General features: G+C 39.0%; 403 protein-coding genes, 9 tRNA genes, 3 rRNA genes and 3 pseudogenes (2 of these 418 running past the window's edge). 195 read left to right on the plus strand and 223 right to left on the minus strand.

What is annotated here, in order from left to right:
* On the minus strand, positions 1–613 hold the 5' portion of the coding sequence (locus AACH28_RS14855; protein WP_286775342.1) for a PAS domain-containing sensor histidine kinase. The gene continues 491 nt to the left of window position 1, outside the view; 613 of the gene's 1,104 nt are visible here — the first part of the coding sequence; it begins with the start codon at positions 611–613; its stop codon lies beyond the left edge, outside the window.
* A gap of 88 nt (positions 614–701) precedes the next feature.
* On the opposite strand from AACH28_RS14855, the gene AACH28_RS14860 reads away from it, so the two are divergent.
* Both AACH28_RS14860 and AACH28_RS14865 read left to right on the plus strand, forming a co-directional pair.
* Positions 702–860: a hypothetical protein gene (locus AACH28_RS14860; protein ID WP_159332659.1), complete on the plus strand. Its 159-nt coding sequence runs from the start codon at positions 702–704 to the stop codon at positions 858–860.
* Between the two features lie 61 nt (positions 861–921).
* Positions 922–1,698, plus strand: coding sequence for a LacI family DNA-binding transcriptional regulator (locus AACH28_RS14865; protein WP_341830875.1), 777 nt, complete (start codon positions 922–924; stop codon positions 1,696–1,698).
* Positions 1,699–1,733: 35 nt separating this feature from the next.
* Here the strand turns inward: AACH28_RS14865 and AACH28_RS14870 are convergent, their stop codons facing one another.
* Positions 1,734–1,856, minus strand: coding sequence for a hypothetical protein (locus tag AACH28_RS14870; RefSeq protein ID WP_286775344.1), 123 nt, complete (start codon positions 1,854–1,856; stop codon positions 1,734–1,736).
* A gap of 196 nt (positions 1,857–2,052) precedes the next feature.
* On the opposite strand from AACH28_RS14870, the gene AACH28_RS14875 reads away from it, so the two are divergent.
* From AACH28_RS14875 to AACH28_RS14885, 3 genes are all read left to right on the plus strand, one after another.
* Positions 2,053–2,697 carry an OmpA family protein gene (locus AACH28_RS14875; protein ID WP_201639873.1) on the plus strand — a complete coding sequence of 215 codons (645 nt, stop codon included), beginning with the start codon at positions 2,053–2,055 and terminating at the stop codon, positions 2,695–2,697.
* Positions 2,698–2,731: 34 nt separating this feature from the next.
* Positions 2,732–3,433 (plus strand): PRC-barrel domain-containing protein, encoded by a 702-nt coding sequence (locus tag AACH28_RS14880; RefSeq protein WP_341830876.1) that lies wholly within the window; start codon positions 2,732–2,734, stop codon positions 3,431–3,433.
* Between the two features lie 361 nt (positions 3,434–3,794).
* Positions 3,795–4,196, plus strand: a complete 402-nt coding sequence (locus tag AACH28_RS14885; RefSeq protein WP_145328116.1) for a hypothetical protein — start codon at positions 3,795–3,797, stop codon at positions 4,194–4,196.
* Positions 4,197–4,269: 73 nt separating this feature from the next.
* Here AACH28_RS14885 and AACH28_RS14890 read toward each other — a convergent pair whose 3' ends face one another.
* The 4 genes from AACH28_RS14890 to AACH28_RS14905 are packed head-to-tail and all read right to left on the minus strand — an operon-like array spanning position 4,270 to position 9,815.
* Positions 4,270–5,670, minus strand: coding sequence for a RagB/SusD family nutrient uptake outer membrane protein (locus AACH28_RS14890; RefSeq protein ID WP_341830877.1), 1,401 nt, complete (start codon positions 5,668–5,670; stop codon positions 4,270–4,272).
* An 11-nt stretch (positions 5,671–5,681) separates the two neighbouring features.
* On the minus strand, positions 5,682–8,765 hold the full coding sequence (locus AACH28_RS14895; protein WP_341830878.1) for a SusC/RagA family TonB-linked outer membrane protein: 3,084 nt from the start codon (positions 8,763–8,765) through the stop codon (positions 5,682–5,684).
* 56 nt (positions 8,766–8,821) lie between these two features.
* Positions 8,822–9,436 carry a redoxin family protein gene (locus AACH28_RS14900; protein WP_341830879.1) on the minus strand — a complete coding sequence of 205 codons (615 nt, stop codon included), beginning with the start codon at positions 9,434–9,436 and terminating at the stop codon, positions 8,822–8,824.
* 1 nt (position 9,437) lies between these two features.
* Entirely contained in the window at positions 9,438–9,815 is a 378-nt protein-coding gene (locus AACH28_RS14905) for a hypothetical protein (protein ID WP_341830880.1), read from the minus strand.
* An 881-nt stretch (positions 9,816–10,696) separates the two neighbouring features.
* On the opposite strand from AACH28_RS14905, the gene AACH28_RS14910 reads away from it, so the two are divergent.
* Positions 10,697–11,146 (plus strand): hypothetical protein, encoded by a 450-nt coding sequence (locus AACH28_RS14910; RefSeq protein ID WP_313239262.1) that lies wholly within the window; start codon positions 10,697–10,699, stop codon positions 11,144–11,146.
* Positions 11,147–11,588: 442 nt separating this feature from the next.
* On the opposite strand, the pseudogene AACH28_RS25530 reads toward AACH28_RS14910, so the two are convergent.
* The 28 genes and pseudogenes from AACH28_RS25530 to AACH28_RS15045 all read right to left on the minus strand — a co-directional run.
* Positions 11,589–11,756, minus strand: a pseudogene (locus tag AACH28_RS25530) (IS3 family transposase); the annotation flags it as partial.
* A 3-nt stretch (positions 11,757–11,759) separates the two neighbouring features.
* Positions 11,760–11,906: pseudogene (gene tnpA / locus AACH28_RS25535) on the minus strand (IS66 family insertion sequence element accessory protein TnpA); the annotation flags it as partial.
* A 216-nt stretch (positions 11,907–12,122) separates the two neighbouring features.
* On the minus strand, positions 12,123–12,557 hold the full coding sequence (locus tag AACH28_RS14920) for a hypothetical protein (RefSeq protein ID WP_341830882.1): 435 nt from the start codon (positions 12,555–12,557) through the stop codon (positions 12,123–12,125).
* Complete coding sequence (locus tag AACH28_RS14925; protein WP_341830883.1) at positions 12,554–14,473, minus strand: nucleoside-diphosphate sugar epimerase/dehydratase; 1,920 nt, start codon at positions 14,471–14,473, stop codon at positions 12,554–12,556. Before AACH28_RS14925 ends, AACH28_RS14920 begins: the two co-directional genes overlap by 4 nt.
* A gap of 101 nt (positions 14,474–14,574) precedes the next feature.
* Positions 14,575–15,531: a glycosyltransferase family 4 protein gene (locus AACH28_RS14930; protein WP_159332649.1), complete on the minus strand. Its 957-nt coding sequence runs from the start codon at positions 15,529–15,531 to the stop codon at positions 14,575–14,577.
* 8 nt (positions 15,532–15,539) lie between these two features.
* On the minus strand, positions 15,540–16,445 hold the full coding sequence (locus AACH28_RS14935; RefSeq protein ID WP_341830884.1) for an NAD-dependent epimerase/dehydratase family protein: 906 nt from the start codon (positions 16,443–16,445) through the stop codon (positions 15,540–15,542).
* Positions 16,442–16,945, minus strand: coding sequence for a serine acetyltransferase (locus tag AACH28_RS14940; RefSeq protein ID WP_159332647.1), 504 nt, complete (start codon positions 16,943–16,945; stop codon positions 16,442–16,444). The genes AACH28_RS14935 and AACH28_RS14940 overlap by 4 nt, the downstream gene beginning before the upstream one ends.
* Before the next feature lie 3 nt (positions 16,946–16,948).
* Positions 16,949–17,821 (minus strand): family 16 glycosylhydrolase, encoded by an 873-nt coding sequence (locus tag AACH28_RS14945; protein ID WP_159332646.1) that lies wholly within the window; start codon positions 17,819–17,821, stop codon positions 16,949–16,951.
* A 4-nt stretch (positions 17,822–17,825) separates the two neighbouring features.
* On the minus strand, positions 17,826–18,638 hold the full coding sequence (locus tag AACH28_RS14950) for a glycosyltransferase (RefSeq protein WP_159332645.1): 813 nt from the start codon (positions 18,636–18,638) through the stop codon (positions 17,826–17,828).
* A gap of 10 nt (positions 18,639–18,648) precedes the next feature.
* Positions 18,649–19,611 carry a glycosyltransferase family 2 protein gene (locus AACH28_RS14955; protein ID WP_159332644.1) on the minus strand — a complete coding sequence of 321 codons (963 nt, stop codon included), beginning with the start codon at positions 19,609–19,611 and terminating at the stop codon, positions 18,649–18,651.
* Positions 19,612–19,619: 8 nt separating this feature from the next.
* On the minus strand, positions 19,620–20,708 hold the full coding sequence (locus AACH28_RS14960; protein ID WP_159332643.1) for a glycosyltransferase family 4 protein: 1,089 nt from the start codon (positions 20,706–20,708) through the stop codon (positions 19,620–19,622).
* 27 nt (positions 20,709–20,735) lie between these two features.
* Positions 20,736–21,965, minus strand: a complete 1,230-nt coding sequence (locus tag AACH28_RS14965; RefSeq protein ID WP_159332642.1) for a hypothetical protein — start codon at positions 21,963–21,965, stop codon at positions 20,736–20,738.
* Positions 21,966–21,997: 32 nt separating this feature from the next.
* Positions 21,998–22,969, minus strand: coding sequence for a glycosyltransferase family 2 protein (locus tag AACH28_RS14970; RefSeq protein WP_159332641.1), 972 nt, complete (start codon positions 22,967–22,969; stop codon positions 21,998–22,000).
* 5 nt (positions 22,970–22,974) lie between these two features.
* The gene (locus AACH28_RS14975) at positions 22,975–23,907 is read right to left on the minus strand and encodes a beta-1,6-N-acetylglucosaminyltransferase (RefSeq protein ID WP_159332640.1); all 933 of its coding nucleotides are present in this window, start codon (positions 23,905–23,907) and stop codon (positions 22,975–22,977) included.
* Between the two features lies 1 nt (position 23,908).
* Positions 23,909–25,057 carry a glycosyltransferase family 4 protein gene (locus AACH28_RS14980; protein WP_159332639.1) on the minus strand — a complete coding sequence of 383 codons (1,149 nt, stop codon included), beginning with the start codon at positions 25,055–25,057 and terminating at the stop codon, positions 23,909–23,911.
* Positions 25,057–26,568, minus strand: a complete 1,512-nt coding sequence (locus tag AACH28_RS14985) for a lipid II flippase MurJ (protein ID WP_159332638.1) — start codon at positions 26,566–26,568, stop codon at positions 25,057–25,059. Before AACH28_RS14985 ends, AACH28_RS14980 begins: the two co-directional genes overlap by 1 nt.
* A 9-nt stretch (positions 26,569–26,577) precedes the next feature.
* A complete protein-coding gene (gene rfbA, locus AACH28_RS14990) occupies positions 26,578–27,459 on the minus strand; it encodes a glucose-1-phosphate thymidylyltransferase RfbA (protein WP_341830885.1) in 882 nt (293 codons plus the stop codon).
* Positions 27,460–27,472: 13 nt separating this feature from the next.
* A complete protein-coding gene (gene rfbD / locus AACH28_RS14995; RefSeq protein ID WP_159332636.1) occupies positions 27,473–28,321 on the minus strand; it encodes a dTDP-4-dehydrorhamnose reductase in 849 nt (282 codons plus the stop codon).
* Positions 28,318–28,866 (minus strand): dTDP-4-dehydrorhamnose 3,5-epimerase, encoded by a 549-nt coding sequence (rfbC, locus tag AACH28_RS15000; RefSeq protein WP_159332635.1) that lies wholly within the window; start codon positions 28,864–28,866, stop codon positions 28,318–28,320. The genes rfbD and rfbC overlap by 4 nt, the downstream gene beginning before the upstream one ends.
* 8 nt (positions 28,867–28,874) lie before the next feature.
* Complete coding sequence (rfbB, locus tag AACH28_RS15005; RefSeq protein ID WP_115045921.1) at positions 28,875–29,924, minus strand: dTDP-glucose 4,6-dehydratase; 1,050 nt, start codon at positions 29,922–29,924, stop codon at positions 28,875–28,877.
* Positions 29,925–29,929: 5 nt separating this feature from the next.
* Positions 29,930–30,457, minus strand: a complete 528-nt coding sequence (locus AACH28_RS15010; RefSeq protein ID WP_159332634.1) for a winged helix-turn-helix domain-containing protein — start codon at positions 30,455–30,457, stop codon at positions 29,930–29,932.
* Positions 30,458–30,650: 193 nt separating this feature from the next.
* On the minus strand, positions 30,651–31,649 hold the full coding sequence (locus AACH28_RS15015; protein WP_341830886.1) for a sugar phosphate nucleotidyltransferase: 999 nt from the start codon (positions 31,647–31,649) through the stop codon (positions 30,651–30,653).
* 1 nt (position 31,650) lies between these two features.
* Positions 31,651–32,073 carry an adenylyltransferase/cytidyltransferase family protein gene (locus AACH28_RS15020; RefSeq protein ID WP_159332632.1) on the minus strand — a complete coding sequence of 141 codons (423 nt, stop codon included), beginning with the start codon at positions 32,071–32,073 and terminating at the stop codon, positions 31,651–31,653.
* An 81-nt stretch (positions 32,074–32,154) separates the two neighbouring features.
* Positions 32,155–32,595 carry an adenylyltransferase/cytidyltransferase family protein gene (locus tag AACH28_RS15025; RefSeq protein WP_159332631.1) on the minus strand — a complete coding sequence of 147 codons (441 nt, stop codon included), beginning with the start codon at positions 32,593–32,595 and terminating at the stop codon, positions 32,155–32,157.
* 73 nt (positions 32,596–32,668) lie between these two features.
* The gene (locus AACH28_RS15030; RefSeq protein WP_115045928.1) at positions 32,669–33,187 is read right to left on the minus strand and encodes a 3'-5' exonuclease; all 519 of its coding nucleotides are present in this window, start codon (positions 33,185–33,187) and stop codon (positions 32,669–32,671) included.
* Between the two features lie 80 nt (positions 33,188–33,267).
* Positions 33,268–34,650, minus strand: coding sequence for a nucleotide sugar dehydrogenase (locus AACH28_RS15035; RefSeq protein WP_313411111.1), 1,383 nt, complete (start codon positions 34,648–34,650; stop codon positions 33,268–33,270).
* A 385-nt stretch (positions 34,651–35,035) separates the two neighbouring features.
* A complete protein-coding gene (locus AACH28_RS15040) occupies positions 35,036–36,535 on the minus strand; it encodes a S41 family peptidase (RefSeq protein WP_341830887.1) in 1,500 nt (499 codons plus the stop codon).
* A gap of 193 nt (positions 36,536–36,728) precedes the next feature.
* The gene (locus AACH28_RS15045; protein WP_286831775.1) at positions 36,729–38,009 is read right to left on the minus strand and encodes a replication-associated recombination protein A; all 1,281 of its coding nucleotides are present in this window, start codon (positions 38,007–38,009) and stop codon (positions 36,729–36,731) included.
* A gap of 312 nt (positions 38,010–38,321) precedes the next feature.
* Between AACH28_RS15045 and AACH28_RS15050 the strand changes: the two genes are divergently transcribed.
* From AACH28_RS15050 to AACH28_RS15060, 3 genes are all read left to right on the plus strand, one after another.
* Complete coding sequence (locus AACH28_RS15050) at positions 38,322–39,425, plus strand: lipopolysaccharide assembly protein LapB (RefSeq protein WP_286774783.1); 1,104 nt, start codon at positions 38,322–38,324, stop codon at positions 39,423–39,425.
* Between the two features lie 208 nt (positions 39,426–39,633).
* Positions 39,634–41,760 carry a carboxy terminal-processing peptidase gene (locus AACH28_RS15055; protein WP_341830888.1) on the plus strand — a complete coding sequence of 709 codons (2,127 nt, stop codon included), beginning with the start codon at positions 39,634–39,636 and terminating at the stop codon, positions 41,758–41,760.
* A gap of 255 nt (positions 41,761–42,015) precedes the next feature.
* A complete protein-coding gene (locus AACH28_RS15060) occupies positions 42,016–42,846 on the plus strand; it encodes a universal stress protein (RefSeq protein WP_341830889.1) in 831 nt (276 codons plus the stop codon).
* A gap of 146 nt (positions 42,847–42,992) precedes the next feature.
* Here AACH28_RS15060 and AACH28_RS15065 read toward each other — a convergent pair whose 3' ends face one another.
* Entirely contained in the window at positions 42,993–43,400 is a 408-nt protein-coding gene (locus tag AACH28_RS15065; protein ID WP_112375279.1) for a DoxX family protein, read from the minus strand.
* A 224-nt stretch (positions 43,401–43,624) separates the two neighbouring features.
* Here AACH28_RS15065 and AACH28_RS15070 point away from each other — a divergent pair, with 224 nt between their 5' ends.
* Positions 43,625–44,455 carry a universal stress protein gene (locus tag AACH28_RS15070; protein WP_341830890.1) on the plus strand — a complete coding sequence of 277 codons (831 nt, stop codon included), beginning with the start codon at positions 43,625–43,627 and terminating at the stop codon, positions 44,453–44,455.
* A 53-nt stretch (positions 44,456–44,508) separates the two neighbouring features.
* Here AACH28_RS15070 and AACH28_RS15075 read toward each other — a convergent pair whose 3' ends face one another.
* The gene (locus AACH28_RS15075; protein ID WP_313490676.1) at positions 44,509–45,411 is read right to left on the minus strand and encodes an LD-carboxypeptidase; all 903 of its coding nucleotides are present in this window, start codon (positions 45,409–45,411) and stop codon (positions 44,509–44,511) included.
* Between the two features lie 409 nt (positions 45,412–45,820).
* Here AACH28_RS15075 and metG point away from each other — a divergent pair, with 409 nt between their 5' ends.
* Complete coding sequence (gene metG, locus AACH28_RS15080; protein ID WP_341830891.1) at positions 45,821–47,890, plus strand: methionine--tRNA ligase; 2,070 nt, start codon at positions 45,821–45,823, stop codon at positions 47,888–47,890.
* Between the two features lie 93 nt (positions 47,891–47,983).
* Here metG and AACH28_RS15085 read toward each other — a convergent pair whose 3' ends face one another.
* From AACH28_RS15085 to AACH28_RS15125, 9 genes are all read right to left on the minus strand, one after another.
* Complete coding sequence (locus AACH28_RS15085; RefSeq protein ID WP_341830892.1) at positions 47,984–48,778, minus strand: GLPGLI family protein; 795 nt, start codon at positions 48,776–48,778, stop codon at positions 47,984–47,986.
* A gap of 106 nt (positions 48,779–48,884) precedes the next feature.
* Positions 48,885–51,668 carry an outer membrane beta-barrel protein gene (locus tag AACH28_RS15090; protein WP_341830893.1) on the minus strand — a complete coding sequence of 928 codons (2,784 nt, stop codon included), beginning with the start codon at positions 51,666–51,668 and terminating at the stop codon, positions 48,885–48,887.
* A gap of 218 nt (positions 51,669–51,886) precedes the next feature.
* Complete coding sequence (locus AACH28_RS15095; protein ID WP_046673766.1) at positions 51,887–52,327, minus strand: Rrf2 family transcriptional regulator; 441 nt, start codon at positions 52,325–52,327, stop codon at positions 51,887–51,889.
* 91 nt (positions 52,328–52,418) lie between these two features.
* Positions 52,419–54,062, minus strand: coding sequence for an alkaline phosphatase PafA (pafA, locus tag AACH28_RS15100; RefSeq protein WP_341830894.1), 1,644 nt, complete (start codon positions 54,060–54,062; stop codon positions 52,419–52,421).
* 140 nt (positions 54,063–54,202) lie between these two features.
* Positions 54,203–57,004, minus strand: a complete 2,802-nt coding sequence (gene uvrA, locus AACH28_RS15105; RefSeq protein WP_341830895.1) for an excinuclease ABC subunit UvrA — start codon at positions 57,002–57,004, stop codon at positions 54,203–54,205.
* A gap of 224 nt (positions 57,005–57,228) precedes the next feature.
* Positions 57,229–59,034, minus strand: a complete 1,806-nt coding sequence (gene typA, locus AACH28_RS15110) for a translational GTPase TypA (protein ID WP_341830896.1) — start codon at positions 59,032–59,034, stop codon at positions 57,229–57,231.
* Between the two features lie 78 nt (positions 59,035–59,112).
* Positions 59,113–60,303, minus strand: a complete 1,191-nt coding sequence (kbl, locus tag AACH28_RS15115; protein ID WP_075990514.1) for a glycine C-acetyltransferase — start codon at positions 60,301–60,303, stop codon at positions 59,113–59,115.
* 260 nt (positions 60,304–60,563) lie between these two features.
* Positions 60,564–61,811 carry an ABC transporter permease gene (locus AACH28_RS15120; protein ID WP_088159803.1) on the minus strand — a complete coding sequence of 416 codons (1,248 nt, stop codon included), beginning with the start codon at positions 61,809–61,811 and terminating at the stop codon, positions 60,564–60,566.
* A gap of 154 nt (positions 61,812–61,965) precedes the next feature.
* Positions 61,966–62,391, minus strand: a complete 426-nt coding sequence (locus tag AACH28_RS15125) for a DUF2147 domain-containing protein (RefSeq protein ID WP_046673759.1) — start codon at positions 62,389–62,391, stop codon at positions 61,966–61,968.
* Between the two features lie 293 nt (positions 62,392–62,684).
* On the opposite strand from AACH28_RS15125, the gene AACH28_RS15130 reads away from it, so the two are divergent.
* From AACH28_RS15130 to AACH28_RS15140, 3 genes are all read left to right on the plus strand, one after another.
* The gene (locus tag AACH28_RS15130; RefSeq protein ID WP_286736520.1) at positions 62,685–63,578 is read left to right on the plus strand and encodes an IS1595 family transposase; all 894 of its coding nucleotides are present in this window, start codon (positions 62,685–62,687) and stop codon (positions 63,576–63,578) included.
* Positions 63,579–63,781: 203 nt separating this feature from the next.
* Complete coding sequence (locus AACH28_RS15135; protein ID WP_088159802.1) at positions 63,782–64,123, plus strand: phage holin family protein; 342 nt, start codon at positions 63,782–63,784, stop codon at positions 64,121–64,123.
* A gap of 261 nt (positions 64,124–64,384) precedes the next feature.
* Entirely contained in the window at positions 64,385–66,301 is a 1,917-nt protein-coding gene (locus tag AACH28_RS15140) for a heavy metal translocating P-type ATPase (RefSeq protein WP_341830897.1), read from the plus strand.
* Positions 66,302–66,467: 166 nt separating this feature from the next.
* Here the strand turns inward: AACH28_RS15140 and pgi are convergent, their stop codons facing one another.
* A complete protein-coding gene (pgi, locus tag AACH28_RS15145) occupies positions 66,468–68,138 on the minus strand; it encodes a glucose-6-phosphate isomerase (protein WP_341830898.1) in 1,671 nt (556 codons plus the stop codon).
* A 217-nt stretch (positions 68,139–68,355) separates the two neighbouring features.
* On the opposite strand from pgi, the gene prfB reads away from it, so the two are divergent.
* From prfB to AACH28_RS15160, 3 genes are all read left to right on the plus strand, one after another.
* A protein-coding gene (gene prfB / locus AACH28_RS15150) for a peptide chain release factor 2 (RefSeq protein WP_341830899.1) occupies positions 68,356–69,439 on the plus strand; the annotation gives its coding sequence in 2 pieces (ribosomal slippage) (positions 68,356–68,415 and positions 68,417–69,439; 1,083 coding nt in all).
* Between the two features lie 452 nt (positions 69,440–69,891).
* Positions 69,892–71,337 (plus strand): glycosyltransferase, encoded by a 1,446-nt coding sequence (locus tag AACH28_RS15155; RefSeq protein WP_341830900.1) that lies wholly within the window; start codon positions 69,892–69,894, stop codon positions 71,335–71,337.
* 34 nt (positions 71,338–71,371) lie between these two features.
* The gene (locus AACH28_RS15160) at positions 71,372–72,673 is read left to right on the plus strand and encodes a nucleotide sugar dehydrogenase (protein WP_341830901.1); all 1,302 of its coding nucleotides are present in this window, start codon (positions 71,372–71,374) and stop codon (positions 72,671–72,673) included.
* 185 nt (positions 72,674–72,858) lie between these two features.
* On the opposite strand, the gene AACH28_RS15165 is transcribed toward AACH28_RS15160, so the two are convergent.
* The 9 genes from AACH28_RS15165 to AACH28_RS15205 form a co-directional block, all read right to left on the minus strand.
* Positions 72,859–73,494 (minus strand): carbonic anhydrase, encoded by a 636-nt coding sequence (locus tag AACH28_RS15165; protein WP_088159797.1) that lies wholly within the window; start codon positions 73,492–73,494, stop codon positions 72,859–72,861.
* A gap of 82 nt (positions 73,495–73,576) precedes the next feature.
* Positions 73,577–74,563 carry a phosphotransferase gene (locus AACH28_RS15170; RefSeq protein WP_341830902.1) on the minus strand — a complete coding sequence of 329 codons (987 nt, stop codon included), beginning with the start codon at positions 74,561–74,563 and terminating at the stop codon, positions 73,577–73,579.
* A gap of 494 nt (positions 74,564–75,057) precedes the next feature.
* A complete protein-coding gene (locus AACH28_RS15175; RefSeq protein WP_341830903.1) occupies positions 75,058–75,726 on the minus strand; it encodes a hypothetical protein in 669 nt (222 codons plus the stop codon).
* Positions 75,727–75,736: 10 nt separating this feature from the next.
* Positions 75,737–76,387, minus strand: a complete 651-nt coding sequence (locus AACH28_RS15180; protein WP_341830904.1) for a hypothetical protein — start codon at positions 76,385–76,387, stop codon at positions 75,737–75,739.
* A 104-nt stretch (positions 76,388–76,491) separates the two neighbouring features.
* On the minus strand, positions 76,492–77,772 hold the full coding sequence (locus AACH28_RS15185; protein WP_341830905.1) for an HlyD family efflux transporter periplasmic adaptor subunit: 1,281 nt from the start codon (positions 77,770–77,772) through the stop codon (positions 76,492–76,494).
* 8 nt (positions 77,773–77,780) lie between these two features.
* Positions 77,781–79,967: a peptidase domain-containing ABC transporter gene (locus AACH28_RS15190; RefSeq protein ID WP_341830906.1), complete on the minus strand. Its 2,187-nt coding sequence runs from the start codon at positions 79,965–79,967 to the stop codon at positions 77,781–77,783.
* 86 nt (positions 79,968–80,053) lie between these two features.
* Complete coding sequence (locus AACH28_RS15195) at positions 80,054–81,169, minus strand: TlpA disulfide reductase family protein (protein WP_341830907.1); 1,116 nt, start codon at positions 81,167–81,169, stop codon at positions 80,054–80,056.
* Positions 81,170–81,225: 56 nt separating this feature from the next.
* A complete protein-coding gene (locus AACH28_RS15200; RefSeq protein WP_341830908.1) occupies positions 81,226–81,513 on the minus strand; it encodes a hypothetical protein in 288 nt (95 codons plus the stop codon).
* A gap of 120 nt (positions 81,514–81,633) precedes the next feature.
* Complete coding sequence (locus tag AACH28_RS15205) at positions 81,634–83,280, minus strand: vitamin K epoxide reductase family protein (RefSeq protein WP_341830909.1); 1,647 nt, start codon at positions 83,278–83,280, stop codon at positions 81,634–81,636.
* A gap of 319 nt (positions 83,281–83,599) precedes the next feature.
* On the opposite strand from AACH28_RS15205, the gene AACH28_RS15210 reads away from it, so the two are divergent.
* Positions 83,600–84,286, plus strand: a complete 687-nt coding sequence (locus AACH28_RS15210) for an acylneuraminate cytidylyltransferase family protein (RefSeq protein WP_341830910.1) — start codon at positions 83,600–83,602, stop codon at positions 84,284–84,286.
* Positions 84,273–85,700, plus strand: a complete 1,428-nt coding sequence (locus AACH28_RS15215) for a hypothetical protein (RefSeq protein ID WP_341830911.1) — start codon at positions 84,273–84,275, stop codon at positions 85,698–85,700. Before AACH28_RS15210 ends, AACH28_RS15215 begins: the two co-directional genes overlap by 14 nt.
* 70 nt (positions 85,701–85,770) lie before the next feature.
* On the opposite strand, the gene AACH28_RS15220 is transcribed toward AACH28_RS15215, so the two are convergent.
* Positions 85,771–86,286, minus strand: coding sequence for a transposase (locus AACH28_RS15220; protein WP_341830912.1), 516 nt, complete (start codon positions 86,284–86,286; stop codon positions 85,771–85,773).
* A gap of 333 nt (positions 86,287–86,619) precedes the next feature.
* Here AACH28_RS15220 and AACH28_RS15225 point away from each other — a divergent pair, with 333 nt between their 5' ends.
* The 12 genes from AACH28_RS15225 (at position 86,620) to AACH28_RS15280 (ending at position 97,299) form a co-directional block, all read left to right on the plus strand.
* Entirely contained in the window at positions 86,620–87,294 is a 675-nt protein-coding gene (locus tag AACH28_RS15225) for a hypothetical protein (protein ID WP_341830913.1), read from the plus strand.
* 42 nt (positions 87,295–87,336) lie between these two features.
* Entirely contained in the window at positions 87,337–88,512 is a 1,176-nt protein-coding gene (locus tag AACH28_RS15230) for an IS4 family transposase (protein WP_115046003.1), read from the plus strand.
* 83 nt (positions 88,513–88,595) lie between these two features.
* Positions 88,596–88,973 (plus strand): hypothetical protein, encoded by a 378-nt coding sequence (locus AACH28_RS15235; protein ID WP_341830914.1) that lies wholly within the window; start codon positions 88,596–88,598, stop codon positions 88,971–88,973.
* A gap of 2 nt (positions 88,974–88,975) precedes the next feature.
* Positions 88,976–89,419: a hypothetical protein gene (locus AACH28_RS15240; RefSeq protein WP_341830915.1), complete on the plus strand. Its 444-nt coding sequence runs from the start codon at positions 88,976–88,978 to the stop codon at positions 89,417–89,419.
* Positions 89,406–92,648 carry a hypothetical protein gene (locus tag AACH28_RS15245; protein WP_341830916.1) on the plus strand — a complete coding sequence of 1,081 codons (3,243 nt, stop codon included), beginning with the start codon at positions 89,406–89,408 and terminating at the stop codon, positions 92,646–92,648. The genes AACH28_RS15240 and AACH28_RS15245 overlap by 14 nt, the downstream gene beginning before the upstream one ends.
* Positions 92,641–93,048 carry a hypothetical protein gene (locus tag AACH28_RS15250; protein ID WP_341830917.1) on the plus strand — a complete coding sequence of 136 codons (408 nt, stop codon included), beginning with the start codon at positions 92,641–92,643 and terminating at the stop codon, positions 93,046–93,048. The genes AACH28_RS15245 and AACH28_RS15250 overlap by 8 nt, the downstream gene beginning before the upstream one ends.
* 182 nt (positions 93,049–93,230) lie before the next feature.
* Positions 93,231–93,983, plus strand: a complete 753-nt coding sequence (locus AACH28_RS15255) for a hypothetical protein (protein WP_286735059.1) — start codon at positions 93,231–93,233, stop codon at positions 93,981–93,983.
* A gap of 135 nt (positions 93,984–94,118) precedes the next feature.
* Positions 94,119–94,397 (plus strand): helix-turn-helix domain-containing protein, encoded by a 279-nt coding sequence (locus AACH28_RS15260; protein WP_286735058.1) that lies wholly within the window; start codon positions 94,119–94,121, stop codon positions 94,395–94,397.
* Complete coding sequence (locus AACH28_RS15265) at positions 94,390–94,707, plus strand: hypothetical protein (protein WP_286735055.1); 318 nt, start codon at positions 94,390–94,392, stop codon at positions 94,705–94,707. Before AACH28_RS15260 ends, AACH28_RS15265 begins: the two co-directional genes overlap by 8 nt.
* Positions 94,700–95,254, plus strand: coding sequence for a BfmA/BtgA family mobilization protein (locus AACH28_RS15270; protein ID WP_286735054.1), 555 nt, complete (start codon positions 94,700–94,702; stop codon positions 95,252–95,254). Before AACH28_RS15265 ends, AACH28_RS15270 begins: the two co-directional genes overlap by 8 nt.
* A 5-nt stretch (positions 95,255–95,259) precedes the next feature.
* The gene (locus AACH28_RS15275; RefSeq protein ID WP_341830918.1) at positions 95,260–96,213 is read left to right on the plus strand and encodes a DUF5712 family protein; all 954 of its coding nucleotides are present in this window, start codon (positions 95,260–95,262) and stop codon (positions 96,211–96,213) included.
* Between the two features lie 648 nt (positions 96,214–96,861).
* Positions 96,862–97,299: a hypothetical protein gene (locus tag AACH28_RS15280; RefSeq protein ID WP_286735051.1), complete on the plus strand. Its 438-nt coding sequence runs from the start codon at positions 96,862–96,864 to the stop codon at positions 97,297–97,299.
* Positions 97,300–97,518: 219 nt separating this feature from the next.
* Here the strand turns inward: AACH28_RS15280 and AACH28_RS15285 are convergent, their stop codons facing one another.
* From AACH28_RS15285 to AACH28_RS15295, 3 genes are all read right to left on the minus strand, one after another.
* On the minus strand, positions 97,519–97,926 hold the full coding sequence (locus AACH28_RS15285) for a hypothetical protein (RefSeq protein ID WP_286735050.1): 408 nt from the start codon (positions 97,924–97,926) through the stop codon (positions 97,519–97,521).
* A gap of 208 nt (positions 97,927–98,134) precedes the next feature.
* Positions 98,135–99,343 carry a hypothetical protein gene (locus AACH28_RS15290; RefSeq protein WP_286735049.1) on the minus strand — a complete coding sequence of 403 codons (1,209 nt, stop codon included), beginning with the start codon at positions 99,341–99,343 and terminating at the stop codon, positions 98,135–98,137.
* Between the two features lie 459 nt (positions 99,344–99,802).
* Positions 99,803–100,267, minus strand: coding sequence for a hypothetical protein (locus tag AACH28_RS15295; protein ID WP_286735046.1), 465 nt, complete (start codon positions 100,265–100,267; stop codon positions 99,803–99,805).
* A gap of 736 nt (positions 100,268–101,003) precedes the next feature.
* Between AACH28_RS15295 and AACH28_RS15300 the strand changes: the two genes are divergently transcribed.
* From AACH28_RS15300 to AACH28_RS15310, 3 genes are read left to right on the plus strand one after another with little or no spacing between them, the layout of a single operon-like run.
* A complete protein-coding gene (locus tag AACH28_RS15300; protein WP_286735044.1) occupies positions 101,004–101,795 on the plus strand; it encodes a redoxin family protein in 792 nt (263 codons plus the stop codon).
* A 12-nt stretch (positions 101,796–101,807) separates the two neighbouring features.
* The gene (locus tag AACH28_RS15305; protein WP_286735042.1) at positions 101,808–105,008 is read left to right on the plus strand and encodes a SusC/RagA family TonB-linked outer membrane protein; all 3,201 of its coding nucleotides are present in this window, start codon (positions 101,808–101,810) and stop codon (positions 105,006–105,008) included.
* Positions 105,009–105,018: 10 nt separating this feature from the next.
* Entirely contained in the window at positions 105,019–106,413 is a 1,395-nt protein-coding gene (locus AACH28_RS15310; protein WP_341830919.1) for a RagB/SusD family nutrient uptake outer membrane protein, read from the plus strand.
* A 71-nt stretch (positions 106,414–106,484) separates the two neighbouring features.
* Here the strand turns inward: AACH28_RS15310 and AACH28_RS15315 are convergent, their stop codons facing one another.
* The 4 genes from AACH28_RS15315 to AACH28_RS15330 all read right to left on the minus strand — a co-directional run bounded on the left by AACH28_RS15315 (position 106,485) and on the right by AACH28_RS15330 (position 109,109).
* Positions 106,485–106,823 carry a hypothetical protein gene (locus AACH28_RS15315; protein ID WP_341830920.1) on the minus strand — a complete coding sequence of 113 codons (339 nt, stop codon included), beginning with the start codon at positions 106,821–106,823 and terminating at the stop codon, positions 106,485–106,487.
* Positions 106,824–106,963: 140 nt separating this feature from the next.
* Positions 106,964–107,434 carry a MauE/DoxX family redox-associated membrane protein gene (locus tag AACH28_RS15320; RefSeq protein WP_286735036.1) on the minus strand — a complete coding sequence of 157 codons (471 nt, stop codon included), beginning with the start codon at positions 107,432–107,434 and terminating at the stop codon, positions 106,964–106,966.
* Between the two features lie 230 nt (positions 107,435–107,664).
* Positions 107,665–108,597, minus strand: a complete 933-nt coding sequence (locus AACH28_RS15325; RefSeq protein ID WP_286735034.1) for a helix-turn-helix domain-containing protein — start codon at positions 108,595–108,597, stop codon at positions 107,665–107,667.
* Between the two features lie 125 nt (positions 108,598–108,722).
* Entirely contained in the window at positions 108,723–109,109 is a 387-nt protein-coding gene (locus AACH28_RS15330; protein ID WP_286735031.1) for a DNA-directed RNA polymerase subunit alpha C-terminal domain-containing protein, read from the minus strand.
* Positions 109,110–109,519: 410 nt separating this feature from the next.
* On the opposite strand from AACH28_RS15330, the gene AACH28_RS15335 reads away from it, so the two are divergent.
* Both AACH28_RS15335 and AACH28_RS15340 read left to right on the plus strand, forming a co-directional pair.
* On the plus strand, positions 109,520–110,215 hold the full coding sequence (locus AACH28_RS15335) for a hypothetical protein (protein WP_286735029.1): 696 nt from the start codon (positions 109,520–109,522) through the stop codon (positions 110,213–110,215).
* Between the two features lie 312 nt (positions 110,216–110,527).
* Positions 110,528–111,196, plus strand: coding sequence for a tetratricopeptide repeat protein (locus AACH28_RS15340; protein WP_286735023.1), 669 nt, complete (start codon positions 110,528–110,530; stop codon positions 111,194–111,196).
* Positions 111,197–111,516: 320 nt separating this feature from the next.
* Here AACH28_RS15340 and AACH28_RS15345 read toward each other — a convergent pair whose 3' ends face one another.
* Both AACH28_RS15345 and AACH28_RS15350 read right to left on the minus strand, forming a co-directional pair.
* The gene (locus AACH28_RS15345) at positions 111,517–112,827 is read right to left on the minus strand and encodes a site-specific integrase (RefSeq protein WP_084825397.1); all 1,311 of its coding nucleotides are present in this window, start codon (positions 112,825–112,827) and stop codon (positions 111,517–111,519) included.
* A 308-nt stretch (positions 112,828–113,135) separates the two neighbouring features.
* Positions 113,136–113,207, minus strand: a tRNA-Glu gene (locus AACH28_RS15350).
* A 140-nt stretch (positions 113,208–113,347) separates the two neighbouring features.
* Here AACH28_RS15350 and AACH28_RS15355 point away from each other — a divergent pair.
* Positions 113,348–115,864: a family 20 glycosylhydrolase gene (locus AACH28_RS15355; protein ID WP_341830921.1), complete on the plus strand. Its 2,517-nt coding sequence runs from the start codon at positions 113,348–113,350 to the stop codon at positions 115,862–115,864.
* Positions 115,865–116,053: 189 nt separating this feature from the next.
* Here AACH28_RS15355 and AACH28_RS15360 read toward each other — a convergent pair whose 3' ends face one another.
* The 3 genes from AACH28_RS15360 to AACH28_RS15370 all read right to left on the minus strand — a co-directional run bounded on the left by AACH28_RS15360 (position 116,054) and on the right by AACH28_RS15370 (position 121,923).
* On the minus strand, positions 116,054–118,543 hold the full coding sequence (locus AACH28_RS15360; RefSeq protein WP_341830922.1) for a TonB-dependent receptor: 2,490 nt from the start codon (positions 118,541–118,543) through the stop codon (positions 116,054–116,056).
* A gap of 161 nt (positions 118,544–118,704) precedes the next feature.
* Positions 118,705–120,633: a glucosamine-6-phosphate deaminase gene (gene nagB / locus AACH28_RS15365; protein ID WP_075990500.1), complete on the minus strand. Its 1,929-nt coding sequence runs from the start codon at positions 120,631–120,633 to the stop codon at positions 118,705–118,707.
* Between the two features lie 141 nt (positions 120,634–120,774).
* A complete protein-coding gene (locus AACH28_RS15370) occupies positions 120,775–121,923 on the minus strand; it encodes a methionine aminotransferase (protein WP_341830923.1) in 1,149 nt (382 codons plus the stop codon).
* Positions 121,924–121,995: 72 nt separating this feature from the next.
* Between AACH28_RS15370 and AACH28_RS15375 the strand changes: the two genes are divergently transcribed.
* Positions 121,996–122,679, plus strand: coding sequence for a TlpA disulfide reductase family protein (locus AACH28_RS15375; protein ID WP_341830924.1), 684 nt, complete (start codon positions 121,996–121,998; stop codon positions 122,677–122,679).
* A 76-nt stretch (positions 122,680–122,755) separates the two neighbouring features.
* Here the strand turns inward: AACH28_RS15375 and radA are convergent, their stop codons facing one another.
* From radA to AACH28_RS15390, 3 genes are all read right to left on the minus strand, one after another.
* Entirely contained in the window at positions 122,756–124,141 is a 1,386-nt protein-coding gene (gene radA, locus AACH28_RS15380) for a DNA repair protein RadA (RefSeq protein WP_341830925.1), read from the minus strand.
* 234 nt (positions 124,142–124,375) lie between these two features.
* A complete protein-coding gene (locus tag AACH28_RS15385) occupies positions 124,376–125,536 on the minus strand; it encodes a dipeptidase (protein WP_341830926.1) in 1,161 nt (386 codons plus the stop codon).
* On the minus strand, positions 125,533–127,257 hold the full coding sequence (locus AACH28_RS15390) for a serine hydrolase domain-containing protein (protein ID WP_341830927.1): 1,725 nt from the start codon (positions 127,255–127,257) through the stop codon (positions 125,533–125,535). The genes AACH28_RS15385 and AACH28_RS15390 overlap by 4 nt, the downstream gene beginning before the upstream one ends.
* Positions 127,258–127,453: 196 nt before the next feature.
* Here AACH28_RS15390 and xseA point away from each other — a divergent pair, with 196 nt between their 5' ends.
* Positions 127,454–128,740, plus strand: a complete 1,287-nt coding sequence (xseA, locus tag AACH28_RS15395) for an exodeoxyribonuclease VII large subunit (RefSeq protein ID WP_341830928.1) — start codon at positions 127,454–127,456, stop codon at positions 128,738–128,740.
* A 49-nt stretch (positions 128,741–128,789) separates the two neighbouring features.
* Positions 128,790–129,011 (plus strand): exodeoxyribonuclease VII small subunit, encoded by a 222-nt coding sequence (gene xseB, locus AACH28_RS15400; RefSeq protein WP_070562394.1) that lies wholly within the window; start codon positions 128,790–128,792, stop codon positions 129,009–129,011.
* 25 nt (positions 129,012–129,036) lie between these two features.
* On the opposite strand, the gene AACH28_RS15405 is transcribed toward xseB, so the two are convergent.
* The 8 genes from AACH28_RS15405 to AACH28_RS15440 form a co-directional block, all read right to left on the minus strand.
* Positions 129,037–129,633 carry an MgtC/SapB family protein gene (locus AACH28_RS15405; protein ID WP_341830929.1) on the minus strand — a complete coding sequence of 199 codons (597 nt, stop codon included), beginning with the start codon at positions 129,631–129,633 and terminating at the stop codon, positions 129,037–129,039.
* A gap of 289 nt (positions 129,634–129,922) precedes the next feature.
* Positions 129,923–130,039 carry a hypothetical protein gene (locus AACH28_RS15410; RefSeq protein ID WP_341830930.1) on the minus strand — a complete coding sequence of 39 codons (117 nt, stop codon included), beginning with the start codon at positions 130,037–130,039 and terminating at the stop codon, positions 129,923–129,925.
* Positions 130,027–130,542 (minus strand): pirin family protein, encoded by a 516-nt coding sequence (locus AACH28_RS15415; RefSeq protein ID WP_341830931.1) that lies wholly within the window; start codon positions 130,540–130,542, stop codon positions 130,027–130,029. The genes AACH28_RS15410 and AACH28_RS15415 overlap by 13 nt, the downstream gene beginning before the upstream one ends.
* A 99-nt stretch (positions 130,543–130,641) precedes the next feature.
* Positions 130,642–131,388: an amino acid racemase gene (locus AACH28_RS15420; protein WP_341830932.1), complete on the minus strand. Its 747-nt coding sequence runs from the start codon at positions 131,386–131,388 to the stop codon at positions 130,642–130,644.
* 57 nt (positions 131,389–131,445) lie between these two features.
* On the minus strand, positions 131,446–132,429 hold the full coding sequence (locus AACH28_RS15425; protein WP_341830933.1) for a DUF4973 domain-containing protein: 984 nt from the start codon (positions 132,427–132,429) through the stop codon (positions 131,446–131,448).
* 15 nt (positions 132,430–132,444) lie between these two features.
* The gene (locus AACH28_RS15430) at positions 132,445–134,502 is read right to left on the minus strand and encodes a RagB/SusD family nutrient uptake outer membrane protein (RefSeq protein ID WP_341830934.1); all 2,058 of its coding nucleotides are present in this window, start codon (positions 134,500–134,502) and stop codon (positions 132,445–132,447) included.
* An 11-nt stretch (positions 134,503–134,513) separates the two neighbouring features.
* Positions 134,514–137,603: a TonB-dependent receptor gene (locus AACH28_RS15435; protein ID WP_341830935.1), complete on the minus strand. Its 3,090-nt coding sequence runs from the start codon at positions 137,601–137,603 to the stop codon at positions 134,514–134,516.
* 13 nt (positions 137,604–137,616) lie between these two features.
* The gene (locus AACH28_RS15440) at positions 137,617–139,083 is read right to left on the minus strand and encodes an IPT/TIG domain-containing protein (protein ID WP_341830936.1); all 1,467 of its coding nucleotides are present in this window, start codon (positions 139,081–139,083) and stop codon (positions 137,617–137,619) included.
* A gap of 577 nt (positions 139,084–139,660) precedes the next feature.
* On the opposite strand from AACH28_RS15440, the gene AACH28_RS15445 reads away from it, so the two are divergent.
* From AACH28_RS15445 to AACH28_RS15470, 6 genes are all read left to right on the plus strand, one after another.
* Positions 139,661–140,506, plus strand: a complete 846-nt coding sequence (locus AACH28_RS15445; protein WP_341830937.1) for an RteC domain-containing protein — start codon at positions 139,661–139,663, stop codon at positions 140,504–140,506.
* Positions 140,507–140,757: 251 nt separating this feature from the next.
* Positions 140,758–141,111 (plus strand): helix-turn-helix domain-containing protein, encoded by a 354-nt coding sequence (locus AACH28_RS15450; protein WP_074229993.1) that lies wholly within the window; start codon positions 140,758–140,760, stop codon positions 141,109–141,111.
* 11 nt (positions 141,112–141,122) lie between these two features.
* A complete protein-coding gene (locus AACH28_RS15455) occupies positions 141,123–141,413 on the plus strand; it encodes a helix-turn-helix domain-containing protein (RefSeq protein WP_074230273.1) in 291 nt (96 codons plus the stop codon).
* Positions 141,414–141,515: 102 nt separating this feature from the next.
* Complete coding sequence (locus AACH28_RS15460; RefSeq protein WP_123879053.1) at positions 141,516–142,985, plus strand: DUF3945 domain-containing protein; 1,470 nt, start codon at positions 141,516–141,518, stop codon at positions 142,983–142,985.
* Between the two features lie 6 nt (positions 142,986–142,991).
* Positions 142,992–145,076 (plus strand): type IA DNA topoisomerase, encoded by a 2,085-nt coding sequence (locus tag AACH28_RS15465; protein WP_123879055.1) that lies wholly within the window; start codon positions 142,992–142,994, stop codon positions 145,074–145,076.
* The gene (locus AACH28_RS15470) at positions 145,076–145,954 is read left to right on the plus strand and encodes an ORF6N domain-containing protein (RefSeq protein ID WP_103913875.1); all 879 of its coding nucleotides are present in this window, start codon (positions 145,076–145,078) and stop codon (positions 145,952–145,954) included. Before AACH28_RS15465 ends, AACH28_RS15470 begins: the two co-directional genes overlap by 1 nt.
* Positions 145,955–146,026: 72 nt before the next feature.
* Here the strand turns inward: AACH28_RS15470 and arsB are convergent, their stop codons facing one another.
* From arsB to AACH28_RS15495, 5 genes are all read right to left on the minus strand, one after another.
* Positions 146,027–147,055 (minus strand): ACR3 family arsenite efflux transporter, encoded by a 1,029-nt coding sequence (gene arsB, locus AACH28_RS15475; protein ID WP_341830938.1) that lies wholly within the window; start codon positions 147,053–147,055, stop codon positions 146,027–146,029.
* Between the two features lie 7 nt (positions 147,056–147,062).
* Positions 147,063–147,440: a glycine cleavage system protein GcvH gene (gene gcvH, locus AACH28_RS15480; RefSeq protein WP_078798968.1), complete on the minus strand. Its 378-nt coding sequence runs from the start codon at positions 147,438–147,440 to the stop codon at positions 147,063–147,065.
* A gap of 17 nt (positions 147,441–147,457) precedes the next feature.
* A complete protein-coding gene (locus AACH28_RS15485; RefSeq protein WP_103913873.1) occupies positions 147,458–148,231 on the minus strand; it encodes a metallophosphoesterase in 774 nt (257 codons plus the stop codon).
* Between the two features lie 56 nt (positions 148,232–148,287).
* The gene (locus AACH28_RS15490) at positions 148,288–148,761 is read right to left on the minus strand and encodes a DUF6428 family protein (protein WP_341830939.1); all 474 of its coding nucleotides are present in this window, start codon (positions 148,759–148,761) and stop codon (positions 148,288–148,290) included.
* Between the two features lie 70 nt (positions 148,762–148,831).
* A complete protein-coding gene (locus AACH28_RS15495) occupies positions 148,832–149,164 on the minus strand; it encodes a helix-turn-helix transcriptional regulator (protein WP_103913871.1) in 333 nt (110 codons plus the stop codon).
* A 219-nt stretch (positions 149,165–149,383) separates the two neighbouring features.
* On the opposite strand from AACH28_RS15495, the gene AACH28_RS15500 reads away from it, so the two are divergent.
* Positions 149,384–149,821: a DUF1896 domain-containing protein gene (locus AACH28_RS15500; RefSeq protein WP_103913870.1), complete on the plus strand. Its 438-nt coding sequence runs from the start codon at positions 149,384–149,386 to the stop codon at positions 149,819–149,821.
* Complete coding sequence (locus AACH28_RS15505; RefSeq protein WP_160812374.1) at positions 149,808–155,189, plus strand: N-6 DNA methylase; 5,382 nt, start codon at positions 149,808–149,810, stop codon at positions 155,187–155,189. The genes AACH28_RS15500 and AACH28_RS15505 overlap by 14 nt, the downstream gene beginning before the upstream one ends.
* A gap of 14 nt (positions 155,190–155,203) precedes the next feature.
* Here AACH28_RS15505 and AACH28_RS15510 read toward each other — a convergent pair whose 3' ends face one another.
* The 13 genes from AACH28_RS15510 to mobA form a co-directional block, all read right to left on the minus strand.
* Positions 155,204–156,025 (minus strand): RteC domain-containing protein, encoded by an 822-nt coding sequence (locus AACH28_RS15510; protein ID WP_074229988.1) that lies wholly within the window; start codon positions 156,023–156,025, stop codon positions 155,204–155,206.
* Positions 156,026–156,094: 69 nt separating this feature from the next.
* Positions 156,095–157,324, minus strand: coding sequence for an MFS transporter (locus AACH28_RS15515; protein WP_074229987.1), 1,230 nt, complete (start codon positions 157,322–157,324; stop codon positions 156,095–156,097).
* 65 nt (positions 157,325–157,389) lie between these two features.
* Positions 157,390–158,271 carry a bestrophin family protein gene (locus AACH28_RS15520; protein WP_074229986.1) on the minus strand — a complete coding sequence of 294 codons (882 nt, stop codon included), beginning with the start codon at positions 158,269–158,271 and terminating at the stop codon, positions 157,390–157,392.
* A gap of 29 nt (positions 158,272–158,300) precedes the next feature.
* Positions 158,301–158,624, minus strand: a complete 324-nt coding sequence (locus tag AACH28_RS15525) for a DUF6122 family protein (protein WP_074229985.1) — start codon at positions 158,622–158,624, stop codon at positions 158,301–158,303.
* Positions 158,625–158,654: 30 nt separating this feature from the next.
* A complete protein-coding gene (locus tag AACH28_RS15530; protein ID WP_074229984.1) occupies positions 158,655–159,842 on the minus strand; it encodes an efflux RND transporter periplasmic adaptor subunit in 1,188 nt (395 codons plus the stop codon).
* A gap of 20 nt (positions 159,843–159,862) precedes the next feature.
* On the minus strand, positions 159,863–164,257 hold the full coding sequence (locus tag AACH28_RS15535) for a CusA/CzcA family heavy metal efflux RND transporter (RefSeq protein ID WP_078674559.1): 4,395 nt from the start codon (positions 164,255–164,257) through the stop codon (positions 159,863–159,865).
* A 21-nt stretch (positions 164,258–164,278) separates the two neighbouring features.
* Entirely contained in the window at positions 164,279–164,887 is a 609-nt protein-coding gene (locus AACH28_RS15540) for a hypothetical protein (RefSeq protein ID WP_074229982.1), read from the minus strand.
* Positions 164,888–164,898: 11 nt separating this feature from the next.
* Positions 164,899–165,582, minus strand: a complete 684-nt coding sequence (locus AACH28_RS15545) for a HupE/UreJ family protein (protein ID WP_074229981.1) — start codon at positions 165,580–165,582, stop codon at positions 164,899–164,901.
* Between the two features lie 119 nt (positions 165,583–165,701).
* Positions 165,702–165,959 (minus strand): hypothetical protein, encoded by a 258-nt coding sequence (locus AACH28_RS15550; RefSeq protein WP_074229980.1) that lies wholly within the window; start codon positions 165,957–165,959, stop codon positions 165,702–165,704.
* Positions 165,960–166,044: 85 nt separating this feature from the next.
* The gene (locus AACH28_RS15555; protein ID WP_074229979.1) at positions 166,045–166,440 is read right to left on the minus strand and encodes a hypothetical protein; all 396 of its coding nucleotides are present in this window, start codon (positions 166,438–166,440) and stop codon (positions 166,045–166,047) included.
* 143 nt (positions 166,441–166,583) lie between these two features.
* Positions 166,584–168,587, minus strand: a complete 2,004-nt coding sequence (gene mobC, locus AACH28_RS15560; protein WP_341833121.1) for a conjugal transfer protein MobC — start codon at positions 168,585–168,587, stop codon at positions 166,584–166,586.
* 97 nt (positions 168,588–168,684) lie between these two features.
* Positions 168,685–169,974, minus strand: a complete 1,290-nt coding sequence (gene mobB / locus AACH28_RS15565) for a conjugal transfer protein MobB (protein ID WP_050378357.1) — start codon at positions 169,972–169,974, stop codon at positions 168,685–168,687.
* 2 nt (positions 169,975–169,976) lie between these two features.
* Positions 169,977–170,414 carry a conjugal transfer protein MobA gene (mobA, locus tag AACH28_RS15570; protein WP_050378358.1) on the minus strand — a complete coding sequence of 146 codons (438 nt, stop codon included), beginning with the start codon at positions 170,412–170,414 and terminating at the stop codon, positions 169,977–169,979.
* Positions 170,415–171,095: 681 nt separating this feature from the next.
* Between mobA and AACH28_RS15575 the strand changes: the two genes are divergently transcribed.
* The 3 genes from AACH28_RS15575 to AACH28_RS15585 are packed head-to-tail and all read left to right on the plus strand — an operon-like array spanning position 171,096 to position 172,952.
* Entirely contained in the window at positions 171,096–171,863 is a 768-nt protein-coding gene (locus tag AACH28_RS15575; protein ID WP_074229975.1) for a ParA family protein, read from the plus strand.
* 4 nt (positions 171,864–171,867) lie between these two features.
* Positions 171,868–172,305 (plus strand): DUF3408 domain-containing protein, encoded by a 438-nt coding sequence (locus AACH28_RS15580; RefSeq protein ID WP_078674560.1) that lies wholly within the window; start codon positions 171,868–171,870, stop codon positions 172,303–172,305.
* Between the two features lie 11 nt (positions 172,306–172,316).
* Entirely contained in the window at positions 172,317–172,952 is a 636-nt protein-coding gene (locus AACH28_RS15585) for a conjugal transfer protein TraD (protein WP_341830940.1), read from the plus strand.
* Positions 172,953–172,965: 13 nt separating this feature from the next.
* On the opposite strand, the gene AACH28_RS15590 is transcribed toward AACH28_RS15585, so the two are convergent.
* The 4 genes and pseudogenes from AACH28_RS15590 to AACH28_RS15605 form a co-directional block, all read right to left on the minus strand.
* Positions 172,966–173,619 carry a DUF5710 domain-containing protein gene (locus tag AACH28_RS15590; RefSeq protein WP_074229972.1) on the minus strand — a complete coding sequence of 218 codons (654 nt, stop codon included), beginning with the start codon at positions 173,617–173,619 and terminating at the stop codon, positions 172,966–172,968.
* A gap of 22 nt (positions 173,620–173,641) precedes the next feature.
* Positions 173,642–175,462, minus strand: a complete 1,821-nt coding sequence (locus AACH28_RS15595) for a UvrD-helicase domain-containing protein (RefSeq protein WP_074229971.1) — start codon at positions 175,460–175,462, stop codon at positions 173,642–173,644.
* 2 nt (positions 175,463–175,464) lie between these two features.
* Entirely contained in the window at positions 175,465–176,358 is an 894-nt protein-coding gene (locus AACH28_RS15600) for an ATP-dependent endonuclease (protein WP_341833122.1), read from the minus strand.
* 93 nt (positions 176,359–176,451) lie between these two features.
* Positions 176,452–177,606: pseudogene (locus AACH28_RS15605) on the minus strand (AAA family ATPase); the annotation flags it as partial.
* 191 nt (positions 177,607–177,797) lie between these two features.
* Between AACH28_RS15605 and AACH28_RS15610 the strand changes: the two are divergent.
* From AACH28_RS15610 to AACH28_RS15665, 12 genes are all read left to right on the plus strand, one after another.
* Positions 177,798–178,103, plus strand: coding sequence for a DUF4134 domain-containing protein (locus AACH28_RS15610; protein WP_074229969.1), 306 nt, complete (start codon positions 177,798–177,800; stop codon positions 178,101–178,103).
* An 11-nt stretch (positions 178,104–178,114) separates the two neighbouring features.
* On the plus strand, positions 178,115–178,444 hold the full coding sequence (locus AACH28_RS15615; RefSeq protein WP_160812375.1) for a DUF4133 domain-containing protein: 330 nt from the start codon (positions 178,115–178,117) through the stop codon (positions 178,442–178,444).
* Positions 178,441–180,945, plus strand: coding sequence for a TraG family conjugative transposon ATPase (locus AACH28_RS15620; protein ID WP_078674562.1), 2,505 nt, complete (start codon positions 178,441–178,443; stop codon positions 180,943–180,945). The genes AACH28_RS15615 and AACH28_RS15620 overlap by 4 nt, the downstream gene beginning before the upstream one ends.
* A gap of 27 nt (positions 180,946–180,972) precedes the next feature.
* Entirely contained in the window at positions 180,973–181,605 is a 633-nt protein-coding gene (locus AACH28_RS15625; protein ID WP_074229966.1) for a DUF4141 domain-containing protein, read from the plus strand.
* 3 nt (positions 181,606–181,608) lie between these two features.
* Entirely contained in the window at positions 181,609–182,601 is a 993-nt protein-coding gene (gene traJ, locus AACH28_RS15630) for a conjugative transposon protein TraJ (protein ID WP_074229965.1), read from the plus strand.
* 23 nt (positions 182,602–182,624) lie between these two features.
* Positions 182,625–183,248: a conjugative transposon protein TraK gene (gene traK / locus AACH28_RS15635; RefSeq protein WP_074229964.1), complete on the plus strand. Its 624-nt coding sequence runs from the start codon at positions 182,625–182,627 to the stop codon at positions 183,246–183,248.
* Positions 183,249–183,260: 12 nt separating this feature from the next.
* Positions 183,261–183,548 carry a nitrogen regulatory IIA protein gene (locus tag AACH28_RS15640; RefSeq protein ID WP_074229963.1) on the plus strand — a complete coding sequence of 96 codons (288 nt, stop codon included), beginning with the start codon at positions 183,261–183,263 and terminating at the stop codon, positions 183,546–183,548.
* Entirely contained in the window at positions 183,535–184,854 is a 1,320-nt protein-coding gene (gene traM / locus AACH28_RS15645; protein WP_074229962.1) for a conjugative transposon protein TraM, read from the plus strand. The genes AACH28_RS15640 and traM overlap by 14 nt, the downstream gene beginning before the upstream one ends.
* A 77-nt stretch (positions 184,855–184,931) precedes the next feature.
* Complete coding sequence (gene traN, locus AACH28_RS15650; RefSeq protein ID WP_074229961.1) at positions 184,932–185,825, plus strand: conjugative transposon protein TraN; 894 nt, start codon at positions 184,932–184,934, stop codon at positions 185,823–185,825.
* A gap of 20 nt (positions 185,826–185,845) precedes the next feature.
* On the plus strand, positions 185,846–186,406 hold the full coding sequence (locus AACH28_RS15655) for a conjugal transfer protein TraO (RefSeq protein WP_074229960.1): 561 nt from the start codon (positions 185,846–185,848) through the stop codon (positions 186,404–186,406).
* Between the two features lie 10 nt (positions 186,407–186,416).
* On the plus strand, positions 186,417–186,866 hold the full coding sequence (locus tag AACH28_RS15660) for a DUF3872 domain-containing protein (protein ID WP_074229959.1): 450 nt from the start codon (positions 186,417–186,419) through the stop codon (positions 186,864–186,866).
* A 109-nt stretch (positions 186,867–186,975) separates the two neighbouring features.
* Positions 186,976–187,263, plus strand: coding sequence for a molybdenum ABC transporter permease (locus tag AACH28_RS15665; protein WP_074229958.1), 288 nt, complete (start codon positions 186,976–186,978; stop codon positions 187,261–187,263).
* 84 nt (positions 187,264–187,347) lie between these two features.
* Here AACH28_RS15665 and AACH28_RS15670 read toward each other — a convergent pair whose 3' ends face one another.
* A complete protein-coding gene (locus tag AACH28_RS15670; protein ID WP_074229957.1) occupies positions 187,348–189,381 on the minus strand; it encodes an ATP-binding protein in 2,034 nt (677 codons plus the stop codon).
* Between the two features lie 233 nt (positions 189,382–189,614).
* On the opposite strand from AACH28_RS15670, the gene AACH28_RS15675 reads away from it, so the two are divergent.
* From AACH28_RS15675 to AACH28_RS15685, 3 genes are all read left to right on the plus strand, one after another.
* Positions 189,615–189,926: a helix-turn-helix domain-containing protein gene (locus AACH28_RS15675; RefSeq protein WP_074230272.1), complete on the plus strand. Its 312-nt coding sequence runs from the start codon at positions 189,615–189,617 to the stop codon at positions 189,924–189,926.
* Entirely contained in the window at positions 189,907–190,206 is a 300-nt protein-coding gene (locus AACH28_RS15680) for a helix-turn-helix domain-containing protein (RefSeq protein ID WP_074229956.1), read from the plus strand. The genes AACH28_RS15675 and AACH28_RS15680 overlap by 20 nt, the downstream gene beginning before the upstream one ends.
* Positions 190,207–190,475: 269 nt before the next feature.
* Positions 190,476–190,865: a response regulator transcription factor gene (locus tag AACH28_RS15685; RefSeq protein ID WP_074229955.1), complete on the plus strand. Its 390-nt coding sequence runs from the start codon at positions 190,476–190,478 to the stop codon at positions 190,863–190,865.
* A gap of 14 nt (positions 190,866–190,879) precedes the next feature.
* Here AACH28_RS15685 and AACH28_RS15690 read toward each other — a convergent pair whose 3' ends face one another.
* The 7 genes from AACH28_RS15690 to purD form a co-directional block, all read right to left on the minus strand.
* On the minus strand, positions 190,880–191,872 hold the full coding sequence (locus tag AACH28_RS15690) for a hypothetical protein (RefSeq protein ID WP_074229954.1): 993 nt from the start codon (positions 191,870–191,872) through the stop codon (positions 190,880–190,882).
* A gap of 307 nt (positions 191,873–192,179) precedes the next feature.
* Entirely contained in the window at positions 192,180–192,662 is a 483-nt protein-coding gene (locus AACH28_RS15695) for a hypothetical protein (RefSeq protein ID WP_074229953.1), read from the minus strand.
* Positions 192,663–192,714: 52 nt separating this feature from the next.
* Positions 192,715–193,788 (minus strand): DUF932 domain-containing protein, encoded by a 1,074-nt coding sequence (locus AACH28_RS15700; protein ID WP_341830941.1) that lies wholly within the window; start codon positions 193,786–193,788, stop codon positions 192,715–192,717.
* 42 nt (positions 193,789–193,830) lie between these two features.
* The gene (locus AACH28_RS15705; protein ID WP_074230271.1) at positions 193,831–194,196 is read right to left on the minus strand and encodes a single-stranded DNA-binding protein; all 366 of its coding nucleotides are present in this window, start codon (positions 194,194–194,196) and stop codon (positions 193,831–193,833) included.
* 571 nt (positions 194,197–194,767) lie between these two features.
* The gene (locus tag AACH28_RS15710; RefSeq protein ID WP_074229951.1) at positions 194,768–196,018 is read right to left on the minus strand and encodes a site-specific integrase; all 1,251 of its coding nucleotides are present in this window, start codon (positions 196,016–196,018) and stop codon (positions 194,768–194,770) included.
* A 789-nt stretch (positions 196,019–196,807) separates the two neighbouring features.
* A tRNA-Glu gene (locus AACH28_RS15715) sits at positions 196,808–196,879 on the minus strand.
* Positions 196,880–196,967: 88 nt separating this feature from the next.
* A complete protein-coding gene (gene purD, locus AACH28_RS15720; protein ID WP_341830942.1) occupies positions 196,968–198,242 on the minus strand; it encodes a phosphoribosylamine--glycine ligase in 1,275 nt (424 codons plus the stop codon).
* Between the two features lie 123 nt (positions 198,243–198,365).
* On the opposite strand from purD, the gene AACH28_RS15725 reads away from it, so the two are divergent.
* From AACH28_RS15725 to idi, 7 genes are all read left to right on the plus strand, one after another.
* On the plus strand, positions 198,366–201,050 hold the full coding sequence (locus AACH28_RS15725) for a TonB-dependent receptor plug domain-containing protein (protein ID WP_341830943.1): 2,685 nt from the start codon (positions 198,366–198,368) through the stop codon (positions 201,048–201,050).
* A 36-nt stretch (positions 201,051–201,086) separates the two neighbouring features.
* Complete coding sequence (locus tag AACH28_RS15730) at positions 201,087–201,851, plus strand: enoyl-CoA hydratase/isomerase family protein (RefSeq protein ID WP_341830944.1); 765 nt, start codon at positions 201,087–201,089, stop codon at positions 201,849–201,851.
* A gap of 17 nt (positions 201,852–201,868) precedes the next feature.
* The gene (locus tag AACH28_RS15735) at positions 201,869–202,552 is read left to right on the plus strand and encodes a hypothetical protein (protein ID WP_341830945.1); all 684 of its coding nucleotides are present in this window, start codon (positions 201,869–201,871) and stop codon (positions 202,550–202,552) included.
* A gap of 32 nt (positions 202,553–202,584) precedes the next feature.
* A complete protein-coding gene (locus tag AACH28_RS15740) occupies positions 202,585–204,321 on the plus strand; it encodes a phospho-sugar mutase (RefSeq protein WP_341830946.1) in 1,737 nt (578 codons plus the stop codon).
* Positions 204,321–204,863 (plus strand): NUDIX hydrolase, encoded by a 543-nt coding sequence (locus AACH28_RS15745; protein WP_075990475.1) that lies wholly within the window; start codon positions 204,321–204,323, stop codon positions 204,861–204,863. The genes AACH28_RS15740 and AACH28_RS15745 overlap by 1 nt, the downstream gene beginning before the upstream one ends.
* Before the next feature lie 79 nt (positions 204,864–204,942).
* Positions 204,943–206,256, plus strand: coding sequence for a nicotinamide mononucleotide adenylyltransferase (locus tag AACH28_RS15750; protein ID WP_075990474.1), 1,314 nt, complete (start codon positions 204,943–204,945; stop codon positions 206,254–206,256).
* Between the two features lie 76 nt (positions 206,257–206,332).
* Positions 206,333–206,872, plus strand: coding sequence for an isopentenyl-diphosphate Delta-isomerase (idi, locus tag AACH28_RS15755; RefSeq protein WP_341830947.1), 540 nt, complete (start codon positions 206,333–206,335; stop codon positions 206,870–206,872).
* A 77-nt stretch (positions 206,873–206,949) separates the two neighbouring features.
* On the opposite strand, the gene AACH28_RS15760 is transcribed toward idi, so the two are convergent.
* The 3 genes from AACH28_RS15760 to gcvP form a co-directional block, all read right to left on the minus strand.
* On the minus strand, positions 206,950–207,774 hold the full coding sequence (locus AACH28_RS15760) for an N-acetylmuramoyl-L-alanine amidase (protein WP_341830948.1): 825 nt from the start codon (positions 207,772–207,774) through the stop codon (positions 206,950–206,952).
* Between the two features lie 208 nt (positions 207,775–207,982).
* Entirely contained in the window at positions 207,983–208,639 is a 657-nt protein-coding gene (locus AACH28_RS15765) for a hypothetical protein (RefSeq protein WP_341830949.1), read from the minus strand.
* Between the two features lie 211 nt (positions 208,640–208,850).
* Positions 208,851–211,724 carry an aminomethyl-transferring glycine dehydrogenase gene (gene gcvP / locus AACH28_RS15770; RefSeq protein ID WP_341830950.1) on the minus strand — a complete coding sequence of 958 codons (2,874 nt, stop codon included), beginning with the start codon at positions 211,722–211,724 and terminating at the stop codon, positions 208,851–208,853.
* A 575-nt stretch (positions 211,725–212,299) separates the two neighbouring features.
* Here gcvP and ctlX point away from each other — a divergent pair.
* On the plus strand, positions 212,300–213,250 hold the full coding sequence (gene ctlX, locus AACH28_RS15775; protein WP_341830951.1) for a citrulline utilization hydrolase CtlX: 951 nt from the start codon (positions 212,300–212,302) through the stop codon (positions 213,248–213,250).
* Positions 213,251–213,407: 157 nt separating this feature from the next.
* On the opposite strand, the gene AACH28_RS15780 is transcribed toward ctlX, so the two are convergent.
* From AACH28_RS15780 to rpmB, 7 genes are all read right to left on the minus strand, one after another.
* Complete coding sequence (locus tag AACH28_RS15780; RefSeq protein ID WP_312482363.1) at positions 213,408–216,593, minus strand: carboxypeptidase regulatory-like domain-containing protein; 3,186 nt, start codon at positions 216,591–216,593, stop codon at positions 213,408–213,410.
* 298 nt (positions 216,594–216,891) lie between these two features.
* Positions 216,892–218,481 (minus strand): bacillithiol biosynthesis cysteine-adding enzyme BshC, encoded by a 1,590-nt coding sequence (bshC, locus tag AACH28_RS15785; protein ID WP_312482364.1) that lies wholly within the window; start codon positions 218,479–218,481, stop codon positions 216,892–216,894.
* A 362-nt stretch (positions 218,482–218,843) separates the two neighbouring features.
* A complete protein-coding gene (gene rimO, locus AACH28_RS15790) occupies positions 218,844–220,181 on the minus strand; it encodes a 30S ribosomal protein S12 methylthiotransferase RimO (protein ID WP_341830952.1) in 1,338 nt (445 codons plus the stop codon).
* Positions 220,182–220,199: 18 nt separating this feature from the next.
* Complete coding sequence (ftsY, locus tag AACH28_RS15795) at positions 220,200–221,162, minus strand: signal recognition particle-docking protein FtsY (protein ID WP_046672598.1); 963 nt, start codon at positions 221,160–221,162, stop codon at positions 220,200–220,202.
* Positions 221,163–221,301: 139 nt separating this feature from the next.
* On the minus strand, positions 221,302–221,463 hold the full coding sequence (locus AACH28_RS15800; RefSeq protein ID WP_075990464.1) for a DUF4295 domain-containing protein: 162 nt from the start codon (positions 221,461–221,463) through the stop codon (positions 221,302–221,304).
* Between the two features lie 51 nt (positions 221,464–221,514).
* A complete protein-coding gene (gene rpmG, locus AACH28_RS15805) occupies positions 221,515–221,697 on the minus strand; it encodes a 50S ribosomal protein L33 (RefSeq protein ID WP_002998409.1) in 183 nt (60 codons plus the stop codon).
* 75 nt (positions 221,698–221,772) lie between these two features.
* Positions 221,773–222,006: a 50S ribosomal protein L28 gene (gene rpmB / locus AACH28_RS15810; protein ID WP_046672597.1), complete on the minus strand. Its 234-nt coding sequence runs from the start codon at positions 222,004–222,006 to the stop codon at positions 221,773–221,775.
* Positions 222,007–222,223: 217 nt separating this feature from the next.
* Between rpmB and AACH28_RS15815 the strand changes: the two genes are divergently transcribed.
* From AACH28_RS15815 to AACH28_RS15825, 3 genes are all read left to right on the plus strand, one after another.
* On the plus strand, positions 222,224–222,475 hold the full coding sequence (locus AACH28_RS15815) for a hypothetical protein (RefSeq protein ID WP_075990463.1): 252 nt from the start codon (positions 222,224–222,226) through the stop codon (positions 222,473–222,475).
* Positions 222,459–223,181 (plus strand): DNA repair protein RecO, encoded by a 723-nt coding sequence (gene recO, locus AACH28_RS15820; protein ID WP_248932758.1) that lies wholly within the window; start codon positions 222,459–222,461, stop codon positions 223,179–223,181. Before AACH28_RS15815 ends, recO begins: the two co-directional genes overlap by 17 nt.
* 239 nt (positions 223,182–223,420) lie before the next feature.
* Positions 223,421–223,909: a DUF805 domain-containing protein gene (locus tag AACH28_RS15825; RefSeq protein WP_088159767.1), complete on the plus strand. Its 489-nt coding sequence runs from the start codon at positions 223,421–223,423 to the stop codon at positions 223,907–223,909.
* Between the two features lie 144 nt (positions 223,910–224,053).
* On the opposite strand, the gene AACH28_RS15830 is transcribed toward AACH28_RS15825, so the two are convergent.
* Both AACH28_RS15830 and AACH28_RS15835 read right to left on the minus strand, forming a co-directional pair.
* Entirely contained in the window at positions 224,054–224,251 is a 198-nt protein-coding gene (locus AACH28_RS15830; protein ID WP_341830953.1) for a quinol oxidase subunit 4, read from the minus strand.
* A 204-nt stretch (positions 224,252–224,455) separates the two neighbouring features.
* Positions 224,456–224,647, minus strand: coding sequence for a cold-shock protein (locus tag AACH28_RS15835; RefSeq protein ID WP_046672593.1), 192 nt, complete (start codon positions 224,645–224,647; stop codon positions 224,456–224,458).
* A gap of 162 nt (positions 224,648–224,809) precedes the next feature.
* Between AACH28_RS15835 and AACH28_RS15840 the strand changes: the two genes are divergently transcribed.
* The 6 genes from AACH28_RS15840 to gcvT all read left to right on the plus strand — a co-directional run bounded on the left by AACH28_RS15840 (position 224,810) and on the right by gcvT (position 229,203).
* A complete protein-coding gene (locus tag AACH28_RS15840) occupies positions 224,810–225,526 on the plus strand; it encodes an SIMPL domain-containing protein (protein ID WP_312483084.1) in 717 nt (238 codons plus the stop codon).
* Between the two features lie 2 nt (positions 225,527–225,528).
* On the plus strand, positions 225,529–226,020 hold the full coding sequence (locus AACH28_RS15845) for a DUF4112 domain-containing protein (protein ID WP_312483082.1): 492 nt from the start codon (positions 225,529–225,531) through the stop codon (positions 226,018–226,020).
* Between the two features lie 145 nt (positions 226,021–226,165).
* A complete protein-coding gene (locus tag AACH28_RS15850; RefSeq protein WP_312483081.1) occupies positions 226,166–226,534 on the plus strand; it encodes a DUF4359 domain-containing protein in 369 nt (122 codons plus the stop codon).
* Between the two features lies 1 nt (position 226,535).
* Positions 226,536–227,228 (plus strand): pseudouridine synthase, encoded by a 693-nt coding sequence (locus AACH28_RS15855; protein WP_070562582.1) that lies wholly within the window; start codon positions 226,536–226,538, stop codon positions 227,226–227,228.
* Entirely contained in the window at positions 227,222–228,040 is an 819-nt protein-coding gene (locus AACH28_RS15860) for a DUF6929 family protein (RefSeq protein WP_341830954.1), read from the plus strand. The genes AACH28_RS15855 and AACH28_RS15860 overlap by 7 nt, the downstream gene beginning before the upstream one ends.
* Before the next feature lie 80 nt (positions 228,041–228,120).
* Positions 228,121–229,203 (plus strand): glycine cleavage system aminomethyltransferase GcvT, encoded by a 1,083-nt coding sequence (gene gcvT, locus AACH28_RS15865; RefSeq protein ID WP_075990455.1) that lies wholly within the window; start codon positions 228,121–228,123, stop codon positions 229,201–229,203.
* A gap of 33 nt (positions 229,204–229,236) precedes the next feature.
* On the opposite strand, the gene AACH28_RS15870 is transcribed toward gcvT, so the two are convergent.
* Complete coding sequence (locus AACH28_RS15870) at positions 229,237–229,467, minus strand: DUF6358 family protein (RefSeq protein ID WP_341830955.1); 231 nt, start codon at positions 229,465–229,467, stop codon at positions 229,237–229,239.
* 302 nt (positions 229,468–229,769) lie between these two features.
* Positions 229,770–230,084: a rhodanese-like domain-containing protein gene (locus AACH28_RS15875; RefSeq protein ID WP_070562591.1), complete on the minus strand. Its 315-nt coding sequence runs from the start codon at positions 230,082–230,084 to the stop codon at positions 229,770–229,772.
* Between the two features lie 258 nt (positions 230,085–230,342).
* Here AACH28_RS15875 and AACH28_RS15880 point away from each other — a divergent pair, with 258 nt between their 5' ends.
* Positions 230,343–231,647, plus strand: a complete 1,305-nt coding sequence (locus AACH28_RS15880) for a M20/M25/M40 family metallo-hydrolase (RefSeq protein WP_341830956.1) — start codon at positions 230,343–230,345, stop codon at positions 231,645–231,647.
* Here the strand turns inward: AACH28_RS15880 and AACH28_RS15885 are convergent.
* The 8 genes from AACH28_RS15885 to surE all read right to left on the minus strand — a co-directional run bounded on the left by AACH28_RS15885 (position 231,644) and on the right by surE (position 239,923).
* Positions 231,644–232,144 (minus strand): GNAT family N-acetyltransferase, encoded by a 501-nt coding sequence (locus tag AACH28_RS15885; RefSeq protein ID WP_341830957.1) that lies wholly within the window; start codon positions 232,142–232,144, stop codon positions 231,644–231,646. The two genes, AACH28_RS15880 and AACH28_RS15885, sit on opposite strands and share 4 nt — an antisense overlap.
* A complete protein-coding gene (locus AACH28_RS15890) occupies positions 232,141–232,719 on the minus strand; it encodes a thiamine diphosphokinase (RefSeq protein ID WP_341830958.1) in 579 nt (192 codons plus the stop codon). Before AACH28_RS15890 ends, AACH28_RS15885 begins: the two co-directional genes overlap by 4 nt.
* A gap of 7 nt (positions 232,720–232,726) precedes the next feature.
* Positions 232,727–233,917: a M20 family metallopeptidase gene (locus tag AACH28_RS15895; protein WP_341830959.1), complete on the minus strand. Its 1,191-nt coding sequence runs from the start codon at positions 233,915–233,917 to the stop codon at positions 232,727–232,729.
* Positions 233,918–233,930: 13 nt separating this feature from the next.
* A complete protein-coding gene (locus AACH28_RS15900; RefSeq protein ID WP_088159759.1) occupies positions 233,931–234,389 on the minus strand; it encodes an SPOR domain-containing protein in 459 nt (152 codons plus the stop codon).
* Between the two features lie 20 nt (positions 234,390–234,409).
* On the minus strand, positions 234,410–237,697 hold the full coding sequence (gene secA / locus AACH28_RS15905; protein ID WP_112375175.1) for a preprotein translocase subunit SecA: 3,288 nt from the start codon (positions 237,695–237,697) through the stop codon (positions 234,410–234,412).
* Positions 237,698–237,954: 257 nt separating this feature from the next.
* A complete protein-coding gene (locus AACH28_RS15910) occupies positions 237,955–238,824 on the minus strand; it encodes a 1,4-dihydroxy-6-naphthoate synthase (protein WP_341830960.1) in 870 nt (289 codons plus the stop codon).
* Between the two features lie 48 nt (positions 238,825–238,872).
* Positions 238,873–239,133, minus strand: coding sequence for a hypothetical protein (locus tag AACH28_RS15915; protein WP_046672577.1), 261 nt, complete (start codon positions 239,131–239,133; stop codon positions 238,873–238,875).
* Positions 239,123–239,923 (minus strand): 5'/3'-nucleotidase SurE, encoded by an 801-nt coding sequence (gene surE, locus AACH28_RS15920; RefSeq protein WP_286768122.1) that lies wholly within the window; start codon positions 239,921–239,923, stop codon positions 239,123–239,125. The genes AACH28_RS15915 and surE overlap by 11 nt, the downstream gene beginning before the upstream one ends.
* 585 nt (positions 239,924–240,508) lie before the next feature.
* On the opposite strand from surE, the gene kduI reads away from it, so the two are divergent.
* The 3 genes from kduI to AACH28_RS15935 are packed head-to-tail and all read left to right on the plus strand — an operon-like array spanning position 240,509 to position 243,247.
* On the plus strand, positions 240,509–241,354 hold the full coding sequence (kduI, locus tag AACH28_RS15925; RefSeq protein ID WP_070562607.1) for a 5-dehydro-4-deoxy-D-glucuronate isomerase: 846 nt from the start codon (positions 240,509–240,511) through the stop codon (positions 241,352–241,354).
* A 1-nt stretch (position 241,355) separates the two neighbouring features.
* Positions 241,356–242,477: a DUF4861 family protein gene (locus tag AACH28_RS15930; protein ID WP_341830961.1), complete on the plus strand. Its 1,122-nt coding sequence runs from the start codon at positions 241,356–241,358 to the stop codon at positions 242,475–242,477.
* A gap of 5 nt (positions 242,478–242,482) precedes the next feature.
* Positions 242,483–243,247, plus strand: a complete 765-nt coding sequence (locus AACH28_RS15935; RefSeq protein WP_172462444.1) for an SDR family oxidoreductase — start codon at positions 242,483–242,485, stop codon at positions 243,245–243,247.
* Between the two features lie 26 nt (positions 243,248–243,273).
* On the opposite strand, the gene AACH28_RS15940 is transcribed toward AACH28_RS15935, so the two are convergent.
* The 9 genes from AACH28_RS15940 to dnaN form a co-directional block, all read right to left on the minus strand.
* Positions 243,274–244,113, minus strand: a complete 840-nt coding sequence (locus AACH28_RS15940; protein ID WP_341830962.1) for an SUMF1/EgtB/PvdO family nonheme iron enzyme — start codon at positions 244,111–244,113, stop codon at positions 243,274–243,276.
* Positions 244,114–244,173: 60 nt separating this feature from the next.
* Positions 244,174–244,929, minus strand: coding sequence for a hypothetical protein (locus AACH28_RS15945; protein WP_341830963.1), 756 nt, complete (start codon positions 244,927–244,929; stop codon positions 244,174–244,176).
* 222 nt (positions 244,930–245,151) lie between these two features.
* Complete coding sequence (gene nadD / locus AACH28_RS15950; RefSeq protein ID WP_341830964.1) at positions 245,152–245,727, minus strand: nicotinate (nicotinamide) nucleotide adenylyltransferase; 576 nt, start codon at positions 245,725–245,727, stop codon at positions 245,152–245,154.
* Between the two features lie 4 nt (positions 245,728–245,731).
* On the minus strand, positions 245,732–246,301 hold the full coding sequence (gmk, locus tag AACH28_RS15955) for a guanylate kinase (protein ID WP_341830965.1): 570 nt from the start codon (positions 246,299–246,301) through the stop codon (positions 245,732–245,734).
* Between the two features lie 2 nt (positions 246,302–246,303).
* Complete coding sequence (locus AACH28_RS15960) at positions 246,304–247,179, minus strand: YicC/YloC family endoribonuclease (RefSeq protein ID WP_341830966.1); 876 nt, start codon at positions 247,177–247,179, stop codon at positions 246,304–246,306.
* A gap of 84 nt (positions 247,180–247,263) precedes the next feature.
* On the minus strand, positions 247,264–247,836 hold the full coding sequence (locus AACH28_RS15965) for a CAP domain-containing protein (RefSeq protein ID WP_341830967.1): 573 nt from the start codon (positions 247,834–247,836) through the stop codon (positions 247,264–247,266).
* A gap of 171 nt (positions 247,837–248,007) precedes the next feature.
* Positions 248,008–248,655 (minus strand): DedA family protein, encoded by a 648-nt coding sequence (locus AACH28_RS15970; protein ID WP_341830968.1) that lies wholly within the window; start codon positions 248,653–248,655, stop codon positions 248,008–248,010.
* Between the two features lie 27 nt (positions 248,656–248,682).
* Entirely contained in the window at positions 248,683–249,345 is a 663-nt protein-coding gene (locus tag AACH28_RS15975) for a DedA family protein (RefSeq protein WP_075990435.1), read from the minus strand.
* 13 nt (positions 249,346–249,358) lie between these two features.
* Positions 249,359–250,480: a DNA polymerase III subunit beta gene (gene dnaN, locus AACH28_RS15980; RefSeq protein WP_341830969.1), complete on the minus strand. Its 1,122-nt coding sequence runs from the start codon at positions 250,478–250,480 to the stop codon at positions 249,359–249,361.
* Between the two features lie 209 nt (positions 250,481–250,689).
* On the opposite strand from dnaN, the gene AACH28_RS15985 reads away from it, so the two are divergent.
* The 7 genes from AACH28_RS15985 (at position 250,690) to AACH28_RS16015 (ending at position 256,463) form a co-directional block, all read left to right on the plus strand.
* Complete coding sequence (locus AACH28_RS15985; RefSeq protein WP_341830970.1) at positions 250,690–251,835, plus strand: hypothetical protein; 1,146 nt, start codon at positions 250,690–250,692, stop codon at positions 251,833–251,835.
* A 6-nt stretch (positions 251,836–251,841) separates the two neighbouring features.
* The gene (locus AACH28_RS15990) at positions 251,842–253,218 is read left to right on the plus strand and encodes a regulatory iron-sulfur-containing complex subunit RicT (protein ID WP_201666936.1); all 1,377 of its coding nucleotides are present in this window, start codon (positions 251,842–251,844) and stop codon (positions 253,216–253,218) included.
* A 52-nt stretch (positions 253,219–253,270) separates the two neighbouring features.
* The gene (locus AACH28_RS15995; protein ID WP_341830971.1) at positions 253,271–253,741 is read left to right on the plus strand and encodes a gliding motility lipoprotein GldH; all 471 of its coding nucleotides are present in this window, start codon (positions 253,271–253,273) and stop codon (positions 253,739–253,741) included.
* Positions 253,738–254,787, plus strand: a complete 1,050-nt coding sequence (gene lpxK / locus AACH28_RS16000; RefSeq protein WP_341830972.1) for a tetraacyldisaccharide 4'-kinase — start codon at positions 253,738–253,740, stop codon at positions 254,785–254,787. The genes AACH28_RS15995 and lpxK overlap by 4 nt, the downstream gene beginning before the upstream one ends.
* 149 nt (positions 254,788–254,936) lie before the next feature.
* Positions 254,937–255,305, plus strand: a complete 369-nt coding sequence (locus AACH28_RS16005) for a hypothetical protein (protein ID WP_248932749.1) — start codon at positions 254,937–254,939, stop codon at positions 255,303–255,305.
* Positions 255,306–255,607: 302 nt separating this feature from the next.
* Positions 255,608–255,991 (plus strand): hypothetical protein, encoded by a 384-nt coding sequence (locus AACH28_RS16010; protein WP_341830973.1) that lies wholly within the window; start codon positions 255,608–255,610, stop codon positions 255,989–255,991.
* Between the two features lie 64 nt (positions 255,992–256,055).
* Positions 256,056–256,463 (plus strand): hypothetical protein, encoded by a 408-nt coding sequence (locus tag AACH28_RS16015; protein ID WP_153845284.1) that lies wholly within the window; start codon positions 256,056–256,058, stop codon positions 256,461–256,463.
* Between the two features lie 146 nt (positions 256,464–256,609).
* On the opposite strand, the gene dnaA is transcribed toward AACH28_RS16015, so the two are convergent.
* Entirely contained in the window at positions 256,610–258,034 is a 1,425-nt protein-coding gene (gene dnaA / locus AACH28_RS16020) for a chromosomal replication initiator protein DnaA (RefSeq protein ID WP_046672557.1), read from the minus strand.
* A 549-nt stretch (positions 258,035–258,583) separates the two neighbouring features.
* Positions 258,584–260,512: a 1-deoxy-D-xylulose-5-phosphate synthase gene (gene dxs, locus AACH28_RS16025; RefSeq protein ID WP_341830974.1), complete on the minus strand. Its 1,929-nt coding sequence runs from the start codon at positions 260,510–260,512 to the stop codon at positions 258,584–258,586.
* Between the two features lie 160 nt (positions 260,513–260,672).
* On the opposite strand from dxs, the gene AACH28_RS16030 reads away from it, so the two are divergent.
* A complete protein-coding gene (locus tag AACH28_RS16030) occupies positions 260,673–261,461 on the plus strand; it encodes a ScpA family protein (protein WP_120335635.1) in 789 nt (262 codons plus the stop codon).
* A gap of 33 nt (positions 261,462–261,494) precedes the next feature.
* Here AACH28_RS16030 and thiL read toward each other — a convergent pair whose 3' ends face one another.
* On the minus strand, positions 261,495–262,547 hold the full coding sequence (thiL, locus tag AACH28_RS16035; protein WP_205400226.1) for a thiamine-phosphate kinase: 1,053 nt from the start codon (positions 262,545–262,547) through the stop codon (positions 261,495–261,497).
* Between the two features lie 226 nt (positions 262,548–262,773).
* Positions 262,774–263,769 (minus strand): quinolinate synthase NadA, encoded by a 996-nt coding sequence (nadA, locus tag AACH28_RS16040; protein WP_088163401.1) that lies wholly within the window; start codon positions 263,767–263,769, stop codon positions 262,774–262,776.
* Positions 263,770–266,913: 3,144 nt separating this feature from the next.
* Here nadA and nadB point away from each other — a divergent pair.
* Positions 266,914–268,506 carry an L-aspartate oxidase gene (gene nadB, locus AACH28_RS16045; protein WP_046673171.1) on the plus strand — a complete coding sequence of 531 codons (1,593 nt, stop codon included), beginning with the start codon at positions 266,914–266,916 and terminating at the stop codon, positions 268,504–268,506.
* Between the two features lie 5 nt (positions 268,507–268,511).
* Positions 268,512–269,018, plus strand: coding sequence for a gamma carbonic anhydrase family protein (locus AACH28_RS16050; RefSeq protein WP_341830975.1), 507 nt, complete (start codon positions 268,512–268,514; stop codon positions 269,016–269,018).
* Positions 269,019–269,067: 49 nt separating this feature from the next.
* Here AACH28_RS16050 and AACH28_RS16055 read toward each other — a convergent pair whose 3' ends face one another.
* The 4 genes from AACH28_RS16055 to apaG all read right to left on the minus strand — a co-directional run bounded on the left by AACH28_RS16055 (position 269,068) and on the right by apaG (position 275,386).
* The gene (locus tag AACH28_RS16055; protein ID WP_341830976.1) at positions 269,068–270,747 is read right to left on the minus strand and encodes an Ig-like domain-containing protein; all 1,680 of its coding nucleotides are present in this window, start codon (positions 270,745–270,747) and stop codon (positions 269,068–269,070) included.
* 78 nt (positions 270,748–270,825) lie between these two features.
* Entirely contained in the window at positions 270,826–272,685 is a 1,860-nt protein-coding gene (gene mnmG, locus AACH28_RS16060; RefSeq protein ID WP_070562672.1) for a tRNA uridine-5-carboxymethylaminomethyl(34) synthesis enzyme MnmG, read from the minus strand.
* A gap of 93 nt (positions 272,686–272,778) precedes the next feature.
* Positions 272,779–274,644, minus strand: coding sequence for an ABC-F family ATP-binding cassette domain-containing protein (locus AACH28_RS16065; protein ID WP_341830977.1), 1,866 nt, complete (start codon positions 274,642–274,644; stop codon positions 272,779–272,781).
* Between the two features lie 355 nt (positions 274,645–274,999).
* Positions 275,000–275,386, minus strand: coding sequence for a Co2+/Mg2+ efflux protein ApaG (gene apaG / locus AACH28_RS16070; protein ID WP_046673176.1), 387 nt, complete (start codon positions 275,384–275,386; stop codon positions 275,000–275,002).
* Between the two features lie 149 nt (positions 275,387–275,535).
* Between apaG and AACH28_RS16075 the strand changes: the two genes are divergently transcribed.
* The 10 genes from AACH28_RS16075 to AACH28_RS16120 all read left to right on the plus strand — a co-directional run bounded on the left by AACH28_RS16075 (position 275,536) and on the right by AACH28_RS16120 (position 285,843).
* Positions 275,536–276,246, plus strand: coding sequence for an SAM-dependent methyltransferase (locus AACH28_RS16075; RefSeq protein WP_070562678.1), 711 nt, complete (start codon positions 275,536–275,538; stop codon positions 276,244–276,246).
* Positions 276,247–276,450: 204 nt separating this feature from the next.
* Positions 276,451–277,206 carry an alpha/beta hydrolase gene (locus tag AACH28_RS16080; RefSeq protein ID WP_313419501.1) on the plus strand — a complete coding sequence of 252 codons (756 nt, stop codon included), beginning with the start codon at positions 276,451–276,453 and terminating at the stop codon, positions 277,204–277,206.
* Between the two features lie 21 nt (positions 277,207–277,227).
* Positions 277,228–277,713, plus strand: a complete 486-nt coding sequence (locus AACH28_RS16085) for a hypothetical protein (RefSeq protein ID WP_201639951.1) — start codon at positions 277,228–277,230, stop codon at positions 277,711–277,713.
* A complete protein-coding gene (locus tag AACH28_RS16090; protein ID WP_341830978.1) occupies positions 277,703–278,803 on the plus strand; it encodes a Nif3-like dinuclear metal center hexameric protein in 1,101 nt (366 codons plus the stop codon). Before AACH28_RS16085 ends, AACH28_RS16090 begins: the two co-directional genes overlap by 11 nt.
* A complete protein-coding gene (locus AACH28_RS16095; RefSeq protein WP_286775205.1) occupies positions 278,803–279,555 on the plus strand; it encodes a zinc ribbon domain-containing protein in 753 nt (250 codons plus the stop codon). Before AACH28_RS16090 ends, AACH28_RS16095 begins: the two co-directional genes overlap by 1 nt.
* Positions 279,556–279,697: 142 nt before the next feature.
* Positions 279,698–283,015, plus strand: a complete 3,318-nt coding sequence (locus AACH28_RS16100; protein ID WP_341830979.1) for a PDZ domain-containing protein — start codon at positions 279,698–279,700, stop codon at positions 283,013–283,015.
* 238 nt (positions 283,016–283,253) lie between these two features.
* On the plus strand, positions 283,254–284,177 hold the full coding sequence (locus tag AACH28_RS16105) for a CPBP family intramembrane glutamic endopeptidase (RefSeq protein WP_341830980.1): 924 nt from the start codon (positions 283,254–283,256) through the stop codon (positions 284,175–284,177).
* A gap of 40 nt (positions 284,178–284,217) precedes the next feature.
* On the plus strand, positions 284,218–284,367 hold the full coding sequence (locus tag AACH28_RS16110) for a putative signal transducing protein (RefSeq protein WP_341830981.1): 150 nt from the start codon (positions 284,218–284,220) through the stop codon (positions 284,365–284,367).
* Positions 284,364–285,164, plus strand: a complete 801-nt coding sequence (locus AACH28_RS16115) for a phosphatidate cytidylyltransferase (RefSeq protein ID WP_201669801.1) — start codon at positions 284,364–284,366, stop codon at positions 285,162–285,164. Before AACH28_RS16110 ends, AACH28_RS16115 begins: the two co-directional genes overlap by 4 nt.
* Positions 285,165–285,171: 7 nt before the next feature.
* Positions 285,172–285,843, plus strand: a complete 672-nt coding sequence (locus AACH28_RS16120) for a DUF2461 domain-containing protein (protein WP_341830982.1) — start codon at positions 285,172–285,174, stop codon at positions 285,841–285,843.
* Here the strand turns inward: AACH28_RS16120 and AACH28_RS16125 are convergent, their stop codons facing one another.
* A complete protein-coding gene (locus AACH28_RS16125; protein ID WP_341830983.1) occupies positions 285,844–287,040 on the minus strand; it encodes an anhydro-N-acetylmuramic acid kinase in 1,197 nt (398 codons plus the stop codon).
* A gap of 99 nt (positions 287,041–287,139) precedes the next feature.
* Between AACH28_RS16125 and gcvH (AACH28_RS16130) the strand changes: the two genes are divergently transcribed.
* Entirely contained in the window at positions 287,140–287,520 is a 381-nt protein-coding gene (gcvH, locus tag AACH28_RS16130) for a glycine cleavage system protein GcvH (RefSeq protein WP_286754217.1), read from the plus strand.
* Between the two features lie 165 nt (positions 287,521–287,685).
* Here gcvH (AACH28_RS16130) and AACH28_RS16135 read toward each other — a convergent pair whose 3' ends face one another.
* The 4 genes from AACH28_RS16135 to mqnB all read right to left on the minus strand — a co-directional run bounded on the left by AACH28_RS16135 (position 287,686) and on the right by mqnB (position 291,554).
* Positions 287,686–288,861, minus strand: a complete 1,176-nt coding sequence (locus AACH28_RS16135) for an IS4 family transposase (RefSeq protein WP_341830984.1) — start codon at positions 288,859–288,861, stop codon at positions 287,686–287,688.
* Positions 288,862–288,903: 42 nt separating this feature from the next.
* Positions 288,904–289,692, minus strand: coding sequence for a DUF6263 family protein (locus AACH28_RS16140; protein ID WP_341830985.1), 789 nt, complete (start codon positions 289,690–289,692; stop codon positions 288,904–288,906).
* Positions 289,693–289,802: 110 nt separating this feature from the next.
* On the minus strand, positions 289,803–290,789 hold the full coding sequence (locus tag AACH28_RS16145) for a pyruvate dehydrogenase complex E1 component subunit beta (RefSeq protein WP_341830986.1): 987 nt from the start codon (positions 290,787–290,789) through the stop codon (positions 289,803–289,805).
* Positions 290,790–290,912: 123 nt separating this feature from the next.
* Positions 290,913–291,554: a futalosine hydrolase gene (gene mqnB / locus AACH28_RS16150; RefSeq protein ID WP_341830987.1), complete on the minus strand. Its 642-nt coding sequence runs from the start codon at positions 291,552–291,554 to the stop codon at positions 290,913–290,915.
* Between the two features lie 585 nt (positions 291,555–292,139).
* On the opposite strand from mqnB, the gene AACH28_RS16155 reads away from it, so the two are divergent.
* From AACH28_RS16155 to AACH28_RS16190, 8 genes are all read left to right on the plus strand, one after another.
* Positions 292,140–292,553 carry a 6-carboxytetrahydropterin synthase gene (locus tag AACH28_RS16155; RefSeq protein ID WP_070562714.1) on the plus strand — a complete coding sequence of 138 codons (414 nt, stop codon included), beginning with the start codon at positions 292,140–292,142 and terminating at the stop codon, positions 292,551–292,553.
* 28 nt (positions 292,554–292,581) lie between these two features.
* Positions 292,582–293,211, plus strand: a complete 630-nt coding sequence (folE, locus tag AACH28_RS16160; RefSeq protein ID WP_046673193.1) for a GTP cyclohydrolase I FolE — start codon at positions 292,582–292,584, stop codon at positions 293,209–293,211.
* A gap of 240 nt (positions 293,212–293,451) precedes the next feature.
* Positions 293,452–294,087 carry a class I SAM-dependent methyltransferase gene (locus tag AACH28_RS16165; protein ID WP_341833123.1) on the plus strand — a complete coding sequence of 212 codons (636 nt, stop codon included), beginning with the start codon at positions 293,452–293,454 and terminating at the stop codon, positions 294,085–294,087.
* A 22-nt stretch (positions 294,088–294,109) separates the two neighbouring features.
* Positions 294,110–294,634, plus strand: coding sequence for a glucosaminidase domain-containing protein (locus tag AACH28_RS16170; RefSeq protein WP_046673195.1), 525 nt, complete (start codon positions 294,110–294,112; stop codon positions 294,632–294,634).
* 15 nt (positions 294,635–294,649) lie between these two features.
* Positions 294,650–295,483 carry a glucosaminidase domain-containing protein gene (locus tag AACH28_RS16175; protein ID WP_341830988.1) on the plus strand — a complete coding sequence of 278 codons (834 nt, stop codon included), beginning with the start codon at positions 294,650–294,652 and terminating at the stop codon, positions 295,481–295,483.
* 61 nt (positions 295,484–295,544) lie between these two features.
* The gene (locus AACH28_RS16180; RefSeq protein ID WP_070562720.1) at positions 295,545–296,306 is read left to right on the plus strand and encodes a hypothetical protein; all 762 of its coding nucleotides are present in this window, start codon (positions 295,545–295,547) and stop codon (positions 296,304–296,306) included.
* Positions 296,307–296,328: 22 nt separating this feature from the next.
* Positions 296,329–297,366: a DUF3078 domain-containing protein gene (locus AACH28_RS16185; protein ID WP_112375152.1), complete on the plus strand. Its 1,038-nt coding sequence runs from the start codon at positions 296,329–296,331 to the stop codon at positions 297,364–297,366.
* An 11-nt stretch (positions 297,367–297,377) separates the two neighbouring features.
* Positions 297,378–298,238, plus strand: coding sequence for an N-acetylmuramoyl-L-alanine amidase (locus tag AACH28_RS16190; protein ID WP_341830989.1), 861 nt, complete (start codon positions 297,378–297,380; stop codon positions 298,236–298,238).
* A gap of 103 nt (positions 298,239–298,341) precedes the next feature.
* On the opposite strand, the gene AACH28_RS16195 is transcribed toward AACH28_RS16190, so the two are convergent.
* From AACH28_RS16195 to AACH28_RS16220, 6 genes are all read right to left on the minus strand, one after another.
* Positions 298,342–300,057, minus strand: coding sequence for a sodium:solute symporter (locus AACH28_RS16195; RefSeq protein WP_341830990.1), 1,716 nt, complete (start codon positions 300,055–300,057; stop codon positions 298,342–298,344).
* A gap of 94 nt (positions 300,058–300,151) precedes the next feature.
* Positions 300,152–300,361, minus strand: a complete 210-nt coding sequence (locus tag AACH28_RS16200; protein ID WP_075990403.1) for a hypothetical protein — start codon at positions 300,359–300,361, stop codon at positions 300,152–300,154.
* 7 nt (positions 300,362–300,368) lie between these two features.
* Positions 300,369–302,822 carry a PIG-L family deacetylase gene (locus AACH28_RS16205; protein WP_341830991.1) on the minus strand — a complete coding sequence of 818 codons (2,454 nt, stop codon included), beginning with the start codon at positions 302,820–302,822 and terminating at the stop codon, positions 300,369–300,371.
* A gap of 634 nt (positions 302,823–303,456) precedes the next feature.
* Positions 303,457–303,687, minus strand: a complete 231-nt coding sequence (locus AACH28_RS16210) for a DUF6952 family protein (RefSeq protein WP_236560329.1) — start codon at positions 303,685–303,687, stop codon at positions 303,457–303,459.
* Positions 303,688–303,691: 4 nt separating this feature from the next.
* On the minus strand, positions 303,692–304,006 hold the full coding sequence (locus tag AACH28_RS16215; protein WP_046673204.1) for a co-chaperone YbbN: 315 nt from the start codon (positions 304,004–304,006) through the stop codon (positions 303,692–303,694).
* Positions 304,007–304,090: 84 nt separating this feature from the next.
* Positions 304,091–304,723 (minus strand): peroxiredoxin, encoded by a 633-nt coding sequence (locus AACH28_RS16220; RefSeq protein ID WP_070562738.1) that lies wholly within the window; start codon positions 304,721–304,723, stop codon positions 304,091–304,093.
* Positions 304,724–305,012: 289 nt separating this feature from the next.
* Between AACH28_RS16220 and AACH28_RS16225 the strand changes: the two genes are divergently transcribed.
* The 5 genes from AACH28_RS16225 to AACH28_RS16245 all read left to right on the plus strand — a co-directional run bounded on the left by AACH28_RS16225 (position 305,013) and on the right by AACH28_RS16245 (position 307,684).
* Positions 305,013–305,096 (plus strand) — tRNA-Tyr (locus AACH28_RS16225).
* A gap of 198 nt (positions 305,097–305,294) precedes the next feature.
* Positions 305,295–305,660, plus strand: coding sequence for a transposase (locus tag AACH28_RS16230; protein WP_149525777.1), 366 nt, complete (start codon positions 305,295–305,297; stop codon positions 305,658–305,660).
* A 115-nt stretch (positions 305,661–305,775) separates the two neighbouring features.
* A complete protein-coding gene (locus AACH28_RS16235; RefSeq protein ID WP_341830992.1) occupies positions 305,776–306,624 on the plus strand; it encodes a transposase in 849 nt (282 codons plus the stop codon).
* A gap of 135 nt (positions 306,625–306,759) precedes the next feature.
* Positions 306,760–306,831, plus strand: a tRNA-Arg gene (locus tag AACH28_RS16240).
* A gap of 178 nt (positions 306,832–307,009) precedes the next feature.
* Positions 307,010–307,684: a phosphatase PAP2 family protein gene (locus AACH28_RS16245; RefSeq protein ID WP_341830993.1), complete on the plus strand. Its 675-nt coding sequence runs from the start codon at positions 307,010–307,012 to the stop codon at positions 307,682–307,684.
* Between the two features lie 30 nt (positions 307,685–307,714).
* On the opposite strand, the gene AACH28_RS16250 is transcribed toward AACH28_RS16245, so the two are convergent.
* On the minus strand, positions 307,715–308,902 hold the full coding sequence (locus tag AACH28_RS16250; RefSeq protein ID WP_286754227.1) for an MFS transporter: 1,188 nt from the start codon (positions 308,900–308,902) through the stop codon (positions 307,715–307,717).
* 540 nt (positions 308,903–309,442) lie between these two features.
* Here AACH28_RS16250 and AACH28_RS16255 point away from each other — a divergent pair.
* The 4 genes from AACH28_RS16255 (at position 309,443) to AACH28_RS16270 (ending at position 313,908) form a co-directional block, all read left to right on the plus strand.
* Positions 309,443–310,069 carry a hypothetical protein gene (locus AACH28_RS16255; protein WP_341830994.1) on the plus strand — a complete coding sequence of 209 codons (627 nt, stop codon included), beginning with the start codon at positions 309,443–309,445 and terminating at the stop codon, positions 310,067–310,069.
* Positions 309,999–312,641 carry a S41 family peptidase gene (locus AACH28_RS16260; protein WP_341830995.1) on the plus strand — a complete coding sequence of 881 codons (2,643 nt, stop codon included), beginning with the start codon at positions 309,999–310,001 and terminating at the stop codon, positions 312,639–312,641. The genes AACH28_RS16255 and AACH28_RS16260 overlap by 71 nt, the downstream gene beginning before the upstream one ends.
* A 296-nt stretch (positions 312,642–312,937) precedes the next feature.
* A complete protein-coding gene (locus AACH28_RS16265; RefSeq protein WP_139144916.1) occupies positions 312,938–313,672 on the plus strand; it encodes a carboxypeptidase-like regulatory domain-containing protein in 735 nt (244 codons plus the stop codon).
* A gap of 163 nt (positions 313,673–313,835) precedes the next feature.
* A tRNA-Lys gene (locus AACH28_RS16270) sits at positions 313,836–313,908 on the plus strand.
* Between the two features lie 104 nt (positions 313,909–314,012).
* Here the strand turns inward: AACH28_RS16270 and AACH28_RS16275 are convergent.
* Positions 314,013–314,996, minus strand: a complete 984-nt coding sequence (locus AACH28_RS16275; protein WP_286767918.1) for a transposase — start codon at positions 314,994–314,996, stop codon at positions 314,013–314,015.
* Positions 314,989–315,342 (minus strand): transposase, encoded by a 354-nt coding sequence (locus AACH28_RS16280; protein ID WP_286767917.1) that lies wholly within the window; start codon positions 315,340–315,342, stop codon positions 314,989–314,991. The genes AACH28_RS16275 and AACH28_RS16280 overlap by 8 nt, the downstream gene beginning before the upstream one ends.
* A gap of 192 nt (positions 315,343–315,534) precedes the next feature.
* On the opposite strand from AACH28_RS16280, the gene AACH28_RS16285 reads away from it, so the two are divergent.
* The 4 genes from AACH28_RS16285 (at position 315,535) to AACH28_RS16300 (ending at position 319,414) form a co-directional block, all read left to right on the plus strand.
* Positions 315,535–316,851 carry a site-specific integrase gene (locus AACH28_RS16285; RefSeq protein ID WP_341830996.1) on the plus strand — a complete coding sequence of 439 codons (1,317 nt, stop codon included), beginning with the start codon at positions 315,535–315,537 and terminating at the stop codon, positions 316,849–316,851.
* A 412-nt stretch (positions 316,852–317,263) separates the two neighbouring features.
* On the plus strand, positions 317,264–317,890 hold the full coding sequence (locus AACH28_RS16290; protein WP_341830997.1) for a hypothetical protein: 627 nt from the start codon (positions 317,264–317,266) through the stop codon (positions 317,888–317,890).
* A gap of 316 nt (positions 317,891–318,206) precedes the next feature.
* On the plus strand, positions 318,207–318,899 hold the full coding sequence (locus AACH28_RS16295; protein WP_341830998.1) for an HNH endonuclease signature motif containing protein: 693 nt from the start codon (positions 318,207–318,209) through the stop codon (positions 318,897–318,899).
* Between the two features lie 98 nt (positions 318,900–318,997).
* Positions 318,998–319,414: a hypothetical protein gene (locus AACH28_RS16300; protein ID WP_341830999.1), complete on the plus strand. Its 417-nt coding sequence runs from the start codon at positions 318,998–319,000 to the stop codon at positions 319,412–319,414.
* Positions 319,415–319,606: 192 nt separating this feature from the next.
* Here the strand turns inward: AACH28_RS16300 and AACH28_RS16305 are convergent, their stop codons facing one another.
* From AACH28_RS16305 to AACH28_RS16330, 6 genes are all read right to left on the minus strand, one after another.
* The gene (locus AACH28_RS16305; protein ID WP_341831000.1) at positions 319,607–321,400 is read right to left on the minus strand and encodes a heavy metal translocating P-type ATPase; all 1,794 of its coding nucleotides are present in this window, start codon (positions 321,398–321,400) and stop codon (positions 319,607–319,609) included.
* A gap of 10 nt (positions 321,401–321,410) precedes the next feature.
* Positions 321,411–322,172, minus strand: coding sequence for a phosphatase PAP2 family protein (locus AACH28_RS16310; protein WP_341831001.1), 762 nt, complete (start codon positions 322,170–322,172; stop codon positions 321,411–321,413).
* On the minus strand, positions 322,169–322,642 hold the full coding sequence (locus tag AACH28_RS16315) for a heme-binding domain-containing protein (RefSeq protein WP_306568572.1): 474 nt from the start codon (positions 322,640–322,642) through the stop codon (positions 322,169–322,171). Before AACH28_RS16315 ends, AACH28_RS16310 begins: the two co-directional genes overlap by 4 nt.
* 35 nt (positions 322,643–322,677) lie before the next feature.
* On the minus strand, positions 322,678–323,835 hold the full coding sequence (locus AACH28_RS16320; RefSeq protein WP_341831002.1) for an efflux RND transporter periplasmic adaptor subunit: 1,158 nt from the start codon (positions 323,833–323,835) through the stop codon (positions 322,678–322,680).
* Between the two features lie 66 nt (positions 323,836–323,901).
* Positions 323,902–328,242 carry a CusA/CzcA family heavy metal efflux RND transporter gene (locus tag AACH28_RS16325; RefSeq protein ID WP_341831003.1) on the minus strand — a complete coding sequence of 1,447 codons (4,341 nt, stop codon included), beginning with the start codon at positions 328,240–328,242 and terminating at the stop codon, positions 323,902–323,904.
* A gap of 160 nt (positions 328,243–328,402) precedes the next feature.
* Complete coding sequence (locus AACH28_RS16330; protein WP_281047765.1) at positions 328,403–328,789, minus strand: hypothetical protein; 387 nt, start codon at positions 328,787–328,789, stop codon at positions 328,403–328,405.
* A gap of 196 nt (positions 328,790–328,985) precedes the next feature.
* On the opposite strand from AACH28_RS16330, the gene AACH28_RS16335 reads away from it, so the two are divergent.
* On the plus strand, positions 328,986–329,264 hold the full coding sequence (locus AACH28_RS16335; RefSeq protein ID WP_341831004.1) for a hypothetical protein: 279 nt from the start codon (positions 328,986–328,988) through the stop codon (positions 329,262–329,264).
* 244 nt (positions 329,265–329,508) lie between these two features.
* On the opposite strand, the gene AACH28_RS16340 is transcribed toward AACH28_RS16335, so the two are convergent.
* The 6 genes from AACH28_RS16340 to AACH28_RS16365 all read right to left on the minus strand — a co-directional run bounded on the left by AACH28_RS16340 (position 329,509) and on the right by AACH28_RS16365 (position 335,347).
* Positions 329,509–330,429 carry a restriction endonuclease gene (locus AACH28_RS16340; RefSeq protein ID WP_341831005.1) on the minus strand — a complete coding sequence of 307 codons (921 nt, stop codon included), beginning with the start codon at positions 330,427–330,429 and terminating at the stop codon, positions 329,509–329,511.
* 11 nt (positions 330,430–330,440) lie between these two features.
* Positions 330,441–331,778, minus strand: coding sequence for a S8 family serine peptidase (locus tag AACH28_RS16345; protein ID WP_341833124.1), 1,338 nt, complete (start codon positions 331,776–331,778; stop codon positions 330,441–330,443).
* Between the two features lie 99 nt (positions 331,779–331,877).
* Positions 331,878–332,900 (minus strand): IS5 family transposase, encoded by a 1,023-nt coding sequence (locus AACH28_RS16350; RefSeq protein WP_157698597.1) that lies wholly within the window; start codon positions 332,898–332,900, stop codon positions 331,878–331,880.
* Between the two features lie 103 nt (positions 332,901–333,003).
* Positions 333,004–333,981, minus strand: coding sequence for a hypothetical protein (locus AACH28_RS16355; protein WP_341831006.1), 978 nt, complete (start codon positions 333,979–333,981; stop codon positions 333,004–333,006).
* Between the two features lie 90 nt (positions 333,982–334,071).
* Positions 334,072–334,368: a hypothetical protein gene (locus AACH28_RS16360; protein ID WP_341831007.1), complete on the minus strand. Its 297-nt coding sequence runs from the start codon at positions 334,366–334,368 to the stop codon at positions 334,072–334,074.
* Entirely contained in the window at positions 334,361–335,347 is a 987-nt protein-coding gene (locus tag AACH28_RS16365; RefSeq protein WP_341831008.1) for an ATP-binding protein, read from the minus strand. The genes AACH28_RS16360 and AACH28_RS16365 overlap by 8 nt, the downstream gene beginning before the upstream one ends.
* 243 nt (positions 335,348–335,590) lie before the next feature.
* Between AACH28_RS16365 and AACH28_RS16370 the strand changes: the two genes are divergently transcribed.
* Positions 335,591–335,660: transfer RNA gene (locus tag AACH28_RS16370), tRNA-Lys, on the plus strand.
* 244 nt (positions 335,661–335,904) lie between these two features.
* On the plus strand, positions 335,905–336,369 hold the full coding sequence (locus tag AACH28_RS16375; RefSeq protein ID WP_046673283.1) for a response regulator: 465 nt from the start codon (positions 335,905–335,907) through the stop codon (positions 336,367–336,369).
* Between the two features lie 99 nt (positions 336,370–336,468).
* Here AACH28_RS16375 and AACH28_RS25540 read toward each other — a convergent pair whose 3' ends face one another.
* From AACH28_RS25540 to AACH28_RS16405, 6 genes are all read right to left on the minus strand, one after another.
* The gene (locus tag AACH28_RS25540) at positions 336,469–336,585 is read right to left on the minus strand and encodes an ATP-binding protein (protein WP_407073619.1); all 117 of its coding nucleotides are present in this window, start codon (positions 336,583–336,585) and stop codon (positions 336,469–336,471) included.
* Positions 336,546–337,556: a response regulator gene (locus AACH28_RS16385; protein ID WP_407073620.1), complete on the minus strand. Its 1,011-nt coding sequence runs from the start codon at positions 337,554–337,556 to the stop codon at positions 336,546–336,548. Before AACH28_RS16385 ends, AACH28_RS25540 begins: the two co-directional genes overlap by 40 nt.
* A gap of 82 nt (positions 337,557–337,638) precedes the next feature.
* Positions 337,639–339,789, minus strand: a complete 2,151-nt coding sequence (locus AACH28_RS16390) for a 7TM diverse intracellular signaling domain-containing protein (protein WP_341831009.1) — start codon at positions 339,787–339,789, stop codon at positions 337,639–337,641.
* A 9-nt stretch (positions 339,790–339,798) separates the two neighbouring features.
* A complete protein-coding gene (locus AACH28_RS16395) occupies positions 339,799–340,563 on the minus strand; it encodes a methyltransferase domain-containing protein (RefSeq protein ID WP_341831010.1) in 765 nt (254 codons plus the stop codon).
* Positions 340,563–341,372: a hypothetical protein gene (locus tag AACH28_RS16400; protein WP_341831011.1), complete on the minus strand. Its 810-nt coding sequence runs from the start codon at positions 341,370–341,372 to the stop codon at positions 340,563–340,565. The genes AACH28_RS16395 and AACH28_RS16400 overlap by 1 nt, the downstream gene beginning before the upstream one ends.
* Positions 341,373–341,610: 238 nt before the next feature.
* Complete coding sequence (locus AACH28_RS16405) at positions 341,611–342,945, minus strand: amidohydrolase family protein (protein ID WP_341831012.1); 1,335 nt, start codon at positions 342,943–342,945, stop codon at positions 341,611–341,613.
* Positions 342,946–343,113: 168 nt separating this feature from the next.
* Between AACH28_RS16405 and AACH28_RS16410 the strand changes: the two genes are divergently transcribed.
* The 5 genes from AACH28_RS16410 to AACH28_RS16430 all read left to right on the plus strand — a co-directional run bounded on the left by AACH28_RS16410 (position 343,114) and on the right by AACH28_RS16430 (position 347,280).
* Entirely contained in the window at positions 343,114–343,971 is an 858-nt protein-coding gene (locus tag AACH28_RS16410; RefSeq protein ID WP_341831013.1) for a LytTR family DNA-binding domain-containing protein, read from the plus strand.
* Positions 343,972–344,074: 103 nt separating this feature from the next.
* Complete coding sequence (locus AACH28_RS16415; RefSeq protein ID WP_336830429.1) at positions 344,075–344,857, plus strand: CPBP family intramembrane glutamic endopeptidase; 783 nt, start codon at positions 344,075–344,077, stop codon at positions 344,855–344,857.
* A 190-nt stretch (positions 344,858–345,047) separates the two neighbouring features.
* Entirely contained in the window at positions 345,048–346,178 is a 1,131-nt protein-coding gene (locus AACH28_RS16420; protein ID WP_341831014.1) for an SH3 domain-containing protein, read from the plus strand.
* A 150-nt stretch (positions 346,179–346,328) separates the two neighbouring features.
* Positions 346,329–346,805: a hypothetical protein gene (locus AACH28_RS16425; RefSeq protein ID WP_341831015.1), complete on the plus strand. Its 477-nt coding sequence runs from the start codon at positions 346,329–346,331 to the stop codon at positions 346,803–346,805.
* A 7-nt stretch (positions 346,806–346,812) separates the two neighbouring features.
* On the plus strand, positions 346,813–347,280 hold the full coding sequence (locus AACH28_RS16430) for a hypothetical protein (RefSeq protein ID WP_341831016.1): 468 nt from the start codon (positions 346,813–346,815) through the stop codon (positions 347,278–347,280).
* A gap of 128 nt (positions 347,281–347,408) precedes the next feature.
* Here the strand turns inward: AACH28_RS16430 and AACH28_RS16435 are convergent, their stop codons facing one another.
* The 4 genes from AACH28_RS16435 to AACH28_RS16450 form a co-directional block, all read right to left on the minus strand.
* Positions 347,409–348,158 carry a LytTR family DNA-binding domain-containing protein gene (locus AACH28_RS16435; protein WP_341831017.1) on the minus strand — a complete coding sequence of 250 codons (750 nt, stop codon included), beginning with the start codon at positions 348,156–348,158 and terminating at the stop codon, positions 347,409–347,411.
* A 122-nt stretch (positions 348,159–348,280) separates the two neighbouring features.
* Positions 348,281–349,348: a sensor histidine kinase gene (locus AACH28_RS16440; protein WP_341831018.1), complete on the minus strand. Its 1,068-nt coding sequence runs from the start codon at positions 349,346–349,348 to the stop codon at positions 348,281–348,283.
* Positions 349,349–349,354: 6 nt separating this feature from the next.
* The gene (locus AACH28_RS16445) at positions 349,355–349,969 is read right to left on the minus strand and encodes a tetratricopeptide repeat protein (protein WP_341831019.1); all 615 of its coding nucleotides are present in this window, start codon (positions 349,967–349,969) and stop codon (positions 349,355–349,357) included.
* Between the two features lie 152 nt (positions 349,970–350,121).
* On the minus strand, positions 350,122–352,269 hold the full coding sequence (locus AACH28_RS16450; RefSeq protein ID WP_341831020.1) for a carboxypeptidase-like regulatory domain-containing protein: 2,148 nt from the start codon (positions 352,267–352,269) through the stop codon (positions 350,122–350,124).
* A 270-nt stretch (positions 352,270–352,539) separates the two neighbouring features.
* On the opposite strand from AACH28_RS16450, the gene AACH28_RS16455 reads away from it, so the two are divergent.
* The 5 genes from AACH28_RS16455 (at position 352,540) to AACH28_RS16475 (ending at position 357,822) form a co-directional block, all read left to right on the plus strand.
* Positions 352,540–353,508, plus strand: coding sequence for a D-2-hydroxyacid dehydrogenase family protein (locus AACH28_RS16455; RefSeq protein WP_341831021.1), 969 nt, complete (start codon positions 352,540–352,542; stop codon positions 353,506–353,508).
* 23 nt (positions 353,509–353,531) lie between these two features.
* Positions 353,532–354,578, plus strand: coding sequence for an 8-amino-7-oxononanoate synthase (locus tag AACH28_RS16460; protein ID WP_341831022.1), 1,047 nt, complete (start codon positions 353,532–353,534; stop codon positions 354,576–354,578).
* Between the two features lie 247 nt (positions 354,579–354,825).
* On the plus strand, positions 354,826–355,110 hold the full coding sequence (locus tag AACH28_RS16465; protein WP_046673299.1) for an HU family DNA-binding protein: 285 nt from the start codon (positions 354,826–354,828) through the stop codon (positions 355,108–355,110).
* Positions 355,111–355,128: 18 nt separating this feature from the next.
* Positions 355,129–355,965 (plus strand): tetratricopeptide repeat protein, encoded by an 837-nt coding sequence (locus tag AACH28_RS16470; RefSeq protein ID WP_070562796.1) that lies wholly within the window; start codon positions 355,129–355,131, stop codon positions 355,963–355,965.
* A gap of 303 nt (positions 355,966–356,268) precedes the next feature.
* Positions 356,269–357,822 carry an Rne/Rng family ribonuclease gene (locus tag AACH28_RS16475; RefSeq protein WP_341831023.1) on the plus strand — a complete coding sequence of 518 codons (1,554 nt, stop codon included), beginning with the start codon at positions 356,269–356,271 and terminating at the stop codon, positions 357,820–357,822.
* 69 nt (positions 357,823–357,891) lie between these two features.
* On the opposite strand, the gene miaA is transcribed toward AACH28_RS16475, so the two are convergent.
* From miaA to AACH28_RS16490, 3 genes are all read right to left on the minus strand, one after another.
* Positions 357,892–358,791 carry a tRNA (adenosine(37)-N6)-dimethylallyltransferase MiaA gene (gene miaA / locus AACH28_RS16480; RefSeq protein ID WP_341831024.1) on the minus strand — a complete coding sequence of 300 codons (900 nt, stop codon included), beginning with the start codon at positions 358,789–358,791 and terminating at the stop codon, positions 357,892–357,894.
* On the minus strand, positions 358,788–359,960 hold the full coding sequence (locus AACH28_RS16485; protein ID WP_070562808.1) for a Gfo/Idh/MocA family protein: 1,173 nt from the start codon (positions 359,958–359,960) through the stop codon (positions 358,788–358,790). The genes miaA and AACH28_RS16485 overlap by 4 nt, the downstream gene beginning before the upstream one ends.
* A 64-nt stretch (positions 359,961–360,024) precedes the next feature.
* Positions 360,025–360,804 carry a hypothetical protein gene (locus AACH28_RS16490; protein WP_341831025.1) on the minus strand — a complete coding sequence of 260 codons (780 nt, stop codon included), beginning with the start codon at positions 360,802–360,804 and terminating at the stop codon, positions 360,025–360,027.
* Positions 360,805–361,071: 267 nt separating this feature from the next.
* On the opposite strand from AACH28_RS16490, the gene def reads away from it, so the two are divergent.
* Positions 361,072–361,653, plus strand: coding sequence for a peptide deformylase (def, locus tag AACH28_RS16495; RefSeq protein WP_088163356.1), 582 nt, complete (start codon positions 361,072–361,074; stop codon positions 361,651–361,653).
* 166 nt (positions 361,654–361,819) lie between these two features.
* On the opposite strand, the gene AACH28_RS16500 is transcribed toward def, so the two are convergent.
* The 8 genes from AACH28_RS16500 to AACH28_RS16535 form a co-directional block, all read right to left on the minus strand.
* Positions 361,820–362,431 (minus strand): trimeric intracellular cation channel family protein, encoded by a 612-nt coding sequence (locus AACH28_RS16500; protein WP_075990355.1) that lies wholly within the window; start codon positions 362,429–362,431, stop codon positions 361,820–361,822.
* A gap of 97 nt (positions 362,432–362,528) precedes the next feature.
* Positions 362,529–364,892 (minus strand): GAF domain-containing protein, encoded by a 2,364-nt coding sequence (locus tag AACH28_RS16505; protein ID WP_341831026.1) that lies wholly within the window; start codon positions 364,890–364,892, stop codon positions 362,529–362,531.
* 12 nt (positions 364,893–364,904) lie between these two features.
* The gene (locus tag AACH28_RS16510; RefSeq protein WP_341831027.1) at positions 364,905–367,505 is read right to left on the minus strand and encodes a hypothetical protein; all 2,601 of its coding nucleotides are present in this window, start codon (positions 367,503–367,505) and stop codon (positions 364,905–364,907) included.
* Positions 367,506–367,507: 2 nt separating this feature from the next.
* Positions 367,508–368,404, minus strand: a complete 897-nt coding sequence (locus tag AACH28_RS16515; protein WP_341831028.1) for a hypothetical protein — start codon at positions 368,402–368,404, stop codon at positions 367,508–367,510.
* Positions 368,405–368,524: 120 nt separating this feature from the next.
* Positions 368,525–370,546 (minus strand): polyphosphate kinase 1, encoded by a 2,022-nt coding sequence (gene ppk1, locus AACH28_RS16520; protein WP_341831029.1) that lies wholly within the window; start codon positions 370,544–370,546, stop codon positions 368,525–368,527.
* Positions 370,547–370,720: 174 nt separating this feature from the next.
* Positions 370,721–371,905, minus strand: a complete 1,185-nt coding sequence (locus AACH28_RS16525) for a Pycsar system effector family protein (RefSeq protein WP_341831030.1) — start codon at positions 371,903–371,905, stop codon at positions 370,721–370,723.
* A gap of 1,217 nt (positions 371,906–373,122) precedes the next feature.
* On the minus strand, positions 373,123–373,308 hold the full coding sequence (locus AACH28_RS16530) for a hypothetical protein (RefSeq protein WP_341831031.1): 186 nt from the start codon (positions 373,306–373,308) through the stop codon (positions 373,123–373,125).
* Complete coding sequence (locus AACH28_RS16535; protein ID WP_112375125.1) at positions 373,286–373,498, minus strand: hypothetical protein; 213 nt, start codon at positions 373,496–373,498, stop codon at positions 373,286–373,288. The genes AACH28_RS16530 and AACH28_RS16535 overlap by 23 nt, the downstream gene beginning before the upstream one ends.
* Positions 373,499–374,006: 508 nt before the next feature.
* Here AACH28_RS16535 and AACH28_RS16540 point away from each other — a divergent pair.
* From AACH28_RS16540 to rrf, 5 genes are all read left to right on the plus strand, one after another.
* Positions 374,007–375,536, plus strand: a 16S ribosomal RNA gene (locus tag AACH28_RS16540).
* A 121-nt stretch (positions 375,537–375,657) separates the two neighbouring features.
* Positions 375,658–375,731, plus strand: a tRNA-Ile gene (locus AACH28_RS16545).
* An 11-nt stretch (positions 375,732–375,742) separates the two neighbouring features.
* Positions 375,743–375,816, plus strand: a tRNA-Ala gene (locus tag AACH28_RS16550).
* Between the two features lie 231 nt (positions 375,817–376,047).
* Positions 376,048–378,929, plus strand: a 23S ribosomal RNA gene (locus AACH28_RS16555).
* A gap of 125 nt (positions 378,930–379,054) precedes the next feature.
* Positions 379,055–379,166, plus strand: a 5S ribosomal RNA gene (gene rrf, locus AACH28_RS16560).
* Together the 16S, 23S and 5S rRNA genes with 2 tRNA genes alongside form the textbook arrangement of a ribosomal RNA operon.
* Positions 379,167–379,370: 204 nt before the next feature.
* Here rrf and AACH28_RS16565 read toward each other — a convergent pair.
* The 3 genes from AACH28_RS16565 to AACH28_RS16575 form a co-directional block, all read right to left on the minus strand.
* Positions 379,371–380,354 carry a transposase gene (locus AACH28_RS16565; RefSeq protein ID WP_286767918.1) on the minus strand — a complete coding sequence of 328 codons (984 nt, stop codon included), beginning with the start codon at positions 380,352–380,354 and terminating at the stop codon, positions 379,371–379,373.
* Positions 380,347–380,700, minus strand: a complete 354-nt coding sequence (locus AACH28_RS16570; protein ID WP_286767917.1) for a transposase — start codon at positions 380,698–380,700, stop codon at positions 380,347–380,349. The genes AACH28_RS16565 and AACH28_RS16570 overlap by 8 nt, the downstream gene beginning before the upstream one ends.
* A 554-nt stretch (positions 380,701–381,254) precedes the next feature.
* Positions 381,255–381,641 (minus strand): SRPBCC family protein, encoded by a 387-nt coding sequence (locus tag AACH28_RS16575; RefSeq protein WP_341831032.1) that lies wholly within the window; start codon positions 381,639–381,641, stop codon positions 381,255–381,257.
* A gap of 88 nt (positions 381,642–381,729) precedes the next feature.
* Here AACH28_RS16575 and AACH28_RS16580 point away from each other — a divergent pair, with 88 nt between their 5' ends.
* On the plus strand, positions 381,730–383,097 hold the full coding sequence (locus tag AACH28_RS16580) for a methyltransferase RsmF C-terminal domain-like protein (protein ID WP_341831033.1): 1,368 nt from the start codon (positions 381,730–381,732) through the stop codon (positions 383,095–383,097).
* Positions 383,098–383,143: 46 nt separating this feature from the next.
* Here the strand turns inward: AACH28_RS16580 and coaBC are convergent, their stop codons facing one another.
* From coaBC to AACH28_RS16595, 3 genes are read right to left on the minus strand one after another with little or no spacing between them, the layout of a single operon-like run.
* On the minus strand, positions 383,144–384,340 hold the full coding sequence (gene coaBC / locus AACH28_RS16585) for a bifunctional phosphopantothenoylcysteine decarboxylase/phosphopantothenate--cysteine ligase CoaBC (RefSeq protein ID WP_341831034.1): 1,197 nt from the start codon (positions 384,338–384,340) through the stop codon (positions 383,144–383,146).
* A gap of 10 nt (positions 384,341–384,350) precedes the next feature.
* Positions 384,351–384,680, minus strand: a complete 330-nt coding sequence (locus AACH28_RS16590; protein WP_075990346.1) for a DNA-directed RNA polymerase subunit omega — start codon at positions 384,678–384,680, stop codon at positions 384,351–384,353.
* The gene (locus AACH28_RS16595) at positions 384,664–385,593 is read right to left on the minus strand and encodes an outer membrane protein assembly factor BamD (protein WP_075990345.1); all 930 of its coding nucleotides are present in this window, start codon (positions 385,591–385,593) and stop codon (positions 384,664–384,666) included. The genes AACH28_RS16590 and AACH28_RS16595 overlap by 17 nt, the downstream gene beginning before the upstream one ends.
* Before the next feature lie 242 nt (positions 385,594–385,835).
* On the opposite strand from AACH28_RS16595, the gene AACH28_RS16600 reads away from it, so the two are divergent.
* Together AACH28_RS16600 and AACH28_RS16605 are read left to right on the plus strand one after the other, a co-directional pair.
* Entirely contained in the window at positions 385,836–386,111 is a 276-nt protein-coding gene (locus tag AACH28_RS16600) for a NifU family protein (protein WP_075990344.1), read from the plus strand.
* A gap of 57 nt (positions 386,112–386,168) precedes the next feature.
* A complete protein-coding gene (locus AACH28_RS16605) occupies positions 386,169–386,816 on the plus strand; it encodes a hypothetical protein (protein ID WP_341831035.1) in 648 nt (215 codons plus the stop codon).
* Here AACH28_RS16605 and AACH28_RS16610 read toward each other — a convergent pair.
* From AACH28_RS16610 to polA, 11 genes are all read right to left on the minus strand, one after another.
* Entirely contained in the window at positions 386,813–388,042 is a 1,230-nt protein-coding gene (locus AACH28_RS16610) for an FtsX-like permease family protein (RefSeq protein WP_145330936.1), read from the minus strand. The genes AACH28_RS16605 and AACH28_RS16610 overlap by 4 nt on opposite strands.
* Before the next feature lie 5 nt (positions 388,043–388,047).
* Positions 388,048–388,689: an MBL fold metallo-hydrolase gene (locus tag AACH28_RS16615; RefSeq protein ID WP_145330938.1), complete on the minus strand. Its 642-nt coding sequence runs from the start codon at positions 388,687–388,689 to the stop codon at positions 388,048–388,050.
* A 44-nt stretch (positions 388,690–388,733) separates the two neighbouring features.
* On the minus strand, positions 388,734–389,480 hold the full coding sequence (locus AACH28_RS16620; protein ID WP_145330940.1) for a shikimate dehydrogenase: 747 nt from the start codon (positions 389,478–389,480) through the stop codon (positions 388,734–388,736).
* A gap of 95 nt (positions 389,481–389,575) precedes the next feature.
* A complete protein-coding gene (locus AACH28_RS16625) occupies positions 389,576–390,988 on the minus strand; it encodes a tetratricopeptide repeat protein (RefSeq protein WP_145330942.1) in 1,413 nt (470 codons plus the stop codon).
* Between the two features lie 179 nt (positions 390,989–391,167).
* Positions 391,168–392,604: an OmpA family protein gene (locus tag AACH28_RS16630; protein WP_407073621.1), complete on the minus strand. Its 1,437-nt coding sequence runs from the start codon at positions 392,602–392,604 to the stop codon at positions 391,168–391,170.
* Between the two features lie 197 nt (positions 392,605–392,801).
* Positions 392,802–393,812 (minus strand): inorganic phosphate transporter, encoded by a 1,011-nt coding sequence (locus tag AACH28_RS16635; RefSeq protein WP_046671636.1) that lies wholly within the window; start codon positions 393,810–393,812, stop codon positions 392,802–392,804.
* Positions 393,813–393,848: 36 nt separating this feature from the next.
* Positions 393,849–394,496: a DUF47 domain-containing protein gene (locus AACH28_RS16640; RefSeq protein WP_046671637.1), complete on the minus strand. Its 648-nt coding sequence runs from the start codon at positions 394,494–394,496 to the stop codon at positions 393,849–393,851.
* 90 nt (positions 394,497–394,586) lie between these two features.
* Positions 394,587–395,624 (minus strand): cell wall metabolism sensor histidine kinase WalK, encoded by a 1,038-nt coding sequence (locus AACH28_RS16645; protein ID WP_145330944.1) that lies wholly within the window; start codon positions 395,622–395,624, stop codon positions 394,587–394,589.
* A gap of 63 nt (positions 395,625–395,687) precedes the next feature.
* A complete protein-coding gene (locus tag AACH28_RS16650; RefSeq protein ID WP_088163340.1) occupies positions 395,688–396,341 on the minus strand; it encodes a phosphatidylserine decarboxylase family protein in 654 nt (217 codons plus the stop codon).
* A 24-nt stretch (positions 396,342–396,365) separates the two neighbouring features.
* Entirely contained in the window at positions 396,366–397,496 is a 1,131-nt protein-coding gene (locus tag AACH28_RS16655) for a toxin-antitoxin system YwqK family antitoxin (protein ID WP_145330946.1), read from the minus strand.
* Positions 397,497–397,500: 4 nt separating this feature from the next.
* Entirely contained in the window at positions 397,501–400,302 is a 2,802-nt protein-coding gene (gene polA / locus AACH28_RS16660; protein ID WP_341831036.1) for a DNA polymerase I, read from the minus strand.
* Positions 400,303–400,408: 106 nt separating this feature from the next.
* Between polA and rsgA the strand changes: the two genes are divergently transcribed.
* A complete protein-coding gene (rsgA, locus tag AACH28_RS16665; protein ID WP_201669779.1) occupies positions 400,409–401,329 on the plus strand; it encodes a ribosome small subunit-dependent GTPase A in 921 nt (306 codons plus the stop codon).
* Positions 401,330–401,418: 89 nt separating this feature from the next.
* On the opposite strand, the gene AACH28_RS16670 is transcribed toward rsgA, so the two are convergent.
* Both AACH28_RS16670 and AACH28_RS16675 read right to left on the minus strand, forming a co-directional pair.
* Positions 401,419–403,872 (minus strand): hypothetical protein, encoded by a 2,454-nt coding sequence (locus AACH28_RS16670; RefSeq protein ID WP_341831037.1) that lies wholly within the window; start codon positions 403,870–403,872, stop codon positions 401,419–401,421.
* Positions 403,832–404,869 (minus strand): hypothetical protein, encoded by a 1,038-nt coding sequence (locus tag AACH28_RS16675; protein WP_088163336.1) that lies wholly within the window; start codon positions 404,867–404,869, stop codon positions 403,832–403,834. Before AACH28_RS16675 ends, AACH28_RS16670 begins: the two co-directional genes overlap by 41 nt.
* 95 nt (positions 404,870–404,964) lie before the next feature.
* Here AACH28_RS16675 and AACH28_RS16680 point away from each other — a divergent pair, with 95 nt between their 5' ends.
* From AACH28_RS16680 to AACH28_RS16700, 5 genes are all read left to right on the plus strand, one after another.
* Positions 404,965–406,860: a hypothetical protein gene (locus AACH28_RS16680; protein WP_145330954.1), complete on the plus strand. Its 1,896-nt coding sequence runs from the start codon at positions 404,965–404,967 to the stop codon at positions 406,858–406,860.
* Positions 406,861–407,038: 178 nt separating this feature from the next.
* Positions 407,039–408,829 carry a potassium transporter TrkG gene (locus AACH28_RS16685; RefSeq protein ID WP_341831038.1) on the plus strand — a complete coding sequence of 597 codons (1,791 nt, stop codon included), beginning with the start codon at positions 407,039–407,041 and terminating at the stop codon, positions 408,827–408,829.
* Positions 408,830–408,939: 110 nt separating this feature from the next.
* Positions 408,940–409,626 (plus strand): TrkA family potassium uptake protein, encoded by a 687-nt coding sequence (locus tag AACH28_RS16690; RefSeq protein ID WP_341831039.1) that lies wholly within the window; start codon positions 408,940–408,942, stop codon positions 409,624–409,626.
* Positions 409,627–409,629: 3 nt separating this feature from the next.
* Positions 409,630–409,950, plus strand: a complete 321-nt coding sequence (locus tag AACH28_RS16695; protein WP_088163334.1) for a YbjQ family protein — start codon at positions 409,630–409,632, stop codon at positions 409,948–409,950.
* A gap of 323 nt (positions 409,951–410,273) precedes the next feature.
* Positions 410,274–412,754, plus strand: coding sequence for a YfhO family protein (locus AACH28_RS16700; protein WP_341831040.1), 2,481 nt, complete (start codon positions 410,274–410,276; stop codon positions 412,752–412,754).
* A gap of 30 nt (positions 412,755–412,784) precedes the next feature.
* Here AACH28_RS16700 and AACH28_RS16705 read toward each other — a convergent pair whose 3' ends face one another.
* Entirely contained in the window at positions 412,785–413,381 is a 597-nt protein-coding gene (locus AACH28_RS16705; protein ID WP_341831041.1) for a ribonuclease HII, read from the minus strand.
* Positions 413,382–413,648: 267 nt separating this feature from the next.
* On the opposite strand from AACH28_RS16705, the gene AACH28_RS16710 reads away from it, so the two are divergent.
* From AACH28_RS16710 to fabD, 3 genes are all read left to right on the plus strand, one after another.
* Positions 413,649–416,486, plus strand: coding sequence for an outer membrane beta-barrel protein (locus AACH28_RS16710; RefSeq protein WP_341831042.1), 2,838 nt, complete (start codon positions 413,649–413,651; stop codon positions 416,484–416,486).
* A gap of 170 nt (positions 416,487–416,656) precedes the next feature.
* Entirely contained in the window at positions 416,657–417,886 is a 1,230-nt protein-coding gene (locus tag AACH28_RS16715; RefSeq protein ID WP_341831043.1) for a pitrilysin family protein, read from the plus strand.
* Positions 417,887–418,106: 220 nt separating this feature from the next.
* On the plus strand, positions 418,107–418,997 hold the full coding sequence (fabD, locus tag AACH28_RS16720) for an ACP S-malonyltransferase (RefSeq protein WP_341831044.1): 891 nt from the start codon (positions 418,107–418,109) through the stop codon (positions 418,995–418,997).
* Positions 418,998–419,283: 286 nt separating this feature from the next.
* On the opposite strand, the gene AACH28_RS16725 is transcribed toward fabD, so the two are convergent.
* Positions 419,284–420,015, minus strand: a complete 732-nt coding sequence (locus AACH28_RS16725) for an RDD family protein (protein WP_341831045.1) — start codon at positions 420,013–420,015, stop codon at positions 419,284–419,286.
* A 114-nt stretch (positions 420,016–420,129) separates the two neighbouring features.
* Here AACH28_RS16725 and AACH28_RS16730 point away from each other — a divergent pair, with 114 nt between their 5' ends.
* Genes AACH28_RS16730 through AACH28_RS16755 form a run of 6 tightly spaced genes read left to right on the plus strand, consistent with a single transcriptional unit; the run spans position 420,130 to position 426,369 of the window.
* Positions 420,130–421,092: a stage II sporulation protein M gene (locus AACH28_RS16730; protein WP_341831046.1), complete on the plus strand. Its 963-nt coding sequence runs from the start codon at positions 420,130–420,132 to the stop codon at positions 421,090–421,092.
* A complete protein-coding gene (locus AACH28_RS16735; protein ID WP_286849147.1) occupies positions 421,083–421,994 on the plus strand; it encodes an ABC transporter permease in 912 nt (303 codons plus the stop codon). The genes AACH28_RS16730 and AACH28_RS16735 overlap by 10 nt, the downstream gene beginning before the upstream one ends.
* Positions 421,987–422,865, plus strand: coding sequence for a DUF4129 domain-containing protein (locus AACH28_RS16740; protein ID WP_341831047.1), 879 nt, complete (start codon positions 421,987–421,989; stop codon positions 422,863–422,865). Before AACH28_RS16735 ends, AACH28_RS16740 begins: the two co-directional genes overlap by 8 nt.
* Complete coding sequence (locus tag AACH28_RS16745; RefSeq protein ID WP_341831048.1) at positions 422,862–424,055, plus strand: DUF4350 domain-containing protein; 1,194 nt, start codon at positions 422,862–422,864, stop codon at positions 424,053–424,055. The genes AACH28_RS16740 and AACH28_RS16745 overlap by 4 nt, the downstream gene beginning before the upstream one ends.
* On the plus strand, positions 424,052–425,041 hold the full coding sequence (locus AACH28_RS16750; RefSeq protein WP_341831049.1) for a MoxR family ATPase: 990 nt from the start codon (positions 424,052–424,054) through the stop codon (positions 425,039–425,041). Before AACH28_RS16745 ends, AACH28_RS16750 begins: the two co-directional genes overlap by 4 nt.
* Positions 425,041–426,369, plus strand: coding sequence for a DUF58 domain-containing protein (locus AACH28_RS16755; protein WP_341831050.1), 1,329 nt, complete (start codon positions 425,041–425,043; stop codon positions 426,367–426,369). The genes AACH28_RS16750 and AACH28_RS16755 overlap by 1 nt, the downstream gene beginning before the upstream one ends.
* On the opposite strand, the gene AACH28_RS16760 is transcribed toward AACH28_RS16755, so the two are convergent.
* Positions 426,362–426,766, minus strand: coding sequence for a Dabb family protein (locus AACH28_RS16760; RefSeq protein ID WP_341831051.1), 405 nt, complete (start codon positions 426,764–426,766; stop codon positions 426,362–426,364). The genes AACH28_RS16755 and AACH28_RS16760 overlap by 8 nt on opposite strands.
* 169 nt (positions 426,767–426,935) lie before the next feature.
* Positions 426,936–428,189, minus strand: a complete 1,254-nt coding sequence (gene metK, locus AACH28_RS16765) for a methionine adenosyltransferase (RefSeq protein ID WP_182982394.1) — start codon at positions 428,187–428,189, stop codon at positions 426,936–426,938.
* Between the two features lie 304 nt (positions 428,190–428,493).
* Between metK and AACH28_RS16770 the strand changes: the two genes are divergently transcribed.
* The 24 genes from AACH28_RS16770 to AACH28_RS16885 all read left to right on the plus strand — a co-directional run bounded on the left by AACH28_RS16770 (position 428,494) and on the right by AACH28_RS16885 (position 452,761).
* Positions 428,494–429,372, plus strand: coding sequence for a diacylglycerol kinase family protein (locus tag AACH28_RS16770; protein ID WP_341831052.1), 879 nt, complete (start codon positions 428,494–428,496; stop codon positions 429,370–429,372).
* A 4-nt stretch (positions 429,373–429,376) separates the two neighbouring features.
* On the plus strand, positions 429,377–429,727 hold the full coding sequence (locus AACH28_RS16775; protein ID WP_317669090.1) for a translation initiation factor: 351 nt from the start codon (positions 429,377–429,379) through the stop codon (positions 429,725–429,727).
* Positions 429,728–430,160: 433 nt separating this feature from the next.
* Entirely contained in the window at positions 430,161–430,985 is an 825-nt protein-coding gene (locus AACH28_RS16780; protein ID WP_341831053.1) for a MotA/TolQ/ExbB proton channel family protein, read from the plus strand.
* A 101-nt stretch (positions 430,986–431,086) separates the two neighbouring features.
* Complete coding sequence (locus AACH28_RS16785) at positions 431,087–431,749, plus strand: biopolymer transporter ExbD (protein ID WP_341831054.1); 663 nt, start codon at positions 431,087–431,089, stop codon at positions 431,747–431,749.
* 24 nt (positions 431,750–431,773) lie between these two features.
* Positions 431,774–432,331, plus strand: coding sequence for a biopolymer transporter ExbD (locus tag AACH28_RS16790; protein ID WP_286752824.1), 558 nt, complete (start codon positions 431,774–431,776; stop codon positions 432,329–432,331).
* Between the two features lie 31 nt (positions 432,332–432,362).
* Entirely contained in the window at positions 432,363–433,250 is an 888-nt protein-coding gene (locus tag AACH28_RS16795) for an energy transducer TonB (protein WP_286727437.1), read from the plus strand.
* A gap of 330 nt (positions 433,251–433,580) precedes the next feature.
* Positions 433,581–434,507 (plus strand): substrate-binding domain-containing protein, encoded by a 927-nt coding sequence (locus AACH28_RS16800; RefSeq protein ID WP_341831055.1) that lies wholly within the window; start codon positions 433,581–433,583, stop codon positions 434,505–434,507.
* A gap of 25 nt (positions 434,508–434,532) precedes the next feature.
* Entirely contained in the window at positions 434,533–436,332 is a 1,800-nt protein-coding gene (locus AACH28_RS16805) for a tetratricopeptide repeat protein (RefSeq protein ID WP_341831056.1), read from the plus strand.
* A gap of 119 nt (positions 436,333–436,451) precedes the next feature.
* Positions 436,452–436,826: an NADH-quinone oxidoreductase subunit A gene (locus AACH28_RS16810; RefSeq protein ID WP_088163316.1), complete on the plus strand. Its 375-nt coding sequence runs from the start codon at positions 436,452–436,454 to the stop codon at positions 436,824–436,826.
* 60 nt (positions 436,827–436,886) lie between these two features.
* Positions 436,887–437,438, plus strand: a complete 552-nt coding sequence (locus AACH28_RS16815) for an NADH-quinone oxidoreductase subunit B (protein ID WP_075990308.1) — start codon at positions 436,887–436,889, stop codon at positions 437,436–437,438.
* Positions 437,439–437,936, plus strand: coding sequence for an NADH-quinone oxidoreductase subunit C (locus AACH28_RS16820; protein WP_407073622.1), 498 nt, complete (start codon positions 437,439–437,441; stop codon positions 437,934–437,936).
* Positions 437,937–437,946: 10 nt separating this feature from the next.
* Positions 437,947–439,182, plus strand: a complete 1,236-nt coding sequence (locus AACH28_RS16825) for an NADH-quinone oxidoreductase subunit D (protein WP_341831057.1) — start codon at positions 437,947–437,949, stop codon at positions 439,180–439,182.
* A complete protein-coding gene (gene nuoE / locus AACH28_RS16830; protein ID WP_294186081.1) occupies positions 439,175–439,696 on the plus strand; it encodes an NAD(P)H-dependent oxidoreductase subunit E in 522 nt (173 codons plus the stop codon). The genes AACH28_RS16825 and nuoE overlap by 8 nt, the downstream gene beginning before the upstream one ends.
* A 1-nt stretch (position 439,697) precedes the next feature.
* Positions 439,698–441,053: an NADH-quinone oxidoreductase subunit NuoF gene (nuoF, locus tag AACH28_RS16835; RefSeq protein ID WP_341831058.1), complete on the plus strand. Its 1,356-nt coding sequence runs from the start codon at positions 439,698–439,700 to the stop codon at positions 441,051–441,053.
* A gap of 30 nt (positions 441,054–441,083) precedes the next feature.
* Positions 441,084–442,103 carry a 2Fe-2S iron-sulfur cluster-binding protein gene (locus AACH28_RS16840; protein ID WP_286734157.1) on the plus strand — a complete coding sequence of 340 codons (1,020 nt, stop codon included), beginning with the start codon at positions 441,084–441,086 and terminating at the stop codon, positions 442,101–442,103.
* A gap of 8 nt (positions 442,104–442,111) precedes the next feature.
* Complete coding sequence (gene nuoH / locus AACH28_RS16845) at positions 442,112–443,155, plus strand: NADH-quinone oxidoreductase subunit NuoH (RefSeq protein WP_286734159.1); 1,044 nt, start codon at positions 442,112–442,114, stop codon at positions 443,153–443,155.
* A 13-nt stretch (positions 443,156–443,168) separates the two neighbouring features.
* A complete protein-coding gene (locus tag AACH28_RS16850; protein ID WP_070560982.1) occupies positions 443,169–443,678 on the plus strand; it encodes an NADH-quinone oxidoreductase subunit I in 510 nt (169 codons plus the stop codon).
* 11 nt (positions 443,679–443,689) lie between these two features.
* Positions 443,690–444,187, plus strand: a complete 498-nt coding sequence (locus AACH28_RS16855; RefSeq protein ID WP_046673083.1) for an NADH-quinone oxidoreductase subunit J — start codon at positions 443,690–443,692, stop codon at positions 444,185–444,187.
* Complete coding sequence (gene nuoK / locus AACH28_RS16860; RefSeq protein ID WP_046673084.1) at positions 444,187–444,516, plus strand: NADH-quinone oxidoreductase subunit NuoK; 330 nt, start codon at positions 444,187–444,189, stop codon at positions 444,514–444,516. The genes AACH28_RS16855 and nuoK overlap by 1 nt, the downstream gene beginning before the upstream one ends.
* Positions 444,517–444,535: 19 nt before the next feature.
* Positions 444,536–446,458 (plus strand): NADH-quinone oxidoreductase subunit L, encoded by a 1,923-nt coding sequence (nuoL, locus tag AACH28_RS16865; protein WP_341831059.1) that lies wholly within the window; start codon positions 444,536–444,538, stop codon positions 446,456–446,458.
* Between the two features lie 14 nt (positions 446,459–446,472).
* Positions 446,473–447,915, plus strand: a complete 1,443-nt coding sequence (locus tag AACH28_RS16870) for a NuoM family protein (protein WP_075990300.1) — start codon at positions 446,473–446,475, stop codon at positions 447,913–447,915.
* Between the two features lie 17 nt (positions 447,916–447,932).
* Positions 447,933–449,309: an NADH-quinone oxidoreductase subunit N gene (locus AACH28_RS16875; RefSeq protein ID WP_341831060.1), complete on the plus strand. Its 1,377-nt coding sequence runs from the start codon at positions 447,933–447,935 to the stop codon at positions 449,307–449,309.
* 126 nt (positions 449,310–449,435) lie between these two features.
* On the plus strand, positions 449,436–451,976 hold the full coding sequence (locus AACH28_RS16880) for a DUF5686 family protein (protein WP_341831061.1): 2,541 nt from the start codon (positions 449,436–449,438) through the stop codon (positions 451,974–451,976).
* 5 nt (positions 451,977–451,981) lie between these two features.
* Positions 451,982–452,761: an enoyl-CoA hydratase/isomerase family protein gene (locus AACH28_RS16885; RefSeq protein WP_248932720.1), complete on the plus strand. Its 780-nt coding sequence runs from the start codon at positions 451,982–451,984 to the stop codon at positions 452,759–452,761.
* 179 nt (positions 452,762–452,940) lie between these two features.
* Here AACH28_RS16885 and AACH28_RS16890 read toward each other — a convergent pair whose 3' ends face one another.
* From AACH28_RS16890 to AACH28_RS16905, 4 genes are all read right to left on the minus strand, one after another.
* Positions 452,941–453,459, minus strand: coding sequence for an AraC family transcriptional regulator (locus tag AACH28_RS16890; RefSeq protein ID WP_312482419.1), 519 nt, complete (start codon positions 453,457–453,459; stop codon positions 452,941–452,943).
* A 148-nt stretch (positions 453,460–453,607) separates the two neighbouring features.
* Positions 453,608–453,973, minus strand: coding sequence for a transposase (locus tag AACH28_RS16895; protein WP_149525777.1), 366 nt, complete (start codon positions 453,971–453,973; stop codon positions 453,608–453,610).
* A gap of 169 nt (positions 453,974–454,142) precedes the next feature.
* Positions 454,143–454,214, minus strand: a tRNA-Glu gene (locus tag AACH28_RS16900).
* 110 nt (positions 454,215–454,324) lie between these two features.
* A complete protein-coding gene (locus tag AACH28_RS16905) occupies positions 454,325–454,966 on the minus strand; it encodes a 4'-phosphopantetheinyl transferase superfamily protein (protein ID WP_312482719.1) in 642 nt (213 codons plus the stop codon).
* A 119-nt stretch (positions 454,967–455,085) separates the two neighbouring features.
* Here AACH28_RS16905 and dcd point away from each other — a divergent pair, with 119 nt between their 5' ends.
* Genes dcd through AACH28_RS16920 form a run of 3 tightly spaced genes read left to right on the plus strand, consistent with a single transcriptional unit; the run spans position 455,086 to position 456,733 of the window.
* Entirely contained in the window at positions 455,086–455,622 is a 537-nt protein-coding gene (gene dcd / locus AACH28_RS16910) for a dCTP deaminase (protein WP_341831062.1), read from the plus strand.
* A complete protein-coding gene (locus AACH28_RS16915) occupies positions 455,622–455,870 on the plus strand; it encodes a hypothetical protein (RefSeq protein ID WP_341831063.1) in 249 nt (82 codons plus the stop codon). Before dcd ends, AACH28_RS16915 begins: the two co-directional genes overlap by 1 nt.
* A 23-nt stretch (positions 455,871–455,893) precedes the next feature.
* Complete coding sequence (locus AACH28_RS16920) at positions 455,894–456,733, plus strand: MBL fold metallo-hydrolase (protein ID WP_341831064.1); 840 nt, start codon at positions 455,894–455,896, stop codon at positions 456,731–456,733.
* Between the two features lie 4 nt (positions 456,734–456,737).
* On the opposite strand, the gene AACH28_RS16925 is transcribed toward AACH28_RS16920, so the two are convergent.
* Positions 456,738–457,973 carry a glycosyltransferase gene (locus AACH28_RS16925; protein ID WP_341831065.1) on the minus strand — a complete coding sequence of 412 codons (1,236 nt, stop codon included), beginning with the start codon at positions 457,971–457,973 and terminating at the stop codon, positions 456,738–456,740.
* 124 nt (positions 457,974–458,097) lie between these two features.
* Here AACH28_RS16925 and AACH28_RS16930 point away from each other — a divergent pair, with 124 nt between their 5' ends.
* Positions 458,098–460,692, plus strand: a complete 2,595-nt coding sequence (locus tag AACH28_RS16930) for a phosphatidylglycerol lysyltransferase domain-containing protein (protein ID WP_341831066.1) — start codon at positions 458,098–458,100, stop codon at positions 460,690–460,692.
* A 21-nt stretch (positions 460,693–460,713) separates the two neighbouring features.
* Positions 460,714–461,373, plus strand: partial view of an AcvB/VirJ family lysyl-phosphatidylglycerol hydrolase gene (locus tag AACH28_RS16935; RefSeq protein ID WP_286752806.1) — the 5' portion only. It continues 9 nt past the right edge of the window; only the first 660 of its 669 coding nucleotides appear in the window; its start codon is at positions 460,714–460,716; its stop codon lies beyond the right edge, outside the window.

Consider the following 461,373-nt stretch of genomic DNA (forward strand, 5'->3'; position numbering starts at 1 on the left):
CAAGCTGCAATGTCTGATTTATAATACTTTCTATATTTTGAATAGATGCCGCAAAGGCTTCAAACCACCTTTCACTTACCTTAACCGAAACACCCACATTTTTCCTCAGAAAACTATTCCCAATTTTCAAAACAGACAATGGATTTTTTAGATCATGTGCCAAAGTGCTGGCGAGCACGTCCAATTCGCGGCTAAACATAAGCTGCTCTTGCTTTTCCTCCACATTTTTGTAGGCAAGATGTTGCTCAGTCACATCACTTGCCGTATGCAAAATGGCATAGGTTTTCCCCTCCTCGTCAAGCAATGGCCTATATTCAAAATTAAAATACCGCAGTGTTTTCGTCTCTTCATGAACAATATTTGCGGGTGTACGCTCAGCCTGATAGACAATTCCTGTTTTCCAAACGTTTTTCAAAATAGATGAAAAACCTTCTTCTTTAAAATGAGGAAAGCATGCACAAAAACTACGCCCTAGGATGGACCGATCCACACATAATATATCCAGCATACCTTGGCTAACAAAAGCAATATTTAGGTCTATGCTATCATAAATTGCGATCGCACTATGGGACTGCTCCAAAATAGACACCAGAAGATTAGCTGTAGTTTTCATCTACGCTAATTTAATCATAATATTTTACAACAGATAAATCAATAAGGGAAAATCCGAAAAACAAAAAGCTAATCACGAAGTTGACCTGATGCATCTTGACAGAGAAGGCTTCAACCCCATGATGGCCCAAGAAAAGATTATGAAGTACATTGAATCTCTTTACGATCTTGCCGATTTCTTCTGGACACTTTTTTTCTTTGCTGCAGTAAACGACCTCTTTTTCAACAACAATGCCGGTAAATTCTAAAGGCTTTGAACGATAATGGATACAAGTGAATAAAAATCTATATTTTTAAGTTTTAGAATGTATGGAAAATAAAAAGATTTCAATAAATGACATTGCGAAACACTTAAAAATAGCAAAGTCAACCGTATCGTTGATCATTAACGGAAAAGCTGACGAAAGACGGATTAGCAAAGAATTACAGGCTAAAGTACTGGATTATGTCAGAGAGGTTCGTTTTTACCCGCATCACTTAGCGCAAAGCCTAGCCACAGGCCGAAGTAGCAGTATCGGACTTATTGTTGAAGATATTTCTGACTCATTTTTTGGACCAATAGCGCTCATGATCGAAAATCTAGCCAAAACGAAAGGGTATAGGATAATGTACAGCAGTACCCTCGGTGATACCAATACAGCCATTGAGATTATCAATTTTTTCAGACGGAGCCAACTGGATGGCTATATCATTGCACCAACCAAAGGAATAGAAGATGTCGTTAAAGAAATGGTGGATGAACATATCCCAATTGTTCTATTTGACCGGGATCCGGTCGAAGGTGTGGATTTTGTCGGAACCAACAACAAGGAAGCAATGATTGAAGCTTGTATGCATCTATATGATAAGGGATTTCGTCAGATTGGATTCGTTACACTCGAATCTACACAAAGCCAAATGCATGAACGATTATTAGGTTACCACTTGGAGGAACTAAGTAACAACATTATAAAATTATTGCTAAAGCAGATAGAAAAACCAACAAAAGATAATGCTAGTCATGTAGTGTTACCCTCTGTGATAAAAGCAAGAAAGTCATCTGAAAGAAAAAGCAATAATCTTCTGCCAATCGGTCGCAACAACTGATCGGCAGAAGATTACCGAAAAAAGAGTGTCATCATTTATTCCACTTTCATGGACGAGGCCTTATCATTGGCTGTCGGTGTCAATTGAGAAAAGAGTGGCGTATCCGTCGTCAGCACCCAGTTGATCCCCGAGAAATTTTGGTGTTCGTACAGCGTCAAGGTAACTCCGTTTGGAACTCTTGCTAAGATAACACTTATATTTGAAAATCAAATTTTTAATCTAAATTTTTATCTTCGATCCGTCTTACATCCTCTCTTAAGTTTAGCGGTAGCCCCCTATTTTGTATGTGCCATAAAAAAACTTTTAAAACGGAAAATAGAATTTAGGTGTTCTCCTAGAAAAAATAATAGCTATATGGCACATTTAGAAGTAAAACCTAAAAGCGGAGCACCATGGTGGCTTTGGCTTCTACTCGCACTTATTGCATTGGCAATAATCTTGTTTTTTGTAAATCGTAATAACAGTGCATCCGATGTCGCTGATGCCAGGGACAGCACTGGCATGGTAACAGATCAGGGCGATATGGGCGGGGATACCCTTGCAACAACGGAACCAAGCTGGAATTCAGTAGATTTCAATAGTGCTGAATCTTCGGACCCGAACATCACGGACAAAGATATTCGCGTACGCTCCAGTGATGGCTATACCATTTACTCGCTTGGCGAAAATATATTATTTGCCACTGACCAAAGCGCCATACAAAGCAATTCCGAGGCGAAACTTAAACAAATTTCGTCGGCTTTGAATAAAGATTTTCAAGGTGCCTATGTAGGCGTATTTGGGAATACGGATTCTACCGGCACGGCATCCCACAACAAGCAGCTGGGCATGGAACGTGCTACTGCCGTGAAGGACTGGTTGGTTAGACAAGGTGGAATTGACCAAAGCAAAGTAAGCGTACATTCACGTGGAGAAAATGCTCCTGTGGCTGACAATGCAAGCGCAAGCGGAAAAAATCAAAACCGAAATGTAGAGATCGTGGTTTTTCGCAATAAATAGAAACCTAAAGTTTTGAACTCAAAAATTTAAAGACATGGCATTAGAAGAAAAAAAATACAACCATTTGATCGAATTAGGAGGAAGCGATTATGAAATCGTTGATGGTGAACCAGATATTAGGGGCTGGAAGGTGAAAAATCAGGCCGGACAATCGCTAGGTGAGGTAGATGACCTCCTTTTTGACCCTCAAAGCCAACAAGTACGCTATATTATTGTTGACCTGAAAGATGCAGATTTGCCTATTGAAGACGACAAAAAGATATTGGTGCCCATTGGCGTAGCTGCACTTTATGACGGGAAGCGTATACAGGCGAGTAATGATGAACCGGGTACCGTGGAGCCCATCGACCGCAGCGGCGTACTACCGGTAGATGAAATCGATCCCGTGGAACCTGCTACAGACTATCGCTATAATCCGGTCGATGATGGTGAAGTCGTGGTGGTACCGGTTACTGCCGACCGTCTGACCAGACTACCGGCGTACCGTGAAAATTACCTGGATCCGGATACTGAATTATCCATTCGCCATATTTATGAGGGAACAGGTGATGTCGGATTTACGGTGGGATCTAGTGTATATGACCAGGATTTTTATCAACATCCACATTTTAATGAAGATACATTTTATAGCCCGGGATCAAAGACAGACGAATTTGCTGCGGAGCGCGAGCGTGCACGACGTGTACGTGCGAGATACGATAGAAATTTAGATGGTGATCCCAATGATTTAATCTAAAGAATTTATCAGGTTAAGATCTTACCATTCCAAAGGTTTTCATTCTTTACAGTTTGAAAACCTTTTTTTTTCCGGGAACCTAGTCCTTAGCAGCTGCAGGCAGATCCTCCCATATTTGGCATTCGCCCCTGAAATTAAACCTCTCGTCCCCAAAATGAAGACCGGTCGCCATCGCACAAAAAATCATACAACTACGTACCTAAAAGTCATACATCCAGGGCAGATTACTGCGCTAACTTTGGTATAAGATAACAGATCGGAGGACAGGGAGATGCCCGGCCGGTCAACAGGAACAACTCCACGGCCGATTCAGGAGGATAATAAGGATAAGCAAAAATATAACCATATAAAAAACAAAAACATGAGAACATTAGTAAAAAGAATCATCGGCACATTGGGTACAGGTGCCTTGATGGCAGGCCTTATCATCGGTGCAAATGCACATGATAAAAAAGAAGAGGTGAAAGTAAATAAAGTTGATCCCGAATTTATTGAGTGGCATTTCGATGGCGCACCCAATCCCTCCAATAATGATCTTACGGATCCCTCACAATATTCTAAAGGCAGCAGCACTACTTGTGATGGAGAGAAAGAAACTATCTGCAATTTAAATGCTCCTGAAAATGGCAGTTCAGGGCAACCAGATCTCAATGCCACAGTTACTATACCGGGGCAGCCTAGCGAGTCTGTTTCGCAGCGTATCAGTGATGCGCTCGGTTCAGGGACACCAAATGAAACCGTACAGTCTTTCCGTTCAGAATAGAAGGAAACACAGTTTTTTTAAAAGCTCCAAATATCAGTTTGTTTGGAGCTTTTCTATAATCATACAAGTCTTTTTAGCGTGGATTTTGCAACATGCCTGTAATTTGAACTACATCTTGAGGAATCAATATTTGATATCGCAGATTATTTGGAGGAAGTGTATAGGATTTTTCCACGCCATCCCGTACAATCTTGCGCACCAAAGTCTTCTGAAATTTTTGATCTCTATTAAGCCTTTTAAGGTCAGAGACCCTAACACCTCTAAAAATCAGCTCCTTACGGCGTTCTTGCAAAATATATGTCAATACCTCATCCTGGGATTTGAGTGCAGAAGGAAATACATATTCCTTTGCAAAACGTTTATTCAGCAATACCTCCAATGTAGCTTTTGCCATATTCAATTCTCCTTTGCGTGACAAACATTCTGCTTTTATCAGAAAAATCTCATCCACAGCCAGACCGCAGAAGAAACTCGAGTTATAGAATCCTGCATAATTTCCTTTAAAACCGATAGTACCATCCGTTTTTTTATTAAAGAATATAGTCTTTCTTAAATCTCCCTCATCATACAATCCGAAAAGGGCTGAATCAACATTTGCCCTTTTAGCATTTAAAATAGTTAGATCTGTATTATAGGCCAGAAAGATCGTTTCGGGATTCATAATTTCAAAGGGTGTAGTACTATTTGGATTCCTTGATTTATAATCCATAAGCTCGTTATGGACCGCTAGGGTTTTTTCCGCATATTCCAATGCTTTATCGTAGTTTTGCATCAAGAGATTTACTCGTGCCAACATCGCGAGTGCAGCGGTACGTGACGGCCTAGTTGAAAAGTCAACGCGCACAGGGAGCAGATTCAGCGCTTCTTCAAGATCGTTCAATATCTGTCGATAAGTTTCATCCAAGGTTGACCGTATCGACTTTTCTTCAAAATTGGGCGTTAATCTCAAAGGCATACCCAAGCTAATATTGTTATGCTCGGGATTATCTTTTCTGAAGTCAGAACAATATACCTGGGCCATCTGATAATAAGTGTATGCCCGAAAGAATAATGCAGATCCTTTAATATAATTATAATTGGCATCTTCTATTTTTTCCATCTTCCTTAATCTATCCAACACGGTATTTGCATAAAAAATTGCTAGAAATGGATTTTTCCAGTATACATTGTTATTTGCGGGCAGAAATTGCGGTTCATCATCCCAAATATATAAGCTCTTTTCAAATTCAGTAAGTCCATTAAATACAGCCGTCGTCACATAGAAATCATCCGTATTCATTTCCAATAAGCCGGGTGCAAGATTTGTGTTTATGGTATAATTATTATCGAGCAATGCCTGTAGATCTTTCAATGAATTTGGGGTTACGAAAGAGCTTTCACTCTTTTCGTCCAGAAATTTGTTGCAAGACATTAGCGTAAACAGCCACATGCAATATAATAGACGAGCTGGTATCATATTTCTTAACAGTTTCATAATGTGAAGTTTTAAAAATTGACGTTTATACCAAAGGAATAGATTCGGCTTGGGGGGGTACTAAAATAATCGGGATCTAAGCCTTTCTTATTTGCTTTCCATAAAATGCCGACATTATTTACTGAAGCATTGACCTGTATGGGAATTTTTGCAAATGAATAACTTAATCTCAGATCCTGTAATCTGATGACATCACCTTTTAAGACATTGGGCTCAGCATATTTATAAAAGTTATCTCTGCTGGTATTTGCGGGATATATCATTGAAGGGATGTTAGTCCATTTCTCATCGCCGGGATTTTGCCACCTTTGATAGAAATCTCCATGTCCTGCTGTACCATTGAACATTCCCGCGTATCCCACAGTCCGTTTTCTAAAATAATGACCAAACTTATAATTTATAGAAAATGTGAACTGCAGTTTCTTCCACCCGAGCATTCCTCTTAAGAAGCCATAATGGCTTGGTAAAGCTGAGCCATAATAATGCAGATTTTGCAAAGAATCATTCAGCAACTTTTGATAATCTTTGGAGACCTCACCTTTATAGCTACCTTGAGGATCTCCATTCTGTGGATCTAAACCCTCAAAACGATAGGCAAATACAGGATACAATTCCTTATCCAGAATTGGATTTAAGATCTGCGGGCCGCTTTCTGCATAATTCATCGTCGTATTTATAGCACCATTATAATCTTTCACGACACTTTTTGAGTAAGAAAATCCGAACGTAGTATTCCATTTCAGCGAACTATTAGGGTTTGAAGCAATACTTAATTTAGCATCCCATCCTCTGCCATTGATTACACCGATATTACGGTAGGCATTTCCAAAACCTGTAGTCGGATCAATCTGATCAGGCGCAATCAGATCAACAGATCTTTTGCTATACCATTCAACCGATCCAGAGATTCTATTTTTTAGCATTGAAAATTCTAGAGCACTGTTAAAAGTCTGCACTTCTTCCCATTTTAAGTATGGGTTGGGCGGTGTATTGATCAGACCATATTGATAATTTGTGTACTGCGCAGTGGCCGCATTGTATATCATAATCGGATCACGATTGGCACCGCCGCCAATATTTCCGCTTGTACCATATGTCGCGCGTATTTTGAGGCTGCTTATCCAGGATATATCCTTCAAAAAATTTTCTTCAGCCAATGCCCATGCTACCCCTGTAGACCAAAGGGGGTTCCATTTTTCATTTGTTATAGCACCAAATACATTGCTTCCATCCTTTCGCATTGAGCCACTAATAGTGTACTTGCCTTTAAAGGTATAGGCCGCATTTGCGAATAAGGATAAAAACCGTTGTACATTTTGGGAATTACTTCCATAAAACGGTATATAATTATTTCCGTAAAGATTATCGAAAGTTGGATACGGATTGACATAGTCCACTTTCTGTACCGTCAGCACATCGGCATCAACACCATAGTTTCGGTATGAATTACCATCGACCTTGCGGTGGCTCAGCTCTGTACCTATGAGTATATTAAGTTCATGACTATTTGCCCAATTTTTTGCAAAGTCTAACTGCGCACGGATACGATGGCTCATCAGCGTACTGAACGATCTATCCTGTATTGCTCCTTTTGGCAATATGTATTTCAATTTTCCATCATTCGTTTGCTGCGTAAACTGATTAATGAGATTTCTTGAGAAAAAACTTGATTCTTCATATAAGGAAGTATTTCTTGATTTTTGCGTTTCAGCCCCATAGATCAACTGTCCGGTAATTCCTTTAAATATTGAATATCTCGCAATCATATTTGCAGCAAAATGGTCCATTTTATTTTTTGTCAACGATTTATTTAAATCCTCCATAGGGTTGAGAGTCCAGTCTATCCCATTTTTAGCACCGAGCTCGCTTACGTAATTCTGGTTGAGCAGATAGGGCACGGTTATCGAGTTTCCGACATCATCAAAAAGCCTTGTATAGGGATAATAGAAAAAGTTATCGGTCCCTGCCGGTGCTCTATCAATGGTTGATGTATAGGAGAAGTTTGCCTGTAACTGTAAATTATCGGTAACATCAAACAAGTTAGTCTGTCTTATGGATATTCTGTCTGATAGACTTTTTATGTGCTGACTTAAGTTTCTGTCCCAACCTATCGAAACGCTGTGATCGGATCGGGTGTTGCCGCTATTTATTCTTATATAATCTTGTTGAAGTGCGGCTACTCTATAAAATTTTTCTTTGTCCTTTCTATAGTCATAAGATCGCCAGGATCGAATTTTACGGTCAGCCTCATCCTGCTGTATCTCCCCCAATCTCAATTTTTGTAACAGATCTACCACTGGCGACAGGACTATTTTACGTAATGCCAATGGGTTGGAGAATTGATTGTCAAAATGTCCTTTATCAAAAAGCATCATTTCGAGATCTATAAAGTCAGTTGAATTCACAATAGGTTCATAATATAAATCATCGGGAGGCTGAAAAGTCCAATTCGAAGAAAAGTCGATCTTAAATTTATTTGTGGCTTTTTTCGTTGTGATCACGATTACACCGTTTCCTGCTCTTGCTCCCCATATTGAAGTTGCCGCAGCATCCTTTAGTAGGGTTACGTCTTCGACATCATTTGGGTTGATCTGATCCAATGTCCCTTCGAAGGGGAAATTATCCAGTACAATAAGCGGCTTCACATTTCCTCCCGAAAAAGAATTGAGGCCGCGGATGTTCAGTTGAGCGCTCTTTGTCCTATTATCAAACTGGAGTCCTGTTGCCAGACCATCCAATTGCCCTATGATTGTGGAAGAAATCCTTCTTTTTAACAGATCATTGCCCAAGTTTTCAAAAGATCCTGTCGCTCTTTCCTTGGGCAGCTTCTGAAAGCCATTACTATAGACCACAGCTTCCTGCAACTGGGTATTGCTTTGTTTAAGGACAATTTCAATCCCTATTGCATTATTTAAGTAAATTGAATCTGTAAGATAGCCTATTTTGCTGCAATATATCCATAGCGGCAATTGGGTTACAACGATATTAAAATTGCCCTGGCTATCGCTTGCCCCCAACATTTTCTTCTGACTGTCCCTAAGAGTGACCTTCGTCACAGGATCGCCAGTTTCATCATATACTTTTCCTTTTATCATTTGTTGCCCATACAAATGACTAGTGAAAGAGATTATTACCAATAATAACAGTATTTTCATTCTTGCACTCCTTTCATTCTAGCGAGCAGCACTTTAACTTGATTATCATTGAGAAAATCAGATGTGGATAGCGCGCCCAGTTTACCGAAATGATCGAGCCAAATATAGATTGGCACTGCTTTATGGGGAAATATCTGCTTAAGGAAAGTATCTAAAACGACTGAGGGAGTTTGCGTTCTGTATTTCTCAGTTTTTTTACCACGAAGCACTGTTGCGATCTTTGTGGTATCTTTATCAAAGCTATTGACAAGTAAAAAATTAATTTTATCACCATGGAGACGTTTCAATTGATCCAGTTTAGGAAAATTCGCTACGCAAGAGGTACACCATGTGGCCCAAAAATCCAAGATCAAAGGTTTACCACGATATTCTGCTAAAGTACGCATGACATATTTATTGTTCTCAAAGATCATGAACTCGTGAGACCAGAATTCTTCAGGTACTCTAAACCCAATCATCAAAGGTTGAGCAGTGCTGAGCCCATTGGCCCCGCTGTCCTGGCGGGGCGTCTGGGCAGATAAACTAAACATAGAAACCAAACACAGCAGCATCACTCGTGCTCGTTTGCTCTTAAAGGCCTTATATAAATTGAATAGTGTTGATTTCATCATCTTAAAGATTTGGCTGGTTAATAGATTGAAAAAAATCGTTGATTTTTTTAGTTAGCTGGATTTCCTTCCTATTCGCTTCCAGTGTAGACAGTTTTATTGCGCTTGTATCTAAATGGCGGCTATGTGTCAGGAAATACGCTATTAGAGCACGCAGGATATTCGACAAAAACAACGTTTGCTGTAGAGACTCCAATTTGCTTTCGGTAGCTTCGCCGAGGGTTTTGCATTTGAGATCCAATGCGTAGAGGTATTCGCGTATCGTGACTAGCGAATAATGATCCCAAAAGCTTTCGATACATTTCAATGGATCGTAACTGTCTTCATGGATCTCGTAAAATGGCCTGTCGAGATGCAGGAGATCTTCATAAATGGCTTTCATGTGTTTAGTTTTTGGCTGTGACCATAGCGCATAGCTCTCCCTGTCCGACCGAAATCAGTTTTTGTGGGAGCCTGAATGGGCTCAGGTCACAGCGGTGAAAAAATAAGAAATAGGTTATCGGGCGCGGTGCAGGACAGTTACACGTAATTTGATAGAGACGATACCGCGTCCGTTGGTATAATAAAAAACCGACCTTTTTTTATAGAATTTCTATAACAGTGTTTTTCTAAAATCTTTGCTTTTGAAATCGGAAACCCTTACTTTTAAAGTGTGAAGATAAAAGAGATAAGGGCTGTGCAATTTTAGAGCGTGGATCTAAAAAAACAGGCCGGTAAAATCAACAATTGGTCTGCGATAAATAGGCCTTTACGGCTTTTTTATGCTCGAAGCCCACTGGATATCGGCCATTGTTAATTTTAAGCTTTTAAGAAGCTATTCAGGTGGACAGTATTTGTTCTTGATGAGTAGTGATACTGCAAGTTGACGAAGCTGATCCTTAATCTGCCGTCGTTCTGTAAATGTTCTTAGCTCTTTTGATCTCATAATCTTACAAATTTGGTTAACAAAAAGAGTCTCAAGGGGAGAAGATATTAAAGGCATGACTAAATATAAAAGAGGCAAGCCCCACTATCTTCCACTGAACACAGGTACGGCAAAGAACCCAGACGCAGTTTCCAATAGGGGAGCTTGCCCCTCCTTGTTGTAAAGATACAAAAAGCATTGGGGGTCGCAAACCCTACGTCTCACGTCTTTTGAAATTTGCCGTTTCGTGCCCGAGACTAAATCAGCGAACTGATTATAATACAAATATAACAATACAAAATATAATCGCAAATAAAATTGCGATATAAATTCAAGACATTAACTAACAGAAATATAAAATGAAGTTTGAAAAGTTTTTGAAAACTTTAAACAAAGAGTTTGAAGCGATTTTATCGGATAAAAATCCTTTAGAGTCTTTCCAACTAAATAGTGATTTATCAGTAGTAAAAGGCCGAAACTTTTATAATGCTGTAAAACTACTATCGAACGACTTTGACAAAGACTGTGAAAATGCATTATTCGAAATCGCTAACACAGCCCATAAAAAATATCTTGCAAAACAAAAAGGCAAAGTAAAAAACAATAAGAAGTTGAATACCTACCAAAAATTTATTACTCAATTTGTATCGTCACAAGCAGAAGTTTCAGAAAAAGCAGGCATTGAAAATACAAGATTCACGAAAGTACTAAATCAAACTGCAGATGATTTTTATGCTCATGAAGTTTTTTCGATTGCGAAATCTCAAAATATGAAACTGATAGATGCATTTGAACAGCTATACGAATAACTATTTAAGAATCCTATACTATCTCTGAACAACGAAAGAAGCGACACGATTAATACTGCAAACTCTTCGACTACTTCCACGGCGATGGCGAGCGTCCAATAATTGGGTTAACCTAAAGTAGCATCCAAAACGACAAAAACAAAGATCAAAAATCTTGTATAATTTTTTCTATTTCAAAAAATTATTTCTATATTAGATCAGCCGGTTGAAATATACCAACATTTAGCGAAGCGCCTTAATTTATTAGGGCGCTTTATTACTAAAATCTTCATTACTAAAATCTTCAACGCCATCTACATAAAAAGAGATTTTTTTCGTAATATATTTAGTTTATAAAAGGTACTCCTCTCGCATCACTTGATGTGTGGGGAGTTTTTTTTGTTAGAGCAACTATATCATTAAAATGAAAAAGTGGACTTGCAAATAAAATCGGCAGTGCTAGTTAAGCAGCTTTTTTAATTTTTTGCTCTTTGTTATTAAATTGCTCAATTGTAAGATTTCCCAATGTGGAGTGACGACGTTCTCGATTATACCAGATTTCTATGTATTCGAATAGTTCTGCTTTCATCTGACCCTTGGTAATCAACTTATTGCTGTAAATCTGCTCGGATTTTAGCGTTTTCCTTTTTTGCCAAAGCGTCAGAGGGATTATTTTTGCAACTGTCCCCTGTTCCGCACAATATGCCTTCTTGCTTTTTCCGCTCTGCTGCCAGTCTGCTATCATCGATAACATATATTCTCTTTTTTCTTGTTTGCTCATGCAACAAAGCTAGCACCTAATAGGACATAAGTCAATATGTACTTGATAAGTCGCATACCATCAATAGTGCGTAAAAAGAAAAAATAACACAATAGGAAAGTAAAAAAGTACCTATGTTTAACTGAATTATTGTAGTGCATACAACAAACTTCAGCAACAAATATGGAAAGATTTAGGAATTACTTCCCAGTCAAAGAAAGAACATTAAATATCAATTTATTGCTTTCTATTTTTAAAATAATCCAAGGGATACGTATGGTCATCGTTTGCTGCGTGTTCAATTGCATAGTCGGAATATACGAGCAATTCACTTTCTGATTCCAAAGCTCTGAACGCGGTACCATAGCCTTCAGGAACATGAAGTACGCGAAAATTGGCCGCAGATATAACCATATTATCGACAGGAAGATCTGGGGAGGCTACTTCCCAATTGTCAATTTTCACCAAATCTACGGAAAATGATCCAGAGAGTACATAAAACCAGCGTTGTTCGATCTTATGAGCGCGCCAACCTCTTACCAGCTCTGTATCTAGATTCTTGATAATATAAAAGCGCTTAACAAGACTCATGTCAAAATCATTGACAAATCTTATTTGTCCTCTATGGTCTTTGGCGACTCCCCCTTGTATTATATTTATCCTATTTTTCATTTATCCAATGTTTGAAATACGGAATTTTGTGATCGGTATTCGGGCACAATTTGCTTTATCAATCTTACAAGTTCCATTTTATCTACATGAGGGTTTGCATTTTCTACAAATTGACAAAGATATTCTACTCTACTTTTTTGGATAGCTAAGTCAGCGGTATTTACTTTGGCAATCATAATCTTTTCATGATACGTCTTCTCGGTATTTTCCCCATTTGCCAAAAGTTCCTCAAATATTTTCTCCCCAGGCCGCAACCCCACCACCTTAATATCAATATCCTCTGGATAGTTATATCCTTTTAAGCGGATCATCTGCTTGGCGAGATTCATAATTTTAACCGGTTCGCCCATGTCAAATACAAATATCTCTCCTCCTTTACCCATAACAGCAGCTTCCTGAACCAGTTGGCAGGCTTCGGGGATGGTCATAAAATACCGCGTGATATTGGGATCTGTAATGGTCAACGGACCTCCATGGAGCATCTGTCTTTCAAAAAGGGGGATAACTGAGCCATTTGAGCCCAAAACATTCCCAAACCTTGTGACGATAAAATTGGTTTTAGAATATTTATTAACTATTGAAACAGCTATCTCTGCTACACGTTTTGTGGCTCCCATGACATTCGTTGGGTTGACGGCTTTGTCTGTGGAAACCATTACAAATTTGATGACCTGGTATTTATCGGCCAGTTGGGCCAGCGAATAAGATCCGCACACATTGGTCAGAACCGATTCGTAGGGATTGGCTTCCATCAACGGAACATGTTTGTAGGCCGCTGCGTGAAAGACATAGGTCGGCAAAAAGGCCTGAAAAACAGCATCCATAAAAGACTCGTTGCGGATATCACCGACAACAAAGCTAAAGGATTCAAAATTGGGGCTTGACCGCAGTTCCTGCTGAATCTCATATAACGCCGACTCGGCCTGATCCAATACGATCAGTTTTTTGACGCTGGTACGCGCTAGCTGGCGGACTAGCTCACTTCCAATAGAGCCTGCCCCACCAGTGACCAAAACAACCTGCCCATTCATTTCATCAGCAATAGCTGGATTGTCCATATCGATCGTTTTACGCCCGAGCAGATCTTCTACACGCAAACTCCTGATCTGACGCGTGGCAACTTCACCGGCAAGCAAACGTGCTGTATCTGGGATAATTTTTACTATTAGAGGGATTGGTTCGGCCAATTTAAATACGCGCTGCAACCTACTTGGTGTATGGTCGTCGACAGCAATAATCAATTCGTGTGCATTCCCATGCCGCTTTACAAATTCTTTATCCAAGTTTTGTATATCGTGAACTTTAAATCCCTGAATACGCTTGCCGATACGGCTGGGCTTGTCGTCCATAATAGCGACAATACGGTATTTATTGCGGGATGTGGTGTGAATGAAGTGAAAGGTTGTATTGCCCATTGTACCCGCCCCAAAAAGAATAACCGGAATACGGTTGTCCTTTTGGTTCCAGACAAGTTCGTGATAGATAGCCCGGTACAGCACGCGGGTAAATGTCAATACAAATCCTGAAATCAAAGCATGAAATAGCAGCTGTGTATCTGAAAAAGGAAGCATACCTGAGAGGAAAGAGCCCGGCGGGGCAAGAAACTCGATGACTTTGCTCAACATTTCGGCCACAATAAATGCGACGACAACCGCAAAAACAAGCTGCTGAAGATCCCGGATACCTGTCTTGTGCATCACTGCCCTAAATGTGCCCAACAATAAAAAACAGGCGAAATAAACTGCTGAGATAACGACTGCCTGAATGCACAATTTATCAAAATCAACAGTACCCCGATGTTTGAAGATCAAGAAATAACTGATACCAAAACCCAGTACAACAATCAGCATGTCCAACAAAAGGATCATCCATCGGGGTTTATCAAAAAGCATCCCCTCTCTCCAGAAATTAATCATCTATATCAATACTTAAAATAACTTAAAATGACTTATGGAAAACCTTTCAACAAGCTTCCATATAGTCATTATATCTATAACGTCAAGCCCTACAATAGAAACTATTTTAAATACCTCCTAATGATAGACGACTTGATCATTAAATAGATTACGCTTAAAGCAATAAGTAAGCCAAAAGCAAAGTATAATTGAATGTAGAACTCTTTTTGAGCAAATATAATGACAAAACCTCCGATGACTAATTGAATGATACCATATAAAAAGGATACCAAGAGCTTGTTGACCCCAGCTTCATTACCCAAATATTGGTATAAATGAGATCGATGGGCTTCAAAAATATTTTCTTTTAATAGCAATCGGCGTATTATCGTCCAAACAGCGTCAATGCCATATACAGATAAAAATAGGATGTAAATTAAATTACCTGTTTTTAATATAAGTGCTCCTAAAGCAAATAATAGGATATAGGCAATCGCCACAGAACCAACATCGCCAGCAAAACATTTAGCTCTCTTGCGAAAATTAAAGAAGGTAAATACCAAGACACCCAAAAGTGTAAATGCCAAAAATTCCTGCTCGATAAACACTATTTGCTGATTGACAAGCATAAGCAAACCTCCAACAGCTAAACTATAGCATGCAGTAATTCCATTGATACCATCCATAAAGTTATAGGCATTGATTACGCCAACCACAACAACAAATGTGATCATAAGGTAATACCAAGGCATTGTGAATACATCTAGCTGATAGGCCATCAGCAATACCGAAGCAAAATGGACCAATAAACGTATCTTATTCGATAATGTAAAGACATCATCTAAAAAAGACACCAGAGTCATCATTGTCAATCCAAAGAAAAACCAGGGGTACTGTAAACCAGACCAGATAAAGTATGCCAATGCTCCGAAGTAAAAGACGACTCCGCCGCCTCGCAATGTGATTGCTGTATGCGAAGATCGCTGATTGGGCTTATCAATAATATTAAACCGATCTGCTACTTTGAAGTAGAGCAGTTCCAAAATAAAAAGGATAGCGAAGATGATAAAATATAACATACTGCTTGTCAGTGACTTTTAAAAGATAAAATAGTTTTTCGTAAACCTTCTTCTGCTGTGAGTGGTAATTTTTGTATTCCTAATGCTGTCTTGATCTTTATATTTGAAACCTGTAGATCACTAGTCATCTTCTTTAAACGTTTTGTATTTAAAGGAATTGGAATATAATCACCTATTATAGCGATACTTTTTATTAATTGACGTGGAAGTGATAAATTTAATATCTTTTTATTTGTAACCTCAGTTATAATTTTAATGATCTGCGTTGTGGATACCGCTTCATCATCCGCTATATGATATATGCCGGATTCCAACAAGTCATATTTAGATAAAATTTGATCAATAAAAAAACAAAAATTTTGGATACATATAAATGATCTACTATTATCGAATGAGGCCAAAGGGTAAGGAATACCCTTTGAAACTAATTTATATAGTAAACCTAAATTTCCCTTATCACCAGGTCCATGAACCATAGGAGGACGAATAATGATAAGCTTTTTGCCTACTGGAAGCTTTTGTTCTAAAAGCCATAATTCTGCAGCCCTCTTAGATTTACCATAAACAGAAATCGGATTAGATTTATCCACCTCATTTAATGGGTTTTCAGATTCCGTTTCCTCCAATGCTGCCAGCGAGCTAACATGGATAAGAAGTTCAGCAGAGGAACAAACAAAGAGTTGGAAAATAGTTTTTGCCAATTCAACATTAACCTCGACATATTCCGATTCCTCAGCATTTCCAGCATGATCATGTGCCTTTCCTACAAGATTGACAAAGACGGACGCAGGAGGCAGATGGTCATGCTCACTAAATGACCTCATTGAAATAGAAAGCGCTTGAGGGAAGTACTGTAAAAGATTGCTCCCAATAAAACCTGATCCCCCAAAAATTAGTACTTTATCACTTATCATGACCTATCTTTCAATACCTTTATAATAGGCTTGTTACCTATAACGTAATGATTACTTAAAACACTGCTCATAAGTATTACACCAGCTCCAACTAAAACGTTATCTCCAATTCTTATATCATCACCTAAAATACAAGAATTTACACCCATAGAGACATTATCACCAATCAAAAATTTGTTTGGTATAGCCAATTTGTTAGCTCCACATGTACAATTATGTCTTATTTCAAAATTATTACCTATGATGCATCCTTTATTAATTACTATTCCATGAGGATGCCAAATTTTAAGTCCTTTCCCAATTTTAGTAGTGTGAGGAATCTCTACACTAAAAAAGAACTCATTAATAATAGTATTTAGGCAAATAAATACCGCGCCGATTAACTTCTTAAAAATATTTGAACTTGTATAATATGTGGAAAATCTAAATATTAAGACTACAATCTTGGATTTCTTAGTATAATTTTGTCGCGATTCTAACAGTATTTCTTTAAATGTCATATATTATTTTTTTTGATATACTCTAACATAATCGACTATGAAACTTTTCGGAAAAACTGTTTTTGGAGAAACATTCCCCGCATTATGCCCACCGACAGGCATACCTAAGATGATAAAGTGTGGTTGCCTAAAAGGATTATAACCGTTCTTATCTGTAAGTTTTCTTATATCAGTTCTATTAATAACATTCCCATCTAAATAAATCACAATCTCATTTTCATCCCAGTCCATACGCCAAACATGAAATTTATCAGCCCATTGTTGCTTATTTTTAACCTTTTTTAAATCAAAAAACTTTGCACTCCAAATTACTTGTGATGGCGAATTTTCAAGCGAATATCCTATATTTGAATTAACCTGATTTTTATAATATTCCATAATGTCTATTTCACCACATCTTGGCCACCCAACTTGTTTAAGATTCGCACCAAGTGTCCAAAAAGCTGGCCATAAACCATTATCAATGGGGATCTTAGCACGCATCTCAAACCTTCCATATTGCCATTGGTGCCTTCCACTTGTCATTATAGAAGCTGATGTAAAGTCAACATACTCCTTTTTAAAATTATGATTATCTTCCTTGATATTAAATTTAGGATTTCGCCTCCTTTTATTTTCTTTATTAGCTATCAAATGTAAAAAACCGTTTTTCACAATTAGATTCTCTTTTTGCTTGAAAGATTCAGCTTGATGATCCCAATCATTCTCTGCCCACCAATCATCAAAATTAAATTTGTCTCCCGAGAATTCATCAAACCACACCAACTGATATCCTTCCTTCAAATATTTTGTTTGATTTGATTGTCCAAAAGAAACGACTAATTGGATAAAGATCGAAAAAGTGAATATTGCTTTTAACTTATTTTGAAGTAACATATTATCAACGAGCAAATTTTTTATAAAAAAATTGAATTACTGATTTAGGCAACAACCTAAATGGGACTTTTGTCGCTAGAGACAGCAAAAATTCAGAATAAGAGATTACACCCATTTTTCTTAAAATTTTCAAAAATCTAATTTCTTTAACAACATAATGCGTGCCACTTCTTCTCCCAATCATATTATTTCCAGTCCTAAAATGCAATAAAGGCTGCGAAAGATTATGGATCTTATACCCTGCTACAATTAATCTTACCCATAGGTAGTAATCTTCAAATAGTTGCATATCCTTATATCCTCCCACTTCAAGCACGTGGCTTTTCCTAAAAAATACAGTCGGATGATTAAGAGGATTTCGATATTTAATTAATTTTATAAGTTCATTGTGATTCTCAGGCAAATATCTGAACGAACTAAGATCGCCCGGCATGCTATCAAACTCCTGAATAGTACTACCCAAAACACTGATATCTTCGTGGCTTTCCATAAAAGTAACTTGTTCAAGAAAACGGTTGGGATAACATATATCATCACTATCCATTCTCGCAACTAAATCATTTGTAGTAACTTCTAATCCTTTAGAAAGAGCTTTACCTAAGCCAACATTTTGTGGCAAATTAACTATTTTAAAAAGATGAGGATATTTTCTTGAGAAATCATTTAACAGATCATCTAACGATTCAGTAAGAGGTCCATCTTTTACTAATACAATTTCATTTGGAATTAAAGTTTGTTCAAGTATACTTTCTAAAGATGACGCCAAAAACTCAGCACGCTCTTTACTATAGACACTCATCAATACGGAAAATTTCATAAAAAATAGTTTACATTTTTGCAATTAAACGTCTCAAAGCATTATGGCTAACTTGATCAACAAGGTTTAGTATATTTACAATAATTCCCAAACGACAACTCAAATCAAACTTGCATTTTAAACTTGACAACTGAGGTGCCCTACTTTTATAATCAAAAGAATTTTCTGAATCTTTTACTAAACGTTTCACAAGAGAATAATAATTATATAAGGCATAATTAATATAATAACCTCGTATGCTATCCGAATCATCGAAATAATTCAGCATACGCTCAAATACATCTAACGATGTCAAATGCCGGACATTAATCCTAGCTCCCATTGCCGAATTAGCTCTACGCATATAGGCAAATAGTGATTGACTACTATATTTAATAACCTTTGAATGTGCCATACACTTTATTTGAAATTCTTGGTCTTCAGCATAAAAAGTACCACTTGAGAAGAGAATGTTGTTCTTTTTTATAATAGAAGCTTTACATACAAACGAACATATATGCTGCAATAATTCGCGCTTAAAATATTTCTTCAAAAAGAATGTTGCTGTAAATATTGTGTCATTATACTTTACATTAGATACAATTATTTCTTTTCTATCTTCGACAATTGTAAAACCGAAACTAAGAATATCAATATTCTCCTCCAAATGATCTAAAATCTTATTTAAGGATTTATGTTGGAGAAAATCATCACCATCAAAAAAATACAAATATTTTCCAGTAGACTCTTCAATTCCCCTGTTTCGCGTTACTGAAACTCCTTGGTTTATATCGTTAGCAATAATCTTAATATTAGAATATTTTATAAAATTATCTCTAATTATTTCTAACGTATTATCTGTTGAACAATCATCTATAAGTATTAACTCTACTCTGTCAAAATTGGCCTGGGTAACAATTGAATCGATACTATTGATTACATAAGGCTCAATATTATAACATGGAACTATTATAGATAAAATAGGGATTTTCATATTTTTTATTAAATATTATCAATCAAATCATCCCACATAATACCAATTTTTTCCTTGGAGTAATGAAGAACTTTCTGTTCTGATCCATCTGCAAAATATTTCCTTAAATTATCGTCAACAATCATCCTCTCCATGGCCAACGCTAATTCTGAAATATTACCATCCTCTACAAGTATACCATTAGTATTATCAATAACTTCCCTCGGTCCAGTAGGGCAATCAAAAGAAACTAGGGGCAAGCCAAATGACATAGCTTCTAATAGTACCATTGGAAGTCCTTCAAATCGTGAACTCATGACATAGAATTCACTTGTCTTGTAAACTTCTTCGATATTACTCGTAGACGATAAAAGCCTAACATTAGAAATATTATAGTTTGAAATTTTTTGAATTAATTTTGATTTATCACCATAATCATCTCCTATAATATTTAGAGTCCATTCAGGATACTTAGGTGATATAAGCATAAATGCATCGATCAGTAGGTCAAATCCTTTTTGATATGTAAGACGCCCTATTGCGAGTATCTTTTTAGATCCATATCCACTATAGGGCTCAGGTAAAAATGGAGATGCATTTGGAATGCATACGGTAATTTTAGGATTAAACAGGTTTGCAATCTGCAATCGGTCACCTTCAGTCAATACTACCACGACTATATGTTGATAAAACAGCTTTCGAAGATACTTTGAGAATTTTCCGGCAACATGAAATGAAAAGTGTTCACAACTAATAATGCGCACATTGGTTTGCCCCCTACAGGCATAATAAGCGCAAAACGCTAGAAGATGATTAGAGCAAATAACAGTATAATCCAAATCTGACTCAAGTTTACGTAGATATTTTCGTGTTTTATTAAATAAATCCACATAATAGGTTAGAAGTCCCAACTTATTTTCCTTTCGATCTTTACATTTTAAAAAGACAATATTTATTTTAGACCGATCAAATTCAAAAGTTGTTTGTTTCTCTTCAGAACCAAGTAATAATGTAACGAATACATTCTCCTTTGTCAATAAGTGCTCAATAAGATTAAATAAAGCACGTTCAGTACCTGCTCTCTTACTAAAATCTGAATGAAATATAATATAATGCATAAATATCTAATTTAAATTTTAAAGTGATCAAAAAAGATCGGTAATCAATTTTACTGGCGCATACAACATATCTATACTATAAAATACCCGGTTTTGCAATATTATATTAAGCGTGTCCAATCCCATTAAACAACATAAAAGTGATAGCCATAGATATTGTGTAATCTTTCCTTGCTGATTACTTTGAGAGGAAAAAATACCTACGAAAAAGAAACCAAGAAAAACTGATATATTCAAAAAACGGTCAAATATTGGAATTACAGACAATACAGAGAATGAAGCTGTAAACAAAAATACGAAGGTAATTAAACTGAATTCTGCTTCACGCTTTCGCAATCTTGAAATATTCAAAATTAAGTATGTGAAAACAGTATAAGTGAGAAGCTTCCTAACCCAAATAAAAATTAATCCTATAGTTGTAATAGTTCTTGTTTCAAGATCTCTGATAACTTGATCACTACTATATATTTCTACTCTTTTTACGGCTCCCCCAGAAAACCCTGACAAAGATCCTAAGATAAATTTAGAAATAGAATCTATTGATAAGATACTTGAGAGAATAATAATTGCGTACATAATAGTAAGAACATACCCGCTTTGAAATGGTTTAAGGAGATATCTATAACAAAAGAAAATTGCGATAGGTATTAAAAATCCAATATGTATCAAAGGTATTATTGAAAATAATATTAATTTATTTTTTCTATATAAAAAATATTTGAGAATTACATACAAATAAATATGGGCAGCAGTCCAAAATCTAAATCCCGACATACCAGTTGTACCGATTACAACTATTAAGGCAATAGTAATAATGATTGTAAATAGATCTCGTTTATTTAAAAATAGAGACCGAAATATCATATCCAAATTTCGAGAATAAAAATATCCATAGATTCCAGCTAAAAATGCAAAATAAAAATGATAGTTAGAGGTAAATTGTCCTATAAATATAGCAGTATATGTTTGGTAATAATCAATATCTATTTCTACATTTTTCAAATACAAAAACAGTTCTCCTAAAGTGTGGAAGTGAAGGTTTGTATATTGTTTAAAGTGCAAATAATATCTATATGGATCGTAGATTGGATCTAATACTTCCATAGAAAAACCATAAAAAAAACAGTTGATCCAAATTACATTTTTAAACCAAACCCGATCAGCAAATCTCAAAGAATTGATGAAGGATAATATTGGGACAGTAAATGCGAGTAAAAATGACAACGTTTTGTCATGAAGATCACGAATTCGACTCATTTTTTAAATTTTTATTTTATCACGATTACCTGTCAGTTATTCGAAAAGATTTTCTTATATATTACTACGAAAAATCGCAATGGAAATAAGGTGGGTAAATTTAGAAGTAAAATCATCAACTGCTCGCGTTTAGTGAATTTATTCATGTTGGTAATTTTTACTTTGCATTCAGGAAAAAGTTTATCTATTTTATTCCAATATTGATAGTCCATTTCTATAAAAAATTCCAGCCGTTTACGAATTTTACCTATTGTAATATCTTCAATATAATCATAGCGATTTTGATTTTTAAAAAACGCTGTTAAATTTAAGTACAAAATTTGTACATCAACAATATTTTTATCGACTTTAGATTTTGTATAAGAGGATGCATTTGACTGGACGTAATAATATAGAGCTTTCTTGACTTTAGTCACACGATTAGCAAAGTACATTAACTTCGGAATTGTTACTAAATCCTCTCCATAGTTTAAACCTGCAGGTACAGTAATTTTACCTATTTCATAAAGCTCTCTCTTTATAAGTTTGTTCCAAACACAAGGAAGAGCACTGTATGAAACCAGCATTTTTGAGAAAATAGATCCATCCGGGTTCCACGATTGACTTCCACGTGTAAGTTTATCACCCCAATCAAAATAAAAGTCACAAACCACAATATCAGCCTGTTCAACAATTGCTTTGTTGATCATTAACGAAACCATATCTTTATCTATATAATCATCACCATCTACATGTAAAATATAATCTCCATTTGCATTAACAACGCCTGTATTTCTCGCCTCCGCCAAACCTAAATTTCTTGTATGACGAACAACTTTAATATCGTTAATAAGACTAGGATATTTTAAGATAGTTGACTCTAAAACAAATAATGTCTCATCTGTGCTGCTATCATCCACAAAAATATATTCTATATCATCATAGCTCTGCTCAAGTAATGATGTCGCACATTTTTCTATATAATTTGCGACGTTATACATTGGTACAAGAATTGAAACTTTCATTTTGACTATTTATTTATTAAATTATATTTACTATCTAAAAGATCAAGTATATTACGATCTACATCATAGTCGAATTTCCTAGCAAAAATCTTTCCATCTGGCTGAGAAACTAGTTCATCAAGATCATCAACAGTAAAGGTCACAGGCAGCGGTACTCCCTCTCGTAACCAATTATCATAAGTTAATGACGATTTTATAACAATATCAGAATCATTTTTGTATAGATACATAAGAATTGTCTGAAAGAAATATTCATCCGCAGAAACTACATATTGAAAAAAACTCTTTAATTCTATGTAGTTTTCATTTACGAAATCCTTTATTGAAACAAGCGTCTCAATAGGCATAGACCACCAATTTGAACCCCTAAATGGTTCCATAGCAAAAGGCATTACTCGTTTTTTTAACACTATAGACAACTGATCAAAATTAATTTTCCCAGCCAAAAAAAATAAAACTGACTTTAGGGGGTTTTTATTTGAGAAAAATATAAAATCATTTTTATTACTTGACTTATTAATTTTGTACGCATAAAGCTTTTTTAAAAATCCAGTATCTTCCTTTAAAATCGATTCAGTCGTAATATAGCTTGTCCCGTAATTTTCAAACAAGAATTTATTAATATATTTTAAGTCTTTGATAGGATAATCTTGCCCACTCAAAAATGTCACTTGTGATGAACAAATTATCCCATTTTCAATAACTGCGTCTATAAGATTAAGAGTCGCTTCAACCTGAGAAAAATCAGCCCATATACAGTCTACTCTATTAGGAATAAAATAAATATTAGGAGATGATATGATACTTTTAAAAGTATCTAAATCCGACTTCAGATCTAAATGAATATAAAAGAAACTATTCGAATCATTTAATACACTGATTAAGCGATTTAGCTGTAAAGGATTTTTATGAGCAGTAATTATATATATTTTCCTCATGTCAATTCTTCGTCAAGAATACTAAAAGTTCGTCCCATTGTTTCATGATAAAATCAATGTCATAAATATTAGATTTTATTTTAGAATTGTTCCCGAGTTCTTTTCTGAGATTACTATCCGACATCAACTTTTGCAACATATTTGTAAACCCATCATTATCACCGGGCGTTATTAAATATCCGTTAAAACCATTTTCAATAAGAGTGGCTGGACCATGCTTGCAGTTAAAAGAAATTATTGGGATTCCAAATGTCATTGCTTCAAGTATTACTAAAGAGAAGCCTTCGAATTTAGATGTTGAAACGAATATTGCACTGTCTTTATAAAATTCCAACATATCTACTGAAGGTTCCTCGAGTACAACGCTTTCATCCATATGATGATCTTTTATAAATTTATTATAGTATGTCTTTTGACTTCCACTACCTTTTATATATAATTTCCAATCTGGATAAATCAATATTATCTTGCTCCAAATTCTTAATAGTTCATCAAAACCTTTTTCTGGCTCATATCTACCAACTGCTATAACTTTTTTATTGTCGAGAGTAGATAAAATTGCTTCTCCTATTGTAATAGGATTAGCTATTACTTCTACATTATCTAAATACCTTGACCACTCTTCTTTATCTCCATCAGTTAAAACAATAAAGCGACTATAAGTGCTTGCATAATGGATAAATTGGCGAAAGTATAACTTATTACGTAGACTTTTAAAAAAACTATTAGATTTATTAAAATATTCAAAAAAACCTATTGTAACATGATATTCAGCTATTTTTATGCTCCCATCTTTCAATTTGCCTAAAACTTCAAACTCTAGTCCTCCCAAAGATATAGATAAAGCGGGTTTGTAGGTAAGGAGCGTATCAAACAATTTTTTCGCTAATTCCTTTTTATATTTTTTAAGTGCTAAATAGTTTAAAAACCGAGATTTATGAACTTTCTTCTTCGGAATGTCAAGATTTATTACTCTTATCGAAGGGTCCAATTTGAAAAATATTTCTTTATCAAATTGCGCATATGTGACAATGAAAATTTCATAGCCAAACTTTGAAGCCAAATAATTCGCTTTCAAACTAACTATTTTTTCCACTCCTCCATGTGATGAGAGGGAATGGAAACAATATAATATTCGCTTATTTTTCATTACCTTCTTTTAAATTTTATAAGAGATTTCTTTAAAAATTGTTCTAAAATAACTTTTTCTTCAATTTTAAACAGATTTATTCCTATAATCATAATCGCTAGACTTATCATTCCAAATACCAATAATGACGTGTAAAGACCATGTATTATAATTATTTTTTTCATAAAAAAAATAATTATAATACAAAAAATACTATATATTATATATTTTCTAGCTCCAAGTTGTAATGATGTTAAAAATGGATATCTCTTGCTCATTAGAAAAGCGAAAATAAAATTGGATAGAAAAATTGATAAAGGAAAAGTATAAATGCCAAGTATTCGATAAAAAATAATGTTTGTTAAAATTATCCCCCCCTGACATAATAACCCCATAAAGGCATAATATTTTGATTGCTCTGAAGATAATAAACTCATTCCAAACATTAAGTATGAAAACACTCCAAATAGAGAAAACCCATATAATATGGATAAATCAGAAATTAATATCAAATTATCCATTGTAATATTTCCTTTATCATATAAAATCTTTGCTATACTATCTCCACATCCTAACAATAGAGTAACTATTGAACAAATGACCAAAACCCCAATTCGAAATAAAGATTTGAATTCTGAATTGAAATCCATTTCTTTATTATTTGCAAAGTTTTTAGAAAGTACAGGAACCAATACAGACATAATCACACTTATTAAAATTGTATACATCATATTTGGAATCTTAAAAGCAAAATCTAAAGTTGATATCGTTCCATTTCCAAGTTTACCAGCCAAAACTTTCTCGACTAAATAATTTATCTGTGCAATAAAATATGGAATAAAGAAAGGTGCAGAAAACAAAAAATAAGTTTTAAAGCCATTAAAATCAAATCGCCAACTAGTTGTAAACAGTGCTATATTACTTTTTTTAACAAAGTAAATTATAAAAAACAAAAGGGCTACCGCTGATACATAATAGGATATAGGTAATGCATTAATTCCAAAGATATTGTGAAGAAAATATAGAAACAAAATATTTATAATAATCGAAATAAATGAACTTATTTCTGCAACGTAGAAAATTTCGTATCCATTTAAAATACTTAAACCTATTTGAGTTAGTTGATTAAAAATTAAGACAGGCGCAACCCAATAAATCATTTGAATCAAGGTTTGCAAATCTTTACCTTGATATTGTGGAGCTAAAAATTTTGCAAAAAAATCTGGAATAAGATACATGATTGCTACAAGAATCAGAGAAAAAAAAGTTAAGAAAAAAAGCAAAGACTGTGTTTGCCCAATTGCTATTTTCTCACCCTCTTTCTCTTTTATCATGACAAATTTAGCTCTGTATGTCTCATTTATAGGCCCCCAAAGAGCCCCATCGAGTACGAGAACTGTAGTATAAACTAATAACCAAATATCCTTTTCTAAACTAATACCATAATATCTTGCTGTCAATGAAAGCAATAAAAGTGTCAATGGAATCTTAACTAACTTTAATACAAAAAGAATACTAACTTTTTTTAACACAATTCGTTATTAATTATTATTATAAATCTTATTATCCAGCAATTTCAGAAGATAACTTCCATAACTAGATTTAGTTAGTGTCTGAGCTAAACCAATGAGCTGCGCTTTAGATATATATCCCATCCTAAATGCAACCTCCTCAATCGCACCAATTTTCATTCCTTGACGCTCCTCAATTACTTGTACAAACTGTCCTGCTTGCATTAATGAATTGATAGTTCCTGTATCCAACCAAGCTGTACCACGGTCAAATACACCTACCTTTAATTTTCCGCGTTTCAAATACTCCGCATTAATATCCGTGATCTCCAGTTCTCCACGTGGCGAAGGCTTGATATTCTTGGCAATTTCAACAACGTCATTGTCATAGAAATATAAGCCGGGTACGGCATACTTTGATTTCGGTTCCTTCGGCTTTTCTTCTATAGAAACAACCCTATTGTCCTGATCAAACTCCACAACACCATATCGCTCGGGATCAGAAACCTGATAAGCAAATACCACGCCACCATCTGGATCCGATGAGTCTTGCAACAACTTGGACATCCCTGATGCGTAAAATATATTGTCTCCAAGAATCAATGCAACTTTATCGTTTCCAATAAACTCCTCACCCAAAATAAAGGCTTGTGCCAGACCATCCGGACTGGGTTGCTCTTTGTAAGAAAACTTACAGCCGATTTGTGATCCATCGCCCAATAACTTCTGGAAATTGGGCAAGTCCTGCGGCGTGGAAATAATTAAAATTTCGTTGATCCCTGCCAACATTAAGGTGGACAAAGGATAATAAATCATGGGTTTGTCATAAACGGGCATCAATTGTTTAGACACAGCTAAAGTCAATGGATGTAAACGTGTGCCAGAGCCGCCGGCTAATATAATTCCTTTCATAATTAGCGATTGATTATAACTTATTTAACATTGCTTTCAAACTATCATGCCAAGATGGTACCGACAGGTTGAACGTGTTTTTTATCCTTGTTTTATCCAATAATGAATATTTTGGACGTCTTGCAGGAGTAGGATACTGCGTCGTAGGGATTGGATTGATCTGACATTCCAATCCTTTTAAATCCCGAATCGCAGCAGCAAAATCATACCATGAAATTTCTCCTTCGTTGCTAAAATGATAGATACCACCTTCCCATATACCTGAGCCAATAATAGCCAAGATAGCATCGGCTAAATCTTTGGCATAGGTTGGTGAACCAATCTGATCGTTTATAACAGAAATCTCTTCGCGCTCCCCCATTAAACGGATCATGGTTTTCACAAAATTATTGCCATAGGTCGAATAGACCCAGGAAGTCCGAATAATGATACCCTCTGGAAGCCATTTTTGAATAGCTTCCTCACCCTTTAGTTTGGTGAGCCCATAAACATTCACTGGATCAACTGGCGCATCTTCAGTCAGTGCGATAGCTGAGTTCCCATCAAATACATAGTCTGTAGAAATAGCAATCAATTTTGAGCCATGAATACGACAATATTGCGCGATTTCTTCTGCGGCTAAATGATTGATCCGATCAGCCAATTCGGCCTCTGATTCGGCCTTATCTACAGCGGTATAGGCCGCAGCATGAATAATGATATCGGGCTGATACTGCCCTAAAATATCCTGTATAATCTGCGTATGCTCCAAAGGAAGTTCCTGGCGGTCCAAGAAAAAGCAGTCTTTATCCGTTTGTGGAGACAACAGGTCTTTTAACTCAGACCCAAGCTGTCCATTAGCTCCTGTAATAACTACCCTCATACCCCGAAGACCTCCTTGAAACTGGGTGCAGTTTGATCTTTTTCGGACAATAACATCTCTGCTGTGGGTATCTGCCAGTCTACAGCCAAATCTGGATCCAAGGGATACACCCCACACTCAGACTGCTTGTTGTAAAAATTGTCGCACTTATAAAAGAAGGTCGCTGTTTCGCTCAATACGACAAAACCATGTAAAAATCCACGTGGAACAAATAGCTGTAAATTATTGTCAGCCGATAAGTTAACGGCTACATATTGCCCAAAAGTAGCTGAATCTGGCCGGGCATCTACCGCAACATCAATCACTTCTCCTTGGAGAACACGTACCAATTTTGCTTGAGCATGTTCACCTGCTTGTGCATGCAGCCCCCTCAAAACACCCCGCGTTGAATAGGACTGATTATCCTGCACAAAATGAGTATTTGTACTAGTGAGGTCATTGAAGGTTTTTTCATTAAAACTTTCCATAAAATACCCCCTTGAATCGCCATATTTTGCAGGCTCCAAAATAAAACAGCCTTTTAACTTTGTTTCTGTAACTTTCATCGAAGAAATTAGTTATATTGATTTGCGTAATAATTTTGGTAATCGCCTGAAGTAACACGATCCAACCATTCCTGATTGTTTAAAAACCAATCGATGGTGATGGAAAGCCCCTGCTCAAATGTAACCGAAGGTTCATAACCTAACTCTTGGTTGATCTTACTGGCATCAATGGCATAACGTAAATCATGGCCTGGCCGATCTTTCACAAAAGTAATAAGCTCCGCAGCAGTACCAGCCGGACGCCCCAATTTTTCATCGACTTGCTTACATAATTCCTTCACCAAATCTATATTCTGCCATTCGTTGAATCCGCCAACGTTATAGGAGCCGCCGTTTTGACCATTATGGTAAACCAGATCGATCGCTTTGGCATGATCAATAACAAACAGCCAATCCCGTGTATATTTCCCATCACCATAAATAGGCAATGGCTTATTATTTAATATATTGTGGATACACAGGGGAATTAACTTTTCCGGGAAATGATTTGGTCCATAGTTATTCGAGCAATTGGTCAGCACAATTGGAAGGCCATAGGTATCGTGATAGGCACGTACGAAATGGTCGGAAGATGCCTTTGACGCAGAATAAGGCGAATGTGGATCGTACTTAGTCTCTTCAGTAAACAATCCTGTCGCTCCTAATGCGCCAAAAACCTCATCGGTAGAAACATGATGAAAACGCTTCCCTTGATAATTTTCCTTCCAGATCTCTTTCGCAGCGTTTAGCAGGTTGACTGTACCAATGACATTGGTCATCACAAAGGCCGTGGGGTCTGTAATGGATCGGTCTACATGGGATTCGGCAGCCAAATGAATAACACCATCCGGCTGGTGCTGACGAAAAATATCAAAAATCAAACTGGCATCGGTAATATCCGCCTTTATAAATTGATAATTGGGTTTATTTTCAATGTCCTTTAGATTTTCTAAATTACCCGCATACGTCAAAGCATCCAGATTGATAATATGATATTCGGGGTATTTATTAACAAATTCACGCACCACATGGGAACCTATAAATCCGGCTCCGCCGGTAATGATAATTGTTTTATTCATATAGCTTAATATCTATTAATGTACTGATCGTCATTCAAATAAAGTTTAATCTTTTGCTCGTCTGAAACTTTATTAAAATAAAGACATACCTTTTTACCCAAATGTTTCCCAATCTTGTCCGCTAACAGCAATAAGTATGCCTCATTTATATCATCCCCTAAAATAAGGACCTCGATTGTTCCGGTGTCCAAGCCCTTAGCATAATCGCCCAATAGACTAACCTCCTGAATATGACCTGCTTGGTCAAGCACTTGCTCCACCAGCTGGTCGATACCCAAAAACGTATGGATCAAATTTTGGATAGGCCTAAATAACGAATGCTTCGTATTGGCACTATATACGATCTTATTCTTTTCAGTTTTACGTTCGAGGTAACCAGCTTCTGAAAGTTGATTCAGTTCCTTACGAATGGCATTGGTAGATTCCTGAAACTCCTCTGCCAAGCCTCGCAGATGTGCCCTGTTTGTTGCTGATACAAAAAATTTGATCAGCAATTTCAGCCGTGTCTTTGAAGTAATCAGAGTTTCTAGCATTGGATAGCTTATTGAGCAACAAAAGTACTCATACGGATTTAAATTATCAAATCCGTATAGTGAATTAGTTTTAACTTTATATTATTTTATCTTAAAAAATCGACGATCAATACTGTTGGAAAAATGTTGTTTTATATCTTCAGTAAGATGAAAGTGTAGACGTAAGGCTTAGGAATACAATGCACCTTTGGTATTAATCGATCAATTTTGACTGATGTCGCTCTAATGTATTGTAAATCTTTTTAACGTCCTGTGATTTTTCCTTTTGCAAAACCAAAACAGCATCTTTGGTATAGACTAGGATTGCATTTTTCAGACCTACAAATGCTGTATAGGTATCGGTACCTATGACCATGTTACCATTTTCATCGACAGGGTGCCCGGTTGATTTGAGATAATAATACATGGACTCGAAAGAGCCGAGATCAGACCAATCAAAAGCAGTAGCAACAACACGAATTTTTTTTGAACGTTCCATAACGGCATAGTCTACTGATATAGATGGAACCTCTTTGGACAGATCAACATCGAGTTCCCCATCGCGGCGATGCTGCCAGGCAGCAAGTGCTGTCGCGTAAACTTTGGGCTCAAAGGTCTGCAGTTCAGAAAGAAAAGTATCTGCGCGAAAACAAAACATCCCAGAGTTCCACAGGAAATTGCCACGTTCGATAAAATCTTCGGCAGTATCCTGATTGGGCTTTTCGCGAAAGGAAAGAACATGATCATCTTTATATTCGATGTAGCCATAGCCTGTCTCGGGACGGGTGGGCTTGATACCGAAGGTCACGATATAGCCTTTATTTGCTTTTTCGATTCCTTCACTGATTGCATCCTGATATGCCTCATCACCAACTATAACATGATCCGAAGGTGTTACGATCAAAATATCGTCGGGCTGAGCAGCAAAGGCAGCAAAAGCAATAGCAGCAGCCGTATTGCGGGGCGTAGCTTCGATAATATCGAGATAAGGGATACCTTGGGTTTCCATCACCTCTCTGCTCAGCAAGTGATTGTCACGATTGCCAACCACAATAACCTGGCTGCAAAGGGACTGATTGCGCTTAACGGTCATTTCGAATAACGAACCTTCTTTAAACATTGAAAGATATTGCTTAGGGTAGCTTTTTCGCGAAAGGGGCCACAAACGGCTCCCTACGCCGCCCGTCAGGACGACATGTATAACCTTATTCATCTTATTTCTTTGTGGTTTCTTTTTCATAGACGACTCTGCGCAGCTGGGCACTTGAAAATCGGTGTGTACGCTTATTGTAATAGATATCTATGCCTTCCTCAACGCAGTATTTCTTGCCTGTAAAATCAGCATCGCGATATTCTTCGCCGATAATACGAAGATTGATAGGTAAGGCTTTGATCATATCGATCAAATCTTGCTCTGTCTCATAAGGAATAATCTCGTCAACATATCGGCAGCCTTCCAGTTGAATATAGCGTTCTACGATAGTCTGTGTGGGCTTTGCTTTTTCGGGAGAAACTTCTGAAGGATCGGTATTCAATCCGACAATTAAATAATCGCAGTGATGCTTGGCTTCTTCAAGCATCATAATATGGCCGGCATGCAGCAAATCAAATACGCCAAATGTAATGCCTATTTTCATTTGAAAGAATTTTTCAGTTTAATAATCAGCAGTCTTCTGTAAGAAAATACCGCTATGTCTATTTGTAATTGTCAATTAGAATTATTGCTCCGACTTTTCGGCAACAATTCGGCGTAAACCTGAACTTGAGAACCGATGGTCGCGGCTATTAAAATAGAGATCTATGCCTTGTTCTTCACAGTACTGACGTCCCGTAAATTCGCGCTCGCGATATTCATCGCCTACAATGCGCACATCAATCTTAAAAGACCGCAATACATCTTCTAAATCCTGCTCCGTCGCATAGGGAACAATCTGATCGACATACTTACACCCTTTAAGCTGTATATACCGCTCAACAACAGTCTGTACAGGTTTGTTTTTCTCAGGACGATCCAGGGTCGGATCGGTCTGCAGGCCGCAAATCAGATAATCGCACTGCCGCTTGGCATCCTCGAGCATCTTGATATGACCGGCGTGCAACAGGTCAAAAGCACTAAATGTAATGCCGACCCGCGCATCTTTTAATGGTATTTTTATCATATGATGATTAATAAAGTGTATTAGTTGCAAACAAAGTGTATGCCTAAAACAACTGGCACCTAAATATACTGACTTATTTTTTATGTTCAAGCTTATGCATCAAAAAAAGCTCCGCACAAGCCCGGGCATCGGAAAGTGCTTCATGATGATTTAAGTCGATCCCCATTACTTCACAGCACGCATTGAGACGTGCAGGCTTAAAACCTTTACTTTGATAAATTTTAAATGTACACTCCCACTGATTGGACAGGCCAAGGCTTTCATAGGGCAAACTATAATGCAGCATCGTCTTGCGCAGTACATTGCGATCAAACAGTTCATTATGGGCCACCATCATGCGATTGGCGATAAGGGGCTTAATTTTAAAATAAAGTTCTTCAAAAGTCGGCGAGTCGAATGTATCACGTGGTTTGATGCCGTGTACGCGCGTAGTCTGCCACATATATTGATTTCCGGGCGGTCGAATCAGGGAATGAAACTCATCCACAATAAGACCATGCTCAACAACAACGAGCCCAATGGCACATGCCGAGTTCTGATTGGCTGTCGCTGTTTCAAAATCTATAGCTGTAAAACTTAACCCCTCTACCATTTATTATTAACTAAAACTTTGATATAATACATTTGTTTCACTCTTGCGCGGGTTTATACAAGCTGACGAAAGGTTATTTCTTATTCGCCAATGCCATAATAAATAAATCCTAACGATTCCAGCTGCTTTCTATCCAATAGCTTACGTCCATCAAAAATAAAAGATGGCTTATTCATACTGGATTTGATCTTCTCCCAATCATAATCTTTAAATTCATCCCACTCGGTCAATATCGCTATAGCATGAGCTCCTTTTATAGCCTCATAGGGGTCTGTTGCCACCGTTACCCATGCGCGGTTATCAGCTGGATTCCGTGTCCCCAATGCATCTAGATCCTTATAGATCTGTGATGCCGGAACTTTGGGATCATAGACTGTAATCGCCGCCTCCTCGCTGAGCAACTGATCGCCCACATAGATGGCAGCAGATTCCCTGGTGTCATTTGTTTCCTTTTTAAATGCCCAGCCGAGAAAGGCGATCTTTTTACCATTCACGGTATTGTACATCCACTGAACTATTTTATCCGCAAATCGGGACTTCTGATGGTCATTTAAGATGATGACTTGTTCCCAATAATCAGCCACAGCATGCAAGTTGTAACTTCGTGCTATATACACTAAATTTAAAATATCTTTCTGAAAACAAGATCCACCAAACCCTACGGAGGCTTTTAGGAATTTGTTCCCTATACGGCTATCCCGCCCGACTGCGGCCGCCACCTCATGCACACTGGCTCCCGTGACTTCACATAACTCAGATATTGCATTTATAGAGGAAACCCGCTGCGCCAGAAATGCATTAGCCACCAGCTTGGAAAGCTCTGAGGACCACAAATTTGTCGTGATAATACGCTCGCGAGGAACCCAAGATTCATATAGGCTTACAAGTGCAGCTATAGCAGATTCATGGTCACCTCCAATGAGAACACGGTCAGGCTCATTTAGATCGGCTATTGCTGTTCCTTCGGCCAAAAATTCGGGATTGGAAAGAATTTGAAAATTAACTCCGTTTCCGTTATTGTCTAATATACTTTTAAGCGCTGACGCCGTCCGCACCGGTAAGGTGGACTTTTCCACAATAATTTTATCATTTTTGGATACCGCCGCAATTTGTCTCGCGCAAAGTTCGATGTATTTTAAATCTGCCGCCTGCCCTTTTCCTTTTCCATAGGATTTGGTAGGTGTATTGACAGAGATAAATATCATATCGGCTTCATCAATCGCACGATCGACTTCTGTCGAAAAAAACAAATTCCTTCCCCGGCATTCACCCACCACATCTGCCAAACCTGGCTCGTAGATAGGCAACTGACTGAGATCCGAGGCATTCCACGCTTTTATACGCTCGGCATTCATATCCACAACAGTCACCGTTATGGATGGATTTTTATTTGCTATCACAGACATGGTAGGGCCTCCTACATATCCCGCTCCAATGCAAGCTACTTTTGTTATTTTTCTCATTTAAATGAAATATTTTAATGCCATAAAGACTTAACGATTTCAATGATATAGTTGAATCTACAAACTTACTTAACATGTTCCTTTCCCACAAACAAAACCTTCTTGATTTCGCAGTCAACAGTAGCGATGATAACAAAAGGAGGTTGCTGCTGACCAATAAGATTCGGACCTGCTTCGGACTTGCTTCGCCCGTGGCCAGACAATGGCCCAATTGGTAACGAACCTTGTACAGTCTTTGAACAGGAATTTTCTGTTCAAAGACTGTACGGGATCTGTACAAGATCTGTTCGAGCCCGAAGGTGGTACGAACACAACGCGAATAAAACCATAATAAGATCCCCGAAAAGTCTCGCCGACAAATAAGGAATTACTTGCAGCTGCGTAATTAGCGTTTCTTGATCATGCCTCGGTCCGGACGGATATTGACCTCGCTTTTGTTAAGCGTACGATAGCCCTTTCGGCTGACGGCACTGATAGAAGCTTTGGTTGTAATGCCCGGTGCTGCCTCATTCAAGGCTGTCGCCAACATCGTCTCTTTCTTATCGCCTACGTCGACAAATACATAATCGGTTATATTGCTTTTATCGGGTACAAAACCATCCCAATAGTCCGAAAAATCCGCCGAATTTTTCAACAGAAAGGATACTGGCCAAAAAGATACCTTCTTTTGGACAACCTGCTCAAAGAAACCTACAGGTTTACCGTATGTACGTGTACCAGAGGCGATAAGCTGTACCTGCAGATAGGGTTTGAGCACATTGATCAGCATTTCAGCCGCAGATGCTGTACGGTCACTCACCAAGAAATAAACTTTACTCAAGCTTAGATTGCTCTTGCCCTCAAACTTGGTATCCTGAAACATCTTATTGATACTCGGTGTCGCTTTGATATAATCATTCACCTCGTATTTAAGCATCAGCTTTCCTTTCGTAATTGCTCCTCCGATCTTATCAGCAACATAGGCGGAAGCATCTACATATCCCCCTCCATTGTAGCGTAAATCAACAATTAAACTTTTAATCTGCTGAGTCTGGAATTTTTCAAAAGCGGCATCGATCTTTTGTTGATTGATATTATTATTTTCGATTTCTTCAAAAGACGATAAGGCAAGATAACCTACGTTGTTTCCATTATAGGTATAGACGGAATCTTTATAAATGGGATCAATGGTATAACCATTCGCATAAGTAAGATCTTTGATTGTTGTTGTCCCGTCCTGATGTTTCACCTGCAACTTAAGTGTACCAGCGTCCAGGGCAGCATTCAGTTTGTTCATCATCTTGTCCCGCGCACTTGCATCATTGATGGTACAACCGCTAGCCGTACAGGTGACAGCGATCGAGTAATCGGAATCACCGTTGACAGCCGTAATAAAATCAGACCGTTTGAAACCTGCCTTTTGGGCTGGGGATCCCCCCTCGACAAAATAGATAATGGGCTGTGCCGTTTTTTCGTCTTCTGTTCCGAGCTGCACATAGATCCCATAACCTTCGTTGGTATCCATCTTGAGCCTGCCAGAAGCAGTAGCTCCGGTGTTATAGCCGTCGAGCCCCTCCATATAGGAAAATCGGTCAAAGACCCCGTTTGGATAAGCCGCATGTGCCGGTGTCATTTTCTTCAGCGCATCGAGCACCAAATCTGCCGAACCATATTTATCCGTAAATTGGGAAGGATCTTTCGTATAATCAGGGATGGATTTGTCCCAAAGTGAATATAATTTATAATACTTGTAGATATCATCCTTAATCAGCTGCGCTTCGGTCCGCTCGACGGGTTCTGGCTCGGGTTCAGGTTTAGGGGTATCCTTTTTGCAAGAAAAGACAAAAAGTCCAGTCCATGCTAGGACAGCCAAACGTCCTGTTTGTTTTAAAGGCGCTAAGTTCATAGTTGAAACAATTGTAAAACAAACATAAATAATTTAAGTTGATCCGCAATAAAAAAAACACGCTGACCATGGGGACTGCCAGCGTGTCTACTACCTAAATGAAAAACGTTATGATAACAAGCAAAGGTACGAGATAGTTTTAAAAAAAATTAAAAAATACCTGCTAAGGCTATTTTTTTTCAAACATATCGATTTAATATTTATATTTCTCCTTCCATTTGTCCCGGAGACTTTGCCTCAATTTTTCTTCCTGCGAATTCTGCCCGGGATCATACAATTTGACGCCACTGATTTCCTTGGGAAGAAATTCCTGCACAACAAAGTTCCCGGGATAGGCATGTGCATACTTGTATTCGGCGCCATAATTTAAGTCTTTCATCAATTTGGTCGGCGCATTACGGATATGCAGCGGTACAGACAGATCTCCAGTTTGTTTCACCAAGGCCTGCGCTTTATTGATTGCTTCATAGGAAGCGTTGCTTTTAACTGAAGTCGCCAAATAGATAACCGTTTGCGAAAGAATGATACGTGATTCGGGCCACCCGATAACATTGACAGCCTGAAAGCAATTGTTCGCCAACAACAAGGCATTCGGATTGGCATTGCCAATATCTTCAGAAGCTAAAATCAACAACCTTCGTGCAATAAAGGATGGATCCTCCCCCCCTTCGATCATCCGTGCAAGCCAATAGACTGCGGCATTTGGATCAGACCCACGGATGGATTTGATAAAAGCGGATATAATATCGTAATGTTGCTCCCCCGCCTTGTCATAAATAGCCATGTTCTGCTGCACCTGTTTCAGGACAAAAGCATTGGTAATCGGCTCTTTGTGCAATACTGCCGCATTGACAACCAGTTCCAGCACATTCAACAATTTACGTGCATCGCCGCCAGACAGCCTTAATAAGGCCTCATATTCTTCGACAACAATAGTCTGTTGCTGTAGATATTCATCTTCATGTAATGCTTTTTGAATCAATCCAATAAGATCTTCTTCAGAAAGATGTTCCAATACATATACCTGACAACGCGAGAGCAATGCGGAGATGACTTCGAACGAAGGGTTTTCTGTCGTAGCACCAATAAGTGTCACCAGACCACGCTCAACAGCCCCCAAAAGGGAATCTTGCTGGGACTTGGAAAAACGGTGAATCTCATCTATAAATAAAATGGGTTGATCTTGGTTGAAGTTCATCAGCCGTTCGGCTTTTTCGATTACTTCACGAATATCTTTCACCCCTGCTTGAATCGCACTTAATGAAAAGAACGGCCGGTCGAGCGCTCTCGCGATCAGCAAGGCCAAGCTTGTTTTCCCAACCCCGGGAGGTCCCCACAGAATCATGGAGGGAATATTTTTTTGCTGGATCGCATGGTAGAGTACTGCATCTGGGCCTACAATATGTTGTTGTCCTACATAATCGCTCAATTGCCGCGGTCTAAGTCGCTCTGCTAATGGAATTCGTGTTGCCATAACACAAAGTTAAACATTAAACGGCACAGCGACTAAATATTTTAGCTTTAATCATCAAAACTCTTCCATTAAATTTTCTCAAAGCGATAAGCTTCAAGCTTTCAATAGCACATTTCAGCGCCCAGCATTCGCCTGTCGATATTACTTTAACATTTTTTCACACAATTTTTCGTCATATTTGCGCTATGATATATGTAAATTGCTTGTGGCAGCGCATAACCGACCGTACAGGTTTATCGAATCAAGGAGTAGATTGCTCAAATATGTCCTTTAGCTAAATTTATGTAGACGTTAATAATAACGTAATATTTTATGAGAATGACAAAATACTGGATTGCTATAGTTACCGCTTTGACTGCATTCATGAATATACCATGTCAGGTAATCGCACAGGATGCCGCCAAAGATTATACTGGCGCAATAAAACAATACGATGCTTCCTTTAAAGGTATCGGTCCAGAGGTCTATTTTTTACCACCTCCAAAAACGGCCAATGAAATACTAGCAGACAATTATGCAGACAAGAAGTCTTTCAGCAAAGAAATTGCTAGGCAGCTTCTGCTCCAGCGACTGTTATTGCAACTGCGGAGCACCAATAACTTGGGCCATTTTCAATATTTGATGAACCCCATGCCTACTGCGGCAAATAGTTGGGATACTGCTATAGAGAGGCAAATAAAAGCTGAAAACTGGATTGCGGGCTATGCACTTGCCAATGAAGCAGCCTTATTTTCAATTAAAAATAACGATAGCAGCAACGCCTCAAAATTTCTATACCAGGCGCTTTCCTTGGCAAATCGTACCGATAACAGGGATGATATTGCTACAATTAATATGAACATCAGCAATTTCCAGCTGTATCGTGGAGACTTTGTACGTGCTGAAGAGAGCGCACAAAATTATCATACCTATGCCATGAAGAGCAAAAGCTATGCAGACCAAGCCAACGCCTGGCTTCTAATTGCTATGGCACGAGCCGGTCAGGGAAATTATAAAGCTGCCGAAAACAATATTATCCGCAGTGCGATCCCTTTGCTCAATAAGGCCAAAGCCTATGAGGGGAAGATTTTTGCATGGGAAATGCTTGCTGAAATTTATTTTAAGCAAGATAAATTTACCGAGGCTCAGTGGTTTCTGCTACAGGCCCGCGACTTGGCCAATGCAAAAAAACTATATAGCGAGCTCGCTGAAATCGAATACTTGCTGGCCTCATCCAAGCAAAAAGATGGAAATTATAAGGTGGCGATCAAAGAATTTGTGCAGGCGGCTGAATTGGCTTCAGATGAAAATAACAAACAGCTCTCACTGGCAATATTAGATAAACTGGGTGAAGTATATCTTGTGCTAAAAGATTATCCATCTGCTGATCAGACCTACAAAGCCTATACGCAATTAAAAAATGAATTGTACAATTGAAACATTTAAAACAATCTACCCCTTCTACTGGTCTGTTGATAGAGCCGTCTACAAAGAGATTTTAAGCTTTTTGTAAATATTGAAGGATAAATCAAATAAATTTTTAGATTCTGCGATAATGTGCTACGAATTTCACTAAATTTAGCACGCTTATCAATAAGAGCTGAATATTTTTTAAATAAAAATGATTATTAAAACCGTCGAAAATATGTTTAGGAAACTCATATTTGCACTTTTTGTTGTATCCATTGTTTCTTGTGGTTCAAAACCACGGGTAGCGCTTCCTGATGATGGAGGGCTTAAACCGAGCACGCAACATCAGATTATTGCTAAAGAAGTCTCTGGATTATTGGAAAATGTGAGCTACAAAAAGGTCAAAATGAATGATTCGATATCGGGCATCATATACGATAATCTGATCAAAAGTTTGGATCAAGGAAAAAATTACTTGCTTCAATCGGATATTGATGAATTTCAAGCGTACAGAAACAATCTTGCGCAGGATATCAAAAATGGGGATCTTTCTGCGGCATTCCATATTTTTAATGTCTATTCGAAGAGATACCTGGACAGAATGCAATATGCGCTTTCAGAAATTGATAAGAAACAGGATTATACAAAGGATGAGTATTACCAACCTAACCGTGAAAAACTGGGCTGGTTTAAAACGGCAGATGAAGCCAACGATCAATGGCGTAAACGGGTGAAATACGACCTGCTCAACTTAGAAACTGCCAGTGGTAAATCGACCGACAGTGCGCGAACCAAACAGGTGGAAACATTAAAAAAACGTTACGTTAATTTGATCTCGCAGGCCAAAAAAACCAATGCAAACGATGCTTTTCAGGTGGTCATGCAAGCATTGACCGATGCTGTTGATCCACATACGTCCTATTTTAACCCTTCTTTTGCCCAGGCATTCAATGAGGGAATGGCCAATACGTTTGAAGGGATCGGTGCAAGATTATCCATCGATAATGAAGCGGTAAGCATCTTCGAAATTATCCCCGGTGGACCAATATTCAAAGACAAGAGCATTCATGTCAATGATAAGATTATTGCTGTAGCCCAAGGTAAAGATGGTGAATTCGAAGACATTATTGGCTGGAGACTTGATGCAGCCGTAGCAAAAATCAAAGGTCCAAAAGGAACCATTGTTCGCCTGAAAATTATACCTGCTGGTCAGCCAATGAACTCTCATCCGCGCATTGTATCTTTAGTACGTGAGAAAATCGTCGTTGAAGAAGAGTCTGCGAAAAAAGAGATTATGAACGTCAAAGGTGCCGATGGAAAAACGTACAAAGTGGGTATCATCAATATTCCGAAGTTCTACATGGATTTTGAAGCTTACAGAAGACGCGATCCAAACTATAAGAGCACAACGAGAGACGTTAGGTTAATCTTAGATACCTTGAAACAGGAAAAAGTAGATGCTGTGGTTATCGATTTACGATTCAATGGTGGCGGTTCCTTACCCGAAGCCATTGATTTAACAGGTTTATTTATCGACAAAGGTCCAGTTGTACAAGTAAGAGACACAAAAAATAACATCGATGTCGAAGAAGATAAAAACGCGGGTGTATCCTGGGATGGTCCATTGGGCATCATGATCAACCGCTTCTCGGCTTCGGCTTCTGAAATCTTTGCTGGAGCGATCCAGGATTATGGAAGAGGTATTATCTTGGGATCTCAAAGTTATGGTAAAGGAACAGTGCAATCGGCAATCGACATGTCTCGCGTTATCAGCCCGACCAGCCGCTTGCTATTAAAGGCCTCGGGTGAAAAAGATCCGGACACCCCAGAAGGTGCTCCTCAATATGGCCAGATCAATATCACACTCGGTAAATTCTATCGTGTAAACGGTAGCAGTACACAACTTAAAGGGGTTACACCAGATATCGTATTCCCTTCACAGTTCTCCGCAGAAAAATTTGGCGAGAGCTCAGAAAAATCAGCACTCCCTTGGGATCAGATCCAATCGAGCAACTTCAAAAAAGTAGCTGATCTAAGTGCTGTTGACAAAAAATTAGAAGCAATGCATGAGGCACGCATTAAAAACTCATTGGAATATAAGTATCTGAAAGAGGATATTGAAGAAGCTCAAAAAGATGAGGATGTTAAAATTCCATTGGAACTCAACAAATTCAAAAAAGAGAAAGATGACAACCTCAAGAAAAATAGGGACCGCATCAACGCTTTATTGAAATTGCAGGGTAAACCAGCTTGGGAGGAAGGTAAGTCCCAACCTAAAATCGATCTTGACTTTGTCAAAGATGAAAGTGCCAAAGTGATGACCGATTATATCATCAACTTTGGAACAAAAAAACCGTTGTAATTTCAACGTTTCAAAAGCTAGAAAATGAAAGGCAACCGTAATCGCGGTTGCCTTTTTCTATGACCCTCATCACAATAGGGAGAGTTTAACATTAAATTCACGTTTTCTTTGTAACTTATCGCTACATTCATTGTTTTAGTAATATACCGGTACTGCTTGAAGTCCGAATGATTCCCATAGCTCATACGCTAAAGATTTTGCAGGACAGGATGCACCAACCAGGTTATAGAAGTTAAACGTATAAAAAAGAACATCATGAAACGTATCCTCCTGTTAACTGACTTTTCAGAAAATGCTCTTCTGGCAGCACAACAAGTAGCCCTATGTACAGAAGCCTGGAAAACGCAAAAGGTTATTATCTACCATACGTACAATAGTGTTACCATTGTCAATAACGAACCTATTGTCATTGTTAATGATGAGGTAAAAGAGGCCAAAGAGAAAGAACTGACAGCATGGTTTGACCAAATTAGATTATTGTTCCCCCCACAAGTGGAACTTACACATCAGATGGAAGATGTTGATCTGCCATTGGGAGTCAACGACATGTGTAAATCGCACGACATTGACCTTGTCGCATTGGGTATCACCGGACAAACAGGTTTTGCTAAGATCTTGGTCGGAAGTAATGCTATTACACTGATGGACATCTGCATTAAGCCCATGCTTATCGTTTCCCATAAGGTAAATCCTGCCGTCCCCAAAAATGTGTTGGCTACAACCGATCTGAAGGAGGTAGACAGAAAACTGGATTTATTCAATTTAGATCAGGTGTTAGATACGTTCAATGCACAATTGTATGTGTTGAATGTTGCTAAAAAAGAAGGTTCAGCTGCAGACTTGGCACAGGAATTAAAGCACCTCCATGAACGCCTAGACAAATATCATCCGATTTATGACTACATCAGCCATGATGATATTGCACTAGGTATTGAAGAATATGCCAAAGAGAAACATATTGATCTCATACTTTCATTCCATAAAAAGCAAGGACTATTAGCGAGCCTATTCAAAACAAGCATTTCTAAAAAAATAGCCTGGAATGGCGCGGCCAACTTACTGGTTATTCCCATGGATAGATCGTAGAAATCTGTACTTTGTACATATCCACAGCGATGGACTCGTTGTCCAATAGAAACAAATTATACGACAAAAACGCCGCAATTTAGAATACATTGCGGCGTTTTTGTCGTATAGTTCTTCCTCCGGGAAATCTCTTGCCGAGAAATCTCTTATTTTTTGTCAACCGAATGTTTACCCGGCCCAATAAGGATAAGTCCTAAAAACACAAAGCAAAGCTCAATCGCATGTGATGCACCAGCGATACCATCTCCTTTAGAAAGATGCATTAATCCAGCGATGACCATCGTAAATGCAAGCAATAATGCCGCTGGTCGGAAAAAGAGCCCCAGTAGTAAAAATAGGCCCCCAACAGTTTCGGTAGCAGCTGCCATAAAGCCCCAAAAAGTAGGCATAAAATGAATACCAATATTACCCATTGATTTTCCGACACCTGCCCAGAGCTCAGGACCGCCCTGCAATTTGGGCAGACCATGCATGATCATCATCACCCCAAGTCCAACACGCAAGACCAAAAGTCCCGTATCCCTATATTTACCCAATGAATTCCAAATTGCCATAAAAAACGTTTAATTTATTAAAACTTGAATTACCGATCTCCCTAAATTAATGAAATTATTTAAATTGAACAGCTCACCGTACTCACCATAATAAATAAAGCTATTGCATTTATAATACTTAATGCGTAATTTGATGACGATAGACCCGATTATAATGCTTTGGAACAGCTAAGACAGCGTAAAAGACCTTAGCCACGGATTATGGATCAACAAATAACTAAAGGATGAAAAACCTACTCTTGTTAACAGACTTTTCGGACAATGCCTATGCTGCTGCTCGATATGCCGCACAATTAGCTCCACTTTGGGGCATTGAAAAGGTTGTCCTATACCACACATACGAAGTAATCCCTACCGTAGGTACTGAACCTGTTGTCATCAGCAATGCAGAAATCTTGGAAGAAAAACAAAAGGATCTCAATACCTGGCAACAGGAACTGATGTTGCTTTTCCCTGAGGGCATTGCCTGGAAATCAGTTCTTGAGGAATATGAACTGAGCTATGGCGTAAACCGTACCTGTGCTGAGGAGGACATTGACCTTGTTATCGTCGGAACTGCAGGCAAAAGCGGCCTAAAGAAACTGCTTCTTGGAAGCAATACCCTCAAGCTGATCGAAAATTGTCACACACCATTACTGGTGGTCCCCGCACGGGCAGAATTTCGGGTACCCAAAAAAATGTTAATCGCCACCAACCTCAAAGAGGTCAAACTAAAATTAAACCGTCTTTTGGTTAATGCGTCCGAAGTATTACGGAAAAGTGAGGTCTATGTCGTCCATGTGACTAAAGAAGATCCTGCAAATAAGGCGGTAAATGCCGAAATAAAAACCATGCAGGATTTACTTGCTCCTTATCATCCCATCTATAGTTATATCCTCAACGCAGACATTGCTGCAGGGATCAACCAATACATCAACGAAAATCATATCGACATGATGGTCACTTTCCATCGGGACAAGGGCTTATTAAGTCGAATTTTCAATACGAGCATTGCGCAAAAGATGGCCTGGAAGAGTCAGGCTGCCATGATGGTCATCCCTGTACATTCGGGATAATCAATAAACGGTATAATCAATAAATAAAACAACGAGATTCTGTTCAGCTTCCCCTACAAATAGGTTAACTGAACAGAATCAGCTGTAGTCTGCAATTTTACTTTTCGCCCAAATACCAGGGCGTGATTATCATCAATATGCCCGGCAGGGTAGCCAAATGCTACCGGAAAATCATATTCTTTCACTATATCCCACACAATTTCCTCCACACGCTGCCCAAAAGCAGGATCATTGTCTTTCATCGCAGAAAAGCCCCCCACAATTAGACCATTCAATTTTTTTAATTTCCCCGCGCGCTTCAATGCCCTTAGCATTCTGTCTACGGAATAATAGGCTTCACCTACATCCTCTATAAATAAAACTTTATTCTTGTAATTGACATCCGAATTGGAAGCAAGTACAGATAGTAAGATTGCTAAATTTCCGCCGACCAATTTTCCTTCGCCTTTACCCGCACGATTGGGGAATAACGTTTGCTCGTAGGCAAAATCCATATTATGGCCAAACAATGCATTTTTTAACGTTTCCAACGATGCTTTTGTGCCCGTTTCAAAAGACTTTGGCATCTGTCCATGTATTGTTGCAATTTTATAGTTCCGTTGAATATGACTATGCAACACGGTAATATCGCTAAAACCCACCAACCATTTGGGATCTTTTTCAAAGCTCGAAAAATCTATCTGATCGACAATACGAACACAACCGTAACCTCCGCGCGCGGCAAAAACCGCTTTAATCGACGGATCATCCAGTGCCCACTGCAGATCGGCAGCGCGTAAATTGTCATCTCCGGCAAACTGATGGAACGATGTCCCAACAGTCTTCCCAACCACAACCTCCAGCCCCCAGTTCTCCAATGTTTTTATGCCAACATCAATAGAGCCTCGTATAAAACTCGCAGGACAAACGATAGCTACTTTATCGCCTTCTTTCAGAAAATCAGGTATTTTGGACATCTTTTTTATCGCTAATGATCAAACAAAACCTTCATGGCTTCGAAGACAGCAACAGCTATGCAAGCGAACTGAAGAATCTTTCTGGCCAATAACATCAAACACTTTCAAAAAAAAGGACCGCTACATTGCAAAGTCCGATTAGAAATATACTTGATATATGGTGCTTATATGTACAAATAAACGTAAATTTATCTAAGTTTTCTACCGCTATGTTGAATAATATTTCTACGATAACAAGCTGTTAAATGGAAGCGCATTTTAATCAAGTTGAAATAATCGTAGAAATGAGCCAAAACAAGAATTCAAGAATAAATTGTTCGATATGACATGCATTTATATTGCATATAAACAGCAATTTATCTAAGTTTGCCAAAGAAAACAAGTACACACTTTAATATACTTTCAAGCATTGAGTATTCTAGATAAAAAACGTTATACCATCACATCGGCATTACCTTATGCCAATGGTCCTTTACATATTGGACACCTTGCCGGAGCTTATATCCCAGGGGATATTTTTGTCCGCTATTTGCGTCTGAATCAAAAAGATGTAGTCTATGTATGTGGTTCAGATGAGCATGGTGCGGCGATTACCATCCGTGCAAAAAAAGAGGGCATCACCCCGCAACAAATCATTGACAAATACAATAAACAAATCAAAGAAAGCTTTGAGGAGTTTGGTATCTCTTTCGATATATATCACCGTACGTCGGAGCCCATACATCACCAGTTATCGCAGGATTTCTTCTTGAACCTTTACAACAAAGGCGAATTTGTGGAGAAATTTTCGGAGCAGTACTACGATGAGGAATACCATCAGTTTTTGGCCGATCGTTACATTACGGGAACTTGTCCAAATTGTAAGTCCGAAGGCGCCTATGGTGACCAATGTGAAAAGTGTGGGACATCACTTAGCCCAACAGATCTGATCAACCCAATTTCAACATTGAGCGGAAAAACGCCAGTTTTGAAAGAAACGAAACATTGGTATCTACCTTTGGATAAATACCAGCCTTGGCTTGAAAAATGGCTGATCGAAGGAAAGAAAAATATCCTGAAGTCCAACGTTTTTGGCCAATGTCAATCTTGGCTTAAATCCGGTTTACAGCCGCGTTCAATGACAAGAGATCTGGATTGGGGCGTCGATGTACCTTTGGCTGAAGCAGCGGGTAAAAAACTATATGTTTGGTTAGATGCACCTATCGGGTATATCTCAGCAACAAAACAGTGGGCTTTAGACCATGGTAAAAACTGGGAAGACTATTGGAAAACCCATGAAAACCCAGCAGACGATTCTACGCTGATCCATTTTATTGGAAAAGATAATATTGTTTTCCACTGTATTATTTTCCCAGCGATTCTTCATGCACACGGCGACTATATTTTACCAGAAAATATTCCCGCCAACGAATTCCTTAACCTGGAGGGCGATAAGCTGTCCACGTCCAGAAACCATGCGGTTTGGTTACATGAATACCTACAGGAATTCCCGGATAAGCAGGATGAATTGCGCTATGTATTGACAGCCATATTACCGGAAACTTCGGATGCCGAGTTTACCTGGAAAGATTTCCAAGCTCGGATCAACAATGAGCTCGTTGCTATTTTTGGAAACTTTGTCAACCGTGTCTTGGTACTTTCCCACAAATATTTTGATGGCAAGGTATTGAAAGGTTCGCCACTAACAGCTGTAGACCAAGCGGTACTGGATGAATTAAAAACATACCCTACTTCGATCAAATCGTCTTTGGAGCAATTTCGCTTCCGTGAGGCATTGGCAGAATTTATGAATGTAGCGCGTCTAGGCAACAAATATCTTGCCGATGAGGAACCATGGAAAATCATTAAAACAGATGAGGAGCGTGTCAAAACAATCCTAAATGTAGCGGCTCAAATCGTTGCCAATCTTGCCGTTCTTGCACAACCGTTTTTACCAAAAACAGCGATCAAATTATTTGAAATGCTTAATTTCCCACAAGGGAACTGGAACGACGCAGGTTCGGATGCACTGATCCAAGCTGGACACCAATTGGGTGAAGTGCAATTGTTATTCGACAAAATAACCGATGAACAAGTCGACTTCCAGTTAAACAAACTTGCTGAAGCAAAAGCGAAAAACCTAGCCGATAATGCCAAGGTTGCTCCTGCAAAAGAAAATATTAGCTTCGATGATTTTGTTAAAATGGATATCCGTGTCGGAACCATTGCAGCCGCTGAAAAAGTTGCCAAAACCAAGAAGTTGTTAAAATTGACGATAGACACCGGCTTAGATACCCGCACGGTCGTTTCGGGTATCGCAGAGTTCTTCAGTCCTGAGGAGATCGTAGGCCGTCAGGTATCCATCTTAGTCAATCTTGAACCTCGTGAAATAAAAGGAATTATGTCACAGGGAATGATCCTTATGGCCGAAGACGCTGATGGTCGATTGGATTTTGTCAAACCAGATACAGCAATTAAAGTCGGAAGTACGGTACGTTAATATAAGACCTACCTCCATTTATACAAAAAGCCTGTTCAAACGAACAGGCTTTTTTATCATCTCGACGGGACAAGAACGGTATAAGATTATCCCCTAAAAGAGTATACTCTGCAACCGTTTCTTAAACGCCTTCTCATCCATATAATCATAGACGGTATCTTTCAGTTTTTTTATGATCTCTGTTCTGGATTCCGCAACAACTTTTTTCTTTTTGGTCAGCACATTTGAAACTGGCGTATTGGTAATCTCCACCTTTGTGGCAAACATATTGACATTCATACTTGGGATGGATATCCCCATCACTAAGCCCGGGAGTCCGTGTATAAGTTCAGGACCACCGGAGATGGGTATTTGCCCCGCAAAGAACGCAACCACATAGACCGAATCTTGAATAATTCCATTGGCTCTCCGACAATCATATCCGGCAATATTGCGGTATTCATCGGTATACTTCCATTTTACAGTAGGCAATGAATCTTTCAGCAAGAGCTGATCATCTCCAAAGGGGAGCAATTTTAAGAATTCCTGATTCTGGAAATTAATATAGGTTTTTGAATCGGGAAGAATAGAATTATAGTAAGTCACATTACGATAATTTGCGGGATAATCTTCCTGCACCGTTTCAAACAGGGTTTCATTATCGTAAAATTTCAAAATATGGTGGGTCACCACCTCAGCGGGCCCATTTTTCACGGCATTGTCGACCATCAGCTTATCCCAGGTATCTAAATCGGGCTTGCTGAGATAATTACGCTTTAAGAAATTCTGCACATGGAACTTCCGTTCATAGGTGACCGTTCCGCTGCTCGGAAAATAAGCATGTTGTGCGTGGGCTGTACCCGCACACAGCAATAATACCCAAACCATCAACTTGATATACTTACTCATTTGGCATCTCCTTTCATCTGTAAATAATTTAATTTTTCCATCGGCCAGATGGAGCTTACCATGATTAAATTCATGGAAATCATTGAAAACAAAATCGTTAATTTAATCATGGACGGTTCATTGTTGTAAAATTGTAGATTACTTTTAGCATTCCATACCGGCGCAATACGTCGTTGCTGGTCTGGATAAATGAAGTTCCATTCTGATAACGATACACTCCATTATTTTTGTTCAAAATATCATTGACAAATACCTGTACCTCCAAGGACTTATCTTTCAATAATTTCTTGGAAAGATAACCATTCATATTAATGATATTAATGGATTCAAGCGTTTTTGTAGCGGCCTGATAATTCTGGTTTGTCGACAGGGAAATTTTAAAGTCTTTTGGTAAATAATAGGTAATCTCCGAGAACGTCCTGAATTTAAAAGTCGTCCGGTTCAACTCAGGCTGCAAATAGGAATTCATCTGCTCCGCACCAGGACTCATGGAGATGTAAAAATCCATTTTGTTTGCTTTATATCGGCTAAAACCAATACTTGGTGCTACACTCCATGTTTGATTTCTATTGAGCTTTGGCTCTTCATTGAAGGAGGATAAATAGCTAAACTGGCTGTTATACTGCGCATTCATGCCAAGATTCATTTTTAATCCCCATTTTTTCTTCAATACAAAACTGTATCCTCCACCACCATACATACGCCAATTGTCTTTATCAATATTGACGTAGGAAATTTGCTGCGTACCTTTATCTAGATCATAGCGTACGCTATTGTTGATACTTTTCTTTCCTTGATCTGCACTGACATAAAAATAAATACTCTGGTCCTTTAACTGCTTGTAGTTGTTGAAATTAATTGAATAGGAGTTGTTAAAGCCCGCTTCCAGATCTGGATTGTCCAAATACTCGACGAGTGGCTGGGCATTTTGTTTCAACGGCTCTATTTGCGTCAACGATGGCTGGCTCGTGCGGCCGCTGTATCGGAAGCTCACATTTTTGCTTTTCGAGATTTTGTAGTTGACGGAAAGGACTGGAGCAACAGAAGTCTGGTTCCGCTGTAGTATTGTATTCAGGTTGTTATAGGTTCTCTTGACCTGCTCAAAATCAACCCGATTACTCAAATTTACAGTTAATGTGTTGGACTTGTAGTTCAAGGAGGCGTTGACACCATTTTTTAAACTGTTAAAATCAAAATCGTTGAGCAGGTCTTGGTCCAATACCGTATATTTTCCTGTAACCGGATCTCTATCAAATGACTGATTGAGTGTCTCCGATTTATTTTGATTGAATGCATAACCTATTGCAGCAGTCAACCTTTTAGACAAAGGCTCCGAATAGGTTACTGAAGCACCATACGTATTGTTGGCCAACTTATCATTTTTATATTGATCGATCAAGGTTGTATCTCCGGAACTTTGGAAGAAATTTTCCGAAAAATACTGTGTCTTGTTACGATTTTGATCTGTATTCGCATTGACATTGAAAGTAATGGAGCGGCGGTCCTTTTTAAAACGACGTGTAAGCATCGCATTGACATTAAACTTATCCTGATCGTTATTTAAATCTGTCTTGGACGAAGTCCGTGTAATCAATGTGCCATCCAATTTACGCTGGTCTGCTTCGGAATTGGATAAATTGTCGCGGCTAGATTTGGTAAAGCCCATAGTGACAGTCAAGTCTGCGAGCGAATCAAGCTTATAGTCATACCTTAAATTCGCGATATTGGCCTGTGTTTCGGTTTCAGATGCTGTCACATTATTATCGACCTGCGCACGTTCAGGAAGATTGTTCTGCGCATTATAGGTACTTGTATTATTGACATTGATCTGATTCCGTTTGAAGTTGACATTGATCTTATGCTTATCATCTTTGGATTTGTCGGAATAGCTAGCCCCCATATTTATTGCTTTGGGCACGCCGCCACCATAGTATTTACCATCCCATCCCCCATCAGAACCATCACCACCGGAAATCATAATGCCACCACCGTCCATCATCTGCACATTGCTACTTCCGCCCACACCATATTTTTGGCTATCTTCAAATCCTAATCCGACCATTCCATCATTGGCGAGAATGCCATAAGCTGCAATTTTCTGCGATCCCTTAAACTTATTGAGCATGACTTTTCCGCCATAATATTTATCTGTGCCAGCTCCCGCAACAGCCTGGCCGAACATTCCTTTTTTCTTGTCTTCTTTGAGCTTAATATCAATTGTCTGCGTTCGTTCGCCATCATCTACTCCTGTACGTACGGCAAGATCCGATTTCTTTTCATAGACCTGTACTTTGCTGACCATATCTGACCGAATATTCTTAGTGATTAGCGTTGGGTCATCGCCAAAAAACTCTTCACCATCAAGCAACACCTTTTTCACTTCCTTCCCCTGCGCGATGATCTTGCCTGATCCATCCATTGTAATACCCGGTAATACCTTTAGCAGGTCTTCCACTTTAGCATCCTTCTCTACTTTAAAACTACCTGCATCATATTCTATCGTATCGCCTTTGATCACCACCGGAATTTTACCATTTACCTGAACCTCTTCCAGCAGTAGAGCTGCCTTGGATAGCTTTACAATACCGATATCTAAGTCTTGGGCAGCCACATGGATATCCTTTACCAAGTCAGCATACTGTGGATAGGAAACCACCATTTTATAGGTACCGGTGTCGAGATTGGCAATTTGGAATGTTCCATTTTCTTTCGTCCGACCGAATTTAACCAAAATCGAATCTTTGGGGCTGAGCAGCGCGATTGAAGCTTGATGTAGTTTTGCAAGATCTTTGATATCTGCCACCGATCCCACAAGTTTATGTTGTGCATAGGACTTGGAACTCAGGACGGATAATAAAAGAAACAAAACTAGGGAATAGGTTAGTTTCATAAAATTTCGTTTATATATTGTCGAGGTAAATATATAAATGTTGCTACGGAAAATTCGTAAAATAATGTTAAATAATTATATAATTAATAAATTAAGCTTACACCCCTCAAACAAAATACGGTAATTCACTTTATACCAATAACTTTACCGCATAAAAAAAGAGGCGTAACTTATTTGTTACGCCTCCAATCTAAATAGAAAAATATATTTTATTTCCTTTAATCTACATTTAGGTTCAATTCTTTTTCCTTATTGATTAAATGGGCAATACTTGTATCATTTAAAATCTGCAACATGGCATTTCTCACCTCGACAAAAGTATCGCGTATGCCACAGGCATGCTCTTGTGTGCACTCTTCGCAGGAGCGGTAGAAGTTCAAGCTCACGCAGGGTAGCAAGGCTATGGGGCCATCAATTAGGCGCATCACCTGCGATAAAAAAACATCTTCGGGAGCCTTATTGAGGCTATAACCACCTCCAGCACCTTTTTTGCTATACAGAATTCCGGCATTTCGCATTTCAAGTAGAATTTGTTCCAAGAATTTTTTTGGAATATTCTCCTCCTGCGCAATCTTCACGATTTGCATCGGCTCATTACCGTAATTACGACCAAGCACCATCAGTGCCTTTATTGCATATTTTGTCTTTTTGGACAGCATAATTTGTTAACCCCCTGTTGAATTGCAAATTTACGTTTTTTATTCAATAGAATAAAACCTTCATGATTTCACGCATGCAGCAACAGTTTCCTTATTGCCCCAATACCGCCGTGATCGGTTTTCCGATGCTACCATTGGGCTCTGTAATGTGCAAGAGCGAAGAAATTGTCGGTGCAATATCCACAATATGTACTTCTGTATTAGATACACCCGGTTTAATTCCCCAACCCATAAATACCAAAGGAATATGGGAGTCATAGCCAGACCAGGTACCATGTGTTGTCCCGGTCGAGCGCGGCGTGCCGTCATACCATTGTGGCTCACAAACGATCTGAATAGCACCACTACGTTTAAAGTTGTAACCGTTGATCATTTTTTCGCGAATAGGCGCCGGGATCATCAGACTTTCCCCTTTTTCCATATCAGCAACATACGCGACACCTTCTGTATGGCGAAGTTCACGAATGATGGTCTCTTTTATTTTATCACGATCCAAGTTCAACGAATCAATCAATTGATTATTTAAGTGCACCTGGTAGTTCATCATGCTTTTAACAAGCTTCTCTTGTCCAAATTTCTCTTTAAGGGTTTTGTTAAGTCCTGTGATAATCTGACGGGAATAGAAATAACCACCGTTTCCTTTCATATCCATAAAGAAACGAGAGTTATAAGAAGCGCCATGATCTGCTGTCAGGAAGAACGTGTAGTTACCCTTGCCCACGGTCTTATCGAGGTAGTTGAAGAAATCGGCAAGCTGTTTATCGAGCTGCAGATAGATATCTTCAATCTCCACTGCTGTCAATGAGTAACGGTGTCCAACGTAGTCTGTTGCAGAAAGGCTCACACAAAGGAAGTCGGTATTTTTAGTTGGGTTATTTCCCATCTGCTCATTTTTGATTGCTTCCATTGCCAGGTCCAACGTAAACTGATTTCCCATTGGTGTGGTTTTGATCAGCTCATAGCCTTCGTCTTTCATTAGCTTAGAAGTTGCGCGCGGCAAAGTCGGTTTTTCTTCGCCAGGGTATTTACCTTCGTAAATATTATCATCTGCAATGCTGTTGGCAGCATAGGTACTAATATCATACATGGGCTTCCAGTCGCCTTTCAGGTATTTCTCAGCCAATTTTTTCTTGTTGAAGTCTACCACCCATTTTGGCAGATTATCCATGTAGAAATTAGAGGTGATCCAATCGCCTGATTTAGCTTCGAACCAATACGCTGCATCGGCAAAATGCCCCGCCGGTAGAATACCGCCGCGGTCTTTGATCGCGATACCGATCACTTTGGATTTAAAGTTAGAAGCGAGCTTCAATTGGTCCGTTACGGTCGATGCAAGTAAATTACGTGGAGACTGCTGTCCCTCCTTGGCTGTAGTACCTACACCAACGACATTATCGTCCTGCGTACAGTACATATTTTTACCCGTCTGTTCTTCAATCCAGTCATTGCCCGCAATACCATGTATGGAAGGAACGGATCCTGTATAGACCGAACTGTGTCCAATAGCGGTGTATGTGGGAATATAATTAATCAATGTATTTTCACAGGAGAATCCTTCTTTCAAAAGTCGTTTGAAACCATCATTTCCATATCGATCTGCAAAACGATATAAATAATCCCAACGCATTTGATCCACCATCAGGCCGACAACCAATTTTGGTCTTTCCGGTTGCTGCGCCATGGACGAAAGCGCCGCTATTCCAAGGACGACACTTAAAAAAAATCTTTTAATCATAATCGTATTAAGTATTGAAATATTAGTTTTTTATTTACTGTATAGTATTCTATCAGACCTTAACAAAAGGAACAATAAACGGAACTTATTGGCAGCTCCGTTGCCCTGAGACAGATTACTTCACTTCGCTAAAGTAGGATTTAATCTTTTAAATGTGTCTTTAAAAATTGACCTGTATAAGAATCTTTACAATGAATAAGTTCTTCAGGAAGTCCCGCAAAGACGAGCTTTCCACCTTTATTGCCGCCCTCAGGACCAATATCGATGACCCAATCTGCCGATTTGATCATATCCATATTGTGCTCGATCACTAATATACTGTTCCCTAAGGCAATCAGTGCATCAAATGATTTCAGTAGCTTTTTAATATCCTGAAAGTGTAAGCCTGTTGTTGGCTCATCAAAGATAAAAAGTGTCTTCTTGCTATTATTTCCCTTAATGAGGAAGGAGGCGAGTTTAATCCGCTGTGCTTCACCGCCAGACAATGTACTTGACGATTGCCCGAGCTTAACGTAGCCTAGTCCAACGTCCTGTAAAGGCTGCAATTTCGCTAATATTTTAGGCTGGTCTGCAAAGAATACGATCGCTTCATCAACACTCAGCTCGAGGACATCTGCTACCGACTTGTTCTTATAGTGTACATCAAGCACAAACTGTTTAAATCGCTTGCCCCCACAGGCCTCACATGGCAAAACGATATCGGCCATAAATTGCATTTCAATTTTAACTTCACCTTCACCCTGACAGACATCACAACGTCCACCTTCAACATTAAATGAAAATGCCGCAGGTTTCAGTCCAGCAGCTTTGGCTGCTGCCTGGTTGGCATATAAGGCCCTGATTTCATCCCAGGCTTTCACGTAAGTCACCGGGTTGGATCGCGAAGAACGACCGATCGGGTTTTGATCGACCATTTCAACTTGTTCTATATGGGTAATATCCCCCTCGATCGCATCATAGACCCCAGTCTGTTCACCAGAGTAATTGCCTATCGACTTCTGCAATGCTGGGTAAAGGATACGTTTGACCAAGGAGGTCTTACCTGACCCTGAAACACCTGTCACCACAGTAAACGTATTCAATGGAAATTGTACATCAATCCCTTTGAGGTTATTCTCATGCGCTCCTTTAATGGTCACACTATTGGACCATGAGCGGCGTTTTTGGGGTACCTCAATCTGGCTTTTACCACTGAGGTATTGCCCCGTAAGGCTCTTTGTATCTTTCAGAATCTGCTGATATGTACCTGCGAAGACCATTTCGCCGCCATTGATCCCGGCTTCCGGTCCGATATCGATCAGGTAATCAGCCGCCTCCATCATCTCCTGCTCATGCTCGACCACCACAACCGTATTACCAACATCGCGCAGGGATTTCAGCACAGAAATCAGACGCTGTGTATCACGTGGATGAAGTCCAATACTTGGCTCGTCCAACACATAAATAGATCCTACGAGTGAACTTCCTAATGAAGTTGCCAGATTGATCCGCTGTGATTCCCCTCCAGAAAGGGTATTCGATAGCCGGTTCAAGGTCAGGTAACTTAATCCAACATCGCACAAAAATTGCAATCTATTATTAATTTCAGCAAGAAGTCTTTTGGCAATGACCAGTTCATTACCCACCAGCGGTAGGGTTTTAAAAAACTCCAAGGCTTCTTCAAGTGGCATCAATACGATATCGGTGATAGACTTGCCCCCTACTTTCACGTAGGTAGCATCTTTTCGCAATCGGGTACCGCGGCAATCCGGGCAATCTGTCTTCCCACGGTAGCGCGATAACATCACACGATATTGAATTTTATAGGTTTGGGCTTCAAGTTCTTCGAAGAACTGGGTAAGGCCTTCAAAATATTGATTTCCCGTCCACAGTAGCTCTTTCTGCGCCGCAGTCAGGTCCATGTATGCACGATGTATCGGAAAATCAAATTTCAGTGAACTTTTGACAAGTCTCTGTAGCCACTCGCCCATTTTCTCTCCTCGCCAAGGTGCAATCGCGCCATCGTAAACCGATCGGCTCTTGTCTGGAATAACAAGATCAGGGTCAATACCAATGATCTTTCCATAGCCTTCACATCGACGACAGGCACCATAGGGGTTATTAAAACTGAAGAAATTTGGTGTAGGTTCTTCAAATGTTATTCCATCAAGTTCAAATTTATGGGAGAAATGATGTCTTTGACCATTTTCTTCCATATAGAGCTCACCCTTACCTTCGAAAAAACCTGTTTGGACAGAGTCAGAAAGTCGATTGACGGTATCATCGTCCTGTTCAATACGGACCCGGTCGACGACAATAAGCACTTCACCATCCTGAAGGTCTTTATTGGCGACGGCCTTATCATCGATAATAGCTTCGATTTTCTGCATGCTATCCCCAAAGACGACACGCACAAAACCTTTCTGTAACAGGAGCGACAGTTCTTCCTTAAGTTTACGTCCATGAGCAGGAATAAGTGGCGCGAGAAGTGTCACCGTTGTCCCCTCTCCCAAATTCAAGGCAAAATCCACCACTGAACTCACACTGTCTTTGGTCACCTCGCGACCTGATATAGGAGAAATTGTCTTGCCGATCCGGGCATACAACAATTTCAGATAATCATAGATCTCAGTGGATGTCCCCACCGTCGAACGGGGGTTGGACGTAATGACACGTTGCTCAATGGCAATTGCAGGGGCGATACCTTTGATGTAATCCACCTCCGGTTTATTCATCCGTCCCATAAATTGTCTTGCGTACGAAGAAAGACTTTCGACATAACGTCGCTGTCCTTCGGCATAGAGCGTATCAAAAGCTAAGGAGGATTTTCCTGAGCCCGACATTCCAGTGATAACAACTAATTTATTTTTAGGGATATCAACGTCAATATTCTTTAAGTTATTAACTCTTGCGCCCTTTATCTGAATATATTCTTTTGGAGTGTGCTCCACCTGTTTACTCATAATAATCCTTATCTCACACAAAGTTACGTATTCTTGGCTGATTATATTCCTTTGAATTAAAAAGCAATTCGGTTTTCTGCCGGATGATACTTACTGTACCGGGGAGGAAAGAACAAAAAAACGTGATATCTCCCTAAGGCACTGCCAAGGGGAGGATTTAAATCATCAAAAAAAGCCCTCGAACAATGTTCGGGGGCTTTTCTTTTATCGCGTTTCGCTATTGACTATTGGAATTTCTTTGCGTTAACTTTACGCTCGTTTTCAGTCAAATAGATTTTACGTAGACGCATTGATTGTGGTGTCACCTCAATATACTCGTCAGCTTGAATATACTCCATACATTCTTCCAACGAGAATTTGATTGCCGGTGCAATGCGTGTGTTATCATCAGAACCAGAAGCACGCATATTTGTCAACTGTTTTCCTTTAGTAACATTGATCGTTAAATCATTATCACGGATGTGTTCACCTAAAATTTGTCCTTCGTATACATCCACACCTGGATCTACGAAGAAACGACCACGGTCTTGTAATTTATCAATGGAGTACGCAGTTGTTGAACCCGTATCCAAAGAGATCAATACACCTGCCAAACGACCAGGAATTGTACCTTTCCAAGGCTCGTAACCTTTCAAACGGTGTGCCATAACAGCTTCACCCGCTGTTGCTGTCAACACGTTGTTACGTAAACCGATAATACCACGAGAAGGGATAGAGAACTCAAGATGTTGCATATCTCCTCTAGCTTCCATAATCAACAACTCACCTTTACGTTGTGTAACCAACTCAATTACTTTTCCTGAGACATCAGAAGGTACATCAACAACAAGCTCTTCGATTGGCTCACATTTTTGACCATCGATTTCTTTGATGATAACTTGTGGCTGGCCTACTTGCAATTCATAACCTTCACGACGCATTGTTTCGATCAATACCGACAAGTGAAGGATACCACGTCCGTATACCAACCAAGCATCTGGAGACTCTGTAGGAACGACACGTAGTGCTAAGTTTTTCTCCAACTCTTTTTGTAAACGATCGTAGATGTTACGTGATGTTACCAATTTACCTTCTTTACCGAAGAAAGGAGAGTTATTGATCGTGAACAACATGTTCATTGTTGGTTCATCAATGCTGATAACTTCCAATTGCTCTGGATTTTCGAAATCTGCGATTGTATCACCGATATCGAAACCTTCGATACCTACTACAGCACAGATATCACCGGCACTTACTTCAGGCACTTTGATGCGGCCAAGGCCTTCAAATACCTGTAGTTCTTTTACACGTGATTTTACAACTTTTCCGTCGCGTTTCACCAAAGAAACAGGTTGGTTTTCTTTGATTGTACCACGCGCAACACGACCGATAGCGATACGTCCAACGAAAGTTGAGTAATCCAACGATGTTACCTGCATTTGTAAAGTACCTTCAGATACTTCTGGTGCAGGGATATATTTGATGATAGCTTCCAATAAGTCGGTGAAGTCTTCAGTACGATTTTTCCAATCGGTAGACATCCATCCTTGTTTTGAAGAACCGTACAATACTGGGAAGTCCAATTGTTCTTCAGTAGCTCCTAAGTTGAAGAATAAGTCAAAAACATGTTCGTACACTTCATCAGGGCGACAGTTTTCTTTATCGACTTTATTGACAACAACGATAGGTTTGATACCTAAACCTAGCGCTTTACCTGTAACGAAACGTGTTTGAGGCATTGGGCCTTCAAAAGCATCTACCAATAGTACTACACCATCGGCCATCTTCAATACACGTTCAACCTCACCACCGAAATCGGCGTGACCTGGTGTATCGATGATGTTGATTTTAACACCTTTATATGTTACTGATACGTTCTTAGATACAATAGTGATCCCGCGTTCACGCTCTAAATCATTATTGTCTAGGATTAATTCACCAGCATTTTCATTTTCTCTGAATTGATTGGTAAAATATAAAATTTTGTCTACAAGCGTAGTTTTACCGTGGTCGACGTGAGCGATGATCGCAATGTTTCTAATGTTTTGCATTGAGCAAGAATATTTTTATAAAATTTTAGGGTGCAAAGATAAACATTTTGCACCATAAAATTTATAACTATGTGTATTTTATTTAATTACACCTAATTCTTTACCTACTTTGGTAAAGGCGGCGATTGCTTTATCCAGGTGAGCAACTTCGTGTCCTGCCGAAATCTGCACACGGATACGGGCTTTCCCCTGAGGTACAACGGGATAGTAAAAACCGATCACATAAATTCCCTCGTCCAACATCTTGGCTGCGAACTCCTGCGCTAATTTCGCGTCATACAGCATCACAGGCACGATTGGATGGAAACCTGGCTTGATATCAAATCCAGCAGCCGTCATTTTTTCACGGAAGTAGATCGTATTGGATTCCAGTTTATCACGCAATGCAGTTGTCTCACTCAGCATGTCCAAGACCGCAACAGAAGCTCCTGCAATTGCGGGTGCTAGGGTATTCGAAAATAAATAAGGACGTGAACGCTGACGTAACAAATCGATGATCTCTTTTTTACCAGAAGTAAAACCACCGGAAGCACCACCTAGCGCCTTACCCAACGTACCTGTAATGATATCTACACGATCAATTACATTGAAAAGCTCGTGCGTACCACGTCCAGTTGCACCGATAAATCCTGTACAATGCGATTCATCGATCATCACGAGCGCCTGATATTTATCCGCAAGATCACAGATCTGATCCAATGGAGCTACAGATCCATCCATCGAAAATGCGCCATCTGTAACAATGATTTTATGCCGAGCACCAGATGCAGCCTGCAATTGTGCTTCCAAATCAGCCATATCTGCATTTTTATAACGGAAACGTTGTGCTTTACACAAACGAACACCGTCAATGATAGAGGCGTGATTCAATTCGTCAGAAATGATGGCATCTTCAGCACCAAATAAGGGTTCAAACACACCACCATTCGCGTCGAATGCTGCCGCATATAAAATAGTATCTTCTGTTCCGAGGAACGTAGAAATTTTTGCTTCTAATTCTTTATGCACATCTTGGGTTCCACAGATGAAACGTACGGAAGACATTCCATAACCATGTGTATCAATCGCTTTCTTAGCAGCTTCGATTACTTTTGGGTGCGAAGACAGACCCAAATAATTGTTCGCACAAAAATTGACAACTTCTTGTCCTGTACTCACTTTGATGTCTGCTCCTTGAGGCGTAACGATTACACGCTCTTGTTTATACAATCCCGCTTCTTTGATTGCTTCCAATTCCTTTTCTAAAACTGGTTGTAATGTATTGTACATAATTCGATTTTATTTTTTTATACAATATTACAGTTTTTCATTGAGATAATGTGTTTTTCAATGGCTAATGAAGCGATCAATAGCATAATTTTTTCGCAATGCTATTGATGGTTTTCATTGGAATAAGTTGCTTTACCTTGCGAGAAAAGGGCACTTTTCCTCTTGCTTTGATCGCGACCAACTGGGCGACAAGCCCTAGACATCTTCGTCCTGTAAGCAGGGTGAATATAAAAATAGAGCGATAGGGGGGCCAATGTGAATTACTCGTAACGAAGCGCATCGACGGGATCTAGTTTAGATGCTTTTGAGGCCGGGTAATAGCCCGATAGCATACCGACGAGTCCACACACCGCGAAACCCAAAATAATCGCTCCCCAAGGTATAATAAAAGATGTGCCGAGCTGCAGCGCCAGAATATTACCAATCAGGATACCAATAAAGATCCCGGCGACCCCTCCAATCATACAGATCACAATGGCTTCCATCAGAAATTGTTTACGTATAACACTCGGTGTTGCACCGATTGCCTTACGAATACCAATCTCTCGGGTACGTTCGGTAACCGAAACCAGCATAATATTCATCAATCCGATTGAGGCTCCCACAAGGGTTATAAAAGCGATCACCACTGCACCCAAAGTAACCATAGCCATATTTTGCATCAGCATCTGGGCAACCGCATCGGATTTGGTGATTTCAAAATCATTTGACTGCCGTGATGCCAATCCGCGAATATTCCGAAATACGATTGTAGCTTCGCCGATTGCGGCTTCCAATCGCATGGGGTCATTGGAAGAAACAGTGATCACATAGGAAGGCTCGGTACCCTGCATCACTGCCCTGGCCTTGATCAGGGGAATAAAGCAGGCTCTGTCCCCGCCCATCCCGGCAGAGGAACCTTTACTTTTTAAGACTCCTATCACCAAATAGCGGATATTGTTAACCGTAATAAACTGTCCTATGGGATCAATAATTTCGTTGAATAGCATTTTACTCACTTCACTACCGATGATGATCACGCCACTACCTGTTTCAACCTCCCGCGTAGAAAAATTACGGCCTTCGCTGACAACATACCCTGATGTCTGCAGATAATTTTCATCTGTCCCGATCAGGCCGATATTGGGGTTTGTCTTTTTGGATTGATATTTTGCGGTCGTATTCCAACTTACATTGGCACTGATTGATGTCAACGCATTAAAGTGAAAATCCTGTCTGAATCTTGCAGACTGTGCGTAGGTAATATTAGCAAAGACTTTTGAGCGAGTCCCTTCATTACCGATCCGAACATTCAAGCCCCTGTTGCGTATGTTGAAGGAATTGGATCCCATCGACGAAAAGGAATCTGTCAGCGAGTTTTTCATGGCATCAATCGAGGTCAATACCCCTATTAATGCCATCATCCCTATGGCAATGATCAGTGCTGTTAAAAATGTCCGCAGCTTATTCCCTACAATGGACTGTAGTGCAAGCTTGACATTTTCAACATAAGACATTTTTACGGCCATAGAGCTGGTATTTATAATTTGTAGGGATGAAAATACTGTAATTCCAGCACAAAACCAAAAAGGCAATTTACTTCCTAGAAATAAATTGCCTTTTTGGTGGGATCTGACCTATCCATGCAAGCGGATTATTTTGATTTTGCAGCCATTTTCTATCTTAATTAATTCTTTTCCATGTCTCGGTGCGTCCAAGCAAGCTCACACCAACATAGCCCCTGATATCAAGCTTATCGCCTTTTAAGGTCATCTTGCAGCTATACGTTTTGCCCGACTTCGGATCATAGATCTTTCCGTCAACATACGTATTGCCATCTTTATCAAAATTGGTCAAGATTTCTAGCCCTTGTACATTTCTACTCTGCAGTGCTTTATCTGGATTTTTTATATCTTTCTTGGGCTGACCGGCTTCATTATTTGGAAATTTCAGCCAATAGAGCTTACCAAAAAACTTATCGCCTTTCTTGTAAATTTCAACGCGGCCTTCGCCGCTTGGGTTTTCCCACTTTCCGATGATGGGATCTGTTTGCGCAAATAATGCTACTGTAGTCAGCAGCATTATGAATGACATCATAATTTTCTTCATGGGTCTATTATTTTATGAACTTAATTCTTTCAATTTTCCCTGCTATTGGTGATCCGACCGCTTGTTTAAATGACTATCACCTGTTTAAATGACTTAAGTACGTCTTTCAATTCTTTTCCACCATCGGCAACCGTCATATATGACACGCATAATCGTTGATGACCATACGGCTATAGCATGCATAGCTTCTGAATAAATATACAAAATATTTACTATGCTTGCATATATTTTTTTTGACCTATCCTTTTGCTAAATAATTTAGTTTTCTTATCTTTAGGTGATTAAATTTAGGTATGGTAGGCAATAAAGAAAAAGAGTTGAGTTTGTTCGATTTTCAGTCGCAATTTAGCAGTGATGCTGATTGTTTAGCTTATTTATCGGCTTTGAAATGGCAAGATGGTTACAAATGTAAGAAATGTGGTTACGGGAGTTTTTGCAAGGGAATAAAAGAGCATGACCGTCAGTGCAATCGCTGCCGTTATTTGGAATCTCCTACAGCAGGCACCCTATTCCATAAGGTTAAGTTTCCTTTAGTTAAAGCCTTTTACGCAGTATACTTCATAAGTACAAACAAAAAGGGTATTGCCAGTACCGAGCTTGGCAGGAAGTTAGGGATCAAGCAAAAAGTAGCATGGTTATTCAAACGCAAAGTGATGAAAGCGATGGAGAGCAGCGGTAAATTTCCTTTGCGTGGAGTTGTGGAAGTTGACGAAACATTTGTTGGCGGTCAGGATGAAAATTCCAAAGGACGTAAAAAAGGAAAGAAGAAGCTTGTGGTGGTTGCTATAGAAAAGAAAGGCAACGGAGTTTCGCGCTTTTACGCCAAGGTGATAGACAAAGCCGATGCGATCAACTTAGGTAGCTTCATGAAGCAAAACATAGAGCCACAGGCTAAGGTGACCACCGACAAATGGACAGGTTATAAGCCGATATTGAAAGATTTCGAAAATATGGAGCGTGTCAAATCTGGTAAGAAAGGTGAGAACTTCCCAGAACTACACAGGGTTATCATGACCTTTAAAAGCTGGTTGAGAGGAATGTACCATCACGTTGGAGATCTACAGGAATATATTAATGAATATACCTATCGATTCAACAGAAGTTTTATGAAAGGGAATATTTTTGACAACCTAGTATATCGGATGATCTGCCATAAACCAGAACAATATAATATGATTATTGCTTAAAGGAATAGGTCAATATTTTTTATTACAGTATTGCTATTTATCAAACAGCCCCCGCTTACTAATACCAGTTAACGGTCCATCCATCCATCCATCCATCCATCCCAAAGATTTAAATGCGATAATCTAAACAAAGTTTGGCATCGGGTTTGTACGACAATTATTATATTATTACTTTATTTACTCTTTATAAATTAGCACATATTATGAAATTTATTATTAGTCTTTTACTTACTGGTCTGGTAGTCGCAATTGCTTGCTGGGTTGTTCCTGGTGCTGAAGTTGCTGGTTTCGGTTGGGCTATCGTTACGGGACTTGTCATTGGATTTGTCAACGCGACTGTGGGATCGATTTTAAGGTTATTTACGTTCCCATTGAATTGGCTTACCCTTGGTCTAGTTTCCTTTATTATTACCGTATTAATGGTCTTGTTGACCGATTCACTACTTGGATCCAAATTTGATGTACATGGATTTTGGACCGCAGCGCTGTTTGCCATTGTCGTTGCCATATTGGAAATGATTATTGGCAGTACTTCGAAAGATTAAAAATACATTCAATAAAATAGCAGGCGTCCGCATCAATACATGTGGACGCCTTTTCATTGCTCAGCGATTGTCCCCCTTCCTTGCTGACATCAGCTTCCCTTACGGACAGCATCTGTCGTTTGAAAAACAGCTTGTTTGCTGTTCCAATTCCTTTAAATAATCGTCTAAAATAATTGCCCTTATGGGTGAGTTCATCCTCATTCCCCTCGCTTTTTACAGCAGAATTCGCTAAATTTAATTCTTTAAAAGAACCGCTGATATATGTGCGAACACAACCACGAGCATAGCCATGACACACAGGAGCACGGCCTTCCAACACAGGAGCGTCCTTGGTGGATTACCCAACGAAAACTCCTCATGGCTCTTGTCATTCTACTTACTTTACTCCTATTGAAATATGCTTTTAAGATCAGCCTTCCCTTTGGCATCAACTTGACCTTAAATAGCATCGCCTATCTTCTCGCGGGAATCCCCGTTATTCAAATGGCATTGCGCAAGGCAAGCCGTGGCGATATTTTTAATGAATTTTTTTTGATGACCGTTGCAACATTGGGCGCTTTCGCTATTGGAGAATTTGAAGAGGGCGTCGCGGTAATGGTGTTCTATCAAATCGGAGAATGGTTTCAGGATACTGCCGTCGACAATGCCAAGAAATCAATCAAATCCTTATTAGATATCCGCCCTGACGCAGTAACGGTCATACGAAATGGGCAACAGCAGCAGGTAAATCCAAAAACCGTCACAATTGGCGAAATTATCCTTGTAAAAGCTGGAGAAAAAGTGGCTCTGGATGGTACATTGAAAACGGAAAGAGCCGCATTTAACACTGCTGCTTTGAGTGGAGAGAGTAAACCCGATACAAAATATTCCGGTGATGCTGTCTTTGCAGGAATGATCAACTTGGAAACAGTTGTTCAAATCGAGGTATCCAGCGTATTTGAAGATAGCAAATTGAGCAAAATTCTGGAAATGGTTCAGGACGCCACTGCACGTAAATCCAAAACACAATTGTTTATCGCCAGATTTGCTAAGATATATGTTCCTATTATTTTCGGCCTTGCACTTTTAGTTCTTATTTTACCCCTATTTTTTGTTCATGACTATAATTTTAAGGACTGGTTCTACCGGAGTTTAGTCTTTCTGGTGATCAGCTGCCCCTGCGCCCTGGTCGTTTCCATTCCCCTGGGTTATTTTGGCGGTATAGGCTTAGCTTCCCGAAATGGTATATTATTTAAGGGCGGGAACTTCCTCGATGCCATCACTTCAGTCGATACCGTTGTCATGGATAAAACGGGCACGCTTACAGCCGGTGTATTTGAGGTAACGGAAGTTTTTGCCGTCAATGGAGATCCAGCGGAATTACTGAACTATGCGAAAGCTATTGAGGCACATTCAACACACCCCATTGCGAAGGCGATCGCCAGTTATCATTCCGGCAGTGCCGCATTGCAAGCTGAGAAAATCCAGGAAATAGCAGGCCACGGACTTTTCGCCACTGTTAACGGAAAGCCCACACTCGCGGGCAACAGCAAATTACTGGACAAATTCAATATCAGCTATCCGGCAGAGCTAAGGCAAATGGCCTACTCCATTGTATTACTCGCCATCGAAGGTCAATATGCGGGTTACATTACTGTTGCGGATCGAATTAAACCAGATGCCAGGGCAGTGATCCAAACCATGCATGCTCAAGGTTTGTATACCGTCATGTTATCTGGAGATAAAACAGCGGTGGTAGATGAAGTCGCCAAAGAACTTGGACTCGACAAAGCCTATGGCGATCTCCTTCCTGAGGATAAAGTGAGCCATGTACAGCAGCTGATTGACCAAGGACGCCGCGTTGCCTTTGCCGGCGATGGCGTAAACGACGCCCCTGTAGTTGCCTTAGCACATGTTGGCATTGCTATGGGCGGACTGGGAGCTGATGCGACCATTGAAACTGCTGATGTTGTGATCCAAAACGATGAGCCACACAAGATTTTGTCGGCCATAAAAATTGGCAAAATAACCCGAAGTATTGTCTGGCAGAATGTCATCCTGGCGATGGGAATAAAAATCATTGTTTTGATCCTGGGCGCCGGAGGCGTTGCAACACTATGGGAAGCAGTCATTGCTGATGTAGGGGTAGCTCTTCTGGCGATTTTAAATGCCATTCGGATCCAGCATAAAAAAGTTTAAAATAGAAGATACCCAAGAAATCTGGCCAACACCTGTAAAAATCGGACATCAGAAATAAAGTAGTAGAATATCCCTAAAATTGAATAAAAGCGGGGCTGTCCAAAAGTTGAACAGCCCCGTTTCATATGTTTCATCCCGGATCTAATTTAGATCACAAAGAGCAATTTTAATCCCGCCAAGCTTTATAGGCATTGATCAATCCATTGGTAGAAGAGTCATGACTCGTAACCGTATTGGCGTCACTTAATTCCGGAAGGATTTGATTGGCCAATTGTTTACCTAGCTCCACACCCCATTGATCAAAGCTATAAATATTCCAGATCACACCCTGCACAAAAATCTTATGCTCATACAATGCGATAAGTCGTCCTAAAGTACGTGGTGTCATTATTTTGAACAGGATGGAATTCGTTGGGCGATTACCTTCAAAAACTTTATAGGCTTTAAGCAACTCGATTTCTTGGTCCGATTTGCCTGCTTTCTTTAATTCGGCAACTACTTCTTCCTCCGTTTTGCCATTCATCAAAGCCTCAGTCTGTGCAAAAAAGTTAGACAACAGCAATTGGTGGTGGTTTCCGATCGGATTAAGACTATTGGCAGGCGCAATGAAATCACAAGGAATCAATTTGGTTCCCTGGTGAATCAACTGATAGAAGGCATGCTGTCCGTTCGTACCAGGTTCACCCCATATAATCGGTCCAGTCTGATAGTCCACCTGTTGACCATTACGGTCCACATATTTGCCGTTACTTTCCATATCCCCTTGTTGGAAATATGCAGCAAAACGGTGCAGATATTGATCGTAAGGGAGAATTGCATGGCTTTCGGCCTTGAAAAAATTATTGTACCATACACCAAGTAAAGCCAATATCACGGGAATATTGGATTCGAAAAAAGTTTCCTTAAAATGAACGTCCGCATCGTAGGCACCTTTTAAAAGTTCCTCGAAATTATCAAAGCCTATTGCCAAGCTAATGGAAAGACCTATAGCAGACCACAGGGAATAACGCCCGCCTACCCAGTCCCAAAACTCAAACATATTTTGAGTATCTATTCCAAAGGCACGTACTGCTTCTGTATTCGTGCTCAATGCTGCAAAATGCTTAGCGACATCTTCCTGAACGGCTCCGCTCGCCAAAAACCAGTCTTTAGCTGTATGCGCATTGGCCATCGTTTCCTGCGTTGTGAAAGTTTTTGAAGCAATCAGAAACAAGGTTGTTTCAGGATCCACAGCTTTCAATGTTTCAGCAATGTGTGTACCGTCTACGTTGGAGACAAAATGTACATTTAAGCGCGTTTTATATGCTTTTAAGGCTTCTGTTACCATCACAGGACCTAGATCTGAACCACCGATACCGATATTCACCACAGCTGTAATTTCTTTACCCGTATATCCTTTCCACTCACCAGCTATAATCTTTTCCGTGAAGGCTTTCATTTGTGCCAGCACGCGTTTAACGTCGGGCATGACATCCTTTCCGTCCACATAAACGGGCTGATCGGATTGATTTCGCAAAGCGGTGTGTAACACCGGTCTGTTTTCGGTCACGTTGATGCGCTCACCCGAGAACATCGCTGTTATCGCATCAGCAAGACCACATTCTTTAGCTAACTGGACCAAGAGCGCTTTTGTTTCTGCAGTAATCCGATTTTTGGAGTAATCCAAAAGTATATCTTCAAAAGCGATCGAGAACTTCTCAAAACGTGCGGGATCTGCGGCGAAAAGTGTGCGTAGATCATTTTTTTCGCTATTGCTAGATAGCCCTGCAAAAGAACCAAAATGCTGCGCTAGATTCTTATAGGCCTCAGTCGTTGTAAAATTAATTTTTGGGAACATACTGTTTTTACTGAAATTATTTGTTTTAAACATCAATAAGAGCCTTCAGTATTTCATTGTTACACATCGTGTAGATCCTTAAATGAAGGTTTATTCCGTTGACAATACCAAAACTAAAAAAAAAGGTCAAATTATCCCTATTGGGCAATCTATATTGGGTGCGAAGTTATTCGATAGAAGCACGAATTTATTAATTAAAATTTCTACTTTAGCGGATATGACAAAAGAACAAATTCAAGACTTGAGGGATCGTGTTACTTCCCTGAGGAGGCATCTTTGACATCGATGCACGCAAAGAAGAGATAGAAAGAGATCAAGCTATTACGCTTGAAGCAAGTTTTTGGGATGATTCCAAAGCTGCAGAGAAAATACTCTTGTCCATAAAAAACCAAAAGGTATGGACAGACCACTTCGACGAAGTTGCAGCGGCGGTTGAAGACGCCTATGTCATGTATGAATTCTTCCAATCTGGCGACGCGAGTGATAAGGAAGTGGACGACCAATATAAACTAGCTTTAGAGAAAGTTGAGGAGCTCGAATTCAAAAACATGCTTAGCGCCGAAGAAGATCAGCTGGATGCAATTTTACAGATTACAGCTGGTGCCGGCGGGACTGAAAGTTGTGACTGGGCTGCCATGCTGATGCGTATGTATATTATGTGGGGCGAGAAAAATGGGTATAAAGTGACCGAACAAGATTCGCAGGAAGGTGACGTTGCAGGCATTAAGAGTGTAACCTTACAAATATCAGGCGATTTCGCTTATGGCTACCTTAAGGGAGAAAACGGTGTACACAGGCTCGTTCGGATTTCTCCGTTTGATTCCAATGCAAAACGCCATACCTCGTTCGCGTCTGTTTATGTTTATCCCTTGATTGATGATAATATTGAGATTGATGTGAAGGATTCGGAAATCGAATGGGACACGTTCCGCTCAGGTGGTGCAGGAGGTCAGAACGTGAATAAGGTGGAAACAGCCGTTCGATTACATCACAAACCTACTGGCATTATTATTAAAAATCAGGAATCCAGATCGCAATTACAAAACAAAGAAAATGCGATGCGCTTATTGAAATCACAGTTATACGAGATTGAAATGCGTAAACGCCAGGAAGCTACCGCTGCTATTGAAGGAAACAAAAAGAAAATAGAATGGGGATCCCAAATTCGAAATTATGTCCTACATCCTTACAAGTTAATTAAAGATTTACGGACCAATTACGAAACCTCCAATACACAAGCTGTCCTGGATGGTGATCTAAATGATTTTCTAAAAAATTATCTGATGGAATTTGGCGGATAAAGACGATTCCGAAACTCAATCATATTGGAGACGCTCTCTTTTGGGAGTGTCTTTTTTTTTGTGCTATCTGTTGCTTTTCTAATTGGGCTTCAGCCGAATTCTTCACCTGACCGATTGCCCCTTTCCTACACAGTTTGTCACAAAAGTTGTCAATTTTTCTTAACAATCTGCAGGCAAATGTTAAAAAACCTTAAAAGTCTACTGCCCATATCGTTATTATATTTTAATCGATTTTTATTACAAAACAAAATTAAAACACTGAAAAATAACAACTTACTCAATATTACTTTGTATCAAGAACGTTACAATTTGAACAGTGGTGCCATTTTTGGCACAAAATAAAGGCATGTCTTTTGCGTTTATGCAATCGTAATATTTTCATTACAAATGATGCCGATTGCGGTATCGGTTAAATATAGAATGAACGAATGTGTATCTAAAATAGAACGGTTATGAATTACATGAAAGAAAACTCGATCGTATCCAAGCAGATGACCAAACAATGGCAGCCTGCGGTATATGATGTAAATGCAGGAGAAAAGCGATCTGATCATACAGTGAGCAAAAACGAGGAAAGCAACTTTGGTCCAAGAGAATATGGTATTTTTGGAGCGACTTTTTTTATACTATTTGCGTCTGTTTTTGGCGTATACATGCTTCAACCTGATTTTGATGCGTTACGTTTCCAACGTTTAGACAGTATTGGCGGAACATTTTTGATTGTTTTCGGGATACTTTTAGCGGCTATTGCCATCAGTTTTTTGATTTTTTTAATTGTACTTCACCGTAAATATAAGCCCATTGCTTCTGTATCGGACGATGAGCTACCTACTTGTACGATTATTGTTCCGGCTTATAACGAAGGGCAGTTAGTCTATGATACCTTACATAGTTTGGCTAGCAGTGATTATCCGGAGAAGAAACTTCAGATCATCGCTATTGATGACGGTAGTAAGGACAATACCTTTGCCTGGATACAACGTGCCAAAATGGAATTGGGCGATCGTGTTGAAATTTATCAGCAGCCCAAGAATATGGGTAAGAGACATGCCTTATACCGTGGATTTAAGTTAGGTACGGGAGAAATCTTTATTACGGTTGATAGTGATTCTATTGTTAAAAAGGATACCATACGTAATATGGCGAGTCCTTTTGTAACAAACAAAGAGTGTGGAGCAGTTGCGGGTAACGTGCGCGTACTGAATACGAAAAAAGCGATTATACCTCGTATGTTGAACGTTAGCTTCGTATTCAGCTTTGAGTTTGTACGTTCGGCGCAAAGTATGTTGGGCACGGTCATGTGTACACCAGGAGCCTTGTCCGGCTATCGTAAAGAGGCTGTCATGAACTGTTTGGAGGATTGGATTAACCAGACTTTTATGGGGCAACCGTCTGATATCGGTGAAGATCGCGCGATGACCAATATGATCCTAAAACAGGGGTATCATGTGTTATTTCAATCCAATGCATACGTTTACACCGACACTCCTGTACGTTATAAAAATTTGTACAAGATGTTTATCCGTTGGGAGCGAAGCAACGTGCGCGAAAACATTGCGATGAGTCAATTTGCATTTAAGAATTTCCGTCAAGGACCTAAATGGGGAGCACGTATCTTATTGCTTATGCAATGGAAAAAAGTATTATTGTCTTATCCAATGATGTTATTGATGCTGTGGACTGTATTTCATTATCCATTGATGTTCTTAAGCTCAACGTTGGTCGGTATCTTAATATTTTCCAGCATACAGGCCTATTTCTTTGCTTCTAAAAACTCCGACGCCAAAGAAGCTTTCTGGGCTTATAGTTACAGTATATTTTATGCCTTCAGCTTATTCTGGATTACACCGTATGCGATAGCGACAGCTGGACGCAGAGGTTGGTTGACAAGGGGTTAAAATTAAAGCAAAGAACGTATATTTACAGCTATATATGAGAGATTTTAAGGTAAAAAAGATTGCCGTCATCGGCCAAGGATATGTGGGATTGCCATTAGCAATAGCATTTTCCGATTTTTTCCCGGTGATTGGATTTGACATAAATAAAACACGTATTGAAGAGCTTAAGCAAGGCCTTGACCGCACCCTAGAAACGGATCAAAAAGAGTTAAAACGGGCGCGAGACTTATTCTCTACATCAAACCAAAGTAAAGGATATGATGCAAGCAATTCTACAGCCGATATTGCTGATGCAAATGTCTATATTGTAACTGTTCCAACTCCGATAGACCGTTATAATTCACCAGACTTGTCCCCTTTGTTAAAAGCTTCCAAAATGATTGGAGAACTTTTGACAAAAGGTGATTTGGTGATCTATGAATCTACTGTTTATCCTGGTTGTACTGAAGAAGAGTGTATACCTGTTTTGGAGACTTTCTCGGGATTAAAATTTAATCAAGATTTTTTTGTTGGCTATTCCCCAGAACGCATTAATCCAGGCGATAAAGTAAATTCACTTCAAAAAGTCATGAAGGTGACTTCCGGAAGCACGCCTGAGGCCGGATTGGTGGTAGATGGACTTTATAAAAATATTATTGAAGCCGGGACACATTTGGCCCCTTCAATCAAAGTTGCCGAAGCTGCCAAAGTGATCGAAAATGCGCAGCGTGATGTAAATATTTCCTTTATGAATGAGCTCGCGCTAATCTTCGACCGAGTGGGCATAGATACACAGGACGTGTTAGATGCTGCAGGTACAAAATATAACTTCCTTCGTTTTAAACCGGGTTTAGTCGGAGGCCATTGTATTTCTGTGGACCCTTATTATCTTGCTCAAAAAGCAACTCAACTAGGCTATCATCCCCACGTCATTTTATCTGGCAGAGAGGTGAATGATCAAATTGCTTCTTTCATTGCTTCAAAAGTTGTTAAACTGATGATTCAAAAAAATATCAAATTTGAGGGAGCCAAAGCGCTGGTATTAGGTATTACATTCAAAGAAAATTGTCCTGATATTAGAAACAGCAAGGTCATTGACATGATCCATGACCTCCAAGAGTTTGGTTTAAAGGTAGATGTCTACGATCCATGGGTAAATGTAGATGATGTGAAATCACATTTCAATCTCGAGCTATTGTCATCTCTTCCTGAATCTGCAGATTATGACAGCGTTATACTTGCCGTTGGACACCGAGAATTTTTGCATTTGGATCTCAACAACTTAAAAAAGAACCCATCCGTTGTTTTTGATATCAAGGGCCTACTCGACCGAAAATTAGTGGATGCTCGTCTATAAGGAATTTATTTTGATTACATCGGTTACTTTATAAGATCTTGATCTACTTAAATTTGTAATAAGTAGATCAAGATTTTGTTAGTATTGACAACTATATCCCATCGGCAATGTTGAATCGGTAGTCAAGTCAGCTGCGGTTGTTCATCTTTTATAAACGACAAAACCTATTTGTCTGTCTCTACAACTTACAACCAACTTACGCTACCGGTCTCAACGTCATAGTTTGCGCCAACAATCTTAATTTTACCCTCTTCTTCAAGTTTACGAAGCGTTGAACTTTGTCTGCGAATGTCACGGATCGCATGTTTAATGTTCTGTTGATTTAGTTTTTCAAGCAACACACTATTTTTAGAAGAACGTTCTTCCCCCTTATCGATCACCTCATTAATGATTGGGTCGAAATGATTTATCAAATGATTTAGGTTATCCATTCCCATACCCTCAATCTGTGCCGCATCCAATCCTCCTTTTAATGCTCCACATTTGGTATGCCCTAGAACGACAACAAGTTTAGAACCTGCCACATTGCAACCAAACTCCATCGAACCTAAAATATCTTGATTGACAAAATTTCCGGCAATCCGGATACTGAAGATATCGCCCAATCCCTGATCAAATATAAGTTCAGCTGAAGTACGGCTATCGATGCAGCTTAGCACCACGGCAAATGGCCATTGTCCCTCACGCGTAGCGTTCACCTGTTCAAGTAGATCGCGGTTAGCTTTCAGGTTATTAACAAAGCGCTGGTTTCCCTCCTTCAGGAAATTTAATGCTTTTTCAGGTGTAATCGTCGATTGTGTTTCGTACGTATGTGCCTTCATAAAATTCTATTATTTGGAATATTAAAGGTAAAATTAATACGTTACATTTTAATTACCAATAGGAGAAAATACCTGTAATTTCTTATACAGCCCCAGTAACTTCGTTCTTTGTGTAATAATCCATCCAAGCTTTAATTCTTCCAACAAACATTTTAAGATAGTTTTCTGTCAAAAATATGTTGGACCAATCAAATCTTTGTGCCTGTACGCCCAGATAAAAAATAAAAATAGATGCGCCAGCTTTTGGTATTAAGCTGAGCTCTTTTTCAGATAAAAATCTATTGCTCTGGTATCCCCGCAAGAAGCTTTGCATTTTTAATTCATACTGCTCTTTATCTGATTCTATGAAAAACAGTTGTTTGCAGAAATATCCAACATCTAAAATTTGCCATCCATTTCCACAAAAGTCAAAGTCAAAAATCGTAATCTCCTTTTCAGCTGTAACGGCCATATTATCATACCAGATATCCATATGTATAATTCCGGTTTTTGTATTATCAAAATCTGAATTTTGAAAATTTCTGCCAAACCCCTCGATGAATTCCATTTCTGGCAACTTGTCTGAAAAGAATTGTTGTAAATACGCATAAGGTAGTTCTATAAGAGACTTCTTATTGTAAGACACACGGTTAATATTCTTGTTTTCGGTATGGTTGTGCATATTTGCCATTAGAGAACCTATTCGAAAACAAGTTTCCTTGTCCATAAATCGAATTTTCTCCCCTTGAGCAAAGGAAAAAAGTACAACATATCGGATTCCTTCAGGCGCATTTATTTCTTGAATGAACCCTCCGTCTTTATCTTCAATTGGAAAAGAAACACTTAAATTATTCTTCTTCAATGATTTCAGAAGTTCAAGCTCTTCAATAATTTCGGATTTTGACCGCCAATTATGACTATAAACGCGCAAAACGTATTTCGTTTCGGTGTTGGAAAGAAAATACGTGTGATTCATTCCTGTTCTGAATAAGGAACATTGGTATTTGTCGTCTAGGCCATATCTATTTATCACAAAATCGCCTAATTGTTTGGCAGAAAGAGTAGAGGCTATAACCGGAAATGTTGTCATTTTTTTTTCGTTAAATTTATAGTTTCGTTAATGAAGGATGTTTTTCCATTCAGGGTTATGATCAATAGCAGATTATTTTTTATCCCCCTACAACTTTTGCTTATGATACCCTTTTTTCCTGGAAGTTCGTATTGGTTTTTTTAGATACTAAAAGACAAAAAAAGCTTGCAATATAAATTGCAAGCTTTTTTAAGTTTTACTCTTTCGATCTGTAGCCCGTAGGGGAATCGAACCCTACTTGCATTAATCTATTTATCAGTAATTTACAAACCTTCTCTTTCCCTGCTCACCGAATAACTCACTGGTTTGACATACGTTTTAGCTGCAAGTACTTCATAGAACTAATCTAAGACTTTGATGCCAATATTCCAAACGATTATCCAAGCAAAAATGGGTTTTCTTCATAGTAATTGGGAACGACAACCAAATATGCAACTAAAAAGCTTTTTGTCAAGATATTTGCCAGAGCTTAAATCCGTATAACATATAATCATTTAGGTTCTCTCTCCTATTGTTAAAACGTTACTCCAATACACTTCATGAATTTTATGCATCCTTAACATTGTATACTGGATAATAGCTTCCAAATGTCCGTCTACACCGTTTATTGATGTTATATCGGAATAACCGAATTCTTTCTGAATGGAAATCATAGGATACATAACAAATTTGTTGCTCGTCATTTCCGAAAACTTACCATCGGCAACGTCCTTCTCTGAAAATGGTTCTGCTAAAATTGCTTCAAAAAACGAACGATAAACAACAACAAATTGAGTTCCCCAAAAGGCATCAATCCATGTCAATCCCGATGGAAGCGGCAAGATATTCGTATAGCCACCAAGAATTCCTCCAAGTAAGAAATTTGCTCCCAAACGGTTTGCTTCGTAAATAGCTGACAGAAAGTTTTCAGTGTTATAATCTGCGGTAAACTCATGATCATCCTCACAAATTATGATAACGTCTTCATCATTTTCAAGAGCCATCTTTATAATACGGCATATACTCATCCAAAGCCCAATCGCTCCGTTCACGTGGACAGAAGCATCAACTACTTTTACGTCAAATTCATTTCGCCCCTCATACTGGGATAAAATGTGCTTCAATCTATCCTTTCTTTTCGGGATATTTATAACATAGGTAGATATACTAATTTCGCTTACCATGATCTTTAATTTAAAGGTTTTCTAACTGAGAGCGTAAAGACAATAACGTCTCAAGACGTTGCTCTGTTTTTTTGAAGTATTCATCCACCCTTCCCTTTTGTTCATTTTTTTTAGTCACATCTGAATAGCCAAACTCTTTTTGGATAGAAATAAAAGGATACATACAATACATGTTCTGACTTATTTCACTCATTTTCATATCAATATTATCATATTCCTTAAAGTCGAGATTCAGAATTCGTTTAAAAAAACGGTTAAAAATCAATGTAAATTGAAATCCTGAAAAATAATTGATCCAAAAGAGATCTTGGCCTACCTGTACTGCATCTTCAAAGTGACTCACTCCACCGAGTAAAATATCAGCTTGCTTTTGATCTGCTCTTTTTATAAGATTCCTTAGATTAACCTCATTGTAATTAGAGGTGAAACAATGATCATCCTCGCATATAATGACGTAGTTTAGCTGCTCTCTCTCCGCGTCCATAACTATCTTATGTAAAGTCTGCCACAACCCTATTGCGCCAATTGTGTGCTCAATGGCTCGAACAACACGAAGTTCAAATTCCGCTCTGTCACGGAATTGACCGATTATGTGGTTCTTTCTATCAATTCTTCTGTCCAGATTAATTGAAACAACTGGAATTTTTTCTTTCACTTTCATATTACAATTTTCATTTTTTTGTAAAATTCTACCTATGAAACATTATAGTTTTTCTATATATATATATATATATATCAATTAAATACGATCTAACATTTACCTGTTTATTGAAATTCGAGATTTTTGGTGAGATTATCCCATACTCTTTTGAATATAGATTTGTCTTCTGTTATAATCTCTGCATTGCCTAGAATTCCAGGCTTAAGCTGAATCAAGGAATCTTTACCACTGCGTAGGAGATCAAGCTTAACAAAAAAAGTACTGTCCCTTATGGGTATTTCTGAAATATACGATACTCTGCCACGAAGATATCCATACTCCCCATACGGGTAGCTCCGCACTTTTATAAGAGCCTGTTGACCAAGCCTTACCTTCGCCGAAATGTCCTGAGATATTGTCAATTCACCGTAGTACTGTTCATTTTTTGGGTTAATATAGAAAAGCTTTTGGCCCACAGAAACAGATTGGTTAACTTGCAGGAATTCGCTATATATTAGTTTCCCCTCGGAAAAACTTACAATCACATATTGTTTTTTCCAGTTTTCTGCATCACTAATAAAACTGTTCAGTGATTGAATAAATTTCTTCTGCTCTTCCGTAATCTGGTTTTCAAGATCTGCGAGTTCCCTATGTTTGGATATGATATTGCCTTCGTAGGAAATCAAATTATTTTCCATCTGAGGGATTATCTGCCTTTTGGAGAGTAACAGAGTTTCTTTTTCCTGCAGTTCGGCAGGGCTGATAACTTTCTTTTCGGCAAGAAGTTTATACTTTTCATAATCTTGCTCAGCAAGTTTCAATTGTTGCTTTTGCAATTGAAATGATTGATTGCTTTTTTCATATTGCTTATTTACATTCGCGACCTCTTTATTGATCACTATCCTTCGTTTTTGAAAAATACCATTATTCCGGGATGAGAGATAGTTCAAATATGCAAGATAAAAGGTATGATAGCTCTCTTGAAGCTCACCTAGATTAAGATTTCTAGCCATAATTCTTTCTTTGAGATCATAGGGACTTTCATTATTTTTTTGTAATTCGTACAAATGTCCCAATAGGGTTAAAACTTGATCGTGGTCTGCCGTACTTTCCAAATACGCTAATGGCGTGCCCGGTGTCACCCAGTTTCCATCTTTACGGAGCAATTTCACCAAATTGCCTGATACTTTGGCCGATACGAACTTCGGAGACTCTTCAGTATTAAATTTAACTGGGACGTCTATCATTTCCGGATAACGAATAAAGCAAGATATACCCAATAATGCCACAACAATAAACAAAATACAGCTTATTCCCCATCGCAACAGCCACGATGGAGGCTTAGTTATAATTTCTTGAAGATCTTCAGAATGGGATTCTGATTCGATGATAATTTGCTCTTCCATAAAGTGTTCTAACTTCCCAGTTCCAATTGATTTCTTACCAGTTCAAAATACTTCCCTCTCATCTCCACTAACTGATGATGTGAACCTTGTTCAACAATTTCTCCCTTCTCTATAACGACAATATTGTCTGCATTCTTGACTGTGCTCAGTCGATGAGCGATCACAATCACTGTTCTATTCTTAAAAAATGAGTTTAAGTTCTCTATGATCGCTTTCTCATTATTTGCATCCAACGCATTGGTCGCCTCATCCAAAAATATAAACTCAGGCTCCTTATATACAGCCCTCGCTATCATTAACCGCTGGCGTTGGCCCTGGCTCACCCCTTTTCCAGCGGTTCCGATCTTGGTTGCTAGTCCGAAAGGTTGTTCACTAATGAATTCAGTTAAGTTCGCTATTTCAATTGCATTCTGCAATCGCCGCTGGTCCGGAAACTCATCATTAACAGCTATATTTCTTTCGATGGTATCAGCATACACATAATTATCTTGAAGAACAGCCCCACAAGCTTCTCGCCATAAGGCAAAGTCAATCTGCTCCAGCCGCTTTCCGCCAACAAATATTTCACCTTCCTCAGAATTATAAAAACGTAAGAGTAGTTTGAGTATTGTTGTTTTTCCGCTGCCACTAGTTCCAACTATAGCAGTTGTTTTACCTGCCGGAAAATGCAGATTTAACTTCGTAAATATGGGTTCATTTCCAGCCCCGTAGTATCGAAAAGTCAGATTACGTATTTCAATATCCTTTTGTTCCGGTAAATTGATCAGATAATCTCGCTGCATATCCTCCTCTCCATCCGCTTCGTAAATTTCATTAAGACGTTCCATACTTATTTTTGCATCCTGATATGCGTGCATAAATCCCAGTAATGATTCTACAGGGCTACTTACCATTCCTGCAATATATTGGACTGCCATCATTCCACCTAGAGTCATATCACCATCAATTACAGCTTTTGCACTCAGATAAGTAATGAGAATACCTTTCGTTTGGTTGATTGCCATGGAGCCCAAAGACTGAAATTGTGATAATGCAAGGCTTTTTACCTTAAATTTTAAAAACCGCGCCTGAAGCGCTTCCCACCCCCATCGTTTCTGCTTCTGAGCGTTATTTAACTTGATATCCTTAATGCTCTGGATCATCTCCACGGTATATGTTTGATTTTCGGAAGATATCTTAAATTTCCTGTTATCCAGATCTCTTCTATATTTCATAAATAATAATATCCAACCTGTGTAAAACAAGGTTGAGATAAAGAACACAAAAAAGATCGCTTTATTGTAGATTATTAATAGCGTCCCAAAAATCAACATATTGATTAAAGAAAATAGAATGTTCAAAGTGTCCCCTGTAAGGAACGCTTCTATACGTTGTTGATCTGACATGCGCTGCATAAGATCGCCATGAGTCTTAACGTCGAAAAATTCCATAGGCAATTTCATGATCTTTATAAGCAGATCGGTTAGTATCGAGATATTCACCCGTGTACTAATGTGCAGTAGAATCCAAGAACGTATAAATGAAACCGCTGTACCACCAATAAAAAGCATAAGCTGGGCGATAAGGATAAGGTTAATAAAGCTTATGTTTTTTGTATTGATACCAATATCCACTACGGATTGGGTAAGAAAGGGACCAATGAGCTGTAAAATAGTTCCCAGGAAAAGTCCCAGAGCCAATTGGATAAACAATCTTTTATATTTATAAAAATAGAGGAACAACTTCATCCATTTTAATGAAAGATTATCCTTCTCCTCGTCTAGCTTATAAAGTTCTGGACCAGGGCTTAGTATGAGAGAAAGCCCCAAATGTAATTCCTTTGACGAATACCAGTTCTTCGCAAACTCTTTACTATGATATTTTATTAACCCGACAGAAGGATCTGCTACATAATAACTTTCCTTCTTCACCTTATAGACCACCACAAAATGGTTCTGGTTCCAGTGTAAGATACATGGAAGCTCAACCTCCCCAAGCTGTTCAAGAGTAAGGCGTACACCATATGTACGAAAACCCAGCTTTTCTGCCGCTTCGCTGATTCCTAATAAATTGACTCCTGTGCCTGTTGTTTGGCACAATCTACGAATCTTATGAATAGAAATAGTTTGTCCATAGTATTTGAAAATCATGCGAAGGCAAGTAGCCCCACAATCCATCATGTCCATCTGTTTATAAAAAGGAAAATGCTTTATCACTTTTATAGAATTATTTTGCTCAGGTAACTACAAATATTTTTATAATCATTCATCAAAATATGGCGGTAAAACTCCAATTCTCTTAATTAGTTTTTAGCTAGATTTTCAAGAATAATTTTGTCATAGTATTTTATATTTCCCTTGTCATAACCTATGAGTTTGTTAATGATTTTACCTTGATTATTGACAAATAAAACCGCTGGGATACTTCCATCTAGCTCCAATATATCGTACAAGAAATTTATTTTTTCAGATGGTACGATAAACTGCTCCCAAGGCATATTGTTCTCTTCCAGACTATTCTTCCAAGCAAGCTCATTGCGATCCAGTGAAACAGATACCCAATGGACTTTATTTTCATCCTTGTATTTTTGATAGAGCTTCTTCATATCGGGGATTTCCTGCAAACATGGTCCACACCAGCTTGCCCAAAACACCAATATATTAACTTTACTATTTCGATTAATAATCCGTTTTACCCCACCATCAACTGACTTTAGTTCAAATGAAACAATTTTCCCTGAAGAAACTTGTCGATTCAATATAGACGCTTTTATTTCGACAGCCTCCTTCCTCTGTTGCATATCCTCATCAAAAAGTGGCAGAAGAAGCTGTAATTGTCTGACACTGAAATTTGCTCGGTTTTCCAAAATCTGTTTCAGCAAATAGATAGAATAGGGATACTCTTTGACCTGTTGCTGTATAAAAACAAACGCAGAATCCGTGATACGGTTGTTTAGGTCCCAGTTGACGCTATACATAGCCCGGGTCTGTTTTCCAGCACTCAGAGGTTCATCTGGATATACTAATTGTATATTATCGGCCATTTTAATCTGTCTTGAATGAAAAACCTTTAAGTTTCCCCCTAATTTCACCGTATCATCAGCCATAAAAAAATCTACCTGTAATGGCCCTCCTCTAAATGTTCTATCCGTCGGAAACTGAAAAACGGATTTCATGCCAATATCATCTATATGGCTTAAGGTATAAAAGTCATTTTCTGGATCCCTCTGCAATGAAAAGGAAAATTTCCCATCTTTTACATAAACGGAATCAATCGCTTCTCTTTTAGAATTTAATAAGTACACAGTACCCGGAGAAAGATTTTTAATATTACCCCCGATATATACCGAATCTTTTGGAGCAATTGTAGGGGTGCAACTCGCAATGAAAAGCAATAAATTTAAATAAATTAGCCTCATATAAATAAAAAATTAGAAGTGTTCATTCATATAGAATGAACACTTTGATTTAAATACTACCAATCTTTATAGCATCTACTAATACCACTATTGGAAGTTAAATGGACTTCTCCTAGCCCAGCATCACAATAACATCTGGACATTGAGCTTTCAATGTTTCTACAGGTGCCTGTTTTTGTTATCCATTTGCCATCATCACCTTGGATAGAAAGGGTGCACGATGTTGATTTACAAAATAAGCCACCCTCTGCATCACTGCCCGTTTCTCCACCTGTGATACTTTTCAATTCCTCCCTTGAAAGGAATTCCTCTCTTGGGATCATTTTCAAACTGATCTTTTTCATTTTTTTAATCTAAGTTTATAATGTCCACTTCCTCCGGGACATTGATCGGAGATTTTTTTAGAGAAACATATACTTAGTAAGAAGACCGTAGATGCGTGCGCCCAGCTTTTTTCCTGTTTTTTAAAGAATATTCTTCAGCTCATTGATCCGATAGGAATCAGGCAGTTCATACCCATTTATAAAAAAAGTGGGGGTGACCCGAATTTTCATTGAATCACACCACGCAGCCATAGCTTTTATTTTCTGATCCTGCTCCGTTAACCCTTTATAAACAGGATATTGTTGAGCAAAATCTTCATATTTATTAATTTCCTCCGTATACCATTTGTCTAATGCTTCTTTGACAACTTCCGGCCCGTATTGTGCCTCTATCGCCAAAAAGTGCTGTACGGGAAGTGTTTTGATATCGGTATCTTCTCCAGTAGCTGTAAAAATGATACGTGCTCTTACATTTGGATTTAGCTGAATTAGTTCATTGAGTTCAGAGTGGGATTTTTTACATGGACCGCAGTAAGGATTACAAATCTTAATAATTTCATACCTAGCATTGGGATCGCCAATCTGAATCCCCAATCCTTCAGTAGGAAATTTATTTGCAGGTTTCTTTTGGAGGAGCATATTAAAGATATCGGGATTAAAACGAAGTCGTTCCCATTTTTTCTTATAATCTTCCTTCTCCTTAAATCCCTTTAACACGGGAATCATACTTACCGTCATACCAAAAATAAAAACCCCGATCCCACATAGTATTAATAATTGAAATATATTCGATAAAAAATGGAGTCCGAAGATTGTAAGGTAGCTCAAAGATAATATGGCCAAAAAAAATAACACAGCTTGCACTGCTAAACATAATGGGCACCATTGCTTAACGATCTTCCATTGATAATAAATGGAGTAAAAGACATAGGGCATTGCTAATAACGACACTATTGACCAAACAGATAAATTGAGAGTATTTGTTAAGCCAAAAAGTAATTGCGATAAAAGGAACGAAAAAAAATAAGTAAAACCAATCACAGACCAGCTAATCCCCAAAAAGCTATTCCCCTTTGAATTAAGTACTGCATCACAATTAACTTTCCCCCGTTTTCTTCCACAAACTTCTTTTACAAAAGAATTATGGGAATCAATGTCATGCGATATTAGCAAAAATCCTATACAGGTTCCAACTGTAGCTAAGAGAAAAAATAGTGAACCGATTAAATTAATTGGGAATGAGAAGAAGAAAAAATTACAGAAAAAAAAACTGGACCAAACGACCATTAAAAATGATAGAAACAGTAATCTTTTAATTCTCTCTTTATTCTCCTTTTTCACATGTAACTCGTAATCAACCTCATCCAAAAGATTATTTTCCTCTATTAAAAGAACTATATCCTTATCTATTTTGGCAAAATCTTCCATTGCGGTTACACTTCGAGTTTTTTTTATGGGATCCTCGTAGGTAATACTCGCCTGATTTACTTCCGTGACTAAAGTAAAGTAGGGCGCCGGCCACTCTGGGCGCTGAATAGCACAAACAAATGGGACTTTAAAATCTGTATATTGATATTCTGCTTTCCGAATTACAGCACTATCGATACCGTATTTTACTAAAGTATCAATTAATGCCAAAACCGAAGGATATTCTAAATGAGCATTGACTAATTTTTGGACTCCACTGAAGGTATTTCGAGCATTATAATAGCGTAATATGCTTCTACATACGAAAGTAAGATTATTATCTTTGTTGCTTTTATTTAAAAGCATATTTAAAATTGGCATATTAATTTTATTTAAGATTAAAACTGGCTTAAAAAATCATAAATGTAATTCAGATTTCATCGCGAGCACAAACCATAGAATAAACTGAATGGTGCTATATATTTAGGATCGTTTAAAAATCTAAAAAAATTATAAATATTTTCTAACTTTACAAAAACACCTGGTTTATGTATTACATAATCCAAGATAGGTAAATTAATGATATGACAAAAATAAATTACAAAAAAGATAAAAAAATTATAATGCGAATTAGGGTTAACCTGTGTCTAAACCGTCTAATCTTTATGAATCCTTTCTAAAAGAATATTTAAACCCATATATGGCTAATAAAATTATTGCATTTATACCTCTGAGGAATGGAAGCAAGGGTATTATAGGAAAGAATCATAAACAGTTTATTGATAAGCCGTTGTTTCAATGGGTACTAGATACGGCCCTAACATCCCATGCTTTCGATGAAGTATGGATAGCAACAGACGATAATATAGTTAAGGCAATCGTGGCAGAAATGTATTCGGGACAAGTTTTTATATTTCACCGAAGTAGAATAAATGCAGGAGATGATTCACCATCAACAGCCGTAGTTCTTGAATTTTTAAATGGTCATTCTTATAGTAGCCACGATAAACTGGTATTATTACAGGCAACTTCTCCTCAAACAACCGTTAGAGACATCCAAGCGGCTATTTCTAAAATTGAAAATAATCAATATGATTCAGTTTTGTCCTGTGCCAGATTAAAACATTTTCGATGGACAGAAGATGGGCATTCTATAGATTATAATTGGAAAAATAAACCAAGAAGACAAGATTTTAAAGGTTATTTAATCGAATCTGGAGCACTATATGGGAGCACAATCCAAGCCATAAAGCAAAGTAAACAGCTAATTTCAGGTACGGTCGGCATCATTGAAATGAACGATCATTTTGCAATAGATATTGATGAGCCTATTGATTGGGAATTGGCTGAAACATATGTTAAGTACTTACAAAATGGAGAAAAATAAGGATTTTTATCTAGAATTTATTGATACCCTAAACGAACTATTATTGCTTTTTATAAATAGGTGTCAACACATTAATCAAGCTGCAATTTATTTACAAGAGTTAGATTTTTCTAAAGTAATAATAGATACATTATGGCTAGATATTTTTTTTCCGTTCAGAGATAAATATAATAATAGACGATTATCTGGTAATTCCAAAGAAGTCCTTAAAAGACTTATTTGGAATTGTAATCTTAAACCATTACTTCCGACTTCAACCGATTATTCTTATATTGAAACAGGTCATTTTCAAGAAACTGAAAGCGTGATTTTTTTCAAAGAATGCAAAGGCGCAATTTGTTTCTACTGCTATAATTTGAGACAACTTTACTATTTTCTCCCGATATTAGAGCAGATACGTGAGAATACTATCATCTTCTATAATTTTGATCTGGAAAATTTTAGTGTTAAAAACGACTATATTACTTTTGTAGAGTTTCAATTAATAAATGAAGCTCAATGTCTTCACCAATCATTTCTTAAAAGAAACTTTTTCGATATCTTCCAGTTTACTAATAACTTTCTTATATACTTATCTATTTTTAAACCAAAATGTATAGTACTTTTGGAAGGTTGTCATCCCGAAATGGAAGCTTTATCCGTAATTGGAAAACAATATAACATTCCGTCAATTTGTATCCAGCAGGGCTGGCCGTCGGTAATGCACTCTCGGTTCCGCAACATGAACTATAACTACTTTCTTACTTGGGGAAATACATTCAACAACCTTTGGAGAAAATATAATCCTGCCCCGAAGTATGTATCAATGGGATATTGTCATAAAGTTCCAGAACCTATAAAAGAAAATATAATCACTTTTTTTCTTCAAGCTCCAATCATTATTTTAAACAAAGAATATTTAGAAAAAATTCTTGAATTTGCATCCTGGTGTGCAGAGAGCTTTCCGTGTTACAGAGTATGGCTTCGTGAGCATCCTGAATACAAAATAGATCAAGACTGGCTAAATAGATTAAGTACGCTTCCGAATTTAGAAATAAAAACTGGTGAAGATTTAGGTACTATATTGGCCTCAACAAAAATCAGTGTCTCCGCATTCTCCTCTACTCTTATGGAAAGTTTAGCGTACCATTCTATTCCTTTTGTTCTGGAGTTTTCTTCTGCCCCATTTTATCCACAAAATATAAAAGAAAAGAAGCTCGGATATATTGTGGGAACGCTCGAAGAAGCAAAGAAAAAGATGAACTCAGTTATTTATAATCAAGCTATTTACGAAGAAAATTTACGTATGATTTTTTTGGAAAATCAAGCTTATTTCTCTGATGTTGGAGATAGCGCTGTTAAAAATATACTGAATTTCTTAAAAAAACCAAATTATAATTTACAGGATAAATTAAATGCGATATCTATTTTGTAATCACATTGCTTTTATTGACAATAATATGTAATCTCACCCTAACTATAAACCAATTCTGTAGAACACACCTTTAAGTTTGGGGTAGACAGTGCTGTATAAGCTTCTCAAATTCCTGTTGGCTAAGATTTAGATTATGGATATTCTTCTGAACCTGGTTTAATCTCTTCAATCTAAATTTTTCCTGATCAGAAATTATTCTTTGAGAAGAATATTTTTCCGATTTGATTATCATGTTCCAGATTATAATCGCAATTTTTCTAGCTGTTGTTGTAACAGCTGCGACACGTCCCTTTTTGAACGCTATTCTTTTAAAGAAAGGTAACAGATCATGGTCATTCTGATTACCGATGGAATTTGCAACATGCCTTAATGCTATGGCAATCGTATTCTTACCTTTTCTAACTCTACTGCTCAAAATCCGTCCACCGCTAACTTTATTGTTCGGTACCAGCCCAAGCCATGATGCAAAGCTTTTTGCTGTCGGAAATTTATAGATGTCATCACCGAGATTGGTCATAAGGCATAAAACTGTATTGTCGCTTACTCCGCTAATGGCAAATAGATCTGTCCGAAAAAATTGGAGCAAGCAGAAGTTGGGCAGAGCCCTACTTTTCTTGCCCCATTTGCGAAAAATGGGGTTTAGAGTATCCTCCGGGGATACTCTCTTCGCTCAATGCTCGCATCAAGCCACTTTTTAGTATACTGGACAGTATACTTTAAATCCATTCCACCATGAAAATAATAGGCTGTATATCAAATAGGCAATATATCTAGCCTTACATTTATTCATATAGCTATATATCAAATTTTATAAAAAATAAACTAAATAGATTCTTAGAAGTTGAGAGTTACCTCTTCAATGCAAAACACTTTGTGAAATGATATTTTTTTTAGTAAATTTATATTAAAACATTAACGAATGCTAATACAATTTGGAATAGACTATGGGCTAAAGCCTAAATTCGGAATAATTGGAGATATCAGTTTTCAAGAAAATTATGATAAAGCAAAATGCAAAGGCTTAGTTTACGTCCATTGTCCAGATAGCACAGGAAAGGAAGTGCCTTGCGAGTTTGGTTTTATGATGCAAGAAGAACGGTATGCTGAAAAATTTCTTAATTCATTAATTGCCTGGAAAGAGAAATTAGACGATAGTAGAGCTATAGATTTAGAATTTTTCGAATACGAGAATGGAGATTACCTTCTCTCAATATCACCAAATGTAAAGCTGTTAATTGAAAGTATAATTCCAGACCACCTTAGGGACCACGTTGATCCAGCTGTAGTCCAGATGTATCAGGGGAAAGGAGGAATGAAAATTAGCCAAAATTATAGAAATTTTAAAGAAAACTATTTAAAGGGGAGAAACATTGCTGTACGATATTTTCTTGTAAACGAACACAATCAGATTATAAAAAGAAGTGAAAAATATTTTGTGAAGACTGAGTTCAAATTTTCAATAGAAAACAATTTAGACGATGAATCTAAATTAAATCCCATACTAAATCGTAACATCAAACGATCGAAACCACCCAAAATAAAAAAGGATCACTTGCGTCCTAAACGTTTAAAAAATGGCGGTGTTTTGATATAGCGAGATCGCTATATTTAAATCACAAAATTATAACACACCGCCATGATAAATTTAAATGTTTTTAGTCAGATTTTATCTCTTATCGACCGCGAATTATTCAAAGATTTGGTTTCAAAGCACAAAAGTGACAAACATCAGAAAGGGATCAACAGCTGGACGCATCTAGTCAGTATGCTTTTCTGTCATTTTTCCTCGGCAGATTCGGTTCGTGATATTAGTAACGGTCTACGCAGTACCACTGGTAATCTGAACCACTTAGGTGTAGTAAGAGCTCCAAGTAAGTCTAATATATCCTATATCAACACACACCGTACCCATGAACTTTTCAAAGATCTTTACTATTCTGTTTTGGATAGGCTTTGGCAAAAGGACACCCATTTTCGCAAAGATCTTGGTCAGCTAAAGCGTAAAGTATATCTGATGGATGCAAGCATCATCCCCTTATGTCTATCTGTATTTGACTGGGCAAAGTTTCGCAGCACCAAAGGTGCCGTAAAGCTGCACACTGTCTTGGATTATGATGGCTGCCTACCTGTTTTTATGCAGATTACCGATGGAAAAGTACATGAGAGCCAGCGAGCCGGTAGTTACAGTTTTTCCAAGGGAAGCGTGGTGGTAGTGGACCGTGGCTACGTGGATTACAGCTGGCTTGGGGATTTGGACAGCAGGGGTTGTTATTTTGTTACCAGGAGTAAAGTGAACATGAAGTACAACGTTATCAAGTCCTACCAGAGCGATGCCCTTAAGGAAAAGGGCATCCTTAAGGATGAGCTCATTGAGCTTTCCGGCGCTGCCCGCAATAAATACAATTCCACACCGTTACGCCTGATCCACTTTTGGGACAGCACCACTGGCAATGAGTACCACTTTTTGACCAATAATACGAAGTGGAAGGCTTCTTTGGTGGCAAACATCTATAAACAACGCTGGCATATCGAAGTCTTCTTCAAGCATCTAAAGCAGCGCTTAAAAGTATCGACATTCATAGGGACTTCTGAAAATGCAGTGATGATCCAGATCTGGACTTCACTCATTGGCATATTACTGTTAAAATACTTACAAAAAAAGGCCAAATATGACTGGAACCTGTCCAATCTGGTCGCATTCATCAGAATGAATATCTTCGTGAAAATAAACATCTGGCAATGGATAGATGATCCCTTTCTCAGGCCGCCTATAAAAGGAAAAAAGGGACAGCTAAAGATCTTCGCAGATTGAAAAATAGGGGTCAATATCGAAATGATGAAAAAAGCTATGCTTGTACCACAGAAATCGAATCCTAAAATTTATTTAGGACAGATGTGAAAAAGGATGATCGGGAATTCATTGACAATAGGAATAAAAAGCTCAAATATTTTTTCCCTGTAACATATCAAAGATTAAGGAATGAAGGATGGTTATCAGAAGTTGTCTCTGAAATCAATAAGCGATATTCAATGGATCAAATTATACAGGCTGTTAGTAATTTAATTTTTATGGAAAGGTTAAAACAAAATGATACAATAAAAATCGACACAGCTAGAAGTGGCTATGATCTTGAATTAATCAAATATTTATCAGAAAATTATGAATCCTTTAATAGTTACTTTCCTGACAGTAGTATATTCAATAAACAAAAAATAGAAAAACAGATACGCCTTGATGAACAGTATTTTAAGAAACAAACTAATAATATATAATTATGACAATTTTAAGTGAAATCGTTGCCTTTCTAAATCAGGATCCGACTGGGATCGCCAGTTCAGTGATCGCCAGTGCTTCTTATGATTTCCTAAAAAACACGCTTAATTTCAAGAGCCTAAAAACTAAAATAGGGAAATTATTCAAAAGTGAAAAAGAGACCGAAATTTTCATACAGAATCTATGTGAAAGACCTGCGTCAAATAATGTTGAGAGTGACATAAAGGCTTTGTACCAGGAAACGACGGGCAGTCAAGCCCCATTGGATATACAATCGCTCTTAGTAGACTGGCTTAAAGAGAATAAACACGCGATTGAAAATATAAACAACATACAAATTTCTCATTCAAGCGGCTTTAATATCGGAGTACAAAATGCTGCAAGAGATATTATAAATATACAGGGGGATTACAGGGCTACTAAGGATTCTGATGCAGATCAATAAACAGGAAGCAGACACGATAGTCAACATTGCTGGAAATCTTATTAATTCAGGAGAGCTCCGCATCAATACGGTGTATCTAAATGTAGATGGGAAGCAAGTAGAAGCATTTACGCAACCCGATCAATCTGCCCTGAAAGTCCAATTCAATATAAATTACCTCACATTTCTTCAAAAAAACTTTGAAGGTAAGAATCTTATTAAACGTTCTGCCTGCACAGAAATCGAAGAACTTTTGGATACGAAACAGGAATTGGCTGTAATCGGTCAACCCGGCGTGGGAAAAAGCTGCATGATGTATGAACTATCAAAATCATACGTAAATGTCGTTTATCTCAATCTAAAAAATAAATCGCTCAAGACAGTCCTGCTGTATTTTATCAATAAAATTAATGAAGTCAACAGTCAGCCCCTAACCTTTATAGATGATATTGATATTTGTCTGGAAATATTGCAGAGCCTATTGATCAAAAGCAAAATGATCTTCTTTCTTGATGAGTGCGAGGCAGCAGTTGATTTATTTGAGAGAATACTGCTGCTCAATAAATTTGAAAATAAATTTCTGTACACTTCTCAGAATAACCTGCCATTCACAAATAGCAGAATTGAAATCTTTACACTTGGGACATTTGACATTGAGGAATCCCGACAGTATTTAAATCAACAGGGGCTAATCCTTGATATCTTAACTTTCAATGAGCTGTACGATGTTTCATGTGGAAATGCACTTTACCTATATTACTATAGCCAATATAGTGTCAATCCTCTCCCTAAGGATCTTGCAAACTACCACAGATCAATATGGGGAAGTCTCTCTAACAAGGAAAAAGAATGCCTCATCTTTATTTCACTTTCTTATCTTCCCATGTCAATTACATCGTTGGTTTCACTTGTTTCTTTTGAAAGCTTGCAGGAAGCCAGCGAATTTATAAGCAGATTACGCTTGGCAACAATATCAGATGATGGGCATTTATCTATATTTCATCCCTCATTTAGAGATTTTATTTCAGATGAGCTGGCAAGATTTTCAACTTTAAAAACTTATAAAATTCGGCTAGGAGAATATTATCAGGAAGAGAACGACTATATTCAGGCGACGTTTCTTCTAATTGATGAGAAACCGGATGCAATACATGAATTTGGTTTTGAAGCTTTACCTGGGCTTGTAAACAGGGGTGATCTTGAGCTTGCCAATCGTCTCATAAATATCCTGCTTACTAAAAAACAATCCCCATATGTTACAGGCTACCTTAAATACCATCTTTACGGGAATCTCCGCTTGCTGAATAGAGCAAGAAAGGCGGATGATATTCTCGAAGAAGCACTGAAACTTCTAAAAAAAGCAAGAGACCGCAAACTTTATTTAAGCGCATTAATGGGCAAGGCTATTGACCTTATTGAAAGAGGAGAACATCAAACAGGAATCGATCTCGCAGATTCTATTCTAACAGATAAATCCTGCTCAGATGAATTGTTTAAAGGCCAGCTATTGGTTAGCCTTTCCAAGATATATGTTGACCTCCACCAATTCAAAAAAGCTGCGGTTGCAGCAAAAACAGCCTATGATTCCTTTGCAAAAGAAAACCATCTCAATGGGTTGATATCAAGCCTTTCAAATTTAGCCTCTGCATTGGGATGTACAGATGACCAGAAAAAACTTGCAGAGGAATATGCGCTGAAATTACTCCAGCTCCCATTGGAAAAAATAAATTATGGTACAAAGTTGATTGTCCTAAATGTCTTAACATCCTTAAACCGTCAGAACAGGAATTATGAAGCAGCAAAAAAGTATGGGTATGAAGCAGTATACCTTTGCCAGCATTATAAACTTGAACAAAAAGCAATTTTGAATCTTACCAATTATGGGAATGTAATTAGGGATACCGGAGATCTAACGGGAGCAATAGCAATCTATGAAGAGGCATTAGAACATAGTGTTAAGCTCGATCTACCTAAAGAACAATCAAGGGTTTGTTGGATTTTATCAAGTATCTATGCTGAACAGGGCGAACAGACGAAAAGCTTAGAATTTATAGCGGTTTCGATCAAGATGGCCGATAGGGTCAATTATCTTTATGGAATGGCACATGGACTGGATGAACAGGGAGCACTACTCTCAGAAATGAAGAGAATGAGTGATGCCGGTGCTAGCTACGAGAAGGCATTCCATATATTCAATTCAATGGACGACATGGTCAGGGAAAGTAGAAATTGTCTCACGAATGCAATCTTATGTTATATGGAATCCGAAGAGTCCGACCGGCTCGAAGGACTTATAAATCTTTCATTGGATAGCTTGGAAACCAGCCGTTTCATCGACCTTGGAGGGATTTCCGATTACGACAGAATCAATATCGATGTACATAATTATTTCCTCAGAATAGGTAAAAAGGCAACAGAGTCAGTAAATGCACCAAATTTAATTCAGTCATATCTCAATTATTTAAAATATTGCAAAAGAACTCCTCTGGTCAGCAGTAAGGATTTTAAAAATTTATTACTTCAACTCAGTAAGAATGTAAACACAAACAAATATATCAAAGCGAATCTTGCTGTCCTCATCGAGCAATCAAGCAATTTATTAAACCGGAAAGATTTATTGGACATCATCGAATCTTTAGACCAACAGTTAGAGGGCTTTTTTGCGAGGGAAACAGAATTTGAGATAATTTTCTTAATAAGCTTGAAAGAAGGATTCAATATTGAAATAGGAGTATTAAAAGACGAATTGACCAACATAAAATTGACTATTAACTTTATATTATTTTTATACTCACTTCCAAAGTGTCTATGCTTTAAAGGGAACAAAATGGAATCGTTCTGTAAGATTAACATGATTAACTACTCTACACTTATATCCCATTTAGGTAACACTAAGGTGCCGTCATTTAATTTTGATGATTTCATACAAGTAACTATCTTAAATCGACCGGACTATACGATACCTCTTTTTGTCGTTGTGAATGATGACTTTGAGTCTTTTTCAGATCTCATGGAAAAAGAAGAGAACAAATGTAATTTCTACTTTATCCGAACATTGATTAATGAACTTATCGGACATTTCCACCATGCCAAAAAGAATATTATCTGGAAATACACAAAGTCTTTAAGCCAAGAAATAGCTCATCTATATGATTATACAATGATTTCTGGCCAGGCGGAAATCCAATCTGATTTTCATGTTGATCTTTCCAAGCTTGACGAAGCATTTAATTCAACTGATTATGAATGATATAAATAAAATTTTCAAGCAAGCGATGTACTTGCTCATTCCTCCTCCAACCCATAAAAACGAAATCCCCACTTTGGGTATTGGATTTTCAAATCGAGAATTACCTTTGACCGCAAGCAAATTGCTGAAATTAGAGGATGTCGACTTTATTCTTAATCTTCATATAGTAGGAATGTGCGTAGATCTAGTAGCTAGTGATAGTAAAAGTTCTAAAGATGTATTTCGAGCGCACTTAAATTGTGATTTAAATGAAGTCAACAATTTCAGAAAAGTAGTTAAAAACAATTCAAAAAGTGCTTTTGTATTGGGTGTCTTTGAAAATTGCGAATTTTACGTATTATACGAAGGCAAAAATTTTGAACCTTTTATGGTTAATAAAATACAATTTATCGAGAATTGATGAATATAATTTTTATCACTTAGGACTTGTTATAAGAATATAGATGCTTGTGAGATCTTTTCGGAAAGACAAGATAAAAATACTCTAGAGTCTAAAGCCTTTTTCGTGCTAAACCCGCCTGCATTTATTCTCTTCCAAACGAAAGGAAGTGTATATAAATTCATTTGTAATAAATTAAATCTATGTCAGCACACTACTTTAAAGCAAGAAAAATACTTGATTTCAAGCCACATCCTTTCTCAATCGGAACGATAAAAGGAGTCCCCAGCGGATATGAGGACAATCATTTTCTTTTAAAGATCTATGGCTTAAAACGTGAGGTATTTGACGATTACTATCAGTACCATCTGGAATATTATCTTTCCGGTGAAAACCGTTCAGAAAAGGAATTCTTTTCCCATGTATGGCATATCGTTTCCGATAGAATTGATTATTTTAAAGGCCAGAGCCCCTATTCTTCCAAACATCCGCTCTATATTTCCAATATTGGAAAGCTGAATGAATTCCTTGATTTTCTCGCACCGCTGGATAAATGGAACATTAGACCAAACGATATGCTGATAAAAGAGAAGGACGGAGAGATCATGAAATTGCGAGCAAAACTGGAAACCCTGCAAAAGAAACTGGCCGATCTTGAAAAATACGAGGTGTCCGTCAAACCGATGGTACAGGATGACCATCTTCCCACTTTTATCGACCTGCTGCAACAGATGAGAAATCTGACACTTCCGAATGGAAGGAAGCTCCTGGTCAGCGACCACGAAAGCCCTTATTACAAAATGGTCTCGAAATATTTCGTCTACAATGGCAAAGATATACCGGTCAATACCGTGCGTAACTATTTTGTGCAGAAAGATCCAAAAGATTCCATGAAAGGTGTCAAAATCCCCGATGATAAAAAACTGTTCCAGATAATACCAATAAAACAGGGATAATAGTGATCCTGTTCGACTACTGAACATGACCAATGGACTCCAATGGTCATCCAGACTATTCTCCCAGCATCCAATTTTGTACCGGTGGCAAGGCGCAGATGCCGAGCCAGTATTGTTCACAAAATTGGTATGCTTATGGTATTTGACATCCTGACAAAAGAAGACTTACAGCAGTTCAAGAAAGAACTACTTGAAGAGATCAGACTGGTTTTAAAACGAGAAAATTCAGGAAACAGCGGAGATAAGGAATGGCTCCGTAGCAGGGAGGTAAGAAAGAAACTGGACATATCTCCCGGAACCTTGCAGAACCTACGGATCACGGGCATTTTACCCTTTAAGAAGATCGGGGGCAGCATGTACTATCGCAGCAGTGATGTCGATAAAATGATGGAGGGAGGCAAGGGCAATGGATAACAGTATACAGGATCATTACTTTAGTTCATATTTGGAGCAAACCGCAAAAGACAGTAGGTTGCTTCCATCGCACATCGGACTACTTGCGGCAATGTTTTATTATCACCAGAAAGAACGTCCCGGGGAATTCTTTCATTCCAGCCGTAAAAAGCTGATGCATTTTTCACGTATAAAGTCCATTGCGACCTATCACAAATGCCTTTCCGATCTCATCCTTTATGGCTACGTGGATTACATCCCCTCCTGGCATCCGACAAAGGCCAGCCGGTTCCGGTTTATCATTGACAATAATCCCGACAGTAATGGCTAGATCAGATGAGAATATACGGTCAGTCCGTTTCCCAGTGGAAGTGGATGGCCGTCTGGCACTGCTCTCCCGTAAACTGGGCAGGACCAAGCGGCAATTGGTGATGGAGATGGTTGATTATTTTTATAGGAGCAAGAAAGACCCTGCTGACCTGAATGACGAGGTCCTGAAAAAAGAACTTTCCAGTGGGGTAAGCCGTATCCTTTCCTTTATCCGAAAACAGGAGACCGACCTATTGGTTCCCCTGTATTCCATGTTGGACGAGCTTGGTGCTGTCACCAAACAGCAATCCGGTCTAATTGATCTGATTTCCGATGAACAGCAGCAGGCATCTGAATTTCTGAAAGCAAATACGGAATATCTCGGGAGTCTGGATAAAGTCCTTAAAAAAATATTCTTGGGCATTACACAGAAACAGGAATTAAAGGATGGTTTCAGAAGGATCCTTGAACATTACATTGCCCAGCGGGAAACACTGGGATGGCCGGTATCCAACGCAAAAAAAGAGGAACTGGCAAAACAGGTCAGGGAAGCACTGGATAAACTTTAGCCGCTATGTATATCAATATCACGGATTCCGAAACAGGAAACAATAAAGGAAGTTGTGGCGATCTTGTCGCCTATCTGGAAAAAGAAAACCGCCTTGCCGATAATAAAAAACAGGAGCACTGGTTCAATGGCGAACGGAACGATATTAGACCCCATGAGGTGCGCATCGGGATTGATGGCAATATTGCCAAACTGGGCAGGGAGGACAGTAAATTCTTCCTGCTCAATATCAGTCCCAGCAGAAAGGAGATCGATTTCCTGCTCACTACTTATGGCGAGGATGGGGCAAAAGAAAAATTAAAGGAATATGCCCGAAATTTTAAACGCCCGGGAATAGAAAACAACAAGGATCTGTTATGGTTCGCCAAACTTGAAAACTACCGGTACTATAGCCATAAAGATAAAGAGGTCAAAAATGGCACGAAAAAAGAAGGCCAGCGCAAGGAAGGTCCACAGATGCACGTTCAGGTCATTGTCAGTCGAAAGGACATTACTAACCGTATCAAACTGAGCCCGCAGAACAAATCACGGGGCAGGAATGTGGAGCATTCCAAAAAGCTCGGGCAGTTTGACCAGATGGCCTTTAAGCAGTGCGGGGAATCTGTATTTGATAGGATGTTCGGTTTTGACCGAAAACTGAAAGAAACTTTGCAGTATGCGAATATCATGAAGAATGGCAATGCGGAACAGAAAGCACGGCTTCATACCTTTGACAGGCTTCTGGAAAGAGGGGCTATTCCAAAAATGGAAGAAGGCTGGACAGATCGGATACTTGCTAACCCCGCTCAGGACAGCTCTACCATACTGCGGGATATATTATCTTCCTTTGCCACAAATGGACTTGGACTCCTGGATATCCTTCTTGATCCCGTTCAGGAGTTTAGCGGTCAGAGTACGGTCACTGATGAGGAAGAAAGAAAGAGGAAGCGCAAAAAGAAAAAACGGGGACAGCGAAGGTAAAAAAGACTATTCAAATAATTATGAAAGTGGTATAGAACAATGATCCAGCATGACATAAAAATTATCTGCCGGATCTTTGCTTCGGCTTTCCCCGAGCCGTTACGCTTCATTTTTTCGGTAAATGTAGGATAGATATATGGTTTACTGAATATAACCAAAACTTATATACAGTAAAAGATATAAATATATATCTATTGGTATATATAGCTACTGATATGGATATCCATCGTTACCGCTTCTGCAAATTTACCCACGATGACACAAAGGTCAAGGGTATACTAAACGCCCCTACGCACTCATCCCTAGCCGGCGCCCTTGACCCAATTGTGCCGTCTTGCCTTTTGGTGGCCTAAGCGGTGAGGATGGAATGGTGTGTCCCGACCATCCGGCGACAAGGGAGGGGGAGTAAATATGTATTTATCAGAACAGTAATAAGCTATTCTCAAAGAAACAATCAAAAATGGGTTAATAGGCTATGTTATTTTTATAAAGCTGACCATGGTCAAGACCGATAGAGAGAATGCAATAAAAAAGACAGACACCCCAACATATAAAAATGTCAAATAGACCAAATAAATCGTATATTAAATTTATTTGCTCCATTTCACTGATTAAGTTGGTGCTACCAACTTATTAATAACATAAAGTATGAAAAAATTAAAATCATTAGTATTTATCCTATTGATTGGAGTAGGAATTTGCAATGCCCAAACCGGCAAAAACCACTTTATCGACCTACCTTCAACCGATCCGAAAACGACTTTTGAGAACGTCTTACAGCTTTTTCTTTCGAGCGATTATTTTGTCCTGTCAGCGGATAAGCACTCAGGATTTATACAATGTAAAATCGTTAACGATGACAGCAAAGTTTTTACAAAGCTAAAGGTAGAGATTCTCGAATATAATCTCCTGATACGAGAAAACCAAGATAACGGCGCACGGATATATATTCAGGCCAACCTTAAACAAAAAATTCGTTCTGCTAGCGTGAATAACGATGGAGTTTACAGTGATGATATCGGGGTAACTAAAAAGCCAAAATATTATGAACCCTTGATAACATTTCTTAAATCAAATTTAAACTAAAACTTGTTTGGCATACGGATAAATATCATCCTTGTTGCAGGATTTTGGCGGAAAACTGCGCATTAAACATAGTTTATTTTTCATTTTCGTATCTCTATAAATTAATCGCAAGGATCGCTTTTTGTTATATTATACCCACTTACCTTTTGGTTGCCTTAGCGATGAAAAATAGTATAGATTGTCCCAACCTATTTGGCCCAAGTTCTTAATTCTTCAATTTTATACATCATCTGTGACACTCAAACAATCCGAAAAATCAGCTAAAATGCGATTTAACTCTTTTGGTTTTTTTGTCCCCAGATAAAGAATCTCTCCATTTTTTAGGATAACCCTTAAACTATATCGCCCCTGAAGAACAAAATAGTTTCTGTTCCGGAGCAGATCCAGACCATAGATCCGATAGAATTTTGCTCGTTTATGTTCCACCAGATAAGCTTCTTTTATCGCATACCATGGTATAATGGCGAAATGTCGGTCTAACGGAAAGAACCGAAATTGAATCTCCCTGGATGTGATCCGTAATTCCATTTTGATCAGAAGAAAATAAACGGTAAAGAGGACTGACAACGGGGCACCTGCAATAAAAAGAATATTACCGGCAGGAACATTGCCAAAAGGCTGCCCCAATACAACCTGGACTATAAATCCCGCGACAAATAGAATGTTTAAACCAATCTGGATGATCCAGAATAAAGGACTCGTAATCTTTTGTTTTTTCCCGGTACAGTATTGCCATATTATTCATTGTATTATTTTGGGTGAAATAATGTGCCTAGAGGAAATTAACATTGATGAGGCTTCCTTATAGTATTTCAGACAGGTTCATTAATTCGTTTTATCTCAACTGTGACATATAGCGGTATATAAAATCGGGGCTCTTGAGCCGCTCTTTACCATATTTATTGATCTGGTCGGCATATTGCATCAGTAACCCGCAGCCTGCTTTATTAAAGAGTTTTCGGAGACCTTTATCCCCTGAAATATCATAAAGCAGAAAAGCATCCATGCAGTCGACCATAAGGTGTTTTCTGTCCAGCAGTTTCAATTTTGTCATTTCTTCAAGCCTATTGCCCTCCGGTGTTCCCGAATTGGTCAGGAAGAGAAAAGTCCGGATCAGCCACTTGTCCCGTTGGAGTGAAATGACAAAGTAGCCCACTTTGTAGGTGGCAAGATAACATTCCAGCAGTACGTAATCCTTCTTTACAATGGTTTTCACTGTGCCTTCCCGTATAACATATCCAATATAGGCCTGCACATATCCCCGCCAAAAAACTGCCCGCTCTTCGAAACGTTCAAGTGCATGCTGCTGGGCGTATATCGGTAGAGCGATATCATCGTCGACATTGATTAATCCCAGCTGGCTCGGTCTGATGGAGATCCAGTCAAACTCATCTACTTTGGTCGCTGACGGCACTCCCATACGGACAACCGTTCTCTTCTTTCCGTCAACATCCTGCAGAGCGGTGGTATGGGACAACCTATGCACATGGATTTCGTTAGTCCCGCCGAACTGTTCAACCGCCATCCGGTCAAAACTGAACCGCACCGTTCCTTTATAAAAATCATAGAGCTGCAGGTCATTGAGGCTCATGATCTGGATGATCTTCATCCGCTGCTCGGCAAACCATTCGGTAGTGGTAAAATAGGGTGCGAAAACTTCCCTTAATCTGGAAAATCCTTTTATCCTGCCACCGACCCTATACTGGATATAATGCAGGAGTACCAATGCATCGGTCAGAAATCGGGCATAGGAAATCTTCTCGCCCAATAAGGTCTCGATATGTTGACCACTGAGCAGCTCAGCCAAAGTCTGTTTATAGTTTCTCAGTTCTTCGGCATTCAGGACACGCTTGCCGTGGGGTATCACCCGAATATCGGGATAACGATATAGGTATAAAAGACGGAGGCTACTTTCTGGCAGTAGTTCGAAATATCCCTTACCGACCAATTTCTCACAGATAATGCGTAACCGATGGTAAAACACCTGCCGACGGGCCTGTTCCTTTTGGCCATAATTAGTCTTTCTGTGGCTGGATTTACTCATACACATCTCTTTTTATCTGTCATACAGAGAGCTTATTTTTCACTTATGGAGTGATATAAATATTCATTAAGTTAATAAAATATAGGTATAATACCAACTATTAAAGGTTGAAAAATGGGCTTCGGTCAAATTGACTCCCCCTAAGGATTGAGACAGGTGTTTAAATATAAATGATAACGTGGGAAATATGAGATTAACCGTAAGATCAAGATTACCATTGAACCTGTGAAGAACAGCGCTAGTTTTTTAAATTAAATTATTGTCTAGAAATGTTCAGTTTTAGCAGTAACAATAAGCTAGCCCAATAATAGGTACCTTTGCTATTAGGCAGGTAAGCAGATAAGTTGGCAAAGCACTGATCGGATAAGCTAATGCCCAGTAAAGAAAAAAGGCCCCCACCCCGAGAGATAGAGACCAAGTTCTCAATTTTAAATTTCTTGAAATGAAGATATTGTCTAATCAGCCTTTTAAAGATCGAATCTCTTTTTTCAACTCTTCTATTGTTCGATTTGCCTCAGATAATTCCTCTCTGCAAATTGTATGTGCTCTTAACAATTCATTATGACTTTCAAGCAGATTAGTATATTTCTGTTGAACTCCTTCAAACTGTAATTTCAAGTCTGAATAACTCTTCTCTCCTCCAACTGGATTAGATCGAAAATAGGGTGCCAATTCAGGGAAATCAATAGAGAAATCATGAGGTATAGCCTTCCCATATTTTATCATGATTGAATCGGATAAAAATTCCTTTTTAAAATGATTGTACAATGTGTTAGATTTATAACCAGCTCTTTGAGCGATACTCTCATTCGTATCTGTACTCAACGACACTGCGATATATAATGCCAATCCTCTCCCTGTATATTCTTTATCAGTTATTTTGCTATTCTTTTTTCTCACAAAAACTATTATCTCAATTGACATAAAGATACGCAGGCTTTATGTTGATAATAAAATTGAAAATAAGTTGATTTATATTGATTTTTGTTTATATTTGTAATATATAGTGTTTGTAAAACTATTTTTTTATTGATTTTAATGGAGTAAAATAGAATTAAATCAATAAGATTGGATTAATTGAAGTTAACGAACTCTCGTATCTGAATTTGGCGATTTGCAATGCGAGTGTGAGTACTGCGTCAATTTTCCTATCTTTGAGAAATCTTTTCTCAGGGTAGGGTTGACGCTTGCTTAGACCATGCATTGCAATATAACCTTCGGGTTATACATTGAAAATTACTTCCCTGAGAGTAATGAGTAAAGGTTTCGCCAAAGCCTCAGATGCAAAGGAAGGCAAGTAGTCAACCTACTTTTAGCTTTTCGAGAGTTCTTAGAAATAAGAACTGATGAAAACAACAAGTATACAAAATAAGCATTATTGTATGTCATCGAAGAATGGCACCAATAGTGCTTATTTTGTTTTTTTCTCTAGCAAAAAGCAACTGCTTCAAAAATTAGCCTGCCCACCCGAATAATCGGGTGAGATAACCCTATACCGCTCCCTTTCTGTCCCGACCGAATCCGTCATAAATTTTCCAAGGGGCTGGGAGCGGCTATTCTTATAATCCTAAAAACAGACCAATTTTCATCGAAAAAATGAACGCTATCGGCGTAACGGATATACCATGCCCTGATTTTTCGACTATAAACAGACCCGATTATGATCACACTCATATTATTAATACTAAAAGATATTCTAAAAACACACCTTTACAGGGGAAACAACCTGTTAAAGATGTTCACCACAATTTTCGTTTCTATGTTTAGTTTATGCTCAGCACAGTCCGTGAAAACACGGGCTGATGCCAGGCAGACTACCACGAAGATAACACGGGAGACTATCCCTTATTTCGTTACGACCACTGATAAGGATGATATCCGGGGGCAGATATTACATTTTAACCCCGATGCCAATCTGGGCAAATACCCATTGTTTGAATATAATGTGAAGATGGACCGGATATCTCCGCTTAAAATAGGACAAAAGGTACCGGATGATATTATGGATCTACCTATACGCATAGCTGGCGATAGATACGGAAGAGACAGTGTCACGCTAAGGAAACTTTCTGCAGACAGGATGCTCGTATTGGACTTTTGGGCAACCTGGTGTGCACCCTGCCTGGCTTCGATGGATAAATGGAAAGAGCTTCAGCCAAAGTATGGCGATCATGTTCAGTCTGTCGGTCTCATGCTCGACTATGATTATAAAGCGGAACTCACTACCAGAAAAAGGAACTGGACTTCGCCACAGCTTATAGGCCCCGAGGTATACCTGCTAAATGCCTATTTCTGCGGCACACCGGTTACAGGCCCCTCGGTATGGATAAAAAACGGAACCTTGGTCGGTATCACTGATGCAACAACCAATATCGAGCCTATTCTCGAAAAAATGATCGCTGGTGAAATTACTTCCATTCCCCAGAAGTATATGTGGAAATCACCATTTTAACAGGGAGGGAATATGAAAGAGTATTTTATTATTACTATCCTATTTATACTGTCCATCCTAACTGCAGATGCCCAGATTTCGGGCTACGTAAGGGATGAGAACAGTGCTGCCCTGCACGGTGCCACACTGACACTAAAGAGGTCAGGTATTTCGGCAAAGACAGGCAAAAACGGCTTCTTTTCTTTTGGTAAAATGGAGCTACCGGACAGCCTGTCGGTCAGCTTTATGGGGTACAGCACTAGGAGAATGGCGGTTACTTCAGCCAATGGTAACCTCACTATTATGCTACAGAAAAACAGCCATACCATTGAAGAGGTGCAGGTTGTCAATACCGGGTTCTACAGTGTTCCAAAAGAAAGGGCTACGGGATCTTTTACTGTCGTTGACAATAAACTGCTGAACCGTTCGGTGGGTGGAAATATCCTACAGCGACTCGACGGCGTGACCTCCGGAGTTCAGTTTGTCACACCAAATGGCACCAAAGCATCCGACATCCGGGTAAGGGGACTGGCGACCATACAGTCCGATGCGAGCCCGCTCATTGTTGTCGACAACTTTCCCTATGACGGAGATATCAGCTCCATAAATCCGAATGATATTGATAACATCACGATCCTGAAAGACGGTGCAGCCGCTTCGATATGGGGAGCACGTGCGGGAAATGGTGTGATCGTGATCACGACAAAAAAAGGACAATATGGACAGAAAGACCAGCTTTCCATCAATAGCAATGTGACTATTGGCCAAAAACCCGACCTGATGTACAGCCGGAACCGTCTACCATCTGAAACTGTCATGGCGATTGAAAAAGAGAAATACGAAAAAGGCGGGTATTATCTGGAAAATGCACAGCAGACTGCTTTTCCTGCGTATGTGGAAATGCTGATCGCGCGGGATAAGGGAACGCTAAGCCCTGAAGAATTTGCCCGGCAGGAAGCCATTTTAAAAAATACGGAAGTTCGCCAAGAAGCGATGAAGTATCTTTACCAGCCCGCCGTATACCAGCAGTATGCGCTTAATGCACGTGGGGGCGGTGAAAGTTTTACTTATTATGCTTCGGGAGGATATGACAAAAACCGCTCCAGCGAAGTCGGAGCCTTCAATGACCGGATAAATCTCAACCTACAAAATACATTCAGGCCATTTCCCCAGCTGGAACTGTCCACGGCGCTTTGGTACAGCAGACAGACAAATCAGAATAACCAGATCACATTGGACGATCTCAGGGGGAATGCCACCAATATAGGTCTTTCTCCTTACACAAGACTAATGTATGAAAACGGAAATCCTGCATCTGTCATAAAAGAGTACAGACAGCCTTATGTGAACCAGGCAGGGGCTAATGGCTTACTGGACTGGGAGTATCGTCCGCTTGAGGAACGGGGGCTTATGGACAGGCGGGGAAACGGTGACGAGCTCAGGGCCAACCTTGGGCTGAGGTATAATTTTTTCAGGCATTTCAACATCAACGCTACCTATCAATATATCAGGGGCAGCTCATCCAGCACGGCCGAGTATGATAAAGATAGCTATTACGCGCGCAATATCGTCAACCGCTTCACACAGGCCGATGGCACACGGATTATCCCCTATGGCGGAGTATTCCGCGAGCTGCCGTCCAATTTTTCGCGGAGCCATTCTGCACGCGCACAGCTGGACTACTCACAGAAATTTAGCGAAGAACATGAGATAACGACACTGGCAGGTGCTGAGATCAGGGAAATGATACAGCTTACCGACCCGGGCTATACGCTCTACAATTATGATCCCGATCTGATGATCGGGGACAACAATTACAACTATACCGAGAACTATAGGACACGCCCCAGTGGAAGATCAAGACTCCTTGCCCCTCCGTCTGCAAAACAGCAGCTTACCGACCGTTACCTGTCCTATTTTGGAAATGCAAGCTACACCTATAAAACCAGATATATTCTCTCCGGTTCACTCCGATGGGATGGATCAAATCTGTTCGGTGTGAAAACCAACCAAAAAGGAACGCCATTATGGTCAGTAGGAGCAAGCTGGGAACTTACCAAAGAATCCTGGTTCAAATTGCCTGCCATGGATTATCTGCGCTTGAGGGCAACTTATGGAGTCGCAGGAAATGTAAACAAAAATGTAAGTTCCCTTCCAACTATCGAACATGCTGCGACCAATGAAAACACCGGGCGTCCACAGGCGATTGTGCGAAGTATCGGAAATCCATCCCTGCGCTGGGAACAGGTAAAAACATTTAACCTGGGTCTGGATATCCGATTGCTCAATAATCGTATTTCGGTAAGCGCCGATTATTACGTAAAAAATGCAAATGACCTGATCGGAGCCAGCGTACTTCCACCCAGTACCGGAATTTATCCGGAAAGCTTTGCTGAAAACTCGAATCTTGTCAACTATGCGAACCTGAAAACACAAGGAATGGATTTACAGCTCAGCAGCCGAAATATCCGTGGGGCTTTTAACTGGAACAGTGCGCTTCTTTTCAACATTGTCCATAATCAAGTCACCCGATATGCCGCAGATAATAATATCGGATTATACAATTATCTGCTTTCACCTTCTTTTCCTGTTGTGGGAAAAAGCAAGGATATTTTATATGCGTTACCTAAATACTCGCTCGATCCCGCTGATGGCACAGTGCTGATGTTCATTGATGGTCAGCGTACCAGGAACGGAGTGGAATATTATAACAGTCTTTCGCCGGGTGATCTCATCGGCACAGGGATCACCGTTCCGACCACTTACGGTTCCTTACGGAATGAGATCAGATGGAAGAATTTGAGTCTGTCTTTCCTTATTTCATGGAAAATGGGGCATGTATTCAGGCGCTCGACAACTGTTCCCGATGGAGAATATAGGCTGCAGTATCATATGGACTATCTAAAACGATGGCAAAATCCGGGGGACGAACACTGGACAGAGATCCCGGCAACATCCCAGAACCCTTCGGACAATATGTACAGCATGTTTGAGCAGTATGAAAATTTTGTGACCAGCGGTAGCCATCTGCGGTTTCAAGATCTAAGCTTTTCCTATGATTTCCCTGCATCTATGTTACCGAAATCGGTGTTTAAGAATGTACAGTTCTATGCATATGCAAGGAACCTGGGGATAATCTGGAAAGCTAACCGATATGGTTTAGACCCAGATTATCCTAATGCAGAGTATGTTGCGCCAAAAAGTTTTGCTTTTGGCCTGAGGTTGGACTTTTGATAAGGAGACTATGAAAGATTTAAGAAACTATTTGATTTTTTGCCTTGCCATTATTTTGACAGGTTGTGGCAAAGATTTTCTGGATGCAAAGAAGACATCCAATCAGGTTGTGCCAAAGACCGTCAAAGATTATCTGGCGATCCTGAGCCGGGATAACATGTATTATACTTCAAGCGATCTGGCTTACCTTGGAGCGGACGAATATTACGTCAAAAATTCCGCAGATCTTGTTGCGGGCTCACGGTACACACCATTCCACCAGTATGCTTATACCTGGCAGGACAACCCCTATGGCACCCAGAGAAATATCAAGGACTGGGATTTAGCGTATGAAAGGATCATGTACGCCAATCTCGCCCTGGATGTTGAATCTGCCCCATCCGGTCAGGGTGAGATCGCTGACAGGGACAGGGCAAGGGTGGCCGCCCGTTTTCACCGCGCATGGAATTTTTACCAGCTCGCGCAGCTGTTCTGCAGGCCATATAATGAACAGACTGCCGACAAAGATCCAGGTTTACCCCTACGGCTGGATTATGATGTTTCAGTCAGATATGACCGGTCATCATTGAAAGAGGTTTACGACCAGATAATAAACGATCTGACGGAGGCAGAAAATATACCAATAATGGACGACACTAACCCCTATATGCCGGGCACCACAGCTGTGCAGGCTCTTTTGGCGAAGGTCTATCTTGGGCAGGGAAAGTTTGATATGGCACTCCGGTATGCAGATATCGTGCTCAAAAAAAAGAATACGCTTGTAGATTACAATAAGCTGACGGGATCAGTCACTGATATTTATGGAAGCTATTTTGAGCCTTATGGAAAAAATAATCCCGCTATTATTTTTTATTCAGCAGCTGCCGTTGGGGGAATCATAATGCCTACAATGCAAAATATAGACACTCTTTTCACCGAATCTATTCAGCAGGAGGATCTCAGGGGGAAAATATATTTTTTTACAAGGCCATCAGGAACAAAAGTTTATACCGGTTCATATTGTGGTTACGGAGGAAATGAGTTCTTCACAGGCCTGAGTGTTGAAGAAATGTTATTGATCCGTGCAGAATGCGCTGCACGCGCCGGATCGGAACAAATTGCATTGGATGAAATCAACCTTTTACGAAGGAATAGATTTAGTAATAGTGCATATAGAAACCTTGGTCTTGCGGAGATTAGTGACCTTTTGGGATATATATTTTATGAAAGGAGAAAAGAACTTTTCATGCGGGGAAGACGATGGGAGGATGCGCGAAGGCTCAACCTTGAAGGGAAATATCCGGTCACTTTTTCCAGAATACTGGATGGGGTAAAATATACACTTGCTCCAAATGAAAAAAAATGGGTCTGGCCTATTCCACAGTCGGAAATTGATGCCAGTGGCATCCTGCAGAACGAAAGATAGCAAAGGGAGGCAAAATTTGCCTCCCTTTTGGATACTGCCCAAATTAATGAATTTTAGTCAGTTAACAGATGCTATTGATGCTGGCGGAAAGCTTCGGAAGTGAAACCGTCATCGTTTGCTTCCTTGACTGTCGCGGGCATATCAGCAGGATCAAGGGCGTCGCTTAGCTGAACAGCACAGGTAGCTCCTGCCAAAGTGTTACAGCTGCCGCTTGGCGCTCCGCCCGGATATAAACCGTCAATCTTTTGATTGGTCGCAATATTTCCACCTGCAGGATTGATCAGGCTCACCTGATACCATGTTGGCGTTGCCTTTTTGCTTTCATGGTTTTTCCAGGAAACGGTGAGAGTCACAACTGATGCCAGAACCAACAGTGCACCGAAGTTCAAATTTTTAAGTAATGTTTTCATAACAAAAAATTTAAGGATTAGCATGCGCTGATTTCATCAGGCCCATTGCATGGCCTGCCCCTATACCTTCCCGAGGTCCCGGTTTTGGGGTGATTTGCAGATTATGGCAGGGAGACCTTTACCCTGCACGTTCAGCCGTGTTATGATAAGACCGTATCCTCCTTTCTGCCAAATCCGGAAATGACGTCTTTTCCCAGATGGCTTCTATGGGCCAATATCCAGTATATTAAACCAAGAATAATAAACAGGCTATTGAGTACAATATGCAACCAGTGATTATTTGTTGGCCAGATACCTGCACATGCACAGGGCGTATAACCGAGTACCCCCGACACGCCGAACAGTAGATATAGCGTGAAAATAGTCATCACGATGGTAGATAGTCTGACCCCGAGCTGTACTGTGGATTTATAGAGCAGCAATACGGTCAAGACTATATACAGAGCCGGGAGGCCCCACAGAAGGCTGTGTTCCAACCATTGCGGGAATGACTGCAGTGCCATCTCACTTTTGGTCTGTTCCCAGCCCGAGAGTTTCAATGCAGCAGTGATCCCCCACAGCAATATAAAGCTGTACTGACCGGTGACTTTTATTATCCTCTCTCTTTTCATGTCCCTGTTAGTCTTATATCTCTACTCCTTGTAAAAATGGGAGCAAATGATAATGTTTAGTAATCTTCTTTTAAACCCTGATTCTATACTGGTAAAATTAAAATGGGAATCCTGATTTTTTTCGTGGATTTTGGACAATTTTTTGGCTGTTTTTAGGCATAAAATTGTCCAAATTTCAGGTTTTTGTCGAAATGCAATAATAATTGAGGATTTTGCCCGCGATCAAGATACTATTTTCCGTACGCCTGGCGGAAAGTTTCGATATCATTATAGCCGACTTTTGCCCAGACTGCAGACATGGGGAGTCCGGCACCATCAATGAGCTTTTTGGCTTCTTTCAGTCTCACCATGGTAATGTATTTTACTGGGCTCACATGGAACTCCGTGATAAATTTCCTTCGTAGGGTTTTTTCCTGAAAACAGAACCGGTCTGCGATCTTGTAAACTGTAAGGTTCGGGTCGCTGTAATTTTGCTCTATATACTCCTTAACTTTATAGATGGGTTCATTGCTCCGCTGCTCCAGCATATTTTCATAATATCCAAGGGCACCGACCAACAGGTCCCTGAGCAGTTTTGGAAAATTCTTTTTTATCGAATTTGCGAATCGTTCCAGAAAACGCAACCAGATCAGCACGTCGTCGCCTATCTCGCAATGGGGCATGACACCGAACAATCTATCGGACTCCATGAGCAGGGCCAGTGCTTCCTTTAGTCTGAGATAGGATTTAACTTTATGTTTAGCCCAGGCAGGAGATATCGAAACTGCGAGCACAAGGCTTGTGCCCGGGCTGGGAAAGTGTGCATGATATGTTCCAGCATTGCCACGGGATATATAGAAATATCCTTTTCTGGCTGCTGTGATCAATTGCTGACGTTCGGTGGTAAACCTGATCTCACCATCCAAACAGAATAAAATAAAAAGCCTGTTCTTTAGGGTGCGGCAGCCAAACCGGAAGGTTCCATCGGAATCCAGCTGCAGCAGCTCCATTTGAAATTGTTTAAGGATAAACCGCTGGCGGTGGAGCACTGCTCCCGTAAAATTATATTGCAGGGAAATAGGGGCATTTTTCAATGGATGTAGGCATGAAGCTGGCGGAAAATCCGTGACATCCCGGATATTCAGTGGTTCTTCGTTAAAAAACAATTCATAGTCATCTGTCATATCGCTGCATTTTTCCTATAACTGCCATAATTGATGGCTAATAGTGCTACTGGTGTAAGAGCCCAAAACCTCGGCCAGTTGTCAGTTAACAGTTCCTTCAGCGGACAAATTGAGAATCTATTCAGCTAAAATAGGAAGGAATTCCTGCCGATACCTTGATACGATGACTTACTGGTTTCCATTTTTCCTATTTCAGTCAACAGAACCCTGATCTCCCCGAGCGATTTTCTTCCCATTCCTTCCATCCTTTCAAGATCATTGTACGATGTTGCCAGAAGTCCGGCGACAGTACTGATCCCGTTCTTATAGAGGATATTGATCGTCCTGCTGCCAAGTTCGGCTTTTAGCTCCCAGAGATCCGCTTCTTTGATATGGGATAGGATAAACTCATTGTCCCGCAGTAGCTGCCTTAGCTTCATAGAAAGACGATAGAGCGAGTCAATATCCATCGCACCGAGGTCAAATCGTGTCTTTTTTCCACTGATGAAAACATCTATTTCAAGTTCTTTCATAGGTTCTCATGGTTATCTGGTCAGAAATATTTATTCAGAGTATCACTGATCGTATTTTGTCGCACTTAGCGTATCTCTAAAGATTAAATTGAGGTTTTTCAAGAGCTTTTAAAAATTTTTTAGACCAACTCCATTTCGACCTCGACAAACTTGCCTGTTTCCTCGATATCTTATTTCTCAGGACTTCAAACTGTTCTGTTATCACTCATCCCGATAGTATTTTAAATAAAGTTCGGCTTAATAAATGGTGTTCAGGTAGGAAAAAACACACCAAATTTTTATGATTTTATACAAAATTTAGGGTTAAAAGGTGTGTTTTTTACCACTTCAGATTTGAATTGCCTTAATCTATTGTTTCTTGGTTGAAATTTAAACAGCTTTGTATTAACAATGACATGCTGATTTTTACCATGGGAATATTAAAAAATGTGATACGATCCTTATTCGACAAAAAAGAATCAATTCGGGATACGCCCGAGAAAACTGAGGTGGATCTAAGGGATCTCGAGTTTCTCGCCCAAAAGTCAAATTATTTTATAGAGAAGCAGGTAGAAAGCTACCGCAACAAAACCACTATTTCCGGAACAATAATCACAGTGATCGTTATCTTTATTCCATTCTTTATAAGCGGTCTTCAGAACAGTGTCTTCTGGATAAAGCTGATCTCTATTCTGCCGTTATCAATACTAACGGTAAACCTGGTAAACTTTGTCAAGATACTAAAGACCAAATCCCTTGATGTTGGATTCCATACCAATAAATTTCAGGATCTGGCTAACAGAAGTTATGAAGAAATACTAATGTATGAGATCGGGGCAAACAGATCTTCTTTTGATGACAATATGATAAAAATAAAAAAGGTTGACAGGATTTTTCATTTTAATATTAAATTTACATTGATCAGTATCATCGCATCAACAATTATTTTAATTATCACTAATCTTATTGATATGAGCAATAAAGAAAACGAAACAACGCAGCCTTCACAACCTGTGAGGGTTATTCCAACGGTCGATCCCGGAGATCGGACAAATTTAACGGATACGACGCCTTATATGCAATTGGTGGCCCCTGATTCCTCGGACAAAAATGCAGAACAAAAGTAAATTCATGGATTAGAAAATAAAGGTCCATGCTTTTGTACACTCAAGAATGTCCTAATTAATTTATAAGAGTACCGGTTATTTTAAAGGTAGAGGAAATTGTGGAAAATCTAACCGACAGACTGAACGGGAGAAAGCAAGAATCAGATCCGAATTCTAAATGATGGAATTAAAGAAAGTCAATGTTAACTGCATTGGCTTTTTTCGTATTTTAGTAATAGTAGTATTCTCTCACATAAGTAGCATAACGTCCAATAATGGTAACTGTGCCGGAGAGATTTTATGATAGTCATAAATAAGCGTGGGCAATTCAAGATGAAGTTTTTACAGACCATATTATTACTTATTATTCTGATTGGATGTGGTACCAGATCATCGGAATATTATCGCGAGCAGGCGAATAAACTTGAAAAAGAAAACAAATTTAAAGAAGCAATATTACTTCTTGACAAAGGCATTGAAAAAGACCCAAAGAATATCAACGCTTTACTTGACAGGGCTGTCGACAAATCCTATACAAATAAGTACAAGGGTGCTATTGACGATTATTCAAAAGTTATCGAGCTGGACCCTGACAATAGTCTAGCCTTTTTGAACCGAGGAAAAAACAAAGAAAGGCTTGAAGATCACAAGGGAGCGATAGCCGATTTCGATAAGGCAATTAACACTAAGGGGAACGAATTAATTTATGTTGACAAAGTTGAAGACCCCTACGTTGAAACAGGGTTTGAATATGATGTTAAGATAGAGGAGATCAGGTTCGAACGCGGAATAGCCTACTATAAGATAGGCAATCTAAAAAAGGCATTCGATGATTTTAGTTTTGTAATCCGCAAGGATTACAATTTATCAGATTGCTATTATTGGAGAGGCCTGATTTATCTAAGCTACAAGATGAAAGATGAGGGGTGTAAAGATTTAAGCAAGGCTATGGAACTAGGAGACCCAGATGCAAAAGACCTTCTGGACAAGTATTGTAAATAAAAACAGTGAGGCCAGATTTTCGTTTGTTTAGCGGATAGCGCTAAAATTAAACTCAAAATCAAGTTACGTATTTTCCACCGCTCCTTAGTGGCTTGCGAAACCCCTCAGGTCTTTCCCTGCGCCGTTCTCGCCTTTGGCTGTTTAAGGAATTGATTTGTTGTCCTGATTCTATAAAAATCCGACCGCTAGACCCATATAGCCTATATATTACCAAAAAAATACTATGATCGGCTTGAAGGAAACTAGCTTTTGGTAAGGGCGGATAACATATTTTTTATTTAATCTGGAAGCGATACACGATGTACCGCTTCCTTTTGTTATCAAGCAATATTTCTTCCGTTATGGTCTGTCTTTATAAATGTAAATGCCTGAGGGGTACATAGCTCAGCTATTTTAGCTTGATTTGCAGGCGCCGGTTTATTCTCGATCTTTCTTTCCAGTCTTTCCATATCCACCGCAACTCTATTATCCAATAACTTCGCATAGTGCTGTGTGGTCTTGATGTCCGTATGCCCGAGCATCTTGGAAACGGTTTCGATCGGAACGCTATTGGCAAGTGTTACAGACGTGGCGAACGTATGGCGTGATTTATGAAATGTGAGTTCTTTTGTTATCTCACACAAATCCGCTATTTCCTTTAGATAACTGTTCATTTTCTGATTGCTGAGAACAGGTAGTACCATATCTTTTGTCATACATGGTGGATAATCATGATACCGTTCAATTATCTCAAGTGCCTTTGGAAGCAGTGGAATATTTGATGAGGTTTCAGTCTTTTCCCTGCTGGTGAAGATCCAGAGTTTTCCATCCACTCCCTCGGCAATATCTGTCCATTTTAGTTTCTTCACATCCGCATAGGAAAGTCCGGTGTAACAACAAAAAACAAAGATGTCGCGGACATGTGCAAGCCTTGGGATCTTGAACAACTTTTCCTCTATCCTTCGAAGTTCCGCATCTGTCAGAAACTCCTTCTCTTTAGCCTTCGCCTTGATCTTGTAGAATGCAAATGGATCATCCATTATCCATCGATGTGCAATACAGATTTTGATGATCTTACGAAGGTGTTTCATGTATTTTGCCGCCGACACGGCTGAACAGCCCATTGTGGCACGCAGAAAGAATTCATATCCCGTAACAAAGGCATGGTCAATCTTTCTTGTGTCAATATCCTGCGACCTGTATTCTTTCTCAAGGTATCCACAAACATGTAATAAGGAGGTCTTATAACCTTTAAGCGTATTGGGCTTGAATCCATTGCCGAGCAATGCTTTCATCTGGATATTGTGTTCCCTAAAAACATCAAGAAATTGCTTTCGCTTGATATCCTTCCCCTGATACCTAAGTTTGATGGATTCCGCGGTAATTTCCTCTGCGGCAGCCGTCATAGCGGTATGGATTGTACTTACTTTGCTGACTAGGGCATCAAGATAGCTATTAAGGGTCTTGATAGCTTCTGTTGTGCCTTTCACACGACTGGCTTTAGAGTTCCATTTCGACGGATCGCATTCCCGTCCTGTGGAGACTTCTTTTGGGATACCATCTACGGTAATCCGCATGTAGATTGGTTTGGGGCCGTTAACATAATTTTTTGGTTTCTTCAAGTAGAAGAGCAAGGAATAATTTGTGCTCATGACAACATCATTTAAGTGAAACAAACCGAGCCGCCTTTGTGGCGAGCTCTGCATCACCACTGAAAAACAGATTTCAGCGATGCAAAATTAGCCTTGCAACGAAAACGGATCAAGATGTTTAAATTATGAACACATTGACAATCAAACTTTTAAATATATTTCAGTGAGTAGTCAACTCCAAGAAAATGACTCACTGAATGACTCACTTTTTTATTGGGAATTATTATAGGTTTTGTAGATACTGAAAAACAAAAAAGCCTGCAAATGTTTAATTTGCAGGCTTTTGTATGTTTTGACTTTTAGATGTGTAGCCCGTAGGGGAATCGAACCCCTGTTTCAAGAATGAAAATCTTGCGTCCTAACCCCTAGACGAACGGGCCGTTTTCTGTTTCGGTGTGCAAATATAGAAATATTTATAAATGTGTCAAAATTTTTATCTTTTTTTTATTCATTTTTTTTGAAATAGATCATAAACCCCTCTAGAATAGCTATATTTAGAGTCATTGAAAAAGTAACCAACATGACTAATTTTAAAAAAATCAAAAAACCGCTACTCTATGCCGGACTAGGCTTTGCTTTATTAAGTCAGGAAGCCTATGCCCAGAAATCGAGCGCTATCGCAGATCAACTGCAACTCACCTGGAAGGTCAAAGACGGACAGAATATCCGTAAAAATCCGGTATCCACCCTAATTTTAAAAAACAAGGGGAAAAGTGCTGTTCAACTCAACGACTGGAGCATCTGGTTTAATTTTATTCGCTCTATCGATCCAGAAAAGGTCGACAAACGTTTTGCGATAGACCACCGAAACGGAGATCTCTTTCAGGTTAGCTTTAAGAAAAATAACTTTTTATTAAATGCGCAAGATACAATCCACATCGATTTTATCACGACTGGACTGGTCAATTATACGGATGGACCAATTGGTCTATACCTAAAAAATAATAAGACTGGGCTTGCAACAAATATTTCGGATTATGCTGCGGTTAAAATTGCTCCCCAGTCGGACGCTGAAAAAACAGCTTACTTTGCTTATAAATACGATCAAAATAAGCTGGTAGAGGGTATAGCAGCACAGTATATCATCCCTTTACCAAGCAATATCAGCATCAATAATAACGAAAAATTCAACTTATCGACAGGTACCAATTTTTTTATTGACCATGAATTTGCTAGCGAAGGAGGCTTTCTGACAGATTTCCTGACCAGCTATTCAGGCGTTAAGCTAGCAGCTTCATCCAGTCCACAAGGCGGCATTGAGATTGTCAAAGCAAACAACTTAAAGCCCGAATCCTATCACTTGACGATTGGTGCGAAAGGTGTGCGAATAGAAGCATCAGATAAAGCTGGTGCATTTTATGCCATACAGTCGTTAAAATCGTTGATCAATCACAGCCAATGGAATAAAGCCGCAAAATCGATCACATTACCATTCGGTAACATTGAGGATAGCCCGCGCTATAGCTACCGTGGATTTATGCTGGATGCTGCCCGTAATTTCCATAGCAAAGCCGAGGTTTTAAGAATATTGGATCTCATGGCTTCCTACAAGTTGAACAAGTTCCATTTCCACTTCATTGACGACGAAGGTTGGCGATTGGAAATCCCAGCCCTACCCGAATTAACGGCTATCGGAGCCAACCGTTCGGCCAATTTTGAAGATGGAAAGGCAATACAGTCTGCTTATGGATCTGGCGCTACGGCCAAACCGCATCAATTCTACAGTGTTGCTGACTATATCGAAATTTTAAAATATGCACAGGCAAGACATATCGATGTCATACCCGAGGTAGAAACTCCTGGTCATGCGCGTGCTGCAATCAAAGCAATGCGTGCGCGTTTTGCACATTATTCAAACCTTGGTGATAAACAAAAAGCGGAGGAATTCCTGCTTGACGATGCAGAGGACAAATCCGTTTACAATTCTGCACAAAACTGGAATGACAATGTCATGAACCCTGCCCTACCTTCAACCTATCACTTCCTGAGCAAGGTGATCGATGAAATCAAAGCGATGCATGATCAAGCTGGAGTTCCGTTGAAAATTATCGATTTGGGAGGCGACGAGACGCCAAGTGGTGTTTGGGAAAAATCGCCAAAGGTATTGGCCTTTATGAAGGAAAATAATATCGCCAATGTACTCGACGTATGGCCGCTGTATATTACCAAAATTAATACCCTTGTTCAAGGAAAAGGGTTAACGATGTCTGGATGGGAAGAAATGGGTATGCGCAATAAAGGAAAAGGCATGGTTGTAAATGCCGATCTAGGAAAATCCGGCATCCATTTGAACGTATGGAACAATCTCCCTGGCCAGGGACAGGAAGACCTCGCTTATCGATTGGCAAATGCAGGATATAAAGTTGTTTATACGAGTGCTGCAAACAACTACCTGGACATGTCTTGGGACCGTGATTTTGCGGATCCAGGACACAGTTGGGTTGGTACGGTTAATCTGAATAGAACTTATTCGTTTTCTCCTGAAAATTTCTTCATCAATCTGCGCAAGGATGACACCGGAAAAGATCTTAGACCTGAGGCATACACCAATAAAGAACAGCTTACAGCGGAAGGGAAAAAAAACCTCCTCGGTATCAAAGGGGCCTTATGGGCAGAAAAGGCATCTACTGACCAGCGCCTTGAGGAAATGATATTTCCACGTTTAATAGCGATTGCTGATCGCGCATGGGCCCCCGAACAAACCTGGGAAAAAGGAAATTCTTTTGACGAGGCCACTTACCGTAAATCGTATACCTCCTTTATCAAAAAATTAGGTGAGGATGAATTGAGAAAACTGGATGGGGTAAATGGAGGCTATACCTATCGACTTCCTAAAATTGGAATCAAGAAAGAAGGTAGCCAACTCCTTATCAATACCGATTATCCTGGTTTCAAAGTCTATTACAGCGACAACGGCAGTACACCAACATTGAAATCTAAATTAGTGGATGGTCCAATACCATTCCAGACTGGAAAGAAATACTTATTTAAAGTCTTTGATGCGAAAGGACGATCAGGTGATGTAATCAGCTATTAATTCATTTGCACGCAAAATGATAAACGCTATTGGCGTTGGCAATAAAAAAAAGCTACATAAAATAACATCAGTCACTTCAAAAATCGACTGTTTGAACTGGCACTTAAGCTGATAAAGGCAAAATAGAATAAAAAAAGGGTTGTCCAACTTCTTTGGACAACCCTTCTGTTTTAGATAGATATTGTATCCTTAAAACTTATAACTCAATGCAACAGCAGCATTTCTCGGATCGATCTGATTAATAAAACCACCTCGGAAGTATGAATTCAATCCAATCTCATTGGTGATATTATTTACAAAGACTTTCGCATCAAATTTGCGCCATTTGTATCCCACCTGTGCATTTAATGTGGTATATGCTGGCATATTGAAAGGTTCTGTACCATAATATTCACCATGTCCATTTGGTGTTAAGCTATATTCATTGACAGGTCGGTCTCCAACATAATAAACACCCGCACTTAAACTCAGATTCCGAAGAGCTCCTTGATTAAATACATATTGTATCCATGCATTTGCCGTATGTTTTGGCGCGTTCATCGGTGCCGATCCATCCATATAGGAAGGTGAATTTTTATATCGCGCATCTAAATAGGCATAACCCAACATCACTGTTAAATTTTCCAATACACGACCGTTCAACTCAGCCTCAATACCATCGCGTACCAGATCCCCTGCCTTAAAGTATAATCCTGTAGCAACATTAGTGCCCGGTGTATACTCAGCGTTGGTCAAGTTAGAGGTATAAATATGGAAATAGGTTAAATTGAAACGTAACCGATTATTCAGCCAATCGGATTTAATCCCCCCTTCAAATTGTTCGGTTTTAGAAGCACCTGCTGCTGTACCATCGGTTAATGGATTCGCAGCATTCCTTAAATTCGTTGAGTTTGTATAAGACCCAAATACATTAAAATTCTCAAATGGCGTAAAAATCACCCCCGCCATTGGATTCCATGCAGACTCCCTTTTATTACCGTTTGATGTGAAATCTTTTGTTGTAATTTCGGAATAACGTAAACCTAATACAGCCTTAATGTATTTATTAAATTCAATAACGTCCTGCCCCATAAATCCTATAGAAGAATAATAACTTCGCACAGGCGTTCCAGCTGTGTAGGCGATTTGCTTTCCTTTTCGCTGGTTTCCCAAAGAATCGACATAGACAACCTCGGATAGATCATTTACCCAATCGCCGTGAATATCAATAATATCAATTACATTACTATTTTGATCGGCTTTTTTCAAAAGAACATTTTTCTCCAGTGGACTTAATTTTCCTGCAAAAGAAGTTGTTGTCGCATCAGCGATACGATAATCCACCCCTGCCTGAACCAAATGTTTTACTTTACCCGTATAAAGATCTTTTCCGATCAAGTCAAACTGAAAAGTTTTATTCTTGTCATCGCGCAGGCTTTTGCTCATTGAGCGCGAGAATGTGTTATATTGTTTTGCATCGTCTTTAATCAATGAAGAAGAAGATGACTGATTATCAACCTGATAAGAGGACGTTGCAATAGAAGCTCTGATGCTCCATCGATCGGTCAATTCATGATTGATCTGGGCCATAAAGCTCTTCATCTCTGTATTATTATTATCGGAATTGAAGCCCAAAAACTTATTGTTCGGGATAACATATAGCGCATTCACCCCTTGTGAAGGATTTAAATTGACTGCGGAATTAACCGGCGTGCGATTATCATTAAAATAATCGCCCTCCAAAGTAATTGTCGTCTTATCCGTTGGTTTCCAAGCTAAGGATGGATTTAGATAAACACGGTTAGAGGATACACTTTTGCGGTAGCTATCGCTACGTTCATAAGCGCCATCCATTCGAAAAGCAACGGTCTCTTTCTTATCCAGTACCGTTTGGAAATCAAAGGTTGGGCGGAATTGCCCCCAGCTTCCCGCACGGACACCAATCTCTCCAGAATTCGTGAAATTAGGAGTTTTAGTGACCACATTAATTACCCCTCCTGCATTACCGATATCCGTAATAACACCCTGCGTAACCGCAGCAGACCCTTTAATCATTTGAATAGACTCCACACCTTGCATATCAACAACTCCAGATGCAGTTTGAAATTGAGAGTCCATCCGCACGCCATTCTTCAATACAGGTACCCCTCTGAAACCACGTGTTGACAAAGATTCTTTAACACCCCCATAAGAACCGAACAAGGTTACACCCGGAATATTTCTTACAGCATCCGTCAACGTCAGAATACCCTGATCTTGAATGACCTTATTGGAGATGACGGAAATACTCTGAATTTGATCCGAAGGTTTTAATGGCATACGTGTGATCATTTCCAAGCCTTTTGGCTTCTTGTTGCGTTCACCAAACACTTCTACCTCATCAATGGCCTGCTCATTGCTCACTAGGATAATTGGATCAATAATCACTTCAGGGCTCTTCGTGCTAAAAACATAATCAATAACGGTTGTTTGGTAGCCCATATAAGTGAATTTAATGACCGTATTTTGGTCGATGCCATGTAGTCTAAAATGACCTCTATGGTCTGTACGGACCTTTTTATCTCCGATTGAAACGGTTACTGAACTTAAAGGATTATTTTGTGTATCGACGACTTTACCTTTGACGATTCCCGAGGTTTGACCATATACTGCACCTCCGATTAAAAATGTAGAAGCGAGAGCTCGTAAGTGTTTGTCCATGTTAATAATTTTGGTAATTATTTTTATTTATTCTAAATAATAGCGCAAAGGTATAAAAAATAACCTATTTAGAATAATTAAAAACAAAAAAGTCCTGAACCACCTCAGGCTCAGGACTTTTTTATGTCGTCAGACAGTTATTATATAGTCAGACAGGTATTTTAGTCAAATTTCCATCTTACGAACGCTTCAATAGCTTCATAATTTGCAAGACCTAATTGGTCATATAAAGCTGCGGTTTCGCTCGTACGGTCTTCAGCACGTACCCAGAATTCACGTGGATCATCTCCAGGGAATACAGGTAAATCTTTTTGAGATTGGTGTTTGAAGATGGCTAAACGTTTGCGATAAACTTCTTGCGGAGATAATGGAACGGCCATTTGGATCTCGTGGATTGGGTATTCATGCCATGCGCCTCTGTATAACCATAACCAACAATCTTTGGTCCATTCATCTGTTTTGCTCAATCTGCTCAATGCTTCAAACAAGATATCGAAACATACTTTATGCGTACCGTGTGGGTCGGCAAAGTCACCTGCAGCAAATACCTGATGTGGTTTTACCTGACGCAACAATTCCATTGTTTGTTGAATATCATCTTCAAAAGATACATTTTTTGAAAACTTTTGTCGATCATAGAAAGGCAGATCCTGGAAATGGATATTTTCATCTGGCAAACCAACCAAACGAGCTCCTGCGATCGCCTCACCCTTACGGATCAATGCTTTGATTTTACGGACAAGTTCAGTATCGATTTGATTTGGTTTTTTTGTCGCAAAAATTGCTCTTTCCTCATCATAAATTCGACCGATCTGAGAAGCTTCCGCCTCTGCCCCTATTTGTTTTGCTAAATCTTCAGCAAACTCCAGATAACGTACCACATCATCATCCCAAACAGCTGTATTACCACAAGTTTGATAAGCAACATGGACATTGTGTCCTTGGTCTGCCAGACGAATAAATGTCCCCCCCATCGAGATGACATCATCATCCGGGTGTGGAGAAAATACAATTACATTTTTCTTCGCTGGATTGGCACGCTCAGGACGTTGTGAATCGTCAACATTGGGTTTACCTCCCGGCCATCCCGTGATCGTATGTTGAAGTTCGTTGAATATACGGATGTTGATATTATATGCCGGACCGGTTTCTGTAACCAACTTCGCCATTCCGTGTGCATTATAATCCTCGTCCGTAAGTTTCAGGATTGGTTTTTTGATTTCTAAAGCTAACCAAACAACTGCTTTTTTAATTAACGAAGGTGTCCAGGTAACATCTTCTGCCAACCAAGGAAGATCAAAACGTGTCAACAATGAAGCAGCAGCTTCATCAAGAATAAATTCAACGTTATCCGATAATTGTAGATAAGTTGCAGGAATCTCTGAGGAGATTTCACCTTCAACTGCTTTTTTAATGATCTCAGCCTTTGTTTCGCTCCAAGCCATCAAAATGATCTCTCTCGCTTTGAAAATTGTACCTACACCCATGGTAATCGCTTTTGTTGGTACATTTTCTTTTCCACCAAAAGCACGGGAAGCATCGCGACGGGTCAAATCGTCCAACGTTACCACACGTGTACCTGAGTTAGGTGCAGAACCTGGCTCATTGAAACCGATATGGCCGGTACGGCCAATACCTAATAATTGAATATCTAAACCTCCAGCTGCCGTAATCTTCTGTTCGTACGCCTCGCAGAATGCATTTACTTGGTCAGGAGCTAAGGTACCATCTGGAATATTTACATTGGCCGCATCAATATCTACGTGATCGAACAAGTTTTTGTTCATAAAGGTCACATAGCTCTGATCAGCATCAGGTTGCATCGGGTAGTATTCGTCAAGATTGAAGGTAATCACGTTCTTAAAGCTTAAACCTTCTTCTTTATGCAAACGAATCAATTCTTGATAGACTTTTACCGGTGTGGCACCAGTAGCAAGGCCCAGAACAGCTTTCTCACCTTTCTCTTGCTTTGCACGAATAATTTCAGCAATACGATTTGCAACGTTTTTCGAAGCTGAATTTTGATCTGGATAAACGCTCACAGGGACTTTTTCGAAGCGTGTTTCTTCCAATAAATTTAATCTAGCCATTTTATGGGTATGTTGATAAACGTGAATTACAAATTTATAAAATTAGTACCTCAAGTTGAAGTAAAATTTTAATAAAGTGGTTCTTTCTTAGCAATATTTTAAATAAAACCTTTTAGCTATGCTTTTAGGTCAATAATACGATTATACCCTATTCAAAATCTCGACGGCTTTTAATAGCGTTTCATCCTTTTTAGCGAAACAGACCCGCAAAACTTGTTGATTTGTAGCTTCTTTATAGAACGCCGAAAGTGGGATTGTTGCAATTTTGTGTTGCCTGGTTAACGAACAAGCAAACTCAAATTCTTTCTCCTGACTGATAGCACTATAATCTATATTAAGGAAATAAGTTCCTTCACAAGGAAGAATCTTAAACCGGGATCCCCTTAATCCGTCCTTCAACAAATTCCTTTTCCGCTCAAAAAAATCCGATAGGCCTTTGACATAGCTTATATCCTCCAGATATGCTGCGATAGCGAATTGCATGGGCGTATTTACACTAAACACATTGAATTGATGTACTTTTCTAAATTCTTGCGTTAATTGCGGCGGGGCAATGCAATAACCAATCTTCCAGCCCGTGGTATGCAACAACTTTCCAAAGGAAGCAATAACAAAACTTCGCTCCCGCAAAGTGGGTATTTCCAGTACCGATTGTGGGGAAGCTCCGTCAAACACAATATGCTCGTATACCTCATCGCTCAGCAACAACGCATTGGTACCTGATAACAAATCTCCAAGTTTAATCAATTCTTCTCTACCAAGTACTTTGCCTGTTGGATTATTCGGATTATTGATGATGATTAAACGGGTTTTGGAATTAATTAACGTAGCTACGTAATCCCAGTCAATCTGAAAATCCGGAGCCAATAATCGCACGGGAATAACTTTACCGCCGAACAACTCGATCGTCGGCGCATAACAATCGTATGCCGGTTCAAAGATAATAACCTCATCTTGTGGCCTAACAACTGTGGCAATAGCTGTAAAAATTGCTTGTGTACCGCCAGATGTCACAGTAAGCTCTGCTGTTGCATCAACCGCCACGTCATAAACTTCACGATATTTTTTAGCGATAGTATCACGTAATGCCTGTGCCCCAATCATTGGCGCATATTGGTTATGCCCCTGTTCCATTGCCTTAGACACTAATTGAACCAACTTCGGATCAGTCTCAAAGTCAGGAAAACCTTGCGACAGATTTAAGGCTTGCTGCTCATTGGCAAGCATCGTCATTTTGGTAAAGATCGTCGTGCCGACACGTGGAAGTTTAGAAGTTAGGTTGAAGTTCATTTTTTGACATTTTATTAATCTACTAAATTAGTGGATTTTCTTATATTTGTAAATATATATAAGAATAATAACATGATAAAATACATCACACTACTTTTTTTAATTCTGCCATTCTTTGGTTCTGCACAAAAAAAAGAACTTACCAAAGAGGAGTATATTGCACGCGTTAAGGCCGCTCCGGATTCAATCTCGACATTGGTTGACTTGCGTAGAGTCGGCGGTTATGACCCTGTATACCTTGAGCTTCAGGCGCTTTATAATACCTTGAGTAAAAATGTCAAGAATTCAAGTGAAGGGAAAGAGTTCCAAGACTACTTAAATACGTTGGAAACGGTTCAAGTTGGAAAAACAGCTCCCGCGTTTACGCAAAATGATACTACTGGTAGCCCTGTAAAGCTTTCGGACTTTAAAGGAAAGTATGTTCTCCTTGATTTCTGGGCATCTTGGTGTCCGGATTGCCGTGTCGAAAGCCCAGATCTTGTAAAAACATACCAACAATTTAAAGGTGAAAACTTTGAAATATTGGGTATATCCTTTGATAAGGATCGCAATTCTTGGATTAAAGCCATCCATGCAGATAAATTGCACTGGCGTCATGTTTCGGATCTCAAACGTTGGCAAAATGATGTCGGAACATTATATGGCGTAAAATCTATTCCTCAGAATGTACTGATCGATCCCAATGGGAAAATCGTCGCCAAGAATTTACATGGTGATGCTTTACGCGCAAAATTGAAAGAAGTATTGAAAAAGTAAACGATAGGCAATACATAAAAAGACCATGCTTTAAGAAAGCATGGTCTTTTTATTTGTATACTCCTCTTTTAATCCGCTAGCCAAACAAGGCACTGAAGATGTCCTCCAATTTGGCAACCGGACGAATGGCAATATTATATTTTTTAGCATCCAATCCTTTGGTATTGAATTTAGAAATAAAAATACCATCAAAGCCCAACTTCTCGGCCTCCTGTATACGCTGTTCAATACGATTTACGGCCCTTATCTCACCCGATAAACCAACCTCTCCGGCAAAAGTCAGATTGGATCGAATCGCGATATCCTGTTGTGAAGAAATAATTGCAACAACGACAGCCAAATCGATCGCAGGATCTTCGACACGTAACCCACCGGCAATATTCAAAAACACATCCTGTGCACTTAACCTAAAACCAAAGCGTTTCTCCAAAACAGCCAGCAGCATATTTAATCGTTTCGTATCGTAGCCTGTAGAAGAGCGTTGGGCATTTCCAAACGCCGAGTTACTCACCAGTGCCTGTACTTCAATCATCATAGGACGCATTCCTTCGAGCATCGCCGCAATGGAAACGCCACTAACAGGTTCATCGCGCTGGGAAATCATAATCTCCGAAGGATTTGACACTTCCCTAAGCCCCGACCCCTGCATTTCATAAATACCCAGTTCTGAAGCCGATCCAAAACGATTCTTTACGGCCCGTAAAATTCGGTATACATGATGACGATCACCCTCAAATTGAAGCACCGTATCCACCATATGTTCTAAAACCTTGGGACCTGCAATAGATCCGTCTTTGGTAATATGTCCTACAATAAAAACTGGTGTACTGGTTTCTTTTGCAAACCGCAGCAATTCTGCGGTACATTCGCGTACCTGAGAAACCGATCCTGGCGCCGATTCAATTTGTGCGGAATGTAAAGTCTGTATAGAATCTATGACAATGACATTCGGCTGTACCGTCTCGATCTGCTTGAAAATATTTTGAGTCGATGTCTCGGTAAGGATATAACAATTTGCTTTAGAAGATTGTGACAATCGCTCTGCCCGCATCTTAATTTGCTGTTCGCTTTCTTCCCCAGAAATATAAAGTGTCTTGACTTGTGGGATCGATAACGCGAGCTGTAACATCAACGTAGACTTCCCAATACCAGGTTCGCCTCCGATAAGTACCAATGACCCCGGAACAATACCACCGCCAAGAACCCGGTTAAACTCCTGATCAGGAGTCAATATCCGTAATTCATCCTGATAGACAATTTCGTGGATGATCGCAGCTTTATTCGCTCTTTTCGTGCTTCCGCCTGTGGTAGAACTACGCCATTCGGGCACTTTTGAACTCGCCTTTTCGACGACTTCCTCAACAAAACTATTCCATTGCTTACAAGAAGGGCATTGTCCCATCCATTTGGGCGATTCGTAGCCACAGTTTTGACAGAAGTATGCTGATTTTGATTTTGCCATGCTACGAAATTACAAATTTATAGCTGTTAAAAGCGTAATATCATGCCCCATACATATAATATTACCCAGGATATTATGCAAGGACTGATCAGCCTTTCCATAATGCTACTCCTATGGCGGCTTAAGTCAATACACAGTATATTACTATATACCACATCAGTATTTTAACAATACGTCAACAATGCTGCGTGTATACTGGAACCTTACTCACAAACCTTAAAAAAACCGAAGTGTTTATTCTTCATTTTCTTTTAAGATCCGCAAGAAATTTTGTCCCATGATCTTCGCAACATCTGTGTTTGTATAACCTCTCTCCAACAGCGCTTTGGTCAGTAGTGGAAATTTAGAAACATCTTCCAGACCTTGGGGTGAGGATTCTATGCCATCGAAGTCCGAGCCGACGGCAACATGATCAATACCCACTTTTTTGACCAAATAGTCGATATGATCCAATAATTTCGACAGTGGAGCATCGGCTTGCCGTTGAAGTTCTTTTGGCAACTTTTCATACATAGACCAAGTACTCAATTTTGTATCCCCCTTATCACCAAATTTACCCACATACAAATCCTTAAGCCTTGTTTCATAGGCCGGATCCAAAAAACCTGAATAAAAATTGACACCAACAACGCCCCCATTTTTTTTCAAAGCTTCCAATTGTGCATCTTTTAGATTGCGGAAATGTGGACATAATTCATAGGCGTTGCTATGGGAAACCAAGATCGGCTTGGTCGTTATCGCCAGCACGTCATAGAAAGTCTGCTCTCCTCCATGGGACAGATCAACCATCATACCTAATTCGTTCATCTTCCGAATAATTGCTCGACCTTTTGCCGTCAACCCTTTATCCTTGGGATTCATACGACCTGATTCCATTGCTGCACAACTCGCCCAGGACAAATTGTAGTTCCAGGTCAAAGTGAGGTATTGGGCACCACGCTCATAGAGTCGCATTAAATGATCAACACTTCCCTCAATCATATTTCCGCCTTCAACCCCAATCAAAGCGACTATTTTTCCCGTTTTTAAGATCGAATCGATATCACGTGAAGATTTTGCCAAACTTATTTTATCGGTATTCGCCGCAATCATCTTTTCCAATGCATCTATCTGGTCATTGGCGTGCTTAAATGCCCCGGATTTCCACTTCGCATCATCGGACCACACAGCAAATACCTGCACATCGACACCTCCCTCCCGCAGTCGCGGTAAATCAGTAGCTCCCGTACCTATTCGCTGACCAATATTTTTCCCTGGGAAAATGGATTCGTAAATCACATCATTGTGTCCGTCGACGACCACCAAATCTTGGTGTATCTGTTTATAGTCTTGACTATATCCAACATTGTTGAGTGTCGTCATTGTTAGTCCAAGTAATAGCAGGCCTTTTATCATTTTTGACTTTCATTGATCGTTTCATAAATAGCGTCCTGAATCCTACTTCTGATATTCAGGTCCAACAACTTGGTACTCACCTGAGGATGTACGCGATTAGACAAGAAGATATAGATCAGTTGATTCTGCGGATCAATCCAGATGCACGTTCCTGTATAGCCAGTATGTCCAAATACAGAGCTATTTGCTAACTTAGATGGATATTCATTTTTTGGGTTTGGATCCCAACGGTCAAAACCTAAGCCCCGACGGCTGCTTGTCGATTGCCTGGAGGTAAATAAATCTACTGTTTCCGTTTTAAAGTAGCGCTCCCCCCCGTACTCTCCTCTATTCAATAGCAATTGACCGTAGATTGCCAAATCGTTTGCTGTAGCAAATAATCCGGCATGCCCGGCAATACCGCCAGCCATTGCCGCACCCTGATCGTGGACATAGCCTTCTAGCAATGTTTTCCGAAAGGAGGTATCTTGTTCGGTAGGAACGATTTCATCCTTTGCAAAACGCTCTCGGGGAAGGTACCCCGCGCGCGTCATCCCCAATGGCCTGTAAAAGTTCTCCTGCACATAATCTTGCAGAGGTTCAGCGGTCTGATGTTCTGCAACTTCCTTCATCACGTACATACTGATATCACTATACACATAATTTCCAGTGGGTTTTACAGGTGATTTTAGCATCTCGGGCCACATGACATCGCGGTAATAATTGTTGAGGATATAGCTATTGTCGGCCATTTTTACTTGATGGTTATCATCGCGGACTGAAACAACGTCTCCTGCTTTCAGATATTTATAGAAGGGAATAAAAGGTGTAAATCCTGCTTCATGCAACATCACGGAACGAAGCTTGATATCCTTTTTATTGGTATACTTTGCCTGCCATAGGTAATGTCCCATGGTACTATCCAAATTAATAATATTCCGCTCGGCAAGACGCATAATGACAGGAGTAGTACCAGCAATCTTACTGACAGATGCGAGATCAAAAATATCAGTTGTTTTGGTGGGAACATCTTTGGAATATGTGTGAAATCCATAAGATTTCTCCAAGAGTACTTGCCCGTCTTTCACGATCATGACAACAGCCCCCGGTGTTGCTTGCTTATCGATGGCTTCTTGTGCAATGGCATCAATTTTCTTCGTCAATTTGGTCAGGTTCAGATTAGAACTTGATGCAGCGCCATATTGCAGCCTTGTCTGTGTGGTTTTGACATGACCGGCGGTTATAGGAATCCCACCAAAAATAGACATTGCCATCTGACGCTGTCCAATCTCTGTAAAAGGAGCAAGCAATTCGATCAAATCAGACTGTGGGTGCTCCGATAAACTCTTTTTGTTCTTTTCGTTTTCAAAAAAATGACAAAGGATAACTTTTTTATTGTTTAATACGGCCTGCTTCAACTGTGCTAGACAAGCTGCATCTAAGTCATCTTCCTTTCCAGCCACAATAATGGTGTTATAATATTTGATGTCCTCATCAAATTTATTAAAATCAAAGATTTTGGTGTTTGCATAGCGGGCCAACTGTTCTGTGAACATCGCATATTTTGCCGCGTTAGGAACGACAACTGCAATACGAAGTTGATCCAGGTTTTCTAAAGGCAGCAACTGATCGAGGTTATTAAACAGTATTGTTTCGTTTTTGATCGTCGACTTATATTGAGCAAACAGGGGGCTAATACAGAACAAACCTGCAAATAAAGCCCCAAAAAATCGTTTTTTCATTCTGCTTTTATCGTTTTTTAGGTTCTATCAAATAAAAATACGAATTAAATAACGAAGGAATATACTCGCTCGAAAAAAAATCAATTTTGTTACTCGACTTGACTATCGGGGTTAATAAATTCTGTCTCCCTTTGGTCATAGCAGATTCAACCATCCCCGGATTGCATCATGAAGGTTTTTTCTGTAAGTTTGACTAATGCCAGAATTGATTCAAGATAAAACAATATTTTCCTTGCTGGAAGTCAGCCGCAGTATCCAAAAGACACTTGCAGAGCGGTATAAGAGTTTGTACTGGATCAAAGCTGAAATGAACAAGCTCAATCATTATACGCATTCTGGCCACTGTTATCCTGAACTGGTAGAAAAACAGGATGGAAAAATTGTCGCTGAAATTCGGTCGATCCTATGGAAAGCTGATTACAAACGTATCAACAACAATTTTCTTAAAGTCGCGCAAGAACCTTTACGAGAAGGGATCACGATGTTATTTCAGGCAAGTATTTCCTATGATCCCATGTACGGATTAAGTTTGCGCATTGTTGATATTGATCCGACTTTTACCTTAGGTGAACTTGAAAAGGAGAAGTTAGACAGTATTCGAAAGTTGAAAGCAGAGGGCATATATGAGTCTAATAAATTATTGGACTTTCCTGTGGTTCCCAAAAGATTGGCAATTATTTCAGTAGAAACAAGTAAGGGGCTTTCTGATTTTTACAAGATTATTAATCAAAACCCTTGGGGTTACCGCATCGAATCCACCCTCTTCCCTGCATTGTTACAAGGAGACAAGTCAGTACCTTCTATTATAAATCAGCTTGCCATTATTGCTGAAAAAATAGACGGGTACGATGTGGTCGCCATCATCCGTGGTGGAGGCGGTGAGGTTGGTCTTTCCAGTTATAACAACTACTTGCTAGCTCGTGCTATCGCTATATTTCCCATCCCCGTATTGACGGGTATTGGGCATTCGACGAATTATACAGTTAGCGAAATGGTAGCCTATAAAAACGCGATTACGCCCAGTGAGCTGGCCGATTTTCTGATTCAGAAGTTTCATAATTTTGCTATTCCAGTCGATCGGGCTGCAGAGCGCATACAACAACTCATTCTTACCCGATTTAAAGAAGAGCACAATATCTTATCTCAACTGGCAACGCATATACAATGGATCGGAAAGAGAGAAATTCAGACCTCGAGGGCGGCCATCCAGCAATTTCAACATGATCTTAACGCCTTGTTAAAATTGCGCTTTTATGAGCACAAAACGGCACTGGCTCATACCGAACGAATTATTCAGCTATCTGATCCAATTAGACTATTGAAACAAGGTTTTTCAATTACTAAGGTTAACGGAAAACTACTGCAGTCGGTGACACAAGTATCTCCCGGCGATGTAATACAGACGATACTCGAATATGGAGAGCTTACCAGTACTGTGACAGATAAATCTCCGAAGGAAGACCTAGACGAGAACAATACTTAATTTGGCATCGCCACACAAAATTTAAAGAAAGCATATCAAGCATAGCATAATGGGACAGAATTATACCTACACGGATGCCTTTAACGAGTTACAAACTATCGTGAGGGAAATAGAAAATGGCACAACAAACATTGATGAGCTCGCGGGAAAAATCAAGAGGGCTTCCGACCTCATTCAAGTCTGCAAAGCCAAGTTAACAGCGACGGAGGACGAAGTAAACAGTTTATTACAGCAGATAACCCCAACTCAGGAAACGGATGATGATGAATAAATAAAGTAGACAATATCGTAATTCCTTAATATTGATAGGCCACCACCTGCCTATCACGCCGCAGGGTTTCTACAAGCGCTCTATGCTGGTTAACATTCCCCGTCAATCGCCATACGGTATTCAAACTTTCTTTGTTATAGCGTTGACTTATGACGACAGCTTTAAAGCCCATACTTCGGATTAACTGTTCCGTATGTTCAAAATCTGCTTCAGATAAGGTCTGCAGTTCATAGTCTTTTATCTTGTGATAATTGTCAATATAGGTTTGTAGATAAGTTAGCAGCGCTAATATCATCAGAACCAAGCCCACACCAATAAAAGCTAAAAATATATATCCGGCACCAACACACATACCCAAAGAAGCTGCAGCCCAAATTGTCGTAGCGGTCGTTATACCACTTACTTTATTGTCTTCTTTGAAAATCACGCCTGCTCCTAGGAAACCGATACCAGTAATAATGTTTGCCGCCAATCGATCTGGATTTGCCAATCCAATTTTTAACGAAAGAATCGTAAAAAGACAAGATCCAAAGCTCACCAATATAAACGTCCTCAAACCCGCGGATTTATTGCGATATTCACGTTCAATCCCAATCAGCAGGCCTATTAAGACTGATAACATAATAAGCAAAATGTCTCGCGTTTCGAAAGGTTGAAATAGGTTATCCATGAGTTTATATCTTCTTCATCCAATTTAAGAAAAATAGGGAGATCTATCAAATGACCTCCCTGTTCAAGAATAACTCTTTATCGATCCAATACATCGGAACTTTAATCAGCAATAACGATATATCATAGTAAGCTTCATTTTCATCGACCTAATACATCGGCACTTCGATTAGCAGCAATGATGCATCATAGTAAGCCTCAATGCTTATTTTTTCTGTTTCGTATAAACCAATGGCATCCCTTCATGAAAGCATTTCATTTGCTACAGCGATCTTTCCTTCCAAAACAAAAAGATAAAGTCCATTTTGCTCCGAATGAACAGTATAGTCTATCTTTTTACCCGCCTCTAGGTCTCCCAAGTTAAAATAGGCATCTGATGTATATGTACAGCATGGTGATCCATTTTATCCGGTGAAACAATCGTTGCAAATTTATTGTGCCGATCCAGTTGAAGGTAGGATTTCTGATCGTATCTGGGCTCCAACCCTATTTCGTTGGGGATTACCCAAATTTGTAAAAATTTAACAAGATCCTTCTGATTGCTATTAAACTCGGCATGCTGCACACCTGTACCTGCAGACATGATCTGCACTTCTCCTGTTTGAATCGTACGGCCATTGCCTAGACTATCCTGGTGTATAAGTGTCCCTTCGAGTGGTATACTAACAATTTCCATATTGTGGTGACCATGCCGATCAAAACCTTGTCCGCCCTCTACCTGATCGTCATTCAATACCCGCAATGCACCAAAATTCATTCTTTCGGGATCAAGATACTGTCCAAAACTGAATGAATGTGCAATTTTCAACCAGCCAAAATCGACGTGACCACGGTCATTTTCCCGATGTATTATCTTTTGCATGTTGTCCTCCTTACTGCATAAGCTTCTCGCTATCAGGAGGCAAAACCCATACCAACGGCAATACGAAACCAAAATCTGCCAATTTGTCAAAAGACATGGCTACACCGCTTTTAATTTATCCGGAGCAAACGAATGAACAAGTGCACGAGCAAGAATTCTATTCGGGTCTATGAGAATCATCCCATTGTGATCCCGTTCGGGAATAGCCAAAGGCAATTCTGCACAACCCAAAATAATGACCTGTGCGCCTTTCTTTTTCAGGTCGTCCATGACCAACAATAGATCCTCTCTTGCTTTATTCGCAATCGGTACCGGTTGGGCCTTTATTCCATAGTCTTCATCATAGATTGCATTATTTACCTTCTCTTGTTGTGTTCCTTCTGGCTCAACAAAAACGAAACCTTTTCGAATAAAAGCTTCCCGATATAAACTGCAGATCTGCTCTCCAGCGGTAGATAAAATGCCTACTGTCGTGTCGGGATAATTTTCCTCTACAAACCGAACCGTTTCATGAACGATATGCAATAGTTTTAACCCACTCCCCATACGCGCCATTTCATCTTGAACGACGGAAAAAATAGGCTCTGCATGTGCCGTATTGGACGGAATCGCAGCTATCGTCGCACCAGCCGTTTCAAGTTGTCTTAAAATTGCAGCAATAGCCTTACCGGGGTTAACATTGGATTTATCCAATAAATACGCCGTTCGGTCAGGGATCAAATTTGGACATGAGAATAACAAAAGCGGCAAGTGTTCCTGATCGGACCCTGCCGCCGTCTCATCTATAACTTTCTTCGTAATATCCAGGCCGCCATATGGGCCTAGTCCGCCTACTATTCCAATCATAAAAACTATTTTTATATCATAGATATAACCAATAGTCTTACAAATGGTTTGTAGAAATTACCATTCTATTGCCTGGTCTTCGTCAGGAATCTGCGTATTTAACTTCCGTTCTAAAGTAAGCGATCCAGCAACCTTATAACGAATCGGCACATTTGGAATCATGGTATAATCCGTAAATTCATAATCAATATTATTGATCGTAAGCCAACGCCATTTCAAATAGGGGCGTACTTTGTCCATTGCTTCTGAGATTGTATAACTTGCGTCTTTATTTACAACAAATTTAATATTCGGGTTATCTGACCGGAAAGTCACTGTGCCAGTCTTGGTAAAGGTTGCATATATTTTGTAATTCCGTCGGTCTTGTCGCTCTTCGTCAATATTTCCTGCATAGAAAAAAATAGTATTTTCGTCAACAACATAGCTCCTAATTTCACTTTTCACTACGGGGGTTTCATTCTCTTGCCCCTCCATTCTGGTTAAGAGGGCAGCCCCCGAATAATTCCCCGAATAATCGTTGAAGGGATTAACGCGAAGAATCGCTTTCCTATAGTACTTACGCGGATGACCTTTATAATTCGCTGAAGGGTCGTCCATAATTGTAAGCGGCAATACCCACTTTTCAGTCATATCAATGCCCTTTAAAGAGAAATCTATAGCCAGTAAGCCTGTATTTTCCCCGGCATTAATGTTTACTGTAGCAGGGAACGAATAATAATTGCTACTTAATTGTTGATAATAGAAATCTTTCCGGTTTTGAAATCTTTCAAAATTCAGCACATTCAAAGTATCCGCATCCACTCCAACCTGAACCGAAAAATTTGATTCATTATTGGTCGATCCGCTCACAATCAAAGGTTGTAAAAAGGTGCTTTTAGCAGCATCCTTATAACGAACATGAATATTAGCGACCCCGTTGTTGTCTAAAGGAGCTTTAAAGGAAATATAATGTTCATATTGTTCTTCCTTCCATTCATCATTGCATGCTCCAAAAATGGAGAGTATCAGCAATAGAAAGAATTGTATATATAACTTGTTCATAAGATATCTATTTGATTAATCGTTATAAGTCCATCCTGGATTTTGTGTTAAGTTCTTATTGCGTTTTAGTTCGCTATGACTAATCGGCCAAAACCACATTTTATCTGCAAAAGTTGTTTTCAAAGCCCATACCGCAACTGGCTGATGAAAGAGATCCCGATCTTTTTGGTTCATGAGGATATTACAACCATAGATAGGCAGAGCCTCTTCGACGGGAGCATCCATCCAACGGCGTAAATCATAGTAACGTTGCCCCTCTCCCATAAGCTCGATAAAACGTTCACGTTTTAATGTTTTTCTCAGCTCGACTTTATTGCTATATACACTTACACTGTAATCTGGTACGCCACCGCGAATCCGTACAGGCTGTATTCCTTTTTTCATCTCTGCGATATCTCGGCTAATGGTGTAAACACCACCTCGCCAAGATGGAATACTATAGGATCCGCCCAGCTCATTTAATGCTTCAGCGTACATGAGTAAAATATCCGCATATCGAATTGCTGGCTCCGCTTTTGGCACGATACGAGCCATGCTTCCTCCTTCATAAGTATCATTTTGATGAACAAACTTTTTAACACCGAAACCTGTACGGAGCCAATAGGCATTGGACGAGTTAAACCCATTCCCCTTGTCATTATCGCGGTAATAAAACACCTGTTGGTTCCGATTGCGTTCTTGTGTTTCGTTTAACAATGTCCAGAAACTACCATTGAAAGCAACAGAAGCATAAAAGCGAGGTTCGCGATTCGCATACTGCAAAGAGACTCCCGGGCGCAAGGGCTTGTATTTTCCCTTGTCATAATCTTCTTGTGAAACATAGCCGCTCAAGCGATTTGAACCATTTCCACGACCGATTTCTTTATTCATTCCCGGTACATCCAAACCATTATCCATATAGTAAGCGTCTACAAGTTTTTGCGTCAGCCCGTGTGTGTTCCATCCCGTTGCCGAACGTGGAAGCTGATGGGCAACCATAGCATCAATCCCTTCGTTCTCCTGATTGGTACCACGTGTGAAGATCAACTCAGGGTTTCCAGAGGCTGGCAACGTACCGTCAAATACCTGGGCATAAGATTTGGCCGGGTCGATATTTGCCCAGCCATCGGGCCAGCTCTTTTCCGAGAAATTGTTGTCTTTAGGCGGTATTACTGTGGCATCATTTCCTGTTGTTTGTAATCCTGTCCAATACAGTTGATACACGCCTAGTTCCATAACATCCCGCGCCGCTGCCGCAGCCTTAGCCCACTTCTCTTCTTTATATTCTGCGGAAAGGAGACGTTTTCCTTGATTGTCAACCAACCTTGCCCCAATACTTGCATTATTACCATTGGCCAGCGGACTTGCAGCATACAGTAAGGCTTTGGCTCGCGTTGCCAAAGCTGCACCTACACTCGGACGGGCAGAGCCATCTTGGCTCCTTTTCATACCCAAAGCTTCCATTTCTTTTGCCGCCAACAACATTTCATCACTAATATAGTTAGCGCACTCTTCATACGTATTACGTGGAATCGCCAAATTATCATAGCTATCCGTATAGTCTAAGCCCTCATCTGGCAGCAATGGAATCGGTCCATATTTACGAAGCAAAAGCCAGTATAAATAGGCCCGTGCAAAACGCGCTTGCCCGCGGTAATCCGCAATTTCAGCAGTAGACATTTCAGTATTCATATAAATATGCTGAATAAAGGTGGTTGCATTCCGAATCCCACGGTAACATTGCGCCCATGTCCCCTGTTTATCATTCTCCGTATAAAGGCCCATCTTAAACATGTTGTAAGACAATTCATTTTTTGATGGATCATAATCTTTATCGCGATCACCATAGTACATATCATCTGCAAAACAATGCGGAGTAAGCCCTTTACTTGCTACATCTGCATTTTCACCTTTGAATTCTAAAAATACATTGGCAAGCCACTCTTCCGAATAGAGCTTGCTCTTAAAGACTTTCTCGGTTGTGAGGCGGTCTTTGAAATATTGATCAGACTTTAAATAATCTTTTGTACAGGAAGAAATGACGCCTGTGCCAAGTAGAAGCATCAATACAACATATAATTTCTTATTTTTCATTTCTTTAAATTTTAAAGGTTAACATTGACACCAAAAGTGAACGACTTTGGCAATGGATAATCTTCTCCCCTTGGGCTTGCTAATTCGGGATCCCATAATTTAAATGTTGACCAAGTCAGGAGGTTGCTACCAATGACAAAAAATCGAATGCTATTTGCCCGGATACGATTGGCCAGATGTTTGGGCAAGCTATAACCAATATCTACAGTTTTAAGTCGGAGATATTGACCATTACGCAGCCAAAAGGTAGACTCCCGGAAGTTATTCGGATTAGGGCCATAACTCAGGCGCGGGTATGAAGCATTCGGATCTTCCGTCGCTGGATTTCCAGAAATATCGGCTGAAATCCACCGATTATCGCCCATACTTCCTTTCATTACCTGTCCCCACTCGCCTTCGCTAAAGGCATATACAGTCTTTCCGTAGGTGAAGAAAGTAGATTTACCTGCTCCCTGAAAATGCACACTGATATCCAAATTTTTCCAGCTTGCCGACGCGCCCACACCATAGATTAGATTGGGTCTTCTGGTTGCTCCGACAGCGACCCGATCGCCATCATCGATAACGCCGTCGCCATTTACATCTTTGTATTTGATATCACCTGGTTGGTAGGTCCCAAATGTTTGTTTTGGACTATTACGGATATCATCGTAATCTTTAAAAAGCCCTAAAGCGATCAATCCAACCGCCTGATCTACACGGTAGCCTTTTCGATTTTGATAACCATACACATTATTTTCTTCATCGATTGTCGTAATTTCATTTTTACTATAGGTAATATTACTTCGCCCTGTCAGATTCACCTCGCCCAATTTTCCCTTATACTCCAACCGTCCATCGAAACCACGTGATTTAACCGCCCCCACATTTGCCCTTGGTGTACTTTCCAAGCCCACCAAGCTTGGCAAATACCTACGCTCCATATAAATTCCGGTCCGTTTTTCATCAAAGAAATCCAAGTTGGCAATAACCTTGTCCTTAAAGAGAGCTAGATCAAATCCCAGATTTTTCTTAACAGCCATCTCCCAGGTCACATATGGTGAAGCAACTTGGCTATATCGTAAGCCCGTATAATTCCGATCAACGCCATAGTCTCCCCACTTGTAAACACTAGAAATTCCAGAAATTGTGTATAAATAAGGAAAACGCTCTTGATCGTTTCCAATTTTTAGCTGATCGTTCCCCACTTTACCCCAAGAATAGCGTATCTTGAACATATTCATCCAAGGCATATTTTCTTTGACAAATGTTTCTTCTGAAACATTCCAAGCCCCTGAAAATGCCGGAAAAAATCCATACTGCTGACCGATGGCAAAGTTCTCTGAGCCATTATAACCGAAGTTAAAATCAACAAAATAACGTGATTTCCAATTGTAGGTGACTCGGCCGGCCATTCCCTGATTACGTCTCGCTATACCATTTTTTATATCGTCGCCGAGATCTACCGTTTTTACAAGAGCATCGCGTGTAAATCGAGCAACCGCTCCGATATTATGATCACCAATATTTCTATCATAATTAAACATCAGATCATAGAATTCACGTCGATCTCCCTTGGAGAAACTGTATTGATACATTTCTCTCGGATCTGATATATGCCGATAAACTATTTGACCATTTTCATCTCTTGCACGTTCGGCAAGCCATTGCTCAGGCCATTTTCGTCGCTGAATATTATTTTCATTAAAAGTGTCGTAGCCGACAATTCCCCGGAAACGAAGGCCTTTAGTAATAAAATCAAAATTTTGTTCGAGGGTAATATTGGTCTGCACTTTATTGGTCCAGTTCTCATTGAACCCTGTTTGTGTTGCTACTACCCATGGATTTGTCATATTGCCTTCACCGATCGCAGGAACCCGGCCATCAGAGTACATTATCGGAGTTCTTATGGGTGAATATCCAAATAGTACTCCCCAAAAGAAATCATCACCTAATCCGGGGCTATTCCTTTTACTGAGATCTCCAGCCACACCAACCTTAAGCAAAGTCGATTTTGTTATATCGATATCGGTATTTAGACGATAGTTCCAACGTCTAAAATTTGCATTTGTATTATAGTCCTTGCGTAAAGCTTCGTCTGTTTTATACATCCCGCCCTCATCAACATAGCTTCCTGACACAAAATAACGGGCAGTTGGTCCGCCGCCACTTAAATTTAAATTCGCACGATAGGTCATCGCTCCTTTTTTGAGCAACATATCTTTCCAGTTCACATTCGGATAAAGATCGGGGTCTAGGCCCAATCGCAAGATTTCGAGTTCTTCGGGTTGATAGACCGGAGCATTGTTTCGCGTAATACGCGCTTCATTCAGTAGGTTTGCATAAGTTACACCGTCCTCAAACTCGGGCGTAATGGTCCGCGTGTTGTAAATATTTTCATCTTTTACGTTAATGCTGATTTTTCCCTCTTTACCATGTTTGGTTGTAATTAAAATAACACCATTAGCCCCCTTAGATCCATAAATCGCCGTTACAGCGGCATCTTTGAGCACTGTAATGGTAGCAATATCTTCGATGTTGATATCATTGATATCCCGTTCAATATTGTCAACGAGGACCAAGGCAGCGGTCCCACCGCCAAAAGTTGAGATCCCACGTATCCAAAATTCAGAAATGTTTTTACCGGGTTGGCCAGATTGCATCATCGCCATCACGCCGGGTACATTTCCGGCGAGCGCATTTGTAATGCTGGATGTAGGATTTGATTTCATGGTCTCGACATCCACTGTACTGACAGCCCCTGTTAATGTCAACCTTTTTTGTGTACCAGTACCCGTTACAACAACCTCATCTAACACACTCGTTTCCGCCTCCAGCAAGGTTACGTTGATAGTCAAGTTATTTTTTACCAAAACCTCCTTTTTTTGATAGCCAACAGAGGAAAAAATAAGTGTTTTATAGCGATCGACTTTAATTTTATATCGTCCATTATTATCGGTTACCACACCCCATCCCGGAGCATCTTTTACCGACACGCTCACTCCGACCATAGGTGTCTTCTGAGCGTCGGAGACTAGCCCAATAACCTCCACGCTTTCCTGGGCCATGGTTAAGCCAATTACCGTGAGCAGTAGCGTACATAGCAGTAATAATCTTTTCATAATTCTTTTTAGTTTATTGGTTTTGGCTAGCTTGGTCCATCTCTTCTAGCGCAATCTTACGAATACGACGATTGGCTTGATCTCCAATATAAAATGCTCCTTCCGCTTCATTATAGGCAATACCTGAAGGGCGATCAAAACGTGCTTCTAGTCGCAGGTCCCCGTTTACATAACCGTAAGGATTACTATTGAGGCTAGAACTTCCCCTACCTGCAAAGGTTGTAACGCTTGCTTCAGGGGTTAAAATCCGTATCGCATGGTTCATCTGATCCGTGAAATAGAAATCATACGCATCATTCTTACCCGCATCAACATAGGCTTGATTTTTTACAAATACACCTTGATAGGGATTATTTAAGCGCGCTGAAGAGCCGACGCCATCTTGATAACCAAAAGCTCTAATTTGACCACACACGAGGTAGGGCTGTGTAAATCGTTTCTTTTCCCAGTTGTAGTTTACCCGGAGAATATAGCCTTGATTAATGACAACGATATAGGCATAGCTGCCCGTCGGATGGATGAAAATCTTGTACTCCCACTGTGGATCATGCACCACAAATAATGTCTCATAATCTTTAACACCCAGCCCTTCGCTAAAATATTTATTGAGGTCGAATCGAAAAAATTGTCCCTTTTCATAACTATTGAAATACATTTCTCCATTCACAGGATGGATTGAGGCACCATTACACTGTTTATAAGTCGTCAGCACTTCTCTATCCTGCCAGTTTCTATCACGCGATAAGCGATAAGTCGCCCGATCATTTTCACCGCCACGATCCTCTGCAATAATCATATACTTTTTATCTAACGTAAAATCAACACTACGGGGGCGGTCAAAATCCGAACGTTTTTTTGTGATGGTACTATCCTCGAAATTGACGAGGTATAAGCCATTATTGTGATCAAAGGTCATCCAGAGATGTTTGGGGTTAGCAGGATCAAACTTCATAAAAGAAGGTTCCCAAAAACCGCTGGCCATTTTATTTTCATCCGCATGCTTAAATTTTCCATCCCGCCAGGGTTCATCACCACGCGCATTTCTATAGCCTGCAAGAGTGGAGACAACCATCTTACGTTGATAATCGAACAGCCTTTCTGCTTTACCAACAATCTGTTTGTCCTGATTACCCACACGGACTTCAATATCCCCTCTAAAAGCCTGTTTAGGCACAAGGCAGTACAGAGACTCACCCAATACATTGACAACGATTGCTTGCTTTCCGCCAATAAGGACCGAAACATTCTTTGGATCGTTCCCAAAGTTTTTGCCATAGATAACAAGGCGCTGCCCAACACCTCCGGATGTCGGTACAAAATCAGACACAACTACAGGCTGAGAAGGATCAAAAGGAATTCCTTCATTTACAGCGGCAGGCTTATCCTCTTTACAACCTACAACGCTTAAACTTAGCCAGACAATAGCCCAGATTAATCGATACAATAGCCAGCTGCCGCTTGCTGCTTGTTTAGTTTTCATAAGATATTATTATTGGTTAGAATTTATTCTATAAACATTACATATCACCGCCAATGAATCCCAGAGTCATTGATCTTCTGATACATCCATTAAAATTTCGTCAGCATAAAAGCTATTTCAGGGGGTATTTTTAGGACGAACGGATTGAGGCCCGCCTCATCATCGAGCGAACGCTTAGTTTTAATTTCCACATAATTGGTTATTTTTAAATTAAGCTAAATGGTATTAGCTTTTTTAAGCTAAAAAGATTAATCAAGTCGAAATTGACTAATAAACAGTAGCTTACAAGAGTGCAAAACTCTGTTGGTAACGATTTAGTAATGGTGCTTACTGCGCTTGATTTCATTGAATTACCCCTGTAAATCAATACTACAAATTTAATGATTAATGGGCAATGTGGCTAACACTTTGTCCATTTTTTTTGTCTGCCTTTTTTTGTATTTGAAATTTCACTTCAAAAAAAAAAATTCCCACCTTGGGGGAACCTGTGGGAATGGTTTCATTATTTTTTTCAAATTTTGAATAATCAAAGATTTGATTATAAAACAAATAATGTTAACCTAAAATCGATTACGCTATGGAAATCCTATTAAGTGAAATATTATTAAAAATTCGGCATCAAGAAAATATTTTTTCTTCTCATATAATGCAGACGTCTGACGAGGCTTACCAAATGACTTTATTTCTAAATACGATGTTGCATAACATTAAAGCAGATGTTTTAAAATCAGGTTTTAAGAATGAACAACAAGAAATAGACTTTTTTAAAAACATTAAACCGCAAATTTTAGGCAAACTTATTTATTACAATAAGGTATTTCGTCTTGAAACAACTTGTCCTGCAAGCAAAGGCAAAATGTACCAAAGTTTTTACGAAAAACAGTTGAAAATTCTTAAAACCGAATACGAGGAAAACATCTGCAACGAAGATTTTTACAGATATTATCGTGCAAATAGAACAGACCGTGACCATAGCTATTTCACACTTGGAAACATAAATTATCACGATGGTTTAAAGAGCGGTGTATTTGAAATTGACCTAACTTTCTCAACCTATTATGACCACAAAATAGCCCATATAATTGCCAATGAACTAATCTATACTTATTTACTTTCCAAAATAAATCCTGAAGAAAATCCCGATGCGCTTTTACAAAATTTAGAAACCAACAAGGATATTTCGTGGACAAATTCACAAAATGCACTCATTGAACTGATATACGCTCTTTATGCTTCAAATTCCGTGGCTTACGGAAAAATTGGTATCCGAAAATTAGCTTTGATTTTTCAAGTCCTCTTCCAAAAACCCTTAAATGATATACATCACTCTTTCCACCGGATGAAAACAAGGGCTGGCTCCCGAACTGCATTTTTAGACCAACTCAAATTGTCACTCGAAGAATATATGGATAAAGACCTTTAGGTTAATTCGGGGATATTTTTATTTTAAGCAGTACTCAAAAAGTACTGTTTTTTTTGCCCATATCTGCCAATTGGTAAATTCTTCCAAAACTTCAATACTAAATATTCAAAATGCCTTAAAAACCTTGTCTGATAAAGGTTTTACTTGATTGTGAAATTTTTCAAAAAACTTCAAAAACCAATGGGCAAGCATTGGCAGACAAACACTGCCACCTTTCACAATTTTGCATAGTGAACTTTAAATGATATGCAATGAAAATAATCACAATTGAAGAAGAAGCTTGGCTAAAGTTAAATAACAGTATTAATGCCATTGCCGATTATCTGAAAAAATTGGAAGATAAAAGTTATGATGACTTGTGGCTCAATAACCACGAGGTATCTCAATACCTACGCCTAAGCGAGAAAACCTTATGGCGTATGCGTACCAAAGGCGAGATTGCCTATTCAAAAATCTACGGTCAGTATTTCTACACCATCGGTGCAATTAAAGATATGCTGAATGCAAATGCAATTGAGAGTAGTGATGAGTTTTTGCAGGAACTTATGGCAAAAGGTAAAAGCTATATCGAAAAAGGAAGAAATCTGAAATTGGGGAAACCATAAAATGTATGGCTATGAATATTGATAGAATGGAATTTTTGGCGTGGATGGAACGCCTTATTGGTCGCCTCGATATGCTGGGCGATAATATCAATGAGTTGCAAAAAAAGCGTAACAGCATAGATGGCGAGGAATTATTGGACAATCAGGATTTGCTTCAAATGCTTAAAATCAGTAATCGTTCTCTGCAGCGGTATCGTTCGAATGGGAAGTTGCCTTATTATACGATTAGTGGAAAATTGTACTATAAACTTTCCGATGTACATCAATTTATTCGTGAAAGTTTTAATCCTCCTACTAAATAAATGAACGCCAATAAATGACAAATACTGCCTTTTAATGCCATTTCCACCAATCCAGTAAATGCTTGTTTTACATTCGATAGTGAATTTTAAATTTTTCAAATTATGAGCGAAGAAACAGCAAATACGCAGGAAATGCCCGAACAACTATCGGACATATTATTAGTGCTGGATAAAGAAAAAATGAAAATCCAAGCCGTAAAAAGTATCGACGAGAAAGGGAAAATGGAAACCGTTGACCCCACCAAGAAAAATGAAAATCAGTTTATGCGTGTGGATAAGGGTGGCGATTTTTTTTCCAATTTTTTTTCCAATTTTTTCAGCCAACTAAAGAACCCTACCAATTTTTCATTCTTTAAAGTACCTGCCCCTATCGCAGTTGAAAAAGCACAGGAAATGCAAAAACAGGTAAATAAGCCAACTCCCGAAGGCGAAAAAGTGATGCAAGAACACGAAATAAAAACAGAAATAAAGCAGGATAATAAACAAGAAAATCAAAAAGATATGGCAACAACACAAACAGCAGCGGAAACTAGCGAATACCGCTACAAACCGGAACAAATTGATTGGGACACAATGAATAATCTTGGATTGAGCAAGGAATTTTTAGAAAAAAGAAATCTGTTAGAACCTTTATTAAAAGGCTTCAAGACCAACGAACTTGTGCCCATTGGCGTTAATCTCGGTGGTTCAATTCTCCGTACTGATGCCCGTCTTTCATTACAGCAAGCCGAAGATGGAAAAGTTGTTGTGGGAATTCACGGTATCAAAAAAGAACCAACCTTACATTTTGAATTTTTCGGACACAAATTTACCGATGAAGACAAAAAAAATCTACTTGCAACTGGCAATATGGGTCGTGTGGTTGATTTAAAAAACACCAAAACAGGCGAAATGATGCCATCCATCATCAGTATAGATAGGCTTACCAACGACATTATTGCCCTACGGACAGATTTCATAAAAATCCCTGATGAAATTAAAGGCGTGAAACTCAATGATGCCCAAAAACAAACATTATTGGAAGGTAAACCGCTTTATTTAGAGGGTATGATTTCAAACAAAGGAACGGAATTTTCAGCAACGGTTCAGTTTAATGCAGACAAACGTTATGTTGAGTTTTTGTTTGATAGAAGCAACACCAACAAGCAAACTCAAAGCAACGGACAGAACAATCAACAAAGCAATCAGCAGAACCAAGCACAAGAAGCTCCAAAAACTTTCCGTGGTAAGGAACTGACCGATGAGCAACATAAGGATTTTAAAAATGGTCAAACCATCTACATTGACGGATTGGTAGACAAAAAAGGACAGCCTTATCAAGGTTACATCACTTTCAATAAAGAAGATGGTAAAACAAATTTTGAATTTCCAAATCAATACAAGGAAAGAGCAAAACCTACTGAAACCCATAAAACGCAAACTGCTGTCAATTCAGAAGGGAAAACCAATGAAGCCACCAAAAAAATCAATGAGCCTTTAAAATCGGGGCAACAAAGACCGAAAAACAAGCAACAGCAGGAACAACAGGAAAAGTCTCAAGCCCCTGCAAAGTCCAAAGGCGTAAAAAGATAATTAAGTATGAAAACTATCATTGCAGAAAAACCAAGCGTAGCAAGAGAAATAGCCAGACTTGTAGGAGCATCCGATAAAAAGGAAGGTTACCTGACAGGTAATGGCTATTTTGTTACGTGGGCATTCGGTCATTTAATAGGATTGGGAATGCCAGAAGATTACGGGATTTCGGGGTTTGACAAAGCTGCTTTGCCGATACTCCCCAACCCTTTTTTGTTGACCGTCCGGAAAGTAAAAAAAGACAAAGGTTATACCGCTGATACAGGCGCATTAAAGCAACTGAAAGTTATTGAGCAGCTATTTAAGCAAAGTTGCAGCATTATCGTTGCAACCGATGCAGGGCGTGAAGGCGAACTCATTTTTAGGTACATTTATGAATACCTGAAATGTAACAAGCCCTTTGAACGCCTTTGGATAAGCTCGCTTACCGAAAAAGCCATTAAACAAGGCTTTGATAACCTTAAAGACGGGGCAGCATTTGACGGACTTTACCAGGCGGCACAAGGCAGAAGCCGTGCCGATTGGCTCGTGGGCATCAATGCTACACAGGCATTGAGCATAGCCGCAGGAAATGGTATCTATTCACTCGGAAGAGTGCAAACGCCTACATTGGTTTTGATATGCAAACGCTATCTGGAAAACAAAAATTTCTCGGTAAAGAGATATTGGCAGATACAGTTATCGCACAACAAAGAGCTGATAGATTTTAAAAGCATTTCCAAAACCAAATGGGAAGACCAAAAACTTGCCGATGATACGCTGAAAGCCATTCGGCGAAGCGAAATGGCAACGGTTACATCGGTAGAAACCAAAAGTGTAACGGAGCAACCTCCTTTATTGTTCGACCTAACCGGACTGCAAAAGGAAGCTAACAAAAAACTGAACCTTTCTGCCGAAGAAACGCTCAATATTGCCCAAAGCCTCTACGAAAAAAAGTTTATCACATATCCACGTACCGGGAGCAAGTACATACCAGAAGATGTGTGGGCAGAAATTCCCAATCTCGTAAGAGCTTTGCAGGACAGAGAAACTTGCAAGCAAGCAGTGTCAAAAATAAAATGGGGACGTTTCAATAAACGCATCGTGAACGATTTGCGTGTTACCGACCACCACGGATTATTGATTACGGATAAAATCCCGTCTGCCCTGAACGCAAAGGAAAGCTCCGTTTATGATATGATTGCCTTTCGGTTGCTCGAAGCCCTTTCACAAGCCTGCATCAAAGAGATAACCGATGTGGGTTTACAGGCGTTGCATTATGATTTTACGGCAAAGGGTTGTAAGGTTATAGAAGCGGGCTGGCGTTCCATCAAAGGCAGTTTCTCCGATGATGATACCGAGCCTGTACAGGATTTGCCCGAACTGAAAAAAGGCGATGAACTTAAAAAAAAAGAAGCCTCCGTTTTGGAAAAAAAAACCAAACCGCCTGTATTATATACCGAAGCAGGGCTTTTGTCGGCTATGGAAAGTGCAGGAAAGGAAATCGAAAATGAAGACGAACGGAAAGCCCTGCAAAATATCGGTATTGGCACTCCGGCTACAAGAGCCGCAATAATTGAAACCCTGTTTACCCGTAACTATGTACAACGTGAAAAGAAATCCTTAATCCCTACCGAAAAAGGATTGCAGGTGTACGAATTGGTCAAAGACCGTAAAATTGCGGATGTGGCAATGACCGCCGAATGGGAATTGGCTTTGCAAAAAATCGAAAACAACGAAGCCGATGCAGGGGCATTTCAAAAAGAAATGGAAACTTACGCCTCATCTATTACCAATGAACTGTTGCAAACTTCGATTGCTCAAAATAACCTACCAAAATTGGTTTGCCCGAAATGTAAAAGCCAGCAACTCACTATCCGTGATAAAATAGTGAAGTGTCCTGATGAGGCTTGTAATTGGGTACAGTTCCGTAATGTATGTGGCGTACAAATCGGCATAGCCGATATTGAAAGCCTTATCAATAAAAAGAAAACTTCACTCATCAAAGGAATGAAAAGCAAGGCAGGTAAGAAATTCGATGCTTATATCGTGTTGAATGAGGATTGCAAAACCTCTTTTGAGTTTACCAAAAATAAAAGCTACAAAAAGTAATGGAAAATAAGCCTATTAGCATAATGGAAATCAAAAACCTGATTTATTCCATACGTGGAAAGCAAGTGATGTTGGATAGCGACCTCGCTTCCTTATACCAAGTGGAAACAAAGAACCTCAACAAAGCCGTAAAAAGAAATATTGAAAGGTTTCCTGCTTCTTTCTGCTTTCAACTGACCGAAGAGGACGTTGAAAACTTGAGGTTCCAAATTGGAACCTCAAGTTTGAGCTACGGCGGAAGACGTTATCTGCCCTATGTTTTTACCGAACAAGGGGTCGCAATGGCTTCTGCCATACTCCGTTCAGATATAGCGGTTAAAGTCAGTGTTGAAATTATGGAAGCCTTTGTAGAAATGCGGAGAATGCTTACCAGCAATGCCTCTCTTTTTCATCGTTTAGATAACATTGAACTGAAACAATTAGAAGCCGACCAAAAATTTGAAGAGATTTTTAAGGCTTTGGAAAGCGATAAGCTCCACAGTGAAAAAGGAATTTTCTACAATGGGCAGGTTTTTGATGCCTATGTCTTTGTATCAGACATTGTTCGTAATGCCAAAAACTCCATTATCCTGCTGGATAATTATGTAGATGATACGGTACTAACCTTATTGGGCAAACGTGACGATGCTGTAACTGCAACTATCTATACCAAAAATATCAGCAACCAGCTAAGGCTGGATGTACAACGGTACAATAGCCAATACCCTCCGATTGAGATTGAGATTTTTTCCGATGCTCACGACCGCTTTTTAATTATTGACGATACGGAACTCTACCATATCGGAGCATCACTCAAAGACCTGGGCAAGAAATGGTTTGCCTTTTCGAGAATGGATATTGAAGTCGGCAGAATGCTCAAAATCTTAAACCAACAATAAACCCTCTAATTCAGAGGGTTTTCTTTAGTTTTTTGATGCTTCAAAATGCTCTTGTACGTTCTTAAATTAACTTTAGTAATATTTTTTCTTTAGCCATAAACTTGCCCTTACCAATAATATGAGTACTGGAACTTCCACCAGTGGGCCGATAACGCCCACAAATGCCTGTGGCGAATGAATACCAAAAATTGCTATTGCTACGGCTATTGCCAATTCAAAATTGTTTCCTGTGGCTGTGAATGCGATGGATGCGTTTTTGTCGTAAGGAACTTTAAGGGATTTATTGATAAAGAAGCTCACAAAAAACATCAGTACAAAATAGATGATTAGCGGTATGGCTACTTTTATTACATCCATTGGCAACTCTAATATTTTATCGCCTTTCAGACTGAACATTAATACTATCGTAAACAGTAAAGCATATAATGTAATGGGCGATATTCGGGTTACAAATTTCCGGTTATACCATTCTATACCTTTTGATTTTACAAGGAAGTAACGGCTTAAAAAACCTGCCAAGAATGGAATGCCTAAATATATCAATACGCTTTCGGTAACATCTTTCATTGATACGCTTACATTGAAATTGGCTAACCCTAATTTTTCAGGTAATACATTGATGAATAACCAAACCAAGAAGCTATAAGAAAGTATCTGAAAGATGCTGTTTAATGCAACTAACATAGCTGTATATTCTCTGTTAGCTTTAGCTAAATCACTCCACACGATAACCATTGCAATACACCTTGCTAAACCGATAAGAATTAAGCCTGTCATATAATCGGGTTCGTTTCGTAAAAACAAAACTGCTAAACCGAACATCAGTACCGTGCCGATAATCCAATTCAGCAATAAGGATATACCGATTACTTTTTTATCCTTAAATGCCATAGGTAACAATGAATAATCAACCTTTGCCAATGGCGGGTACATCATCAATATTAAACCTATTGCCAACGGAATGTTTGTAGTGCCTACGGATAGGGCATTTGTAATTTTTGAAATACCGGGAAAGATATATCCCAAACCTATACCTACTGCCATTGCAAGGAATATCCATAAGGTAAGGTATCTGTCTAAGAATTTTAATTTTGGTTGCATTGCGTGGCTAATTTGTAAGTTCTTTATATTGGTTTGATGTCAATAATTTTTCTAATTCTGCAATATCTTTTATTTCAATTTTTATCAGCCAACCATTTCCAAAAGGTTCTGAATTGATTAGTGTTGGTTCTTTTAATAAGCGTTGGTTCGTTTCAATGATTTTACCCGATACAGGCATAAATAAATCACTGACCGTTTTAACCGCTTCAACAGAGCCGAATACTTCATCCTGCTGAAAACTATATCCAACATTGGGTAAATCTGCATATACGATTTCGCCCAATTCGCTTTGTGCAAATTCTGTAATGCCTATTGTACCTGTGTTGTCGTGTACGCTTATCCACGTATGTTCTTTTGAATACTTTCTATCGGTTGGAAATTCCATTTTTATAAATTTTTAGATTAGTAGCCTCTCCTTAAATTTTCTGCGTATTCGTTTGGTAAAATGCTTTCCTCTACTGCTTTTGCTGCTCTTTCAATATCATAATCAAAGCGTATAAATTCCACACTGATACTGTCTTTATCCAATACAGAACTTTGCTCGTTGATAGTAAGTATTACATAACCGCCTCTTACATCGCTGTCTTTCGGCTTTCCTACCGAACCTATATTGATGGCGTGTCTGAAATGGTTTTGTCCGTCAATTCCCGAATTTAAAATACGGTGGTATGGCTTATGCGTATGCCCGAAACACATAATGTCTGCGTCTGCCTGTTCCATAATTCTAAGCATACTTTTTTCTTCCCTGTCTTCAAATAAGTATTCGTTTATCTTTCTTGGGCTACCGTGTACCAATAGTAAATTGAGCTTGTCCTCGTTCAACTGAAATTCTACTTTGATATGTGCCGGAAGTGTACGCAAATAGGCTCTTTCTTCATCTTTCATAATAGAGTTGGTAAAGGAAATAGATACGCTGCCATTGCCTTTTTCACTATCGGTTTTATAAGCACATCCGCAATCATTGCTCATACGCCCGATGCCAAAATCATAATTCCCTGCAATGGTTGGTATTTTCCTTTTACGGATTTCGTTCACTACTTCATTAGCCCAAATATTATAGCCTACCAAATCGCCTAAGCAATAAATACTGTCGGGATTTCTTTTTTCCATATCCTCAAAGAATGCTTCTAATGCAGGTAGATTGGCGTGAATGTCACTGAATAATGCAATGTTCATTTTTATTGATTTTTATTGATTTTTATTGTTTAAATTTTGTCTTATTAATTTTAGTATTAACAACAACCTCCTCCTGGTGTACAAGCGTTAGAATTGTTTACAGATAATTCAGCCAAATTTTTCTTTTGTTTTTCTGAAGGAATACCGCAGGCATCTTGAGCCAAACAAGCTGTTGTTTTACTTTTCAGTACGAATGTTTTTCCGTTGAAATCCAAATCATATTTACCGATAGTATCACTTTGATATTCTACTTCTATTTCGGCATCTTCCATACCTAATTTTTCTTCGGATAGTTTGATGATGTTTAATAGTTTGGTTGGCTTCAATCTATGTTCGTAATCGTCAGCATTCCATAATTGGAAATTGACAACTTTTTCATTTCTAATCGTTCCACCACAATCAATGAAGTGTTTTGTAACAACACCTATTTCTGTAACGTGGAAGTGTTCCGGTACAAATGTTCCGTTCTCTAATTGAAATTCAACATTCTCTAATGCTGGTAAGATTTCTTTGATTTTTGATAGTTTCATATTAACTGAATTTTAAGTAGTACAATAAATGTTATATTGCAATATAACGATGTTAAATATTAAAAAAATGCTATGAGCAGCACTTGGTTACTTTTACCTCCTGATTGAAAAACGCATTAAATTCCTCTTGAATTTCATTCCATACTTTTTCATCAATACAATAGCAAACAGATTTTCCCTCAATGGTTCCCTGAACGATACCGATGTTTTTTAATTCCTTTAGATGTTGTGAAATGGTTGCCTGTGCCAACCCTAATTCCTCAACCAAATCGTTACAGATGCAGACATCTTGATTGATGATATATTGAAGTATAGCAATCCTTGCAGGATGTGCCAAAACTTTAAATCGAGAAGCCAGCTTATTCTGTTGGTCTGTAAATATTTCTGATTTGGTAAGTCCCATTAGTTTACATTTTTACATCGCAATATTACGATAATAAATTTAAACACAAAAGTAGTTTATGAAAAAATATTCAAATCTTAATTCTTTTCAAGTTTCTATTTCAATTTACTAAGTGGTAAAACCCTACCTCTCAAAGCCAAACCCTGCCACTTCTGCAAAGGGGCTTATCTACTGCTATAATTTTAGGCTTCAAGCAAAATTCTAAACAAAAATTATAGTATGGATACACAGCAAAAAGACTTATCGTATTTCAGGTTACGACTGCAAGAATTATTAAACACCAGCTTCCCCGAAAAGGCAAACGACCAAAAATTTATTGAGCAACGTTCTTCGTGGGCTGCCAATGCCTACGAGGGTGCTTTTAGTTCGGGAAACGCCATTGAGCAATGCAACGAAATAGCCAATTACATTCTTTTTGAGGGCTTGCACTTCTCCAAATTCGATACGGTTTTTCAAGTCGTATGCAATGAGTTCGATACCCTAATGGCAGACGAGGAACTGCGACCGTTCGCCCTTAAAATGTTTCCCATTTGTGAGCCTGTTTTCTCCGGCTATGAACTAACCGATGACTTCGCATACGGTTATGAGTTTGACCTGCTCTATACCGAAATAACCGGAACCATCGCAATATGGATAGAGGAAAATGGGCTTCAGTAAAAAGCAACATCTCCAACAGAACATTGATGCCCTGCGAATTGCTTTTAAACTGGAAAAGGAGAAACGGCAAGCCACTGTAGGCGAAAGACTGTCAATGATGCGTTATAGCGGATTTGGCGGTCTTAAATTCGTGTTGAACCCCATAGCAAACGAAATAGACATCAACAATTGGAGAAAGACAGAACACGACCTTTTCCCGATTACGCAGGAACTCCACCAACTGCTCAAAGAAAATTCAGAAGACGAAAAGCAATACCACAGGTATGTGGACAGTATGAAGAGCTCTGTACTGACGGCTTTTTATACACCGCCACAGGTCATAGATACTATTTCCACAACCTTGCGTGATAGCGGTCTGAACATTGATAAATTTCTCGACCCCTCCGCAGGTATCGGCTCATTCGTACAATCCTTTTCGGAAAATCAAAAAGCCAGTGTTACCGCCTATGAAAAGGATTTGCTCACAGGCAAGATTTTAAAGCAGCTTTATCCCGAAAGCAATATCCGTGTAAGTGGCTTTGAGGAAATTCCCGAAAAGGAACAAAACAGCTATGATGTAATCGCCAGCAACATACCGTTTGGAGATACTTCCGTTTTCGACCTTTCCTATTCCCGCAACAAAGACAGCGCAAAAGTACAGGCAGCTCGAAGCATACATAATTACTTCTTTCTGAAAGGTGCTGATATGCTTCGTGAAGGCGGTTTGTTGGTTTACATTACTTCTCAAGGGATTTTAAATAGCCCGAAGAATGAGCCTATTCGCAGGGCATTAATGGAGGATAACAATTTGGTTTCGGTGGTCAGATTGCCCAACAATTTGTTTACCGAATATGCAGGTACTGAAGTTGGCAGTGATTTGATTATCCTTCAAAAAAATACAGCAAAGGAGAAACTTACTGAAATTGAAGAACTTTTTTGTCAAAGCAAACCAACGGAATTTAATACAATTGGTAACGCTTACTTTCAAGACAACTCGAGAATTGTTTATACCAACCAAAAACTTGATACCGACCCTTACGGAAAACCAGCACTCATTTATACACATAAGGACGGATTTGATGGAATTGCCAAAGACCTCAAACAAATGCTTTCCGAAGATTTTGGCAAGCACCTGAATTTAGGCTTGTACAGAGGCGAACGCAACAATGAACCTATTATCCAAATTCCAATTGAGCCAAAAATAACTTCTCCAAATATCGAAACCGTCATCACTCAGGGAAGCGCTCAAGAATTAAAACAGTTAAGCATTTTCGACTTATTTGAAAATGTGAATGAACCTGTAACGGTAATTGTTCCTCCTAAAACGACTACACCAACCAAAAGGCAAAACGCTAAAAAAAGCAGCCGTACCAACGGTCGCCAAGCCAACCTATTCAGTAGTGTGCAACAATCTTATATACCTTCTGTTGCTAATAGTTCTGAGAATGTAATTACATCAAACTATAGCAAAAAACAGGAAGTTATTGGTGACCTGTTTTCAAGTTTAGACGGAAATGACCAAGTTACTCAACCAGCAGTTCCCGAAAATATTCCTGAACCTGTAATATTTAGCGGCGAACTTCAATCATTCCACCGAAACGATTGCCTTGTTGTGGATAATGGTTGGGTCGGTCATTTGCAAGATGTAGACAATTCAAATGGTAAAGCAGTTTTCCATCCTTTGCGATTGCCCACTTTACAGAACGCAAGAGCCGAAGCATACATTGCCGTCCGTGATGTTTACCAAGAACTTTACAATAAAGAGGCAAAATTTCATACCGAACAAAAAGGAGAAAGAGAAAACCTTAACCAATTATACGATGTTTTTATCAAAAAGTATGGCAATCTCAATAGTGCGGATAATATCAAACTTATAAAAACGGATAGTTCCGGTAAGGAAATTCCTTATTTGGAGCGTGTTGTTGGCGGTGTGGTGCACAAAGCGGATATATTCAGCCGTCCAGTAAGTTTTTCTACCATAACCATAGCAACGGATAATCCCGAAGAAGCTTTAGCGGCTTCATTGAATAAATATGGTAGCGTGGATTTGAATTATATGTCTGAAATCAGCGGTATGGCTGACGATGCTTTGAAAGAAGCCTTACACGGTCGCATTTTCTACAATCCATTACAAAAGGAATATGAAATATCCGAACGATGGATTGCTGGCAACGTAGTGGAGAAAGCCCAAGAAGTCAAATCGTATCTCGAACGCAATCCCGATGATACCGAAGCTAAAGCAAGCCTTACCGTTTTGGAAGAAGCCCGACCAAGAAGAATTGAGTTTGAAGAACTCGATTTTAACCTCGGTGAACGTTGGATGCCAACAGGAATTTATGCTCGTTTTGCTTCGCACTTGTTCGATACAGATGTAGTTATCCATTATTCCGAAAGCTCTGATGATTATTCTGTAAAATGTAATCGAGGGAATTTGCATATATGGGAGAAATATGCCGTCAAATCAGAAAGCAGAACGTTTGATGGAATTGCATTGCTAAAACACGCTCTCGTTAACACCACGCCCGACATTACTAAAAAAATTACAGTAGAGGGACAAGAGGTTAAAGTACGGGATATGGAAGCCATCCAAATGGCGAATACCAAAATTGATGAAATCCGTACTGCTTTTTCGGAATGGCTTCACGCCCAAAATGATGAGTTTAAAAACAGGCTGACCGACCAATACAATGATACTTTCAATTGTTTCGTTCGACCAAATTATGACGGAAGCCATCAGGACTTTCCGGGATTAGACCGTAAGGCTTTAGGCATTGAAGACTTATATTCGAGCCAAAAAGACACTGTTTGGATGATAAAACTGAACAACGGTGCTATTTGCGACCACGAAGTTGGTGCAGGAAAAACATTGGTAATGTGTACCGCAGCACAGGAAATTAAACGTTTGGGATTAGCCCATAAACCAATGATTATCGGGCTGAAAAGTAATGTTCACGAAATTGCTGAAGCCTACCGCACTGCTTATCCTCACGCTAAAATTCTGTTTCCGGGCAAAGAAGATTTTACACCTCAAAAACGTCTGAGGATTTTTGGCGATATTAAAAACAACGATTGGGATTGCGTCATCCTCACGCACGACCAATTCGGGATGATACCGCAATCGTCCGAAATGCAAAAAGAAATTCTACAAATTGAGTTAGATAGCGTAGAACGAAACCTCGATGCGTTGCAATCGCAGGGCAAAGAAGTTACCAGAGGAATGCTTGCCGGAGTAATCAAACGAAAAGAAAACCTTGAAGTAAAACTAAAAACTCTGCAACACGATATTGATAATCGCAAAGATGATGTGGTTGATTTTAAGATGATGGGCATTGACCATTTGTTTGTGGACGAAAGCCATCAATTCAAAAATCTGATGTTTAATACAAGGCATTCAAGGGTTGCAGGATTGGGAAATGTGGACGGAAGCCAAAAGGCAATGAACCTGCTCTTTGCTATCCGCACCATTCAGGAGCGCATCAATGCGGATATGGGAGCCACTTTTCTTTCGGGAACAACTATCAGCAATTCTTTGACGGAGTTGTACCTTTTGTTTAAATACCTGCGACCAAGAGCAATGGAAAAACAGGGCATTCATTCTTTTGATGCTTGGGCAGCTATTTACGCAAGAAAAACGACCGATTATGAATTTTCAGTTGCCAATAATATTGTTGCAAAAGAACGTTTTCGATATTTTATAAAAGTGCCGGAATTGGCGCAATTCTATTCTGAAATTACAGATTACAGAACGGCAAAAGATATAGGAATTGACCGACCGGATAAGAATGAGATTTTATATACTATTCCGCCTACTCCAGACCAGTCTGCATTTATTCAAAAATTAATGGATTTTGCAAAAACAGGAAATGCCGAGTTGCTGGGAAGACCACCGTTGTCGCAAAGTGAAGAAAAAGCAAAAATGCTCATTGCTACAGACTACGCCCGCAAAATGTCGTTGGATATGCGAATGGTAAGTGGGAAATACGAAGACCATCCCGATAGCAAGGCTTCGCATTGTGCAGCAACTATTGCTAAATATTACAACCAATACAATGCACAGAAAGGAACGCAGTTCGTTTTTTCTGATTTGGGAACTTATAAACCTGGCGAATGGAATGTGTATTCTGAAATCAAACGCAAACTTGTGGAAGACCACGGTGTATCTGCTCACGAAATCCGTTTTATACAAGAAGCCAAAAATGATAAGCAACGTAAGGAACTTATTAAAGGAATGAACGAAGGCAAAATTCGTGTACTTTTCGGTTCTACAAGTATGCTTGGAACAGGCGTGAATGCGCAGAAAAGAGCCGTTGCTGTTCATCATCTTGATACGCCGTGGCGACCAAGCGACCTTGCTCAACGTGATGGCAGAGCTGTTCGCAAAGGCAATGAAATCGCCAAGTTCTTTGCCAACAACAAAGTGGATGTAATTATCTATGCAGTAGAAAAATCATTGGATAGTTATAAGTTCAATCTGCTTTACAACAAACAACTTTTTATTGACCAATTAAAAAACAATAACCTGGGCAAACGAACGATTGACGAAGGAAGTATGGATGAAAAATCGGGAATGAATTTTTCGGAATATGTGGCGATACTTTCAGGAAATACAGACCTGTTGGATAAAGCCAAATTAGAAAAACAAATTGCAGGTTTGGAAAGCGAAAAACAAGCTTTCAACCGTTCTAAATCTAGTGCCAAATACAAATTGCAAGATTATACAGTGTTATTGGAAAGCGCACAATCTCGTTTCAACAGAATGAACCTCGATTGGGGAAATTTAAAACAACGCATTCAAAAACATTCGGATGGAACTATTGCAAATCCTGTACAGTTAGACGGTTTACCACTTAATGCAGATATAAAACAAATCGGCATCAAGCTCAATCAACTTGCAGATAAATCCCGAACTGGCGGTCAGTACGAAGAGATTGGAAATTTGTACGGATTTACGTTGTTGGTAAAAACCGAAATGTCTGAAAAAGAAGGTTTGGATATTCGGGTAAACCGATTTTTGGTTCAGGGCGAAGGAAACATTAAATATACCTACAACAACGGTTTAATTGCTAAAGATGAAAAGCTGGCTGCAATGAATTTCCTAAACGCATTGGAAAAATTACCAAGCTACATCGACCAAGAGAAAAAGAAAATCGTAGAAATACAAAAAGATTTACCTGTGCTTCAGGAAGTGATAAATGGGACTTGGGCAAAAGAAGACAGATTGAGTGAACTGAAAACTGAATTGGCTTCGGTTGAACGGAAGATACAATTATCAATAAACCCCGAAAATAAAGGCGAAGAGAAAGAAAAAATTGAAAAACAAACGCTAAAAACAGCCAATCCCGAAAGTGCTTTAAAGAATAAAAGCATTCATCTTTCAAGAGGTGTTTAAAAATATCAAACCGTTTACATTTCGTCTTGTTCGTCCATTTTTTTCAGAAGACTTTCTTTAAGGTTATCAAGGAATTTTGTACGGTTGATTTTGCGGCTTTTCAGTTCGATGTAAGTGTGGTAAAAATCGCCTAAATCTATATTAAAAGTTTGTCCAAATGTTTTGGCTATCACTTTTAGATCTATGTTTCCACCTTCAAAAACAGCTTGGGAATGCAAAGCATAAATTAGTTCTATCAACGCCGTTTTACTGGCAGTCCAATTTAGTGTGGGCAAATCGGTTGATTTTTCTTCGTTTGTTGCTTTATGAAGTTGGTTTTCGATGTAAATTTGAAGCTGGTCATTGGCAATAATTTTTGCAACTTTATAATCGTGAGAAGTCGAAAAGGTATGGTCTGCCTGAAAATAAAAAGTATCTAAACTTAGCTTAATATCATATTTGCCACGTACAAAAATTTTTTCATCAATGTAGGTATTGTTGGTTCGATAGTATTTATAAAATTCAAGATTACTTTCAAAAAATCTTTTCAATTTCCTTAATTCTATATTTAAGTATTTTTTAATGAGTTTTGCACCGTAGGGTCTTTTGGTTTCGATTTTATAGATGGCGTTGTAAAAAATAAGCTTGGCAACAATTACAGGTTTCTGATATTTGAAAAAGCGGATTTCTTCCTCTTTATCTTGGAATTCATTTTTCAGGACATACTCCTTTAATTCGGACAAAGAATTTACAATAAGGTTGATGATTGCTTCAACTTTTTGAAAACAGCTTTCCGCTTCAATTTCTGTGATTTCAGTTTCTAGTTTATGCAACGTTTCATTGAAGAATTTAGTCATATATTTATCTTTTGGGATTAATATCTGGGCTAATTAATAAATGTCCTAATTATTTTCATTAAGCCATTTTTATTGTTTTACCTGTGGTTTTCTAATCAGCAGAATAGCTGCAATCGCTAAAATAATTGTGGCAATACCGCCATACAAAAACTCCCGACCGGGAAACTGTGTACCTAAAAATCCTGCAATGGGATAGGCTATTGCCCACCATAAATGGGAAAATGCGAAATGAGCACCATATACTTTGCCGTGGTCTTTGGCTTCAATATTTTCGCCGATTAGGGTTTCGGACGGCATATCTGCTAATGTTTGACCGATACCTGCCAAAACCCATAAAAACATTACTCCGTTGTATGGTAAAAAATTAGCAAAACTAATGGCTATACCTAGTAACATTGCACCGCTTATTAGGGATACACTTCTACTTTTCGATTTGTCTAAACTTCCCAATAAGAATGCGGTAATAGCTGCACCCACGCCAAAAATTGACATTATCCAACCGTAATGTTGGTCATCCAATTTCAAGGAATTTTTAACCAAACCTATTGTATTTACTAAGATGATAGCTCCTGCAATAGCTGATATAAACTCGATGCTTAAAGCGAAACGAACAATTTTGTTACCGAATAGTAATCGAATGCCTTTTAATACTTCATTCCACGTATTTTTAGATGCTGTATTCTCATTATTTACACCTTTTTGCAATGTTCCTTTGGGAATAGTAAGTATTATAAGTATAGCAACGAAAAGAGTTGCACCATTTATGAAAAATATTTGTGTAGCACCCATCCATACTGCGAAAATCCCTGCCAGTGCGGGTCCGAAAACACTCAATAACTGAAATGTTGCCATTGATAAACCATTGGCTTCTCTGTAAATTTCTTTTTCAACTATCTGTGGAATAATTGCCCTATAAGTTGGTGTAAAAAATGCTGCAAATACATTCAAGGCAAATATCAACCCATATAATTGCCATTCGGCATTAACGAATGGTAACGCACATACGATTGTCATTCTTGCCACCTGTGTAACGAGCAGTATCTGCTTTCGTTGAAATCTTTCTGATACAACACCTGCAAAAGGCGAAAAGAGAATATAGGCTGTTACCCTTAAAGTAAGGGCTGATGCTAATATTGCCGCTGCGTTTTTAGGGCTCATTTGGTAGGTAAGCAAAGCCAAACCGAGCCAAGTAAAAGCATCACCCAAAAGGCTTGCGATTTGGGCGAAATATAGCTTTGCAAAAGTAGCATTCCTCAGAGATTTGAAGGGTTCTATAATTGGTTTAATTATTTTATTCATTGTCTATTTAATTTTGATTTCTGTACGACAGATACACAGGTTTGATAATAAAAACTTAAGTACCACTACATTTCAAAATAAAGCTCATTGTCTTTCTTTTGGGGTATTTCGTCTTCACCAATCATTTGCTTGATATTGATTTCTATGGTTAAAGCCAGCGATGTCATCGGAGTATCAACAGGTGTATTCTCAAATGGGTCTTGCATCATTATGGCGGTTTTTTCTATGGCAATAAACATTATAGGAATAAGTATTGACAGTATAATTTGTATAGTAAACTGCGAATGCTCTAATCCGAATGGCACCAAGATGGTAAAAACGTAGATTAATGTATGTAATAGCAGGCTGTACGCTCTTGGGAATACCGTGTTTTTTATGCGTTCACATTTCCCCATACTATCACATAGCTTAGTAATTGTTTCGTTTAGTTGCAGTTGCTGAAACTCCGAAATTTTTCTTTGTTCTGCTAAAAAACCCATTTGTTTAGAATGCTCATCAAGAATAGCGTTTGGAATATTGACAGCACTAATTTTATGAAAATTAATATACGCTTCGACTTTTGAAGAAAATCCTACTTTCCTCAAGGTTTCGCCCAGAGCATACACCCATACAATTTGCCGTTGAGCAAAGATTTTAATTTCTTCTTTTTCTTTAGTCGATAGAAATTGGTTCAATTGCCTTGTAAGTATTCGAGAGTCATTAACGATAGCTCCCCAAACAATCCTCGCCTCCCACCATCTTTCATAAGACTGTGAGGTTCTAAAGGCAAGTAAAATAGAAACAATAGTTCCTAAAAGAGCCAATATGCTAAATGGTATTGCAATATCTGCCAGTACAGGGGTTAAATGCAGAAAACCAATGGTTAGAGCAAAGGTAACTACAAAGAATATTTGCCATTTTACTTGCTTAACAAAGTATGAAATAGATATTTTTTTGTTTAAAAGCATTTCTTAAAATTTTTGTTATTAATCGTTCACTACCACAAACAGTCCTGAAAATCGGCTACCATATGCAGCAATAAACCAAGGGCAATAATTCTTATTATTTTGTTTCCAAATAGGAACAACAAAACATACAGCACTATAGCGTAATATGAATGCAGAAAGTGAAATCCTACACTGCATCTGTTTGGATCAAATATTGGTTCGGCAAACAGATGGTCAATGTCAACAAGCATCGTTGATAATAAAATTATCCAAACCGTTTTCCATTCCTTTTTAAAAAATACAAAAGCAACTAACCCTGGAAAGAAAAAATGCAGCGTATAGTGGATAATGTTTTGTAATATAAATAGGGACATATTTTAACTTCTATTTGGGGCAAATCTTAACTATTCCTCTTCTTCGGCATTTTTAATCGCTGATAAAATAGTGTACGCATTTTTGGTAACTATTTTTATTTGTTGAGGATTTGCTGTTGATGGTAATTCTATGCCCGTGTAACCTTCTTGTTCTATGCCTTTGGCAACTTGTATTAATTGAAAAGTATAACCGTTTTTGCCTTCATTGGTCTGCGCAATAATATAATCCACTCCTTCTAACTGTACAAGTGCATCATTCGGCACTGCATTTTTTTCATCTGTTCCGGTTTCTACCCACGCTTTTACATACATTCCCGGCAGTAGTTTTACATCTTTAGTAAAATGGCAATGTACGGGTATCATCTTTTTATCGTCTGCAGCCTGCCCAACCAAAAATACTTTTCCGGTGTGCTTGTAATCATTTTCATTGGATAGTGAAAACCTAACGGTTTGCCCTACCTGAATTTTGCCTAAATCTTTCTCAAAGGCATTTAAAGCAAGATGTAGGTCATTGGTACCTGTAATTTCAAATAGGATATCGGTAGGCGATGCGTATTTTCCGATATTGGTATTGCTGTTTTTTATGTAACCTGATATGGGTGCATAAATGCCCGCTGTTCTCGAAATTTTATTGCTCCTTTTAAGAGAAGCAGTACTGATGCCAATCAAAGCCATTTGCTGCTCTAATCCTGAGATGCGGGCTTTCATTACTTTGAAGTCGGAACTTACCTGCTGGTAGGTTTTTGCTGCATTTATATCCTCATTTCTTAAATCCTGTTGTCTTTTGTATTCCTGCGATAGGTATTCTAACCTGCCAATGCTTTCTAAATACTCCTGTTGTATGGAAATAAATTCAGGGTTTTCGAGTGTGGCTAATTGTTGCCCTTTTTTTACAAATTGCCCGGGTAATAAACCTGCTGATTTGATGTAACCGCCTAAAGGTGCAGATACGGTGGCTACACTGTTGGGTTCGGCTTCAATTGCACCCGTTAGTTTGATGATATTGCTTAGGTTTCGCAGTTCTATAGTACCCGTTTGTATATCCGATAATTTGTACTGGTCTGGCGTAAATGTTATTTGTTTTACTTGGGATGCAGTATCGGTTTTGTTCTCTGTAACTGCCTGTTCTGTAGCTGTTTCTTTTTGGTCTTTACAGGATAACACCGTAATTACTACGATTAGTAAAAAGGGAATGTATTTTTTGAACGAACTATTCATTTTTCTAATTTTTTTAATGATTATTTATTGCCGGAAAGTGTTTCAATGGCGATAATTGCCTTATTGAAATTGTACAGGCTTTCTACGTAAGCGGTACGAATGTTATTTGCCAGCGTTAAATTTTGCAAATGCTGGGCATAGGAAACCTCACCGCTTTTAAAACTTTTTTCGGAATTGCTGATGATTAAATTGGCTTGTGGCAGAGCTTGTTGCTGATAATAATTCAGCTCATTCTGAAGTTTGGCATATTGCTGTTCCAATTCTTTTAACTGACCATTGAGGTTGGTTTTATTCAGCTCCACCTGTGTTGCTGCAATTTCCCGGTTAATTTTTGCTGCATTAATTTTTGATTTATAACCTCCCGGAAACAATGGAATGCCAATACCAATTTGAAAAAAGCTAAACCTGTCTTTTCCGGTATAAGTCCTGTCAATACCATTGATGGTCTGCATTCCTTTATAAGTCTGAGCGCTATAACCCAAAATAATTTCGGGCAACATTTTACTCTTTTCAACCTGTATTTCCTGCTGGCTTACGTTTACTTCTTGTTGCAGGTATCCAATAATGGGATTGTTATTTGCAGAAAAGTTTTCGATAGTTAATAGTAATTCTTTAGCCGTAAGGTTGGTTTCTGCAATGCTGATATCATCTGTGGTATTCAGTAAAGTTTGCAATTGTTGTTTGGCAATTTTCACATCGGCATTGTTTTTTTCAAGTTCATTTTGAATTTGTTTTAACTGAACGGAAGAGGTCATTTTTTCAAGATTGGTACTTTCTCCCGTTCTGTATCTTGCATCACTTGCTTTGCTCAGATTGCTGTAAATACTGTCTAACGCTGCAATGAGTTTTCCTTTTTCCAGAACATACTGGTATTGCAAATACGCCAGCTTCACATTTTCTATCAATTCATTTTCCGAAACGGCTTTGTATTTTTCTGTGCTGATTATCTTTTCTTGTGCCAGTTTTGACTGGTTGCTGTACAGTGTAGGAAAGTCAAAGCGTTGGGTCACGTTAATGAGATTATCATTAATGGTTGGGTTGCTTACAACGCCCTGTGTGTAAGAAAGCTCAGTTTTTGGAATGGTTACGCTTCCTTTTTTCAAAGCTTTTTGAACATTGATGTTGTATTCGGCAATCCTTATGCTGTTGTTGTTTTTTACGGCTTCATCAATAGATTGCTGTAAGGTCAATACTCTTGTGTTTGTTCCAGAAGATACCTGCGCTTTCAGTGTAGATGAAAAGCATAAAAAACCTAAGAGCAATATTGCCGTTGGTAATGTTTTATTCTTTTTCATTTTGAATGTTGATTTTGTAAAATAGATATAGAGCACCGGAAGCACCAGTAAGGTAAGCGCTGTTGCAGTTATCAGCCCGCCAATAACCACGGTTGCTAAAGGACGTTGTACTTCTGCACCTGATGAGGAAGAAATAGCCATCGGAAGAAAACCTAATGATGCCACCATTGCCGTCATTAATACGGGTCTTAACCTCACTTTTGTGCCAATGCGCACTCGCTCATAAATATCGGTAACGCCTTCTTTTGCCAATCGGTTAAATTCTGCAATGAGTACAATACCGTTCAATACCGCTACGCCAAATAGCGCAATAAATCCTACACCAGCAGAAATACTAAAAGGCATATCTCTTATCAGCAATGCAAATACACCACCTATAGCTGAAAGCGGAATAGCTGTAAAAATCAGCAAACCTTGCTTCACAGAACGGAATGTAAAATAGAGCAATAGCAAAATAAGCAATAGCGCTACCGGTAAGGCTACGGCAAGTCTTGCATTGGCTTCTTCCAGATTTTTGAACTGTCCGCCGTAAGTAATATGATAACCTGCCGGCATTTTTACTTTGGCTGCAACGATGTCCTGTATATCATTCACAATGCTTTTTACATCGCGGTTACGAACATTGAAACCAAGCGTAATACGTCTTTTGGCATTATCTCTCTGTATTTGTACAGGACCCGGTTTATAGGAAATATTGGCGACTTCGCTTAAAGGTATCTGCTGTCCTGTTGGTGTACTTACAAATAGGTTTTGTACATCTGTAATGTCGGCTCTTGATGCGCTGTCTAATCTTACCACTACATCAAATCTTCTTTCTCCTTCGTACAGCAAGCCTGCAGTTTTTCCCGCAAATCCTGTTTCAATGGCACTGTTTACATCTTCTACGTTCATACCGTATTGTGCTATTTTATCTCTGTCGAATTGGATGCTTATTTGTGGCAATCCTGTGATTTCTTCAACATACAAATCTTCTACACCTTCAACGGATTTTATTTTCTTTCCTACATCAGAAGCCAAATCTGAAAGTACATCCAGGTCTTCTCCATAAATTTTCAAGACAACATCTTGCTTAGCTCCGGTTAGCAACTCATTAAAACGCATTTGTATAGGCTGTTGAAAGCTGAAAGTAGCATTGGGAATAACAGCAAGTGATTGTTGCATTTTATCAATCAATTCTTCTCTATCTGCTGCGCTTGTCCATTCTTTTTTAGGTTTTAAAACAACGACCATATCACCGGCTTCAATCGGCATTGGGTCTGTAGGGATTTCTCCCGAACCTATCTTATTCACTACCTGCTTTACTTCGGGATAATTTTTCAGTAAAATATCTTGCGCTTTTTGGGATACATCTATCATCTGGTTAATGGAACTGCCCACGGGAACTCTTGTTTCTACTGCAAAGTCACCCTCATCTAATTGGGGTATAAATTCTCCGCCCATTCTGTTGAATGCAAAAAGGGTTATAACAAACATTGCCACGGCAATAGATATTACCAACAGCTTTCGTTTCATTGCTCCTTCAATGATGGGGCTGTACACTCTTTGAATGGCTCTCATCATTTTATCCGAAAAGTTGTCTTTGTGCGTGGTCTTTTTGCTGAGGACTAATGCAGACATCATCGGAACATAAGTGAATGACAATAGGAATGCGCCCATAATAGCAAATGAAACGGTTTGCGCCATTGGTGTAAACATCTTGCCTTCTACACCTACCAATGCCAGTAACGGTAGGTAAACAATAAGAATGATGATTTCTCCAAATGCTGCTGCCGAACGAATTTTGGTTGAAGACTGAAACACTTCTTCATCCATTTGTTCTTGTGTAAGTTTTTCTACTCCGCCGTACCGGTTTTTGCTGGTTGTTATTCGGTGTAGTACTGCTTCTACAATGATTACCGTTCCGTCGACAATAATTCCGAAATCGATGGCACCAAGGCTCATTAGGTTTCCGGATACGCCAAAAAGGTTCATCATCGCTATGGCAAACAGCATTGCCAATGGAATAACCGAGGCTACCACAAGACCGCCACGCAGATTACCAAGGAAAAGTATCAAAACAAAAATTACAATTAAAGCACCTTCTACCAAGTTGGTTGATACTGTTGATATGGCGCCATCTACTAATTTTTTCCTGTCAAGAAACGGCTCTATCTCTACACCTTCGGGCAAACTTTTTTGAATTTCTTCAATCTTTGCTTTTACATTGGTAATTACTTCAGAAGAGTTGGCACCTTTTAGCATCATCACAATTCCGGTAACGGTTTCTCCCTGCGCATTTCTTGTTGCTGCCCCATATCTTGCCCCATTTCCGAAACGGACATCTGCCACATCCCTTAACAAAACAGGAATGCCCCCTTCGTTTTTAACTACGATTTTTTTAATTTCCTCAATATTCTTTACCAAACCTTCGCTTCGAATAAAGAAAGCATTTGGGCCTTTATCGATATAAGCACCACCAGTGTTTTGATTATTCTTTTCTAAAGCGGTGAAAATATCGGATATATTGATGTTTTGGCTGGCGAGCCTGTCTGGCTCTATGGCTATTTCATACTGTTTTACAAATCCGCCAAACCCGCTTACTTCTGCTACTCCCGGTGTTCCTAAAAGTTGTCTTTTAATAATCCAATCCTGAATAGTTCTTAATTCGGTAGCATCGTATTTGTCTTCATATCCTTTTTTAGGATGGATGACGTATTGGTAAATTTCGCCTAAACCTGTGGTAAGCGGTGCCATTTCAGGAACACCGACACCTTCGGGTATGTTTTTAGCAGCCAAGGTCAACCGCTCCTGAACTTGTTGTCTTCCCCAATAAATGTCTACTTTTTCTTCAAAGACAATTGTAACTATGGAAAGACCAAAGCGAGAAAAAGAACGCATATCTTTTATGCCGGGAATACTTACCATTGTTTGCTCTACCGGAAAGGTTACGAGCTGTTCTACTTCCTGCGCTGCCAATGTGGGCGATACTGTGATTACCATTACCTGATTGTCTGTAATATCGGGCGTTGCATCAATAGGAAGTTTGGTAACGGAATAGGAACCCCAGCAAATTAATGCCAGGGTAAATAATCCTATTACCAACTTATTTTTTATTGAAAAATGAATGATGTTGTTTAACATATCATAATCTTGTTTGAATGGTTATTGTTTAAGGAGATACTGTCCTTTCATTTTGATTTTGACAGTAATGTCCTCATTTGAATTGTTTTTGAAATACCATCCTTGCGGACCTTCAAACGGAGCAAGAAATGAACCTGCCATATTGTTTGAATAAGCAATGGTGTAGCTTTCAAAGTAGTTGCTGTTGTTTTTTACCTCTCCGTGAAAATCAAAGTACAGTTCACCTTTATCGGTAATCCACTCATATTTTAATTGTCCGTATTTCAACATATTTACTTTGTACTCCAATCCTTTACCGGCAGGAATAACTACGCTTACATCATCTGTACGTTCTGCCAATTGTGTAGCAGGCGCAGGGTTGTTTGCGGCATCAGGCTTTGCCACATCCGCCGGCGAACCTACATTTTCCATTTTCAATATCTTGTGCGGTTCTGAACTTAGATTTTCTGTACTTCCTTCTGGTACATATAACTTGCTGAAACCGGTTGCCTTTCCTATTCCTAAGGGGTCTATACCATATTCAGCTGGTAATACTGCACTTACGAGAAGGGTGGTTCCAATAATTAAAGCAATGATTACCTGCTTTATGATAGATTTTTTATCTAAAACTTTATGTGCTATTTCTGACATTTTGATAATTGTTAAGAGTTAAAATAACCGACTAACTGGTAGCCGAATAATAAAAAGCCCGCTGCCATAAGCAACATATTGGTAACTGTAGAGAATTTGAAAAAGCTCGGTGATTTTCTCCAAAGGGTGATAACAAATAATACAAGAGCTAAGGCGATGAATTGACCTATCTCTACACCGATATTGAAACCAAGCAGGTTGGTCAATAATCCTGTTCGGTCAAAACTCAATTCCTGTAATTTACTGGCTAAACCGAAACCGTGAAAAAGTCCAAAGATTAAGACAGCCGCTTTTGTATTAGGCTGGCGACCAAGGAATTTTTGAAAGCCACCTAAATTATCAAAACCTTTGTAAACGATTGAAAGTGCTATAATAGCATCGATGAGGTAAGCGTTGATAGCCATATCTGCCAGTACACCTAATAAAAGGGTAATACTATGACCAATGGTAAAAAAACTCACATACAAAAGCACTTCTTTTGGACGATAAAGAAAAAAGATAACGCCCACAAGAAATAATAAGTGGTCGTAACCTGTAAGCATATGTTTTGCCCCTATATACAGGAACGGTACAAAAGCAACGCCTGAATTTCCACTTAAAAAAGTTTGGGTATCCTCATCTACTCCGTGAGCATACGCCGACCCTGAAACCAATAGCAATAAGGCTATTGATAAAACAATTTTTACATACTGCATTTGAAATTAATTTTTTAGTTAGGCAATAAAAGCCTGGCAGTACTGCGTACAAGGGTACGCAATACCAAACAGTCGCAGGCTTTGCTACAATGATTATAAGACTTTGCTTAAAAAATTAATTAATGCTTATGTCCGTGTGCTTTATCAATACTGTCCTGCTTTAAAGGAGCTACAGTTGAACTATCTGCTTTTGCAGCAGGTGCAGTATGATTACCGGAAGGATCGTGGGAATGCCCGTGTGCTTTATCAATGCTATCTTGATTTGCTGTTTCCACAGGTGTCACTTGATCAGTATTATCTGAAGATTTTTTCTCGTTGGTATTGCAGGCAACTAAGGTAAGGGCAGCAAAAGCCGCTATAATGAATGATTTTTTCATTGTTTAAAAAATTTGATAGTAAGAAATAAATAATTTGCCCGAAAAAATGGGCATACGTCAAATTTTAACTTTCGAGGATTGAAAGTTAAGCAACAATGAATGAAGGGGGACCCCGAAGGGAATAGGCTCCGTGGAGCGGTGGTAGATAAATAATATGCCTATCTGGTGGAAAAGTATTTTTCTGATAGTCAACTATATATTCAACGGGCGCAGTAAAATGAATAGGCAGAGCCTTAATAGATTTTACGTCGTCCTTGGAAATGACAATTTTAGTTTCGCTTGAATTTGTAAAGGATATGTTTTCACCAGCGTGTATAAAACCCGAAAATGCAATCTCTAAGGGTGTTTCGCCATTGTTTTTGCCGTTATGATGTTCGTCATTAACAATTTCAAGGTGGTGATGGTGCGATACAATGCCGTGCCCCAAAATCATTATTTGGGCAACAATTAAGAATAATATGGCAGTGTATCTACGCAACATTTTGACAAAGATATACAAATAAGTTTTGTTGGTAACAAAAGAAAGCAAAAAAAAGAATTTAAGAACCATAATAAATTTAATAATAACTCCCTAACCAACCATTTTTAAATTTGTCTGCTTACTGAAGTAGTTGTAAGAACATTTTATGCCTGCTGTAATAAATGTTGTAAATCTGGGTCGTTCTTAATTCTTTCCAATTCATTTTCTACAATATTCAAAATGTCCATCTTTATTTGTCGGTAATTCCCTTCAATCTGTTTTTTCATTTCATCTTCGCCCTGCTGGTTTACGAAAGATAATATTTGTGGTATCTTTTGGTACGCTTTGGTTTCTGATGCTACACTTTCATTGTCCACCACAATTTCAGCGTGAAAGATTTTCTGTTCAATTCGCTCATCGAAGTTATCCGAAACTGCACCAACAAACATCCCTTGTGTTAAAGTTGAAATTTTTGAAGCTGGGATTAAACTGTCCAATTGCGTAGAAATGGAAGTTGATTTGTCGCTTCGGTTGATGGTTAAACTTTGTCTTTTCTGCAACACCTTTCCGAAACGTTCCGAAAGGCTTTTTGCAGTTTCTCCCACCACTTGTCCGCTGAAAATATTACCAACCGTATTCTGAATAACCTTGCTTTCCTTGTCGCCATAATCTCTCGTCAATTGTGAAAAATCTTGAAAACCTAAACAAACAGCCACTTTATTACTTCTTGCAGTTGCAATCAAATTATCCAATCCTCTAAAGTAAATAGTTGGCAATTCGTCTATGATAACCGAACTTTTTAATTGCCCTTTTTTGTTGATTAGCTTTACAATCCTTGAATTGTATAATCCCAACGCTGCGGAATAAATATTCTGTCGGTCGGGATTATTACCTACACATAAAATTTTAGGTTCTTCAGGATTATTAATATCCAAAGAAAAATCATCGCCAGTCATAACCCAATACAACTGCGGAGAAATCATTCTTGATAAAGGGATTTTTGCCGATGCAATTTGTCCTTGCAATTGGTCTTGTGCGCCACCTTGCCACGCATCCATAAAAGGAGATAAATAGTTTTCCAAATCGGGATATGAAGTTAAAATCGTGAAAACATCTGAATATTTTTTGTTCAGCAATTCAATAGCGTGCGGAAATGTGCAATATTTTCCGTCATCGTAAATTTTCAAATACCAAATAATGGCAGCTAACAAAATTATCGGACTTTCTACAAAAAAATCGCCTTGTTTCTGTATCCAACTTCGGTTGAGGTTTAGCATTATGGTATAAGCAGCTTCGTAGGCATCAGAAATATCCGTCATAAAATCAGGATTGAGCGGATTGCAACGGTGGCTTTTTCGTGGGTCGTCAAAATTTATCACATAAAATTTTGGCTGAACTTTGTATTTATCCCGATGTTTTAATAAATGATTGTATGCAATGGTAGAAAGGTCATCAAATTTAAAATCGTAGATGTACATTGAAAACCCTTTTTCAATTTGTTGCTTTATATAATTATTTACAATCGCATAAGATTTTCCAGAACCGGGTGTTCCCAAAACAATAGTCGCCCGGAAAGGATTGACAATATTTATCCAGCCATTATTCCATTTGCCCTTATAATAAAACTTTGTAGGAAGATTGACAGAATACTCGTTTTCCATCAATTTAGTTTCCTGCTGAAAACTCTCATTCTCATTGTTGAAAACATCTTCCATTAAATTGGTACGGAGTAAACGGCTCATCCAAACTCCTGCTACCATCAAAGCAATATAACCTAAAGCAGTGGTAAAAATATACAGAAATGTGGCAGTTAATAAAGGTAGTTTCAACAAAGGAAAATTCAGAAAAAACAAAATAATTCCAATCGACAAAGCTACATATATTTTAGACCAAGTTATCTTCTCATTTTTAACGCCTTTTGTTCCCAAACAGCTTAATGCCAACAGTACCAAAGCAAAAATTTTGGTGTATAAATTGTGCGAAAACAAACCGGCTGTTCGGTCAAAATTGCCTAAGATTTTGTTGATTATTTCCAGCGTCCAGCCACGTTCCAAAAAGAAACCGTAGCAGAACCAATAAAGGTGCATCAGTACCAAAAGGATACTTACTGCCCGCATAAATGCCATTATTTTGGCAAGACCTCTTAAATCGTCTTCTCCCTGCATTATTTTAGTTTTAATGTTCGGGCGTGAATTTAAAAGTTGTAAATATTGGTTTTTAAAATGTGGTAGTCAATGTCTGCGAATGGCATTGTTTGGCGGATTGCTATTGCTGTCCTCTATGGCGTTTCCTTTTCTTCTTCATTTTATTTGCAAAATCTTGTTCTTCATAATCTTCTCCTTGTATTTCAGGCAATAAGCCGCCCAATGCTTCGACCAAACCATCTTCGTGTTTTTCAGTATTTAAAAAATCGAAGAAATGATGAGGTTTTTCCACAGGTAAATTTTCCGCATCGTTTGACTTAGAAGCTTTTATTTGTGATTGAACTGGTTCTTTAATTTCCGGTTTGATGTTGTTATTCCAATAATCGTTAAAAGTATTAGCAGAAAGTTCTTTTCCCAATCGTGAACCATTCCAAATTGTCTTAGAATTATGGTCTATAAAAGTTATTCCGTAAATTCGTCCTACATCATTTCTGCGCACCACTACATTAATTCCTTGTTCGGTTAATTGTTTCTTAAAACTCAATTCATCAGTTGTTGATTGTAAAGCAATGTTTATAGCAGATTTTAAAGTTTTTTGAACAGGATTATTTTTTAATGCAATTTTACTTTGCTCAAAATGCAATTCCAAAGCTGGAAGTCCAGCACTTTTCCCAAACAAAGATGCCTTGAACGGATGACCTGCTTTTTCTCCTTTTTCATTTAAGGGAATGTACAATAAACCCTTCTGCAACTGCCCTTGCAATTCTCCTTCTACCTTTTCGGTGGTAATGTTAAACAAAGAAAGCAAGGCGTTGTATTCTCCCAAAGTTTGGTATTGATAATAGTTTGGCAAATGGCGAATAACTGAAGCTATCTGACTTTTTACATCGCCTGCTTTGTAATTTATGGGACTAAAAATCTTGTCATTCAGCTTATGTTCTTTATCTGTAGCAGCTATCAATCCGTGTTTCCTTTCGAGTTCCCGGCACACATTCATAGACCGCATTTTCTCGAATTTATCAGAAATCTTTTTACCTTCTTCATCCACGCAAACCGAAACAATATGGATATGGCTGCGGTCAATATCGGTATGTTTGAAAATCACAAAAGGCTGTTCGCCATAGCCCATTTCACGCATATATTCTTCCGCCATTTCTCGAAACTTGTCATCACTTACCTCATCTCTCGGGTCAGGATTGAGCGAAATATGCAAGGTGTGTTTCTCGGTATTGCGGTTCGCTATGAGATAAGGTGCAAAAGATTGAGCCAATTGCGAAACGGAATAATGACCATTAGCGGTTTCAATCATCTTATTGGTGAACAAAATCTGTCCGTTCTCATTCTCCACTTTCAGTTGATTGTACGCCAATGCTCCATATAGATTTCCGCTTCTGCCAATTTTTGCTATCATTTCTAAGGCTGTTTTTTCAGATACTTTGTTTCAAATTCTTCGCTAATCTGAATGATTTTTTGACACAACATTGCCATTTCAGCCGTTTGTTTTTCTAATTTGTATAGAAACGCTGCGGCTTTTTTCTCGGAAAAATTCTTATACAAAAGCTTCACTATTTGGTTGTAATTGACACCCACAGAACGAAATTGACTATGAAACGAAGTCAATCTCATATAAAAATCAACCGTGCCTTTATCTATTTTAACTGATTTCATCTCGTTACCAAACAACAGAGAAATGATAAACTTTGCTTTATTGGGCATTCCCGATGTTTCAAAAAGCGATAAAAGTTTGGCATTTTCTTCATCAGTAAGACGAAAAACGTGGCGGTGGATGCTTGGGTCGATTTTTGCCTTCCGTCCGCCTTTATTTTGTTTTCTTTTATTATTCTCATTCATCACTAATCCATTTTAAATTCATACAAAACCTCGACTTCGGAGTGGTTTTTTCAGCTCCCGGCAGGGCAAGTTGTTTTGAGGCACGAACTCGGTTTCGAGTGCCTCAAAACACAACTTGCCGTGTTCTGATGAACACAAAAATCCGCCCTTCGGGACGGATTAAATTTAACAGGGAAAAACGGCTCGATGCCGTTCTGTTTAGTGTCCATTTTTGAGAGATACTTTGCATAAATCTGTTAATAAAAATCATTTTACAAAGTAAAGATCTGCTTATGAGAGTATTGCAAGACATTACCAAGACAAACATTGCCTTTGAGTGCCAAACACCGCCAAAGCCATAAAATTGATTGAAAATGATGATTTCTTTGCTTTTGAATGTTGGCAGGAACTCCATCAGGGATGATAGATTGATAGCATTCCGGAATGCAGATAATCCAGCAATCTTGACGGCAGGATTGCAAGGATGAAAGAATGATAGCGTGACGGCTTGTAATCAAGATTGCTTTCGTGAATGCAGGATTATAGGAACGCTAGAATGATGGCTATCCTGACTGATAGCAAACAATAATGAGTGCTGTCTTGCAGACCAGTAGGAAATCACGAATTCAATAAAGAAAGACTGCCGGTTATCCTGCAAGCAAGCCTGAAAACAAGAATACGAAAACTTTAAATTTTTAAAATATGGACACAAAAAAGAAACCTCTGTTTATTGCATTTTCTTCTCAAAAAGGTGGCGTTGGCAAAAGTACATTTACAACGCTCGTTGCAAGTACGATGCACTATAGATTGGGCTACAATGTAGCTGTATTTGATGCGGATTTTCCACAACACAGTCTGATGAAAATGAAGACAAGAGATTTGGCAATGGTTATGGAAAATGAAACTTTAAAAAAGCTGGCGTACAAACAATTTACCACCATCAACAAAAAAGCCTATCCGATTATGCAGCACAAAGCGGATAGTGTATTGGAAGCGGCTCAAGAATTTGTAAATACTTCTACCACTCCTGTGGATGTGGTATTTTTTGACTTGCCAGGAACTGTGAACACGCCAGGAATTCTGAATGCATTGGCGGGAATGCATCACATTTTTACGCCCATCGCAGCAGACCGTGTAGTAATGGAGAGTACACTCATTTTTACACAACTTTTGCAGGATGTGATTATGAAAAAAGGAGAAACCTCCATAGAAACCATTCATCTTTTTTGGAACCAAGTGGACGGAAGAGAAAGTACGCCATTGTATGCTGTTTACAATCAATTGATTGAGCAATTAGGATTGAGTTTGATGCAAAGCCAAATCAAGAACAGTACACGTTTCCGCAAAGAAAGTGAAGCGGATAGCAAAACAGTTTTCCGTTCCACAGTAATGCCGCCGGATGAACGATTGATGAAAGCTTGTCAATTGAATTTATTCATCGAGGAGTTTTTAAAAATCATTCAATTATAGCCTTATGGAGAAAGATAATAAAAGAAAAGCTACGCCCGATATTAACGAGGAAATGATGATGAACTTGATGGTGGATGGCGTAAAAAAAGACGGAATACAGCTTCCTCCTGAACCCATTGAAAAAATGGAAAATGAGGCTGTAAAACAAGAAGAATTTTCAAGAAATAAACCTGCCCAAAAGGAAAAGAACCGAACAAAGAAAATTCTTGATGGAAGTTATGGCGACCATTTTTTGAAAACGCATTCGATGACAAAGCGTGGAGATAAAAGCATCTACATCCGGCAGGAATATCACGAACGATTATCCCGCATTATACAGGTTATAGGAAAAGATGAAATACCGCTGTATGCTTACCTTGATAATATTTTGGAGCATCATTTTGAAGTATTTGAGAAAGCCATTATAGACGATTTTAATGAGAAATATAAACCCATTTTTTAAAACATTTAATTATGGAAATAGTAATTGTAATATGCTTGCTGATTGTAATTTTCTTGCTTGTACAAGATAAAATCATCATCAATAAAAAGTCGAAACAAAAACCGACACAAGAAAAAATCAATCCAAATCTTCCTGATATTATGGGTCTGCCTAAGCCAGTAAGAAGCCTTTCGATGCCAAACACTGCCAATGAACGCCAAATTGAGGAAGACGAAATAAATCCTGATAATTTAGACATAGAATACGACGAAAATGAAAACGTAGGTATTCAAATTCCGCAGGAAGAGCTGGACGAAGTTTTCAGAAATATACCTGATTTGGATGAAGAGGAAGAGGAATGGAACAGGTACGGAATATCCGATGGCGATGACGGTTTTGCCCAAGGGGTTACCTTTGAAGAACTAAGCTCCGTGGGGATGTTGCTCCAAAAAGAAGAATTGGAACCAGCCCAAAAGGAAACAGCGGTAGATATAGTTCAAAGATTACAGGGAACCGAATTATTTAGTTTGCTGGAAAGTTCAATAGATGGTGCTTCCAGAAGAATTGCCGAGCTTTTGGACAGTACTCTCACTTCTGAGACGGATGCCCGTTCTTCCACTTTGCGGAAAAGTGATGTGAGTGATTTTGATATTGGGGAATTTGTGTGAGCAAACTCCCTTTTTATTTTTGCTGCTCTAAAAATTCTTCGTAGGATACTGATTTGGCATATTTAGGAATGACATCAGCATTGCTTAACCAAGAATAATCAGCATCTATTTCTACATCAAATTTTGACGGAACAGTAATGAAAGTTAATTGTTCATATTCTTCTATTTCTAAAGGAAAGAAAGCGCCGCCCGGTTCTGAATGTAGAAAAAAATCGCCTTGCAAGGCTCCACAATGTTCACAATGATTAGCCCAATAACTACTTTCCGCTGTTTTAGAATATGCAATTTTATAATTTGGAAATAATCTTTTGATTTTACCTGCAATTTCATTTTCGATGAATACTGGCATACTAAAAAAAGACAATCCATCGGCTCGAAACCATTTTTCATCCTCATTTTCGTCGGTATTCAAATAATAAAAATTATTTGAAGCTAAGGAAATGACAGCAGTTTTGTTTGCACATTTATAGCAATCACTACTATTTAAAGCAATTGATACGGGCGATTTTATAATAACCGATACTTTTGATTTGTCTATCCAGTGCTGGAAATCATTAATATCCTTATGGTCAGGAACAAACCAAGTTTTTTGTTCTACATCCCAAAAAGCGCCTTTTGATTTGGCACTGTCTTTATCGCTGTAGGGTACATTTATTTTTAATGGCATCGTAATTTATTTTTTTAATGGCTCAATCCATCCCTTCAAATTTTTGGAAAGAATAATCATAAGTATATTCAAGCAAATGTGAGGTTGGGGGCTTTCCATCTGGCGCATAAAACTTATGAACATTTCTATATTTTTCAGAAATAAGATGTAAATTTTTTCTTGCTCTCGAAGCTAATACATACAAGAGTTTCTTTGAATTTTCAATACCATTATTATCATTAAAATGAGGAACATAACCGTCCAATAAGCCAAAGCCAATAACTGCATCGTATTCTTCACCTTTAGTTCCGTGTATTGTGGAAACAGTAATTCCATCTCGCTGTCTGAATACTTTTCTGAAATTTTCAATATCCCCAATATATGGATTTCCTTCATCAATCAATCTCTGAATTCTACTTTCAGAACTTGCAAAAAATGAATTGAAATGTTCATCTAACAAGGGAAAATTGGGCAGTACAATTTTTAACTTTTCACAAATCTGATTAAAGAAACTTTTTAAATAAGTTAAACCATCTGTCTCGTTTATCTCAAAAGAATTACAAATTCTTAAAAATTCTTTACTACTTACATTTGAAACATCAACACCTGCACTATCCAGTTCATTTAATATTTCTTTACTCCACCTTAGCCTTCTTACATACATAAAAGGAGATGGTTCCGTCAATGCAACTCTTGAAACCTTGAACCAAAAATTATCAATATCCCGAGAAAAAGGAGCCATTCCTGGTCCGTCAAAACTGAAATCAGGAAGTCTGATGATAAGTTTTCTTGTAATGCTTGCGATATGTACCCATTGTGGAGCAGTGATGCATATTTCGTTTGGGCTAATTCCGGCTGTTTCTACATTGTACAAAATTAACTGAGCTAATTCTTCAATTAAATCATCAACTGAGACAACTGAATTAAATGTAATTATACTTGGATAATCTTTTCCATTACCAAATGCAACAATTGGAGTGTCGAAAGTTTTATAATAATCAAAATAGTTGATAATAGCCGACGATGACCTATAGTTTTTATCTAAGCTTAATGGGGTCAATTCAAATCCTAATAATTTTTCTAATTCATCTTTAGGCATTGGGTAACCTCCCAGCGAGTCGTAAATAGATTGGTTTGGGTCGCCAACAATAAGTGTTTTTGAATTGCCTTTGTTAACGCTTAATATTTTGGATATGATGTGATACTGTATTTCCTTAGTATCCTGATACTCATCAATTAAAATAAAAGGGAATAATTTGGATAGAATATTTGCTACAACTGGTTTTGATTTGAGTATTTCATAAGCGTAAAACAAAATTTGTTCAAAATCAATCTGTCGGTTTTTTTCAAGGATTGCAAAATATTCCCCAAGAATTTTTTGTAACGAATTATGTTTTTTTGTGTCTAAACAGGTCAAATAGAAATTATCAGTTTTGGCAAGGATGCCACAATCATAATAGGTTATTTTTTCTTCTTTATAGGGTTTGCATAATTCGGTCAATATCTTTTCGCTGTCAAAAGAATTGATAACCTTAAAGCCGTTCTTCAATCGTTCAGAATACAAATGATATGGCTTTAAAATCCATTCCATACAAAAAGAATGGATAGTGCCAATCCATAATTGTGACGTATCGACACCTAATAACTCAACCCGCTCCTTTATCTCATCGGAAGCTCTATTAGTGTAGGTTATGGCTATAACGAATTCCTTGTCTGATTTCAACCTGCTTAACTCATAAGCAATTTTGAATGTAAGGGTTCTCGTTTTACCGCTTCCGGGACAAGCAATAAGAAGTACGCTATTATCTTCAAGAATTGCATCTTCCTGTTCTTTATTGATACTGTCTTTTTCCCAAATAAACATAACTACTTCAGTTTATCTATTAGTATTAAAATTTGGTCGTCTGGCAGTACAAGGTCAAAGTCAAAAGCTAAGTCTTCCAATTTATTTGTTCCATTTCTATATTTCAAAAGTTCCGCTTTACAACTTGTAAAATCGAGGGCATTATCAGCTTCAAAATGTTTATTCATTCTATATTGGATAATGTCTGCAACTATGTTTGAAGAATAGGTTTCTTTTGCAAAAAGGATAGCATCAAGAATGTAAGCTGGGATTTCAGTTTTATAAGAAATATGTTTGCCTAGCATAATTGCAAACCAACCTTTTCCTTCCTGTTTTGCCATTGTAAGCACCCGCTTACCATAAATAGCCACATCGGCACTTTCGATATCCGTTTTTGCTTGCGTACGTGTTGCTGGGTCAATATAGACTTTTTTAATAATCCTCTCCACTTCCCAAGCGTTTCCTTCTGAAATAAAATCTACTTCAAAAGTGTGCTTCGCATAAAATGCTTTGACCCACGTATTACCTGCTTCAAATGCATCTAATTTTGTTTTTCTTTCCAGCCCTTTTTGCTTAGAACCGGCTACTTTTTTCTTATACTTTTTCAAAGCATCACTGTCGCCAGCATTTTCAGTAGTATCGCAGATAGCATCATCTAAATCTGTGAGGATAGCACATTTACGTTGTATCCTGTCATTATGGAAAAGTTGCGCAACATTTTCAAACCCAGTGCTTCTAATGTTTATCAAACTTATTCCCAACTCGTCCAAGCTTATCCCCAAAACTTTCTTTACTATAATTGGGATTAGAATTTCTTCGGCATCGCCTTCTACCAAAATCACACCTTTAGCAAAGAGCAAGTTGGTTCTTACCGCATCCAAGTAACGTTGTACCTGATTGATGTTTTCTGCCCCCAAGTCTGTAGAAGGCTGATAAACCTCTGCATAATTTAGTTTTTTAGCTAAGATGTTTATGTTTTCTACATTACTGACTTCAGATATTTGCGTAGAATGGGTTGAATATATGATTTGAGTATCACCATAATCTAATTTGTCGAATAATGTTTTTTGAATGTGATTATGAATATGAGCCTCTGGCTCCTCTATAATTAAGAAATTTGCGAATGTATCTTTTGATTTTCGATATTTAAATTCCAAAAGTTTTAAGGTCAGGAAAATAAGATTAGCACCTCCCAAGCTTAACTCGTGGATACCGCCTTCATATTCTTCTCCTGGTTCTCCAATAAATAATTTCAAGGATTGGAGCAGTTATTCCGCTTCATCAGGAACACTAGATTTTATAGATAATGATGAGGGAGAATAGGTAAGCCCAACAGCATCTTGAATTGTTGTTTTAATATCATCACGGATAGTCTGTACATCTGGAAGTGCTTCAATGCTTTCATTCAATTCTTTTACTAAATCGCTGATAGGCTGGTAATCAGCATCTTTTATTTCGCCACTTTTATTTTTTAAAAGGGTGAGTAACGGATTGGTTCTGTTATTATGGAAATCACTTACAACATCTCTTAGTGCCTGTATAAAAGTAAATGAAACTTCTTTTGCAACAGATAGCTGATGAGGAATTTTGGAACCAAATTTTGACGCATCAATAGCAGAAGGAAAAATGACATTTTCAAAATCACCTACAAGTTCTTTATACACATCAGGGTCGTTAAAATCCGCTGTACTTTTCCCTGTAAAAAACGTTTCATAGTTATCTAAAATGTTAATATCATCAAGGATAGCTTGTAATCCTGCTTTGTCGCCTTCCGCTAACTCAGAAAGTTTTTGTCTGATGTCTGCTTTTGGGCGAAAAAAAAGATTGTAAGTAGCTTTTTCTACATAGTCCGCTTCGGCAATACCGGTTCCGTGTATGAATAATGATTGAATGGCTTCTTCATCATTCAGTTCATCAAATTCTATGCTGATTATAATCCAATGACCTTTCCATCTTCCTTTGTCTAAAGTTCTATTAAAATCACCCTCAGTTAGTTTATAGGCAAACTGAAGAGAAGCATCTTCCAAAAGCAATCTGATTGCTTTAAAAACGTTGGTTTTTCCTGAACCATTTTCACCTATAACGGTGTTTATTCCTTTATTGAAATTGAAATATGCATTAACAAAATTTCTATAATTGACAAGGCTGACTTTAGATATGTACATTTAAAATTTGCGTTTTTAAATTAAGATTTTCAAAACAACTAATATAATACTTTTCTACGTTTTGGATGCCACCCACCGCCAAACAATTCCTCTCATTGCCACTTTCTTACAACGCTTTAATTTCTGAAACACCTTTGTCCCGAAAGTCCGCAAGGTGCGGGAAAACAGTAACAAATTAATGTGTTTCAATTATGGAAAAACAAAGAAAAAAAGTTTTGCTGGCAGCCGTGGCTATGCTGTCAGGAATTGGTGCGTTCGCACAGGGAAACGGTGTGGGCGGCATCAACGAGGCTACGCAAATGGTAACTTCTTATTTCGACCCCGCAACTCAATTGATTTACGCTATCGGTGCAGTCGTAGGGTTAATAGGCGGCGTTAAAGTGTACAACAAGTTTAGTTCGGGCGACCCCGACACAAGCAAAACGGCAGCTTCGTGGTTTGGTGCGTGTATCTTCTTGATTGTGGCGGCTACTATCCTGCGTTCATTCTTCCTATAATCCCAAGCCTTATGAATTACAATATCAACAAAGGCATCGGAAGAACGGTGGAATTTAAAGGGCTGAAAGCACAGTATCTGTTCATTTTCGCAGGCGGATTACTGGGTACGCTTATTCTCGTAATGATACTGTATATGGCAGGTGTAAACACTTACTTCTGTCTGTTTCTTGGTGCGGGCGGTTCTTCGCTGATAGTGTGGCAAACCTTTTCGCTCAACAGAAAATACGGCGAACACGGATTAATGAAAATCGGGGCAAAAAAAAGACATCCCAAATACATCATCTGCCGCAAGCTCGTGCACCGCTATCTGAAATTCAATCCTAAACAAAATATCGTATGAGAAATGTAGCAAAAACAACCACATTGGAAAACAAATTTCCTTTGTTAGCAGTAGAAAACAACTGCATCCTTTCAAAAGATGCAGACATTACTGCCTGTTTTGAAGTGCGATTGCCGGAACTCTTCACGGTAGCAGCGGCAGAATACGAAGCCATTCATTCCGCTTGGCACAAGGCGATTAAAACCTTACCAGATTTCACGGTGGTTCACAAACAGGATTGGTATATCAAGGAAAATTATGCGCCAGATTTGACAGAAGAAAACCAAAGTTTTTTGGCAAAATCCTATCAACGGCATTTCAACGAAAGACCTTTTTTAAATCACTATTGCTATTTGTTCCTTACCAAAACGAGCAAGGAAAGAATGCGTATGCAAAGCAACTTCAGCTCGCTTTGCAAAGGTTCTCTTATCCCGAAAGAAATTAGGGATAAAGAAGCGATACACCGATTTATGGAAGCAGTTTCACAGTTTGAGAGGATTGTAAACGATAGCGGATTTGTAAGCCTGCAACGCCTAACTGAAGATGACATCATCGGAACAGATGAAAAGCAAGGCTTGTTAGAACAGTATCTAACACTTTCAAGAGAAGTAGGTACGCCAATGCAGGACATCGCTCTCGGTTCCGAAGAGGTTCGTATCGGTAATAAAAGATTAAGCCTTCATACTTTGTCGGACACCGATGATTTGCCAGGAGCAGTTTCAACTGATACCCGTTACGAAAAATTATCTACCGACCGAAGTGATTGCCGACTGTCTTTTGCTGCCCCAGTAGGTTTGATGCTCAGCTGCAATCATATCTACAACCAATATTTGTTTTTGGATAACAGTGAAGACAACCTGCAAAAGTTTGAGAAATCTGCAAGGAATATGCACTCTTTGGCAAGGTACAGCCGTGCCAATCAAATTAACAAAGAATGGATAGAAAAATATCTGAACGAGGCTCACAGTTTCGGGCTGGCTTCTATTCGTGCGCATTTCAATATTATGGCGTGGTCAGATGACCCAGCTGAACTAAAGCAGTTGAAAAATGATTGCGGAAGTGCCTTGGCATTGATGGAATGTAAACCACGCCATAACACTACTGATGTAGCTACTTTGTATTGGGCAGGAATGCCGGGCAACGCTGCCGATTTTCCGAGTGAGGAAAGTTTTTACACCTTCATTGAACCAGCATTGTGCTTTTTTACGGAAGAAACCAATTACCACAATTCGCCTTCGCCATTCGGGATAAAAATGGCTGACCGATTGACCGGCAAACCTATTCATTTGGATATTTCGGATTTACCTATGAAACGTGGAATTATTACCAACCGTAACAAGTTTATCCTCGGTCCTTCGGGAAGCGGAAAATCCTTCTTTACAAACCATATGGTACGGCAGTATTACGAGCAAGGCGCTCACGTTTTGCTGGTGGATACGGGTAATTCTTATCAAGGTTTATGCGAACTTATCAAAGGTAAAACCAAAGGCGAAGACGGCGTTTATTTCACTTATACCGAAGATAATCCGATTGCATTTAATCCTTTCTACACAGATGATGGCGTTTTTGACATTGAGAAGCGTGAAAGTATCAAGACTTTGATACTGACCCTTTGGAAACGTGATGATGAACCACCAACTCGTTCGGAAGAAGTTGCCCTTTCTAATGCCGTAAGCGGATATATCGAACGGATAAAAACCACTGATGATTTCCCGTCTTTCAACGGTTTTTACGAATATGTAAAAGGCGATTACCGCAAGGTATTAGAAAGAAAAGAAGTCAGGGAAAAAGACTTTGATATTGCCAATTTTCTCAACGTGTTGGAACCTTATTACAAAGGTGGCGAATATGATTATTTGCTCAATTCTGACAAACAGTTAGACCTTCTTACAAAACGTTTTATCGTGTTTGAAATTGATGCGATTAAAGACCATAAAATCCTCTTTCCCGTGGTAACCATCATTATTATGGAAGTTTTCATTAATAAAATGAGAAGACTTAAAGGTATTCGAAAACTCATACTGATTGAAGAAGCGTGGAAAGCGATTGCCAAAGAAGGAATGGCAGAATACATCAAGTATTTGTTTAAAACCGTCCGTAAATTCTTCGGAGAAGCCATCGTCGTTACGCAGGAAGTTGATGACATCATTCAATCGCCTATCGTGAAAGAAAGTATCATCAATAATTCAGACTGTAAAATCCTTTTAGACCAACGCAAGTATATGAACAAGTTCGATGATATACAGGCAATGTTGGGACTGACGGATAAAGAGAAAGGGCAAGTACTTTCTATCAATATGAACAATGACATCAGCCGTCTGTACAAAGAGGTTTGGATAGGATTAGGTGGTACGCACTCGGCAGTTTATGCCACCGAAGTTAGCCTAGAGGAGTATCTCGCTTACACCACCGAAGAAACCGAAAAATTAGAAGTGATGCAACTCGCTTCTGAATTGGATGACAATGTAGAACTCGCCATCAAGCACATCGCAATGCAGCGACGTGATAAAGTAAATCAATAATCTATAACATTTTAAAAATTTAAAAAAATGAAAAAATTAATGTATTTGGTGTGTACGGCACTAATGTTAGCCGTAGCACCGTCAGCAAAAGCACAATTTGTAGTAACAGACCCTGCAAATCTGGCTTCAGGAATTCTTAACAGTGCGAATGAAATCGTGCAGACTTCTTCCACGGTAAGCAACGTGATTAAAAACTTCAATGAAGTAAAGAAAGTGTATGAGCAGGGTAAGGAATATTACGATAAGCTAAAGGCAGTAAACAATTTGGTTAAAGATGCTCGTAAAGTTCAGCAGACGGTTCTTTTAGTGGGCGATGTTTCGGAAATGTATGTTCAGAATTTCGGCAAAATGATGAACGACCCGAATTTCACACCACAAGAATTGGTAGCCATTGGCAATGGATATTCCGCACTTTTGAATGAAAGTACTGAACTTTTGAAAGAACTAAAACAGATTGTATCTGCATCCAGTCTATCCCTGAATGACAAGGAACGTATGGAAGTAATAGACCGTGTGTACAAAGAAGTAAAAGACTATCACAGCTTGGTTCGCTACTACACCAACAAAAACATATCTGTAAGCTATCTCAGAGCAAAGAAGAAAAACGATGCCAAAAGAGTGCTTGACCTTTATGGAACTCCCAACCAAAAATACTGGTAAGCTATGGAATGGAATAATCTTCACGAAGTTCTTCGTTCGCTATACGATGATATGATGCCGCTTGCGGCAGATATGGCAGCAGTAGCAAAAGGTCTCGCAGGATTGGGTGCTTTGTTTTATGTAGCACTAAAAGTTTGGCAGGCATTGAGCCGTGCCGAACCCATAGATGTGTTTCCATTGTTGCGACCGTTCGCTTTGGGACTTTGCATTATGTTTTTCCCAACTATCGTGTTGGGAACCATCAATGCGGTTTTAAGTCCTGTTGTTACAGGAACGCACTCAATTCTTGAAAACCAAGTGCTTGACCTCAACAAACTGCAACAGCAAAAAGACCAATTGGAATATGAAGCGATGGTCAGAAATCCTGAAACCGCTTTTATGGTATCGGATGAAGAGTTTGACAAAAAGCTGGACGAATTGGGATGGTCGCCATCCGACATTGGAACAATGGCGGGAATGTATATGGACAGGCAGGCATATCAGATAGAAAAAGCTATCAAAGACTGGTTCCGCAATTTGTTGGAAGTCCTTTTTCAGGCAGCCGCATTGGTTATAGATACCATAAGGACATTTTTCCTGATTGTGCTATCAATACTCGGACCCATCGCTTTTGCGATTTCTGTCTGGGATGGTTTTCAATCCACACTTACGCAATGGATTACAAGATACGTTAGTGTTTATCTATGGTTACCAGTTTCAGATTTATTCAGTTCTATGCTGGCAAGAATACAATCGTTGATTTTGGAACGGGATATAGAAATGTTGTCCGACCCAACTTTCATTCCTGATACTTCCAATACTGTTTACATCATTTTTATGATTATCGGTATTGTGGGATATTTTACTATTCCAACAGTTACAGGATGGATTATCCAAGCCGGTGGGGCAGGAAACTTTACACGAAATGTAAACCAAACGGCAATGAAAGCTGGAAATCTCGCAGGAGCAGGAGCCGGTTCTACCGTAGGAAACATTAGCGGTCAATTACTCAAATAATTTAACCCATAATCAATAAAAAAATGGAATTTAAAACGCTAAGAAATATAGAAAACAGCTTTCGGCAGATACGATTGTATGCCATTATGTTTGCCGTTCTCTGCATTGGCGTGGTAGGATTTGCCGTATGGCAGTCCTATCGCTTTGCAGAAGAGCAACGCCAGAAAATATATGTATTGGATAAGGGTAAATCTTTGATGCTTGCCTTATCGCAAGACGCAAGTATCAATCGCCCTGTGGAAGCAAGAGAACACGTCAGGCGTTTTCACGAATTGTTTTTCACGTTGGCTCCCGATAAAAATGCAATCGAAAGCAATATGAAAAGGGCATTCAACCTTGCCGATAAAAGTGCCTTTGATTATTACAATGACCTATCGGAAAAAGGCTACTACAACCGTATCATTTCGGGAAATGTGCAACAGCGCATAGAAGTAGACAGCGTGGTGTGCAACTTCGACAGACATCCTTATGCGGTTCAAACGTATGCCAAGCAATTCATCATCCGTTCCAGCAATGTAACCAGACGTAATCTGATAACTTCCTGCTTCCTTGTAAACTCGGTTCGCTCGGATAATAATCCGCAAGGCTTCAATATCGAAAAGTTTGCAGTCATCGAAAATAAAGATGTAGAAGTCATCGAAAAATAAAAACCAAAGGTTATGAAAAAAATAAGAGCAAATCTGGACAGATACTTTGACAAGGTCGATGAACGCTGGCAGAAATTACCAATGCGAAAACAACATCAATATACCCTTTATTTTTTTATAGGCTATCTGGTGTTAACAGCATTTGTGATTGGCAAAGTTTGGTACGACACTTCAAAGTCCGAAAACGGTATGGTCATCGAGCATATCGAAAATCCTGTCCTCAAAAAAGATGAAAGTCCTGCAAAATTGCGGGACACAGTATCAACAATTCTAAAAAATCAGTTTTATGAAAGAAAATGATAACAAAAAGTCTGTGGTTCGGGTAACAGAAGGAAACCCGAAAGACAACGCTGATTTGCTTCACGAAGGCAATCAGAATAAAATGGATAAACTCAAAAAGCCGCTCATATTTGTTTTAATGGGTATTGTTTTTATCGGCTGTATGTATTTGATATTTAAACCGTCTTCGGATAAGGATGAAATCGAAAATCTCGGTTTGAATGATGCCGTTCCGCAAGCAACTGATGCCGGAATGCAATCTGACAAACAAAAAGCGTATGAACAGGAAATGCTGGAAAAGCAAGAGCAGGCAAAAAGAAATGCCCTTACTACGCTTGCCGATTATTGGAATACAGACAGCACGCAAAGTAGTGAAGAAAGCTTATCTCAAGAAGAGGAAAGTAATGTTTTGGGTAAAGATAAATCTGCTAATCCTGCACTCAATAGTTACCAAAATGCGCAAAATACATTGGGTTCATTTTATCAAAATGATAATTCAGAAACGATGCAACTTCGCAGGCAGGTAGACGAATTGAGAGACAGGCTCGCGGAAAGAGATGTTCCTCGTGCTACCACAGTTGATGACCAATTGGCGTTGATGGAAAAATCCTATCAAATGGCAGCAAAATATCTTCCTCAAAATACAAATACGGGAAATGCTGCTCCTGACAATGCATCAAACCAAACAACATCCGCATCAGAAAAAGAGCATTTTGTAGCATTTGCACCGGCAAGAAAAAATACCGTTTCTGCTTTGTATCGAGAACCATCAGACAGTGCCTTTTCCGCAGACTGGAGCGAAATTAAAAACCGTGGATTTTTTACCGCAGGGTCTAAAGAACAAGTAGTTCAACCGAAAAATAGTATCAAAGCCTGTGTACACGATGCACAGACGGTAACAGGCGAAACTGGCGTACGTTTACGATTGTTGGAAACGGCACAAACACCACAAAGAACTATTCCGAAAGGAACTATTGTAACGGCAAATGCTAAATTTCAGAATGGCAGATTACAGCTAAAAGTAACTTCCATAGAATTAGAAGGTAACATTATTCCTGTTGAGATAACCATTTATGATTTGGATGGACAACAAGGATTGAACGTACCCAATTCTCCCGAACGAAGTGCCATTACAGATATTGTTGCCAATATGGGCAACGCTACCGGTTCAAGCTTTAGTATGAATTCTTCAACGGGACAACAAATTGCTTCCGACCTCAGCAAAAGCGCAGTTCAGGGTATTTCGGGTTATTTCGCTAAAAAAGTGAGAGCACCAAAAGTTACTTTAAAAGCTGGACATCAAGTCTTTTTGGTATCTAAAAAATAATGTTCAATTAAAATTTATAAAAAATGAAACCTGTCCTAGACAAGCTTCATCACAATTAAAAATAAATATTAAATAAGATGAAAAAATACATAAAAACCTTTTGGGCTATTGCCCTGATATTGGGCTTGGCCGTGCATTCTTATGCGCAAGACAGCATCAGAACACCGCTTGAACTCGGCAAGATAGAACCTTACAAAATGGAAGTTACTTACGATAAAACTTCGCATCTGATTTTCCCAAGCGCTATTCGTTATGTGGATTTGGGTAGCGAATACTTAATCGCAGGAAAAGCAGAAGATGCAGAAAACGTACTGCGTGTAAAAGCATCGGTAAGAGCTTTCGAGCCTGAAACCAATTTTTCCGTAATCACAAATGATGGTCGTTTTTACAGTTTCAATGTGTATTACAGTTCTTATCCCGAAGTATTAAGCTATGACCTTTTAACAATGCAAAAAGCAGTGGATAAAGCGAATGGAAACGATGTACTTTTTGAAGAATTGGGTAATAATTCTCCGTCATTGGCAGGTTTGCTTTTGGAAACCATTTACAATATGGACAAACGCATTGTAAAACATATTGGTGCTAAAAGTTTCGGCATCCAGTTTATTTTGAAAGGAATTTACATTCACAACGGCAAATATTATTTCCATACAGAATTGAGAAACCGTACCAATGTTCCTTTCCAGATAGATTTTGTGAATTTCAAAGTCGTAGATAAAAAAATAGCAAAGCGTACCGTAGTGCAGGAAAGACCAATGATACCGCTTAGAACCTACAAACCTTTGGATGAAATTGGCGGGAAGGCAATCGAGCAAAACGTGTTTTTGCTAGACCAGTTTACCATTGATGATGACAAAATTTTACTGATTGAAATTTTCGAGAAAAACGGTGGCAGACATCAAACGCTTCAGATAGAAAATTCGGATTTGATAAAAGCCCGATTGATAAATGATATGCACCTGAAATTTTAATAACCTTTTAAAACAATGATATGAAAAAATATATCTACACCGTAATGCTCGTTTTAGTAGGCATCACGGTTGCACAAGCGCAAAGAATGCTCCCGAAGCAAAAAGGAATTGAACTGAATGCAGGTATTTTGTCCAAAGATAAAATAGGCAATGATTATTACCTCAACATCGGAATGACCGTGAACGGTAAAAACGGTAATTACCAGCTTTGGGCTTTGGAATATACACACCAATACCACGACTACAAAAATGTTCGCATACCGCAGGAAACGTTTACTGCAGAAGGTGGTTACAGCTTATTTTTATTAGGCGATGCCCGAAAAAATATCACGATTAATTTAGGAATAACAGGCGTGGTCGGTTACGAAAGCATCAACCGTGGCGAAGCGATATTGTATGACGGTGCAAAAATTTTGAGCGAAGACAATTTCATCTACGGAGCTGGCGGAAGAATAACTTTTGAAACGTATTTGTCAGACCGGTTTGTATTAGTGTTGCAAGGACGTACAAAAGTCTTTTGGGGCACAGACTTAGAGCAGTTCCGTCCGTCTGCTGGTGTGGGATTAAGGTTTAACTTTTAAAAACAGAAAAATGATAACAATATTCAATAAATTCAGAATAGGATTATTGCCGGTATATCTAATGCTGGCAATCCTTACAGCTTCGGTTTCTTTGGTATCTTGCAGGAAAGATGACGACCTCGAAATACAGAACAATTTTCCTTTTGAGGTAAAAGTAATGCCGGTTCCGAAAGATGTTGCCAATGGACAAACGGTGGAAATACGTGTTACCATACAACGAACAGGAAATTACAGCAACACGCAATACTATCTCCGCTATTTTCAATTTGATGGGCAAGGTTCGCTACGTTATTATGATGAAACGCCATACTTGCCGAACGATTTGTATCTGTTACCAACAGAGCAATTCAGGTTGTATTACACATCTGCCTCTGCCGTTTCGCAATCTTTTGATGTGTGGATTTCGGATAGTTTTGGGAATGAAAAGCAACTGACTTTTCAGTTTAATAGCAGTGATTAACAGCATAGTAATTGAATGTAAAAACCGACTTTAAAGGTCGGTTTTTTGCTTTTTTACTTTTCGTAAATTATTTTTTTTCTTAAATTTAGATAACCTAATTTGAATTTTTATGGATGCGGTTACGGCTCAGTTAGTACTTGGTATTATTCCGCTTGTTATCGGAATAGGGCTTGTTTATTGGATAAGTCGCAGAAAATTTTACAGGCGTAATGCTGTTGGAGCCGAAGGGTTTTCCAGCTTTGAGGCATCAGTATTTACACGTTTTATAGAGCGTATTGGCAAATGGCTTGCCTATGCTTTGATTATTATCGGCATACTTTCTATTTGGTCGCATTGGCAAATGAAGAAAGAGAAAAAACAAACTGAGGTTAAAACGGAACAGCCTGTAGAGCGTTGATAATTATTCTCACTATAATTCTTTTAAAATCGGATAACGAAACGGTTACCCGATTTTTTTAATATAATTGTATTCGTTTCCATTTTACATCGCAACTCTTTTTAAAGAGGAACTCACTTTATTAAACTCAATATCTGCGAAGTCTTTCTCTGCCTTTTCTTGAACATCGATATCTTTAGTATTTAAAATTGCTGACATATACTTTAGCTTCCTTTTTACATTTTCTAACAAATCAGACCATTTCATAATCCATATTTCAATATTTTTATTTTCATTTCTGAAGTAGAAATAGGGGTTGTCTTCATTTCTTTGATTACCTTTTATTTGGAATTCAGCATCGGAATTTATTTTTGAGCTAATCAACAAAATTTTATAATGAATATTGGAGCTTGAGGCGTCAAGTTTTTCAATTTCTCTGGCATACTTCATTACTTGTTCTATTTCTTTAGGGCTTATTTTTACTTTGGGTGCTTTTAGTTCAACAACTAAAACTTCTCTTCTTTTAGCATCTAAAACTCTTTCATTATACATAAAAAGGTCAGTAATTGATTTTACTGGTTTTTCATCAATAACATTAATATTATCTCCATCTTTTGAGGGCTTAAACATTAAACAGTCTTGTCTTAATTGAGTTAAATTTTTTTCTAAATTCTTATCAGACAAAAGTTTAGTGCTTTCTGAATATTCTTCTCCAAAAACCCATAACATTTTTTCTAAAAATTTATGTAATTCTTTTCGCTCTTTTACATTTTTTGATATTTCGCTATATACCAATTTTTCGAGGAATTCAATATCTTCAATCTTTGAAGCAACTTTATCTGAAAACTCAACAATATTATCTAAATCGGTTTTTTCCAATAAATCGGAAAATTTAGATATCATTTTGTTATTTAATTTTAGAACACTTCGTAAAATGTTATTTAATTCTCCATTTGATATTGTTCTATCAATAAGGGGATAAATAATTTCTCTTAACTGATTATTGTCTTTTAAGATATGGTATTTATCTTCTACTAAATAGGCTAATTTATCAAACAGGATAACTTTTGATTTAGAGCTTGCCCTCTCTTTGTATGGATAAAAATCATCATTTTTAAGATTGTCGGAAAAATTGTCAAATTCAAAATTTCTGTCTTTAAAAAATGTGTTCAGTTTATCTTTAATAAATTCTCTTACTTTTCTCCAATCAGGGTCTAAGTCATCTAAATCTATATTTCTGTAAATGTCAGATGATAATGTAGAGGAAGACACATAAATAAACCATCCTCCAATTTTTGGGCTCAACCAACTTGCATCATATTCTAAACTTCCCGCTATAGTATTCAGACCCGCATTTTGCGCTGTTAAAAAGACTTTGATTTTATCCATTTTCTTAATTTGCATAAAGTCAAAAAGAACTTTATGTTCTTTACCTTTTGTGTCTGTATAAGTTTTAGCTATTTTAATCGGATTATCTATTACAAAATCAGTAGGATTTAAAGCTTTACCGTTTATGTGAAATGTAACTTCTTTATTAAAAATCTTTAAGGGGTATCTCTCAAAAATTGCATCTGAAAGATTGTCTTTAAGAAATTTGTCAATAATTTTCTTTTTTGGTTCATTTTCTGTGGTTGAATGTGGGTACAAACTGGAAATTGTTACCTTGTAAAAAGTATTATGATTATTTCCTTCTAAGATATTTTCTTTTGTAGCTAATTCAATTTCAGAAACATTGATGTTTTTCCCAAAACTATTGAATGATAACGGGATATATGTTTCAGTAAATGTCTTATCTTCTTGTGAATATCCAATAGTTTCAATTTCAATTTCTTGACCGATTTGAAAACTTGCAAATCTTCCAATTCCTTTACCACCATCTTTATTTGCCGTTCCAATGTCCAATAGTTTCCTTTCAATGTCAGACATATGAACTCCATTACCGTCATCTTTTACAGAGATTTTTTTGATTAAAAGAGGATGTATTTCAGTTTCTAAAGTATAGTCAATTTCAATCCAAATATTTTTACTCTTGGCTTGAATAGAGTTATTTAATAATTCGCAGAATGCAGCAAACGTACTGATATAATTAGCAAATAATTCATTGACTAATCTTGAATTTGTCGTAAGTTTTCTATTCATAGTTTCTTATTACGTATTGTTTTGTTACACTTGCAATTAATACCAACATATAAACAATGCCTATTTTGCATAATAATCAATAGGATTTATTTTCTCCAAATCTACAAAATTAATTCCTATCAAATTGCTGTTTCAAAGCCAAATACAGCCTTTCAAAGCCAACCAATACAATCTTTCCTAATCCCATAATAAGCCTCTATAAATTCGACTTCCAAAGAAAAATGAAGCAAGCTATGGAAGTTATCGCAATACAAAAATCTGCATTAGATAGAATAAACAATGAGTTAAAATCACTTTTGGAACTGACAGAAAATGCTACCACAAAATACATTCAGATTTTCAAAGCAGAAAAATGGCTCGATAACCAGGAAGTATGTCTGATGATGAACATTACCAAACGAACTTTACAGACTTATAAGGACAAAGGGCTATTGCCATATTCCAAATTAAACCGCAAAAACTATTACAAACTCTCGGATGTGCAGGCTTTGCTTGAAGCTCGACAATCTTACAATACCAACGAAAATGGATTTACTAACGAATGAAACCGAAGAAATAATTGCCCATCAGCAAATGATAATGCAGTTGAGAAGCTATATCGAAGTCATACTAAAAAATTATCGTCCTGTAATGAATGGCGAAATTTATCTCTCAGGCGATGATTTGTGCAGAATACTTCACATCAGCAAAAGAACCTTACAACAATATCGCGATGATAATATTTTACCATTTATACAAATTGGTGGCAAGATTATTTACAAGGAAAGTGATATTCTAACTGTCTTGGAACAGAACTATATAGCCAAAGGCAAACATTGTTTATAATAAATTTTCTTCTAGCTATGCTTCTATCAGAACGACTTTAGTATCTTTGCTATCTAAAACATAGAAATACTTAAAGTGTTTTTGCTTTAAGTCCCACATTGAAAACTGGTAATTTTTAAGACAACGGGACAAATAAGTAGGAACGCTCACGTGATAGGCGTGGGCGCTCGCTTATTCGTTGTCGGGTATACCAGTGCCTCAATGTCGGTAAGTGTAGTTGCCTGCGCTTTATTTTTTTGCAGGGCTACATCAACCTAAAAAGGTATGATATGAAAACTGGTACTGCACAACAAAAAACTTCCCTTGCCTTTATCAATGATAAAAGCCCGATTTTAGATTTGATTTGCAACGAACTTCTTTCTTCAGGAATAGAAATTCTGTTTCGGTCTGAAACTTTTCCAAATGCTTTAAATGAATTATCGGCATTAAAAAAACTTCCGCAAGTTTGCATTGTTGACCTCAATTTTTACGACAAAAATGTACTGGAGCAACTACAATATTTAACTTCACTTCATCCCACAATAAAACTGATTGCCCATAGCGATATTGATGCTGAAAAAGTAGCGAAAAGTCTTTTGGGTATTGGTTTTGTAAGCTATTTATTAATTGGCAGTGATGCAGATATTTTTAAAAAAGCTATTAAAAACGCCACCGAATGATGATTTTAAACAAATTAAATTTCATAGATAATACTGGTAATTTTATTATTTTCTAATACAAAATTCATCTGTTCAAATTTTTGAAAAGGTTGTTTTTCTAGTTCTGTAGAAGCAGGAAAATATTTCACGCCAATCATTACATAAGGCAATTTAAAACTCCACAATGACCTGATTTTAAAATCCTTACCGCTTAATTCTTGTTCGGAGGAACTAAGGTATTCTTTGAATTTTGGAATTCCTCTGGTTTCAAAAATAGTTTTCCAATGCTTGCGTACCTCGAAAATTATATCTTCATCAAGTTGCTTTACGATATTATCTTCATCAGAATTATTACACGCCTTTATAAATTCCCTGATAATTTTGCGGGGCAACTTTTGTATTTCTCTAATTTCTTTCTTTTTGTTTTCAAGGTAAAGAGTAAAATCATTTTCCACAACATCGGATATTTTATCAAATCCCCACTGGAAAGCTTCTTGGCGAGATTTATAAAGTCTATCTGGCAAAATTTCTGCGCTTTTACTTTCATTGTTCGTTTTAAAATCATCTAACAACAAGAAACCTTTTTCATCGGTAGCTGTATTGATGCCATCTACAATATTGATATGGTAAAATTGCTCTTGGTCTTCAAACAAAACTTTAATTTTAGGATTGAAATCTTCCGCTTTGTTTATAGATGTTTTTATAAGATATTTCGTTTCGTTCAAAGGGTTTTCAATCCGTCTTCCCCAACCGTCAGTAGACAATTCAGACTGGTAACGGCTTATTTGAATTCTGATTTCCTTTCGTCCTCTTTCCAAATCTGTAGTAAATTCATAGCCCGGAAAACTACTGAGAATTGCTGTATCCAATTCCCATTCTTCATAATCGCTCGTAAAATTTATTTGATAGCTAAATTCATATTCCCGAATGTAAACAGGAAATTGAAACTGGTTTTCGATAATTTTCTGCTCCAATAAAGCAATATCGGATTTTCGGTTAACGGTTATTGAAATTTGAGTTTCTATCATTCTTTGAATTTGCGATTTTAATTATTTTGACAGATTTCAAATTTAATCAAATAGAAATATAGACAAAGCTTAATTGGCGATGTTCTTTTGCTTCTTTTCTTTGGTCGCTATGTGAAAAGAAAAGAAGTCAATCCAAAATTAAAGAATGGGATAACGAATATCCCACGCAAAAAACTCGCAACTGGTTTGATAAAATGGCGGAGCAAACATTTTCATCAAACGGGTTGCATCTTTATTGAATGCAAAAAGACATTTCCGACCAAAGGAAGGAAGTGTCTTTTTTGCTGAACCGATTTAATCGTAAATTTTAAATATTGCTCTTGGAAATTTTTCGGTCTAAAAGAGTTTCCAAAATTTCATAATCACTCTCATAAATTTCGCCTTCAAAATGATAATTGTCGGTTTCTTCGTCATAATGATAATTGGCAAAATCTTCATCTTCCAAATAAATATCTGTGACAATCCCGTCAGAAAATGTTGCCCTGCCATAGACCATATTGCCCAGTTCTTCATAATCCTGTATGAAATTTACTTTGTACTGTTTTGCTATCTTTTGAATAATTTCAAGATTAGGCGACCATTTTGTTTCATATTGAAAAACGCCTTCATCGCTTTCATTCCAATAAATATTGAAGAAATAACCGCCGTTTGTGTCGGGAACAAAATCGGGCAATTGCCCTTGTTTTTCTTTTTCTTCTTTGCTTTTCATCATTTGGAAAAGCTGCTGTATCTGTTCGATTGCTTCAGGTTTTCCCTCAAAAACAACCGTATTATTGCACCAATTTGCCATAACTTTTATTTTTAGTAGGCTACCACCGATTAAAGCGGTAGCCTGTTATTAATTAATTAAGATTTAAAATTTCCGAACCGTCTAAAGCAAATGCAGTACACAATTCAAATGCTTTCTGCGATTTTAGTTGGGCAGTTCCGCCCAATACAATACTCTGCAATTTGGCTTCATCGTTTTTGTAATTTCTTACATTCTGATAGTAGCCTGTAACAGCGTTGTACGCTCCGAACAATGTGCCTTTGGTTGTTTCCATTTGCTGTGTGTCGCTTATCATTGCATAGGCAAAAGCATCATCAACCGTATTTTTAAAGAGGGTTGAAATTTCATCTTCTGCACCTTTTTTAAGCAAATCAAAAGTTTCCTTGTTCGGACAAAGTGCCAATTGAATTAGCTTTTTTACTTCTTGGTCTGTTACCTTTACTTTTGCCCAATCGTTGAAAATGCGCTCTAATTGATTGCTTAATGTGTTTGCCAATCCCATAATCTTGTGGGCATTCTCGATACGCTGTTTTGCTCCCGATGTGTGTTTGATGCGGACTACATTGGTCATATTTCGCAATGAAGCATTTAAGGTATTTTGACAAACAATACGGATAGGTGTAAATGCGGCTGTAATGCTTCCGCTACCATCGTGCGAAGTGGTTAGAAAAATATACTTTTCCGTAACATCATCGCCATTGCCAACACGAATATAATCGGGTAATTTAGCTGTAATAAAAATACGTTCTCCGTTGCCCAATGCGCCTGCGGTTTCGTACAGAATACCTTCGCCACCGCCTACAATAGCATCAAAGAAATTAAAAGCTTCACGGTTTTGTACAATGTGATAATCTTTACCAACTACACCCAAAACGGCATTGTTATCGGTTCGTATGTTGGCAAAATAATTAGGTACTTCCAATTCGCTACTGCCTATTTCGATACCGCTTGCAGTTTCGATAATGCCCGAATTTTTAGTGAAAATTGGGGATTTTACGACTTCATAGTCTAATCCAGCGTATTTAATCGCTTCTTCACTGGTTGGGAATTGCTCCACGATTTGCCCTAAACCGTGCCACGCTTTTTGCTGAACGCTAAAAAATGAATAACGTCCTGTTCTCTCGTTGAAATTAATGTTGTGTGCCATTTTGATAAAATTTTGATGTTAAAAAATGATTTGTATACTTGATTAAAATGGAAGGTCATCCGTTTTTCCTTCTCCAGTAACTTGCACGGTTTCGGTTTTCCTGCCACCTCCGTGCAGTTTGATTTGCGAGGTATGAAAGTTTAACCCAGAATGCGCTTCTCCGTCTTTTCCTATCCACGCTCTTGTGCTTACTCTGCCTGTGAGTTCAACCAATTTACCCTTGGTGAGTAGTGTGGCTACCTTTGCAGAAATCCAATAAGCGCAATCGAAATAGGTTGTTTGTTCTATGCGGTCGCCTTGCTTGTTTTTGTAGCTTTCGTTGGTTGCTACAGAAAAATTCACTACCTGTTTTTCATTTGACAATGTGCGTACTTCCGCATCTTTTGTCAGTCTTCCAATGATGTTCATAACCATAATTTTTAAAAAGTTGTACATTTTTGTTAGGTTCACTTTTCTCGTTTCCTGCAATCGTAGTGGTTTGTTTCGCTTCGCTTCTCAAATAATTTTTCCAAAAGAAAAACCGGAAAAAAGAAAGCAGATAATCTTAGCGGGCTAAGCGAAAAACCAAAAGGAAACGGAATAAGTCCCGAAGGGTGGCAAGGCAACACACTACCACTCGGCGAAGCCATCATTTTGCCTTGCCATTATGCCGTAGTCTTTTGGTTGGACAGGGGCGGTGGCAGCCCGCTATACCTTAGCTGCCTTTTTACCGGTTGCTTATGGAAAATCATTTTCTAATAATTTTTTTTTGGAACTAAATACAGGCTAAGAAAGCCTGCGACAGGGAATTGAAAAATGAAATCGACGAGGGGATGAGAAAGGGAATTGCATTTTTCAATTTTCTGTTTCAAAAGAAGCAGAAAGCTCTTTTACAGCGTTGGGATATGCAGAGGAGAGTAAATGTGCTTTTGCTTTTAAAATTAAAGCCCAAAAAAAAGCAGAACCGTTAAGTTCTGCCTAATGATAAAATAAAAATGGTTTAAATAGTTGTTGAAAAAGCTTCTTCCATAGCAAGAAATTTAGGCGCAACCAAATCCATATCCTTGCTAATTTTTTGGCTTGTGATTTTGGCATAAATCTGTGTAGTAGCAATATTTTTATGCCCCATCATTTTACTAAGACTTTCCAAAGGCACACCTTCGGTCAAAAACATTGTTCCAAATGTATGTCTCGCAGTATGAAAGGTAACTTTCTGTTCAGTAATAATCTCGGCATCTTCCATTAATATTTTAATGTGATTATTGCAAGTTGTATTGCCAGGAACCGGAAAAATAAATTCATTGCGTGAGGTGCCTTGGTATTTTTCAATTATTCGTTTTGGAATATCCATTAAGCGAACATTGGATGCAACATCAGACTTCTTTCTTCTGCTGATAATCCATTGATGACCATCAAAAAAAGATTGGATATTTCTAACGGTCAGTTTTTTAATATCTACATACGATAACCCTGTAAAACAACTGAAAATAAACAAATCTTTTACCAGCTCATATCGAGGATGCGATGGTTTGCACTTCATTAATTTTTCAACATTCTCTTTCAGAAGATAACCTCTATCGGTTTCTTCCATACTGATTTCGTAATCCTCAAAAGGACTGTTACGTATCAAACCTTTTTTCATCGCCAGTTCAATTAAGCTTAAAACTGGCATCGTGTAAACCCAAACCGTGTTGTGGCTACATTGTTTATCATATCGAAGATAAAAATCAAATTCTCTGATAAAGTCGCCAGTTAACTCACGGAAAGCCATATCGTCTCTATGAAATCGTTGGCTTATGAAATCTGAAAGGTGAGTATAAACAATATTGTATTTGTAGTAGGTGCTTTCTGCACGTTCTCCCTTATCGACTAAATTTTTAAATTCTGAATTCTGTTCGTTAAAAACTTTTAAAATGGCATCATTCATTACGCCGACACCTAAAAATGACAGTTTCACTTTTTGTGATGTAGCAAAACCTTCGTGTTTCAGCATATCTTCATAAATCTTGTCGATGCGCCCACGAATGTTATCCAACTTTTGATTGATGTTTAAAGCAACTGAACTTTTTCCCTCAACTCTCCCAAATTTCAAATTCCAATTATTTGGATTGATTTCTAGCTTTGTTCCCAAAGTTTTAGCTGTTCCGTCAATGGTAATACGTGCCATAATGGGGGCATTTCCATTCTTTTTCAGTTCATTCTTTTTCAAATAGAAAAGTAGTTTGAACGTTGACTTTTTTGTCTGTTCCATAACTCAAATGTTTAATGATTAAAATTAAATTACATTGAGTTACAAGGGATTATGAAAACAAATGCAAAACACTGAATTATAATCAGTTACCACAAAATTACAAGCTATCAACAAGTAACGAATTAGTAACCAAACCTTGTCATTTCAAGTCCAAAACCGGTAAGACAGAGCATTCCATTCTTAGACTATAATTTTACAAATCACTGTATAGCAACGGTCTTAATCGTTTTTCTTACTTTTGCTTATTATTAATCTTTTTAAAATAAAAAAAGACTTTATGACAGTTTCTTCAAAGTCTTCCGGTTTTTAAAATTACTTTTCTACTAATTTTCTATTTTATACACACAATAGATTATTGACCTTATCCGTTCACATTCCGACGTTCTACATTATTTTTCTTCATGAAGAAAATGGACGAATGATTTCTGATTTGACTTTCTAAATGCTTCTCTAAGGTTTTCTTTCTATAATTGATTACTCAAATTTAGGGATTGTAAAGATGCTGATACTATAGAATTATCTCAATAAACTGCTTATTTGTATCACACAAAATAAAGAGGATACGCATATTTTTGCATACACCTTTCTATGTTTATTATTTCGAAAAAAGCATTGTTAAGTGAAAAACACTTCTCTTTGGCTAATTTTGGAATTATCTGGTCTTCAAGAATTGTCGATTGTGAGGTGAAATATCCGATTAGGTATCATATATTGTTCTCTCGAATACAAACAAAAAAGCCTGCAAATGTTTAATTTGCAGGCTTTTGTACGTTTTGACTTTTAGATCTGTAGCCCGTAGGGGAATCGAACCCCTGTTTCAAGAATGAAAATCTTGCGTCCTAACCCCTAGACGAACGGGCCTTTTTATGCAACTCCAATAACATTGTTGTTTTTGGAGTTGCAAATATAGATCTTAAAATCAGTATTCCAAAAAAAAATTAAATATTTTTTAAATAAGGTCAAAACCGATATCTCTTCTGAAGTATTTCCCTTCAAAATATATCCTCCCAGCATCTGCTGTGGCCTGTTGAAGGGCTTCAAACAGCGTATCTTGCAATGTGGTAACAGCAATTACACGTCCGCCTGCAGTAACGATCTTACCATCTACCTCTTTCGTACCTGCTTGAAATACGATGGATTCTTTCACGTTTTCAATATTGGCGATCTCTTTTCCCGACTCGTAATCTCCGGGATAACCTCCGGCAACCAACATCACCGTCACGGCTGTTTTAGGAGATACTGTATAGGAACGTTGATCCAAATTGCCTTGTGCAACACCTTCCAGTAAATCCAACAGATCCGATTCAATACGTGGCAATACGGACTCAGTCTCTGGATCTCCCATACGAACATTATACTCGATGACATAAGGTTCCCCTTCCACATTCATCAAACCGATAAAAATAAATCCTTTATACGGAATACCATCTTTTTTAAGTCCTTCAACTGTTGGTCTGATAATACGCTCTTCTACTTTATTTAAAAATGTCTCATCTGCAAAAGGAACCGGAGATATCGATCCCATACCACCCGTGTTCAGACCTGTATCCCCTTCTCCAATGCGTTTATAATCTTTTGCAGAAGGAAGCACTTTATATGAATTACCATCGGTCAAAACAAAAACAGACAATTCAATTCCTTTCAAAAATTCTTCAACAACCACAACCCGGCTAGCTTCTCCAAACTTTGAATCTGCAATCATTGCTTTTAGCTCAGCTTTAGCATCTTCGAGCGTCTCGCAGATCAATACTCCCTTGCCAGCTGCTAAGCCATCCGCCTTAAGCACAATTGGCAGTCTTTGCGTTTCAAGGTAAGCCAATCCGTCTTCCAATGATGTCGCATCAAACGATCTTGAAGCTGCAGTAGGTACGCCGTGGCGATCCATAAATTGCTTTGAAAAATCTTTTGAGCCCTCCAATTGAGCACCCTCTTGTTGTGGCCCTATTACCGGGATATTTTTTAAATCTTCCCGATTTAAAAAGTAATCATGAATACCTTTTACCAAAGGCTCTTCTGGACCAACGAGCACCATTTGCACGTTATTCTCCAAAACGAAGGTTGCAATAGCGGTAAAGTCGGTAACTTTAATATTTACATTCTGACCATACGCACCTGTTCCAGCATTTCCTGGAGCAATAAACAACTGATCTAAACGTGGACTTTTCGACAATTTATAGGCGAAGGCTGATTCACGACCTCCTGAACCGATTATTAGGATATTCATAAGACAAAGATATTTTTTTTATGCTAATTTTAAGGTATCAGATCGTTTAAAATGAGACTAATATTTTGATTTATAAATTGATTAAAGGAAAATATTTTCTAATTTTCATAAAACAATAGTCATATGTACCCTAAATTACTGCTTTTAGTAAATTCCCTCCTATTCGCTTTGTTGGCGTCGGCCCAGATCGATCAGACGTTGCAGAAACTGGATACTTACCATAGCCAGCACATTAAGGAAAAAATCTATCTCCATTTGGACAAAAATGATTATTCGGCTGGAGAAACCATCTGGTTTAAATTATACTGCAGCACCGCCCCTTTTAATTATTTGAGCAACATGAGTAAAATTGCGAATGTCGAATTGATTTCTCCAACCAATAAGATCATTAAAACTATCAAAATTCCAATTACACTCGGTCTAAGTATAGGCGACTTCAATCTGCCGGACACCTTGGAAGAAGGCTCCTATCGCGTTAGATCATTTACCAGGTGGATGCAAAATGACTCTATAGCGAATTTTTATGAACGCGTCGTTCCCATTACAAATGGTCGATCTGATAATATCATAACCAAAAGTGAACTGGTCAAAAACGGAGCAGAAAACATGTTCCAGATTAATCTCAAAACCATTCAGGGAGCCCCGCTAATTAATAACAGCATCAATTATACCCTACAACCAAACAATAATAAAGAAAAATCAGGCCGATTAAAATCAAACGATAATGGAACAATAGCTTTGGAATTGAAAGATGACTTTAAAGGCGGAACGCTGTCTCTACAATTTCTTTCCCTTGACAAAAGGCGTATTTTAAAAACCTTTATTATCCCCGATCCAAAAAGCCAAAATAGCATTCAAATTTTCCCCGAAAGTGGCGAACTGGTCAGCAACATATTATGCAAAACAGGTTTCAAAATCCTTACTCCTGCTGGATTGGGGAAAAAAGCCAAAATAACCGTGGTGGAAGAAAATCAAACGACTATTGCAGACTTTGAAACAAATTCACTGGGGATGGGAAGTATCCCGCTCGTCCTACAGGCAGGAAAAAAATACGTCGCTACAGCCCTTTTCGAAGACGGGTCTTCCACGAGCACAGCCTTACCGCCAGTGCTGAATTGCGGATATGTTCTTACGGTAAATTCCGGACTAAAGGATAAGATTGCTGCACAACTATCCGCGACAGCGGATCTGGTCAACGGCAAAGATATATATCTGGTAGCCCAATATAACGGTCTTGTCTTCCATGCCGCAAAGCAGAAATTGAATGGCACAGACATCTTATTCAATATCCCCAAAAAAAACCTGCCTTCTGGAGTTTTACAATTATCCATCTTAACAGATCAAATGGTTCCTATTGTGGAAAGATTGGTGTTTAACTACAATACGACATCGACCTTACTTCCTGTTTCCATAGAACTCAACAAATCCAGCTTCACAACACGCGATAAAGTGATTGCTGATCTTTCCGTTAAATATGACGATAGTGACACCACTAGGTTTGCTGCGCTCTCCGCATCAGTGGTAAACCTCAGCAAGGTTGATTCCACGACAGATCGTTATTATTCATCTATTGTCTCGGAGCTCCTATTGAAATCTGATCTTCGTGGCTTTATTGAACGCCCCAACTATTACTTTGAGGATTTAACGAACATTAAACTGACAGAACTGGACAATCTTATGTTGATCCAAGGTTGGCGCAAGTTGGACTGGAAGAATTACACCAGTACATCAACTACTTCGCTCCTTCCTGAAAAAGGACTTACCATCGCTGGGACAATCAAGAAAACGGCCCGAAAGGCTGTGGTGCCAAATGCCAAAGTAACGCTGATACCGACGAGCAATATGTTGCTGAGTGTGGATACACTGACAGACAATAATGGCCGATTTTCATTTGACGAACTTTTATTTGCAGACAGTGTCAAGTTTATTGTGACAGGTGATGGCCCCAAAGAGAAAAAAAGAGTTGATATTGTTATCGACAACCCGCTTACCCCTCCTCCAAATCCGAGTAAAGATCAACCCTTGTTGGTTAACGACATCAATACCACGCTACTAACACAACTGAAAAATAGCCAACAATTCCTTGGCGAATTGGAAGCTGCGGGCATAATCCAAAAGAGCATTCGGTTGGAAGAGGTACAGGTCAATAGAGTACGAACAAATAAAGCTGACAAGAACTCCAGAAACCTCAATGGGCCAGGAAATGCCGATCAGGTCATTTCGGCCGAAGACCTTTCTACTTGTACGACACTGGAGCAGTGCCTTGCGGGTCGATTAGTTGGTGTCATGTTTCGAAATGGTGTCCCTTACAGCACAAGATCCATGGGGTTAAATGGCGGAAGTCCCATGCAAATTGTTCTTGATGGTATGTATATTGAAGCAGATCAAATAAGCATGATCAATGTAGCGGATATTTCTAGTATCGAGGTTCTTCGTAGTGCAAGCAATACGGCCATATATGGCATGTATGGGGGCAACGGTGTTATCGTGATTACAAGTAAATCGGGAGATGCCATCTCCTCATCTTATACCCCTACAGGAATACTAACGATCACGCCAAAAGGGCTATATGTACCCCGAACCTTTTTCAAGCCCCAATATGATGCAACAATCCAACATAAGCTTACACGCGATCTACGGACAACCATCGCATGGGAACCAAATCTGATTACGCAGAAAGAAGGAAAAACACATTTCGAATTCTTTACTTCTGACGAACCTGGGACCTACAAACTAACCGTTGAGGGAATAAGCATGGATGGAAAAATTGCTCATCTGGAGTATTTAATAGAGGTAAAATCACAATAGCAGCGCAAACAAATCGTTATATTTAAAGACAAGGTTATGGAACATATTAAAACCAAAATAGAAGATCATATTTTAAGTATTTTCCTCGACAGGGGGAAGTCAAATGCCATCGACACTCAGCTATTGAAGGAACTGATAGACACCCTGGAATCTTCCCAGCAAAATGAAGCAATTTATGGTGCAATATTGATTGGCAAGGAAAATTTCTTTAGCGCAGGACTCGATTTAATTACCTTATTCCAATACGATGAAGATCAAATTCGGGAATTCTGGAATTTATTCCTGGAAGCGACATCATTACTCGCGGCTTTTCCAAAACCAATAGTCGCCGCAATATCTGGTCATAGCCCAGCTGGAGGCTGCGTACTGGCGCTCTGCTGCGATTATCGGATTATGGCCGAAGGGAATTTTGTGATTGGCCTTAATGAAATTCCAGTCGGACTCATCGTCCCTGAAAGTATATTTCAGCTTTATGCGTTTTGGATCGGAAAACGGAATGCTTATCAGAATTTGCTCGAAGGTAAATTGCTTTCTCCTGTAGAAGCAAAAACACAGGGTCTTATCGATGACATTGTTCCCCCCAATATACTCTTCAATAACGCAACAAAAAAAATAAAACAGATCACGCAGTTCAACCAAAAGACCTGGCAGACATCCAAATTGAACTTCCGAAAGGAAATAATCCTTAAATTGCGCGAGAATAGAGAAGAGACAATACAGCGCATCCTCGAACAATGGTGGCTTCCGTCAACACGCTCTATTTTAAAGTCAATCATTGAAAACTTGACTTCAAAGAAGTAATATTAAACAAAATCATCATGAGAAATCTCTTTTTCTTTATTCTTATTTGTCTCACTGCGAGCACGATCTCCTGTAGAAATAGCAAAAAAGAGGATAAGGCTGTAAAAATCATGCAGGATTCAATTCCTGTGGATACCCTACAAAAACGTGACACGACTGAAAAGGAAGTAAAGAAAGAGAACTCCGAAACGCTGAAGGAGGTACTGGAGAAACTTGCCAAGGCATATTCAGAACAGGACAGTAAAACAATAAATTCCTATGTACATCCCAAATTGGGAATTTATATTATCTATCGTCCCGGCGCGCTAGACTCTTATGTGCACCAAAATAGCTTTAATTTTTCTAAACCTGTGCCAGAATACCATTCTTATGAAAAGTTAACGTACAAGGGCCCTTTGAAGTCCGGAAAACTACCTATTTTTGATTGTGGTACGATGAAGTGGGATAAAGCCGGATTCTATTACGATAGAAAATCCCGCCCCAATGAATTATCTCAAACGGCAAAGTTCATGAATGAAATTCTTAATGCCAAAATTAGTAATACTGAATTACAGCGACTAAGAAATATAGAATCCAAAAGTTATAGAGCCATTATGACCTCCAATGAACATGAAGAACCCTTTGTTTTTCATGTGACAAAAGAGGGAGAAAAATGGTATATTACAGTTATAGACCGTGCTTATGCCGGATGTGACGTATAATATGTTGTACATTTTAGCCAAACTTAACGATAATGAAAAATTTAGATAAAGACATACAAAAGAAAATCGAAGATTGGTTAACCCCAAGTTATGATGAAGGAACTCGAAAGGCAGTTCAGGATTTAATCGACAATAATGAGGAGACAGAACTTACAGATTCTTTTTACAAGGATCTCGAGTTCGGAACTGGAGGCCTAAGGGGTATTATGGGCGTAGGCTCCAATCGGATGAATAAGTATACGATCGGCAAAGCCACGCAAGGATTAGCCAACTATCTAAAGAAACAGTTCCCAGATCAGGAGATTAAAGTAGCGGTATCTTATGATAGCCGCAACAATTCGCAGGCATTTGGCCAGCTGGTTGCCAACGTGTTTGCAGCCAACGGGATCAAGGTACATCTGTTCACCGAATTACGCCCGACCCCAATGCTGTCGTTTGCCATCCGCCATTTCGGCTGTCAGAGCGGTGTTATGCTAACGGCTTCACACAACCCAAAGGAGTATAATGGTTATAAGGCTTATTGGAACGATGGCTGCCAGCTGACTGCACCTCATGATAAAAATGTCATCGACGAAGTAAATGCAATCAGCTCAGTTAGCACTATTAAATTTGACGGGAATACGCAAAATATCATTCCTGTCGGGGAAGAAATCGATCAGCTCTATATCAATGCCAATAAGACATTAAGTATTCATCCGGAAGCGGTAAGGGCTCAAAAAGACTTAAAAATTGTTTTTTCACCAATACATGGTACCGGAATTACCATTGTTCCTAAAATGCTAGCAGCATGGGGATTTGAAAATGTTTCAGTCGTTGCTGAACAGGCCACGCCTGATGGCAACTTTCCAACGGTAATCTATCCAAACCCCGAAGAGGAAGATGCAATGGCTTTAGCAAAGAAAAAAGGGGAAGAAATTGATGCTGACCTTGTATTGGCGACAGACCCCGATGCTGATCGTGTAGGGATTGCCGTAAAAAATAATAAGGGACAATTTCAACTGCTCAATGGTAATCAGATCGGCAGCTTATTGATATATTATGTCCTCAGTGCAAAAAGTGAACTAAAACAACTCGGATCGAATCCATATATTGTAAAAACTATCGTAACCAGTAATTTACAAGCCGATATCGCAGATCACTATGGTGTAACGCATTATGAAACACTTACAGGCTTCAAATATATTGGTGAATTGATTACCAATCTAGGTGATTCAGCACAATATCTTGTGGGCGGCGAGGAAAGTTATGGTTTCTTGGTCGGCGATCTAGTGCGTGACAAGGACGCTCCAAACGCTTGTGCTTTCCTAGCCGAAATGACCGCCTATTTTAAAACAAAAGGAAAAACAGTTTACGAAGTTTTATTAGATATCTACAAAGAATTTGGCTGTTATCAAGAAAAGCTCATTTCCTTAACCAAAAAAGGAAAGGCTGGTGCCGAAGAAATTCAGGCCATGATGAATGGCTTACGTCATAATCTACCAACCGCACTCGGTGGAATAAAAGTCAAAGAAATCAGGGACTATCAGCTTTCCCAAATCACAGATATGAGTACAGGGGAGCGAAGAGCGATCGCATTGCCTAAATCTGATGTATTGCAATTTATAACAGTAGATGGCGATGTGATTTCTGCCAGACCATCGGGAACTGAACCCAAGATTAAATTTTACTGTTCTGTAAAAGAAAGCTTGAAAGATACTGCTGATTATTTCGATGTGCAAACTATTTTGGAAGAGAAGGTTGACCGCATGATGAAAGATATTGTAAGCTAATGGAAAAGTGGAAACTATTATCCTCTGAATATATCTGTAAAGAGCCTTGGGCTACACTGCGCAGAGATACCTGTGAGCTTCCGGATGGACGGATCAATGATCATTATTACGTACTGGAGTATCCAGATTGGGTAAATATGATCGGAATTACTGAGCAGAACGAACTTCTGGTCATTAAGCAATACCGCCATGGAGCAGGCATTATTTCATTGGAGATTCCCGCAGGGACAACAGAAGCAGGAGAAGATCCTAAAAATGCTGCTGTGCGTGAAATGCTTGAAGAAACAGGCTATCAATTTGATCAGATTGAAGAAATCGCCACGCTTTATGCCAACCCGGCGACAAGTGGCAATATTACCTATACCTATCTGATGACGGGGGGTAAAAAAGTTCAGGAACAGGCATTAGATGAACATGAAGAAATCGATGTTTATCGTATACCGCTTGAAGAAGCAAAAAGCATGTTGCTGGACAACAAATTCAGTCAGGCACTACATGCTAGTGCGCTATTCTATGCTTTCAACAAATTAGGCTTGTTATAAAACAAGCCTAATTTTATTCTGTTTTTCTCATTCATACTTTTAATTTTCACTAGCTTGCTGATTTTTGTACCTTTGCATCATGGCAAGAGAAATTTTTGAAACCAAGCGAAAGGCCCTGAAAATAAATCTAAACCCAGAGATTTATGGAACCTTTGCAGAGATCGGTGCTGGACAGGAAGTCGCACGTAACTTTTTCAACGCAGGAGCAGCATCAGGCACAATTGCTAAAACAATGTCAGCTTACGACATGGCTTTCAGTGATGCAATTTATGGTGAAGAGGCTGATGGTCGATATGTCAGCAGAACACGTTTAAAGAAAATGCTCTCCCATGAATTCAATCTTCTTACCCAAAGACTTCATGGCGATAAATACTGTAACAAAAAATTCTTTGCTTTTGCAGATACGGTAACAACCCTCAATTTCACCAAGACAAATGAACCTCACGGCTGGATCGGACTTCGCTTCCAACATGAAGTTGGAGGCCCTACAAATGATATCATTGTTCATGTAAGACTGCTAGACAGCGACAACCAATTGCAACAAAAGGTTTTAGGTATAATTGGTGTAAATCTATTATTTGCGGCTTATTATTATACAGACAATGTGCAGACCATGATCGAATCATTGGTCGATAACCTTTCTGTTGGTTCCGTTGAGATTGACCTGGTTAAACTAAACGGGCCTCTATTTGAAAACGTCAACCAACGCCTCATCAACTTATACTTGATTGCAAAAGGATTTGCTAAAGCCGCAATATTCCAGCCTGATGGCAAAGCGGTACAAATCAAAGATTATCTGTACAAAAAGAACATTATTTTACTTCGCACCAAATACCGTCAAAAATCCCTTCCAAACTTTGACCTCTTCAATCTTGCCGTTGAACAGTTCAAAAAAAATACAGGAGCAACTGACGCAGACACCATTGTATTAATTGAAGTCCTAATGGGAAATGTATTGGAAGATACGCATGAAATTACAGATGAAGACCTGCAAGAATTTGCTTCTAGGGCTGACGAACTATGTGCGACAGGCAATAATATTATCGTTAGCAACTTTAGAAGAAATAATCATTTAGCAGAGTTTATTAGCAACTTTAAGCCTAAGAACATAGGAATTGCAACCAACGTTTACAATTTAAAGAACATTTTCAATTCAGATAATTATAATAAAGAGTTATACACCAATGAACTTCTTTCCTATATCTCGGGGATGTTCAATAAAAATGTGAAACTCTACGCATATCCTTATCTCTTGAAAAAAGAAAATAAGATTATTACAACGCACAATATGCCGGTTTCTGAAGAAGCCAAACCTTTATTTGAATTCTTAATTAAAAACGGCTATATCATAGATATTGAAAATTACGACGAAAAATTTGTAAAAACCGTATAAGCAGATCGTCTCCAAAATTTTAATTTATTATATAGCCCAATTTTCTTAAATTGGGCTATATTTATTTTTATGCCTTATGAAGCAAGAAAATGTAATACTGGTTGACAGCAATGATAAGATGATTGGCAGCATGGAGAAATATGAAGCCCATGAAAAGGGGCTATTGCACCGTGCTTTTAGTGTATTTTTGTTCAATGACCAAGATGAATTGCTCCTGCAACAAAGAGCATTAAGTAAATACCACTGTGGCGGACTTTGGACCAATAGCTGCTGCTCGCATCAGCGTCTGGAAGAAAGTAACATAGAAGCCGCCAAAAGGCGCTTAATGGAAGAATTAGGAATTACTGCAACAGCCCTTCAAGATGTCTTCTCGTTCGTTTATAAAGCTCAATTTGATAACGGGCTTACGGAGCATGAATTCGATTATGTCTTATTCGGAAAATTTAATGGAACTCCAGAAATTAACGAAGAAGAGGTTGCCACAACAAAATATATGAATCAACAGGAAATTCAAAATGAAATACAACGTTCACCCGAACAGTTTACCCCTTGGTTCAAACTAATCTATCAACGTGCTTTTGATACGTACTTCAATATATATAAGAACAAATTATAGCAATCATATACCATTCAAAAAAAGATCCTGCCTTTTGAAAGGCAGGATCTTTTTTTTGTCTTTGGTTTAGCGGATCGCTATAAATATTTTTTATAGATGGAATACAGAATTTTAAGGTCATTCTCACTCATGAAGGCTGTATTTACGTCCTGCTGAATGTAGTGAATCTTAAAAGCTTTTATTGCCGCATCGAGATTACTCACATCGTAACCGATAATACGTAAGGCCATTTTTGGGTTAAAGTCTGCTGGAGGCGTCTCTAAATAGTCCTCATACCAAAAGCCGAATCCTTGATCAGCCAATTTTTTCCAAGGAAAACGTGACGGATCGTTTTTTCGGGTTGGTGCCAAATCCATATGTCCAATAAAATTTGCCTGCGGGATTCTATAGGTCGTTTTTAAATAAGTCAACAACTGCGTCAAGGCGTTGATCTGGGCATCAGTCCAAGGATCTGTAGTCCCATTATTGTCGAGCTCAATGCCAATGGAAGAAGAATTGAGGTCTGTATCATTGCCCCATTTCCCCAAGCCCGCATGATGTGCACGATAGAGGTCATTGACCATCTGCACTACTTTTCCATCCCGACCAACCACATAATGGGAGCTTACACCTGCTTTGGCGGAATGAAATGTACGGATGGTCTGTCCCAAAGAATCCTGTGCTGTATGATGAATGACAACAAAATTGGGTTTACGGATGCCAAAATTAATCGAGGCGATCCATTGTTGTTCTTTGACATTCACCTTCTCCAATTGACCGGTGACAGGCGATTGTTTATAGAGTTTTGAAAATTCTTTTGCTTGCTTCTTATATACCTTTTCAGTCTTCGCGTATTTCCCCGCACAGGAAGCCAATAATGCTGTTGCGACACAAAGAGTGATGGAAAATTTTAGTATCTTCATATTGAAATGTTTCAGCACAAACTAAGGTAAATTTGCCAACAAAAACAAATTTATTTAGCTTCGTCCTATAGTTCGACATAATTTCCAAATATCCTTTTCTTATACATTGCGAAACAACGCTGCCTGCTTTAAAAAAAGCCCAAACCAATGTTTGAGCCTTTCCCATGTCAACCATGCATTTCCTGCTTAACTGAAATTACATTTTTTATTATTTTAATGCGCTTAGGTTCAATTTTGCCAAAAACCCTTTCAGCTCGTCGAGGCTATACCCGTTTCCCCGAAGAGTAATTAGATAGCGGTCTTTCTCAAGATAACTTATTTCGGAGCTTTTTGCCGTTGAGCCTTCCACTCCTTTACTATCAGTTGTTTTTGCCCGTTTACCTTCAAATTCGCCAGTTTTTTCTATTTCAGTATCTGTAATTTTCTCTGAATCTACCATGAAGCCCATTTGCGCCAAACCCACGATTGCCGAAGCTGTCTCGCCCGCGCCATCAATGATATTGACTTTAATTTCCTTCTGGTTATCGACGGTATACGTTGCCTCTCCAGATACAACTTCTGCCCCATACATTGATCCGCCAGAATAGGACGTTCTTTTTAAACCATCTAAGCTTTCCGGTAAAAAAGCCTTCAACTCTTCCGAACTTAAGGGTTTCTCGGATTTAAGTTTGGCTTTAAGGTCTTCCAATTTTTTTGCTCCATCACTCAGATTGCCCAAGTTGGATACTCCCTTAACTACATCCGAAATCCCAGCCTCTTTCTCCTTAGCATCTTCACCACCTTCACTGGATTTGCTGTTGCCGCAGCTCGCGACCAAAAGGCCCAGTCCTAAGAGAACAGGCATTACTTTCCATTGTCTTTTCATGATTATCAGTTTTAATTAAAACGCTAAAAAGAACAAAATAATATAATTAATCTAAATTTTAAAATCTGTTCGCATACGATCTTTAGACCTTAAAGCGCGACCTAAATTTCTACCTGTTACTTGTTTTTTCTAAATACTGCCGAATGGGACTGCGCTGCACAAAAAAAGGCCTCTATGCGAGTATAGAGGCCTTCCGTTATAACTACCGAGATTATGCTTCGGCGTATTCTTCAATTGAAGGACACGAACAAATCAATGTACGGTCACCTTGAGAGTCGTTCACACGACCTACTGAAGGCCAGAATTTACGTTCTCTTACATACTCCAATGGGTATGCGGCAGTTTGACGACTGTAAGGTCTGTCCCACTCATCTGCAGTTACAACCGAAGCTGTATGTGGTGCATGTTTCAGTAGATTGTTAGCTTGGTCCACGTCACCTGCTTCAACCGCAGCGATCTCTTCACGGATAGCAACTAATGCATCACAGAAACGATCCAATTCAGCCTTAGACTCCGATTCAGTAGGCTCAACCATTAATGTTCCTGCAACAGGGAAAGAAACTGTCGGTGCGTGGAAACCATAATCCATCAAACGTTTTGCAATATCTGCAACCTCGATACCAAAGTTTTTGAATCCACGGCAATCTAAGATCATTTCGTGTGCACAACGTCCGTTAGTACCTGAATAAAGTACTGGATACGCATTTTCTAAACGTGCCTTAATATAGTTTGCATTTAATATTGCGGTTCTTGTCGCATTTGTCAAGCCTTCACCACCCATCATTGAAATATAAGCATGAGAAATAAGCAAGATTGATGCTGAACCAAATGGAGCTGCAGAAACAGCAGAGATACCCTCTTCACCAGAAGTCGAAACCACTTCGTGGTTAGGTAAGAAAGGAACTAAGTGTTTTGCAACACCGATAGGTCCCATACCTGGACCTCCACCACCGTGAGGAATACAGAATGTTTTATGGAGGTTCAAGTGACAAACATCGGCACCAATATGCCCTGGGCTTGTCAATCCAACCTGTGCATTCATGTTCGCACCGTCCATATAAACCTGACCGCCATTTGCATGAACAATTTCACAGACTTCAATGATCGACTCTTCAAATACACCGTGTGTAGAAGGATAAGTCACCATCAGTGAGTTCAAGTTTGCAGCATGTTCAGTCGCTTTTGCTCTTAAATCTGGAATATCGATATTTCCCAATTCATCACATTTCACAACAACCACTTTCAATCCAGCCATAGAAGCAGAAGCAGGGTTGGTTCCGTGTGCAGAAGCAGGGATCAAACAGATATTACGTCCGTGATCACCACGGCTTTCATGGTAAGCACGAATAACCATCAGACCAGCGTACTCACCTTGTGCTCCTGAATTTGGTTGGAAGCTCATTTTTGCAAAACCAGTGATCTCCGACAACCAATCATTCAATTCGCCAATCATTTGCATATATCCAGAAGTTTGATCTGTCGGAGCAAATGGATGCAAACCGCCAAATCTCGCCCAAGTAACTGGCACCATTTCAGCTGTAGCATTCAATTTCATCGTACATGAGCCCAATGGGATCATCGAGTGGCAAAGCGATAAATCTTTTGCTTCCAACGATTTGATATAGCGCAACATCTCATGTTCAGAATGATAGCTATTAAAGTTTGGATGTGTTAAGTAAGCAGAAGTACGTACTAAATCGGCAGGAATTGAAGAACCTAAATTCTCTTCTAATGTATCGAAATCTACGTCATTCAATGTTTTACCTTGAATTTTAGCAAATACTTTGACGATCGTCTTAATATCTTCGTATGTGGTTGTTTCGTCGATAGCAATTGAAACTTCCGAACCATTATAATAGAAGTTTAATTCGTTATTTAAGGCTTCAGATTTCAAAGCACCAGCATGACCACCTAAGTCTACACGTAGTGTGTCAAAATAAGCTGCATTCAATTGCGTATAACCCAATGATTGTATTGCTTGATCCAACAGGCTAGCCAATGCATTGATACGTGAGGCTATATTTTTGATTCCTTCCGGGCCATGGTACACGGCATAGAAAGAAGCCATAATCGCTAAAAGAGCTTGTGCAGTACAAATATTTGAAGAAGCTTTATCACGGCGGATGTGTTGTTCACGAGTCTGCAAAGCCATACGCAATGCATACTTTCCATTTGAATCAGAAGTAACACCAATAATACGACCAGGGATATTACGTTTAAAGCTGTCGCGTGTCGCAAAATAGGCTGCATGAGGACCACCAAAGCCCATCGGTACGCCAAAACGCTGTGAATTACCAACAACAACATCTGCACCCCATTCTCCTGGAGGCGTTAGCAATGCTAAACTCATCAAATCTGCCGCCGCACACACGGTAATATGCTTACTGTGCGCTGTAGCTGCAAATGATTTATAATCAACAATTGAACCATCAGCAGCAGGATATTGAACAAATGCAGCAAATACATCGTCTGTTAATTCTGATTCAGCAATAGCCGCAATTTTAAGCTCGATACCAAAAGACAAGGCACGGGTCTTCAATACATCAATCGTCTGCGGATAGGCATTGTTCGACACCAAGAAAACATTAGCATCTTTATTTTTCCGAGCTGAATAAAGCATAAACATGGCTTCAGCTGCAGCCGTAGCCTCATCCAACAAAGAAGCATTTGCAATTTCTAAACCAGTAAAGTCACAAATTACAGTCTGGAAGTTCAATAAAGCTTGTAACCTACCTTGTGCAATCTCCGCCTGATAAGGAGTATACTGCGTATACCATCCTGGGTTTTCAAATACATTTCGTTGAATTACGCCCGGAAGGATTACATCGTAGTAACCTTGACCAATAAAAGATTTAAAAACTTTATTTTTCTCAGCGATTTCCGCAATACGCTTTAAATAGGCTACCTCAGACAATGCTTTAGGAAGATTTAAAGGTTTTGGAGCACGAATTTGAGAAGGGACCGTTTGGTCAATAAGTTGGTCAATTGACGAAACGCCTAATTTAGCCAACATTTCATTCGCTTCAACTGGACTTGGGCCATTGTGGCGACTTTCGAATTTTTCTTGGAAGTGTATATTGCTCATGTGTGCAAAAAGTTAACGCTTATAGATAGTTAGCGACATAATAATTAGGCAATTAACTCTCTTATAAACAGTCGTTTTTTGGATGAGCAAAGATAGCAAAATAAATGACTGAAAACGAAGCAAAAAAGTGGATAAAAAGTCAGTTTTACTGAGCTACTGAAATGCAATCGATTGTCTTTGTCAATTAATTTTTGGAATAACCTCAAACATACAGATTGTTCATTATAAATATAACAAACAATACAACAATCGTTTGCTACAATTTCAAAAAAACACCGGGTTATCTGTTATTTCACCTCCGCATTTCTTTCATTACTTCACTATTCTTTTTTGCAATGCCAATGAATTTTCAATAAATTAGTATATGTACCAATTGTAAAGTGACTTCGAAATAACGATATACATTTTTTTGCTAAGAACAACTGATATCAAGGGTGTTTTGTTATCAGTAATCTTAACGAAGAAAACATTATCCAGCTAGGGAAGCATCTCTTTTGACAAATGTAAATTATCACAAAAAACGAATATCATTTCTTTTTAACGAATATAAAACAGCGAAGTAACAATTATAAACCATGAGAAAACAGGTAACAGACAGCGTTCTTTTAGTAAGACCCTCTGTCTTCCGTAAAAATGAACAGACTGCGGTCAACAATTTCTTCCAAAAGGATATCGAAAACCTCAGTATAGAAGAAGTCAACAAAGAAGCGCAAGGAGAGTTCGACGCGCTAGTAAATGAATTGAAGTCACATGGAATTTTGGTGACTGTCATTCAGGACGACGAGAAATCAGAAAGTCCCGACAGTATATTCCCCAATAATATTGTCTCCTTTCATCAGGATGGAAAAATAATTTTTTATCCCATGTTTGCTCCCAATCGTCGAAAAGAACATTTATTGGATTTCGAAGGTCCATTGAAGCAAAACGGTTATTATGTAAAACTAACTAAGGATCTCAGTGAAGCCGAAAACAATAAACAATATTTGGAGGGCACTGGCGCACTTGTCTTGGACCGCGCTCACCGTATAGCCTACTGTGCCTTATCCGAAAGGGCAGACCGGGATATGCTCGACGAATACTGCAGGACTGAAAACTACACACCTGTTGTATTTCACGCCTTCCAAACTGTCCATGGAGAGCGGAGACCTATCTATCACACCAATGTGGTGCTAGCCGTAGGCGAAGACTTTGCCATCTTATGCCCACAGGCAATCGATAATCAGGCTGAACTCCAAACCCTGCTGAAGAGTCTAAAAGATACAGGCAAAGAGATCATTGAAATCAATGAGAACCAACTCGAATCTTTTGCAGCAAACTGCCTCCAGGTGAGAAATAAATATGGTAATCGTTTTATTGTCCTGAGCAATCAGGCGTTATCCTCATTGACTTTATACCAAACAGCGCAATTGGAAAAGCATGGTAAAATCATCCATCAAGATCTACATGTTATCGAGACATGTGGTGGTGGAAGTGTACGCCACATGATGGCTGAAGTTTTTCTTCCGAAAGAAAACATACTGAGCTAGTCCCAAGCATAATGATGCAGTTAGGCTGCTCTTTTTAAAATAAGCCTATTTTGCCTAATCAGGCTTATTTAATAGACAAATAAAAATGCCCCTTGAGCCATTGCTCTCAGGGGCATTATCTTTTCTAAAACAATCCAATCCTATTTCTCCAGTCAAGTTAGAACGAATACCTCAATCCCAATTGGAATTGGTACGGATTCCCCGAAGGTGATACAATACCAGAGTTGTTCAATCTATAATTAAACTGTTGCTTAACAGGGTCAAATGCAGGAATTTCGGGATTTCCATTTGCTGCCGCTGTTTTTGATACAGCATACAACGATTGATTACCTAAAGATTCATTGACACCCCAGGTTTTCTTAAAGAGATTTGCAACATTGAATATGTCCGCTGAAAGCTCTAAAGCATGTGTTTTGTAAAGGTTGAATTTTTTAGCTATTCTTAAATCAATCAAACCGTAAAAGCTATTGATACCGCCATTTCTTTCGGCCATCTTACCTTCGTACTTCTTAATATAATCTTTCAGACTTTGACTGGCTTCACCATTCGCCAACAACGCATTCATGGCATCTGCCAAAGCCTTTGGCGTATTTGGACTATTGGGATCGAAAATAAAGGCTAAGTCATTCGAATTGGATACAAAATCGCCATTGATATTACCTCCAGCAAGCAAGCTGTAGCGTGTTCCACCAATTCCCGAATAACGAACCCCTACACTGACACCATAAAATGTAGGTAGTGTACCATAAATAACAATTTTATTTCGGAATTGATTATTCGAATAACTCATCTTACTCAAATCTCTTGGATCATCCTTTACCGCCAGCGATAAGGTCGCTGTATTGGCAACATTCCCATTGTAGGACGTGTTATCTTTCGCATCGTTCCACGTGTAGCTTACAGAAATCGATCCATCTTTGTAGTACTGATAACTTGCATCCAATACAACTGCAAACTGATTTACTTTTCCCTCAGAGTTCAGTTCTAACACGCGTCCAAACTTATTGGAAATCCTTCCCTGTTTCCAATCTGGAACACCATTGACAATAGCCGTCGCCGGTACGAATACCCCACGATTATCTTCATTCGCCAATCTAAAGAACGGATCTTGAACCATATTACGATCAACATACATGTAGTTGTTGCGTCCTAGATTCATATATCCTGAAAGACTCGCTTTTAACTTTTCTGTAAAGAAATGCGTGTAAGATACATTGGCCTTGTACACCACTGGTATTTTCGCATCAGCTCCATAGGTGTTGATTGTTGGCACTTGAAATTGTGCCAGGGTTGGCGTTGTTGACGGATCTTGTCTGTACCCCACAAAATTAGGTGTAGGCACATCGTTACCACGAACATCTACTGTCGCAAAATGCTTCCCATCAAAAGTTAAATTATTGATGGTCATATAATTATTAATATCAGATGCAAAGATACCTGCTCCTACACGGAAAAAATCTTTTCGTTCTTCATTCACATCCCAAGTCATCTGGAAACGAGGCTGTACAACAAAAGATTTCAACTTGTGATCAGTACGTACCCCCACTTCTTTCAGCAACTCTTCATTTAGAGGAGAGGTTGGATAATGACCATAATCCAATCGTAGTCCCGCAACCAAATCCAATCCTTTCGCCAATTTGGTCTGCAACTGTCCATACGCACCGGCATTAAATATCTTACCGATCACAGTGGGATCGGCCACCAAAGGGACCTCCCGGTAAAATGCATAAGGTTTTAGGTTTGCAAAATTTTGCAATGCCGTATTGTTAGCATCCTCCCTAAAATGAAAACGTCCGTTGACTTCACTTCCGTAAATCGAATTTGCATGTGTATACATCAAATCCACACCAAAGGTGTAATTGATATTGTCCGTACTATAATACAGGTTATTGACCAACTGTACGACATTATTCTTAAAGGACTCCTGTGCAAACCGGTGACCGCCTAATTGAATATTGGTCGACAAATTACTTCCGTCAATGGTAGACACCACATTCTCTACAATGGCACGGGGGATATTTTGACTAGGCAACATATCTCCAGGACTACTTTTTTGAAAAGTATAAAGGTGCTGCAATTTCAGTTCATTGGTAAGCTTTGGGGAAATGGAAGTACGTAAAGTCGCTAAAAAGCTGTTATCAATATTCTTGTCATTTCCGTATGATTCATATAAATTGATGGCGGTATTATCCTCTAGACCAAGCTTATTGAGGTCACTTGTAAAGTTATTCCGTATTGTCAATAAATTCTTTTCATTGATCTGCCAATCTATACGACCAAATATGGCATCAGAATTTCGTTTCTTATCGAAAGAACCATATTGTCTATCATTACTCAATCCATATTTTTCACGTCCTATACGAATATACTCATCGAGGGTCGATTGTGTAACATTGAAACGCTTTTCATCTGCTGGCGAATTGATATCTGCGATAATCAACGGGCGGGCATCGCGTTGATGATCCCAAGCTACAAAATAATGCAACTTGTCTTTAATGATGGGACCGCCTAATGTAAATCCATATTGATACGTAGAGAAATCATTGCTTCGTTTGTTTCCTCTAATATCGTATGGGCTGGACAACCAATCTGCCCTTGAATAAAGCCATGCGCTTCCGTGCGTTTGATTTGTTCCTTGTTTGGTTACCGCACTGACTGTTCCTCCCCCTGCTCTTCCATAAGTCACATCATATTGGTTGGTGACCACTTTAAATTCACGAACGGCTTCTATCGAAATGGAAAACGGAGCACCACTACGACTGGTTGTTGAACCTGCAGAAGTCGGGTTTTTGGCATTCATACCATCAATCGTAAAATTAGTAGAGGAACCCAACTGACCACCGATATTATCTCCCTTACTCAAAGGAGACAGGTCCATCAGCGAAGTAAAATTCCGACCGTTGACAGGCAATTTCGCAATATCCTTGGCCGTAACCGCTGTAGCAGCACCTAGATTTTCTATTTTATTCTTTAGGGTACTTATTCCTGTTAATTCAACCGTTTCTAATACATTTGAGGTATTTTGGATAGGAATCTTCAGGCGGACAATATCGCCTTGATTTAAATTAAATCCCGAACGCACTTGTTCACCATAGCCTATATAAGTTACTTTGATCGTGTATGGGCCGCCTAAAGGCAACTCCTTAAAGTTGAAATCGCCATTTGCATTGGTCGAAGTCTTCGTTGTGAAACCCGTTGATTCATTACGTACTTCAATTGAAGCTCCGTGAACTCCTTTATCATTTTCGTCCGTAATCTTGCCGGAAAACCCGGCTTGGGTCGTTTGGGCGTACAAACCTGTTCCAAGCGCAATGGCACATGTTGTGAGTAAAAATTCTTTCATTTAGTTGTTGGTTGTGATAATGAAAGCAAAACTACACCGAAACTGTTAACAGGAGCTAAACGAAATATTATGAAATTATAAACAAAGCATTTTAAAATATATATTAATAAAAATGAAAGCGCTTTTAAAAAAAACAAGGTAATATCGGAACATGCAACAAAAGCATTTTAAATAGGGATAGAAATAGACCGTATCTGCAAAAAGCCTGCATGATTCGTAAACACCAACAGAAATGATCCGAACCGACGGTCTTTCTTGCGAATAACATCACAAAAAAAAGTCAGCCGAAGCTGACTTGCTAATACAAAATTGTAAACTTAAAATCCAATGGATTAAAGTATTTGTAAAGATCCCTAAATAGGTTATCTCCGTATTTGACATAGAGTAACGCGAAATTTTCAGACCTTTCCTGTAGTCCTCCGCCAGGAAAGAGCTTTTCCTTCACATTATCAATATCCGTTAAAGCATGTTGATGATTTCGCTTTTCGGCTTTCATCAGCTTTTTCTCCAAATTATTGATCGCTTTTTTTAACCGCGCTTTTACCGCTTCCGTACTAGGGCCTAAACTTGGATCTATTTTGTGGGTTCGTAACTTTATCTTACCAAAAATAGCGTTCAGCTCCATCCATTCGTCATTAAGATTCAAACGTTCTTTGGTATGACGTCGAACATATTCTTTTTTCAGCACTTCTGCTGGACGAAAGATACTCTTAAAGGTTAGATCAACGCGAAATAATTTAGCCGCAACGTTGTCCTCTGTTATCATCGCTGAATTGCGCGGTATCAAAATTGGAAAATCTACCTGATATTGGTCAAAGTTAGACTTCAATTGCATCCAGTAGACCATTTCGGCGCCACCACCAATATAAGCAAGATTGGGAAGTATAATTTCTTGATACATCGGACGCATAACCACATTTGGACTGAAACGCTCTGGATAATGATCAATCTCATGTTCAAGCTCAGCCTTCGTAAAATAAATATTCTGGTGCAATACTTCGTATCGACCATCCGCAGCGAGCACCAAGCGCTCCCGAAATTCATCCGTCAAATAAAAGAAATTAATCTCTCGAGCATGCACTTGGGTGGAGAAACCGTTTGATTCCAACTCTTCCGATCGCGCTGTTATTGCCTTAAAGCTTTTTTCAGATAAGATATCTTCCTTAATAATTGGCTTGAACAGTTCCTTCAATTCCCGGTCATCCGCATCGACGATCAAAAGACCGTAAGACTTAAACAACTCATTGACCATATACCGTGTTGCATCTGCTAATCGATCATGGTTCAAATAGGCTTCTTCCACAATCCGTGTAAGTTTAGTCGAATTTTCGGAAAGCCCCAAAATATTTGTGTACTGCTTCACAGCATCAACGATTGTTGCTGTATCCATTCGCCCGGTAGCAGAAACTGCAGGAGTATCCCAACTAATTTTCTTACCGAAGACTTTCGTATGGTTGATTTCTTCAAAATCATGATCTTCGGTCGCCATCCAATATACAGGAACAAAATTTTTATCGGGGTGTTTGCTCTTCAAATCTTCGGACAAACGTATTGCCGTCATGATTTTAAAAATAAAATACAAAGGTCCGGTAAAAATATTGAGCTGATGTCCCGTCGTGATGGTATAAGAATTCTGGTCGAGCAACAGCTCTATATTGGCAGCTACAGCAGGAGATTCCTTTAATAGCTCGCCGTATTGCTTTTTAAGACGCTCAACAAGAATCTCCCGGTGTTCAAATTTCTTCTTTTCGTTCAATTGATTTTCAAAACCAGCCCAGGTAGGCCAGTTTCCTACAAAAGATTTTAAGGCTTCATCATGCGCCAAATAAGCCAATAAAGTCTTAGAGAAGCTATTTGTTTCACTATATTCAATATAAGTTGCCTTCATCTGCAAATTTTATTAATTATTCTCTATTCTTAATTGATAACGAAAATCCCCAAAGCAAGCTGACATGGCAGTGCATCTTTTTTGCTAAATAGAACCTATTTTCAATTTTAATCAGAAGGATGATTCACCATGAAACGACAGGCTTTCTTGAATCTGATTTTAAACGGCTATAGATTGTTTAAAATGGGGATTGTACGCTTACAAATGTATCTAGTTTGCGTCGACAAAATAGTGAATTTTCACAAAAAGCTTGTCCCGCTTTTAAATTATATCATTTTACTGACAATTGTCTATAAACAAACGGGCCTCCTTTGAATAAAGGAGGCCCGTTTGTTTATATTATTATCTATAAGCTTTAAAACTTATTTCCTTACAATTTCACCATATAGATCGAAATCTTCAGCTCGGTCGATTTTTACCTGAACAAAATCACCAATACGTGCATAAGAATCTGCAGCAGGAATCAAGACCTCATTGTCTACTTCTGGAGAATCGTATTCTGTGCGGCCGATAAAGTAATCGCCGTCTACCCGATCAACCAATACTTTATACGTATTACCCACTTTGGACTGATTGATATCATACGAAATACCTTGCTGCACTTCCATGATAGCTTCCACACGCTCTTCTTTTACTTCCTGTGGCACATTATCCTCCAGCGAATGTGCGTGCGTCTTTTCCTCATGAGAATAGGTAAAACAGCCTAACCTGTCAAAACGGGTCTCTTCAACCCAATCCAACATCTCCTGGAAATCCTGTTCAGTTTCACCTGGATAACCACAAATTAATGTCGTACGCAAGGCGATATCTGGAACTTTGTCACGTATTGCGTTGACAAGATCGATCTGTTTCTGTTTTGTTGTACCTCTTCGCATAGACTTCAACATCGGATCAGATATATGTTGCAATGGCATATCCAAGTAATTACAGATATTTGAACGTTCGTTCATGGCGTCCAAAATATCCATTGGGAAACCCGAAGGATAGGCGTACTGCAGTCTGATCCATTCGATACCATCAACATCTGACAAATGGCGCATTAAATCAGAAAGATTGCGCTTTCCATAGATATCTAAGCCATAATAGGTCAGATCTTGTGCAATCAGAATCAATTCTTTCGTGCCGTTCGACGCGAGAAATTTTGCTTCTTTCACAAGATCGTCAATGGATTTGGAAACGTGTTTACCACGCATCAAGGGAATTGCACAAAAAGAGCAGGGACGGTTACATCCTTCGGCAATCTTAAAGTAAGAAAAATGCGAAGGTGTTGTCAATAAGCGTTCACCCAACAATTCATGCCGATAATCAGCTCCAATGGATGACAACAGATCCGGCAAATCATTCGTACCGAAAAAGGCATCAACATTGGGAATTTCAGACTGTAACTCTGGCTTATATCGTTCAGAAAGACAACCTGTAACGATCACCTTATTGATTTTACCCTGATCTTTTAAATCCGAATATTGTAAGATCGCATCAATCGATTCCTGTTTGGCATTATCAATAAAACCGCAGGTATTGATGACGACGATATCATTCGTCTGTATATTGGATGCTTCATGCACGACTTCCATCTGATTGCCCTTTAACTGGCCCATCAGGACTTCACTATCGTGAATATTTTTCGAACAGCCCAAAGTCACCACATTGACACGTGGTTTATTGATCAAAGGCGCTGGTTTCGCGTATTTTGTCTTCATATGATTAGAAGGTAGACTCTATTTGAAAAGGGAGTCCACAAATTCCTTTTTGTTAAACAACTGAAGATCACCTATTTTCTCTCCTACACCAATGTATTTCACCGGGATCTTAAATTGATCAGATATACCAATAACCACCCCACCCTTAGCTGTTCCATCGAGTTTAGTCAATGCTAAGGCATTTACATCAGTCGCCTGCGTAAACTGCGTACATTGCTCAATGGCGTTTTGCCCTGTCGACGCATCCAAGACCAACAAGATTTCATGTGGTGCACCCGGAACAACCTTCTGCATCACATTTTTGATCTTCGTGAGCTCATTCATTAGGCCAACCTTATTGTGCAAACGGCCTGCGGTATCAATGATACACACATCTTCACCATTTGCCACTGCCGATTTCACGGTATCATAGGCCACTGAAGCAGGATCCGAGCCCATTGCCTGAGCGACAACACGCACGCCAACACGCTCACCCCACAATTTAAGTTGATCAACAGCCGCGGCCCGAAAGGTATCTGCTGCTCCCAATACAACTTTGCTTCCAGCTTGTTTGAGCTGATGAGCCAGTTTGCCAATGGTCGTTGTTTTGCCAACTCCATTAACACCTACAACCATAATAACGTATGGTTTATGATCGCCATAATTGAAATTCTCGAAATCAGCACTATTGTTCTCTGCCAGTAGCGTCTGAATCTCCTCTTTCAGGAGATTGTTTAGCTCAGAAGTAGAAACGTACTTATCGCGGGCAACACGGGCTTGTATGCGATCAATGATTTTTAAGGTAGTTGTAACCCCAACATCAGAAGTAACCAAAACTTCTTCCAGATTATCCAGCACATCGTCATCTACTGTTGACTTACCAACGACAGCTTTTGTAATCTTGGAAAGAAAGCCTTCTTTTGTTTTTTCCAAACCTTTATCTAAGGCCTGTTCTTCTTCTTGTGTTTGTGGTTTTTTCTTAAAAAAATCAAATAATCCCATGGAGTGTAGTAGTGAAAATTGATGTCCAAATATAAACAAATGTCCTCAACAAAAAAAGCCCTTTCGGTAGGATACCAAAACGGCTATTTTTATCGAATTCTTTTTAAAGAAAAACTTTAAAAAAGGAAAATGCTACTAGTTATTTTTGAGCTGCTGCAACTACGTCTTTCACTTTATCGTTGTGAACCATACCTTCTTTGAAAGTATACGCGCCAGTTTTTGCAGATTTAGTAGTAACAATAACCTTTGTAAATTCTTTACCGCCACCTTTTTGTAACGATGCAACTGCTTTCTTTGCCATGGTATATTAATATTTTACTTAGCTTCTCTTTCAAGGGCTAAGATGTGTGACTTACTTAATTTCTTTATGAACAGTAACTTTTCTCAATACTGGGTTGAATTTTTTCAATTCCAAACGCTCAGTTGTGTTCTTTTTGTTTTTAGTAGTGATGTAACGAGACATTCCCGGAAGACCACTTTCTTTGTGTTCAGTACATTCTAAGATAACTTGTACTCTATTTCCTTTTTTAGCCATTGTTTTACTTTATTTTGATCCTACTATAGGATTGAAATTCATGAATAATCTTAATGTAACAGGCGCGACAATCAATTAGATTGACCCTTTAACGATAAATTTATTGATCGCTGCTGTAATCCCGTTCTTGTTGATAGTCTTGATAGCAGAAGTAGATACTTTTAACGTAATCCAACGATCTTCTTCTGGAATGTAAAAACGTTTAGTTTGTAAATTTGGATAGAATTTACGTTTAGTTTTAACGTTTGAGTGAGAAACGTTATTTCCTGTTAACGCCGCTTTGCCTGTTAAATCACAAATTCTTGACATGATATTATTTTTTTGTTGTCTTTATTACAATATGTTAATCCTTTGCACTCTCTGCAAAGAGTTTGCAAATATCTATATTTTTTTTTGGATAAGCAACAAGATAATTGGAATTATTTTTAAAAATAGTTCTACACAGGAATGGTAAGAGCAAAAATAAAGGATTTTATTGTATTATATTTGCTCTGTAAAGAAAAATAGTTTTCAACAATTCACATTTATGAACAAATATCTTCGCAAGGGCTTAAGGGAAATAATCATCGGTGTCGTACTTGTCATCTTGGGATATTACCTCATGGAACAGCGCTCCAATTGGTATAAACTAGCGATGCTTGTCGGAGTTATTGTATTTAGTATCGGTTTTCTAACTTTAATCTATCGCATGATTCGCAAGGTAGACCGAAATGCCATTATTGAGATGCGTGAAGAAGCGCATAAAAAAGATAAAGAAGGGAATGCTGAACAAAACTAGAGGTATCGTCTTAAAAACAACCAACTATTCGGAAAGTAGCCTTGTGGTACAGCTCTACACCGAACAGTTTGGCATGCAATCTTATCTCATTACCGGCGCAAGGAAGCCTAAAGCAAAGATCAAGGCCAATATCCTTCAACCCTTACATTTATTAGAGATTGTCGCTACTCATAAAGATAATGGATCATTACAGCGGATTGCCGAAGCTCGTCAGGTCCCTGTCCTGCAAGAAATTCCTTATGATATTGTCAAAAGCTCCCTCGCTCTTTTTCTGAATGAAATACTCTATAAAATTCTGAAGGAACAGGAAAACGACCCCTACCTTTTTGAATTCATCCACCAATCTATCCGTTGGCTGGATGAAACGCATTTAAATCTGGCCAATTTTCATCTTGTTTTTTTAATCAAGCTAACCCGTTTTCTCGGGTTTTATCCGGCTGAATCTAAGCAGGCCCACCCTTATTTTAATCTCCATGAAGCGACCTTCTCCAATAGCCTTCCTGAACATCCGCTTGTATTACAGGAACCACATACGTCTATTTTCAGAAATTTAATCGAATCCGAATATTCGAATTGCGACCGCATCAAAATGAGCAGTTCTGATCGACAATTCCTACTGGAAAAAGTGCTCGACTTTTATCGTCTCCACCGCACAAATTTTAAAGAAATAAAATCGCTCTATATACTCGAAGAGATCTTTAGATAAATAATTTCAGCTTTCTATTTAAAAGGTTCAATAGGCGCCCCTTGGATAACGGGGAATAAATATCTCCGGTGAAACGTAAAACAACCTAAACAAAAAACAGGGCAAACACAGCGCTGGCAATCAACCACTTGCTAACATAAATTATCCTCCCAGATAAATTCTTGGTACATTTATTGTAACAAAACTGAAATAACATTTGGTTTACTAACATCATTTTCACCTAAAAAAGTATTAAAGATATGGAACTTAAAGAAAACTTTTTAAAGGTTGTTCGAGACAACTATGCCAACTTTGAAGGAAGAGCCCGCCGAAAGGAATATTGGATGTTTTTCCTTGCAAATCTTATCATTAGCGCAGTATTTGGAATACTGGGACAAATTGCAAGCTTATTTACGTATGTCTCAGGATTAGTAAGTTTAGCTTTACTAATTCCAGGGATAGCCGTTACGGTCCGAAGACTACATGACACCAATAAATCAGGCTGGTTTATATTAGTCGCCTTGATTCCATTTATTGGTTGGATCTATCTGCTTTACCTATTGGTTTTGGAAGGTGACAAGGCTTCAAATCAATATGGTCCAGACCCCAAGGCGATTGAAAACGGCTCAAATCATCCCTTTAATCAAAGCCAAGATCCTTTTGGTTCTTCTCGGCCACAGGATCCATTCGGAAGTTCACAACCGTCAAATCCTGCGCCACCAGCTCCGGATAAAGATCCTTTTGCTTAAGGATAGCCCATATAAAAAGCGCTTTCACAAAATTGTGAAAGCGCTTTTTATTTAAATTCTATTTTTGATCTTTCCCGATCAACTAACGAAAATTCACCGCCCTAGGAATGGTAACGGATTTGATTCTCTAGCATCCAACTAGAATTAATGTCTGTGTTTTTTCTTTTGTTGCCCGGGAGCAAAATCGCGAGCAGACTGCTCTCCATAGTATTTCTTAGCCTGACCTGGCGGCATTTTTTTCGGACCTCGCCCATGCCTATGCCCATGGTGGTGAGTGGAATAACATGCCGACATGGAAACCGCTATGACAATAGAAAGAACCAATAACAAAGTGCGTTTCATCTTAATCTCCATATTTTAAACACTTCATTACAATTATCAGTCCAAAATGTTTAACCGACCATAACAACCCCCCCCCCCGCATCTACTCTTTGGAATTGCCAATGCTAAAGGATAATATCAAACCTGGCTCATAAAATACAACTGCATAAAAAAGCCCATGCTGTTCGCATAGGCCTTTTCACAATAAATATATCTTGAATCTAATTAGATAACTCTTACATTTACCGCATTAAGACCTTTACGGCCTTGTTCAACTTCGTAAGATACATTGTCATTCTCACGAACTTTGTCTACTAATCCAGAAACGTGAACAAAAATTTCGCTCTCGCCTGAGTTAGGGATGATGAAACCGAAACCTTTGGTCTCATTAAAGAATTTTACTTTACCTTCTTGCATGGCACTATATTATTAATTTCCCTAAAGGTAGAGAAATAAAATCAAAAATCTTAACCTTTTTATTTTTTTTATCCGTTAAACTTTTTCATCAACTTTGGCTCCAATCTTGTAGCAATGCGATAATGGCAATCGTATTATTATAAAAAGTTAAAGACGAAAAATATGAAAAAAATACTATTAGGACTTGCCTTTTTAGGTTTTATGACTCAACTAAACGCGCAACAAATGGTTAATAAAGAATTTGTATCTACGGTAGGCCGTGCAGAAGAAGAAGTAACACCAGATATTATCTATATTGATGTTACCCTAAAAGAGTTTTATGAGAACGGTAACACGAAGAAAAAGGCCGCAATAGAAAAGCTAGAAAAAGATCTGTTCGATTCGGCGACAAAAGCGGGTGTAAAAAAAGAAGATTTTACCATCCAGAATATCTGGAGCTATAATGTTCCGGATAAAAAGAAAAAAGACACCGATATCTTGCTCTCCAGACAATACCGTATTAAGGTAACCAACTTGAACAATTTGGGCCAACTATTAGACGGTGTTGACAAAGCCGGTATCCAAAGCACCTATATTAGCGAATATGATTATTCAAAGAAAAAGGAGTTGGAAAAAAGTTTAAAAACCAAGGCGGTATTGGATGCAAAAGTCAATGCTCAAATTTTGGCAGAAGCCGCAGGCCAAAAAATTGGTAAAGCGATCGTATTATCTGAAACACCACAACAAATTATATTTGGCGTACAACCGATGATGCGTAATGCCATGTATAAAGGTGCTATGGCCGAAGCAGCAGACAGCGCTGGTGACAGTGGGTTAGATTTAAATATCAGACCGATGAAAGTTACGAGTGAAATCAGCGCTTCATTTGAGTTATTGTAATCATGCATAGGGAAAAAACTCCAGCAGATAAATTAAAACAAATTGACCAAGATTTCGGTTGGATTGACCGAATATCTTGGTTAATGGATAATCAATTCAAGATTGGAAACTTTCGCTTCGGACTTGATCCAGTCTTGAATCTCATCCCCTTAGGTGGCGCGATAGCGGGCTTCGGAACCTCTCTGGTTCTTGTCATAGCCATGTGGCGTAACGGCGCCAGTCCAAAATTAGTCATACGCATGTTACTCAATATCTCGATTGATGCTGTTTTGGGTAGCATTCCTTTCCTCGGAAACCTGCTCGATTTTTTTAGCAAAGCCAACGAAAAGAATATCAAATTACTCAGACAACATTATTATGAAGGAAAACATACGGGTTCAGGTATCGGAATCGTCATCAGTATCCTGATTGTCTTTTTCCTGCTCATCGCTGTAACATTGTATCTTATTTGGACATTATTCTCCTGGGCTTTTTCGCTGCTGAATGGTATCTAATGCCAACAATTCCTGTCATTCTCCCACTAAGATGGAATCCTGGGTATTTCAGGGGAAACAATGCGCTATATCTAATATCTATTTAATAATTTTGATGTCGATAGTCATCCCGTTATGACATCCAAAACTTAATCTCGAATTTAAAATGAGTAAAAAAAGAATATTTGCACTGATTTTGATCGTCGTCATGCTGGCCGCAATTTTGACTAACCCAAGCAAAGAGGAACACGAAAAGGTTGTACGCGCGAAAGCTGAACAGCTATTGAAAAGCCAGCTTCATGCGAAAGATCAAGAGTTTTTCGGATTGGGGATGCAGCTCTTCGGAAATGACATCGTCGATAAATTTATCCAAAGTTCCGTTGTGGTAGACAACTACTATTTGTTTTCGCTAACCAAAATAAAATGGCAGGGTACAGAACAGATTATCGGTGGCGGAGCTTTTAAATACATCTGGCTGAGCCCAAAAATTGATGAAAAGGCCGACGAAATTATTGCTGCATTGAAAAAGATTTAACATGCCTTTAGAAATACTTTATCAAGACGAATCCATCGTTGCAATCAATAAACCACATGGACTATTGGTGCACCGATCTGCTATTGCGCGCGATGCTTCAGCGTTTGCCCTACAGCTCCTTCGGGACCAATTAGGAAAAACCGTTTATCCCGCACATCGTTTGGACCGGAAGACCGGAGGCATTCTGTTATTTTCATTAAATAAGGAGACGGACCAATACTTACAAAAAAGTTTTCAGGAGCGTAAGATCGACAAAAAATACCTCGCTGTTCTGAGGGGCTTCGCGCCAGCAGAAGGCCTGATTGACTATCCCTTAAAAAGGGACGATGGCACCGTTCAGGAAGCACAAACATCTTTTCGCTTACTTGCTCAAGGCGAGTTGGCCGTTCCCTTCGGAAAATTTCCGACAGCACGATACAGTCTCGTCGAAGCCAACCCAATTACAGGTCGTATGCATCAGTTACGTCGCCATTTTGCGCATATCTTTCATCCCATTATCGGCGATCGCCCGCATGGATGCAATAAACAAAACAAGTTCTGGAAAGAAGCCTACCAAATGGATACCATGCTATTGCATGCCTCGGAACTGACCTTTAAACATCCTTTATCGGGCGAAGACGTTCATATCAAAGCACCCCTACAACCCGATTTCATCCGGGTATTGGAAATATTAAATCTCAACGCGATATGTTAAAATTGATTCTCGAAGCCTTTATCAGCATATCCGGTATTACCGCAGCTTCTGGTATTGTCTATCAGGATAGGCAAATCCATATCGTTTCTGACAATAGCAATTATATCTACAGCTATAGTATCACAGACCAAAAGTTGTCTAAAACGGCACTACGCCAGTCTGATCCGATGGAGAATAGGGCTAAAGCAGCTAAAATGGATTTGGAATCGATCACTTTCGATGGAAGCCGCTATTATCTTTATGGCTCTGGTTCTACCCCAAACAGAAACACTCGTTTTATTTGGGACGGCAAAACAGTCCTTCAGGAAGACTACAGTAACATCTATTCTTCCTTAATGGAGAAATTCAATATTTCCAAAGAAGACTTCAATATTGAAGGCGTAGTTCATTTAAAAGATAAGATCTTATTTTTTAACCGGGGAAATGGCCCTAAAGGCATAAATGCCATTTTAGAGTATCATCCGCTTGCTGCCGAACAATCCCGCTGTATCCCGATTGAACTACCCAAGCTCAATGGCATATCGACAGGTTTCTCAGATGCGACCCTGGTTGGAAATGAAATCTATTTTATTGCTACCGCCGAAAATGCAAAATCGACTTATCTGGATGGAGAGATCAGTGGTTCCCTCCTTGGAAAAATACCTTCCGATCTTTCCGGCAAACCCGAGACATTCGAAATTCCCGAAAAGCATAAATTTGAAGGAATCACATTGAAAGAGGAAACTGCCCATGGCCTAATTTTCCTACTATGTGAAGATACCGATAGCGAAGATAATCATATGACCATCTATTCGCTCCGGGTAAGCAATTAAATCGATTGTTCTAAAATGGATTCACCGTGAGGAATCACGTATATTTTATTAAATTTGTAGCTGATTAAAACTTAATTTTTATGTTAAAAAATACTGCCCTTTCGGAGACGCACATTGCTTTAGGAGCAAAAATGGTTCCCTTTGCAGGCTTCAACATGCCCGTACAATACACAGGCATCAATGATGAGCACGAAACAGTTCGCACAGGTGTAGGAGTTTTTGATGTAAGCCACATGGGTGAATTCATCCTAAAAGGTGAAAAAGCCTTGGATCTACTTCAAAAAATATCTTCCAATGATGTGTCAAAATTATACGATGGCAAAGTTCAATATGCTTATATCCCCAATGAAACTGGCGGTGTAGTTGATGACTTCCTAACATACCGTATAGACGATAAGACATATTTTTTGGTTGTGAATGCGTCAAATATTGAGAAAGACTGGAACTGGATCTCCAAGTACAATACAGATGGTGTGGAGATGAAGAATATCTCTGATCAAACCTCTTTATTTGCGGTACAGGGTCCTAAGGCTGCTGATGCACTTCAATCGCTTACAGATATCGAATTAGCTCCAATGGAATACTATACCTTTGCAAAAGGTACATTTGCGGGTGTAGAAAATGTATTGGTTTCTGCAACAGGATATACTGGCGCTGGAGGTTTTGAAATATATGTAGCCAATGAAGATGCCCAAAAAGTATGGGATGCTATTTTTGAAGCAGGTAAAGCTTATGGAATCAAACCAATTGGTTTAGGTGCCCGTGATACTTTACGTCTAGAAATGGGTTTCTGCCTGTACGGAAATGATATCGACGATAATACGTCCCCCTTAGAAGGCGGTTTGGGCTGGGTAACGAAGTTTACAAAAGACTTTGTGAATTCTGCGGCGCTTAAAGCGGAAAAAGAAGCTGGTCTAAAGAAAAAGCTTGTTGGTTTCGAAATGATTGACAGAGGCATTCCTCGTCATGATTACGAAATCGTTGATGCTGATGGAAATGTAATTGGACGTGTTACTTCGGGAACGCAATCACCAACATTGAAAAAATCAATCGGTTTGGGTTATGTGGATACAGCTTTTTCAAAAGACGGCACCGAGATCTTTATTCTGATCCGCAATCAAAAAATAAAAGCAAAAGTAACAAAACCACCATTTGTGAAGTAATAAAAAAAGCCTGCTTAAAGCAGGCTTTTTTTATTACTTCTTCTTTTGTTTTGTAGTAGGTTGCTGTTTACCGCTTTCTTTTTGTTGAATAAGCGATCGAACGCGTTTACTTAAAACAACGCGGAGGTAGATCAAAACCACCAAAAAGGCGATGGATAATCCCGTTACCAACATGTTGCCGGCCTTATACCCTTCGAAACCACTGTAAATTAAAAATACAATAGCCAAACTCAACACTATATTTAGAAAAAAATACTTTAACATATTACTTTTTTATTAATCCCAATACCCGTTGTCTCCATCCTCCAAAGAAATAGAATGCTCCCCCAACAATGTTTAATAAAACGATCGTCAAAGCCATCAGCATCCTTTCTGTGTTAGAAATTGTCCTCGAAAGCATGATTTCCCGTAGAACCAATATTACCCATAGGAGAGACAATAGAATGGAAAGGCTACCTAATATGGGGAATATACCAAGGTTAAATAATCGCACTAAAATAGCTACGCTATAAAAAGCAAGACTAAACAAGAAAGCTTGCTTAGTCTGATGCTCCAAATTCTTCATCTTAATAAACGTCTAACTCTGGATCGATTTCCTCTTTCCAAGCTAAAATTCCGCCTTTTAAGTTTGCAAGATTGTCAAAACCCTGTTGTTCTAATAACATAATCGCCTGTGCAGAACGTTTTCCAGAACGACATTGTACGATAACAGGTTTATCTTTCGCAATCTTATCCGCTTCGATCAATATACCTGAAAGTGGAATATTCAATCCATTTAAATTTGATACTTCATACTCAAAGGATTCACGAACGTCTATCAACTGAAAATCTTCGTTGTTATCGATTTTATTCTTTAATTCTTGTACAGATACTTCTTTCATTTTCAAACAATTTAATAGTCAAATATACTACATTTTTTCCGAAAGTGTTCGCTTTCATGGATGCTCAAAATCAGTCATTGTTCGTGAGAATAGTATAAAAAATACTTCAATTTTTAGTGTATTAACGGCGTTAGAAATGCTAGACGGGTTTTCCCTATCTTCGCATCATTTTATCTGGATCATTTTAGGAAGTTTTTTGCATGCACAATTCGCTTGTAGAATTTTCCTTATCTTCACCCAGACTTTACTAAGCTTTATATGAATTCAATACCTAAAATTATACTGTCTATATCTTTACTAGCACTCTCGGCAGTAACTTATGGACAGCAAGTCATTTCCGCACAGGAACGCCAAGATGTGAGCCGTATACTCAATACCTTAGCCGCCGACGATATGCGCGGTAGGTCTGCGCTGACAAAAGACATCGAACCTGCTGCAGATTTTATCGCTGCTGAAATGAAGAGAATAGGCCTTACCCCCTACGCAGAACAAAATTATAGGCAAACATTCCAATTGGATAAAATCTCTCCGATAAGTAAATCAGCAACCATCAATAAGCAGATTATTGCAGCTGACCATATTATTTCACTTGGAAATCACGTGGATTTACAGTGGGATAATCAAAGTAGCCTTAACATCGTCGAAATAAAATCGGGCGATGATTTTGCGAAAGTATTTAGAGAACATTCACTGGCCAAAGAAAATACACTGGTCTTGGTAGATCCTTCCTTTGAAAGCTATTTTGTACGTTTTGGTCAAATGCTCAACGCACCAAAATTTATAGAGGAATCCACCAAACAAAAACCATCGATTGTCTACCTTTTGACAGCGGAAAAGCCCAAAACATTTCAAATTCATATTGAACGGAAACTTCAAAATTTCCCCTTGTTTAATGTGGCGGGAATTATTCCTGGCAAAAGTAAACCCAACGAATACGTCATCTTTTCGGGACATTACGATCATATTGGCATTCTTCCGGCAGTAGGCCAAGATTCTATTGCCAACGGAGCCGATGATGATGCCTCGGGCGTAACAGCGATGTTGACCCTGGCAGATTACTACAAAAAACAGAATAAAAATGAAAGGACCCTTATTTTTGTCGCCTTTACCGCAGAAGAGCTTGGCATGTATGGCTCAAAATATTTTTCCAACCATATCAATGCGGACCAGGTAGTCGCGATGATCAATATGGAAATGATTGGAAAAGATTCAAAATTCGGCCCCAATACGGTATATATCACGGGATATGATCAATCCAATCTGGGCGAATTGATGCAGGAGAATCTGAAAAATACAACCTTCAAATTCTACCCAGATCCTTATACCAAACAAAATCTGTTTTATCGAAGCGACAATGCAGTATTAGCGGCCAAGGGAGTTCCGGCACATTCGTTCTCAACCTCTCAAATGGACAAGGATGAATACTACCACACCGTAAAGGATGAGGTATCTACGCTAAACGTTCAGAACATTATTTCCAGTATAGAAGCTATCGCGATAGGTACCTCGGGAATTGTAGAAGGCAGACAAACACCTTCCCGCGTCGAAAAACTAAAAGATTAAGAAACAGCCGAAGCTTTGACTTCCTTTTGCATAACATAGTCGTTTAGCACATAATCATAATAAGGAATATCAATAGTTTCAACCACATCAAAGCCCTGCTTTAAATAGAAATGGTAAGCAGGGTTATTTCTATTTACATTTAGTTCAAGAATACCTTTACCTTTTAGTCGTGTTTTTTCTGAAGCGAAGTCTATCAGTGCCTTTCCGAAGCCTTTTCCTTGCACATTGGGCATCAAATAGAGCTTTTCAATACGTATACGATCCTCAAGAGTTCGCAAGGCAATAAATCCCTGACCGATACCATCTTCTTTCAAGACATAAAAAAATTGGCCATTAACCATACTTTCTGCAAGTCCTTCAACAGTATAACTTTTTTCGAGCATAAAGTCAATTTGATCTTGTGAAAGTATCTCTCCATAAGTAACAGGCCAAATACTATGCGCCATATTTGAAATGCTTCTGATATCGCTTTGTTCTGCCAATTCTATTGTTATCATGCAATCTTTTCTCCTATTAAAATGTATTTTATATGGGAAAATTTAAGGACAAATAAGCCGTCTTTTTCCATTTCGTATTCGTTGTCATTGATCTTAATCAAGCCTTCGTGCGTGTTTTTTTCATCAGCATCAAGCCCCTCAATTCGGATTCTTTCCCCTGTAGGCTTCCATTTGGTGAAGCCTGCTGTCACAAAACAATAGCGAACTCCATTCGTGATAAGGACAACATTAATCTGCTCCAGATAGGGATGGTAATAAGCCACATCAAGCTGATCAGTCAGGATATTCACCGCTTTGTATTGATGTGCTATCAGGTATTCTATAGCCGTCTTTAGAAAATCATTATCATAGGAAATGATCTTTAAATTTTCCTGTGAATCGTTAATGGATTTTTTTGTAAAAACGATATCGAACTTATAACCACGCGCATCCAATAAATCGATGGTTTCCGCCTCAATGACAATTGTGGGGCTCCATTCCAGCAGCTGCCCCAAGCCCTCTTCGTCGATGAGGAAAAGGTCTTCAATCAGTAATGCAGGTTCCTGATTCTCTCGAACAATGTGATGAGATGACATATATAATTTAATAACCGAGCCTACGCAAGGTAATGTATGCCATCAACCCCGTACTAATCTCCAAAGAAGTCTCATCCACGTCAAAGGTCGGCGTATGTACAGCTGAAGAGATACCACGTGCTGCATTACCTGTACCCAAACGATAGAAACAAGCATTAATTTCTTGTGAATAATAGGAAAAATCCTCCGCGGCAGGCCATAGATCTAAGTCTACCACATTTTCCTTGCCGAGATACTCTTCTGCAAATGTCCGTGCACTTTTAGTCAATTGGGGCTCATTGATTAGAAAAGGATAGCCCTTACGGACTTCAAATTCACAAGTCGCTCCCATACTTTCAGCAATGCTCACAGCAATCTTTACCATGCGCGCATGTGCTTCAGCACGCCACTCCTCATCAAATGTGCGAAATGTACCTTCCAGATAAACCTGGTCAGGAATAATATTTGTAGCTCCGTTGGCCATAATCTTTCCAAAAGATAGCACAGTCGGTGTACGTGGATCTGCAAAACGACTAGCAATCTGCTGCAAAGCGATAATGATCTGTGCTGTAATAACAATTGGATCAATATTTTGATGCGGGTGCGCACCATGCCCGCCCCTGCCTTTGACTGTCATAAACAGTTCATCGCAGGAAGCCATATATTTTCCCTCACGGAAACCAACCTTGCCTACCTCAATAAAGGGCATCACATGCTGACCTATTATGGCTGAGGGGGCAGGATTCTGCAAAGCGCCCTCTTTGATCATTAAGGAAGCTCCTCCTGGCAAGCGCTCTTCGCCAGGCTGGAAGATCAATTTGATCGTTCCTCCAAATTCGGCTTTTAGGCTATTCAATATTTTAGCTGTCCCCAAAAGTGAGGAGGTATGTACATCATGGCCACAGGCATGCATCACCCCTGGGGTGTTGGAACCATATGAACGCCCCTCCACTTCTTGAATTGGTAAAGCATCCATATCTGCGCGCAACGCGATAACTTCATCTGAGGGTAGGTCACCTTTGATTAAAGCGACAATCCCCGTATCAGCTTTAGCCTCATAAGGAATTCCCAATTCATCCAATTGCTTTTTTACAAATGCCGAGGTATTGTATTCTTCGAAGGAAAGTTCAGGATTCTGATGAAGATGTCTACGGTTGGAAACCGTATCTTCAAAATATTGATGAGCTAAGGCCAGGACTTTTTCTTTCGTACTTGCCATAAGGTTGATTGATTTATTGATATACAAAAACGTTCTCTGAAAAAACAAAGACGTTGCTAAAATATTGACGTAACTCGCGCATGAAGGCATTTGCTTCAGAGCGACTTCTAAAATCACCTACCTTGACGCGATAATTGGGTTCATCATAGGTGATATAAGTATCAATATCTTTATACATACTTCGGAAACGTGTCTGCTCCGAAAATGCCTGATTCCGATTCGATCCAGCAAAGATCTGTACACGGAATCCCCTTACTTTGACCCGCGTCGCCGCTGAGCGGACAACGGGTTTAGCAGGAACTACTGTCGCTTTGCTTTCGACAGGATTGATCCCCATAGCTGCCCTGAAATTTTGAAGCTGTGTAATCAATGAATCTTTGGTTACAATTACTCCACCTTTTTCTTGTGCGTTTACCTGAACTAGCGCAAACAACACAAGTGCATGTATGAAAATCAATCCTCTCTTCAGCATAGTTTAACCTTTCTTATCGATTAGTTATTTGCGCCGTGGCAATTTTTATATTTTTTTCCTGAACCACAAGGACATTCGTCATTGCGTCCAACAGTATTCTCGTTACGAACAGGTTCTTTTGGACCTTCATTCACATCCTCCTCACTCACACCTGTAGGCGAAGCCAATTCAGCTTTCGTTTCAATCGTTTTTACTGGAGCCTGCTGTACTTGTCTCGCTTGCATAGAAGTCGGTTCTTGACCAGGGATCTCTCCTTTGAAAATAAAGCTAACGACATCCTTATTCATTGAAGCCAACATCGATTTAAACAAATCAAATGCCTCCATTTTATAAATGATAATCGGATCCTTTTGTTCATAAACAGCATTTTGAACCGATTGTTTCAAATCATCCATTTCACGCAGGTGCTCTTTCCAAGCCTCATCGATTAATGCCAATACGATTCCTTTTTCAAAAGATTTGAAAACTTCTTTACCGTTGCTTTCGATGGCTTTTTTCAAATTCGCCGAAACTTGAATGCCACGGATACCATCCGTAAATGGAATAACGACATTTTCGACGATCTGACCTCTTTCCGCATACACATTATTCAATACAGGAACTGTCAAAGCACCAACGGCCTCAATTTTATGGTGGTAAGCGTTAATTGCATGCTCAAATAGACGATCAGTCAAGCCTTCAATTTTACCCTGTGCAAATTCTTCTGCTGTAATTTCTGGTGTGATCGCAAAAATACGGATTACTTCGATTTGGAAATCTTCGTAATTACCTTGCTCTTTTGCTTCAACGACAATTTCTTCTGCAACATCAAAAATCATGTTGTTCAAATCCACGTCTAAACGTTCTCCAAACAAAGCATTTTTACGTTTCGAATAAATTACGGTACGTTGGGAGTTCATTACATCATCGTATTCCAATAGACGTTTACGGATACCGAAGTTATTCTCCTCCACTTTACGCTGTGCGCGTTCGATGGATTTGGTCAACATACTATGTTGCATCACCTCGCCCTCTTCAACACCCATTTTCACCATGATGTTAGAGATTCTCTCTGAAGCGAATAAGCGCATCAAGTTATCTTCCAAAGAAACGAAGAATTGCGAAGAACCTGGATCTCCCTGACGACCGGCACGACCACGTAACTGACGGTCAACACGACGAGATTCGTGTCTTTCGGTACCGATAATGGCAAGACCACCAGCTTTTTTAACTTCTTCGGTCAATTTAATATCCGTACCACGACCAGCCATGTTCGTCGCAATGGTTACTTGTCCTGGGCGTCCAGCTTCAGCGACGATATCAGCTTCTTTTTGGTGTAACTTCGCATTTAATACGTTATGCTTGATCTTACGTAATTGAAGCATACGGCTCAATAACTCCGAAATTTCAACCGATGTGGTACCGACCAATACTGGCCGTCCCTGCTCTGTCAATCGTTGGATTTCTTCAGCTACAGCATTGTATTTTTCACGGGCCGTACGATAGATCAAATCTTGACGATCATCACGTTGGATTCCACGATTTGTCGGAATTTCTACGACATCCAATTTATAAATTTCCCAAAGCTCACCGGCCTCTGTCGACGCTGTACCCGTCATACCCGAAAGTTTGTGGTACATGCGGAAGTAATTTTGCAATGTAATCGTTGCGTAAGTTTGTGTCGCATCTTCTACTTTCACATTCTCCTTTGCTTCGATCGCCTGGTGCAAACCATCGGAGTAACGACGGCCATCCATGATACGACCTGTTTGCTCATCGACAATTTTCACTTTACCTTCATCAACGATATATTCAACATCATTTTCAAACAAGGTATATGCTTTTAACAACTGGTTGATCGAGTGGATACGCTCTGCTTTAATCGAATAATCGCGCAACATATCTTCTTTCTGAGCCGCCTTTTCTTCCAAAGTCAACGAAGACTTTTCAATTTCGGCAATCTCAGTACCAACATCCGGTAAAATAAAGAATGAAGGATCTTCGCCTGTTGCTGTAATCAACTCGATACCTTTTTCTGTCAATTCTACTTGGTTGTTCTTTTCATCAATCACAAAATAAAGTTCTGCATCTACTTTAGGCATATTTTTATTTTGCTCTTGCATATAGTAGTTTTCTACTTTTTGTAAGATCGAACGATTAGCGCCTTCGCTTAAGAACTTGATTAATGCTTTATTTTTAGGCAAACCTCTATAAGCTCTTAATAATGCTAAACCGCCGCCTTCAACGTCAGAATCACCTGCCGCCAGCGCTTTTTTAGCATCATTCAAGACGGTATTGATGTACGCTTTCTGTACATGCACCAAACGTTCGATACGTGGTTTTAATTGGTAGAATTCGTGTTGATCGCCACGAGGAATCGGACCTGAAATAATCAATGGTGTACGGGCATCATCAATCAATACAGAGTCAACCTCATCGACCATGGCAAAGTGTAATTTTCCTTGCACCAATGCGTCCGGAGTCTGAACCATATTATCACGTAGATAATCGAAACCAAACTCGTTATTCGTACCATATACGATATCCGATTGATAAGCTTTACGACGTTGCGGGGAATTTGGCTGATGTTTATCGATACAGTCAACAGATAGCCCATGGAACTCAAATAACGGAGCATTCCACTCCGAGTCACGACGAGCAAGGTAATCATTCACCGTTACAATGTGTACGCCTTGACCAGAAAGAGCATTTAGATAGGTCGGTAATGTTCCTACCAACGTTTTACCCTCACCGGTTGCCATCTCGGCAATTTTACCACTGTGCAATACAATACCACCGATTAATTGGACATCATAGTGTACCATGTTCCAAGTGACCTCAGTACCTGCAGCCATCCATTTGTTTTTCCAAATCGCCTTATCACCATTGATGATAACGTTTGATTTGTAAACAGCCAATTCTCTGTCAAAATCGTTGGCAGTAACTTCTAATTCTTCGTTTTCTGTCAAACGTCTTGAAGTTTCTTTTACCACGGCAAATGCCTCCGGCAAAATATCCTTCAATACCTCTTCCAACTTCTTGTCACGGTCTTTGGACAATTTGTCCACTTGCTCGTAAATAGAAGTTTTCTTTGCCATATCGTCCTCGTCTTGATCCGCTTCTTTTTTAAGCGTGTCAATTTCTTGGTCAATATCGGCTAGGTAATTTTTAATTCTTTCTTTGAAATCAACGGTCTTGGCACGTAACTCGTCATTGGTTAGATTTGAAAGCTTCTCATATTCAGCTTTGATTTGGTCTACCACAGGCTGAATTCCCTTGATATCTCTCTCGGATTTACTTCCAAATAATTTACTTAAAAACTTTAACATAATTTTTTTTCTATCTCAACTTAAGATTTTGTACAATAATGACTCCAAAGTAAAATTGCAGACAATTTGACACTAATCGGGCAAATTTAGTTATTAGATATGATATCTAACAGCTTACATCCATTTTTTTTACGTTATTTTTATTGAAAACGTCAGTTCCTTACAGCCTGCAAGAATCCTCTACCTATTTATCCCCTTTTACGCTATCTTGACGTGAAGTTTTTCTGAGCAATATGAGCTTTAAACCGACAGTCAATTTATGATAAAAACAACTTACGGTCTGAATGCGGAATGAATCCCAGTTCCTTTGCCTTTTCAAACATCTTCGTAATTGCATCACGTCCTTCAAGCCCCAATGCTACTGAATATTTATTGACATAAAGTTTAATATGCTTGTACATCACCTCTTCACTCATTTCCTGTGCATGTGCACGAATGAATTCAAGCCCAGATTTCGGATTGGCAAATGCAAATTCTACACTTTCTTTCAAAATCGTATTCAACGTCTCCTTCACTTCTTGTGGCAGACTACGTTTTACGACAATTCCTCCAAGAGGAATCGGAAATTTTGTCGTCTTCTCCCAATACTCACCCAGATCCACCACCTTATGCAGTCCTTTTTCGGCATAGGTGAACCTATTTTCATGAATAATCAACCCTAAGTCGATGGATCCATCCAGTAAAGCTCCTTCAATATCCGAAAAAACAAGTTCTACTTTATTTTTTAATTCGGGGAATGCCAGGCTTAACAAAAAATTAGCCGTGGTATATTTCCCTGGATACCCTACTTTCAATTGATCAAACCCATCTAAACTTTCGGCCCGATCTAATTTTTGCTGCAGCAATTTTGCTAATTTCGGATCCTTCGTAATCAGCATAGGCCCTACACCAAATCCTAAAGCACTCCCTGCATCGAGCAACTCATAATCTTCAACAGCGTAGGCAAAGGCATGATAGCTCAGCTTGGTAATGTCAAGATCGCCTTGAAAAGCTTTCAGGTTCAAGGTCTCCACATCTTGATATTCCACCTCAAAATCCAGTCCTTTGGTATCTATCTTATGATGAATCAATGCATCAAAAATAAATGTATCGTTTGGACATGGAGAAAATCCTAATGTTAATTTCATGTTGTACAAAATTTTTCCCGTCGGTCAGATGGGGTTTATGAATTTTAATCAAACTGTAATTCTATGCGTGATCAGGTATAGTATCATAGCCAAAAAAGTACTTGCAATAATTCCTTTTCCCAGGTGATCTTTCCCCGATCGATACGCAAAACGTAAAAGCACTAAATTAACCAATACAGCTATAGTGTAGATGGCCATAGGCTTCTCGGGTAAAAAATGAAGTTCAAGATCCGTAAAACGTACTAAAATATAAGCCAATACTGGAGATACAGTACCGATACCCAATCCGATCCAGCTATTATTTTTCACGTTTATCGCCTCCCCTTGTATTTCCCAAATGATCAAAGCTCCATGAATTCAATTCTGGAATGGCGTGATGTGCCGTCATATCGAACTGTGTCGGAACGACAGATACATAACCATTGACCAATGCAAAACTATCGGTATCTTCTCCTCTGTCCTGCAAGACAAATTTACCCGTTGTCCAATAATAATCACGATTGTGTGGATCAATACGTTCATCAAATTCTTCTACCCAATGTCCTCCTGCCTGTCGGCAAATTTTAATACCTTTAAAACCTGCTGTTTGGGGAAAATTAACATTCAGCAATGTATTTTTAGGGAGACCGTTAGCCAGCACCTGCTCGGCAATAGAAATCACGTAGGGTCTGCAATAGCTAAAATCCGCATCGTGAGAAAAATTATCAAGCGAAAACCCCACAGAAGGAATCCCTTCAATGGCCCCCTCTACCGCAGCAGACATCGTACCGGAATATAAAACATTGATTGAATTGTTGAGCCCATGATTGATCCCCGATACACATATATCGGGCTTTTGCCCTTTAAAAACTTTATTTACAGCAAGTTTTACACAATCTACTGGCGTTCCTGAACACTGGTACATTTCAACCCCTTCATATAAATTGATTTTATCCAAACGTAGTGGCCTACCAAGTGTAATGGCATGCCCCATTCCAGATTGTGCCGAATCAGGAGCAACGACAACTACATTTCCGATTTTCTGCATCTCTTCCAACAGCACCTTAATACCTGGCGCTGTAATACCGTCATCGTTAACAACTAAAATATTGGGTTTCATATGTAAATAATTTGCTTTTTAGATGGTCATAAGGGACCCCCAGTCCTCTCGGTCCGTGTTTATGCGTTTAGAATATGGGAATTTCTTCTTTACCATACACGAAGTTAGTAAATCTGAAACCGAGATGTAAATAATATTGACACAACAGGTAATTATTATCTGCAAAGGCCGCACATTAGGACGCCAAACAGTAAAAGCAACTGTGGAAAACAGCGGTTCAAACGAACACATGGAAGTCGGAAAAGAGCGATGAGATTTGGGCGCATCAAATGAGGATCAGATGGTGACCAAATTCGATGTTTTGACAGTGCTTGTTCAGTGCTCGTTCAGTGCTTGTTCAGTGATCATTCAGTGAGCACTGAAGGAATACTGACTGATTACTGTTTAAAAATTGGTTAAAAATTGTTATTAGGTAGAATTTGGTCAAAGTATATTGCAGTGATAATAGCCATGTCGATTATCTTAAAGTTGCTACCGCTTTCGGAAAACCAACCGATCACTACGACATCGTTTGCGTAAGATTGTATCGCAATTGACAAATATTAGCCCTAAATTTAGCATTCAAACAAAAATAATAATTCAGTTATGAGCATTAATTTTGAATCCCGCTATGCAATAGGGCCAAAGGAATACAAAACTTTAGATACACAAGGATTAAGGGAGAATTTTCTAATTGAAACAGTTTTTGAAGCAGACAAAATTAATTTTGTCTATACCCACTACGATCGCTATATGGCCGGTGGAGCAATGCCTGTAAGCTCAAAAATCAAATTAGACACCATTCCCGCATTATTAAAAGAACCTTACTTCCTTTCTAGAAGAGAGTTGGGTATTATCAATGTCGGTGGGAACGGTCAAGTCGAAGTTGACGGCATTATTTATGATCTCAATACCAAAGAAGCCCTTTATATCGGTCAAGGTGCTCAGGAAGTTTATTTTTCAAGCCAGGATGCTGCAAAACCAGCAAAATTCTATTTAAACTCTACACCTGCACATTGCAGCTATCCAACTAAAAAGGTAACGAAAGAAGATGCGAATAAACTAGAATTGGGTTCATTGGAAACTGCCAACCACCGTACGATCAACCAGATGTTATTGAACAAAGTGGTACAAACCTGCCAATTACAGATGGGCATGACTGAGTTAAAACCCGGATCTGTATGGAATACAATGCCATCCCACACCCACGATCGTCGTATGGAAGTCTATTTCTACTTTGAATTACCTGAAGGTCAGGCTGTATCACATTTTATGGGACCTATCGATGAAACCCGCCATATTTGGATACACAACGATCAGGCTGTAATTTCACCGCCATGGTCAATTCACTCAGGAGCTGGAACGTCCAATTATACATTTATATGGGGAATGGCAGGTGAAAATTTAGATTATGATGATATGGACAAATGTGCCATCACAGAATTGAAGTAATATGAAAAAAACACTCGTATTGAGTTTAGCGCTAGGGCTTTCAACACTTGCTTTTGCGCAGAACAACAAAACCATTACTGTAAACAACTCTTCCGCTAGCGCAAGAACAGAGTTGATCAGTATCCCTTATACTACATTTGAAAAACACTTCGCATTAAAAAACAGTGTATTTACTATTGTGGACAAGGATAAAAAGGAACTGGCCTATCAGCTTGAAAAACTAGGAAAACCGACGGCACAAAATATTTTGATTCAAATAACCGTTGCTCCTAGAAGCTCAACAACCTTTGGGGTTAATGGAAATAAACCCGCAACTGTCACCCCAAAGACTTATGCAAGATACGTCCCTGAACGCAAAGATGACTTTGCATGGGAAAACAATATTGCAGCGTTTAGAGCCTATGGAAAAGCTTTAGAAGGCAGCTCTGAGGATGCACAAGGTTTTGACTTCTGGGCAAAACGTAGCAATGATCTTATTGTTGACGAATGGTATAAAACTGGGGACTATCATGCCGATCATGGCAAAGGATTAGATTATTATTCCGTCGGACAAACCTTAGGTGTCGGCGATGCAACGCCATTTATTGACGAACAGGTCGTTTACCATAAGCATTATCGTCAATACGAGGTCTTGGACAATGGTCCGCTACGATCCACATTCAAACTTATTTATGAACCGGAAAATGTAAAGGGTCAACAGCTACAAGTCGAAAAAACAGTTTCTTTAGACGCTGGGAGTCAATTGAACAAGATAAGCTATTCCATCAAAAACACAACCGCTGCCGCTACGCCAATTGTTGTGGGGATCGCTAAAAGAAAAGAGGAAAAACCTCAAATTCTAAATGATGTAAAGAATGGCATTTTAGCCTATTGGGAGCCTGCAGAAGGAGATAAAATTACAGGAACAGCCGTTATTTTACCAAAAGTAAAGTATGTGTTCAAAGATAGCCCAAAACAATTTTTACTGGCAACCACCGTCAAAAATGATAAACCCTTAGTTTATTTTGCGGGTGCTGCGTTCAATAAAGCTGGCAAAATAGGGAATTTTGAGCAATGGCAGTCTTATGTAAAAACATTCAAAAACAATTTAGATCAACCATTAACAATAAAATATTCAAAATAATGTCCATACTGCAATCTTTTGACTTAAGTGGGAAAGTAGCCTTGGTGACAGGCTGCAAAAGGGGAATTGGCAAGGCAATTGCCGAAGCATTGGCTGAAGCTGGGGCAGATATTATAGGCGTTTCGGCGTCATTGGAAATTGAAGGCTCCGCAGTAGAAAAATCCGTAAAAGCATTAGGCAGAAATTTCTATGCCTACCAGTGTGATTTCGCCAAACGGACAGCGCTTTACGCGTTTATTGAAAAGGTAAAATCAGCGCATCCTGCGATTGATATCCTTTTTAATAATGCCGGAAATATACTTCGAAAACCTGCCGCTGAGCATCCTGATGAATACTGGGATGAAATCATCGAAATCAATCAAAATGCACAGTTTATATTGACGCGCGAGATTGGAAAGGACATGATTTCACGTGGAACTGGAAAAATCGTATTTACAGCATCTTTATTAACTTTCCAAGGTGGCATCAATGTTCCAGGATATGCCGCTTCAAAAGGTGCCGTAGGATCCATGGTAAAGGCTTTTGCAAATGAGTGGGCTTCCAAAGGTGTCAACGTAAACGGGTTTGCTCCGGGGTATATCGCCACGGATAATACCGAGGCTCTGAGAGACGATCCCGAACGCTCAAAGTCCATTTTGGACCGTATACCTGCAGGACGCTGGGGAACTCCAGAAGATTTTAAGGGGCCAGCTGTATTCCTCGCTTCAAAAGCTTCCGATTATGTTCATGGAACCATCCTAACAGTCGATGGTGGCTGGATGGGAAGATAAAAGTCAATCTTTACGATGAGTTTGTTTTAAAAGTCTTTATTCTCAGGAGTAAAGGCTTTTTTTACAATTCTAAATCCCAGATTACTAAAAGATGCATTGGGACTAACTGAACCTATATATACGGTATTAAAAGCAGCACAGCTATTTTTACTACACCACCAGGAGCCTCCTCGGGCATGGGCAATAGAGCGATCACCATCTCTTTCAAGCTTTCCGGTGCAAAATTCAAATACATTACCAAAGATATCATAAAGTCCCCATGGATTGGGTTTGAATTTTCCGACCGGAGAAGTATAGAGATAACCATCGGAATAATCAGCTTTCAAATGATCTCTACCATGCCATACATTTGCATAATCGCCCATATTCTCTTTACTGAAACCTTCAAAATAATAGCCTTCGCTTCCGGCTCTAGCTGCCACCTCCCACTCATCAAAAGATGGCAATCTACAATTTGCCCATGTACAATAGGCCAGCACATCTTTATAAGAGATACAGGTAACTGGGTGATCCATCTTGGCCGCAATTCCGCCACGAATTACACCATTCGGAAAGCGCCAATAGGCCGTACTATCCTGCAACCAGCGAAACTCCGCCAAGCCAGGCTCAAAGACCATGGCGTTGTGATAGCGTTCTGCTAATGTTTTATAGCCTGTTGCTTGAACGAATTTCTCAAATTCAGCATTTGTCAGCTCAAACTTAGCGATCCAAAACGATTCAACTTTTACAACTCTTTTGGGATTGTCTAGGCTGCCTGTATCACCCAAATGATAGTCTCCAGCTGGAATTTGGATATAGTTTCCAGCTTGGGCTTCACATTGAAGATGTAAAAAAAACAATCCTATCAAATAGAGTAACTTCCTCATTCTCCTTGCCGTTTGTTATAATACAAATTTGCAGATTCGAATACTAAAAATCTAATCGCCCTATTTGCTTTTTTTCTCATCGTAATATTTCAGCGCCCGACTAAAGATCAGCGCCTCATTTTCTTTATTGTAATTTAGATAGGAGTAATAATTGCTATTTTCCCCATACAACTTTTTAAAAGACGTAGACTTTGTAAATTCACTATATTCACCACGTTTCATCAGCAACATCAATAAGGTCAGGGCATCTTTGTCTTTCGGTGTCTTCTTGGCATAATCAATAATAAAAGGAATCATTTGCCAACCGTTTAGCTCTACTAGGGCATGCTTATAATTTACCCCCATTCGCTTGCTTCGGATAACAGATTCCTGGATAAGTTTGATTACTGAATCCCTATTCTCCTGCAAAAAATCGGTCTGTCTTTGCGACCAGGACGACTCATTAAAACCGTCCAATAAGGTACCAAAGATTTTTTTGTCGATCTGCGTTTGGTATTCAGGTATAGCGCAATTCTGTGCATATAATTCTGCGTGAATCATGGTATAGGTAAACTTTTCGCGCAGGGATAGCTTTTTGAAATCAGTAGCCGAAATTGCATTTGTTCCAGCATCGGTCGTTTCTTTATCCTCTTCGGGGATTATTTTGGCTATTAACGCTTTTACTTTGTCCAAACCATAGGGCGGGATGGTCATTTTGTTCCGCATTTCGATAGCAGCAGGATCCATAAAAAGACCCTCGTCATCAGCTGGATTTGTTTGTGCAAAAACACCCACCCAACACATAAAAGTAATAAAAAATAAAAGTCCCCTTTTCATATCGTATGATTTAATATTTTTTAAAAATAAAGAAATCACTGCTACAAAAATTATTCCTATTTATTTTATAAGATTCCCTTTCGCCCTGATCTGCCTTTTACTAATTGCAATGACTTCTAAATGCAACAATTCCATTTTGCAATAAATGCCCCCTGCTTCTAAAAAAAATCCCCGGATTTAAAAAGACCCAGGGATACTATATTTCGTTTACTTTTGTCTATATCAAGAGTATAAACCTTTCTTATCGATAAACTCTATCACCCTTTGCGGTACAAAAAATTGAATATTTTTATTTTCCTTGATTGCCTTTCGCAAAAAGGTAGAAGACAATTCCATCAATGGTGTAGCTGTAATGGTGATTGAAGGATGATCCTTAAGCTTTCCACCATCATATCCAGGACGTGGATAGACATAAATCTGGTAGTCACGTAAGATAATATCCGCATTTTTCCATTTTTCCAAAGATTCCAAACTATCTTCTCCCATGAGGAGCACAAATTCACGATTGGGATATTTTGCTTTTAAATGGGTGAGTGTATCTATCGTATATGACGGTATTGGTAAATGGAATTCAATATCTGTTACCCGCAGGTGTTCAGCACCCTCCAAAGCCAGATTTAACATCTCCAGACGATCATAGGGATCTGCCAATGTAGATTTCTTCTTAAATGGATTTTGAGGAGAGACCACAAACCAAACTTCATCCAATTCCGTGAAACTGGCCATATAATTAGCGATGATCAGGTGCCCTATGTGCACCGGATTAAAAGAACCAAAATATAAACCAATTTTTCGCATGGACTTATTTATTGATAAATCCCATAACAATTTTTTCAGCTTCGGCACATGCAGTAGCTAAATCAAAGTTATTCAATATGACATCAAATTTATTGGCATAGGTAAGTTCCAATTCAGCTTTGGCAAAACGTTCTTTCAATTTTTCTTCCGAGTCCGTTCCTCGTCCTGTCAAACGTTCCTTGAGCACCTCAAGTGAAGGCGGTTGTACGAAAATAGAAATTGCCTGTTCTGGAAATTTAGATTTCAAACGTAGTCCACCAACCACATCGATATCAAATATAACATGTTTACCTTCTTTCCAAATACGTTCAATTTCTGAACGCAAAGTACCGTAAAATGTTCCTGAATATACTTCTTCAAACTCGATGAACTCCTGTTTAGCCACCTTATGTAGGAACTCCTCCTTTGACATAAAATAATAATCTTTTCCGTCTACTTCCTGTCCCCTGGGGTCACGGGTACTCGCTGAAATGGAAAACTCTATTTTATCGCCATGTTTACTTAAAAGATCTCTTACTATGGTTGTTTTACCCGCTCCCGATGGAGCCGAGAATATAATTAATTTACCGCTCATCCTTATAATACGTTGAGCAATTGCTCTTTTATTTTTTCTAATTCTTCTTTCATTTTAACCACAATCTGTTGGATTCCGGCATGATTGGCTTTAGAACCAAGGGTATTGATTTCTCTACCCATTTCTTGTGAAATAAAACCTAATTTTTTACCATTTGAATCGGCTGAATCAAACGCCTTTAAAAAGTAGTTGCAATGAGCACGCAATCTTACTTTCTCCTCAGTCACATCTAATTTGTCAATGTAGTAAACCAGTTCCTGCTCAAATCGATTTTGATCGACATTTTCTTTACCGACCGTATCATTTAAAAACTGCTCGATACGTTGTCTGATCAAAGGTATACGTTCTACTTCCAAGCCCTCTACTTCTCCAAGGTAAGTCAAAATAAGCTCTGCACGCTTTTTTAAGTCTCCAGCAAGTACATTTCCCTCATCTTCACGAAATGTATTAAAACGTTTGACGGCATCATAAAAAGCATCCATCAATACTTTAGACTCTTCATCATCAACCGAATCATCATTGTTTGTGATTACCTCAGGCATATTTAATGCGAGTTCAAACAGGTTGACATTCGTATCGTTGAGTTCGACAGCAATCTGCTGCAATTGACTATAATATTTTTTGAGTAAATCAGCATTAATGGAAGACGCCTTCGCAGTTTGATCCGTGTATTCAACCGTTACATTCATGTTAACTTTACCACGTTCAATAAGTTTGCTACTTTCAGTACGCAGGGTCAATTCTTTGTCCGAAACAACTTTGGGCAAACGAAGATTTAATTCAAGGAATTTTGAATTTAAGGACTTTATTTCGACACTATATTTAACTTTACCGTTATCAGCGGAAGCTGTGCCATATCCTGTCATGGATTTTATCATATGCAAAGGTATGACTTTTCAGTAAAAATTAAATACACTGTATCGATTAATTGCTGATACTCGCCAAATTACCTTTCTTTTTATTTACCAATCGTGTTTGGCGATGATAACTACTAAGTAACTTTCATAAGGTTTGGCACCTTTGCATTCAACATAACCAATCCCAATATCATATAGCGAAGCGTTCCACTGATCCATGCCCAATAAATGAGTACGATGATAATAACCCGGAGCTTCCTTTCCGATAATCAAGGCCTTAATGCCAGCGGTAGCACTGGATCGGTTGGCCGCAATGGACTCAAAATTGTTTGCATTTCGTTTGGACAGCCATGCCGGATTAAGCTGATATCCTGCCTCGTCAATGAAATAATTAGGTCCATAGCCCTCAGGTGAAACATGGTCAAAATAAGAACGTTTAGCCATATCTTTTGCACGATAAACCGCAACCTCGGCCAACTGTTTATTCCAATTGAGCTTGGTTCGTTTAATCTTCTGTAGATTAAAAAGCTTCAGCTCCTTCTTATACTTTTCGGGATTTGTACGAATTTTGTTCAATAGTTCATAAGCCTCGATGGCTTGACCATGATCAACAACCACACGTTGGGCAAAAATAGACTGTGTAAAAAGCAGGGTAAATGCTAAAATCAAATAGTTCATACGTAGATAATCTCTTCTTCAGTGACCTTACGAAATATCCAGACGATCTTGCCCGCTTAACTTAATTTTATCGCGTCCAAAATACATTTGGGCACAGTACCTGTACTTTTTCAATAGGAATATTTCGTATCAATCCTTTAACCCTAAAAGACCATATTTAGTATGCAACGTTTAATCTTTTTTTGATCTATTTGTAGTCAGAAACTGTATAAGCATGGGTATTAGGCTAATAAAGATAACGGCCAGAATAACAAGGGAGAAATTATGCTTAAAGAATGGCAGCTGTCCAAAAAAATAACCTGCAAGCATAAACAATGAAACCCATAATATACCGCCAATTAAATTATATTTTCCAAAGATCCTGTACGGCATTTTACCAACACCGGCTACAAATGGCGCAAAAGTTCTAACAATGGGCACAAATCGCGCATAAATAATGGTCCTCGTTCCATGTTTCGCATAAAAATCCTGTGTTTTTTGCAGGTAAGTCGGCTTAAATATCCTTGATCCTGGCTTAAAAACACGTATTCCAACATATTTACCAATTTCATAATTCACGAAATCCCCAGAAATAGCGGCGAAAACTAAGATGACCATAAATAGTGGTAAAGAAAGCGGACAATCGGGGCGGGCAATTATCGCACCCAGGGCAAATAAAACTGAATCACCAGGAAGAAATGGGGTAAAAACAAGTCCTGTCTCCGCAAAGATGATTAAAAACAAAATCAGATAAGTCCAGTTTTCATAACTATTGATCAGTTGCAAAAGATGCTGGTCGATATGCAATATAAAATCAATAAACTGTGAAATGATTTCCATTTTTTTGATCTATAAAAAAAGGGAATCTTATTGGATTCCCTTTTTAGTTTTTATCTTTTCTTTAATAAGCTCGAAGATTATTGGCAATATCGATATAAAAATAATGATCAATACGACCTTCGAGAAATTATCTCTGATAATCGGAATATTTCCTAAAAAGTATCCTGCGAGGGTTATACCACCCACCCACAAGACAGCTCCTACGACATTATACGTAATGAAGGTGCCATAATTCATCTTTCCAATCCCCCCAACGAAAGGCGCCAAGGTACGTACGATAGGTACAAATCGAGCGATAACGATTGTTTTACTGCCATATTTCTCATAAAAAGAATGAGTCTTGGCAATTTGCTCATCTTTGACTACCTGCTTACCAAAGAGCTTAAATTTCGTTAGGCGCATACCAAAATTCTTACCAATAGCATAGTTTAAGGAATCCCCAGAAACCGCTGCTACCAATAAAATGAGAATCATCAACCATACGTTAAGATCATTTGGTTGTGCGGCTAGCATGCCCGCCGCGAACAATAAAGAATCTCCAGGTAAAAAAGGCATCACAACCACTCCCGTTTCTACAAAAATAATAAGAAACAGAATAAGGTACGTCCAAGTCTGATAATCATTGACTATTTCAACCAAATGTTTATCAATATGGAGAATAAAGTCTATAAGATGCGTAATTAGTTCCAAATCCTGACGAAGATTAAGCGTTGTTTAACATAACAGGCATCACCAACATCAAAATATCTTCATGATCTTCAGATACGGCCGGAATCAATAAACCGGCACGATTTGGCGTACTCATCTCCAAAACAACTTCTTCACTCTCTAAGTTATTTAACATCTCCACGAGGAATTTGGCGTTAAAACCGATTTCCATATCATCCCCTTCAAATTGACAGGATAAGCGTTCATGCGCTTCATTAGAGAAATCTAAATCTTCTGCAGAGATATGCAATTCACTTCCTGAGATCTTCAGACGAACCTGATGGGTTGTTTTATTAGCAAAAATCACCACCCGTCTCAAGGTATTTAAAAACAATAATCGATCTACAGTTAACTTGTTAGGGTTGACTTGAGGGATTACAGCAGCATAATCTGGGTAACGTTCATCAATCAAACGACAGATCAAATTAATGTTGCCAAAGCTAAAGAACGCATTGGTTTGATTATATTCTATCGATACTGTAACATCATCGGATGGTAGCGACGATTTGAGCAATGAAAGTGCCTTTTTCGGCAAAATAAGTGATGCCGGTTTCTCAGCACCAATATCAGTTCTCGAATAACGCACCAATTTGTGCGCATCGGTAGAGACAAAAGTCACATTCTTTTCAGCTAATTGCACCAAAACACCGGACATTGCAGGTCTCAATTCGTCGTTACTGACCGCAAAGATTGTTTTACTGATCGCTTCTGACAAAATAGGAGCTGGCATATGAATAACTGACCCGTTATCGATTGAAGGAATTTTAGGGAAATCGTCGGCATTCTCTCCACTCAATTTATATTTTCCATCACCTGCACTGATCTCAATAGCCAAGGTATTCATATCTACTGAAAATGCTACTGGCTGATCTGGTAAGGTTTTTAACGTCTCGATCAAAATCTTCGAAGGCATGGCTACTCTTCCCTCTTCTTTTGCTTCGATCTGTAAGGAAGTAACCATACTAGTTTGCAGATCCGTAGCAGAAATAGTCAAGTTATTGTCTTTTATTTCAAAAAGAAAGTTTTCCAAGATAGGCAAAACAGTACTTGTACTGGATGCGCCATTGATAGCTTGTAACTGCTTTAATAAAATTGATGTTGATACAATGAATCTCATTTCCTGAATACTAATTATTATGTGCAATAATACACAAATTAATCAATATTTTTCAGTTTTATAGGCCGCTTTCTTTCCACATAAAGAGATTTCGATCGTTCAAATAAGCAATTGTATTTCAATTAATAAGCACAGCGCCAAAAGTATAGAAAGCAAATTCGGCCCGATAAATCACAATATTTATTACATTTGTATAATAGCAGTAGTGTATGCAGTTTAAAGAGATCATTGGGCACAAAGACATCAAAGAACATTTAGTTCGCACGGTTCATGAAAATCGTGTGAGTCATGCGCAATTATTTCTTGGTCCTGAGGGCTGTGGTAGCCTTGCATTAGCCTATGCTTATGCACAGTTTTTGAATTGTGAAAACCGACAGTCAACCGACAGTTGTGGCGAATGCCCCTCTTGTCGAAAATATAATAAGCTGATCCATCCCGATCTCCACATGTCTTATCCTTTCATAGCCAAACATAAGGAAGATACGGCATCCGATTATGCGGACAGCTGGCGAAAATCTTTTTTATCCAATCCGTACATGGGATTGGAATATTGGCGCAATCAATTGGATGCGGACAACAAACAGGTCAATATCAATATTGCCGAGGCGCATGGTATCATCAAAAAACTAAGTCTCAAATCCTTCGAAGCTGAATATAAGGTTTTAATTATGTGGCTGCCCGAATACCTGGACACACAAGGCAATGCGCTGTTAAAGTTAATCGAAGAACCACCCGAAAAAACGCTCTTTATTCTGGTTGCAGAAAATCAGGACAAAATATTAAATACAATCATATCACGTACGCAATTGGTCAAAATAAAGAAGTTGGATCACATGGAGATCGCACAACATCTAAAAAGCGTACATCATCTTTCGGATCAAGAATCAGCTGAAATTGCTTTTATTGCGGATGGAAACCTACAAGAAGCAATGAATCAAATCCAGTCGCAAACAAATAATCATTTTGGCATTTTGGTAAACTGGCTGCGCTTCATCGTTTCGGACGCAGGGACCAATATGATTTCCCTAGTAGAAGAAGAGCTCTCAAAAATGGGGCGAGAAAACCAAAAAAGCTTTCTTTTTTATGCAATTAATATGATGCGTCAGATTATATTAATAAAAGAAGGGCTTTCCAGTCTCGTATTCTTACCGGCCAAAGAATTGGATTTTGTCCAAAAATTTGCCGTACACTATACCGTTGAACAAATTGAAGCAACAATAAATCTATTTGAGGAAACACATTATTTTGTAGAAAGAAATGCAAATCCCAAAATATTATTTTTAGATTTATCTTTGCAGTTAACATTAATATACAAATACAAAACGTTTCCGAAAGGAACTCAATATATAATATAGAAAACTATGGGATGTGGCAGTTGCTCATCCGGCGGAGGTTGCGGTACTACCACGACAAATGGTACACCAGCAGGATGTCAGAACAATGGCTCTTGCATGACTAGCGGATGTAATAAATTAGATGTATATGACTGGCTTTCCGATATGGATATGCCTTCAAACTATAAACCATTTAATATCGTCGAAGTACGATTCAAGGGATCACGAAAAGATTTCTTTATTAATGTAGACAATACCTACCTTGAAATGGGGGAAATGGTCGTTGTAGAACCCTCTACTGGTGGCTATGATGTCGGACATGTCTCCTTAACGGGTGAATTGGTCAGACTACAATTAAAAAAGAACAATGTTACCCCAGAAACGGTAACTAAAAAAATCTATCGGAAGCCCAATGAAATGGATGTAGAGAAGTATAATGCAGCAAAAGATCTCGAATGGGAAACGATGCACAAAGCACGTAAACTGGCTTTGGACCTGGGTTTGTCCATGAAGATTTCTGATGTTGACTACCAGGGTGATAAAACCAAAGCTACCTTCTACTACACTGCTGAGGGCCGCGTGGATTTCCGTGAGCTTATCAAAAAAATGGCTGAAGCTTTCAGAATACGCATTGAAATGCGCCAGATAGGTATGCGACAAGAAGCTAGCCGCCTCGGTGGAATCGGTTCCTGTGGCCGCGAACTCTGCTGTTCAACCTGGCTAACGGATTTCAAAACAGTATCCACGTCGGCCGCACGTTATCAAAATCTTTCTTTGAATACGTTAAAGCTAGCGGGACAATGCGGAAAATTAAAATGCTGTCTCAATTATGAATTAGATAGTTACATGGATGCTTTAAAAGACATCCCAAATAATATCGACCGCATCGAAACGCTAAAAGGAGTTGCTTATCTTCAAAAGACCGATATTTTCAAGAAAATGATGTGGTTCTCTTTTCCTGGAGCTGAAAATTGGATCGCCATTCCCGTTCAACAAGTCAAAGAGTTTGTCGAAATGAATAAGCAGGGGATCAAACCGGAAGCAATTTCGAGTGCAGTAGATAACGATGAAGTCAGAGAAGAGAAAAATATCAATTACGATTACGAAAATGTAGTCGGACAAGATAGCTTAACTCGACTTGATGACCGGAATAAAAGAAAGAAAAAAAGAAAATCCAAAAGCAATACTGTCAAACCTGAAAGTAAGGCTGGACAAAAAACTGAGAAGTCCGAACAAAGTACACCTAGACAAAGTGCTAAACCTCAGATTTCGACTGATGCTGTAGCTCCAAGCGCGAATAAAGAGAATAAAGAAGGATCTAATAACAGACCAAAAAAGCGTTTTAATCGCCATCGGAATAAAAACAAAGGTAATAACAACAATGCTGCACCGAAAGCAGAATAAAAAAAATATGCCTAATTTTAACCCATTAGGCATATTCTTTTTATAAATAAACATGAAACTCAAAAGCTCTCCCTTCCTTATTGGTTTGTTATGTATTGGCATAGGGTATTCTTGTGACCAAACTTTTGTCATAAATGAAAATAAACCCATTGATAATAAAGCTTGGCTGAATACATCACCGCCTAGTTTTCAATTTCATATCGGCGACAATACCAAACGATATGATGTATTGATGGATGTCCGTCATACACCGGAATATGCTTTTTCCAATCTTTTTGTACTTATTTACCAACGAGGCCCAGGTAAAAAGCAATATACTTTTCGTAAAGAAATAAAAATGGCCCGATCGGATGGAAAATGGATAGGAAAATCCTCCGGTAGCTTGTATAACAATCAATCCATCATCCATAAAGATTACCTATTTCCGGATACAGGAATTTATACGATTTCCATCGAACAGAACATGAAAGAAAATCCGTTGAAAGAAATCACAGACGTAGGGTTAACCATTGTTCCAAAATGATACGCTTATTACGATATCTATTATTTCCTTTTACCATCATCTACGCCCTTGTGGTGTGGATAAGAAATCGATTATATGATCTTAAGCTGCTTCCATCGCGGTCTTTTGACATTCCAACTGTAGTAATAGGAAATCTTGCCGTTGGTGGGACAGGAAAAAGCCCAATGACAGAATTTGTGGTATCCAGCCTTAAAGGTCAGTTTAAAACGGCAATACTCAGTCGAGGATATGGACGTAGCACCAAAGGTTTCTTTTTGCTACAGACGGATTCATCGGCCACGGACGTCGGTGACGAGCCCTTGCAGTTCAAAAATAAATTTCCGGCTGTTACTGTTGCAGTTTGTGAGGATCGTTGTACTGGAATTGAAAAACTTCAGTCAACTCACCAACTTATTATTCTGGATGACGCTTATCAACACCGAAAATTATCACCTCTTTTCAATATATTACTATTTGATTTTTTATCGTTTTCCAAACCTATGCTCGTATTTCCCACAGGAAACTTTAGGGATCTCCTAATGGAGGCCAAACGCGCACAGATCATAGTAATTACGAAATGTCCTATTGATCTTTCGACCGAAGAAAAAAAACGGATAGAAAACAAAATCAGGTATTATAACAAAGAAGCTTTAATTGTATTTAGCTATATCGACTATCTTGAACCCATCAATAGTAAAGGAAATCTAATCGATATCAAAGGCAAAGACATTATTTTGGTTACCGGTATTGCTAAACCTCAACCCTTAGTAGATTATCTCCAAAACAAAGCAAATTCAATCCAACACATTTCCTTTGAAGATCATCATTCTTTTACTGAATCGGATATCAATCAAATTGCAAAATCTTACCAGAATATGGCGAGCAGCAACAAGATCGTATTGACAACTGAAAAGGACTTTCAGCGACTAAAACCTTTTAAACAGAAATTTACGGCAATTGATTTGGCTTATCTGCCAATCGGTCTTCAATTTCACGATCCTATCCAACAGGAAATATTCCATAAATGGCTATATGATGCAGTGGCTCAAAGTGTTAATCAACCTTAAATTTTGTTAAGATCAGGTGCTATACTAAACTTTTTCATCAAATTTATATTCTATATGTAAACAGAGAATCTCAAAAGTTTTCGCTCTGTCTATAATGAACGAATTGAGTGTATACCCGATATTCGGCACTCGTGATAAACTATACAAAGATGAAAAAGAAAATTTTAATGGCAGTAGCTTGTTTATTTTTAAGTGCTACAGGAGTTTTTGCCCAACAACGTCAGCAACGTAGTCCTGAAGAACAAGCTAAAATGCGCGTAGAGCATTTAGACAAATTATTAAGCCTCAATCAAACGCAAAAAGATTCGATCTATAACCTTACATTAAGTCAGGCTCAACAACGGGCTGCTCTTCGAAATGAGGGGGGAGATCGAAAAGCGAACATGGAAAAATATAAACAGCTTCAGGAAATACAAACAACCAAAATTAAATCATGGCTTACCCCTGACCAAGCTAAGCTATTTGAAGAACAACAAGAAAAAATGAAGGAAAGAATGTCTAAACGTTCCGACAATTAAATAAAGCTATCTTAGAAAAAGGCCTTGTTTTTTGACAAGGCCTTTTTTATGTCACGTTCAGTTTTATTCTGACGTTGTCATCACAATTAAGTTCGTCTAACTTTATCGATCCTGTTAGCAGTACAATAACAGCGATATCATCAATTTTTGCATTTCACGCCATATATAAAAACCCGTATTCCAATGAATTACAATCAGTTAATATTAAAACTTTGTTAAAGTAACATAGTTGATACAATATAAATACCCCTTTCGAGTTTTTATAGCAAGACGGTTTAATTGTAACTTTTTAAATACAAGATATGAAAAAGCTAATTTTAACAGGAATAGGATTCATTCTAGCGATGGGCCTAACGTTTGCACAACAGGGTAGTCCCGAAGATGCAGCTGCTAAAGCAACGACTGAACTTGTACAGAAACTGCATCTGAATGATGAGCAAAAAACTGCGGTATCAACCATTCTATTGGATCAGGTAAAAACAGAACAGACAATAGTAAAAGATACTGGGTCTTCTGCTCAAGCGAAAAGCGAAGCGCTTAATAAGCTACAGACTGAAGTGGATACAAAAGTCAGTCAATTACTTACCGAAGATCAGAAATCGCTTTATCAAAAAGTCATAACTGAAAGACCAGCTAAAGCTGTGCCGACCGCAGCTGAGCCTCAGAAAACTGAATCTGGTCAATAATCGACAATAAAGTAAAATTAGGTAGCAAAAAAACATTGAATAATTTCATCTAAAATTAAACATCATGAAAAAGTTATTTTTAGCAGGTATAGGTTTCTTCCTAGCGATGGGCCTAACATTTGCACAACAAACAACACCGGAAGAAAATGCAACAAAGGTAGTAACTGAATTAGTCACAAAGCTGACATTAAATGACGAGCAGAAAACTGCGGTATCAACAATCGTATTGGATCAAGAAAAGGCTATAGCGGCTGTCATTCAGGATTCCACGACTAAGGTTGACGTCAAAAAGGAGAATATAGCCAAAATACAGGGTGAATCAGATACTAAAATAGCTCAGTTGCTAACAGATGAACAAAAAGTTGCTTATCAGAAATATGTTACTGAGCGACCTCCAGTAAACATTCCGGCAACGCAAGAAACAACAGAACAAAAAGAATCCGGTAACGGACAGAGCAATCAACAACAATAATCATTCGAGAACGAATGAAAATCCTCTGGACATGCAATGCATGTCCAGAGGATTTTTTATGCCTTACAGGGCCTTAAATACATTAAAAAAGGGCTGTCCAAGTAATATGGACAGCCCTTCTAATGCTTTGCTTACGATAATTGACATTAAGATTTTAATTTTTTCATAATGTCACTTACATAAGTTTTAAATTTCTTGTCAGTTTCAATTAAATCCTCTACGGTTTGACAGGCATAAATGACTGTCGAGTGGTCTCTTCCTCCGAAGAATGCTCCAATCGATTTTAGTGAAGATTTGGTATGTGCTTTTGCTAAGTACATCGAAATTTGCCTGGCCTGCACGATTTCACGCTTTCTAACTTTCGATTTAACCATATCCACAGGAACTTCAAAATATTCACAGACTAATTTTTGAATAAAGTCCATTGAAATTTCCTTATGGGTATTCTTCACAAAATTCTTCAACATGGATTTTGCTAAGCCCAAATCGATCTCTTTTTTGTTCAAAGTAGACTGAGCCAATAATGAAACCATGGCTCCTTCCAATTCACGAACGCTGTTATCGATCTGTGTTGCGACGTATTCCACTACATTTTCAGGTAAATCAATACCATCGGAATACATCTTCTTCTTCAAAATTGCCATTCTCGTCTCAAGATCAGGAATCTGAATATCTGCAGATAATCCCCATTTAAAACGACTAAGCAAACGTTCCTCCAAACCAGCTAAATCCTTAGGTGCTTTGTCTGAAGTCAAAATAATTTGCTTTCCAGATTGATGCAAATGATTAAAAATATGGAAGAAAATATCCTGTGTTTTTTCTTTACCGGCAAAGTTATGTACATCATCCATAATGATGACATCCATTGCTTGATAAAAGTTAACGAAATCATTGATTGTATTATTTTTCAATGAATCCACAAACTGCTGACAGAATTTCTCACAAGACACATAAATGACCAGTTTATCGGGAAGATTTCTCTTGATTTCATTTCCGATTGCTTGGGCAAGGTGTGTCTTTCCCAAACCAACATCACCATAAATCATCAAAGGGTTGAATGAAGTACCACCCGGCTTATTCGCTACAGCATAACCTGCTGAACGAGCAAGACGATTACATTCACCTTCGATAAAATTTTCGAATGTGTAGTTTTGATTCAATTGCGGATCAACCTGCAATTTTTTCAATCCAGGAATAACAAATGGATTTTTGATATCTCTATTTAAAGATACCGGTACAGGGATAGATTGTCTTTTCCCTTCTGCTCCATTGCCATTCGATGGAAGATTAGTCGTATAGGGATGAGAAGCTGAAGACTTCTCCACTACAATATTGTATTCCAATCTACCTTGTTCTCCTAAAAATTTCTTTACGGTCTTACGAAGAATTCCTACATAGTGTTCTTCGAGCCACTCATAAAAAAATAAGCTAGGCACTTGAATAGTCAAAACGTCACCCTCCAAACGGACTGCTTTCACAGGTTCAAACCAGGTCTTGAAACTTTGCGCTGGTATATTATCTTTGATAATCGAAAGACAATTATTCCAGACACTTGAATACGTTTTTTCCATTCTAAAATTGTTAATAAGTTGATTTACAATACGCGACAAAAAATATGTTGATAACTTTCTCTGAGAACGAAGATGACAAAAAAATATCAGCTAAAAAACTAAAATATAAAATAATTAATAAACCATTATATATCAGATATTTACTATGTAAAATTGTGGAAAACTAGCGCTAAAATTGATCTCTAAAAATAATTATTAACATTCCAAATTTATTTGAAAAAAAAGAACAAAAAAAGTAGCAAACTAATTACGTCTCAGTCCTTAAGGTCTAAATCTAAATTAACCAAAATAATAGCTAATTACAATCTTTAGTTCATATATTTTTAATATTAAATTTATAAGAATTTAAAGCCAACTTAACATCATTGCTAATGGACGATTCAACTTATTTATGTCCAACTGTAAAACAAAAATCTATATAATTTATCCGAAAGAAAAAAACATATTGTAACATATGAGATTAATTGTGAGCTCCAAAAATGCGATACTATAGAAACAAAAAAGGAGGTCCATAGGGATCTCCTTTTTTGTTTCTATAGTATATAACTTTTATCCGACCATTGAACTGGTCAATTTTCCATTACAAAGTTTTTTAGCTTCTGCTATGATCGCATTCGCATCGTAGTGGGCATTCTTCCACTGTGCATTTTGTTCAGCATGCTCAATGATCTTATCCGGAATACCTAAACGAACCACTTGGCTATGATATCCGTGATCTGCCATAAACTCCAATACAGCGGAACCTATTCCCCCTTGTAAACTTCCATCTTCAACCGTGATAATTTTATCAAACTTTTTAAAGACCTGATGGAGTAAGACTTCATCTAATGGTTTAGCAAATCGAAGATCATAATGTGCTGGGTGTATCCCTAATTCATTCAACTGCTGTACCGCTTTAACGGCTTCATTTCCTATAGCGCCAAAGCTCAATATAGCAAGCTCTTCCCCATCTGTTATAAGACGTCCTTTTCCAATTTCAATTTCCGTAAACGGGCGACGCCAGTCTGGCATAACACCATTTCCTCTAGGATATCTAATAACAAATGGACCTTTATTGGGCAACTGAGCTGTATACATTAAATTTCGTAACTCTTCCTCATTCATCGGCGCAGAAACCGTCATATTTGGAACACAGCGCATAAATGCGATATCATAAGCTCCATGGTGTGTCGCACCATCCGCTCCTACCACGCCCGCACGGTCTAAACAGAAAACGACGTTCAGATTTTGCAATGCAACATCATGGATTACCTGATCATAGGCCCGTTGCATAAACGATGAATAAATATTACAAAATGGCAATAGTCCCTGAGTTGCAAGTCCAGCACTGAAAGTAACAGCATGTTGTTCAGCAATACCGACGTCAAATGCACGCTCAGGCATAGCTTTCATCATAATATTCATGGAAGAACCGGATGGCATTGCAGGTGTTATACCCACAATCTTATCATTCTCTTCTGCAAGCTCCACCAAAGTATGTCCAAAGACATCCTGAAATTTGGGAGCCACCGGTTTATCATTCGAAGACTTCTTGATCTCACCGGTAATTTTATCAAATAAACCTGGAGCGTGCCACTTAGTCTGGTCTTTCTCCGCCAACGCAAAGCCCTTTCCTTTGATAGTGACAGCATGTAATAATTTGGGACCTGGTATGTGTTTAAGATCTTCTAGCGTTTTAGCCAATTTTTTGACATCGTGCCCGTCAACTGGCCCAAAGTATCTAAAATTTAAAGATTCAAATAGATTAGCATTTTTCAGCAAAGTTCCCTTTATGCTTTTTTCAAGCTTTTTGGCAATGCCAAGTGCATTGGGACCAACTTCTGAAATCTTTGTCAATACTGCTGCTATATCGTCTCTAAATCTGTTGTATCGCTTAGAGGTGGTAATGCTTGTCAAATACTCCTTTAATGCACCAACATTCGGATCTATCGACATGCAGTTATCATTTAAGATCACCAAAAGATTTGATTTAGAAATTCCAGCATGATTCAATGCTTCAAATGCCATTCCTCCCGTCAAGGCACCATCACCGATTACAGCAATATGCTGACGGTCTTTCTCACCTTTTATCTGAGAGGCAACAGCCATACCCAGCGCAGCAGAAATAGATGTTGACGAGTGACCAACACCAAATGCATCGTATTTAGATTCAAAACGGTTCGGAAAGCCCGAAATCCCGTTCTCAATTCTATTTGTATGAAATATATCCCGGCGACCTGTTAGGATTTTATGTCCATAAGCCTGATGACCTACATCCCAGATCAATTGATCGTATGGGGTATTCATTACGTAATGTAACGCCACCGTTAACTCGACGACTCCCAAACTTGCTGCAAAGTGACCACCATTAACCGAAACCTGATCAATAATAAATTGACGTAATTCCTGACTTAACTGTTCTAATTGGTCTTCCTTTAGCTTTTTAAGATCAGAGGGATCGTTTATTTTACTTAATAGTTCTCCAGCCTCAAACTGCATAGTACTGCTATTTACATGATATGTTCGTACAAAGTAACGACAATTTTATTTAATCTTTAAAATTAAATCGCATTTACATATTGAGGTACAACAAATAAAATAATGAATAGTTTGTATCGAAGTTATTCCAAAAGATTTTATATGTAAATTTGTATAAGATATGCAAGTAGAAGAAGGCTACGAAATCAAGCTTCCTCAATTTGAGGGACCTTTTGATTTATTATTATTTTTTATCGAACGGGATGAATTAAATATCCACGATATACCGATTTCAAAGATTACAGATGATTTTTTATCGTATGTGAGCCAAATGCAAGCGCTCAATATGGAAATGGCAAGCGAGTTTATCTTTGTTGCTTCGACATTGATGCGTATTAAAGCTAAAATGCTCTTGCCTCGTCTAGATCTAGATGAAAATGAGAATGAAATCGATCTTAGAGAAGATCTTGTTCAAAAACTTATTCTCTATAAGCAATTTAAAGAGACCTGTGACGATTTGAGAGTCTTGGAGGAGGATCGTCTCAAACTATACAATCGAGGCAACATACGCTATGATATCCAGCAAAGACTAAAATTAGACTCTACCGGAGAAAATTTGGATAGCTTCGACCTTTATAGTCTAATGATGATTTACGAGCAAATGATGTATCAATTCCGTAATCGTCCCCCAGAAGTAACACATACAGTTGTCAAATATCCATACACCATTGAACAACAGAAGAAAGCAATAGCCGAACTAATTGAAATCAATAAAAAATTGGATTTTCAAGAAATTCTTAAAAACTCAGAAAATAAAATACAGTTTGTCTATAACTTTTTAGCAATTCTTGAAATGCTGCAACAGAGATTATTACAGATCGAAGTGGGCTTAGGCTATAACAATTTCAATGTAGGTGAAAGAGATCCAAATGAGGTAGAGGAACTCCGGCTTGAGGAGCAAGAAGCATAAAAAAAGACCTGTTTTGAACAGGTCTTTTTCGTATTAGTCTTTTTTCTTAAAAGCATTCCACCCCTGGGCTGTTATCGGATAAAGGTTCCCTGATTTGGAAATCATTTCACAGCCTTCAGTACTTGGCGTCATATAACCAATAATGCTAATATCCGGTAAGTTTTTGATTTTATCATGATCGGCCTGAGCTATTGTGAACAGTAGTTCATAATCTTCACCGCCATTAAGTGCGGCTACGGTTGGATCAATGCCAAATTCCCGCCCCGTATCATAAGTCATCTGATCCAATGGAATTTTTTCCTCATATAATCTGCAACCTTTGTCAGATTGTCTGCAAATATGTAGAATTTCTGATGCAAGCCCGTCTGAAATATCCATCATCGCTGTGGGCTTGATCCCTAGCTTGGCAAATAATTCAACAATGTCTTTCCGGGCTTCAGGTTTCAATTGACGTTCAACAATATAATCTTTTCCCTCTAAATCAGGCTGTACATTGGGATTTTCTAAATAGATATCCTTTTCACGCTCCAAGAGCTGTAAGCCCATATAAGCTGCCCCTAGATCACCAGACACACACAAGAGATCACCTTCCTGCGCACCATTACGATAAACAATCTGATCTGTATCAGCATAACCTATGCTTGTCACAGAAATAACCAAGCCTTGGGCTGAAGCGGAAGTGTCTCCGCCAATTAAGTCGACATTATATTTCTTACAGGCAATCAATGCTCCCTGATAAATCTCTTCTACAGCTTCCAATGGAAATTTTGAGGACAGACCTATTGAAAAGGTAATTTGTGAAGCTATTCCGTTCATCGCGTAAATATCGCTCAAATTGACCTGAACAGCTTTGTAACCTAGATGTTTTAACGGAACATATCTAAGATCAAAATGAATCCCTTCCAACAGTAGATCAGTAGATATCAAGGTTTTTTTACCTCCAAAATCTAGAACAGCAGCATCATCGCCAATCCCTTTAATTGTGGATTTTTCTGTTAATTCTACAGCTTTTTTTATATAATCAATCAAGCCGAACTCACCCATTTCTTCCAAATTGGTTCGCTCGGTGTTATCAAAATCGAACATGCTAAAAAGTTTAAAAGTTTAATATAGATAATGCCTGCTGATAATCATCTCCCAGAGAGATATCCGGATGGCATTACAAAATAAGTTTTACTATAAGACCAATGCCCCCTGCTTATACATTGGACTCTTTTCGTTGAACTGCATATAAACAGCTCAACGAAATCATTATTGACCATTGAAAACCAATCAGTTATTATCTTGGTATGATCAAAAATTATGCAGATTTCTATAAGCCTAAACTTGCCGATATTTCCAACATACGTTCAATAGGACGCTGGGCTCGGAGAATAACATCCTCGGGAAGAAGGATTTCAGGCGATTCATACTTCAGACAGTTATATAGCTTCTCAAGCGTATTAAGCTTCATATGCGGGCAATCATTACATGCACAGGCATTATTAGGAGGTGCAGGGATAAAAGTCTTATGTGGACTTGCTTTTTGCATTTGGTAGAGAATACCTGATTCTGTAGCAACAATATAAGCCTGGGCCGTATCTGTCTGGGTAAATTTAAGCATGCCGGCAGTCGATCCCACATAATCGGCTATCGCCAGTATATGATCCTCACACTCCGGATGGGCAATAAACTTAGCATCAGGGTGCTCGCTTTTCAAACGATCAATTTTATCTTGAGAAAAAATTTCATGGACCATACATGCACCATTCCAAAGCACAAGATCTCGTCCAGTTTTCTTTTTAACGTATGCTCCGAGATTACGATCCGGGCCAAAAATGATTTTCTGATCCGCTGGCAGGCTCTCTACGATCTGCACAGCGTTACTAGAGGTACATACGATATCGGAAAGCGCTTTCAATTCCGCTGTACAGTTTACATAAGTGATGACCAAATGATCAGGATATTGTTCCTTAAATTTAGCGAAAAGATGCGGCGGGCAAGAATCTGATAGCGAACAACCTGCTTTGGCATCTGGCAGAAGAACCTTTTTCGTCGGTGAAAGTATTTTAGCTGTCTCAGCCATGAAATGTACTCCAGCAAAAACAATTACATCTGCATCAGTTTTCGCAGCTTCCTGGGATAAACCAAGGCTATCTCCTATATAATCCGCTATATCTTGAATTTCAGACTCTTGATAATAGTGAGCCAAGATGACAGCGTTCTTTTCTTTCTTTAACCGTTGGATCTCTTTAATCAAATCCAGTGAGGGATCAATCGGAGCATCGATATAACCTTTTGCTTGAAGCTCATAATTTACAATTTCCATGCGAGTAGTTTCAACTTTTATGAACAGCAAAAATAAGCATTGTTAGATATATAAAAGTCAATTAAAAGCAAATTAATCAGGTCGTGGTAATATACCGCTCGCTTGAATGTGATGCATTATTAGATAATAACAGATAAAACACTGATATAAAACCTCTTATTAATCAATAATAGATTACAACGGATCTACCGAGCCTAGCTTATTGGATAATGTCAGTTTTCAAATTTGATCGAACAACTACAACTGTTGCCCAATTACATGATCTTGCAGCACTGACAGTGAAATACCTATTAAAAAAATACAAATTAAACATTTACAAATATTAATAGTTAAATTAATTTAAATAAAGTTTAATCAAACAATATTACGCCCATATAAACTCTTTTAGACTTGAATATTTAGGAAACTATTCGAACTCTTCATTTATACCAAAAGCTGAAAGGGTTTATTTCACATTATTTCGATCTTCGAAAATCAGTTTCATCCGCATCAAACCTTCATAGCCTAAGGAACGTTTTTAGGCATATTACAAAACAATGAAAAATATAGCACAAAAGGAAGCTTTATTTATTAACATTTCAGATTAAAAAACGTTTTTGAGCTCTTATAGGAGAGATTAATGGATTCTGGATTGATCAATAATTTTATATCAAATTCTCAGCGGGTTTATTTTGTAAATTTGGAGTAAACTGTATATGCCTGCAGCATTGAAAGCGTACGAAATAGCTTCGAAAGCAAAATAAACGCTCTCAGAATTGTCTATAGGATATTGCATCATCAGCTTCCCTAAATATGCCATTCTAATCGCAAATATTTGAAGTTTATATATTTTTCGTTTACCAACCACATACAGCAACGGAGGCCAGAACTAGGCGAAAATCAATTTTCATTAATAAAAATACGTCATAGACAATCAATACAAAACAATAATTTCTGGAATAAGTGCTTTTACATTTGCATATAAAAATACTAGCAGCTTGTAGAAATGAATATAGGAATATAGCGATGTAAATTTACGCCAATTCAGGGTCAATAGCGTTGAATGAAATAGTTCAAATAAACCCTATAAGAATTGGATATTTATAAGAAAATCTAAAAGAGTCAAGTAGAAGCGAATCTAGAAGAGAGTATTTCTCGGAAAATAAAATATATGACTAAATGATGCATACAGCATCCAAAATAAAGCGGACAAGAATTAAATATTGGCTACTATAATATAAGATAGTGAATTTATTTAATTCTAAGAGGCTTTAATGAAATTTTCACAATTCAATTTTACAAAATTCAAGAATAAATGATGGATCCCACCAAAATAGAATAAATTATACCGAGTATCAGATAAGAATCCAGTAAATAACTCCCTCAAAAGCTCAATATAACAGAATCCGAGCGTATATCCGGCTAGACCAAGCATCTGGCGATAATTATAGTACAAACCGCAAAAAATCCAACAAATATAACTTAAAAAATACTAATAAGTATAATAACGAAATATAAACTTGTTAAAAAATATACATTCTCAAATTTATATTAAATTTGGTGAATTAAACCGCTTCATACTCAAATAGATAAATAATATTAAAAGATAATACTAAATATGCGATTGACAAAGCACTTTCAAAGCATGTTAGTCGCTTAGAATTAAATATTCCAAACAAACAGCGAAAGAAGTCAATATATTCAATCCATAAGAGCTTTATTTTAGAAAAATACGCCCTGAGAATGATATAAAAAGATTCTTTATAACAATGATCCAGAATATTCGAATCTCACAGATCTAAATTTGGACAATTATTCCATCTAATGGATGTTGGGCTGCAAATATAGTAAGATTGTTTGTTCTACAATAAATTATTTGAAGAAATTATTTGCAATCCAAAATTATAAACAAGCTAATCTTAAAATTTCACTTAGATCGCAAACAGTTCACTATTTAAACGCATAGAATGCAATAAAAAGCACTGAAAACAAATTTTGCAAAAATATCCAATTTTGAGCGGGTTTATTTTTAACCAATAACCTTGAGATTCTGTTTAAAATTCAATTACGGCAAAACCAAACGGATATTATAGCCAATCCGAATACAATAACCCGATCCAGGAATAAAAAATTCCAATAAGCATTACCGTTCATTTTGAAAAATTTGCTGATAAAGTTATAAAAATTCCGCATTCAAATTTTAACTCGTTGAGAAGACCATATTCAAATATTTTTTTTTTAAAAAAGCAAATAAGCAAACCTAAAGCGACTTAAAATCGAAATAGTAAAATCAACTAAATTGCCTTTTTCAAAAAAATTTTTAAAGCAAAAATTAGTAGCTATTAGAATTCAATAAAAGAATCTATATAGTTGAAAGCTAGAAATATTGAACTCTCATAGCACCAAAATGAGAGTTAAACCTTTTCTTTATCGATTTCCATCAGTTACAATCCCATAAAATTGAAATAAGATCCCATAACGGAAAATATCCAAGTATAAAACGGCTTAAATGAATTTTTTCTTAAAAAAATTATAAATAACGCGCTGAAACTACTTTAAATCCATATGTAAAAAAAAATAAAATAAATATCCGATCCTAAAGCGCTTTAAAAGCCAATAGGAAATTTAAAAAATAATATAAACTCAATTAGAATTAAATATTTCAATAGGGGACTCCATAATTCCCGGATATCGAAACCTAACGGACTCTAATCGAACTTGACAAAACTAAACAAAGATTTTCGAACGTATTCCACAATCTTTTTTTTCAATAAATACTAATTATTTAAAATAGAAAATCTCTTATTGTTTATTATGGTGTGGAAAAGTGGTATAAATTAGGTTATTTCAATTTTGATTTTAGGTTTTTAAAGAGTTTTCAACAATTTTTCAACAGGATTTATCTATTAAAGAGCTGATTTTTAAAATTCTAATTTATCGTATTTTTTATTTTCCATATATTTTTGTTGAATAGTTTTTGTTTAGAAAATGTGGAAATCTATGGATTTTTGTGCGGAAAAATTTTAGAAATAAGGCTTCAAAATAGGGGATTTGTGAATTGTTAAATACTTTTCATTTTTATTTAACCTTTTATTTACACGTTTTCCACATTTTTCGTTAATTTGAATCGTCACTTTTGGGGATAGTTTGTGAATTTTAATTTATATGGCAGATAGAAAGGTAGATTTTTTGGTCATTGGATCAGGTATTGCTGGATTGAGCTTTGCTTTAAAGGCATCGAAATTCGGTAAAGTATTGATAGTCACTAAGTCCAATGAGGATGAGTCTAATACAAAATATGCGCAAGGGGGAGTGGCTGCCGTTGTGGATAAGTCAGATAGCTTTGAAAAGCATATCATTGATACTCAGATTGCTGGGGATGGTTTATGCGATGTTGAAATTGTGGAAAACGTAGTGAGAGAAGCACCGGAACGGATTGCAGAACTTATTTCATACGGAACATCATTTGACAAGGAGGAATCGGGGTTATATGATCTGGCAAAAGAGGGGGGACATTCCGCTCATCGTATTTTGCATTATAAAGATATAACTGGCTATGAAATTGAGCGTGCATTATTGGCGCAAGCACATAGTGATCCCAACATTGAAATCGTAACGCATTACTTTGCCATTGATTTGATTACACAGCATCATTTGGGGGAATACGTGGATAAGAACAGGGAAGACATTACCTGTTATGGAATTTATGCTTTTAATACCTCATCACATTTAGTAGATAAGATTTTGAGTAAGGTTACTGTGATGGCTTCTGGAGGAGCAGGGCATGTTTATTCAAGTACAACAAATCCAACTATTGCGACTGGAGATGGTATTGCTATGGTGTATCGGGCAAAAGGTAAGGTACGTAATATGGAGTTTATGCAATTTCACCCTACTTCTTTATACAATCCAAAGGACTCTCCTGCATTTTTGGTATCTGAAGCCGTACGTGGATTTGGGGGTATTTTAAGAAGGATCAATGGTGAATCTTTCATGGAGGAGTACGATGAACGTGCTTCTTTGGCACCAAGAGACATCGTTGCTAGAGCTATTGATGCCGAGATGAAGAAATCTGGTATAGATTATGTGTACCTTGATATCACGCATCGGAATAAGGAAGATATTATCAAGCATTTTCCAAATATTTATGAAAAGTGTCTTTCGATCGGACTGGATATGGCGAAGGATTTTATACCAGTTACACCGGCTGCGCATTACCTCTGTGGAGGCATTTATGTAGATGATTTTGGACGCAGTAGCCTCGTTAACTTATATGCTTGCGGAGAGTGTTCTTCTACTGGCCTACATGGGGCAAACCGATTAGCTTCTAATTCACTTCTTGAAGCGCTTGTTTATGCACATCGTATTTTCCTGGATGCCACAAAGTCGATAGGATTGATTAACCATATTGTTGATGTCCCCGAATGGGATGACTCTAAAACCTCTCTTTCAAATGAGGATATTTTGGTAAGTCATAATTTACGCGAGTGCCAAAAGATTATGAGTGACTATGTTGGCATTGTCCGTTCCGATTTTAGGCTTGAAAGAGCTCTTAAACGGCTACATCTCTTGTATGAGGAGACCGAAGAATTTTATCGAAATACAAGGCTTTCTGTTAAACTGTGTGAACTGCGTAATGTTATCCAAGTAGCTTATATCGTGACAAAATCAGCTATGTTACGGAAAGAAAGTAGGGGATTGCATTATACAACGGACTATCCGAAACATTCGGAAGTATTACAGGATACAATTTTTTAAGGAATATGGCACTTATTTTATCTGTTTTGGATAAATCTCCGGTTATAGCTGAAGAATGCTTCTTAGCACCCAATTCAACGATTGTAGGCGATGTGGAGATTGGGCATCACTGTTCGGTATGGTTTAATGCTGTCATACGCGGAGATGTCAATTATATTCGTATCGGTAATTATACTAATATTCAAGATGGAGCGGTTATACATTGTACCTATAAGAAATGCGGTACTACGATCGGAAATTATGTAAGTATAGGGCATCAGGCTATGGTACATGGATGTATTTTGGAAGATCATGTACTCATTGGTATGGGAGCTATCGTTATGGATAATGCGATTGTTGAATCGAATGTTATTGTAGCAGCTGGTGCAGTAGTTTTGGAAAATACTCGTTGTGAATCGGGATTTCTATATGCTGGAGTACCTGCCAAAAAGATAAAAGCACTTACTGAAGAGCAGAAAGATCTATTGCAGCAGCTGCCACATAATTATGTTATGTACAGCTCCTGGTTTTAGCTTAATCGAATTAGCAGTGTTTTAAATTATTATTTTAGAATGGCCTCAATTATTCTTTTTTGAGGCCACTCAATGAAAAACTGTCTTTTTGTTCCCAATTAGCACGTATAGTAAATACCTTATTTAAATATATAACAGGTTCCGGAAAGGTTTTCTTTTCGACATCTCCAGTGTCCCAGATTCCATTATTATTGTCGTCGCGTATCACACGTATACTATACTTTCCTCCAGGATACTGTTTGTATACAACAGCCGGGTTGTTCATGTTTATTTTGTCGACGCGATAGACCTTATCTTTTTTCTCATTGATTAACTCAACCAAATAGGTTGTATTGCTATCTAGATCTGTAAAATCAAATGTCAGATCCCCATAGTTTTCACTATCGTCATAGGTCAAATCGAGCTTTTTCTCTTTGTTTTGTTCGCCAAAATAGCCTGTTATAGCGCCTTCTGTAAACTCGATTTGGTACTTTTTCTCTTTTCTCCAATTATAGCGAATATGGTAGATATTGGTATTTGCTGTATCTACGGCTAGTTGGTAATTGGTCCGGACCAATGAGTCTTCTTTGAATTTTAACTTCGTTTTATCGATATTTTTGATCGGTGTGAAAGCAGATACCTGAAGGTGTGTAATTCGATCGACCCGTCCATTATTTGGCGTAAAAATAGGCTCAATTGTCTGCTCTATTTTTACATTCCCTTTTCTAATGAGAATGGTATCCAACGGTCTTTCATTTTCTGTCAGAACAAGCTTTAGGGAGTCTATTTTTAAATTTGGAATAAACAAAGTAGCCGAGTCTGATGTCTTTGAAAAACGTACTTTTTTATCCTTGTTGTTTACTTCGTCATTTAGGATATCAAGTTTGGGCTTGTCGACTCTTCTATTAAAAACAAGAAGTATACTTCCATTTTTTTCAAATTTCTTCTCTTGGGTTCTAAACTTTTTTGGGATTCCTTTGAAGATCTCCAAGTTGATATTGCTCAAGTCTCGCTCTAGCACGATAGAGTCTTTTAGGAAACCTATTTCTTCATCAGCACCATTATAGATTCTATCGTTATTTTTTTCTTGAAGTGCGTAAATGCGATAAGTTCCCTCTCTTAGATTGTTTAGTTTATAGTTACCTGCAGTATCCGTTGTCGTGAATATATTCGCCTTCTTTTTACCAAAAATCGAGTCTTGGCTAATGGGGATCAACAAGACTTTAACATCCTTTTGGACCTCTTTCGTTATAGCACTTTTTACATTACCGGATATACTGAGTGAATCTATTTTATCTCCTGTCGCGAATACGTAAGCATAATTGACCAATGCATTTCCAGCGTTATAATCAACTAGTCCTTTACCGAAGTATATGCTGTAGGTTGTATTCTTTTCTAGGGAATCAGGTAAGGTAATTTCTAGATTTTTTTTCTTCACCTTGAATTCTGGATTGCTTCCCATGTCTGGCGTAATACTGAATTCCTTTTGTTGATTTGCCAGCTTGATATACTCGTCAAACGTGATCACTATTTTTTTAGCTGTAAAATTCTTCGAAAAATTCGTAGGGCTTTCCAATAGTATCTTCGGAGGAATAGAATCTTTTGGCCCCCCCGTGGGCTGTTGTATGCTCGCACATTGTATGGACAAGCCAATAAGCATAATAAACATGCTTAAAATAAGTAATCTTGTTTTTAAGCTACTTTTTAGCCTTTCTGAACCACTTTTATTTTCTCTTAAAGAAGTTGTCATAAAAAATAGAATATTGTCTTAAATCGCTTATTTTAAGCTTTGTGATGTTTAGTGTATAAGTATTTAGCTTTCAGTTGTTTAACTCATATGGACCATCAATACAGTGATATCAGAGGGCGAAACGCCTGAGATTCTTGAAGCTTGCCCCAGTGTACGTGGTTTAACTTTAGATAACTTTTGTCTTGCCTCAATTGATAGCGATGTTAATAGGCTGTAGTCAAAATCAGGATTAATTTCTCTATCTTCCATCTTCTTCATGCGATTGACAATTTCCATCTCTTTATCGAAATAGCTTTCATATTTGAGATTGATCTCTGCTTGTTCAATGGTATCATTATCGAATTGGGATACATAGTGTGCAAAGCCTTCGTCTCCTTTCAGAATATCTTGGATACCAACTTGTGGTCTTGCAAGAACATTACTCAACCTTGTTTTTTGTGGAAGTGCGCTTGAGCCAACTTCGGCTAATACGGTATTCATCTTTTCGACATTGGTCGAATTTTGTTTGAGATACTCGATTATTTTATTGGAGTTATCAATTTTGTTTTGCACTTTTTTGAGTCTTTCTTCTCCTACCAATCCCAATTTGTAAGCTAATGGGGTTAGGCGAATATCAGCATTGTCCTGGCGTAGAAGTAGACGATGTTCTGCTCTTGATGTAAACATGCGGTACGGCTCTTCAGTTCCTTTGGTTACGAGGTCGTCGACCAATACACCTATATAGGATTCGGATCGTTTTAGAATAAGTTCCTTATCATCATTGATGCGTTGATGCGCATTTATCCCGGCTAGGAAACCTTGAGCAGCGGCTTCTTCATAGCCAGTTGTCCCATTGATCTGTCCTGCGAAAAATAGATGTTTCACCAATTGGGTTTCTAAGGTTAGATCCAATTGCATTGGTGGAAAGTAGTCGTATTCTATGGCATAACCTGGGCGGTACATTTTCGCATTTTCAAAGCCTGGGATCAATTGCAAAGCTTTCAATTGTACGTCTTCTGGCAATGAGGTGGAGAATCCGTTGACATAAATTTCTACTGTTTTGAAGCCTTCGGGCTCCACGAATATCTGATGTCTTTCACGCTCGGCAAAACGATTTATTTTATCTTCTATTGAAGGGCAATAGCGTGGTCCCAATCCTTTGATACGTCCCGTAAACATGGGTGATTTTTCAAACCCAGTGCGTAGCATTTCGTGGACCTTATCGTTTGTATAGGTAATCCAACAACAGCGTTGTTCAGTTGGTATTTCTACATCTGTATAGGAGAACCGCCCTCTTTTTTCATCGCCCCACTGTTCTTCCATTAATGCATAGTTGAGGCTTCTTCCATCTATACGTGGTGGAGTACCTGTCTTCATTCTTCCTGATTCGAAACCAAGGGAAACAAGTTGTTCGGTTAAACCTGTGGCTGCCTTCTCTCCTGTTCTACCGCCTCCAAATTTCTTGTCCCCAATGTGAATTACACCATTTAGAAAAGTTCCATTGGTCAGTACCACGGCGTCCGATTCTATTTCTATTCCCATCGAAGTGATGACACCGCAAGCTTTTCCGTTTTTTACGATAACTTCTTTTACGGTATCTTGCCACATATCTAAATTAGGAAGAGACTCGAGTTGTAATCTCCATTCTTCTGCAAACCGCATTCGGTCATTTTGGGTCCGCGGACTCCACATGGCAGGACCTTTCGAAAGATTTAACATTCGGAATTGAATGGTTGATTTATCTGCTATGATACCAGTATATCCGCCCATAGCATCAATTTCTCTTACTATCTGTCCTTTGGCTACTCCACCGATAGCGGGGTTACAACTCATTTGCGCTATTACTCCCATATTCATTGTGATGAGTAAAGTGGACGAACCTAAGTTAGCTGCTGCCGCCGCTGCCTCACATCCGGCATGCCCCGCACCAACGACAATTACATTATATTTTTTAAACATTTTTCTATTCTTGTTCCACGTGAAACGTGGTGTTTTTATTTCTTTGTAAATTTACGTTTTCTTTGTGTTCCACGTGAAACCTGTGGTGAAATTTTACATAAAATCAGCAAGATATAACCATCTTTCGGATTTATCGTCTATCTGTTTTTGGATAGATTGAATTTCTTCCGCTAAGGAAGAAAGTTTTAGATGATCTGTTACCTGGTTTAGTTCCTCCGTTTTTAACGCTACTTGTGTTTCCAGTTTTTCGATTTCTTCTTCTAGTTTGTTATATTCTAATTGTTCCTTGTACGAGAGTTTTTTCTTTTCCTCTTTTACAATTGGCTTTACCTGTTCTTGGGTTATCCTTTTTTGTTTTTCCTTTTCTAATTTTTGGATTTCTTCCTGTTCAAGTTTAAAGTCGGCATAATTTCCGTTGTATATCTGCACGATCCCCTTTCCTTCAAAAATGAAAAGTTGATCCGTCAATTTATCTAATAGATACCTGTCGTGTGATACTAATATGAGTACTCCTTTGTAGTTGTCAAGAAAATCTTCCAGCACGTTTAATGTATCAATGTCCAAATCATTGGATGGTTCATCCAGAATTAAAAAATTTGGATTCTTCATTAAAACACGCATTAATTGAAGTCTTTTTTTCTCCCCCCCACTTAATTTGTTAACGAAACCAAATTGTTTTTCAGGAGGAAATAAAAAGTGGGTTAGCAGCTGTGAAGCCGTGATTACTTCCCTATTTGCCATTTCAATATAGTCTGCTATATTTTTTACAACATCTAATACTCGATCGTTTTCATTTACTTCCAATCCGCCCTGTTTATAGTAGCCATATACTGTGGTTTCCCCTACCGCTATAGACCCTGTATCAGGTTTTTCTTCTCCCGTGATTAAATTAAGAAAGGTTGATTTTCCAGTACCATTTTTTCCCGCTAGACCAATACGATCACCTTTTTTAAAGGTGTATGAAAAATCATGTATGATTTCTTTTGCTCCATAACGTTTGGCAACATGTTCTAGTTCGAGTATTTTTGAGCCCTGCCTGCTTACTTTCACACTGAGTTGTACCGAGTCGTTTCCTTTAATTGCTTTAGATTTTTCTTCCAAGTCATAGTATGCTTCAATACGTGATTTGGATTTGGTACCACGTGCCTGTGGTTGACGACGCATCCACTCCAATTCACGGCGAAGTAGATTTCTGCTTTTCTCAACCATAACCGCATCAATAGTTTCACGTTCCGACTTCTTTTCTAGAAAATAAGAATAGTTACCTTTATAGGTAAAGAGATTGCCCCTATCCAGCTCTCGAATCTCCGTACAGATATTATCCAAGAAGTAGCGATCGTGCGTTACTAAAAGAACGGTTTTGCTACCTGTTGTTAGTAGTTTTTCAAGCCATTCAATAGTCTCTATATCCAAATGGTTGGTGGGTTCATCTAATATATAAATATCCGGCTCGTCTATCAAAAGCTTGGCTAGCGCAAGGCGTTTTCGTTGGCCCCCTGATAAACTTTTGATATCTTGATGGAAATCCATAATGTTTAAACGATTAAGAATCGTCTTAATATTATGCTCATACTCCCAGGCATTCAATGAACTTATTTTTTCTGTAAGATCTTCTAATTTTTTCTGATCGATATCAGTTTCCAATAACAGCTCCTCGTACTCACGGATAAGACGTTGTTGATCGTTGTCTGTACTATAAATAAAATCGTTGATTGATTTTAATCCTGTGAAATCAGGATCCTGTTCTAAGAAACCAATTTTTATACCTTTTTCTTTTACAACTTTTCCTGAGGTTGGTAAGATTCGCTCTGCTAAAATGGCGAGTAAGGTTGATTTACCTGTGCCATTGATTCCGACCAAGGCCACACGTTCTCCCTTTTGGAGACCGAAATGTAAATCTTTAAAAAGCCATCGATCATGGAAGGAATGGCTTACTTGTTCTGTAGCTAAAATACTCACGTTATATCACCCTAAATTATATTCAGTCAATTTACACGCCAAAACCCTACCAGTAGGTTTCTTCTCTTGGTAGTTTATATCGTGTTGATAATCAATATTTTAGTTGTATTTCTATTGATTGTCAGTTATTTATATATTGAATCAATAATCGTTTTGATTGCTGACTAATGTAATCTATTGGGTGGCATACGATCAAATGTTAGCCTTTGCCATTGGGTAAAATGATAATTCGAAGTCCCAAAGGTTCGCTTGTTCATTTGGAATGCTCGCAAAAATAAAGAAATAGTTTCTTATTCGATGCGAAAAAAGCTTCGTTATTTGATTAATTGGCAATAATGATACTGCCCTGATAAAATTAATTCAATGCGTAATCCGCTATCAGATTGAAACGTGGTATTTCAACTTGAAAGCTGCCGTTGTCCAGTGTTCGGATCATATTATAATATCCTTCCATGAATCCGAATTCGCTATTGAGATTGCAACCTGAGGTGTATTGATGAGTCTGACCAGGTTCTATAATAGGTTGTTCGCCTACTACTCCTTCTCCAGATACCTCCCTATAGTCTCCTTTTGCATCAAAAATTTTCCAATAGCGACTTATCAATTGAACCGTGTAATCGCTGAGATTTTCTATGCTGATATGATAAGCAAACATGAAATGTTCACGGTCCGGATTCGAATACTCCGATTGATAGATGGTTTCAACCGAGATTTTTACGCCTTCTGTAATTTGTGTGATCATTTGAATGATGTTTATTGTTGCAATGAATATTTACGCTAAAATACTAATAATGAGTTTAAAAATCTAAATTATAATCATTTTAAAAGGTTAAATAATGCTAAGTTTAAAATTAGTATAACCAAATGGACCTTAATTAGTAGGTTTGTATTATGGCAAATGGTATCTTATATTTAATTCCTGTTCCATTGAGTGATGACGCAGCTTTCCAGTCATTTACTCCGTATTTAGTGGAAACAATCAATTCATTGGACGAGTATATTGTAGAGAACGAAAAAACGGCGCGCAAGTTTTTAAAACTTGCAGGTTTAAAGATTCCGCAGAGCGAATTAACGATCCATGATTATGGAAAACATGTGCGGGACAAGGGAAATATAAATGATTTTTTTGAAGGCTTGAAACAAGGCAAAAGTGTTGGATTAATGTCTGAGGCGGGATGTCCTGGTGTTGCTGATCCTGGTGCTTCTATTGTAGCGCGGGCACATCAATTGGGTATTAAGGTAGTTCCTCTTGTTGGACCAAGCTCTATTCTACTGGCACTTATGGCTTCCGGATTTAGCGGTCAGAAATTTGCCTTTCATGGTTATTTGCCTATCGATAAAATTGATCGAGCTAAGGAAATTAAAAATCTCGAACAGCAATCAGCACGTGAAAAGCAGACGCAAATTTTTATTGAAACTCCATTTAGAAATAATCAGCTTTTAGCCGATCTACTAAAAATATGTAAACCTTCCACCTTACTCTGTGTTGCGTCAAATGTAACAGCTGCCGACGAAAATATACAAAGTTTGACAGTTGGTGAGTGGCGAAAACGATCGTATGATTATCATAAAAAGCCGACTATTTTTTTACTTTATGCATGATGTTTTTAGAGCTCCCCCCTACCCTATTTTCATTGATGAAGTTTAATGATGAAATTAAAAGCTGTTTTTACATGAGTGAAGTATGTTTTAATAAAGTAAGTGAGTGCTTACATTTTGTTTTTTAATAAATATGTAAATCAGGGTATCAGAATAAATGCTGAATAGAGTTTGTTAACCGTCTAGAATGATTTAATATATAACACGATGAATTACTGTAGATTATTGTCTATTATGTTTTTGTTTTCATTAGTTGGATTCAGTAAAGATCTTGCTGCACAGTCTTCTACATATGTTATTGTCCATGGAGCTTGGGGTAGTGCTTGGCAGTTTAAAAATACGGCGGTTGAGTTAGCTAAAAAGGGAAATGAGGTGTACCGACCCACACTAACAGGCCTGGGTGAGCGTTATCATTTAGCAGATACTTCTATCCGATTACAAACGCATGTCGATGATGTTGTGAATACGATCCTGTTTGAGGATCTCCATGATATTATATTGGTCGGACATAGTTATGGTGGGATGATTATCACGGCTGTGGCAGATAGTCTTCCGGATAGAATCCGTAAATTGGTTTACTTGGATGCTATACTACCGGAGGATCAACAATCTGTAATGAACTTAATGGGTAAATCCAGTGCAGCAAATGGACTGTTAAAATTAGAAAAGGATGGTTATATTTTTCCTTTCTGGGTGAAGGACATTAAGAAGCTTCCTAGGGATGTCCCCCACCCGTTAAGAACAATGACAGACAAGATCAGTTTAAAAAATCCGAAACGACTTAAAATTCCAAGTACTTACATTTTGACTTATGAGGATGGCAAAACAATTGAGGATGATGATTTTTACCCGTTTTATAGGAAGGCAAAAAATATAGGTTTTAAAACAGTCGAATTTGTTGGAGATCATAATCCACAAATAAAAAAGTTGAAAGAATTAGTAGATTTGTTGGAACAGGAATAATAAATAAGCAATAATAGTTCAATGACGCAAGAGGAATTAATAAGAGAGTTAAGTAAGCCTGAAGTAATTTATACCGCTATGGGTATTGTTGCCATACGTATTATCGTATGGCTTCTATTTGCAAATACAATTCGAAAGACATTAAAATTGGTCGCCAAAGAAAATAGATTAATGACGCCCAACCAATCGTGGTTAGCTGCAATTCCGCTGGTTAATATTTATTGGAATTTTCAGGTTGCTTCGCGTCTAAGGGATTCTTTGATCAATGAATTTTATGATCGGAAAATAGCTGTGGAAGAAAACCCTACGTTTAGGAAAGGATCGCTATATGCATGGATTTACTTGGCCACAAATATTCCACTCCCACTTTCCATTTCCGGTGTACTGATCATTATGCATTTTGTGACCTTGGCTAATTATTGGTTTGAAATTAACGCGAATAGAAGAATTTTGGAAGAACATAATAAATTTAGAGAAAAGGAGGTAATTGTAGACCATGAAAATTAAAGAAGTCATTGATTATTTGGAGCAATTGGCTCCTTTAGATTTGCAGGAGTCTTATGATAATGCTGGGCTTATTGTGGGCGACGCCAATAGAGAGATTACAAAAGTGCTCATTTCTTTGGACTGCACAGAAGCTGTTGTAAAAGAGGCCATTGATAAAGGATGTAATTTAATTATTTCGCATCATCCTATTGTTTTTAAGGGCCTAAAAAAATTTAATGGAAAAAATTATGTGGAGCGTACGGTTATTAAAGCAATTGAACATAAAGTTGCATTATATGCCATTCATACAAATCTCGACAATGTTACCGGTGGAGTGAACACGAAAATTGCCGATAAATTGGGATTAGAAAATCAGGCTATACTGGAATCTAAAACAGATGTATTGCGAAAAATGGTCGTTTTTGTACCAAGGAGTCATGTTGAAGATGTCCGACAGGCATTGTTTGATGCGGGTGCAGGTAAAATCGGAAAACACTATGATCAATGTAGTTTTAATACGGCAGGTTATGGTAGTTTTAGACCTTTAAAAGGGGCCGATCCTACCATTGGAGAGATTGATGTTCAAGAGCGTGTTGAGGAAACACGAATTGAGGTTATCTACCTGAAATCTATTGAAAGAAAGTTACTTTTGGCACTCTATGAAGCTCATCCTTATGAGGAAGTAGCTTATGATTTGTTTGATATTCAAAATACGGCTGCTGAAATCGGTGCAGGAATGATTGGAAATTTGGCTGAACCAATGGCTGAATTGGAATTTTTAGCTTATCTTAAGGACAAACTGAGGTTGAATGTCATTCGTCATACAGCCTTATTAGATAAAAAAGTTAGTCGTGTAGCGGTCTGTGGTGGCTCGGGGGGATTTTTACTCGGTGCAGCCAAACGTTCTGGTGCTGATTTTTTTGTTACAGCAGACTATAAATATCATGAATTTTTTGATGCTGAAGGTGAAATAGTGATTGCAGATACGGGACATTTTGAGAGCGAACAATTTACGCAAGAATTATTGTACGACATTATTACGAAAAAATTTCCTAACTTTGCAACCTTAACAACAGAAATAGATACAAATCCTATAAAATACTACAGTTGATGGAACAAACCGTAGAACAAAAATTGAAAGCATTATGGCTTTTACAAGCCATACATACTAAAATAGACAAAATTCGCCAAGTTCGTGGTGAATTGCCTATGGAAGTTGCAGATCTTGAAGATGAGATTGCGGGTTTAGAAACTCGTATTGAGAAGATCAGAATAGACTTAGACGATTTAGAAGATTCGATCGTTAAGCGTAAAAACATGATTAAGGATGCCCAAGCTGCTATCAAAAAATATGAGTCGCAGCTGAATGAGGTAAAGAATAATCGTGAGTACGACGCTATTTCGAAAGAAATCGAAATCCAAGGTCTTGAGATTCAGGTTTGCGAGAAACGAATCAAAGAAGCAGAATTTGAGATTCGTAACAAAACAGAAAACTACGATACTACTGTAGGAAATCTTGAGTATAGCAAAAGCGAACTTGAGGGAAAAAAGAAAGAATTGGAAACAATTACTTCTGAAACTCAAAAAGAAGAAGATGCATTGTTAGCAAAAGCTGCTGAGGCTGAAGCGAATATCGAAGAACGTTTGGTAAAGGTATACTACCGTTTGCGTAACTCGTTTAAAAACGGACTTGCTGTTGTTTCGATCGATCGTGATAGCTGTTCAGGATGTCATAATAAGATTCCTGCTCAAATGCAATCAGAAATACGTCAACGTAAGAAAATCATCATTTGTGAACACTGTGGTCGCGTTTTGGTTGATGAAGGAATTGTGTTAGAAATCGAACAAGAGTACGGTTTCTAATCCTCAATAAATAAAGGAAGGTCCTGCTGTAAAGCAGGACTTTTTTTTTGTCATATTTTTTATGCAACTTTGTTGATATACTAACTAGGTCCGCTTACAAAAGTGTAGTTTTGTGTGTGGTAAATTTAACCTTTAAACGTTTATGAATAAAACTCATTTCAAGTTATTTGCTGCCTTTTTGCTCGGTACATCCTTTCTGCAAACAAAAGCGCAAGAAACCCTATTGCTTCGAAATCCAAGTATTAGCGCCAACAATATTGCTTTTGTCTATGGTGGAGATATTTGGATTGCCGAAAAAAACGGAGCTAATCCGAGACGCCTTACAACAAATCCTGGGGTGGAACAGAATCCAATGTTTTCTCCAGACGGCAAGAAAGTAGCATTCACAGGAAATTATGACGGAAATACAGACGTATATGTAATCCCTGTAACGGGTGGTGAGCCCAAACGTATCACTTATCATCCCTCTTCGGATGTATTGCGGGGATGGCTCAATAATGATGAAGTATATTATACGACATCTCGTGATTTCACCTATGCTTTAAGTCCACGATTATACAGTTCCAATATTCAAATGTCGGGAATGGACAAGGCGCTCATTATGCCTGAGGCTACTCAGGGAAGCCCTTCTGCCGATGGTCGTTATTGGGCTTACATCAAGAATACTGACCCTACTGAAAGAGATCGAGTAGCCTTTAAGCGTTACCGGGGTGGTGGTATGCCAACCATTTGGATCTTTGATACCAAAACAAAAGAAATCGAGACTATTCCGAATGTTAAAAGTAATGATGTTAAGCCATTATGGTTGGGAACGAAGGTTTATTTCCTATCTGACCGCGATAAAATTGTCAATATTTTTAGCTACGACACCAAAACTAAAAAGGTTGAAAAACTAACAGATTTCAAAGATTATGATGTACGTTCCTTGAATGGGAATGGTAACGACTTGATTTTTGAATATGCTGGAGTATTGAATACACTGAATCTAAACGGAAATAAAATTACTCCTTTGCACATCACTGTGAATACAGATGTCATGTACAAAAGACCGTATTATAAAGATATCAAGGACGATATACGTTATGCTACATTATCTCCTACGGGTCAGCGCGCGTTATTTGAAGCACGTGGGGAGATCTTTACGGTACCAAAGGAAAAAGGAGAAGCTCGAAATTTATCTAATTCACCAGGTTCGCATGAACGTTTTCCAGATTGGTCTCCTAATGGTAAATGGGTTTCATATATCTCAGATAAAAATGGATCCTATCAGTTGGTACTGATGGATCAGTTCGGAAAAGATCAGCCCTTATACTTTAATTTAGGGGAAACCAATTTCTATTTTGAACCTACTTGGTCACCAGATTCAAAGAAGCTTTTTTACAATGATGCGCATCTTAATCTGTATTATATTGATATTGCTTCCAAGACTGTTGTCAAAGTTGCCGACGACAAATTAAGTGGTCAAACCGGGCGTGTATCCAATCATTTCCAACCAAGTTGGTCTCCAGATTCAAAATGGATATCCTTTATACGTACACTGGAAAATGGTGCACCTGCTGTGTTCATGTATAACTTAGATACAAAGAAAACTCAGCAAATTACGGATGGTATGAGCTCTGCCCGCAGTACAGCATTTTCGCAAGATGGTAAATATTTATTTTTCACGGCGAGTACAAATACAGGTTTAACAAATTCTGGTTTACATATGTCCGCTGTACAGCGTAATGTAGATTATGCAGTCTATGCTTTTATCCTGTCGAGCAAAACACCATCATTCTTTAAAAACGATAGTGATGATGAGCAAATCCGTGAAGATAAAGCTGATAAAAAGGAAGAGGGAGAGAATAATAAAAAAGAACGTGTAAAAGAGAATGATAAAAAATCCCCTAAAAAGGATAAGAAGGAAGAGTCAGTTGCAAGCAAGCCGGTTGACAAATCTATTCAGGTAGACTTTGATCGTATAGAGAATCGAATTGTTGCTCTCCCTTTGCCAGCCGGTCCTTACTGGAATTTAAATGGTTTGGTTCCGAATCAATTGACTTATCAACGTGGTGGAACAATCGGGGCATATGATTTTAAGGATCTTGAAAATAAAACCTTAGTGGAGAATGCACGTAGTTTTGTTATTAGTGCTGATGGTAAAAAAATGTTATATCAAACGGGAAATGGGTTCAATATTGTAACAGCTGGGCAAAAAGTAGCCTCTCCTACTGCAGGAGAAGTCAAGTTAGGTGGAATTCAGCAATTGGTGGATCCCGCAGCCGAATGGAAACAGGTATTCAATGAAGTTTGGTCAATGCAAAAAGACTATTTCTATGTAGAAAATATGCATGGTGCTGACTGGAAAGCGATGAAAACCAAATATGAAAAATTCTTGCCTTTTGTAAACCATCGTTCTGATCTTGGTTATTTATTGAACGAAATGATGGGAGAAATGGTCGTGGGACACAATTATATCTATCCAGGAGATCAACCTTCTACGCCATCAGTTTCAGTTGGTGTGTTGGGAGCAGATTATACGCTAAAGAATGGTTATTATCAGATCGCCAAATTGTTTACGCGTCTTGAATGGAATCCATCGTTCAAAGCTCCATTGGCTGAACCGGGATTAAACATAAAAGAAGGAGATTATATTGTTGCTGTTAATGGTACTGAATTGACTGAGGATAAGGATATCTATAGTTTATTTGACAATACTGTTGGTAAACAAGTTACGTTGAAGGTCAATTCAAAACCTTCTTTGGTTGGCGCACGTGAAGTAATCGTTAAGCCTATCTCGTTTAGTGATGAAATGAACTTGCGTAACATGGAATGGGTCGAAAGGAACCGTAAAAAAGTAAATGAATTGAGCAATGGGCAAATAGCTTATGTGTACATGCCGAATACCGGTCCTGAAGGGTATACCTATTTCAATCGGTATTACTTCGCTCAGATGGATAAAAAGGCTCTTCTAATGGACGAAAGGAACAACGGTGGTGGCTGGGTTGCCGATTACGTGATTGATCTCTTATCTCGCGAGTTAATCGCTGGCTGGGGAATTCGTGATGGAAAAGGATTTACGACTCCGGGAAATGGTATTTATGGACCAAAAGCCATGATTATTAATGAAAATGCAGGCTCAGGTGGGGATATGATGCCTTATATGTTTCGTTTTAAAGGACTGGGCAAATTGGTCGGTCGTACAACAATGGGGATTTTGGTTGGCATAAGCGGTTACCCTCCTTTGTTGGATGGAGGCCGTATTACTTCACCAAACTTCGGTGTCTATGACCTAAAAGGAAATTGGATTATCGAAAATGAAGGGGTCGCTCCTGATGTATTTATCGAACAATTGCCTAAAGATCTTTTGGAAGGCCGAGATCCTCAACTTGAAAGAACGGTGAAGATATTGTTGGAAGAAATGAAAACGTATCCTTACAAAAATTTACAAAAACCAGCCGATCCTATTCGGGTGAATTAAAAGAGTATAAATCTAAGGGCTTTGAAGAGATTCAAAGCCCTTTTTTGATCATATAGTTTGTATGTAACTGCATCCATATCCGAGATGATTGAATATATCTCGTGTAGTTTTTATCGTAATTAGATCATATCATTCGTTTTCATTAGGCCAATACAAATCAGATGCTAAAATTTGATTGGACATGACAATTTTAATAAATCTTGCTTTTATTGTTATCTTTAACTGATATTTACTAGATATGTTTCCTGAAAAAACACCCCATCCGTTTCAATCTTTGTTACGATTGATCTTAATGGTTATCGGTTTTACCATTCTTTCGCAGATTATTACTATTCTGATTATTGCAAGTTATTATACATTCACCAGGCAGGTCTTCTCACTGGAATCCTTAATGAATGGATCGGCCAATGAGATGCGCTTTATGTTGTTAATGAGCAGCTTGGGATCTTTTGTTGTACCAGCTTATCTGATGAATACACGCGAAGGATATGGCATTACATATTTTAAACTGAAACAATGGCCTAGCGGAATGCAATTTGGCTATATATTTTTAGCAATGCTTTCTTTTATGCCTTTGATGAGTCTGATCGGTCACTGGAATGAATCCTTACAATTGCCCGATAGTATGCAATCGTTGCAGCGTTGGATGGAGCGTAGCGAAAAGGAATCGGGTGATTTAATTAAGGGCATAATTATGGAGTCGAGTATATCCGGCTTTTTGTACAATATTGTTGTACTGGCCTTAATTCCGGCCATAGGTGAAGAATTGCTGTTTCGTGGTATTTTGCAAAAAATAATAGGAAGATGGTTGAGCAATCAGCATGTGGTTATATGGCTCGTTGCTATTATCTTCAGTGCGATACACCTGCAATTTTTTGGTTTTGTTCCCCGCATGTTATTGGGGGCTTTTTTTGGCTATCTTTATGTATGGAGCAAGAACATCATATTGCCCATCTTTGGGCACTTTGTTAATAATGCCGGTGCCACAATTGGAGCATTTTATTACGTAAGACAGGGAAAGAGTTATGATGAACTCAATGCATTTGAGTTACAATCTTGGTGGATATATCTTGTAGCCTTCATTTTTACTCTTATTTTTGTATTCTTATTTTATCGATCAACGCAAAAAGAGAACAATGGAGAACGATTGGAAAAAAATTAAAACATATACAAATGCTATTCAAGCCGAGATAGTCAAACAAATGTTGGAAGAGAATGGTATTCCGGCTGTCGCGTTGAATAAACAAGATTCTTCTTATCTGTTTGGAAAAATTGAACTTTATGTCAGCGAAGGATCTATCGAAGCAGCCGAAAGGTTAATTGAGGAATCGGAGGGGGATTTTAGTTTATGAAAACAAGAGCAATAACCGGAGTAATCTTTGTGGCTGTTATGATAGCGGCTACTCTTTTGGGAGCTTATGTTTATTCCATCTTTTTTACCTTGCTAAGTACATGGTGTCTTTATGAATTCTATGGAATCGTTTCATCCGAAGAACGCGCTCCAAATAAAGTGATTGGTATCGCCCTGGCCTTGGTACTGTTTGTTTTGGGATCTTTAATTTCGATGGATCTGCTTGCGGTAAAATTTTTAGCACTGATTATTCCGTTTATAAGTGCGACTTATATTATTTCACTTTTTCAGAAGAGAGCTTTTCCTTTTAATGATATTGCCTATACTTTTTTGGGAATAGCTTATGTTACATTACCTTTTTTCCTGTTTTCCAAATTAGGGTTTATGCAAGGTACTTTTAACTATGTGCTGCCTTTAGGTTTTTTAATCTTATTGTGGACAAACGATACAGGGGCATATCTCGCTGGACGAAGCTTTGGAAAACGTAAACTATTCGAACGAATCTCACCAAAGAAAACATGGGAAGGTTTTTTCGGTGGATTGATTTTGGCAATTGTTGCTGCAGTGAATCTAGAGAAGTATTTTGGTTATCTACCGCTCTGGCAATGGGTAAGTATAGCAGCTATTATCAGTATTGTTGGAACATTGGGAGACTTAGTTGAGTCGATGTTAAAGCGTAGCTTGCACGTAAAAGATTCCGGAAATATATTGCCCGGACATGGTGGTTTTTTAGATAGATTTGATGGGTTGTTATTAGCGGCACCTATGGTCTATGTTTTCTTAATTTTAATCAATTGATTGTATTATGAGTCACATTCAAAAATCTACATTTGATTTTTTAACGGAATTGAAAGCCAATAATTCTCGGGAATGGTTTGCCGATAACAGAGCTAAATATGAAGCTGCATTGGTCGATGTGAGAAATTTTTTGACAGACTTAATTGCCGCTTTGAGCGAGTTTGACCCTAAAATCAATACTTCCATACAGGCAAGTAAATGTTTGTTTCGTATTTACCGTGATACCCGCTTTTCAAATGATAAAACACCTTATAAAAGTTGGTTTGGGGCAGGAATTTCAGTTGATGGAAGAAAGTTGCAGGGACCAGAGTACTATATTCATATTGGAGCAGAAAATTCATTTATTGCCTGTGGATATTGGCGTCCAGAAAAGCAACATTTGGAGGCAATAAGACAAGAAATTGATTACAGTGGTAATAAATTGGATGAAATTTTAAAAACAGTATTGACAGGCGGTAATATTGCACTTTTCAAAGAAGATTTACTGAAGCGTACCCCTGCGGGCTATAGCGAGGATAATCCTTTTATTGACTTTATCAAATTGAAAAGTTTTGTGTTGGATAGATCTTTAACTATTAAGGATTTATCAGCAAAAAATGCGTTAGATAATATCGTGGCTTCCTATAAAAGCATGCTTCCTTTTAAAGAGTTCTTACAAGAAGCCATCGATACGGACTAATTATTCCGGTAAGCTGATTTTGCCCATGCAGACAGCGGGCGAATCTTTAATTTGCGCTACATTGGATTTGTTGCCTACCAAAGTTTCATTTGCTAACAAAGCAAAGAGGACGGCCTCTTTTGCATCTGGATTGATACCTAATGTTGCAAAGCTTTCAACTTTACGGGTAGGTAAGCTCCTTTTGATGTAATCAAATAGCAAAGGATTGTGCAGTCCACCACCACTTATATATACAGCCACATTAGATAGTCCTTCTGACTGCTTTCGGATGCCATTGACCATCGCAAGAGCCGCAAAGCGATTGAGGGTCGCCATGACGTTTTCATGTGGAATATGAGTCGTTTTCGAACGCTCTTGCGCCTTTTCGAGATAAGCGAGATTAAATAGTTCGGGCCCGGTGGTTTTTGGAAAGGGCAGTGTTAGAAATTCTTCTGTTAATAATTGATTTAATAGCGCATCATTTACTTGTCCCTTTTTGGCCATATAGGCATCTCTATCCATCTCCTGATTAAAATTAGCCTTCATGTATTGGTTCATCATCGTATTGCCTGGACCGAGATCTGTTGCATAGGCTTTCAATTTTGTTTGATGGCTTGGGATAAATGTGAAATTAGAAATACCGCCAATATTCAGTAAGAATCGATTCTCTGTTGCATGCGAGAAAAGAAGGTAGTCGCCATAGGCTGCCAAAGGTGCCCCTTCTCCTCCTGCAGCAATATGTTTTTGCCTAAAGTCAGATAGGGTTATGATACCTGTATCTACCGCGATATGATCTCCATCTCCAATCTGTAAAGTGCTGTTGGGCCAGTTGCGGTCTTTGGTCAACGATTGAGGAGCATGGTATACGGTTTGCCCATGGCTGGCTATACAATCAATCTCACTGCTTGATAGATTCCATTGTTGCAATGCTGTGTTGATTAATTTGGCATGCGTGACTCCAATATAAGCATGGAGTCCCGAAAATAATTGCTGGTCGATATTTCGTTTTGCAAAAACTTCACGCACCCGCTCTCTAAAATCATCCTCATAATCCATTGTAGTAAAATTCTCGAGCTGTATTTTCGTTGTTTTACCTGCATTTTCTATGCGGCACACGGCGATATCAAGACCATCCAGGGATGTTCCGGACATCAGGCCAATAATACGACGTTCTTTCTTTTGTGAAATTTGGTAAAGTCTTTCGATTTGAGGATTCATAGCTTAAAAATAAACACAAAAATGTTATGATGAATATCATTTTTGACAATTAAAGATATTTTGTAACTTCACGGCATTAAAAATCAAAAATTAAATACAATGAATTTTCCAGCAGAATTGAAATACACCAAAGATCACGAATGGATTCGTGTTGAAGGTGATGAAGCAGTTGTAGGGATTACCGATTTCGCTCAACGTGAATTGGGTGACATCGTTTTTGTTGACATAAACACTGTAGGTGAAGAAGTAGCCGCTAATGAAGTTTTCGGTACAATTGAAGCCGTAAAAACAGTTTCTGATTTGTTTTTACCTGTAGCAGCTACGATTTTATCGGTGAATGAAGCTATTGATGCATCTCCTGAATTGGTCAATTCTGATCCTTATGGTGAAGGCTGGATTGTTCGTATTAAATTGAACAACGCTGCTGATGTTGACGCTTTGTTATCTGCTGATCAGTACAAAGAAGAGATCAACGCATAAATTTGATATATAACAAAAAAAATAGGGGCCAAAAGGCCCCTATTTTATTTTTCGTCGTTTATTGGGTTTTTAAGGTGGTCACATCTGTCCTAAATAAATTTTAGGATTGGATTTCTGTGGTACAGGCATAGCTTTTTTCATCATTTCGATATTGACCCCTATTTTTCAATCTGCGAAGATCTTTAGCTGTCCCTTTTTTCCTTTTATAGGCGGCCTGAGAAAGGGATCATCTATCCATTGCCAGATGTTTATCTTCACGAAGATATTCATTCTGATGAATGCGACCAGATTGGACAGGTTCCAGTCATATTTGGCCTTTTTTTGTAAGTATTTTAACAGTAATATGCCAATGAGTGAAGTCCAGATCTGGATCATCACTGCATTTTCAGAAGTCCCTATGAATGTCGATACTTTTAAGCGCTGCTTTAGATGCTTGAAGAAGACTTCGATATGCCAGCGTTGTTTATAGATGTTTGCCACCAAAGAAGCCTTCCACTTCGTATTATTGGTCAAAAAGTGGTACTCATTGCCAGTGGTGCTGTCCCAAAAGTGGACTAGGCGTAGCGGCTTGCCGTTGTATTTATTGCAGGCAGCACCGGATAGCTCAATGAGCTCATCCTTAAGGATCCCCTTTTCCATGAGTGCTTCACTCTGATAGGACTTGATAACCTTGTACTTCATATTAACTTTACTCCTGGTAACGAAGTAACACCCCCTGCTGTCCAAATCCCCAAGCCAGCTGTAATCCACGTAGCCACGGTCCACTACCACCACGCTTCCCTTGGAAAAACTGTAACTACCGGCTCGCTGGCTCTCATGTACTTTTCCATCGGTAATCTGCATAAAAACAGGTAGGCAGCCATCATAATCCAAGACAGTGTGCAGCTTTACGGCACCTTTGGTGCTGCGAAACTTTGCCCAGTCAAATACAGATAGACATAAGGGGATGATGCTTGCATCCATCAGATATACTTTACGCTTTAGCTGAACAAGATCTTTGCGAAAATGGGTGTCCTTTTGCCAAAGCCTATCCAAAACAGAATAGTAAAGATCTTTGAAAAGTTCATGGGTACGGTGTGTGTTGATATAGGATATATTAGACTTACTTGGAGCTCTTACTACACCTAAGTGGTTCAGATTACCAGTGGTACTGCGTAGACCGTTACTAATATCACGAACCGAATCTGCCGAGGAAAAATGACAGAAAAGCATACTGACTAGATGCGTCCAGCTGTTGATCCCTTTCTGATGTTTGTCACTTTTGTGCTTTGAAACCAAATCTTTGAATAATTCGCGGTCGATAAGAGATAAAATCTGACTAAAAACATTTAAATTTATCATGGTGGTGTGTTATAATTTTGTGATTTAAATATAGCGATCTCGCTATATCAAAACACCGCCATTTTTTAAACGTTTAGGACGCAAGTGTAAGGTGGTCTTTATTTTTGCTTCAGGCATATCCACGGCACTTGTCATTTCTGTACTCGTGGTAAGACAGGTCTTTTTATCCAAGACATAGAAGCCCTGTACGTTGCCTACCTGATTTGCATCCGGACCGAACATTTTTCCTTCAACATTTACTTTATAGCCTAGCTCATTTGCTTCTATTAAAGTCATTTTGTTTTCTACTGAAATGCCTGAATCATCTGATTCAGTTTTGGATGTCCAAGAATCACCTATTTTAATCGGCTGTTCAGGCAATACTGTAGTTATATTTTCGAACATACTTTTATCAAATGGCATGTTAATGCCCTCAGGCAACTTGATATCGGAAGATTTGCCAAGTTGATCAACATTAAAGCTAATGCTATTTTCGAGCAACTTGCCTAAGGTCGCATGCATCTGTTTAGAAAATTCATTGGCCTCGGGGTTTTTAGAGTCGTAAGTCATATCCATTCCTGCCATATTCATTTTCATGTTGATTCCGGTATATTTAAGGTCGAACGCGAAGATATTGTCTTTTTTCGTTGTATTGGTGATATCAAAACCCATATTAAGGTCTGTAACCATTTTTTTGCCAGCAGCATCAATATCCATTGTCATCACAAGGTTTTGCGTTATTTTTTTCCCTGAATCGGGATTTACACGTAGTGTGTATTTCTTTTGTGCGGAAGCAGATATCACTAAAAATGCAAATACCGCCATCAGAGAGGCAATTCTTAATTTTTTCATATATGGAATTTTAATTTTTTTAATAAGCAACAATCGGCCAGTTTAAATATAAAAAAAAATCCCTTTTACAGGGTAAAAGGGATTTTAATTTTTTAAGAATGTAATTCGTATTACTTCTTGATATAAGATACTTCTTTCACAGCTTTCACAACTTTCTCAACGCTAGGTAAAGCAGCTTCGATCAATGTTGGAGCATAAGGAAGAGGTACATCTGCACAATTTACGCGGATAACAGGGGCATCTAAATAATCAAATGCGTTCCGTTGTACGTTGAATGCTAAATCCGTAGAAATAGATGCCAATGGCCATGCTTCTTCCACGATTACCAAACGGTTTGTTTTCTTCACAGACGCAATGATTGTAGGATAATCGATAGGACGTACCGAGCGCAAATCGATTAATTCAACGCTGATACCTTCTTTTTTCAATTCTTCAACTGCAGGGATGACAACGCGAGGAAGCATTTTACCGAAAGATACAACAGTTACATCTGTACCTTCTTGGATAATATTAGCTTTTCCGATTTCTAAGTAATATTCTTCTTCAGGAACTTGTCCTTTATCACCATACATGACCTCAGATTCCATGAAGATAACAGGATCTGGATCGATAATAGCTGATTTCAATAAACCTTTAGCTTCATATGGGTTCGAAGGAACCACAACTTTTAAACCTGGTGTATTTGCAAACCAGTTCTCAAAGTTTTGAGAGTGTTGTGCTGCAAGCTGACCCGCATTTCCTGTAGGACCACGGAAGACCATCGGAATAGAGAACTGTCCACCACTCATCGAGTAAATTTTAGCTGCAGCATTGATTATTTGGTCAATTGCAACAAGTGAGAAGTTGAATGTCATGAATTCAACAATTGGCTTCAAACCATTCATTGCAGCACCAACAGCAATACCAGCAAAACCAAGTTCCGCAATAGGTGTATCAATGATACGCTTTGCACCGAATTCATCAAGCATACCCTGACTTACTTTGTAAGCTCCGTTATACTCAGCAACTTCTTCTCCTAATAAAAATATTTTGTCGTCTTTACGCATTTCTTCGTTCATTGCTTCACGAAGTGCTTCTCTGAATTGTATTTCTCTCATCAGTTGTAAAATAGTGTCAATTTTTAGATTACAAATCTACTATTTAAAATTGATATTTTGAAGATTTGAACCCGCTAATTCTATAGTTTTATGTCATTTTTTAATAAGTAAATGACTTTTGTATTAAATTTTTGAATATAAGTTGTTCAGATATTCTAATGTTTTTATAAGTGCCTTATTACTATTCATTATCGCTAACGGAATGTTCCACGTGGCACGGTTCCTTCTTTCCACGTAATTTGAAATACCGCGAATCTCAATCACGGGAATTGTCATTTTATCGGCTGCATAGAAAACCGCAGCTCCTTCCATACTTTCAATAAGGCTATCAGGATGCAGTTTTTGAACTTTTTCAATACTTTCTGTACTACCATGGACTTTGTTTACGGTAATTCCTTCCCCCTGTTGTAGAAAAGGAAGCCTAAGTTCCTTGTCATTCAGGAAACACGAAGTAAATTTAGACTTTCCATAGCCCAATTGATCTATTGGAATAAAATTATGACCGTCTTCCGCGCCCAGTTCAACAAATGATTCCGAAACGACTTGAACAACTGAGCCTATTTTAATATGTCGGTCCAAACATCCCCCTATCCCGATATTAATGAGGAGATCATATTTTTTTTCATGTAGCACTCTTCCTAGCTCAAAGGCTGTGGCCACCATGCCCACACCAGTGATTAGGGTATCGCATTGACTGTAATTTGGCACCACTTCCAGAAAAGGCTGCAATTCAAATGAAGTAGCCGCAATCACTAATATTTGCATGATAAATTCGTTTTTGATGGAAAATTACAAATTATATTGCAGGCATACCTTTTTTTAGCATAAAAATAGCGAGCTAGGAATTCGTCCTGCTTACAAATTTGAGCTTGATTATAATAATAAGGTTAACTGATTAGTTGCTACGAAATCATTTTTGATCATCGAGTCCGAACGGTGCCATTTTTAGCCTATTGAAATCAGAAACAGCTATGACCTTCTTATATATTAGTTTAGCTTTTATATACCTTTAGTTTAGAATTTAGTTAGGTTTAATTTAGGTCAAACCTATACTAAACCTAAACAAAACCTAATTAAAACCTAAGTAAAACCTAATTAAAACACAAAGAATATCATGCTAAAGTATCCGCATTATCCGGCAACACTTTTGTCAACAGGGTGCATACAAAAACTCACTGCGAAGTCTTAGCAAATTAATTCCCGAAATCATGTTACAGCTAAGAATAAGGAGCTTTTTATCCCTGTGTGATGACCAAAGGCGGAAGGTACTCCATTATATTACTATATTCTGACTTCATTCCTTAAATTGAGATGTTTTAATTGCTCTTAATGCCTTATCTTTGTATCATTATGGTATTTATAACTCGTCGCGAACGTTTCTGTGCTGCGCACAAGCTCTATCGTGAAGACTGGAGTAAAGAGCAGAATGAACAGGTATTTGGTCTTTGCTCCAATCCAAATTGGCATGGACATAATTATGATCTTTATGTAACAGTTAAAGGAAAAGTCAATCCGGAGACTGGTTTTTTGATCGATTTAAAGATCATGAAAGAAATAATCAATCGTAGTATCATTGACAAAGTCGATCACCGTAATTTCAATTTAGATGTTGATTTTATGAAGGGAGTCATGGCTTCTACGGAGAATATAGCAATCGAAATATTTAAGATCTTAAAACCGCTGTTTGATGAACAGGGTGTGATCTTGCATAGTGTCCGTTTGCATGAAACAGAAAATAATTACGTCGAATATTTTGGCGATTAATCTTTAATACATTTAAATAGTAGAAACTATGAGTCAACACTCATTTGACAACGAAGAGTTGGATGGATATATTAAGATCGACAAATACAATACTGAAAAGGTAGATCGCATCGCTGCTCATTATACAGATATATTGGAATGTCTGGGGGAAGATCCAAAACGTGAAGGTTTAGTGAAAACACCAGAACGTGTTGCAAAGGCATTGCAATTTTTGACGCATGGCTATGATATCGATGCTGCGGAAGTGTTACGCGGTGCTATGTTTGAGGAAGACTACAGTCAAATGGTTGTCGTTAAGGATATTGAAGTATATTCTCTTTGTGAGCACCATATGTTGCCTTTCTTTGGTAAAGCCCATATCGCGTATATTCCAAATGGCCATATTGTCGGTTTAAGCAAAATACCACGTGTCGTTGATATTTTTGCGCGTCGCCTGCAAGTTCAGGAACGTCTCACCAATGAGATCAGGGATTGTATTCAAGAAACTTTAGGCGCTCGTGGAGTAGCTGTGGTGATGGAATGCAAGCATATGTGTATGGCAATGCGTGGTGTTCAAAAACAGAATTCCGTAACGACTACCTCTGCATTTACTGGCGCATTCCAAAATGATGTCACAAGATCCGAATTTTTACGCTTGATCACTGCTGATCTTGCTTAGTATATTTGTTGTTTATTAATAAAAAAAGCCCGCTAAAATATCCTCTTTTAGTGGGCTTTTTTTTTGATAGAATTTGAAAACAAAATAGAAAATCAAAAAATGGCAATATTGTTTTTTTATGCTTCTGAGGCGATTTATGAAAAATGCTCTTTACAAAAGGATAATTGTATTTAATTGATATTCAGTTTTTTGTAAAAAAAAGTTTTTATCATAAAAATGTTTTTTGGTACCTTTGTGGTTATGGAAATTGTTGCCGACGATTTAGAGTCCTATTTGGAACATACTACAGACGAGGAAAATTCGTTACTGAAAAGGGTAAATCGGGAGACTTATTTGAAGGAAACAATGCCCCATATGTTATCTGGGCACTACCAGGGAAGAGTTCTTTCTTTATTGAGTAAATTGGTTGCTCCGAAACGTATTTTGGAAATAGGAACGTTTACGGGATACGCAACGTTGTGTCTCGCAGAAGGGCTGCAGGAAGATGGGATATTGCATACTATCGATATCAATGCAGAGCAACAAGAACGCGTCCAAGGTTATTTTGATGAATCGGTATTTGCTGATAAAATCAACTATCATATTGGAGATGCAGCGGTAATACTACCTACATTAGATGAAACATTTGATTTGGTATTTATCGACGCGGACAAAAAGAGAAATTTATATTATTTCGAAACGATAATAAATCAAGTTCCGTCTGGGGGACTTATTTTGATTGACAATGTCTTATGGAAAGGTAAGGTGTTAGATTCAAAACCAGACAACCAAACAAAGCAGATCATTGATTTGAATGCACGTTTAGCTCAGGACAAGCGCGTAGAAAAGGTAATATTACCGATTCGAGACGGACTTTTTGCCTTGCGCAAGAAGTAATTTGTGAACTAAAACATTCTTCATGAATTTAAAACAATTAAAAAGCTTTGTACTGTTACTAGCTTTGGGAACTTTTGGATTAACAAAAGTTTCAGCTCAAAGTAATGCGGCATATGTCGATAAGTACAGTCCAATAGCAAAAGAAATGATGGAGGAACATGGTGTTCCAGCATCGGTTATCTTAGCCATCGCTATGCATGAAAGCGGAAATGGTGGTAGCAGGGTAGCAAAAAATTTGAATAACCATTTTGGTGTCAAAGGAAAAAACAACAGTACCGTTATTCGGTCAGCTTACAAAGGTTATCGGTCTGTAATGGACTCGTATGATGATTTTGTAGGAATAGTAAAAAGAAAAAAGACTACTCAGAGTCTTTTTGAAAAACATCCCGGTGAAAAATACGAAGCTTGGGTAAAAGCGATTGCTCGTTCGGGCTACTCTACGAGTAAAGGTTGGACAGCAAAAGTACTCGCTACTATTAGACAATATCATTTGGATATGTTTGATAATGATGCTAAGCAAAATAGATTCTCGTCAACAAAAAAATAAGCGCGATAGTATTGCATGAAGAAGTTTTTTTATGGCATGTTTGTATTCATGATGTTGATTACATCATGTTCAAGCCGGAGAGGCACAATTTCCTCCACTAAATCTGGCTCCAATTCAAAAACTTCTTCATCATCTTCTGTGGGGCGACCTACCATGGCTGGTAACGACTATATTGCTCATTACAAAGATGTGGCCGTTGCAGAAATGAATAAATATGGTATTCCTGCGAGCATTAAACTTGCTCAGGCTTTACTGGAATCCGGTAATGGTAACAGTTATCTTGCGCGTGAGGCTAATAATCATTTCGGTATTAAATGTGGCGGAGTTTGGAAAGGAAAATCCGTGACTCGTCCCGATGATAATATCAATGACTGCTTTCGTGTTTATGAAAATCCCGAACAATCTTTTCGGGATCACTCAGAGTTTCTGTTACGACCGCGATATGCGGCACTCTTTAAGTTGGATAAGAACGACTATAAAGGCTGGGCCAAAGGCTTGAAAGCGGCTGGATACGCCACCAATCCGCGTTATCCTGAATTGCTGATCGAAATGATCGAAAGATATCATCTTGATCAATACGATCGCGGTGAATCGCCACGTGAAAAGGTTGTACGTGAAAAGACTGTTCAGGTCGAGATCGTACAGAATGTACAAGAAACCCCTCCTACCGTCGTAAAGACAGAAGAAATCAAGAGCCCGGTAGCTATGCGTATTCATGAGGTTAAAGCTCAGGATACGTTATATTCGCTCAGTAAGCTGTACAATGTATCCGTTGATCAGATCAAATCCCTAAACGGTCTTACCGATGATGCCCTATCTTTAGGTCAGCTATTGGTTATATCTAAATAGTTACGCTTTAAAAGATGTTAAATATTTCGCTTTTGTACAGCGATATAGTAGTTTTACGAAAGTGATACTACAGCGATATATTTTTCTACTTATTGCCCTTGTTGGCTTTACTTCTTCACTTTTTTGCCAAGATAAAAAAGTCGAGGGTATTGTTTTTGATAAAAATACCAAACAACGTATTGGAAATGTGAAGCTGGCGAACTTGCGTACCGGGGAGGTCAATTATAATACTATTAAAGGAGAGTTTGTCTTTAATGCACAGCTAGGAGATCATATTGTTGCGCTATGTAAAGGCTATTTTTCAGATACTCTTCAGGTGGATAAGCGTGGATTGTTGCTATTTCATTTGGTACGTGAATCGTTTTATATTGATGAAGTTCAGGTTTTTGCACGCAAGACGCCAGAAGAAATTCTGAAAAAAGCAAAGGAGGATTACGAGAAAGCGTATCGTCTTGCGGGTTATGGTGACGTATTTTCTGTTGGTCAAAATGGTGCTGGATTAAGCATCAATTCAATCTATAGTTTATTTAGCAAGGAGGCCAAAAGAGCACGTCGACTAACTAAAACCATTGAAAATGACTATAAGGAAAATGTGATCGATTATAAATTTTCGAAAGAGCTTATCAGCAAGATTACTGGACTAAATAGCGATGAAGCAGAACGATTTAGAAGGATATTTAGACCCTCCTATTTCTTTGTTCTCTCAGCGAGTGATTATGAACTGGCGAATTATATCAAGGATTGTTATTCACAGTATCAATTGAACCCTTCGCAATATTTTATTGAGCCTTTTCCAACAATTAATTATAAATTAGTACCGTAAACAAAAAATAGACGTTTTCAGAATGAAGTTATTCAATTTTGTCGGCATGGCTCTGCTTTGCCTTTCTATTACCAGCTTAAAAGCACAGGATCTGAAAGATCTTCGCGCTAAGCCAGATACCGTAATTTCTGTACAGAAAGAGCAACCATTAAATATTAAAACGATTCGTCCTATAGTTCCAAAACTAAACTTAGAGGTAGACTATTGGAAACATTGGACAAAATTTGGGATCAATTTAAATCAGGCGTCATTTAATGATAATTGGAAAGGTGGCGGTGTTGGTTCTATTGCTGTAGGATTGAATGCGAATCATAAATCGGATTATACGAAGGACAATTTCAATTTTGTGACCGAAGTTGATTTACGTTATGGAAAGATAAAGAATACCAATAATATTGCGAAGAAGAATAATGACCGTATATTTTGGGATAATAAGCTTTCTTATAAATTGTCTGCCAATTGGGCATTGTTTACGTCGGTGACATTTGAGTCGCAATTTGATGCGGGTTATAAGTATAAAACGGTTAACGGCAGAGATACAATAGACTATATTGAGAATGCGTTTATGGCACCAGCTTATCTGACAGAATCTTTCGGTCTTGAGTATAAGCCTAGTAACGAATTTTCCCTACGTTTCGGTACAGGTACTGCACGCCAGACTTTTATCTTGGATGAGCGTGTTAAGCCTCGTTCTGGAGAAGGTTTCTTTGAGAAATATGGCTATTATAGAGATCCTAACAATCCAAGTGCGGGTACTGGTGAACGATTTGGTGTAAAGGAAGACCGCACTTTTGCCAATGCACTGGCATTCCAGCTAACGGGTAACCTAGACAAAAACTTCACAGATAAACTGAATGTAAAGGCTCGTTATAACCTTTTTGCTGATTACGAGAAACTTTCCAATCCTACACACCGTCTGGATGTAACTGTAACGGCAAAAGTCACGAGAGTCATCAATGTGAACTTAAATGGTATTATGATCTATGATCCAGATGTTATTTCAAGAGTACAGTTGAGCCAGTCGCTGGCAATGGGTATAGTCTATAGTTTACCAAAATAATGTTTAGGTCTGTGTCAATAGGGATATTGCTTTGTTCATTGCTGTCTTTGGCAAGCTGCAAGTCGAAGATACAGCCGGTGGTTGCAAAACCGCTAGTTGCGTCATTTGCTTCTGCATTGGTTGTGGAAGAGAAAGTCGAAGCTAAGCCAGATACCAATTTATTGACACCTGAGGAAAGAAAGGTTGTTTTTTTACAGAAATCTGGAAACCATCCTTATTGGCGCCAAGAGGAAGCCATACATTATGATGTTCGTAAACCTAACTATGTCATTATTCATCATACAGCACAAGATAGTATTGGGCAGACGATCAAAACCTTTCAGATTCCAAGAACTAAAGTGAGTTCACATTATGTCATTGGCCGGAATGGGGAGATTATACAAATGTTGAACGATTATGTTCGGTCTTGGCATGCGGGGGTGGCAAAATGGGGTTCTATTGTCGACATGAACTCCTGTTCTATAGGTATAGAATTGGATAATAATGGTAGGGAGCCTTTTCCTGAGGCACAAATTAATTCATTGATGACTGTGCTTGATACCTTGAAATCGCGTTATTTAATTCCAGCAAATAATTTTATTGGCCATGCTGATATCGCTCCATCACGCAAGAATGATCCAAGCGTTTTTTTCCCGTGGAAAAAGCTTGCAGAACGGGGTTTTGGAATATGGTATGATGAAGGACAGCTTGTGGCCCCTCCTGATAGCTTTAATGCGATAGATGCGCTTAAAATTATTGGTTATGATACATCCAATCTAAAAGCCGCTATCGTTGCCTTTAAACGAAAGTTTGTCGTTCGAGATACAACCCCCGAATTGACCATATACGATAAGAGTGTATTGTACAATATCTATAAACAATACGGAGCCTGATCAATCAGGCTTTTTTATTTTTTCTGAAAGTATGATCTTATTGGCCAAAAAGAACCTTCAGCTCGCTTTCATTGCTGTTGGTGTCTGTGAAGTCATGAAGGTTTTATTTAAGATCACTATTGTCCTCCATGGGACGAGGTACTTTCGTCCCCAGTTGTACGATATAGGTGATTAACATGACAGCTAGGCAGCCAATAAGATTTAGCCAGAGAAAAGGAATTTTATTTATCGTCCATACCGCTATCACGATAATTTCGGAAAGAATGGCTGCAAGAAAAACAGCTTTGCCTTGAATTTTCTTCATGTAGAAGGCGACGATAAAGATCCCTAGGATAGTACCATAGAATAGTGAGCCCAGGATATTGACCGCTTCGAGGAGATTACCCAATCTGTTCGCATACAAAGCAACAATAACAGTAAATGTACCCCAGATCAACGTAAATAAACGCGACCACAAAAGTTCTTGTTTTTCAGATGAGGTAGGATTAATAAATCTTTTGTAGATATCAATGGTCGTTGTTGAAGCCAATGAGTTGATAGCACTTGCTGTAGACCCCATGGATGCGAGAAAAATGACCGCTATGAGTAGCCCAATTAGGCCCTTTGGGAAGACGCTCGTCACAAAAGAAAGAAAGACATAATTATTGTCATTCGTTTCCGCTGTTGGGTTGTTTTTTTTGATTAAGTCCAAAGTCCCTTCTTTTACGACCTGCATTTTTGCATTAAGTTGACCGAGTGAGGATCGATGATCAGCAATTCTTTTTTCATCGTCGTGATCCAATGCTGTATTAAGCTGCTGAACAACAGATTCACGTGTTTTAAACAGCTCGCTATGCTTTTGTTCGAGAATCTGGTAATCAGGAGCATATTTGCTTTCTTTAAGCTTCTTGATCTCGACTTGATTGAAAAAAATGGGTGGCTGATGGAATTGATAATAGGTAAATACCAGAACTCCAATCAACAGGATCGCAAATTGCATGGGGATTTTCAGTAGACCATTCATAATCAACCCTATGCGACTTTCCTTGATCGAAGCCCCTGTCAAATAACGGCCTACTTGACTTTGGTCGGTCCCGAAGTAGGAAAGCTGTAGGAAAAAACCTCCGATTAGTCCTGTCCAAAGCGTATAGTTATTATTGAGGTCAAAAGTAAAATCCAACGCGTTGGTTTTTCCTGATTTTCCTGCAATATGAAGTGCTTTTGATAATCCAATTGACTCTGGCAGGAGATGGATAACTAATATGCCTGCTACGAGTAATGATCCAAAGATAATGCTCATTTGAAGCAACTGCGTATGAGATACGGCTTTGGTTCCTCCATAGGTCGTATAGATAACAACAAAAATCCCTATGGCCAATGTGGTCCAGGTAAGATCAATATGAAGAATGGTCGATATAATTAAAGCGGGTGCAAAGATGGTAATACCTGTTGATATCCCCCGCTGTATCAAAAAAAGAATAGCAGTGAGTCCTCTGGTTTTGACGTCAAAACGTTTTTCTAGAAATTCGTAGGCTGTAAATACTTTTAGCTTATGAAAAATAGGGACAAATGTAATGCAGAGCACAATCATGGCCAACGGAAGACCAAAGTAGAATTGGACAAAACTCATTCCAGAAGAATAGGCTAGTCCGGGGGCAGATAAGAAAGTAATGGCGCTCGCTTGCGTCGCCATTACTGATAATCCGACATGATACCAGGGTAAAGAACGATTACCTAGAAGATATCCATCAATATTTTTTATACCTCTACTCTTATAAACGCCATAAATGACAATAACTAAGAGTGTCAGAAATAACACGATCCAATCTGCTGTACTCATGAATAGTGGTTCGTGAAAATGTACAGAAAAAGGATGAATACGAATAGCCAGATAACGACCAACCAGTAGAAACGCTTCCAGCTATTCATCTTTCTTATCTATCTGAAGGCTTTTGAGGATAGATAACGCTATTAAAAATAGCAGCGATAATCAATCCGACAGCGGCACCTCCAAAGATGCTTAAAAATGTCTCGTTTGCAGTGAATCCAATTAATGCACCAAATACTACAGCAACTAAAAGAATGATTCCTTTTGCTTTGCCAGCATCAATTGTCGTGCAGCTGTTGTCAATCTGATTTTCCATTATTATATTATTTTGATTTTGATAGCAAATTTACGAATAATCTGTAAGCTCCGGGAATTCCGGCAGGCAATTGTCTGAAAAAAGACAAAGATGTATAAACAAATTTACCTTTTCCATATTGAGCAATGAGTAATGAGCCATTATGTAACGGTTCGCCGGGATCTTGCATGGTGATCGGGGTGCGATATTTTTTATCAATATCTTCCGCAAAGTAGAGTCCCCGCTCCTGCACCCAGTGTTCGAAGTCGGCGTCGCTGATCTTGTTCGGGTAATTAAAAATCGGGTCATTTTTATCGAAATGTACCGTTGCAAGTTCGTCTGTTACACGGCTTCTTCCGATGCTAAAAGGAAAAGCACCAAAGTTTTTTGAGAACAGTCCATTGTTTACATTGTACTGTTCCAGGACCGTTCCACCCATGTTCACATACGCAAGTAGTCTGTTTTGGAGCTGCGCAATTTGCTTGTTAACGTTGAAAATTCGTACACCCAAGATTACAGCATCGTAGCTAGAAAGGTCTGCTTTTAATGCCTGTTCGTTACTTAAAACATCGACTTTAACACCAATGGCTGCCAGCGACTCCGGAATTAGATCCCCTGCCCCATGGATGTATGCCACTTTCTTTACGTCGTTGATCAGGTTGATATTGCTCATTTTTATAGCGACATCTGGAAAATAAACAATATTAGGGATATGATTGTAATCGATGGATTTTATCTCTTTTAAACGTTCTTTGTTCGCCAAGAGGAACCCCAGGGTATCAATGGAAGATTTAGAATCATCTGATGGTTTTATGCTGATCTCTTTGGAAATTGCACGTTCGCCTTTGTCAAAAGATAGGTCAAAAGATGCCGGTGAAACTTCCCAGCCTTTAGGTACATGCGGTCTGACGTTAAATGTGGTTGTGTTTGCTTGTCCGTTTTTCTGAAAAGTCAGATTCACTTTGACAGTGTGGGCATTTTGTGTAAGTGCCAAAGGGCTGGAACTTTTTGCCGTCAACTGTGGGACGATCACAATGGGTTCGTAGATTTCGCCACGAACAGGATCGGTATATTTATATTTTATGGGCTGACTGAGTGTGATATTTTCACCATTGATCCGGAGTTGAAATGATACCTCTGGAGCATAGGGGTTTTCTGGATAGCCAGTCAAGTTAAAATCACTGACGTTAAATTTGCCTTTTCCATGTGGTTCAATCAACCAGTATGGTTGTGTCGTCCTGTCGTCATGTATAAGAACAGAGTCTCTTTGTAGCTTGTTTATTTTTAGTGTTTCATGAATGCTATTTCCATTTATTTGGGTCAGCTCAACGGTTACATTTGGACGCCGAACAATAATGGAATGTTCCACTTTGATCTGATCTTCCAAGGCGTAGGATGGATTTTTAGCGATACTTTCGAACCAAATTCCACCACAGGCAAGAATTAGTTTTTCAACCTCTTTTTTCTTTTCAGTTTTCCAGTATTCATCATCAATTTGATCCAGTGCTTTGTACAGTTGGATCAATTCAGCAATGATCAATTCGGGTTTATCAATTTGATATGTTTGATTGATGTGATCAATCAAGGACTCAACTTTACTGCCGTTTTGAATTCTTTTCCATGAGCTGTCAACACCATCCAAGAGTGTATTTTTGGCAGGTGCACCGTCTACATACTCAAAGTATTCGATTGATGAGCCACGTTGGCTTGCCGAACCAAAGCCTTGGCTTTTGTGTGATGAACGGCTGTGTGCGGCAATTTCTCCATAAGAGGCTCCTAGAAGAGAATTGTAATCCCCGATATCTATTTTTAACTGATCTTCACGTGTATTGTTTTGACCTCCGAAGTTAGCTGTATTCCAAAGCAAGCGTTTAGCTTTCCAGGGGCGTACAAATTGAAGTTGCTCTGGAAATTGATTCGGATCAGCAGCAGCTTTAAAGGCTTCATGTGCTAAAATTGCAGAGGCTTGATGATGACCATGTCCGCCTCTTGGATCTGGAGGGAAACGTGTGATGATGACATCGGGCCTAAATTTGCGGATAATCCATACGGCTTCGCGAAGAACACGCTGTTTATCCCAGAATTCGAAAGTTTCTTCTGGGGTCTTTGAGAATCCGAAATCATATGCCGAGGAAAAAAATTGCTCGCCCTTATCGATTTTTCGAGCAGCCAGTAATTCCTGCGTTCGAATCAATCCAAGTTCAATACCTTGTTCTGTTCCGATAAGGTTTTGTCCGCCGTCACCTCGAGTTAGGGATAAATAACCTGTTTTATATTTTTTTTGCTGAGCTAGCCAAGCGATTAGCCGGGTATTTTCATCATCCGGATGTGCCGCAAAATAAAGGACTGAGCCCAACACGTTCAGTTTTTCTAGATTAACTTTAATTTCAGCAGCATTCCATTGTAGATTCTGTGCTTTAACGATTGAAGTTGACAAGATACCAGCCAAAATAATAATAACAGAGAGAAAAGGTCTTCGCATGTTTAAAGATAAAGATTTTGATGAACAACGGATTGTTGGAGATTGTAATTTTATTGACAGTCTTTAGGTGGTGCGTTTTTGACCTTGGTTTATTGCTTTAACGTACGATATTAACCATTAACCTGATTCAACTGAGGTCAATATTTAGCGAAGAGGTAAAGGGATCGATCGTTGAAAGGTAAAACATAGGTATAAATAAAAAACGGAAATCCCAATCAATTTGGAATTTCCGTTTAACAATTAAAATATTTTTTCCTGAAACGAATTTTTAGAGAATAGTTATTTTGTCGCTTCGCTCCAAGTGGCAACCTTTAACATAGTAAATATATGTAGAAAATATTTAGTTCTGTTAGATTACTTTAATTAGTTTTCAACATTGCTAAATTTTGTCAACATTTTAGCTTTTGGAGAACATATAATATATAGGCGTCATGCGTTTAAGATGCTGCAATACAACGATATTTAGGATAAGATAGATTCTCCACTACCTTAAAAAAAATCTGGATTGGTCTAAATCTAATTGCTTAGTTGTTTGACAAATTTCAATTGACGTTAGTTTCTATGCTTCAAATGCTCAAAAACGACAGGAACAACCTTTAAAGAAAGTTTCACACGAATACTTTTTTTGCAAAGACTATTTATCAATAGCACCTAGAACACGCTTCATAAACATATTTAACGCGTCTTTTTTTGAGTTACCTTCTTTAATTAATTTATCAACCTCTACAGCTCCGTATAGGTTTGAAATCAATTCACCAAGAACGTCAAGTTCTTCATCTTTCAAAGGAGCTTCGGTTAATGCTTCCAGTGTCTCGATTGTTTCCAAGACATAATCTACATCATTCTGCTCGATGAACTCTGTCAAATGCTTAATTACTGGTAGTTTCATTGAATAATTCTACTAATGCGTCTAACTTATTTGTTTGTACCTGATTGACTAATTTACCGTTCTTAAAAGCGGCAAAAGTGGGTAGGTTATTGACATTTGCCAGTTTGCGGGATTCAGGAAATTTTTCTGCATCAGCAATAACAAAAGGTACGCTATCATTTTCGCCAGCCAGTTTTTTGAATTTTGGTTTCATGATTTTGCAGTTACCGCACCAAGTGGCAGAGTACTGAACCATCACAATATCGTTATTGTTTACAATTTCTTGTAAATTATCGTTTTCTAATTCTTGTAACATGATTTTATTATTAAGGTGATTGTTGGAGAAATCAACAGGAGCCGGGAAAAGCTCCTGTTGATAAGACACTGTGGTCTTGTATTGTTAGTGTTTCGCTAAATAATCAGCTACACCTTTTCTATCTGCGTTCATGGCATCTTTACCTTCTTCCCAGTTTGCAGGACACACTTCGCCAAATTTCTGAACGTGAGCGTAAGCGTCGATCAAACGTAAATATTCTTTAACGTTACGGCCCAAAGGCATGTCGTTTACTGATTCATGGAATACACGGCCAGTTTCATCGATCAAGTAAGTTGCTCTATAAGTAACCGCAGAACCTTGAGCCAATGTTCCGTATTCAGGGTGTTCAACTTCTTGAACATCTAAGATTCCCAATATACTTGATAAGTTACGGTTGGTGTCTGCCAAAAGAGGATATTCAACACCTTCAATTCCACCGTTATCTTTTGCTGTGTTTAACCAGGCAAAGTGTACTTCATTTGTATCGCAAGAAGCGCCGATCAAGACTGTATTGCGTTTTTCAAACTCAGCAGCTGCTTCTTGGAAAGCGTGTAATTCAGTAGGACATACGAAAGTGAAATCTTTTGGATACCAAAACAAAAGCACTTTTTTACCTTCTTTAACTGCTTTTTCAAAAATGTTGATTTGTAAATTGTCGCCTAAATAATCAATTGCATCTACTGTAATGCTTGGAAAACTTTTACCTGTGAAACTCATAATATATCTTTCTTTTTTTTTGTTGACACAAAGATACAGCAAATCGATCCAAAAAGCGAATTGATTTTACCAATACACTATCGTCAAAATCTATTATGACTAGATTATAACAATAAGTTTTTATTATAATAATGATAACTTGATCTGGCGAAGAGCAGGCCATTTAAATGTTTCTTGAAAATAAATGAATTCATACTGCGGTAGTTACAAATTTATGGCCTGAAATAATTGCAGTTTTGCATATCAAAAGCTACTTTTGCGACGTTCAATTCTAGAACAACACAATGCTGGAGGGGTTCCAGAGCGGTCAAATGGGACGGACTGTAAATCCGTTGCTTCGGCTTCGAAGGTTCGAATCCTTCTCCCTCCACCATTTTCCATTTTCTAAATCCAGTTTATCTTTCAGGTTCTAAATTTGCGTTTGTTCGGGACTATTCCATCGTGCATGAAACGGCTTTAATGTAGATTTTTTGCTATTGTGGATGTTAATGGCTTTAGTAAAAGGATCATGTACAAAAGTTGTGGAGGGGATAAAAAATAATTAGATATTTGTGCTTTGATATTTATACAGATGCACGAATCTTTCAACGCGTTAATGCCCTTAATTATTCCCGAAGGAGTTTCCGATTATTTTGAGATGACCCACTATTCCAAAGAAGAAAAAAGACTGGATATCTTTCTGGAGGAACTCAATAATACACCTGAAGAATATCAAGGCCAGAAGTTGATTTCCAAGGGGTTTTTCGAACCCGTTACCCTTCAAGATTTTCCTATCCGTGGCATGCAGGTCTATCTTCATGTCAAGCGCCGCAGGTGGCTCAACCAGGATACCGATAAAGTAGTCTACAGAAATTGGGAACTAGTAGCCAAAGGGACGCGCATCACACAGGATTTCGCAGCTTTTTTAAAAGGTATCAGCGGACAACCAGGCTCATAGCATTCAGACCATCAGTTCATTCTATGGGATATCAGCCAGTAAACTAAGGAGATACTACCGCAATAAACTGAGCGGTTTCCAGGATTGGGAGCATCGCGAAAATGCGCGAGATGGATTGACCTTCCCACAGAATGTCAGCGGCCATCTTTCTATTGACGAGACCTGCCTATCCCATGGCGAGCTCTATACCGTTGTCACCAATAAAGAAGCACGGGGCAAAAAAGGGACCATTGTAGCCATACTGAACGGGACAAAATCAGAGAACATTATCCCGATCCTTCAAAAGATCCCACAGAGATTACGAAATAAAGTTCAAGAGATAACGCTTGATTTAGCCGGTAATATGGGATTGATAGCCAAAAGATGCTTTCCCAATGCTGTTCAGGTAATAGACCGTTTCCATGTTCAGCAACTTGCTAACGAAGCGCTTCAGGAAATAAGGATAAAGCACCGCTGGCAGGCCCTTGACGATGAAAATCAGGCAATTGACCAAGCACGAAAGAATAAGGAAACCTATTTTCCGGAAGTCCTATCCAACAGTGAAACCATCAAACAGTTACTTGCAAGAAGCCGATACCTGCTTTATAAAAGTGAACATAAATGGACTTACGAGCAAAGAGAAAGGGCTGCTGTACTCTTTGAGCGATATCCCGATATTGAAAAGGCGTACAGGCTATCCCAAGAACTCTCTTGGATATTCAACACCACCATAGATAAGATCTACGCCTTTACAAGGTTGGCAAAATGGGCGGATAAAGTGGAACAGGACGGCTTCAAGTCATTCAACACCGTCTCCAGAACCATAAATATCCATCACAAAAAAATATTGAACTACTTCGACAACAAGAGTACAAATGCTTCAGCAGAATCTTTCAATGCAAAGATAAAAGCTTTCAGAAGTCAGTTTAGAGGTGTAGGTGACATCAATTTCTTCCTGTTCAGATTGACCAAATTATTTGCGTAGTCCACAGGTTTTGAAACTGATCCTACTAAAACTAGTCTATACAGGGATTACCTCTCTTTTTGAAAAAAATATAACAGGATTTTAGACTAGCTATTGACTTATATATAAAATAAACCTAAGTTTGGCTTCTGAAAAGGCCCCGTAGTTCAACGGATAGAATAGATGTTTCCTAAACATTTGATAGCAGTTCGATTCTGCTCGGGGCTACTGAGAAAAGCGATGGATTTCCATCGCTTTTTTTGTTTAGCGCCTAGTAGTTTTTCTTTTCTTATCAAAATAAATGCGTAATAGAATTGTAAATTTTTAATATAATTTTTATTTTCGGATCATTATTTACACATACAGCAATTTTATTTTTGGTCTGTAATCCTGTAATATAGATTGAATGGGAAAATTTTTATTAAACCAATTTAGAAAGGTATATGCAGCTAACCCTGCTTTTTTTGCTTGCTTTAGCATTTGGATAGTCTTAATGACAGCTGTTGTTATATTTATTCCGAAGGAAGATGCATTCCATTTTGTGAATACTCGACATTCATTTTGGGCTGATATTCTTTTTACAATACAGACTTATTTTGGAGACGGTCTTTTTGTTATAGGTGTTTTTATTGCCTACTGCTGTACGCAGCAATGGAATTTTGCCCGAGCTATCCTGGGGACATATATTTTCTCGGGGCTGATCTGCTGTATACTGAAAAACCTTTTCGATGCCGATAGACCGGCAACCGTATTTCATGGAGATCCTACATTCCATGTTGTTTCTTGGTTGCGTGTAGCGCACTTTAACTCCTTTCCTTCCGGACATACAACTTCGGCCTTTGCGCTGGCGGCTACGTTAGCTATTCTCTCAAAAAATAAAGCTTTTGGTATAACTGTATTTATTCTCGCTGCATTAACAGCTTACTCTCGGGTGTATTTGGGTCAGCATTTCGTAGAAGATGTTTGGTTTGGATCAATTTTAGGAAGCGGTACGGCTTGTTTTTATTTACTTGCCATGTCTTATGTCTTGAAAAATAAACGCATGTCATTTAGCACGAGATTTCTTCAGGTCAAACTTTAAATTCAGTAAGAAGATACTTCCATCGTTCGATTAGGTTTGGCTTGTGTCTTTGAATAAAGATAATCGTCCAACCATTATAAACATCAACAGTCCGAAACAGGCAAAAACACCATAGGAATAGCGTAGGCTAAAGGCTTCAGCAATATACCCAATTAAAGGTGGTCCCATTAAAAAGCCCAAGTAGCTGATGCTTGAAACCATGGCCAAAGCCACTCCAGAGGGCACATTTTTGTTCTGTCCGGCAATACTGTAGATGGAGGGGACATTGCAAGCTACACCGATACCGACCAACATAAAGGCTAGGGTACAGATGATAAATTCGGGAAAAATAACCGATGTCATCATCCCGATGAACATCAGTAGGCCACTGTACTGCAGGGTCCTTTTTCGGCCCAATTTCCGAATGACAGCATCACCAACAAAGCGCCCAGTAGCCATCATGATCATAAATGAAGCGTAGCCAACGACAACAAATTTCTCTGGCGCCTGAACGATCTCCTTGAAATACACCCCACTCCAGTCGAACATTGCCCCCTCAGTTGCCATGCTGAAAAAGCCGATGATGCCGAGCTGAAGTAAGCCACCTTCTGGTTTAGAGAAAAAACTGCGCTTTTCCTTTTGAGGAGATTTGCCAGGAACCAAATACTTTTGGTTGATTAGTGTATTCGCTGTGACAATGACTAATATGATTAAAAAATGGTAAAAGGTGTTCAGTCCAAAATTCATCGTTAACAAGCCTACTAGTGCTCCTGTGAAACCAGCGATACTCCAGGCTCCATGAAAGGAAGTCATTATTGATTTTTTGAAAACCTGCTCCGTTGCGACACCCTGTGTATTAACAGATATATTACACATATTACCGGTTACACCAAATAGAAATAGTATGCCTCCTAACTGCCAGGCATTCTGCGCAAAGGGGATGGAGCACAAGACCAAGGTGTAAGCGATGGGTACGATACGCAAAACGCTAGCACTTCCATATTTTGTAACCAATTTTCCTGAAAGAGCCATCGTTGCAAGTTGTCCGACTGGAAGCATTAATAAAATTGTCCCCAATTGACCCTCACTTAAGTTGAGATGAGCTTTGATAACGGGGATGCGGCTTGCCCAAGATGCAAACGCGATACCTTGGCAAAAAAAGAAAAGCGATACCGCAATTCTTATGCGATTTCGTTTCTTATAAAGATCTTCTTCTGAGTGAGTTAACGTTGCGTCCATAGTTTCTGATTTGAGGGTGCAAAGTTAAGGATAAGTATCCCATTAAAAAATATAATGATTCAAAAAATATTTGAACGTTTATGTTGCAATAAGGATACGAAATATGTCTATATTTAAATAGCATATCGACGTGATGATAATTATATGCGCTAGTTTCGATAATTATCTTCTACCTCAATCTTCCGGAAAGAAAATAATACGATGTGCTTTTTGAATTCGGCTAAACCTATTTATTCAATATCATATATTATACGTAACCATTCCTTGTATAAAAACCGGAAAGAGACACATTTGTTTCAGTCTATTTTCAAGCATGCTTCAAGTTAAGAAGATATTAGTTGCGGAAGTCAAAAATAGGCCAAGTGGGAACTTCTACTTCATTAGAAAATAAATACCAATGAAATAGGGAGGAAAGGCCTACGATCAAATGCTGAAATAGTGAAGAAATAAAAATATAAAATTCTTCACTATTTCATGGTGGTTTGTTCAATACCTATTCTACCTTTGTATTGGCAAACAATTATTAGCCTCCTAGATAACATGATAAAGAAACTAATTTTAAGTACAGTTCTAGCCTATGCTGGAACAACCTGTGTTATTGCCCAACAACCCACGTTTTTATCCCATCCGACTTTAAGTCCCGATGGAAAGGAAATGGTTTTCAGCTACGAAGGTGACCTTTGGAAAGTTGGAAGTCAAGGTGGTGTTGCGGTACGGTTAACAGGAATGGAAGGAAATGAAATCAATCCAAGAATTTCCCCAGATGGAAAATGGTTGGCTTTTTCCGCCAATCAAAACGGTAATATGGATGTCTATGTAATGCCCTTGGCGGGTGGAGATATAAGGCAGCTGACATCGCATGATGCTTCGGACGAAGTGGACAGCTGGAGCTGGGATAGCAAATCGCTTTATTTCACATCATCGCGTTACAATAGAATGAGCGCTTATCAAGTTGCTTTGGATGGAGGTACGGCGACAAGGTTATTTCCACATGTCTTTAATTATATCAGTAACGTGGTGCCAACTCCTTCGGGAGAATTGTTATTCAATGACAGCTGGGAAGGCTATAGCTCGGCGAACCGCAAGCGATATAAAGGTGCTTTCAATCCAGATATCAAGTCTTATAATCCCAAAAGCATTTCAACAGTATACAGATTATATCGGTAAGGATTTTTGGCCCACTGTGGACCAAAAAGGAAACATATTCTATGTGTCCGATGAAAGCAATGGTGAGTACAACCTTTATCAACTAACGGGAAAGTCGAAAACTCAATTGACTTCTTTCCAAGAATCAATCAAACGTCCGTTTGTCGCGGCAGACGGTACTAAAGTGGCATTTGAAAAGGGCTATCAGCTTTATATTTATGATGTCAATGGAAAGAAAACCGTACAGCCCAACATCGCACTTAACCGCAATCAAGTGCTAGGAAAGCTGAAAGAGTTTAACATTTCAGGTAACATCAGTAATTTCGACGTTTCTCCGGACGGAAAGAAAATGGCATTTGTATCACGTGGCGAATTGTTCGTTTCGGATATTGAAGGAAAGTTTGTTCGTCAGATGCCCGGTCAGGGAGAACGTGTCATGGAGGTTAAATGGCTTAAAGACAGTAAAACATTACTCTATAGCCAAACGTATCAAGGCTACCAGAACTGGTTTTCACGCACGGCAGACGGTAAAGGTGAGGTAAAGCAATTGACACAAGATCTGCGTAACAACCGTGATATTACGTGCAATGCAGATAGGACAAAAGCTGTGTACCTCAGTGGTCGTGATGAAGTACGTATATTGGATTTGACAAGTTTGAAGAGCCAAACAGTGGTTAAAGATGAAATCTGGGCATTTCAAAATTCTTCGCCCTCATTCTCCCCTGATGGAAACTATCTTTTATTCACAGCTATGCGCAATTTTGAACAGGATATCTTTGTGTATAACCTGAAAAATGAGCAAACGACTAATTTGACAAATACAGGAGTTACAGAAGCAGCACCATATTGGTCTCCTGATGGTAAATATATTTATTTTGCGAGTAATAGGACTAAGCCTTCTTATCCTACCGGTATGCAAAACTCCAGCATTTTCCGAATGGCATTGACCAACTTTGACCAACCTTACCGTAGTGCAAAGTTTGATGAATTATTTGTAACACCCGAAAAGAAAGATACAACAGTAAATAAAACTGGTACAGCTAAGAAGGAAGCTGGCGCTAAGGATAAAAAGAAAAATGATGTCGATAAGGGCAAGCCAACCGCAACACCAGCAGCCGAAGCCAAGAAAGCTATTTTGGTTCAATTGGATTTAGAAGGACTGCGTGATCGAATTGAGCAAGTGAGTCCTGCATTTGGAACACAATCTAATCCTTTGGTGATACAAAAGGGGGATAAATCCTATCTGTTCTATTCATCCAATCATGAAGGAAAATATAGTACTTATCGTACCGTATATGAGTTGTTTGCACCGGCCAAAACCGAAAAAGTCGCTGACGGAGGCATGGAGAATTTTGTAGAGTCGGTGGGAAAATACTTCGTATTGACCCGAGGAACGATTCAGAAATACAATCTTGACTTGAATAAGCTTGATGCGGTTACAATGAGTTTTAAATTCAATCGGGATCTCGAGAAAGAGTTCAATCAAATGTTTTATGAAACATGGGCCAATCTAGAGGAAAATTACTACGATAGCAACTTCCATGGAGTGGATTGGGTTGCGATAAAAAAGAAATATGAAAAGTATCTTCCAGGTATCAACGATAGGACAGATTTGCGCATCCTCTTAAATGATATGTTGGGCGAGCTCAATTCGTTGCATCTGGGTTTCAGTTCAATGGGACAGGAAGAACGTAAGCCGTTTGGTTTTGTAACGAATGAAATCGGTGTGACCTATGATTCCAGCAATCCTTACAAGATCAGCTATATTGTTCCGAATGGCCCCGCGGCAAAGAAAGAAGCTGATATTCATGCGGGTGATATCCTCATCGCGATTAACGGAACAAAATTGAATACGCAGGCAGACCGCGATAGTTATTTTACTTGGCCTTCACTGGAAGAAGAAATTCAATTGACCTTGAATCGTAATGGCAAGGAAATTCAGACAAACATTCGTCCGGTATCAAGCGCCGTGTTTAGAGATCTCCTCTACGACCAATGGATTAGAGATAACCGAAGTCGAGTTGATCAGTTGAGTAGCAATAAGATAGCCTATTCACATATGAAAAATATGTCGGATACTGAGTTACAGCGGTTCTTGATCGACATGGCCGAACAGGAGAATAACAAACAAGGGATTATTTTAGATTTGCGTTATAATACAGGCGGAAATGTACACGATGAGGTTTTAAGATTCCTGTCACAACGCCCTTACTTACAGTGGCAATACCGAGGTGGTAAACGTGCGCCACAAAGTAATTTTGCACCATCTGCCAAGCCTATTGTTTTATTGATTAATGAGCAATCGCTGAGTGATGCTGAAATGACTGCAGCGGGCTTTAAAGCACTTAAGTTGGGCAAAATCATCGGTAATGAGACCTATCGCTGGATTATTTTTACTTCTGCTAAAGGCTTAGTCGACGGATCAAACTATCGACTTCCGTCTTGGGGATGTTATACGCTTGATGGTCAGGATCTCGAACAAACTGGAGTTGCCCCAGATATTCTTGTAAAAAATACCGTACAAGATCGGATGGAAAATAAAGATCCGCAGTTGGAAAGAGCTATAAAAGAAATTCTTGACCGTATAAAATAAAGAAGTTAGCGCTAACATTACTTACTTTAAATAAACTGTCCAAAGTTGCAGTGCCCCAAAAAGTTAGACACTTTCTAGGGGCATTTTTATGAACCTGATCTTCCGATTTCTGCTATATCGCCCTTCAGCGTATGTTGTACTTCATTCGGGCCACCCTTTCCCTAAAAAGTCAACATATAATTTTAAGGTGTGTTATTAATTGCCTGTTTATCAGTGTTTAGTGATTTTTTGCTGTTTCATTATGCAATAGTCGATTTTCCTGCATCCCTTCTCAAAATATAAAAAAAGGAGACAACATGGAAAAGATTATATTACAAGTGAAGGACTCTTGCTCTGCAGAGTGGGATAAGATGACGCCACAAGAACAAGGGCGTTTTTGTGGTCAATGTGAGAAGATGGTTGTAGATTTTTCACAGATGGATGATCAGGAAATTGTAGATCAAATAAAAAAAGCCGGTAAAGGGCTATGTGGTCGATTTTATGAAGATCAGTTGATGCGTGAATTGGATGTCCCTTTTTCTTTTTCTAAAAACCCTATTTGGCAAGGAAGATGGCCAGGGATCGCTGCGGGCCTCTTGTTGGTTGGATCCTTGAGCTTTCATGCTGCTCAAGCACAAAACAAATTGACTGGAGAAGTTGTCGTTGTCCAAACAAAAACAGAAAATGATCAGATAAAGCAACAGGGGCAGGTTAGCTCATCAACAAATGATAATTCAACATTAAAAGGAAGCCCCGATAGCACAAAAGTAAGCATAAAAGGTAAAGTAGTTTGTGCTGGAAGCGATGTAAGTATGATGGGAACAGAGGTGTCCTTGGGAAATTACCGTACGCAAGTGGATGAAAATGGAGATTTTCAACTTTGGGTACCGCAATCTCTGTTTCGGGTAGATCAGGAGCTCCGTGCACAGATGTTAGGCTATAAAACGGTTGTGATTTCAATCAAAAAGGGGAGTAAAATACAACTGGATAAACCAATAAAAATGGAAGTTAAGCCAATGATTATGGGAAAGATTGCTGTGGCAAGGAAATAAGACATTATGGAGCGAAAGAATAATTTGTTTAAATGACATATTTGAGTCTGTTTTTCTTATGGGACAGCTGCCAAAAATCTCGCTTGAATGTCATAAAAGTCAAAAAAATATTCTTTTCCACTTGACTTTTTCTGCGGTGAACCTTACATTTGGATTATCGAATGACTTCGTAGCTCAGTTGGTAGAGCAACAGACTCTTAATCTGTGGGTCCTGAGTTCGAGCCTCAGCGGGGTCACTTTCAAAAAAAGCCGTTTTTACTTGCGTAAAACGGCTTTTTTGCGTTCCTTAGGGTGGTGTTGGAACTTCGGATCATACCGAAAGTTTGGGGGGTAATCATTTTTAAGCATACAATTTCATCACTCTGTACAGGAAGAATGTTGTATCCCTTACTCCACGGAAGACGCTCCTGAAAGCTTTGAGTTTTGCATTGAAGGACTCTGCGGATGCATTGGTGCTTCTATTGTCGAAGTAGTGGAGAATGTATTGATGATGTGCTGCAATGGATCTTGCGACACTCTCGAATGAAGCAATACCCGCGTTCTCAACCTGGTTGTGCCACAGTCCTAACTTTGTGAAAGCAACTTTTTTATCCCTGCATTTATTGAAGATGTCACCTAAGGCAACTCCAAGATCATAAGCCTGTTTTAGCTTGGGAAACCTGATGAACAGCAGTTCTGCACGGCGTTTTTGGCTTTCCGACCATCGACTTGGATGCTTGAACAGGAGGTGTCTCGACCTAGCTAATAGCTGTTTGAGCGTATCACCATTAGGCAACAACTCGGGGTCATATGGGATACCCCGTTTTCGCGATTCCATTATTTTTTTGCTTTCTGCATCTAAGACTTCCCATCGGTATTTGATACGGAGTTCCTGAACAGCATCATAAGCAAGTTTTTGTACATGAAACCGATCGATAACCCTTCTGGCATTTCTGAAACACCTACGGATAGCCTTTGCCATATTGGGGGCCATATCCATCGTTACTTCCCTAACTTTGTTCCTTAGTTTAAGTGGAATGCGCTCTAATACAGCAATAATATCTTCCGCCTTTGTCCCTCTTATGGTAGCCAATATGGTTCCCTTCCTGCCCTTTGCTGATTTACTGCTTACGATCGTGTAAAGTTCACCGTTGCTAAAGCTGGTCTCATCGATGCTCAGGTGTTCCGATATGTTATCAGGAAAAAGGGTCCATTGCTCTGCGTGTGGCTTTTGGTCCCAGTCCTGGAAGTCACTGAGATGGTTCTTGTATTGATCCTGTAGTTGCTTACCGTCCATTTGGAAGAACAGACCTACCAATTGGGCGCTTACAGGATGATTATCCAAATATCTTCTTTAAAAAAAGCCCGAATTCCGTAGTCATTCGAGCACCCTCACGCACCAGATTCCAATCTCTTGTGATGATCTCTCCCGTATCCAACACTGTCCAGCGGCGGCGGCGGATATGTAGCGTAACTTTCTGGCCTCGAATGGGAAAGTCTGAAATCTCAGTGGAAGGCATGAAGCCCTTTGACTCCAACTTGCTGTTCTGATAGCCTGTCGGAGCAATATTAAGCTCATCTAAATAAATGTGGAGCTGATTGTCAACCTGATCGACTTCTAAAATCTGAAAGTATTCCAATAGCCCTTCGGGCATCAATAGGGACAGTAATTTACGTTCGGCTTCTTGCAAGGGATATCTGTATTAAGGATGCTAAACTAAGAAATTTTTGACATTCCCCCCAAGAATTCAGCTTGATCCGGAACTTCCTCCCTACCCGTTTTGAAAACCTTCAAAACGGTGTGATTTGCATAGTTTTTTGTTGAACTTCACGTAAAACCGTCACAAATACGTCACAAAGGTTTTCGTGGTAATGAAAAGATTATGGCAACCGTAAGCGCAAAGATTTATGAACACCACATAAAAGTTGATGGAACCTACAATGTAAAAATTAGGGTCTATCAAAAAGGAGAGAAAAAATTTATTGATACTCCTCACTTCCTTTCCATAAAACAACTCACCAAGGTGAAAGGGAAAAAAGAATTTAATATTAAAGATCCTTTTGTCCTTGAAATAGTTGACAAGAAGTTAAAAGAGTACCGTAAAACGATCAGCGAAATCGAAGATAAGCTAGATTTTTTTACAGCAGAATCGTTACGGGATTATCTCAAAAACAAAGATGAAGAAATTGATTTTATCAAGTTCTGTGATAATTATATTCGACAGGAAAAAGATGATGGACGAGACGGTTCGGCTGCCAATCATCGTGCAGTTCGTAATCATCTAGTTGATTTTTTTAAGAGGGAAAGGGTTTCAATCAATGAAATTCATTTCAATATGCTTGTTCAATTTGAGCGCTATCTAAAATCAGAGCGAACCATAACAAGGATAAATCAATTGCGCAAGCCTGTTACGATTGTTTCAAAGCCAGTTTCAGATACGAGTCTATACAATTACATGCGTGATCTTCGAACGCTATTCAATGAAGCTTTGAACCATTATAATAATGAAGATCTGGGCATTATATTGATAAAGCATTATCCATTCAAAAAATACAAAGTAGGTTCAGCTCCGCTTACTGAAAATAGAAATAATAATCTTGAAGAAGTTATTCGAATCCGGGATTGCGAAGTCCTCCCTAATAGTAGAGCGGAACTAGCGAAGGATTTATATATGTTATCTTTCTATTTATGTGGTATGAATGCCGTCGATCTATTTAAAATATCTGAGAATGATATTCGGAATGGAAGAATAGATTACAATCGTTCCAAGACTAAAGGAAAGCGAAAAGACAGAGCATTTATCAGTATAAAAATAATTGAGGAAGCCAAACCATTATTAGAGAAATACATTGGCAAGTTATCGATAAGATATTCAGGGATGACAACATTCAATTCTGCACTAAAGCACGGAATGAAGAAGCTTAGGGAGCTTTCGTGTGTTGGGAAAATAACACTTTATTGCGCGCGCCATACATTTGCCAATATAGCTAGAAATGACTGTAGGATGAGCAAGGACGATGTTGCTTTAGCTCTAAATCATGTTGAACAAGGGAATCGTGTAACCGATATTTATATCGCCAAGGATTGGAGAATCATTGATGATGTCCAAAATAAGGTGATGCAATTTTTGAGGAAATCAGAACCTAAAATATTGGCAATGATTAAGAAAAAAGAAATAGGTAAGCAACACGCTGCTTAAGTATAAACTGTATTCAATGAGAATAGTTCGTTGGATACAGTTCTGTAATTTTAAAATGTAAAACCTTTACTGATGAAAAATTTATTTTTATTCTTTTTGACATGTATCCTATCAACAATTGGTTTCTTTGCGGCTCTTAGTATGAAAACTCATTGGATTGGATTCTGTGTAGCTTTTGGCGTGTGGTTCTTATTTCTTTGGATAACAACAAAGCCACGTAAAAAATATTGATTTTTGAAAAGGAATGCTGATGTAAAAAGAAAATCAAGAGATCTCAATTTTTGTTGAAGTATGTTGTCGAGCAAAATCACCAAGTCATCGAGGTCAAAAGCGAGTTTGTCGAGAATAATTGCCATTCATAAAAATATAGCTTATTATTAAGTGTAGTTCAATTTTATGTTTAATTCTCAATATGAAAAAAATATCATTATATAGATTTGTTTCTGCCCTTTTACTTTGCTGCCTACTATTCTCCTGCTCCCAATCTAAGGAGGATAAATATGTTGGCTATTGGGTCGAGGATGGCAAAGAGCATGCTGAAATTCTCGAGATTCAAAAAGTGGGGGATAAACTCTATTTAAAAAGTAAAGATCTTGAAGCACCTGCGACTTACAATAAAGAAGATAATACGCTAAATGCTCATGTTTCCAACGGAATCGCATCCGTTACTTTTGTTATGAATGTACTAGAAGATTCGAATAAGATGAAGATGAGCATCGGTACCAAGGGCGCTGATTTTACGAAAATCTCCAAGACGGAGGCTGAGAAGAGAAACAAGGAGTATGAGGAATATTTCAACCCCGACTTCTTTGTTGGCGAATGGAAGAGCGATGTTAAAACTGAATCGCCTATAACTATTATTAAAGAAGGAAATGAATACTATTTTGTCAGTGGTTATTTAGGGAAGAAATTTTTGTCTTACAATTCAATAAAACACGTAATGTCAGCTCAAGTTGGATTTACGACTATTTCTATTCGTCGTACCGGAGATCAGGAAATTACTGCTTACGGGGATAGGACTTATAAAAGAGTGAAATAAAACAGTTCTAAATTGTTTCAACAACAAAAAAAATCGAGAAAAAGAATAAGTCGTAATTCTGCGGCTAATCAATGTCCAAAATTTGTGAAATAAAAACTGGGGCAGCGGGCTGAGGTTCTAACCGATTTTAATGTTTTAATCTTGTTCTAATCGAAGACCCAATAGTGAACGGGTCCGAACAGAGGAAAAATCGTTATGCTCTTAAAAGTAAAATTGGTAAGAAATTTTTAATTTTTACTATCTTAGTAATCACTCTATTTGATTTTAGCCAATTAGAAATAATAGCAGAAACCACTCAACCAAAGGCACTAGATACATGACAAAAAAAGCGAGAACAAATATTCCGCAAATAGCTAAAGTAAAAGCAACTCTACAAAAGGAAATAAATTCGATGTGTCCTTTTTGTAGTAATGAAGAGGTGGGGCATTTTGAAATCCACCATATTGATGAAGACCCTTCAAATAATGATGTTATAAATTTGCTTTTGCTCTGTCCTATCTGTCACTCCAAAATTACCAAAGGGGATATTTCAAATATTGAGGTCTATAAGAAAAAGCTCTTGTTACTGTCTGATTCTTCATCTAATAAACAAAATGCTGGTAGAAATGTCACCTTCAACAATAATGTTGAAAATGCAGTTGTTGGAGACAATAATACTATTTCGATAAAACAGACTAAGAAGACGGTTAAACAAAAATATCCGGAAGGTTGTATTGGGTTTGATTCTGTAAAGGCAAATTATGTAGGTCATTTGCTAAAGCGATATAATGTATACAAAGAATACGAGGTCGGAAAGGGAAATGTGAATTATGCAGTGTTTTCTTCACACTTAAAAAAACAGTATAAAATACCACCAACAAGGACTATATATAATTTGCCGATAGAAAAGTTCTATAATTTGGTAGACTATATTCAACAAAGGATTGACAGTACTAAGCTGGCAAAGGTCAAAGGTAGAGGGCATAAAAACTACTCAACATTTTTGGAGTATGCAAACGAACAAGCGTAAGTGACAATTGTCATTTTTAATAAATGAGAATGCTTATAGTTTTAAAACAGATCAGATGGAAAAAATCGTTAAATTTGCAACCACATTTTGGATAAATTATGGCATTGAAAAATCAGAAAGACAAAGCACGACAATATAAACCTTCAACAGTTAGAAGGTTGGACACGCTTTCTGGAAATGAATGTGCAAATCCAAACTGTACAAAAAAACTGGTAGCAGAGGATGGGATTTCTATCGTCAGCAAAATTTGTCATATAGAAGCAGCAAGTACTGATGGCCCACGGTATAACAAATCGATGACTGATGATGAACGCAGAAGTTTTAGTAACTTAATTTTATTGTGTGATGAACACCACACAATAATTGATAATAAAGAGAATGAGGGTAAATATCCGGTTGATCTGTTAAAAAAGTGGAAAGATGATCATGAACGAAAAATCATCGAAATAATGTCAGGTAAAAATTTATTGTCAAAACAGCACTCTAAACCAAAACAAAAGGGGCTGTCCTTGTGAGACAATCCCCTTTTAAAATTGCTTAATTAGAAGCGATTCTTTTTAATAACCCTTTATGCCTTTCAACAGGTCATTATCGACGCTGATGTAACCCAGATAATAGATGTTTTGCCCTTCGGTCTTTATGGGCGTTTTTATTTTACTTGAACAGCGACCTTTGAAGGTTTTCCTGACAATTAACAAATGTTGTGGTTACGTTCTGTCCTTCAAAGCCCTTAATGCCGAGGTAATGGAAATCAGATCCACCACTTCCTGCAATCCTGCACCAATCAATGCCGGTAAAACACCGAAGGCTGCAATCAGCATCAGCACGGTACAAACGGCAATGCCAATGAAAACGGATTGACGGGCAATCTTCATCGTTTCTTTGGAAATGAGAATAGTATCACTCACTTTTTGCAGATTGTCTCTTAAAATCACCACATCAGCCGAATCGCTGGCGGCACTCGATCCTTTAGCACCCATCGCAATGCCTACATCGGCAACGGTTAACGACGGTGCATCGTTCACGCCATCACCCACCATTACAACCGGGCGAAATTCGTCGGGCATACTTTTCAGGATTTTTAGTTTGTCTTGAGGCAAACAGCCACCGTGCACTTCCGTAATGCCAATTTCTTTGGCAATGTTTTCAGAAATACTTTGTTTATCGCCGGAAATCATCATAATTTTTTGGATACCCATTTTTAGTAATTGGGCAATGGTTTGCCGGGCTTCGGGACGCACCTCATCGATAAAGGTGATTTCCCCAACATATTTGTCATTCACCGAAACAAACAACGAGGTTTTTTCCGTTTTAATTTGAATGGGTTCAGCCGTTACAAAACTCAGTTTACCTACTTTCACCAGTTTGCCATCAACTTTTCCTTGAATACCATTTCCTTCTATTTCCTTTAAATCTGTTGCCAGAAGAATCGTTTTATCGCCGATATATTTCATCACCGAAACCGCCAAAACGTGGGAAGATTGCTGTTCCACGCTGGCTACAAAATCAATCAGTTCGTCTTTCGAATAAGGATTTTCCGGGATAATGTCGTCCAAAGTAAGATCGCCTTTGGTTAAAGTTCCGGTTTTATCGAAGGCGATGGCTTTCATTCTGTCCAGTTTTTCGATGACAGTCCCGGATTTTATCACCACCCCATTTCTGCTGGAACGGCTCATTCCAGCTATCAGGGCAATGGGAGCCGCCAGAATCAGCGGGCAGGGCGAAGCCACCACCAACACTTCGGCAATGCGGTTGGGATCTTTGGTAATCAAATAAGCAATTCCGGCAATTAAAAAAGCAACGATGGTAAAAGGCAAAGCGTACCGATCCGCCATTCGCACAAAATGTGACGGCTCTTTTTCGGAATTATGCACCAATTGCACGAGTTGCTGGTACTGGCTTTCTTTGGCGAGTTTGGAAACCTGAATGGTAATGGCTCCCGAACCATTCACCGAACCCGACCATAAGCCGTTGCCTTTGGTTTTGTTGACGGGTTTGGATTCGCCCGTGAGCGAAGATTCGTCCAGCAGCACCTCTGAACTCAGTAAAATTCCGTCCACGGGAATAATTTCCTTGGGTTTTACGATGATGATGTCACCGATTTTAATATCCTCCACAGGAACGTCATCTAAATCGTTTCCTGTTTTTTTATGAGCAATTCGGGGTGTATTATCAAGCAATGATTTTAAATCTTTCCGGGCTTTTTTCTGGGCATAATCTTCCAACGAATCACCTCCGGTAATCATAATGAGGATAATGAGTGCCGCCCAATAATTACCAACAGCTAAGGTTGCAGCAATGGCAGAAATCGCCAAAATATCCACGCCAAAATTCCCGGAACGAAGCACGTCGATCATTCCTTTCAGAAGAACAATAGACATCAAAATGCCGGTTGCCGTAATTAAGATTTTAGAATAATAGGGTTCTTTTAGAATAAATTCCATAACAAGTGCCACTAAGGCAATGCTGAGAACGACAATGAATTTATATATATTTTTCATTTTTATAATTTCAAAAGTTTAGAGACAAACCTAATCCCATTGTTTTACTTTGATAAAACGGATATACAAGAGCACTGTTTTCGGTATGATTTATTGAAAATAGTTGACTGACTTTCGGGAACAGCCAATAAGCAACTTCTGTGGAGAGAATACCAATACCGGCACCTGCAACCACATCACCCACCCAATGTTTATCATTCAAAATCCGATAAACTCCCGTAAAAACAGCAATAGGATAACCAGTCAAACTTAACCAAATATTTTCATCCTGATATTCCCGAAACATAAACTGGGCAGTTGCAAAGGCAAACGTCGTGTGTCCGGACGGAAATGACAGTGCATTGGAACCATCGGGTCGCTCTTCTTTTACCAAATGCTTGGCAGGTAATACGACAGCACTTGAAATCAACAGTGATGTGCCTAAAATAATACTTCGGTCTTTCAAATTATGTTTTCCTTCAAGTCCGATAGCATTTAATCCATAAACCAATGCTGCCGGTAAATATTGGGCATAATTATCCAGTTTTGATTTATCCGGCTGATGCTCACCAATTTCATATCTGGTGGAGTTGTTCAACTGTTTCAGGTCATCAGAAGTCAGACTTAGGATTCCATATCCAATAAAAACAGATGGTACTATCAGCTTTTTATATTTGAATTGATATACCGATACAGAATCTGATGCCGGCTTTTGGGCAATGTTCTGCAACCCACTTTGAGCCACACTCCATTGGGATAAGCACAACAGGATTAATACAATAACCCTCTTCATCGGTTAATAGCTTTACGATTGATTACCTTTTTTGTGGCAATGACCCAATCCCGGAGTTGCTGCTTCTGCTCATCCGACAATTTTGCATTGTTATGGATAAGGGTATAACTTTTCAATGGCATTTCTCCTGCATTTACGGTTTCCTCAATCTCAGCCAGCTTACGTAATTTCTGATCTGTAGCATATGCATTAAATTCATCAAAATTCAGATGTTTTTTTCCATCCGCGATATGTTCTGCCAGCCACCATTTGATGGGTTGCAACTTGTTGTAAGATGGATAAACCGTGTTATTGGAATGGCAGTCGTAACAACTGGTTTTCAGGATTTGCTGCACATTTGAGGGAATGCTGTAATGGTTTTCTATGGCACTTTCAGGCACTATTGCAGAAGTATTGGGCGTTACCCCAAAGAACTGGATGCCAATCAGCAAAATCAGTAATAGGGGAATGATTGTTTTTATAATTTTCATTTTTTTAAATATTTATATGAGATTTTATCTGACTATTAATCTTCATCTTCGCTTGTGTTCTTCAGCTTCATCAATAAAGTATAAGCATTTTTGGTTACGATTTTCTTGCCTTTGAAATCAGAAAAGTTGAGGATCTCAACATAGCTATTTTCAGAAATTCCTAACGTGACCGGCATCATCTTCCAGCTTTGTTTTCCGGCTTCTACAAAAACAAAATTTTTCCCTTCAAAATCCACTACACTTTCTTCGGGAATGGCGTTGGCAAAGGAATTTTCGGTTTCCACTTCGGCATTCATATACATTCCGGGAATGAGTGCCGGATCGTATTTTTCAAAATGACAATGCACATCGGCAATGCCACTTCCGTCCAAATCTTTACTCGTCAGCAAAATTTCACCAGCATATTTTTTTGAAGGATCTACATTGGTATAAGCCACAATCTGTTGCCCGGTTTTCAGCATTTCCAAATCCTTTTCATACACTTTTAAATTGAGGTGAATATCAGAAGGATTGATGAGTTCAAACAGCACATCCGAAGACGTTACATATTTGCCTACATTCACATTCACCTTGCTCACAAAACCGTTGATGGTACTATAGACAGGTACGCTCTGCTGAATATTTCCGGCAGATATCTTAGCCGGATTTATGTTGACCAACTTCAGTTGCTGGGCAATGGAATTCATCAGAATTTGCTGATCGCTCATAATGGATTGTGCCTGCTGCATCACTTTATCACTACTTGCCTGGCTTTGGTTGAGCTTATTTTGTCGGTTATAATCCAGTTGGGCAAAGTGGTATTTGGATTTTGCCATCAGATAATCCTGCTGCAACTGTACAAACTGCGGATTTTCAATAACGGCAATTACCTGAGCTTTAACTACTTTCATTCCTGGCAAAAGGCGGGTGCTTTTCAGATAGCCGCCCAGCGGTGTACTTACGGAAACCAGATTTTGCGGTGGTACATCAATTTTACCGTTGAGTTTCAATACGGTGGAAATATGCTGCATCGACAGTTCCGCGGTTTCAATGGGGGTATTGTGTAACTGTGCATCGGTGAAAATAACCGTGTTTTCGTCTTTCGGATTTGCAGTTTTGGTGGCGGTGGTTTCTTGTTTTTGTTGACATTGAACTGCGGAAAGCAGTACTATCAAGACCAAAAAATAAGAACCGTATAATTTTAATATTTTCATTTTCTTGTCTAATTATATATTGATTTGAAAAATTCTGTTTACTGTTTAAAATATCCTCTTCATCAACTACTGAAGCGTGATATAATTCAGTTCAACAACGCTTTCGTTTAGTTTCAATAGGGCATCTGCATAATTGCTTTTGAGCAAAACTGCCTGATTGATGAGCATTACAAATTCCAGATAATTGATTTCTCCGTTAATGAATTGTTGCTGTGCTGTTTTGGTAATGATGTCTGCATTTTTCAGTTCATCAGTTTCGTAACGGTTGATTATTTCGAGATTCGTTTGATACATTTTCTTGAGCTGTTGCTGTTTTTTCTCTAATGCAAATTCAGTATTATGCCAATCGTTTTCCGCAATGCTTTCCGCCACTTTAGAAGCGTGAATTCTTGCCTTTTGTCCGCCTGAAAATATTGGAATGCCAACACCTACCATCACCGAATGAAACTGTGGTGTAGCAGAATACAGTTTATCATCAGGTCCCATACCTTTGAACGAATTGAGATTATAACCGATTTGCAAACCCGGAAGAAGTCTGGATTTTTCCACTTCGGTTTGTTTGCCGGCAACCGTTTTTTGCTGTTCCAATACATGTAACAAGGGATGCGAAGCATTTTCCTGAAGCAAAAGAACCGGTCTAGAATTTTCCAAAGGAAGATATTCCGTTTCGGAATTGAGCAACCAACTGAACTGCAACTGCAAGGTTTTTATTTCCTGCTGCACTTGTTTCAACTGAATCTCAATCGCCGATTTTTGGTTGGAAGCCGTTGTTTTTTCCAGAATATTGCTTTCTCCTGCTTTTAAACGCAAACTGGCTTTGTCTAAAAATTGGGTGTACAGTTGCAACGTTTCATTCAGCAATTTTTCCTTATCTTTCCAATACACCATCTGGAAATAACTTTGGCTGACGGCTTTTTTCAGTTCAAATTCTTTAAGCGAAACATTCAACTGGCTTTTTTTCCATTCTTCGTAATGCAAATTTTTCTGTTTCTGATACACAGTCGGAAAAGCGATGCTCTGCGAAATCCCGAATTTCATGTCGTTGTATGGACTATTTATTTGTCCGTAATCTGCTGTAACTGCGGTTTGCGGAATATCGGCATTAGAAGTTTTAATCAATGCTTTGGCATAATCCGAACGCAGTTTTTCATTTTTCAGGTTGCGATTGTTTTGCAACGCTGTTTGCACGGCTTCATCTAAAGAAATTATGGTTTGTGCCTTCATTTTTATTCCTGAAAACAGCATAAAAATCAACAGAACAGAGGCGACATGTTTGGATTTTGGTTTTTTCATTTTAAATCCATTTTCGATATTGACATATAAAAGCGGTAGGACAAAAAGGGTGAGCAAAGTGGCCAATATCAGTCCGCCAATTACCACGGTCGCCAAAGGTCGCTGCACTTCTGCTCCAGCACCTGTGCTTATTGCCATCGGGATAAAGCCGAGGGAGGCAACGGCTGCGGTCATCAACACCGGACGCAATCGGCTTTCGCCGCCATCAATCACAATTCTGACGATATTTCTAATGCCGTTTTTATGTAGTCGGTTAAATTCTGAAATCAATACAATACCGTTCAAAACCGCTACGCCAAAAAGAGCGATAAAACCAACGGCAGCACTGATGCTGAAAGGCATTCCGCGTAAATTCAACATAAATACACCTCCGATGACCGACAACGGAATGGCGCTGTAAATCAGAAGACTTTCTTTAATCGACTTGAACGCCATAAACAACAGGACAAATATCAATGCCAATGCCAGCGGAACGGCAATCATCAACCGTTGTTTGGCGTTGTTCAGATTTTCAAAAGAACCGCCATACGTAATAGAATAGCCGGCCGGAAGTTTAATCTGTTTGTCCACTTTACCCTGCAATTCTTCCACAATGCTTTGCACATCACGGTCTTTGATGTTGAAGCCGACGACAATACGGCGTTGTGCATTTTCACGTTGAATTTGATTGGGACCTTCCACCACATCTACGGTTGCCAGCTGATTGAGCGGGATCTGATTGCCTGCAGGTGTTGGAACCAATAGATTTTGAATATCATTGATGTTTTTTCGGTCACTGGCATTCAGGCGTACTACCATATCAAAGCGTTTTTCGCCTTCAAAAAACAAACCTGTACTCTGTCCGGCAAAAGCGGTATTAATCACCCGATTGACATCTGCAACAGAAAGATGATACTGAGCAATCAGGGGACGATTGTATTTTACCACCACCTGCGGAAGCCCGGAAACCGGTTCTATATAAAGGTTTTGTGTACCTTTTACCGTTTCAATGATTTTACCGAGTTGGTTGGCATTTTGAACCAAAGAATCCAGATTATCGCCAAAGATTTTGATGACCACATCCTGTCTTGCACCGGTCATCAGTTCATTAAAACGCATCGCTACCGGATACTGAAAACCAACTGTAATACCGGGCACATCTTCCAGTGCTTTGCTCATTTTTTCTGATAATTCGGGAAACGTTTTGGCGGAAGTCCATTCTTTTTTGTCTTTCAGAATGACCATCATATCCGAAGCATCCATTGGCATCGGATCGGTAGGCACTTCTCCACTTCCTATCTTGGTGACCACTTTTTCCACTTCGGGGAAACGGGTTTTTAAGATATGGGCTGCTTTTTGCGTACTTTCAATCGTGGTGGTAAGGTTGCTGCCCGGTAAAACGCGGGTATCCACCGCAAAATCACCTTCTTCCAACGACGGAATAAATTCGCCGCCCATTCTGCTTAGCAGAATTATTGCCGTGATGAACAATATCCCGATTATGGTAAAAATGGTTTTCGGAATGCGTAAAACTTTCAGCAAGGTTTTCAAATAAAGCGCTTCTACTTTCTTCATTACCCTGTCCGACCACGAAGGTTTTAAACTTCTTTTCTTCAACAAAACCGAACTCATCATCGGAATGTAGGTTAGGGAAAGCAGAAATGCACCTAATAATGCAAACGCCACCGTTTCTGCCATCGGGCGGAACATTTTCCCTTCAATCCCTTGCAATGTTAGGATCGGAATGTACACAATGAAGATGATAATTTGTCCGAAAACTGCACTGTTCATCATTCTTCCGGCAGATTCTGTAACTACACTATCCATATCATTGGACGGAATTTTCAGCAGGCTCTTGAACTTAGGATTGAGGGATAACTGATGCAGGACGGCTTCTACAATAATGACCGCTCCGTCGATGATTAATCCAAAATCCAGTGCACCCAAACTCATCAGATTGCCGCTCACCCCGAAAAGGTTCATCATACAAATGGCAAAAAGCATTGCCAGTGGAATCACCGAAGCCACGAGTAAGCCGGCTCTGAAATTTCCGAGAAATAAAACGAGGACAAATACCACGATTAAAGCACCTTCCAGAAGGTTTCTCTCAACCGTGCTGATGGCATTATTCACCATTTTGGTACGGTCAAGAAAGGGTTCTATCACCACGCCTTCGGGCAGGGTTTTCTGGATTTGAGCCACTTTGGCTTTTACATCTTTGATGACCTGACTGCTGTTGGCACCTTTCAGCATCATTACCACCGCACCGGAAACTTCGCCCTGATCGTTATAGGTCATCGCTCCGTAACGGGTGGCATAGCCAATTTTTACATCGGCTACATCGCGGATAAACAATGGTACATCATTATTTTTGTTTGTAATGGAAATGTTTTGAATATCCTCAATATTGCCCACCAAACCTTCGCTCCGGATGTAGAGAACAGTTGGCCCTTTTTCGATATAAGCACCGCCGGTGTTCTGATTATTGGCATTCAGTGCATCAAAAACATCATTGATGGTAATGCCATAAGCATTGAGTCGGTTGGGATTCACGGCAATCTCGTATTGCTTCAATTTACCGCCAAAACTGCTGACTTCCGCTACGCCTTTGACCTGAAGTAGCTGTCGACGCACAATCCAATCCTGAATGGTACGGAGTTCCGTAACGTCGTATTTTTGTTCAAAACCTTTTTTAGGACGAACGACATATTGATAGATTTCGCCCAAACCGGTAGAAATCGGCCCTAATTGCGGTGTTCCGATACCTTGCGGAATTTCATTCTGAACCTGTTGCAGCCGCTCTGCCACTTGTTGTCTTGCCCAATACACATCAATACCATCATCAAAAACAATGGTAACCAAGGACAATCCGAAACGGGAGAAACTGCGGATTTCTTTGAGTCCGGAAATATTGGAGTTCGCCTGTTCAATTGGGAAAGTAACCAGACGTTCGATATCGGTTGCCCCAAAAGACGGAGCGATTGTAATAACCTGCACCTGATTATTGGTAATGTCCGGCACAGCATCAATCGGTAATTTGCTTACCTGATAAGAGCCAATGCCGATTAAACCAAGAACCAATAATGCTATAATGAGTTTGTTCTTTACAGAAAACTCAATGATTTTTGTAAGCATAATTTATTCTGTTAATCGTAAATGATAAATAAAGAGATTTGACGTTTCCAATACATAATCAATCCTACAGGCGGACACAAAATACACAGACTGGCCGAATGAAAGTATTATCAAACAGCAAATGCACGATGGAAGGATTCATCGTGGAAATCAAAAAAGATTAACAGAATTTCGGAGGTTTCCAGATGGCAGAAAGGTAATTGTTATCAGAAAATGTATCGTCCAAAGGCAAGGTTTTGGGTTCTTTGCCTACAAGTTTTTTGGTTTCTATATCAAAACTAAAAGGGGGGGCAAGTACAAAACTGATATTCAAAACATTGATATGTACGATAAACGGTAATTGTTTGTCTTGTTCATAATCGTCATCGTGTGGATGGTTTTCCAGATGGTTCCCGGCGTAATGAACTTCCAAAAATTGCAAAACAGTAACCTCCGGATTTTTTTCTTTGTGATCGAAATAATGCTCTATAAGTATAGGAAACTTCAATAACTGACCTAATTCAGTTGTCGAAATTAAATACACAGACAATAATAATATTGAAAACATTTTTTTCACTTAACAAAGTTAATAAAAAAGTCTGCTCTCTTTTATAAGACGCTGTAATTTAAAATATTTCAAAATAAATGATTTAAAAATTCAATATTATCCCTCCTGTATCAAATGCTGTAAATTCGGGTCGTTCTTTATACGCTCCATTTCACTTTCCACGATATGAACAATGTCTAATTTTATCTGACGATAATTGTTCTCAATATCCCGTTTACCGATTATCATTTATTATGGAGATAATATCCCCGCCAAGCTCGAGGAGGATAACCCCGGAGCAGATGAATGGCGTGCGCGACTTGAAATGGCTAGAATATGGGCGAAAACAATAAACAAATATGGTGGGGATGCAACAGTTGTCCACCTCCCCGAAATTGGTATCAAAGGTAATACGCACTTTCCATTTTCAGATTTGAATAATATCGAAATAGCAGAATTAATGTCAGAATGGCTGAAGGAGAAAGGGTTTGATTAGCTTTTACAAAAATTATTTGTTATAAAAACCGTCACAAATACGTCACAGCCCCCTATTTTGGAATTTGAAAAATTGTTCGTAAATTGCTCTAGCAAGCAGGAAACAAAGATTTTTACTCCTGCTGAGGTGTATGGTCCTATAGTCTCAAAATCTATGGGTCGTTAGTTTGAAATCTTACGCAAATTTATTAGAAATTTAACAATGAGATTTCAATAAGTTGTTAAATTTGATTTTTATATAGTATTTAAAGTTTTTTTCCTACTCCAATCCTTACCTCTAATATTTTATTCTCTTTTATTAAACAGACTTGAATCCTTTCGCCGTTTGATAGTTCATAATGGATATTTGAGAAACAGAAATCGTCATAGTTCTTTGGTTCCATACATGCATGCCCAAGAGGATTCATTACACCAAAAAATTTCTCTGTCTCAAATTCTTTCATAACCGGATACTCCCAGTTTTGAGCAATTTTAAGATGTGGTACCAAAAAATCAAATGGAAAATTCTCTTTTGATTGTATTGGTATTAAGTCTTCATCTATGTAATACTGATCCAAAGCATCTTGAGAGATGAAATAAGCATGCCAAATAAATCCTAGTTCCTGATAATCCAATTTGCCAAAATCTAAATTTTCATATAGATCATATAGTGCTTTTGGGCTTGGCAAAATGTGGTGAGATATCCACTGTCTCATCAAGCTTCTAACAAGCCTCACATGATCATCCGCAAAATATTTATTAATTAGATCTGGGAAAAGCAACAGTCTGTGTTTTAGAAACTTCCCTTCAATAATATGAATCTTGAAATTTTCTGTATCCTGAGCTTTTATCAGCCATTCACGAGCTGATGTCGTAATATATGAAGAAACGATAAGTAAGAAATGGTCTGCTTTTTCTACCCTTGCCCAGTTTATTTTCTCAACGATTTGATCCAAGGATAATCCGCTACTGTATCTTTTGCATTCAATAAACCATTTTTCTTCATAAGGAGAAACAATAGAATCTGTTATATACCGTCTCGCCTCAATATCTCTGCCGTTGTCTATTCCTCCCTGTCTCCAAGACATCGTATGAAAGTTAAACTTAACTAGAATATCATAACACAATTCTTCAAACTGTTTCCAGTCCAAACGGTCAAATTCTATCTCACTTTCATGGAATATCATATTAATACCTTTTAAATCCTTTCACGGATACGTTGTTGAAGTCGCAATTGTACCTCTTCATATATCATAGTATCAACATTTTCTTTGATTTCCAAAGTAACGGTAAGAGCGTATTTAATAGGCTCCGTAATGGATAGGCCAGAGGCATCTTCTCGACAGCTTACTTTAATATTTATTGTATCCCCATCTTGAAATACATCTGCATAGTGCCCCTTAAGTATATCATGTTGAACAGTTCCTTTCCGTCCTAATTTAAAGTCGTGACTATTTCTTGAAAGTGATAAGTGACCATTATTCTCCAAATTATCAAAAAATAAATGAGCTTTCCTATATTGTGCTGTCTTAAAATTTAACGGACTTAACCAAGCTAAGGTTATTGTCAATTGTTTATCAATATTAACCGCGGCTAGTGATGGAGGTAATGGAAAAGAATAAATATGTGCATTTTGATCCTTTCTGGTAGTTAGATTCCCAAATCCTATTAATGTAACTCTATGGTCAGTACAATATAATATTTTTTCACTATTAACACTTCCATAACCTAGGTATGGATAAATGTTTCTTTTAACAGTTTGAGGAGAAACGCCTGGTACATTACGTATAATTTGGGCAATTATGTCTTGAGCATTTCCCCAACTACCTCCATGTACAAGCAAAGCTTTAATGATAACAGTAAAATATTCTTCTTGAATTTTTTCATTATCAGGTAACTCCTCGTTGAGTTCCACTAACAATTCATATAATTTCGCTCCCAGATTTGAAGTTAACGCAGCTGCATTACTAGTTCCCGTTAAATATCCTACTTTTCGGGTATCTCCGACCGCACCTGGCATCGCTACGAGATTTCCAGGAGGGTAATTTATTGATTCGCCATTTTCAATCCTCAAATATGTTTTTTGTGGATTGGTTTGGCGTAAGTGTTTTCGAAATAGATGTCTTCCTCCAGGCATTAAAATATCTGGTTTTATAGAGTTATTATAACCAAAACCAATTCTACTTATTGGGCTTAGTAAAAATGAGCTTGTTAGCAAGCTTCTCCTCTGCGGAAAATTAAAATCTCCATGGCTATCATGATGGGAACAGCCGACAGTTAATGAGTTTATCGACTCAGCAGGCGTTAGAATTTTTCTGTCAAAATTATCTTCAAGAATCTTTTTAAGCGTCGCTGTCTCTAAATCTTGAAATGTAATTTGATCAAAATCTGCTGAAGGAATATCTAAAATAACATCATCGACTTTGTTTCCTGCACTTATTATAAATAAAACATTGTATTTGTAAGACAACCAATCTATCAGTTTTGCCCAAGTACTGATAAAGACCGTTGCAAAATAATGTTGATATTTTCTGATCGGTTATTTTTGCTTTTTTTTGCAGTTTTTTTCGATTTGGATTCGGAAATCTAGTTGCGTTTTCTTGAAAAATCCTCTTTTTGAGGCCTTTTCAACTGCTTAATTTGTGTTTTTTATTGCATTGGACACAAGTATCCCAGGTGATCTGTAAAGATTGTACGCCATGGCTTCCATTAGATTTTGTGTATGCATTTTGGCGATCCCCTTATACCTTGCACAGCTTGAGTTGAACCATCGCCGGATGCTCCCGAAGGTCCGTTCAACTTTGAACCTGATCTTGCCGATCAGTTTGTTTCTTAACTTCTCTCTTTCGGTTAACGCTGTTCCTTTCTTTGCCTTATGCAAGATCCTGCTTTTTAGCTTTCCTGATTTGATCAATTCCTCATTTTTAGAGGAACGATATCCCTTGTCAGCATAGATATGGATGCCCTTTGGAAGGTCAGCCGAAGATATTACCTGTTGAAGATTGGCAATTTCATTTACATTTGCTGGAGTGGTTACCACGCCCAGAACCAGGCCTTCTGTATCGGTGACATAATGCTTTTTATAGCCATAACGTGTTTTCCCAGCCTTCTTTATCCAACGAGCTTCATGGTCAACACCCGGGCTCTCTTGTTGGATCAATAACTGTTCACTATTCTCTTTATCCAGCTCAGAATCTTCGCGAGGATGTTCACTACGGTCACTTTCGATCTCGTAAATAACTTTGCCTTTTGGTTTTAGCGGAGAATCAACAATACTGGCATCAACGATAGCTCCACGTTTTACCAATATTTTATGTTTATTCAACTGCTTGTTCAGCTCCTTGAATAGATTCTCATAAACACCCTTTTCTGTCAGCGAGCTGCGAAAACGGCTAATAACACTGTGATCGGGAACCGAATCGTCCAAACTGATGCCAACAAAGCGACTAAAGGAGATACTGTCGTTTATACGGTCTTCTACTTCGTAGTCACTCAGACCATACCAGGTCTGTAGAAGTGTCATTTTGAAGAGGACAAGACCAGAATAACTAGGGCGTCCCATTTTGCTTTCCCCTTTGTGGTAATGCTTGTTGATAATATTTGAAATCGGATGCCAATTTACCAATGTATTGATCTGATCGAAGAATTCCTGCTTGATTTTCCGTCTTTGAACCATGTAATCAACAAAGCTAACTTTTTCTGTCTTTTCCATACCTTAAATATAACGAAAATCAACAAGAAACAAATTAAAAACTTGAATATCAATAAAATAAAAACCAAACACTTTTGCAACGGTCTTTGATATTATTATGAAATGGGCGGAATGGATCTCCTATCGAAAAATTAATCAGTTTAACATTTTTTGCAGTTGGTGGATTTCCATTTTCACCTTCGAACATTCTCTTTACCGCTTGGTGAATAATATCGATCGGCAATTTGTCATCAGGCAAAAATTCTCCAGCGGATTGATCATTGGCTGATGGCTTAAGGATAGGTCTTACATAAATAGGTCGAGTAAGAGGAGTTGACTTCTCGCTCAAATCTCCATTAATAATTAAAGAGGCCATAGCTGTTCCATGAAACCTCCTTTGCACTAAATAATTATGCACAAAATCGTCGGGATCATCTATTAATATCTTCCCTACTAAAAGATCATGATTTTCAATAGGTAGTCCATCAAATAGAGCGACGACGGGATCTAACTCCAATTCTTTGGTTGGTATTTCACCTTCGTAATCAATAAGTTCAAGTTGTTGTTCATGATTAAATATTGATTGGCCAACTGGACGGAAAAATAATATCTGCTGTGACTTTAAAAAAGCGACGTTTGTATTTTCAGTCAAATCATTAAAACTCGCCAAAGGTGCTTCTGCAATGAAAGCGTGGTACGCTATTTCTGGAAGGATAACACGAGAGGTTTCTAGAACTCTTCCATTATTCTGTTCCACTAACAATTTTACTTCTTCAAAAGCTCTTGTGTCTTTTGTAACATTATGTTTATAGGCTAACTCTATCTCAAATTTCACAGGATCTACTTGTAACTCTCTCATTTCATTCAAGTATTCTTCCAAGCCAGTATCATAGATGCGATCGGTAATACTATAAGGGCGAATGTCTTTTAATCGCTCAAAGAGGATTCTAAATCTACCCGTATTTCGTGCAAAATTTTGGTTTTCTTTATCTAATTTATACTTTTCCCAATAAGTTCTCAGCTCTCTTAATGCGTTTTGGTTCGTCATTGTAAGAAATAACCTTGCTCCGAAACGCTTATCTGAACGCTCCCCAGTCTTACTGTCTACTATGTAAAAATCTTCATCAGGTTCGATTTCTCATTGTAGTTCCCCCAAGAACTCCATTCCGGGAGTGGCTGCTACCGCTCGAAAAAAGTCATTTAAATCTCCTGCGACTTCCAATACTAATATCATTTCCGCAATGAGATTGTTTGGATTTGCCCCGAGATAAGCGGTCTGGTTTTCCAATACGCGATCTAGTTCAGAAATACGATTCTCAAATTTTACAATTTGAATTTCTTTTTGAGGATATTTTACATTCCCTATAAATGGTTGTAAGGCATCTCTAGAGCCAGATGAAGCTTTAGGAAATATTAGTAGCGGTTTTTTAGCCATTTCTTAATTGGTACTTATTGGATATCTGAGTTAAAGATTCTTCAACAATTTTTCTAACATCTACTTCAGGAAGCGACAATATATATTTTCTTTGTATATCCAATACAAATTCTTCAATTTCAGAGAAACTTAAGCCATCCAACTTTCCCGAAATCGTTTTTAGAGAATGTTCTAATTTATATTGAACACGGGTTTCAAACTTTCGCAACCAGTTTTCGATCATTCTTTTATCTGGTCTTTCAAGTTCTAAACGAACTTGAAAACGCCTCCAAACAGCCCGGTCTAATAATTCAGGATGATTTGTAGCCGCTACCACTACAACATAGCTTGGTAACCGATCAATTTGAAGAAGAAGAGAACTAACTACACGTTTAATTTCACCTGTTTCGTGTGTATCGCCACGTTCTTTACCAATAGCGTCAAACTCATCAAAAAACAGGACACATTCTTGCGTTCTTATAAAATCAAACATCGCCTTAAGCCTAGATGCGGTTTCGCCTAAGTAACTACCAATAATTCCATCGTACCGTATGACATAAAACGGAATCATAAGTGATTGCGCAATTGCTTCTGCTAAAGATGTCTTGCCATTTCCTGGTTCCCCTGCCAATAGAATTCGATTTCTAGGTTCCAAGTTGTAAGATCGTAATAAATCACTTCTATGGTGTTCCTGAACTACTTCGTCAATTATATTCCTATTTTCTTGTTTTAAAACTAAGTCTTCAATTGATTTGTTGGGATAAATTCTGAACAAGAAGCTTTCTAGTTTTTCATTAAGTAAATTTTTTGGAGCGAATTTAGATTCCTTATCTTTTGAAAATCTCTGACTGTTTATTACTTCCGTTAATTGGTCTGCAACTATATGATGTTGCTTGTTCCGTTCCTCAGCAATCAAAGACTCAACAACTTTAATAAAAAGGTTGTTATCACCAGTGCTTCCAGCTTTAACTAGTTTTAGTAATAAATCAGCCCGTGCCATTGAATATAAATTATTAATTTTTGTTAAAGTTATAAATAACCAAGATAATATAATAATTGGTATTGAATAATAAAAAACATTTTAAAATCTTTTATGGTATTCTAATAACCAAATTCGTTTATAGCGGATCATAATTTATTCTTCACCATGACTAAACCGTCACAAATACGTCACAGTCACAAATTATGAATATTGAAAAATTGTTTATAAATTGCTATAGCAAGCAGGAAATAAAGATTTTTAGCCTTGTTGAGGCACGAGGTACAACAGACTCTTAATCTGTGGGTCCTGAGTTCGAGCCTCAGCGGGGTCACTTTCAAAAAAGCCGTTTTACAAATGTAGGATGGCTTTTTTCAATACAAGTTGGATTATTTTCCCTGTGCAGCTATTAACTTTAAATCGTTTTTCTAATGTTGAATGTTATAATCATCGGATAACGAATCCATTATTTTTATCAGCTATCCCGTATTATTTCTGCTAGGAAAACATAAAACTCTTTAATCTGTTATTAATTCAGCGAATTTATTACGTAAATTTGTATTTCAGACGATAAGCTTATGGAAGACAAGAAGATTTCGATATTGTACGTTGACGACGAAGAAAACAATCTGTTTTCTTTTAAAGCGACATTTCGACTAAAGTATAAAGTGTTTACGGCAATTAGTGGTGCCGATGCAATCGATATTGTCAAAAACAACCAGATACATATTATCATTACTGATCAACGTATGCCGGAAATGACCGGTGTAGAGTTTTTGGAAGAGATTATTAAGATCAATGCAGCCCCAATGCGTATCCTTTTGACAGGATATACGGACATGGCAGCTGTCGTTGATGCCGTTAATAAAGGAAAAATCTTTCATTACCTCAATAAGCCTTGGAGCGAAGAGGAGCTCGATCAAACGATTCAACGCGCTTATGATGTCTATGCTGAGCGTCAAAAGATTGTGGAGACTAATTCTCAGCTTGAGACTTCAAATGATCAGTTGGAGTTTCTGTTGCGACAAAAGCTACTTTCCTAAAAGATTATAATTTTAGGAAAGTCAACTTTTATTTAAATTGTCTGCTTGCTTTGTGATACCCTTCGCTACAATCGTATAGGATTGCCGAAAGTGAAAGGATTATTTGCTCGGTATGACGACGGTAAAGGTTGTACCCTGATTGGGTTGTGATTGTACTTCGATTTTCCCTTGTAGTTTTAAGAGTGCATTCTGAACATTATAGAGCCCAAATCCCATGCCTTTCGCTTGATCACTGGCTCTAAAGAATAATTTAAAGATATCTTCAACATACTCTGGAGATATATGCCTATTCCGTTGTCACTCACCATAATTTTAGCTTTACGTTCTGATACGGATACAGAGAGTTTGACGTACTGGTTTTCCTGCCCTTTACGTTGATATTTAAAAGCATTAGAAAGAAGATTATGCAAAATCAGTTCTAGAAGTGCTTTGTCTCCGCTAAAGGTTTCTTTTTGATCCACTGAAATTTCAAAAGCCACATCCTTATTTTGCGTATACATGCTGTAAAACTGGCGTATGTTGCCAAAGAGCTCTTCGAAATTTATCGCTGACAACATGAGTTCTCCTCTTCGTAAAAGATAATAGTCTCGCAGACTGTCAATATAAGCATCTAAGCTGACCAATGAACTATCCATTAGTGATAACAACTCATGAATACGATCTATGCTGTCAAATTCTAAACCAAGTTTCACCGCAGAAAGAACCCCTGTCAATGGATCACGAAGATCATGACTAACACTATATGCGAATTTATCTAATTCATCATAAGCTTTTTGTAGCTCTTGATTCTTAACTTCTAGCATAGAGTTTGCAACATAAAATTTATTTGCTTCTTCTATAGCGGAAACGATTTCTTCATTCATCCAGGGTTTTCGGACAAACCTAAAAATATGGCCCTTATTAACTGCATCAATTACAGTTTCCATATTGGCATAAGCCGTTAAAAGAATACGGATTGGTTTTGGAAAATCTTTTTTAATGCGGTGCAAAAAATCGATGCCCATCTCATCCGGCATACGTTGGTCACAGAAGATAATACGGATATCAGGATGAGCATGAAGGATCGTTTCGGCCTCACTCGTATTGGATGCTGTATGGATAGCGTAATCGTATCTAAAGTTCGCTTTAAAGCTAACCAAATTGTTTACTTCGTCATCGATATATAATATTTCAAGCTCCCTCTGCATAATTTTATTATATGGTTTTATTCCCTTACAAAAGATATGAAAAAATAATAGTTAATTGAACTATTTTCAGTTTATAGTGGTATTAATTGTTTTGTTGAATTGGAATGAGGAGTGTAAAACTTGTGCCCTGTCCCACTTCTGAATCTACAATAATCTTACCATGATGTTTCGCAATGGTATTATAGGCTATGGACATTCCCAAACCAGTACCTTCGCCAACGTCTTTTGTTGTAAAAAATGGTTCGAATATCCGTTCATGAATTTCTTTTGGAATACCTATACCATTGTCTGCGATTTTGATAAAGACGGAGGTATTATCCGCGTGAACTCCGGTCTCAATCCATATTTTACCACCAACATCGTGATTAAACTTCTTATTCACGGCGTAAATAGCATTTGTCACAATATTCAAAAAGACCTGATTGAGTTTGCCGGCATGACATTCGACCTTTGGCATATCACCATAGATCTTATCAACTTCAATCGTGTTATTTAATAAACTATTGAGGATAACCATTGTTGACTCCAACCCCTCGTTTAGATCTGCAAATTTTAATGTATCCTCGTCTACGCGCGAGAAGATCCGCAAACTCTTTACTATTTCGGCCGTCCGGTGGGCTCCATCGTGCATTCCTTTTAATAGAAAATCTACCTCTGTTTTCAGATATTCTATATCCAGGTCATCTTTGAATTTTTTGATCTGAGATTGCTTTTCAGTATCGGATATCCCCTCTTGAAAAGCGATACGTTCCACTTCCTCCAGCGTTTCCCAGAGCATCTTAATATCACGTTTTAACGGAGCGACATTAGACGTAACAAAGTTAATTGGGTTGTTGATCTCATGCGCAACCCCAGCAGTTAATTGACCAAGGGAGGCCATCTTCTCGGCTTCGACAAGTTGAGACTGCGTTTCCTTTAAGTGAGTAAGAGTGGTTTGTAGAGACTCATTCGATTCTGTTAATTCACGTGTCCGCTCATCTACTTTTTGTTCCAATACAATATTTTGCTCGCGTATCAACCTCTCGTTTTCTAACGAGATTGCTAATTCCCTGACTTGTGATGCTTCCTTTTCTTCTTTTAAAATATTGATACTATAAGCTAGACCGAAGGACAATAGGGCCATCTCCACAACAGATGCAATTTGTACAGCATTGCTGGTAAAATCGTTATATTTTAAGATGCCATAGTCTTTCAGTAAAAACACGACAGAGCCTAGTAACAAAATTGTCCAACCGTAAACAAAATATTTAGCCGGTTTATAGCCATTTATCATGACACGATAAGATAAATAAAGAACAAATAAGGACCCAGCCCCTGTTGTTAGTTGCATAACCATGAACGCTGGTTGTGTCAGGTTGAGCAGTGTAAGAAGGCTGCCAATGACAAAAAGGGTGATAAAAACAGTAATCACACGTCTTGATCGAGGAGCATTTTTCGGTAATTGAAGAAATGAATCTGCAAAAAGAAGTGCGCATAAGCCTGATAAACAACCAAATATAATAGGACCCTTTGTTGCAAAATAAGTCCAATTTGGCCACAAATACTGAAAACTATAACCTTTAATACCCATTTGTGTTATTCCTGCACAAAGAACATAAAGGACATAATACAGATAGCCTCTTTCACGAACAGAGAAAAACAGAAATAAATTGTATATCGCCATAATGCCGACAATACCAATATAGATGCCGCTTAACAAACTATCGTCATTCATCTCTTTTAAGAAACTGCGCTCGTTACTTAAATAGATAGGGAGAATAATCTGTTCCGTACTTTTTATGCGAAGAAAAAAAATGGTCTTCTCATTTCCAGGTAATTGGATGTCGAATGCATAATTAGGGACCTTATATTTTCTAGCCGAAAAAGATTGATGTTCGCCTAGCTTGATCGAGTTATAATGCCCGTTTACTGACGGTACAAAAAGTTCGACCTCATCCAAGAGAGGATAGGCGATTTCGAGCAAGAGTTCAAGCTTTTCTTTGCCCTTGTTTGTCACGGGCAATCGAAACCAGATGTCAGCGGGTGATATGCCCAAATTAGGAACCTTGCTTTCTACCGATTGAAAGGAGGAAGCCGAAGTGTCTGCAAAGTTAGGTTCGCCTTTCCCAGTATAACGCTCCAGACCATACCCGATCAATACACGCTGTGTCGGTTGATCGATAATAACCTCTCCAAAACAAGTTGAACTGCACGTAAAAATAAATAAGAAGATCAAGTTAAGCCAGCATTTCATCACTATACGCTATTTTGTTGCTTCGGCAATAACTAAATTCATAGAAACAAGGAAACAACCCGCTTCATCAGCTTGATCCAATGTGTTTTGAAATTCCTCCATTTCAGCTGTACTTAACTTCTCTTTTTCGACCATCTCCAAAAGAACTTTATCTAAGAAAAGATAGCGGTTGGCCTCTTCTTTTGAACGGGCTACCATACAGAATGTTTGCAGTTGTACTTGTTTAAAGCCTTGAGACAATAAGTCTGAAGTTAATTTATTCCCAGCCCAGCCATTGTTGACTTTTTCTTCGGTCAAATAATGACATATCTTAGCCTCAATGTCAACATGCTTGCTATAAAACGTCAGGCTGTTCCAAATCGTCTCAACGATCACTAAGGGTTGACCTTCACGCAAGACACGGTGAACCTCAGCAAACATTTTTGGCGCTTCCAGTAGATGTTGTACAACGCGTTCCATTCTAATGCCAGAAATGGAATTATCTTTAAAGCTAAGTTGATAAACCTCACCCTGAACAAAGTCGACGTTCTTTACCTCTGCACTGCTTGTTGTGGCATGCTCGATTAAGGCCTTATCATGATCCAATCCAACGACAAGTACATTATTACCCAGCATATTAGCCAAATTGATGGCATCCATTCCAGTTCCACAGCCAAGATCGACGACAACTCCCTCTTTAATCGTATTAAAAGGAGTATATGAATGTATTTTTAATTGTTTAAGAAAATCACCGGTATCCATTAAATAGCCGGCACCATAATGTTTAGTGTCCATTATAAGATATTTAAATTACGATCATCTGGTTTATGATCTAATGATGTATGTTTCAGATTTTTAATAATTTCATTTAAATCCCATTGATTGAGATTCGGAATATCGATTTGATAATGAATTTCAATCTCCTTATTCCGTAAAGTTTCTATGCGGACAATATTAGAATTATTACGAAGCGACAAAATTGCATCTTTGTTTTCTTGATCGGCTTCGGTCAAGGTGTCTAGATTGCGCATAATCATTACGGTAGCCAGTAGATCCAGCTTCGGATAATAGAATGTACCATTATTTCCAACACTTGTATCAATGCGGTAGCCAACACTTTCTGCCAATTTCACTGTATAAGGAGCACATAAGGCAAAGAGTGATTTAATGCCAACTTGGGTACTAATAGCAGCACCAGCACGAGTTAAAAATATGCTTCCAATGCCATAACCGGCAATTTGCCTGGAGTTCCATAGTCCACAACCTTCACCTGTCCCTTGTTGTGCATAATCATATACAAGGTCTAGTATTTTGGCATCCATTGCTCCTGTGGCCTGTTCAATCGGAAGTGGTTCACTCCCTCCAGATACGTGTATGCGTACTCCACCATAGACCTTATCGCCATCAAGGGATTCTACAATCAATACGAATGATGCGGGATTGTACATCCAGTCATTTTTGGAAGAAGTTACTTTCTTTACGCCTATAGCAGTTAACACGTGCGCGTGTCCTTCTATGAAACGTTCACAGGTTTGGGGATCGTCGATAGCCCGAAATGCTCTTAGTCTTACTACTGGACGCCCGTCGTTGAATAATAATGCCACCGGATGCTTTGATTTATCGTTTAAACGCAAAACTAATCAATTAAATGCAAAGGTGTTTACTCTTCAAATAAATTATACCGTAATGCAACCGCCTGTAGCAAGCAATGGTAAAAATTATTTAATTCTTTTTTCACCTTGAAGAGCCTAAATGACCCTTTTAATTGATTTTATCGAAAATACATCGTATCATCGCAATAAGAAATATTTTCGATAAACAATAAATTCGAACTTAGAAATATTACTGTTTTTTGAGACTATTTTTGTAAATCTGACCGTCTTTCATGATCAATAAAAAGTTTTTTTCTGGATCTGCCAATAGTTTTAAATTCTTAAGAGGATCTCCGTCTACAAGGATTAAGTCTGCCAAAGCTCCTTCTTCCACTGCCCCCAGCTTGCCAGGATAAGGACTTCTTAATCCCGAAAGTTGCAGAAGCTCGCCATTGTCTTGGGTAATCATTTTAATGATTTCGGCATTTGTAAACCACTTTTGAAGGCGCAAAATAAAATTATTCTGCAATTTATTCAGATCCGGTTCAAAAAGGAAATCTGTACCCCAAGCTAGTTTTACTCCATATTTCTTAGCCATAGGCCATACTTTTTCCTGCCCTTCAATGACAGGCTTACGCTTGATTCTTCGTTGTGGATCCATATCGGGTGTATCTTCAACAAGGTTTTGTAAACTAAGCCAGATATTTTTTTTTGCGATTAGCTGTAAAGTTTCTTCGTCGAGCAATTGTCCATGTTCTATACATTTTACGCCAGCCTCGATCGCTCTTCGAATTGCTCTTGGCGTATACGCATGGACGGTAACATAGGTTCCCCAATCTTCGGCTGCATCTACTGCCGCTTTCATCTCATCTAGTGTGTATTGGGTGACATCTACAGGATCATATGCTGAAGATGTTCCTCCGCCTGCCATGAGTTTAATTTGACTCGCTCCGAACCTCAGATTCTCTCTCACTGCAGTCAATACCTCATCACGGCCATCGGCGATGAATGTTGCTCCATATCGCTCCGCACGAGAGACCACTCCAAAAAAACGACGTGATTTTTCCTCCGGTGTCCGAAAATCTCCATGCCCCGCTGTTTGACTAACAACAGCACCAGAAGGCCATATTCTAGGGCCTAGAAGCTTACCCTTGTCGATTGCCGCCTTTAATGGAAATATAGGGCCACCGACATCTCGTACACTTGTAAAACCCCGCATTAACATCTGTTGCGCCGAGAGCCCCACCGTGTTGATCAAGAATTCCTCGGAAAGGTCATTTGTCATCATTTGAGGCATTGTCAAAGCTCCAAATACCAAATGGACATGTACATCAATCAATCCAGGCATTAGGGTTTTGCCTTTAGCATCTATTTTAACAATATTCTTACCTTGCACGTCAATAGGAGATGTACTAATGGTTTGAATCGTGTTACCGTTTATTAAAACATGTTTTGGCGGAGTTAACATTTGAGTTTTATAATCGAGCAGTTTAACATTTTCTATTAAAACTTGCTTTTCCTGTGCTTGGATAACATGTGCAAAAGCCGAACAAAGACATAAAGTAAGTAGTTGACGTAAACGCATAGTTTGGAGATTTACGTTAATAAATAATATGACAAATCGATTTTAATTCAAGCGACTAATGTTGGCTTGAAAAAATATCTTCTAAGTTAAATCATAAATTCAATATATTTCAATTTTTTCGCTATAAATTTTCACTCTGCCGGCCAAAAACGCTAAATTTATCCAATCATGATATATAAAAAGCCTGTTCTAAATTATTTAAATAGCGTAATTCCCAAAATTGTATCCATAAGAGAGCTGCTCACCTATGCCTCTTTACTCGGCTTATCCGCTTATGTATTCCTACTGGTTTTTCAGCCATTTGGAACGTATAATTTTGAGCATGCCTATAAATTTAGCTTGTTATCCGGATATGGGGTCATATTATTCGTTGCATATGCCTTAATTTCTGTCCTCTTACGTAAAAAAAGAGGAACAATTGCGATAGAACTATTTCGTATTTTTCTTGTGCTCCTATTATCAATTTTTTTAAATTTCGTCTATCATGGCTGGTTCATCAATCAGGCCCCATTACAGTGGAATAACCTCCCCTATATTGGATTTTACACACTTTCACTTTACAGCCCAATTGCTACGATTTATTTTTTGCTTCGAGTTGATAAGCGTCATTCGTATTATGAAAAGAATAATTCGTCGATTGAACGTTTATCGATAAAGCCAGCGATCATATTGAGCCAAATGAATGACTGTCATTTGGGGCTGGTCGATATCCCCAATGGTAATCAATCGTTAAAGTTACTGCCAAGCGATTTTATTTTTGCAAAATCAATGGATAATTATTGCATGATCTATTTTAGGAAGGATGGTACGGTAAAGAAGCAGATGGTACGAATTACGTTGAGCCGATTGTCTGAACTCTTGAATACAATGTCTATTCACCGATGTCATCGGTCGTTTCTTGTTAACTTTGAAAAAATAATTGCAAAGGAAGGGAATGCCCAAGGTTTCTTGTTACGTTTTGCAGATACTGAAGATTGTGCTGTTATTTCAAGGTCTGCTATGGAATCAGTTAGACCGTATTTATAGGGCAGAAGATCGCCTCGCTGTTTTCAGTCAGCCCTAAGTCTTGCCATACGCCACATAACTTTGTTTACTCATCATGAGGGGCATAATTTTGCTCAAAAAAAAGATGAGCACAAAAAGTTTAAACCTGCTGGTATTATTCCTGTTCTTCGGAATATACTTTATCCTTGATAATTTGTTTTTTGCTAGGCTTCAACCCACGATGAGCAACTATGTCCACAGTAGATTTTTGGGGCATGTGCTGACGTATTCAATTAGCCTTGGACCACTGCTTTTGGGGGCAACGCTGCTTAAACCTAAAGTGCCGAATGAGTTCTTGGAAAAATTTGGTTTAAAGGGCTCTTTTTTACAGGGGCTATCTTTTGGAATTATAGCCACCTTACCCATGTTCTTGGGCTATGCCCTTGTTTTTACCTTCAACCGCAAAATAGATCCGAACACGCTATTAATAAATAGTGTGTCATCGGGTTTTTTTGAAGAAGTGATTTTTCGGGCCTATTTTTTTGGTTTAGTTTATCGCTATACCCGACTAGGTTTTATTCCATCCATTTTAGCCACCTCATTCCTTTTTGCTATACTGCATCTTTATCAGAGTCAGGATTTGGGAGAATTGGCCCTGATTTTTTGTACGACTTTCTTCGGCTCTATCCTATTTTCGTGGTTGTATGCCGAATGGAGTTTTAATCTTTGGATACCGATAGCACTTCATGTTTTGATGAATTCGGCATGGATGATCTTTGATGTTGCAGACAATGCTGCAGGAAATGGATGGAGCAATTTTTTCCGCTTCTTGACCCTCTTTATCGCTATCATTAGTACCATTGTTCATGTACGGAAGTCAGAGGCCGGTTTACAAATTAAAGGGAAAAATTTATGGCTAAAAGATTAAAAATTCCGCGGGATTTTAACGAGCCTTTGTGGCTATAGATATCCTATTCAAAGGGCCTCGTTCAAATTTGTAATGAGCTTTAGAATTTACCTCGCTAAAACTGTGAACCTTTTGATAATCGTATTGGCTCTCGGAGAACCCCTGAAAACCAGTATTTTTTTTTGGCATGGGAATCGCTACCTTGACCTTTATGAATAGACAACTATTTTCACCCCTATCTTTATTCCTTGGAGCGACATTATTCATGGGAATCTTGAGCTGTGGTCACAATACGAGGGTTAATAATACAGATTTAAAGGATTCTTCTGAACTTAAAACCATTGCCGTAAAGGATACGATGGATGCTGCTAAATTTCCTCCTTTGCCGATTGACTATGACAAGACAAAGGTTTTAAAAAACACCTATGTTGTTGATCGTGCTGGAGTCGAACTTAGACAAGGTGCAGATGGAGCGGCTCCGCTATTAGGAAAATATCCCTATGGCACAAAGCTCGATGTGATCGGTGAAGAAGGAGAATGGGTTGCTGTCATGGACCGTATACAGCGCGATTACAAAGGGAGAAATGGCGAAACAGGTGATGTAACACGATGGGAAAAGGTGTATGTAGCGAAGTCCAAGCTGGGGAAACAGGATCAGATTACAATTTCCCCCAGAGATTTAAATTCAATCGTCTCACTTACGATAAATGGTAAAGAAACGTATTATGAAAAGGGGCATTCTTTAGATAAGTATCTCCAGTTAGAGTTGATTGATAAGCAAACGTTCCTAGCCGCTCAGAATACGGCTAAAAATTATTTGATCAAGGATACCCTGTCTTATCCTAAAAACGGAAAAATCTTGGAATTGCCTTTGACCAATGGAAAAAAGTTAACTTTTACAGATAAGGATATCGATAATGAATTGGAAGCCAGTTATTCCTATAAAGGACATTATGATTTTCTAAATGCTTTTGCTGTTGATGGGAATTACTGGGAAAGTGCTGATGTGCGGCTTTTTGATAAACGGGATGGTCATCTAATTGTGGAATGTGGGGATTACCCCTACTTTTCTGCCGATAAAAATTATCTGATGACTTTGCACGCTGATCCCTATGAATCGACGGGTGACTTGCAGCTCTTCCACGTGAAACAAGGAAAGGTGACGCCGATGCTTTTTGTTAGTTTTAAAGAGTGGATGCCAACTTGGAAAGAGGAATTGATGTTTTGGGGCAAAGATGGATGCATATATACTGCTGCCAACCATATTGATGGCTATTGGGGCGATGAAGGATCGTTGAACGAACGATCACAGTTTATCCGAATAAAGATATTACCTTATTAAAGATCGACATAATTAAAAACCGGCATAAACTATACTTTTATTCATTTGCTGTAGGCGTATATATTTACTATTTTTCTGTTTTAAGTAAAACTATTCTGGCATGCACCTGTTGTATTCCATAAAATAGATTATAGTTTGTAATTTAGCTGGATGAAACTAAGAATACTATCGTTATTTACTATCCTTTTTCTCTTTACTACGTTGTCTATCGCACAAGATAAGCCCTGGAAACAACATAATAAATGGATCTGGGGTCCTTCAGCAGGGTATCAGTATCAAAGTGGTAATTTTCTGAAAGTTTCGGGCTGGGGCCTATTTGCACCTAATGATTTTCAATATATGAAAATTGATGCCGGAGCTAATTTCAGCTGGATGGGAGGTAAAACGACGGTTATTCCAGAACTGGGATTTACCTACTATCTAAATGATTTTGTTCTTTTCCCTTTTGTGAAAGCAGAGTTAACGCCTTACACTATAACGCCAAAAGTGGGGGCCAGTCTATTCTCCATTGTGGATCTGGGAATAGGTTATGGATTTGATTACAATACGAAGAAAAATTTTAAGCCGATTGACGGAATTACCGTTTCAGTAGGGGTAAATATTCCGCTCAATTTTCATATTTATTAATTGAAAAATGCGCAGTAAGACGATTTATAAACTCCTGAGGTCACTTGTTGTGTTGTTAGCGCTGGTTAGCAATCTAAAAGCGCAAGATTATTTAATCGGTCCTTCACTGAGTTATCAGTTCCAAAAAGGCAGTGTATTAAAAACGGGTGCTTATTTCGCATTCCCTTTTAGTGGAGATCATATACTGCGAGCAGATGCTACAGCTAACTTTACATGGACACAAAAAAAGTTTGCCGTAATCCCTGAGGCCGGAATAACGTATTATCCCCAAACGTATGTCTTGACTCCTTTTGTTCGTACAGAACTTACTCCATATACCATTACCCCCAAAGTTGGAGTGAGCTTGGCTACATTGGTGGATCTTGATTTTGGTTATGGATTTTCCATCAATGAAAAAAAAGATTATAATCCGATAAAGGGTTTTGCGGTGTCGCTCCGATTTAGTATTCCGCTAAATTATCGGATCAATATGTAGCTTAGTTTCGCGCCTAGTCTTAGCTTGGTTATGTCTGCCAAACGCTAAATTTGACGGGCCATTTTTTTGTGCTAGCCTATTTCTCTTGTAAAGCAATTACCCTATCTTACTTTTTGGGAACGGCAAGACTAATTGTCAAGCCATTTTTTGAAGGCTGAGACTTTCTCCCTGGAGACAATGAGCTCTTCGGATTCATAATGCTTGAGGTATATTTTTAGCCGGGCATTGGAATGTACAGCAATATTTTTGATGGCATCAAATTGAATAATCGTGCTTCGATTGATCCTAAAAAATGCTTTGGGTGACAGTTGCGGTGTTAGTGCGTCCAATGTCTGATCCAAAAGATAGTTTCCATTTTCGTTGGTATAAAGGTAAGTGCCTTTGTTTTCGCTGTAAATGCATTCAACTTGCTGGCTTGTCACAACTTTTAGACTTTGGCCGATTTTGATTGTAAAGCGTTCCTTAAATGTTGGGGCAGGGTTTCTAAACAACGCTTGAAGCGATGCCAGATCAAACTGGGGATTGGGGCGTCTAAATTGGCGGAATTTTTCAATTGCATTTTCCAATTCTTCATCTTCAATTGGCTTCAGCAGGTAATCGATGCTATTTTGTTTAAAAGCACGCAACATATATTCATCGTATGCGGTGGTAAAAATAATGGCCGAACAGGGTTTCACCTGCTCCAGGATGTCAAATGAAATCCCATCCGCGAGCTGAATATCCAAAAAAAGGAGGTCTGGGTCACTGTTTGACATAAACCACTCAATGGATTCTTCCACAGTTTGCAGTACAGCAGATACGGTGTAACCGAGTTCCTCAAGTTTTCTTCGAAGTAATCTCGCCGATGGAAGTTCGTCTTCTATAATTACTATTTTCATTACTTTTTTACGTGGTTATCGATCATCAGACCGTTGTATTGCTTAATTTGTTGAATCGTTGTGCCCATGCTATTGTTTTTGCTGTGCTTAGCTCCCGCATGTTTATTAAGAGCAGGTTACTTTTAAAAGACTATTTCATGGATAATAGGCAGTCCGACAGAAAATAATAGATCACTTTCTTGAATATACACAGGTAGATTGGACAGTATAGCATAACGTTCCTGAATATTTTTCAAACCGATTCCCGAATGATCATGGAGCACTTTCTTTTTTTGAAGATTGTTTTCAACATAGAGGTAATTATTTTTTCTATAAATCTTCAATAAAAGCGGCTTCCTGATCGAAATAATATTGTGTTTGATTGCATTTTCGATCAGTAATTGAAGGGAAAGCGGTAATATAAAACCAGTATGCTGTTCCGCATTGATCTGTAGATCGATCTGTATACCGGTTTCGAAGCGCAGACTCAAGAGGTTTAAATAAGCCTTTGAAAAAGTAAGCTCTTCCTGTAAAGAAACGATGCTTTTGTCCCTTTGTTCCAATACATAGCGATATATCTTAGAAAGGTCTGTCGTAAACATGCTGGCTTTTTTAGGGCTTTCCTCAATTAATCCATTCAATACATTCAGGCTGTTGAACAAAAAATGTGGGTCGAGTTGATTCTTGAGCGACTCAAATTGTGCTGCTATTTGTTGTTTTTCCTGATGAGATTCTTTGATTTGGTAATCTTTGAATCTTTTATAGAAATAGAAACCAAAAAAAATCATTGAAATGCACCAAGATATCATCGCGGTTTGAAAATAATATGCAACACGTTGTTGATGAATAAATTGGTGGAAACGCTGAGCGAAATTTTTGGGAACACCAGGGTTAAAAAGTCCGGAGAAAAAAGCATTGACAATAAAAACGACCAGTACGGTCAAGAAAAAACTGATACTGTAAAAAACAATCATCTTCTTCCCAAAATCTTTACTGTTCGGGTACTTTTTTCCGACCCATTTTGATAGATAGCTGTGACCCAGAAAGAGAAAAAATCCATATAGTAAACCTCGGACCATATTAGGGTGAAAGATGATGGATACCCAAGGGACATCATTATGGTCAAGCTTGGCCACAACCACAAAATAGATGGTCACGACCAGGCTTGCGAGTAGTGCTTGTATAATCGCTTTAAATGGTGCTTTTTTCACAACGTGTTATTTGCATTCCTTTACGAGTTGTTCTGCCCGATCTTTGCCCCATGAAGGTGCAAATGGCGTAGTAATCTTCTCTTCACCGAATAAAGATAGTGCTTTCTTTACATCCTCACATTCTTTGTTGGTATCCTGGTTAAAATATTTTTTTGCGTTTATTTGGAATTCCGCTAGTCCCAATACAGCCCGGGGGTTGTTTGGCGCAAGGGAGATGGCTTTTTTATATAGAGCTATAATCTTAGGCGAAAGCTCTTTGGCTTTTGTCATGGGATCTGTGATCATCAATGCTGTTTGGTTCATCGCTTTCAGTACAAGCCATTCTGAATTGTTGTCCTGGGCGCTATTGTTAAGTATTTCTTCTGCAGACTGTATATATTTTGCCTGTGTCTCTTTATTTTTCTCCCTAAAGGATGCTGTTGTCAGTACCATGGCCTGATAATAGGCAGGAATCCAATTGTCCTTTTCTGCCTGTGCAATACGTTCTAAAAGAGCGGCCGCTTTTTGTGTCTCTCCCGATTGCCATAGACTCATGGCTTGTCCCATACTTTTTTCAAAATTGCCTTGTGCAAACGCGCTGCCGCTTATAAGGCAGATGAGGGTGATAATAAATGATTTCATGATCTTTTGTTTTTAGTAATAAATATTTTTCTAAGTTATTGTTGTTGTGTTAGATGTATATGATATTGAATGTTATTAAAGTTGGTAATCCTTCGCTGCAAACCGAAATAATATTGGATGGACCGACATATTTCGATGATGGTTGATGTTTATTATAGATTGTCCAATTGATTGTCCTTTCCATTTTTACTGATTGTCCAGAAATAGCCTAGAAACACAAAGCGCTTGGCGGTAGGGACAATCGGTCTACGGTCATAGATTCCTTGTGAATTTGGTCGGTCTGCATATTGATAGCCATAGATTGGGCTAGCGCCAAGAACATTACTGACGGAGAAATGGATAATTTTTTGCTGGCTATAAAGGAACGACCAACTCATAGAAAGATTATTGTAACCTTTTGTATGGCTATTCATAAATACTGTTTGATTGGGATCATTGTAATTTCTGCCGGATACAAACGAATTTGTCACACTGAGCTGTGAACGTAGACTGGGTAGCCAGTATTTTCCAACGATATAGAAACTGTGTTTGTAGACATAAGGGGGAGTAACTGTTGTCGGATAATTCGCGTCATTTCGCTTACTGTCCGTATAAGAATATGAAATCCAGTATTGGAGGTTTTTGATGCTGCTGTTGTTTTTGTAAAATAGGTCAAAGCCTTTGACCTTACCGCTTCCGTTATTGTCATATTGGGTGTCGTAATTTGGCGTCGCACTGTTGTATTTTACCAAATTGTTGTATTCTTTATGATAAGCTTCTAATCGAAGTAAGTGCCCTCCACGGGCATAGAAATAATTTGCGATATAGTGATTGGCTTCCATCCAGCCAAGCTGAGGGGCATATTTTAATAGCGGTGTTGGTGCCTGCTGATGGAAGTTCCCATAGGCAAGTGAGAGCTGCGTATATTTATTTAATGCGTAGCCCAGCGAAGCTCTTGGTTCTAAAGTGTTCTTCGACTGCAAATTGGAGGAGGTTTCTCGTAAGCCGATTTTCCCGATTAAGTTCGGGAGGATGCCGAAGGTCGTTTCCGTAAATACGGCGGTCATCTTGCTATGATACCCGTAGTGATAACCAATGGTTTGTCGGTGATATTCTTCTTGATAATTGGTGTCGAAATATTCTATTCCGCCAATACTTTTAATCTTATTGTTCCAGACCTTACTTAGCATTCCTTTTAAGTGAAGACTTTTTTCTTCATTAGGTAGGTAAACGTCATCGTAGTGCAGCTTATCGGTCAGGTAGCCTAGGCCAATGCCGGACTGGAAAGTCCATCGGTTTCCCAGATTCTGACTGTAACTAATGTTGGCGTAGGCATTGTTGGATTTCTTTTTCAATGGGACAGGTTGCTCATAATTGATGTCTGCTTGGTAAAGTCCCATATTTTCGAAATTGTATGCCCCATAGATATTTAGAAAGCCTTCTTTAAACTGATGGCGATAGATCATTTCTCCGGAGGCGTTTTCATAGGGTTTTGTCCATTTGATATCTGGCGTAATAATTTTGGAATAAGGTTTTAAGTTGGTATAACTGCTGTTGAAGGTGAGGGAGTTTTTGCCCCATTGTAAGGTATGTCCCAAACCTAGTCCAACGGAAGATAGTGAAAACTCTGTTTTGCGTTGTTCTATGGTATTTTCGGTGTTTAGGGCTAGAATGCTGGATAGCGCATTACCAAATTCTGCCGAATAACCACCTGTAGAGAAATTTACGCCTTTAAAGAGCATGGGTGAAAATCGACCCCTTACAGGAACTTCATTTGGTGTTGCGGTGTAAGGTTGGGCTACTCTGATTCCATTGATGTAGGTCTGTGTTTCGGAGGCATCTCCACCGTGAACCATAAGACGTCCATTTTCTCCCCCAACCTGTGCACCGGGCAATGTTGCTAATGCGCTGATGATGTTTCCCATGCTGCCTGCCGTAGTGACAATATCCAATGGACTCATTACCGTGCTTTTTCCGGAGCTATTGGCTTGTAGCACCCCTGCCTGAATCGTGACTTCCTGTAGGCGATTCTCACTTTCTTGCATTTGAATAATCAGCAATTCTTTCTGAGGAAGCTGGATAGACTTACTATATGTTGGGAGGCCCACAACAGACGCTTTCAGCATTTTAGTACCTTGTTCACTAGTTTCAAACATAAAGTTTCCAAGCGAATCAGTCGTGCCGCCATCATAGGTGCCTTCAATAAAAACATTGGCTAAATATATCGGTTTGCCGTTTTTGCCCTGTACTTTCCCTTTTAAGATAGACTGTGCCGATACGATGGTAATACTTAAAAATAGTAAGGTTAATAACAGCTTCATTTTTCTTTAATTTTATTCAAATATCAGCGGCTGTAAATCTTCCTGCGAAAAAGAGTGGACGGAATGTCAAAATATCATGACGAATTGCAGGATTCCAACTTTATGCTGTAAATTGATATCGAAAAACAAAATTTCCTCCATAATAAGTTCCGCAATGGAAAGTGGAGAGCGCGAGAAATTGCTTTTATAAGCATGTACTTATAACGGATATAAAAGTCATTTTACTTTCGTTTGATATTGAAAATAAGAGTTTAAAATAAGTCAGAAAAAATGCGAATAACCATTTTAGATGACTATCAAGACGCTGTCCGAAAGTTGGACTGTTTCAAAATTCTTGATGGTCACGATGTCCAAATATTGAAACAGTCCTATGCAGATCCGGCTTTACTGCCGGAAAAATTGAGCGATACGGAAGCGCTAGTGCTTATCAGAGAGCGGACACGGATTACAGAAGATCTGTTGTCTCAGCTTCCCAAGCTAAAGTTAATTAGCCAGACGGGCAAAATTTCAAACCATTTGGATTTGGCTGTTTGTAGCCGTTTCCATGTGGCTGTTGCTGAAAGTATGGGCTCTCCTGTTGCTCCCGCTGAATTGACTTGGCTTTTGATCATGAATGCCCTCCGTGGTTTACCTAAGGCTCTTTCTGATATGGACAAAGGCCTATGGCAAACGAACATGGGAGAGTGTGTCGCCGGAAAAACAATAGGGATATGGAGCTATGGAAAAATAGGGAAGCGAATCGCGCAATATGCAAAGGCTTTTGGTGCCCAAGTAATTGTTTGGGGAAGCGAAAATTCCCGAGAAGAAGCTGTGGGAGATGGTTTTTTAGCTGCCGCCAGTAAATCCGATTTTTTTCATTTTTCAGATGTTGTTACTTTACACCTTAGGTTAGTGCCTGAGACGCGAGGTGTCGTAAAGCTCGAAGATCTCCGGTCTATGAAGCCGACAGCGCTTTTTGTCAATACCTCTCGTGCTGAGTTGGTTGAAGAGGGGGCACTATTGACCGCGCTCGAGACAGGTGTTCCGGGGATGGCTGCGGTAGATGTCTATGAGTCCGAACCAATCTTTGATCCGAACTATCCATTATTGCAGCTGCCAAATGTACTTTGTACACCCCATATTGGCTATGTGGAGAAAAATGGTTACGAACAATTATTTAGACTTGCTTTTGAGAATATTGTAGCCTTTTCCGGGGGCGATCCACAGCATATCGCTAACCCCGAAGTTTTGACCTGTTAATTAAATGAATCGGCTATATATAGATGAATAATTTTACGCATTTAGAACAACCAACAGGTCGCGTTATTGTGGTTGACGGTAAGGAATATCTTTTTTTTGGTGGAACTTCCTATCTAGGGCTGGCAACAGATAAAGCATATGCTGCTATTTTTATAGAAGGTATACGGCGGTATGGTATCAACAATGGCACTTCACGAAATAATAATGTGCAACAGGCCATATTTGACCAAGCCGAAGAATATGCAGCAAAGCGTTTTGGTTTTGAAGCAAGCCTGTTGCTCTCAAGTGGATATCTGGCAACGCAATTTCTTGTAAGAACCTTGGCGACCGAAGGAGAAGTATTGTACGCTCCCGCCTGCCACCCTTCTTTATGGCTAGATAAGAAGCCTGTCGCGACTGGGCATTTTGTTGAATGGGCCAATGCAACGATCGAGTATATCAATCATTCAGCCCAAACATCATTTATCATCGTTAGCAATAGCTTGGACAATATGCGGCCAGAATTATACGATTTCACGGTTTTCAATCGTATTGATCCGAACAAAAAGATTATATTGCTCTTGGACGATTCTCACGGAATAGGAGTTTTGCGCAAGAATGGCATTTCATTAGATAAGAGTAGTTTTCAACAGGCTAATATTGAGCTGGTTGTCGTCGCATCCTTGGCAAAAGGCCTGGCAACAGATGCTGGATTGATTTTGGCCGATGGAGAACGGATCAAGTATCTCAAGCGATCAAACTTTTATACAGGGGCTTCGCCAAGTTCACCAGCGAGCTTATATGCATTTGTTCATGGAGAGCAGATTTATCTACAGCAATTTGAAAAGCTGCAGTATAATATTAATTCCTTCAGAGAACATGTAGAGCCTGGATTAGACGCTGTTGCTAATTTTCCAGTCTTTTCTTCAATGGATCCAGGCCTTTATACGAGGCTGATGAATGCTGGAATACTGGTTTCAAGTTTTCCTTATCCCCTTGCTACAGATCCCCTATTAAATCGGATTGTGGTAAATGCACACCATACCAAGGCGGATTTGGATCAGCTAAGTCATGCAATTGGCATATATTGATTTTTATATGACAACTAATAAGTCAACATCTTGTAAATTAGATAATTGTTTTTATTTTTGAGGTTTATTTAAGGGTTGGTCGAACGTAATGTCTCGTTAATTGATTGTAAATGTTTGGCTTTTGGAAGCTTATTTATCAAAAAAGTATTTAAATAATTTCCATTACTCATTTTAAAACAATACTTTTGCATCCCCAAACATTAGTTGGCTTAAGGGTTGAAAAATAAATAATTACAGTAAAATAGATATGACTAAAGCAGAAATTATTGCAGAAATCTCTACCAAAACTGGCTTAGAGAAGGTAGATGTTCAAGAAACCGTAGAGGCGTTCTTTAAAGTTGTCAAAAACGCAATGATCGGAGGAGAAAATGTATATGTAAGAGGTTTTGGTAGCTTCGTAGTCAAAAAAAGAGCTGAGAAGACTGCAAGAAACATTTCAAAAAATACAGCAATCATTATCCCAGAACACTTTGTTCCTAGTTTCAAGCCAGCAAAAATTTTCGTAGAGAAAGTAAAGAATGGCAATAAATAATCTTTAAAATAGATTAAAATGGCAAAAACCAAACAGATAATAGTCATAGGATCAGTAGTAGCCTTGGTTGCTGTGCTTTTAGCGCAGCCTATTAAAGGTTTGGTGAACAAAGAAAAACAAACTGCTGCAGCATCTGAGTCGAAGCCGTCCAATGAAGTAAATTTGGAAAATATATCTTCGATGACAAAACAAGGTTTAGATGCTAGTTTAGTCAAAGAAATTTCCGATATTGAGGGCCAAGTTGCAAAAGCTTCTGGAGAGGATAAGATAAAGCTGTTGCAACAGTTGGCAAATAAGTGGGATGATGTCGCAAAACCAGCCCCTCAGGCTTTCATCTATGAGGAAATGGCGAAGGTTTCACCGAAGTTTGAGTATTGGTTGAAAGCAGGTAATGCTTATCGTGCCGCTTATACAAATTTGCAAGATTCTACTTTAGCTCAAGCGTTGAATCAAAATGCTATTCATGCATATGAGGCTGCGTTAAAAGCGAATACAAGTAGTTTAGATGCAAAAACAGGATTGGGTGCCGCAATGGTATCGGGAACGAACAACCCTATGGCAGGTATTGCCTTGTTGCGAGAAGTCGTTGCTGCCGATCCTAAAAACTTAGAAGCAAACAAAACTTTGGGATTGTTTTCATTACAATCCCGTCAGTTTGACAAAGCCATCGAGCGTTTTAAGACCGTTATCGATCAAAAACCCGATGCTGAGTCATACTTTTACTTAGCCACAGGCTATGAAAATATTGGGATGAAAAAGGAAGCCGTTACAGCTTTTCAAAAAAGTAAGGAACTGGCAGCCGATCCTTCCCTATCACAATTCATCGATCGAAAGATTGCCGAATTGAGCAAGTAATTAATTTATTATTTATAATCATTAAAAAATTTAGCTATGCCAAGCGGAAAAAAAAGAAAAAGACACAAGATGGCTACTCACAAACGTAAAAAACGTTTAAGAAAAAATAGACACAAGAAAAAATAGTCTTGTGATAAGCTTTTAAACATCTTGGCCCATTTTGCTGAGATAGCTTTACGAAACGATCTACATGTCTGTGAAGGGGATGTAGATTGTTTTTTTCGTAACAACGTTCTTTAAATGTTTAATCGGATACCCAAGATTGCGATAGGATATTGCATAGGTATCAAAAATGAGTAGCTTTTGGTAAAGGAATTAATTATCGATTCAACTCCTGATAAAGGGGTAACTATTGCTTTACTACAAGATAAGCAGCTTGTTGAACTTAACCGCGAGCCCGCAAACAATAACTTCGCTGTTGGAGATATCTATCTCGGACGTATCAAGCGAATTATGCCTGGGCTTAATGCAGCTTTCGTAGATGTAGGCTACGAAAAGGATGCTTTTCTACACTATTTAGATTTGGGTCCTCAAGTTCAATCTTTGCTAAAGCTTACGCGTATAGTGAAGAATGGCAGTTATCAAGAGAAACTGCTCAATAGTTTAAAACTTGAAAAGGATATCGATAAAGCTGGTAAGATCTCTGATGTCTTGAGCAAAAATATGCTCGTGCCAGTACAAATCGCCAAAGAACCCATTTCAACAAAAGGACCGCGTCTGAGTTCAGACCTTTCAATAGCAGGTCGTTTTGTCGTTTTGGTACCTTTCTCAAGTACTGTTTCCATTTCCAAGCGTATCAAAGGTAGTAATGAACGCAATCGCCTGAAAAAGATTGTCGAAGGAATTAAGCCAGCTAATTTTGGCGTTATCATTCGTACAGTTTCCGAGGGTAAGGGTGTTGAAGAACTACAACGTGACTTATTGGACCTGATCTCAAAATGGGAGCTATTTACCAAACGTCTTCGTAATGCTGAACCGCCTCAAAAGGTTCTTGGCGAAATGGATCGTGCATCCACTATTCTACGGGATATTTTGACAGACGAGTTTTCGCATATTTATGTTAATGATCCTTCGATCTTCGAAGAAACAAAATCATATATACACGATATATCTCCAGACTTGGAGAAAATTGTCAAACTTTATAAACATAAAGAGCCAATTTTTGATCATTTCGGAGTTGAAAAGCAAATCAAGGCAGCTTTTGGCAAAACTGTAACGTTGCCGGGCGGTGCGTATCTCGTTATTGAGCATACCGAAGCCTTGCATGTCATTGATGTCAACAGTGGTAACCGTTCTGCTAATAAGGAGAATCAGGAAGACAATGCATTGCTGGTCAATATGGAAGCAGCAAAAGAAATTGCGCGTCAGCTGCGTTTGCGTGATATGGGCGGAATTGTAGTCATCGATTTTATCGATATGCATAAACCCAATCATCGAAAAGAGTTGTATACGTTCTTAAAAGAATGTATGGTAGCGGATAGAGCGAGACATACAATTTTGCCTCCAAGTAAATTTGGATTGGTTCAAATTACACGTCAGCGCGTTAGACCTGAAATGAATATCGTCACAAACGAAAAATGTCCGGCTTGTGATGGTACAGGTGAAATCCGATCAAGTATTGTCCTCATGGATGATATTGAAAATAATTTGAGCTTTATTCTTCAAGAACAGAACGAAAAGAAGGTGACCTTATGTGTTCACCCTTATATAGACACCTACATTAAGTCTGGTTTGATTTCTAAAAGAATGAAATGGTTCATGAAGTACGGAAAATGGATTAAAGTAAATCCAATGACGTCATATTATCTAACTGAATTCCATTTCTTCAATGCGAAGGATGAAGAAATCAAGTTATAATAGAAAGAGATTAACGAAAAGGGTTAGTAGTGATACTAACCCTTTTTTGTTTTTATATCATTGTACTGTTTATACCCAATGGATAATTATGCCGTCTTTTTCCATTTTGCGGAAGTAAGTCATTTGTCTTTTGGCATAGCGATGTATTTCTGTCTCCAGTTTTGTGGTAAAAGCAGGATAATCGAGCTGTCCAAGAAGATGGAGTGACGCATATTTATACTCCAAACCATAGTATTGAAGTTGCTCGTGTGTAATACCTTCTGTCAAGAGCCCGCACACTTCTGCTAATAAGCCATCATTTAATCGTTGTTTTAATCTTTGGCTAATGTGTTCGCGTCGGATTTCCACTGACGGATTTAATCCGATAACGATGCTATCTACCGTTTGTTGCTGAGCGATGTGATCGGGGTGAGTATCTAAAAATGCTAATATTTCTATTGCGCGGATGATACGTTTTTTGGTCGAAAGATCGATTTGGAAATTCGCGGGTAGTGTATATTCCTGAAGGCGTTTTAACAACTCTGTCTCTGGGAGGGGAAGTAATGACTCCTTGAGGCCTTCGATAGATGGGATCAGCGCATATGGATTTTGTTGGATTACACTTTGGATATATAAGCCTGTACCACCACAAAGGATAGTATGTTTTCCCCTTTCTAGAATGGATTGTCGGGCTTGATGGAAGTCAGCGATAAAGTTTCCGAGATGATAGCGTTCTCCCGGTTCATGGGTGTCGATAAGATGATAGGGAATATCTTGATATTCAGATAGATCTTTTCCCGTACCGATGTCCATTCTTTTATAGATTTGGCGGGAATCTCCACTGATGATTTCAGCATCGATGCGTTGCGCCAGTTGAACGGCTAGTTTCGTCTTTCCTGAAGCTGTAGGTCCTAAGATAACGATAACTTTCTCTTTCGGAACGGTTTGCTGTTCCAAAAGAGAAAGTGTATATTTTAATCTGTCTATCACAGAACAAATTTAGTCCATTTTTCTGTTCCTTCGTTATTTTTTACGACAGTATCGATAAAAGCCATGCCTCTTACGCCATCGTAAACTGTTGGAAAATCTTGTTGTTCAGCTGTCGGAATTTGTCCTTCACGTTTTGCCGTAACTGTTGCCGCAAAATTACGGTAGATATTTGCAAATGATTCTAATAGCCCTTCAGGGTGACCCGCTGGTACACGGGTATTATGTGTTGCAAACGAACTCAACGTATAAGGCGCTGCGTAAGCATTGCCTGTGCGATAAAGCTGACGAGGCTGATCAAGCATTTTGATAATTAAATTGTTCGGATCCTCATTCGCCCATTCCAATCCACCTTTTTCACCATAGATACGGATACGAACCGCATTTTCTTCTCCGGCTGAAATTTGCGAAGCCATCAATACTCCTTTAGCACCATTTTCGAAACGCAAAAGCACCGACCCATCGTCATCCAATAGACGGCCTTCAACAAATGTTGTTAGGTCTGCACATAGCTCTTGGATTTTTAAGCCCGATACATATTCCGCTAAATGCGCAGCATGGGTACCGATATCACCCATAACCAACGATTTACCCGAGCGTTTCGGATCTGCACGCCAAGCAGCTCCTGCATTACCCTCGCGTTCCGTTAAACGACTTAACCAACCTTGTGGATACTCAACAACAATCTTTCTGATCTTACCGAAGTGACCTTCTTTGACCATTGCTTTGGCTTGTTTAACCATTGGGTAGCCTGAATACGTATGGGTAAGGCACAGCGTACGACCAGTACGTTCTACCGTTTCTTGTAATTCTTTTGCTTCTTCAACAGATACTGTCATTGGTTTTTCAACGACAACATCAAAACCTTTTTCTAGCGCTAATTTAGCTGGAGCAAAATGTAAAAAATTGGGTGTTACGATCGTTACAAAATCCATGCGTTCGCCTTCGGGAAGCAAAGATTCTTTTTCGATCATCTCTTCATAGTTTAGATAGACACGCTCAGGAGCTACAAATAAGTCCTCTCCAGATTGTTTTGAAATCTGTGGATCAATACTAAATGCACCACAAACCAGTTCAATCTTGCCATCCATAAAAGCAGCAATACGGTGTACAGCGCCAATAAAGGCATCGTTTCCGCCTCCGACCATACCCATGCGAAGTTTTCTCTTCATAACGTTATTATTTTTGATTATTTATTTTTCAAACTTTTACAGTGTACAATATACACAATTTAGCTTATTTTATGTATAAAATCATCTTGATGCTACCCATATTTTCTTTGGGAAAGCCATGGGGGAACTGCTCCCTAAGCCCCTTTAATTCATCTGTATTTCGATAGGTATACCGCTTTGTTCCTGTGATCCAAAAGTTAATAGGTGCCGTAATTTCTTTAGCAACAAACCCAATTTTTTCGAGCGAAGAGTGTTGGCTCCAATCACGATCGGTGAAAGTCATAATGTCTCCTGGCGAGAAATCGCTACAAAATGCTTTAATTAATTTGCTTAGGCCTCCTATAACATTAATACCTGTTTTATTACAAAAGCGTAATAATTCAAATGAGCGATAGTCTTCATCTTTATCCAGCATTCGGCGTCCTCCAGAGAATACCGCGACCGCGACAAGCTCTCCCTGTTCATAAAGGCCATAACGATACTTGCCGGGAAGAGCGGTTTGTAAATGATGTTCCACGAGGAACTGTAAACTCGTTCCTTTGTCGATCCGGGCAACTACAGTATTGCGTGCGTAGATGCGTTTGTCATTTTTTGTTCTAGAAACAATGCGCCTGACGATCAAATCAAACTTTGTTATTAATTGGTCCTCATCGATATGGATGCAGGGGTCGGAAGTATCACGCCTAACGGATTTGTCGTGAGGGTATAGTAAAATGTTAATTGTTAATTCCGGAGAGGATATTTGTATAAATCCATCAACCTGGCAAAATCCTAATGGGACTTCAAGAGCTTGCTCGAGCCTAAGCTTGAACTGCGTTGACAAATTTAAAAACGAAGGATCCATAAAACAAAAGTAACTTTTATGGAAGTTTTGACGAAATATTCAGTTTTAATAATTATCCGTACCTTTGTACCGAAAAATATAATGGTGCTAGAGGGTATCCTTGTTAAAAAAGTGCAATGACTCGGGGTGAGCAATTAACCTGACATGATCTGAAATAAAATCGTGCTGAAATTACAACAGGTGTCTAGTGATCTTTAAAAGCAAACAACGTGTAACGAACTCAGGTATAGCAATGAGTATCGGCACTTATAAATAATTATAATACATATGAAACTTCCGATAGTGGCGTATGGCGATCCTGTATTAAGAAAGGTCGCTGAAGAAATAGATGAAGACTATCCAGATTTAAAGAAATTGATTGATGATATGTTCGATACCATGTATGCAGCTCATGGTGTTGGGTTGGCAGCTCCACAGGTAGGCTTGCCTATACGGATGTTCGTTATCGACGCAACTCCTTTCGCAGAAGATGATGAAGAAAACAAAGAAGTACTCCAATCGTTCAAAAAAGTTTTCATCAATCCCATCATGGTTGAAGAGTCTGGTGAGAAATGGGCTTTCGGTGAAGGATGCCTGAGTATCCCAGATATTAATGAGGACGTATTGCGTCACAGAAATATTCGCATCAATTACTTGGATGAGAACTTTGAAGAACATGAAGTAGACTTAACAGGTTTGGCTGCCCGTGTGGTACAACACGAATATGATCATATTGAAGGTAAACTATTTACCGACAAATTGAGTGCCTTGAAGAAAACGATGCTGAAGGGTCGATTAGATGCTATCGCGAAAGGAAATATTCGCGTTGGTTATAAAATGAAATTTCCACAGCAAAAGAAAAAGCGTTAGTTCATACTAACGCTTTTTTTTGCGGCTTCTTCGGCATAAAATTGGTTGGAGATCAAGAATATCAGTGTTCTACCTACTGATCCATCCTTTTAATCTATTTTTGAGATCGAATCGGTCATCCAGTAGAGCGTGTTATAGAAATTTCATGCGCGAAGAAGAACATTCCTCAATCCAACCGAGGTAAATATAGACGATATTTAACGGCTGTCATTCGTATTAAAAATACAACAGCAGCCCCAATAAAGGCTGCCCAAGAAAGATCAAAATCGAGATGCACCAGCAAGATATATGTGAGACCTCCACCTAAACAGGCCGTAGCATATACTTCTTTTTTAAAGATTAAGGGGGTTTCGTTGAGTAAGACATCGCGCGTCATCCCCCCACATACCGCGGTGAACATTCCAAAGATAATGGCAGCATAGGTATTGCTTTCGTAATTGAGTGATTTTTGTACCCCTAGGATAGTAAAAAAGCTAATTCCGATGGCATCAAAAAGTGTCAGCGTGCGATAATAACCATACAACTGTTTGTTGAAGACAATGGCAATTAAAATTCCGAGGAAAATAGCAATGAGGTAATTGCTATCATTGACCCATACTGGGCGCAGATTCAAAAATACATCCCGCATCGATCCACCGCCAATGGCTGTCACAAAGCCTAAAAAGGCTGCCCCAAAAATATCAATATCTTTACGTTTTGCCGACAGCGTGCCTGATATTGCAAAAAATAAGGTGCCAAGCAAATCGCTTAGATAAAAATAGTTGGCATCAGTAATCATGGTAATCCTTTTTAAATCATTATATTAAAATCTCCAGTTGACGGTACCCCATATAGCTTAACACCAATGGGGATAAACTTCCCTTTATTGGACAAATTTAGGAGAAATCTTGATAGTTTAAATTCACCGAAAGGCGAATAGCTTTCAAACCCGCGATTCCCTGTACATCCTCCAATTTTAAATGTTCGATGGTATGCTCAATGATGCCCATGTCATAGATTGCCTTTATACTTAACATGAGGTCCTCCAGGATTTCATCCGATAAATAGACAATAGCAATTTTATTGACCTGGGTAAGTCGTTCTTTGGTTCGCTTTATCCGAATTTTGTCTATCCTTTTTTTGATTATTTCATAACGGATATTGAGTGATCCCTCTACATCAAACCTCCGTTCATCTTCCCGGAAGCTGATATCAATGCTATGTGGATTGATAAAAATCAATTGTGTTGTTTCTAAAGCCAAAGGCAGAATATCCTTTGTATGGTAAGCTTTCAGCGCAATTCTAGCCATAGAAATAATTTGCTGACGCCTAAATACATTGATAAATTCGTAGCTAAATGGCTGTTGTGGCGTGATGGATTCGCCGATATAAATATCATATTCAATACCGTCTGTCCTGAATTTTTGAAAATACGATGGGTAATTCCCTTGGATAAAGCTATTGAAATGGTCTAGTTCCTTACCGATCAATTGATTGATCTGGCGTAAAGAAGTTTCAAATTCATTCCTATAAAATTCACCGGTTTCTCGATTGGTGAAAAAATGCTTCGCATAATGTTCAATCACCTCTATTTTTGACGGAAATTGCTTTCTGGCTTCTTCTAAAAATGGCTGTACGTCTTTCCTAAAAAACTCAATGATCTTGACCATCGACTCATCAAAAGAAATATGATCAAGAGATTCTGTAATTTGATCAACACGTGCTGAAAAGGTCATAATCAACTTGTGCTTTCCATCTAAAGAGAGCTCATCAATAAGCATTGCGAGCTGTTTGACCTTGAAGCTAAAGTCTTTCAGAATAGAGGCGTTTCGTATGATCGTGGAGTCTTTTACATCGACAGCACCATAGAGCGGATAGACTTCTTCAAATACAACCGCTTTGATATGCGCATCCCGACTGTCGTTTTCCAGTTCCTGAATGTACTGGGCTGCGATATGGTTAAATTTCCACTGAACCGAGGGCTGTATGGTCGTAAACCGGTTGATGATGATATCGTCGATACGTTTTTTAAATTCTAGCGTGATATCCTGAGATAATTGTGATAAAAGCGGAACCAGAGAACCTAAGGCTTGCATGGTTTCACTGTCGAGCTGATCTTGTTCACGGCTGTATATTTCCAATATGCCTGAAAGAGAATGATTATGGATAAGTGGAATACACAGATAGGTCGTTACCCCCGAGCGACCAATCCGCTCGTCGAAAATAGATGTGGTATTTCGGAGGCCATTCGTCGCATTATTGGTATAAAATATAACATGCGGATGTTTTAGGTAGCCCGCAAGTTCAGGATTGATCTTGAAGGTTTTATTTGCGGTATACGCTTCCGCAATCAAGATGCTCTTATTGGTGATTGAATAATCAAAAAATGGGACCCCATTTAATTGGAATAACGGAAATAGACTAAATACGGTATCAGCCCCTTTTAATAGCGGTGTGATGATTTTTTCTAAATCAGCGAAAAAGAGGTGATAATTGTATGTAGGAAGGTCCAATAGAATGGACTGAATGCGGCGTAAAGTATGTTCTGTACTGGTCTTTCTGAAAGTTACAATACTAAAGCCCGATAACTCAAAATCTTCCAGTTTAACGGTATTGATAACGGTATTCCAATCAAAAAGCGAATCACTGGGGTTTTCCGATAAACGACCGATATCAAGTGTAGGCAGTGTTTTTTTTGCCTTGATCTCAACAAATTTGAAATCTATGTCCAAATCGTAATAATCCACGATCTCCCCCTGATCATTGAGTTGATGATAAACAATGCTGCTGTTTTCATTGGAAGAAAAGCCATACAGACGCTCGAAAATGAGGGTATAAAAGAGCTTTTCTTGATTAGTAAGAAGGCTTCCGGTGCGCATCTTCCCTTGAATTTCTTGCTCCACAAGCTGGTGGCTAGTTAGGTTGAAAAAGGCTTCCGTTCCATAGAAGGCTTCTTCTGCTAGGGCTGTTGTGAGTGCCCAGTACCTTTTTGGAGCAGTGTCAACCAACGATACGGAGAGGCTATAAATCAATTGCAGAATATCTTTATAGGCATTGAGGTTATGCTTGCAGAGTTTACCGTTGAGATGCTCTATTTCTTTGATGCGTTCCAACGCAAACAAAGGAATCATGTCATCCGAAGAAGTGCCATTTTCAATAAAAGATTCCAGGTATTTGAAAAATGGTTCAAAGTCTAGCCTGCCATTTGCATACCTATTGGCCATTTTCGCCGTTGTGAGTTGTACTTTCTTTATCTCCATGGATCGAAAATTTTAAAAGCGGAAACCTGTGCTGAAATAGGGATACCAACCTTCATTGGATTTCGTCATGACAAAATGCAAAGGAAGTGCATTGGCGACGATATAATAAATGCCTCCGCCCACACCTTGATGAAACTTATCGTTGTTATAGCCCTTTGCCCACACTTTTCCAACATCATACATACCCATTAGTCCAAATTCACCTGGAAGAACATAGCTTTTGACATCAATTACTTTGACACGAGCCTCTAGGTTATTGTAAAGCATCTGTTGACCTGCAAATCGATACTGGCGAAATCCCCTGAGATTTTCATGGCCGCCTAGAAATAGATATTGATAAAATGTAGGGTTCCCAACAACGGTGCCCCCTCCTGTTCTATTGGCGAATATAATGCCTTCATTGAAAGCGCTAAAGTAACCCGTCATTGCAGCACTTAACTGCGCTGAGTTTTTTGAGTACTGATTGAGTCCAAAATAAGAATTCAAAGCGGCTTCAATATATAGCCCTTTACTTGGGTTAATGTTTCGATTACGGGAATCTTGCGTTAAAAATGCATTGATACCTGCAAAAGCTTTGTCTTTGGTAATCGATAAACTATCGTAAGAATGTAAAGCTTGGGGATTTAAAATAAATCGATCTTGATTTTCAATCGGATCTAGGTGGTAAAATTGGATATGCGGACCTACGGCAAAGTTTAATGTAGCTGAAGGTTTCCACCTTAACTGTGGATTGACATTGAAAATATTGAATCTACTTCTGTAATATTTTGCACCATACTGTTCCTTTAAGAAGAGCGAGTTATTACCTACGCCAAAGAAATTCTGCGTGTTGTCAGGAGCTTTTGCTAGCGCATCGACAACAAGATCCGCATCCCCGACAACAGCTATCCATTCGCCTCTATAGTGAATTTTATAAGCTCCGGTCCGGAAGGCTGTTGCTACAGTCAGTTGTTGCTTATACGTAAAAGGATTTTTTCTAAATCCACGCTGATGTGTATAAGCAGCCCCCAGCCCGAGCGAAAAACCGTCATCAGCATTATAACCCGCAGTCACCAGAGGAAGCCAGGTGTTATATAGGTTTACAGGAACAAATTGCGTGTTGGTACTATCTTGTGCATAATGAAGCTTTATTTTGTTCTTCTCACCCAGTAAAGTGGAGTTTTTGGTATTCTCGTAAAGCTGTATTTTCGATTTGCTTTCGTTGATAACATAAGTCTTTGGCGTGCTATCTCCAATAATTCGGAGTTTAATCGGAGAATTTGCGTTATCGATGACAACAGAGTCTTTTCCCTCACCTAAATAGAGACGAATTTCTTTTGTTAGGCGGTCTTTATAGGTTTTGTCCATCAATGCTTTGGTGACCTTACCATCTTTATTGATCTTCGAAACTTTGACTTTCAGGTTTTTATTTTCCGTGCTGTGTATTTCTACTTTTTCGTTTTTGTCGCTGAGGTGAATATCGACAATGTTATTGATGAAATTATAATACTCTTCCATCGCTGAGGGTAGAGCATCACGACGGCTTTGAAGTGTTTTAAAAATTTGTTCCCCACGAATAGCAATGGACGACTGTGGCAGGCTACGTACCGACTCCCATAATACCGAATCTGTGAGACGTGCTACAAATTGCTTGACCTCTTTGGTCCATTCCTTGTGAGAAAGCTGGTTGCTCGGATGGGCATTTAAAAAACGCGATTTAAATAAAGAATAGCGAATATTGGGAATACCCGTCGTAAAACCTTGCATGACTGGGTTGACAAATTGCTGATAGATATCTTTCATCAGAAAACCTTGTGTGACACGCAGCGCCTGATCCCGATCGCGGGGAATAGGAATGTAGTCTTTATCGTGATCTGTGCTATCCTGATTTTCATTATACCAACGCCATTGATCCTCGTGTCGATCCCAATCGCTTACCAATACATCCAGCATTCTTGCGCGCAGATATGCCTTAGCTTTAAAGTTATCATCGTTATCTTCCTGTAGTTTTCGGACAGCTTTTGGGCTGTTGTCTGAATCACCAAGTGGTTCGCGTTCTTCTAGTAAAGCCACCGTATGCTCAAAAAGCGGTGCGTATTCCCCCAATATGCTGTCTTGTGCAACAACGCCGATGATAGGATGGGCATGGGGGACGTTCACGGCATTTGCCAAAGCAGGGATCATAAGCGCGGAATAGGGATGCTGGGCGCTGGTGGCATCGTCTAAGACATCCTGTACAAAGGTCCCATGGAGCTCCTCAGGTATGAGGGATTCAGTCCTTTTATTGACCGAACGTAGTGCCCATTCCCGGCCGATTGAATCCGTAAGTCGTAGGGAAACCGATTGCATCCCGCCTCCCTGTTTGACAGGATGCAGTCCCCCGTACAAGGTTGAAAGCTGAAGCAAAGGCAAGGTGGTTTCCGCGGCCCATTCTTTGCGGTAATTTTCGCCAAGTAAGAACTTCTTGAATTTACTGGCTTTACCATATTTTGCATTTGCAACGATGCTAACACTGTCCTTGATAACGGTTTGAGCAAAGGATTTGCCCTGATGTGCAGGGGACTGTGTATGCTTTTGTTGTGAATAAGCATGACTAGCAAGAAAAATAAGAAAGAATGGTACTACCTTTTGCATGCCTATTTTTGTTCAAATTTATAAATGATCCCTTTATCCTGATTACCGGCTTCGCTGCTGATGTAAAGATTAAATTTTGAATCAAAGTTAATGCCTTCAGGTTGAGGGAAAATCTTCGGGTCTAATGGAGAGAGTGATTTCACATGAAAATTCTCATCGGTTACAACAAGAGCTTTGTCTACAGAAGATAAGATATACCATTCCTTGCTGTCTGCTTTTTTAGCTAACGCCGAGGGTTTGAACGTTTTCTTAATTTTAGCATCAAATGCATGAAGTTCATCAAGCTGGATGGCAAATTCTCCCTTCGGCTGAAATTGACCACGCTCGTCAATTGAAAAGACATAACCCGAGGTTTGCGATTGTTTTTTGTCGACCTTACATTCTTTACATAATACGTATGCCTGGTTGCTTTCGCGGTCAACAAAAAGCCCTTCATACTCTCCTTTTGGAAGTAAATTTTTCTGTTCGACCACGTTTTTTATATCGTCCTTTTCGGCAATGGGAAAGGAATAGATGCTACCATTGCTCTTTAAAATAAAGAAATGTGTATTGCTTATCGAGATGTCCTCATAGTCGCCATCTTTTCCAAAAGGGTTGAACGTAACTTTTTGTGTCGGTTGGTTAAATTTATAAAGAAAGCCCTGCTCATCTTGAATGGCATAAATATCGTCATCCTGTCCCGCGAGAAAAGCTATTCCGGATATTTCTAACAATTCGTCGGGCAAACTCATCTTTATGCCCGAAGATAATGTATAGGGTATTTGTTGCTGTTTTTCAGCTTGAACATGAGCGGGTTTGTTGCTGTTTTCCTTGGTTGTATTATTCGGATTGCAGGCGAGAAAAATAACAGAAGCTAAACCTAATGCCATAGTTGTCAATATCGTGGGATTTTTCATCATTATATGATTAAATTTTAAATTGAGGAAGTCATCCGGTTTCTGAATGAGCTTACGTTCAATGATTATATTGTTGGGCTTTTAGGCTGTTCTTGTTGTAATGAGCTGCCTTGTTGAATAGCCCTATTGTCTCATGTTGCCTTTCAAATAATGAAGGATTTGTTGCTGAGAAACATTTTTCTGCTGTGTTTCTATTGCCTGATTTTGTCCGTGTTCATCCAGTAAAGTTGCTTCGGTGTCGTCTGCAAACTGAATATCGAATAACTCTTGTATTTGATGTGCTAATGCTAGATTCAGCAATGGAAAGCAAGTTTCTATACGTCGGTAGATGTTACGGTTCATCCAGTCTGCAGAGCCCAGATACGCGCTCGTTTGTGCTTGATATTGAAAAATAAATATTCTGCCATGTTCTAAATATCGTCCTACAATCCGTTTCACGACAATGTTGTCGCTCAATCCGGGTACTTGTGGTTTTAGTCTACAGATTCCTCTGACCAATAATTGCAGTTTTACCCCTGCCCGGCTCGCCTCATACAATTTATTGATTAACGATTCTTCTTCCAGATTGTTTAATTTAATTTTTATTGTAGCGCTGTCTCCGTCTTTAGCTGCTTGGATGGTCTTGTCTATCAGGGATAAAAATGTATGTTTGAGATTGAACTGTGCAATTAATAGATGGTTAAAAGACAGCTCATTTGGATGATTGGGTTTTCTCCGAGCTGGTAAAAACTCGAATAGCATGTCTAATTCGTTGGTCAATAGTTTATTTGAGGTCATAAGGAAGTAGTCCGTGTAGACCTTCGCCGTTTTTTCATTTAGATTTCCTGTGCCTAATAAAGCACTTTCTCGACCCTCTTTGCGTTTGACGAGCGCTATTTTGGCATGTACTTTTAAATTGGGGATGCTATACGTGATTTTGACGCCCTGTTCTTTCATTAATCGAGCCCAATGTATATTATTCGCTTCATCAAAGCGCGCTTTCAATTCGACAAATACATTGACTCTTTTCCCATTTTTTGCTGCGGTAGCCAGCGCTTGTGCAATATGCGAATCACCGGCGATACGGTATAAGGTCGTGTAAATCTCATCTACGGTTGGATCTATTGCGGCCTCATTAAAAAAACGTAGTATGGGATCGAACGATTCATAGGGCGTGCAGACCAACAGATCCTCTCGGTCTATTTGGTCAAAGATAGATTCCCTGAAATTCTGATTCTTATTGATTTGCAGCTGTTTTGGATAAGAAAGTTCTGCTGTTTTAATCGGAAATGAAAATAGATCTTTCAGATTGTGATAGTTTCCGCCTTCGACAATGCTACTTTTTCGCAGATCAAATAGTGTTGCCAATGTTTCAATCAGCTGTTTTGGCAGATTTGGCTGGAATAGAAAGCGTGTCGCATAGCCAAGATCACGTTTATTGACTTCCGTCTCAATTTTTTGGGCAATATCACCCTCAAATTCATCTTGGAGATTTAATTCCGCATCCCTTGTGATTTTAAAGGAATAGAAATTTAATGATGTATTTCTTATGGCTTCAGGAAAAAATGCTTTGATAATATCATCGATGAGTACGACATATTTATTCCCATTGATCTCACAGGTGAAAAAGCGGCCAATATGATTTGAAGGGACATTTAGAAAGAATACCACTCCAGTATTGTCGTCTGTAACGACGAAGTAGAGCTGATTGTTGATCGGAAAAAAAGAAGTATCATCAATTGGTATAATTTGGAGGTAGGAGGCAATTGTACTAAAGAAATATTGAGCTGCGAGGTCTTTTATTTCTGCTGGAATAGCTTGGTTGTAGATAAAGGATATATTTTCTTTTGCTAATTCTTGGATAATATCAGCTAGTATTAAGCCAAATTTTTCCTGTTGTTTGTTGATGGTTTTTGACGCTTTTTTATATGTGCCAATATCGATGTTCGGAATGAGCTCTCCAGGATTTTGTTTCATTATTTTTTTCCAAGCCATTAGTACAGGCATTCTAACCCGATAAAATTCATCCAGATTGGATGAGAAAATAGCGAGAAACTGTAGTTTTTCCAATAAAGGAACCTCCTGGCGACCAGCTTTGTCAAGTACCCTATCATTGAACGACAGCCAGCTGATGTCTCTGTTGATATAAAGATCTTTCTTCTTCATCCGTATAAATTTATGGTTATGGCAACATGCTTACAACAACATCAATTAAATGATGCAGTCTATTGGTCGCTAATGATTGATTTAAAGGCCGCATCTTTTTAAACAAAAGAAAGTATGGACATCATGACACCGGTATATTTCGCGTGTTTATAGGATCGCATTTAAAATATCATATTAAAATATGGTTGCGAAGACAAAAGAAACAACGGATATAACAAGGCCAAACATAAAAATTCCATATGCGTATCGTAGAAGTTTGTATTTTCGGCCTAATACCACACCTTGCGAATAAACATCCTTAGTGAGCATACCATATAGAAATTCCGAATCGACCATTACCTTCTGCATGCCCTCGTTGTAGTCGTCGAGTTTCATCTTGTAAAAGTTCCCAAAAAAGAGCAGATTGACGGATTTTTGTTTGATTTCCTCCTTTGAGAATTTGCCAGAGGGAATTTTGGGTATTGTTGATAGTATAGCCATGACCATGGTTGCTACCACGGCCGTTGTTAAGATAATTGTTGGGATAATAAGGTGTTCGTTGGCATCTAATTTCCGAAATAAGACAGCAATCACGACAGAAAGGATAATAGAATTGACCGTTAATAAGATGTTGGCCTTATTGTCTGCCATGTCGCTTAATCGCTGATTGTTTGAGGACGTAATCCGGAACATCGTTTCTATCCCACGTTCTGGCTTACCGCCTTTCTCCTTTTCTTTCTTGTCTTCTTTTTTACTTTCTTTATTTTTTGAGATGGATTTCTCCTGTTTTTTCTCCAGTTCTTCTAGATTTATCTCCTTTTTGGCATTAAGCTTTTGTTGCGCATATTCAGTATGGTAATGATGGCTCTTTAATAGTTTGATTGTGCCCGCCCGCCATACGTCTTTATCGATCTCCTTCCCCAGTACTGCTTCGGCTTCGGCTTTCATGAGTTTGTTTCTGTTAACGAAATCCTCATTCCCAAAATGAAATAGGTCCGCGTCACAGAGAATTTGTTCCAGCAGGTTTTTTGGATCCTGAGGCATTCTCGTTGCTAAAATGCAGCCTTTGATTTTTTCTTGTATGGCTTCCGGTATTCCCTTGTCCTGGAGAAAATTTAAAGCAATTTCGACACTTCTCTTTTCATGACCAATAGCATTGTCGGATTTTACGTAGCCGAGATCATGAAAGTAGGCGGCACTAATAACAATAAAGTGATCCTCCTCTCCTAGTTTATAGTACGATGAAATCTCCTCCGCCGCACGTACAACAGAACGTGTGTGTATCGTATTGTGAAAACAATGACAAACTGAAATATTTTCTGTAATATAAGTTTCAGCATATTCTTCTACCTGTTTTAAAAGCTGAGCATAATCTATCATGGACCAATATGGTTTTATTTGCAATAAAAGTATTTAATATCTTTAATTTCTTAAAAATAAGGTCTTCTTTTTTGTTATTTATTAACCTAGATCAAATTTACTGAAAAAAGCGTTATTCCAGTAGTTGTAAAATTGACTGTTATATAAGTAGATGAATTGCTCTTAAAACAGACCGCTAATCGGATGAAATATTTAGCTTTTACTAAAGAGTACCCAGACTAATGCTAATCAAGGAAACCTAGGTAAAGCCTATAATACTCGAGCAAACATTTACTAAGGCGGTCATTGAGCATGTCTCAGATTAATACCGTCGATAGGTAAAAACGATAAGATAGGGCGTCCAGAATTCGAAATTGGATTCTAAACTGGATCCTGATTCAACCCTATGTTGAGGCCGATGCGGGAAATCAGTAGGGTGAAATGCTTTTTTAGCCCTTTTTATGCTGTGTTACTCCGAGCATATAGCGCTTTTTAGTCATTATCCAGGGTTTATCCAGTTTTCATTCTGCCCCGAAAGCCACTCTAAGGACAGTTCAAGCGGGTTTTGAGCATAGCGTGACAGCGCTTACTGCGTGCCTAACTCGGACTCAACGCAGACTCACCTCGGGTTTAGTACGTATTCACGTGTGTCACTGATAAATAAACACAGCTTATGTGTTGCCTTAAACCAAGGGAGATAAGATAGCAAGGGTTGCTCCGCTCCATCGTTAAATTGGGGCATTCCCCTACGCTGCTCTGCTCCCAAATTCTTTTTGCGCCTTTGATAGTATGTTTTTCCGAGTTTTTTTCGTGTTTGCTGCGTTGCTACGGAGTTGTTCGGCTGCGGTTCAGTCTGGTATTGGCCTTTTTTAGGGGCATCCGGGGGACATGGTGGCGTTCGAAGCGTCATTTGTCCGTGCTGGCAGCGGGGTGAGTGCGGGCTTAGAGTCGGACTCAACACGGACTCAACACGGACAGAACACGGTTGCAGGGCAAATCTGCCCCGACCATGGTACGAAGCAGGGCTGGGAGGGTAGTCGGAGGTTCCTGCAGACCTTTGTCAGCAGCCGGAGCGTTGTCCCCGAGCGGAACCACCTTTCCCTAAATAACGAAGAGTTAAGGATGCCTTATTACTTAGGTTAGCTTTTGTCTATATTTAGCTTAGTATTAAGTTAGGTTTTATTTAGCTATAACCTATACTATACCTAAACAAAACCTAAATAAAACCTAAACTAAACCTAAGTAAACAGGTAGGAAAGTATAGCTGCAAAAGAAGGTATCCGGAGTGCTGAGTTCTGCCATTGTTCTGGCCCTACCGATATCCGTCCGTCCCCTGTTATATCCTGCGTTGCTGTTTCTTTCCGACGGCACAATTTTCCGGTCTTATCAATATTCACCAGTTTATAGGCTGCGCCTATGCGCATCGTCTTCGATTGGGCGTTGAGCCGAGCGGGCTACCAAAGAGATCCCGAGCTTAAGCAGATCGAGCAATACAATGTTCATCCATGTTTCCGCTGCGGAGCCTGTATCGAGTCCCGGTTCCCGTCCCCATTCTGTCCCGGAACCGGCCTTCCCAGCCTTCCGATCACCTGTTTTACAAAAAGAATCTCGCACCGTTACAGGTAGTTAAGGTGAAAATGAAATAAATAAGAACAAAAGGCTTGGAAGTTTATCTGTAAACTCCCTATCTTTGCACCACTCCGCAAGGGAGGGACGGTTACTTCGAAAGAAGAAACCATGAGAAAAAAGAAGGGTTTAAGGGAGTTTGGCAGGATTTAAAATCCCGCTGATTTTATTTTAAACGCGGAAATCGGAAAAAGAGAAAAGAAAAAAAACTTCAGAAAGTTTTTGGAAGTTCAGAAAAGATTTCTACCTTTGCAGTCCCAACGGAAACGAAGGGAAAAACAAAAAAGATAAAGAGGGCGCAATGCCATCGGAATATAGCGGATACGGAAGTTGAAGCGGCAAAAGTTCTTTAAGAAAACACAATCATGTAAGCGTGACGAGTAGACAAACGAAAGTCATGAACAAATTCAAGTAATTGTTCAATTCGATCCAAGATCAGAGATATAAAAAAAGAATTCTGATTATTATAAATAGTTGGAATCAAAAACTTCATTTTACAATGGAGAGTTTGATCCTGGCTCAGGATGAACGCTAGCGGCAGGCCTAATACATGCAAGTCGGACGGGATCCATCGGAGAGCTTGCTCGAAGATGGTGAGAGTGGCGCACGGGTGCGTAACGCGTGAGCAACCTGCCTCTATCAGGGGGATAGCCTCTCGAAAGAGAGATTAACACCGCATAACATCAACAGTTCGCATGTTCGGTTGATTAAATATTTATAGGATAGAGATGGGCTCGCGTGACATTAGCTAGTTGGTAGGGTAACGGCCTACCAAGGCGACGATGTCTAGGGGCTCTGAGAGGAGAATCCCCCACACTGGTACTGAGACACGGACCAGACTCCTACGGGAGGCAGCAGTAAGGAATATTGGTCAATGGGCGGAAGCCTGAACCAGCCATGCCGCGTGCAGGATGACTGCCCTATGGGTTGTAAACTGCTTTTGTCCAGGAATAAACCTAAATACGTGTATTTAGCTGAATGTACTGGAAGAATAAGGATCGGCTAACTCCGTGCCAGCAGCCGCGGTAATACGGAGGATCCGAGCGTTATCCGGATTTATTGGGTTTAAAGGGTGCGTAGGCGGCCTATTAAGTCAGGGGTGAAATACGGTGGCTCAACCATCGCAGTGCCTTTGATACTGATGGGCTTGAATCCATTTGAAGTGGGCGGAATAAGACAAGTAGCGGTGAAATGCATAGATATGTCTTAGAACTCCGATTGCGAAGGCAGCTCACTAAGCTGGTATTGACGCTGATGCACGAAAGCGTGGGGATCGAACAGGATTAGATACCCTGGTAGTCCACGCCCTAAACGATGATAACTCGATGTTGGCGATAGACAGCCAGCGTCCAAGCGAAAGCGTTAAGTTATCCACCTGGGGAGTACGCCCGCAAGGGTGAAACTCAAAGGAATTGACGGGGGCCCGCACAAGCGGAGGAGCATGTGGTTTAATTCGATGATACGCGAGGAACCTTACCCGGGCTTGAAAGTTAGTGAAGAGTGCAGAGACGCACTCGTCCTTCGGGACACGAAACTAGGTGCTGCATGGCTGTCGTCAGCTCGTGCCGTGAGGTGTTGGGTTAAGTCCCGCAACGAGCGCAACCCCTATGTTTAGTTGCCAGCATGTCATGGTGGGGACTCTAAACAGACTGCCTGTGCAAACAGAGAGGAAGGTGGGGACGACGTCAAGTCATCATGGCCCTTACGTCCGGGGCTACACACGTGCTACAATGGATGGTACAGCGGGCAGCTACATAGCAATATGATGCTAATCTCTAAAAGCCATTCACAGTTCGGATTGGGGTCTGCAACTCGACCCCATGAAGTTGGATTCGCTAGTAATCGCGTATCAGCAATGACGCGGTGAATACGTTCCCGGGCCTTGTACACACCGCCCGTCAAGCCATGAAAGTTGGGGGTACCTAAAGCATGTTACCGCAAGGAGCGTGTTAGGGTAAAACCGATAATTGGGGCTAAGTCGTAACAAGGTAGCCGTACCGGAAGGTGCGGCTGGAATACCTCCTTTCTAGAGTATCGAAGATCGGTGCTCGTCACGTTACATATGATTGCAAGAAGAAAAAACATCAGAAGAAAGTGCCCGCCCCGAAAGGAGCAGGACCGAGAGAAAGAGATGAACAAGATAAGCTAGTCCCGTAGCTCAGTTGGTTAGAGCACTACACTGATAATGTAGGGGTCAGCAGTTCAAATCTGCTCGGGACTACGAAAAGTTAAGGGGAATTAGCTCAGCTGGCTAGAGCACCTGCCTTGCACGCAGGGGGTCAACGGTTCGAATCCGTTATTCTCCACATCTCCGGGAGGAACATCGACAGATGCTCCGAAGAAACAAACCGGAAAAAGAGTTCTTTGACATATTGAAAGAGAAAAAAAATTACAAGAGAAGACAACAGTATAGAGACAATACGTGTATGTGTTTGATGTAGAGAGGAGACCCTCGGTGAATGCCGAACGAATCTTTACGTAGCATATGGGTATATATATCAAAAGCAGCCGCATAGTAGCAAAAGGCTATGCCGGTGAAGAAAGTAAATAAGGGCACACGGGGGATGCCTAGGCTCTCAGAGGCGAAGAAGGACGTGATAAGCTGCGATAAGCTACGGGGATTGGCAAATGCGAACCGATCCGTAGATTTCCGAATGGGGCAACCTGACTATTTGAAGAATAGTCGTATAAAACGCGAACGCGCTGAACTGAAACATCTAAGTAGGCGTAGGAGAAGAAAATAACAATGATTTCCCAAGTAGTGGCGAGCGAACGGGAAAGAGCCCAAACCGTTTATGTTACGGCATAGACGGGGTTGTAGGACCACGACATTGTACAGCGCTATGAACTGGAAGCAGGTGGGAAACTGCGCGACAAGGGTGAGAGCCCCGTACAGGTAAAGAATGTTGACATAGTGGTATCCTGAGTACCGCGGGACCGGAGAAATCCTGTGGGAATCCACCAGCACCATCTGGTAAGGCTAAATACTCCTGAGAGACCGATAGTGAACCAGTACCGTGAGGGAAAGGTGAAAAGAACCCCGAACAGGGGAGTGAAAAGAACCTGAAACCGTGTGCTTACAAGCGGTTGGAGCAGGCAGGTCCTGTGACAGCGTGCCTTTTGCATAATGAGCCTACGAGTTACTCTTGTCTGGCAAGGTTAAGTCCTTCAGGGACGCAGCCGAAGCGAAAGCGAGTCTTAATAGGGCGCATAGTCAGATGAGGTAGACGCGAAACCTTGTGATCTACCCTTGGGCAGGTTGAAGTTGCAGTAACATGTAATGGAGGACCGAACCGATAAACGTTGAAAAGTTTCCGGATGACCTGAGGGTAGGGGTGAAAGGCCAATCAAACTGGGAAATAGCTCGTACTCCCCGAAATGTTTTTAGGAACAGCGTCGGCGTAGAGTTTGATAGAGGTAGAGCTACCGATTGGGTGCGGGGGAGTCAAATCCTACCAAATCCAGACGAACTCCGAATGCTATCAAATATAGCCGGCAGTGAGGCTTTGGGTGCTAAGGTCCAAGGCCGAGAGGGAAAGAACCCAGACCATCAGCTAAGGTCCCCAAATTCGTTCTAAGTTGAACTAACGAGGTCCGGTTGCCCAGACAGCTAGGATGTTGGCTTGGAAGCAGCCATTCATTTAAAGAGTGCGTAACAGCTCACTAGTCGAGCGGCCGGGCGTGGATAATAAACGGGCATCAAGAACGGTACCGAAGCTATGGATTTGCATTGAAAGATATGCATCTGGTAGGGGAGCATTCCATCGCCGGAGAAGCAGTTTGGCAATGAACTGTGGAGGTTATGGAAAAGCAAATGTAGGCATAAGTAACGATAAGGCGGGTGAGAAACCCGCCCACCGAAAGACCAAGGTTTCCTGATCAACGTTAATCGGATCAGGGTCAGTCGGGACCTAAGGCGCACCCGAAGGGGGCAAGCCGATGGACAACTGGTTAATATTCCAGTACTCTTCATAACTGCGATGTGGTGACGGAGTAGTGACACTGCCGCGAACTGACGGAATAGTTCGTTGAAAGGCGTAGGTATAGGGACGGTAGGCAAATCCGCCGACCCTGCTGAAACCCAATAGTACAGCAAAGCTCCGGTGGCGCTGATAGAGCAGGTAAACAGACTTCCAAGAAAACCCGCTAAGCTTCAGGTTATGAAGACCCGTACCGCAAACCGACACAGGTGGTCGAGGAGAGAATCCTAAGGTGCTCGAGTGAGTCATGGCTAAGGAACTCGGCAAAATGGCCCTGTAACTTCGGGAGAAGGGGCGCTGTCTCGTAAGAGCAGCCGCAGTGAAAAGGCCCAGGCGACTGTTTAACAAAAACATATGGCTTTGCAAAATCGCAAGATGAAGTATAAGGCCTGACACCTGCCCGGTGCTGGAAGGTTAAGAGGGGATGTCATCGCAAGAGAAGCATTGAATCGAAGCCCCAGTAAACGGCGGCCGTAACTATAACGGTCCTAAGGTAGCGAAATTCCTTGTCGGGTAAGTTCCGACCTGCACGAATGGTGTAACGATCTGGGCGCTGTCTCAGCCATGAGCTCGGTGAAATTGTGGTATCGGTGAAGACGCCGATTACCCGCAACGGGACGGAAAGACCCCATGCACCTTCACTATAGCTTAACATTGAGATTGGGTACAGGATGTGTAGGATAGGCGGGAGATGTTGAAGTGGCTTCGCCAGGAGTCATGGAATCAACCTTGAAATACCGCCCTTTCTGTATTCGGTTTCTAACTCGGTATTTCCGAGGACATTGTTTGGTGGGTAGTTTGACTGGGGTGGTCGCCTCCAAAAAGGTAACGGAGGCTTTCAAAGGTAAGCTCAGTACGCTTGGTAACCGTACGTGGAGTGCAATGGCATAAGCTTGCTTGACTGTGAGACCGACAAGTCGAACAGGGTCGAAAGACGGACATAGTGATCCGGTGGTTCTGTATGGAAGGGCCATCGCTCAAAGGATAAAAGGTACGCTGGGGATAACAGGCTGATCTCCCCCAAGAGCTCATATCGACGGGGAGGTTTGGCACCTCGATGTCGGCTCGTCACATCCTGGGGCTGGAGAAGGTCCCAAGGGTTGGGCTGTTCGCCCATTAAAGTGGCACGCGAGCTGGGTTCAGAACGTCGCGAGACAGTTCGGTCCCTATCTGTTGTGGGCGTTGGAAGTTTGAGTGGATCTGACCTTAGTACGAGAGGACCGGGTTGGACAGACCTCTGGTGAACCTGTTATGCCGCCAGGTGTACGGCAGGGTAGCTACGTCTGGAATAGATAAGCGCTGAAAGCATCTAAGTGCGAAACTAGCCACGAGATGAGACTTCCTTATAGGGTCGTAGAAGATGACTACGTTGATAGGCCATAGGTGTAAAGGTTGAGAGACCAAAGCCAAGTGGTACTAATAGCCCGAAGCTTTCTCAAGCAGACAGACACTGTTGTCTTCCTCTTTAATTTTTAAGAAACAAACAGAAACGAACCTCTTTCAATAGATATGTCAGTTGGCATGAATCACATGATATCAATCATGATAATGTCAATAAAGATTTTTAGGTGCCTATATCGGCGGTGTCTACCTCTTCCCATTCCGAACAGAGCAGTCAAGCCCGCCAGAGCCGATGGTATTGCCGTAACAGGTGGGAGAGTAGGTCGGTGCCTTTTTTTACACGGAAGCCCTTGCTGGAAACAGTCAAGGGCTTCTTTCGTTTAGATACCTGCCTGTACTTCCCTGTACAAGCTATCGCATATCTGCCGTACCCCCCGAACGGCGCTGTTCCGCAGCAGTGTGACGCATCTGTAAATCAAATATTCGGCGGTCACTACACAAGCTACGGATCATACCGAAAGTTTGGGGGGTAATCATTTTTAAGCATACAATTTCATCACTCTGTACAGGAAGAATGTTGTATCCCTTACTCCACGGAAGACGCTCCTGAAAGCTTTGAGTTTTGCATTGAAGGACTCTGCGGATGCATTGGTGCTTCTATTGTCGAAGTAGTGGAGAATGTATTGATGATGTGCTGCAATGGATCTTGCGACACTCTCGAATGAAGCAATACCCGCGTTCTCAACCTGGTTGTGCCACAGTCCTAACTTTGTGAAAGCAACTTTTTTATCCCTGCATTTATTGAAGATGTCACCTAAGGCAACTCCAAGATCATAAGCCTGTTTTAGCTTGGGAAACCTGATGAACAGCAGTTCTGCACGGCGTTTTTGGCTTTCCGACCATCGACTTGGATGCTTGAACAGGAGGTGTCTCGACCTAGCTAATAGCTGTTTGAGCGTATCACCATTAGGCAACAACTCGGGGTCATATGGGATACCCCGTTTTCGCGATTCCATTATTTTTTTGCTTTCTGCATCTAAGACTTCCCATCGGTATTTGATACGGAGTTCCTGAACAGCATCATAAGCAAGTTTTTGTACATGAAACCGATCGATAACCCTTCTGGCATTTCTGAAACACCTACGGATAGCCTTTGCCATATTGGGGGCCATATCCATCGTTACTTCCCTAACTTTGTTCCTTAGTTTAAGTGGAATGCGCTCTAATACAGCAATAATATCTTCCGCCTTTGTCCCTCTTATGGTAGCCAATATGGTTCCCTTCCTGCCCTTTGCTGATTTACTGCTTACGATCGTGTAAAGTTCACCGTTGCTAAAGCTGGTCTCATCGATGCTCAGGTGTTCCGATATGTTATCAGGAAAAAGGGTCCATTGCTCTGCGTGTGGCTTTTGGTCCCAGTCCTGGAAGTCACTGAGATGGTTCTTGTATTGATCCTGTAGTTGCTTACCGTCCATTTGGAAGAACAGACCTACCAATTGGGCGCTTACAGGATGATTATCCAAATATCTTCTTTAAAAAAAGCCCGAATTCCGTAGTCATTCGAGCACCCTCACGCACCAGATTCCAATCTCTTGTGATGATCTCTCCCGTATCCAACACTGTCCAGCGGCGGCGGCGGATATGTAGCGTAACTTTCTGGCCTCGAATGGGAAAGTCTGAAATCTCAGTGGAAGGCATGAAGCCCTTTGACTCCAACTTGCTGTTCTGATAGCCTGTCGGAGCAATATTAAGCTCATCTAAATAAATGTGGAGCTGATTGTCAACCTGATCGACTTCTAAAATCTGAAAGTATTCCAATAGCCCTTCGGGCATCAATAGGGACAGTAATTTACGTTCGGCTTCTTGCAAGGGATATCTGTATTAAGGATGCTAAACTAAGAAATTTTTGACATTCCCCCCAAGAATTCAGCTTGATCCCAAGCTACTTGTAATCACTAGGAGCATGTCCTGTCTCAGCTATTACCCCCATGGTTTACGGAGGTGAGAAAGTCTCGGTTTTTGGATATATCATTCGTATTTCTATTAGATAGGATTGAAAACTTTTTAACACCATAATTTTCGCTGTTGCCGATTTTATGTTGTAAGATTGCTACACCTTTGCCTGTAAAGGATGAATATATCGGCAGGAGCTTTGAGTTTGGTGTTTGAAACTATTGTGGGATATTTTATATGTATGAAGATTGGGATTAAAGGAGCATGTAGAAATTATAATCCGTTCTATTTGAGATATTGAAACGACTCACATGTTGTATAATAGTGAAATATCAATTATTATATATTGGAAAGTGGAAAGTCGGGCACAGTAAAGGAGGTATCTGTATTGCCAACGGTCTATATGGAACACAAATACCTCAATTTTATGACTATTACACTATGTGCTTTGCAAGAATGCCTGCATTGATTTAATCTTCTTCTGTATAAAAGTCGATCAACGAAGAGATATAAGGATCTTCCCATCCATCCGAGATATTTTCAAAGTCTTCATCAGGTATATTCGTTTGCCTAATTTCCAAGGAAGTCCCTTTTTTATGTTCATGCAACTTTAATGTAACAATAGAAGGGCTGTCTGTTTCCCCGAAATACCATTCTTGTACAATTTTTGTCGACGGTTCTAGTTCCAAGAATCGGCCAGTTATAGCACCATCCCACAAAGAGAATTCTCCATTGACAGTAGGGTCTATTGACACAAGGTCCCCTGTCCAAAGACGAGCGGTAATTTCGGTCGTTAATGCAAGATACAGCTCCTCCGGAGTTGCAGCAATAATAGCATATTTCTTGAATTCTTTCATGACGCAAAGTTACTCTTTCTTGTAATTTACCACTTATTTTGACTTCATTTTTATTTATCTTAATTTTATCGCAAACTATTGGGACAACATGAGTAATTTTCTGCCAAATTCTTTAGTGAAAAAGTTAGGAGTGAATCCGCTATTTGATACTGCTGCATTTATTAAGATACATGAGGAAGGTATTCGGGCGACAGCAATACGCCTAAACCCTAATAAATTAGAAGATTGTCCGTTTCCTAATGCAGGGCAAGTTCCCTGGTGTAATGTGGCTTATTATCTTCAGGATCGTCCAGTGTTTACGTTAGATCCATTATTTCATGCTGGAGCATATTATCCACAAGATGCTTCTTCCATGTTCATCGATCATATCATTCGAAGTTTGAAGTTACATAAGGGGAGTATTCGGGCTTTGGATTTATGCGCCGCGCCAGGAGGAAAGTCTACCTTATTAAACAGCAGCTTACATCCGGAATCACTCTTGGTTGCAAATGAAATTATTAAAACAAGGGTTACAATCTTGCACGATAACTTAATGAAATGGGGAAATGCGAACACAGTAACTACAAATAATGATCCTGCAGCGTTTAATCGTCTTCCTGGATACTTCGATTTGATGGTTGTTGATGCCCCATGTTCTGGATCTGGAATGTTTAGAAAAGATGCCGATGCCATCGATGAATGGTCCGAAGCTAATGTTAAGCTTTGTAGCGAAAGACAACAACGGATTTTGGTTGAAAGCTTGAACGCTCTAAATAAGGGCGGATATTTGTTTTATTCAACCTGTTCTTATTCACCGGAAGAAAATGAAGATATTGTCGATTGGCTATTGGATAGTGGCGATTTTGAATCTATTGAAATAGCTATTGAAGGGCATTGGGGAATTGATCATACAAATTCTAATAAGCATCGTGCACACGGTTATCGATTTTACCCGCATAAATTAGGTGGAGAGGGCTTTTTTATTGCTGTTCTTAAGAAGGTTGGTGAACAGGAAATATTCAATAGAAAGCGAATTAAACCAGAGAAATCAGATGTACCCAAAGGGATTTTAGATAACTGGATTTCGGATAGTACTAGCTTTCATACTTTTCTTCATCATGAGGATGTATATGTTTTCCCAAAAATGTACGAACATGATCTAAAGTATCTTCAAAATGTACTTTATCTTAAGAATGCGGGAACCAATGTCGGCAAGCTTAACAGAAAGGAGCTAATACCAAGCCATGCACTGGCCTTGAGTAATCATTTGACCAAAGACTTTCAATCGGTAGAATTGTCGCTTGAAGATGCCCGTAATTACCTTAGAAAGGAAAATATAACTGTGGATACGATTGGAGAAAGTCTTCAAGGATGGACAATAGCATGTTTTGAAGGTAAACCTTTGGGTTGGATGAAGGTATTGACCAACCGAATCAATAACTATTATCCAAAGGAATTGAGGATTGTAAATTTGTAAAATATAGCGGCATTGAACACGGAGAATGTGTTTATAAAAGTTGTGCTCAGGAAAGGCTTACGATAATTGAACAGATATCTTTAGCAACTTCTTCTTTCGATTTTAGGCTAAACTCATGGGTATTTCCAGCCCGATCGATTATAGTAATTTTATTGGTATCTGTTGCGAAGCCGGCCCCTTTATCCTGCATGGAATTGAGTACGATAAAATCCAGGTTTTTTCGAATCAATTTGTCTTTTGCATTTTCGAGCTCATTATTGGTTTCCAATGCAAACCCAACGAGTAATTGCTTTTCTTTCTTTTTAGCCCCTAAAGTTGCCAGAATATCTACCGTTTTTTTCAGCTCAATGGAGAATTCGTTTTCTTTCTTTTTTATTTTTTGGCTAGCAACTTCAACTGGTGTGTAGTCTGCCACAGCAGCACTCATCACAACAATGTCTGCGGCTTCAAAATGTTCTTCACAGGCATGTAACATCTCAGCTGCCGAGGTGACTGAAATGGTATCGACGCCTTTGGGTAGTTTAAGGGCGCTGGGGCCTGATACTAGCGTGACGTCTGCGCCAAGTTCTTCAAGTTGTGTGGCGATAGCATAGCCCATTTTTCCACTTGAATGATTACCAATGAATCGGACTGGGTCTATAGCTTCATAAGTAGGACCTGCAGATACTAACGCTTTCTTTCCTGCTAAGGGTAGTCCTTTCTCCGAAAATTTAACTAAGAAATCCAGTATTTCTTCTGGTTCCGCCAAACGTCCCTCACCCACTAGGCCACTAGCCAATTCCCCTTTTCCTGGAGGAATTAGGATATTGCCATAAGAACTAAGCTTATTGATATTGGATTGTGTGGACGGGTGTTTCCACATATCTAAATCCATTGCTGGAGCGAATAGCACTGGACATTTCGCTGATAGATACACGGCAGTTAAGAGGTTGTCACAAAATCCATTGGCCATTTTGGCCAGTGTATTTGCCGTTGCGGGAGCGACTAAAATGTAATCCGCATTTAAGGCAATTTCGACATGATTATTCCATTCCCCGGTATTCGGCTGATAATAATCAATTAAAACAGGATTTTTGGAAAGAGTGGAAAGCGTAAGCGGGGTAATAAAGGCTGTCGCTTCTTTTGACATGACTACGTTAACTCGGGCATCTGCTTTTACTAAAAGGCGGATGAGGGATGCAATCTTGTATGCGGCAATACTGCCGCATACAGCAATTACAATATTTTTCCCAGCTAAAGCCATTGTTTAAGGATTAGTCCTGCTCTTTTGAAGGATTTCTGTAATACACTTTATCGTGTAAAAATTCATCAATAGCAACCAAAGTAGGCTTTGGCATACGCTCGTAATGTTTTGAAATCTCAATTTGCTCACGGTTTTCGAATACCTCTTCCAAGTTATCGTTGTTACTTGCAAATTCCGCAAGTTTTCCGTTCAATTCTTCTTTAATGTCTACTGCAATTTGGTTCGCGCGTTTAGAAATAACTACAATAGATTCATAGAGATTGTCTGTGCCTTTGTCCAATTGTCTCAAGTCACGTGTAACTGTAGAGTTTGGAATTGAATTGTTATTTTTTTGACTCATCTTTTTGGGTATTTTCTTTTTCTTTTTTCGCCTTTTGTTCTTTGATATATACTTCCTGCTCTGCAACGGCTTTATTATAATCCTTCACTTGAGAGAGGGCGGTTTTAATCCCTTTTTCAGAATTTTCACGAAGGGATTCTGCCTCTTTCATATGTTTGCTATTCGGAAAATTACTTGCGAAGCTACGATAATAGTCTAAGGCATCATCAAATCTACTTTCTTGTTTCAGGAAGAAACTTTTGGACGCATAGATGTATTGTGCTTTTAATGTTAAAAACTCAATCTCTTCCGCGTATTTTGTATCAGGGTATTCTTTTAATACATTCTGTAATGCGATTACAGCTGCCCTGTAATCATCCGTAAGCCCCATGTCATAATATAGTCTTGCATTAGCAAATGCTTTAAGCTCAAGCTTATCTCTTAATTTCTGAATAAGATCTGCGGCTTCTTTGGACCGTTCTGATTCGGGATAGAGATTGACAAAGAGCTGTAATGCATCAATTGCTTTTTTTGTATTCGCTTGATCTAACGTTGATCTTGGAGAATCCAAGTAATAGCAATAGGCATGCATAAATCTACATTCTTCTGCTCTTGCACTGTTTGGATAAACATCTGCAAAATCCTTAAAGTGAAATGCCGCAGATGTATAATCTTTCAGCCGATAGTTGGCAAATGCCAAATAATAGTAAATATTTTCTGCTTCAGCTTGTCCACGGAATTTGGTCCGCAAGTCATCAAACAAAACTAACGCCTTTGTATATTTCTTTTTCTCATAAAGTTTTACGGCCTCTTCGTACTTTTGAGCGATGTTATTGCTTGCGCGCAATTTCTCAAATTTACTTTTACAACCAGTAAATACCAATAGAAACATCATGCCGGCACAGATAGCCGCTATACGCCTATTTAAAAACATTTTACAAAGATAAGTGAATTTGTTATACTAATCAATTAAATTTTATTGCGCAATATAGTTTAATAATTATTTGATCGCAAAAACAACATTTCTTATTAACATTCTTTAACTCGATTGGAGCTATTAGGAGGATATATTGTCATATACTTGTTGTTTTTCCATTGGTACCGAGACCTAAAAATACACATTTTAAAATATTTGATTATCTTTACATATTACAATCATTGAATAGCATTAAGAGTATGACTTTAAAAGAAAAAGTTGAGCAAGCATTAGATACCTTGAGACCATATTTGGAGACTGATGGCGGAAATGTGAGTGTTGAAGAGATTACAGCGGATAACGTCGTGCGTTTAAAATTATTGGGAGCATGTGCTTCATGTTCAATGAGCATTATGACCTTTAAAGCTGGTTTAGAGCAGGCGATTAAGAAAGCTGTTCCTGAAATTACAGCAGTGGAGGCTATTAATTTAACAGATCCCGATTCCCCAGAAGCAACTTTACCCCCTGTTAATTAGTTTTTCTATTAACACAATTTAACGGCTAGTTCGGCTACTTTTGTTTAAATTTGTTCCATGAAGTTGCTGGTTTCTATATTATTTGCTGTATTTCTACTTTTTTGTTCCGCTGCTTTACACGCTCAGGAAAGGAAGATTATTCAGTATTCCGGTATCGTAACTACGGTTGGGTCTGGACTTCCTGTAGGTTATGCGACTGTCACTAATTTATCTTTCCGAAATGAAGCATTTGCGGCAAATAACGAGGGCTATTTCTCTTTTGTAGCACATGTAGGAGATACCATTCGTTTTACTTCCGTCGGTTTTGATCCTTTAGTTGTCACTATTCCAGAAGTTCCTGGAGATAAATATACCGCAAATATCATTATGCAAAATCTAGTTACGGAACTCCCGATGGTAACACCCTATCCATGGGCAAGCATCGAAGAGTTTAACATTGCATTTATGAATCTGGACGTTTCTGAAGATAACATCGTGAGAGTAAGGAGGTCCTTGTCTTATGAGTCATTAGCGGCAATGGCAGCTGTAATACCACGTGACGGAAATGAAATGCGTTCAATTAACAATGCGCAGAGCTTTAATACGATGAATAATAAAGTCATCAACCAACGTTATGCTAATCCATTGTTAAATCCTTTTGCATGGGGCAGTTTAATCCAACAGATTACAAAAGGTAGTCAGAGCCGAAAAAGCTCAAGTTATTAATCGGTCGCCTTTAATTTATTTAATTCTCTGACACTTAGCTTTGCCGAGAAATAGGAAACTAGACCAGAGATACTAATGACTGTCATGAAGACTAAAATATAGTCACTCCACTTACTTACCATAGGGTAGCTGTCAATAATTGTATTTGCTCCATCCTCTACACGAATGATTCCATAAGCTGACTGGATATAGTTGAATATGCCTCCTATCAATAGACCTAATACACAGCCAATAATGGCGATCATAAGGCCTTCATAAAAGAAGATACGTTGAATTAGATCATTCGACCCACCGAGACCTTTTAGTATTGTCATATCCTTTTGTTTGTCTAGTACAAGCATGGTTAAGGAACCTACAATATTAAAGATTGCAATCACACTGATCAAGGTCAGTATAAAGAAGACAACCCAGCGTTCAACACGTACATTTTTATATAAGGTAGGGTTTTGTTTTTCCCTATTCTTTACAATGTAATCCGGTCCTATTTTCTTTTGTAATGCTTGCCCAAATGAATTAACATCCACACCATCTTTTAGGTAAAACTCGATCGATGAAACGCGCTCATATTCTCCGAGAACCTCTTTAGCAAATGAAATTGGCGTAATAATCAAATTGTCAAAATCTTGCTGATAGCGCAATACCCCTCCGGGAGCTATGGATCGGATGTTGAATTCTTCTGCAGGATTGGAAGAATTCTTTACTCCCTTTCTCGGAGAATACACTTGAATTTGTTCCACAGAGTTCTGCATAGGAATTGCCAGATTTGCCTGTACACTTGCCCCTATAATTGCGAGGTTAGTAGAATCATGGGTAAGTTTGTACTGACCATCTACGAGAATACTGTCTCCGGCCTTTTTACTTAGCGATTGAGGTTCGACGCCTTTCATATTTGCAATAAATTGTCTATTTGAATATTGCAGTAATACTTTCTCTTGTAGAACCTCCGTGTAATGAACCACATTGGAATCTTTTCGTAATTCACTGAAGACAGCCTGTTTACTGTCAAAAAGTTTTCCTTTTTGGGGTTCAATTTTCAGTTCAGGAGCAAACTTACTGTACATAGATAGTATCAGCTGTTCCATTCCATTGAATGAAGATAACAATATGATTAAAGCAGCACTACTTACCATTACGCCAATTACACTAATAGAAGAGATGATATTAATGGCGTTAACTGATTTCTTAGAAAACAGATATCTTTTTGCAAATAGAAATGGTAGATTCATAACTTTTATCCTCGGATAAATGGATTAGAATTTTTTTCAAAGCCAATCGTTGTCGATGGTCCATGCCCCGGATAGACGATCGTGTCGTCGGGCAGGGTATAAAGTTTTGTTTTTATGCTATCTAAAAGCTGCTGGTGATTTCCCCCAGGAAGATCAGTACGGCCAATGCTATTGCGAAATAGGACATCTCCCCCGATCAAGAATTTTTGATTAGCTGAATAAAAACAGATATGTGCAGGGGAATGTCCAGGTGCAAGAATGACCTTTAGCTCATCATTATCTAAATAAATGGGATCATCCTCATTTAGAAATGTTTCTCCAATTGGTGAGATGTCATATCGGATGCCCATCTGAGGAGCGTAATTCTGTACCGCTACTAAAATTGGTACTTCACCTTCGTGGAACTGTGGGAGCAAGCCAAATTTTTCATGGACAAAACTATTCCCTAAAACATGGTCAATATGGCAATGTGTATTTAATAGGAATGTCGGCTTGAGGTTATTGTTTGCAATGAAAGCCAATAGTTCTTGCTGTTCTTGCTCGCCATACATCCCTGGATCAATAATAATGGCATTTCCTGACTCGTTATAGAGTAGGTAAGTATTTTCCTGATATGGATTGAAAGTGAATGTTTTTATCGTAAACATAGTGGTAAAATTACAGTTTTTATTGATCTCTTACTATTGATAGCTCAACTATTCCAGATTTCCCAGTTTTTTTCTGCTTGTAGAACCAGCATTTCATATCCGTTTTTGATTCTGGCGCCTTTTTCTTTGCTTTTTCGAAGAAATGCTGTTTCCTCTGGATTGTAAATGAGATCATAACAGAGGTGGTTCTCGGTTAAGAATTCGTAAGGAATTTTTGGATATTCTGCCGTATTGGGGAATGTACCAACCGGTGAACAGTTGATAATCACTGTATGGTCAGCTAGGATAGCGGCATTAAGGTCATTATAAGTGAGCTGGTCTGCCTGTTTGGTTCTGCTTACTAAAGTATGCATTATTCCAAGTTGATTCAGGGCATAAATGACAGCCTTTGCAGCGCCTCCATTACCTAAAATCAAAGCCTTTTTATCCACCAAGGGATTTAGTAGCGGCCTTAGCGATGCCTCAAAACCGTAGGCATCAGTATTGTAACCTTTTAGATGTGTTGCGCCATCTGATGTATGGCTGATTCGAATGCAGTTTACAGCTTGTATTGCACGAGCTTCTTCTGAGAGCTCGTCCAAGTAATCCATAACCGCTATCTTATAAGGAATGGTCACATTGACACCATAGAAATCTTTATTGGAAGCAATCGTTGTAAAATCGGCTATTTGAGCAAGTGGATATAAATCGTAATCCACATCGGTAATATGTTCTTGTTTAAATTTTTCTAAATAATATTTTTTTGAAAAAGAATGCCCTAATGGGTATCCTATTAAGCCTAATTTTTTCATTTGAATTGCGAAAAGTACGTTGGGGATAGGAATATATCTTCATTTTAGTATCCGGTCGTTGCGTGGCAACGACCGGATGTGGCGCCTATTGTATGTTAATCTTTCGGCTTGGTATATTTTTTTACAATTTCAGTAATGATCTGATTCCCCTGCAGCTGTGGAAGGTAATCAAAAAGAATATGATGCTTATCGGGATCAGTCGCTAAGCCAAGCTCTAAAAAGTTGAGCGCTTCATTGTATTGTCCATTGGCAAATAGATAAGCAACTACACGATAGTACAGTTCTGCTGCATTTGGATTTTGTGTGATGGCATCAGATATCACATTAATAGCTTCTTCAATTTTACTTTGTTCAAATAGAATTGAGGAATAATCGAGCCAGGCATCGATGTCTGTTGGGTTTAAAGCGACTACCTTTTTATAGGCTTCTTCTGCAAGATCTATTTGTTGTAGTTTGTACCGGGCGTCGGCAATCGCAAACCAGTAATCGGGGTTTGTATCCTCCAGTTCCAATGCTTTTTTATAAAAATGCAGTGATTCAAAATAGCGTTCTTCGAAATCTAAGGTAACCCCAATACCGAACCAGGCATCAGCAAGCTCCCCGTCTAATTTGACGGCCTTTTTATAATAATTGCGAGCTTCTTCCATCTGCTCAAGTTTTTCATAACATTCGCCTATCGCACAATAGGTATCAGCACTTGGTTGTTCATATTCAAATGTTTGTTTGTAAACATCCAATGCTTCCTGATAGCGATCAAGATTGACTAGAGCATTTCCCTTATTGAAATAAGCGGAAGAAAAGTCTTCCTTAATTAATATAGCATAGTCGTATGCGTCTAAAGCTTCCTCAAACCGACTGATTTTATGGTAAGAATTTCCCAAATTGTACCAAGCATAGTAGGAGTATGGATCTGAATCAATGTATTTTTTATAAAAGGAGATACTTTCCTCTTGTCTATCCAATACATCATAACAGTAGGCCAATTCATAGAGTGCTTCTTGGTAATCCATGTTGAGCTCAAGTGCTTTCTTTAGATAAATTATTGCCTTGTCATAGTTCATTTGCGCTTGAAAGATCATCGCAATATGGAAATACACCTCATCTTTATTATCTAATAGCGGAAGTGCTTTGAAGAGCTGTTCCAAAGCATTATCAAATTGGCCGATACTGCCTAATATGCCACCGCGGATCAAGAAAATGTCTCCTTCTGAAGCTTCCAATAATTCCGCTTTATCTAGTGCTGCAAGTGCATTCTGATATTGTTGAATCGTTGAAAACAGTTGTGCCTGTTTCAATAAAAACGTAATATCAAAAGGATGTTGGCTGATCGCAAATTCGGTAACCTGTAAGGCCTTAACAGGGTCATTTTTTTCAGCGTAGTAATCAATAATTCCTTCAAAAGCTTTGGAGTCAAAAAAATACTGATCCTCGTTTCGAAGCATTTCCTCATATCTGTCCACCGAGATTTTTCTTTCCTCGGGGTTTTCAAATTCAAAATCCTCTTCCATTCTCAAAAGTTTAAAACCAGTATTCTGTTCCTTAATTCAAAATACTAATTTCTTATCTAATTTGTTCGAACTAATTTTCCACAAATCGGATATCCTCCACAAAGTTAAGGATAATACGGGTAAAATAAAAAAGCCGGCTTTAAAGCCGGCTCTTATTATAATGTATAAGTTATATACGATTATTTTTTGATCTCAACACGACGGTTTTGAGCGCGACCTTCTTCAGTAGCATTTGATGCAACTGGGTTTTTCTCTCCGTAACCTTTAGCTGTGATGCTTGATGAAGAAACACCAGCGTTTACTAAATATTGTTTTACAGAGTTAGCACGGTCTTTAGATAAAGTTAAGTTATAAGCTTCAGAACCTTCAGCAGATGCATAACCATCTAATTGTACAGCAGAGTTGTTATCACGTAACTCCTTAGCCAATTTGTCTAATGTAGAGTAAGATGAAGTTTTCAATACTGAGCTATCAAATTCGAATTGAATTGGAGGGTAGTAACCGTTAGAAGTAACGTTGTTAACAACTGGCTCTGGGAATTTGATTGGACATCCTGAACCATCTACTGGAGTACCAGCTGGAGTACCAGGACATTTGTCAAATTTATCAGATACACCGTCACCATCAGCGTCAGCGCTTAATGTGTTAACTGTACCTTCTAAAGTGCTTACACGTTGTTTCAATGCTTCAACTTCGTTTCTCAATGAAGGATCTTTCAACTCATCGTACAATGTCGCAACTGGGTTAGCAAAAGTCAAGTTTTGTTTATCTTTCGAACCTAAAGTGAATTCTAGACCAGCCATAACTGTAGAGAATTTACCTTTGTAATCTGTACGAGCTGGACCATATAATAAGTTATCATCAGTGAAGTTCATTGTGTAACCCAAGTTCAATGCAACTACTTCAGATAATTTGAATTTTGCACCTACCCCTACAGGAACGAAAGCGGTTAACTTGTTATCACGGTCACCTTTGAATTCACGGTCACCGAAGATTTCAGATCCCCAATTACCTTTATTGTTATAAACCTCTGTTCCAGAAAAGTCTTCATTTCCAAATTGAACAGGATTATTGGCCAACACTCCTAAACCGACTTTAGCGTAAAAGTTAACCGCATTTTCTCTTCTTAAGAAATCAATAGTTCCTAATTGAAATACACCATTAATGCTAGCTGCCCAATTTACATCAGTTTGTGCAGATTTAGCAACACCATTACGATTAGTTCCAGAGCCAGCTTCAAATCCGTTAAATCCGTCAAGAGCTTTGTTATAGGTTTTGATCTTACCACGGTTTGCTTCCAACTCTAATCCGAAAGTGTGAGAGAACTGTTTACGGATAGTTAATCCGTAGTATTCACCAACTTTGTTTTGGAAGTAACCTACTTTTTGTCCAAAAGCATTTGATCCAGGAAGAATTGTGTTTGGTGTAGTGATACCACCTTGAACTCCGATAGACCAAGTTCTGTATTGTGATCTACCACCGAATACTTGTTGAGCTTGTGCTGTACCAGCGAAACCTAAAGCGGCAACTAATGTAGCAGCAACAGCTGTTTTTTTAATTGTAGAATAGTTCATACTCTTGTTTTTAAGGTTATTATTAATTTTAATTGTTTTCAAACTTAATTATTGTATTAACACATGGAACAGTACAATTGCCGTGCCAAAGTCTTAAAATTATGTTAAAATTTTGTTTTTGCTATATTTTGTACTAAATTAAGTATTTAATGTGAAACAACAAAACAAAAATCCGCTACGAAAGTAGTAAATTTTTGTTTTGTTTCAATAGGTTTAAGAAAAAAATTAAGTATTTTTTTCTAAAGCAAATAATGTACGACCAATAACGACAATGCGCCCAACAAAGCTGAAACTGGAATTGTCAATATCCAAGCCCATAACAAGCTGATTGTTACCCCCCAACGTACTGCTGAGACACGTTTGACAACACCAACTCCGATGATTGCACCTGTAATGGTATGCGTTGTTGAGGCTGGTATTCCGAAATGTTCTGTGATACCCAAGGTGACAGCTCCCGCAGATTCAGCACAAACACCTTCCAAAGGTGTTACTTTTGTAATCTTGGTTCCCATCGTTTTGACAATTTTCCATCCACCGCTCATTGTTCCGGCAGCGATTGCTGCGTAACAAGTCAATGGAATCCACTCTGGCATGTGTTCAGTCGTTGGGACATAACCACCAGCTACCATAGCGACAAGGATAATTCCCATTACTTTCTGTGCATCATTACCTCCATGTGCAAAGCTCAAAGCCGCCGAAGAAACAAGTTGCAATATCTTGAACCATTTTTCGGCAACACTTGGCCGGGAGTTTTTCGCCAGATTGATTACAATCAATGTGATGATAACCGATATCGTCATACCTATGATAGGCGCAAGTACGATAAATGCAATAATCTTTAAGGTAGCATCAATGTTGATAGCGTGAATAGGATCTGCGCCAAGGATGAAAGCGTAAGCCATACCCGATCCTGCAAAACCTCCAATAAGTGTATGGGACGAACTTGATGGTACTCCATAGTACCATGTAAATAAGTTCCAACCAATTGCTGCAAGTAATCCTGCAAAAATAACTTCTAAGGTAATGTATTCTTCCAATACTGTTTTTGCAATGGTATTGGCTACTTTATGATCTGTAAAGTAGAAGTAAGCTGCAAAGTTGAATATCGCGGCCCATAAGACGGCCATTGCTGGCGTTAAAACTTTTGTTGATACAACTGTCGCAATAGAATTGGCAGCATCATGGAATCCATTGATGTAGTCAAAGGCAATCGCAAGGACAATCACAACAACGAGTAATGTTGACATCATAATCTCGTAGAATTTTTGTGCACTTAAATCGAATGATTATGCGTTTTTAACTAGAATGCTTTCTAATACGTTAGCAACATCCTCACATTTATCGGTTGCATCTTCCATTGCAGATAACACTTCTTTGTGTTTAATTAATGAAATTGCATCTTTTTCAAATTCAAAAAGGTCAGCTACAGCTTTATCGAAGATATAATCGGCTTTGTTTTCTACGCTATTGATGCGAACACATGAATCCGTAATATTGCGGATATTTTTTAAATCTCTAAGCTCATGAATAGCTTTTGATACATGTTCTGTAGCTTCGACTAGTAAGTCAGCAATTTCAATCATTGGCTCAGTGGCCTTTTCAACCTTGTAAAGGTCCATTCTATTGGCAGCACCGTGTATAAAATCTGCGACATCGTCCAATGAACTTGCCAAAGAGTGTATATCTTCGCGGTCAAAAGGAGTGATAAAGTTCTTTCCCAGCTCCAAATGAATTTGATGCGTAATGTTGTCGCCTCTATGTTCCAAATCTTCCACTTTGCGTGTTAATTCCTTTTTCTTTTCAGGGTTGCTTGAGTTAACAATATCTTTTAACAACTTTGACATCTCGATCAAGTTGTTGCCGGCTTGTTCAAACAAAGGGAAGAATTTTTTATCCTTTGGAACGAAGTATTGAAAAATGCTATTTAAAGACATATCTTAAATTTATTTTTGCAAAAATAATACCTTAATGTTAAGTTAATGTTAACATTGATTTTGTTTAAACACAAAAGTGTCATCAATTGTTTAATTTCCTGACTGAACTTTTTGTAAAGTAAAGCCAAATGTTGTCCCAATGCCTTCTGTACTACGGACATTGACGTTTTGCTGATGTGCTTCGACAATATGCTTTACGATAGCCAATCCTAATCCTGATCCTCCGATATCGCGTGATCGACTCTTATCAGTTCGGAAAAAGCGCTCGAATACACGGCTGAGATTTTTTTCTTCGATGCCATAACCGTCGTCTGTAATCTCGATAAGAACCTGTTCAAATAGTGGGAAAATCTTAATTTTAGTTGTCCCGCCCTCTTTTCCATACTTTAGGGAATTGTCAATCAGATTGTATAACACCTGATGAATTTTATTGCGGTCAGCTTTAACCCAATGTGGTGTGCCCACTTTTGGCTTGAATTCTATTTTGATATTGTGCTGTTTAGCTTTGTCCTCAAGAGAGTAGGTGGTGTCTTTAATAAGATCAACGATATCGAATTTCTCTATATTCAGGACCATTTTTCCAGATTCCAGTTTGGATATCTCATCAAGATCCTGAATCAGGTAATTTAGCCTGTCCAGATTCCGGGCAGCCTTATCTAAGAAGTTCTTGGCCATTTCCATATCTTCTTCCATAAGGCCATCTTGCAGGGTTTCAATGTAACCTTGGGTAGCAAATAATGGCGTTTTGAATTCATGAGAAATGTTGGATAAAAATTCTCTACGGAATTTTTCTTGTGATTTTAACTGCTCTATCTCGTTTTTTTTATCTTTTGCCCATGCTTTGACTTCGTTTTCAGCATCCGTAATTGGATCCTCACTGACATGTTCTCCGATAGCATCCTTAAGATCCTTGCCGAGTTTAAGGTTATGAATTAATTTATACATCGTATTGAGTCTACGATATATGTATTTTTCAAATAGATAGTTAAATAGGAGGAAGCTCGTTACCACAGCAACAAAGAAAATGATCAACGCTGTCTGTAGGTCATGTTTATAATAAAAGCTGATCGTGGATATTGCAATACCGACAGTTGCGGAGTTTGCCAATAGTAATTGTCTAAAATTCATTTGCAGAATAAAAAAGGCCCCTGATTTGGAGCCTAAGTTACTTATAATGATATTAATAAATTGTTAAAATTTTCCGATAATCGTTTTTGCTCCAGTAACCTTATCACCAATGTTAACATTGATTTCAGTCCCTAAAGGAAGAAACAAATCGACGCGGGAGCCGAATTTGATAAAACCAAACTCATTGCCTTGCACGACTTCGTCTTTTTCTTTTACATACCATACAATGCGGCGTGCTAATGCTCCTGCAATCTGGCGGAAAAGAACTTCCCGTCCAGCCTTATCTTTGACAACGACTGTTGTTCTTTCGTTATCGGTAGATGATTTGGGGTGCCAAGCCACTAGAAATTTGCCCGGATGGTATTTAAAGAACGTGACTAAACCACTGATTGGGTTTCTGTTGACATGCACATTGACAGGAGACATAAATATCGACACCTGTATCCGCTTATCATGGAAATACTCATTTTCCTCAGTTTCTTCGATAACAACAACTTTTCCATCGGCTGGACAGAGAATCACGCCATCCTGCGGGTTAACCACTTTTTTGGGACTTCTGAAAAACTGAACAACTGTAATGAATAGGAATGCTGAGAGCGCATAAATAAACCATTTAGTGTATTGCGGAGCGTCATAATAATCCGCAACGGCATTGATGATGAAGATAAAAAGTACAGCGATCGCTAATGTGGTATATCCTTCTTTATGAAATTTCATATCTATTTATTTCTGCAAAGATAATTATTTACTCGAATTGTCTATTTGTCTTTCGATTTTAATTGAATGGGTATAGATTTTTCCGTCATTACCCTGTGTGATTCCGCCGGATACTCTGATAAGGTCGTCTTGAGGCTGATTGTCTTTATATGTAGGGAAATAGAAGTCAACACTTCTCGCAATACGGCTCAAAGTGCCATCGAAAGGCTCGTCGCCGGAATCTGATATTAACTTGAGGCTTTTTGGATTAGCCATTCCGCTTTTCTTTACTTCCACTAAGTAAGAAAAATTAACCTGTTTGGTGATGTCTAGCCCGGTTTTATTGAGATTGTCGTTAAAACGTTTGGTTAGGAATGCATAAAAATTGGAATAATCATCAAAGCTGCAGGACTTACCGTTAAATAGTTCCGCTCGTATAAAATAGTCGTAAGGGAGGATACTTAGCGACATGAAATCCTCATTATTTAGATCTCCATTGTCGTCATAGGTCGTTGTGAGTACACCATTTGCAAAGCGTTGTGTCATGGCGTAAACTGCTTGCTGACCTACATTGTAGAAATATGTATTCCAGTTTCCCTGCGGCCTACCGTTTTTTACCTTTCCTTTGCGTAGATAGAAATCAAAACCGAACTCCGTAAAACCTTCAAAAGGAATAGAAAATTCATAGTTGCCTTCGCCGTCTATCACCTCCTGTTTGCCTCTGTTGTCCCAGTAATCTTTGATAAAATAGCCTTGCTCATTATAGGCAATGGTTAATAAGGGTTTTCCATCCGGGTAGTAATATTTCCAATCACCGGTTGGATGGTTGTTTTGAAAATTTACTTCCCATTTTAGCACTCCGTTCGGATGAAAGGCTTGGAATAAGCCTTCTTTTTTACCATCTTTATAGGAACCAATGAGTATTCTCGATCCATTTGGCGCAAAATCGCGGAACTCTCCATCAAAAACTTGCTTTGCAAAATCAAATTTGCTCACACGTTCGATCGTTTTAAACTCACATTCTTTTGAAACTAAATAATAATATTTGTCAAAATAAAAGCGAATCAATCCCTGGTCTAGTTTTTCATAGAATACAGGTTTGTCATCTTGTGCATGTAGCTTTGTAAAGCTACAGACACACAATAATAATAAGATATGGATGAGTTTTCTAATCATAACTTTAATGTGCTTCTAGCCAATTTTTGCCTTCTCCAATTTCTACGATCAAAGGAACACTCGTTTTTATAGCATTGGACATTTTATCCAAAATAATTTTTTTGAATACCGCTATCTCGTCTTTAGGTACGTCAAAAACCAATTCATCATGCACCTGCATGATCATTTTGCCGGATAAACCTCGCTGCTCAATTTCCTTTTGAATGGCGATCATGGCAAGTTTGATTAAATCTGCTGCTGATCCTTGGATCGGAGCGTTGATAGCGTTTCTTTCTGCGAATCCGCGAACGGTCATGTTTGCGGAATTGATATCTCTCAGATAACGTCTCCGTTTTAAAATTGTTTCAACGTAACCATTCTCCTTTGCAAACTCGACGGCATCACTCATGTATTTTTTTATCCCTGTATATTGGTTAAAATATTCATTGATGATATCGGATGCTTCTTTACGTGATATGCCAAGATTTTGAGAAAGGCCAAATGCCGACTGACCATATATAATGCCGAAGTTAACTGCTTTCGCGTTGCGACGTTGTTCAGAAGTAACAGCATCAAAATCCATGTTGTATACTTTCGCGGCTGTTGCCCGGTGGATATCATGACCTTGGCTAAACGCTTCCATCATATTTTGATCTTTACTTAGCTCTGCAATTAGGCGAAGTTCAATCTGCGAATAATCGGCAGAGAGGATCACATTGTCTTCAGATCTTGGGATAAAGGCTTTTCTAACTTCTCTCCCCCGCTCGGTACGGATCGGGATGTTCTGCAAGTTCGGATTCGTTGAGCTCAGACGGCCTGTTGCGGCAACCGCTTGATTGTAGGACGTATGAATGAGCCCTGTTTCGGGGTTTATCAACTCAGGTAGTGCATCAACATAGGTTGATTTGAGTTTTTGCATTTGCCTAAAGTTTAAAATATCTTGGACGATATCTGATTTATGGGCCAAAGCTAATAACACATCTTCACCTGTTTTATACTGTCCCGTTTTTGTTTTTTTAGCTTTAGGATCCAGTTGCAGTTTATCGAATAAGACTTCACCCAATTGCTTCGGGGATGCAATATTGAAATTTACGCCCGCTTTCTCAAAAATGGATTCCTCGAGATTTTTAATGTCCTGCTCCAGTGTTTTTGAAAACTCTCCAAGTGCAGGAACATCTATTTTTACACCGTTTCTTTCAATTTCAGCGAGTATATAGACTAATGGGAATTCCACATCCTGAGCGAGCTGCATGGTGTTGGTCTCGACAAGAAGTGGTTGAAACACATTTTTTAGCTGTAGGGTAATATCTGCATCTTCAGCAGCATATTCTTTTACTTTTTCGACTTCAACGTCGCGCATATTCCCTTGCTTCTTTCCCTTTTCACCGATAAGTTCTGTGATTGATACCGGGCTGTAATTTAGGTAATTTTCTGCGAGTACATCCATTCCGTGACGGGTATCTGGATCAATCAGATAATGTGCAAGCATGGTGTCAAAAAGGGTGCCTTGTACTTTTACACCATAGCGTGCTAATAATAAAATATCGTACTTGATGTTTTGTCCTATTTTTTCAATTTTTGGGTTTTCTAAAGCGCCCTTGAAAATATCGACTATAGCCTGAGCGCTATCACGATCGGCAGGTGTTGGGACATAATATGCTTTTGCGTTCTCAAAAGAAAATGATAAGCCCACAATGTCCGCAAGGTTTGCATCTAATCCTGTTGTTTCTGTGTCAAAACAAAAACTATCCAAAGAAGCAAGCTGTTGAGCGAGCGCTACTTGTTTTTCGTTTGTATCAACCAAAACATACTCATGTCCGGTATTATGTATGTTATTTATTGCTGCATTTTCGACGCTAACTTCGGTAACAATTTCGGTGGTGGTAATTGTCGTTGTTGTGGTCGAAAATAGATCCATTTGTCCATTTGTAGGGCTGCTCTTGTCAAGGACGGAGAAATCTTCGCCGAAAACTCGTTTTCCAAGTGTTCGGAATTCTAATTCAGCAAATAGCGGTTCAAGGATTTCTTTGTTTGGATCTTCCAGTTCTAGCGATTTTTCATCGAGTTCAATGGGTACATCCAATAAAATAGTGGCTAATTTTTTGGAGATGAGCCCTTGTTCTGCAAAATTCTCTACGTTTTCACGCATTTTTCCTTTTAGTTGGTCCGCGTTAGCGATAATGCCTTCGACAGATCCGTATTCCTGAACAAGTTTTTTCGCTGTTTTCTCTCCAATACCAGGTATACCAGGGATATTGTCTACGGCATCACCCCAAAGACCGAGAATATCGATGACCTGGCAAACATCAGAAATTTCCCATTTTTCAAGAATCTCTTTGACACCTTGTACTTCTGCTCCATTACCCATGCGTGCAGGTTTATAGATAAAGATATTTTCAGACACAAGTTGCCCGAAATCTTTATCCGGTGTCATGCAATAGACCTGAAAATTTTGCTTTTCAGCCTTTTTTGCCAGCGTACCGATAATATCGTCGGCCTCGTAACCATCCATGGTGATGATCGGAATATTGAAGCCCTCAATTAAGCGATTGATATAGGGGATAGAGGCCGCAAGGTCTTCTGGCATAGATTCGCGATGTGCTTTATAAGCTTCAAATTCAATATGTCGTGCGGTAGGTGCCGCCGTGTCGAACACTACTGCTATGTGGGAAGGTTGCTGATTTTTCAATACATCCAATAGGGTATTGGTAAATCCCATGATTGCTCCTGTATTTAACCCTGTTGAGGTAATTCGGGGAGTTTTGCTCAATGCAAAATAAGCTCTATATATCAGAGCCATTCCATCTAGAAGAAATAGTTTTTTCACAAAATTGAATTTTAGTCTCCTTACAAAGGTAAGAAATTCATCAAAGGGTAAGTTTAATAAATTTTTCCGATTTTTGTACTATGACACATTTAATGCAACAGGATTTATGAGAGGACTGGTAACTAAATCGACAGGTAGTTGGTATCAAGTTTTGGGCGAAGATGATAAAAGATACGATTGTCGTATTAAAGGAAAGTTTCGTACTAAAGGAATAAAAACGACTAATCCTGTTGCTGTGGGGGATTGGGTACATTTTGATGTGGAACCTGATCAGGATAGTGCGGTCATTCACGAACTGGAACCTCGTCGAAATTATATCATTCGAAAATCCGTCAATTTGTCCAAACAAACTCAAATTATCGGAGCAAATCTGGATCAAGCTTTTTTAGTTGTGACACTTGCCTCTCCGCCAACATCTTTAGGTTTTATCGATCGCTTTCTAGTAACAACGGAGGCCTACGGAATTCCTGCCGTAATTATTTTCAATAAATTGGATCTTTTTAGTGATGAAGGGTTGGAGATATTGGCAGACTATAAAGCTATTTATGAACATATTGGCTATCCCTGTTTCGAGGTTTCTGCGTTAACCGGTACCAATATCGACGTTGTCAAGCAACTGCTTAAAGATAAAATAACCTTGGTATCAGGTCATTCTGGGGTTGGCAAATCAACGTTGATCAATGCAATCGTCCCTGAATATGGGTTGAAAACTGGTGAAATCTCCGATTGGTCTGACAAAGGAAAGCATACAACTACTTTTGCTGAAATGTTTGATCTTCCTTTTGGAGGGAAGTTAATTGATACGCCTGGTATTCGTGAGTTGGGAATTGTCGATATAGAAAAACAGGAGCTATCCCATTTTTTTCCAGAGATGCGCGCGTTGATGAATCAATGTCGATTTCATAATTGTAGGCATATCAATGAACCCGGTTGTGTCATTATGGAGGCTGTGGAAGAAGGCTCTATTGAGAGTTCGCGCTACGATAGCTACCTCAGTATATATCATAATGAGGATAGTAGATCTTAATCTATATAAATCTTAATCTTTATAAAAAAATAGCGCCTTCTTACATCAAGAAGGCGCTATTTTTTGTAAAACGAGATAGGATGAAGCCCTTAATGTATCGCTTGTGTTAAATTTAGAAAATCACGGAGATAGGTACACTCCCGCGAAGCGATTGTAAAGAAAGGCGTATCCTTATATTGTGTACTCAATTCTTTGAAGTATTTATTTTGCATCGAAAAACGATAGAAAGGATTCTTTAATGGCGAATCATAGTATTGCCAACGCGATTCATTGGTATAGACAAAATCTTTCTGCTCACATTTGGCAAGCATAAAGGTACATTTCGCTTTGAACTCTTTGTCTGTGCTCAGCGTACGCGCTTTGCTGTACCATTCTTTTGCTGATTTTGTCTGTAGATAATTTCGTTGCCAGTGAAGTGTCGAAGCGGCGTGGTTGTCGGTGGACGACCAGTCATAGGACACCAGGGACCAAGCATTTCCATAGGTACTAGTCTGATAAATACCTGTGGCCATTTGGAAATAATAATCGGCTTTTTTCTGGTTGTTCTTTTCCGTTTTTATGGCATTTTCCAAGCGTGCCATCCGTTCAGCATATTTTAGCTTAGTGGTGGACTCTTTACCATATTTTTTAGGGTAATCATTTATCGTTACAATAAATGGATTCGGTGTAATATCGCTTTCATCCGCATCGTACCAGTTTTTAATTTCTTTTATTTTATGGTCTTTAGGAAGTCCCGCTAAAGTTTTTGCTGCTTTTTGGAAATCCAGTTCGCGCAGGTAGGTTGTACCCAATAATTCCGTGAGATAATCTTTATTGAAATGTTTGATATCCTTCAATAAGAATTTAGATAGGGTATTCTGTTGGGAATTGTCCGACAGTAAATTTCTTATTTTTAACAGCGTTTTAGGTGTAAGGCTATTTTCCCAAAAGTGCATTGTTGTCCACTGCATATTATCTTCCAGTGAGTCTTTCACAAAGCCATAGTTGTAAAAGGCATCCGCCTTTACAGCTGCTAAACTAGCCATGGCGGTATCTTGTGTATTCAAATAATGTTTTACGACAAGATTTTGTAGAATATTCCGGCAGATTAAACTATAGTTGCTATATTCAAAAGCACTATATCCCCAATTTTGCTTGCGGATATCTTCTTTACCATCAAGTTTTGCTTTTTCTTCTAACCAAGATAGCGTTTTGGTCAATTGAACTTCATCTAGTTGTTTACTGCTTTGCCAGTCAGTTAATTGCGTAAGTAATCGGGTAATTTGAAGCTGATCAATCAATTTTGGACTGAGGTCAGTCTCTTTTATTTCGGAAAGGTATTTTTTTGCTAACGTATTTTCCTTATTCATCCAGCTTAGGTAGGCGGCAGTAATAAGACCCAATTGGGGTTGAACATATTTTTTGTCGCGATAAAGTTTTAGGGCAAAATTGCGAAGAGAATCCAGATGTAGTTTAACCTTTCTTTTATCGTCATTTTTACTGTAGTAATTATAATTATCGCTACTGAGGTAAAAAGACTCGTTCATTTCTGTTTCTATCTTATTGACTTCGCGTCCCAATAGTACGGCATTTACGGTGTTGGCAGGATCGAGCTGATAGCAGTCGCTCAGATATTTCAGGGCATAGTCACTTGTGCCAAAGCCTATGATAGCATTGATATTGAACCGATCCGCATCATTTTTTGCATATTGAAATATCTCAGCATCACTGGCAGTGATATAATGGAAATTAGCATAAGCGAGGATGCGCCTTTCTGGACTGGCAGTGAATAATTTAGAAAAGAGATAAGCTGCCCTTGCAGGATCACCATTTTTGCGGACAGCCCCCGCATAGTTGGATAGTGCCCAATTGAGGATAGCTTCGTCTCCCTTAGCAGATTGCAGGTACTTTTCATAAATCGTCATGCTCTTGGCGTATTCCTGCCCAAATAGATATAAACGGGCAGCTTGATAAGCATAGCGGATATAGAGAAAGCTATTTTTGGGGTACTTGGGGATCTGCTGTTCGGCGAGTTCAGCTAATTGTGTGATTTCTTTGAAATTTCGGGTATCCGGATCCCAATAGTTATGTTGAATATTCGTGATGGGTTCCTGCTTTTTGGTGAACATAAAATAAGCGCGTTCAGCTTCATGTTTTCCGTCAATCAATGTGCTTAAGAACGTATTTCCTTTAATGGAATCTGGCAGGTTGATCCAAGTCGACTTTTGTTGATTGCTCGCTAAATTAGCGGTTGCAGCGTTGCTGTTGTACATCAATTGCTCGACATCCTTAACCTTGACCTGGGAACCGAGGTGCTTCACCCAAGTTTCGGAATTGATTAAACTTTCTTTGACTGGAGCTTCTTCCGTATAAAGAAATTGGTAGGGGATAAATTGAAAGGCAGAAAATCCATTGTCCTCCAGATTGGGGAGATAATATGTCGTTTGATTGTCGTAAGGATCCACTTCAGGACCACAGGCGATATTGGTTGCAATCTCCCCAAAGAAGAAAGCTAATGTAGTGCTAGAAAGTAGCAATAATTTTTTGTAATTCGGCATTGCCATGGTTTGCTAGTGTAGCTTGATCTAAATGATAAAAAATAATCCGGTGTTCTTTTCCTTTCAGCTCTCCCTTCAAAAATTTTGCCGTTTGTAAGAGTTCCTCCTGATTGATGGATTCAAAACGTATAACATCTCCCTTTTTAAGGTTTGCTTTTGGGAGATCTTTCGTTAAAATATAGAGGTTCGTATTGGGGTTATGGGTAAACAATGACGAGTTTTTGAGATCTTCTTCATTGATATGTTTTGAAATACCGATGTAATTATTATTTCTGAAAACGACAAACCACTGAAATAGCGGTAATGCAATATCCATTTCCATGGGATAGTTGCGTAATGTTCCGCTTAGATAGGTCTTGAGGTCCTGTTGATTTAAAATGGAGTTTTGATTGCCAAATTGTCTGAGATTTCCCATGTTGTAACACATTAACATCGCTTTTTTCACAGGCGGAATTCCGCTGGTGACTGTGTTTTTGACCTGGTGTAGCCGCAGAGTAGAGCTCACGACAACATCTTTTAAGGCCGGCAATTGTTGTAAATAGGTGAGCAGGTAGAAAAATTTATCACGGGATGTCTTTGTCCAATCGCAGTCCAGTTGGAGTTCGGTAAATTTTTCCTTTCCTGCTTGTTGTATTTTAGCCGTCACAAACGGAACAATTTTATTTGCCAGTCCTCTGATTTGCAGGCTATCCATTTCCACAAAAATACGTTGGTTGACAAATACTACAGGAATCAGCTGCTGTTCTTTGGGGACAGGTTGCGAAAACGTAATGGGGCTAATAGGGACGGCTTGTACACCAGATGGATCGAAATCAATATCCATAATGCGGACATAGATAGATTTCGCATCAATTTCCTTTAAAGAGCGGCTTTCTACGGTGTCTAACTGGAATACTGTCTTCCAAAAATAGAAGCCTGTTTCATGCTTTGTTTTGGTGCAGGAACTTAAAAAAAGTAGAGAGAGCGGTACAAGAAATAAAAATAGTTGTGTTTTACGCAGCATATTCACTTTATTTAGTCGTAATTCAAACAAAATGGGCTTAATTTTGTTTGTTATTCAATAAAATAAAGACGAAATTACAAAGAGATTGTGACTTTATGAAGCCTATTTTCAAATGGATCCTTGGTATTGTAGCGTTTATCCTATTGGCATTGGCTGGAGGTATTTGGTATTTTAGCAATAAGTGGAAGCCTCTTTTAGATACTAAAATCAAACAGCTGGTGTCCCAAGCAACGGACAATTTGTATACTATTACATACGACGATATCCACGTCAACCTATTATTGGGTAATATAACAATAGACAATCTGCATCTCGTGTCAGATAGTTCCATCTATAAAAAGTTGGAGCTGGTCAAAAAAGCGCCAGATAACCGTTTCGAAATTTCCATCAATAGGTTGAAAATAAAAAGCTTTGGTATTCGAAGGGTATTGATGGATAAGGAGCTTTTCCTGAATGATATCACCGTCGAAAGACCAACGATTCATGTCATTAATGAGGTACACCGTTATAATGATACGGTGAGTCGGGGATCTAAAAAACCACTGTACGAGAAAATAAAGGACAATCTGAAAAAAATTCAGGTGCGGGCCGTCAATTTGAATGACATCGATTTTAAATATACGCAAGTCCAAAAAGGGGTTTATCAAGATTTCGAGGTCAAGAAGGTCAAGGTCCGGATAGATGATGTTTTGATCGATTCAACTTCTGAGCACGACAGGCAGCGCTTTTATCATACGAAAATGATTGATATTGAGGTGCCTGGTTTTACCTATAAAACTCCGGATGGGTTTTATAAAGTAAACTTTGATCAGTTGAAAATCAATAGTAAAAACCGCAATGTCCTCTTGACTAAAGTTGCTTATCAGCCGACGCTGAATAAGGCTGCTTATTACCGGAAGAAAGGTGAAGGTGGAAGCTATATGGTGCTGAAAATGGATACCCTGCTTTTGACGGGATTCAATTTTGCCGAGCTTTCTCGTGATAAGAAAATATATGCACAAAATGCACGCTTAAAAAATGGTTCTCTTTCGATTTATAGTGATAAACATTATAAAAGCCCACCAACCAGTCAGATTGGAAATGCTCCGCACATGAAATTAATGCAGATGTCGACACGCTTGGGAATTGATTCATTAATTTTAGATAATATAGGAATTACGTATGCTGAAATGAGTGATGAGTATAGTCAAATCGGTACCATTACTTTTGATCACACGTATGGTACGATATTGAATGTGACAAATGATTCGACAAAATTGCTTAAGCAGAAGCTCATGCGTGCAAATTTGAGCAGCAATTTTATGAATGCGGGCAAGCTTTCTACCAATTTTGTTTTTGATATGACCTCTAAAGTTGGGGCCTATACCTACAAGGGCACACTTGGGAAAATGGATCTAACGGTCGTTAATAAGATGATCCGGCCATTGTTAAATGTTGAGGTTAAATCGGGCAATCTCAGTCAGATTACATTTGACATATGGGCTAACGATTACCGTAGTAAAGGAACCTTTAAAATGGATTATGATGACCTCAAAGTTAATATCCTGTCGGAGCCAGGTGATGATGGTCGTCGAGAAAAAAAGGGGCTGCTGTCTTTTATGATTAATCAGGTGTTGTTTAATCCGGGCAATCCGGATTTATACGGTAAATATACGGTGGGGCATATTAACAAGCGTCGGGATCCCAATCATCCGTTTTTTAAAGCGATGTGGCAGACTTTGTTGGTTGGAATTAAACAATGTGTCGGCCTTGGTCCAGAACGGGAGGCTAAACTGATGAATACGGCTGGAAAAGTTGAAAAAGTCGTTGAGGGCATCAGCAAGGCCAAGAAAATGATTTCAAGTATATTTAAGAAACACAAAACTCCTGAGGAGTTGCTGAAGGAAGAAAAAGAAGATGAGGCCAAAGAGGCGGCAAAGATTGAAGAGAAGCGGAAGCGTGACCGTGAAAAAGCTGAAAAGGAACTTGAGAAAGAAGGAACGGGAAATTGAGGATCCGTTTCACGTGGAAAGGTTCCCGTTTGGTGCCGTTGCCGATATTTTTTAGAAATTGTAGAGGAAGTGATGTACTGTATTTATAAAACCTCATTGCCGGCTTCGTTAGCGCGCCAAAAAATACAACGGAGATAGATTTGCATTTATTGACAGATTTATCTTAGTTTGAGACATTATGATAGATTCGATTTTAAGTTTTATCCGGTTTGTTTTCAAATATAAAAATGGGCTTGTAGACAAAATCATGTTCTATGTGAGCATGATTTGCGCCGCAATCGTTATTTTTAATGTGGGCTATGTTACTGATCCTGCATTGGGGAAATTGCTTGGTAAAACAATTCATTATCTTTTCTTTGTCCTCTTTTTCATGATTGCTCTCCGCGAGTCATCTTCCATTTATGCACTCAAAAAAATTGCTGTTGAGCATTACTCGGGCTTAGTTATCCTCATCTACTTTGTATTTATCCTTATTGCCCGTTTTGCAGGATTTGGAGCGCTTTCTGTTTTTTCAAGAGAACAGTGGGTTTATCTAGGAATCTATCTTATTTTTATCGCGGAGCTATCGAAAGGTACGCTTTTCTTTGACAATTTTTATTTTAATCCGACAATATTATTTGTCATCAGTTTCCTGGTTCTTATCTTGCTCGGAACCGTACTCTTGATGCTGCCCCGTACCACGGTAGAAGCTCCGTTAAGTTTTGTGGATGCTTTATTTATGGCAACTAGTGCTGTTTGTATCACTGGCTTGTCTGTTGCCGATATTTCAACCAATTTTAGCATGTTCGGACAAACCGTGGTCATTGTTTTGATACAGGTTGGCGGATTGGGTATTATGACATTTACAGGTTTTTTTGGCTATTTTTTCTCTGGCGGATTTTCTTTTAAGAATCAATTGATGTTTGGTGAAATTCTGGGTGAAAATAAAGTGGCCTCTGTCATTAAAACCCTATTGACCATGATATTTATTACGCTGCTGTTTGAATTTCTTGGAGCTATACTGATCTTTAGTACCTTAGAAAGTGCTAATTTTCCAAATTTAGGGAGTATGGTTTTCTTTTCGATCTTTCATTCCATTTCTTCATTCTGTAATGCTGGATTTTCGATCTTATCTGGGGGTATTACCAATGAAGCCTATAAATTCAATTATCCATTCCAGCTGGCGTTATCTTCGCTTTTCATTCTTGGTGGTTTGGGGTTTGGAATTGTATTGAATTTCTACACCTATATTAAAGAATCCATATTGCTTTATTATCACCGATGGATCACAAAGAAAAACTATAAGCATAAAGCATGGAGCTTTAGCTTTAATTCTAAATTGGTGCTGGTCTGTAATGCGATTATTATTGTAGGTGCAACTTTGTTTTTCTACTTTTTGGAGCGAGGGAACACCCTTTCTCTTGAAAGGGGAATCGATGGTGAATGGGCAACTTCCTTCTTTATGGCCAATGCAGCGCGTTCAGCAGGATACAATAGTGTTGATTTGAGTTTTGTCGGGCCACCGACTGTTTTTTTGATTATGCTGCTGATGTGGGTCGGGGCTTCTCCCGGATCTACTGGTGGGGGAGTAAAGGTAACCACCGTTGCTGTTTCACTGCTGAATATTGTTTCTTTGGCTAAAGGAAAAGAATTTATTGAGATTTTTAAAAGGAGGATTGCCGGCGAATCTGTTAACAAGGCTTTTGCGATTATTTTGTTGTCACTATTCGTCGTTGGGTTCAGTTTTTTTGTGCTCATTTTTACAGATCCGGATAAGAGCATGAAAGCACTCCTCTTTGAATCGTTATCAGCGTATACAACATGTGGATTGAGTTTGGGGATTACACCATCACTCAGTATGGGCGGAAAATTGATTATTGCCCTAACGATGCTGGTTGGGCGAGTAGGGATGTTGACTTTGCTGGTCGCTTTTATAAAAAATACAACACGTAGAAATATTGTATTTCCAGAAGAAAAGATCCTGTTTTAGTTAGACCGACAAGCGTATTGACTACCTTTTGATGGCCTTATCAAAGAAATATGAATATATAAATCGAAAGAGAGCTTGGAAATAAAAGTAAATTTATTTTAGTTTGAGATATGAAGTATATTGTTTTAGGATTGGGGCATTTTGGACGTTCTCTAGGGGTACATCTCACTGAGCTCGGGCATGAGGTAATCGGTGCTGACCGAAATCTTGGCATCGTCGAACAATTGAAAGACAAGATAACGCACACGGTATGTCTGGATACAACAGACCGAGAAGCGGTTTCATCGTTACCGCTTAAAGATGCACATGCAGTCATTGTTGCGATCGGGGAAGATGAGGGAGCCTCGCTCATGACCGTAGCCCTCTTAAAACAGTTGAAGGTCAAACGTATCATTGGCCGTATCGTTTCAGATTTACAAAAGACTGTTTTGGAAGCCATGGAAATCAATGAATATATCATGCCCGAAGAAGAAGCCGCTGAGCGATTGGCGATGCGCTTGGACAATATTGATATTGTCGATTCGTTTAAGGTTTCGGATAAATATTCTATTGTAGAGACAAAAGTCCCTGCTCGATACGTTGGTATGACGTTGCGTGAGGCGAACCTGACGAATTTGTATAAGGTAATTGTACTCACCACCGTGAAAATTACAGAAACGAAAAAGGATGGTGTGACCAAAGAACAAAAGGAAGCTTCAGGAATTGCTGCATCAGAAACGATCATGGAAGAGGGAGATATTTTGGTTGTCTTTGGTGAGCTATCCAATATTAATAAGTTAATTCAAAAAGGAGAATAAATTATGCTATTGACAACAACAGGTACTATTGAGGGACACCAAATTGAACGCTATTTGGGAATAGTCTCTTCCGAAGTGGTTCTGGGAGCGAATGCAATCAAGGATATGATGGCGGGTTTTCGCGATTTTTTTGGCGGAAGATCCAACTCTTATGAACGCGCATTCCAAGAAACACGTGAAGCAGCGCTGCGTGAACTTGAAGACCGTGCACGCGCCTTGGGTGCTGATGCGGTCGTTGGGGTTCGACTGGACTTTCAAACGGTGGGAACAGGAGGAATGATGATGGTGGGCGCAACGGGAACGGCCGTAAAAATGAAATCTTAATTACCTAAAGTCCTAAATAACATTAGGGCTTTTTTAATGCTTAAAAGACGTGACATGGATCGATCGTATTTAATACCTATTATAAACTTTCTGTTAACAGGACACTGAGCGATAATTATAATTGTATATAAAAACAAATTTATCTAAGTTTGGCTTTTAAGACTTTTAAACAACCTAAGAAGGTAAATGAAATCATCGAGTTTTATCAAACCGCGTGTAATGTGTTCATAAATACAACGAAAGGCAAGTTATGGATGAACGATTATTTGGTAAGTTGAATAAATTAGATATATTCATCACCTTAAAATGACAAATTTATACGGATGAAAAATTGGTTTAAGGCGAATTCAGCACATTTGATCGTTATTGCGATATTTATTGCGCTCGTATTTTTTTATTTTACCCCTGTTTGGCAAGGAAAAACACTGGCGCAGTCGGATGTGGTACAAGCGCAGGCGGCACAGAAGGAATTATTTGATTTTAAGGCAAAGGATGGTAAAGCGCCCTTATGGACTAACTCTATGTTTGGCGGGATGCCGACTTATCAAATTTGGCAAGAAAATGAGAATAACATTGGTACTTATTTCTTAAAAGCGGTTAAGTTCGCCTTTCCGAGCCCAATGGATACGGTGCTGTTTTATTTGTTGGGTGCTTATTTTCTTTTCAGTGTCTTACGGATCAAACCCTGGCTGGCAGCAATTGGTGCAATAGCCATTGCGTTTACATCCTATAATTTTATTTATATTGAAGCTGGGCACATAACAAGGGCTAATGCAATTGCATTTATTCCACCCGTTATTGCTGCGGTTATTATGTGTTATCGGGGAAGTAAATTGTGGGGGCCTGTGTTATTAGCCTTGTTTCTTTCGCTGGAAATTCGTGTAAATCACTTGCAAACAACCTATTACCTGTTGATAGTCCTGATGGTATACGTGATTTTCACTTTCGTAGATGCAATTAAACAAAAACAATTAAAAGGTTTTTTTATTGCATCGGGTAGGCAGATTATCGCAGTGGTCATCGCTTTGATGGTAAATGCATCAATTTTATTACCAACTTGGGAATATAGTAAATTAAGTACGCGTGGACATGCCAATATTACGAAGGTTGATAATAACAACAGCAAAGAGAAAGGGCTTGATAAAGAATATGCCTATGAGTGGAGCCAAGGGATTGGTGAAACCATTACCTTTTTGATTCCAAATGCCTATGGTGGTTCAACTGGCGGACAATTGGACGAAAAATCACACGTCGCTAAATTCCTAATGGAACGAGGAGGTGCGTCGGAGATTCAAGCTGGTCAGATGGCACAAGGCATGCCAACCTATTGGGGCGACAAACGTTTTACTTCGGGACCATGGTATTTTGGGGCCGGAGTTTTCTTCCTATTTGTTTTAGGCCTTGTTATTGTCAAGGACCGCTTCAAGTGGTGGATTTTGGCAACAACCATTTTAGCATTACTGTTGTCATTTGGAAAAAACTTTACACTTGTATCAGATCTGTTCTTTGACTATTTCCCAATGTACAATAAGTTTAGGGCTGTTGAATCCATTCTTGTTTTGGTTTCCATTACAGTACCTATGATGGCAATTTTGGCTGTCAACGAGCTTTTGACACGGGCGAAGGAGATTCCAAACTTAGATAAAAAAGTGCTGTATACTTTTATTGGTGTCGGTGGCGTCTGTCTGCTTATTGGCGTGATGCCCGATCTCTTTTTAAGTTTTAGGAATGCGGAGCATAGCAATTTAGTAGCAACTTTTGAGCACCAGATAGGCGATAAGACCTTTGCGACGGAGTTGGCAAACCAGTTGGTTCTGGATCGTAAAGATATCGCAAGCAAAGATGCCTATCGTTCCTTTGTCATCGTTCTACTAACTTTTGGATTTGTTTGGGTCTTTTTAAAGAAGAAACTGAGCGAAGGTGTATTACTGGGAACATTGCTGGTCTTATTCTTGTTTGATTTATGGAGTGTAGATAAGCGATTTTTGAATGACAAATCTTTTATGGAGAAAGGGGCTACAGCACAGCAAGTATTCCAGCAACGTGAAGTGGATCAATTGATCTTAATGGATAAAGATCCAAGCTACCGCGTACTAGACTTGACTTCAGATCCGTTTTCGGATGCCCGTCCATCCTACTTCCATAAATCCCTAGGAGGATACCATGCGGCAAAATTAATGCGCTTCCAGGAAATTTTGGAAAATCAATTTAATGGTGCCCTCAATGAAGATGTGTTGGATATGTTTAATGTGCGTTACCTGATTACAACAGATCCTCAAAATCAATCACAGCGTATTGTGCGGAGAAGTACCGCGGCAGGAAATGCCTGGTTTGTGGATCGGGTAAGTTTTGTGAAAGGAAATGCCGAGGAGATGCAGGCTATCAGCTCGTTTGATCCGCATAAAGAAGCTTTTGTCAACCAGCAATATCAAAATGAAGTAAAAGCGAAGACTTCGAATGCGTCGACATCAGGCGAGATTAAGTTGACATCTTACCATCCGGATAAAATGCAATATGAATATACGGCTGCCAATGATGCCTTTGCTGTGTTTTCTGAAGTATTTTATGATAAAGGATGGAAAGCCTATGTGGATGGAAAGGAAACGCCAATTATCCGTGCGGATTATATCCTAAGAGCACTGCAGTTGCCAGCAGGTACACATAAGGTAGAATTTATCTTTGATCCTGAATCGCACAAAATGGGTAATTTATTGACATTAATCTCGTCTATTGTTCTTGTACTGGGAATAGGAGCGGCGATATATTTCTCCTTTAGAGGGAATAAAAAAGAAACAGCGGCTTAAAGCTGTTTCTTTTCGAAGCATTTTAGAGCTTTAGAATAATTTGAGCTGCGGATCGGTTATTCTAAAGCTTTTTCTATGATGTGGAGTGGAGCCGTGCGCCAATACAGCTGTTCTGTGCTTAACTGTCGGATACCCTTTGTTGTTGAGCCAGTCGTAATCGGGATAATCTAAAGCGATGTTATCCATATATTCATCCCGGTACGTTTTAGCCAGAATCGAAGCTGCGGCAATCGATAGATATTTCCCGTCGCCCTTCACAATACATGAATAAGGTATCTTTTGGTAAGGAATAAACTTATTCCCGTCAACAATAATATACTCGGCTTTGGTCTTTAAGAGATCAAGTGCCTTGTGCATCGCCAGGTAGCTCGCATTGTGGATATTTATGCGATCTATTTCTTCTGCTGAGACGCTCGCAACGGCATAAGCAAGGGCTTCGCGCTCAATGATGGGGCGTAAAGCCATCCTTTTTTTTTCACTTAGTTGTTTGGAGTCATTAAGAAGTTGGTGATGATAGTCTGTCGGGAAAATCACTGCTGCAGCGAAAACTGGTCCTGCCAGACAACCTCTTCCCGCTTCGTCACAGCCGGCCTCTATCCACTGCTCCTGATAATATGATAATAGCATGTTCCGCCCTTAAAATAGCCGAAAATACAAATAAATTTACACTAATCTATTGTAACTTCTGTGTGAATATTGGCCATTTACATTAATTAACACTAATAATGTCTTCTTTTGTAAAGATTTAGAGCACTGAACTATTAATGCTGAAGTAATTTTCATTGGCAAAACAAAAGTTTGTTCTGGTGTAGGCCATATGGTTTCAACATTAAACTTGAGCAATAATTTTAGTGTCGAAGATTTATCAATTATAGAAATATAAAAATACGTGTTATGAGAGGCTTTATGCTTTTTTTGTTTAGTATGCTGATGGGATGGACCGTTTATGGCCAGACGAAGAGCGTGCAGGGAATCTTGAAAGATGACAAGAATCGAATTGTCGCCGGTGCAACGGTGAAGTTGACATCAAAGTTGGATTCCATGACTACAGGATCCAATATGGCGGGGATTTTTATCTTTGATAAGATCAAATCCGATACCTTTAAAATTACCGTTTCAAACTTAGGCTTCGAGCGCTTTGAAAAGGAATTTAGTATTCCTAAAGGCGAGTCAAAATATATAATTCCAAGTTTAACTTTACAACAGAATTCACAGATGCTGCAGGAAGTTGTGGTTGATGGAGTACCTACTGTCGTTGTTAAAAGTGATACCCTGGAATATACCATGAAAGATCTAAAGCTCCGCGATGGCGCCGTTGCGGAAGACGCGTTGAAAAAGTTACAGGGAGTCGAAGTGGATAAAGATGGTAACGTTACAGCACAAGGTGAATCCGTAAAGCGGGTTCGTATTAATGGTAAGGACTTTTTTGGTGGAGATGTAAAGACAGCTACCCAAAATTTACCTGCAAATATTATCCAAAAGATGCAGGTCATCGATGATTATGGTGATATGGCCAATGTCACTGGCAATAAAAACGGTGATTCGGAAAAGGTGTTGAATATTCAGATAGATCCCAAATACAATACTGGGCATATGACTACCCTACGGGCTGGCGTGGGAACAGAAGATCGCTATCAGGCTACCGGTATGTGGATGGGGATGCGTGAAGGTGAACAAATTTCGGTGCTGGGGAATTTGAACAATACCAATGCCCCCTTATTCGATTTTAGTACTGTAGGTGGTGGCGCCCGCCGTGGCCAGGGTGGTGGCGGCCGCCGAGGTGGTGGTATGTTTGGTGGCTCGGACGGTTTGACAAAAATTGGTTCCATAGGACTGAATTACCGCAAAGACTTTAATGATAAACTGACTGTTTACGGTAGCTATAGTTTTAGCCATAGCAACAATACAACACTATCCCAACGTTTTCAGGAAAATACACTGCCTAATATAATGCAGACGGACAGTGTGACATCCAATTCGAACACGGTTGGTGATAGCCATCGTTTCGAAGCAAATGTCGAATGGAAGCCTACAACGAAAGATTATATCAAAATATCGCCTCAGTTTGGCTACGACAAGAGCGATGCAACGACAGGTACGAATTCGCTCACGTATCGTAGTAGTGTATTTAATAATTCTCAGGCGCAAGATATTGTTGCCAATTCCACTGCACCGAGATTTGGGATTAGCGGATTGTACAACCATAAATTTAATGATAAAGGAAGGAATGTTTTTGTAAACATGAACTTCAATAATGCAAAAACAACGAAGGATCAGAATGCAATTTTAGATAGGCTATTGGCTGATCCCAATAATGCAAACGCTCCACTAGATTCGATCTATGAAAAAACGATTCTAGAAGCAAATAATAAAAGTTGGAATGGGGGCGCTTCGGTGAATTATACTGAACCTGTTTCCGAGAAAGGAAAAGTGGAATTTACCTATGATTTCAACAAAAACAAGTATGACAATTCGAACAAACAACAAGGGTTTGATCGCGATGGAAACTTAATTGCAGAAGATCCCAAGTTGAATTTTGATTATAATTATGATTATTCCTTCACAACACATAAAATCGGGGCAGACTATTTGTATAGTGGTGATAAAATAACCTATTCTATTGGAGCTGCGGCTCAGCCTTCTCAATTAAGAGGTGATGCGATCAGTTCAGGATTAGTGGTTCCAATTCATCGCAACAATATGAACTGGATGCCTATTGCGCGTTTTGAGTATAAGTTCTCCCGCCAGTCGAATATCTCTGTGAATTATTCGGGAACACCGAATGAGCCTTCAGTAACGCAGATCTTGCCGTTTGATATGAGTACAAACCGGACGAGCATTGTGATCGGTAACGCTAATCTGAATCCGGAGTTTAGCCATCAATTGAATGTAAGATTCCGTAAGAATGATTTTCAAAAGGGAAACAACTTCTTTGCGTTCGTTAATGCCGGTTTGACTAACAACAAGATTGTGAGCTTGAGCAAAAGCTATTTTGATGATTTAATGGATTATCAAACTGGCCAAACAAATTCAACGTTAGTTTCTGAAACCCGCTATTTGAATGAAACAAGCGATAAGCCATTTAATGTAAGTTCTTTCTATCATTATGGTAAATCACTGAAAGAAAAAACATATAATATTATGTTAATGGGTGGTGTGTCTTACAATAAAAATATTGGATATGTTTCCACAGAGAAAGATGATAACGTAGGTCAAAAGAATATCGCCCGGAATATTGTATTAAATCAAGGTTTGATGTTTAGATATAACCCTTCGGAAAACCTAGAAATCAATCCGGGGGTACGCTACCAATTTAATCATACAGAGAATTCATTGACAAATCGTACGACGAATGTTTCTTCTTGGACACCAACATTGATTGGCTCTGTTAACATAACAAAAACAACCATTTTCGGAGCGGATCTATCCAAACAATTCAACAGTGGTTATGGAGCCGGTATTAACGCAAATCCTTTCGTCATAAATACCTACTTGGAGCAGAAGTTCTTGAGTCAACAACGCGGTACTGTACGTCTACAAGCATTTGACTTGTTAAATCAACAAACGAATGTGTCAAGAACGGTGAGTGAGTCTATGATTACAGATAGCCGTACCAACCGTTTGGGTCGATATTTTATGATTCTGTTTACCTATAAATTCCAAAAATTTGCGATGGGAAATCCAGAAGGAGAGAATAGATTTCCGGGCGGAATGAGACCTCCGCGTATGTAATCTGATTCCTATAGGATATAAAAACGGTCATAGTGATTTCGCTATGACCGTTTTGCATTTAAAAATGCCTAGTTTTGTGATCACTTCATGCCCAATACGATCTGAAAATTGGGCAAGGTGGCAAGAAATGTAAGATTTTATTAAAAGAAGCTACAGCAAGTTTGTACTGCATGGAATACGAAATTATTAGACTTTCAAACGGAATACGCGTAGTATTTCAATATCAAAATTTACCGGTTACACATGTCTGCATGGTCATCAACGCGGGGTCTCGGGACGAGTCTGCTGGAAAATATGGTGTAGCTCATTTTATTGAGCACCTTTTATTTAAGCGTACTGAAAGACGCTCTACACAACAGATTATAAATCATTTGGAATCCGTTGGCGGAGATTTAAATGCTTATACGACGAAAGAGTATACCTGTGTACATGCCTCTATTCTTCAGCCTTATTTAAATCGTGCGTTAGATCTTTTTGAAGATATCTTCTTTCATTCCACTTTCCCCGATATAGAATTGGATAAAGAAAAATCTGTCATTGTAGATGAAATGGCATCTTATCTGGATAGCCCGGAAGAGTCTATTGTGGACGATTTTGAAGATCTGGTTTTTCAGGGATCGGGTTTAGGGCATAATATTTTGGGTCTGGAAGATCAGCTTCTTGCACTGCAAAAGGGTGATATTGTCGATTTTATGCGGGCAAATTATGATACAAATGAAATGGTCATTGGTATCACGGGCAATTATACGCTAAAAGAAGTTGAGCGATTGTTGCACAAAGTATTTGGGACCGTGCCTTCAAATACGATAGCACGTCTCCGCAATGACGTCAGACCACTTGTTGAACAGCATGTTGCCGTAGGCAAGCCGATCAATCAGGTGCATTATATGCTCGGTTCTTTAGCTTATAATTATCGAGATGACCGTAAGACGGGGCTGCTGCTTTTGAATAATATGCTTGGTGGAATGGGGATGGGGTCTATCCTGAATCTCTCCATACGGGAGAAATACGGAATAGCCTATACCATTGAATCTAATTATACTATTTTTTCGGATACAGGGTTATTTAGTATTTACCTCGGTACCGATGAAGAAAAAGTTGAAAAAGCTAAAAAACTCGTCTTTAAAGAACTTGCGAAGCTGAGCGAGCAACCGCTATCTGAAACTGCAGTAAAAAAGGCGAAGCAGAAATTTATTGGGCAGATTGCTTTGACCGAAGAGAACCGTATGAGTATGATTATCTCTGCCGCGAAAAACGTAATGGACTATGATCGTGTCATCTTATTGGACGAAGTAATTGAAAAAATTCAGGATTTGACGAATATAGGGCTGCTGGAAATAGCACAAGATGTATTTGATCCGAAGAAGATGTTGTCGCTTAGTTTTGTTCCCGAAGATTGAATTTAAGGCCCTACATTATTCCTTAAGAGGAGATGAATGGTATTGGATCGATGGGCCGACGATGGGAATAATAGCTGGCTGACATGAATTTATATTGCATATAAAAAGCAATTTATCTAAGTTTGCGCTTACGGGAATTCGTTCTTCTCAACCATTGACTGCCGAAGGCAGATTCAATACCTATGGTAGCAGACAAATAAATGAATAAAAAATATAAGGGATGAAAACAGCATATGTATTTCCTGGTCAAGGGGCCCAATTTGTTGGAATGGGGCAAGACCTGTATAATTTAAATGATGAAACGAAAGCCTTGTTCGAACAGGCTAACGATATTTTAGGATTTCGCATCACGGATATCATGTTTTCCGGTACAGATGAGGAATTGAAACAAACGAAAGTAACCCAACCTGCTATTTTCTTGCATTCGGTTATTTTGGCGAAAGCCTTGGGAGAGTCTTTTCAACCTGACATGGTTGCAGGTCACTCTTTAGGTGAGTTTTCAGCTTTGGTAGCAGCCGGTGCATTGAGCTTTGAAGATGGCTTGAAATTGGTTGCACAACGCGCCAATGCGATGCAAAAAGCATGTGAGCTTCAACCTTCAACGATGGCTGCGATATTAGGACTGGAAGATGCTATAGTGGAAGATATCTGTGCTCAGGTTGATGATGTCGTGGTAGCTGCAAATTATAACTGTCCTGGGCAATTGGTTATTTCGGGATCTATTGAAGGTGTGGACAAAGCTTGTGCTTTGCTGACCGAGGCCGGTGCTAAGCGCGCATTAAAATTAAACGTGGGTGGAGCATTTCACTCACCATTGATGGAATCTGCCAAAGTCGAATTGCAAGCGGCTATCGAAGCTGTAAACATTTTGTCGCCTCGCTGTCCGATTTATCAAAATATAGATGCCAAACCACAGACAGATCCAGCGGTTATCAAGGAAAATCTTATTGCGCAATTAACTGGCGCTGTACGGTGGACGCAGACAGTACAAAATATGTTGGCCGATGGTGCAACAGCTTTTGTAGAAGTTGGTCCAGGAAATGTATTGCAGGGATTGGTTAAGAAGGTCGACCGTCAAGTTCAGACTTCCGCAGCATCAGTGACCGCGTAACAAAATATTCAGTATAAAAAAGGAATTATTTTGCAGTGCCCTCAAAAAGTGTCCGACTTTTTGAGGGCATTTTTTATGAACGAAAAATCGAAATCACATCAAGAATTCCCTGTAAAAATTAGATAAGACGTAGGGATCATTTTCGGAGATTACTCGGTGCTTCTTCGGTGCTTGTTCGGAGCTCGTTCGGTACTTCTTCGGTTGCAAGCGAAGAAACACCGAACGAGCTCCGATCGATATCCGTTTTTTAACCGAGAAAATGCCGAATCAATTATGGGCTTAAAAACTACTTATCCTTAAACATGCTGTAATGATCTTTCATGACTTGCAGGACAAAATCATTGGGGGTCATTTTTTCCGGATGTTTAACCTCCATCACTGTTTCCAACCGTTGTACTAAGGCAGTTAAAATTCCTACATCTCTTCTGTCAAAAGCTGTTTGATAGATCTCTTTGACCGAATTAGCATCCTTGTCGCTCAATTTAATCACTTGTGGAAATAGGATAGGGTGGTTGTCGAATGTCTCTTCGTAAATTGTGTCGCTCAATTTTAAGGTAGGTTTGAGACTGATAACAGAAGTTTCACCAGCAATATCTCCAATGCGTTGTCCATTTTTGGATAAAACGATCGACGTAATGGCGACACCACCCATCGTCATCCAGATATCTACAATAGATAGACTCCATCTGGACAAGTATTGATAGAAGTTGGCACGTGAGCCGTCAAGCTTGACGACCTTTATTTTCATGATTTTCTTACCTACTGTCTGACCACCAAAGGCGGTTTCGGTAATCAATGTGTAAAAAAACGCGGGTAGGGTCAATGCCATCATAACGCCATAAAAAAGATAGGGATCTCCTGCGTTCATGTTTATGCTGTCCAAGAGAAAGAAGCAAAAGAAATAATAACAGACTATAATAAAATAATCTATTGCAAATGCGATCATTCTTGAGCCAAGACTGGCAAGATTATATTCGATTTTTACATTTTGTGCCGTATTTATCTCAAGCTTATTCATATGCAAATTAGTTGAATTTAATGTAATATAGCATATCTAGGTTATTTTAGCTCTAATTTGTGCTTTTCAATCATGGATATTTCCTATATTTGGTTATGCCAGTTAAAAAAATTAATGAGAGAAGCATCCTTTGTAGAACGAAATAAAGAAAAATGGACGTTAATTGAAAATAATTTATCAATTAATATGCAGGTTGATCCAGATGAATTGGCCTCAAATTATATTGAGCTCACAAATGATCTGGCGTATGCACAAACCTTTTATCCTGAAAGTAAGGTAAAGGCTTATCTGAACGAACTGGCCGTAACCGTCCATCAGAAAATCTATAAAGATCAGAAAGCTTCCAATAATAAGTTTAAATCTTTTATCAATGAAGAGATACCGCAGGCGATTTGGTCAATTCGCCGACCCTTGCTGTATTCATTCTTAATTTTTGTTTTGGCTTCGGTCATTGGTTTTTTGTCATCTGTATACGATATGGATTTTATTCGGCTTATTTTAGGTGACTACTATGTCGATTCGACGATAGAAAGCATAAAAGCAGGTGATCCTGCTGCGGTATATGGAAAGGGAAGTAACTTTGGGTCGGCAATTTGGATTACGATTAATAATGTGCGGGTTGCTTTTATGGCCTTTGCTGCTGGACTATTTTTCAGTGTAGGAACAGGTTACGTTTTGTTTAGCAATGGTATTATGCTTGGTGCATTTCACCATATGTTTTTCCAATATGGCGTGATGGGGAAAGCCATGTCAGCGATTTGGATTCATGGCACTATTGAGATTTCGGTAATTATTGTGGCTGGAGGATGCGGGTTGGCCATCGGTAATAGCATTCTATTTCCCAAATCGTTTACACGTTTGACATCTTTTGTCCGCACAGCAAAGATTGCGATGAAAGTTCTCGTCAGCACAATTCCTTTTTTTATTATCGCTGGTACATTGGAAGGTTTTGTAACACGGTATTATAATGTGTCAATTTGGTTATGCTTATTGATTATCGTTTTATCCTTACTGGCTATCCTTTATTTTTATGTTATTAATCCTTATCGACTAGCAAAACGATTTCAATGGAAATAGATTTTGAGTTTCAAAAAGAACGGAAGGTAGGGGACTTTGTTCAAAGTTTCATAGATCTTTTTAAATTGATCTATAGACACTTTGTTTCTACTATTTTTGGTTTATCTGCGGTACCTCTAGCAGGGATTGCTTTAGTTTACTATTTTCTTTCTACAAAAATCACTTTTTCGGCCAACAGTGATTCTTTTGAGGATATCGATGCTTTTACTTGGGCTGGATTACTCATTTTGGCGCTGGTAGCTTTGGGGCTTTACGTTTATGGTATTTCTATCGAATATTTTTTACTGCTCAAAGAGCGCAAAAGTACAGCATTTTCGGGCGCGGAGGTGCTGAAGAATTTCCGATCAAACCTCGGGAAATACTTTATGTTTTTAATTGCCATGATATTGGCGTTAATTGTCGTCTTTATTCCCCTGGCCATCGTCGCTGCAATTTGTGCTTTTATCCCTTTCGTCGGGAGTTTTGCGATCGGTATTTTGGGGTCTATGGTCGGCATTTGGTTATTTTGCTCATTTTTATTTTATCGGGAAGGTTATTCGGATCTAGGGAGCTGTTTTACAGATGCCTATGTGATGCTGAGCAAAAAATTGATTCAATATGGTATCGCGACCTATATCGTGAATTTTATTTTTCAAATGGCGGTCATGATGATTTCCATAGTTCCTTTGATTATCATGGGGCTTTTATCATTCAACTTCTTAGGTATAGATGCCGCCTTTTTTGATTCATCCTGGGGAAAACTGCTGATGACATTGGGAGGCTTATTTATCACGTTATTTACCCTTTTTCTGTATATGTCTGGGGTTTTGGCCAATGGTATTATTTATGAAACGGCCAAGGACCTCAAATTTGGAGAACGTATTTATGGCATGATCGAAAAGATAGGAGGAAAAGATGAATAGACTCTTCGTTTTTTTTGGTATCGCCTTATTATCCATTTTTTATGCTTGTGATCCAAAACCAAGGGATACGGATTCCAATAGTGATAGAATCGATTCGCTCAATGTGAGAATAGATTCGACCTTGGTGGGAACAGATTCTGTCGCTATTGACTCAATAGCCGTAAAAGCTCCTAATGGCCAACAGGAAAAAGATGAAATTGACCTGTGGGATCCCACATTATTTGATTCAATCCCCAAATATACCGAAGAACGTTCATTTAAAATGGATCCTTATCAGGATATCATCAAACGTTACGAGACCGATGATTTTGTTTATTCAGAAAATATTAAAGATCGCGTAGGCGTATTACAGCGCATCCTTGCGCGGCTCGCGGATTGGATTGGAAGTATCATGCCAGATAATCCGTATAAATTTCGGGAAGAGTTTGGTTATGTATTTGCTTTTTTAGCTGTTATTGCATTAGCGTTTATCCTTTATAAAGTGCTCTACAACAGAAAACAATATTTTATTAAACATAGTGAAGAGGAGAGTGAACTTGACGTTTTAGCCTATGTGGAGCGAAACCTGATGAATAGCAACCTGGAGCCTTATATTCAGGAGGCTATCGCCCAAAGGAATTATGCATTGGGTATCCGGTACTTACAGCTATTGAATATTCAGAAACTAGCGCAATCCGATCATATCAAATGGAAGCTGAGCAAAACGAACGCTGAATTTACACAAGAGATTCAAAACGAGGAGCTCCGTCGTGGATTTGCGGAATGTACAAGAATATTTGATTACGTCTGGTTTGGTCAATTTGAATTAACAGAGGACAATTTTAGTCAATATCAGCAATTGTTTCACCAATATCAAAAACAGATTAAATGAAGGGATCGGTAAAATTTGGATTGATATTATTGACTGTTGTGTTAGTGCTAATAGCTCTTATCGATGCAACAAGTAAGAAACCTATTATCTGGGATCGGACTTTTGATGCAAAAGATAAAAATCCTTTTGGCGCTTATGTGCTACGTCAAGAACTAAAGCATATCATTGATCAAAAGAACACAACGATTGAGCGACCATTGTATGAATATTTGGACAGTACAAAGAAAACCGACGCTAACTTATTTTTTTACACCTCCTATTTTTCAATGGGTGAAGCCGCGGAAGATAAATTACTGGATTATGTAAACCGGGGTGGGAAAGCAATGATTGTAGCCGAGGATATTGATCCTTATCTGTTGGATTCCCTCGGTTTGAAAACAGATAACTTCTATGGTTTTAAAAAAGGTGTGAATATAAAAAGCCAACTGCGTGTGCGGTTGATGAACGATAACAATAAAATTCATTACAGTAAATCAGATCTTGGCGAAGTATTCAAAAAACTTCCTAAAAATGCGACCATTTTGGGTGCGATTACCTATAAGGAATTTACGTTACCGAACTTCATAGCGGTTCAATTTGGTAAAGGGACATTCTATCTGCACCTGACCCCTGATTTATTTGGAAACTATTACTTGCTGAATTCCGCTTCGCAATATACCTATGTTGCTAAGTCATTATCTTATCTAAATGATAAGCCGATCGCTTGGTATGATTTTAAAGCGAATCTGGAGCAATATCGGACACCTTTGCGTGTATTGCTTATGAATGATGGTCTTCGGCAAGCTTGGTATGTTTTGTTGGCGGGGCTAGTCCTTTTGCTTGTGTTTCGAAGTAGACGTGAGCAGCGGGCTGTGGCGGTCGTGAGCCCAGAACCGAATCTCTCGAAGGACTTTTGTGGAACCATTGCTACTTTATATTATGAAAATGGCGCACCAGGTAATATGGTTGCAAAAAAAATAGATTACTTCCTGCACGATCTTCGGATGCGGTTTCATTTGGACACGCTGATGTTGCGGGAAGAAGAGTTCAGTGAGGAACTGGCGGAGCGGGCTGGAGTTCCGCTCGTAGAGACACAGTCATTAATCCGGCTGATTGTTCGCATGCAAGATGCTAAACAACATGATGTGGCTGATCTCAAAATGATTAACGATACAATAGAAGAGTTTAAACATAAAGCAAAAATGATATGAGTGACTTCGATAAATATATATCTTTTGAAAACCGAATAGATGTCTCGGTTTTATTCGATAAAATGGCACAGGTAAAGTCGGAGGTGAAAAAAGTCATCGTTGGGCAGGATCAATTGATTGACATGCTCTTAATCTCGATCTTGGCCTCAGGGCACTCTTTGATCGAGGGCTTGCCCGGGGTGGCGAAAACATTATCCGCAAAATTGATTGCCAAAACGATTCACAGTGAATTCAAGCGGATTCAATTTACACCGGATTTAATGCCTTCGGATGTAACGGGATCGTCGATACTCGATTTGAAAAGTAATGAATTTGAATTTCGTCGGGGACCTATTTTTGCAAATATTGTTTTAATCGATGAAATCAATCGTGCTCCGGCAAAGACACAAGCCGCACTTTTTGAAAGTATGGCGGAGCAACAAGTGTCGGTCGATGGAACGACCTATCGATTGCCAGGACCGTTTGTTGTTTTTGCGACACAAAACCCCATCGAACACGAAGGCACCTATCGATTGCCGGAAGCTCAGCTCGATCGTTTCTTGTTTAAGATCAATGTGAATTATCCTGAGCTTGAACAGGAACTGGAAATATTAAAGGAGCACCATGCCCAAAAAGCAGAGAATAAAGAGGATCAGGTTCAGGCTGTAGTTTCGGCCGCAGAAATTTTAGGATTCCAGAAATTGATCAAATCTATCTTTGTTCACGAGGAGTTGTTAACTTACATTGCTCAAGTTATTATAAAGACACGAACTAATCCAAGTTTGACACTTGGGGCATCACCGCGGGCTTCTATTGCTTTGTTGGAATCAGCAAAGGCCTCAGCTGCGTTGACAGGCCGAGACTTTGTTACTCCTGAGGATATTCGGAGGGTGGCATCTGCTGTACTGGGCCACCGTGTCATGTTGACTCCAGAAAGGGAAATGGAAGGATTTACAACCGCTTATGTCATCGACCAAATCATTAATTCTGTAGAAATTCCAAGATAATGAATAAATTAAGGCAGCTTTTTCTAACAAATCAATTCTTCTACACCCTATTAGGTGTAGCAACACTCTTTACATTTTCTTTTTTCGTTAAAGGATTGTTGATTGTGGCTTGGATTGTTTTTTGGATATGGTTGGCTGTTTTGGCTTTTGATTTTATTGTCTTGTTCTCAGGAAAGGGGCGAATTGAGGTCACAAGGGTATATCCTGAAAAATTATCCAATGGCGATGAAAACCCGATGCGTCTGTTTGTGAATTCTTTTTACCCGTTTGGGACAAAAGTGGATATTTTGGAGGAGTTTCCGGTACAGCTTCAAATTCGGGATAAAGATTTTGCGACAAGTTTGCTGGCCTTTCAGCGCTCGGAAATTTCGTTTTCCTTGCGACCCACACAAAGGGGTGTTTATCAGTTTGGTCGTTGTATGGCTTTGGTTCAGCGTTTTGGATTTTTCAAAAGAAGGTTTGTTACCAATCAAGAACAGGAAATACCCTGTTATCCATCTTATATTCAACTCCGAAAATACCAGCTTTTGGCAACAAGTAATCGGTTGAATGAACTGGGGATAAAGCGTATTCGACGGATTGGTTCGGCTATGGAATTTGACCATGTTAGAGAATATGTACAGGGGGATGACTATCGGCATATGAACTGGAAGGCATCTGCAAAAGTCAAAAAGTTGATGGTCAACCAATATGAAGAAGAGAAATCACAGCCCATCTATTCTTTTATAGATCTCGGGAGGGCGATGCGCATGCCCTTCAACGACCTGACCTTGTTGGATTACTCCATCAATGCTGCGCTAGTGCTTTCGAATGCAACCCTATTGAAGCAAGACCGTGCAGGATTATTGACCTTTTCAAAGGATATAAACGCATTTGTACCAGCTGAGAAAAGAAATAATCAGATGCTTAAAATTTCAGAGACGCTCTATCAGGTGTCGACCAAATTTGAAGAATCGGAATTCGGAAAATTATATAGTTATGCCAATGCACATATTAATAAACGTTCGCTTATTTTTGTTTATACAAATTTTGAGACCTTAGACTCCTTGAGGCGTCAGATGAATTATCTATCGATGCTCAATAGAAGTCATATTATAGTTGTTGTCGTTTTTAAAAATGTCGAGGTGGAGGATTTAGCCAAAAGTGCACCGAAAAAAACGATAGACATCTATAATCAAATCATTGCTGAAAAGTTCATCTATGAGAAGCAGCTAATCGTACAAGAGCTTATCCGTCATGGGTTTCAGACCATTTACACTGCACCAGAAAATCTAACTATCAATTCCATTAATAAATACCTTGAAATTAAGGCACGTGGTCTTATTTAATAATCGAAGTATCTTTGACCATGACTTTCGTCCAAAGGTGCTGATATTTTTCAATGGCTTTTAAATGGATTGGATGCGTTTCGTAGATAGTAATATCGTTAAGATCTTTGAATGTCACAATTATGGTATAGTCAAAGCTGTTGTCTACGACAGGTCTCAGGTTTGTCTGCGCCGGAACGCCATAATTAAGCGTTTTGATGACGTCGATTTTTCGAAGGTCCTCAAAAAATCCAACAAAATTCTTTTTTTCTTTTTCACTGAGATCTTTTTTTAGCCAAAAATTGACAACGTGTACAATGGTGCTGGACTCGATAGCCTCATCCGATTGAACTGTATTTGCCCATGTGGGAGCAGTTACGAGCACCATGGGTGCTAGAAGAAAGTTGCGTCTTTTCATGATTGAACGGTTTAGAAGCTTCAAGATACAAAACCTTCGTGAATTCACCAATAGCAATGACGCTCATTGTGAGAGAAGGGTTTTTGTGGTTAAGGAAAAATAGACGTTTTCAGCAAACAAAAAAGGGAGACGTTATGCCTCCCTTTTATATTTTGATAGATGTTGGATTCTATATCCCAAACTCTTCCTTCACTTTATCGATATAATCCAGTTTTTCCCAAGTAAAAAGTTCAACTTCAATTTGCTTTTTCTCGCCAGTTGAGCTTTCGAATTCCTTGGTTACTTTTCTTGGTGTTCTTCCCATGTGTCCATAGGCTGCAGTTTCTGAATAAATGGGATTTCTCAGACCCAGACGCGTTTCAATTCCGTATGGCGTCATATCAAATAAATGTGCGATTTTTTCGGCAATCTGGCCATCGGTCAAATTTACTTTGCTTGTTCCATAGGTATTTACATAAATTCCCATAGGATCTTTTACACCAATTGCATAGGAAATCTGTACCAGAATTTCATCTGCAACACCTGCTGCCACTAAGTTTTTGGCAATATGGCGCGTTGCGTATGCAGCGGAACGGTCTACCTTAGATGGATCTTTTCCTGAGAAAGCCCCTCCACCATGTGCACCTCGGCCGCCGTAGGTATCGACAATGATCTTGCGACCGGTAAGTCCTGTATCTCCGTGAGGTCCACCGATAACAAATTTTCCAGTTGGATTGATATGAAACTTAATTTCATCGTTAAATAACAACTGAAGTTCTGGTTTCAATTGTGCTTTAACACGTGGAATTAAGATCGTTTTGATGTCATGTGTAATTTTATCCAACATAACTTGTTCGGTGTCGAAGTCGTCATGTTGTGTGGAGATTACGATTGCTTCGATTCTTTTTGGTTTGTGGTCGTCGCTATACTCAAGGGTAACCTGAGATTTTGCGTCCGGGCGCAAATACTTGATTTCGTTATTTTCGCGACGTAGCTCGGCCAACTCATAAAGTAAGCGATGCGATAGATCCAATGCCAGAGGCATAAAATTTTCAGTTTCGTTGTTTGCATAACCGAACATGATGCCTTGGTCGCCCGCACCCTGTTCTTGTCTTGTCTTGCGGTCTACGCCCTGGTTGATATCAGCAGACTGCTCGTGAATCGCCGAAAGAACGCCACAGGAGTTTGCCTCGAACATGTATTCAGATTTGGTGTAGCCAATCTTTTGGATCACCGAACGGGCTATTTTCTGAACATCGAGGTATATGTTTGATTTAACCTCGCCGGCAAGAACTACTTGCCCAGTCGTTACTAGCGTTTCAATAGCGACGCGAGAGTCCTCGTCCCATGCTAAAAAATTGTCTATTAATGCATCTGAAATTTGATCCGCAATTTTGTCTGGATGCCCTTCAGAAACAGATTCTGACGTAAATAAATAAGCCATGCTTTACGTAATTTTTAATATTGGATTTGCGCTAGAATGAAATAACAGCAAAGTGATAAGAGCCGTGATAGCGAAGGGTTTTTAGCACTTTTTTACTGTGGTTGCAATCTCCTTGTCGTTGCCTTGTAACGCAACAGCACGCAAATCAGTCCACATTCTATTTTTTGTGCGACAAAGCTACAATACTTTGAGGATTATTTAAAATCAAATTTATATTTTAACTTTTAAAAGCATAGGGAAGTGCGCTAATTAGTATAAAGATTACATTATTTTAAGAAATTGGTAATTTCCGCTATCTTTGGATATGTCAGAACGTAAACAAATACTGTTTGTTATTAATCCTATTTCAGGGGGGAAAAATAAAACTTCCTTTAAAAAGCAGGTGCTGGATGTGCTTGATCTACAGAAGTTTGATCCTACTTTCCAACAAACGGCGAGACCGAACCATGCTTATGAAATTGGGCTGAAAGCGATCAAAGAAGGCTATGATGCAGTCATCGCTGTCGGTGGTGATGGGACGATCAATGAATTGGGATCCGCTTTGGTCGGATCTGGAATTCCATTGGGGATTATTCCTGAGGGCTCTGGCAACGGCCTAGCGCTCTATCTAGGGGTTCCTATGAATGAAGCGGCTGCAATTCGTCGGATTAATCGTTTTGAGTCGATTGAGGTTGATTGTGGTTTAATTAACGATAGACGATTTTTTAATATCGCGGGTTTAGGTTTTGATGCTTCCGTGAGTGAAAATTTTGCGAATGAAAATATTCGCGGACCTCTGGGCTATATGAAGTCCGTTTTTAATGTGCTCAGTAAATACCAACCTGCCCATTATAAATTAACGATTGATGGAAAGGTTTACGAAAGGCAAGCGTTTATGATCAGTGTAGCGAACTCTCCCCAATATGGAAATAATGCCTATATCGCACCACAGGCTTCGGTTAACGATGGCATTTTAGATGTCTGTATCGTGCACAAGTTTCCACTTTATATTTTGCCAAAGATGATTTTCCATCTTTTTAATAAATCGGCAGATCAATCCAGTTATGTTGAGATCATTCCTGGAAAGAACATACAGATCGAGATTGATAAGGTGTCACCGGTTCATGTGGATGGAGAACCGATCGAGCTTGGCGATAAACTGGATATTTCCATTATACCAAAAGCACTAAAGATAATTTGTTAAGGTCATGAGCAAAAATAAAAAACAGTCCTACGAGGGCGTAGTATATTCAACAGATGACAGTTTCAGCTATCAGCTGGCTGATTTTTTTCAGGAAGCTGATACTTTACCGGTCAACCAGCAAAACTTGAAGGTACAACTGGATCGTAAAATGCGGAAGGGGAAAGTTGTTACGTTGGTTACGGGGTTTGTCGGAAAAGCGGAAGATCTAGAAAGCTTAGGTAAATTGTTGAAACAGAAGTGCGGAGTGGGCGGAACGGTAAAAGATGGAGAGATCATCATACAAGGAGAGTTCAAACAAAAGATCTATGAGTTGTTACTTAAAGAAGGGTATCGCGTAAAATTAGTCGGTGGTTAAACAAGTATAACGAGGATATTCGTATTAAATCTAATGAATTGTTTATTAGGCAAGTATGGTTTTGGTTAAGACTGTGCGATTGTTTGAAAACATGAGTAATCACTTACTTTTTGTCGTTTAAAATCCTTGATTTTTTTGCATATCAAAAAAAAAATGGCTTTCATTGTAAAATAATTATTGCGAATAAGCGATTTAGCATAGAGTAGCAATGATTATATAACGGGAACTGCTGAGAAAAATAACACGGATTAATGGTGTGTTCAGTTTGAAAAAACAAATTTGATTTTTTTTATATATTTGAGATGAATATTTTAAATTTGACATTAAATATTAAATTTGCTTTGCAAAATTGGTTTCAAAAGCGAATAAAAGTGCATATAATTTAAACAACATTATATATTTAAACAACAGTAAAAAACTAAAAATTAGAAAAATGGCAAACGCACCTAAAACTGCTGCAAAACAAGAGAGCAACAACGGAGGATCTTTCTTTGCTCAAGCTGCAATCATCATCTGTTTCATCGTGGGTTTCTGTGTATGGAAATTTGTGATGGGTAATCCAACTAACTTCGTTGACAACAATCCTGAAAATGCTCCAAATCCAGGTAACTACTTAGGAATGGTTTACCATGCTGGGGCTATCGTACCTGTTTTGCTTGGTTTATTCTTGATGGTATGGGTTTTCTCAGTAGAACGTTTTATCGTTATTAACAAAGCATCTGGTACAGGAAACGTTGGAAACTTTGTGAGAAAAATCCAAACGTTGATTAATGGTGGAAACATCGACACAGCAATCGCTGAGTGTGACAAACAAAAAGGTTCAGTAGCAAACGTAGTTAAGGCTGGTTTATTGAAATACAAAGCAGTATCAGTAGATCCTAACGTTGACACTGAAAAAGCTACTATCGCAATTCAAAAAGAAATCGAAGAAACTACAGCATTAGAAATGCCAATGTTAGAGAAAAACTTAAACGTTATCGCTACATTAGTTTCTATCGGTACATTATGTGGTCTATTGGGTACGGTAACAGGTATGATCAAAGCCTTCTCGGCATTGGCAACAGGTGGTGCTCCAGATTCAGCTAAATTGGCAAACGGTATCTCTGAGGCCTTGATCAATACAGCAACTGGTATCGCGACTTCAACATTCGCTATCGTATTGTATAACATCTTTACTGCAAAAATCGATAAATTAACTTACTCTATCGACGAAGCTGGTTTCTCAATCGTACAAACGTACGCTGCAAACCACAAATAAGAACTATGATGAAAATTTTTGATTTTATTTTATGGAAATCAAAAATCAAAAGCATCATAGGATAGAAGATTGAGTTTTTAATTTAAAAAGAAGAATTTAAAATGGGTAAAGCAAAAGTAAAAAGAGCCAGTACGTCGATCGACATGACAGCGATGTGTGACGTATCGTTCTTACTGCTTACGTTCTTCGTCTTAACGGCGACTGCGCGCCAACCGGAAGCATTGACGGTGGATACCCCAGCATCGACTACAAAAGATAAGTTACCTGATTCAAATGTGGGTATGATCACAATAGGCGATAAAGGTAAAGTTTTCTTCGGTACGACTGATCAACAAGTTCGCGTAAAAGCACTAGAAAGAATGTCAGCAAAGTATGGCGTTGGCTTTTCACAAGAAGATTACGATCGTTTCAAATTGATGGAAAACTTTGGTGTACCAATGTCTAAGTTAAAAGCATTGCTAGCTTTGGATGGAAGTAAGCGTACGGAAAAAGGTTTGCAAACTGGTATCCCGGTTGATAGTACAGAGAATACTTCAAATGAGTTGTATTACTGGGTTCAAAATGCCCGTCTTGCAGCTGAGGAAGTAAATAAGGAAAAAGAGGCATCAGATAAAAACTTCGTGCATCCAGGACCTTTAAAGATGGCTATCAAAGCAGATGCGAATGAAAAATATCCTTCGGTTAATTTAGTTATTGAAACGTTGCGGAATCAAAAGCAAAACAAATTTAGTTTCATAACAGGCATGCGTGCTGAGGAGAAATAATTGACGATTTAATAAGAACAAACAATGGCAGAATTAAATCAGGATAGTGGTAAAAAAGGCAAAGGCGGGAAAGTAAGATCCAAGAAGAATGGCGGTAAGGTCGACCTTACGGCGATGGTGGATTTGGCATTCTTGTTGATTACCTTCTTCATGTTGACCACGTCCTTAAATAAACCGCAAGCGATGGATGTGGCTATGCCAGACAAAAATAAAATTAAGGAACAACAAAGCGATGAATTGCTTACAGCAGATAATCGTTCCCTGACAATTTTATTGGGTTCTGACAATAAAGTCTCTTGGGTATATGGTCAAGTTGCTCGTCCGATCGAAGGTCCTACTGTCGCTGGTTACGGTGCAGATGGGATTCGTAAGGTACTGATGGAGAAAAAGGCATATGTACCTCGCGTTTCAGGCGGTAAAGACATGATCGTAATCATAAGACCTAGTGATAAATGTACACAACGTAATCTGGTTGACATTCTTGACGAGATGAAAATTGTAGACGTAAAACGCTATATGATCGGTAAGATTACTCCAGAGGAAGTGGAAGTGTTAAAACGTGACAATATCTATAATGATTAGTTATTAGATTGACACAAAAAACTAAAATAAGATGATAGGGTCAAAATTAGATATTTTTAAGAAAGAATGGCTTGATGTCGTTTTTCAGGGCCGCAACAAGGAATATGGAGCTTACGAGCTTCGTAAACTTGCGCCTAAAGCGACTAATAGAGGGCTACTTGTCGTTATCGGCTTTGTAGTGCTAGCAAGTCTTCTTCGTCTTTTCGGAGACAAAATTTTTCCGAAAAAGCCTGTTGAAGCACCTCCAGCGGTAACTGAGGTTACTTTGGAAGACCTTGAAGAAATCAAGCCACCAGAACCACCAGAAGAGGAGCCTCTTCCACAAGAACCGGAGGAAAAACCTCAACAAGTGGCTATGGATGTACCAAAAGAGGATTTGGTTCGTTTCCCTGAGCCTAAAGTAGCTCCTGCAAACAAAGTTGTAGAAGAAGTTGCTTCTCAGGAAGAGTTGAAGGATCCAAATAAAACGCCAGCACGTATTACCTTGAAAGGTAGCCCGACTGGTACTTCCGTTGCACGTGGTGAATTTGGTTCGAAGAAACAAGACGGTGCAATCACTGGTGCTGCAAAAGGGGATCCTAATGGTAATGGAGACGAAATTCTTCCATTTAATGCCATTGAGGTTCAACCAATGCCTGTAGGCGGTATGCAAGCATTTATGTCTTGGGTTGGTTCAAACTACGAGTACCCAGCTGCTGCGACTGAAAATGGTGTGAATGGTGTCGTGGAAGTGTCCTTCGTTGTAGAAAAGGATGGTAGCTTGACAGACATCAATATTAAACGTGATTTGAAATATGGTACTGGTGATGCAGCTGTAAGGTTGCTTAAAAAAGCGAAGAAATGGAAACCTGGTATTCAAAATGGTCGTCCAGTTCGTGTAGCGTACACTTTACCAATTCGATTGAACCTTCAAAATTAGAATGACAAATTTTAATTCGAATAATAATTCAAATTTTAGACAGAAATCGCCTCTGAAGCGGTTTCTGTCTATTTTAGGACTATTTATGTTTGGCTTTTATTTTGTTTTGGGCCTTTTGATTATATTCTGGGACAGTTTTCCCATTCCGATTAATCCAACTTACAAAACAATCTTTGGCGTCGTATTGATCCTGTATTCTTTTATGCGGTTTGTACGGCTTTGGCAAAATAATTTTTAATTAACTGCCCTCTTCTTTTTGGCTACAAGCAATTCTCTCTTCAAAAATTAAACTATTTTTTAATTAAACTGTCTTATTTTATGATGTATCATATGAGAAAATATAAAATGGTTCTTGTGATGCTTGGCATCTGTATGGGCATTTTTGTTTCCTGTAAAAATAAAACAAAGCAAGCGAAAGAGGGCGAGGATATTTTAACAGGTAAGCTGCCCGTTATTGTGGATCAAACGTTGTTGCCTATTATCAAAGAATCTGCGGATGTTTTTGAGAGCTCTTATCCAAATTCAAGTTTGGAGCTTATGGCCCGGCCGGAGATTAAAGCTGTCAATGCATTGCTTGCTGATTCGGCCTATGTGGTAGTATTGACGCGAAAGCTGACAAATGAAGAAGATAGCTATTTCAGAAAACGCGGTATTCAGCCAAAGATATTTCAAATGGCTTCGGATGCTGTTGTATTGATCAGTAATCGTAACAGTACTGATACTATAATGCCTCAAAAAGACGTTAAGTCTTTGTTGGAAGGTAACTTAGCCGGGCAACGTTTGATCTTTGACAATGCCAATTCAAGTACACTGCGGTATTTGAAGGACTATTTCAAATTGAACAAAATCGATCCGAAAGCTGTTTCTGCTTTAAAGGATAGTGAGGATGTGATGAAATATGTGAGCGAGAATACGAATACAGTGGGCGTTATTGGTTATAATTGGTATTTAAAAGCTGTGGAAAAAAATTCGAATTTATTGGATAAAATTCGTACATTGAGCATCGAAAGCGTTGGTAAAGAGGGTGAAAAGCTTAGTTTTTATAGACCGTCCCAATCAACTATCGCCGACGGCTTATATCCTTTTGTAAGACCTGTCTACATTATGAACTATCAGCCGAATATGGGCTTAGGTTTGGGCTTCAGCGCCTTTTTGACAGGAGATCGTGGACAACGTATTGTATTGAAAGCTGGATTGGTTCCTGCTACAATGCCTGGCCGGGAGATCATTATTAGAGATGAAAGTTATATTAAATAGATAATAAATAGTACAAAAATAGATTATGACAAACAGTAAATTATTATTTAGTCTTTTATTGGCGGGATCTGTGGGCACAGTAAGTGCACAAAGTTTGAAAGATGCTAGAGCAGCCATCGAGGCTGAGAATTATGGTAAAGCGAAAACTATCCTTCAACAGTTAGTGACTAAGCAACCTAAGAATGGAGATAATTATTTCTATTTGGGTCAAATTTATTTGGTAAACGACAGAGCGGATTCTGCCGCTGCGATTTTCAACCAAGGTTTGGCTGCTGATCCAAAGGCTACAATCAACAATGTAGGTTTGGGCTATGTTGACTTAATGAAAAAGGATAAAGCGAGCGCTGAATCTAAATTCGCTTTGGCAACCGCAAAATTAGGTAAGAAAGATTATGAACCATTATTGGAAATCGGTCGTGCATATATTAAAGCGCCGGAGCCCGATTATGCGAAAGCTTTGGAATATCTAACGCAAGCGAAAGAAAAAAACAAAAAAGATATTGCAATTCCTATCGCATTAGGTGATGCTTATCGTGGTTTAAAAGAAGGTTCATTGGCCTATACAAGCTATGGTGAAGCGACTGATATCGATCCAAATTCAGTACAAGCGAAAGTTGGACAGGCTGTGATCGTACGTGGTGCACAAGCTTTTGATGAAGCTATCACACAATTGGAAGCTATTGCAGCAGAGACTCCGGCTTACGCACCTACTTATCGTGAGTTGGCTGAAACATATAATCAATGGTCAAGATTACCGGGTACTTCTGACGAGAAATATGTTGAGTTAAATAAAAAGGCTGTTGAGCAATACAAAAAATATCTAGAAGTTGCGGGTGATAATTCATTGGAAGCTAAAATCCGCTACGCAGATTTCTTGGTTTATGCACGTCAGTACGACGATTTGAAAGTGGTTTCTGAGGAATTAGCGAAAAACCCTTCTGTAGATCCAAAAATCTATCGTTATTTGGGTTATATCGCTTTCCAAAAAGCGAAAGATTATCCAAAAGCTTTGGAATACTTAAACCAGATGTTTAGCAAAATGGAAAAAGATCGTGTAATTCCATTGGATTATATGTATCTAGGTATGTCTAAGATTGCTGCAAATAGCCCTAAGCCAGCGGCTGCTGGTGCAGATAGCACGGCTACTGCGGCTCCGGTATTGACAGCAGAGAATACGGCGAATATTCAAAAGGGTATTGCCGATATTAAGAAAGCAATTGATTTAGACAAAGAATTGTTGGGAGAAACAGCTGAGTTGGCATTTGCTAAATACCAAGAGCAAGAATTGCAGACAGCAGCCTCTTTATTCGAACTAGTTGCTTCTTATAAAGATAACAATACATATTTTTTTGATGCAAACTACTATGCTGGAGAAGCTTATTACCAAATCGGTGCAAAGGAAGATGCTGCTAGTAAGAATGAAGAACAAGTCGTCGTTAATCAAGAATTGAGAGATAAAGCAATTGCTGATTTGCAAAAAGCACAGACTTTTTTATCTGTTATTGAAACGACAGACAATAAAGAAGCACAAGATAAATATTTGATCAATGCGCTTTATTATAAAGCTTTTGCTGCCTTAACCGCGGACAACTTGGAGCAACCTAAAGGTGATTTCGTTGCATCCTTCCAAAAATTGATCGAAACCATCAATCAACGCGGTGCGCAAGAGAAACATAAGAACTATTTAGTTGATGCGAATACCTATATCGGTCTTTACTATTATGTGAAACAAGATCTTCCTAAAGCAAAGGAAAGCTTCCAAAAAGTATTGGCAATAGATCCAGCAAATGAAGCTGTTAAAGGCTATTTACAAGGTATCAAATAAGCTTAAGTAAAATCATTCTAAATTAGGCGTAGATAGTAATATCTACGCCTTTTTTGTTTTGTTTTTTACCTTGGAATCTCTATATTTAAAGACAGTTACCAATATAAATTTTAATTGAGATGGAGCAAGCCAATAGTATGCCGATAGACTACTTGCCTATATTTATACAGCTTCTAGTAGCTGTTGGATTTGGGGTAGGTACCATAATTATTACACATCTTATCGGGCCAAAGGTCCGCACAGAAAACAAGCTTGGAGCTTTTGAATCAGGAATTGAAGTTGTCGGAAATGCCAGGCAGCCTTTCTCTATCAAATATTTCTTGGTCGCTATCCTGTTTGTCATATTTGATGTTGAAGTTATTTTCATGTATCCATGGGCAGTCAACTTCCGGGAAATGGGACTACAGGGCTTAATCGAGATGTTTATTTTCATGGGACTGCTCTTGTTGGGCTTTATCTATGTGATCAAGAAGAAAGCATTGAGTTGGGACTAGATACTCCCATGATGGCTGGCCTTTGGGCGAGCAATACTTAAACCTATAAATCGACTTTTCATGAGTGATATAAAATTGGCAGAAGCTCCTCCGGGAGTAGAAGGCGCAGGTTTTTTTGCGACGAGTTTGGATAAAGCCATTGGCTTGGCCCGAGCTAACTCGTTATGGCCTTTACCGTTCGCCACATCCTGTTGTGGTATCGAGTTTATGGCAACGATGGGCTCTACTTACGATTTGGCTAGATTTGGTGCCGAACGCCCTAGTTTTTCGCCGCGTCAGGCAGATATGCTATTGGTGATGGGTACCATTGCTAAGAAAATGGCTCCGGTGTTAAAGCAGGTGTATGTGCAAATGGCCGAGCCGCGCTGGGTAATTGCTGTCGGGGCTTGTGCATCTAGTGGTGGTATTTTCGATACGTATTCTGTCCTACAAGGAATAGACGAAATTATACCGGTTGATGTGTATGTGCCAGGTTGTCCTCCCCGTCCAGAAGCAATTTTGGATGGCGTCTTGCGTCTGCAGGACATCGTGAAGAACGAATCGTTGAACCGGAGAAATACACCCGAATACAAAGCGCTGCTTGAAAAGTACGGAATACATACAAATAAATAGATGATGGAAAACAGTTTTTTATTGGATAAGCTCCAAGGAAATTTTCCGGCAAAGATTACCGAAATTCAAGATGCGCACAATCTATTGACCATTGTTGTCGATACGGAAGATGTGATTGATGTACTTCGTTTCTTAAAATCGAATAAGGAGTTGCAGTTTATTCATCTCACGGATATTACGGCGGTACATTATCCGCATTTAGAAAAGGAGTTTGCTGTAGTTTATCATATCCACAGTCTCGTTCATAATATCCGAATCCGCGTGAAGGTCTTTTTGCATGGGCCGAATCCTGAGATTCCAACAGCAACCGTCGTTTGGAGAGGTGCAAATTGGATGGAACGTGAGACTTTTGATTTTTTTGGTGTGAATTTTATAGGGCATCCCGATTTGAGAAGGATTTTGAATGTAGATGATATGGAGGTGTTTCCAATGCGTAAGGAATATCCTTTGGAAGATCCCAATCGCGTAGATAAGAAAGATTTGTATTTCGGCCGTTAATTTATACGATATGAGCGAATTTATAAGCAAGATAACAGCTAATCAGCCTGTCTTCGAAGACAACGATCCGCAAGACGAGTTGATTACCCTAAATATTGGTCCCACGCATCCCGCTACGCATGGCGTATTTCAGAACGTGGTGCAAATCGATGGCGAGCGTATTGTGAGTGGTGTGTCCACGATCGGTTATATTCATCGCGCATTTGAAAAAATTGCTGAACATCGACCTTTTTACCAAATAACGCCTTTGACTGATCGTCTAAATTATTGCTCGTCTCCAATCAATAATATGGGCTGGCATATGACCGTTGAAAAACTGCTCAAGATCGAGATTCCTAAGCGGGTGCAGTATATGCGTGTTATCGTCATGGAGCTTGCCCGTATTGCAGATCATATTATTTGTAATGGTATTTTGGGGGTAGATACAGGTGCTTTTTCGGGCTTTTTGTATGTGATGCAGGAACGCGAGTTTATCTATGAAATTTTTGAAGAAATCTGTGGCGCTCGTCTGACAACGAACATTGGTCGTATTGGAGGCTTCGAGCGTGATTTCAATGCGATAGCCTTTGAGAAAATACATGAATTTCTGAAACGCTATCCTCCGGTATTAAAAGAGTTTGAAGAGTTGTTTGTTCGTAACCGCATTTTTATAGAACGAACCTCGGGTGTTGCTGCTGTAACGGCAGAAGATGCACTGGATTATGGCTGGTCTGGTCCTATTTTGCGGGCGACAGGTGTAGATTACGATGTGCGTGTACAGAATCCTTATTGCTCGTATGAAGAATTTGATTTCGATGTACCTGTTGGTACAACAGGTGATGTATATGATCGTTTCATGGTTCGGAATGCTGAAATGTGGCAATCACTTCGGATTATTGAACAGGCATTAGCGAAAATTGAGAAAGAGCCCAAAGGCGTCTTCCATGCAGAGGTCCCTGATTTCTATTTACCTCCGAAAGAACAGGTATATACCAATATGGAGGCGCTAATTTACCATTTTAAAATCGTCATGGGTGAGGTGGATACACCGAAAGCTGAAGTCTATCATGCGGTCGAAGGTGCAAATGGTGAACTTGGTTTTTATTTGATTCACGATGGTGGACGGACACCTTATCGCCTGCATTTCAGGAGACCTTCTTTTGTCAATTATCAGATGTTTGCGCCAATGAGTGCAGGAATGCTGATTTCAGATGCCATTATAAATATGAGTAGTCTTAACGTTATAGCTGGAGAATTAGATGCTTAGTGTAAAACAACATAATGAAAATGTAACGTTTTCTCCAGAATTGTTAGCCAAGTTTGGAGAAGTGGTAAGCCGTTACCCCGAAGGAAAGCAGAAATCAGGCTTATTGCCCATTTTACATTTAGTTCAGGCGGAATACGGCTGGGTCAGCGCAGATGCGATGGATAAGGTTGCTGTCTACCTGAATATATTACCGATTGAGGTATATGAGGTGGCAACTTTCTATACCATGTTCCTACTGCAGCCCAAAGGAAAATACGTGCTGGAGATCTGCCGTACCGGGCCTTGTTGTTTGGTCGGTGCAGAGCGTATTATGGGGCATTTAGAGCAAAAGCTCGGTGTGAAAGAAGGCGAGGTCACAAGCGATGGGCTTTTCTCTTGGCGTGGTGTAGAATGTTTGGCTGCCTGCGGTTTTGGACCTGTCTTACAGATCGGCCCTGAATATACATTCTATGAGAATCTGACCGAAGATAAAGTCGACGAATTGATTGATAATTTAAAAGCTAAAACAGAATAATATGGCACGTAAACTTTTGTTGACTCATATCGATGTTCCGGGCATCAATACCTTTGAGGTCTATCGACAAAAAGGTGGTTATGTTGCTGTTGAAAAAGTATTAAAGACAATGTCTCCTGAGGATGTTGTCGAAGAGGTTAAGAAGTCTGGATTACGTGGTCGTGGGGGAGCTGGTTTTCCTACGGGGATGAAATGGTCCTTTTTGGCCAAACCTGAGGGGGTGCCGCGCTATTTGGTCTGTAATGCCGACGAGTCTGAACCAGGGACATTCAAAGACCGTTATTTAATGACACATATTCCGCACGCACTCATTGAGGGAATGATTGTATCCAGCTTTGCTTTGGGGGCACACACCTCGTATATCTATGTGCGTGGAGAGATGATGCCACAGATCAGAATTCTGGAGCGTGCTATTGCTGAAGCCAAGGAAAAAGGGTTTTTGGGTAAAAATATTTTAGGTTCGGGGTATGATCTGGAAATCTATGTTCAACCGGGAGGTGGCGCGTATATCTGTGGTGAGGAAACGGCTTTATTAGAGTCCTTGGAAGGCAAACGAGGTAATCCGCGTATTAAACCACCATTCCCGGCTATCGCGGGTTTATATAACTGCCCGACAGTGGTGAATAATGTCGAGTCTATTGCAACGACAGTTCCCATTATTTATTTGGGTGGTGAAGAGTATGCTAAGATCGGTGTAGAGCGTAGTACTGGAACAAAATTAATTTCCGCTAGCGGAAATATTGTAAAACCAGGTGTCTATGAGATCGAACTAGGTCTGCCTGTGGAAGAATTTATTTACTCGGACGAATATTGTGGTGGTATTGCCAATGGGAAACGAATGAAGGCTGTTGTAGCCGGAGGCTCTTCGGTGCCTATTTTACCGGCTAATCTGATCTTGAAAACTGCTGCTGGAAATAGTCGATTGATGACTTATGAGTCATTGGCTGATGGTGGCTTCCAAACTGGTACAATGCTCGGATCAGGTGGTTTCATCGTATTTGATGAGGATCAGTGCGTGGTGCGTAATACCTGGAACTTTGCGCGATTCTACCATCATGAAAGCTGTGGTCAATGCTCACCTTGTCGTGAAGGAACAGGCTGGATGGAGAAGGTACTGCATAAGATCGAGAGCGGTCATGGTGCTATGGAGGATATTGATTTATTGTGGGACGTTCAACGAAAAATAGAAGGGAATACAATTTGCCCATTGGGTGATGCTGCGGCATGGCCTGTGGCAGCAGCAATACGACACTTTAGGGATGAATTTGAATGGCATATCCTGCATCCGGAAGAGTCACAAACAAGAAATTATGGACTGGCACATTATGCTGATCCTTTACAACCAATAGTATCATAATAGAAGCTGTAACGATAAATTAATCATATCATGGCAGAAGCGGAAGATGTAAAGTTTAAGGTCACCATCGATGGTATACCGGTAGAGGTTGCTCCTGGGACAAGCATATTAAATGCAGCGAGACAGATCGGCGGCGATATAGTCCCTCCGGCAATGTGTTACTACTCCAAACTGGAGGGGAGTGGCGGTAAATGCCGTACCTGTTTGGTAAAAGTCTCCAAGGGGTCTGAAAAAGATCCAAGACCGATGCCGAAATTGGTGGCTTCTTGTCGTACAACGGTGATGGACGGTATGGAAGTACAAAATATTACTTCGCCAGAGGTGGTGGAAGCAAGAAAAGGTGTTGTTGAAATCTTATTGATTAACCATCCCTTGGATTGTCCAATCTGCGATCAGGCTGGTGAATGTAAATTGCAGGATCTCGGATATGAACACGGCAGCGCTCATACACGCTACGAATTCGATCGACGTACCTTCGAACGCATTGATCTGGGCGATAAGATCCAATTGCATATGAACCGTTGTATCTTATGTTACCGTTGTGTTTATGTCGCAAATCAGTTGACCGACCAGCGTGTACACGGTATCTTAGGACGAGGAGATCATGCCGAGATATCGACTTATATTGAAAATGTAATCGATAATGATTTCTCCGGAAATGTTATTGATGTATGTCCTGTGGGAGCTTTGACAGATAAAACCTTCCGTTTCAAGAACAGGGTATGGTTTACGAAGCCTGTCGATGCACATCGCGATTGTCCGACATGTTCGGGTAAGGTAACCTTATGGTATAAGGGAGAAGAGGTCATTCGGGTAACTGCTCGAAAGGATGAGTTTGGTGAAGTGGAAGAGTTTATCTGTAATACCTGTCGCTTTGATCAGAAAAAAACGAGCGATTGGGTGTTGGAGGAACCAACAGAAATAGACCGACATTCCGTCATTTCTGCCAATCACTACGAGTTATTTAATCCGCCGAAAGTTGTTAAGGAGAATCCGATACTACAGGAACAAAATCGCGAACAGTTGGCTAGAACAGAAAAATTGAAATAATCACAAACATGGAGTGGTCTTTTGTCATAGAAAAATTAATACTGGTGTCCATAGTTTTCGTTATCACTTTGGTGATCGCGATGTATTCGACACTTGCGGAACGTAAAATTGCAGGCTTTATGCAAGATCGATATGGTCCTGATCGGGCTGGTCTCTTTGGTATCTTGCAACCGCTGTGTGATGGTGGTAAATTCTTCTTTAAGGAGGAAATTATACCCGCTGGTGCACATAAGGTGCTTTTTATTTTGGGGCCTACAATTGCGATTATAACGGCATGTATTAGTTCAGCCGTTATTCCCTGGGGGCAGGAGCTACAGATTGGAGACCGAACGATTTCTTTGCAGGTTGCACAAGGGATCAATGTAGGGGTGTTGTATATGTTTGGTGTGATTGCATTAGGTGTATATGGTATCATGTTGGGCGGATGGGCTTCCAATAATAAATTCTCACTTATGGGGGCAATTCGTGCAGCATCACAGAGTATCAGTTATGAGATTGCAATGGGATTATCACTTATTGCGCTATTGATGGTAACGCGCACTTTGACACTCGAAGAAATTGTTGCGCAGCAGTCGGGTTTTGTCAATTGGAATATCTGGGCACAGCCGCTGGGCTTTATCATTTTTATGGTCTGTGCTTTTGCCGAATGTAATCGGGTTCCATTTGATTTGCCGGAATGTGAAACGGAGCTTGTTGGTGGTTACCATACGGAGTACTCCTCCATGAAATTGGGACTCTACATGTTTTCCGAATATATTAACATGTTCGTTTCCTCTGCATTGATGGCATCACTCTATTTTGGCGGATATAATTTCCCTTTTATGAATGATATGGGATTGTCTGCCAATATGATCACGATCATCGGGGTGGTTGTATTCTTCATTAAAATATTGCTGTTTATCTTTTTCTTTATGTGGGTGCGTTGGACCTTACCACGTTTCCGCTACGATCAATTGATGAATCTAGGCTGGAAGATGTTGATTCCATTGGCTATTGCCAATATTGTACTTACAGGTGTATTTACATTGATTAAAGATACTTATTTCTCATAAGAAAGGACTTTTTATGCAACTAACCAATCGTAAAAAAGTAATTGAACAAAAACCGATGACATTTTCGGAAAGAATCTACTTTCCCGCTATTATCAAAGGTTTACGCATTACATTAAGGCATTTTTTTAAGAAAATACCGACCATTAAATATCCTGAGGAAATAAGACCTTATTCGAAAAACTTCAGGGGGCAACATTCGCTCAAACGTGATGAGGAAGGGCGTGAGCGGTGTACAGCCTGTGGATTATGTGCTTTGTCCTGCCCTGCAGAGGCGATTACAATGACTGCTGCCGAGCGAAAGAAAGGTGAAGAAAATCTTTACCGCGAGGAAAAGTATGCGTCAGTATATGAAATCAATATGTTGCGATGTATTTTCTGTGGTCTATGTGAAGAGGCCTGTCCGAAAGAAGCGATCTATCTGGATGGACCACATGTGACAGCAGATTATCTCCGTAAGGATTTTATCTATGGAAAAGATAAATTGGTAGAACCAACTTTTGATATTACCAAATTAAAGAGCTAAACCAGGAAATTATGACAGTATTTTATTTTGTAGCCTTCTTGTCTATTTTCTTTGCGCTGCTGACCATTTTTACAAAAAATCCTGTACACAGTGTACTGTATTTGGTCATTACGTTTTTTACGTTTACAATACATTATATTCTTTTGAATGCACAGTTTTTGGCAGTGGTGAATTTCATCGTATACATGGGAGCCATCATGGTTTTGTTTTTATTTGTATTGATGCTGCTCAACCTGAATAAGGATACCGAACCCATGAAATCCAACTTGGTTAAGTTTATGGGTGTTATCGCCGGCTGTTGCCTATTGGTGACTTTCTTCGGTGTATACCGCGTATTTGATATTTCTAATCCCTTGACTGTTGTTAATCCAGAAATCGGGTTGGTTAAGAATTTGGGTAAGGTGTTGTTTAACGAATTTTTGCTTCCTTTCGAATTATCATCATTATTGTTATTGACGGCAATGATTGGAGCAATATTATTAGCTAAGAAAGAACCTAAACAAATCTAATGGAAACAGTTGTTCAACAGTTGCAGGGGGTGCCAATAAATCATTATCTGATTTTTTGTGCGATTATTTTCGTTATTGGTGTTATCGGTGTTCTTATTCGCCGTAACGTCATTATTATTATGATGTCTATTGAGTTGATGCTGAATGCGGTGAATCTTCTTTTAGCTGCTTTTTCAGTGCAGCATGGCGATTCGTCAGGACAGGTCTTTGTCTTCTTTATCATGGCATTGGCGGCGGCAGAAGTTGCCGTTGGCTTGGCGATTATTATTATGGTATATCGGAATACGAAGTCTGTGGATATCGATTCCTTAAATAAACTTCGTTGGTAGAACTTAAGAAATAAATACGATGAGTGAATTAGTTTGGTTGATTCCCCTTTTGCCCTTAATCGGGTTTATAGTGAATGGATTGGGTAGGAATACCTTTTCCAAAGGTATGATAGGCGCTGTTGGCAGCGCTGTTGTGCTTATTTCTTTTGTATGTAGCTGCCTTCTGTTCTCCGAAGTCTACCAAGCGAGACAAGCTGGACAAGCAGGCATCATTGAACAACATGTATTTGATTGGATTGCAGTGGGCAATCTCAAGATAGGTCTGTCCTTTTTGGTAGATCCGTTAAGTGCGATCATGCTCTTAATCGTTACCGGAATTGGTTTCCTTATCCATGTCTATTCCATTGGTTATATGCATCATGATAATGGATTTGGTAAGTTCTTCGCCTATTTGAATCTCTTTATCTTTTTTATGTTGCTATTGGTATTGGGATCCAATTACCTGGTCATGTTCATCGGTTGGGAAGGTGTAGGACTCTGTTCCTATTTATTGATTGGCTTTTGGTATAAGAATAGTTCGTATGCAAATGCGGCAAAAAAAGCATTTGTGATGAATAGAATAGGGGATTTGGGTTTTCTGCTTGCGGTATTTTTAATACTTGGAACTTTTGGGTCCTTAGAATTTTCGACTGTATTTCCAGCGGCCAAGAATTTTGCTGTTGGTGATATCACAGTCGTTAGCATGACCATTTTGTTATTTATTGCTGCAACAGGTAAATCGGCGCAGATACCTTTGTTTACCTGGCTGCCAGATGCCATGGCTGGCCCGACCCCCGTGTCGGCCCTGATCCATGCGGCAACGATGGTTACAGCCGGTATTTATATGATTGCACGTTCCAATGTATTGTTTATTCTTTCACCGTTTACCTTGCAGCTCATTTCTGTCATAGCTATCTGTACAGCCCTGTTAGCTGCTGCGATTGCATTGACACAAAATGATATTAAGAAAGTATTGGCTTATTCCACAGTTTCACAATTGGGCTATATGTTTCTTGGCCTAGGTGTCGGAGCATTTACTGGAGCCTTTTTCCATGTATTGACTCATGCCTTTTTCAAAGCATTACTTTTCTTAGGGGCCGGATCTGTTATACATGGTATGAGTGAGGAACAGGATATGCGTAAAATGGGCGGCTTGAAGAAAGCAATGCCTATTACTTATCTGACGATGTTGATGGGGACAATTGCGATTGCAGGAATTCCACCATTCTCTGGCTTCTTCTCCAAAGACGAAATATTGGCAGGGGCTTTTGCCGCTAGTCCGGTCTTATGGGGGTTAGGTTTTATTGGTGCATTAATGACGGCATTCTATATGTTTAGGATGTTGTTTATGACCTTTTTTGGGATATTCCGTGGTACGGAAGAGCAAAAACATCATTTGCATGAATCTCCAAAGAGTATGACCATGCCACTCATTGTATTGGCTATACTTTCTGTGGTTGGAGGTGTAATCAACTTACCAGCTGTTTTGGGAGGTAATCATTGGCTTGAGGATTTCCTGGCGCCAGTGTTCTCAGAGGGAAAAGCAATAATACCTGCAACTCATCATTTGGAACACAGTACTGAATATTTATTAATGGCCGTTTCTGTTGTTGGGGTATTGATTATGGTTGCTTTAGCCTTTAATAAGTATGTTAAACGACAACAGTTACCTGAAGCGGGAGAAGGTGCCAGAAGTTTCTTGGCGAATCTATCTTACAATAAGTTTTACGTGGATGAACTTTATGATAGCATCATTGTACGTCCCATCAATTGGCTCTCAGCTTTCTTCGGGAATGTTGTGGATCAACGTGGCATTGATGGCGTTGTTAATGGTGCCGGTAAGGCAACATTTGATACCGGAAAGGTATTGCGTTTGCTCCAGAATGGTAATGTTGGTTTTTATTTATTGATGATGGTAATTGGGGTGATTGCCATTTTCATCTATGGATTGTTGAGTCTTTAATTTTGGTATAATCGATGGATAACTTGTTTTTACTTATTTTATTGCCGTTAATAAGCGCATTGATTCTAACGTTCTTAAAGACCAATGCTGCAAAGTCTATTGCCTTGATTTTATCATTACTGTCTTTGGCTTTGACTATTCCTTTCCTTTGTACTTTTGACGCAAATGGCGGAATGCAATTTGAACAAAATTGGCTATGGATTTCTTCATTGCATATTCATTTTCATATCGGCGTTGATGGAATTAGCTTGCCGTTGATCTTATTGACGAATGGGCTGATGCCTTTAATTATTGCCACAACCTTTAAGAAGGATTATAAAGGAAACTTTTATGCTTTAATGGCTTTTATGCAAGCGGGCTTATTGCTCGTATTTATGGCCTTGGATGCGTTTACTTTTTATGTGGGCTGGGAGATTGCCTTGATTCCGATTTATTTTATTTGTGCACTTTGGGGTGAAGGAGATCGTATCCGCGTAAATTTGAAATTCTTTATTTATACTTTCTTGGGTAGCCTTTTGATGTTGATCGGTATTCTTTATCTCTATCAACAAGTGCCCAATCGTGATTTTGAATGGACTTCATTTATTGCATTAGATTTGGGGGAAAACACACAGCGATGGTTATTTTGGGCTTTTTTTGTTGCTTTCGCCATCAAAATACCAATTTTTCCTTTTCATACTTGGCAACCCAATACGTATACAAACGCACCTGCAGCAGGCACGATGTTATTGGCGGGTATCATGCTCAAAATGGGGGTTTATGGTTTAATGCGTTGGCTATTGCCTATCGCACCAGCCGGTGTTGCGCTGTACGGACATTTTGCAATGATCTTATGCGTTATTGGGATCGTCTATGCTTCCATTATTGCAATTAAACAAGATGATGTGAAGCGATTGATCGCCTATTCATCAATAGCTCACGTTGGCTTAATTAGTGCTGGTGTCTTCACATGGAATACGAATGGCCTGAGTGGAGCAACTATTCAAATGTTAAATCACGGTATTTCTGTGATAGGACTTTTTTATGTGTTGGATATTATACAGCAGCGCACACAGACACGTCGTCTTACTGAGCTTGGTGGAATAGCAAGCAAGGCGCCTCGGTTGGCCATCTTCTTTATGATTATTTGTATGGGAGCAGTGGGGTTACCATTAACGAATGGATTTATTGGTGAGTTTTTATTATTGAAAGGCGTTTTTCAATATGGATTTTGGTTTGCTGTTTTTGCTGGTTTAACCTTAATTCTGGGTGCAGTTTATATCCTTAGGCTTTATCAAGGAACGATGCTGGGAGAAACGACCGAAAGAACTATACAATTTGAAGATGTAAAAGGAACGGAACTTATTGTATTGACGGTGGTCTCTGTCTTGATCCTTTATATTGGTATATTCCCTAATTTCCTATTGAACCTTTCTGCAGGTTCTGTGGAAGTTTTAAGTACATTTTTAGGCAGATAATAGATATATTTAATTGTATGGGTGCAATAATTACACTTTCGATATTAGCATTAGTCGTCCTTTACCTTGGCTTATTCAAGATGAAATCTATGCTGCTGCCTGTTTCTATTCTTGGCTTCTTGGTCGCTTTTGGTTTCTTATGGAATGACTGGACTTCGACCAGCGGACCGCTCTTTAGTGGGATGGTTCATTTTGATCATTACGCTATTGCTTTCTCGGTCTTATGTATCGCGGTTACCTTGTGTATCTTTGTAATCTCAAAGGGATATTTTGATGAGGAGGGACAAATTGCGGAGTATTACTCGTTATTGATTTTCTCCCTCACAGGTGCTGTTCTTGTGAATAGTTATCATAATTTTTCAATGCTTTTTTTAGGTATTGAAATTATGTCTGTAGCGCTTTATATTTTGGTCGGGATACGTAAAAGAGACAAAGCATCAAATGAAGCTGCATTAAAGTACTTTTTGATGGGCGCTTTCTCTACTGGGTTTCTACTGTTTGGTATTGCCCTGTTATACGGTGCTACCGGATCATTTGATTTAAGTGAAATCAAAAACTATGTCGTCAATAACCCGCAGGCAATTTCGCCTTTGTTTTATGGAGGTATATTGCTCCTCATTGTGGGACTGACGTTCAAGGTGGGGGCTGTTCCCTTTCATTTCTGGACACCAGATGTTTATGATGGGGCTCCGATACTGATTACGAGTTATATGAGTACGGTCGTTAAAGTTGCTTCTTTCGCCGGATTGTTACGTTTATTCAGTTATAGTCTATTGCCTTTACAAGATTTTTGGACTCCAGTTTTCTTAGTGATCGCCATTCTCACCTTATTTGTTGGAAATATTTCTGCATTAATGCAGTCTTCCTTCAAACGCATGCTTGCCTATTCAAGTGTTTCGCATGCTGGGTATATGTTATTTGCGATTGTAGCAGTAGGGGCTACTTCGGCTAACAGTATCTTTGCTTATGGCCTTGCCTATTCGCTGGCAACCATTGTTGCCTTTACGGGATTGATCCTAGTCAAGAAAACGACGGGCTCCGAGCATTTTGAAGCTTTTAATGGCTTGGGTAAACGAAATCCTTTGCTCGCATTTGCCATCACGATAGCCATGCTTTCCCTTGCGGGAATACCACTGACAGCTGGATTTATCGGTAAGTTTATGATGTTTTCTTCTGTTATGGAAAATTATCATATTGTTTTGCTCGTATTGGCGGTAATCAATGCAGGCATTGCTGTGTATTACTATTTGAAAGTTGTTGTTGCGATGTACTTTAGAGACAGTGACGAATCCTGTGTCAATGTGCAGTGGAATTATTCATTGGTATTATTCCTTGCCGTAATGCTTACCATATTAATTGGGGTATATCCAGACTGTCTTTTAAAATTAATATAAAGGTTCTGTTAAAATACTTGTTGTTTATTAGAGCATGGCGATTTCGCTGTGCTTTTTTTATTTTTATTGGTATAACTCTTGCATACAAATTGTATATTGTAAAAAAGAAATCCTATCAAATTGCAGATGGCGTTTAAAGTGTGTGTTAAATCTTTTTCGATTCATGTTTTATGTGTGTTACTTTTCTTCGTTATCTGCGAACAAGTAATTGCACAGGACTTTATTCGTGGAAAGGTCATTGATGCACAAACAGGCAAGGGCATTTCAAGGGTTTCAATCAACTGGCTTGGGGAAGATAGCGGTGGTAGCAGCGATACCCTTGGGTATTTTAAGATTCAAGATATCAAGAAATACAGACAGCTTGTATTTGGAGCAGTGGGGTATGAGCGGCGGACAGTGGATGTCCGTCGGTTACAAGATTCTATGCTGACAGTGCATTTAATTGCCTCGAATAATACATTAGAGGAGGTCGTGGTCAATAGAAAAAGCAAAAAGCCTAAAGATCCAGCTATTGCACTGATTGAACAGGTGATAGCGCATCGACCACAAAATCATTATACCCGTATACCTGAAATTCGTTTTGACGAATACGAGAAGACGCAATTTGGTTTTGTCAATCCTGAAGATAAAGCGAAAAAATTTCCGAAACCATTCCGATTCCTTTTTGAAAATGTCGATTCTACAGCTTTTCGGGGGCAGACCATTGCACCCTTTTATTTGGAAGAAAACTATGCTAATATCTATTCATCCCATAATCCAGATCGTAGTAAGAAGATTGTCATCAGCCACAATCAGACCGAATTAAATCCACGCTTTTTTAACAATGACAATTGGCAGACGCGGTTTCAAACGATACTCCGTGATGTTGATCTCTATGATAATACAATTCAGATCACAAACAAAGGAGTCTTGAGCCCAATTGCTGCAGGTGCTACAGCGTTTTATAGGTACAAAATTCAAGATACGGTCAAGATCGAAGGCAAGGATTATATTGAGCTCCATTTTGAAGGTAAATCGGCTATTGATCTGCTCTTCTACGGTGATCTTCTGATCTCAGATGATACAAGGTATGCTGTTCATAGCGCAACTTTGAATATCGGACGTTCTGCAAATATCAATTGGATCAATGACGTGCAAATAGATCTCAGCTATAGTGAATTTAAAAATGGTAGCATGCTCCCTGTTCGTGCAGATCTAAAAATGTTATTTGGTGGGAGCAAGTCAGATGTATTGTATGGACGCAGGGAAACCCAATACCTGGGATATCGCACAGATTCTATTTCGAATGAGAATTTTGCTGGTGTACCAGTTGAAAAGAGGTATCTCCTCCCGTCCGCACCGCAGGTGCCCATTGTAGGGGTTAGACCAACTCCGTTAAGCCATGCTGAATTAGGAGCCTATCAAAAGGTTGATTCGGTACAGAATATGCGTTCTTTTAATCAGTTGGTCGCATTGGGTTATTTGTTAGCAAAGGGATATTATAATGCCGGGAAAGTTGAATTTGGTCCACTGGAATATCTTTATAGCCGCAATAATTACGAGGGGAATCGTGTGCGCCTGAGTGGTCGGACGACGCGTTTATTTTCGGAAAAAGCCTACATTGAAGGATACACAGCCTATGGCGATAAGGACAAAGCGCTAAAGTACTACCTGAGTACGGCATTTACTTTAAATGGAGAACGTATTGTTCAGTTTCCGGCAAATTATTTACGCTTTACAGTACAGCATGACGTCATGGAACCGGGGCGAGGTTTGGGTTTTTTAAAAGGGGATGGTTTCTTCCGTTCTTTTGGGAAAAACAGGCCTAATAAATGGCAATTTAATGATATCTATCGTATCGATCATCTGATCGAATTTGGGAACCATGTTAGCGTAGGAACGGCGTTTACGCATACCCGCAGACAACCGCGCGCTGACTTGTTTTATATTAATAGCCTACCTTTACCTGATACTGTCCGACAAGTCAATACAAATGACCTACAGCTGATTTTACGTTGGGCTCCGAATGAAGAATTTACTTATCATAATCTCGACAGAGGAACCGTAGAAAACAAATATCCCATTTTTACCCTGCAATATAATAAAGGACTGAAAGGATTTTGGGGCGCAGACTATAGTTATGATGCATTACGCTTTAGCATTTTCAAACGACTATTTTTATCCCCAGCGGGGCAGGCGGATTTTGAATTTTCAGGAGGAAGAATTTGGGGGAAACATCTGCCTTATACCTTACTGGAACTCCCTGATGTCAATAGAGATAAGCAGGGGCCGTTGGTGAATTTTGATTTGATGGCTACCTCGGAATTTGTTTCAGACCAGTTTTTGAAACTGACCTATTACCACAACTGGAATGGTTTCTTTTTTAATAGAATTCCGTTGTTCAGGCGGTTAAAATGGCGTGAAGTGACGGGATTCAAAGCTTTTTATGGCAAATTAAGCGATGCCAATAACCCTTTTGTTACGCCCGAAAATATTCAGTTTGAAGCGGACAAAGATGGTATTATTCAAACAAAAGCCGTGCGTAACAAACCTTATGTAGAAGGACTTGTGGGGGTGGATAATATCTTTAAATTGATTAGATTAGAGTATAAAAAGAGATTAAGCTATAAAGGCGGTGAAGGTGTACCTTCTGATACTTTTACGGCATCCTTACATTTTAATTTTTAGCAATTATGGTTCAATATTCAAATTTAAAGTATGCCATTAAAGATAGTATTGGCTATGTTATCATTAATCGCGAACCGCAACTGAATGCCCTAAATCAGGAAACACTTGATGAATTGCAAGATATCTTCAAACATTTCAATTCCGATGATCATGTAAGGGGTATTATCCTGACCGGCGCTGGACATAAAGCATTTGCCGCGGGCGCGGATATCAAGGAATTTGTGGATCTGTCTGTAATTCAGGCGCGATGGCTTAGTGAAAGAGGACATATTATTTTTACGGATCTTATCGAAGCTTCTCCGAAGCCAGTTATTGCTGCTATAAATGGATATGCTTTGGGCGGAGGACTCGAGATGGCTTTAGCTTGCCATATCCGTATCGCTTCTGAAAATGCCAAAATGGGACTTCCGGAGGTTTCTTTGGGGCTGATTCCCGGTTACGGAGGTACGCAGCGTTTGCCCAAATTGATCGGAAAAGGACAAGCTATGCAAATGATTTTAACGGGCGATATGATTGATGCGCAGCGAGCTTATGAACTAGGACTGGTCAATGAGGTGATCGCACAGGATAAACTAATTGCTCGAGCGGAGGAAATACTCCAAAAGATATTTACCCGCTCGCGTGTTGCGGTGGCAAATGCTATTGCAGCCATTAACGCCGCTGAAGATAAACAACAGAATGGGAATAAGGTGGAAATGGATGCCTTTGGACATCTGTTCGGAACAGACGATTTCAAAGAAGGTGTTTCAGCATTTTTAGCGAAAAGGACACCCAATTTTGAATAATGCCGCAATACTTCGTTAAATGCTATACGTTGTGCATTGGCAGGTTTGAATGTCGATGAAGAGATGAGATAGCGCCAAGAAAAGATGTTCGGATGGAGAGCCAATCGTTTATAACCAATCGTTTAGAGGTAATTGGTCAGGATGGCTTATGAATCTGGATCTGAAAGGTTTAACTGCCATTATTTTTGATATTTTTTTCGGTATTCTTGTGGCGACATTTTCATTTCTCGTGTAAACGCTTTTGAAAAATGAAAGGGATCATAAAAGTGGAGTTTAAATGCGATTTCTTTAATCTTAAGTAGTGTAAATTGTAGGTAAGAGCAAGCTCTTTGCATACGGAGTTGATTGTAATATACCATGGGAGGGTAAGATGTTTTCTGCTTGAACAAGTTTATAAGATGTGATTTGGAGTAGCTGAAATGTGCTGAAATATCATCCAGATTGATATTGTTCTCCAGGTTGTCTTTCATAAATATGATGATGTCCTGTATAATATTGTCTACTTGAATTCGGTTACTTTCTCTAAACTGTGTCTGATATTGAATGGAAGCTAAAAAATATTGAAAGCAAAAACTCGTATACTCCAAATTTTCTGGGCTGTACCCCATTTCCAGATTTTTGTAGATGCTTTCGAAGAGCTGGATGCGGTTGGCATGTTTGTTTGAATCCGCGTCATCTATATGAATCACTTGGCCCATGATATGTTTAAAAAGAGCCGCATCCGTCCCGGCGAAATGAATCCAATTTTCGCGATGCTCCCAATCCTGGAAACCGCTCAGTTTATTGCGGTAGTATCTCCTTAGTTTACTGGCTGATATCCCATAGAATGAACTGATGGTCTGAATGCTATGAGCCTGGTTGTCCGCTGATACCTTTTAAAAAAGCTGCGAAATCCTGTGTGATGCGCGTCCCTTTGGCTACTAGTTCCCAATTTCTGTAGACTACTTTATCGGTATCCTGGTTGAGCCACCTGCGGCGCTTGACATGAAGATAGACCTGCATGCCACGGATAGGAAAATCTTGAAGGGTAACGGGTTCGAAAAACCCCTTGGAAATCAACTTCTGGCCTTGATATTCTTCAGGTGTATTATTGAGTTCCTCCAGAAAGATATCCAGTCTTTTTTCTTCTTTGGAATAGTGGGTCATCTCAAAATAATCGGAAACTCCTTCGGGAATAATTAAGGGCATTAACGCGTTAAAAGATTCGTGCATCTGTATAAATATCAAAGCACAAATATCTAATTATTTTTTATCCCCTCCACAACTTTTGTACATGATCCCCCATGATCCCCATTCGTGTAAGTTTTGTAGATACTGAAAAACAAAAAAGCCTGCAAATATTTAATTTGCAGGCTTTTGTATGTTTTGACTTTTAGATGTGTAGCCCGTAGGGGAATCGAACCCCTGTTTCAAGAATGAAAATCTTGCGTCCTAACCCCTAGACGAACGGGCCATATCGTTTTCGATGATGCAAATATAGAAGCTTTTTCAAAAAGCACAAAAAAAAAGTGCTGTCTGTGTGCTAATTCATTGAAATTGAGAAAAATTATTTTTTTAAAGGACCTATTCTACAGCGTATGCGAGCATATATTCATTGAACTTCTCGTAATGGACATCATAAATATGTTTGTCTTGATCGCTGTCGAGTTCAAGTTTTAATATGCCTTGTGTTTGATATTCGAATGGTTGTATGGTCATGTTGTTCAAGAAGGAGACTCCAGCGTTGCCTTGAAGTTTATAAATCGCTTCTTTGGCGCACCAGCAAGCATAAAGCTGCTCATATCGGCTATCATCCTGGGCGATGAATGCAAGCTCCGCAGGTTTTAGAAACTTATGTTGGATGCGCTCTACTTTTGTTTTGATGATTTCCATGTCGATACCAACCTCACCTTTTGTACTGATCATTGCTGCAGCGTAATCAAAGGAGTGTGAAAGTGATATTTTTTGGGGGAAATTAGCGAGATAAGGCTTGCCATTTGCATCCGAAGGACATTCGATATAGCGGGATGTGTTTAATAAGGTTCGCAATAGCACACGTGTGGCAAGCCAATGCAACCGTCTTTTCCCTTTATTAAAGGACCCTAATTTTGCTTTTTCACGTTCATCCAATTGAAGCTTCGACAGTAAATCGTCGTCCGATTCCTCAATTCGCCAAATTGCAAATTTGGTTTGGTTATCAATTTCACGTAGATACACTAGACTCATACCCAAATTTAAAAAACAAATCGCAGATTTTTGTTTTGAAAAATGAAGTAAAATTAGTGGGAGAACTGTATTTTTGAATTTGTATAGCATTGCCTGACGCTTTTGCTATTTTGATACACATGATTTTATCTGATAAAAGAATTCTCGAAGAGATTGAAAATGGCAGTATTGTCATTCAACCATTTGATCGTAAATGTTTGGGAACAAATTCCTACGATGTACATTTGGGGAAATATTTGGCAACGTATGCAGACCGTGTACTTGATGCCAAGAAACACAATGAAATTCAGCATTTTGAAATCCCGGAAGAAGGTTTTGTATTGGAACCCAATACCCTTTATTTAGGCGTTACGCAAGAATACACCGAAACGCATAAGCATGTTCCTTTTTTAGAGGGCAAATCGAGTACTGGTCGCTTAGGGATAGATATTCATGCAACTGCAGGAAAGGGCGATGTCGGTTTCTGTAATACCTGGACCTTGGAAATTTCGGTTGCTCAGCCTGTTCGGGTTTACGCGGGAATGCCAATTGGACAATTGATCTATTTTGCTGTAGAAGGCGATATCGAGACATTTTATAACACCAAAGGTAACGCAAAATACAATGGCAAGACCATGCGTCCGGTGGAGTCGATGATGTGGAAGAATAACTTCTAATGAAAACGATTGGATGGATTGTATTAGCGACGCTATTGATTGCGCTCATCAGTAGCGTGCTTTATTATTTTGTTCATCCAATGTTTGGTGGAAGTTTCAAGGGAGCTCGGCTTGAACGTATGAAACAGTCCCGCAATTTTAAAAATGGTATTTTTCATAACCTCGAAGTAACGCCATCGTTGAAAGGCGATGTGAATATGGTCTCTTTGTTGTGGGATTTCCTTTTCAACAAGAATCCCCACACTTAAAACCTATCAGTGTATTGCCAGCTATGGAATGCGATTTAGCACATCTTCCCGCAGATGACGTACTGATTTGGTTTGGTCACTCCTCCTATCTATTGAAGTTAGATGGAAAATTAATAGTGGTAGATCCAGTATTCAGCTCAAATGCTTCTCCCATACCAGGTAGCAATAAAGCATTTAAGATGTCTGTCGACTATGCGACGATGGTTTTTCCGAAAATTGACTATTTGTTTATCTCGCATGATCATTACGATCATCTGGACTATGAGACTGTAGTGAAATTGAGGGATAAAGTTGGTCGGGTGATTTGTGGTCTTGGCGTGGGGGCGCATTTTGAATCTTGGGGATATAAGGCCGATCAGATCATCGAGGGTGATTGGTACGACCAGATAAAACTGGCGCCCGATTTTCAGGTAACCTTCACACCCGCAAGGCACTTTTCGGGACGAAGATTTACACGGAATAATACCTTGTGGACATCCTTTGTGTTAAAGACTTCCCAGTACACTATTTTCTTGGGTGGAGACAGCGGATATGGTAAGCACTTCAAAAAGATAGGTGACCAGTTCGGTCCATTTGATTTAGCAATCTTGGAAAATGGCCAGTATAACGATGCCTGGCATTATATCCATTCCTTACCTGACGAATGGGCTGCTGAAACGAAGGATCTGAAAGCTCAAGCTATTTTGCCCGTTCATTCTTCTAAGTTTGCGTTGGCTATGCACGACTGGAAAGAGCCAATGGAGAAATTTTACGAGACAGCGAACAAAGAACAGATCACTCTCCTTACACCAAAAATAGGGGAAATGATCCATTTTAATAGATTAGATACAGTATACGCGCCTTGGTGGCGTGATGTCAACTAAAGATCTATTTATTTTTTTCTTCAATCCATAAAGACATATATTTTGTGCTCTGCATCGTGTGGTGCAACAATATCTGACTAATAAAGTTTTGTTGGCGGTGCCTGTCAATCTGCGCTTTTAACAAAGATAGATTCGTCATAAAGTCAGCCTGATACTTTCGTTTTTCATAACGCTCGTTGATAATACGGATACCATGCTCTTGGGCCGTTTTCCAAAGATCTTCGTTTTCGTAAAGTTCGACAGTCTTTCGGCAGAAAGTTTCGGGATCGTCTTCGATAAACCCATTCCAGTCCAAATTACCCTTCATGGCTTCTGCTCCAACTGTCGTGGTAACAGATGGAGTGCCTGTCTGCATGGCGTCGATAAACTTCCCTTTCACACCGGCACCAAATTGAATTGGAGCCACCAGTAGACGGTAACTTTCCATGGTCAGACGAGCAGATTCCGCTCGGCCCTTGATCAGGAAATTCTCTTTTGGGTTGTTTAACTGTAGTACTTTTTGGGTTGCATAGGCGCCATAAATGTGTAATTCTGCTTTTGGGAGCATCTTCCGTAATTGCGGCCAGATTTGTGTTTTTAGGTATTGTACCGTATGCCAGTTCGGCTCATGGATAAAATTTCCGATAAATAATAAGTTCTTGCGCTCTTCGAAGGTGTTCCATTGCTCCACATCGGCAGCAGTGATCTCATCTTCAAGAAAAGGGAGATAATAAAGGATATCGGGTGAAATGCGAAATTCTTCGATCAGAATCTTCATTTCGGATTCGGAAATGATCAACGAGAGGTCACTGCGCAATATCGCGGCAATTTCCCGTTTGGCCGTATCAGTAAATAACTCTTGAAAGGAAAAATCACCGTTATTTTTGACGGATGTCTGTCTCGCCTGACGCAAAAAATGCAAATCTTCCGTGTCAAGTACGCGGAGTGCATCTGGACAATGCTGTGCAACACGCCAACCATATTGCTCTTCTACCATAAAGCGGTCAAATACAACAATGTCGGGCTTAAGTTGCGCAATAAATTCATCAAAGCTGTTGCTATTCAGTACGATGGCCTGTTCCTGGATCCCGAGAGACTGTAAAGGTGCACTATACGGCGATTTGGCAGCAGCAGAAGCAAATGTAATCTGATAAGAGCGATTAATAAACGTCTCAATTAATTGCATCATACGGAAGCCCGCTGCTGAAGATGTTGGCTCTGGCCACACCAGTCCGATGAACAAAACCTTTTTCTCTTTCATGCCGGAAAATTACTGATTAATGTGAAAAGAATTGACGAAAAATTAACAATTAGTCATTTTCAAACGATTAGCTTTATTTCGTGTTTATACTATATCTCAAGGTTATTCATCATTAAACGATTATATGGCCAAAACTATTGCGCAACGAATTCGACATTTTTCACCAAAGACCTATTGGAAGGAACTAATAGCTGTTTTGGTTATTTTGTTGGCCTTTGTATTTTTTAGAAATGAACGAAAAGAGCTTGCTGCCATCATTCCACATTTGCGTGCGGCCAATCTAACCTGGGTTTTGGTCGGCGTTGGAATTACTCTCGTCTATATTGTACTTCAGGGATTGATGTATGTGCAGAGTTTTAAAGCGATAGGCCTTTCTATTAACCTGAGAATCGCTATTGATCTTTTCCTCAAGCGAAATTTACTCAGTGTGTTTCTGCCTGCGGGTGGGATTAGTTCTTTGGCATATACAACGACGCAGTTGCGAAAAAGAAATTTGAATACGACGCAAATTCATCAAGCAGGGGCGCTGTATGGCTATGTCGGACTACTGACGGTCTTTCTGATCGGTGTACCTGTTATATTGTATACGATTTGGCACAATAAAAATTTTGGTGATGCCTGGATCTCATTGGTGGTTTTGGGGCTGCTTCTGGGCGTCGTATTTTGGCTCGTTTGGTCTTTTAGAACACACAAAGGCGTCTATCGTTGGGTTGAACTAAAATTTCCTGCTGTAGCCTCTAATATTGATGAAATATTCTCAGGAGAGGTCAAGCTAAAATATTTGTTGGGTACCATGCTGGCATCGATGGTCGTTGAATGTTGCGGTATTGCCCATGCTTTTGTAAGTATGTATGCCCTTGGTTTGGACCACTCTTTCGAGGCTGCGGCTATTGCCTATACTGTTTCGGTGGTATTGATGATTGTTTCTCCTTTTCTACGGGGGCTTGGGGCTGTAGAGTTGACTATGCTGTATATTTTTAAAGCGTACGGCTACTCGCAGGCAGAAGGATTGGGCATTACAATTCTCTACCGGGCATTCGAATTTTGGCTACCTTTAGTCCTGGGGCTTCTGGCTTTTGCATGGCGTGGGAAACAATTGCTGGCACGTATTGGCCCAGCGCTGCTTATCTTCTTCTTGGGCATGGTAAATCTCGTATCTGTATTGACGCCTCCTTTGGCCGACCGGATGAAACTTGATCGTTTCTATTTGCCTTTAGAAGCAATTCACGCTTCCAAATTTATGGTGTTAGTGTTAGGCTTAGGGCTGTTGGTGACCTCGACTTACTTGATCAAAGGTTTCCGAATTGCATTTTGGATCGCCGTAGTGTTTAGCGCCTTGTCGCTTTTTGGGCACGTGTTTAAGGCATTGGACTATGAAGAAGCTTCGGTTGCTTTATTGACCTTGATTTTACTGGCCGTGAGCTATAAGCAATATCGGATCAAGAGTAATATTCGCTGGGTGCGAATCGGGTTTATCACATTTTTTGTTGCTCTCCTAGCCATATGCCTGTTTGACGTATTGAGCTTCTACTTCATTGATAAACAGCATTTCGGTGTCGACTTCACCTGGCGACAATCTATCTATCATACAGCACGAAGCTTCCTCTTGTTTGCTGATGATGAATTGATGCCCCAAACGGCATTTGGACAAGAATTCCTGCGGATTACGCAAGTACTTGGACTTTTTTGTTGGCTCCTACTAATCTACGCGTTAGCCCGTCCCCGTCTCCTCGCAGATGAAGACTCTAGCCAATCTGAATTGGAACGTGCAGAACAATTATTGATTGAGTTTGGTCAGTCTCCCATGGATTTCTTTAAATTGGGAAAAGATAAGAGTTTGTTTTTCTCAGAAGTCTCGGAGGGATTTACCGCTTATCGCTTGGCGAATGAATTTGCTATTGTATTGGATGAGCCTGTCTGTGAACAGGGGGATAAGGAAGAGTTGGTCCAGGAATTCGATCAATACTGTTATGCGAATGGTTTAAAGGCCATTTATTACCGTGTTGATGAAAATAGTTTGGTTCATTTTTCATCCCTACGTAAACAGAAGATCACCATTGGACAAGAGGCTGTATTAGAATTGGAAACATTCAAGCTCGAAGGAAAAGAACGTAAGTCATTACGCAATGGACTTAATGCAATTCAAAAAAAGGGTTTTACAACAGAAGTGTTGAAAGCGCCGCAGGAAAAAGCAATTATAGATCAGTTAAGGATAATTTCCAACGAATGGTTAAAAGAATTTGATAAAAAGGAAATGGTTTTTTCACAAGGGATGTTTGATGAAAATGAGCTTATTTTGCAAGATATCATTGTACTGAAAAATGAGCAGAATACTATCGTAGCCTTTCTGAATATCATCCCCGACTATGCGAAAGATGAGTGCACCTACGATATGATTCGGAAGTCTCTTGATGCACCGGGTGGTAGCATGGATGCATTGATTGTTGAGCTTATTGGGTATGCTAAGGCCAAAAAGTACGTCTATCTAAATTTGGGCATGGTACCGATGACGGGGTTGGGGGCGACAGATAGTCCCGCAGAAAAGATTATGAAATTTGCCTCAACACGATTGGGTAACTTTAAACATTACCATAGCCTGCGCGACTTTAAAGAGAAGTATGCGACATTTTGGGAAAATAAATACCTTATATTTGATAATGATTTTGATCTCATACAACTTCCTGTAGCACTGGTCAAAGTAATGAAACCGAACGAATAGCTTCATGTAGATGCTGTACAGATGAAAAAAATAGCTACCTTATTAATAATTGCTGGCATGGCGTTTCATGCGTTTGCACAACAGCGTTTGATTGACATGAAATATTGGAACAATAAAGCTGCATTACCTTTGGTTCTCTATCTGAGTGGCGATGGTGGATTTAATTCATTCTCTAACAAGCTTTGTGAGCTGATTGCTGGAGTAGGATATACTGTGGCAGCGATCGATTCGAAAACCTATTTCTGGAAGAAGAAAAGCCCGAGTGAGATTGCTGCCGATGTTTCGAATACACTGAAAAACGTACTCTTAGCACGGCAAAATATGCATCTTTTTGTAGTGGGGTATTCATTTGGCGCAGACGCGGTTCCTTTTATTATTAATCGCCTGGATCCCGTCATTAAGAAGAACCTAAAGAGTGTTGTCCTGCTGGAACCATCTGTGTCAACAGATTTGGAGATTCATATAGCGGATATTTTGGGTCGGAGTAATACAAAACGGAGTCTTGACGTGATCGCGGAAATCAATCGAATGGGTGCAGTCAAAACGGGCGTTATTCTTGGTGATGATGAAGCTGATTTCCCGATACAGAAGATAACACTTAAGAATTTTACAAAAAAATACCTCTCCGGCGGGCATCATTTTAGTGGCAATGCAGACCAGGTCGCGAAGAATACTGTTGCA

The sequence above is a fragment of the Sphingobacterium thalpophilum genome (genome assembly GCF_038396785.1).
In the GTDB taxonomy this organism is placed as follows: domain Bacteria; phylum Bacteroidota; class Bacteroidia; order Sphingobacteriales; family Sphingobacteriaceae; genus Sphingobacterium; species Sphingobacterium thalpophilum_A.

Coding starts and splice junctions, on each gene's coding strand:
- AACH28_RS14860 (WP_159332659.1), top strand. CDS start 702: ATGCATCTTGACAGAGAAGGCTTCAACCCCATGATGGCCCAAGAAAAG.
- AACH28_RS14865 (WP_341830875.1), top strand. CDS start 922: ATGGAAAATAAAAAGATTTCAATAAATGACATTGCGAAACACTTAAAA.
- AACH28_RS14875 (WP_201639873.1), top strand. CDS start 2,053: ATGGCACATTTAGAAGTAAAACCTAAAAGCGGAGCACCATGGTGGCTT.
- AACH28_RS14880 (WP_341830876.1), top strand. CDS start 2,732: ATGGCATTAGAAGAAAAAAAATACAACCATTTGATCGAATTAGGAGGA.
- AACH28_RS14885 (WP_145328116.1), top strand. CDS start 3,795: ATGAGAACATTAGTAAAAAGAATCATCGGCACATTGGGTACAGGTGCC.
- AACH28_RS14890 (WP_341830877.1), bottom strand. CDS start 5,670: ATGAAACTGTTAAGAAATATGATACCAGCTCGTCTATTATATTGCATG.
- AACH28_RS14895 (WP_341830878.1), bottom strand. CDS start 8,765: ATGATAAAAGGAAAAGTATATGATGAAACTGGCGATCCTGTGACGAAG.
- AACH28_RS14900 (WP_341830879.1), bottom strand. CDS start 9,436: ATGATGAAATCAACACTATTCAATTTATATAAGGCCTTTAAGAGCAAA.
- AACH28_RS14905 (WP_341830880.1), bottom strand. CDS start 9,815: ATGAAAGCCATTTATGAAGATCTCCTGCATCTCGACAGGCCATTTTAC.
- AACH28_RS14910 (WP_313239262.1), top strand. CDS start 10,697: ATGAAGTTTGAAAAGTTTTTGAAAACTTTAAACAAAGAGTTTGAAGCG.
- AACH28_RS14920 (WP_341830882.1), bottom strand. CDS start 12,557: ATGAAAAATAGGATAAATATAATACAAGGGGGAGTCGCCAAAGACCAT.
- AACH28_RS14925 (WP_341830883.1), bottom strand. CDS start 14,473: ATGATTAATTTCTGGAGAGAGGGGATGCTTTTTGATAAACCCCGATGG.
- AACH28_RS14930 (WP_159332649.1), bottom strand. CDS start 15,531: ATGTTATATTTTATCATCTTCGCTATCCTTTTTATTTTGGAACTGCTC.
- AACH28_RS14935 (WP_341830884.1), bottom strand. CDS start 16,445: ATGATAAGTGATAAAGTACTAATTTTTGGGGGATCAGGTTTTATTGGG.
- AACH28_RS14940 (WP_159332647.1), bottom strand. CDS start 16,945: ATGACATTTAAAGAAATACTGTTAGAATCGCGACAAAATTATACTAAG.
- AACH28_RS14945 (WP_159332646.1), bottom strand. CDS start 17,821: ATGTTACTTCAAAATAAGTTAAAAGCAATATTCACTTTTTCGATCTTT.
- AACH28_RS14950 (WP_159332645.1), bottom strand. CDS start 18,638: ATGAAATTTTCCGTATTGATGAGTGTCTATAGTAAAGAGCGTGCTGAG.
- AACH28_RS14955 (WP_159332644.1), bottom strand. CDS start 19,611: ATGAAAATCCCTATTTTATCTATAATAGTTCCATGTTATAATATTGAG.
- AACH28_RS14960 (WP_159332643.1), bottom strand. CDS start 20,708: ATGCATTATATTATATTTCATTCAGATTTTAGTAAGAGAGCAGGTACT.
- AACH28_RS14965 (WP_159332642.1), bottom strand. CDS start 21,965: ATGAGTCGAATTCGTGATCTTCATGACAAAACGTTGTCATTTTTACTC.
- AACH28_RS14970 (WP_159332641.1), bottom strand. CDS start 22,969: ATGAAAGTTTCAATTCTTGTACCAATGTATAACGTCGCAAATTATATA.
- AACH28_RS14975 (WP_159332640.1), bottom strand. CDS start 23,907: ATGAGGAAAATATATATAATTACTGCTCATAAAAATCCTTTACAGCTA.
- AACH28_RS14980 (WP_159332639.1), bottom strand. CDS start 25,057: ATGAAAAATAAGCGAATATTATATTGTTTCCATTCCCTCTCATCACAT.
- rfbA (WP_341830885.1), bottom strand. CDS start 27,459: ATGAAAGGAATTATATTAGCCGGCGGCTCTGGCACACGTTTACATCCA.
- rfbD (WP_159332636.1), bottom strand. CDS start 28,321: ATGAGGGTAGTTATTACAGGAGCTAATGGACAGCTTGGGTCTGAGTTA.
- rfbC (WP_159332635.1), bottom strand. CDS start 28,866: ATGAAAGTTACAGAAACAAAGTTAAAAGGCTGTTTTATTTTGGAGCCT.
- rfbB (WP_115045921.1), bottom strand. CDS start 29,924: ATGAATAAAACAATTATCATTACCGGCGGAGCCGGATTTATAGGTTCC.
- AACH28_RS15010 (WP_159332634.1), bottom strand. CDS start 30,457: ATGCTAGAAACTCTGATTACTTCAAAGACACGGCTGAAATTGCTGATC.
- AACH28_RS15015 (WP_341830886.1), bottom strand. CDS start 31,649: ATGAATAAGGTTATACATGTCGTCCTGACGGGCGGCGTAGGGAGCCGT.
- AACH28_RS15020 (WP_159332632.1), bottom strand. CDS start 32,073: ATGAAAATAGGCATTACATTTGGCGTATTTGATTTGCTGCATGCCGGC.
- AACH28_RS15025 (WP_159332631.1), bottom strand. CDS start 32,595: ATGATAAAAATACCATTAAAAGATGCGCGGGTCGGCATTACATTTAGT.
- AACH28_RS15030 (WP_115045928.1), bottom strand. CDS start 33,187: ATGGTAGAGGGGTTAAGTTTTACAGCTATAGATTTTGAAACAGCGACA.
- AACH28_RS15035 (WP_313411111.1), bottom strand. CDS start 34,650: ATGAGAAAAATAACAAAAGTAGCTTGCATTGGAGCGGGATATGTAGGA.
- AACH28_RS15040 (WP_341830887.1), bottom strand. CDS start 36,535: ATGAACTTAGCGCCTTTAAAACAAACAGGACGTTTGGCTGTCCTAGCA.
- AACH28_RS15045 (WP_286831775.1), bottom strand. CDS start 38,009: ATGGCAACACGAATTCCATTAGCAGAGCGACTTAGACCGCGGCAATTG.
- AACH28_RS15050 (WP_286774783.1), top strand. CDS start 38,322: ATGAGAATGACAAAATACTGGATTGCTATAGTTACCGCTTTGACTGCA.
- AACH28_RS15055 (WP_341830888.1), top strand. CDS start 39,634: ATGTTTAGGAAACTCATATTTGCACTTTTTGTTGTATCCATTGTTTCT.
- AACH28_RS15060 (WP_341830889.1), top strand. CDS start 42,016: ATGAAACGTATCCTCCTGTTAACTGACTTTTCAGAAAATGCTCTTCTG.
- AACH28_RS15065 (WP_112375279.1), bottom strand. CDS start 43,400: ATGGCAATTTGGAATTCATTGGGTAAATATAGGGATACGGGACTTTTG.
- AACH28_RS15070 (WP_341830890.1), top strand. CDS start 43,625: ATGAAAAACCTACTCTTGTTAACAGACTTTTCGGACAATGCCTATGCT.
- AACH28_RS15075 (WP_313490676.1), bottom strand. CDS start 45,411: ATGTCCAAAATACCTGATTTTCTGAAAGAAGGCGATAAAGTAGCTATC.
- AACH28_RS15085 (WP_341830892.1), bottom strand. CDS start 48,778: ATGAGTAAGTATATCAAGTTGATGGTTTGGGTATTATTGCTGTGTGCG.
- AACH28_RS15090 (WP_341830893.1), bottom strand. CDS start 51,668: ATGAAACTAACCTATTCCCTAGTTTTGTTTCTTTTATTATCCGTCCTG.
- AACH28_RS15095 (WP_046673766.1), bottom strand. CDS start 52,327: ATGCTGTCCAAAAAGACAAAATATGCAATAAAGGCACTGATGGTGCTT.
- pafA (WP_341830894.1), bottom strand. CDS start 54,062: ATGATTAAAAGATTTTTTTTAAGTGTCGTCCTTGGAATAGCGGCGCTT.
- uvrA (WP_341830895.1), bottom strand. CDS start 57,004: ATGAGTAAACAGGTGGAGCACACTCCAAAAGAATATATTCAGATAAAG.
- typA (WP_341830896.1), bottom strand. CDS start 59,034: ATGCAAAACATTAGAAACATTGCGATCATCGCTCACGTCGACCACGGT.
- kbl (WP_075990514.1), bottom strand. CDS start 60,303: ATGTACAATACATTACAACCAGTTTTAGAAAAGGAATTGGAAGCAATC.
- AACH28_RS15120 (WP_088159803.1), bottom strand. CDS start 61,811: ATGGCCGTAAAAATGTCTTATGTTGAAAATGTCAAGCTTGCACTACAG.
- AACH28_RS15125 (WP_046673759.1), bottom strand. CDS start 62,391: ATGAAGAAAATTATGATGTCATTCATAATGCTGCTGACTACAGTAGCA.
- AACH28_RS15130 (WP_286736520.1), top strand. CDS start 62,685: ATGGTAGGCAATAAAGAAAAAGAGTTGAGTTTGTTCGATTTTCAGTCG.
- AACH28_RS15135 (WP_088159802.1), top strand. CDS start 63,782: ATGAAATTTATTATTAGTCTTTTACTTACTGGTCTGGTAGTCGCAATT.
- AACH28_RS15140 (WP_341830897.1), top strand. CDS start 64,385: ATGTGCGAACACAACCACGAGCATAGCCATGACACACAGGAGCACGGC.
- pgi (WP_341830898.1), bottom strand. CDS start 68,138: ATGTTCCCAAAAATTAATTTTACAACGACTGAGGCCTATAAGAATCTA.
- AACH28_RS15155 (WP_341830900.1), top strand. CDS start 69,892: ATGAATTACATGAAAGAAAACTCGATCGTATCCAAGCAGATGACCAAA.
- AACH28_RS15160 (WP_341830901.1), top strand. CDS start 71,372: ATGAGAGATTTTAAGGTAAAAAAGATTGCCGTCATCGGCCAAGGATAT.
- AACH28_RS15165 (WP_088159797.1), bottom strand. CDS start 73,494: ATGAAGGCACATACGTACGAAACACAATCGACGATTACACCTGAAAAA.
- AACH28_RS15170 (WP_341830902.1), bottom strand. CDS start 74,563: ATGACAACATTTCCGGTTATAGCCTCTACTCTTTCTGCCAAACAATTA.
- AACH28_RS15175 (WP_341830903.1), bottom strand. CDS start 75,726: ATGGTAAGCGAAATTAGTATATCTACCTATGTTATAAATATCCCGAAA.
- AACH28_RS15180 (WP_341830904.1), bottom strand. CDS start 76,387: ATGAAAGTGAAAGAAAAAATTCCAGTTGTTTCAATTAATCTGGACAGA.
- AACH28_RS15185 (WP_341830905.1), bottom strand. CDS start 77,772: ATGGAAGAGCAAATTATCATCGAATCAGAATCCCATTCTGAAGATCTT.
- AACH28_RS15195 (WP_341830907.1), bottom strand. CDS start 81,169: ATGAGGCTAATTTATTTAAATTTATTGCTTTTCATTGCGAGTTGCACC.
- AACH28_RS15200 (WP_341830908.1), bottom strand. CDS start 81,513: ATGAAAAAGATCAGTTTGAAAATGATCCCAAGAGAGGAATTCCTTTCA.
- AACH28_RS15205 (WP_341830909.1), bottom strand. CDS start 83,280: ATGCCAATTTTAAATATGCTTTTAAATAAAAGCAACAAAGATAATAAT.
- AACH28_RS15210 (WP_341830910.1), top strand. CDS start 83,600: ATGGCTAATAAAATTATTGCATTTATACCTCTGAGGAATGGAAGCAAG.
- AACH28_RS15215 (WP_341830911.1), top strand. CDS start 84,273: ATGGAGAAAAATAAGGATTTTTATCTAGAATTTATTGATACCCTAAAC.
- AACH28_RS15225 (WP_341830913.1), top strand. CDS start 86,620: ATGCTAATACAATTTGGAATAGACTATGGGCTAAAGCCTAAATTCGGA.
- AACH28_RS15230 (WP_115046003.1), top strand. CDS start 87,337: ATGATAAATTTAAATGTTTTTAGTCAGATTTTATCTCTTATCGACCGC.
- AACH28_RS15240 (WP_341830915.1), top strand. CDS start 88,976: ATGACAATTTTAAGTGAAATCGTTGCCTTTCTAAATCAGGATCCGACT.
- AACH28_RS15245 (WP_341830916.1), top strand. CDS start 89,406: ATGCAGATCAATAAACAGGAAGCAGACACGATAGTCAACATTGCTGGA.
- AACH28_RS15250 (WP_341830917.1), top strand. CDS start 92,641: ATGAATGATATAAATAAAATTTTCAAGCAAGCGATGTACTTGCTCATT.
- AACH28_RS15255 (WP_286735059.1), top strand. CDS start 93,231: ATGTCAGCACACTACTTTAAAGCAAGAAAAATACTTGATTTCAAGCCA.
- AACH28_RS15260 (WP_286735058.1), top strand. CDS start 94,119: ATGGTATTTGACATCCTGACAAAAGAAGACTTACAGCAGTTCAAGAAA.
- AACH28_RS15265 (WP_286735055.1), top strand. CDS start 94,390: ATGGATAACAGTATACAGGATCATTACTTTAGTTCATATTTGGAGCAA.
- AACH28_RS15270 (WP_286735054.1), top strand. CDS start 94,700: ATGGCTAGATCAGATGAGAATATACGGTCAGTCCGTTTCCCAGTGGAA.
- AACH28_RS15275 (WP_341830918.1), top strand. CDS start 95,260: ATGTATATCAATATCACGGATTCCGAAACAGGAAACAATAAAGGAAGT.
- AACH28_RS15280 (WP_286735051.1), top strand. CDS start 96,862: ATGAAAAAATTAAAATCATTAGTATTTATCCTATTGATTGGAGTAGGA.
- AACH28_RS15290 (WP_286735049.1), bottom strand. CDS start 99,343: ATGAGTAAATCCAGCCACAGAAAGACTAATTATGGCCAAAAGGAACAG.
- AACH28_RS15295 (WP_286735046.1), bottom strand. CDS start 100,267: ATGTCAATTGAGATAATAGTTTTTGTGAGAAAAAAGAATAGCAAAATA.
- AACH28_RS15300 (WP_286735044.1), top strand. CDS start 101,004: ATGATCACACTCATATTATTAATACTAAAAGATATTCTAAAAACACAC.
- AACH28_RS15305 (WP_286735042.1), top strand. CDS start 101,808: ATGAAAGAGTATTTTATTATTACTATCCTATTTATACTGTCCATCCTA.
- AACH28_RS15310 (WP_341830919.1), top strand. CDS start 105,019: ATGAAAGATTTAAGAAACTATTTGATTTTTTGCCTTGCCATTATTTTG.
- AACH28_RS15315 (WP_341830920.1), bottom strand. CDS start 106,823: ATGAAAACATTACTTAAAAATTTGAACTTCGGTGCACTGTTGGTTCTG.
- AACH28_RS15320 (WP_286735036.1), bottom strand. CDS start 107,434: ATGAAAAGAGAGAGGATAATAAAAGTCACCGGTCAGTACAGCTTTATA.
- AACH28_RS15325 (WP_286735034.1), bottom strand. CDS start 108,597: ATGACAGATGACTATGAATTGTTTTTTAACGAAGAACCACTGAATATC.
- AACH28_RS15330 (WP_286735031.1), bottom strand. CDS start 109,109: ATGAAAGAACTTGAAATAGATGTTTTCATCAGTGGAAAAAAGACACGA.
- AACH28_RS15335 (WP_286735029.1), top strand. CDS start 109,520: ATGGGAATATTAAAAAATGTGATACGATCCTTATTCGACAAAAAAGAA.
- AACH28_RS15340 (WP_286735023.1), top strand. CDS start 110,528: ATGAAGTTTTTACAGACCATATTATTACTTATTATTCTGATTGGATGT.
- AACH28_RS15345 (WP_084825397.1), bottom strand. CDS start 112,827: ATGAGCACAAATTATTCCTTGCTCTTCTACTTGAAGAAACCAAAAAAT.
- AACH28_RS15355 (WP_341830921.1), top strand. CDS start 113,348: ATGACTAATTTTAAAAAAATCAAAAAACCGCTACTCTATGCCGGACTA.
- AACH28_RS15360 (WP_341830922.1), bottom strand. CDS start 118,543: ATGGACAAACACTTACGAGCTCTCGCTTCTACATTTTTAATCGGAGGT.
- nagB (WP_075990500.1), bottom strand. CDS start 120,633: ATGGCTAGATTAAATTTATTGGAAGAAACACGCTTCGAAAAAGTCCCT.
- AACH28_RS15370 (WP_341830923.1), bottom strand. CDS start 121,923: ATGAACTTCAACCTAACTTCTAAACTTCCACGTGTCGGCACGACGATC.
- AACH28_RS15375 (WP_341830924.1), top strand. CDS start 121,996: ATGATAAAATACATCACACTACTTTTTTTAATTCTGCCATTCTTTGGT.
- radA (WP_341830925.1), bottom strand. CDS start 124,141: ATGGCAAAATCAAAATCAGCATACTTCTGTCAAAACTGTGGCTACGAA.
- AACH28_RS15385 (WP_341830926.1), bottom strand. CDS start 125,536: ATGATAAAAGGCCTGCTATTACTTGGACTAACAATGACGACACTCAAC.
- AACH28_RS15390 (WP_341830927.1), bottom strand. CDS start 127,257: ATGAAAAAACGATTTTTTGGGGCTTTATTTGCAGGTTTGTTCTGTATT.
- xseA (WP_341830928.1), top strand. CDS start 127,454: ATGCCAGAATTGATTCAAGATAAAACAATATTTTCCTTGCTGGAAGTC.
- xseB (WP_070562394.1), top strand. CDS start 128,790: ATGGGACAGAATTATACCTACACGGATGCCTTTAACGAGTTACAAACT.
- AACH28_RS15405 (WP_341830929.1), bottom strand. CDS start 129,633: ATGTTATCAGTCTTAATAGGCCTGCTGATTGGGATTGAACGTGAATAT.
- AACH28_RS15415 (WP_341830931.1), bottom strand. CDS start 130,542: ATGCAAAAGATAATACATCGGGAAAATGACCGTGGTCACGTCGATTTT.
- AACH28_RS15420 (WP_341830932.1), bottom strand. CDS start 131,388: ATGATTGGAATAGTAGGCGGACTAGGCCCATATGGCGGCCTGGATATT.
- AACH28_RS15425 (WP_341830933.1), bottom strand. CDS start 132,429: ATGAACAAGTTATATATACAATTCTTTCTATTGCTGATACTCTCCATT.
- AACH28_RS15430 (WP_341830934.1), bottom strand. CDS start 134,502: ATGAAAAATAAGAAATTATATGTTGTATTGATGCTTCTACTTGGCACA.
- AACH28_RS15435 (WP_341830935.1), bottom strand. CDS start 137,603: ATGAAAAGATTATTACTGCTATGTACGCTACTGCTCACGGTAATTGGC.
- AACH28_RS15440 (WP_341830936.1), bottom strand. CDS start 139,083: ATGAAAACTAAACAAGCAGCAAGCGGCAGCTGGCTATTGTATCGATTA.
- AACH28_RS15445 (WP_341830937.1), top strand. CDS start 139,661: ATGGAAATCCTATTAAGTGAAATATTATTAAAAATTCGGCATCAAGAA.
- AACH28_RS15450 (WP_074229993.1), top strand. CDS start 140,758: ATGAAAATAATCACAATTGAAGAAGAAGCTTGGCTAAAGTTAAATAAC.
- AACH28_RS15455 (WP_074230273.1), top strand. CDS start 141,123: ATGAATATTGATAGAATGGAATTTTTGGCGTGGATGGAACGCCTTATT.
- AACH28_RS15460 (WP_123879053.1), top strand. CDS start 141,516: ATGAGCGAAGAAACAGCAAATACGCAGGAAATGCCCGAACAACTATCG.
- AACH28_RS15465 (WP_123879055.1), top strand. CDS start 142,992: ATGAAAACTATCATTGCAGAAAAACCAAGCGTAGCAAGAGAAATAGCC.
- AACH28_RS15470 (WP_103913875.1), top strand. CDS start 145,076: ATGGAAAATAAGCCTATTAGCATAATGGAAATCAAAAACCTGATTTAT.
- arsB (WP_341830938.1), bottom strand. CDS start 147,055: ATGCAACCAAAATTAAAATTCTTAGACAGATACCTTACCTTATGGATA.
- gcvH (WP_078798968.1), bottom strand. CDS start 147,440: ATGGAATTTCCAACCGATAGAAAGTATTCAAAAGAACATACGTGGATA.
- AACH28_RS15485 (WP_103913873.1), bottom strand. CDS start 148,231: ATGAACATTGCATTATTCAGTGACATTCACGCCAATCTACCTGCATTA.
- AACH28_RS15490 (WP_341830939.1), bottom strand. CDS start 148,761: ATGAAACTATCAAAAATCAAAGAAATCTTACCAGCATTAGAGAATGTT.
- AACH28_RS15495 (WP_103913871.1), bottom strand. CDS start 149,164: ATGGGACTTACCAAATCAGAAATATTTACAGACCAACAGAATAAGCTG.
- AACH28_RS15500 (WP_103913870.1), top strand. CDS start 149,384: ATGGATACACAGCAAAAAGACTTATCGTATTTCAGGTTACGACTGCAA.
- AACH28_RS15505 (WP_160812374.1), top strand. CDS start 149,808: ATGGGCTTCAGTAAAAAGCAACATCTCCAACAGAACATTGATGCCCTG.
- AACH28_RS15510 (WP_074229988.1), bottom strand. CDS start 156,025: ATGACTAAATTCTTCAATGAAACGTTGCATAAACTAGAAACTGAAATC.
- AACH28_RS15515 (WP_074229987.1), bottom strand. CDS start 157,324: ATGAATAAAATAATTAAACCAATTATAGAACCCTTCAAATCTCTGAGG.
- AACH28_RS15520 (WP_074229986.1), bottom strand. CDS start 158,271: ATGCTTTTAAACAAAAAAATATCTATTTCATACTTTGTTAAGCAAGTA.
- AACH28_RS15525 (WP_074229985.1), bottom strand. CDS start 158,624: ATGTCCCTATTTATATTACAAAACATTATCCACTATACGCTGCATTTT.
- AACH28_RS15530 (WP_074229984.1), bottom strand. CDS start 159,842: ATGAATAGTTCGTTCAAAAAATACATTCCCTTTTTACTAATCGTAGTA.
- AACH28_RS15535 (WP_078674559.1), bottom strand. CDS start 164,257: ATGTTAAACAACATCATTCATTTTTCAATAAAAAATAAGTTGGTAATA.
- AACH28_RS15540 (WP_074229982.1), bottom strand. CDS start 164,887: ATGTCAGAAATAGCACATAAAGTTTTAGATAAAAAATCTATCATAAAG.
- AACH28_RS15545 (WP_074229981.1), bottom strand. CDS start 165,582: ATGCAGTATGTAAAAATTGTTTTATCAATAGCCTTATTGCTATTGGTT.
- AACH28_RS15550 (WP_074229980.1), bottom strand. CDS start 165,959: ATGAAAAAATCATTCATTATAGCGGCTTTTGCTGCCCTTACCTTAGTT.
- AACH28_RS15555 (WP_074229979.1), bottom strand. CDS start 166,440: ATGTTGCGTAGATACACTGCCATATTATTCTTAATTGTTGCCCAAATA.
- mobB (WP_050378357.1), bottom strand. CDS start 169,974: ATGATAGCAAAAATTGGCAGAAGCGGAAATCTATATGGAGCATTGGCG.
- mobA (WP_050378358.1), bottom strand. CDS start 170,414: ATGAATGAGAATAATAAAAGAAAACAAAATAAAGGCGGACGGAAGGCA.
- AACH28_RS15575 (WP_074229975.1), top strand. CDS start 171,096: ATGGACACAAAAAAGAAACCTCTGTTTATTGCATTTTCTTCTCAAAAA.
- AACH28_RS15580 (WP_078674560.1), top strand. CDS start 171,868: ATGGAGAAAGATAATAAAAGAAAAGCTACGCCCGATATTAACGAGGAA.
- AACH28_RS15585 (WP_341830940.1), top strand. CDS start 172,317: ATGGAAATAGTAATTGTAATATGCTTGCTGATTGTAATTTTCTTGCTT.
- AACH28_RS15590 (WP_074229972.1), bottom strand. CDS start 173,619: ATGCCATTAAAAATAAATGTACCCTACAGCGATAAAGACAGTGCCAAA.
- AACH28_RS15595 (WP_074229971.1), bottom strand. CDS start 175,462: ATGTTTATTTGGGAAAAAGACAGTATCAATAAAGAACAGGAAGATGCA.
- AACH28_RS15610 (WP_074229969.1), top strand. CDS start 177,798: ATGGAAAAACAAAGAAAAAAAGTTTTGCTGGCAGCCGTGGCTATGCTG.
- AACH28_RS15615 (WP_160812375.1), top strand. CDS start 178,115: ATGAATTACAATATCAACAAAGGCATCGGAAGAACGGTGGAATTTAAA.
- AACH28_RS15620 (WP_078674562.1), top strand. CDS start 178,441: ATGAGAAATGTAGCAAAAACAACCACATTGGAAAACAAATTTCCTTTG.
- AACH28_RS15625 (WP_074229966.1), top strand. CDS start 180,973: ATGAAAAAATTAATGTATTTGGTGTGTACGGCACTAATGTTAGCCGTA.
- traJ (WP_074229965.1), top strand. CDS start 181,609: ATGGAATGGAATAATCTTCACGAAGTTCTTCGTTCGCTATACGATGAT.
- traK (WP_074229964.1), top strand. CDS start 182,625: ATGGAATTTAAAACGCTAAGAAATATAGAAAACAGCTTTCGGCAGATA.
- AACH28_RS15640 (WP_074229963.1), top strand. CDS start 183,261: ATGAAAAAAATAAGAGCAAATCTGGACAGATACTTTGACAAGGTCGAT.
- traM (WP_074229962.1), top strand. CDS start 183,535: ATGAAAGAAAATGATAACAAAAAGTCTGTGGTTCGGGTAACAGAAGGA.
- traN (WP_074229961.1), top strand. CDS start 184,932: ATGAAAAAATACATAAAAACCTTTTGGGCTATTGCCCTGATATTGGGC.
- AACH28_RS15655 (WP_074229960.1), top strand. CDS start 185,846: ATGAAAAAATATATCTACACCGTAATGCTCGTTTTAGTAGGCATCACG.
- AACH28_RS15660 (WP_074229959.1), top strand. CDS start 186,417: ATGATAACAATATTCAATAAATTCAGAATAGGATTATTGCCGGTATAT.
- AACH28_RS15665 (WP_074229958.1), top strand. CDS start 186,976: ATGGATGCGGTTACGGCTCAGTTAGTACTTGGTATTATTCCGCTTGTT.
- AACH28_RS15670 (WP_074229957.1), bottom strand. CDS start 189,381: ATGAATAGAAAACTTACGACAAATTCAAGATTAGTCAATGAATTATTT.
- AACH28_RS15675 (WP_074230272.1), top strand. CDS start 189,615: ATGGAAGTTATCGCAATACAAAAATCTGCATTAGATAGAATAAACAAT.
- AACH28_RS15680 (WP_074229956.1), top strand. CDS start 189,907: ATGGATTTACTAACGAATGAAACCGAAGAAATAATTGCCCATCAGCAA.
- AACH28_RS15685 (WP_074229955.1), top strand. CDS start 190,476: ATGAAAACTGGTACTGCACAACAAAAAACTTCCCTTGCCTTTATCAAT.
- AACH28_RS15690 (WP_074229954.1), bottom strand. CDS start 191,872: ATGATAGAAACTCAAATTTCAATAACCGTTAACCGAAAATCCGATATT.
- AACH28_RS15695 (WP_074229953.1), bottom strand. CDS start 192,662: ATGGCAAATTGGTGCAATAATACGGTTGTTTTTGAGGGAAAACCTGAA.
- AACH28_RS15700 (WP_341830941.1), bottom strand. CDS start 193,788: ATGGCACACAACATTAATTTCAACGAGAGAACAGGACGTTATTCATTT.
- AACH28_RS15705 (WP_074230271.1), bottom strand. CDS start 194,196: ATGAACATCATTGGAAGACTGACAAAAGATGCGGAAGTACGCACATTG.
- AACH28_RS15710 (WP_074229951.1), bottom strand. CDS start 196,018: ATGGAACAGACAAAAAAGTCAACGTTCAAACTACTTTTCTATTTGAAA.
- purD (WP_341830942.1), bottom strand. CDS start 198,242: ATGAATATCCTAATAATCGGTTCAGGAGGTCGTGAATCAGCCTTCGCC.
- AACH28_RS15725 (WP_341830943.1), top strand. CDS start 198,366: ATGTACCCTAAATTACTGCTTTTAGTAAATTCCCTCCTATTCGCTTTG.
- AACH28_RS15730 (WP_341830944.1), top strand. CDS start 201,087: ATGGAACATATTAAAACCAAAATAGAAGATCATATTTTAAGTATTTTC.
- AACH28_RS15735 (WP_341830945.1), top strand. CDS start 201,869: ATGAGAAATCTCTTTTTCTTTATTCTTATTTGTCTCACTGCGAGCACG.
- AACH28_RS15740 (WP_341830946.1), top strand. CDS start 202,585: ATGAAAAATTTAGATAAAGACATACAAAAGAAAATCGAAGATTGGTTA.
- AACH28_RS15745 (WP_075990475.1), top strand. CDS start 204,321: ATGGAAAAGTGGAAACTATTATCCTCTGAATATATCTGTAAAGAGCCT.
- AACH28_RS15750 (WP_075990474.1), top strand. CDS start 204,943: ATGGCAAGAGAAATTTTTGAAACCAAGCGAAAGGCCCTGAAAATAAAT.
- idi (WP_341830947.1), top strand. CDS start 206,333: ATGAAGCAAGAAAATGTAATACTGGTTGACAGCAATGATAAGATGATT.
- AACH28_RS15760 (WP_341830948.1), bottom strand. CDS start 207,774: ATGAAGATACTAAAATTTTCCATCACTCTTTGTGTCGCAACAGCATTA.
- AACH28_RS15765 (WP_341830949.1), bottom strand. CDS start 208,639: ATGAAAAGACAATGGAAAGTAATGCCTGTTCTCTTAGGACTGGGCCTT.
- gcvP (WP_341830950.1), bottom strand. CDS start 211,724: ATGAGCAATATACACTTCCAAGAAAAATTCGAAAGTCGCCACAATGGC.
- ctlX (WP_341830951.1), top strand. CDS start 212,300: ATGAGAAAACAGGTAACAGACAGCGTTCTTTTAGTAAGACCCTCTGTC.
- AACH28_RS15780 (WP_312482363.1), bottom strand. CDS start 216,593: ATGAAAGAATTTTTACTCACAACATGTGCCATTGCGCTTGGAACAGGT.
- bshC (WP_312482364.1), bottom strand. CDS start 218,481: ATGAAGGCAACTTATATTGAATATAGTGAAACAAATAGCTTCTCTAAG.
- rimO (WP_341830952.1), bottom strand. CDS start 220,181: ATGAAGACAAAATACGCGAAACCAGCGCCTTTGATCAATAAACCACGT.
- ftsY (WP_046672598.1), bottom strand. CDS start 221,162: ATGGGATTATTTGATTTTTTTAAGAAAAAACCACAAACACAAGAAGAA.
- AACH28_RS15800 (WP_075990464.1), bottom strand. CDS start 221,463: ATGGCAAAGAAAGCAGTTGCATCGTTACAAAAAGGTGGCGGTAAAGAA.
- rpmG (WP_002998409.1), bottom strand. CDS start 221,697: ATGGCTAAAAAAGGAAATAGAGTACAAGTTATCTTAGAATGTACTGAA.
- rpmB (WP_046672597.1), bottom strand. CDS start 222,006: ATGTCAAGAATTTGTGATTTAACAGGCAAAGCGGCGTTAACAGGAAAT.
- AACH28_RS15815 (WP_075990463.1), top strand. CDS start 222,224: ATGAACAAATATCTTCGCAAGGGCTTAAGGGAAATAATCATCGGTGTC.
- recO (WP_248932758.1), top strand. CDS start 222,459: ATGCTGAACAAAACTAGAGGTATCGTCTTAAAAACAACCAACTATTCG.
- AACH28_RS15825 (WP_088159767.1), top strand. CDS start 223,421: ATGGAACTTAAAGAAAACTTTTTAAAGGTTGTTCGAGACAACTATGCC.
- AACH28_RS15830 (WP_341830953.1), bottom strand. CDS start 224,251: ATGAAACGCACTTTGTTATTGGTTCTTTCTATTGTCATAGCGGTTTCC.
- AACH28_RS15835 (WP_046672593.1), bottom strand. CDS start 224,647: ATGCAAGAAGGTAAAGTAAAATTCTTTAATGAGACCAAAGGTTTCGGT.
- AACH28_RS15840 (WP_312483084.1), top strand. CDS start 224,810: ATGAAAAAAATACTATTAGGACTTGCCTTTTTAGGTTTTATGACTCAA.
- AACH28_RS15845 (WP_312483082.1), top strand. CDS start 225,529: ATGCATAGGGAAAAAACTCCAGCAGATAAATTAAAACAAATTGACCAA.
- AACH28_RS15850 (WP_312483081.1), top strand. CDS start 226,166: ATGAGTAAAAAAAGAATATTTGCACTGATTTTGATCGTCGTCATGCTG.
- AACH28_RS15855 (WP_070562582.1), top strand. CDS start 226,536: ATGCCTTTAGAAATACTTTATCAAGACGAATCCATCGTTGCAATCAAT.
- AACH28_RS15860 (WP_341830954.1), top strand. CDS start 227,222: ATGTTAAAATTGATTCTCGAAGCCTTTATCAGCATATCCGGTATTACC.
- gcvT (WP_075990455.1), top strand. CDS start 228,121: ATGTTAAAAAATACTGCCCTTTCGGAGACGCACATTGCTTTAGGAGCA.
- AACH28_RS15870 (WP_341830955.1), bottom strand. CDS start 229,467: ATGTTAAAGTATTTTTTTCTAAATATAGTGTTGAGTTTGGCTATTGTA.
- AACH28_RS15875 (WP_070562591.1), bottom strand. CDS start 230,084: ATGAAAGAAGTATCTGTACAAGAATTAAAGAATAAAATCGATAACAAC.
- AACH28_RS15880 (WP_341830956.1), top strand. CDS start 230,343: ATGAATTCAATACCTAAAATTATACTGTCTATATCTTTACTAGCACTC.
- AACH28_RS15885 (WP_341830957.1), bottom strand. CDS start 232,144: ATGATAACAATAGAATTGGCAGAACAAAGCGATATCAGAAGCATTTCA.
- AACH28_RS15890 (WP_341830958.1), bottom strand. CDS start 232,719: ATGTCATCTCATCACATTGTTCGAGAGAATCAGGAACCTGCATTACTG.
- AACH28_RS15895 (WP_341830959.1), bottom strand. CDS start 233,917: ATGGCAAGTACGAAAGAAAAAGTCCTGGCCTTAGCTCATCAATATTTT.
- AACH28_RS15900 (WP_088159759.1), bottom strand. CDS start 234,389: ATGCTGAAGAGAGGATTGATTTTCATACATGCACTTGTGTTGTTTGCG.
- secA (WP_112375175.1), bottom strand. CDS start 237,697: ATGTTAAAGTTTTTAAGTAAATTATTTGGAAGTAAATCCGAGAGAGAT.
- AACH28_RS15910 (WP_341830960.1), bottom strand. CDS start 238,824: ATGAAATTAACATTAGGATTTTCTCCATGTCCAAACGATACATTTATT.
- surE (WP_286768122.1), bottom strand. CDS start 239,923: ATGAAACCCAATATTTTAGTTGTTAACGATGACGGTATTACAGCGCCA.
- kduI (WP_070562607.1), top strand. CDS start 240,509: ATGAGCATTAATTTTGAATCCCGCTATGCAATAGGGCCAAAGGAATAC.
- AACH28_RS15930 (WP_341830961.1), top strand. CDS start 241,356: ATGAAAAAAACACTCGTATTGAGTTTAGCGCTAGGGCTTTCAACACTT.
- AACH28_RS15940 (WP_341830962.1), bottom strand. CDS start 244,113: ATGAGGAAGTTACTCTATTTGATAGGATTGTTTTTTTTACATCTTCAA.
- AACH28_RS15945 (WP_341830963.1), bottom strand. CDS start 244,929: ATGAAAAGGGGACTTTTATTTTTTATTACTTTTATGTGTTGGGTGGGT.
- nadD (WP_341830964.1), bottom strand. CDS start 245,727: ATGCGAAAAATTGGTTTATATTTTGGTTCTTTTAATCCGGTGCACATA.
- gmk (WP_341830965.1), bottom strand. CDS start 246,301: ATGAGCGGTAAATTAATTATATTCTCGGCTCCATCGGGAGCGGGTAAA.
- AACH28_RS15960 (WP_341830966.1), bottom strand. CDS start 247,179: ATGATAAAATCCATGACAGGATATGGCACAGCTTCCGCTGATAACGGT.
- AACH28_RS15965 (WP_341830967.1), bottom strand. CDS start 247,836: ATGAACTATTTGATTTTAGCATTTACCCTGCTTTTTACACAGTCTATT.
- AACH28_RS15970 (WP_341830968.1), bottom strand. CDS start 248,655: ATGGAAATCATTTCACAGTTTATTGATTTTATATTGCATATCGACCAG.
- dnaN (WP_341830969.1), bottom strand. CDS start 250,480: ATGAGATTCATTGTATCAACATCAATTTTATTAAAGCAGTTACAAGCT.
- AACH28_RS15985 (WP_341830970.1), top strand. CDS start 250,690: ATGCAGTTTAAAGAGATCATTGGGCACAAAGACATCAAAGAACATTTA.
- AACH28_RS15990 (WP_201666936.1), top strand. CDS start 251,842: ATGGGATGTGGCAGTTGCTCATCCGGCGGAGGTTGCGGTACTACCACG.
- AACH28_RS15995 (WP_341830971.1), top strand. CDS start 253,271: ATGAAACTCAAAAGCTCTCCCTTCCTTATTGGTTTGTTATGTATTGGC.
- lpxK (WP_341830972.1), top strand. CDS start 253,738: ATGATACGCTTATTACGATATCTATTATTTCCTTTTACCATCATCTAC.
- AACH28_RS16005 (WP_248932749.1), top strand. CDS start 254,937: ATGAAAAAGAAAATTTTAATGGCAGTAGCTTGTTTATTTTTAAGTGCT.
- AACH28_RS16010 (WP_341830973.1), top strand. CDS start 255,608: ATGAAAAAGCTAATTTTAACAGGAATAGGATTCATTCTAGCGATGGGC.
- AACH28_RS16015 (WP_153845284.1), top strand. CDS start 256,056: ATGAAAAAGTTATTTTTAGCAGGTATAGGTTTCTTCCTAGCGATGGGC.
- dnaA (WP_046672557.1), bottom strand. CDS start 258,034: ATGGAAAAAACGTATTCAAGTGTCTGGAATAATTGTCTTTCGATTATC.
- dxs (WP_341830974.1), bottom strand. CDS start 260,512: ATGCAGTTTGAGGCTGGAGAACTATTAAGTAAAATAAACGATCCCTCT.
- AACH28_RS16030 (WP_120335635.1), top strand. CDS start 260,673: ATGCAAGTAGAAGAAGGCTACGAAATCAAGCTTCCTCAATTTGAGGGA.
- thiL (WP_205400226.1), bottom strand. CDS start 262,547: ATGTTCGATTTTGATAACACCGAGCGAACCAATTTGGAAGAAATGGGT.
- nadA (WP_088163401.1), bottom strand. CDS start 263,769: ATGGAAATTGTAAATTATGAGCTTCAAGCAAAAGGTTATATCGATGCT.
- nadB (WP_046673171.1), top strand. CDS start 266,914: ATGGCAGATAGAAAGGTAGATTTTTTGGTCATTGGATCAGGTATTGCT.
- AACH28_RS16050 (WP_341830975.1), top strand. CDS start 268,512: ATGGCACTTATTTTATCTGTTTTGGATAAATCTCCGGTTATAGCTGAA.
- AACH28_RS16055 (WP_341830976.1), bottom strand. CDS start 270,747: ATGACAACTTCTTTAAGAGAAAATAAAAGTGGTTCAGAAAGGCTAAAA.
- mnmG (WP_070562672.1), bottom strand. CDS start 272,685: ATGTTTAAAAAATATAATGTAATTGTCGTTGGTGCGGGGCATGCCGGA.
- apaG (WP_046673176.1), bottom strand. CDS start 275,386: ATGATCACACAAATTACAGAAGGCGTAAAAATCTCGGTTGAAACCATC.
- AACH28_RS16075 (WP_070562678.1), top strand. CDS start 275,536: ATGGCAAATGGTATCTTATATTTAATTCCTGTTCCATTGAGTGATGAC.
- AACH28_RS16080 (WP_313419501.1), top strand. CDS start 276,451: ATGAATTACTGTAGATTATTGTCTATTATGTTTTTGTTTTCATTAGTT.
- AACH28_RS16085 (WP_201639951.1), top strand. CDS start 277,228: ATGACGCAAGAGGAATTAATAAGAGAGTTAAGTAAGCCTGAAGTAATT.
- AACH28_RS16090 (WP_341830978.1), top strand. CDS start 277,703: ATGAAAATTAAAGAAGTCATTGATTATTTGGAGCAATTGGCTCCTTTA.
- AACH28_RS16095 (WP_286775205.1), top strand. CDS start 278,803: ATGGAACAAACCGTAGAACAAAAATTGAAAGCATTATGGCTTTTACAA.
- AACH28_RS16100 (WP_341830979.1), top strand. CDS start 279,698: ATGAATAAAACTCATTTCAAGTTATTTGCTGCCTTTTTGCTCGGTACA.
- AACH28_RS16105 (WP_341830980.1), top strand. CDS start 283,254: ATGTTTCCTGAAAAAACACCCCATCCGTTTCAATCTTTGTTACGATTG.
- AACH28_RS16110 (WP_341830981.1), top strand. CDS start 284,218: ATGTTGGAAGAGAATGGTATTCCGGCTGTCGCGTTGAATAAACAAGAT.
- AACH28_RS16115 (WP_201669801.1), top strand. CDS start 284,364: ATGAAAACAAGAGCAATAACCGGAGTAATCTTTGTGGCTGTTATGATA.
- AACH28_RS16120 (WP_341830982.1), top strand. CDS start 285,172: ATGAGTCACATTCAAAAATCTACATTTGATTTTTTAACGGAATTGAAA.
- AACH28_RS16125 (WP_341830983.1), bottom strand. CDS start 287,040: ATGAATCCTCAAATCGAAAGACTTTACCAAATTTCACAAAAGAAAGAA.
- gcvH (WP_286754217.1), top strand. CDS start 287,140: ATGAATTTTCCAGCAGAATTGAAATACACCAAAGATCACGAATGGATT.
- AACH28_RS16135 (WP_341830984.1), bottom strand. CDS start 288,861: ATGATAAATTTAAATGTTTTTAGTCAGATTTTATCTCTTATCGACCGC.
- AACH28_RS16140 (WP_341830985.1), bottom strand. CDS start 289,692: ATGAAAAAATTAAGAATTGCCTCTCTGATGGCGGTATTTGCATTTTTA.
- AACH28_RS16145 (WP_341830986.1), bottom strand. CDS start 290,789: ATGAGAGAAATACAATTCAGAGAAGCACTTCGTGAAGCAATGAACGAA.
- mqnB (WP_341830987.1), bottom strand. CDS start 291,554: ATGCAAATATTAGTGATTGCGGCTACTTCATTTGAATTGCAGCCTTTT.
- AACH28_RS16155 (WP_070562714.1), top strand. CDS start 292,140: ATGGTATTTATAACTCGTCGCGAACGTTTCTGTGCTGCGCACAAGCTC.
- folE (WP_046673193.1), top strand. CDS start 292,582: ATGAGTCAACACTCATTTGACAACGAAGAGTTGGATGGATATATTAAG.
- AACH28_RS16165 (WP_341833123.1), top strand. CDS start 293,452: ATGGAAATTGTTGCCGACGATTTAGAGTCCTATTTGGAACATACTACA.
- AACH28_RS16170 (WP_046673195.1), top strand. CDS start 294,110: ATGAATTTAAAACAATTAAAAAGCTTTGTACTGTTACTAGCTTTGGGA.
- AACH28_RS16175 (WP_341830988.1), top strand. CDS start 294,650: ATGAAGAAGTTTTTTTATGGCATGTTTGTATTCATGATGTTGATTACA.
- AACH28_RS16185 (WP_112375152.1), top strand. CDS start 296,329: ATGAAGTTATTCAATTTTGTCGGCATGGCTCTGCTTTGCCTTTCTATT.
- AACH28_RS16195 (WP_341830990.1), bottom strand. CDS start 300,057: ATGAGTACAGCAGATTGGATCGTGTTATTTCTGACACTCTTAGTTATT.
- AACH28_RS16200 (WP_075990403.1), bottom strand. CDS start 300,361: ATGGAAAATCAGATTGACAACAGCTGCACGACAATTGATGCTGGCAAA.
- AACH28_RS16205 (WP_341830991.1), bottom strand. CDS start 302,822: ATGCGAAGACCTTTTCTCTCTGTTATTATTATTTTGGCTGGTATCTTG.
- AACH28_RS16215 (WP_046673204.1), bottom strand. CDS start 304,006: ATGTTACAAGAATTAGAAAACGATAATTTACAAGAAATTGTAAACAAT.
- AACH28_RS16220 (WP_070562738.1), bottom strand. CDS start 304,723: ATGAGTTTCACAGGTAAAAGTTTTCCAAGCATTACAGTAGATGCAATT.
- AACH28_RS16230 (WP_149525777.1), top strand. CDS start 305,295: ATGCACGAATCTTTCAACGCGTTAATGCCCTTAATTATTCCCGAAGGA.
- AACH28_RS16245 (WP_341830993.1), top strand. CDS start 307,010: ATGGGAAAATTTTTATTAAACCAATTTAGAAAGGTATATGCAGCTAAC.
- AACH28_RS16250 (WP_286754227.1), bottom strand. CDS start 308,902: ATGGACGCAACGTTAACTCACTCAGAAGAAGATCTTTATAAGAAACGA.
- AACH28_RS16255 (WP_341830994.1), top strand. CDS start 309,443: ATGATAAAGAAACTAATTTTAAGTACAGTTCTAGCCTATGCTGGAACA.
- AACH28_RS16265 (WP_139144916.1), top strand. CDS start 312,938: ATGGAAAAGATTATATTACAAGTGAAGGACTCTTGCTCTGCAGAGTGG.
- AACH28_RS16285 (WP_341830996.1), top strand. CDS start 315,535: ATGGCAACCGTAAGCGCAAAGATTTATGAACACCACATAAAAGTTGAT.
- AACH28_RS16290 (WP_341830997.1), top strand. CDS start 317,264: ATGAAAAAAATATCATTATATAGATTTGTTTCTGCCCTTTTACTTTGC.
- AACH28_RS16295 (WP_341830998.1), top strand. CDS start 318,207: ATGACAAAAAAAGCGAGAACAAATATTCCGCAAATAGCTAAAGTAAAA.
- AACH28_RS16300 (WP_341830999.1), top strand. CDS start 318,998: ATGGCATTGAAAAATCAGAAAGACAAAGCACGACAATATAAACCTTCA.
- AACH28_RS16305 (WP_341831000.1), bottom strand. CDS start 321,400: ATGAAAAATATATATAAATTCATTGTCGTTCTCAGCATTGCCTTAGTG.
- AACH28_RS16310 (WP_341831001.1), bottom strand. CDS start 322,172: ATGAAGAGGGTTATTGTATTAATCCTGTTGTGCTTATCCCAATGGAGT.
- AACH28_RS16315 (WP_306568572.1), bottom strand. CDS start 322,642: ATGAAAATTATAAAAACAATCATTCCCCTATTACTGATTTTGCTGATT.
- AACH28_RS16320 (WP_341831002.1), bottom strand. CDS start 323,835: ATGAAAATATTAAAATTATACGGTTCTTATTTTTTGGTCTTGATAGTA.
- AACH28_RS16325 (WP_341831003.1), bottom strand. CDS start 328,242: ATGCTTACAAAAATCATTGAGTTTTCTGTAAAGAACAAACTCATTATA.
- AACH28_RS16330 (WP_281047765.1), bottom strand. CDS start 328,789: ATGTTTTCAATATTATTATTGTCTGTGTATTTAATTTCGACAACTGAA.
- AACH28_RS16340 (WP_341831005.1), bottom strand. CDS start 330,429: ATGATATTCCATGAAAGTGAGATAGAATTTGACCGTTTGGACTGGAAA.
- AACH28_RS16355 (WP_341831006.1), bottom strand. CDS start 333,981: ATGACGAACCAAAACGCATTAAGAGAGCTGAGAACTTATTGGGAAAAG.
- AACH28_RS16360 (WP_341831007.1), bottom strand. CDS start 334,368: ATGGCTAAAAAACCGCTACTAATATTTCCTAAAGCTTCATCTGGCTCT.
- AACH28_RS16365 (WP_341831008.1), bottom strand. CDS start 335,347: ATGGCACGGGCTGATTTATTACTAAAACTAGTTAAAGCTGGAAGCACT.
- AACH28_RS16375 (WP_046673283.1), top strand. CDS start 335,905: ATGGAAGACAAGAAGATTTCGATATTGTACGTTGACGACGAAGAAAAC.
- AACH28_RS25540 (WP_407073619.1), bottom strand. CDS start 336,585: ATGGGATTTGGGCTCTATAATGTTCAGAATGCACTCTTAAAACTACAA.
- AACH28_RS16385 (WP_407073620.1), bottom strand. CDS start 337,556: ATGCAGAGGGAGCTTGAAATATTATATATCGATGACGAAGTAAACAAT.
- AACH28_RS16390 (WP_341831009.1), bottom strand. CDS start 339,789: ATGAAATGCTGGCTTAACTTGATCTTCTTATTTATTTTTACGTGCAGT.
- AACH28_RS16395 (WP_341831010.1), bottom strand. CDS start 340,563: ATGGACACTAAACATTATGGTGCCGGCTATTTAATGGATACCGGTGAT.
- AACH28_RS16405 (WP_341831012.1), bottom strand. CDS start 342,945: ATGCGTTTACGTCAACTACTTACTTTATGTCTTTGTTCGGCTTTTGCA.
- AACH28_RS16410 (WP_341831013.1), top strand. CDS start 343,114: ATGATATATAAAAAGCCTGTTCTAAATTATTTAAATAGCGTAATTCCC.
- AACH28_RS16415 (WP_336830429.1), top strand. CDS start 344,075: ATGAGCACAAAAAGTTTAAACCTGCTGGTATTATTCCTGTTCTTCGGA.
- AACH28_RS16420 (WP_341831014.1), top strand. CDS start 345,048: ATGAATAGACAACTATTTTCACCCCTATCTTTATTCCTTGGAGCGACA.
- AACH28_RS16425 (WP_341831015.1), top strand. CDS start 346,329: ATGAAACTAAGAATACTATCGTTATTTACTATCCTTTTTCTCTTTACT.
- AACH28_RS16430 (WP_341831016.1), top strand. CDS start 346,813: ATGCGCAGTAAGACGATTTATAAACTCCTGAGGTCACTTGTTGTGTTG.
- AACH28_RS16435 (WP_341831017.1), bottom strand. CDS start 348,158: ATGAAAATAGTAATTATAGAAGACGAACTTCCATCGGCGAGATTACTT.
- AACH28_RS16445 (WP_341831019.1), bottom strand. CDS start 349,969: ATGAAATCATTTATTATCACCCTCATCTGCCTTATAAGCGGCAGCGCG.
- AACH28_RS16450 (WP_341831020.1), bottom strand. CDS start 352,269: ATGAAGCTGTTATTAACCTTACTATTTTTAAGTATTACCATCGTATCG.
- AACH28_RS16455 (WP_341831021.1), top strand. CDS start 352,540: ATGCGAATAACCATTTTAGATGACTATCAAGACGCTGTCCGAAAGTTG.
- AACH28_RS16460 (WP_341831022.1), top strand. CDS start 353,532: ATGAATAATTTTACGCATTTAGAACAACCAACAGGTCGCGTTATTGTG.
- AACH28_RS16465 (WP_046673299.1), top strand. CDS start 354,826: ATGACTAAAGCAGAAATTATTGCAGAAATCTCTACCAAAACTGGCTTA.
- AACH28_RS16470 (WP_070562796.1), top strand. CDS start 355,129: ATGGCAAAAACCAAACAGATAATAGTCATAGGATCAGTAGTAGCCTTG.
- AACH28_RS16485 (WP_070562808.1), bottom strand. CDS start 359,960: ATGAAGAGAAAACTTCGCATGGGTATGGTCGGAGGCGGAAACGATGCC.
- AACH28_RS16490 (WP_341831025.1), bottom strand. CDS start 360,804: ATGGATCCTTCGTTTTTAAATTTGTCAACGCAGTTCAAGCTTAGGCTC.
- def (WP_088163356.1), top strand. CDS start 361,072: ATGAAACTTCCGATAGTGGCGTATGGCGATCCTGTATTAAGAAAGGTC.
- AACH28_RS16500 (WP_075990355.1), bottom strand. CDS start 362,431: ATGATTACTGATGCCAACTATTTTTATCTAAGCGATTTGCTTGGCACC.
- AACH28_RS16505 (WP_341831026.1), bottom strand. CDS start 364,892: ATGGAGATAAAGAAAGTACAACTCACAACGGCGAAAATGGCCAATAGG.
- AACH28_RS16510 (WP_341831027.1), bottom strand. CDS start 367,505: ATGCAAAAGGTAGTACCATTCTTTCTTATTTTTCTTGCTAGTCATGCT.
- AACH28_RS16515 (WP_341831028.1), bottom strand. CDS start 368,404: ATGATGAAAAATCCCACGATATTGACAACTATGGCATTAGGTTTAGCT.
- ppk1 (WP_341831029.1), bottom strand. CDS start 370,546: ATGAAGAAGAAAGATCTTTATATCAACAGAGACATCAGCTGGCTGTCG.
- AACH28_RS16525 (WP_341831030.1), bottom strand. CDS start 371,905: ATGATAGATTATGCTCAGCTTTTAAAACAGGTAGAAGAATATGCTGAA.
- AACH28_RS16530 (WP_341831031.1), bottom strand. CDS start 373,308: ATGCGCATAGGCGCAGCCTATAAACTGGTGAATATTGATAAGACCGGA.
- AACH28_RS16575 (WP_341831032.1), bottom strand. CDS start 381,641: ATGAAAGAATTCAAGAAATATGCTATTATTGCTGCAACTCCGGAGGAG.
- AACH28_RS16580 (WP_341831033.1), top strand. CDS start 381,730: ATGAGTAATTTTCTGCCAAATTCTTTAGTGAAAAAGTTAGGAGTGAAT.
- coaBC (WP_341831034.1), bottom strand. CDS start 384,340: ATGGCTTTAGCTGGGAAAAATATTGTAATTGCTGTATGCGGCAGTATT.
- AACH28_RS16590 (WP_075990346.1), bottom strand. CDS start 384,680: ATGAGTCAAAAAAATAACAATTCAATTCCAAACTCTACAGTTACACGT.
- AACH28_RS16595 (WP_075990345.1), bottom strand. CDS start 385,593: ATGTTTTTAAATAGGCGTATAGCGGCTATCTGTGCCGGCATGATGTTT.
- AACH28_RS16600 (WP_075990344.1), top strand. CDS start 385,836: ATGACTTTAAAAGAAAAAGTTGAGCAAGCATTAGATACCTTGAGACCA.
- AACH28_RS16605 (WP_341831035.1), top strand. CDS start 386,169: ATGAAGTTGCTGGTTTCTATATTATTTGCTGTATTTCTACTTTTTTGT.
- AACH28_RS16610 (WP_145330936.1), bottom strand. CDS start 388,042: ATGAATCTACCATTTCTATTTGCAAAAAGATATCTGTTTTCTAAGAAA.
- AACH28_RS16615 (WP_145330938.1), bottom strand. CDS start 388,689: ATGTTTACGATAAAAACATTCACTTTCAATCCATATCAGGAAAATACT.
- AACH28_RS16620 (WP_145330940.1), bottom strand. CDS start 389,480: ATGAAAAAATTAGGCTTAATAGGATACCCATTAGGGCATTCTTTTTCA.
- AACH28_RS16625 (WP_145330942.1), bottom strand. CDS start 390,988: ATGGAAGAGGATTTTGAATTTGAAAACCCCGAGGAAAGAAAAATCTCG.
- AACH28_RS16635 (WP_046671636.1), bottom strand. CDS start 393,812: ATGATGTCAACATTACTCGTTGTTGTGATTGTCCTTGCGATTGCCTTT.
- AACH28_RS16640 (WP_046671637.1), bottom strand. CDS start 394,496: ATGTCTTTAAATAGCATTTTTCAATACTTCGTTCCAAAGGATAAAAAA.
- AACH28_RS16645 (WP_145330944.1), bottom strand. CDS start 395,624: ATGAATTTTAGACAATTACTATTGGCAAACTCCGCAACTGTCGGTATT.
- AACH28_RS16650 (WP_088163340.1), bottom strand. CDS start 396,341: ATGAAATTTCATAAAGAAGGATATACCACATTAGCGATCGCTGTACTT.
- AACH28_RS16655 (WP_145330946.1), bottom strand. CDS start 397,496: ATGATTAGAAAACTCATCCATATCTTATTATTATTGTGTGTCTGTAGC.
- rsgA (WP_201669779.1), top strand. CDS start 400,409: ATGAGAGGACTGGTAACTAAATCGACAGGTAGTTGGTATCAAGTTTTG.
- AACH28_RS16670 (WP_341831037.1), bottom strand. CDS start 403,872: ATGGCAATGCCGAATTACAAAAAATTATTGCTACTTTCTAGCACTACA.
- AACH28_RS16675 (WP_088163336.1), bottom strand. CDS start 404,869: ATGCTGCGTAAAACACAACTATTTTTATTTCTTGTACCGCTCTCTCTA.
- AACH28_RS16680 (WP_145330954.1), top strand. CDS start 404,965: ATGAAGCCTATTTTCAAATGGATCCTTGGTATTGTAGCGTTTATCCTA.
- AACH28_RS16685 (WP_341831038.1), top strand. CDS start 407,039: ATGATAGATTCGATTTTAAGTTTTATCCGGTTTGTTTTCAAATATAAA.
- AACH28_RS16690 (WP_341831039.1), top strand. CDS start 408,940: ATGAAGTATATTGTTTTAGGATTGGGGCATTTTGGACGTTCTCTAGGG.
- AACH28_RS16695 (WP_088163334.1), top strand. CDS start 409,630: ATGCTATTGACAACAACAGGTACTATTGAGGGACACCAAATTGAACGC.
- AACH28_RS16700 (WP_341831040.1), top strand. CDS start 410,274: ATGAAAAATTGGTTTAAGGCGAATTCAGCACATTTGATCGTTATTGCG.
- AACH28_RS16705 (WP_341831041.1), bottom strand. CDS start 413,381: ATGCTATTATCATATTATCAGGAGCAGTGGATAGAGGCCGGCTGTGAC.
- AACH28_RS16710 (WP_341831042.1), top strand. CDS start 413,649: ATGAGAGGCTTTATGCTTTTTTTGTTTAGTATGCTGATGGGATGGACC.
- AACH28_RS16715 (WP_341831043.1), top strand. CDS start 416,657: ATGGAATACGAAATTATTAGACTTTCAAACGGAATACGCGTAGTATTT.
- fabD (WP_341831044.1), top strand. CDS start 418,107: ATGAAAACAGCATATGTATTTCCTGGTCAAGGGGCCCAATTTGTTGGA.
- AACH28_RS16725 (WP_341831045.1), bottom strand. CDS start 420,015: ATGAATAAGCTTGAGATAAATACGGCACAAAATGTAAAAATCGAATAT.
- AACH28_RS16730 (WP_341831046.1), top strand. CDS start 420,130: ATGAGAGAAGCATCCTTTGTAGAACGAAATAAAGAAAAATGGACGTTA.
- AACH28_RS16735 (WP_286849147.1), top strand. CDS start 421,083: ATGGAAATAGATTTTGAGTTTCAAAAAGAACGGAAGGTAGGGGACTTT.
- AACH28_RS16740 (WP_341831047.1), top strand. CDS start 421,987: ATGAATAGACTCTTCGTTTTTTTTGGTATCGCCTTATTATCCATTTTT.
- AACH28_RS16745 (WP_341831048.1), top strand. CDS start 422,862: ATGAAGGGATCGGTAAAATTTGGATTGATATTATTGACTGTTGTGTTA.
- AACH28_RS16750 (WP_341831049.1), top strand. CDS start 424,052: ATGAGTGACTTCGATAAATATATATCTTTTGAAAACCGAATAGATGTC.
- AACH28_RS16755 (WP_341831050.1), top strand. CDS start 425,041: ATGAATAAATTAAGGCAGCTTTTTCTAACAAATCAATTCTTCTACACC.
- AACH28_RS16760 (WP_341831051.1), bottom strand. CDS start 426,766: ATGAAAAGACGCAACTTTCTTCTAGCACCCATGGTGCTCGTAACTGCT.
- metK (WP_182982394.1), bottom strand. CDS start 428,189: ATGGCTTATTTATTTACGTCAGAATCTGTTTCTGAAGGGCATCCAGAC.
- AACH28_RS16770 (WP_341831052.1), top strand. CDS start 428,494: ATGTCAGAACGTAAACAAATACTGTTTGTTATTAATCCTATTTCAGGG.
- AACH28_RS16775 (WP_317669090.1), top strand. CDS start 429,377: ATGAGCAAAAATAAAAAACAGTCCTACGAGGGCGTAGTATATTCAACA.
- AACH28_RS16780 (WP_341831053.1), top strand. CDS start 430,161: ATGGCAAACGCACCTAAAACTGCTGCAAAACAAGAGAGCAACAACGGA.
- AACH28_RS16785 (WP_341831054.1), top strand. CDS start 431,087: ATGGGTAAAGCAAAAGTAAAAAGAGCCAGTACGTCGATCGACATGACA.
- AACH28_RS16790 (WP_286752824.1), top strand. CDS start 431,774: ATGGCAGAATTAAATCAGGATAGTGGTAAAAAAGGCAAAGGCGGGAAA.
- AACH28_RS16795 (WP_286727437.1), top strand. CDS start 432,363: ATGATAGGGTCAAAATTAGATATTTTTAAGAAAGAATGGCTTGATGTC.
- AACH28_RS16800 (WP_341831055.1), top strand. CDS start 433,581: ATGAGAAAATATAAAATGGTTCTTGTGATGCTTGGCATCTGTATGGGC.
- AACH28_RS16805 (WP_341831056.1), top strand. CDS start 434,533: ATGACAAACAGTAAATTATTATTTAGTCTTTTATTGGCGGGATCTGTG.
- AACH28_RS16810 (WP_088163316.1), top strand. CDS start 436,452: ATGGAGCAAGCCAATAGTATGCCGATAGACTACTTGCCTATATTTATA.
- AACH28_RS16815 (WP_075990308.1), top strand. CDS start 436,887: ATGAGTGATATAAAATTGGCAGAAGCTCCTCCGGGAGTAGAAGGCGCA.
- AACH28_RS16820 (WP_407073622.1), top strand. CDS start 437,439: ATGATGGAAAACAGTTTTTTATTGGATAAGCTCCAAGGAAATTTTCCG.
- AACH28_RS16825 (WP_341831057.1), top strand. CDS start 437,947: ATGAGCGAATTTATAAGCAAGATAACAGCTAATCAGCCTGTCTTCGAA.
- nuoE (WP_294186081.1), top strand. CDS start 439,175: ATGCTTAGTGTAAAACAACATAATGAAAATGTAACGTTTTCTCCAGAA.
- nuoF (WP_341831058.1), top strand. CDS start 439,698: ATGGCACGTAAACTTTTGTTGACTCATATCGATGTTCCGGGCATCAAT.
- AACH28_RS16840 (WP_286734157.1), top strand. CDS start 441,084: ATGGCAGAAGCGGAAGATGTAAAGTTTAAGGTCACCATCGATGGTATA.
- nuoH (WP_286734159.1), top strand. CDS start 442,112: ATGGAGTGGTCTTTTGTCATAGAAAAATTAATACTGGTGTCCATAGTT.
- AACH28_RS16850 (WP_070560982.1), top strand. CDS start 443,169: ATGCAACTAACCAATCGTAAAAAAGTAATTGAACAAAAACCGATGACA.
- AACH28_RS16855 (WP_046673083.1), top strand. CDS start 443,690: ATGACAGTATTTTATTTTGTAGCCTTCTTGTCTATTTTCTTTGCGCTG.
- nuoK (WP_046673084.1), top strand. CDS start 444,187: ATGGAAACAGTTGTTCAACAGTTGCAGGGGGTGCCAATAAATCATTAT.
- nuoL (WP_341831059.1), top strand. CDS start 444,536: ATGAGTGAATTAGTTTGGTTGATTCCCCTTTTGCCCTTAATCGGGTTT.
- AACH28_RS16870 (WP_075990300.1), top strand. CDS start 446,473: ATGGATAACTTGTTTTTACTTATTTTATTGCCGTTAATAAGCGCATTG.
- AACH28_RS16875 (WP_341831060.1), top strand. CDS start 447,933: ATGGGTGCAATAATTACACTTTCGATATTAGCATTAGTCGTCCTTTAC.
- AACH28_RS16880 (WP_341831061.1), top strand. CDS start 449,436: ATGGCGTTTAAAGTGTGTGTTAAATCTTTTTCGATTCATGTTTTATGT.
- AACH28_RS16885 (WP_248932720.1), top strand. CDS start 451,982: ATGGTTCAATATTCAAATTTAAAGTATGCCATTAAAGATAGTATTGGC.
- AACH28_RS16890 (WP_312482419.1), bottom strand. CDS start 453,459: ATGGGCCAAGTGATTCATATAGATGACGCGGATTCAAACAAACATGCC.
- AACH28_RS16895 (WP_149525777.1), bottom strand. CDS start 453,973: ATGCACGAATCTTTTAACGCGTTAATGCCCTTAATTATTCCCGAAGGA.
- AACH28_RS16905 (WP_312482719.1), bottom strand. CDS start 454,966: ATGAGTCTAGTGTATCTACGTGAAATTGATAACCAAACCAAATTTGCA.
- dcd (WP_341831062.1), top strand. CDS start 455,086: ATGATTTTATCTGATAAAAGAATTCTCGAAGAGATTGAAAATGGCAGT.
- AACH28_RS16915 (WP_341831063.1), top strand. CDS start 455,622: ATGAAAACGATTGGATGGATTGTATTAGCGACGCTATTGATTGCGCTC.
- AACH28_RS16920 (WP_341831064.1), top strand. CDS start 455,894: ATGGAATGCGATTTAGCACATCTTCCCGCAGATGACGTACTGATTTGG.
- AACH28_RS16925 (WP_341831065.1), bottom strand. CDS start 457,973: ATGAAAGAGAAAAAGGTTTTGTTCATCGGACTGGTGTGGCCAGAGCCA.
- AACH28_RS16930 (WP_341831066.1), top strand. CDS start 458,098: ATGGCCAAAACTATTGCGCAACGAATTCGACATTTTTCACCAAAGACC.